This is a genomic window from Streptomyces sp. TOM-9, assembly GCF_056858595.1.
This window is the reverse complement of sequence record NZ_JBXEQB010000001.1, coordinates 7,346,108-7,807,480: the sequence shown is the minus strand read 5'-3', so window position 1 is coordinate 7,807,480 and position 461,373 is coordinate 7,346,108. Positions and strand designations below refer to the sequence as shown.

General features: G+C 71.5%; 367 protein-coding genes, 6 tRNA genes and 12 pseudogenes (2 of these 385 only partly in view). 181 read left to right on the top strand and 204 right to left on the bottom strand.

Annotated elements, in window-relative coordinates:
* Both AC1VWI_RS35975 and AC1VWI_RS35970 read right to left on the bottom strand, forming a co-directional pair.
* Positions 1–358 carry the 5' portion of a phosphocholine cytidylyltransferase family protein gene (locus tag AC1VWI_RS35975; protein ID WP_499515193.1) on the bottom strand. Its footprint begins 392 nt before the window's first position, so the window shows 358 of its 750 coding nt (coding positions 1–358); its start codon is at positions 356–358; its stop codon lies beyond the left edge, outside the window.
* Positions 355–2,136 carry a DUF5941 domain-containing protein gene (locus AC1VWI_RS35970; protein ID WP_499516997.1) on the bottom strand — a complete coding sequence of 594 codons (1,782 nt, stop codon included), beginning with the start codon at positions 2,134–2,136 and terminating at the stop codon, positions 355–357. Before AC1VWI_RS35970 ends, AC1VWI_RS35975 begins: the two co-directional genes overlap by 4 nt.
* A 731-nt stretch (positions 2,137–2,867) precedes the next feature.
* Here AC1VWI_RS35970 and galE point away from each other — a divergent pair.
* The 3 genes from galE to idi all read left to right on the top strand — a co-directional run bounded on the left by galE (position 2,868) and on the right by idi (position 5,724).
* Positions 2,868–3,854 (top strand): UDP-glucose 4-epimerase GalE, encoded by a 987-nt coding sequence (galE, locus tag AC1VWI_RS35965; RefSeq protein ID WP_499515192.1) that lies wholly within the window; start codon positions 2,868–2,870, stop codon positions 3,852–3,854.
* Between the two features lie 186 nt (positions 3,855–4,040).
* The gene (locus tag AC1VWI_RS35960; RefSeq protein WP_499515191.1) at positions 4,041–5,003 is read left to right on the top strand and encodes a cation diffusion facilitator family transporter; all 963 of its coding nucleotides are present in this window, start codon (positions 4,041–4,043) and stop codon (positions 5,001–5,003) included.
* A 112-nt stretch (positions 5,004–5,115) separates the two neighbouring features.
* Positions 5,116–5,724, top strand: a complete 609-nt coding sequence (gene idi, locus AC1VWI_RS35955) for an isopentenyl-diphosphate Delta-isomerase (protein WP_499515190.1) — start codon at positions 5,116–5,118, stop codon at positions 5,722–5,724.
* 35 nt (positions 5,725–5,759) lie between these two features.
* On the opposite strand, the gene AC1VWI_RS35950 is transcribed toward idi, so the two are convergent.
* Together AC1VWI_RS35950 and AC1VWI_RS35945 are read right to left on the bottom strand one after the other, a co-directional pair.
* Positions 5,760–6,206, bottom strand: a complete 447-nt coding sequence (locus AC1VWI_RS35950) for an ATP-binding protein (protein WP_499515189.1) — start codon at positions 6,204–6,206, stop codon at positions 5,760–5,762.
* 254 nt (positions 6,207–6,460) lie between these two features.
* Entirely contained in the window at positions 6,461–7,069 is a 609-nt protein-coding gene (locus tag AC1VWI_RS35945; protein ID WP_499515188.1) for an HdeD family acid-resistance protein, read from the bottom strand.
* 151 nt (positions 7,070–7,220) lie between these two features.
* On the opposite strand from AC1VWI_RS35945, the gene AC1VWI_RS35940 reads away from it, so the two are divergent.
* Positions 7,221–7,997: an enoyl-CoA hydratase/isomerase family protein gene (locus tag AC1VWI_RS35940; RefSeq protein ID WP_499515187.1), complete on the top strand. Its 777-nt coding sequence runs from the start codon at positions 7,221–7,223 to the stop codon at positions 7,995–7,997.
* Here AC1VWI_RS35940 and AC1VWI_RS35935 read toward each other — a convergent pair.
* On the bottom strand, positions 7,975–8,640 hold the full coding sequence (locus AC1VWI_RS35935; protein ID WP_499515186.1) for a pyridoxamine 5'-phosphate oxidase family protein: 666 nt from the start codon (positions 8,638–8,640) through the stop codon (positions 7,975–7,977). The genes AC1VWI_RS35940 and AC1VWI_RS35935 overlap by 23 nt on opposite strands.
* A gap of 196 nt (positions 8,641–8,836) precedes the next feature.
* On the opposite strand from AC1VWI_RS35935, the gene AC1VWI_RS35930 reads away from it, so the two are divergent.
* Positions 8,837–9,718: an SCO6745 family protein gene (locus AC1VWI_RS35930; RefSeq protein ID WP_499515185.1), complete on the top strand. Its 882-nt coding sequence runs from the start codon at positions 8,837–8,839 to the stop codon at positions 9,716–9,718.
* Positions 9,719–9,802: 84 nt separating this feature from the next.
* Here the strand turns inward: AC1VWI_RS35930 and AC1VWI_RS35925 are convergent, their stop codons facing one another.
* A complete protein-coding gene (locus AC1VWI_RS35925) occupies positions 9,803–10,747 on the bottom strand; it encodes an EamA family transporter (RefSeq protein ID WP_499515184.1) in 945 nt (314 codons plus the stop codon).
* On the opposite strand from AC1VWI_RS35925, the pseudogene AC1VWI_RS35920 reads away from it, so the two are divergent.
* Positions 10,713–11,636: pseudogene (locus tag AC1VWI_RS35920) on the top strand (LysR family transcriptional regulator); the annotation flags it as partial. The gene AC1VWI_RS35925 and the pseudogene AC1VWI_RS35920 overlap by 35 nt on opposite strands.
* 105 nt (positions 11,637–11,741) lie before the next feature.
* Here AC1VWI_RS35920 and AC1VWI_RS35915 read toward each other — a convergent pair.
* The 5 genes from AC1VWI_RS35915 to AC1VWI_RS35895 form a co-directional block, all read right to left on the bottom strand.
* Positions 11,742–12,659: a DMT family transporter gene (locus tag AC1VWI_RS35915; protein WP_499515183.1), complete on the bottom strand. Its 918-nt coding sequence runs from the start codon at positions 12,657–12,659 to the stop codon at positions 11,742–11,744.
* 44 nt (positions 12,660–12,703) lie between these two features.
* Positions 12,704–14,797 carry an FUSC family protein gene (locus AC1VWI_RS35910; protein ID WP_499516996.1) on the bottom strand — a complete coding sequence of 698 codons (2,094 nt, stop codon included), beginning with the start codon at positions 14,795–14,797 and terminating at the stop codon, positions 12,704–12,706.
* Positions 14,798–15,148: 351 nt separating this feature from the next.
* Positions 15,149–15,829, bottom strand: a complete 681-nt coding sequence (locus tag AC1VWI_RS35905; RefSeq protein WP_499516995.1) for a L,D-transpeptidase family protein — start codon at positions 15,827–15,829, stop codon at positions 15,149–15,151.
* Between the two features lie 29 nt (positions 15,830–15,858).
* Positions 15,859–16,347: a glutathione peroxidase gene (locus AC1VWI_RS35900; protein ID WP_499515182.1), complete on the bottom strand. Its 489-nt coding sequence runs from the start codon at positions 16,345–16,347 to the stop codon at positions 15,859–15,861.
* A 112-nt stretch (positions 16,348–16,459) separates the two neighbouring features.
* Positions 16,460–18,100: an ABC-F family ATP-binding cassette domain-containing protein gene (locus AC1VWI_RS35895; protein WP_499515181.1), complete on the bottom strand. Its 1,641-nt coding sequence runs from the start codon at positions 18,098–18,100 to the stop codon at positions 16,460–16,462.
* Between the two features lie 99 nt (positions 18,101–18,199).
* On the opposite strand from AC1VWI_RS35895, the gene ddaH reads away from it, so the two are divergent.
* Both ddaH and AC1VWI_RS35885 read left to right on the top strand, forming a co-directional pair.
* Positions 18,200–18,976, top strand: a complete 777-nt coding sequence (gene ddaH, locus AC1VWI_RS35890) for a dimethylargininase (protein WP_499515180.1) — start codon at positions 18,200–18,202, stop codon at positions 18,974–18,976.
* Between the two features lie 89 nt (positions 18,977–19,065).
* The gene (locus AC1VWI_RS35885; protein WP_499515179.1) at positions 19,066–20,031 is read left to right on the top strand and encodes an acyl-ACP desaturase; all 966 of its coding nucleotides are present in this window, start codon (positions 19,066–19,068) and stop codon (positions 20,029–20,031) included.
* Between the two features lie 54 nt (positions 20,032–20,085).
* Here AC1VWI_RS35885 and AC1VWI_RS35880 read toward each other — a convergent pair whose 3' ends face one another.
* Positions 20,086–20,547, bottom strand: a complete 462-nt coding sequence (locus AC1VWI_RS35880) for a GNAT family N-acetyltransferase (RefSeq protein ID WP_499515178.1) — start codon at positions 20,545–20,547, stop codon at positions 20,086–20,088.
* A gap of 140 nt (positions 20,548–20,687) precedes the next feature.
* Here AC1VWI_RS35880 and AC1VWI_RS35875 point away from each other — a divergent pair, with 140 nt between their 5' ends.
* Positions 20,688–21,323, top strand: coding sequence for an HAD family hydrolase (locus AC1VWI_RS35875; protein ID WP_499516994.1), 636 nt, complete (start codon positions 20,688–20,690; stop codon positions 21,321–21,323).
* A 9-nt stretch (positions 21,324–21,332) separates the two neighbouring features.
* Here AC1VWI_RS35875 and AC1VWI_RS35870 read toward each other — a convergent pair whose 3' ends face one another.
* Complete coding sequence (locus tag AC1VWI_RS35870) at positions 21,333–22,292, bottom strand: AEC family transporter (RefSeq protein WP_499515177.1); 960 nt, start codon at positions 22,290–22,292, stop codon at positions 21,333–21,335.
* Between the two features lie 200 nt (positions 22,293–22,492).
* Here AC1VWI_RS35870 and AC1VWI_RS35865 point away from each other — a divergent pair, with 200 nt between their 5' ends.
* From AC1VWI_RS35865 to AC1VWI_RS35820, 10 genes are read left to right on the top strand one after another with little or no spacing between them, the layout of a single operon-like run.
* Entirely contained in the window at positions 22,493–23,290 is a 798-nt protein-coding gene (locus AC1VWI_RS35865) for a TIGR03084 family metal-binding protein (RefSeq protein WP_354795259.1), read from the top strand.
* A gap of 20 nt (positions 23,291–23,310) precedes the next feature.
* Positions 23,311–24,849 (top strand): acyl-CoA carboxylase subunit beta, encoded by a 1,539-nt coding sequence (locus AC1VWI_RS35860; RefSeq protein ID WP_499516993.1) that lies wholly within the window; start codon positions 23,311–23,313, stop codon positions 24,847–24,849.
* A gap of 13 nt (positions 24,850–24,862) precedes the next feature.
* A complete protein-coding gene (locus AC1VWI_RS35855; RefSeq protein WP_499515176.1) occupies positions 24,863–26,752 on the top strand; it encodes an acetyl/propionyl/methylcrotonyl-CoA carboxylase subunit alpha in 1,890 nt (629 codons plus the stop codon).
* Positions 26,749–27,951 carry an acyl-CoA dehydrogenase family protein gene (locus AC1VWI_RS35850; RefSeq protein WP_499515175.1) on the top strand — a complete coding sequence of 401 codons (1,203 nt, stop codon included), beginning with the start codon at positions 26,749–26,751 and terminating at the stop codon, positions 27,949–27,951. The genes AC1VWI_RS35855 and AC1VWI_RS35850 overlap by 4 nt, the downstream gene beginning before the upstream one ends.
* A 30-nt stretch (positions 27,952–27,981) precedes the next feature.
* Positions 27,982–29,571 carry a 4-coumarate--CoA ligase family protein gene (locus AC1VWI_RS35845; RefSeq protein WP_499515174.1) on the top strand — a complete coding sequence of 530 codons (1,590 nt, stop codon included), beginning with the start codon at positions 27,982–27,984 and terminating at the stop codon, positions 29,569–29,571.
* Positions 29,571–30,320 carry an enoyl-CoA hydratase family protein gene (locus tag AC1VWI_RS35840; RefSeq protein ID WP_499515173.1) on the top strand — a complete coding sequence of 250 codons (750 nt, stop codon included), beginning with the start codon at positions 29,571–29,573 and terminating at the stop codon, positions 30,318–30,320. Before AC1VWI_RS35845 ends, AC1VWI_RS35840 begins: the two co-directional genes overlap by 1 nt.
* Complete coding sequence (locus tag AC1VWI_RS35835; RefSeq protein WP_499515172.1) at positions 30,308–30,928, top strand: TetR/AcrR family transcriptional regulator; 621 nt, start codon at positions 30,308–30,310, stop codon at positions 30,926–30,928. Before AC1VWI_RS35840 ends, AC1VWI_RS35835 begins: the two co-directional genes overlap by 13 nt.
* 37 nt (positions 30,929–30,965) lie before the next feature.
* Complete coding sequence (locus AC1VWI_RS35830; protein ID WP_499515171.1) at positions 30,966–32,021, top strand: hypothetical protein; 1,056 nt, start codon at positions 30,966–30,968, stop codon at positions 32,019–32,021.
* A complete protein-coding gene (locus AC1VWI_RS35825; RefSeq protein WP_499515170.1) occupies positions 31,910–33,310 on the top strand; it encodes a vWA domain-containing protein in 1,401 nt (466 codons plus the stop codon). Before AC1VWI_RS35830 ends, AC1VWI_RS35825 begins: the two co-directional genes overlap by 112 nt.
* Positions 33,307–35,163, top strand: coding sequence for an ATP-binding protein (locus AC1VWI_RS35820; RefSeq protein WP_499515169.1), 1,857 nt, complete (start codon positions 33,307–33,309; stop codon positions 35,161–35,163). Before AC1VWI_RS35825 ends, AC1VWI_RS35820 begins: the two co-directional genes overlap by 4 nt.
* Here the strand turns inward: AC1VWI_RS35820 and AC1VWI_RS35815 are convergent, their stop codons facing one another.
* The 6 genes from AC1VWI_RS35815 to AC1VWI_RS35790 all read right to left on the bottom strand — a co-directional run bounded on the left by AC1VWI_RS35815 (position 35,164) and on the right by AC1VWI_RS35790 (position 38,076).
* Positions 35,164–36,342: a leucine-rich repeat domain-containing protein gene (locus AC1VWI_RS35815; RefSeq protein ID WP_499515168.1), complete on the bottom strand. Its 1,179-nt coding sequence runs from the start codon at positions 36,340–36,342 to the stop codon at positions 35,164–35,166.
* A gap of 1 nt (position 36,343) precedes the next feature.
* Positions 36,344–37,705 carry an SDR family NAD(P)-dependent oxidoreductase gene (locus tag AC1VWI_RS35810; RefSeq protein ID WP_499515167.1) on the bottom strand — a complete coding sequence of 454 codons (1,362 nt, stop codon included), beginning with the start codon at positions 37,703–37,705 and terminating at the stop codon, positions 36,344–36,346.
* Between the two features lie 27 nt (positions 37,706–37,732).
* Positions 37,733–37,809: transfer RNA gene (locus tag AC1VWI_RS35805), tRNA-Ala, on the bottom strand.
* A gap of 14 nt (positions 37,810–37,823) precedes the next feature.
* Positions 37,824–37,895 (bottom strand) — tRNA-Trp (locus AC1VWI_RS35800).
* Positions 37,896–37,915: 20 nt separating this feature from the next.
* Positions 37,916–37,987 (bottom strand) — tRNA-Glu (locus AC1VWI_RS35795).
* A gap of 16 nt (positions 37,988–38,003) precedes the next feature.
* Positions 38,004–38,076, bottom strand: a tRNA-Gly gene (locus tag AC1VWI_RS35790).
* A gap of 178 nt (positions 38,077–38,254) precedes the next feature.
* Here AC1VWI_RS35790 and AC1VWI_RS35785 point away from each other — a divergent pair.
* Together AC1VWI_RS35785 and AC1VWI_RS35780 are read left to right on the top strand one after the other, a co-directional pair.
* Positions 38,255–39,610, top strand: coding sequence for a M14 family metallopeptidase (locus AC1VWI_RS35785; RefSeq protein ID WP_499515166.1), 1,356 nt, complete (start codon positions 38,255–38,257; stop codon positions 39,608–39,610).
* Between the two features lie 165 nt (positions 39,611–39,775).
* On the top strand, positions 39,776–40,153 hold the full coding sequence (locus AC1VWI_RS35780) for an MmcQ/YjbR family DNA-binding protein (protein ID WP_499515165.1): 378 nt from the start codon (positions 39,776–39,778) through the stop codon (positions 40,151–40,153).
* Here AC1VWI_RS35780 and AC1VWI_RS35775 read toward each other — a convergent pair.
* A complete protein-coding gene (locus tag AC1VWI_RS35775) occupies positions 40,128–40,763 on the bottom strand; it encodes a DUF4291 domain-containing protein (protein WP_499515164.1) in 636 nt (211 codons plus the stop codon). The genes AC1VWI_RS35780 and AC1VWI_RS35775 overlap by 26 nt on opposite strands.
* Before the next feature lie 175 nt (positions 40,764–40,938).
* Between AC1VWI_RS35775 and AC1VWI_RS35770 the strand changes: the two genes are divergently transcribed.
* Positions 40,939–42,084 (top strand): inorganic phosphate transporter, encoded by a 1,146-nt coding sequence (locus AC1VWI_RS35770; protein WP_499515163.1) that lies wholly within the window; start codon positions 40,939–40,941, stop codon positions 42,082–42,084.
* A 19-nt stretch (positions 42,085–42,103) separates the two neighbouring features.
* On the top strand, positions 42,104–42,343 hold the full coding sequence (locus tag AC1VWI_RS35765; RefSeq protein ID WP_499515162.1) for a hypothetical protein: 240 nt from the start codon (positions 42,104–42,106) through the stop codon (positions 42,341–42,343).
* A 49-nt stretch (positions 42,344–42,392) separates the two neighbouring features.
* On the opposite strand, the gene AC1VWI_RS35760 is transcribed toward AC1VWI_RS35765, so the two are convergent.
* The 8 genes from AC1VWI_RS35760 to AC1VWI_RS35725 form a co-directional block, all read right to left on the bottom strand.
* A complete protein-coding gene (locus AC1VWI_RS35760) occupies positions 42,393–42,938 on the bottom strand; it encodes a hypothetical protein (RefSeq protein WP_499515161.1) in 546 nt (181 codons plus the stop codon).
* Between the two features lie 5 nt (positions 42,939–42,943).
* A complete protein-coding gene (locus AC1VWI_RS35755; protein WP_499515160.1) occupies positions 42,944–43,315 on the bottom strand; it encodes an ArsR/SmtB family transcription factor in 372 nt (123 codons plus the stop codon).
* Positions 43,312–43,788: an SRPBCC family protein gene (locus AC1VWI_RS35750; protein ID WP_499515159.1), complete on the bottom strand. Its 477-nt coding sequence runs from the start codon at positions 43,786–43,788 to the stop codon at positions 43,312–43,314. Before AC1VWI_RS35750 ends, AC1VWI_RS35755 begins: the two co-directional genes overlap by 4 nt.
* Before the next feature lie 92 nt (positions 43,789–43,880).
* Positions 43,881–44,612, bottom strand: a complete 732-nt coding sequence (locus AC1VWI_RS35745) for a tyrosine-protein phosphatase (RefSeq protein WP_499515158.1) — start codon at positions 44,610–44,612, stop codon at positions 43,881–43,883.
* A 29-nt stretch (positions 44,613–44,641) separates the two neighbouring features.
* Complete coding sequence (locus AC1VWI_RS35740) at positions 44,642–46,114, bottom strand: FAD-binding protein (protein WP_499515157.1); 1,473 nt, start codon at positions 46,112–46,114, stop codon at positions 44,642–44,644.
* Between the two features lie 157 nt (positions 46,115–46,271).
* Positions 46,272–47,507, bottom strand: coding sequence for a hypothetical protein (locus AC1VWI_RS35735; protein WP_499515156.1), 1,236 nt, complete (start codon positions 47,505–47,507; stop codon positions 46,272–46,274).
* Between the two features lie 63 nt (positions 47,508–47,570).
* Positions 47,571–48,095 (bottom strand): SigE family RNA polymerase sigma factor, encoded by a 525-nt coding sequence (locus AC1VWI_RS35730; protein WP_499515155.1) that lies wholly within the window; start codon positions 48,093–48,095, stop codon positions 47,571–47,573.
* 36 nt (positions 48,096–48,131) lie between these two features.
* Complete coding sequence (locus tag AC1VWI_RS35725) at positions 48,132–49,247, bottom strand: MFS transporter (RefSeq protein WP_499516992.1); 1,116 nt, start codon at positions 49,245–49,247, stop codon at positions 48,132–48,134.
* 123 nt (positions 49,248–49,370) lie between these two features.
* On the opposite strand from AC1VWI_RS35725, the gene AC1VWI_RS35720 reads away from it, so the two are divergent.
* Positions 49,371–49,640 (top strand): DUF6343 family protein, encoded by a 270-nt coding sequence (locus tag AC1VWI_RS35720; protein WP_499515154.1) that lies wholly within the window; start codon positions 49,371–49,373, stop codon positions 49,638–49,640.
* A gap of 73 nt (positions 49,641–49,713) precedes the next feature.
* Here AC1VWI_RS35720 and AC1VWI_RS35715 read toward each other — a convergent pair.
* Both AC1VWI_RS35715 and AC1VWI_RS35710 read right to left on the bottom strand, forming a co-directional pair.
* Positions 49,714–49,787: transfer RNA gene (locus AC1VWI_RS35715), tRNA-Met, on the bottom strand.
* A gap of 15 nt (positions 49,788–49,802) precedes the next feature.
* Entirely contained in the window at positions 49,803–50,192 is a 390-nt protein-coding gene (locus AC1VWI_RS35710) for a hypothetical protein (protein ID WP_499515153.1), read from the bottom strand.
* 270 nt (positions 50,193–50,462) lie between these two features.
* Here AC1VWI_RS35710 and AC1VWI_RS35705 point away from each other — a divergent pair, with 270 nt between their 5' ends.
* Positions 50,463–52,076 carry an ABC-F family ATP-binding cassette domain-containing protein gene (locus AC1VWI_RS35705; RefSeq protein WP_499515152.1) on the top strand — a complete coding sequence of 538 codons (1,614 nt, stop codon included), beginning with the start codon at positions 50,463–50,465 and terminating at the stop codon, positions 52,074–52,076.
* 75 nt (positions 52,077–52,151) lie between these two features.
* Here AC1VWI_RS35705 and AC1VWI_RS35700 read toward each other — a convergent pair whose 3' ends face one another.
* A complete protein-coding gene (locus AC1VWI_RS35700) occupies positions 52,152–52,778 on the bottom strand; it encodes a hypothetical protein (RefSeq protein ID WP_499515151.1) in 627 nt (208 codons plus the stop codon).
* 208 nt (positions 52,779–52,986) lie between these two features.
* Between AC1VWI_RS35700 and AC1VWI_RS35695 the strand changes: the two genes are divergently transcribed.
* The gene (locus AC1VWI_RS35695; protein WP_499515150.1) at positions 52,987–54,363 is read left to right on the top strand and encodes a helix-turn-helix domain-containing protein; all 1,377 of its coding nucleotides are present in this window, start codon (positions 52,987–52,989) and stop codon (positions 54,361–54,363) included.
* A gap of 134 nt (positions 54,364–54,497) precedes the next feature.
* Here AC1VWI_RS35695 and AC1VWI_RS35690 read toward each other — a convergent pair whose 3' ends face one another.
* Together AC1VWI_RS35690 and AC1VWI_RS35685 are read right to left on the bottom strand one after the other, a co-directional pair.
* Entirely contained in the window at positions 54,498–54,794 is a 297-nt protein-coding gene (locus AC1VWI_RS35690; protein ID WP_499515149.1) for a DUF4190 domain-containing protein, read from the bottom strand.
* A gap of 29 nt (positions 54,795–54,823) precedes the next feature.
* Positions 54,824–54,979 (bottom strand): hypothetical protein, encoded by a 156-nt coding sequence (locus tag AC1VWI_RS35685; RefSeq protein WP_499515148.1) that lies wholly within the window; start codon positions 54,977–54,979, stop codon positions 54,824–54,826.
* Positions 54,980–55,121: 142 nt separating this feature from the next.
* On the opposite strand from AC1VWI_RS35685, the gene AC1VWI_RS35680 reads away from it, so the two are divergent.
* Positions 55,122–55,751, top strand: a complete 630-nt coding sequence (locus tag AC1VWI_RS35680) for a TetR family transcriptional regulator (protein WP_499515147.1) — start codon at positions 55,122–55,124, stop codon at positions 55,749–55,751.
* A 44-nt stretch (positions 55,752–55,795) separates the two neighbouring features.
* The gene (locus tag AC1VWI_RS35675) at positions 55,796–56,707 is read left to right on the top strand and encodes a YceI family protein (RefSeq protein ID WP_499515146.1); all 912 of its coding nucleotides are present in this window, start codon (positions 55,796–55,798) and stop codon (positions 56,705–56,707) included.
* Positions 56,708–56,722: 15 nt separating this feature from the next.
* Here AC1VWI_RS35675 and AC1VWI_RS35670 read toward each other — a convergent pair whose 3' ends face one another.
* The 4 genes from AC1VWI_RS35670 to AC1VWI_RS35655 all read right to left on the bottom strand — a co-directional run bounded on the left by AC1VWI_RS35670 (position 56,723) and on the right by AC1VWI_RS35655 (position 60,169).
* Positions 56,723–57,517 carry a VOC family protein gene (locus AC1VWI_RS35670; RefSeq protein ID WP_499515145.1) on the bottom strand — a complete coding sequence of 265 codons (795 nt, stop codon included), beginning with the start codon at positions 57,515–57,517 and terminating at the stop codon, positions 56,723–56,725.
* 84 nt (positions 57,518–57,601) lie between these two features.
* Positions 57,602–58,393 carry a VOC family protein gene (locus tag AC1VWI_RS35665; protein ID WP_499515144.1) on the bottom strand — a complete coding sequence of 264 codons (792 nt, stop codon included), beginning with the start codon at positions 58,391–58,393 and terminating at the stop codon, positions 57,602–57,604.
* Positions 58,394–58,488: 95 nt separating this feature from the next.
* The gene (locus AC1VWI_RS35660) at positions 58,489–59,259 is read right to left on the bottom strand and encodes an ABC transporter ATP-binding protein (protein WP_499515143.1); all 771 of its coding nucleotides are present in this window, start codon (positions 59,257–59,259) and stop codon (positions 58,489–58,491) included.
* Complete coding sequence (locus AC1VWI_RS35655; RefSeq protein ID WP_499515142.1) at positions 59,252–60,169, bottom strand: ABC transporter permease; 918 nt, start codon at positions 60,167–60,169, stop codon at positions 59,252–59,254. Before AC1VWI_RS35655 ends, AC1VWI_RS35660 begins: the two co-directional genes overlap by 8 nt.
* A 149-nt stretch (positions 60,170–60,318) precedes the next feature.
* Between AC1VWI_RS35655 and AC1VWI_RS35650 the strand changes: the two genes are divergently transcribed.
* Positions 60,319–60,930: a TetR/AcrR family transcriptional regulator gene (locus AC1VWI_RS35650; protein WP_499515141.1), complete on the top strand. Its 612-nt coding sequence runs from the start codon at positions 60,319–60,321 to the stop codon at positions 60,928–60,930.
* Here the strand turns inward: AC1VWI_RS35650 and AC1VWI_RS35645 are convergent.
* Both AC1VWI_RS35645 and AC1VWI_RS35640 read right to left on the bottom strand, forming a co-directional pair.
* Complete coding sequence (locus tag AC1VWI_RS35645; protein ID WP_499515140.1) at positions 60,876–61,220, bottom strand: hypothetical protein; 345 nt, start codon at positions 61,218–61,220, stop codon at positions 60,876–60,878. The two genes, AC1VWI_RS35650 and AC1VWI_RS35645, sit on opposite strands and share 55 nt — an antisense overlap.
* A 117-nt stretch (positions 61,221–61,337) precedes the next feature.
* Positions 61,338–62,384 carry an NAD(P)-dependent alcohol dehydrogenase gene (locus AC1VWI_RS35640; protein WP_499515139.1) on the bottom strand — a complete coding sequence of 349 codons (1,047 nt, stop codon included), beginning with the start codon at positions 62,382–62,384 and terminating at the stop codon, positions 61,338–61,340.
* 288 nt (positions 62,385–62,672) lie between these two features.
* Between AC1VWI_RS35640 and AC1VWI_RS35635 the strand changes: the two genes are divergently transcribed.
* Positions 62,673–63,602: a helix-turn-helix transcriptional regulator gene (locus AC1VWI_RS35635; protein WP_499515138.1), complete on the top strand. Its 930-nt coding sequence runs from the start codon at positions 62,673–62,675 to the stop codon at positions 63,600–63,602.
* A gap of 36 nt (positions 63,603–63,638) precedes the next feature.
* Here the strand turns inward: AC1VWI_RS35635 and AC1VWI_RS35630 are convergent, their stop codons facing one another.
* Together AC1VWI_RS35630 and AC1VWI_RS35625 are read right to left on the bottom strand one after the other, a co-directional pair.
* The gene (locus tag AC1VWI_RS35630) at positions 63,639–64,169 is read right to left on the bottom strand and encodes a SixA phosphatase family protein (protein WP_499515137.1); all 531 of its coding nucleotides are present in this window, start codon (positions 64,167–64,169) and stop codon (positions 63,639–63,641) included.
* Positions 64,166–64,888 carry a hypothetical protein gene (locus AC1VWI_RS35625; RefSeq protein ID WP_499515136.1) on the bottom strand — a complete coding sequence of 241 codons (723 nt, stop codon included), beginning with the start codon at positions 64,886–64,888 and terminating at the stop codon, positions 64,166–64,168. Before AC1VWI_RS35625 ends, AC1VWI_RS35630 begins: the two co-directional genes overlap by 4 nt.
* 337 nt (positions 64,889–65,225) lie before the next feature.
* Here AC1VWI_RS35625 and AC1VWI_RS35620 point away from each other — a divergent pair, with 337 nt between their 5' ends.
* Positions 65,226–68,990, top strand: a complete 3,765-nt coding sequence (locus AC1VWI_RS35620; protein WP_499515135.1) for a S8 family serine peptidase — start codon at positions 65,226–65,228, stop codon at positions 68,988–68,990.
* Positions 68,991–69,074: 84 nt separating this feature from the next.
* Positions 69,075–70,049 carry a helix-turn-helix domain-containing protein gene (locus AC1VWI_RS35615; RefSeq protein ID WP_499515134.1) on the top strand — a complete coding sequence of 325 codons (975 nt, stop codon included), beginning with the start codon at positions 69,075–69,077 and terminating at the stop codon, positions 70,047–70,049.
* Positions 70,050–70,084: 35 nt separating this feature from the next.
* On the opposite strand, the gene abmR is transcribed toward AC1VWI_RS35615, so the two are convergent.
* Positions 70,085–70,633, bottom strand: coding sequence for an ATP-binding transcription factor AbmR (abmR, locus tag AC1VWI_RS35610; protein ID WP_499515133.1), 549 nt, complete (start codon positions 70,631–70,633; stop codon positions 70,085–70,087).
* Between the two features lie 147 nt (positions 70,634–70,780).
* Between abmR and AC1VWI_RS35605 the strand changes: the two genes are divergently transcribed.
* Genes AC1VWI_RS35605 through AC1VWI_RS35575 form a run of 7 tightly spaced genes read left to right on the top strand, consistent with a single transcriptional unit; the run spans position 70,781 to position 78,568 of the window.
* Positions 70,781–71,323: a (2Fe-2S)-binding protein gene (locus AC1VWI_RS35605; protein WP_326571469.1), complete on the top strand. Its 543-nt coding sequence runs from the start codon at positions 70,781–70,783 to the stop codon at positions 71,321–71,323.
* Positions 71,320–73,713, top strand: coding sequence for a xanthine dehydrogenase family protein molybdopterin-binding subunit (locus AC1VWI_RS35600; RefSeq protein WP_499515132.1), 2,394 nt, complete (start codon positions 71,320–71,322; stop codon positions 73,711–73,713). Before AC1VWI_RS35605 ends, AC1VWI_RS35600 begins: the two co-directional genes overlap by 4 nt.
* Positions 73,710–74,567, top strand: coding sequence for an FAD binding domain-containing protein (locus AC1VWI_RS35595; protein ID WP_499515131.1), 858 nt, complete (start codon positions 73,710–73,712; stop codon positions 74,565–74,567). The genes AC1VWI_RS35600 and AC1VWI_RS35595 overlap by 4 nt, the downstream gene beginning before the upstream one ends.
* Before the next feature lie 16 nt (positions 74,568–74,583).
* A complete protein-coding gene (locus tag AC1VWI_RS35590) occupies positions 74,584–75,678 on the top strand; it encodes an AAA family ATPase (RefSeq protein ID WP_499515130.1) in 1,095 nt (364 codons plus the stop codon).
* 5 nt (positions 75,679–75,683) lie between these two features.
* On the top strand, positions 75,684–76,820 hold the full coding sequence (locus AC1VWI_RS35585) for a vWA domain-containing protein (protein WP_499515129.1): 1,137 nt from the start codon (positions 75,684–75,686) through the stop codon (positions 76,818–76,820).
* Entirely contained in the window at positions 76,813–77,925 is a 1,113-nt protein-coding gene (locus AC1VWI_RS35580; protein WP_499515128.1) for an XdhC family protein, read from the top strand. The genes AC1VWI_RS35585 and AC1VWI_RS35580 overlap by 8 nt, the downstream gene beginning before the upstream one ends.
* Before the next feature lie 13 nt (positions 77,926–77,938).
* Complete coding sequence (locus AC1VWI_RS35575) at positions 77,939–78,568, top strand: SRPBCC family protein (RefSeq protein ID WP_499515127.1); 630 nt, start codon at positions 77,939–77,941, stop codon at positions 78,566–78,568.
* A 102-nt stretch (positions 78,569–78,670) separates the two neighbouring features.
* On the opposite strand, the gene lpdA (AC1VWI_RS35570) is transcribed toward AC1VWI_RS35575, so the two are convergent.
* Together lpdA (AC1VWI_RS35570) and AC1VWI_RS35565 are read right to left on the bottom strand one after the other, a co-directional pair.
* On the bottom strand, positions 78,671–80,071 hold the full coding sequence (gene lpdA, locus AC1VWI_RS35570; protein WP_499515126.1) for a dihydrolipoyl dehydrogenase: 1,401 nt from the start codon (positions 80,069–80,071) through the stop codon (positions 78,671–78,673).
* Between the two features lie 153 nt (positions 80,072–80,224).
* The gene (locus AC1VWI_RS35565; RefSeq protein WP_499515125.1) at positions 80,225–80,929 is read right to left on the bottom strand and encodes a glycoside hydrolase family 75 protein; all 705 of its coding nucleotides are present in this window, start codon (positions 80,927–80,929) and stop codon (positions 80,225–80,227) included.
* A 199-nt stretch (positions 80,930–81,128) separates the two neighbouring features.
* Here AC1VWI_RS35565 and AC1VWI_RS35560 point away from each other — a divergent pair, with 199 nt between their 5' ends.
* The 15 genes from AC1VWI_RS35560 (at position 81,129) to AC1VWI_RS35490 (ending at position 103,727) form a co-directional block, all read left to right on the top strand.
* Positions 81,129–82,148, top strand: coding sequence for a polysaccharide deacetylase family protein (locus AC1VWI_RS35560; protein ID WP_499515124.1), 1,020 nt, complete (start codon positions 81,129–81,131; stop codon positions 82,146–82,148).
* A 157-nt stretch (positions 82,149–82,305) separates the two neighbouring features.
* Positions 82,306–84,804, top strand: coding sequence for a SpoIIE family protein phosphatase (locus tag AC1VWI_RS35555; protein WP_499515123.1), 2,499 nt, complete (start codon positions 82,306–82,308; stop codon positions 84,802–84,804).
* 900 nt (positions 84,805–85,704) lie between these two features.
* Positions 85,705–86,079 carry a DUF485 domain-containing protein gene (locus tag AC1VWI_RS35550; RefSeq protein WP_499515122.1) on the top strand — a complete coding sequence of 125 codons (375 nt, stop codon included), beginning with the start codon at positions 85,705–85,707 and terminating at the stop codon, positions 86,077–86,079.
* Entirely contained in the window at positions 86,076–87,701 is a 1,626-nt protein-coding gene (locus AC1VWI_RS35545; protein ID WP_499515121.1) for a sodium/solute symporter, read from the top strand. The genes AC1VWI_RS35550 and AC1VWI_RS35545 overlap by 4 nt, the downstream gene beginning before the upstream one ends.
* A 235-nt stretch (positions 87,702–87,936) precedes the next feature.
* Positions 87,937–88,773, top strand: a complete 837-nt coding sequence (locus AC1VWI_RS35540) for an ABC transporter ATP-binding protein (RefSeq protein ID WP_499515120.1) — start codon at positions 87,937–87,939, stop codon at positions 88,771–88,773.
* Positions 88,766–89,482, top strand: coding sequence for an ABC transporter ATP-binding protein (locus AC1VWI_RS35535; protein WP_499515119.1), 717 nt, complete (start codon positions 88,766–88,768; stop codon positions 89,480–89,482). The genes AC1VWI_RS35540 and AC1VWI_RS35535 overlap by 8 nt, the downstream gene beginning before the upstream one ends.
* Before the next feature lie 30 nt (positions 89,483–89,512).
* Positions 89,513–90,358: a branched-chain amino acid ABC transporter permease gene (locus AC1VWI_RS35530; protein WP_499515118.1), complete on the top strand. Its 846-nt coding sequence runs from the start codon at positions 89,513–89,515 to the stop codon at positions 90,356–90,358.
* 7 nt (positions 90,359–90,365) lie between these two features.
* Entirely contained in the window at positions 90,366–91,457 is a 1,092-nt protein-coding gene (locus AC1VWI_RS35525) for a branched-chain amino acid ABC transporter permease (RefSeq protein ID WP_499515117.1), read from the top strand.
* Between the two features lie 88 nt (positions 91,458–91,545).
* Positions 91,546–92,862 (top strand): ABC transporter substrate-binding protein, encoded by a 1,317-nt coding sequence (locus AC1VWI_RS35520; protein WP_499515116.1) that lies wholly within the window; start codon positions 91,546–91,548, stop codon positions 92,860–92,862.
* A 79-nt stretch (positions 92,863–92,941) separates the two neighbouring features.
* Positions 92,942–93,640: a TetR/AcrR family transcriptional regulator gene (locus AC1VWI_RS35515; RefSeq protein WP_499515115.1), complete on the top strand. Its 699-nt coding sequence runs from the start codon at positions 92,942–92,944 to the stop codon at positions 93,638–93,640.
* A gap of 415 nt (positions 93,641–94,055) precedes the next feature.
* Complete coding sequence (locus AC1VWI_RS35510; protein WP_499515114.1) at positions 94,056–94,283, top strand: type A2 lantipeptide; 228 nt, start codon at positions 94,056–94,058, stop codon at positions 94,281–94,283.
* Positions 94,284–94,387: 104 nt separating this feature from the next.
* A complete protein-coding gene (locus tag AC1VWI_RS35505; protein ID WP_499515113.1) occupies positions 94,388–95,194 on the top strand; it encodes a hypothetical protein in 807 nt (268 codons plus the stop codon).
* Positions 95,191–97,446 carry an NHLP family bacteriocin export ABC transporter peptidase/permease/ATPase subunit gene (locus AC1VWI_RS35500; RefSeq protein ID WP_499515112.1) on the top strand — a complete coding sequence of 752 codons (2,256 nt, stop codon included), beginning with the start codon at positions 95,191–95,193 and terminating at the stop codon, positions 97,444–97,446. The genes AC1VWI_RS35505 and AC1VWI_RS35500 overlap by 4 nt, the downstream gene beginning before the upstream one ends.
* A 1-nt stretch (position 97,447) precedes the next feature.
* Positions 97,448–100,312, top strand: a complete 2,865-nt coding sequence (locus tag AC1VWI_RS35495) for an NHLP bacteriocin export ABC transporter permease/ATPase subunit (protein ID WP_499515111.1) — start codon at positions 97,448–97,450, stop codon at positions 100,310–100,312.
* Between the two features lie 508 nt (positions 100,313–100,820).
* The gene (locus AC1VWI_RS35490; protein WP_499515110.1) at positions 100,821–103,727 is read left to right on the top strand and encodes a S8 family serine peptidase; all 2,907 of its coding nucleotides are present in this window, start codon (positions 100,821–100,823) and stop codon (positions 103,725–103,727) included.
* Positions 103,728–103,835: 108 nt separating this feature from the next.
* On the opposite strand, the gene AC1VWI_RS35485 is transcribed toward AC1VWI_RS35490, so the two are convergent.
* Positions 103,836–104,360, bottom strand: a complete 525-nt coding sequence (locus tag AC1VWI_RS35485) for a universal stress protein (protein WP_499515109.1) — start codon at positions 104,358–104,360, stop codon at positions 103,836–103,838.
* Between the two features lie 305 nt (positions 104,361–104,665).
* On the opposite strand from AC1VWI_RS35485, the gene AC1VWI_RS35480 reads away from it, so the two are divergent.
* Positions 104,666–105,850, top strand: coding sequence for a low temperature requirement protein A (locus tag AC1VWI_RS35480; protein ID WP_499515108.1), 1,185 nt, complete (start codon positions 104,666–104,668; stop codon positions 105,848–105,850).
* Positions 105,851–105,899: 49 nt separating this feature from the next.
* Positions 105,900–106,292: a hypothetical protein gene (locus tag AC1VWI_RS35475; protein WP_499515107.1), complete on the top strand. Its 393-nt coding sequence runs from the start codon at positions 105,900–105,902 to the stop codon at positions 106,290–106,292.
* Positions 106,293–106,298: 6 nt separating this feature from the next.
* On the opposite strand, the gene AC1VWI_RS35470 is transcribed toward AC1VWI_RS35475, so the two are convergent.
* Entirely contained in the window at positions 106,299–106,634 is a 336-nt protein-coding gene (locus AC1VWI_RS35470) for a hypothetical protein (RefSeq protein WP_499515106.1), read from the bottom strand.
* 1,944 nt (positions 106,635–108,578) lie between these two features.
* Here AC1VWI_RS35470 and AC1VWI_RS35465 point away from each other — a divergent pair.
* Positions 108,579–109,136 carry a glycine-rich domain-containing protein gene (locus tag AC1VWI_RS35465; RefSeq protein WP_499515105.1) on the top strand — a complete coding sequence of 186 codons (558 nt, stop codon included), beginning with the start codon at positions 108,579–108,581 and terminating at the stop codon, positions 109,134–109,136.
* 285 nt (positions 109,137–109,421) lie between these two features.
* Positions 109,422–110,528 carry an ADP-ribosylglycohydrolase family protein gene (locus AC1VWI_RS35460; protein WP_499515104.1) on the top strand — a complete coding sequence of 369 codons (1,107 nt, stop codon included), beginning with the start codon at positions 109,422–109,424 and terminating at the stop codon, positions 110,526–110,528.
* On the opposite strand, the gene AC1VWI_RS35455 is transcribed toward AC1VWI_RS35460, so the two are convergent.
* On the bottom strand, positions 110,513–111,379 hold the full coding sequence (locus AC1VWI_RS35455) for a hypothetical protein (protein WP_499515103.1): 867 nt from the start codon (positions 111,377–111,379) through the stop codon (positions 110,513–110,515). The genes AC1VWI_RS35460 and AC1VWI_RS35455 overlap by 16 nt on opposite strands.
* Before the next feature lie 70 nt (positions 111,380–111,449).
* Positions 111,450–112,544 carry a mechanosensitive ion channel family protein gene (locus AC1VWI_RS35450; RefSeq protein ID WP_499515102.1) on the bottom strand — a complete coding sequence of 365 codons (1,095 nt, stop codon included), beginning with the start codon at positions 112,542–112,544 and terminating at the stop codon, positions 111,450–111,452.
* 313 nt (positions 112,545–112,857) lie between these two features.
* On the opposite strand from AC1VWI_RS35450, the gene AC1VWI_RS35445 reads away from it, so the two are divergent.
* Positions 112,858–113,274, top strand: coding sequence for a hypothetical protein (locus AC1VWI_RS35445; RefSeq protein ID WP_499515101.1), 417 nt, complete (start codon positions 112,858–112,860; stop codon positions 113,272–113,274).
* A gap of 63 nt (positions 113,275–113,337) precedes the next feature.
* On the opposite strand, the gene fusA is transcribed toward AC1VWI_RS35445, so the two are convergent.
* The 6 genes and pseudogenes from fusA to AC1VWI_RS35415 all read right to left on the bottom strand — a co-directional run bounded on the left by fusA (position 113,338) and on the right by AC1VWI_RS35415 (position 123,329).
* Entirely contained in the window at positions 113,338–115,353 is a 2,016-nt protein-coding gene (fusA, locus tag AC1VWI_RS35440) for an elongation factor G (protein ID WP_499515100.1), read from the bottom strand.
* A 1,194-nt stretch (positions 115,354–116,547) separates the two neighbouring features.
* Positions 116,548–118,491: a WD40 repeat domain-containing protein gene (locus tag AC1VWI_RS35435; protein WP_499516991.1), complete on the bottom strand. Its 1,944-nt coding sequence runs from the start codon at positions 118,489–118,491 to the stop codon at positions 116,548–116,550.
* A 342-nt stretch (positions 118,492–118,833) separates the two neighbouring features.
* Positions 118,834–120,024, bottom strand: a pseudogene (locus tag AC1VWI_RS35430) (nSTAND1 domain-containing NTPase); the annotation flags it as partial.
* An 87-nt stretch (positions 120,025–120,111) separates the two neighbouring features.
* Positions 120,112–120,318, bottom strand: a pseudogene (locus AC1VWI_RS35425) (helix-turn-helix domain-containing protein); the annotation flags it as partial.
* A gap of 216 nt (positions 120,319–120,534) precedes the next feature.
* Entirely contained in the window at positions 120,535–122,046 is a 1,512-nt protein-coding gene (locus AC1VWI_RS35420) for an NlpC/P60 family protein (protein WP_499515099.1), read from the bottom strand.
* 173 nt (positions 122,047–122,219) lie between these two features.
* Complete coding sequence (locus AC1VWI_RS35415) at positions 122,220–123,329, bottom strand: FAD-dependent oxidoreductase (protein WP_499515098.1); 1,110 nt, start codon at positions 123,327–123,329, stop codon at positions 122,220–122,222.
* 72 nt (positions 123,330–123,401) lie between these two features.
* Here AC1VWI_RS35415 and AC1VWI_RS35410 point away from each other — a divergent pair, with 72 nt between their 5' ends.
* On the top strand, positions 123,402–124,082 hold the full coding sequence (locus tag AC1VWI_RS35410) for a TetR/AcrR family transcriptional regulator (RefSeq protein WP_499515097.1): 681 nt from the start codon (positions 123,402–123,404) through the stop codon (positions 124,080–124,082).
* A gap of 211 nt (positions 124,083–124,293) precedes the next feature.
* Entirely contained in the window at positions 124,294–124,833 is a 540-nt protein-coding gene (locus AC1VWI_RS35405) for a GNAT family N-acetyltransferase (RefSeq protein ID WP_499515096.1), read from the top strand.
* Between the two features lie 28 nt (positions 124,834–124,861).
* Here the strand turns inward: AC1VWI_RS35405 and AC1VWI_RS35400 are convergent, their stop codons facing one another.
* Positions 124,862–125,440: a TetR/AcrR family transcriptional regulator gene (locus tag AC1VWI_RS35400; protein ID WP_499515095.1), complete on the bottom strand. Its 579-nt coding sequence runs from the start codon at positions 125,438–125,440 to the stop codon at positions 124,862–124,864.
* 309 nt (positions 125,441–125,749) lie between these two features.
* Between AC1VWI_RS35400 and AC1VWI_RS35395 the strand changes: the two genes are divergently transcribed.
* Entirely contained in the window at positions 125,750–127,195 is a 1,446-nt protein-coding gene (locus AC1VWI_RS35395) for an MFS transporter (RefSeq protein WP_499515094.1), read from the top strand.
* Positions 127,196–127,530: 335 nt separating this feature from the next.
* Here AC1VWI_RS35395 and AC1VWI_RS35390 read toward each other — a convergent pair whose 3' ends face one another.
* Positions 127,531–128,808 (bottom strand): nucleotidyl transferase AbiEii/AbiGii toxin family protein, encoded by a 1,278-nt coding sequence (locus AC1VWI_RS35390; RefSeq protein ID WP_499515093.1) that lies wholly within the window; start codon positions 128,806–128,808, stop codon positions 127,531–127,533.
* A 170-nt stretch (positions 128,809–128,978) separates the two neighbouring features.
* Here AC1VWI_RS35390 and AC1VWI_RS35385 point away from each other — a divergent pair, with 170 nt between their 5' ends.
* The 10 genes from AC1VWI_RS35385 to AC1VWI_RS35340 all read left to right on the top strand — a co-directional run bounded on the left by AC1VWI_RS35385 (position 128,979) and on the right by AC1VWI_RS35340 (position 142,474).
* Positions 128,979–129,881: a metallophosphoesterase family protein gene (locus AC1VWI_RS35385; RefSeq protein WP_499515092.1), complete on the top strand. Its 903-nt coding sequence runs from the start codon at positions 128,979–128,981 to the stop codon at positions 129,879–129,881.
* A gap of 380 nt (positions 129,882–130,261) precedes the next feature.
* Positions 130,262–131,179, top strand: a complete 918-nt coding sequence (locus AC1VWI_RS35380; protein ID WP_499515091.1) for an AfsA-related hotdog domain-containing protein — start codon at positions 130,262–130,264, stop codon at positions 131,177–131,179.
* Entirely contained in the window at positions 131,176–131,880 is a 705-nt protein-coding gene (locus AC1VWI_RS35375; RefSeq protein WP_499515090.1) for a methyltransferase family protein, read from the top strand. The genes AC1VWI_RS35380 and AC1VWI_RS35375 overlap by 4 nt, the downstream gene beginning before the upstream one ends.
* Positions 131,881–131,888: 8 nt before the next feature.
* Positions 131,889–134,648, top strand: a complete 2,760-nt coding sequence (locus AC1VWI_RS35370) for a PEP/pyruvate-binding domain-containing protein (protein WP_499515089.1) — start codon at positions 131,889–131,891, stop codon at positions 134,646–134,648.
* Complete coding sequence (locus AC1VWI_RS35365; protein WP_499515088.1) at positions 134,645–135,544, top strand: UbiA prenyltransferase family protein; 900 nt, start codon at positions 134,645–134,647, stop codon at positions 135,542–135,544. Before AC1VWI_RS35370 ends, AC1VWI_RS35365 begins: the two co-directional genes overlap by 4 nt.
* Positions 135,545–136,076: 532 nt before the next feature.
* Positions 136,077–137,081, top strand: coding sequence for an NAD-dependent epimerase/dehydratase family protein (locus tag AC1VWI_RS35360; RefSeq protein WP_499515087.1), 1,005 nt, complete (start codon positions 136,077–136,079; stop codon positions 137,079–137,081).
* The gene (locus tag AC1VWI_RS35355; protein ID WP_499515086.1) at positions 137,078–138,484 is read left to right on the top strand and encodes a cytochrome P450; all 1,407 of its coding nucleotides are present in this window, start codon (positions 137,078–137,080) and stop codon (positions 138,482–138,484) included. The genes AC1VWI_RS35360 and AC1VWI_RS35355 overlap by 4 nt, the downstream gene beginning before the upstream one ends.
* Before the next feature lie 149 nt (positions 138,485–138,633).
* Positions 138,634–140,544 carry an alkaline phosphatase family protein gene (locus tag AC1VWI_RS35350; protein ID WP_499515085.1) on the top strand — a complete coding sequence of 637 codons (1,911 nt, stop codon included), beginning with the start codon at positions 138,634–138,636 and terminating at the stop codon, positions 140,542–140,544.
* 249 nt (positions 140,545–140,793) lie between these two features.
* On the top strand, positions 140,794–141,558 hold the full coding sequence (locus tag AC1VWI_RS35345; RefSeq protein WP_499515084.1) for an alpha/beta hydrolase family protein: 765 nt from the start codon (positions 140,794–140,796) through the stop codon (positions 141,556–141,558).
* 55 nt (positions 141,559–141,613) lie between these two features.
* On the top strand, positions 141,614–142,474 hold the full coding sequence (locus tag AC1VWI_RS35340) for an alpha/beta fold hydrolase (RefSeq protein ID WP_499515083.1): 861 nt from the start codon (positions 141,614–141,616) through the stop codon (positions 142,472–142,474).
* On the opposite strand, the gene AC1VWI_RS35335 is transcribed toward AC1VWI_RS35340, so the two are convergent.
* Both AC1VWI_RS35335 and AC1VWI_RS35330 read right to left on the bottom strand, forming a co-directional pair.
* Positions 142,469–143,365, bottom strand: a complete 897-nt coding sequence (locus AC1VWI_RS35335) for a class I SAM-dependent methyltransferase (protein ID WP_499515082.1) — start codon at positions 143,363–143,365, stop codon at positions 142,469–142,471. The two genes, AC1VWI_RS35340 and AC1VWI_RS35335, sit on opposite strands and share 6 nt — an antisense overlap.
* A 118-nt stretch (positions 143,366–143,483) precedes the next feature.
* Positions 143,484–144,026 (bottom strand): glycine-rich domain-containing protein, encoded by a 543-nt coding sequence (locus AC1VWI_RS35330; protein WP_499515081.1) that lies wholly within the window; start codon positions 144,024–144,026, stop codon positions 143,484–143,486.
* 597 nt (positions 144,027–144,623) lie between these two features.
* On the opposite strand from AC1VWI_RS35330, the gene AC1VWI_RS35325 reads away from it, so the two are divergent.
* The 8 genes and pseudogenes from AC1VWI_RS35325 to AC1VWI_RS35290 all read left to right on the top strand — a co-directional run bounded on the left by AC1VWI_RS35325 (position 144,624) and on the right by AC1VWI_RS35290 (position 151,018).
* Entirely contained in the window at positions 144,624–145,010 is a 387-nt protein-coding gene (locus AC1VWI_RS35325) for a hypothetical protein (protein WP_499515080.1), read from the top strand.
* Between the two features lie 281 nt (positions 145,011–145,291).
* Complete coding sequence (locus AC1VWI_RS35320) at positions 145,292–147,178, top strand: ABC transporter ATP-binding protein (RefSeq protein WP_499515079.1); 1,887 nt, start codon at positions 145,292–145,294, stop codon at positions 147,176–147,178.
* Between the two features lie 72 nt (positions 147,179–147,250).
* Positions 147,251–147,913, top strand: a complete 663-nt coding sequence (locus AC1VWI_RS35315) for a Type 1 glutamine amidotransferase-like domain-containing protein (protein ID WP_499515078.1) — start codon at positions 147,251–147,253, stop codon at positions 147,911–147,913.
* A 198-nt stretch (positions 147,914–148,111) separates the two neighbouring features.
* Positions 148,112–148,786, top strand: a complete 675-nt coding sequence (locus tag AC1VWI_RS35310; RefSeq protein ID WP_499515077.1) for a GAP family protein — start codon at positions 148,112–148,114, stop codon at positions 148,784–148,786.
* A gap of 87 nt (positions 148,787–148,873) precedes the next feature.
* Positions 148,874–149,325: pseudogene (locus AC1VWI_RS35305) on the top strand (tannase/feruloyl esterase family alpha/beta hydrolase); the annotation flags it as partial.
* Positions 149,314–149,523 (top strand): annotated as a pseudogene (locus tag AC1VWI_RS35300) (ABC transporter ATP-binding protein); the annotation flags it as partial. The pseudogenes AC1VWI_RS35305 and AC1VWI_RS35300, both read left to right, overlap by 12 nt.
* Positions 149,524–149,692: 169 nt before the next feature.
* Positions 149,693–149,857, top strand: a complete 165-nt coding sequence (locus AC1VWI_RS35295) for a hypothetical protein (RefSeq protein WP_499515076.1) — start codon at positions 149,693–149,695, stop codon at positions 149,855–149,857.
* Positions 149,858–150,454: 597 nt separating this feature from the next.
* A complete protein-coding gene (locus AC1VWI_RS35290; protein ID WP_499515075.1) occupies positions 150,455–151,018 on the top strand; it encodes a glycine-rich domain-containing protein in 564 nt (187 codons plus the stop codon).
* A 47-nt stretch (positions 151,019–151,065) separates the two neighbouring features.
* On the opposite strand, the gene AC1VWI_RS35285 is transcribed toward AC1VWI_RS35290, so the two are convergent.
* Entirely contained in the window at positions 151,066–151,731 is a 666-nt protein-coding gene (locus tag AC1VWI_RS35285) for a hypothetical protein (protein ID WP_499515074.1), read from the bottom strand.
* Between the two features lie 1,185 nt (positions 151,732–152,916).
* Between AC1VWI_RS35285 and AC1VWI_RS35280 the strand changes: the two genes are divergently transcribed.
* Together AC1VWI_RS35280 and AC1VWI_RS35275 are read left to right on the top strand one after the other, a co-directional pair.
* Complete coding sequence (locus AC1VWI_RS35280) at positions 152,917–153,459, top strand: glycine-rich domain-containing protein (RefSeq protein ID WP_499515073.1); 543 nt, start codon at positions 152,917–152,919, stop codon at positions 153,457–153,459.
* 597 nt (positions 153,460–154,056) lie between these two features.
* Positions 154,057–154,608, top strand: coding sequence for a glycine-rich domain-containing protein (locus tag AC1VWI_RS35275; protein ID WP_499515072.1), 552 nt, complete (start codon positions 154,057–154,059; stop codon positions 154,606–154,608).
* Between the two features lie 348 nt (positions 154,609–154,956).
* On the opposite strand, the gene AC1VWI_RS35270 is transcribed toward AC1VWI_RS35275, so the two are convergent.
* Entirely contained in the window at positions 154,957–155,235 is a 279-nt protein-coding gene (locus AC1VWI_RS35270) for a hypothetical protein (RefSeq protein WP_499515071.1), read from the bottom strand.
* A gap of 307 nt (positions 155,236–155,542) precedes the next feature.
* Between AC1VWI_RS35270 and AC1VWI_RS35265 the strand changes: the two genes are divergently transcribed.
* Both AC1VWI_RS35265 and AC1VWI_RS35260 read left to right on the top strand, forming a co-directional pair.
* On the top strand, positions 155,543–155,989 hold the full coding sequence (locus AC1VWI_RS35265) for an LppU/SCO3897 family protein (RefSeq protein ID WP_499515070.1): 447 nt from the start codon (positions 155,543–155,545) through the stop codon (positions 155,987–155,989).
* Positions 155,990–156,162: 173 nt separating this feature from the next.
* Positions 156,163–156,957: a metallophosphoesterase family protein gene (locus tag AC1VWI_RS35260; protein ID WP_499515069.1), complete on the top strand. Its 795-nt coding sequence runs from the start codon at positions 156,163–156,165 to the stop codon at positions 156,955–156,957.
* On the opposite strand, the gene AC1VWI_RS35255 is transcribed toward AC1VWI_RS35260, so the two are convergent.
* Positions 156,958–157,809: an endonuclease/exonuclease/phosphatase family protein gene (locus tag AC1VWI_RS35255; RefSeq protein WP_499515068.1), complete on the bottom strand. Its 852-nt coding sequence runs from the start codon at positions 157,807–157,809 to the stop codon at positions 156,958–156,960.
* Positions 157,810–158,042: 233 nt separating this feature from the next.
* On the opposite strand from AC1VWI_RS35255, the gene AC1VWI_RS35250 reads away from it, so the two are divergent.
* Positions 158,043–159,131: a DNA polymerase III subunit beta family protein gene (locus AC1VWI_RS35250; protein ID WP_499515067.1), complete on the top strand. Its 1,089-nt coding sequence runs from the start codon at positions 158,043–158,045 to the stop codon at positions 159,129–159,131.
* An 18-nt stretch (positions 159,132–159,149) separates the two neighbouring features.
* On the opposite strand, the gene AC1VWI_RS35245 is transcribed toward AC1VWI_RS35250, so the two are convergent.
* The gene (locus tag AC1VWI_RS35245) at positions 159,150–160,289 is read right to left on the bottom strand and encodes a HupE/UreJ family protein (protein ID WP_499515066.1); all 1,140 of its coding nucleotides are present in this window, start codon (positions 160,287–160,289) and stop codon (positions 159,150–159,152) included.
* Between the two features lie 74 nt (positions 160,290–160,363).
* On the bottom strand, positions 160,364–164,344 hold the full coding sequence (locus tag AC1VWI_RS35240; protein ID WP_499515065.1) for a metallophosphoesterase: 3,981 nt from the start codon (positions 164,342–164,344) through the stop codon (positions 160,364–160,366).
* 351 nt (positions 164,345–164,695) lie between these two features.
* Between AC1VWI_RS35240 and AC1VWI_RS35235 the strand changes: the two genes are divergently transcribed.
* The 3 genes from AC1VWI_RS35235 to zwf all read left to right on the top strand — a co-directional run bounded on the left by AC1VWI_RS35235 (position 164,696) and on the right by zwf (position 168,154).
* Complete coding sequence (locus AC1VWI_RS35235) at positions 164,696–165,307, top strand: hypothetical protein (RefSeq protein WP_499515064.1); 612 nt, start codon at positions 164,696–164,698, stop codon at positions 165,305–165,307.
* Between the two features lie 350 nt (positions 165,308–165,657).
* Positions 165,658–166,689 carry a phosphogluconate dehydrogenase (NAD(+)-dependent, decarboxylating) gene (gnd, locus tag AC1VWI_RS35230; protein ID WP_499515063.1) on the top strand — a complete coding sequence of 344 codons (1,032 nt, stop codon included), beginning with the start codon at positions 165,658–165,660 and terminating at the stop codon, positions 166,687–166,689.
* A 7-nt stretch (positions 166,690–166,696) separates the two neighbouring features.
* Positions 166,697–168,154, top strand: coding sequence for a glucose-6-phosphate dehydrogenase (gene zwf / locus AC1VWI_RS35225; RefSeq protein WP_499515062.1), 1,458 nt, complete (start codon positions 166,697–166,699; stop codon positions 168,152–168,154).
* A 36-nt stretch (positions 168,155–168,190) separates the two neighbouring features.
* Here the strand turns inward: zwf and AC1VWI_RS35220 are convergent, their stop codons facing one another.
* Positions 168,191–168,316, bottom strand: a complete 126-nt coding sequence (locus tag AC1VWI_RS35220; RefSeq protein ID WP_499515061.1) for a hypothetical protein — start codon at positions 168,314–168,316, stop codon at positions 168,191–168,193.
* Positions 168,317–168,455: 139 nt separating this feature from the next.
* Between AC1VWI_RS35220 and AC1VWI_RS35215 the strand changes: the two genes are divergently transcribed.
* From AC1VWI_RS35215 to AC1VWI_RS35205, 3 genes are all read left to right on the top strand, one after another.
* Complete coding sequence (locus tag AC1VWI_RS35215; protein ID WP_499515060.1) at positions 168,456–169,076, top strand: L-threonylcarbamoyladenylate synthase; 621 nt, start codon at positions 168,456–168,458, stop codon at positions 169,074–169,076.
* Positions 169,077–169,711: 635 nt separating this feature from the next.
* Positions 169,712–170,569 (top strand): AAA family ATPase, encoded by an 858-nt coding sequence (locus AC1VWI_RS35210; protein ID WP_499516990.1) that lies wholly within the window; start codon positions 169,712–169,714, stop codon positions 170,567–170,569.
* The gene (locus tag AC1VWI_RS35205; RefSeq protein ID WP_499515059.1) at positions 170,566–171,927 is read left to right on the top strand and encodes a vWA domain-containing protein; all 1,362 of its coding nucleotides are present in this window, start codon (positions 170,566–170,568) and stop codon (positions 171,925–171,927) included. The genes AC1VWI_RS35210 and AC1VWI_RS35205 overlap by 4 nt, the downstream gene beginning before the upstream one ends.
* Before the next feature lie 150 nt (positions 171,928–172,077).
* Here the strand turns inward: AC1VWI_RS35205 and AC1VWI_RS35200 are convergent, their stop codons facing one another.
* The 8 genes from AC1VWI_RS35200 to AC1VWI_RS35165 all read right to left on the bottom strand — a co-directional run bounded on the left by AC1VWI_RS35200 (position 172,078) and on the right by AC1VWI_RS35165 (position 179,618).
* Positions 172,078–173,778, bottom strand: coding sequence for a hypothetical protein (locus AC1VWI_RS35200; RefSeq protein ID WP_499515058.1), 1,701 nt, complete (start codon positions 173,776–173,778; stop codon positions 172,078–172,080).
* Positions 173,775–174,500, bottom strand: coding sequence for an ABC transporter ATP-binding protein (locus AC1VWI_RS35195; protein ID WP_499515057.1), 726 nt, complete (start codon positions 174,498–174,500; stop codon positions 173,775–173,777). Before AC1VWI_RS35195 ends, AC1VWI_RS35200 begins: the two co-directional genes overlap by 4 nt.
* A 285-nt stretch (positions 174,501–174,785) precedes the next feature.
* Positions 174,786–175,007 (bottom strand): helix-turn-helix domain-containing protein, encoded by a 222-nt coding sequence (locus AC1VWI_RS35190; RefSeq protein ID WP_499515056.1) that lies wholly within the window; start codon positions 175,005–175,007, stop codon positions 174,786–174,788.
* Positions 175,007–175,498: a DUF2975 domain-containing protein gene (locus tag AC1VWI_RS35185; protein WP_499515055.1), complete on the bottom strand. Its 492-nt coding sequence runs from the start codon at positions 175,496–175,498 to the stop codon at positions 175,007–175,009. The genes AC1VWI_RS35190 and AC1VWI_RS35185 overlap by 1 nt, the downstream gene beginning before the upstream one ends.
* A gap of 165 nt (positions 175,499–175,663) precedes the next feature.
* Positions 175,664–177,193, bottom strand: coding sequence for an ISKra4 family transposase (locus tag AC1VWI_RS35180; RefSeq protein ID WP_499515054.1), 1,530 nt, complete (start codon positions 177,191–177,193; stop codon positions 175,664–175,666).
* A gap of 70 nt (positions 177,194–177,263) precedes the next feature.
* On the bottom strand, positions 177,264–177,806 hold the full coding sequence (locus AC1VWI_RS35175) for a hypothetical protein (protein ID WP_499515053.1): 543 nt from the start codon (positions 177,804–177,806) through the stop codon (positions 177,264–177,266).
* Between the two features lie 75 nt (positions 177,807–177,881).
* A complete protein-coding gene (locus AC1VWI_RS35170) occupies positions 177,882–178,397 on the bottom strand; it encodes a hypothetical protein (protein WP_499515052.1) in 516 nt (171 codons plus the stop codon).
* A 312-nt stretch (positions 178,398–178,709) separates the two neighbouring features.
* Positions 178,710–179,618, bottom strand: coding sequence for a LysR family transcriptional regulator (locus AC1VWI_RS35165; RefSeq protein ID WP_499515051.1), 909 nt, complete (start codon positions 179,616–179,618; stop codon positions 178,710–178,712).
* 241 nt (positions 179,619–179,859) lie between these two features.
* On the opposite strand from AC1VWI_RS35165, the gene AC1VWI_RS35160 reads away from it, so the two are divergent.
* Entirely contained in the window at positions 179,860–180,633 is a 774-nt protein-coding gene (locus AC1VWI_RS35160; RefSeq protein ID WP_499515050.1) for a sulfite exporter TauE/SafE family protein, read from the top strand.
* Positions 180,634–180,771: 138 nt separating this feature from the next.
* On the opposite strand, the gene AC1VWI_RS35155 is transcribed toward AC1VWI_RS35160, so the two are convergent.
* Positions 180,772–180,960, bottom strand: coding sequence for a DUF2399 domain-containing protein (locus AC1VWI_RS35155; protein ID WP_499515049.1), 189 nt, complete (start codon positions 180,958–180,960; stop codon positions 180,772–180,774).
* Between the two features lie 59 nt (positions 180,961–181,019).
* On the opposite strand from AC1VWI_RS35155, the gene AC1VWI_RS35150 reads away from it, so the two are divergent.
* Positions 181,020–181,832 (top strand): class I SAM-dependent methyltransferase, encoded by an 813-nt coding sequence (locus tag AC1VWI_RS35150; protein WP_499515048.1) that lies wholly within the window; start codon positions 181,020–181,022, stop codon positions 181,830–181,832.
* Between the two features lie 63 nt (positions 181,833–181,895).
* On the opposite strand, the gene AC1VWI_RS35145 is transcribed toward AC1VWI_RS35150, so the two are convergent.
* Positions 181,896–185,027, bottom strand: a complete 3,132-nt coding sequence (locus tag AC1VWI_RS35145; protein WP_499515047.1) for a carbohydrate-binding protein — start codon at positions 185,025–185,027, stop codon at positions 181,896–181,898.
* Positions 185,028–185,355: 328 nt separating this feature from the next.
* Here AC1VWI_RS35145 and AC1VWI_RS35140 point away from each other — a divergent pair, with 328 nt between their 5' ends.
* A complete protein-coding gene (locus tag AC1VWI_RS35140; protein WP_499515046.1) occupies positions 185,356–187,581 on the top strand; it encodes a carbohydrate-binding protein in 2,226 nt (741 codons plus the stop codon).
* 347 nt (positions 187,582–187,928) lie between these two features.
* The gene (locus AC1VWI_RS35135; protein WP_499515045.1) at positions 187,929–188,495 is read left to right on the top strand and encodes a hypothetical protein; all 567 of its coding nucleotides are present in this window, start codon (positions 187,929–187,931) and stop codon (positions 188,493–188,495) included.
* 371 nt (positions 188,496–188,866) lie between these two features.
* Here AC1VWI_RS35135 and AC1VWI_RS35130 read toward each other — a convergent pair whose 3' ends face one another.
* Entirely contained in the window at positions 188,867–189,193 is a 327-nt protein-coding gene (locus tag AC1VWI_RS35130) for a hypothetical protein (protein WP_499515044.1), read from the bottom strand.
* A 698-nt stretch (positions 189,194–189,891) separates the two neighbouring features.
* On the opposite strand from AC1VWI_RS35130, the gene AC1VWI_RS35125 reads away from it, so the two are divergent.
* Positions 189,892–190,185: a hypothetical protein gene (locus AC1VWI_RS35125; RefSeq protein ID WP_499515043.1), complete on the top strand. Its 294-nt coding sequence runs from the start codon at positions 189,892–189,894 to the stop codon at positions 190,183–190,185.
* On the opposite strand, the pseudogene AC1VWI_RS35120 reads toward AC1VWI_RS35125, so the two are convergent.
* Both AC1VWI_RS35120 and AC1VWI_RS35115 read right to left on the bottom strand, forming a co-directional pair.
* A pseudogene (locus AC1VWI_RS35120) lies at positions 190,071–190,752 on the bottom strand (transposase); the annotation flags it as partial. The gene AC1VWI_RS35125 and the pseudogene AC1VWI_RS35120 overlap by 115 nt on opposite strands.
* 721 nt (positions 190,753–191,473) lie before the next feature.
* On the bottom strand, positions 191,474–192,067 hold the full coding sequence (locus AC1VWI_RS35115; RefSeq protein ID WP_499515042.1) for a galactose oxidase early set domain-containing protein: 594 nt from the start codon (positions 192,065–192,067) through the stop codon (positions 191,474–191,476).
* A 469-nt stretch (positions 192,068–192,536) separates the two neighbouring features.
* On the opposite strand from AC1VWI_RS35115, the gene AC1VWI_RS35110 reads away from it, so the two are divergent.
* From AC1VWI_RS35110 to AC1VWI_RS35050, 13 genes are all read left to right on the top strand, one after another.
* Entirely contained in the window at positions 192,537–193,559 is a 1,023-nt protein-coding gene (locus AC1VWI_RS35110) for a lytic transglycosylase domain-containing protein (protein WP_499515041.1), read from the top strand.
* A gap of 119 nt (positions 193,560–193,678) precedes the next feature.
* Entirely contained in the window at positions 193,679–194,752 is a 1,074-nt protein-coding gene (locus AC1VWI_RS35105) for an RNA polymerase sigma factor (RefSeq protein ID WP_499515040.1), read from the top strand.
* Positions 194,753–194,862: 110 nt separating this feature from the next.
* Positions 194,863–195,792 carry an ABC transporter ATP-binding protein gene (locus AC1VWI_RS35100; RefSeq protein ID WP_499515039.1) on the top strand — a complete coding sequence of 310 codons (930 nt, stop codon included), beginning with the start codon at positions 194,863–194,865 and terminating at the stop codon, positions 195,790–195,792.
* Entirely contained in the window at positions 195,789–196,559 is a 771-nt protein-coding gene (locus AC1VWI_RS35095) for an MlaE family ABC transporter permease (RefSeq protein ID WP_499515038.1), read from the top strand. Before AC1VWI_RS35100 ends, AC1VWI_RS35095 begins: the two co-directional genes overlap by 4 nt.
* A gap of 3 nt (positions 196,560–196,562) precedes the next feature.
* On the top strand, positions 196,563–197,387 hold the full coding sequence (locus AC1VWI_RS35090) for an MlaE family ABC transporter permease (RefSeq protein WP_386993463.1): 825 nt from the start codon (positions 196,563–196,565) through the stop codon (positions 197,385–197,387).
* A gap of 11 nt (positions 197,388–197,398) precedes the next feature.
* On the top strand, positions 197,399–198,655 hold the full coding sequence (locus AC1VWI_RS35085; RefSeq protein WP_499516989.1) for an MCE family protein: 1,257 nt from the start codon (positions 197,399–197,401) through the stop codon (positions 198,653–198,655).
* Positions 198,652–199,692: an MCE family protein gene (locus AC1VWI_RS35080; protein WP_499515037.1), complete on the top strand. Its 1,041-nt coding sequence runs from the start codon at positions 198,652–198,654 to the stop codon at positions 199,690–199,692. The genes AC1VWI_RS35085 and AC1VWI_RS35080 overlap by 4 nt, the downstream gene beginning before the upstream one ends.
* The gene (locus AC1VWI_RS35075) at positions 199,689–200,855 is read left to right on the top strand and encodes an MCE family protein (protein ID WP_499515036.1); all 1,167 of its coding nucleotides are present in this window, start codon (positions 199,689–199,691) and stop codon (positions 200,853–200,855) included. The genes AC1VWI_RS35080 and AC1VWI_RS35075 overlap by 4 nt, the downstream gene beginning before the upstream one ends.
* A complete protein-coding gene (locus AC1VWI_RS35070; RefSeq protein ID WP_499515035.1) occupies positions 200,852–201,964 on the top strand; it encodes an MCE family protein in 1,113 nt (370 codons plus the stop codon). Before AC1VWI_RS35075 ends, AC1VWI_RS35070 begins: the two co-directional genes overlap by 4 nt.
* Positions 201,961–203,253 carry an MCE family protein gene (locus AC1VWI_RS35065; protein ID WP_499515034.1) on the top strand — a complete coding sequence of 431 codons (1,293 nt, stop codon included), beginning with the start codon at positions 201,961–201,963 and terminating at the stop codon, positions 203,251–203,253. Before AC1VWI_RS35070 ends, AC1VWI_RS35065 begins: the two co-directional genes overlap by 4 nt.
* Positions 203,250–204,521 carry an MCE family protein gene (locus AC1VWI_RS35060; RefSeq protein WP_499515033.1) on the top strand — a complete coding sequence of 424 codons (1,272 nt, stop codon included), beginning with the start codon at positions 203,250–203,252 and terminating at the stop codon, positions 204,519–204,521. The genes AC1VWI_RS35065 and AC1VWI_RS35060 overlap by 4 nt, the downstream gene beginning before the upstream one ends.
* A 17-nt stretch (positions 204,522–204,538) precedes the next feature.
* On the top strand, positions 204,539–205,003 hold the full coding sequence (locus AC1VWI_RS35055; RefSeq protein ID WP_499516988.1) for an Rv1363c family protein: 465 nt from the start codon (positions 204,539–204,541) through the stop codon (positions 205,001–205,003).
* Between the two features lie 34 nt (positions 205,004–205,037).
* Positions 205,038–205,799, top strand: a complete 762-nt coding sequence (locus tag AC1VWI_RS35050) for an Rv1363c family protein (protein WP_499515032.1) — start codon at positions 205,038–205,040, stop codon at positions 205,797–205,799.
* A gap of 767 nt (positions 205,800–206,566) precedes the next feature.
* Here AC1VWI_RS35050 and dpdD (AC1VWI_RS35045) read toward each other — a convergent pair.
* The 10 genes from dpdD (AC1VWI_RS35045) to AC1VWI_RS35000 all read right to left on the bottom strand — a co-directional run bounded on the left by dpdD (AC1VWI_RS35045) (position 206,567) and on the right by AC1VWI_RS35000 (position 222,141).
* On the bottom strand, positions 206,567–208,714 hold the full coding sequence (gene dpdD / locus AC1VWI_RS35045; protein WP_499515031.1) for a protein DpdD: 2,148 nt from the start codon (positions 208,712–208,714) through the stop codon (positions 206,567–206,569).
* Positions 208,711–209,241, bottom strand: coding sequence for a phospholipase D-like domain-containing protein DpdK (gene dpdK / locus AC1VWI_RS35040; protein WP_499515030.1), 531 nt, complete (start codon positions 209,239–209,241; stop codon positions 208,711–208,713). Before dpdK (AC1VWI_RS35040) ends, dpdD (AC1VWI_RS35045) begins: the two co-directional genes overlap by 4 nt.
* Positions 209,238–213,644, bottom strand: a complete 4,407-nt coding sequence (dpdJ, locus tag AC1VWI_RS35035; RefSeq protein WP_499515029.1) for a protein DpdJ — start codon at positions 213,642–213,644, stop codon at positions 209,238–209,240. Before dpdJ (AC1VWI_RS35035) ends, dpdK (AC1VWI_RS35040) begins: the two co-directional genes overlap by 4 nt.
* Positions 213,637–214,332, bottom strand: a complete 696-nt coding sequence (locus AC1VWI_RS35030; protein WP_499515028.1) for a hypothetical protein — start codon at positions 214,330–214,332, stop codon at positions 213,637–213,639. The genes dpdJ (AC1VWI_RS35035) and AC1VWI_RS35030 overlap by 8 nt, the downstream gene beginning before the upstream one ends.
* The gene (locus tag AC1VWI_RS35025) at positions 214,325–217,408 is read right to left on the bottom strand and encodes an AAA family ATPase (protein WP_499515027.1); all 3,084 of its coding nucleotides are present in this window, start codon (positions 217,406–217,408) and stop codon (positions 214,325–214,327) included. The genes AC1VWI_RS35030 and AC1VWI_RS35025 overlap by 8 nt, the downstream gene beginning before the upstream one ends.
* Entirely contained in the window at positions 217,405–218,316 is a 912-nt protein-coding gene (gene dpdG / locus AC1VWI_RS35020) for a protein DpdG (RefSeq protein ID WP_499515026.1), read from the bottom strand. Before dpdG (AC1VWI_RS35020) ends, AC1VWI_RS35025 begins: the two co-directional genes overlap by 4 nt.
* A gap of 2 nt (positions 218,317–218,318) precedes the next feature.
* Positions 218,319–219,833, bottom strand: a complete 1,515-nt coding sequence (locus AC1VWI_RS35015; protein ID WP_499515025.1) for a helicase-related protein — start codon at positions 219,831–219,833, stop codon at positions 218,319–218,321.
* An 86-nt stretch (positions 219,834–219,919) separates the two neighbouring features.
* Entirely contained in the window at positions 219,920–220,807 is an 888-nt protein-coding gene (locus tag AC1VWI_RS35010; protein WP_499508794.1) for an IS3 family transposase, read from the bottom strand.
* Complete coding sequence (locus AC1VWI_RS35005) at positions 220,804–221,103, bottom strand: transposase (RefSeq protein WP_499508795.1); 300 nt, start codon at positions 221,101–221,103, stop codon at positions 220,804–220,806. Before AC1VWI_RS35005 ends, AC1VWI_RS35010 begins: the two co-directional genes overlap by 4 nt.
* A 6-nt stretch (positions 221,104–221,109) precedes the next feature.
* A complete protein-coding gene (locus tag AC1VWI_RS35000) occupies positions 221,110–222,141 on the bottom strand; it encodes a DEAD/DEAH box helicase (RefSeq protein ID WP_499515024.1) in 1,032 nt (343 codons plus the stop codon).
* Between the two features lie 241 nt (positions 222,142–222,382).
* On the opposite strand from AC1VWI_RS35000, the gene AC1VWI_RS34995 reads away from it, so the two are divergent.
* Together AC1VWI_RS34995 and AC1VWI_RS34990 are read left to right on the top strand one after the other, a co-directional pair.
* On the top strand, positions 222,383–222,682 hold the full coding sequence (locus tag AC1VWI_RS34995) for a transposase (protein WP_499508795.1): 300 nt from the start codon (positions 222,383–222,385) through the stop codon (positions 222,680–222,682).
* Positions 222,679–223,566 (top strand): IS3 family transposase, encoded by an 888-nt coding sequence (locus AC1VWI_RS34990; RefSeq protein WP_499508794.1) that lies wholly within the window; start codon positions 222,679–222,681, stop codon positions 223,564–223,566. Before AC1VWI_RS34995 ends, AC1VWI_RS34990 begins: the two co-directional genes overlap by 4 nt.
* Here AC1VWI_RS34990 and dpdE (AC1VWI_RS34985) read toward each other — a convergent pair.
* The 10 genes from dpdE (AC1VWI_RS34985) to dpdE (AC1VWI_RS34940) form a co-directional block, all read right to left on the bottom strand.
* Positions 223,517–226,555, bottom strand: coding sequence for a protein DpdE (gene dpdE, locus AC1VWI_RS34985; RefSeq protein ID WP_499515023.1), 3,039 nt, complete (start codon positions 226,553–226,555; stop codon positions 223,517–223,519). The genes AC1VWI_RS34990 and dpdE (AC1VWI_RS34985) overlap by 50 nt on opposite strands.
* Positions 226,556–227,964: 1,409 nt before the next feature.
* Positions 227,965–229,042 (bottom strand): IS630 family transposase gene (locus AC1VWI_RS34980; RefSeq protein ID WP_499515022.1). Its coding sequence is split into 2 segments (ribosomal slippage): positions 227,965–228,603 and positions 228,605–229,042, totalling 1,077 coding nucleotides; the frame shifts between segments, so codons are not numbered across the junction.
* A 350-nt stretch (positions 229,043–229,392) separates the two neighbouring features.
* Positions 229,393–231,468, bottom strand: a complete 2,076-nt coding sequence (dpdD, locus tag AC1VWI_RS34975) for a protein DpdD (protein ID WP_499515021.1) — start codon at positions 231,466–231,468, stop codon at positions 229,393–229,395.
* Positions 231,465–231,986 (bottom strand): phospholipase D-like domain-containing protein DpdK, encoded by a 522-nt coding sequence (dpdK, locus tag AC1VWI_RS34970; protein ID WP_499515020.1) that lies wholly within the window; start codon positions 231,984–231,986, stop codon positions 231,465–231,467. The genes dpdD (AC1VWI_RS34975) and dpdK (AC1VWI_RS34970) overlap by 4 nt, the downstream gene beginning before the upstream one ends.
* Positions 231,983–236,500: a protein DpdJ gene (dpdJ, locus tag AC1VWI_RS34965; protein ID WP_499515019.1), complete on the bottom strand. Its 4,518-nt coding sequence runs from the start codon at positions 236,498–236,500 to the stop codon at positions 231,983–231,985. Before dpdJ (AC1VWI_RS34965) ends, dpdK (AC1VWI_RS34970) begins: the two co-directional genes overlap by 4 nt.
* Positions 236,497–237,186 carry a hypothetical protein gene (locus AC1VWI_RS34960; protein WP_499515018.1) on the bottom strand — a complete coding sequence of 230 codons (690 nt, stop codon included), beginning with the start codon at positions 237,184–237,186 and terminating at the stop codon, positions 236,497–236,499. Before AC1VWI_RS34960 ends, dpdJ (AC1VWI_RS34965) begins: the two co-directional genes overlap by 4 nt.
* Positions 237,186–240,260: a protein DpdH gene (gene dpdH / locus AC1VWI_RS34955; RefSeq protein WP_499515017.1), complete on the bottom strand. Its 3,075-nt coding sequence runs from the start codon at positions 240,258–240,260 to the stop codon at positions 237,186–237,188. Before dpdH ends, AC1VWI_RS34960 begins: the two co-directional genes overlap by 1 nt.
* Positions 240,253–241,143 (bottom strand): protein DpdG, encoded by an 891-nt coding sequence (dpdG, locus tag AC1VWI_RS34950; RefSeq protein ID WP_499515016.1) that lies wholly within the window; start codon positions 241,141–241,143, stop codon positions 240,253–240,255. Before dpdG (AC1VWI_RS34950) ends, dpdH begins: the two co-directional genes overlap by 8 nt.
* Positions 241,143–243,737, bottom strand: coding sequence for a protein DpdF (dpdF, locus tag AC1VWI_RS34945; protein WP_499515015.1), 2,595 nt, complete (start codon positions 243,735–243,737; stop codon positions 241,143–241,145). Before dpdF ends, dpdG (AC1VWI_RS34950) begins: the two co-directional genes overlap by 1 nt.
* A complete protein-coding gene (gene dpdE, locus AC1VWI_RS34940) occupies positions 243,730–247,038 on the bottom strand; it encodes a protein DpdE (protein ID WP_499515014.1) in 3,309 nt (1,102 codons plus the stop codon). Before dpdE (AC1VWI_RS34940) ends, dpdF begins: the two co-directional genes overlap by 8 nt.
* Positions 247,039–247,457: 419 nt before the next feature.
* Between dpdE (AC1VWI_RS34940) and AC1VWI_RS34935 the strand changes: the two are divergent.
* Both AC1VWI_RS34935 and AC1VWI_RS34930 read left to right on the top strand, forming a co-directional pair.
* Positions 247,458–248,307: pseudogene (locus AC1VWI_RS34935) on the top strand (IS5 family transposase).
* Positions 248,304–248,756 carry a PspA/IM30 family protein gene (locus AC1VWI_RS34930; RefSeq protein WP_499515013.1) on the top strand — a complete coding sequence of 151 codons (453 nt, stop codon included), beginning with the start codon at positions 248,304–248,306 and terminating at the stop codon, positions 248,754–248,756. Before AC1VWI_RS34935 ends, AC1VWI_RS34930 begins: the two are co-directional and overlap by 4 nt.
* Positions 248,757–249,123: 367 nt before the next feature.
* On the opposite strand, the gene dbpB (AC1VWI_RS34925) is transcribed toward AC1VWI_RS34930, so the two are convergent.
* The 4 genes from dbpB (AC1VWI_RS34925) to AC1VWI_RS34910 are packed head-to-tail and all read right to left on the bottom strand — an operon-like array spanning position 249,124 to position 253,514.
* On the bottom strand, positions 249,124–250,227 hold the full coding sequence (gene dbpB / locus AC1VWI_RS34925; protein ID WP_499515012.1) for a DGQHR domain-containing protein DpdB: 1,104 nt from the start codon (positions 250,225–250,227) through the stop codon (positions 249,124–249,126).
* Positions 250,228–250,273: 46 nt separating this feature from the next.
* Positions 250,274–251,494 (bottom strand): tRNA-guanine transglycosylase DpdA, encoded by a 1,221-nt coding sequence (gene dpdA / locus AC1VWI_RS34920; protein ID WP_499515011.1) that lies wholly within the window; start codon positions 251,492–251,494, stop codon positions 250,274–250,276.
* Positions 251,491–252,624, bottom strand: coding sequence for a DGQHR domain-containing protein DpdB (dbpB, locus tag AC1VWI_RS34915; RefSeq protein WP_499515010.1), 1,134 nt, complete (start codon positions 252,622–252,624; stop codon positions 251,491–251,493). The genes dpdA and dbpB (AC1VWI_RS34915) overlap by 4 nt, the downstream gene beginning before the upstream one ends.
* Positions 252,621–253,514, bottom strand: coding sequence for a hypothetical protein (locus AC1VWI_RS34910; RefSeq protein ID WP_499515009.1), 894 nt, complete (start codon positions 253,512–253,514; stop codon positions 252,621–252,623). The genes dbpB (AC1VWI_RS34915) and AC1VWI_RS34910 overlap by 4 nt, the downstream gene beginning before the upstream one ends.
* A gap of 123 nt (positions 253,515–253,637) precedes the next feature.
* On the opposite strand from AC1VWI_RS34910, the gene queC reads away from it, so the two are divergent.
* From queC to AC1VWI_RS34890, 4 genes are read left to right on the top strand one after another with little or no spacing between them, the layout of a single operon-like run.
* Complete coding sequence (gene queC, locus AC1VWI_RS34905) at positions 253,638–254,333, top strand: 7-cyano-7-deazaguanine synthase QueC (protein ID WP_499515008.1); 696 nt, start codon at positions 253,638–253,640, stop codon at positions 254,331–254,333.
* Between the two features lie 2 nt (positions 254,334–254,335).
* Entirely contained in the window at positions 254,336–254,971 is a 636-nt protein-coding gene (gene queE, locus AC1VWI_RS34900; protein WP_499515007.1) for a 7-carboxy-7-deazaguanine synthase, read from the top strand.
* On the top strand, positions 254,971–255,327 hold the full coding sequence (queD, locus tag AC1VWI_RS34895) for a 6-carboxytetrahydropterin synthase QueD (RefSeq protein ID WP_499515006.1): 357 nt from the start codon (positions 254,971–254,973) through the stop codon (positions 255,325–255,327). The genes queE and queD overlap by 1 nt, the downstream gene beginning before the upstream one ends.
* Before the next feature lie 4 nt (positions 255,328–255,331).
* The gene (locus AC1VWI_RS34890) at positions 255,332–256,105 is read left to right on the top strand and encodes a GTP cyclohydrolase I FolE2 (RefSeq protein ID WP_499515005.1); all 774 of its coding nucleotides are present in this window, start codon (positions 255,332–255,334) and stop codon (positions 256,103–256,105) included.
* A gap of 382 nt (positions 256,106–256,487) precedes the next feature.
* Here the strand turns inward: AC1VWI_RS34890 and AC1VWI_RS34885 are convergent, their stop codons facing one another.
* Positions 256,488–256,658 carry a hypothetical protein gene (locus tag AC1VWI_RS34885; RefSeq protein ID WP_499515004.1) on the bottom strand — a complete coding sequence of 57 codons (171 nt, stop codon included), beginning with the start codon at positions 256,656–256,658 and terminating at the stop codon, positions 256,488–256,490.
* A 287-nt stretch (positions 256,659–256,945) separates the two neighbouring features.
* On the opposite strand from AC1VWI_RS34885, the gene AC1VWI_RS34880 reads away from it, so the two are divergent.
* Complete coding sequence (locus tag AC1VWI_RS34880) at positions 256,946–257,233, top strand: hypothetical protein (protein ID WP_499515003.1); 288 nt, start codon at positions 256,946–256,948, stop codon at positions 257,231–257,233.
* Positions 257,234–257,455: 222 nt separating this feature from the next.
* Here AC1VWI_RS34880 and AC1VWI_RS34875 read toward each other — a convergent pair whose 3' ends face one another.
* From AC1VWI_RS34875 to AC1VWI_RS34860, 4 genes and pseudogenes are all read right to left on the bottom strand, one after another.
* The gene (locus AC1VWI_RS34875) at positions 257,456–258,919 is read right to left on the bottom strand and encodes a UvrD-helicase domain-containing protein (protein ID WP_499515002.1); all 1,464 of its coding nucleotides are present in this window, start codon (positions 258,917–258,919) and stop codon (positions 257,456–257,458) included.
* A 50-nt stretch (positions 258,920–258,969) separates the two neighbouring features.
* On the bottom strand, positions 258,970–259,437 hold the full coding sequence (locus tag AC1VWI_RS34870) for a DnaB-like helicase N-terminal domain-containing protein (protein WP_499515001.1): 468 nt from the start codon (positions 259,435–259,437) through the stop codon (positions 258,970–258,972).
* 136 nt (positions 259,438–259,573) lie between these two features.
* Positions 259,574–260,446, bottom strand: coding sequence for a DUF6083 domain-containing protein (locus AC1VWI_RS34865; protein ID WP_499515000.1), 873 nt, complete (start codon positions 260,444–260,446; stop codon positions 259,574–259,576).
* 501 nt (positions 260,447–260,947) lie between these two features.
* Positions 260,948–261,301, bottom strand: a pseudogene (locus AC1VWI_RS34860) (UTRA domain-containing protein); the annotation flags it as partial.
* Between the two features lie 199 nt (positions 261,302–261,500).
* Here AC1VWI_RS34860 and AC1VWI_RS34855 point away from each other — a divergent pair.
* The 5 genes and pseudogenes from AC1VWI_RS34855 to istA form a co-directional block, all read left to right on the top strand.
* On the top strand, positions 261,501–261,923 hold the full coding sequence (locus AC1VWI_RS34855; protein ID WP_499514999.1) for a transposase family protein: 423 nt from the start codon (positions 261,501–261,503) through the stop codon (positions 261,921–261,923).
* Positions 261,924–261,940: 17 nt separating this feature from the next.
* On the top strand, positions 261,941–262,714 hold the full coding sequence (locus AC1VWI_RS34850; protein ID WP_499514998.1) for an ISL3 family transposase: 774 nt from the start codon (positions 261,941–261,943) through the stop codon (positions 262,712–262,714).
* A gap of 38 nt (positions 262,715–262,752) precedes the next feature.
* The gene (locus AC1VWI_RS34845; protein WP_499514997.1) at positions 262,753–263,094 is read left to right on the top strand and encodes a transposase; all 342 of its coding nucleotides are present in this window, start codon (positions 262,753–262,755) and stop codon (positions 263,092–263,094) included.
* 248 nt (positions 263,095–263,342) lie between these two features.
* Positions 263,343–263,630 carry a hypothetical protein gene (locus tag AC1VWI_RS34840; protein WP_499514996.1) on the top strand — a complete coding sequence of 96 codons (288 nt, stop codon included), beginning with the start codon at positions 263,343–263,345 and terminating at the stop codon, positions 263,628–263,630.
* Between the two features lie 156 nt (positions 263,631–263,786).
* Positions 263,787–265,388, top strand: a pseudogene (gene istA / locus AC1VWI_RS34835) (IS21 family transposase); the annotation flags it as partial.
* A 119-nt stretch (positions 265,389–265,507) separates the two neighbouring features.
* Here istA and AC1VWI_RS34830 read toward each other — a convergent pair.
* Positions 265,508–265,984, bottom strand: coding sequence for a hypothetical protein (locus AC1VWI_RS34830; RefSeq protein ID WP_499514995.1), 477 nt, complete (start codon positions 265,982–265,984; stop codon positions 265,508–265,510).
* 13 nt (positions 265,985–265,997) lie between these two features.
* Positions 265,998–267,242: a helix-turn-helix domain-containing protein gene (locus AC1VWI_RS34825; protein ID WP_499514994.1), complete on the bottom strand. Its 1,245-nt coding sequence runs from the start codon at positions 267,240–267,242 to the stop codon at positions 265,998–266,000.
* A 215-nt stretch (positions 267,243–267,457) separates the two neighbouring features.
* Here AC1VWI_RS34825 and AC1VWI_RS34820 point away from each other — a divergent pair, with 215 nt between their 5' ends.
* Positions 267,458–267,868: an ATP-binding protein gene (locus AC1VWI_RS34820; protein ID WP_499514993.1), complete on the top strand. Its 411-nt coding sequence runs from the start codon at positions 267,458–267,460 to the stop codon at positions 267,866–267,868.
* Positions 267,869–269,206: 1,338 nt separating this feature from the next.
* On the top strand, positions 269,207–269,764 hold the full coding sequence (locus tag AC1VWI_RS34815) for a hypothetical protein (RefSeq protein WP_499514992.1): 558 nt from the start codon (positions 269,207–269,209) through the stop codon (positions 269,762–269,764).
* 7 nt (positions 269,765–269,771) lie between these two features.
* Here AC1VWI_RS34815 and AC1VWI_RS34810 read toward each other — a convergent pair whose 3' ends face one another.
* The 5 genes from AC1VWI_RS34810 to AC1VWI_RS34790 all read right to left on the bottom strand — a co-directional run bounded on the left by AC1VWI_RS34810 (position 269,772) and on the right by AC1VWI_RS34790 (position 276,694).
* On the bottom strand, positions 269,772–270,110 hold the full coding sequence (locus AC1VWI_RS34810) for a hypothetical protein (protein WP_499514991.1): 339 nt from the start codon (positions 270,108–270,110) through the stop codon (positions 269,772–269,774).
* A gap of 359 nt (positions 270,111–270,469) precedes the next feature.
* Entirely contained in the window at positions 270,470–273,973 is a 3,504-nt protein-coding gene (locus AC1VWI_RS34805; protein WP_499514990.1) for a CHAT domain-containing protein, read from the bottom strand.
* Between the two features lie 18 nt (positions 273,974–273,991).
* Positions 273,992–274,156: a hypothetical protein gene (locus AC1VWI_RS34800; protein WP_499514989.1), complete on the bottom strand. Its 165-nt coding sequence runs from the start codon at positions 274,154–274,156 to the stop codon at positions 273,992–273,994.
* On the bottom strand, positions 274,156–274,785 hold the full coding sequence (locus AC1VWI_RS34795; protein WP_499516987.1) for a DUF6338 family protein: 630 nt from the start codon (positions 274,783–274,785) through the stop codon (positions 274,156–274,158). Before AC1VWI_RS34795 ends, AC1VWI_RS34800 begins: the two co-directional genes overlap by 1 nt.
* 931 nt (positions 274,786–275,716) lie before the next feature.
* On the bottom strand, positions 275,717–276,694 hold the full coding sequence (locus AC1VWI_RS34790) for a helix-turn-helix domain-containing protein (protein WP_499514988.1): 978 nt from the start codon (positions 276,692–276,694) through the stop codon (positions 275,717–275,719).
* Positions 276,695–276,923: 229 nt separating this feature from the next.
* Here AC1VWI_RS34790 and AC1VWI_RS34785 point away from each other — a divergent pair, with 229 nt between their 5' ends.
* Both AC1VWI_RS34785 and AC1VWI_RS34780 read left to right on the top strand, forming a co-directional pair.
* Positions 276,924–280,958, top strand: a complete 4,035-nt coding sequence (locus AC1VWI_RS34785) for a S8 family serine peptidase (RefSeq protein ID WP_499514987.1) — start codon at positions 276,924–276,926, stop codon at positions 280,956–280,958.
* A 351-nt stretch (positions 280,959–281,309) separates the two neighbouring features.
* A complete protein-coding gene (locus tag AC1VWI_RS34780) occupies positions 281,310–282,401 on the top strand; it encodes a hypothetical protein (RefSeq protein WP_499514986.1) in 1,092 nt (363 codons plus the stop codon).
* Positions 282,402–282,621: 220 nt separating this feature from the next.
* Here AC1VWI_RS34780 and AC1VWI_RS34775 read toward each other — a convergent pair whose 3' ends face one another.
* From AC1VWI_RS34775 to AC1VWI_RS34740, 8 genes are all read right to left on the bottom strand, one after another.
* Entirely contained in the window at positions 282,622–285,420 is a 2,799-nt protein-coding gene (locus tag AC1VWI_RS34775) for a DUF5682 family protein (protein ID WP_499514985.1), read from the bottom strand.
* On the bottom strand, positions 285,417–286,535 hold the full coding sequence (locus AC1VWI_RS34770; protein WP_499514984.1) for an ATP-binding protein: 1,119 nt from the start codon (positions 286,533–286,535) through the stop codon (positions 285,417–285,419). Before AC1VWI_RS34770 ends, AC1VWI_RS34775 begins: the two co-directional genes overlap by 4 nt.
* An 80-nt stretch (positions 286,536–286,615) precedes the next feature.
* On the bottom strand, positions 286,616–288,076 hold the full coding sequence (locus tag AC1VWI_RS34765; RefSeq protein ID WP_499514983.1) for a VWA domain-containing protein: 1,461 nt from the start codon (positions 288,074–288,076) through the stop codon (positions 286,616–286,618).
* On the bottom strand, positions 288,073–289,491 hold the full coding sequence (locus AC1VWI_RS34760) for a hypothetical protein (RefSeq protein WP_499514982.1): 1,419 nt from the start codon (positions 289,489–289,491) through the stop codon (positions 288,073–288,075). Before AC1VWI_RS34760 ends, AC1VWI_RS34765 begins: the two co-directional genes overlap by 4 nt.
* Positions 289,461–290,006: a hypothetical protein gene (locus tag AC1VWI_RS34755; RefSeq protein WP_499516986.1), complete on the bottom strand. Its 546-nt coding sequence runs from the start codon at positions 290,004–290,006 to the stop codon at positions 289,461–289,463. The genes AC1VWI_RS34760 and AC1VWI_RS34755 overlap by 31 nt, the downstream gene beginning before the upstream one ends.
* 98 nt (positions 290,007–290,104) lie before the next feature.
* Complete coding sequence (locus AC1VWI_RS34750; protein WP_499514981.1) at positions 290,105–291,208, bottom strand: AAA family ATPase; 1,104 nt, start codon at positions 291,206–291,208, stop codon at positions 290,105–290,107.
* Positions 291,205–291,861 carry a nicotinamide riboside transporter PnuC gene (gene pnuC, locus AC1VWI_RS34745; protein ID WP_499514980.1) on the bottom strand — a complete coding sequence of 219 codons (657 nt, stop codon included), beginning with the start codon at positions 291,859–291,861 and terminating at the stop codon, positions 291,205–291,207. Before pnuC ends, AC1VWI_RS34750 begins: the two co-directional genes overlap by 4 nt.
* Before the next feature lie 224 nt (positions 291,862–292,085).
* On the bottom strand, positions 292,086–293,009 hold the full coding sequence (locus tag AC1VWI_RS34740) for a cupin domain-containing protein (protein ID WP_499514979.1): 924 nt from the start codon (positions 293,007–293,009) through the stop codon (positions 292,086–292,088).
* Positions 293,010–293,082: 73 nt separating this feature from the next.
* Between AC1VWI_RS34740 and AC1VWI_RS34735 the strand changes: the two genes are divergently transcribed.
* The gene (locus tag AC1VWI_RS34735; RefSeq protein ID WP_499514978.1) at positions 293,083–294,468 is read left to right on the top strand and encodes an FAD-dependent oxidoreductase; all 1,386 of its coding nucleotides are present in this window, start codon (positions 293,083–293,085) and stop codon (positions 294,466–294,468) included.
* A 283-nt stretch (positions 294,469–294,751) separates the two neighbouring features.
* Positions 294,752–295,639, top strand: coding sequence for an MBL fold metallo-hydrolase (locus AC1VWI_RS34730; protein ID WP_499514977.1), 888 nt, complete (start codon positions 294,752–294,754; stop codon positions 295,637–295,639).
* Positions 295,640–296,360: 721 nt separating this feature from the next.
* Here the strand turns inward: AC1VWI_RS34730 and AC1VWI_RS34725 are convergent.
* On the bottom strand, positions 296,361–297,575 hold the full coding sequence (locus AC1VWI_RS34725) for an RNA-guided endonuclease InsQ/TnpB family protein (RefSeq protein ID WP_499514976.1): 1,215 nt from the start codon (positions 297,573–297,575) through the stop codon (positions 296,361–296,363).
* Positions 297,576–297,623: 48 nt separating this feature from the next.
* On the opposite strand from AC1VWI_RS34725, the gene tnpA reads away from it, so the two are divergent.
* Positions 297,624–298,052, top strand: coding sequence for an IS200/IS605 family transposase (gene tnpA / locus AC1VWI_RS34720; RefSeq protein WP_499514975.1), 429 nt, complete (start codon positions 297,624–297,626; stop codon positions 298,050–298,052).
* Between the two features lie 460 nt (positions 298,053–298,512).
* Positions 298,513–298,947: a ribosomal maturation YjgA family protein gene (locus AC1VWI_RS34715; RefSeq protein WP_499514974.1), complete on the top strand. Its 435-nt coding sequence runs from the start codon at positions 298,513–298,515 to the stop codon at positions 298,945–298,947.
* A gap of 21 nt (positions 298,948–298,968) precedes the next feature.
* On the opposite strand, the gene AC1VWI_RS34710 is transcribed toward AC1VWI_RS34715, so the two are convergent.
* Positions 298,969–301,401 (bottom strand): helicase-associated domain-containing protein, encoded by a 2,433-nt coding sequence (locus AC1VWI_RS34710; protein WP_499514973.1) that lies wholly within the window; start codon positions 301,399–301,401, stop codon positions 298,969–298,971.
* A gap of 149 nt (positions 301,402–301,550) precedes the next feature.
* Positions 301,551–303,794: a M4 family metallopeptidase gene (locus AC1VWI_RS34705; RefSeq protein WP_499514972.1), complete on the bottom strand. Its 2,244-nt coding sequence runs from the start codon at positions 303,792–303,794 to the stop codon at positions 301,551–301,553.
* A 765-nt stretch (positions 303,795–304,559) separates the two neighbouring features.
* Between AC1VWI_RS34705 and AC1VWI_RS34700 the strand changes: the two genes are divergently transcribed.
* Together AC1VWI_RS34700 and AC1VWI_RS34695 are read left to right on the top strand one after the other, a co-directional pair.
* On the top strand, positions 304,560–305,165 hold the full coding sequence (locus AC1VWI_RS34700) for a DUF3293 domain-containing protein (protein ID WP_499514971.1): 606 nt from the start codon (positions 304,560–304,562) through the stop codon (positions 305,163–305,165).
* Positions 305,141–305,587, top strand: a complete 447-nt coding sequence (locus AC1VWI_RS34695) for a PAS domain S-box protein (RefSeq protein WP_499514970.1) — start codon at positions 305,141–305,143, stop codon at positions 305,585–305,587. Before AC1VWI_RS34700 ends, AC1VWI_RS34695 begins: the two co-directional genes overlap by 25 nt.
* 112 nt (positions 305,588–305,699) lie before the next feature.
* Here AC1VWI_RS34695 and AC1VWI_RS34690 read toward each other — a convergent pair.
* From AC1VWI_RS34690 to AC1VWI_RS34680, 3 genes and pseudogenes are all read right to left on the bottom strand, one after another.
* Positions 305,700–306,125, bottom strand: a pseudogene (locus tag AC1VWI_RS34690) (GntR family transcriptional regulator).
* A gap of 494 nt (positions 306,126–306,619) precedes the next feature.
* A complete protein-coding gene (locus tag AC1VWI_RS34685; RefSeq protein WP_499514969.1) occupies positions 306,620–307,120 on the bottom strand; it encodes a PM0498 family protein in 501 nt (166 codons plus the stop codon).
* Between the two features lie 5 nt (positions 307,121–307,125).
* On the bottom strand, positions 307,126–315,060 hold the full coding sequence (locus AC1VWI_RS34680) for a polymorphic toxin-type HINT domain-containing protein (RefSeq protein ID WP_499516985.1): 7,935 nt from the start codon (positions 315,058–315,060) through the stop codon (positions 307,126–307,128).
* A gap of 568 nt (positions 315,061–315,628) precedes the next feature.
* Between AC1VWI_RS34680 and AC1VWI_RS34675 the strand changes: the two genes are divergently transcribed.
* The gene (locus tag AC1VWI_RS34675; RefSeq protein WP_499514968.1) at positions 315,629–318,817 is read left to right on the top strand and encodes a DNRLRE domain-containing protein; all 3,189 of its coding nucleotides are present in this window, start codon (positions 315,629–315,631) and stop codon (positions 318,815–318,817) included.
* 293 nt (positions 318,818–319,110) lie between these two features.
* On the opposite strand, the gene frc (AC1VWI_RS34670) is transcribed toward AC1VWI_RS34675, so the two are convergent.
* The gene (frc, locus tag AC1VWI_RS34670) at positions 319,111–320,367 is read right to left on the bottom strand and encodes a formyl-CoA transferase (protein ID WP_499514967.1); all 1,257 of its coding nucleotides are present in this window, start codon (positions 320,365–320,367) and stop codon (positions 319,111–319,113) included.
* 89 nt (positions 320,368–320,456) lie between these two features.
* A complete protein-coding gene (oxc, locus tag AC1VWI_RS34665) occupies positions 320,457–322,208 on the bottom strand; it encodes an oxalyl-CoA decarboxylase (RefSeq protein WP_499514966.1) in 1,752 nt (583 codons plus the stop codon).
* Positions 322,209–322,466: 258 nt separating this feature from the next.
* Here oxc and AC1VWI_RS34660 point away from each other — a divergent pair, with 258 nt between their 5' ends.
* Positions 322,467–324,101: a FadD7 family fatty acid--CoA ligase gene (locus tag AC1VWI_RS34660; protein ID WP_499514965.1), complete on the top strand. Its 1,635-nt coding sequence runs from the start codon at positions 322,467–322,469 to the stop codon at positions 324,099–324,101.
* On the opposite strand, the gene AC1VWI_RS34655 is transcribed toward AC1VWI_RS34660, so the two are convergent.
* Positions 324,094–325,026 carry a LysR family transcriptional regulator gene (locus tag AC1VWI_RS34655; RefSeq protein WP_499514964.1) on the bottom strand — a complete coding sequence of 311 codons (933 nt, stop codon included), beginning with the start codon at positions 325,024–325,026 and terminating at the stop codon, positions 324,094–324,096. The genes AC1VWI_RS34660 and AC1VWI_RS34655 overlap by 8 nt on opposite strands.
* Before the next feature lie 328 nt (positions 325,027–325,354).
* Entirely contained in the window at positions 325,355–326,368 is a 1,014-nt protein-coding gene (locus tag AC1VWI_RS34650; protein WP_499514963.1) for a 2-dehydropantoate 2-reductase, read from the bottom strand.
* 328 nt (positions 326,369–326,696) lie between these two features.
* Here AC1VWI_RS34650 and AC1VWI_RS34645 point away from each other — a divergent pair, with 328 nt between their 5' ends.
* The 3 genes from AC1VWI_RS34645 to AC1VWI_RS34635 all read left to right on the top strand — a co-directional run bounded on the left by AC1VWI_RS34645 (position 326,697) and on the right by AC1VWI_RS34635 (position 330,619).
* Positions 326,697–328,247 (top strand): Re/Si-specific NAD(P)(+) transhydrogenase subunit alpha, encoded by a 1,551-nt coding sequence (locus AC1VWI_RS34645; RefSeq protein ID WP_499514962.1) that lies wholly within the window; start codon positions 326,697–326,699, stop codon positions 328,245–328,247.
* A 6-nt stretch (positions 328,248–328,253) separates the two neighbouring features.
* Complete coding sequence (gene pntB / locus AC1VWI_RS34640; RefSeq protein ID WP_499514961.1) at positions 328,254–329,726, top strand: Re/Si-specific NAD(P)(+) transhydrogenase subunit beta; 1,473 nt, start codon at positions 328,254–328,256, stop codon at positions 329,724–329,726.
* 197 nt (positions 329,727–329,923) lie between these two features.
* Positions 329,924–330,619: a GntR family transcriptional regulator gene (locus AC1VWI_RS34635; protein ID WP_499514960.1), complete on the top strand. Its 696-nt coding sequence runs from the start codon at positions 329,924–329,926 to the stop codon at positions 330,617–330,619.
* Positions 330,620–330,880: 261 nt separating this feature from the next.
* Here the strand turns inward: AC1VWI_RS34635 and AC1VWI_RS34630 are convergent, their stop codons facing one another.
* From AC1VWI_RS34630 to AC1VWI_RS34585, 10 genes are all read right to left on the bottom strand, one after another.
* Positions 330,881–332,299: an OFA family MFS transporter gene (locus AC1VWI_RS34630; protein ID WP_499514959.1), complete on the bottom strand. Its 1,419-nt coding sequence runs from the start codon at positions 332,297–332,299 to the stop codon at positions 330,881–330,883.
* A 599-nt stretch (positions 332,300–332,898) separates the two neighbouring features.
* Entirely contained in the window at positions 332,899–333,627 is a 729-nt protein-coding gene (locus AC1VWI_RS34625) for an ABC transporter permease (protein ID WP_499516984.1), read from the bottom strand.
* A 71-nt stretch (positions 333,628–333,698) separates the two neighbouring features.
* On the bottom strand, positions 333,699–334,655 hold the full coding sequence (locus AC1VWI_RS34620; protein ID WP_499514958.1) for an ATP-binding cassette domain-containing protein: 957 nt from the start codon (positions 334,653–334,655) through the stop codon (positions 333,699–333,701).
* A gap of 83 nt (positions 334,656–334,738) precedes the next feature.
* Positions 334,739–335,380, bottom strand: coding sequence for a PadR family transcriptional regulator (locus AC1VWI_RS34615; protein ID WP_499514957.1), 642 nt, complete (start codon positions 335,378–335,380; stop codon positions 334,739–334,741).
* Positions 335,381–335,489: 109 nt separating this feature from the next.
* Positions 335,490–337,121 (bottom strand): DEAD/DEAH box helicase, encoded by a 1,632-nt coding sequence (locus AC1VWI_RS34610; protein ID WP_499514956.1) that lies wholly within the window; start codon positions 337,119–337,121, stop codon positions 335,490–335,492.
* Positions 337,122–337,207: 86 nt separating this feature from the next.
* Positions 337,208–337,411 (bottom strand): cold-shock protein, encoded by a 204-nt coding sequence (locus AC1VWI_RS34605; protein WP_319137404.1) that lies wholly within the window; start codon positions 337,409–337,411, stop codon positions 337,208–337,210.
* A gap of 353 nt (positions 337,412–337,764) precedes the next feature.
* A complete protein-coding gene (locus AC1VWI_RS34600; protein ID WP_499514955.1) occupies positions 337,765–337,947 on the bottom strand; it encodes a formate dehydrogenase subunit delta in 183 nt (60 codons plus the stop codon).
* Positions 337,948–337,978: 31 nt separating this feature from the next.
* A complete protein-coding gene (gene fdhF / locus AC1VWI_RS34595; protein ID WP_499514954.1) occupies positions 337,979–340,819 on the bottom strand; it encodes a formate dehydrogenase subunit alpha in 2,841 nt (946 codons plus the stop codon).
* Complete coding sequence (locus AC1VWI_RS34590) at positions 340,816–342,429, bottom strand: formate dehydrogenase beta subunit (protein ID WP_499516983.1); 1,614 nt, start codon at positions 342,427–342,429, stop codon at positions 340,816–340,818. The genes fdhF and AC1VWI_RS34590 overlap by 4 nt, the downstream gene beginning before the upstream one ends.
* Positions 342,429–343,052: an NAD(P)H-dependent oxidoreductase subunit E gene (locus tag AC1VWI_RS34585; RefSeq protein ID WP_499514953.1), complete on the bottom strand. Its 624-nt coding sequence runs from the start codon at positions 343,050–343,052 to the stop codon at positions 342,429–342,431. The genes AC1VWI_RS34590 and AC1VWI_RS34585 overlap by 1 nt, the downstream gene beginning before the upstream one ends.
* Before the next feature lie 150 nt (positions 343,053–343,202).
* On the opposite strand from AC1VWI_RS34585, the gene AC1VWI_RS34580 reads away from it, so the two are divergent.
* Positions 343,203–343,892 (top strand): GntR family transcriptional regulator, encoded by a 690-nt coding sequence (locus AC1VWI_RS34580; RefSeq protein ID WP_499514952.1) that lies wholly within the window; start codon positions 343,203–343,205, stop codon positions 343,890–343,892.
* Here AC1VWI_RS34580 and AC1VWI_RS34575 read toward each other — a convergent pair.
* From AC1VWI_RS34575 to frc (AC1VWI_RS34565), 3 genes are all read right to left on the bottom strand, one after another.
* Complete coding sequence (locus tag AC1VWI_RS34575) at positions 343,850–344,659, bottom strand: acyl-CoA dehydrogenase family protein (RefSeq protein WP_499514951.1); 810 nt, start codon at positions 344,657–344,659, stop codon at positions 343,850–343,852. The two genes, AC1VWI_RS34580 and AC1VWI_RS34575, sit on opposite strands and share 43 nt — an antisense overlap.
* A 221-nt stretch (positions 344,660–344,880) precedes the next feature.
* The gene (locus tag AC1VWI_RS34570) at positions 344,881–345,432 is read right to left on the bottom strand and encodes a beta-class carbonic anhydrase (RefSeq protein WP_499514950.1); all 552 of its coding nucleotides are present in this window, start codon (positions 345,430–345,432) and stop codon (positions 344,881–344,883) included.
* A 290-nt stretch (positions 345,433–345,722) separates the two neighbouring features.
* Positions 345,723–346,952 carry a formyl-CoA transferase gene (gene frc / locus AC1VWI_RS34565; RefSeq protein WP_499514949.1) on the bottom strand — a complete coding sequence of 410 codons (1,230 nt, stop codon included), beginning with the start codon at positions 346,950–346,952 and terminating at the stop codon, positions 345,723–345,725.
* A 215-nt stretch (positions 346,953–347,167) separates the two neighbouring features.
* Here frc (AC1VWI_RS34565) and AC1VWI_RS34560 point away from each other — a divergent pair, with 215 nt between their 5' ends.
* Complete coding sequence (locus AC1VWI_RS34560; protein WP_499514948.1) at positions 347,168–347,770, top strand: TetR/AcrR family transcriptional regulator; 603 nt, start codon at positions 347,168–347,170, stop codon at positions 347,768–347,770.
* A gap of 30 nt (positions 347,771–347,800) precedes the next feature.
* Here AC1VWI_RS34560 and AC1VWI_RS34555 read toward each other — a convergent pair whose 3' ends face one another.
* From AC1VWI_RS34555 to AC1VWI_RS34540, 4 genes are read right to left on the bottom strand one after another with little or no spacing between them, the layout of a single operon-like run.
* Entirely contained in the window at positions 347,801–348,346 is a 546-nt protein-coding gene (locus tag AC1VWI_RS34555) for a hypothetical protein (RefSeq protein ID WP_499514947.1), read from the bottom strand.
* Complete coding sequence (gene lpdA / locus AC1VWI_RS34550) at positions 348,343–349,722, bottom strand: dihydrolipoyl dehydrogenase (RefSeq protein ID WP_499514946.1); 1,380 nt, start codon at positions 349,720–349,722, stop codon at positions 348,343–348,345. Before lpdA (AC1VWI_RS34550) ends, AC1VWI_RS34555 begins: the two co-directional genes overlap by 4 nt.
* Positions 349,723–349,756: 34 nt before the next feature.
* Positions 349,757–351,013: a dihydrolipoamide acetyltransferase family protein gene (locus tag AC1VWI_RS34545; protein WP_499514945.1), complete on the bottom strand. Its 1,257-nt coding sequence runs from the start codon at positions 351,011–351,013 to the stop codon at positions 349,757–349,759.
* On the bottom strand, positions 351,006–353,195 hold the full coding sequence (locus tag AC1VWI_RS34540) for a dehydrogenase E1 component subunit alpha/beta (RefSeq protein ID WP_499514944.1): 2,190 nt from the start codon (positions 353,193–353,195) through the stop codon (positions 351,006–351,008). The genes AC1VWI_RS34545 and AC1VWI_RS34540 overlap by 8 nt, the downstream gene beginning before the upstream one ends.
* Positions 353,196–353,328: 133 nt before the next feature.
* On the opposite strand from AC1VWI_RS34540, the gene AC1VWI_RS34535 reads away from it, so the two are divergent.
* The 3 genes from AC1VWI_RS34535 (at position 353,329) to AC1VWI_RS34525 (ending at position 356,134) form a co-directional block, all read left to right on the top strand.
* Positions 353,329–353,841, top strand: a complete 513-nt coding sequence (locus AC1VWI_RS34535) for a VOC family protein (RefSeq protein WP_499514943.1) — start codon at positions 353,329–353,331, stop codon at positions 353,839–353,841.
* The gene (locus tag AC1VWI_RS34530) at positions 353,838–354,521 is read left to right on the top strand and encodes a GntR family transcriptional regulator (RefSeq protein WP_499514942.1); all 684 of its coding nucleotides are present in this window, start codon (positions 353,838–353,840) and stop codon (positions 354,519–354,521) included. The genes AC1VWI_RS34535 and AC1VWI_RS34530 overlap by 4 nt, the downstream gene beginning before the upstream one ends.
* A gap of 236 nt (positions 354,522–354,757) precedes the next feature.
* On the top strand, positions 354,758–356,134 hold the full coding sequence (locus tag AC1VWI_RS34525; protein WP_499514941.1) for an NADP-dependent succinic semialdehyde dehydrogenase: 1,377 nt from the start codon (positions 354,758–354,760) through the stop codon (positions 356,132–356,134).
* A 63-nt stretch (positions 356,135–356,197) separates the two neighbouring features.
* On the opposite strand, the gene AC1VWI_RS34520 is transcribed toward AC1VWI_RS34525, so the two are convergent.
* The 4 genes from AC1VWI_RS34520 to AC1VWI_RS34505 form a co-directional block, all read right to left on the bottom strand.
* Positions 356,198–357,262, bottom strand: a complete 1,065-nt coding sequence (locus AC1VWI_RS34520) for a hypothetical protein (protein ID WP_499514940.1) — start codon at positions 357,260–357,262, stop codon at positions 356,198–356,200.
* A 33-nt stretch (positions 357,263–357,295) separates the two neighbouring features.
* The gene (gene pntB, locus AC1VWI_RS34515; RefSeq protein ID WP_499516982.1) at positions 357,296–358,723 is read right to left on the bottom strand and encodes a Re/Si-specific NAD(P)(+) transhydrogenase subunit beta; all 1,428 of its coding nucleotides are present in this window, start codon (positions 358,721–358,723) and stop codon (positions 357,296–357,298) included.
* Positions 358,724–358,747: 24 nt separating this feature from the next.
* A complete protein-coding gene (locus AC1VWI_RS34510) occupies positions 358,748–360,307 on the bottom strand; it encodes a Re/Si-specific NAD(P)(+) transhydrogenase subunit alpha (RefSeq protein ID WP_499514939.1) in 1,560 nt (519 codons plus the stop codon).
* A gap of 118 nt (positions 360,308–360,425) precedes the next feature.
* A complete protein-coding gene (locus AC1VWI_RS34505) occupies positions 360,426–361,235 on the bottom strand; it encodes an SDR family NAD(P)-dependent oxidoreductase (protein WP_499514938.1) in 810 nt (269 codons plus the stop codon).
* Positions 361,236–361,512: 277 nt separating this feature from the next.
* Between AC1VWI_RS34505 and AC1VWI_RS34500 the strand changes: the two genes are divergently transcribed.
* On the top strand, positions 361,513–362,913 hold the full coding sequence (locus AC1VWI_RS34500) for a M24 family metallopeptidase (protein ID WP_499514937.1): 1,401 nt from the start codon (positions 361,513–361,515) through the stop codon (positions 362,911–362,913).
* A gap of 83 nt (positions 362,914–362,996) precedes the next feature.
* On the opposite strand, the gene AC1VWI_RS34495 is transcribed toward AC1VWI_RS34500, so the two are convergent.
* Positions 362,997–364,415 carry an FAD-binding oxidoreductase gene (locus AC1VWI_RS34495; protein WP_499514936.1) on the bottom strand — a complete coding sequence of 473 codons (1,419 nt, stop codon included), beginning with the start codon at positions 364,413–364,415 and terminating at the stop codon, positions 362,997–362,999.
* Positions 364,416–364,498: 83 nt separating this feature from the next.
* Between AC1VWI_RS34495 and AC1VWI_RS34490 the strand changes: the two genes are divergently transcribed.
* The 3 genes from AC1VWI_RS34490 (at position 364,499) to AC1VWI_RS34480 (ending at position 366,489) form a co-directional block, all read left to right on the top strand.
* Positions 364,499–365,161 (top strand): TetR/AcrR family transcriptional regulator, encoded by a 663-nt coding sequence (locus tag AC1VWI_RS34490; RefSeq protein WP_499514935.1) that lies wholly within the window; start codon positions 364,499–364,501, stop codon positions 365,159–365,161.
* Positions 365,162–365,611: 450 nt separating this feature from the next.
* A complete protein-coding gene (locus AC1VWI_RS34485) occupies positions 365,612–365,899 on the top strand; it encodes a hypothetical protein (RefSeq protein WP_499514934.1) in 288 nt (95 codons plus the stop codon).
* A 5-nt stretch (positions 365,900–365,904) separates the two neighbouring features.
* Positions 365,905–366,489: a carboxymuconolactone decarboxylase family protein gene (locus AC1VWI_RS34480; protein ID WP_499514933.1), complete on the top strand. Its 585-nt coding sequence runs from the start codon at positions 365,905–365,907 to the stop codon at positions 366,487–366,489.
* A gap of 63 nt (positions 366,490–366,552) precedes the next feature.
* Here the strand turns inward: AC1VWI_RS34480 and AC1VWI_RS34475 are convergent, their stop codons facing one another.
* The 9 genes from AC1VWI_RS34475 to sucC form a co-directional block, all read right to left on the bottom strand.
* Entirely contained in the window at positions 366,553–367,440 is an 888-nt protein-coding gene (locus AC1VWI_RS34475; RefSeq protein WP_499514932.1) for an NAD(P)-dependent oxidoreductase, read from the bottom strand.
* Positions 367,441–367,550: 110 nt separating this feature from the next.
* Complete coding sequence (locus tag AC1VWI_RS34470) at positions 367,551–368,090, bottom strand: flavin reductase family protein (protein ID WP_499514931.1); 540 nt, start codon at positions 368,088–368,090, stop codon at positions 367,551–367,553.
* A gap of 129 nt (positions 368,091–368,219) precedes the next feature.
* Positions 368,220–371,276, bottom strand: coding sequence for an AfsR/SARP family transcriptional regulator (locus AC1VWI_RS34465; RefSeq protein ID WP_499514930.1), 3,057 nt, complete (start codon positions 371,274–371,276; stop codon positions 368,220–368,222).
* Positions 371,277–371,449: 173 nt separating this feature from the next.
* Positions 371,450–372,979, bottom strand: coding sequence for a 4-hydroxyphenylacetate 3-hydroxylase N-terminal domain-containing protein (locus tag AC1VWI_RS34460; protein WP_499514929.1), 1,530 nt, complete (start codon positions 372,977–372,979; stop codon positions 371,450–371,452).
* A 582-nt stretch (positions 372,980–373,561) separates the two neighbouring features.
* Positions 373,562–373,649, bottom strand: a tRNA-Leu gene (locus AC1VWI_RS34455).
* Positions 373,650–373,778: 129 nt separating this feature from the next.
* Positions 373,779–375,323 carry an aldehyde dehydrogenase family protein gene (locus AC1VWI_RS34450; protein ID WP_499514928.1) on the bottom strand — a complete coding sequence of 515 codons (1,545 nt, stop codon included), beginning with the start codon at positions 375,321–375,323 and terminating at the stop codon, positions 373,779–373,781.
* On the bottom strand, positions 375,320–375,772 hold the full coding sequence (locus AC1VWI_RS34445; RefSeq protein WP_499514927.1) for a carbonic anhydrase: 453 nt from the start codon (positions 375,770–375,772) through the stop codon (positions 375,320–375,322). Before AC1VWI_RS34445 ends, AC1VWI_RS34450 begins: the two co-directional genes overlap by 4 nt.
* Positions 375,769–376,644 (bottom strand): succinate--CoA ligase subunit alpha, encoded by an 876-nt coding sequence (gene sucD, locus AC1VWI_RS34440; RefSeq protein ID WP_499514926.1) that lies wholly within the window; start codon positions 376,642–376,644, stop codon positions 375,769–375,771. The genes AC1VWI_RS34445 and sucD overlap by 4 nt, the downstream gene beginning before the upstream one ends.
* Positions 376,645–376,649: 5 nt before the next feature.
* Positions 376,650–377,789 carry an ADP-forming succinate--CoA ligase subunit beta gene (sucC, locus tag AC1VWI_RS34435; protein ID WP_499514925.1) on the bottom strand — a complete coding sequence of 380 codons (1,140 nt, stop codon included), beginning with the start codon at positions 377,787–377,789 and terminating at the stop codon, positions 376,650–376,652.
* Positions 377,790–377,976: 187 nt separating this feature from the next.
* Between sucC and frc (AC1VWI_RS34430) the strand changes: the two genes are divergently transcribed.
* Positions 377,977–379,206, top strand: coding sequence for a formyl-CoA transferase (gene frc, locus AC1VWI_RS34430; protein ID WP_499514924.1), 1,230 nt, complete (start codon positions 377,977–377,979; stop codon positions 379,204–379,206).
* Positions 379,207–379,495: 289 nt separating this feature from the next.
* Positions 379,496–380,890, top strand: coding sequence for an OFA family MFS transporter (locus AC1VWI_RS34425; RefSeq protein ID WP_499514923.1), 1,395 nt, complete (start codon positions 379,496–379,498; stop codon positions 380,888–380,890).
* 371 nt (positions 380,891–381,261) lie between these two features.
* Here AC1VWI_RS34425 and AC1VWI_RS34420 read toward each other — a convergent pair whose 3' ends face one another.
* Both AC1VWI_RS34420 and AC1VWI_RS34415 read right to left on the bottom strand, forming a co-directional pair.
* Entirely contained in the window at positions 381,262–381,579 is a 318-nt protein-coding gene (locus AC1VWI_RS34420; RefSeq protein WP_499514922.1) for a chorismate mutase, read from the bottom strand.
* A 28-nt stretch (positions 381,580–381,607) separates the two neighbouring features.
* Positions 381,608–382,246: a LysE family translocator gene (locus tag AC1VWI_RS34415; protein WP_499514921.1), complete on the bottom strand. Its 639-nt coding sequence runs from the start codon at positions 382,244–382,246 to the stop codon at positions 381,608–381,610.
* Between the two features lie 72 nt (positions 382,247–382,318).
* Between AC1VWI_RS34415 and AC1VWI_RS34410 the strand changes: the two genes are divergently transcribed.
* On the top strand, positions 382,319–382,834 hold the full coding sequence (locus AC1VWI_RS34410) for a VOC family protein (RefSeq protein WP_499514920.1): 516 nt from the start codon (positions 382,319–382,321) through the stop codon (positions 382,832–382,834).
* A gap of 30 nt (positions 382,835–382,864) precedes the next feature.
* On the opposite strand, the gene AC1VWI_RS34405 is transcribed toward AC1VWI_RS34410, so the two are convergent.
* The 3 genes from AC1VWI_RS34405 to AC1VWI_RS34395 form a co-directional block, all read right to left on the bottom strand.
* Positions 382,865–383,545: a GntR family transcriptional regulator gene (locus tag AC1VWI_RS34405; RefSeq protein WP_499514919.1), complete on the bottom strand. Its 681-nt coding sequence runs from the start codon at positions 383,543–383,545 to the stop codon at positions 382,865–382,867.
* 118 nt (positions 383,546–383,663) lie between these two features.
* A complete protein-coding gene (locus AC1VWI_RS34400) occupies positions 383,664–384,605 on the bottom strand; it encodes a rhomboid family intramembrane serine protease (RefSeq protein WP_499514918.1) in 942 nt (313 codons plus the stop codon).
* A 73-nt stretch (positions 384,606–384,678) separates the two neighbouring features.
* A complete protein-coding gene (locus AC1VWI_RS34395) occupies positions 384,679–385,323 on the bottom strand; it encodes a hypothetical protein (protein WP_499514917.1) in 645 nt (214 codons plus the stop codon).
* A gap of 89 nt (positions 385,324–385,412) precedes the next feature.
* On the opposite strand from AC1VWI_RS34395, the gene AC1VWI_RS34390 reads away from it, so the two are divergent.
* Positions 385,413–386,294 carry a hypothetical protein gene (locus AC1VWI_RS34390; protein WP_499514916.1) on the top strand — a complete coding sequence of 294 codons (882 nt, stop codon included), beginning with the start codon at positions 385,413–385,415 and terminating at the stop codon, positions 386,292–386,294.
* Between the two features lie 13 nt (positions 386,295–386,307).
* Here the strand turns inward: AC1VWI_RS34390 and AC1VWI_RS34385 are convergent, their stop codons facing one another.
* Complete coding sequence (locus tag AC1VWI_RS34385; RefSeq protein ID WP_499514915.1) at positions 386,308–387,552, bottom strand: RNA-guided endonuclease InsQ/TnpB family protein; 1,245 nt, start codon at positions 387,550–387,552, stop codon at positions 386,308–386,310.
* A gap of 278 nt (positions 387,553–387,830) precedes the next feature.
* On the opposite strand from AC1VWI_RS34385, the pseudogene AC1VWI_RS34380 reads away from it, so the two are divergent.
* The 4 genes and pseudogenes from AC1VWI_RS34380 to AC1VWI_RS34365 all read left to right on the top strand — a co-directional run.
* Positions 387,831–387,928, top strand: a pseudogene (locus AC1VWI_RS34380) (2Fe-2S iron-sulfur cluster-binding protein); the annotation flags it as partial.
* A gap of 5 nt (positions 387,929–387,933) precedes the next feature.
* Positions 387,934–388,785 (top strand): formate dehydrogenase accessory sulfurtransferase FdhD, encoded by an 852-nt coding sequence (gene fdhD, locus AC1VWI_RS34375; RefSeq protein WP_499514914.1) that lies wholly within the window; start codon positions 387,934–387,936, stop codon positions 388,783–388,785.
* A gap of 126 nt (positions 388,786–388,911) precedes the next feature.
* Positions 388,912–389,502: a TetR/AcrR family transcriptional regulator gene (locus AC1VWI_RS34370; RefSeq protein WP_499514913.1), complete on the top strand. Its 591-nt coding sequence runs from the start codon at positions 388,912–388,914 to the stop codon at positions 389,500–389,502.
* A gap of 2 nt (positions 389,503–389,504) precedes the next feature.
* Positions 389,505–390,353 carry a thioesterase family protein gene (locus AC1VWI_RS34365; protein ID WP_499514912.1) on the top strand — a complete coding sequence of 283 codons (849 nt, stop codon included), beginning with the start codon at positions 389,505–389,507 and terminating at the stop codon, positions 390,351–390,353.
* A 61-nt stretch (positions 390,354–390,414) separates the two neighbouring features.
* On the opposite strand, the gene AC1VWI_RS34360 is transcribed toward AC1VWI_RS34365, so the two are convergent.
* The 5 genes from AC1VWI_RS34360 to AC1VWI_RS34340 form a co-directional block, all read right to left on the bottom strand.
* On the bottom strand, positions 390,415–390,777 hold the full coding sequence (locus AC1VWI_RS34360) for a UBP-type zinc finger domain-containing protein (RefSeq protein WP_499514911.1): 363 nt from the start codon (positions 390,775–390,777) through the stop codon (positions 390,415–390,417).
* 53 nt (positions 390,778–390,830) lie between these two features.
* A complete protein-coding gene (locus AC1VWI_RS34355) occupies positions 390,831–391,619 on the bottom strand; it encodes a hypothetical protein (protein ID WP_499514910.1) in 789 nt (262 codons plus the stop codon).
* A gap of 116 nt (positions 391,620–391,735) precedes the next feature.
* A complete protein-coding gene (locus AC1VWI_RS34350) occupies positions 391,736–392,734 on the bottom strand; it encodes a nucleotidyl transferase AbiEii/AbiGii toxin family protein (protein WP_499514909.1) in 999 nt (332 codons plus the stop codon).
* Positions 392,731–393,369 carry a hypothetical protein gene (locus tag AC1VWI_RS34345; RefSeq protein WP_499514908.1) on the bottom strand — a complete coding sequence of 213 codons (639 nt, stop codon included), beginning with the start codon at positions 393,367–393,369 and terminating at the stop codon, positions 392,731–392,733. Before AC1VWI_RS34345 ends, AC1VWI_RS34350 begins: the two co-directional genes overlap by 4 nt.
* Before the next feature lie 14 nt (positions 393,370–393,383).
* Positions 393,384–393,836, bottom strand: a complete 453-nt coding sequence (locus AC1VWI_RS34340) for a MarR family winged helix-turn-helix transcriptional regulator (protein WP_499514907.1) — start codon at positions 393,834–393,836, stop codon at positions 393,384–393,386.
* A gap of 90 nt (positions 393,837–393,926) precedes the next feature.
* Here AC1VWI_RS34340 and AC1VWI_RS34335 point away from each other — a divergent pair, with 90 nt between their 5' ends.
* Positions 393,927–394,301: a cupin domain-containing protein gene (locus AC1VWI_RS34335; protein ID WP_499514906.1), complete on the top strand. Its 375-nt coding sequence runs from the start codon at positions 393,927–393,929 to the stop codon at positions 394,299–394,301.
* 29 nt (positions 394,302–394,330) lie between these two features.
* Here the strand turns inward: AC1VWI_RS34335 and AC1VWI_RS34330 are convergent, their stop codons facing one another.
* Both AC1VWI_RS34330 and AC1VWI_RS34325 read right to left on the bottom strand, forming a co-directional pair.
* Entirely contained in the window at positions 394,331–394,924 is a 594-nt protein-coding gene (locus tag AC1VWI_RS34330; RefSeq protein ID WP_499514905.1) for a histidine phosphatase family protein, read from the bottom strand.
* Positions 394,924–395,058, bottom strand: a complete 135-nt coding sequence (locus AC1VWI_RS34325) for a hypothetical protein (RefSeq protein ID WP_499514904.1) — start codon at positions 395,056–395,058, stop codon at positions 394,924–394,926. Before AC1VWI_RS34325 ends, AC1VWI_RS34330 begins: the two co-directional genes overlap by 1 nt.
* 116 nt (positions 395,059–395,174) lie before the next feature.
* Here AC1VWI_RS34325 and AC1VWI_RS34320 point away from each other — a divergent pair, with 116 nt between their 5' ends.
* Both AC1VWI_RS34320 and AC1VWI_RS34315 read left to right on the top strand, forming a co-directional pair.
* The gene (locus AC1VWI_RS34320) at positions 395,175–396,029 is read left to right on the top strand and encodes an MBL fold metallo-hydrolase (RefSeq protein WP_499514903.1); all 855 of its coding nucleotides are present in this window, start codon (positions 395,175–395,177) and stop codon (positions 396,027–396,029) included.
* A 30-nt stretch (positions 396,030–396,059) separates the two neighbouring features.
* Entirely contained in the window at positions 396,060–396,431 is a 372-nt protein-coding gene (locus AC1VWI_RS34315; protein WP_499514902.1) for a DoxX family protein, read from the top strand.
* Between the two features lie 38 nt (positions 396,432–396,469).
* Here the strand turns inward: AC1VWI_RS34315 and AC1VWI_RS34310 are convergent, their stop codons facing one another.
* On the bottom strand, positions 396,470–397,507 hold the full coding sequence (locus AC1VWI_RS34310; protein ID WP_499514901.1) for a bile acid:sodium symporter family protein: 1,038 nt from the start codon (positions 397,505–397,507) through the stop codon (positions 396,470–396,472).
* Between the two features lie 123 nt (positions 397,508–397,630).
* Here AC1VWI_RS34310 and AC1VWI_RS34305 point away from each other — a divergent pair, with 123 nt between their 5' ends.
* Complete coding sequence (locus tag AC1VWI_RS34305) at positions 397,631–398,485, top strand: LysR substrate-binding domain-containing protein (protein WP_499514900.1); 855 nt, start codon at positions 397,631–397,633, stop codon at positions 398,483–398,485.
* Here the strand turns inward: AC1VWI_RS34305 and AC1VWI_RS34300 are convergent.
* Positions 398,463–399,437 (bottom strand): Lrp/AsnC family transcriptional regulator, encoded by a 975-nt coding sequence (locus AC1VWI_RS34300; RefSeq protein ID WP_499514899.1) that lies wholly within the window; start codon positions 399,435–399,437, stop codon positions 398,463–398,465. The two genes, AC1VWI_RS34305 and AC1VWI_RS34300, sit on opposite strands and share 23 nt — an antisense overlap.
* Before the next feature lie 122 nt (positions 399,438–399,559).
* Here AC1VWI_RS34300 and AC1VWI_RS34295 point away from each other — a divergent pair, with 122 nt between their 5' ends.
* The 3 genes from AC1VWI_RS34295 (at position 399,560) to AC1VWI_RS34285 (ending at position 404,080) form a co-directional block, all read left to right on the top strand.
* Complete coding sequence (locus AC1VWI_RS34295; protein ID WP_499514898.1) at positions 399,560–401,086, top strand: MFS transporter; 1,527 nt, start codon at positions 399,560–399,562, stop codon at positions 401,084–401,086.
* 214 nt (positions 401,087–401,300) lie between these two features.
* Positions 401,301–403,133, top strand: coding sequence for an AMP-dependent synthetase/ligase (locus AC1VWI_RS34290; RefSeq protein WP_499514897.1), 1,833 nt, complete (start codon positions 401,301–401,303; stop codon positions 403,131–403,133).
* 119 nt (positions 403,134–403,252) lie between these two features.
* Positions 403,253–404,080 (top strand): aldo/keto reductase, encoded by an 828-nt coding sequence (locus AC1VWI_RS34285; protein WP_499514896.1) that lies wholly within the window; start codon positions 403,253–403,255, stop codon positions 404,078–404,080.
* Between the two features lie 61 nt (positions 404,081–404,141).
* On the opposite strand, the gene sph is transcribed toward AC1VWI_RS34285, so the two are convergent.
* Entirely contained in the window at positions 404,142–405,131 is a 990-nt protein-coding gene (sph, locus tag AC1VWI_RS34280) for a sphingomyelin phosphodiesterase (protein ID WP_499514895.1), read from the bottom strand.
* Between the two features lie 100 nt (positions 405,132–405,231).
* Between sph and AC1VWI_RS34275 the strand changes: the two genes are divergently transcribed.
* Both AC1VWI_RS34275 and AC1VWI_RS34270 read left to right on the top strand, forming a co-directional pair.
* Positions 405,232–405,984, top strand: coding sequence for a class I SAM-dependent methyltransferase (locus AC1VWI_RS34275; RefSeq protein ID WP_499514894.1), 753 nt, complete (start codon positions 405,232–405,234; stop codon positions 405,982–405,984).
* A 59-nt stretch (positions 405,985–406,043) separates the two neighbouring features.
* On the top strand, positions 406,044–406,871 hold the full coding sequence (locus AC1VWI_RS34270; RefSeq protein WP_499514893.1) for a helix-turn-helix domain-containing protein: 828 nt from the start codon (positions 406,044–406,046) through the stop codon (positions 406,869–406,871).
* On the opposite strand, the gene AC1VWI_RS34265 is transcribed toward AC1VWI_RS34270, so the two are convergent.
* Positions 406,837–407,220 (bottom strand): nuclear transport factor 2 family protein, encoded by a 384-nt coding sequence (locus AC1VWI_RS34265; protein ID WP_499514892.1) that lies wholly within the window; start codon positions 407,218–407,220, stop codon positions 406,837–406,839. The genes AC1VWI_RS34270 and AC1VWI_RS34265 overlap by 35 nt on opposite strands.
* Positions 407,221–407,627: 407 nt before the next feature.
* Between AC1VWI_RS34265 and AC1VWI_RS34260 the strand changes: the two genes are divergently transcribed.
* Positions 407,628–408,392, top strand: a complete 765-nt coding sequence (locus tag AC1VWI_RS34260) for an alpha/beta hydrolase family protein (RefSeq protein ID WP_499514891.1) — start codon at positions 407,628–407,630, stop codon at positions 408,390–408,392.
* 190 nt (positions 408,393–408,582) lie between these two features.
* Here AC1VWI_RS34260 and AC1VWI_RS34255 read toward each other — a convergent pair whose 3' ends face one another.
* Together AC1VWI_RS34255 and AC1VWI_RS34250 are read right to left on the bottom strand one after the other, a co-directional pair.
* The gene (locus tag AC1VWI_RS34255; protein ID WP_499514890.1) at positions 408,583–409,275 is read right to left on the bottom strand and encodes a hypothetical protein; all 693 of its coding nucleotides are present in this window, start codon (positions 409,273–409,275) and stop codon (positions 408,583–408,585) included.
* 445 nt (positions 409,276–409,720) lie between these two features.
* Positions 409,721–411,022 (bottom strand): hypothetical protein, encoded by a 1,302-nt coding sequence (locus AC1VWI_RS34250; RefSeq protein ID WP_499514889.1) that lies wholly within the window; start codon positions 411,020–411,022, stop codon positions 409,721–409,723.
* Between the two features lie 444 nt (positions 411,023–411,466).
* On the opposite strand from AC1VWI_RS34250, the gene AC1VWI_RS34245 reads away from it, so the two are divergent.
* Together AC1VWI_RS34245 and AC1VWI_RS34240 are read left to right on the top strand one after the other, a co-directional pair.
* On the top strand, positions 411,467–411,811 hold the full coding sequence (locus AC1VWI_RS34245) for a ParB N-terminal domain-containing protein (protein ID WP_499514888.1): 345 nt from the start codon (positions 411,467–411,469) through the stop codon (positions 411,809–411,811).
* 123 nt (positions 411,812–411,934) lie between these two features.
* Positions 411,935–413,326, top strand: a complete 1,392-nt coding sequence (locus tag AC1VWI_RS34240) for an FAD-binding protein (protein ID WP_499514887.1) — start codon at positions 411,935–411,937, stop codon at positions 413,324–413,326.
* 4 nt (positions 413,327–413,330) lie between these two features.
* Here the strand turns inward: AC1VWI_RS34240 and AC1VWI_RS34235 are convergent, their stop codons facing one another.
* Positions 413,331–413,885 carry an HPP family protein gene (locus tag AC1VWI_RS34235; RefSeq protein WP_499514886.1) on the bottom strand — a complete coding sequence of 185 codons (555 nt, stop codon included), beginning with the start codon at positions 413,883–413,885 and terminating at the stop codon, positions 413,331–413,333.
* Positions 413,886–414,147: 262 nt separating this feature from the next.
* Here AC1VWI_RS34235 and AC1VWI_RS34230 point away from each other — a divergent pair, with 262 nt between their 5' ends.
* Complete coding sequence (locus AC1VWI_RS34230; protein ID WP_499514885.1) at positions 414,148–414,564, top strand: contact-dependent growth inhibition system immunity protein; 417 nt, start codon at positions 414,148–414,150, stop codon at positions 414,562–414,564.
* Here the strand turns inward: AC1VWI_RS34230 and AC1VWI_RS34225 are convergent.
* The gene (locus AC1VWI_RS34225) at positions 414,561–415,826 is read right to left on the bottom strand and encodes an MFS transporter (protein ID WP_499514884.1); all 1,266 of its coding nucleotides are present in this window, start codon (positions 415,824–415,826) and stop codon (positions 414,561–414,563) included. The genes AC1VWI_RS34230 and AC1VWI_RS34225 overlap by 4 nt on opposite strands.
* A 94-nt stretch (positions 415,827–415,920) precedes the next feature.
* Positions 415,921–417,297, bottom strand: a complete 1,377-nt coding sequence (locus AC1VWI_RS34220; protein ID WP_499514883.1) for a GH1 family beta-glucosidase — start codon at positions 417,295–417,297, stop codon at positions 415,921–415,923.
* Positions 417,298–417,387: 90 nt separating this feature from the next.
* Between AC1VWI_RS34220 and AC1VWI_RS34215 the strand changes: the two genes are divergently transcribed.
* On the top strand, positions 417,388–418,020 hold the full coding sequence (locus AC1VWI_RS34215; protein ID WP_499514882.1) for a TetR/AcrR family transcriptional regulator: 633 nt from the start codon (positions 417,388–417,390) through the stop codon (positions 418,018–418,020).
* An 81-nt stretch (positions 418,021–418,101) separates the two neighbouring features.
* On the opposite strand, the gene AC1VWI_RS34210 is transcribed toward AC1VWI_RS34215, so the two are convergent.
* From AC1VWI_RS34210 to AC1VWI_RS34200, 3 genes are read right to left on the bottom strand one after another with little or no spacing between them, the layout of a single operon-like run.
* A complete protein-coding gene (locus tag AC1VWI_RS34210) occupies positions 418,102–419,064 on the bottom strand; it encodes an electron transfer flavoprotein subunit alpha/FixB family protein (protein ID WP_499510719.1) in 963 nt (320 codons plus the stop codon).
* 37 nt (positions 419,065–419,101) lie between these two features.
* On the bottom strand, positions 419,102–419,887 hold the full coding sequence (locus AC1VWI_RS34205) for an electron transfer flavoprotein subunit beta/FixA family protein (RefSeq protein WP_499510720.1): 786 nt from the start codon (positions 419,885–419,887) through the stop codon (positions 419,102–419,104).
* 31 nt (positions 419,888–419,918) lie between these two features.
* Positions 419,919–421,106 carry an acyl-CoA dehydrogenase family protein gene (locus AC1VWI_RS34200; RefSeq protein WP_499514881.1) on the bottom strand — a complete coding sequence of 396 codons (1,188 nt, stop codon included), beginning with the start codon at positions 421,104–421,106 and terminating at the stop codon, positions 419,919–419,921.
* Positions 421,107–421,173: 67 nt separating this feature from the next.
* Here AC1VWI_RS34200 and AC1VWI_RS34195 point away from each other — a divergent pair, with 67 nt between their 5' ends.
* Positions 421,174–421,878, top strand: a complete 705-nt coding sequence (locus tag AC1VWI_RS34195; protein WP_499514880.1) for a TetR family transcriptional regulator — start codon at positions 421,174–421,176, stop codon at positions 421,876–421,878.
* Positions 421,879–421,927: 49 nt separating this feature from the next.
* Positions 421,928–422,281, top strand: coding sequence for a Zn-ribbon domain-containing OB-fold protein (locus AC1VWI_RS34190; RefSeq protein WP_499514879.1), 354 nt, complete (start codon positions 421,928–421,930; stop codon positions 422,279–422,281).
* A gap of 57 nt (positions 422,282–422,338) precedes the next feature.
* On the opposite strand, the gene AC1VWI_RS34185 is transcribed toward AC1VWI_RS34190, so the two are convergent.
* Together AC1VWI_RS34185 and AC1VWI_RS34180 are read right to left on the bottom strand one after the other, a co-directional pair.
* Positions 422,339–424,333: an ABC transporter ATP-binding protein gene (locus AC1VWI_RS34185; protein WP_499514878.1), complete on the bottom strand. Its 1,995-nt coding sequence runs from the start codon at positions 424,331–424,333 to the stop codon at positions 422,339–422,341.
* 91 nt (positions 424,334–424,424) lie between these two features.
* Positions 424,425–426,203, bottom strand: a complete 1,779-nt coding sequence (locus tag AC1VWI_RS34180) for a SulP family inorganic anion transporter (RefSeq protein WP_499514877.1) — start codon at positions 426,201–426,203, stop codon at positions 424,425–424,427.
* A 112-nt stretch (positions 426,204–426,315) separates the two neighbouring features.
* On the opposite strand from AC1VWI_RS34180, the gene AC1VWI_RS34175 reads away from it, so the two are divergent.
* The 3 genes from AC1VWI_RS34175 to AC1VWI_RS34165 all read left to right on the top strand — a co-directional run bounded on the left by AC1VWI_RS34175 (position 426,316) and on the right by AC1VWI_RS34165 (position 431,032).
* Positions 426,316–426,780 carry a cyclic nucleotide-binding domain-containing protein gene (locus AC1VWI_RS34175; protein WP_499514876.1) on the top strand — a complete coding sequence of 155 codons (465 nt, stop codon included), beginning with the start codon at positions 426,316–426,318 and terminating at the stop codon, positions 426,778–426,780.
* 207 nt (positions 426,781–426,987) lie between these two features.
* Positions 426,988–427,689 (top strand): response regulator, encoded by a 702-nt coding sequence (locus AC1VWI_RS34170; RefSeq protein ID WP_499514875.1) that lies wholly within the window; start codon positions 426,988–426,990, stop codon positions 427,687–427,689.
* 2,449 nt (positions 427,690–430,138) lie between these two features.
* Positions 430,139–431,032, top strand: coding sequence for a hypothetical protein (locus AC1VWI_RS34165; protein ID WP_499514874.1), 894 nt, complete (start codon positions 430,139–430,141; stop codon positions 431,030–431,032).
* On the opposite strand, the gene AC1VWI_RS34160 is transcribed toward AC1VWI_RS34165, so the two are convergent.
* The 6 genes from AC1VWI_RS34160 to AC1VWI_RS34135 form a co-directional block, all read right to left on the bottom strand.
* Positions 431,033–432,760, bottom strand: coding sequence for a sensor histidine kinase (locus AC1VWI_RS34160; RefSeq protein ID WP_499514873.1), 1,728 nt, complete (start codon positions 432,758–432,760; stop codon positions 431,033–431,035). It lies immediately after the preceding gene.
* An 88-nt stretch (positions 432,761–432,848) separates the two neighbouring features.
* Positions 432,849–433,850, bottom strand: a complete 1,002-nt coding sequence (locus AC1VWI_RS34155) for an MASE1 domain-containing protein (protein ID WP_499514872.1) — start codon at positions 433,848–433,850, stop codon at positions 432,849–432,851.
* Positions 433,847–434,686 carry a PP2C family protein-serine/threonine phosphatase gene (locus AC1VWI_RS34150; protein WP_499514871.1) on the bottom strand — a complete coding sequence of 280 codons (840 nt, stop codon included), beginning with the start codon at positions 434,684–434,686 and terminating at the stop codon, positions 433,847–433,849. Before AC1VWI_RS34150 ends, AC1VWI_RS34155 begins: the two co-directional genes overlap by 4 nt.
* 74 nt (positions 434,687–434,760) lie before the next feature.
* Positions 434,761–435,762: a helix-turn-helix domain-containing protein gene (locus AC1VWI_RS34145; RefSeq protein ID WP_499514870.1), complete on the bottom strand. Its 1,002-nt coding sequence runs from the start codon at positions 435,760–435,762 to the stop codon at positions 434,761–434,763.
* Positions 435,763–435,939: 177 nt separating this feature from the next.
* Positions 435,940–439,806 carry a S8 family peptidase gene (locus tag AC1VWI_RS34140; RefSeq protein ID WP_499514869.1) on the bottom strand — a complete coding sequence of 1,289 codons (3,867 nt, stop codon included), beginning with the start codon at positions 439,804–439,806 and terminating at the stop codon, positions 435,940–435,942.
* Between the two features lie 791 nt (positions 439,807–440,597).
* Entirely contained in the window at positions 440,598–441,086 is a 489-nt protein-coding gene (locus tag AC1VWI_RS34135) for a TIGR00725 family protein (RefSeq protein WP_499514868.1), read from the bottom strand.
* A 63-nt stretch (positions 441,087–441,149) separates the two neighbouring features.
* Here AC1VWI_RS34135 and AC1VWI_RS34130 point away from each other — a divergent pair, with 63 nt between their 5' ends.
* Positions 441,150–442,352 carry a glycoside hydrolase family 3 N-terminal domain-containing protein gene (locus AC1VWI_RS34130; RefSeq protein WP_499514867.1) on the top strand — a complete coding sequence of 401 codons (1,203 nt, stop codon included), beginning with the start codon at positions 441,150–441,152 and terminating at the stop codon, positions 442,350–442,352.
* A 72-nt stretch (positions 442,353–442,424) separates the two neighbouring features.
* Here the strand turns inward: AC1VWI_RS34130 and AC1VWI_RS34125 are convergent, their stop codons facing one another.
* The gene (locus AC1VWI_RS34125; RefSeq protein ID WP_499514866.1) at positions 442,425–442,730 is read right to left on the bottom strand and encodes a hypothetical protein; all 306 of its coding nucleotides are present in this window, start codon (positions 442,728–442,730) and stop codon (positions 442,425–442,427) included.
* A gap of 151 nt (positions 442,731–442,881) precedes the next feature.
* Here AC1VWI_RS34125 and AC1VWI_RS34120 point away from each other — a divergent pair, with 151 nt between their 5' ends.
* Complete coding sequence (locus AC1VWI_RS34120) at positions 442,882–444,231, top strand: diacylglycerol/lipid kinase family protein (protein ID WP_499514865.1); 1,350 nt, start codon at positions 442,882–442,884, stop codon at positions 444,229–444,231.
* Between the two features lie 692 nt (positions 444,232–444,923).
* Here AC1VWI_RS34120 and AC1VWI_RS34115 read toward each other — a convergent pair.
* The 5 genes from AC1VWI_RS34115 to AC1VWI_RS34095 form a co-directional block, all read right to left on the bottom strand.
* Positions 444,924–445,952 carry a LacI family DNA-binding transcriptional regulator gene (locus AC1VWI_RS34115; RefSeq protein ID WP_499514864.1) on the bottom strand — a complete coding sequence of 343 codons (1,029 nt, stop codon included), beginning with the start codon at positions 445,950–445,952 and terminating at the stop codon, positions 444,924–444,926.
* A 10-nt stretch (positions 445,953–445,962) separates the two neighbouring features.
* Positions 445,963–447,048: a rhamnose ABC transporter substrate-binding protein gene (rhaS, locus tag AC1VWI_RS34110; protein ID WP_499514863.1), complete on the bottom strand. Its 1,086-nt coding sequence runs from the start codon at positions 447,046–447,048 to the stop codon at positions 445,963–445,965.
* A gap of 107 nt (positions 447,049–447,155) precedes the next feature.
* A complete protein-coding gene (locus tag AC1VWI_RS34105) occupies positions 447,156–448,187 on the bottom strand; it encodes an ABC transporter permease (RefSeq protein ID WP_499514862.1) in 1,032 nt (343 codons plus the stop codon).
* Entirely contained in the window at positions 448,180–449,235 is a 1,056-nt protein-coding gene (locus tag AC1VWI_RS34100) for an ABC transporter permease (RefSeq protein WP_499514861.1), read from the bottom strand. Before AC1VWI_RS34100 ends, AC1VWI_RS34105 begins: the two co-directional genes overlap by 8 nt.
* Complete coding sequence (locus tag AC1VWI_RS34095; protein ID WP_499514860.1) at positions 449,232–450,752, bottom strand: sugar ABC transporter ATP-binding protein; 1,521 nt, start codon at positions 450,750–450,752, stop codon at positions 449,232–449,234. Before AC1VWI_RS34095 ends, AC1VWI_RS34100 begins: the two co-directional genes overlap by 4 nt.
* 311 nt (positions 450,753–451,063) lie before the next feature.
* On the opposite strand from AC1VWI_RS34095, the gene rhaI reads away from it, so the two are divergent.
* The 3 genes from rhaI (at position 451,064) to AC1VWI_RS34080 (ending at position 455,967) form a co-directional block, all read left to right on the top strand.
* Positions 451,064–452,230 (top strand): L-rhamnose isomerase, encoded by a 1,167-nt coding sequence (gene rhaI / locus AC1VWI_RS34090; protein ID WP_499514859.1) that lies wholly within the window; start codon positions 451,064–451,066, stop codon positions 452,228–452,230.
* A gap of 66 nt (positions 452,231–452,296) precedes the next feature.
* Positions 452,297–454,342 carry a bifunctional aldolase/short-chain dehydrogenase gene (locus AC1VWI_RS34085; RefSeq protein WP_499514858.1) on the top strand — a complete coding sequence of 682 codons (2,046 nt, stop codon included), beginning with the start codon at positions 452,297–452,299 and terminating at the stop codon, positions 454,340–454,342.
* Between the two features lie 137 nt (positions 454,343–454,479).
* Positions 454,480–455,967: a rhamnulokinase gene (locus AC1VWI_RS34080; RefSeq protein ID WP_499514857.1), complete on the top strand. Its 1,488-nt coding sequence runs from the start codon at positions 454,480–454,482 to the stop codon at positions 455,965–455,967.
* A gap of 92 nt (positions 455,968–456,059) precedes the next feature.
* Here AC1VWI_RS34080 and AC1VWI_RS34075 read toward each other — a convergent pair whose 3' ends face one another.
* Both AC1VWI_RS34075 and AC1VWI_RS34070 read right to left on the bottom strand, forming a co-directional pair.
* Complete coding sequence (locus AC1VWI_RS34075) at positions 456,060–456,914, bottom strand: SCO4651 family lipoprotein (RefSeq protein ID WP_499514856.1); 855 nt, start codon at positions 456,912–456,914, stop codon at positions 456,060–456,062.
* A gap of 74 nt (positions 456,915–456,988) precedes the next feature.
* Positions 456,989–457,492 carry a DinB family protein gene (locus AC1VWI_RS34070; RefSeq protein ID WP_499514855.1) on the bottom strand — a complete coding sequence of 168 codons (504 nt, stop codon included), beginning with the start codon at positions 457,490–457,492 and terminating at the stop codon, positions 456,989–456,991.
* Positions 457,493–457,499: 7 nt separating this feature from the next.
* Here AC1VWI_RS34070 and AC1VWI_RS34065 point away from each other — a divergent pair.
* Positions 457,500–458,609, top strand: a pseudogene (locus AC1VWI_RS34065) (MFS transporter); the annotation flags it as partial.
* Between the two features lie 109 nt (positions 458,610–458,718).
* Here AC1VWI_RS34065 and AC1VWI_RS34060 read toward each other — a convergent pair.
* Positions 458,719–459,729 (bottom strand): helix-turn-helix transcriptional regulator, encoded by a 1,011-nt coding sequence (locus AC1VWI_RS34060; RefSeq protein ID WP_499514854.1) that lies wholly within the window; start codon positions 459,727–459,729, stop codon positions 458,719–458,721.
* A 145-nt stretch (positions 459,730–459,874) separates the two neighbouring features.
* Between AC1VWI_RS34060 and AC1VWI_RS34055 the strand changes: the two genes are divergently transcribed.
* Positions 459,875–461,373 carry the 5' portion of a SpoIIE family protein phosphatase gene (locus tag AC1VWI_RS34055; protein WP_499514853.1) on the top strand. 886 nt of this gene lie beyond the right edge of the window, so 1,499 of the gene's 2,385 nt are visible here — the first part of the coding sequence; the start codon lies at positions 459,875–459,877; the stop codon falls past the right edge of the window.

The window sequence follows — 461,373 nt, the reverse complement described above, 5'->3', positions numbered from 1 at the left end:
AGACCGGGTGCACGGTGTCGCCGTTGGCGAGGATGACGCCTTCCTTGATGACGTCACGGGCGCACCACAGGGAGTAGGCGTTGTTCCACTCCTCGGCCTTGTCGTTCTCCACGAGGTGGAGCTTCAGGCCGTACTTGGCCTCCAGCTCGGCCTGCCGCTCGTAGACGGCCTCCTTGCGGTATCCCACGACGATGGCGGCCTCGGTCAGGCCGACCTCGGCGAAGTTGCCCAGCGTGAGGTCCAGCACGGTCGTGGTCCCCTCACCCGCCGGGTCCACGGGCACCAGGGCCTTCGGCAGGGTGTCGGTGTAGGGGCGCAGTCGCCGTCCGGCGCCGGCCGCCAGCACGAGGCCGATCATGCAGGTCCTCCAGTTTCGTCGTGTACAGCGGGTGCATGTGATGACACCCAGAAGCCGATGCTCTCGGTGAGCACCACCACCGCCAGCGCGACGGCGAGAGCCGTCAGCGCGACCGTGAAACCCGTGTTGTGCGCCAGGGCCGCGGACGCCGCCGTGACCAGCAGTGCCCGGCCTTCGTGACCGCCCGTCGCGCGGACCAGGCCCCGAGGGGGCGCACCGGTCCCGCCGCGGATGCGGTAGACCGTGTCGTAGTGATGGTAGGCGACCGCGGCCACCAGCCCGAAAGCCGCGGGCAATGCTCCGTTCACATCGGAGACCGCCGCGAGCACCAGGATGGTTCCGTATTCGGCCGCGCGGAAGACCGGCGGCACGATCCAGTCGAGGGCTCCCTTGAGCGGCCGCGCGACGGCGAGGGCCGACGTGACGGCGTAGCAGCCGGCGGCGACCAGCGGCCACGGGCTGCCGACCGGGGCGAGCAGCGACGTGGCGATCATCACTGCCGCGCCCAGCAGGGCCGCCGCCGGGATGCCGCGGCCCCGGAAGAGACGCGTGAGGCCCTCACCGAGCGGGCCGGTGTCCGCGAGGTCGGCCAGTGCCCGGGCCGCGGCGTCGCCGCAATGCGTCGCCCCGCGCACCGAGCGCAGCACGCGGCCCGCCGTCGTGTAGCAGGCGGCCAGTCCGGAGGCGACGAGGAGCACGGTGAAGGTGATGCGCGGCGTGGTTGCCGCGGTGAGCACCGCGATCAGCGCCCAGCGTTCGCCGATGGGCAGCACGATCATGCGGCGCAGCCACACCGTCCAGCCGACGCGGTCGAGCTTCCGGGACAGCGCCGCCGCGCCGGCGCCGGTCGCGGCGTCCTGGGCGGACTCGGAGAAGGAGAAGTCCACGAGGTGGCGGCAGGTCTGCAGCATTATGGCGCCGAGCGCCAGCGCCCAGACGTCGTCACCGCCACGGGCCGCGCCGACCGCGAGGCCCGCGTAGTACGCGTACTCCTTGGCGCGGTCGAAGGTCGCGTCCAGCCAGGCGCCGAGCGTGGAGTACTGCAGCGAGTAGCGGGCCAGCTGGCCGTCGGCGCAGTCCAGGACGAAGGACGTCAGCAGCAGCACGCCCGCGGCGACGAAGCCCGGCCGGGTGCCGGTGGCCGCGCAGCCGGCCGCGACCAGGGCCACCAGCAGCGAGGCGGTGGTCACCTGGTTCGGGGTGAGCCCACGGCGGGCGCACCAGCGCGCGATGTGGCGGGAGTAAGGGCTGATGAAGAACGTGGTGAAGAAGCCGTCCCGGGACTTGACGGCACTGCGCAGCCGCACCGCCTCGTCGTCCACGGCGGCGACGGCCGCCTCGGCGCTCGCGCGCCCCGCGGCGTCGGCCGGTACGGTCGCGATCAGGACGCCGAGCTCAGGACGGTGCACGTGGACGCCGTCCTTCTCCATGCGCCCGGCGAGCCGGTCGGCGAGGGTCTCCCCCTCGTCCGCGCCCTCGTCCCCGGTCTCCGCGAGGGCTCGCAGCAGGGCGGGGCGGGCGGCGGGCCGCACCGAGACGGCGCCCGGCACGGCGGAGGCGTCGAAACGCGGATCGACCAGCCCCAGGCGCAGCGCGTGCAGGTGCCCGACGAAGCACGGGTCGACCACGGCGACGCGGTCGGCCGCCGGGGCGGCGCGGAGGCTCGCCACGAGCGAGGCGGCGTCCTCCGCGGTGACGACCTCGAACCCGAGGGTCCGCAGGTCGCCCTCGATCGGCGACATCGCGACCGGCGTACCGGTGAGGATGGCGGTCGACAGAAGGACTCATCTCCCTGGACGTGCGTGAGTACTCGGCGCCTGCCGGGGACGCCGCCGCCAGAGGGTGCGACGCGCCGCGGGGCCGTGTCGGCAGAGGCTATCGGATTCCCGGAAGGCTCCGTTCACCGGCCGTTTCCCCTGCGGTGGGCCGCTGGGCGTGATCATCATGGTCGATCGCACGGGCGTCGACAACCGCCCGGTACGCCCCGTGGCTCGGGGGTCACTGTGGGTGCCGGGGAGTGGCCGCTCCGGGAGGGGTGCCGGGTGGTCGTCGAACGGCCCGAGGGCTCGTGGTGGGACCGGGGCGGCGTCGAGTGGAACGCCGGTGTGCTGCCTCTGGCCGCCGACCACGACCTCACCCACGGCCACCGCCTGGAACGGTCTTCGGTGACCCGGTGCTGGTCCAATGCCCGTCCGCGTTCCCGGACCCGGTGTTCCGCGAGCCGACAGCGGCGGAAGCCCGGGCCGTCGCCGGGGATACCGGGGGACCGCGGAGGTGCTGGTCGCCTTCGAGGCCGACGCGGCGTGTCCGGGCCGCCCTCGGGACTGATCGCGACCGGGCGGCTCGACATCGTCCTGGGGACGGTCTTCCGCCACTGGCGTGCGGAACCCGCCCCGGTGAGCGCCGTGCCCACTGGGTCGAGCCCCCGCCCCGGTGACCCGGCCGCGGTGACCCCGAGGCGGCAGGTCCACGCCCAACCGCTCCCGTGCCGAACCACTAGGGTGGCGCCATGACTTGGTTGATCACCGGCGGGGCCGGCTTCATCGGATCTCACGTGGTGCGGGCGATGAGCGGTGCGGGCGAACGCGTGGTCGTGCTCGACGACGGCTCGGCCGGTGTGCCGGCCCGGGTGCCCGCGGACGTCCCCGTGGTGACCGGCTCCGTCCTGGACCGCGCCGTGCTGGACCGCGCGATCGCCGAGCACGGCGTCACGGGCGTCGTGCACCTGGCCGCCAGGAAGCAGGTCGGCGAGTCGGTCGAACAGCCGCTGCGCTACTACCGGGAGAACCTCGGCGGCCTCGGGACGCTGCTGGAGGCGGTGGCGGACGCGGGGATCGGCCGTTTCGTCTTCTCCTCCTCCGCCGCCGTGTACGGCCTGCCCGACGTGCCGCTGGTGACCGAGTCCACGCCGTGCCTGCCGCTGAGCCCCTACGGCGAGACCAAGCTGGCCGGCGAGTGGCTGGTCCGCGCGGCCGGGCGGGCGCACGGGATCTCCACCGCCTGCCTGCGCTACTTCAACGTCGCGGGGGCGGCCGAGCCCCGGCTGGCCGACACCGGGGTGTTCAACATCGTCCCGATGGTCTTCGACAAGCTGACCCGCGGCGAGGCCCCGCAGATCTTCGGCGACGACTACCCCACCCCCGACGGCACGTGCGTGCGCGACTACATCCACGTCGAGGACCTCGCCGACGCCCATCTCGCGGCCGCCCGCCGGGTCGGCGGGCGCGACGGCGGCACGGACCTGACGGTGAACATCGGACGCGGCGAGGGCGTCTCCGTCCGGGAGCTGATCGACGTCGTCCTCGAGGTCACCGGCCGCAAGGACGTCGCGCCGGTGATCATGCCGCGGCGCGCGGGCGACCCGGCGAGCGTGGTCGCCTCGTCCGCGCTGATCCGCCGGGAACTGGGCTGGACGGCGAGCCGCGGCGTCCGCGAGATGGTGGAGTCCGCGTGGGAGGGCTGGTGCCTGAACCACCCGGAGGCGCGCGGCGCCTGACCACAGGCGCTCGCCCCACGGCCGTCACGCCCCCCCCATCGCCGCAGGTCACCGCGGCTGATCAGCACCTGACAGCGGCCACCGTCGGCGAGTTGCCCACGGAAGGTGACCGTTGTTCACTGGGCTCGCCGGTCTCCGCGCGCGGGCACGCCGTCGCGTGGAGGCGGCGGACGGGAGCGTCGGGCGATGGGCGCAGGGCACGCGCACGGCCACGGCCACGGCCACGGCCACTCGCACGGGCCGGGTTCCGTACCGACGGGCACGGCGGCCGCCGCGTACCGCGGGCGGCTGCGCATGGCGCTCGGCATCACGCTGCTGATCCTGGTGGCCGAGGTCACGGGCAGCGCGCTCACCGGGTCGCTCGCCCTGCTGGCCGACGCCGGGCACATGGCGACCGACGCGGCGGGCCTCGCGATGGCGCTGGTGGCCATCCACTTCGCCAACCGCCCGCCGAGCGAGCGCCGCACCTTCGGGCTGGCGCGCGCCGAGATCCTGTCGGCGGTGGCCAACGCGGTGCTGCTGTTCGGCGTGGGCGCCTTCATCTTCTACGAGGCGGTCCGCCGGCTCATCACGCCCACCGAGGTGGAGGGCGGGCTCACCGTCGTCTTCGGTGCGATCGGCCTGGTGGCGAACTCGGTGTCCCTGCTGCTGCTGATGCGTGGGCAGCGCGAGAGCCTGAACGTCCGGGGTGCCTTCCTGGAGGTCATGGCGGACGCGCTGGGCTCGCTGGCCGTCGTCGTGGCGGCGCTGGTGATCCTGGCCACCGGCTGGCAGCAGGCGGACCCGGTCGCCTCGATCCTGATCGGGCTGATGATCGTCCCGCGGACGTGGAAGCTGCTGCGCGAGGCGATCGACGTCCTGCTGGAGGCCGCGCCCAAGGACGTGGACATGGCCGACGTGCGGGCGCACATCCTGGCGCTGCCCGGAGTGGCCGGGCTGCACGACCTGCACGTGTGGACGATCACCTCGGGGATGCCGGTGCTCTCCGCGCACGTCGTGGTGAGCCGGGACGTCCTGGACGCGGTCGGCCACGAGAAGATGCTGCACGACCTGCAGGGCTGCCTCGGCACCCACTTCGACGTGGAGCACTGCACCTTCCAGCTGGAGCCGGTCGGCCACGCGGAGCACGAGGCACGGTTGTGCCACTGACGGCACGCCGCGCCGTGCGACGCAGTGTCACGAAGCCTGAGCGCGCTGCAACCACGTGACGTGTCCCCGCGTGAGGCAAACTGAGGTCTTGTCGTCGAAGCAAAGGATGGCCATGCCCACGAGCCCCGCCGCCGACCGGCCCCGCACACCCGCCGCGGACCCCTCCTCCAACGGTGCCCCGGCGCCGATCCTCCTCGAGCTGGTCGACGAGACCGGGGTGACGATCGGGACCGCGGAGAAGCTGTCGGCCCACCTGCCGCCGGGGCGGCTCCACCGTGCGTTCTCGGTCTTCCTCTTCGACGGCGAGGGAAGGCTGCTGCTGCAGCGCCGGGCGGCGGGGAAGTACCACTCCCCCGGCGTGTGGTCGAACACCTGCTGCGGCCACCCCTACCCGGGCGAACCGCCCTTCGTCGCCGCCGCGCGCCGCACCGGCGAGGAGCTCGGTGTGGCGCCCGCCCTGATGCGGGAGGCGGGCACGGTCCGCTACAACCACCCGGACCCGGCGTCGGGGCTGGTCGAGCAGGAGTACAACCACCTCTTCGTCGGCGTGGTGACCGCGCCCCTGGACCCGGATCCGGAGGAGATCGACGAGACCGCGTTCGTGTCGCCCGCCGAGCTCGCCGCGCTCCGCGCCGCCGGGCCGTTCTCGGCCTGGTTCCCGACCGTGCTCGATGCTGCGCTGCCGGCGGTGCGCGAGCTGACGGGCGACGCGGGCTGGTAGCCCCGGCCGGCCGAGGTCGACACCCGTCAGTACGGTCAGTGCACCAGGCCGGGCGGCAGCGGGAGCGCGGCCCAGATGACCTTGCCGCCGGTCGTCGTCTGCTGGACGTCGCACATCCCGCCCGCCTCGGCGGTGACCGTCTTGACCAGCAGCAGGCCGCGCCCGCCGGTGTCGGCGTCGTCGACCTGCAGGGCCTTGGGCCGGTACGGGTGGTTGTCCTCGACGGCCACCCGTACCCAGTCCACGCCGACGGCGAACTCCACGGCGATCTCGGGCGACAGCAGCGCGGCGTGCCGCACCGCGTTGGTGACCAGCTCGGAGACGATCAGCAGCAGGCCGTGCAGCAGTTCCTCGCTCACCGGCACGCCCTGGCGGACGACCAGGTCCCGTACCGCGTGCCGGGCCTGCGGCACCGAGGAGTCCAGCGCGGGGGCGGTGAAGCGCCACACGCCCTCGTACGGGCGCGGGACATCCGGCGCCATCGGGGGCACCGGATCGGGGGGCGGAACGCTCCCGCGTACGTCCATGGCGGTCTTCACCCTTGCATTCGCGATGCACCCCGCGGCCCCCGCGGGCCGCCCACGGCGGCGGCGAGGTCCGCCTCACGGATCGAGTGTCGGCAGCCGACGGGTCCACCCCGAGCCGCTGACCGTAAATCCACACCTTTCGACCACCTCCGACTCAAGGCGATCGGACGTGTCGGGCCGGTGAGCCCTACTGATCCGGTGGTTCCGGTTCACTGACGCGTCAGCGGGGCGTCCCGGGCATCGGCGACCATTCCGACGATCCGGCGGCCCCCGAGGCCCGCGCCGAGCAGCCCCAGTCCGTCGAAGAGCAGCGCCAGGGAGAAGAAGGCGCCGATGACGTAGAGGCTGCTCTCCGGCCAGTTGGCCAGGACCAGGATCGCCAGCAGGATGCCGATCGCGCCCTGGATGAGCGTCCACACCATGTGCGGCCCGCGCACCACCATGCCGCCGAAGAGGCGGAAGATCCCGCCGGTCAGGAAGAGCAGGGCCGCGAACATGGTGAGGGCGGCCGCCGTCTGCTCGGGGTTGCGGATCACGACGACCCCGGCGGCGATGTAGAGGGCCGCGACGACCAGGGCGAGCCAGAAGAAGTTGGTGTTGCGGTTCTGCACCGCCTGGACCAGGCCGACGACGCCGCCGACCAGCAGCAGCCAGCCGAAGAGCAGCATCGAGGTGATGGTGGCGAAGCCCACGTAGAACAGCCCGACCAGACCGCCCACGACGAGGACCGCCCCGAGGGCGGCGACCCAGCCGAAGCTGCGCTTGATCCCGGCCTCCGGGGGCTCCGGATGCTTCTTGCGTCCCTTGAACGGGGCCATGGCCGTCGCCTCCTCGCACGCGTCGGGAGCCAGTCGGGAGCTACTGCTCATATACCCGATTTGCCGTGGCACGGACCGGGATAGGATCCCCGTCCGGCGGCCGTCGCGATCTCCGGGCAGCCGGGACGACGACGAGATGAGGGATGCGGGCATGTCCGAGCCGTCCGGGCCCGGCCTGAGGGTGGACACGGCGGGCACCACCGCCACCGTGACGATCAGCAATCCGGCCAAGCGCAACGCGATGACCGTGGCGATGTGGCGGGAGCTGCCCGGCCTGCTCGACGGCCTCGCCACGGACCCGGCCGTGCGCGTCCTGGTGCTCACCGGGGCCGGCGGCACCTTCTGCGCCGGAGCGGACATCTCCGACCTGCGCGATCCGGCGAGCGGTTCCGGCACGGCGCAGACCGCGGCCGTGGAGGCGGAGGAGGCGCTCGCGGCGTTCCCCAAGCCGACCCTGGCCGTGATCCGCGGCTTCTGCGTGGGCGGCGGCTGCCAGCTCGCGGCCGCCTGCGACCTGCGGTTCGCCGCGGAGGGCGCGCGCTTCGGTGTCACCCCGGCGCGGCTGGGCATCGTCTACCCCGCGTCCTCCACACGGCGGCTGACGGGGCTGGTCGGGCCGTCCACGGCGAAGCACTTGCTGTTCTCCGCGGAGCTGATCGGCCACGAGCGGGCGCTGCGGACCGGGCTGGTGGACGAGGTGCTGGCGGAGGACGAGCTGGACAAGCGGGTCGAGGAGTTCGCCTGGGTGCTGGCCTCGCGGTCGCTGCTGACGCAGGCGGCGGCCAAGGAGTTCACCGCGCCCGGACCCGACCCCGCGCGGGTCGGGCACTGGGCCCGTCAGGCCGAGGGCAGCGACGACACGGCGGAGGGCGTGGCCGCGTTCCTGGAGGGCCGCGAGCCCCGCTTCACGTGGACGGTGGGACGGTAGTCAGCCCCGTCAGGGCCGCCAGGTGCGGCGGCAGCGGGACGCCGTCGCGCAGTGCCGGGTCGGGGACGGGCGTGCCCCACACGGTGGTGAGCGGCAGGACGCCCGCCCATACGGGCAGCGCGGCGTCCGGCCCGTCGCCGTCCTCGGGCGGGCCGGTGCGGAGCTTCACCGAGGCCTCGTCGGCGGCCAGCGCCAGCAGCGTCGTCGCGGCGAGCTCCCGGCGGTCCGGCCGGCGGGCGTGGTCCCACTGCCCCGGGGCGCACTGCTCGGTGAGCACCCGCAGGCCGTGCAGCTTCTCCTCGGGGTCGGTGACGGTACGGGGCGTACCGAGGACCATCGCGCTGCGGTAGTTGACGCCGTGCTCGAAGACGGACCGGGCCAGGACCAGGCCGTCCACGTGCGTCACCGTGACGCACACCGGTGCGCCCGGGGCCGGGCGCAGGCTGCGGCTCGCCACGGAGCCGTGCAGGTAGAGGGTGCCGGTGGCGGCGTCGTACCCGTAGGCGGTGGGCACCGCCAGCGGCGTGCCGTCGACGACGACGGCGAGGTGGCACACGAACCCCGCGCCCAGCACGGCGTCCAGGTCGTCGCGGGAGACACTGCCCTGCTCCCGGAGGCGGCGGTGACGGGTGCGCCCGGTCACAGGAAGCGTACGGTCGGCGGCTGGCACGGGCGGCCTCCGAAGGGTTCGCGGCTACAGGGCGCCGAGACTAGTCATATGAGCAACTCCGCGCCACACCTACCACGGAATCGGTGGCGATAGCCGTTCGGGCGACGGAATCCGCGTTTCGGCGGTCCTGGTCTCGGCGGCATGCCGACCGGTCGGTAACCTGCTGCCCATGACCGCCACCGTCCCCGCCCCCGCGCTGGAACCGCGCGCGGGCCGGCGCTGCCACAACGCCCTCAACCCCCTGCACTCGGTCGTGTACTTCTCGTCCGAGTACGACGACGAACTCTCGGCGCTCGGCCTGGAGCGAGGCGCCATGGCCTACTTCGCCGGTCGGGCCGCCCCGCTGGGCGCCGTCGCGGCGGGGACGGTCACCGCCACGTTCTACAACTTCAACCACGCGATCGTCGCCCCGGTCATCCCGCGCGCCTGGGACATCGCGACCCCCGACGCGATCGTCGAGGCCCGGCTGCGGGTGGCCGACGCCGTACTCACGCGGCTCCTGGGACCGGAGGTCATCGCCTCCGCCGACCTCGCCGACGCCGCGGACCTGGCGCTGCGCGCCGCCGAGGCCTGTACACGCGGGGCCAGACCCCTCTACGCCGCCAACGCGGACCTGCCGGTACCGGACCAGCCCCACCTCGCGCTCTGGCACGCCGCCACCCTGCTGCGCGAGCACCGCGGCGACGGTCACCTCGCGGCCCTCGCCGCCGCGGGCCTCGACGGGCTGGAGGCCCTCGTGACCCACACCGCCACCGGCAAGAGCTTCACCCCGCGCTTCGTGCAGCGCAGCCGCGGCTGGTCCGCGCAGGACTGGGCCGCCGCCCAGGACCGGCTCCGGGAGCGCGGCCTCCTCGACGCGGCGGGCGACCTCACGGACCGCGGCGTCGAACTGCGCCGGGAGATCGAGGGCGTGACCGACCGCCTCGACCGCGCCCCCTACGAACACCTCGGCGCAGCCGCCGTCGACCGCCTCACCTCCCTCGCCGGCGCCCTGACCCACCGCGTCCTGAGCAACGGCGGCTTCCCGCTGCAGCACTTCGGCAAGGACTGAGGCAAGGACTGAGGGGGACGTCCGCCGCGCCCCGCTTGCGGTGCGGTTCCCACGACCCGCACCTCGTCCGGCCGTCCGTCGCCGTCAGGGGGTGGGGGCCGGGGCGGCCGGGGCGGGGGTGGGGGGTTCGCTGCGGGTGACCTCTCGGCCGGAGCGGCCGGCCGCTCGCTTCTCGCCGCGGGCGGCGCCGATGCCGGCGACCACGACCAGGGCCGTACCCGCCGCCTGGAGGGCGGTCGGGACCTGGGAGACCAGCAGCATCGCGGCGAGGAGGCTGACCGCAGGCTCCATGCCCGCGAGGGTGCCGTAGGCGGTCTTGCCGATCCGCTGCAGGGCCCTCATCTCGAGCAGGAAGGGCACCAGCGGCATCAGGACGGCGATGCCCGCCACCGCCGCGAGCACCGACCACGTGGCGCCCGCCACCACGCCCGGGGCCCCGAACGGCGCGGTGAACACCGTGGCGACGCCGAGGGAGACGGCGAGGCCGTGCTGCGCGGAGAAGCGGCTGCCGACGTGCTGGGTGCCGATCACGTACAGCGCCCAGCACGCGCCGGAGGCGACCCCGAACAGGACGCCCGCCAGGTCGGCGCCGCTCTGCCACGGGGAGGTGAGGCACAGGACGCCCGCCGCCGCGAGCAGCAGCCAGGCGAGTTCACGGCGCTGCCTCAGGGAGGCGACGGCGACGGCGAGCGGTCCGAGGAACTCCAGCGCGGTCGCGGTGCCCAGGGGGATGCGGTCGGCGGCCTCCGAGAAGAGCAGCATCATGCCGCCGCTGACCGCGCCGAGCAGGACGACGGCCACCAGGTCCCGGCGCGGGGCGGCACGGAGCGCGGGCCACAGCGACCGGCCGGTGAAGGCGAGCAGCAGCAGCGCGGCGAAGCCGACGCGCAGCCACGTCGTGCCGGCCGGGCCGATCTCGTCGAAGAGTTCCGTCGTCAGGGCGCTTCCGGTGTGCAGCACCGTCATCGCGGCCAGGATCAGCACGGCGCCAGGTATGCGGCGGGTCGTAAAGGTATGCGGCTCGGACACGGCCCCCATTGGACACGCCGCCCGTTGTTTCTGTCCACGCGTCATTGGCGGACGCATTGTTTACGATCGGTGGATGATCGATGCGTCCGACCAGCTCCCCGACCTCGGCCGGCTGCGCCTGCTGGTCGAGCTGAGCCGCCTGGGCACGATGGCCGCCGTCGCCGAGCGCACCGGCTACGGCACCTCCGCGGTCTCCAAGCACCTCGCCGTCCTGGAGCAGGAGGTCGGCACCAGGCTGCTCACCCCGGTCGGCCGCCGGGTACGTCTCACCCCGGCGGGCGAGCGCCTGGTCGGGCACGCCGTGGGGATCCTCGCGGCGGTCGAGGAGGCCCGGGCCGAGCTGCGCGGGGCGTCCCGCCCGGCCGGCCGGGTGCGGCTGGCGAGCTTCGTCAGCGCGGTGGAGCCCACGGTCGTGCCCGCGCTCGGCCGGCTCCGCGCGGAGCACCCGCGCGTCGAGGTGCAGCTGTACGAGCACGAGCCGGAGCAGACCCTCGCGCTGCTGCTGTCGGGGGACGTCGACCTCGGCATCGTCTACGACTACAGCCTGGTGCCGCGCCCGGTGCCGGACGGCCTCAGCGCCCGGCAGTTCGCCACCCAGCCGATGGTGCTCCTGCTGCCGTCCGGGCACACAGGCGACCCGGGGCCGGGCGGGCCGGTGCCGCTGTCCGGGCTGAGCCGGCTGTCCGGGGCCGGGTGGATCACCAACTCCCGCGGCAGCGACGACGACGAGCTGGTGCAGCGGGTGTGCGCGATGGCCGGCTTCACCCCGCGGATCGTCCACCGGGTCGACAGCCTGCACCTGGTGAACCTGCTGACCGGGGCGGGGCTCGGTGTGGCGCTGCTCGCCGAGTCGGGGGTGGAGCGGCAGCGCGACGACGTGGTGACCCGTCCGCTGGACCCGCTGGTCGGCACGCGCCGGCACTTCCTGGTGGCACGCGCCGGTCAGTGGTCGTGGCCGCCGACCGCGGTGGCCACGGGGTCAGTGGTCACGGGGTCAGTGGACGATCCTGACGGGTTCCTCGCCGGATCCGCCGACGCCGGCCGCGTCCTTCCGGGACGTGCCGTGCGCGCAGGGCATCGCCGGATGCCGGCCCAGCAGCACGACGCCCACGGCGATCGCCGCGAGCCCCGCCGCCTCCCAGGCCAGCGCGCCCGGCGTGACGCGCACGCGGTCGCCCAGGAAGCCGACGCCGCAGGCGATCCCCGCGAGCGGCTGGGCGGCGGTCAGCGCGGGCAGCGACATGCGCAGCGGGGCCGTCTCGAAGGCGCTCTGCACGAGCATCAGCCCCGTCAGGCCCATCGCGACGACGGCGTACGGCTGCCAGTGCATGAGGAGCGCACCGACGCCCTCGTCCTCGGCCACCTGGCCGGAGATCCGGGTCAGGGCGTCCTGGAGGCCGTAGAGCAGGCCCGCGGCGAGCGCCAGCACCGTGGCCTCGGGCGACGGGCGCAGCCGCCGCGCGCAGCCCACCAGGAGCAGCGCCAGGCCGACGACGACGCCGACCACGAGCCAGTGCCGCAGCGCCCCTGCGGGCGGTCCGCCGCCCGAGGGCCGGCCGGCCACGATGAACGCCGTCACGCCGAGCGCCAGCAGCGCCACGCCCGACCAGCCGTGCCACCCGAGTCTCTGGCCGGTGAGGCGGCGGGAGAGCGCCATCGCGAAGAGCAGGTTGGTCGCGGTCAGCGGTTCGACGAGCGAGACCTCGCCCTTGGTGAGCGCGAGGGCGCTGAGCAGCATGCCGCAGATCATCAGGAAGACGCCGAGCAGCCACTGCGGCATGCGCATGAGGTCCAGCAGCAGCCTGAAGGAGAGGAAGTCGGACAGCGGGGCACGCTGAGCGGCCAGCTGCTGGAGTACGAAGCCCAGCCCCAGACAGCAAGCGGCCCCCACCCCGAGCAGGAATACGGCCACCTCGTCAACCTCCCGGTGTCGCCGACTGGCCCGACCTTAGCCCCTCACCCGTCTTGATCGCGACGATTGTCCGCCTGTGACTCCCGGCCCGCGGCCTCGGCGGTCGAGGCGGTCACGGCGGTCGCGGCAGCCTCAAAGGGGTGCCGTGCGGTACGCCTGCCCCGCGCGGGCACGGGCAGGCCCGCCACGATGGCGCGGATGAAGTGCAGCTCGGCGACGACGTCGGCGAGCGTCTCGCACTCGGGGGCCGCGGGGAGCTCCGGAGGGCCCGCGGCGGGGGCCTTGCCGTCCAGGGTGTCGGCGACCGCCGTGAGCGCGGCGGCCACCTGCGCCCCCTCGCGGGGCGATGGACGCGGGGCCCCTTGCTCCATTCGGACGACGCAGGCGGTGGCCGCGTCCACGATCCGCTCGGAGGCGGCGACCACCCGGAACCAGTCGCCGTTCCCGCCGTGCCGCGAGGGCAGCTCGGCGGCGAGGGTCTCGGCGGCGACGCGGGCCTCGCCCAGGGCGCTGTAGGCCCCCCGGCGCAGCACCCTGCGTTCCTCGGGCCGCTCGCCGGCGGGCACGGTCAGGACGTGGTCGAGGTAGTCCCCGGTGCGCCGCTGTGCGACGGCCAGCAGGTGGCCGACCCGCGCGGTGGGGTCGGCGAGCCGCGGGAGGTGGCCCACGACGACGACGATCGCGCAGGCGATCGCGGTGTCCAGCAGGCGGGACAGGGCGGCCTGGGTGTCGCCGCCGGCCCAGACGAACGCCAGCACCATGATCGTGACGGCGGAGGTCTGCAGCGCGAAGTGGCGGGCTGCGAACGGCAGCAGCGCGCCCGCCACGGAGGCGCAGACCGCGGTCCACCAGATCCCGTCCCCGGCGACCGCGGCCACCGCGGCGAAGACCAGCACGCCGAGCGCCGTACCGAAGCAGCGGTTGACGACCCGGGAGAACAGCGGGCCGATGTCCGGCTTCACCAGGAACGCCGCCGTGAGCGGCAGCCAGTACCAGTGGTCCGCCCGCAGGGCCAGGGCCACGGCCGCGCTGGCGGTGACGCACACCGCGACCTTCAGCCCGTACTCACGGCCCACGGGGCCGAGGACGCGGCGGCGCAGCAGCGGCGCCGGGCGGCGGGCGGGGAGCGGCGCGGCCTCCTCGGGCCGGTCCGTGTCCGGGACCGTGCGGGCGAAGACGACGGCGGCGTGCAGCAGCATCGCGTCGAAGGCGGCGCGGGCGGGGGTGGCCGGCCCGGGCGCCGGGAGGGGGCCGGGCGGCGTTCCGGTCCGCAGGGCCCTCGCGAGCCGCCGCGGGCCGTCGCCGGTCCCGGGCGGCAGGGGACGGGCCTCCCAGAGCAGGGCCGCGGCGGCGTCGGTCAGCTCGGTGGCCACGCCGAAGCGCTCGGCGAGCAGCAGCTCGTCGCGGCGTACGCGGATACGCAGCAGACGCCGGCTGAGCCGGCGCAGCCGGACCGCCTCGTCACCGCGGTCCAGGGCGGCGCTGAGCCTGCGCCGCGCCGCCTCCGCCCCGGGTCCGCCGACGGCGTCGAGGGCGTCGGCAAGGGCGTCGAAGATCCGGGCCAGCGAGGCGCGCTCGCCCTCCAGCGCCCCGCCGGACGGGCGCGGCGGCCGCAGCACGAGCCGCAGCAGGAGCAGGCAGCCCGCCCCGGCGAGGAACCACAGCGCCCTGTACCAGGGCCCGCCGGGCAGCGGCAGGCCCATCCCGATCACCAGGGCGGCCAGCCCCTGCATCCCGGCCCGCGAGCAGACCGGGCCGATCACGCTGACCGCGCCCGACACCGCGCCCACCGCGAAGAGCACCGGCAGCCCCCACCACCCGCTCAGGGCGTCCTGCGTCGCGGCACCCACCAGCACGCCGAACGCGGCGACGAGCGCGGGCAGCCCGATGTGGACGACGCCCGTCCTGCGGGTGCCGGGAAGGTCGTTGAAGCCCGCGAACAGGGCCCCGAGTCCGGCCAGCACTCCGATCTCGACGCGTCCCACCGCGATCCCCAGCGCGAGCAGGGGCCCGGCCGCCAGCGCCCCGCGCAGCACGGCAGGCCAGGGCACCGGCCCTCGCTGCCAGCGCAGCGGATGGGCCAGCCAGGTCGGCAGGGCGACGGGCCGGCGGCCGGGGCCACGGGGCAGCACGGGCATCCTCACGGGACAGGAACGATCTCGGCGTCAGGAAAAGACGCAGGCCAACAGGGTTCCGGGCCCTCGCCTCCCCCACCTCAGCCTATCGGCCGCGGGAGACCCGGCACCGGCCTGGGCCCCGTCGTCAAAGGAGCTCCCCCCAGCTTCGCTGGGAGGTGCCCCTTGGTGCGGTGCATCGCAAGGCGGAGGATCGTCCTCGTAGTGGGCTACTCGGACGATTCGACAACTCCCCCGGGCCGAAGGCTGGGGGAGCGCCGTGCCTGGGGGTACCTCCCAGCGCCAGCTGGGGGAGCGCCGCGGGGTGGGGGCACCCCCGGCCGAAGGTTGGGGGAGGGACTTTGACGACGGGGCCTAGTACCGCGTGACCGCGGTCCCGCCGCGGCCCGGTTCCGTGCCGATCGCGATGTGGGGGTCACGGCCGGGGTCGGCCCAGGCCAGGATGCGGCGCATGGCGCCGGCCGGGACCGAGACGCAACCCGCCGTGGCGGCGCGGCCGTTCACGTGGAGGAAGATCCCGGCGCCGCGTTCGCGGACCGGGTGGCGGTAGTTGAAGCCGATGACGAGGGCGTGCGCGTACTGCCGCCCGAAGTCGGCGAGGTGCTCGGACTCCCCGGGGGCGCAGTCCTCGGGCAGCGGTTCGACCCAGCGGTTGTAGGAGTCCGAGGCGTTGTCCTGGCACCACCAGGAGTCCTCGGTGACCGGCAGGTACCGCGTCGCCGTGCCGGGGGGCGGGGCCTTGGTGCCGAACGCGAACGGGAGGTCGTACAGCCCGGTCGGGGTGGTCGAGGTGTCCTGCACCCGGGTCCCGCCCTCGACGAGGCCGCCGCCGCCGAAGCGGGCGGCCGCGGAGCCCGCGGCGACCCAGCGGCCGTCTCGGCGGTCCCACCAGGTGAGCGTCCCGGTGGTGGCCTCCGGGGAGGCGGCGACCGCGGTGATCAGCTGGGTGCCGCCGCCGGTGTCCGCCATGCGGTCCGGCAGTGCGGGCGGCGACCAGGGGACCGCGGCCGCCGTGCCGGCCACGACGGCCGGCACGGCGAGGCGCGTCAGTGCCGCGCGCAGGCTCAAGCGGGGAGCTGCGCCTCGATGGCGGCGACGATCTCGTCGGCCTCGGGCTCGGTGCGGGGGCGGAACCGGCCGACGACCTGGCCGTCGCCGCCGACGAGGAACTTCTCGAAGTTCCACTGGACGTCGCCCGCCTGGCCCTCGGCGTCGGCGGTCTCGGTCAGCGCGGCGTACAGCGGGTGCCGCTGCTCACCGTTGACGTCGGCCTTCTCGTAGAGCGGGAAGCTCACGCCGTAGGTCGCGGAGCAGAAGGTCGCGATCTCCTCGGCCGTGCCCGGCTCCTGGCCCGCGAACTGGTTGCTGGGGAAGCCCAGCACGGTGAACCCACGGTCGGCATACCGCTTCTGCAGCCGCTCCAGGCCCTCGTACTGCGGGGTCAGACCGCACTTGGAGGCCACGTTGACGATCAGCAGGGCCTTGCCCCGGTGGTCGGCGAGGGAGGCGGGCTCACCGGTGAGGGTGCGCAGCGGGATGTCGTAGATGCTCACGTTCGGATCTCCTCGTTTGGGGCGCGGACGGACCACAGGTCGTCCATTCAACCCCGGTCACGGTGCCGATCTTCCCATGGGAGGGGGTCCGCGGCACGACCGCGGCGTGCCGTCAGTGCTCGGTGACCCGCCCGGAGTCGACCCGGATGCGGCGGGTGGTGTGGACGGCCTCCAGCATGCGGCGGTCATGGGTGACCAGCAGCAGGGTGCCGTCGTAGGAGGCGAGGGCGGACTCGAGCTGCTCGATGGCCGGCAGGTCGAGGTGGTTGGTGGGCTCGTCGAGGACGAGGAGGTTGACGCCGCGGCCCTGCAGGAGGGCGAGGGCGGCCCGGGTGCGCTCGCCCGGGGAGAGGGTCGCGGCGGGGCGCAGCACGTGGGCGGCCTTGAGGCCGAACTTGGCCAGCAGGGTGCGGACGTCGGCGGGGGCCGTGTCGGGGACCTCCGCGCAGAAGGCGTCGAGCAGCGACTCGCCGCCGAGGAAGAGCCTGCGTGCCTGGTCGACCTCGCCGACGACGACTCCGGGCCCGAGGTGGGCGGCGCCGGCGTCCAGCGGGACGCGGCCGAGGAGGGCGGCCAGGAGGGTGGACTTGCCGGAACCGTTGGCGCCGGTGATGGCGACCCGGTCGGCCCAGTCGACCTGCAGGTCGACGGGCCCCAGGGTGAACCCGGAGCCGCGGTGGACCTCGGCGCCGCGCAGCGTGGCGACGACCGCGCCCGCGCGGGGAGCGGCGGCGATCTCCATGCGCAGCTCCCACTCCTTGCGGGGCTCGTCGACGACGTCGAGGCGTTCGATCATGCGCTGGGTCTGCCGGGCCTTGGCGGCCTGCTTCTCGGTGGACTCGGAGCGCAGCTTGCGGCCGATCTTGTCGTTGTCGCTCGCCTTGCGGCGGGCGTTGCGGACGCCGTGCTCCATCCAGTTGCGCTGCATCCGGGCGCGGGACTCCAGGGCGGCCTTGGTGTCGGCGTACTCCTCGAACTCCTCGCGGGCGTGACGGCGGGCGGTCTCCCGCTCCTCCAGGTAGGCGGCGTAGCCGCCGCCGTAGGTGTTGACCTGCTGCTGGGCGAGGTCGAGTTCGACGACCTTGGTCACGGTGCGGGTGAGGAACTCGCGGTCATGGCTGACGAGGACGGTGCCCGCCTTCAAGCCCCTGACGAAGGCCTCCAGCCGCTCCAGGCCGTCGAGGTCGAGGTCGTTGGTGGGCTCGTCGAGCAGGAAGACGTCGTAGCGGCTCAGCAGCAGGGACGCCAGGCCGGCGCGGGCGGCCTGGCCGCCGGACAGCGCGGTCATCGGGAGGTCGAGGCCGACGGTCAGGCCGAGCGAGTCGGTGACCTCCTCGGCGCGCTCCTCGAGGTCCGCGCCGCCGAGGGCGAGCCAGCGCTCCAGGCCGTCGTTGTAGGCGTCGTCGGCGCCGGGCGCCCCGTCGACCAGGGCCTGCGTGGCGGCGTCGAGCTCGGCCTGGGCGGCCGCGACCCCGGTGCGGCGGGCCAGGAAGGCCCGTACGGTCTCGTCCGGGCGGCGTTCTGGCTCCTGCGGGAGGTGGCCGACGGTCGCGGTGGGCGGGCTGAGCCGCAGCTGCCCCTGCTCGGGTGTGCTGAGGCCCGCGAGCAGGCGCAGCAGCGTCGACTTCCCGGCACCGTTGGCACCGACCAGGCCGATGACGTCGCCGGGGGCGACGACGAGGTCGAGGCCGGAGAAGAGGACGCGGTCCCCGTGGCCGGCGGCGAGATCCTTGACGACAAGAGTGGCACTCATCAGGCTGCCGATGCTATCGCCCCGCCGGCCCGCGCCCCGCGGCCCGTGTGCGGCCCCCGGGACGGCCGCCGGCCGTCCCCGATCCAGGGAGGACCAACCGTGCCGAGCAACAAGGCCCTCGTCCGCCGTCCGGGTCCGCGCCTCGCCGAGGGGCTGGTGACGCACGTCGAGCGCTCCCCCGTCGACACCGGCCTCGCCGCGCGCCAGTGGGAGGGGTACGTGGCGGCGATGCGCGCCGCCGGCTGGGAGACGGTGGAGGTGCCGGCCGCCGACGACTGCCCGGACGCGGTCTTCGTGGAGGACCCGGTGGTCGTCTTCCGCGACGTCGCGCTGCTCGCCCGGTCCGGTGCCGTGTCCCGGCGCCCGGAGACGGCCGGGGTCGGGGAGGCGGTGGCGGCGCTGGGGCTTTCGGTCGACCGGGTGCGCGAGCCGGGCACCCTGGACGGCGGGGACGTGCTGAAGACGGGGGACACCGTGTACGTGGGCCGGGGCGGGCGGACCAACGCCGAGGGCGTCCGGCAGCTGCGGTCCGCGTTCGAGCCGCTGGGGGCGCGGGTGGTCGCCGTTCCCGTCACCAAGGTGCTGCATCTGAAGTCGGCGGTGACGGCGCTGCCCGACGGCACGGTCATCGGGTATCCGCCGCTGGTTGACGACCCGTCGGTCTTCCCCCGCTTCCTGCCAGTGCCGGAGGAGGCGGGGGCCCACGTGGTGCTGCTCGGCGGCGGGCGGCTGCTGATGGCGGCGAGCGCGCCGAGGAGCGCGGAGCTGCTGGGTGATAGGGGATATGAGCCCGTATCAGTGGATATCAGTGAGTTCGAGAAGCTCGAGGGATGCGTGACCTGCCTGTCCGTTCGCCTGCGGAACCTGTACGCCTGACGGCGGGTTGCCTTTTCAGTGGCACCTAACCTACGGTTTCGTAACTTACGATTCCGTAAGCACTCTCAGCGAACCGCCAGGAGCCCAGCGTGACCATTGCCCCGTCCCAGAGTGCCGGTTCGGAAGCATGGAGTGACACCAGGCTGCTGTACGCCTTGGAAGAGGTCGTCGAGACCGAGATCAACCGTCACCTGAAGGCGGCCAAGGAGTGGATGCCCCACGAGTACGTCCCGTGGAGCCAGGGCCGCGACTACGACGGTGTGATGGGCGGCGAAGCCTGGGCGCCCGAGCAGTCCAAGGTCACCGAGATCGGCCGGATATCGCTGGTGGTCAACCTGCTCACGGAGGACAACCTCCCCAGCTACCACCACGAGATCGCCACCCTCTTCGGCCGGGACGGCGCCTGGGGCACCTGGGTCCACCGCTGGACCGCGGAGGAGGGCCGGCACGCCATAGTGATGCGGGACTACCTGCTCACCACCCGCGCCGTGGACCCGGTGGAGCTGGAGCGGCTGCGCATGCACCACATGTCGGAGGGCTTCGAGTCCGACAACGCGCACAGCATGCTGCACTCGGTGGCGTACGTGGCGTTCCAGGAACTGGCCACCCGCATCTCGCACCGCAACACGGGCCGCGAGTCGGGCGACCCGCTGTGCGAGCGCATGCTGGCGCGCATCGCGACCGACGAGAACCTGCACATGGTCTTCTACCGCAACCTGCTGGCGGCGGCGCTGCAACTGGCGCCGGACCAGGCGATGCAGGCGATCCGTGACGTGGTCGTCGGCTTCCGGATGCCGGGGCACGGGATGCCCGGCTTCGAACGCTCCGCGGCGCGGATCGCCATCGGCGGCATCTACAACCTCCGCATCCACCACGACGACGTGCTCCAGCCCGTACTGCGGCACCTGAAGGTGCTGGAGACCTCGGGGCTCGGCCCCGAGGGCCTGAAGGCACAGGAGGAACTGGGCTTCTTCATGGGCGAGCTGGACAGCCAGGCCCGCAAGTTCGAGGAGCGCCGGGACGCCCTGATGGCCCGGCGGGCCGCGCGCGCCTGACCGAGCGGTGCGCGGTGGGGCGCCTCCCCGGCGGCGCCCCACCGTGGCGGGCCGTCAGCGCGCCAGCGTGGCGACCTCGCCCGTCATCCAGATCAGGCGTTCGCCGTTGTGCTCGAACGCGCGCCGGCTCACCATGCCCATCCGCAGGTAGAAGCCCTCGGCCCGCGGCTCCGCGCCGACCCCGAGCAGGCGCGCGTCCAGCGCGACCGCCCGCCGCACCAGATGGCCCCACAGCAGGCCCCCGACCCCGGTGCCGATGGACGTCCGGTCGACGAACAGCAGACCGATCCCCAGGTAGGCCTCGTGCTCGTTGAGCGTGTAGAAGCCGACGGGCACGCCGTCCTGCTCGGCGACGGTGGCGTGCCGAAAGGCGATGTCCGCCGCCGTGAGCTTCGGCGTCACGTCGGGGACGTCCTCCACGCGACCGCCCACCCAGTGCGACTTCGACCTCAGGACCAACGCGTCCAGGAACGGCAGCTCCTCCGAACGGGCCGGACGGATCACGACACCTTCCATGCCACGAGCGTGGCAGCGCGCGGGCCGCGGCGTCATCGGTTTTCCGGCCCCGGCCCGGACCGGGGGCCCCGACCCACCGGGGGAGGCATGGGCTCCGATGACATCCTTGAGCGGTGTTCCCCTCCGGTTGCTCGGGCGCGGTGTTCTTCGACGTCGACGGCACCCTCGTGCCCGGCACGAGCTCGTCGGCCTTCCTGGCCGGCTTCCTCGGCCATCGGGACGAGTTGACCGCGGCCGAGGACGCCTACACCAGGGGCGCCATGGACAACCGGCAGGTCTCCGAGCTGGACGCCGCCGGCTGGGCGGGCGTGCCCGAGGGGTGGGTCGCCGGGTGGCTCGACGGGCTCCCCCTGGTCCCGGGCATCACGGAGACGGTGGCCTGGTGCCGGAGGAACGGACTGGCGCCCGTGCTGGCGACCCTCGCCTGGTCGCCGGTCGGCGCCCACCTGAGCGAGCGCTTCGGCTTCGACGCGTTCAGCGGCCCCCGGTTGGAGACCTCCGGCGGCCGGTTCACGGGCCGGGTCGCCCGGCACTTCGACGAATACGGCAAGAGGGACTTCGCCCTCGCCCACGCGCGAGGGCTGGCCCTGGCCCCCGGCGCCTGCGGGGCCGTCGGCGACAGCCGCTCCGACCTGCCGCTGTTCGCGTCCGTCGGGCTGAGCGTGGCGTTCAACGCCTCGGCGGACGCCCGGGCCGCGGCCACCGTCCCGGTGGACGGCGAGGACCTGCGGGAGGTGCTTCCCGCCCTGAGCCGCCTGGTCGCGGCGGTTCGTTGACGACGGGACTCAGCCGTGGGCGGGGCCCAGGGCCCAGGCCGCGGCGGAGAGCGTCGCCATCGACAGCAGCGTGGAGAGCATGACCGCGTCCCGGGCGAGGGCCGTGCTCAGGTCGTACTGGCGTGCGTAGATGAAGACGTTCTGGGCGCTCGGCAGCGCGGAGAGGATCACCACCGCGAAGAGCTGCTGCGCCGGCAGGTGCAGGACGAGGCTGCCGACGGCCCATGCGGCCAGGGGCTGGACGAGGGTCTTGATGAGGACGGTGACCCCGATCTCCGCCCGGATCGCCGGGCCCGTGGCGGCCGGGCGGCCGTGCAGCGACATGCCGAGGGTGATCAGCGCGGTCGGCACGCCCGCGTCGCCCAGCAGCTCGACGGAGTGGCCGAGCGCGGCGGGGAGCCGCCAGCCGGCCGCGGAGAACGCGCAGCCGAGTGCGGCACCGAGGATGACCGGGGTGCGCAGCGGCATCAGCAGCATGCGCGCGGCACCGCCACCCGCCCGCCCGCGCCCGGCGGCGCCGGTACCCGCGTCGAGGACGGTCAGGATCACCGGGGTGACCAGCAGCACCTGGAAGAGCAGTACCGGGGCGACGAACGAGGCGTCGCCGAGGATCTGCGCCGCGACCGGGATGCCCAGGTTGGCGGAGTTGACGTACCCGGCCGCCATGCCGCCGATCGCCTGGTCGGGCAGGCGCCGCCCGAAGAGCCACCGGCTGACGGCGAACCCGAGCAGGCACGCCAGGGCCGTTCCGGCCGCGAAGGCGATCACGGACGTGTTCGCGAAGGCGTCCAACGGTGTTCCGGCGACCGTGGCGAAGAGGGCGGCCGGCATGGCGACGTGGAAGACGAACCGCCCGAGGACGGACTCCGCCTGCTGCCCCAGCAGCCCGGTCCGGCCGACCACGTAGCCCGCCGCACTGAGGGCCCATATGGGGACGAAGCCCGACAGGAGGGGCGGCAGGGCGTGCATGGAACCTCGGGTCGTCCGGTGAGCCGTAGGGCGCGGTCCCGGGATCGCCGGGCGGCCCGGTGCAGTCAATCAGGCGGCCTCCGGGCCGCCGCACCGGGGCCCGGGCGGAAAATCATGCAAGCACGCTTGATTGTTTCCTGCCGCGGTGCCAGCCTGTGACGCGCACGGCTTCGCTGACGCTGCGTCATTCAGGGGGACCTTTGTCCGACCCCACACCCGTACTGGACGATCTGCGGGACGAGAGCGAGGGCCTGGACGCCCTGGTCGCCCCGCTCGGGGAGGGCGCCTGGGCGGCGCCGACGCCCGCTCCGGGGTGGACGATCGCGCACCAGATCGCCCATCTGGCCTGGACCGACCGGCAGTCCGTGCTGGCGGTCACCGACCCGGAGGGCTTCGGCTCCGTGGTGGAGAAGGCCGCCGCCGCGGTCGACACCTTCGTCGACGCCGGCGCCGAGGAGGGCGCGGCGCTGCCGCCCGCCGAGTTGCTGGCGCGCTGGCGCTCGGGGCGGGCGGAGCTGCAGGCCGCGCTGCGGGCGCAGCCGCCCGGGACGCGCTTCCCGTGGTTCGGACCGCCGATGAGCGCCGCGTCCATGGCCTCGGCCCGGCTCATGGAGAGCTGGGCGCACGGCGAGGACGTCGCGGACGCCCTCGGCGTCCGCCGACCGCCGACCGCGCGGCTGCGGCACGTGGCGCGGATCGCCGTACGGGCCCGCGACTACGCGTACTTCGTCAACGGGCTGACCCCGCCCGCCGGGGAGTTCCGGGTCGAGCTGTCGGCCCCCGACGGCACGCTGTGGGCGTACGGCCCGAAGGACGCAGCGCAGCGCGTCACGGGCCCGGCGCTGGACCTGTGCCTGCTGGCGACCCGCCGCCGGCACCGCGCCGACCTGGCCGTACGTGCCGAGGGCGAGGACGCCGACCGCTGGCTGGACATCGCCCAGGCCTTCGCGGGACCGCCCGGGCGGGGTCGCGAGCCGCGTGAGGGAGGAACGGCGTGAACGCCGAGAACCGTACGACCATGCTGGAACGCCTCGCCGAACTGGAGGCCGAGCACGAGAAGGCGCTCGCGGGCGGCGGACCCAAGTACGTGGACCGGCACCGGTCGCGGGGGAAGCTGACCGCCAGGGAGCGGGTGGAGCTGCTGCTGGACCAGGACAGCCCGTTCCTGGAGCTGTCGCCGCTCGCGGCCTGGGGCAGCGACTACCCGGTCGGCGCGTCGCTGGTGACCGGGATCGGCGTGATCGAGGGCACCGAGTGCGTGATCACCGCCAACGACCCCACGGTGCGCGGCGGGGCGAGCAACCCGTGGACGCTGAAGAAGGCCCTGCGGGCCAACGAGATCGCGCTCTCCAACCGGCTGCCGCTGGTCAACCTCGTGGAGTCGGGCGGCGCCGACCTGCCCAGCCAGAAGGAGATCTTCATCCCGGGCGGCGCGCTGTTCCGGGACCTGACCCGGCTGTCGGCGGCCGGCATCCCCACCGTCGCCGTCGTGTTCGGCAACTCCACGGCCGGCGGCGCGTACGTCCCCGGGATGTCCGACCACGTGATCATGGTCAAGGAGCGCTCCAAGGTGTTCCTCGGCGGCCCGCCGCTGGTGAAGATGGCCACCGGCGAGGAGAGCGACGACGAGTCGCTGGGCGGGGCGGACATGCACGCCCGTACCTCCGGCCTCGCGGACTACTTCGCGCTCGACGAGCCCGACGCCCTGCGCACCGCCCGCAGGGTGGTGGCCCGGCTCAACTGGCGCAAGCAGGGCCCCGCCCCGGCCGCCGCCTACGACCCGCCGCTGTACGACGAGGACGGGCTGCTGGACATCGTCCCAGCCGACCTGAAGACCCCCTTCGACCCGCGCGAGGTCATCGCGCGGGTCGTGGACGGCTCGGAGTTCGACGAGTTCAAGCCGCTGTACGGGCCGAGCCTGGCGACCGGCTGGGCGCGGGTGCACGGCTATCCCGTCGGGATCCTCGCCAACGCGCAGGGCGTGCTGTTCAGCGCCGAGTCGCAGAAGGCCGCGCAGTTCATCCAGCTCGCCAACCAGTGCGACATCCCGCTGCTGTTCCTGCACAACACCACCGGCTACATGGTGGGTCGCGAGTACGAGCAGGGCGGCATCATCAAACACGGCGCCATGATGATCAACGCGGTGTCCAACTCGAAGGTCCCGCACATCTCCGTCCTGATGGGCGCGAGTTACGGAGCCGGGCACTACGGCATGTGCGGCCGGGCGTACGACCCGCGCTTCCTGTTCGCCTGGCCCAGCGCCAAGTCGGCCGTGATGGGGCCGGCGCAGCTCGCGGGGGTGCTGTCCATCGTGGCGCGGCAGTCCGCGGCCGCCCGGGGCCTGCCCTTCGACGAGGAGGCCGACGCCGGGCTGCGGGCGATGGTGGAGCAGCAGATCGAGTCCGAGTCCCTGCCGATGTTCCTGTCGGGGCGGCTGTACGACGACGGGGTGATCGACCCGCGCGACACCCGCACGGTGCTCGGCGTGTGCCTGTCGGCGATCCACAGCGCACCGGTCGAGGGCGCCCGTGGCGGCTTCGGCGTCTTCCGGATGTGAGGAGCACCTGACCGTGATCGCATCAGTGCTGGTGGCCAACCGCGGCGAGATCGCCCGCCGTGTCTTCCGTACCTGCCGCGACCTGGGCATCGCCACGGTCGCCGTCCACTCGGACGCGGACGCGACCGCCCCGCACGTACGGGAGGCGGACGCCGCCGTGCGGTTGCCGGGCGACGCGCCCGCCGACACCTATCTGCGCGGCGACCTCATCGTGAAGGCCGCCCTCTCCGCGGGCGCGGACGCCGTCCACCCGGGCTACGGGTTCCTGTCGGAGAACGCCGAGTTCGCCCGGTCCGTCATCGCGGCGGGCCTGACCTGGATCGGGCCCGCACCGGAGGCCATCGAGGCGATGGGCTCCAAGACCCGGGCCAAGCGGCTGATGGCCGAGGCCGGCGTCCCGGTGCTGGAGGCCGGTCCAGGCGACCTGCCCGTGCTGGTCAAGGCGGCGGCGGGCGGCGGCGGACGCGGCATGCGCGTCGTCCGCGAGGCGGCCGACCTGGAGCAGGAGCTGTCCGCCGCCCGCGCGGAGGCGCTCTCCGCCTTCGGGGACGGCGAGGTGTTCCTGGAGCCGTACGTCGAGGACGGCCGGCACATCGAGGTGCAGGTGCTGGCGGACACGCACGGCACCGTGTGGACGCTGGGCGAGCGCGACTGCTCGGTGCAGCGCCGCCACCAGAAGGTGGTCGAGGAGACCCCGGCGCCCGGCATCACCGACGGGCTGCGCCGGACACTGCACGAGGCCGCCGGGGCGGCGGCGCGGGCCATCCGCTACGTCGGCGCGGGGACGGTGGAGTTCCTGGTGTCGGCGGACGGCCGGCCGTACTTCCTGGAGATGAACACCCGTCTCCAGGTGGAGCACCCGGTGACCGAGTGCGTCTTCGGCGTGGACCTCGTCGCGCTCCAGCTGGACGTCGCCGAGGGCGGGCGGCTCCCGGCCGCTCCCCCGGCGCCCTCCGGGCACGCGGTCGAGGCCCGGCTGTACGCGGAGGACCCGGCCCGCGACTGGCAGCCGCAGACCGGCGTCCTGCACCGCTTCCGGGTGCCGCGGGCGCCGGGGCTGCGGGTGGACGCGGGCTTCGGCGACGGCGACCGGATCGGCGTGCACTACGACGCGATGCTCGCCAAGGTCGTCGCCCACGCCCCCACCCGCTCGCAGGCGCTGCGGCTGCTCGCGCGCGCCCTGGAGCGGGCCCGCGTGCACGGCCTGGTGACCAACCGCGACCTGCTCGTACGGGTGCTGCGCGACCCGGACTTCACCGCGGGGCGGCTGTCGACGGCCTTCCTCGACCGGCTCGGCCCGGCGCCGGCGCAGGACGGGGCCGCGCTGCGGCTGTCGGCCCTGGCCGCCGCGCTCGCCGACGCCTCGGGACGCCACCCGCTGGGCGGCTGGCGCAACGTACGGTCGGCGCCGCAGTCCAAGACCTACCGCGCCGAGCCGGCTGGCGCGGAGTACGAGGTCCGCTACCGGCTCGGCCGCGACGGCCTCGCCGCCGAGGGCCACCCGGACGTACGCCTGCTGGAGCACGGGCCGGGACACGTGGTGCTGGAGGTCGCCGGGGTGCGCCGGGCCTTCGACGTCGCGGTCTACGGGGACGAGGTGTGCGTCGACGGCCCGTCGGGCTCCCACCGCTTCACCGCGCTCCCCCGCTTCCCCGACCCGCAGACCCAGCTCGCGCCCGGCTCGCTGCTGGCCCCGATGCCGGGGACGGTCGTCCGTGTCGCGGACGTCGCCGTCGGCGACAAGGTGGCCGCGGGGCAGCCCCTGCTGTGGCTGGAGGCCATGAAGATGGAGCACCGCGTCGCCGCCCCGGCGGACGGTGTGCTCACCGCACTGCACGCCGAGGCCGGCCGCCAGGTCGACGTCGGAGCCGTACTCGCCGTCGTTCAGGAGGATTCCCCATGAGCGGTACGCCCGCTGTGAACGGACCGACAGGCACCTTCGACAACGTCCTGCTGGAGAGCGAGGAGCGGCGTGCACTGCGCAAGGCCGTCTCCGACCTGGGGCGCCGCTATGGGCGTTCGTACTTCCTCGACGCCGTCCGCGAGGGGCGGCACACCGACAAGCTGTGGCAGGAGGCCGGCGCGCTCGGCTACCTCGGCGTCAACCTGCCGGAGGAGCACGGCGGCGGGGGCGGCGGCCTGGCCGAACTCGCCATCGTGCTGGAGGAACTGGGCGCCGCGGGCTGCCCGTTGCTGCTGCTCATCGTCTCCCCCGCGATCTGCGGCACGGTCATCGCGCGCTTCGGCACCGAGGAGCAGAAGCGCCGGTGGCTGCCCGGGCTCGCGGACGGCTCGACGCGGATGGCGTTCGGCATCACCGAGCCGGATGCCGGTTCCAACTCGCACCGCCTGACGACCACGGCCCGCCGGGACGGCTCGGACTGGCTCCTCACGGGCCGCAAGGTCTTCGTCTCCGGGGTCGACATCGCCGACGCGACGCTCATCGTGGGCCGCACCGAGGACGCCCGTACGGGAAAGCTGAAGCCGTGCCTGTTCGTCGTGGAGCGCGAGACGCCGGGCTTCGAGTTCCGGCCGATCGACATGGAACTGTCGGCGCCCGAGAAGCAGTTCCACATCTACCTGGACGACGTGCGGCTGCCCGCCGACGCCCTGGTGGGCGACGAGGACGCGGGGCTGCTGCAGCTGTTCGCGGGCCTCAACCCCGAACGCGTCATGACGGCCGCCTTCTCGATCGGCATGGGCCGCTTCGCGCTGGACGCCGCCGTGGACTACGCCCGCACCCGGCAGGTGTGGAAGGCACCCATCGGCTCGCACCAGGCCATCGCCCACCCGCTGGCGCAGGCCCACATCGAGCTGGAACTGGCCCGGCTGATGATGCAGAAGGCCGCGTTCCTGTACGACGCCGGGGACGACATGGCGGCCGGTGAGGCCGCCAACATGGCGAAGTACGCGGCGGCCGAGGCGGGCGCGAAGGCCGTCGACCAGGCCGTGCACACCCTGGGCGGCAACGGGCTGACGGCCGAGTACGGGCTGGCCTCCCTCCTCACGGCGTCGCGCGTGGGTCGCATCGCGCCGGTCAGCCGGGAGATGATTCTCAACTACGTCTCGCACCACACGCTGGGTCTGCCCAAGTCCTACTGAGCACGTCCTACCGAGGAGGGGGGAACGGCCATGGCACAGCCGGCCGTGTTCCACAGCGAGTACCCCGCGGTTCCCGCCATCGACCTGCCGATCCACGAGGCCGTGCTGGGCCACGCCGCCGGGTTCGGCGACCGGCCCGCGCTCGTCGACGGGGTCGAGGGCACGACGCTCACCTACGCGCAGCTCGACTCCTTCACCCGCCGCATCGCCGCGGCGCTCGCGGAGTCGGGCCTGCGCAAGGGCGACGTCCTCGCCCTGCACAGCCCCAACACCATCGCCTACCCGCCGGTCTTCTACGGCGCCACGCGCGCCGGGGCGGCCGTCACGACCGTCCATCCGCTCGCCACGGCCGAGGAGTTCGCGCGGCAGCTGCGGGACAGCGGCGCCTCGTGGATCGTCACCGTCTCGCCGCTGCTGGAGACCGCCCGCAAGGCGGCGGAGCAGGCGGGCGGCGTGCGGGAGATCCTCGTCTGCGACAGCGCCGAGGGCCACCGCTCGGTCCTGGACCTGCTGGGCTCCACCGCCCCCGAGCCGGAGATCGCCTTCGAACCGGGCGAGGACCTGGCCGCGCTGCCGTACTCCTCGGGCACCACCGGCGTACCCAAGGGCGTGATGCTGACCCACCGCAACATCGCCACCAACCTGGCCCAGCTGGACCCGACGCTGTCGATGGGGCCCGGGCACCGCATCCTGGCCGTGCTCCCGTTCTTCCACATCTACGGGCTGACCGCGCTCATGAACGCACCGCTGCGCAAGGGCGCCACCGTCGTGGTGCTGCCGCGCTTCGACCTGGAGCAGTTCCTGAAGGCGGTGGCGACCCACCGCGTACAGGGCCTGTTCGTGGCCCCGCCGATCGTGCTCGCGCTCGCCAAGCACCCGGCGGTCGCCGCGCACGACCTGAGCTCGCTGGAGTACGTGCTGTGCTCGGCGGCCCCGCTCGACGCAGAGCTGGCCCAGGCCTGCTCCAAGCGGCTGGGACTGCCGCCGATCCTGCAGGCGTACGGGATGACGGAACTCTCCCCGGGCACGCACGTGGTGCCGCTGGACTCGCGGGACGCGCCACCCGGCGCGGTCGGCAAACTGCTGCCCAGCACCGAGATGCGCATCGTGCCGCTCGGCGAGGAGGACGAGGACGCCGCCGCCGAGGGCACCGGGGAGATCCACATCCGCGGTCCGCAGGTCATGAAGGGCTACCTGGGACGGCCCGAGGAGACCGCCGCCATGATCGACGAGGAGGGCTGGCTGCACACCGGCGACGTCGGCCGGGTGGACGCCGACGGGTGGCTGCACGTCGTCGACCGGGTCAAGGAGCTGATCAAGTACAAGGGCTACCAGGTGCCGCCCGCCGAACTGGAGGCGGTGCTGCTCACCGACCCGCGGGTGGCCGACGCCGCGGTCATCGGCGTGGTGGACGAGGACGGCAACGAGATCCCCAAGGCGTACGTGGTGCCGCAGCAGGGCTCCGGCCTCACGCCGGACGACGTGATCGCGCATGTGGCCGCGCAGGTCGCCCCGTACAAGAAGGTGCGCCGGGTGGAGTTCACCGACGCGATACCGAGGGCCGCCAGCGGCAAGATCCTCCGGCGTGAACTGCGCGCCCGGGAAAGGGGAACCACCTGATGACCGACGACGCCGCGGCACCCTGCGTGCGCAGCGCGCACGACCGGGGGATCACCACGCTCACGCTGGACTCCCCGCACAACCGCAACGCGCTGTCCGCACGCATGGTCGACGAGCTGTCCGACGCGCTGGCCCGGGCCGGCAAGGACCCCGCCACGCGGGCGGTGCTGCTCACGCACACCGGCGGCACCTTCTGCGCGGGCGCGGACCTGAAGGAGGCGGCGTCGCCGGAGGGGCCGCGGCGGCTGGTGGCGCTGCTGCGCGCGATCGTGGAACTGCCCAAGCCGGTCGTGGCGCACGTGACCGGTCACGTGCGCGCGGGCGGCCTCGGGCTGCTGGCGGCCTGTGACGTCCCGGTGGCGGGGGCGGGGGCGAGCTTCGCCTTCACCGAGGCGCGGCTCGGCCTCGCCCCGGCCGTCATCTCACTGACGGTGCTGCCGCGCATGGACGCCCGGGCCGCCGCGCGGCACTACCTGACGGGCGAGGTCTTCGACACCGCGGAGGCCGTCCGCACCGGCCTGGTCGCCGCGCCGGAGGAGGCGCTGGACGGCATCCTCGCCGGGCTGCGCGCGGCCTCGCCGCAGGGGCTCGCGGAGTCCAAGGCGCTGACGACGGCCGCCGTGCTGCGCGTCTTCGACCGGGACGCGGCGCAGCTGACCGAGCGGTCGGCCCGGCTGTTCGGCTCGCCCGAGGCAGCGGAGGGGATGCGGGCGTTCCTCGAACGGCGGGCCGCACCATGGGCGCTGTGAGCGCCGGCACCCGTACGCCCAAGCAGGACCGCAGCCGCGCCACCCGGCAGCGGCTGCTGGGGGCCGCCGTCGCCTGCCTGGCCGAACGCGGCTGGGCGGGCAGCACGGTGACCGTGGTCGCCGAGCGCGCGGGGGTGTCGCGGGGCGCGGCCCAGCACCATTTCCCCACCCGCGAGGACCTGTTCACCGGGGCGATCGAGTTCGTCGCCGAACAGTGGCTGGTCGCCCTGCGCGAGCACGCGCACGCCCTCCCCCGCGACGGCGTGCCCCGCACGCACGCCGTGGTCGGCATGGTCGTCGACCTCTACACGGGGCCGATCTTCCGGGCCGCCCTGCACCTGTGGGTCGCCGCGGCGAACGAGGAGCAACTGCGGCCCCGGGTCACCTCGCTGGAGGCGCGCATCGGGCGGGAGGCGCACCGGCTCGCCGTGGAGATGCTCGGCGCGGACGAGGCGGTGGCCGGGGTCAGGGAGACCGTCCAGGCCACCCTCGACATGGCCCGGGGCCTGGGGCTGGCGAACCTCCTCAGCGACGACAGCGCCCGCCGGGCGGGCATCGTCCGCGAGTGGTCGGCGGTCCTGGACGGGGTGCTGCGCCGCGGAATCTGAGTCGCCCCCTGTCGGTGCCGGGTGAGACGATCACGGCATGCTGAACGAGGGGGTGTCCGCCGGCGGACTGGGCTTCCTGCTGGGTCTCGTCGACCCGGCGCTCGCCGCGCGTGCGCGGAGCCGGACGGGTGTGCCGGAGGAGGATCCGGCGGCCGTCGCGAAGCCCCCGGAGCACCTGATGTGGGGCCCGTCGTGGCACAACCTGCCGGCGTCGGTGCTCTGGTGGATCCTGCAGGAGGACGATCCCCGGACCAACGCGCTGGTGTACCACCACTGGCGGACCGACGACCGCGTCCGGTACGACATCCTCAACGGCCTTCCGTACGGACCGGATCGCTCCCGACGAGTGCAGGTGCACGCGGACCTCGCGCACTTTCCGGCGCCGGAACTCGCCCTGCCGGCCGGGCCGGAGGCGCTGGTCGCCGCGCTGCGTGCCGTGACGGGCATGTCCCAGGGCCGAGCCGCCGCGTTGACGGTGGGGCGGGACGACTGGGCCGCGGTGGCCGAGGCCGACCGTGAGCAGCCGCTGCCGGGCTACGCCCGCTGGGCACTGGCGATCCGCCCCGACTGCCCGCCGGAGCTGCGCACGCAGTTCGGCACGCACCGCAAGTTCACCAACCGGCTCCGCGACGCGGGCGTGGTGGACGGCCCGGCGGCATACGCGACCGGCACGCGTCCGGCACGCGACGCCCTGCACGTCCTGGCCATGGGCCGCTGGGCGTTCCCGCTGCGGCTGCCGGAGGCCGCCGACGCGCTGCGGCCGCTGGTGCGCGCGGAGCTGGGCGGCAACACCGAGGCGTGGGCGGTGCTGACGCAGCTCCTGCCGACGTTCACGGGCACGCTGCCGGAGCTGATCTCGACGGCGGGGGCGATCGCAGGGGGCGCCGGGGAGGGAGCCGACGGCCCGTTGTCAGTGGCCTCTGGTAACACTGAGTCACCAAGGGACCAGGAGGGTCCGGGGCACGAACGTGGGGGGCCGACATGGGATTCGACGAGCGCGGGCGACGACCCGTGGTCGACCTCGCCGACCGGCGGGCGCTGGAGCAGTGGCATCCGGCGGATCCGGTCGTCGTGGCGGAGGCCGAGCGGCTGAAGGAGGCCGCGCTGCTGGACTTCGGGCTGACCGAGTCGGCGGTCGCGTCCTGGCTGTACGCCAAGTGCCCGCACCAGATCCCGACCACGGCCGTGGACACCGCGGCGGTGGTGGCCTCGGGGGACGGCTCGGTCCTCCTGCTGTACAACCCCGCGTTCTTCGTCGACCTGGGGCTGGACGGGGTCAAGTTCGTCCTCTTCCACGAGGCCCGGCACGTGGTGCACCGGCATCTGTTCGCCGAGCCCGCACTGCGGGAGGACCCGGTCTTCTCCACCGCGGCGGAGGTGGCGATCAACCACGTGGCGCTGGTCCGCCTGCGGCGGCAGGCCCTGCCGCTGCGGGACGGCCGGCCGACGGGCGTCGATCCGCACGAGGTCCACGCCGCGTACGAGCGGGATCTGACGGAGCAGGGGCTGACACCCCTGTCCTATGCGGAGTTCGTCGAGACCGACATGGGCGTCTACACCGAGCTCAAGCGGATGAAGCACCCGCCGGTGCCCCTGACGTCGTCGTGCGTGCACCTCGAGGGTGAGGGCGTACCGGGCGACCAGGGCACCATCGACGCACTGGTCTCCTCCTCCCTGCTGAACTCGCTGCTGGCCGCGCGCCGCGGGCACACCGGAGCCGAGCGCGAGCTGCTGGACCTCATGGGCCGCACCGAGGACGCCTCGGAGCGCACGGCCCGGCTGTGGGGACAGCTGGGCGCCGGGACGCTGCGCGGCGAGACCGTCAGGACCCGGCGGGTGGACTGGTGGCAGCGGTGGCTGGTCGACGTGGTCGCCTCGAAGCTGCGCGAGGGCGAGCGGCTGGTCTACCCGAAGAAGCGGGGCGCGCTGCTGGCGGCGCTCGGCCACGACCCGATGCTGTCGCGGCGCGGCCCCGTGCGCGACAAGGTGCTGGTCATCGCCTACGACACCTCGGGGTCCATGCCGGGTTCCGTCATCACCTGGCTGACCGAACTCGTCGGGCGGATCGACGGCGTGGAGGCCCACTGGCTCTCCTTCGACGGCGTCGTGATGCCCTTCGCCCCCGGCGAGCGGGTGTACGGCGGCGGGGGCACGAGCTTCCAGGCCGTGGCCGACTACGTGGAGGGCCGTACCGAGGTGAACGGGCGGCGCTTCGAGGAGCGTCCGGACGCGGTGGTCGTACTGACCGACGGCTACGCCCCGCACATCACGCCGCAGGAGCCCGACAAGTGGATATGGCTGATCACCGAGGGCGGCGACGACTGGCCCGACGCCCACACCCCGCCCATGGCCTGCCACCGCGTGACGACAGGAGCGAAATGACCACCACCGCGGCGACCGCCACGGCCGGCCCCCGGCCCTGGCGGGCCAACGCCACCTATCCACGGCCGCCCGAGGGCCGGCCGGAGGCCTCCCGGCTGGAGTCGTTCATCGACGCGATGATCGACATGGGGCAGACGGGCCAGGTCTTCGGTGAGCACGGCATCGGCAAGACCTCGACGTTCTTCTCGCACGTCGCCGAGGCCCATCCGCACGCCGAACTGGTCTACGTGCCCGCCGCCAACCTCACCCCGGACGACCTCCTGGTGAACGCGCCGGTCCGTGACCCGCACTCGGACGAACTGGTGCTGCGCCAGCTGGTGATGAGCCAGCTGCGGCCGGGGCGCCCGTTCGTGCTGCTCATCGACGACTCGCTGCAGGCCGGCGAGACGATCCAGTCGCAGCTGATGCAGATCGCCTGCAACTGGACGCTCGGCGAGTACGACCTGCGGGCGCTGGGCTGCGTCGGGGTGTTCCTCAGCGACAACGAGTCGCTGTCCGAGACGGCCGCGCGCCGCGGCGACCTGGCCGTCCTCGACCGCATGGTCACGGTGCGGGTGACCGCCAACGACACGGCGTGGCGGCGCAAGCTCGCCGAGGAGTACCGGGACTGGGACCTGAACGGGGTCTTCGCCCTGTGGGCGTCGCTCGGCCCGGCGGTCCGCGAGCTGCTCTCCCCGCGCACCCTCGACCACGTCCTCGCCAACGCGCGGGAGGGGTTCCCGCTGCGCTGGGGGCTGCCGCTGGTGGGCGGCGAGCGGCTGCGCCTGGCGGAGCCCCGGCCGGACGGCAGGCCGGGGCAGGACCGGACGTCGGAGATCCTGGACCGGATCGCCGCGGAGCTCGGCGTGCCCAACCCTGCGACCGTGCCGGACCCGGTGCGCTCGGTGGTGCGGGCGGCGCTGCGCAACCGGTGGACGGTGCTGCTCCAGGGGCCGCCCGGCTGCGGCAAGACCGAGGTGGTGCGCGAGACGCTGCGCGAGGACCTGGGCCGTGACCCGCTGTACTTCTCGCTGCCGGTCACCAACGTCGAGGACCTGTGCGCGCCCGTCCCGGACCGGGACGGCTCGCTGGACACCCTGCTGGCGCAGAAGTTCACCGGGAGCGAGGCGAAGGCGATCGTCTGGGACGAGTACAACCGGCCCAAGGACAAGGCCGCGTTCGCCAAGCTGATGGAGATCACGCAGGAGTGGTCGCTGGCGGGGCGCCCGATCGAGAACCTGCGTGCCCAGATAGCGGTGCAGAACCCGCCGTACCATCTGGGCCGCCGGCTGATGGTGTCCCGCAACAACATCGCCCAGGCGACGCGCTTCACGGCCTCGCTCACCGTCGAGCCGGGCGACATCCCGGCCAACGAGTGGCTGATCGCGCGGTACGGCAGCCTCGCCGAGACCGTGCTGGAGTGGTGGAAGCACGACATCGACGACGACGGCCGCGCCTGGATCACCAAGCGCACCATCGAGCGGCTGATCAAGCTCCACCAGCGCGGTCTGCCCCTGCAGATGGCGACCGTCTACCTCGGCGACGGCGAGTACGCCCCGGTGCCGCTGACCGCACTGGTCGACCGGCTCGCCAACCGCTCGGTGACCGGGCTGCGGGAACTGGCGCGGGACGTGGACGCCTGGGAGGCACGGCTGCGGCGGGCCCGGGAGGAGTCCGGGGAGGGCAACGACGAGAGCGACGTCGTCCACCAGGTGATCGCCAACGCGGAGCTGTCCCAGCTCAAGCGGCACCGCAAGGCCGTCGCCCGGCTGGTGGCGTTGCTGCCGCCCAAGCTGCGCTCGACCTACCTGGTGGGCGCCTCGGAGCAGACGCAGCGCTTCTGGATCGAGACCTTCGCCCGCATGCCCCGCTGATCAGCGCGGGGTGCGGTGGACGCTGCGCACGGCGGCGACGTCCTCGGGCACGGCCGGCGAAGGCAGGTGCGCGCTGAGCGCGTCCAGCCGCCGCCGGACGCTGGTCGCGATGCCCTTGCCGAGGACGTAGCGGGTCGCGGTCGCCGCCGCCGGGGCGGCGTCGAGCAGACGGTGCGCCTCCCGGCTGCGCATTCCGGTGTGGGTCAGCACGAGATGGGTCAGCCGGTGCGGCGCCGAGGTGAGTGCCGCGGCCATCGCCGTGGCCGCCTCGACGTCGACCTGGTTGTCCGCGGCGCCGAGGACGCGGGCGGCCTTGACCCGTCCCAGGTCCAGGAGTTCCACACCCGCGGCGGTCGCGGCGGTGACCAGGCGGGCGCAGGGCACCGGTCCGATGCCGTTGCTGGCCACGGAGAGCCGGGTGAGCCGGCCGTGCGGCGCCCGGGCGAGGGCCTCGGCGAGCACGAGGGCGCCCTCGTCGCCGAGGCCGGCGGCCGATACGTACAACTCGGCGACCGCTCCTGCCGTGATGACGGTCCCGAGGCAAGCGGCTCCGGCCGTGCCGAGCGCGTTGCCACCGACGAACAGCCGCTCCACGGCTCGTCCCAACCGGGCGGCGACGACCAGGGCGTCGGCCAGTACGGCGAGGCCCGCGGGGTCGAGTCCGGTCTGTACGAGGTCCAGGGTGCGCAACGACCGTGCCGACTCGACGAGTCCGGCACCCGCCTCGCCCGCGCCGCCGCCGAGCGGGTTGCGCTTCAGCCAGACCCCGGTGACGGCCTGCGGTGAGGCCCGCAGGTTGTCCGCGATGCGGCAGGCGCCACCCGCGGTGATGCCGTTGCAGCCCAGGTAGAGCGTCTCGACTCCGGTGCCCCCGGCGCGTTCGGTGACGGCGGCGGCGCCCGTGTCCCCCAGTCCGTCGGTGCCGAGCAGCAGGTGGCGTACGGCACCGGTGGCGGGTGCCTGACGCAGGGCCTCGGCGACGGCGGCCGCCCCCTCCGGGCCCAGCGCCTGCTTGCACAGGTCGAGGCGCCCGTCGGGCAGGGCGGTGCCGGCCGGGAAGTCCCGGCGTTCGGCCACGCCCTCGCCGCCGCGCAGCCAGCCCAGCAGCGGTTCGAGGTCGGCGTGCGGGCGCGGCACGATCTCGGGGACGCCCGCGTACGGGGGCCGGTCGTCCGTCATCTCACCACTCGGCTTCCTGGTAGTCCTTGAGGAAGACGCCGGAGAGCGGGTGCCCGGCCTCTCCGCGCACGATCGGGTCGTAGACCCGGGCCGCGCCGTCCACGACGTCCAACGGGGTGCGGAAGCCCCGGTCTGCCAGCCGGCTCTTCTTCGGCAGCGGGTTCTCGTCGGTGATCCAGCCGGTGTCGACGCTGCACATGTGGACGCCCTGCGTGGCGAGTGCGGGTCCGCTGGTGCGGGTCAGCATGTTGAGGGCGGCCTTGGCCATGTTGGTGTGCGGATGGCCGGCGGTCTTGTTGCGCACCGTGAAGCGCCCCTCGACCGCGGTGACGTTGACGATGTAGCGGCGCGGCCGCGGGGAGGCCAGCAGCAGCGGCAGCAGGCGGTCGCAGAGCAGCGCCGGGGCGAGGGAGTTGACGAGCTGGGTCTCCAGCACCTCGGCCGGGTCGAGGCCGCCGAGCTCCGCCGACCAGGAGTTCTCCGGGGCGGTGTCGGGCAGGAGCCCGGCCTCGTCGGTCCCGGCCAGCAGGAGTTCGGCGGTGGGACCGGCGGCCGCCGGCAGCGCCCGGGCGGTGCCGAAACCCGGAGCGGTGAGCATGGCCCCCGGCCGCGGCCCGGCGGGCAGCGGCGCGCGCTCGCCCGCGGTGAGGGCCGCGTACGACTCGGGCGGCCGCCGGACGGTCTGGGCCGCGTTGTTGACCAGGATGTCCAGCGGCTCCCCTGTCTCGCGGAGCCGTTCGCACAGGCCGACGACCTGACGGGGGTCGCGCAGGTCCACGGCGACGACCGTGAGCCGGTGGAGCCACTGCTCGCTGCCGGGCGCCTCGGTGAAGCGGCGCAGCGTGTCCCGGGGGAAGCGGCTGGTGACCAGGAGTTCGGCCCCGTCGCGCAGCATCATCAGAGCCAGCTGGAAGCCGATCTTGACGCGGCCGCCGGTCAGCAGCACGCGTCTGCCGCCGAGGTCGGTACGCAGGCGCCGGCGTGCGGTGTTGTCCGCGGCGCAGGCGGGGCAGAGCAGGTGGTAGAAGGCATCCACCTGCCGGTACAAGGACTTGCAGACGTAGCAGCGGCGGGGTCTGGCGAACTCCCCCGCGTTGCCGCCCTCTCCGGCGGCGTCGAGGGGCGCGTCCTCGCGGCGTTCCCGCGCACCGGTCGCGGTGGCCGCCACGACCTCGGCGTCCGCCACGGCCCGGTCGTCCCGCCGGGTCTTCCTGCGCCGCAGCCGTCCGTCCCGGGCGAAGGACGCGGCCACCTGTTCGGCCCTCAGCCGTACCGGATCATCGACGGGCAGCGCGCGCAGCTTGCCGACCACCGCGTCGAAGACGGCGAGTTCGGCCTCGGTGATGTCGCCCGTGTCCCCCACTGCCCCTGCCCGACGTCCGGCACTGCCTGGTGGGTCCGGCCGGATTCGAACCGGCGTGATCCGCCTTGCGAAGGTGGTGGCGCCTGCCTCTGCGCTACGGACCCGTGTGCTCCGACTGCCCGGACGGCCGGATTCGAACCGGCGTGATCCCGTTGTGGAGACGGAGCGCCTGCCTCTGCGCTACATCCGGGCATTGCGATGATCCTATCGGGGGCCCGGCCGGATTCGAACCGGCGTATCCGCCTTGAGAGGGCGGCGGGTCTGCCTCTGCCCTACGGGCCCCATGCGTCACGGACTGCCCGGACGGCCGGATTCGAACCGGCGTGATCCGTCTTGGCAAGACAGTGCGCCTGCCTCTGCGCTACGTCCGGGCATTGCGCCGATCGTACCGGCGTCACGCAGGACCTCTCAGGGCGGCCCACCGGCCAATCCACCGGAGGGTTCCGGGCGTTCACAGCCGAAGGCACCGTACGCATCTTGACGCGCTCATGCCACCACCGCACGATCGGGTCGAACTCCTGCGCTACCCCCACACCCAGGAGGACGTCCATGCACATCCCCCGAACGGGCCGACGGGCGACGGTCACCGCCGCACTGCTCGCCTGCGCCCTGGCGACCTCGCTCGCCGTCCAGGCCGACGCCTCGCCGTCCACCGCCGGCGGCCGTCCCGTCGCGGCCGCCGCCGACGAGGTCGTCCGACAGTACGAGGTGGCCGGCACCGGCACCGTCGCCGCCCGCACCACGCTCGCCGCCCACGGCGTGTCGATCGACGCCGCCCGCACCCACTCCACCGTCGTCACCGCGAACGCCGCCCAGGCGGCCGCACTCCGCTCCGAGGGCTACCGCCTCACCGCGCTCCCCGGTCCGCCCGCCGGGAGCGACGGCGACCGCGGCGCCGACGGGGGCGCCTCGGTGCTGGACTTCCCCGGCTCCGACTCCGGTTACCACAACCACGCGGAGATGACCGCGGAGATCAACGCCCTGGTCGCCGCGCATCCCGCCATCATGAGGCAGCAGGTCATCGGCACCTCCTACGGCGGCCGGAACATCGTCGCCGTCAAGGTCAGCGACAACGTCGGCACCGACGAGGCCGAGCCCGAGGTGCTCTTCACCCACCACCAGCACGCCCGTGAGCACCTCACCGTCGAGATGGCGCTCTACCTGCTGCACCAGTTCGGCGACACCTACGCCACCGACAGCCGCATCAAGGGCATCGTCGACTCCCGCGAGATCTGGATCATCCCGGACCTCAACCCGGACGGCGGCGAGTACGACATCGCGACCGGTTCCTACCGCAGCTGGCGCAAGAACCGCCAGCCCAACTCCGGCTCCTCCGCCGTCGGCACCGACCTCAACCGCAACTGGAACTACCGGTGGGGCTGCTGCGGCGGCTCCTCCGGCACCAAGTCGAGCGAGACCTACCGCGGCGCATCCCCCGAGTCCGCACCCGAGGTCAGGCTCGTCGCGGACTTCGTACGCGACCGGGTCGTCGGCGGCAGGCAGCAGATCACGGCGGGCATCGACTTCCACACCTACAGCCAGCTCGTGCTGTGGCCCTTCGGCTACACCACCGCGAACACCACCACCGGGATGACGGCCGACCAGTACAACACCTTCGCCACCTTCGGCCGCACCATGGCCGCCACCAACGGCTACACCCCCGAGCAGTCCAGCGACCTCTACATCACCGACGGGTCGATCGACGACTGGCTCTGGGGCAACCAGGGGATCTGGGCTTACACCTTCGAGATGTACCCGGGCCCGAACGGCTCCTCGGGCTTCTACCCGCCCGACGAGGTGATCCCCGCCCAGACCAGCCGCAACCGCGAGGCGGTTCTGCTGCTCCTGGAGAACGCGGACTGCATGTACCGCGCCATCGGCAAGGAGGCGCAGTACTGCTCCTGAGCGGGCCGGTACGGCCCCCGCGGCCCGGCCCCGCGACGCCTCGCGCGTCGCGGGGCCTCGCGCGTCGCGGGGCCCGCCTGCCCGGGATCCGGGACGCCCCCGTCCTACGATCGGGGCGTACGCGTGCCCGTCGCCCGCCGTCCGCGCCCGCCCCGGGGAGGCCCCGTGACCACCGTCCACGACCCGCTCGCCGTGCGCGAGAAGGTGCGCGCCTTCGCGCTCACGCTGCCCGGCGCGGCCGAGGAGTTCCCCTGGGGCGAGAGCGTCGTCAAGGTCAACAAGAAGGTCTTCGTCTTCCTCGGCACCGGCGACGGCAGTCATCCTCCCGGCATCAACGTCAAGCTCAAGGACCCCCAGGTCCACGAGCACGCCCTGTCGGTCCCCGGCGCCGAGCCCTCCGGCTACGGCCTCGGCAGGGCCGGCTGGGTCACGGTCCCCCTCACCGGGGAGGCGCCGGCCGCCGAGCTGCTGTGCGACTGGGTGGAGGAGAGCTACCGCGTGGTCGCTCCGAAGCGGCTCATCGCGGAGCTGGACGGCCGCTGAGCCCGGTCGTCGCCCCGATCACGGCGGCGGTCTCCGCGTCGACCGGATAGGGCCGCTCCTGCGGCAGCAGCGCCGCGGCGGCCTCGCGGTCGCCGGAGCGCACGAGCTCCTGGACGCGGTGGGCGAGCGCGGTGACGTCCCGGATCCCGACGATCCAGTGGTCGGCGTAGTCGCGCGTCGCCCGGCCGGTGAGGCCGAGCTGCAGCGAGCGGTACGGCAGCGGACGCAGGGAGAGGTCCCGCTCCGGGTCCCACTGGACGCGGACCTGCGTGGTGCGCACGCGCCCGGCCCAGGTCTCGCGGTCGGGGTACACCGAGCGGTCGAAGTGCGACAGGCAGGCCTGCCGGAGCGCCGAGTCGAAGCCGTCGCGGCTGATGTCGAGGGCGAGCACCCTCTCCTGCCCGTCCTTGCGGCCCCAGCCACTGCGGTACATCATCCACAGGAACGACGGCTTGATCCACGTCATCCGGGAGCGGCTCCAGCTCGCGGGGAAGCGGCCGTGCTGCGCGGCGTGGTCACCGATCTCGGGACGGTACGCCTGATAGACCGTCACGGCGTCCTCGGTGTGCGCAGCCCTGATCAGACGGTACGGCATCTCGGTGTTCTCCATGATGCGGGCATCGTGCCCGCCGCGGGCCACCCGCTGCCAGGCATTTTCCGGCGGTGTGCCCGTCCGGCGGTCCGTGCCATGCGGACCACCGGCACCTCGCCTAGCCTGGAATCCCGAGCCGCCATCGGTACGGAGGGCCCGGTGAACCGCACCGCACCCGGGTGGGAGGTATGCGGTGGGCACTGTCTCCTTTCTCATCGTCATCGTCATCGTCACGGCGCTCGCCTTCGACTTCACCAACGGGTTCCACGACACGGCCAACTCCATGGCGACGTCGATCGCCACGGGCGCGCTCACGCCCCGGGTGGCGGTGGCGGTGGCCGGTGTGCTGAACCTGCTGGGGGCGTTCCTGTCCACGGAGGTCGCCAAGACCATCTCCAACGGCATCGTCGACGACGCCAAGGTGTCCGCCGTGATGATCTTCGCCGGGCTGGTGGGCGCCATCCTGTGGAACCTCGTCACCTGGCTGCTCGGCCTGCCCTCCAGTTCCTCGCACGCGCTGTTCGGCGGGCTGATCGGTGCGGTCTGGGTGGGCGCGGGCGCGTCCGCGGTCAACGCCGGCGAGGTCCTGGAGAAGATCGTGGTCCCCGCCGTCGCCTCACCCGTCGTGGCCTGCGTGGTGGCGATGCTGGCGACGTACCTGGCCTACGTGATCACCAGACGGACCCGTGGCAACGAGGTGAAGCGCGGCTTCCGGGCCGGCCAGATCGGCTCCGCCTCGCTCGTGGCGCTCGCCCACGGCACCAACGACGCGCAGAAGACGATGGGGGTCATCACGCTGACGCTCATCTCGGGGGGACTGCTGGCGCCCGGTTCCGGTCCGCCGTGGTGGGTGGTGCTGAGCGCCGGGCTGGCGATCGCGCTCGGCACGTACGTGGGGGGCTGGCGGATCATCCGCACGATGGGCAAGGGGCTGACCGACATCGAGTCCCCGCAGGGCTTCGCCGCCGAGACGAGCGCGACCTCCGTGATCCTCGCGTCCTCGCACCTGGGCTTCGCGCTGTCCACCACCCAGGTCTGCACCGGCAGCATCCTGGGCGCCGGGCTGGGCCGCAAACTGGCCCAGGTGCGCTGGGGGGTCGCCGGGCGGATCGCCGTGTCCTGGGTGCTGACGCTCCCCGCGGCGGCAGCGGTGGGCGGGGTCGCGGCCTGGGTCGCCGGCCACGGCGACCTGGGCGTGGCGCTCGTGGCGGGTGTGGCCGTCACCGCCGCCGCGGGCTTCTACCTCCTGTCGCGCCGTCGCCCGGTGAACGCGGAGAACGTCAACGACACGCGGCCCGGTGCGCCGGCGCCGAGCCCCGCCGGCCACTCGGCCGGGTAGCGGTGAGGAGCGGATCCGCATGGACATCCAGTGGGGCAACCTCGGCAGCGTGTTCGGGGCCAGCCTCGGCATCACGATCGCCGTCGTGGTGATGTTCTCGCTGGGCATCGCCGCATGGGGCCGCGCCGGCGGCGGCAGCCCGCGCGACGGGCAGTCGCGCGACGCCCAGGAGAAGACGGCCCTGGCCGTGGCGGCCCTGTGCTTCGCGGCGTGCCTGGCGGTGGCGGCCTACGGCATCGACCTGATCGTCCCCGGCTGACGCGCCCACGCCGAGGTGCGGCGGGGACCGGCTGTGGCGTCCGGGCCGGTCAGGCCGGGTTGGCGTCCGCGGCCGCGGCGGGCGCGGGCAGCGGCGTGACGGTGCCGCGCTCGTCCCCGACGGGGTCCGCAGGCGGGGCGGCGGTGGGGGCCTGCCCGCCGGCGTGCTTCTTCTCGACGACCTTCTCCGCGGTCTTGCCGCCGAAGTAGAAGCCCACCATCACGATCATGAAGGTGTTGAAGCTGCCGTACACGTCGTCGAGGAAGCCGGAGGTGTCCGCCATCGCCCGTGCGACCTCGTCGTTGAACGAGGCCGCGACGAAACCGAAGTAGAGGACCGTGAAGGCGGACATCACGGCGGTGCGCACGTCGCGGGAGTCGGTGAAGAGCACCAGGAAGGTGCACAGGCTCATGGCGGGCAGCGCCACGGACAGACCCGCGATGCCGATGTCCTGCCCGAAGAACCAGAAGGTGGAGGCCACGCCCAGCGCGAGCAGCACCACGTTCACGACGACGAGCAGCAGGCCCACCTGCCAGTTGATCTGACCGTCGCCTATGCGGCCGGAGAACTTGTCCGGCGGCCTCTCCCCGTTCACGGCGTTCAGGTTACACCGGGGTCCCGCGAAGTGGGTTCCTCCGCAAGGCGTTTGATGGCCGACAGCCGGGCGTCCCAGCGGGCGGCGACGCGGTCCATCCACCGCGCCGCCGCCACGAGCCGCTCGGGCCGTACGGCGTAGCGCATCTCGCGGCCCGTGCGCCTCCCGGCGACCAGTCCCGCGTGGTCCAGCACGGTGAGGTGCTTGACGATCGCCTGACGGGACACGGGGAGTTCGGCCGCGAGCACGGTGGCAGTGGTGTCACCGTGCTCGGCGATGGCGTCCAGGATGCGACGCCGCATCGGGTCGGCCAGCGCGGCGAAGACGTCCTCCTCGCCCTCGGTACCCTCCTCGCCCTCGGTACGGGTCTGCGTCATGCGGGCAGCTTCTCCACGTACGCGGCGAGTCCGGCCGTGACGTCCACCCAGCCCTGCGCATGGCTCTCGTACCCGGCGTACGGGATGCGGTCCTCGGGGATGTCGAGGGCCGCGAAGCCGCTCTCGACGACCCGCAGACGGGTGCCGTCCCCGTCGGCGGTGAGGGTGAACTCGACGAGGGTGGAGTTGTCCTCCGTGGCCTGCGTGCCGGGGAAGGCGGTGGCCCAGCGGTAGGAGAAGTAGCGCGGCGGTTCCACGCTCACGATGCGGCTGGGGTAGACGCCGAAGCCGTGGTCGATCTCGAAGGTGCCGCCCGGCCGCAGGTCCACGTCCGCGGGCGCGCCGCCACCGCCCAGGTCCTCGCCGAACCAGCGGCCGATGTGCTCGGGCCTGGTCAGGACGTCCCACACGCGCTCGACCGGCGCCGCGATGCTGATCTCCCGCTCGATCCGGTCCTGGGTCTGGGTGCTCATGATGGTTCCTCCGTCACTGGACAGCCTTACGTGCAACTCCAGGGTTGCACGTAAGGCCGTATCGCGCAACCGATGAGTTGCACGTTGGGGGGTCAGTCGGTGAGCAGCACCTCCCGCAGGGCGCTGAGCAGGGCGTCGTCCGTGCCGAGCCGCGCGCGGGCGTAGCCCTCGACGGATCCGTGCTCGGCGGTCAGCCCGGCGAGGAAGATCCGCATCGCGTCGGCGGGCGCCCTCCCCCAGCCGGGCCAGCGCAGGCTCCGCTCCGGGTTGGCCGCCGTCCAGTCCGCGAGCAGGCGGGCGGTGGCCAGGTCGCTCAGCGCGTAGTCGGCGACGATGTCCTCCTCGGACACCCCCAGCAGCCCGAGCACCAGCGCCGCGAGCAACCCGGTGCGGTCCTTGCCCGCCGCGCAGTGGAACACCAGCGGCCCGCTGGTGTCGGCGGCGATCACCTCGAGCGCCCGCGCCAGCTCCTTGACGCCGTCGGCCGCGACCTCCGCGTGCAGCCGGGCGTAGAAGGCGGTCGTCTCGACCTCCGGCCCGAACGCGGTCTGGTCGACGGGCCGGTGCTCGATGCTGAGGTTGTGGTACGCGACCCCGGTGGCCTCCGGAACGCGCCCCTTGGCCTCGATCTCGAACGGGTAGCGCAGGTCGATGACCGTGCGCACCCCGAGGGCGGCGAAGCGCTCCAGATCCGTGCCCCCGAGCTTCGAGAGCGCGTCGGAACGGTAGAGCCGCCCCCAGCGGACCGTGCGGCCGCCGGCCGTGCGGTAGCCGCCCAGGTCGCGGAAGTTGTGCAGTCGGTCGAACGCGATGTGTCTCCCCATGGGGGGACCTTACGGGGCGGGCCGCCCGCTCAGAAGATGCCCTGACCGGGGACGAGGATCCCCCGGGGGTCGTACCGTCGCCTGGCCGCCGCCAGGGCGGGCCACGCGGAGCCGAAGTGGGCGCGCCAGTCGGCGCGGCCGAAGGGGATGGAGCCGACCGGGTACTGGGTGCCGCCGGCCGCCCGGGTGGCCTCGTACGCGGCCCGGTTGGCGGCCAGGAGGCGGTCGACCGTCGCGGTGTCCTGCGGCGGGGTGGTGCGCAGCACGGCGAGCAGGTACGGGACGGGGTCCTGGCCGGCCCGCAGCAGGGGGCGGTGCAGGCGCTCGCGCAGCAGCGGGTAGAGCAGCACGACACCGGGGCCCAGGTCGGCCGGCGTGAGCGCGTCGAGGATGCCGCCGGCCACGGCGGCGGCCTTCTCCCCGGGGATGAGCAGGTTGAGCCAGGGGTGGGCGAAGTCCCACAGGCCGGCGGCCTTGAGCGCCGCCACCGAGGCCGCGAGCCGGTCGAGGAAGGCGAAGTAGCCGAGGTCCTCGGTCTGCACGCCCGCGGTGTCGTGGTGCAGCCCCGCCAGCAGCGCGGCGTCGTCGGGCGAGGCGTCGTACGAGACCGCCTCCAGGACGTAGCCGCGGAACGCGCCGTTCGCGTCCGGGACGACCTGGCCCTCGACGTAGCCGAACCGGCCGTCGGTGACCAGCAGTCGCTGGTCGGCGAGGAAGGTGCCGAGGTCGTGGTACGGCAGCAGGTAGTGCCGGACCGTCGTAGGGGCCTTCACCAGGCGCAGCGTGGCCGACACGATGACGGCGCACTGCCCCAGGCCCGCCAGCACCGCCTCGAACAGGTCCCGGTGCCGCGACGGGGAGCAGCGCAGCGACTCGCCCGCCCCGGTGACGACGTGCAGTTCGCTGACGTTGTCGACCTGGGCGCCGTGGTGGTGGCTCTGCCCGCCGAGTCCGCCCACGGACAGCGTGCCGCCGACGGAGAGTTCGAGGTAGTCGGTGAAGACGGGCGGCGTGAGCCCGTGCGCCAGGGTGGCCCTGGTGACCTCGCTCCACGTGGCCCCGGCGCCGACCGTGACGGTACGGCTGTGCGGTCCGACCGGGCCGATCCCCGCCAGGGGCGTGGTCTCGATGACCAGCCCGCCGTCGACCTGCGCCTGACCGAAGGTGCCGTGGCCCTGGCCGCGCGGCGCCACCTTCAGCCCGTGCCGGTTGCAGAAGCGCACCATGGCGACGACGTCGTCGACGGACCCCGGACGCAGCACCGCGACCGGCCTGCGGTGCACGATGTGCCCGAAGTCGTCCGCGGCGGCGCCGAGCGAGGCGTCGTCGGTGAACAGCGTCCCGTCCAGGTGGGGCAGCGCCACCAGCGTGCCGTCCGCCCGGTCCGCGGCCGTCGCGGCCACGGCCCAACTGCGGCCCACGGGGTCGAATCCGACGACCACGGCGCCCGCGGCCGTCGCCGCCGTCCGCAACATCGCACGTCTGGACGGGAGGTGGGACATGCGCGCTCCCCCTGAACGGGTCGGTGGACACTGCAACAGTCCCGGATTCTAGGCCTGCTGTCCCCCCGTCAGCAGCGACTCGTGGAATCCCGTGGGGCCACCGGCGACGCTAACCGACCCCACGGCGGGCGGCCCGCCGGGCGGGCCGCCCGGGTGATCATCCGAGCGACTTCCACCGGGGGTCGGTCGCCGCCTTCACCAGAGCGTCCATGCCGAGGGCGGGCGTGGTGCGCGTGGGAGGCCGGTGGTAGCCACCGGAGTTGAGTTCCGAGATGACGACCCGCAGCCCGTCGGGCCGCAGGGTGTCGGCGGTCCACTGCTGGATCCCGGCCCCGCCCTTGTCCCCCGCCCCTTGAGTGGTCTGCACCTTGGTGCCGTCGGGCAGGGTCTGGGGGTCGGAGAACTGCAGGTCCCCGAAGTCCTCCTCGGCCCAGTGCTGGACGTTGACCTCGACGAGCGTGGGCCCGTGGCCGTCGTCCACGGTGATGTGGGCGTAGCCGTCCTCCCCCACCGGCGCGGTGATCTTCAGGCCCGCCGGCATGACGGCCTTGAGGCGCTTCAGGATCTCCGTGCCCCTCGGCTCGACGGAACCGCTCGCGCCCGAGGGCGCCCCCGACGACGCAGGGAATGCGTCGAAGACGCTGTTCCACCGGGGTGCCCGCACAAGTGCGGTGAGCTGCGCGACGTCCAGCGGCGGGTCGTCCCTGCTGGTCTCCTTCGCCTTCTCCTCCGGGGCGTTCCACTCGTTGGCCCAGATGCGCCGCCCGTCGGGAGTGGTCAGGATGGCCTGCCAGTTCTCGGGGCCCTCGCGCTCGTCCTGGTACTCCCAGGTCTTGATGACCACCAGCACCGAACGGTCGGGCAGTTCGGAGCGCCGGCACGTCGTGCCCTGCTTCATCAACGCCAGGTCGGGACACTCGGTCAGGTCCTGCCCCGACTGGTCGGCGAGGTCCAGGCCGACGGAGATCGTCGAAGCGCCGTGACCGTCGTCCCACACCACCTCGGCGAACGAGGAGGGCCGGGCCCTCGGATCATCCTGCGGCCCCACGGCGCGGCCGCTGAGAAACCCGCCCTTGGGCAGCAGGCCTCCGAAGAGCCGGAGCAGCTTCTTCTCCTCGGGTGTCGCGCCGAAGTCCTCGGCGCTCCCGTGCGTCGCCTGGGGGCCGCTCGGCGCCGAGGGGCCCGTGTCCCCCGCGGAACCGCCGGGCGCGACCAGCGCCGCCGTCACACCCACTGCCGCCACGGCGGCGACGGTGCCCGCGACGGCGGCCGTGCGGCGGCGGCGGGCGCTGCGGCCCTGCGCGAGGCCGGCCGCGACGAGGGCGCGGTTGTCGGTACTGAAACTGTCGCCGGTGCTCCGCAGAGCGGCGCCGAGGTCGTCTTCGAAGGGCATGGTGAACCACCGTCCGGAGGAGAGGAGAGGTCGTGAGGGAAGGGGAAGCCGGTGGGGGGTGAGTCAGTGGGAGGAGACGAGTTCCGCGAGGCTGTCGCCGAGCAGTTCGCGGAGCCTGGCGAGGGCACGGACCGACCGGCTGCGCACGGCGCTCGAGCTGACCCGCATCGCGTCGGCGGTCTCCTCGATGCTCCGGTCCTCCCAGTAGCGCAGGACGACGACCGCGCGGTCCTTCGGCGCCAGCCGGGCGAGCGCGTCCAGGAGGGTCAGCCGCAGCAGGGCCGTGTCGCTGTCGGAGCCGCCGGCGCCCGCGGGCACGTCGGGGAGCTCGCCCGTGGGGGACTCGCTGCTGCTGCGCCGTCGCCGGTGGCTGAGGAAGGTGCGGACGAGCACGGTCTGGGCGTACCCGGCGGGGTTGCCCACCCGGGACACCCGCCACCAGGTGACGTACAGCCTGCCGAGGGTCTCCTGCACGAGGTCCTCGGCGAGATGGGTGTCACCGCCGGTGAGCAGGCAGGCCGACCGGAAGAGATGTGCGGCGCGGGTCCTCGCGAAGTCCAGGAAGTCCTTCGTACGGTCCTCGTGCATGCCCCCACCCCATCGTCCTTCGGCATCGCCTTCACCTCACTGACGTCGTGAGGGTGGGAAAATGTTGCACCGCCACAGCAGGAGCACAGGAAGCAGCAGCGGCAGCGCCGCCAGGGCGAACAGCGGACCCGGCCCGGACCAGCGGGAACCCAGGGCCCAGCAGCCGAAGAGCAGGAGCGATCCGGCCTCGGAGCCCAGGCCCGCCAGGGAGGTGACCGTCGCACGGGTGCGGTCGGTGATGCGGTCCTGGAGGCGGGCGTCGGCGGCCGTCGTCGCCCAGTCGAGGAGGCCGAAGGCCGCGGCCACCAGTGCCAGGCCGGCCGGATGCGTGCCGGCCGCGCCCGCGGTCAGGCACACCACGGCCACGGCCGGTGCGAGCGGGGCCCAGCGAGTGCCGCGGCCGGCGAGCCAGCCGCCGGCCGTGGCCCCCGCGGTCACCAGGAGCACGAGCAGCGGGACGAAGGACGGCCGCACGCCCGTCGCCTGCGCGAGCAGCGGGACGTACTCGTCCAGCGCGGTCGCGCCGGCCACCAGGGAGACGACGGCCACCATGCGCCCGGCGCCGGGGGTGTGCCGGGCGTGGTCGAGGGCCTCGCGCAGCAGCCCGGCGTACGAGGCCGCGCCGCCGCCCTCGTCGGCACCCGCGCCGCGTGCCCGGGGTTCGGGCAGCGCGAGGGCGGCCAGCGCGGTCAGCACGGTCACCGCGACGCTGACCAGCCCGACCGCGCGGTCGCCGCCGGCCGCGAGGAGCGGCCCCGCCAGCGCGGTCGCGGCCAGGGCCGCCGTGGTGCCGAGGGCCTGCGCCCGGCCGGTGAGGCGGGCGTACGCGTGGGCCGCGCCGACGCGGGTCAGCTCCTCGTGCACCAGGGCCTGCAGCGCCCCGGACCGCAGCGCGGACCCGGCGCCCCACAGGACGAACCCGGCGGCGAAGGACGCGTAGCACGGCCACAGGGTCCACAGCGTGAAGCCCGCCCCGGCCAGCAGCGGCGCGAGGGTGAGCAGGGCACGCCGGGAGAAGCGGTCGGCCCATACGCCCGAGGGCACCTCGAGCAGGAACGCCGTGAGGGACCACACGGCGAACAGCGAGGAGATCCCCGCCTCGGACAGCCCGGCGCCCGCGAAGAGCACCGCGTAGACCGGGTAGAGCGGGATCAGGTCCTCGAGGAAGGCGTAGGCGTAGAGCCTGCGCGCCAGTGGTGACTCCGGTGAGGATCAATGTCGCCATGTCATGGGACGAGCGTAGCCGGGTACGAACCGGATGAGGAGGCGTTTTCCATGCGCATGGGACGGAGCGGGAACGAGCCCCTGCGGGCTCGCAGCGCACTGCGGATGCGGCTCGCACTCGCGGCCTTCGGGCTGGTCTGGGCGATCGCGGGAACGGTGCTCTTCGCCGACCTGGGGCGTACCGGGTGGGCCGTCTTCTTCGGTCTGCTGGCGCTCGCCGCCGGCACCGACCTGGTGGTGATCGTCCGGCACATCCGCCAGGGCGCGCACTGGCAGCCGGGTCGCGACGTCCCGCCCTACGAGCCGCTCCGCAAACGCTGAGCGCACGGCCGGACACGCACGGGCAGGCAAAGACCGAGGGCCCGGTGCTGATGCACCGGGCCCTCGGCTTCAGTAGCGGGGACAGGATTTGAACCTGCGACCTCTGGGTTATGAGCCCAGCGAGCTACCGAGCTGCTCCACCCCGCGTCGTTGAACGCAACCTTACGGGGTGTCGGCGCCAGGACCAAATCCATTCCCGGTCAGCCACCGCCAGCGGGGGATCTCGGCCACGACGGTGGCGGCCGCGAGGACCCCGACCAGCACCGCGACCGGGGCGGGCCAGGCCGCCCAGGAGGAGACGACGGCCGCGCCGAGCTGCAGCAGCACCAGCGCGACGGTCACCGCGCCGGGGACGGGGACGATCACCTGCGCCTTGTCGCCGGGGGTGGCGAACACCGTCGGCAGGCCGACGAGCACGACCACCGAGAGCGCGGCGAGCGGCCAGGAGTGCCCGGCCAGGGCCCACGGGGTCGCGACCCAGGCCACGAGCTCGGTGGTGAAGCGGAGGACGGAGGCGACGCGGCCGTCGGGCGCGGTGGTCCGGGAGGTCACGGCGTCACACTCCCACGGACCGGGCGCCCGGTAAATGCGTTGCCGGGGCCCCGGCACCGGCGTAGCTTCTGCTCCGGCCTGCCACCGTCCGATTGGAGAAGGCCGTTGCTCTTCTGAGGTCAGGGACACCGTGTCCGCGGCTCGCCGAACCGGCGTCCGCGCGGGCCCGTGTGCGACCTCGGCCGTGAGCAGCCGCCTGCGTGCAGCGCCCGCCTTCCGGTGTCCCCGTGTGCCGACCCGTCGTCATTCACGAGCACCCCGGAGGAACACATGGGACATCCCACGATCTCCATCACCTGCACCGACCTCTCCTTCGCCTGGCCGGACGGCACTCCCGTCCTGGACGGTTTCCAGCTCGCCGTCGGCCCGGGCCGCACCGGCCTCATCGGGCTCAACGGCTCGGGGAAGTCCACCCTGTTGCGGCTCTTCGCGGGCGAACTGACGCCCGTCGAAGGGACGGTTCGCGTCGCCGGCGAGGTCGGCTACCTGCCGCAGGACGTCGTCCTGGACACCGCGCTGCGGGTGGACGAGGCCCTGGGCATCGCGGACGCGCGGGCCGCGCTGCACGCCGTCGAGGCCGGCGACGTGCGCGAGGAGAACTTCGCGGCGGTCGGCGACGACTGGGACGTGGAGGAGCGGGCCCGCGCCGGACTGGACGGCCTCGGGCTGGGTCACGTCGGCCTCGACCGGGTCGTCGGCGAACTGTCGGGCGGCGAGTGCGTCCTGCTGCGGCTGGCGGCCCTGCTGCTGCGCCGTCCGGACGTGCTGCTGCTCGACGAGCCGACCAACAACCTCGACCTGGCGGCCAGGCAGCGGCTCCACGAGGCGGTCGCGGCCTGGAACGGCGTGCTGGTGGTCGTCTCCCACGACCGCGAACTGCTCCGGCACGTGGACCGGATCGCCGAGCTGCGCGACGGCGGGGTCCGCTGGTACGGGGGCGACATCGCCGTCTACGAGGAGGCCCTGGCCGTCGAGCAGGAGGCCGCCGAGCGCATGCTGCGCGTCGCGGAGTCCGATGTGCGGCGACAGAAGCGGGAGTTGGCCGACGCCAACGTCAAACTGGCCCGCCGGGTGCGGTACGGGCAGAAGATGTACGACTCCAAGCGGGAGCCGCGCGCCGTCATGAAACTGCGCAAGCGCAGCGCCCAGGTGTCGGCGGGCAAGCACCGGGTGCTGCACACCGAGCGGCTGGCGGAGGCGAAGGAGCGGCTGGACGAGGCCGTGGAGGCGGTGCGTGACGACGACGAGATCCGCGTCGACCTGCCGCACACCGCGGTGCCCGCCGGCCGGAACGTGCTGACGCTGCGTTCCCTGCGGACGGCGTACGGGGCGCCGGCCGGGGACCTGGAGCTGCGTGGCCCGGAACGGATCGCGCTGGTCGGCCGGAACGGCGCGGGGAAGACGACGCTGCTGCGCACGATCAGCGGCGAACTCCCCCCGGCGGCGGGCGAGGCGCAGGTGCACGTGCCGCTGCGCTTCCTGCCGCAGCGGCTGGACGTCCTGGACGACGAGCTGTCGGTCGTGGCCAACGTGGCGCGGTTCGCCCCGGAGGCGACGGGCAACCGCATCCGCGCGTCGCTGGCCCGCTTCCTGTTCCGTGGGGGACGGGCCGACCAGGCGGCCGGTTCGCTGTCGGGCGGGGAGCGGTTCCGGGCCTCGCTCGCGGCGCTGATGCTCGCCCAGCCCTCGCCGCAGCTGCTGCTGCTCGACGAGCCGACGAACAGCCTGGACATGGCGAGCGTACGGCAGTTGACGACGGCGCTGGCCTCCTACGAGGGGGCACTGGTCGTGGCGAGCCACGACCTGCCGTTCCTGCGGGGCATCGGCGTCACGAGCTGGCTGCGGCTCGACGCCGGCGGGCTCACCCGCGTCGAGCCGCTGTGACGGATGTGGTGCCGCTTCGGCGGCGGGGCTCCCCCCGGGGCCCCGCCGCCGGTGTCCGCGGGCCGCGTGGCGGCGTCAGCGGTACAGCTTGTTCACGGCGGTCCGCGTGGTCTTCTTGAAGGCCTTCAGCGGGATCCGGTCGAGGGTCCCCATCTGGCCCCACTCGACGACGGTGACGGTTCGGCCGTCGCGGCCGATCCCGTAGAGCCGGACGTTGTGCTCGGACTCGGGGGGTGCGACGTGCACGCCGTAGACGTGTGCGCCCTCCTCCACGTCGAGGGCGCCGAAGTCCTTCCAGTCGGCCTCCGAGCCCGGGTTCTGCTCCAGGAAGCGGCCGGCGCAGCCCCGCACGGACGCGCGGAGCTTGGCGGCCAGGTCACGCGCCGCCTTGGTGTTCTTGGTCGTGAAGGTGACCTGCTGGGCGTTGGTGTCCAGTTCGGTCCAGAACGAGCGGTGCGAGACGCCCTTGCGGGGCAGGCCGCGCAGGGCGCAGGCGGTGCCGCCCTCGGGCAGGCCGGCGGTGACCCGGTCGGCGTACCAGGGCGAGAGGGGGTACGGCGGCAGTTCCTTCGGTGCGAGGAACCTGGGCGCTGCGGTGGGCGCGGCGGCCCCGGCCTCGGCGGAGCCGGCGGCGAGGAGAGAGGTGGCGGCGACCGCGGCCAGCGCGGTCACGGCGGCGCGGCGGGTGGGTGTGCGGTTCAAGGTGCTTCCCCCGTGGTCAGGTCGTGGACGAGGACCGTCGCCGAGCGGCGGCGGCACTGCACCTCAGCCTGCGGGGCGCCGTCACGACCCGGCAACAGCAGCGGCGGGTTCCGGGACGCCGGAACGGTTGCGCGTACCCTGGCCTGGGGAGACGTGAGCGCCCTGGAACGGGCGGCCGGGACACGGGAAGACGTCGGGGGCGCGGGACATGGGTGGTACGGCGGCGGGCAGCGAGCACTTCGCCCGGTCTTTACGTGACCTGAAGGACCGTTCGGGGCTGAGCTACGGGCAGCTGGCGACCCGGCTCCACGTCAGCACGTCGACCCTGCACCGCTATTGCAACGGCGACGCCGTACCGGCCGACTACGCGGTCGTGGAACGCCTGGCGCGGTTGTGCGGCGCGGGGCCGGAGGAACTGGTCGAGCTGCACCGCCGATGGGTGCTCGCGGACGCGGTCCGGCGGGTCGGCAACCGCGGCGGCGGTGCGGTGGCCGAGCGCGACGAGAGCGGGGACGGGGAAGCCGAGGCGAGCGGGGACGACGTCGCCGCCGCCGGGAACGCCCCTGTCGGAAACGCGCCTGCGCCCGGCCCCGAGGCGGCCCCGCAGGCGCCCGCCGAACTCGACCCGATCGGCACCGTCCCGGCGCCGCGCCGGCCGCGCTCCTGGCGCCGGCGTCTGTCCCGGCCCGCCGTCGCCGGATCGGTGGCGGCGCTCGTGCTCACCGGCGCCGCGCTGGCGATGACCGACGGCACAGGCGGCGAGGGTCCGCCGGCCCACGCCGCCTCCTCGCCCTCCGCGCGCCCCGGCGGGGCGGGAGGCACACCGCCCTCGGCGGGTGGGACGGGCACGGTCCCGGCCTCGCCCGGCGCTTCCCCCTCCGGACAGGCCTCGTCCACGAAGCCGTCGGCGAAGGGCACCGACACCGGTCCTCGCTCCCCCGGCGGCAACACGGATTCCCACGCCCCGGTGCCCGCGCGGCCCCTGGTCTGGAGCGTGCGCTCGCACGTCTGGGAGAACGGCTGCGGTCACGACTACCTCATCGACCGGCCCCCCGCGGACGTCCCTCCCCCGCCGGTCTCCCAGGACGCGCGCGCCTGGGCCGGCGCCCTCGGCGCCGTGCACGGCGGTACGACCATCGTCGAGGCCACGGTCCGGGGGCGCGGGTCGACGCCGGTGGTGGTGCAGGCCCTGCACATCCGCGTCGTCGAACGCCGCGACCCGCTGCGCTGGTCGTCGTACTCGATGGACAACGGCTGCGGTGGAGCGCTGACCCCCGCGGAGTACGCGGTGGACCTCGACGCCGCGCGTCCGCAGCCGCGGCCGCGGGACGGCTCCGACAGCGAGCACGTCCTTCCCGCGGTCCGCCTCCCCTACCAGGTCTCCGCACAGGATCCGCTGGTGCTCAGGGTGCACGCCCGCACGGTGCGCTGCGACTGCGACTGGTTCCTCGAACTGGAGTGGAGCGCCGGCGGCCTGACGGACACGGTCCGCATCGACGACGGCGGCCGCCCCTTCCGCACCAGCGGCGTCAAGGGCCGCCCCGAGTACGGTTACTGGTCCTCCGGGGGCTGGACCCGCAACTAGGCTCCGCGCCCTGCCCCGGCGCCCCGTGCCCGTCCCTCGTCCCCCGCTCCGGGACGTGACGAAGGGCCCCCACCCCCCCCCCGTGAAGGGTGGGGACCCGGTCCCCCGTTTCCCGTCGGCCGCGTCCCTGGCGGTCAGAGGCCGAACGGCCAGATGAGGCCCTTGTTCATGGTGATGAGCACGACCAGCACCATCAGGTCGGCCGCGCCGAGGACCAGGCCGAGGATCGCCCGGACCGGACGCCGGGTGCCCCGGACGAGCGCGACGCCACCGAGAATCAGGGCGAAGGGGCCGAGCACGATGTTGAAGGCCAGCAGGCCGACCAGGCCCAGCACGAACGAGGCGACGGCCATGCCGTCGGAACCGTCCGAGCCCGACCGGGCTTCCATGGCGCGCAGTTCGCGCTCACGGGCGGGTACGTAGGAGTCCATGGGTGGGTTCCCCCCTGGGAGACGTGGGGTCAACGGTGGCGGTGGTGCCCGACGCGCTCGCGAACGTAGAACGTGAGCAGCCAGACACCGACCACGCCCGCGGCGACGAAGAAGACGGAGGACGAGGTGTACGAGACGGTGCCCAGGAGGATCCCCATGGCGACCAGGACGACGAGGAGGGTCACGGCGTGTGCCTTTCTCGGTTGCCGGATGGCACTGCGGGCTGCGGACGACGTCACAGCTCAGTGAACAACTGGAATAACAGTTGTTCACTGAGTCGGTACTCTACTCTCGCGCAACTCGGCGAACGGCTGTTTACTGGATGACATGAGTCACACCCTCGGGGTCCGTGAGGCCCAGAAGCAGCAGACCCGGCGGGCCCTCCTCGACGCGGGCCTGCGCCTGCTGGAGAACCAGAGTCTGAGCAGCCTGGGGCTGCGCGAGGTCACCCGTGAAGTGGGGGTCGCGCCCGCCGGGTTCTACCGGCACTTCCGCGACATGGGCGATCTCGGAGTGGCCCTGGTCGCCGAGTCGCTGGGCAGTCTGCACGCGATGATCCGGGCGATCCTGGCCGAGCAGGACGACGCCGAGGAGGTCATCGCCCGCTCCGTCCGCGTCATCACCCTGCACGTGCGCGACCACCGGTCGCACATCCGCTTCATCGCCCGCGAGCGGCACGGCGGGGTGCAGGCCGTCCGCGAGGCCATCGCCGCCGAACTCTCGCTCTTCGCCGACGAAGTGGCCGCGGGGCTCGGCGCGCAGCCCGTCTCGCAGGGCTGGACGGCCGAGGACGTGCGCATGCTCGCCGAGTTGTACGTGGACCGCATGCTGATGACGGCGATCGCCTTCATGGAGGCGCCAACCGGCGACGCCGCGGCCGAGGAACGCATCGCGGAGCGGGCCCGCAAGGAGCTCTACCTGATCCACCTGGGACGTCGGCACTGGCTGGACGCCTGAGGGTGAATTGGCACTTGCATGGGCCCGGCATCTAGGGTGGTCGCATGGCTTTCGCACTCTTTCGGCGCAATCGGACGGCCAACGGCACCACGGATCCGGCTCTGTTGCCACCGATCGCCAGGGGCGCGGGACTGATCAGCTGTCAGGTGCTCGACCCCGCGGGCCGGCCGATGGGCGGGGCCGAGGTCACCGTGTCCGACGCCCGCACCCACCGCACGCAGGTGAGGGCGATCAGCGACCCGTACGGGACGTTCCTCGCCACCCTGCCGCCCGGGCACCACTCCGTGATGATCAGCGCGGACGGCATGCGGCCCTACCGGGGCACGGTGGAGATCGCGGAGGGACTCCAGTCCCCCATCGGCGCGGTGCGGTTGGCCCCCGCGCCGGGGCTCGAACTGCCGCCGCCGGGCACCTGGTTCTTCGACCCGCCGCACACGGCCGTCCGGTTCATCGCCAAGCACGTCGGCATGGCCCATGTGCACGGCCGTTTCGACCGCTTCGAGGGCGGCATACGCGTCGCGGAACGCATGGAGGACTCCCACGTCGAGATCACCATCGACGCCGCGAGCATCAACACCGGCAACCGGACCCGGGACGACCACCTGCGCTCCGGTGACTTCCTGGACGTGGCCGCCCATCCCTGGATCCGGTTCGCGAGCGACCGTTTCGTGCACCAGGGCGGCTCCCGGTGGGCCGTCCACGGCCACCTCAGCATGCACGGCACCAGCCGCTCGGTGACCCTGGACACCGACTACCTGGGCATGGCGACCGGCGGCTACGGCGAGGAGCTGCGCTGCGCCGCCTTCGCCACCGCCGAACTGCACCGCGACGACTACACCCTCAACTGGCGGAGCATGCTGGCGCGGGGCATCGCGGTGGTGGGCCCGACCATCAAGCTGGAACTCGACGTCCAGGCCATGTTCTCCAGCCACGACACCCCGACGCCACCGGAGTAGCCGCCGCGCGCGCCCTCAGCCCGCGGAGGGCACCGGTGTGATGACGGCGAAGGCCGCGCCCTGCGGGTCGACGACCTGGCCGAAGCGCCCGACCTGCGGCATGTCCATCGCGGGGACGCGGATCGTGCAGCCGGCCTGGACGGCCTTGGCGAGCGTGGCGTCGCAGTCGGCCACCGCGAAGTACGGCAGCCAGTGCCCGCCGGCGCCCGCGGCCAGCATCTCCTCGTCGAGCTGCATGACGCCGCCGTGGGCGTCGCTCTCGCCGCCGCCCGCCGGGGAGACCATGGTGTAGACGTTGCCGGGCATCTGGGAGTCCTCGGTCTTCCACTCGAAGACCGAGCGGTAGAAGGCCAGCGCCGCGGGAGCGTCGGTGGTGTAGAGCTCGGTCCAGTACAGGGAGCCGGGCTCGTTGACGACGTCCAGGCCCTTGTTGGCGCCCGGCTGCCACACGCAGAACCGGGCCCCGGTCGGGTCGGCGTACGCCGCCATCCGCCCGAGGTCGAAGACGTCCATGGGGGAGAACCGCACCCCGCCGCCCGCCTGTTCGACGGACTTGGTGGTGGCGTCGGCGTCGGCCGTCTGGAAGAACGGCTCCCAGGCCGCGGTGGTGACGCCGGGTTCGTTGTTCGGGCCGATGCCCGCGACGGTCCGGTCACCGGTGCGGAACATGCCGTAGCCGCCGGCCTCCGGTCCGGCCGAGAGGAAGTCCCAGCCGAAGACCTCGCGGTAGTAGGCCACCGAGGCCTCGACGTCGGGGGTCCCCAGGTCGAGCCAGTTGGGGGCGCCGGGAACGTAGTTGGTGCTGAGCATGGGGTGCTCCTTCGACGGGGGGTGCTGTGCCCTGGTCGCTCCCAGTCTTGCAGCGGGCACTGACAGTGGCCCCGTGCCGCTCCGTCAGCCCTGCCGTGGCTGGCTGGCGATGACCGCGAACAGCGCGCCGAAGGGGTCCGCGAGGTGCGCGAAGCGCCCGACGCCCTCGGCGTGCTGCGGCGCCATGACGACCGTCCCGCCCAGCTGCCCGGCCTTGGCGACGACCGCGTCGGCGTCCTCGACCTCGAAGTAGGGCAGCCACCGCGGGGTGACGCCGGCGGCCCTCATCTCCTCGGTGATCTCCACGATGCCGCCCAGGGACGCCTCCCGGCCGCCGCCCGAGGTCGACAGCACGGCGTAGCGGGTGGTGCCCAGCGGCACGTCCTGCGCCTGCCACTCGAAGACCGCGCCGTAGAAGGCGCCGGCCGCGGCGGCGTCCGGCGCGTACAGCTCCGCCCACCCGAGGCTGCCCGGCTCGGTGACCACGTCGAGGCCCTTGGTGTCGCGGGGCTGCCACACGGCGAACTCCGCTCCCCCGGGGTCGGTGAAGCCGGCCATCCGGCCGTTGCTGAAGACGTCGAAGGGCGCGAAGCGGACCGTGCCGCCGGCCTGCTCGACCGCCTTGGCGGTGGCGTCGGCGTCGGCCGTCTGGAAGTACAGCGTCCAGGAGGACCGCATGCCCTCCTCGCTGAGCGGCCCGAACGCGGCCACGGTCTTCCCGCCGAGACGGAAGAAGCCGTAGCCGCCGGCCTCGGGCCCGAGCGACTGCGCGTCCCAGGCGAAGAGCCCGGTGTAGAAGGAGACCGCCGCCCCGAGGTCCGGGCTGCCCAGGTCGATCCAGTTCGGGGCGCCGTTGACGTACTGGGTGGTGAGCATGGCGGTCTCCTTGGCCTGCGTGCGTGCCCGGTGCTGCCGTGGTCCCGGTGTCCGTCCTCAGTCTGGCACCGGTGCCCGGCTCGCGCCGGGCGGCGTCACTTCCCCTGGGTGAACGCGTCGTAGGCCTTGAGCACGTCGTCCGTGGGGCCGTCCATCCGCAGCGTGCCGTGCTCCAGCCAGATGGCGCGGTCGCAGGTGTCGCGGATCGACTTGTTGTTGTGGCTGACCAGGAAGACGGTGCCGGCCTCCTTGCGCAGTTCGCGGATCCGCGCCTCGGAGCGCTTGCGGAACCGGTTGTCGCCGGTGGCCAGCGCCTCGTCGATCATCAGGACGTCGTGGCTCCTGGCCGCGGCGATCGAGAAGCGCAGCCGGGCCGCCATGCCGGAGGAGTAGGTCCGCATCGGGAGGGAGATGAAGTCGCCCTTCTCGTTGATGCCGGAGAACTCCACGATCGAGTCGTAGCGCTCCCGCACCTCGTCCTGCGACATCCCCATCGCCAGGCCACCGAGCATGATGTTGCGCTCGCCGGTCAGGTCGTTCATCAGGGCGGCGTTCACGCCGAGCAGCGAGGGCTGCCCCTGGGTGTACACCTTGCCGCTCTCCGCGGGCAGCAGCCCCGCGACCGCCTTGAGGAGGGTCGACTTGCCCGAGCCGTTGGAGCCGATCAGCCCGATCGACTCGCCCCGGTAGGCGGTGAAGCTGACGCCGCGCACGGCGTGCACCTTGCGGACGTTGGGGTTGCCTCCCTTGCGGCGGACCAGCCGCGACAGGGCGTTGACCGCGGTGCCGCGGCCGGACCCCGCGCCGTGCACCCGGTACACGATGTGCAGGTCGTCCACGATCACGGTGGGGATGCGCTCAGCCACGGCCGTACCTCTCCTCAGCCTTCCAGAACCACACGAAGCCCCCGATGCCCATGACCAGGGCCCAGCCCAGGGCGACCGCCCACACGTGCGGCGGCAGCTGCTCGGAGGTGAAGCTGTCGATCAGCGCGAAGCGCATCAGGTCGATGTAGACCGCCGCCGGGTTCAGACCGAGCAGGATCTTCACGGCCTGCGGCGCGTGCGCCGCCACGTGGCTGATGCTGTACATGACACCGGAGGTGTACATCCAGGTCCGCAGGATGAACGGCATCAGCTGCGCGAGGTCGGTCATCTTGCTGCCGAGCCGCGCCATCACCAGCGCCAGGCCCGCGTTGAACACCGACTGCAGGATCAGCGCCGGGATCGCGAGCAGCCAGGACGGCCTCGGCACCTCGCCGGTCATCAGCACGATGGCGAAGAGCACCAGCATCGACATCAGCAACTGCTGCAGCTGCATGATCGTCTGCGCGATCGGCAGGCTGGCGCGGGGGAAGTGCAGGGCCCGCACCAGGCCGAGGTTGCCCGAGATCGCACGCACGCCCGCCATCACCGAGGACTGGGTGAAGGTGTAGACGAAGATGCCGGTGACCAGGAACGCGATGTAGTTGTCCACGCCGCGGTCGGTCCCCAGCAGCAGGCCGAAGATCAGGTAGTAGACCGCCGCGTTGAGCAACGGGGTCAGCACCTGCCACAGTTGACCCAGGCGCGCCCGCGTGTACTGCGCCGCCACGCGGGCGGTGGCGTACGAGGTGATGAAGTGCCGGCGTCCCCACAGCTGCCGCACGTAGGCGCCCAGACCGGGACGGGCCCCGCTCACCGTGAGGCCGTACTTGGCCGCCAGCTGTGCGGGGGACGGCGCCGGAGCGCCGGGCGGCGCGGGCGCCGCTGAGGAGGACTCGATGTCAAGGCTCACGAGGGGGGCGCTTCCGTTCGGGGGGTGAGGCGCAAGGGGGGGTGGTTGTGCGCCGACGGAACGAGACCGTATCGTCGTTACCAGGACGTTAGACCACACGAGCGTTGGAACGCAACCGTTCCGTCCCGTCGTCGCGTAGGCTGCCGGACATGGCACCGGACACCGCACCCCCACGACGCGCCCCCGCCGGGGCGGCTGTGCTCCGAGACGATGTCACGGAGGCGATCCGGGCGGCCGTCTTCGAGGAGCTCGCCGCGGTCGGGTACGGCCGGATGTCCATCGAGGGCATCGCACGGCGTGCGGGCGTGGGCAAGGCCGCGGTCTACCGGCGCTGGCGTTCCAAGCTGCCGCTGGTCCTCGACGTGGTCTCCGCCGTCGCGGCGCTCGGCGTGCCGGCGCCCGCCACCGGCAGCCTGCCGGGCGACATCCGGATGCTGCTGGAGGTGACGGCGCGGGCACTGCGGCACCCCGTCGCCTCGCAGATCATCCCCGACCTGCTGGCGGAGGCCTCGCGCAACCCGGAGATCGCCGAGACCCTGCAGACGGCGCTGCGCGACACCCAGCGCGGCATCGCCACCGCCATCGTCGAGGCCGCGGTCGAACGCGGCGAGCTCCCCGCCGGCACGGACTGCGACCTCGCGCTCGACCTCATGGCCGGCCCCCTCTACTGGCGCCTCGCGGTCCTCCGCTCCCCCCTCACCCCCCGCTACCTCGACCGTCTCGCCGCCGCCACGGCCGCGGCCCTGGCGGCGTCGGCCTGACGCCTGCGCGGGCCGGGCTCCAGGTAGACCTGGCCCAGGGGACTGTGGCGCAGCCGCCTGACCTCGAGGTCCGTGATCGACGCGGGCGGGTCCAGGTCGGCCTGGTCGCGGGCCGCGGCTCGCCCCATCGCGGCGGCCACGGCGGCGTCGGCTCCTTCCTTGGTGTCGTCGACGACGTAGTAGTGCCAGGTCTCGCCACTGCGGGCCGCGTGGCGGCGCAGGCCCACGAGCCACTGGTCCGTGCAGGTCGCGGGGCCGGCCGGATACTGACGGTCGATGGTGGTGTGCATGCCTTCTGCTCCCCTGGATCAGTCGGCCACCGGCGGTGGTGGCCGGCCGGGGCCGCCCGCCGGCTCAGTCGGCGGGCGGCCTCGTGGCGGTCGCGTCCCCTGCGGGCCGCGGCCCGGTCAGATCGTGGACGCGTCGATCACGAAGCGGTAGCGCACGTCGCTGGCGAGGATGCGCCGGAAGGCCTCGTTGATCCGGTCGGCGGGGATCAGCTCGATCTCCGCGCCGAAGCCGTGCCCCGCGCAGAAGTCCAGCATTTCCTGCGTCTCCGCGATGCCGCCGATCAGGGAACCGGCGATGGTCCTGCGGCCGGTGATCACGGAGAAGAGGTCCAGGGAGATCGGCTCCTCGGGCAGGCCGACGTTCACCAGGGCGCCGTCGGTCTTGAGCAGCTTGAGGTAGGCGCCGAAGTCGAGCGGAGCCGAGACGGTGGACAGGATGATGTCGAAGGTGCCCTCGAGCTCCTCGAACGTCCTCGGGTCGCCGGTGGCGCGGTAGTGGTCGGCGCCCAGCCGCAGTCCGTCATCCTTCTTGCGCAGGGACTGCGAGAGCACCGTCACCTCGGCGCCGAGCGCATGGGCGATCTTGACGGCCAGGTGACCGAGGCCGCCCATGCCCAGGACCGCCACCTTCCTGCCCGGTCCGGCGCCGAAGTGCCGGAGCGGGGAGTAGGTGGTGATGCCGGCGCAGAGCAGGGGTGCGGCCACGTCCAGGGAGAGGCCGTCGGGGATGCGCAGGACGTAGTTCTCGTCGACGACGATGGCGCGGGAGTAGCCGCCGTAGGTGGGCTCGCCGTCCCTGCCGACCGCGTTGTACGTGAAGATCATGCCGCCGCCCGTGCAGTACTGCTCCAGGCCCGCCTTGCAGTTGTCGCAGGTGCGGCACGAGTCGACCATGCAGCCGACGCCCACCCGGTCACCGACCTGGAACTTCGTGACGCCGGGGCCGACTTCGGAGACGACGCCGGCGATCTCGTGGCCGGGGACCATCGGGAAGATCGCCTCACCCCAGCCCTCGTCGACCTGGTGGATGTCGGAGTGACAGATGCCGGCGTACTTGACGTCGATCAGGACGTCGAACTCGCCGACCTCGCGACGCTCGATGGTCATGCGCTCCAGCGGGGACTTGGGAGCGTGGGCGGCGTACGCGTGGGTGGTGGTGGTCATGTCCGTGGTCTCCTCAGGGATCGGTGCCATCACGTTCGGTGATCGCGGCAGGTGGCGGCAGCCTCGATGCGCTCGGGGATGCCGTCTGCGGGAGGGGAGGGGGACCGGGAACGGGGGCTCGGCTGGATCCGTGCCTGCCCGGTGGGCCTCCGCAATCCAGGACACCACGCGGGAACCGGGCCGCAGGGGCCGCTTTCCGGCCCTGACCTGCCGGGGAACCGGTTGCGTAGGACTCGGCGACCCCCTTTCCCGGGTCGCCCGCGCGACCTGGCGAGCGAGAATGGACGCATGGCCCGCAACGTCGAGCTCAGCGAGTTCCTGCGTCGATCACGCGCCCGTATCTGCCCCGAATCGGCCGGGCTGCCCGAACGGGGCGCCTACCGGCGGGTGCCGGGGCTGCGCCGGGAGGAGGTCGCCCAACTGGCCGGAGTGAGCACCGACTACTACACGCGGCTGGAGCAGGGGCGGCAGATCAGCCCCTCGGCCGGTGTGCTGGAGGCGGTGGCCGCCGCGCTGCGGCTCGACGACGCCGAACGTGCCCACCTGTTCGACCTCGCCGGACCCAAGCCCGGCACCGCCCGCCGCCGCTCGGCGCCGACCGTCCAGCGCGTCAGGCCCGGGATGCGGCGGTTCATGGACTCCTTCGTCGACCAGGCCGCCTTCGTCCTCGGGCGCCGCACCGACGTGCTGGCCACCAACCACCTGGCCCGCGCGCTGATGGCCGATTTCGACGCCATGCCGGTACGCGAGCGCAACCTCACCCGCTGGATCCTGCTGGACGAGGCCGCCCACGCCCTGTACCCGGACTGGGAGCAGGTCGCCGCCGAGATGACCGCCACCTTGCGCCTCGACGCCGGCCGTCACCCCGAGGACACCCGCACCGCCGAGCTGGTGGGCGAACTGGCCATGAAGAGCGAGCACTTCCGCCGCTGGTGGGCCGACCACAAGGTCTTCGACCGCACCCACGGGACCAAGCGTCACCACCACCCCGTCATCGGCGACCTGACCGTCGACTACCAGGCGTTCACGATGCCGGGCGAGCCCGACCAGACCCTGTTCATGTACCTGCCGGCGCAGGAACAGGCCTCGCAGGACGCCTGGAAGCTGCTCGCCAGCTGGAGCGCCCGGGAACCGGCGGCACGACGGGACGCCGGCGGCCGCGGTGTTGCTCCCGCGCGCGCCGACAACACCCGGGGGTTCGACCGGCGTTCGGCCTGAGGCGGGCGGCGCCGGTGCCGCTGCCGGTGCCGCGCTTCAGCCGCGGGGGACGGCGAAGTCGTCGAGGCGGGCGCGTTCGGGGGTCAGGGCGGACCAGGGGCCGGGCCAGGTGAGGACGGCGAGGGCGGAGGTCGGGAACTTGTCGGCGGCCCGGAGCAGGGCGTCGGCACGGGCCTCGCCCGTCAAGCGCAGGACGAGGTCCTGGACCCCCGGGTTGTGGCCGACCAGCAGGAGCGACGCGGCGTCGTCGGGGGCCTCGCGCAGGACGTCGAGGAGGGCGCGGGCGGTGGCCGCGTAGACCCGCTCGTCGAGGCGCACCGGCGGGGGCGGCGTGGCGCCCAGGGCCTCGGCGGCGAGTTCCCAGGTCTCCTGGGTGCGCCGGGAGGTCGAGCAGATCACCAGGTCGGGGGTGTGCTTGCCCTCGCGCAGCCAGCGGCCGACGGCCGGGGCGTCACGTCGGCCGCGGGGGCCGAGCGGGCGGTCGTGGTCGGGGACGTCCGGCGGCCAGGCGGACTTGGCGTGCCGCAGCACGACGAGCCGTCGCGGTCCTTCCGTGCGGCGCCTCACGACCTCACCCCGCCGACCTCGCCGGTCAGCTCGAGGGCGAGCACGCGGTCCGCCTGGGCGAAGGTCTCGAAGCGGGAGCCGTCCGGCAGGGCGGTCTCCGTCTCCAGCCGGTCGAGGGCGGCCAGGTAGGCGGCGGTGTCCAGATCCGCGCTCAGGGCCGCCTGGAGACGCTCCACGTACTCGGCGCACATCGGTCTGGACGGCGATTCGGCCCAGCGGGCCACGGCACCGCGCCAGTGCCGGAGCCCCGCGTCCGCCGCCTCAAGGGTCCGCGGGGTCAGTTCAGCCGGGGCCCGGCGGTCCAGACGGAGCAGCGCCAGCCGTACGCCGGGCCCCGCGGTTACCTCGTCCGGGTGAACCGGTCCGATGTCCAGGCGGGGGCCGCCGGTCCCGGTGCCCGCCGGTGCGACGTGCACGCGGGCGGGGCCGGCGAGCGCCTCCTCGGCCTCGCGTACGTCGTCGCCGCGTGCCGCGCCGGGCTTGATGCCCAGTGCCGCCGCGGCCGCGTCCAGGGCGGGGTCGGCCGGGCCCACCGAGGCCACCAGCACCTGCCCGCCGTGGGTCTCCGCCGTACGCGCCAGGACGTCCGCCAGCAGCAGCACCCTCAGCGCGGTCGTCCCGCCCACGGCGCCGGTGTGGGCCAGCACCCGCAGCGGAAAGCGCCGCCCCGGGTCCAGTTCCACGGGCTCGCCGCTCCTGCCGTCCACGATGCGCAACACGCCTCCGAATCTAACCCGTACGGCTCACCGGCGCAGGTGCCCGCACCGGGTGACGGGGTCTCGCACGGCGCTCGCGCGCAAAGGGGACGACGCAGCCGCCCGGCGGGCCCGGCAGGACCGCCGGCACGCGGACGACCACGAAGTGCCGTGCGGGCCGGAGGACTTGCGGCCGGCCGGCGCGGTGCGCCCCGGTGCGACGACGGCGTGCCGTCCGCCGCACGGGCCCGGACGGTGTCGCCGGTTGCGGGGCCGGCCCGCTGGCACATGTGAGACGTGGCGCTTTGACGCCAGTCGCCGGTCGTTCCCCCGGTCCGGGCGGGGCCGGTAGGACCGGGCCATGACCTCCCTCATACCCCGTCGCCCACGAGGCGGACGGGCCCTCGCGGCCGCCGTCGGCGTCGTCGCCGTCCTCACGACCCTGACCGGCCCGGCCGGGCCCGCGGCGGCGGACGGCACACCGCCGGCACCAGCCGCGGCCCGTCCCTCCGTCGCCACCCGCACGGTCACGCTGATCACCGGCCATGTCGTCCGGGTGACGGACGTCGGCGGCGGCAAGAAGTCCGTCGACGTGCGGCGCCCGCACGGCTCCACCGGAGGCGTACGGACCGAGACCGTCGGCGGCGACCTGTACGTCTACCCGGACGAGGCCCTGCCCTACCTCGCCGCGAACCGCCTGGACCGAAGGCTGTTCGACGTCACCTCGCTGATCGAGCAGGGCTACGACGACCAGCACAGCACCGGCATCCCGCTGATCCTCGGCTACCGCGGCGAGGTCGCGGCCACGGCGCCCGCCGGCACCACCAAGGTGCGGTCGCTCAGGAGCGTCAACGGGGCCTCCGTCAGGGCGGCCAAGAAGCAGGTCAGGAAACTGTGGACCTCGGTGGCCACGGACGCCCCCGCGGACCGGCCCACCCTGCGCGGCGGCCTGTCCAGGATCTGGCTGGACGGCCGGGTCCGCGCAACGCTCCACGACAGCACCGCGCAGATCGGCGCGCCCGCGGCCTGGGGCTCCGGGCTCGACGGCAAGGGCGTCAAGGTCGCCGTGCTGGACACCGGGGCCGACACCCACCACCCCGACCTGGCAGGCCGGGTGAGCGGCGCGGTCAGCTTCGTGCCCGGCGAATCCGCCGAGGACGGCAACGGGCACGGCACGCACACCGCCTCCACCGTGGGCGGCAGCGGCGCCGCTTCCGAAGGCGCCGAGAAGGGCGTGGCCCCCGGCGCGGACCTGCTGATCGGCAAGGTGCTCGCCGACGAGGGGTACGGCGAGGACTCCTGGGTCATCGCGGGCATGGAGTGGGCGGTCGGTCAGGGCGCCAAGGTGGTCAGCATGAGCCTCGGCGGGTCCGAGCCCACCGACGGCACGGACCCGATGAGTCAGGCCCTGGACCGGCTCAGCGAGAGCAGCGGCGCGCTGTTCGTCGTGGCCGCCGGCAACACCGGCTACGAGGCGTCGATGAGCGCCCCGGGAACCGCCGGCTCCGCGCTGACCGTGGCCGCGGTGGACTCCGAGGACGAGCTCGCGTACTTCTCGACCACGGGCCCGCGGTACGGCGACTACGCGCTCAAGCCGGACATCGCCGCCCCCGGCGTGGACATCCTGGCCGCGAAGGCCGGGGGCAGCGCCGACGGCGGCTGGTACCAGACGATGAGCGGTACCTCGATGGCCACTCCGCACGTCGCGGGCGCCGCGGCGATCCTGGCGCAGGAGCACCCGGACTGGAGTGCCCCGCAGCTCAAAGACGCACTGATGAGCACGGCCAAGCCGCTCCCCGGACTGACGGCCTATCAAGTCGGGGCGGGGCGGGCCGACCTGGCCGCCTCCACCGCGGCCACGGTCACCGCCACCGGCTCGGCGTACTTCGGCTTCGACGCCTGGCCGCACGGCGGCCCGGCCGCGGTCGGACGCACGGTCACCTACCGCAACAGCGGCGGCTCCCCCGTCACCCTTGCCCTCGGCATGACCGCATCCGTGGCCGGCGGCCCGTACGACGTCGATCCGGGCGCCGACGCCGGGACCCCCGCACCCGAGGGGATGTTCACCCTCTCCGCGGACTCGGTGACCGTCCCGGCGCACGGGACGGCCTCCGTCACCGCCACCGCCCGGCCGGGGCTCGGCGCCGACGGCCGCCGCTACCTCGGGCAGATCTCCGCGAGCGACGCGTCCGGCGCCGTGCGGGCACGTACCCAGGTCGGGCTGTACCGGGAGGAGGAGCGTCACCCCCTCGACGTCACGCTGAAGGACCGGTCGGGCAAGCCCGCCCCGGGCTTCGTCCAGTTGCAGCGCTTCGGCACCGACGCGGACCCGCAGATCGTCCCCGTGGACGGGACCGGCCGCGCGACCGTGCGACTGCGGGCCGGCACCTACAGCGCGCTGAGCTACCTCGCCGTGGCCGGCAGCCACGGCCCCGACTCCCTCGGCATGGCCCTGATGGGCGACCCGGAACTCGTCATGGACCGGGGCCGCGCGCTCGTCCTGGACGCGAGCAGGACCCTCGAGGTCACCGCCGAGGTGCCGCGCAGGACCGAGGACCGGATGCTCTACATGAACTGGTACCGCTCGGACGGCGGTACCAGCACCGTGGACTCGCAGTACCTCCTGCCGTCGACGTACGACAGCATGTTCGTCCTGCCCACCCGGCAGGTGACCCGCGGCACCTTCGAGTACGAGACCCGTTGGCGCAAGGCCTACCCGCTGCTGTCCCTGTCCCGTGACGGCAGGCCCGTCACCGTCCTGGGCCAGGCCGGGACCGGCTTCTACGAGGGCCGGGAACGCATGGGCGTGGTGTACGCCGGTTCCGGCGCACCCGCCGACTACGCCGGGCTGCGCGTCAAGGGCAAGGCCGTGCTGGTGGACCGCTCGGACGCGCTCACCGGCTCGCAGCGGGCCGAGGCGGCGGCCGACGCCGGCGCCGCCCTGCTGATCGTCGTCAACGACGGACCGGGCAAGCTCCTGGAGTACGTCGGCACCGACGAGGGCGGCTACAGCAGCGTCCCGGTGGCCTCGGTGACCGCCCGCGAGGGCAGGCCGCTGATCGAGCGGGCCCGGCACGGGACGCTGCGCCTGGACGTCGAGGGCGTGCCCGACTCGCCGTACGTCTACGACCTGGTCGCCCCGCACCCGGGACGGATCCCGGCGACGGGCCTGACCTACCGGCCGCGCGCCTCGGAACTGGCCGTCGTGGACATGCGCTTCCACGGCACCACCGGGTACCCCAGTGGCGAGTACCGCTGGGACTACCGGCCCTACCGCACCTACGCGGTCGGGTTCCCGCTGAGGATGGACATGCCCGGGACGCGGACCGACTACCTCTCCGCGCAGCCCGGTACCTCGTGGGCCGAGGACGCGATCACGGGGCCCGGTCTGGCTCTCGAGTCGAACGGCGCCCTCACCACGTACCGGGCGGGCACCCGGGTGGCGAGCGACTGGTTCGCCCCCGTCGCGCATCCGCGCAACGGCGGCGGCTACTGGTGGTCCGAGCGTCAGCAGGGCTTCCTGTCCTTCAACGTCCAGCCCTGGACGGACAGCGGGAGCGGCCATGGCGGCACCATGCAGGACGGCACCGCCGGCCTGGACCTCAAGGTGTACCAGGACGGTGAGCTGGTGAAGACCTCGGCGTACGCGTCGGCGACGCTCTGGCCGGTCCCGACCGTGCCCTCGACGTACACCCTGGACCTGCGCGCGGAGCGCGACGCGGCCGCCTACCGCCTCTCCCCCCGGACGCACAGCGTGTGGCGGGTCAGGTCCGAGCCGGTCACCGATCCGCTGGGGATCGACCGGATGGCCCTCATGCAACTGGACTACGGGATCGCCACCGACCTCTCGGGGAACGCGCGCGGCGGCCGGCAGACCCTGCGCCTGACCGGCAGCCACCTGCCGCACGCGGCGGGGGCGGGCCGGGTCGCGGGCGCGACGCTGTCCGTCAGTTACGACGACGGGCGCCACTGGCGTCCGGTCCGCCTGGACCGTACGGCGGCGGGTCACTGGACGGCCCGTTTCGACGCCCCGCACCGCGGGTTCGTGTCGCTGAAGGCCCGGACCTGGGACGACGCGGGCAACAGCCTCACGCAGGAGGTGACGCGGGCCTACGGACTGAAGTAACTTTCCGCATCCGCGTCAAGGGCGGGCCCCGGGCATCCACAGGCCGGGGCCCGCCCGGCGTCCCCACCCGCTCCGAGGAGTCCCATGCTCGCCGCGCTCGGTCTCGGCCCGGCCGAAGAGGAGATCTACCGTCTCCTGGTGGCCCGCGGCCGTGCCGCCGTCCACGAACTCGCGGCCGAAAGCGGCCGGGCCACCGGGGAGGTACGGGAACTGCTGACGGCCCTGACCGGGCGCGGCCTCGCCGTGCACGAGGCCGTGACGGGCACGGCGGCCAGGTTCACGGCGGCACCCCCCACGGTCGCCCTCGGCGGCGAACTGCGGCGACGGCGCGACGAGCTCGGCGCGGCGGAGCACGCGGTGCTGGCACTGGCCGAGCAGCACCGAACCTCCGCCGGGAGCGGCGTCGTCGAGGTGATCAGCGAGGTCGGCGCCGTACGGCACCGGTTCCGGCAGCTCCAGGAGTCCGCCCGGCACGAGGTGCGGTCGATGATGGTGCCCGAGCTCGCCGTGGTGCGGCCGGACGACAACGCGGCCGAGAGCGCCGGGGTCCGCCGCGGGGTCCTCTACCGCACGATCGTGCAACGTGACGCCCTCAACGAGCCCGGCATGGTCACGCGGGCGCTCGCGGACCTCGCGGCGGGCCAGCGGATCGGCGTCACCGACGTCGTCCCGGTGAAATTCATGATCGCCGACCGGGACCTGGCGATGCTGCCGCTGCTCAGCGGCCGGAACACCGCCGCGGCTTCGGTGCTGGTGCACGCGGGCGGGCTGCTCGACGCGCTGGTCGCGTACTTCGAACTGGCCTGGGAACAGGCCTATCCGCTGTCGCCGCGGGCGGCGGGGGACGGCGTCGCCGAGGAGCGCCCGGACGGCATCGAGGAGTTCGACGCCCGCTTGCTCGCGCTGGTGCTCGCCGGGCTCACCGACGAGGCGGCCGCGAGCCGCCTCGGGGTCTCCCGGCGCACCGTCCAGCGCCGCATCGCCGAACTCATGGCCAAGGCCGGTGTCGACAGCCGCATCCAGCTCGGCTGGCACGCCGCCCGCCGCGGCTGGGCCTGAGCGCAGGGTCGCCCGGGCCGGGCGGGCGGGGACGGTCAGTCGTCCTCGGCGGACGCCGGGGTGTCGCGGTCGGGGCCCTGCGCGCGGACGCGCTGGACGTGCTCCAGGGATGCGCGCAGGTCGCCGAGCCAGGTGTCGGTGTTGCCGCGGACGAGGCGGACGCACCAGGCGAGGGCCTCGCTGCGGCTGCGGGCGACGCCGCCCGCGACGAGGGTGTCGAGGACCTGGCGCTCGGGCTGGCGGAGCCGGGTCATGACGGGGACGGAGACGGTGGTGTACAGGGCCCGGCGCCCGCCGCACTCCACGCCCCAGGAGACCTTGCGGCCGAAGCGGTGTTCCGCCTCGCGGGCGACGGCGACGCGGTCCTCGCGGGTGCGCTCCCGGAACTCGGCGATCCGTCCGTCGAGCGCGGCCTCGCGTTCCACCGGTGACGCGCCGGCGCCGACCGCGGGCTCGGGGATGCGGCCGACGACGGTGATCTCCTCGCGGTCGACGGCCACGTCCACGAGCGCCTCGAACAGTCCGTCGGGGAGCCGCCCGGCGAGCCAGCCGCGCAGCGCTTCCTTCTGTTCGCTGGTAATCATGTAATCAACATTACGCCTCGGATTTCCGAGCGCAAGAGCCCCCTGAAACTCGCGTCCGAGGCGTCGCGTTGTCCCCGGGCGCGACTTACAGTTGCGCGTATCGGAGCAGAACGGGGGATTCGCCACGCGACGCCTCTGGGAGGGCATATGACCCGCATCTCGGTGAAGGTGGACGGCACGGCCTACGAGGACGAGGTGGAGCCCCGCCTCCTGCTCGTCCATTACCTGCGGGACCGGCTCGGTCTGACCGGTACCCCCGTCGGGTGCGACACCACGAACTGCGGTGCCTGCACGGTGGACCTCGACGGGAAGAGCGTGAAGAGCTGCTCGGTGCTCGCCGTCCAGGCCGACGGCGGCGAGGTGACGACGATCCAGGGGCTGGCCTCCGCCGACGGCGAGTGGCACCCGCTGCAGAGGGCCTTCCACGAGCAGCACGCCCTGCAGTGCGGGTTCTGCACCCCGGGCATGATCATGGCCGCCCGCGACCTGCTGCGGGAGAACCCCGACCCCACGCCCGAGGAGGTCCGCGAGGGCCTGGAGGGCAACCTCTGCCGGTGCACGGGCTACATGAACATCGTGCGCGCCGTGCTGGCCGCCGCCGCCGAGGAACGCCGGCACCAGGCTCCCGAGCCCGGCGCCGTGGCCGAGCACGCCGAGCCCAGCACGGCCGGAAGCGGGGCACCGGTATGACCGACCAGCTCACCGGACGCGAGCCCGAGGTCGGCCGCGCCCGGGTCCGCAAGGAGGACGCCCGGCTGGTGACCGGCCGGACCAACTGGACCGACAACATCACCGTCCCGGGCCTGCTGCACATGGCGATCCTGCGCAGCCCCATGGCGCACGCCCGCATCGAGCGGATCGACGTCACGCCCGCCCTGGAGCGGCCGGGGGTCGTCGCCGCGTACAGCGGCCGCGACCTGGCCGAGGGGCTCGGGTCGCTACCGTGCGCCTGGCCCGTCACCGAGGACATCGTGCTGCCCGAGCACCCGCCCGTCGCCGTCGACGAGGTCCGCCACACCGGCGACCCGGTCGCCGTCGTCGTCGCCCGGGACCGCTACGCGGCCGCCGACGCGCTGGAGGCGATCGACATCGACTACGAGCCGCTGCCTCCGGTCCTGGACATGGAGGCGGCGCTCGCCGAGGGCGCCCCGCTGGTCCACGCCGACAAGGGCACCAACCGCTGCTACACATGGCCGCTGGCCACCGGCGAGGACTACGCGACCGTGCGCGAGCGGGCCGACGTCGTGCTGCGCCGGCGCTTCGTCCAGCAGCGGCTCATCCCCAACGCCATGGAACCGCGGGCCGTCGTGGCGGTGCCGCCGGACACCTCCGACCAGTACACCCTGTACTCCGCGACGCAGATCCCGCACATCGTGCGCGTGATGATGGCCGTCGTCACCGGCATCCCCGAGCACCGGCTCCGGGTGGTCGCACCGGACGTCGGCGGCGGCTTCGGCTCCAAGCTCCAGGTGTACGGCGAGGAGGCGCTCGGCCTGGCCGTCGCCCGCAAACTGGGCCGCCCCGTGAAGTGGACGGAGTCCCGCTCGGAGGGCTACCTGGCCACCCACCACGGCCGCGACCAGATCCAGGACCTCGAACTCGCCGCGACGCGCGAGGGGAAGCTGCTCGGGCTGAAGGTCGACCTGCTCGCCGACATGGGCGCGTACCTGATGATCGTGACGCCGGGCGTCCCGCTGCTCGGGGCGTTCATGTTCCCCGGCATCTACAAGATGGACGCCTACGACTTCACCTGCACGGGCGTCTTCACCACCAAGACCCCCACCGACGCGTACCGCGGCGCGGGCCGCCCCGAGGCCACCTTCGCCATCGAGCGCATGATGGACGAGCTCGCCGCCGAACTCGGCATGGACCCGGTCGAGGTGCGCCGCCGCAACTGGATCGGCCACGACGAGTTCCCGTACACCACCATCGGCGGACTGACCTACGACAGCGGGAACTACGAGTCGGCGACGGACAAGGCGCTCGCCCTCTTCGGCTACGACGACCTGCGTTCCGAGCAGCGCAAGCGGCAGGAGAGCGGCGACCGGACGCGGCTCGGCATCGGGGTGTCGACGTACACGGAGATGTGCGGGCTCGCGCCCAGCCGGATCCTGCGCGACCTGCGTTACGGCGCGGGCGGCTGGGAGGCGGCCTCCATCCGCATGCTGCCCACCGGCAAGGTGGAGGTGCTGACCGGCACCAGCCCGCACGGGCAGGGCCATGTGACGAGCTGGAGCCAGATCGCGGCGGACGTGCTGGGCGTGCCCTTCGAGGACGTCGAGGTGCTGCACGGCGACACGCGCACGGTGCCGCAGGGCATGGACACCTACGGCTCGCGCTCGCTGGTCGTCGGCGGGGTGGCCGTGCACCGCGCCGCGCGGAAGGTGGTGGACAAAGCCCGCAAGGTCGCCGCGCACCTGCTGGAGGCGAGCGAGGACGACCTGGACTTCACCGACGGCGTCTTCTCGGTCAAGGGCTCGCCCGAGGCGCGCAGGACCATCCAGGAGGTGGCGTTCGCGACGTTCACCTCGCACGACCTGCCCGACGGGCTGGAACCGACGATCAACGCCGAGCACGTGGAGGACCCGGAGGCCTTCTCCTACCCGCACGGCACGCACCTGTGCGCGGTGGAGGTCGACACCGAGACCGGCCGGGTCCGGATCCGCAGTTACGTGTGCGTGGACGACGTCGGGAAGGTCGTCAACCCGATGATCGTCGAGGGCCAGGTGCACGGCGGTCTCGCCCAGGGCATCGCCCAGGCCCTGTTCGAGGAGGCCGTGTACGACGCGGAGGGCAACCTGGTCTCGGGCACCATGGCCGACTACCTGGTGCCCTGTGCGGCCGACCTGCCCGACTTCCTCACCGACCGCACCGAGACGCCGGCGACCACCAACCCGCTGGGCGTCAAGGGCGTCGGCGAGGCCGGGACGATCGCCTCGACCCCGGCGGTGGTCAACGCCGTCGTCGACGCCCTGCGGCCGCTGGGCGTCAAGGACGTGAAGATGCCGTGCACACCGGAACGGGTCTGGCGGGCCCTGCGGGACGCGCGGTCCGCCCGGCCGGAGGAGGACGGCTCATGATTCCCGCGTCGTTCGACTACGCCAGGCCCCGCTCCGTGGAGGAGGCGGTGGGGCAGCTCGCGCTCGCCGGGGAGGACGCGAAGGTGCTGGCGGGCGGTCAGAGCCTGCTGCCCATCCTGCGGATGCGGCTCGCCTTCCCCGAACTCCTGGTGGACGTCGGCCGGATCCCCGGCCTGCGCGGGGTGCGGGCCGACGGGGACACCCTCGTCATCGGCGCCCTGACCTCGCACCACGACGTCGTGCACGACCCGCTGGTGCGGCGGCACGCCGGGCTGCTGGCCGCCGCCACGGCCACGGTGGCCGATCCGGCGGTGCGTCACCGCGGCACGATCGGCGGCGCCCTCGCCCATGCCGACCCCGCGGGGGACGTGCCCGCGGCCGTCCTCGCCCTGGACGCCGAGCTGGTCGTCCAGGGGCCGGACGGGCGGCGGACCGTCCCGGCGCGGGAGTTCTTCACCGACTACCTGCAGACGGTGCTGCGGCCCGACGAACTGCTGGTGGAGGTACGGGTGCCCAAGACGGACGCCTGGGGCTTCCACTACGAGAAGTTCCAGCTCAGCGCGCAGGCCTGGGCGGTGGTAGGGGTGGCCGCGCTGGTGCGGAGGGACGACGGCCGCATCGTCGAGTCCCGGGTCGGGCTGTCGAACATGGGGCCCACCCCGGTGCGCGCCACCGCCTGCGAGGCGGCCCTCGCCGGTGCCGACGCCGTACCGGAGGCGGTGGCCTCGGCCGCCGGCAGCGCGGCGGAGGGCACCCGTCCGGCGTCCGACCTGTCGGCGTCCGCGGACTACCGGGAGCACCTGGTGAGGGTGCTGACCCGCAGGGCCGTCCTCGCCGCGGCGGACCTGACATGAGGAGCGGACGCAGCGCATGACCTGGCCGGCGCACGGGATTCCGCCGGGGTGGACCGCCCCGGCGGGGTCCTCCTGCGGGCCGCTTCCCGTGACGACGGCACGCGCCGGGGCGGTGGGGCCCCACGGCCCCGGCACCCCGGCACCCGCCGCCGCGCCCCGCGATGCCGCCCCTCCCCTCGCCTCCACCGCCGGGCTCCCGGCGCACACGACCGGCCCGCTTCCGGGGATCGCCGGCCCCGACCAGATGCGGGCCCGGCTGGAGGAGACCGGCTACCTGGTCGACGACGGCCTCGCCGTCGCCTGCTACCTGGCGCTGACGCTGCACCGCCCGATCTTCTGCGAGGGCGACGCGGGCGTCGGCAAGACCGCACTGGCGCACGCGCTCGCCGGGGCGCTCGGCGCACCGCTGATCCGGCTGCAGTGCTACGAGGGCATCGACGCGTCGCAGGCGCTGTACGACTGGGACTTCCCCCGGCAGTTGCTGCACCTGCGGGCGGCCGAGGCGGCGGGCGTCAGCGACCCGGAGACCCTGGAGGGCGAGCTCTACAGCCGGCGGTTCCTGCTGGCGCGGCCGCTGCTGCGGGCCCTGGAGACCAGCCCCTCGGTGCTGCTGGTCGACGAGATCGACCGCGCGGACGACGAATTCGAGGCCTTCCTGCTGGAACTGCTGTCGGAGTACTCCGTCACCGTCCCCGAACTGGGCACCCTGCGGGCGCAGTCGCCGCCCGTGGTGGTGCTCACGTCCAACCGGACGCGCGAGGTGCACGACGCCCTGAAGCGGCGCTGCCTCTACCACTGGTTCGACCACCCCGGCTTTGAGCGGGAGCTGGCGATCGTACGGCGCAGGCAGCCGCACGTGGCGGCGCGGCTCGCGGCGCAGGTGACGGCCGTGGTGCAGTGCCTGCGGGAGCAGGACCTGGTGCGGCCGCCCGGGGTGGCGGAGACCATCGACTGGGCGGAGGCGCTGGCCGCGCTGGGGGCGACGGAACTCGACGCGGACCTGGCGATGACCACCCTCGGCTCGGTGCTGAAGTACCGCGAGGACGCGGAGCGGGCGCGCTCGCTCGACCTGTCGCAGATCCTCGCCGCGCGGGCGGGCGGGTCGCGGTGAGCACCATGCGCACGGTCACGGCGGACGGCACGGCGGGGGTGGTGGGCTTCGCCCGCGCCTTGCGGGCCGCCGGGGTGCCGGCCGGCCCGGACCGGGTGGCGGCGTTCCTGGCCGCGCTCGGCAGGCTCGACCCGTCGCGGCGCCGCGACGTGTACTGGGCGGGACGGCTGACGCTCTGCGGCGGCCCGGACGACCTGGAGCGCTACGACCGGGTCTTCGCGGCCTTCTTCGACGGCGGGCGGCCGCCGCACCGCCGGGTGCGGCCGGCGGTCCGCCCGGTGCGCCCGCCGGCGGTGCCGCGTGCCGTGCCCGGGGAGCGCACCGCCGGTGAGGAGGCGGGTGACGGCCCCGCCGCGACCGCGCTCGCCAGCGCGACGGAGGTGCTGCGGCACCGTGACGTCGCCGCCATGACCGCGCCGGAGCGTGCCCAACTGCACCGGCTGCTGGCGGTGTTCGCCCTGGACGGCGAACCGCGCCGTACCCCCCGGCGCCGTCCGGCGCGCCGCGGGGACGTGGATCCGCGGCGTACCGTACGGGAGTTGCTGCGCCGGGGCGGCGAGCCTGCCGCGCTCCCGCGGCGGGCCCCGGCCCGCAAGCCGCGCCGGGTGGTGCTGCTGCTGGACGTCAGCGGGTCGATGGCCCCGTACGCGGACGCACTGCTGCGGTTCGCGCACGCCGCCGCGCACGGTTCGCGCGGCCGCACGCCCACCGAGGTCTTCACCCTCGGCACCCGGCTCACCCGGGTCACCCGCGAGATGGCGCGCCGGGACCCGGACGCCGCGATGGCCGCGGTCGGGGCGGCGGTGCCCGACTGGAGCGGCGGGACCCGGCTCGGGGAGACGCTGCGGGCGTTCCTGGACCGCTGGGGGGCACGGGGCACGGCGCGCGGCGCGGTCGTCGTGCTGATGTCGGACGGCTGGGAGCGCGGCGACCCCGCCCTGCTGGCCGCGCAGATGCGGCGGCTGGCACGCCTGGCGCACCGCGTGGTGTGGGCCAACCCGCGCAAGGCCAGGCCCGGGTACGCGCCGCTGGCGGCGGGGATGGCGGCGGCGCTGCCGAGCGTCGACGCCTTCGTGGAGGGGCACAGTCTGGGCGCGCTGGAACGTCTGGCCGCCGTGGTGAGAGGAGCCGACGGTGCGTGAGATCCTTCCGGCGCTGAACGACTGGTACGCCTCGGGAACCCCCTTCGGGCTGGCCACGGTGGTGGCGGTGAGCCGCAGCGCACCGCGCGGACCGGGCGCGGCCATGGCGGTGGGACCGGACGACGAGGTCGTCGGCAGCGTCTCCGGGGGCTGCGTGGAAGGCGCGGTCTTCGAACTGGCCAAGGAGGTCGTCGAGTCGGGCGAGGCCCGGATGCACACCTTCGGCTACAGCGATGCCGACGCCTTCGAGGTCGGCCTGACCTGCGGCGGTGAGATCACCCTGCTGGTCCGTCCGGTGTCCCCGGCCACGGACCCGGGCTTCGGCGAGGTGGCGGCCTCCGTCGCCGCGCACCGCCCCGTGGTCACCGCGACGGTGCTGGACGGTCCCGCGCCGCGCGGCGCCACGCTCACGGTGTGGCCTGACCGGGTCGCGGGCACCCTCGGCTCGGAGGGCCTGGACGCGGCGGTCACCGACGACGCCCGCGGTGAGCTGGCCCAGGGCGCGACCGGACAGCGCCACTACGGACGGCACGGCGAACGGCGCGAGGACGACGTGACGGTGTTCCTGCAGTCCTTCGCCCCACCGCCGCGGATGCTGGTGTTCGGCGCGATCGACTTCGCGGCGGCGGTGGCGCGGATCGGGCTGTTCCTGGGCTACCGGGTGACCGTCTGCGACGCCCGTCCGGTGTTCGCGACCCCCAAGCGCTTCCCCGAGGGCGTGGAGGTCGTCGTGGACTGGCCGCACCGCTACCTGGGCGGCACGGAGACCGACGACCGCACGGTGGTGTGCGTCCTCACCCACGACCCCAAGTTCGACGTGCCGCTGCTGGAGGTCGCGCTGCGCCGCCCCGCCGCGTACATCGGCGTCATGGGCAGCCGGCGGACGCACGACGACCGGCTCAAGCGGCTGCACGACACGACGCTGGCTCCGGCCGAACTGACCCGGCTGCGCTCGCCGATCGGGCTGGACCTGGGCGCGCGCACCCCCGAGGAGGTCGCCGTGTCGATCGCCGCCGAGATCATCGCGCTGCGCTGGGGCGGCAGCGGCACCCCGCTGTCGGGCACGGCCGGCGCGATCCACCCTCCGGTGCTCAGGCCGGTGTGACGAGGAGGAGATCATGGAACTGCACCACGAGTTCGAGGTCCCCGTCCCGGTGGCGGACGCCTGGCGGGCACTGCTGGACATCGAGCGCGTCGCGCCGTGCATGCCGGGCGCGACGGTGGAGGAGTACGACGGCGAGACCGTGCGGGGCTCGGTGAAGGTCAAGGTGGGCCCGGTGACGGTGACCTACCGCGGCACGGCGGTCTTCGAGGAGCGGGACGGGACCGCGCACCGCGTCGTGCTGGCCGCCCGTGGCAAGGAGGTCCGCGGCCAGGGCACGGCGCGGGCGACGGTGACCGGCACCCTGGCGGAGAAGGACGGCGCGACGGTCGTCTCGGTGACGACCGACCTCGCCGTGACCGGCCGGCCCGCGCAGTTCGGGCGCGGCGTGATGGCGGAGGTCGGCGACCGCATCATCGGCCAGTTCGCCGACTGCCTCGCCGGCCGGCTGGCCGCCCCGCAGCCCCCTGCCGGGGGCGAGGACGCCACCGAGGACGCGCCCGCCGCACCGGCGGACCACGGGGACGAACCCATCGACCTCCTCCGCATCGCCGGCGCCCCGGTCGCCAAACGCGCCGCGGCCGCCGGCCTGCTGGCCGCGGGCGTCGGTGCGCTCGTCGTCTTCCTGCTGCGCCGCCGCCGCTGACGCGGATGCGGACGCGGACACGGACGCGGGCGCGGGCGATGCGCGGCCGACGCCGAGCCGGTGCCGGGGGGCAGCAGGGCGTTGGCCGTGGTGCGGGCGGGCTCAGAAGTTGATCATGTGGCCGGCGAGGCCGTGGACCGCTTCCTGGACGGCCTCGCTGAGGGTGGGGTGGCCGTGGACGTTGCGGGCCAGTTCGGCCGCAGTGAGGTCCCACTTCTGGGCGAGCGTCAGCTCGGGCAGCAGCTCGGTGACCTCGGGGCCGATCAAGTGGCCGCCGAGGAGTTCGCCGTACTTGGCGTCGCTGATGAGCTTCACGAAGCCGCTCGCGTCGCCGAGGCCGTGCGCCTTGCCGTTGGCGGTGAAGGGGAACTTGGCCACGCGCACGTCGAGGCCGCGCTCACGGACCTGCGCCTCCGTCCACCCGAAGCTGGCGATCTGCGGCTGGCAGAAGGTGACGCGCGGGATCATCACGTAGTCCAGCGACATGGTCTCGGCCTCCGCGATGGTCTCGGCGGCGACCACGCCCATGGCCTCGGCGGCGTGCGCGAGCATCAGCTTCGCCGTGACGTCGCCGATGGCGTAGATGTGCGGGACGCTGGTGCGGCAGAACTCGTCGATGTCGATGGCGCCGCGCTCGGTGAGCCGGACCCCGGTCTGCTCCAGGCCGTAGCCGGAGATGCGCGGCTGGAAGCCGATCGCCTGGAGCACCTTGTCCGCCTCGAGCGTCTGCCGCTGGCCGCCGGTGGTCACCATGACCTTCACCGGGCCGCCCGCGTCGTTGATCGCCTCCACCCGGGTCGAGGTGAGCACGTCGATGCCCAGCTTGCGGTACTGGCGGGCGAGTTCGGCCGACACCTCCTCGTCCTCCAGCGGCACGATCCGGTCGAGGAACTCCACGAGGGTCACCTTCACCCCGTAGTTGTGCAGGACGTACGCGAACTCCACGCCGATCGCGCCGGCGCCCGCGATGAGGATGCTCCGCGGGAGCGTGTCCGTCATGATCTGCTCCTCGTAGGTCACGACCCGCTCGCTGAGCGAGGTGCCGGGGAGCAGTCTGGTGGTCGCGCCGGTGGCGATGATGCAGTGGTCGAAGGTGACGGTCTCGCTGCCGCCGGAGCCCAGCGCGACGTGCAGGGTGTGGTCGTCGGTGAAGGTGCCGTGGCCCTCGAACTTCGTGATGTCGTTCTTCTTCATCAGGAAGTGGACGCCCTTGACCCGGCCGTCCGCGACCTTGCGGCTGCGCGCGAAGGCCTCGCGGTAGTCGAAGCTGACCTCGCCGTTCACCCGGATGCCGAAGGTCCTGGCCTCCTTGGTGAAGATGTGCGCCAGTTCGGCGTTGCGCAGCAGGGCCTTGGAGGGGATGCACCCCACGTTGAGGCACACCCCGCCCCAGTAGCGCTCCTCGACGATCGCCGTGCGCAGGCCCAGCTGGGCGGCCCGGATGGCGGCGACGTACCCCCCGGGACCCGCGCCCAGGACGACGACGTCAACGTGTGTGCTCATGCGGCGACCCCTGTGTGGACCACGGTGCGGAAGCTCGAGCGGGCCGGACGGTCCCGTCGCCCACGATCACGCGCCGGGGGCGGCCGCGCAACACGGGGGTGGCGTCCGCCGCGTCACGTCGGCCGCCCGGCGTACGTCCGGGTCCTGGGCGGATCAGTTGTCCGCGACGAACTGGCGGGCGAGCGCGTCGCCCACGGAGACCGCCTTGGCGTGGCTCTCGATCGGCGCGACGGAGGAGTTCTTGAAGAGGATGTACGTCACGCCGGACTCCGCCCCGCCGGTCTCCGGGTCGGGGTCGATCCCGAGGGCCTGCGCGGTGGCGTACGAGGCCTCGCCGATGATCGCGGTGGGGCCGGTGTCGCCGACGACTGCGTACTCGACCCGGCCTCCGTACACGACGGCCACCACGCCGCCGCCCTTGATGCCGGCGCCGCGGTAGTCCCAGGTGCCGCTGGGGCTGGGGACGACGACGTAGGGGAGCGTCTCGGCGTTGAGCGGGCGGCCGTCCGACTGGTGGAAGGCCGTGTCGTCCTGGAACCAGGGGTCGGTGTCCCAGTTGCAGCGGGCGGTGACCTGGCCGTCGCAGTCGATGTCCATGTCGGCCTTCCAGAACACGGCGCCGTTGGCACCGCAGACCGGGACGGTGGCGGAGGTCTCCTCGTCGGTGCGGTACCTGCCGCTGGAGATCTGCGTACAGCCGTTGACCTTGGCCAGTAACTGGGCGGCCGTGACCGAGCCCTCCTGGGGACTGCGGGGGGACGACCCGGCGGTACCGGCGGCGCCGGCGGCGGGGGTGAGGAGGGCGGCCAGCAGGGTGGCTCCGGCCCCGGCGGTGGCCAGTGCGAGGCGCTTGCGCACGAGGGACTCCTTCCGTTAGGAAACTTTCCTAACTCACAGCTTGGCATCTTGTCGGGGCCATGCCAAGAGGACGAAGGTCCCGCCGGCGAAGGACCCGAAGATGACCGAAAGACCGAGGGCACGCCGCCGCGCGCCGCCTACGGTGGGGGGCTGATCCGCATGCCCGGCATGCACGCAGCCGGCCCCAGGAGGTACCCCCGTGGCACTGACGACCCGCGCGACCCGAGCCCTCGGAGCAGTCGCGGCGGTGACGCTCGCCGGAGCCACGCTCGCCGCCTGCGGCACGGAGCACATGATGCAGACCGCCGGCAGCGCCGCCTCGGCGCCCTCCGTCCGTGCCGCCTCGCCCTCCGCGCCGCCCGCGCCCTCGTCGGCCCCCGCTGCGACGCCGTCCACGGCACCCGGCGCCCCGTCCGGCACGCCGGGCGCGGCCCGCACCCCGGCGGGCACCGCGCACCACGACGCCCCGCACCACGAGACCGCGCACCACGAGACCGCCGCCCCGGGGACCGCCCGGCCGCAGGCCCCCGCGCAGGGCGCGGACCCGCAGCGCGGCGGCGCGGGGGCCCACGGCACCGCGGTCCAGGCCCCCGCCCGTGGCACGTCCGTGACCGCGCGCTCGATCCAGCACGGCGTGGAGGCCCCGGGCAGGTCGGTGGCACTCACCTTCGACGACGGCCCGGACCCGGTGTGGACCCCCAAGGTCCTGGACGTGCTCGCCCGGCACCACGCCAAGGCCACCTTCTGCGAGATAGGCCCCAACGCCGGCGCCCACCCCGACCTGGTGCGGCGGATCGCCGCCGCGGGCCACCGGCTGTGCGACCACTCCGTCCACCACGACGAGGCGCAGAGCCGCAAGTCGCAGGAGTACAACCGCCACGAGATACTCGACGCCCAGAGCGAGATATCCCGCGCCGCCGGCTCCGGCGACACCGCGCTGTGGTACTACCGGGCCCCCGGCGGCGACTTCTCCCCCGCGATCCGCGCCATCGCCGCCGACCACGGACTGCGCCCGCTCGGCTGGACCGTCGACTCCGACGACTGGCGCCGCCCCGGCGCGGACGCCATCCTCGCGACCGTGAACTCCGAACTGAAGCCGGGCGCCATCGTGCTCATGCACGACGGCGGCGGCGACCGCAGCCAGACCGTGCAGGCGCTGGAGACCCTGCTCGACCGGCTCGACGCGGCCGGCTACACCTACACCTTCCCCCAGCGCTAGGTCCGCGGCCCGGGCCCGGCCCCGCCGGGGCGCGCCCGCGTGCGGAGCTGGTCGAGGATGGGGGAAACGGAGGACACGACCCGCGTTCTTCTCACACCCCGTGACGATTCCCTGCACACGGGCTGCGCCGGGGCCCCGGAGGCGGTGTAATGACCACGTGGTCAGCGACGGCGCGAAAGGACGCAGAGTTCGGGCGCTGTCCGCCGAGCTCGCGCTCAAAACGCTCCGATCCGACCTTGGCCAGTCCGCCCGCCTGCGATCCGTCATCGAACAGGCGCTGGTCTTCACCGGTGCGACCCACGTCGCCGTGTACGCGCCCTCGGAGACCGGCGGGGAGTTGTGCCTGGTCGCCTCGGCCGGGGTGCCGCGCGCCCTGCACGGGCTGCGCCAGAGCTACGCGACGGACGGCGGTTCCCCCATGGCCGTCTCCGTGCGCCAGGACCGCGTGGTGTCCGCGGGGCCCGCGGAGGTCGCCCGGCTGACGGGGAACGGGTCGCCGGAGCCGCTGGAGGTCTCGCTGACCGCGCTGCCGCTGCGGGCGGACCATGTGTGCGTCGGCTGCCTGGTGGCGGTCACGGACCAGCCCGGGGGCTTCGACACGGAGGACCGGCAGCGCCTGGAACTGTTCGCCACCGCGATCGGCCACCCCGGCCCCACGCCCGGCGACGCGTGCGGCGACGCCGACCCGATGGCCGGGGCGGAGTCACGGGGCACCGGGTTCACCCTCGACATGGACACCGGCTGGATCAACGTGGGCGACGACGTGCTCACCCTGTTCGGCCTGGAGCCCTCGGCGTTCGACGGCCGGGTGGAGACCCTGCTCGCGCTGACCCTCCCCGAGGACCTGCCCGCGCTGATGTCGGTGGTGGAGGCCGGGCACATGGCCACCGGCGACCGCGAGCTGGAGTTCCGCATCCGCCGGCCCTCCGGGGAACTGCGCTGGCTACGGCTGCGCGGGCGGGTGCTGTTCGCCCCGGACGGCCGCCCCGTACGGCTGCTGGGCACGGTAGGGGACGCCTCACGGATGCGCGCCGGGGTCAACGACGTGGGCCGGGTGCAGCAGCTCGCCGCCGACCTGGCCAACGCCGCGACCGTACGGGACGTCAGCGCGGTGGTGGTGACGGCGCTGCGCCGCCCGCTGAACGCCGACCGGGTCGCGCTCGCCGAACTGGAGAACGACCGGCTGGTGGTCACCGTCCTCGACCCTGCGGACCCCTCCGCGTGGCCCGAGGTGTGGCGCACCGAATGGCGTTCGGAATGGCCGGACGCACCGACCCGGGCCATGCCCACGCTGGCGACCGCGCTGCGCGAGGGCCGGGTCGCCTTCTGGCCGGCCGGGGCACCGCTGGAGTCCACGCTGGCCGGGGTGGGCCCCGGCGGACTCGCGGTGCTGCCGCTCCCCGCGGCCGGACGGGTCGTCGGCTGCTGCCTCATCGGCTGGGACGAGCCCCACGAGTTCGGCGCGGACGAACGCGCCGTGCTGACCGCCGCGGCCGGGCTGGTCGGCCAGGCGCTGGTCCGGGTACGGGCCTTCGACGCCGAGCACGAGCTGGTCGGCACCCTCCAGCGCACCCTGCTGCCGCGCCGGCTCCCGGTGCTGCCGGGCGGCGTCGCGGTCGCCCGGTACCTGCCGACGACCGGCGGGCTGGAGGTCGGCGGCGACTGGTACGACGTCATACCCCTGCACGACCACCACGTCGCCCTCGTCATCGGCGACGTCCAGGGGCACAACGCCGGGGCCGCCACGCTCATGGGCCAGATGCGCACCGCGATCCGCGCCTATGCCGTCGAAGGCCACTCCCCCGACGTCGTCGTGTCGCACGCCAACCGCCTGCTCATGGGTATGGAGACCGACCTCTTCGCGACCTGCTGCTACGTCAGCATCGACATGGAGGAGGGCAGTGCCTGGTGCGTGCGCGCCGGTCACCTGCCCCCGGTGCTGCGGTTCCCGGACGGCACCACCCGGACCGTGGAGGGCGACGGCGGGCCTCCGCTGGGCGTCGTCGACGACGCGGACTTCCCGCTGATCCCGCTGCGGCTGCAGAACGGCACCGTCCTCGCGCTGACCACGGACGGCCTGGTCGAGTCCGCCGAGCTCCCGATGGACGAGGGCATCGCGCGGATGTCGCGCGAGCTGTCCGAGGCCGACCCCTCCCACCTGGGCCGCATGGCCGACGCCCTGCTGAGCGACGCCACCCGCAGCGACGACATCGCGCTGCTGCTGATGCGTTACGACGGCATGGCCGTCAAGCCCGTGCGCGAGAGCTGGACGGTGTGGCGGCTCCCCGACGCCGCCTCGCACGCCCGCCGGTTCACCGCCCGCACGCTGCGTGCGTGGGGGCTCGGCGAGGCGGCCGACACGGTGCTGCTGGTCGTCTCCGAGCTGGTCACCAACGCCCTGGTGCACACCGAGGGCCAGGTCCGTCTGGACATCACGCTCACCGGCGACCGGCTGCGGATCGCCGTGGGCGACGGCTCGCCGCGGACGCCGGTCAAGCCGGCGATCATCAACTGGCACGACACCGGCGGCCGCGGCATCCTCCTCGTCGAGGCGCTGTCGGCGGCCTGGGGCACGATGCCGCTCAGCGGCGGCAAGCAGGTGTGGTGCGAGATCCCCGTCCACCCCCCGCACGTCGAGCCGGGCAGCGGCAGCTGACGCGAGCTGCCGGGGGTGCGCGCGAGGGACCGGTTGCACGGGCGGCAGTTGCGCCCGGCGCCTGACGCGGCCTGGGGCGACGGCACGCGTCCCCGCCACGAGGTGCCGCCGGCCGGATCCCGTGGGTCCTCGCGCACCGGACGCCTCAGGCCGTCCGCGTCGGCCCACGCGCCGAGACGGCCATGGGAAGCCTCCCGAGGGCAGGAGTCCCCCGCCCGCCGGGGGCAGTCGCGTCGGCGTGAGCGTGGGACGCAGCCCTGACCGGGCGGCGTGCGTCCGCGCCGCGGGGTGTTCCTGCGCCCGGCCGGGGTTCCGACGACGAGGCACTGCCCGCCCCGGCCGGCACGGTGAACCCGACCCGGCCAAGGGCCGGTTCCGGCGGCCCGCGTGTCGCCAGCGCGACGCCCGGAACCCGGCGTGGCGGTTGCGCCGGCGCCTCCGGCCGTCCACGCGGGAGCAGCGCCAGGCCGGGTGGGGGTCGCCTCGGACGACACAGCCCCGGACGGACGCCGCGCCCCGAATCCTGCCCCGGCACGTGTGAGTTACCCCTGTCGGGGGCCACTGGGCACGGCGGCCCGGCCGCGGCAGCCCCGAGCACGGGGCCCGCATCCGCACCACGCGAAGCACCCGCACCGTCACGCGCGGACCGCACGGCCGCTCCGAACCCGCCCCGCACGCAGGCACGTTGCGGCCGGGTCGGACGCCGGCAGCGGGTCCGCGAGGGGCCGGTCGGCTTGGTGCTCCAACCGTGACCTGCAGCACCTCTTCCCGACATGCCGACCAGTCGGTATCGTGCGGCCACCCCGGGGCACCGACGCCCCGGGGCGTACCGGTCGAACCTGCCCGTCCCCCCACCGCGCCCGCACACCCTCGCCACGCAAGCCGCTTGGAGACCGCGCGATGACGTACTACGGCGACACCTGGCACCACCGGCAACCACCGCAGCCCGCACCGGCGCCGGCACCACCACCGCGACCACCCGTGCGGCCCGTCGAGCTCAGGCGGCTGCGTTCGGCCTACCGGCTGCTGCGGCGGGTCTCGGCGCTCACCGCGCTCGGCTACTTCCTGGCCTTCCTCCTGCTCTCCGTGCTCGCGCGGGACACCATGGGCACGAGGGTCGCCGGACAGCTGACGCTGGGCACGCTGATGGGGCTGTCGCAGCTCGCCGTCACGTTCGCGGCGATCCGCTGGTACGAGCGCAGCGCGCGGCGGTCGGTGGACCCGCTGGCGCTGCGCGTACGGCAGCGGGAGACGGCCGACGGGGCCGCCCGGTGAACCGGTTCGCGGCCGCATACGACTCGGGGACGCAGACCGTCGTCCTGCTCTTCTTCACGTTCCTGGTGACCTGCACGCTGCTGCTCAGCGTCTTCGCCGGGCCGGAACGGGACGACCTCGCGGAGTTCTACACGGGCTACCGCACCCTCACCCCGTTCAAGAACGGCCTGGCCATCGCGGGCGACTACATCTCCGCCGCGACCGTCCTCAGCACCACCGGCATCATCGCGCTCTTCGGCTACGACGGCTTCGTGCTGGCGACCAGCACCGGCATGTCGCTGGTGGTGCTGATGTTCCTGCTCGCCGAACCCCTGCGCAACGCGGGGCGGTTCACCATGGGCGACGTCCTCGCCCGTACGATGCGCGGCCGGTCCGTGCGGATCGCCGCCAGCGTGGTCACCCTGGCCGCGTGCCTGCCGTTCCTCATCGTGCAACTGTCGGGGGCGGGTTCGCTGCTCACCGCCATCCTGGACATCCACCTCGACGGTGCGCGCACGGTCTCCATTGCCATGATCGGCACCTTGATGGTCGTCTACGCGGCGATGGGCGGGATGCGGGGCACGGCGCTCATCCAGATCATCAAGATCGTGATGCTGCTGGGCAGTAGCGCCGTGGTCGCCGCGCTCGTCATGAGCCGCTTCGGCTGGAGCGCGGACGCCCTGCTGCGTGCCGCGCAGGCGGGCAGCGGGGCCGGCGAGGCGTACCTGCGGCAGGGCCTGGAGCTGGGGCGGACCACCGAGGGGAAGCTGGACTTCATCGGGCTGCAGCTCACGGTCGTCCTCGGGGTGGCCTGCCTGCCGCACGTGACGATGCGTCTGTACTCGGCGCCCGACGCCCCCGCCGTGCGCCGCTCGATGTCCTGGGCGGTCGGCGCGGTCACCACGTTCTGCCTGCTGGGCACGGTCATGGGGGCGGGCGCGGCCGCCATGGTCGGCGCCCGGCTGATCACGGGTGCCGACCCCGAGGGCCGTACGTCGGTGCTGATGCTGGCCCGGGCGTTCGGGGAGGCCGCGCCGTCGATCGGCGAGACGCTGCTGTACGCCGCCGTCTGCGGGACGGTGTTCGTGACGCTGCTGTCGTCGGTGTCGGGACTGACCCTCGCCGCGGCCTCGTCACTGGCGCACGACCTGTTCGGGCACGCGATGCGCGACGGGCGGGCCGCCCCGCGCACCGAACTGGCGGTGGCCCGCTGGGCGGCCGTGGGTGTCGGCGCGGCGGCGGTGGCCCTGGCCGCGCTGGTCCAGGACTGGAACGTCGCCGTCATGACGACGACCGCGCTGGCGATCGGCGCCTCGGCGGTGGCGCCGGCCCTCACGTACTCGTTGTTCTGGCGGGGCTTCGGCCGCACCGGCCTGCTGGCCGCGCTGTACGGCGGCACGGGGTGCGTCCTGCTGCTGACGGTGTTCTCCACGGCGGTGTCCGGCGGTCCCACGGCGCTCTTCCCGGACCGTGACTTCCACTGGTTCCCGCTGCAGACCGCCGGGTTGGTGTCCATCCCCTTCGGCTTCCTCGCCGGCTGGCTCGGCAGCCGCTACGACCGGCGGCGCCGCGATGGGACGGCCGCCGAGAGCCGGCGGCGCTACGAGGCGGGCGAGGCACGGCTGCTGGCGGGCGCCGGCTAGCTCAACTCCCCGTCGCCGGGGGCTTGTCAGCGCTTCGGACAGGGCTCACCCTCAGTCGGAACCGAATCCGATTCTGATTCGGTCGGGCTGGGAGGAGACCTCCCGGACGGCAGGCCGGCCCGCCGCCGGAGCGCCGGGCCGCCCGCGCGATCCGGTCCCCGTTCCCGATCCCCGTCCCCGACCCCTGCCCCCTCGTCCCGTACCACCCCGCCGAACTCCCAAGGAAGGGTGCCTGGTGGAAAGCCTCCTGCGCATCGACGGACTCGAGGTCTCCTTCGGAGGCCTGTCCGCGCTCGATGCGGTGTCCCTGTCGGTCCGGCCGGGCGAAGTGCTCGGCGTCATCGGGCCCAACGGGGCCGGAAAGACGACCCTGTTCAACGCGGTGTGCGGCTTCGTACGCCCGGCCGCCGGGACGCTGCACTGGCAGGACCGGGCACTGCCTTGGCCTCGGCCGCACCAGCTGGCCCGGCTCGGCATCGCCAGGACCCTGCAGGGTCTCGGGCTGTTCCCCCGGCTGACCGTGCTGGAGAACGTCATGGTCGGGGCGACCCGGCACGCGCGGGCGGGCTTCACCTCCGCCCTGCTGGGCCTGCCCCGCTCGGACCGCGACGAGCGCTTGCTGCGTCACCGTTCGCTGGCCGTCCTGCGCGAGCTCGGCGCGGAGGACGCCGCCGGCCGGCTCCCCGGCGAACTCCCCTACGGAGTGCAGAAGCAGGTGGCGCTCGCCCGGGCGCTGGCAGGTGAGCCGCGGCTGCTGCTGCTCGACGAACCGGCCTCGGGGCTGTCCGAGGACGGCATGCGCGACCTGGGCGAGGTCATCTCGGGGCTGCGCGAACGGATGTCGGTCATCCTCGTCGAGCACCACATGGACCTGGTCATGCGGGTCTGCGACCGGGTCCTGGTCCTCGACTTCGGCAAGGTCATCGCCTACGGCACCCCGGACGAGGTGCGCGACGACCCGCTGGTGACCGAGGCGTACCTCGGCGACGAGGTCACCGAGGGGACACCGGCGCCAGCCGACACCGCGGCACCGGCGGCGCCCGGTGCACGAGAGGAGTCCTCCCGTGCTTGAGGTCCGCGAACTCGCCGTCTCCTACGGCATGGTGCGGGCCCTGGACGAGGTGTCCCTCACCGTGGACCAGGGCAGCATCACCGCCGTACTCGGGGCCAACGGCGCCGGCAAGACCACGCTGCTGCGCACCGTCAACGGGCTCGTCCGGCCCCGCTCCGGCAGCGTCCTGCTCGACGGCACCGACATCACCCGGCTGCCCGTCGAGGAGGTCGTACGGCTGGGCCTGGCCCATGTGCCGGAGGGCCGCGGGGTCATCACCGAGCTGACCGTCCACGACAACCTCCGGCTGGGCGTCCTGTGGCGGAACCGGCGCGAGCGCAGGGCGCTGCAGTCCACCGGTCTGGAGGAGGTCTACGCCCTCTTCCCCGCGCTGGCCGAGCGGCGCGCACGGCTCGCGGAGACGCTCTCCGGCGGCGAACGGCAGATGCTCGCCATCGGCAGGGCGCTGATGACCCGGCCGCGGCTGCTGCTGCTCGACGAGCCGTCGCTGGGGCTCGCTCCCCGGGTCACCGCGCAGATCCTCGCGGTCCTGCGGGAGTTGCGGGAGCGGCAGGGGCTCACCGTGCTCCTGGTGGAGCAGAACGCGCGCAGCGCCCTGTCCGTCGCGGACCACGGCGTCGTGCTGAACCTGGGGCGGGTGGTCGCGTCCGACGCGGCCGCGAGCCTCGCCACCGCGGACGACCTCCGCCACGCCTATCTGGGGTTCTGAATGTACTTCATCAATCTGACACTGGGCGGGGTGAGCAGCGGCATCGTCTATGCCGCGGTCGCGCTCGCCCTGGTGCTCATCTGGCGGGCGACCCGGATCGTCAACTTCGCCCAGGGCGGCATGCTGATGATCACGACCTTCGTCGCCCTCGGCGTGATCAACGCGACCGGTTCGTACTGGCTCGGGCTGCTGGCCGCCCTCGTCTCGGGGTTCGTTCTGGGGGCGGTCGTGGAGCGGGTGCTGGTCCGCCCGGTCGAGAACGGGCCGCCGATGAACGCGGTGATCGTCACCCTCGGACTGCTGCTGTTCCTGCAGGCGGTGGCCGGGATGGTGTGGGGCGGCTCGCCGCGCTCCTTCCCGCCGCTGCTCGGCATCAAGGGCTTCACGGTGGGCGGCGCGAGGCTGCTGCTGTCGCCCTCGGACCTGTTCGTCATCGGGGCCGTGCTCGTGGTGATGGCGCTGCTCGTGCTGCTCTTCAGGGTCACCCCGGTGGGGCTGCGGATGCGGGCGGCGGCGTTCTCCCCCGAGGTGGCCCGGATGTTCGGGGTGCGGGTCGGGCGGGTGCTCACGCTGGGCTGGGCGCTGGCGGGGGCGGTCGGGGCGCTCGCCGGGGTCCTCGTGGCGCCGGCGACCTTCGTCGGGCCCAACCAGTTCGACGCGGTCCTGGTGTTCGGCTTCGCCGCCGCCGTCGTCGGGGGGCTGGACAGCCCGCCGGGTGCGGTGGTCGGCGGGCTCGTGGTCGGGCTCACCCTCTCCTACGTCTCGGGGTACCTGGGGTCCGAGGTCGCGCTGCTGGGCGCGCTGGCGGTGTTGATGACGGTGCTGATGATCAGGCCCAACGGCCTGTTCTCGCGGACCTCCGTGCGACGGGTGTGAGGGGCTCATGACCGAGACGACCGACACGAAGGACCTGCGGTCCCCGCTGGGGGGCCCGGCCGCGACCGGCCTGAGCGCCCGGCTGAGGGGGCCGATGGACCGCACCGCGGTACGGCACCTGGTGCCCGCGCTGCTCGGGCTGCTGGTGGTCTGCGCCGTCAGCGCCCTGCTGTCGCCGTACCAGAACCTGGAGGTCGCCGGCGTCGCCACCTACGTGTGCGCGGTCGCCGGGCTGACCGTCCTGACCGGGACCAACGGCCAGATCTCGCTGGGCCACGGCGCGCTGATGGCGGTCGGCGCCTACGGGACCGGTCTGTTCCTCACCGAACTGGGCTGGTCGCTGGCCGTCTCGCTGCTGGCGGGCACGGCGGTGACGGCCGCCCTGGGCGCGCTGGTGGGCGCCGCGGCGGCGCGGCTGCAGGGCCCGTACCTCGCGGGCGCGACCCTCACCCTGGCCGTCGGGCTGCCGGCGCTCGCGAACTACCGGCACCTGACCGATCTGCTCGGCGGCGAGAACGGGCTCGTGGTGGCCTCGCCGCCGCCGCCCGAGGCGCTGGGCCCGTACTTCCCGCTGGAGCGCTGGCAGGCCTGGGTCTGCGTGCTGTGCGCGGTGGTCGTGCTGGTGTTCCTCGCCGACCTCGGGCGCAGCCGCGTCGGCCGGTCGTGGCGGGCGATCCGGGACGACGAGGTCTCCGCGGCGCTGGCCGGCATCCACGTGGCGCGCCTGCGGGTGCTCGCCTTCGTGGTCAGCGCGGCCTGCGCGGGGCTGGGCGGCGGGCTCCTCGCGGTGGTCAGTTCGCTGGCCGCGCCCGGGGCGTTCCCGCTGGCGCTCTCCCTGTCCCTGCTGACGGCGGCGGTGCTCGGCGGGCTCGGCAGCCTGGCGGGCGCCGTGTACGGCTCGGTGCTCCTGGTCCTGCTGCCCAACTGGACGGGCGACGTGGCGGACGCCCTGCACCTGTCCCGGGGCTTCTACGCGAACCTGCCGCTCGCCCTCTACGGCCTCGCCCTCGTCCTGTCGATGCTCCTGTTCCCGCAGGGGATCCACGGGGCCCTCATCCGTCTGGTCCGGCGGCTCCGCACGCGGGGCTCCGGTACCTGACCGCCGGTATCCCGTTCCCCCGGCCACCGGCACGTCACCTGAAATCCGTCCAACACCCACCGAATCCGATTCGGTTCCAGGAGGGGTCATGAGAAGAAGTCACCGACACGGCCTGCGCCTTCGCGGCGGCGCCGCGCTGGCCGTGCTGGCCTTGGTGCTCACCGCCTGTTCCGACGGCTCCGGCAGCGGTTCCGCCGCGCCGGGCGTCACCAAGGACAGCATCGTCATCGGCAGCCACCAGCCGCTCACCGGCCCGGCGGCGCCGGGGTACAGCAACGTCTCGGCGGGCGCGAAGGCGTACTTCGACCACGTCAACGCCAAGGGCGGGGTCAACGGCCGGAAGATCGAGTTCAAGTACAAGGACGACGCGTACAACCCGACCCAGACGGTGAAGGTCACCAAGGAACTCGTCCTGGAGGACAAGATCTTCGCGATGGTGGGCGGTCTCGGCACGCCGACCCACACCAAGGTGGTCGACTACCTCAACAGCCGCCGCGTGCCCGACCTGTTCGTCTCCTCCGGCTGCCGCTGCTGGGACGAGCCCGAAAAGCACCCGCAGACCTTCGGCTGGCAGCCGGACTACCTCGTCGAGGGCAAGATCCTCGGCCAGTACATCAAGGAGAACTTCGCCGGCAAGAAGGTCGCCTACTTCTACCAGGGCGACGACTTCGGCAAGGACGGCGTCGAGGGCCTGGACCAGTACATCCCCAAGGAGTCGGTGGTCAGCCGGCAGAGCTACCAGCCCGGCGGCACCGACATCGCCCCGCAGGTCACGGCGATCGCCCAGTCCAAGGCGGACGTGGTGGTGCTGTTCACCATCCCGACGTACACCGCGCTGTTCAAGCTCACCTCGCTCAAGCTCCAGTACGACCCGCAGATGGTGGTGACCAACGTCGGCTCCGACCCGACCACCCTGGCGGGCCTGCTGCAGTCCTTCGCCAAGCAGGCGGGCGGCACGGCCGACCCGGCGGCGCTCATGGACGGCATCATCACCGACACCTACATGCCGCCGACGACCGACACGTCCAACAGCTGGATCAAGCTGTTCCGCGAGGTCCACGACAAGTACATCCCCAAGCTGCCCTTCGACGGCAACGTCGAGTTCGGGATGTCCATGGCCTACACCTTCGTCCAGGCACTGCAGGGCGCCGGGGAGAACCCGACGCGGGAGTCGCTGGTGAAGGCCGTGGAGAAGGGCGGCTTCACCGGGCCCGGACTGGTGCCGTTCCGGTTCAGCGCGGACTCGCACGCGGGCTACACCGGGGTCCAGATCGGCATCCTGAAGGGCAGCACCGAGGTCGCCCTGCAGGGCACGCCGCTGGTGACGGACGACGAGCAGGGCGCCATCACGCCGTACACCACGGCACAGCCGCAGGCCCCGGCCGACGGCATCCCGGCGTCCTGAGGGGCGAGGGGTAGTGTGCTGCCCCGCCAGGCAGTGGGTCCACGGCGCGACGCGACCGTGACGGACGGAAGGTCCCGGGATGGGCGACAGACGCGGTGACGAGCTGCTCATCGGCGATCCCGCGGACCTCCCCACCACCGGTGGGGCGTCCGGGCCGGCCCCGGCCCGGACGCCCGGCCGGGCGGCGACCACCCGGCAGGCGCTGCTCAAGGCGGCCCGCGAGGTCTTCGGGGAGTCGGGGTACGCGGCGGCCGGCATCGCCGAGGTGGTCCGCCGCGCGGACGCCAGCGTCGGCGGGCTCTACCACCACTTCGACGGCAAGGTGGACCTCTTCCTGGCCCTGTGGGAGGAGTTCCGCACCGCCCAGGTCCACACCACGGCCCGCGCGGTGGCCCGGCTCCGCGAGAGCGGGGAGGACCGGCCCCGCGCGCTCTTCCTCACCGGCACCCGCGCGTACCTGGAGCACACCTGGGCGCGGCGGGAGATGGCCAGGCTCTTCTACACCGGGGACACCCCGCCGGGCTTCGACCTGCTGGGCCGGCAGAACCTCCGGACCTGGATCAGCCACAACGCGACCCTGCTCGGCATCACGCAGGAGCGGCCGGGCGACCGCGCCCTGCTGATCGCGCTCACGACGACGATCGCCGAGATCGGACGGGAACTCGTCGCCTGCGACGACCCGCGCGAGGCCGCCGACCTCACGGACACCGCCCTGGAACTCATCGGCAGGCTCTGCGACTTCGGGCTGTCGGCCACCGCCGCCGACGCCACCGGCTGAGCCCTTCCGGCCACCGGCCCCGGCGCCCCGCGCGCCGTGGATCCGCCCTGGTCACGGGCGGGCGGAACAGCTCAAGCGCAGGGCTGAACATTACCTTCGGTAAATCTGCACACCGCACACGCGGGCGACATACGCCCGCACGTACGCACGGGACATCCCCCGCCGGTGCGCGCGGTTTGATCCGGAGTGCCCGGTTCCGCAGCCCCGGCGGGAAGCCCGTCTGTGAAGGAATTGCCACCGGGGCGTGGGAAATACGGCACACCGGTGAAGCCGCGGATCCGAACCCAATTCGAACGCGGCAATCTCCAATTGGCCGTCCCACCTGCTCCCATGCTTGTATCCCGTGCCGTGGCGAAGAGGTTGCCCCCCTGATGATTCGCCACATGAAATGTGTTCACACGAAGGGAAACCCCCCATGGACTTCACCCCCCAGGTTGAGACCCGCGAGATCTCCGACGCGGACCTGGACAACGTCTCCGGCGGTCTCGTGGGCGGCCTCGTGGCCAACGCCACCGGCACCGTCGAGTCGATCGCCCCGGTCGCCGGCACCGTGTCCGGTGTCGTCGGCACCGTCGAGGGCCTCTCCGGTGTCAACACCGGCGCCGTGACCGGCCTGGCCACCGGCCTGATCGCGGGTCTCTGAGACTGATGGATCCGCGGGTCCCGGAGGCCTCCCTTCCGGGACCCGCGGACGCCATTGCGGCCTTGTGTCCCAATGGCGAGGGATGCGGCTGAGGGAAGAGTTCCGTGCAGTTTCGCCAAAAGGCCCTTGCCAAGCTCCAGTCACCGGAAGAACTCGATCTACCGGTGCGATTCGCGCGCCCGCAGGGCCGTCTCGTGCTCTCCGTCGTCATTCTCGTGATGGCCGCCGCGAGTTCCTGGGCGGTAAACGGTTCCGTGTCCTCGAAATTGAGCGCACCCGGAATCATCGGCTACGGACAGGGCAGTTACGTCCTGCAGAGTCCGGTCGCCGGACAGGTCACCCGGGTCCTCGCCGAGGAAGGGGAGCGCCTGCCCGCCGACGCCCCGCTGCTCAGCGTGCGCACACCGCGCGGCGACACCGTCGTCCGGACCGTGGCCGCGGGCCGGGTCAGCGCCCTGGTGGCCTCGATCGGCACCGTCGTCACCGTCGGCTCGGACGTGGCGACCGTCGAACGCGCAGCCCGCACCGGCGACCCGCTCGTCGCGACCCTCTACGTCCCGGCGACCGGCGCCTCCTCGGTGCCGGTGGGCGCCGCGGTGGACCTCGCCGTCGAGTCCGCGCCCCAGGCCCGGTACGGGGTGCTGCGCGGCCATGTGCGGGCCGTCGGCCGCACCTCGCGCACCGCCCGGCAGATCGCCGCCGACCTCGGCGACCCGCAACTCGCCGCGCAACTCACCCGAGCGGGACGCCCGGTGGCCGTCGTCGTGACGCTCGACGCCTCCTCCCGCACCCCGACCGGCTACCGCTGGTCCAAGGGCGACGGCCCCTCGTACGAGCTGGACTCCATGACCCTGGCCACCGGCGCCGTCCACCTGGCCGCACAGCGCCCGATCGATTGGCTGCTCCCTTGACCGCGCCCGCCCGGCCCCAGCAGCGGCCGCTGCCGCCCGCCGGCCGCCGCAGACACCGCCCCGAGCCCGCACGCACCCGCCGGCAGCGGCCGGGCCGCAGGCCCCGCAGCGTCCGCACCCCCACCGTGCTGCAGATGGAGGCCGTGGAGTGCGGCGCGGCCTCCCTGGCGATGGTGCTGGGCCACTACGGCCGGCACGTACCGCTGGAGGAACTGCGCATCGCCTGCGGCGTCTCCCGCGACGGCTCCCGCGCCAGCAACCTGCTGAAGGCGGCCCGCGGCTACGGCCTGCAGGCCAAGGGCATGCAGATGGAGACCGCGGCCCTGACCGAGGTGCGCGCCCCGGCCGTCCTCTTCTGGGAGTTCAACCACTACGTCGTCTACGACGGCATGGGCCGCCGCCTCGGCAGGCGCGGCGTCCACGTCAACGACCCCGACAAGGGGCGGCGGTTCGTGCCCCTGGAGGACTTCGACACCAGCTTCACCGGAGTCGTGCTGACCTTCGAGCCGGGCCCGGACTTCCACCGCGGCGGCCGCAGGCCCGGCGTCCTCGGCGCCCTCCCGGCCCGGCTGCGCGGCACCAGCGGCACCATGCTCGCCGCGCTGGTGGCCAGCCTCCTGCTGGTCGCGGTCGGGGCCGCGCTGCCCGCGCTCAGCCGCACGTACATCGACCTGTTCCTGATCGGCGACCAGACCTCGCTCCTGGGCACGCTGTTCGCGTCGATGGCCGCGCTGGTGGCGCTCACCGCCGCGCTCACCGCGGTCCAGCAGTCCAACCTGCTGCGCGGCCGCATCATCTCCTCCACCCTCGGCAGCGCCCGCTTCCTGCGCCACCTGCTGCGGCTGCCGGTCACCTTCTTCACCCAGCGCAACCCGGCCGACCTCGTACAGCGCCTGCAGTCCAACGACGCCGTCGCCGAGACCCTCGCCCGCGACCTGGCCGCCGCGGCCGTCGACGGCGTCGTCGTCGTGCTCTACGCGCTGCTGATGTGGACGTACGACCCGCAACTCACCGTCCTCGGGGTGGGGATCGCCCTGCTCAACGCCGTCGCCATGCGCGTGGTGACACGGCTGCGGGCCACCCGGACGCAGAAGCTGCGCGCCGACAGCGCCCGGCTCACCAACACCTCGTACACCGGCCTGCAGTTGATCGAGACGATGAAGGCCACCGGCGGCGAGAACGGCTACTTCCGCCGCTGGGCCGGACAGCACGCCGCCACCCTGGAGGAGCAGCAGCGGCTCGGCGTGCCCAGCGCCTGGCTGTCGGTCGTCGCCCCGACCCTCGCGACGCTCAACAGCGCGCTCATCTTGTGGATCGGCGGGCTGCGGGCGGTGGAGGGGCACATCTCGATCGGCCTGCTCGTCGCCTTCCAGTCCCTGGTCGTCCGGTTCACCGCGCCCATCACCCGCCTCAACGGCGTCGCGGGCCGCATCCAGGACTTCGCCGCCGACGTGGTGCGGCTCAAGGACGTCGAGAACTTCCCCGTCGACTCGCTGTACGCGCGCCCCGAGTCCGGGGCGAGCACCCGCCGGCTGAAGGGCCACGTCACGCTGGAGGACGTCACCTTCGGCTACAGCCCCCTCGACAAGCCGCTGCTGTCCGGCTTCTCACTGTCCGTCGCGCCCGGCCGCCAGGTCGCGCTCGTCGGCGGCTCCGGCAGCGGCAAGTCCACCGTCTCCCGGCTGATCGCGGGGCTCTACAGCCCGTGGGAGGGCACGATCCGCATCGACGGGCAGCGCCTGGAGGACATCCCGCGCGGGTCCCTGGCCGCCTCCGTCTCCTTCGTCGACCAGGACGTCTTCCTCTTCGAGGGCACGGTGCGCGACAACGTCGCGCTGTGGGACCCCTCCATCCCCGACGGGGACGTCGAGGCCGCGCTGCGCGACGCCTGCCTGTACGAGGTCGTCGCCCGCCGCCCCGGCGGCGTCCACAGTCACGTCGAGCAGGACGGCCGCAACTTCTCCGGCGGGCAGCGGCAGCGGCTGGAGATCGCCCGGGCCCTGGTCCGGCGGCCCAGCGTGCTGGTGCTCGACGAGGTGACCAGCGCCCTCGACGCGGAGACCGAGCAGGTCATCATCGACAACCTGCGCCGCCGCGGCTGCGCCTGCGTGGTGATCGCGCACCGGCTCAGCACGGTCCGCGACAGCGACGAGATCGTCGTCCTCGACCACGGCACGGTCGTCGAGCGCGGACGCCACGAGGAGCTGATCGCGGCGGGCGGCGCGTACGCCGCCCTGGTCAAGGAGCACTGACGTGATCCCCGTACAGCCCGGCACCGCCACCGGCGATCCGGTCCTGACCGCCCTCGGCGGGCTCGGGGGCCCCGTCGACTGCACCGGCCTGCGCAGCCTGCCCCTGGAGGGCCCGCACGTGCTGTGGCTCGTGGTGGCCGGCGCCCTCGACCTGTTCGCGGTCGACGCCGCCCAGCAGGGCCACTGGCACTACCTGGGCCGCCTGGAACCCGGCGCCCTCCTCCTCGGCCCGGTCGAGGGGCCCCGGCACACCCTCGTCGGACGCCCGCTGCAGGGCTGCTTCCTGCGCCGCGTCCCGCTGCGCGAGCTGTACCGGCCACCCCACCCGCACCAGGCGGCGCACGGCGACGGCTGGGCGCAGCAGGGCCCGTACGGCGCCGGCCACGACACCCAGGAACTCGCCCTCAGCCTGCTCGAGCACGCCTTCGCGCTCGGTGTCGGGCGCAGCCAGCGGGTGCTCTACGAGGCCCCGCTGACCGGCCGCACCACGGACGGCGAGCACGTCGCCGACGACGACATCCTGTGGCTGCCGGTCCTGCCGGGCAGCGTGCAGTACGGCGCCGCGTACTCCGCGGACGCGGCGGGCGACCTGCTCCTCGACGGCGCGATGTGGCAGAGCATGGTCAACCAGCAGTACCGGCTGCTGTCGACGCTGGACGGCTGGATCGAAGGCCTGGAGCGCGCCCACGAGGACCGCACGGCCGCGGGCATCAGGGCTGGGGAGGCCGTCCGCGAGCAGGCCGACCGCGATCTGCTGGCCTCCATCGCCACCTCCCGCAAGGCCCCCGCGCGTACCGCCGAGGCCTCCGACGACACGACGTACGCCGTCTGCCGGCAGGTCGCCGAGGCCGCCGGGATCACCCTCACCCCGCCGTCGCGCAGCGGGGCGGTCAGCGACCGCATGGACCCGGTCGAGCGGGTCGCCGTCACCTCCGGCATCCGCACCCGCCCGGTACGGCTCGACGGCGCCTGGTGGCGGGAGAACACCGGCCCCCTGGTCGGCCGGCGCGCCGCGTCCGGCGCGCCGGTGGCCCTGCTGTGGCGGCGCGGCGGCTACGAGGCGGTCGGGCCCGGCGGCAGCAGCCGCGTGCGGGTCGCCGACCACAACGCGGAGGACTTCGAGGAGCGTGCGGTCATGCTCTACCGGCCGCTCCCCGAACGGGGCACCGGGCTGATGCGGCTGCTGCGCTTCAGCCTCCGGGGCTCGGCGGGCGATCTGCGCAACCTCGTCCTGAGCAGCCTCGTCACCGTGGGCCTCGGTGCTTTCGTGCCCATCGCGACCGGACAGGTGCTGGGCACCTACGTACCCGACGCGGAGACCGGGCTGATCGTCCAGGCCGCCCTGGCCGTCGTCGTCACCGGCCTGGTGTGCGCCGTCTTCATGCTGATGCAGAACCTCACCGTGCTGCGCATTGAGGGCCGCATCGAGGCCACCTTGCAGCCCGCCGTGTGGGACCGTCTGCTGCGCCTGCCGACCGGGTTCTTCGCCGGCCGCTCGACCGGCGAGCTCGCCAGTGCCGCGATGGGCATCAGCGCCATCCGCCGGGTGCTCGCCGGGGTGGGCCCGGTCGCCGTCCAGGCGACGACGGTCGGCGCGATGAACCTCGTCCTGCTGCTCCTGTACAGCGTCCCGCTCGCGCTCGCCGCCCTCGGCATGCTCGTCGTCATCGGGGCCCTGCTCCTCGGCCTCGGGCTGTGGGAACTGCGCTGGCAGCGACGGCTGGTGGTGCTCGGCAACAAGCTGAACAACGAGGCCTTCCAGACCCTGCGCGGCCTGCCCAAGCTCCGCGTCGCCGCCGCCGAGAGCTTCGCCTACGCCGCCTGGGCCCGCCGCTTCGCCCGCAGCCGCGAACTCCAGCAGCGGGCGGGCCGCATCAAGAACATCACCACCGTGCTCAACGCGGTCTACCTGCCGCTGTGCTCCCTCATCATGTTCATGCTGCTGGCCGGCCCGGCCCGGGGCTCGCTGTCCGCGTCCGGCTTCCTCACCTTCAGCACCGCCATGACGATGCTGCTGACCTCGGTCACCCAGCTCACCGGGGCGCTGCTGTCGGCCGCGGCGGTGCTGCCGATGTACGAGCAGGTCAAGCCGATCCTCGACGAGACCCCAGAGGTGCGCGGCGGCAGCACCCAGCCGGGCGTCCTGTCCGGCGCGATCGAGGCCCGCAACCTCTCCTTCCGCTACTCCGGCGACGGCCCGCTCGTCCTCGACGACGTCTCCCTGCGGGTCGGGCCCGGCGAGTTCGTGGCGATCGTCGGCCCCAGCGGCTGCGGCAAGTCCACCCTGCTGCGCCTGCTCATCGGCTTCGACAGGCCGGCCTCCGGCAGCGTCCTGTACGACGGCCAGGACCTGGCCGCGCTCGACCAGGGCGCGGTCCGCCGGCAGTGCGGCGTGGTGCTGCAGAACGCCCAGCCGTTCACCGGCTCGATCCTCGACTGCATCTGCGGCGCCGAGGTCCACACCCAGGAGGAGGCGATGGAGGCCGCCGCCATGGCCGGCCTCGCCGAGGACATCAAGCGCATGCCCATGGGCCTGCACACCATGATCGCGGGCGGGAGCACCATCTCCGGCGGCCAGCGCCAGCGCCTGATGATCGCCCAGGCCCTGATCCGGCGGCCCCGCATCCTCTTCCTCGACGAGGCCACCAGCGCCCTCGACAACGAGACCCAGCGCACCGTCATCGACAGCACCCGGCGGCTGCGCGCCAGCCGCGTCGTGATCGCCCACCGGCTCTCCACCGTCATGGACGCCGACCGCGTCGTCGTCATGGAGGACGGCCGCGTCGTCGAGGAGGGCCGCCCCGCCGACCTGCTGGCGAACCCCGGCGGCCGGCTGCACGAGCTGGTCCGGCGTCAGATGAGCTAGATCAGGCGCTCTGCTGGTGCACTCGGTCACCCGTGAACGTGCTCACGGTGTCGGCATCCCGACACCTGTCTGCAAAACGACAGGCAGTCGGGTGCGGACGTCGCCCAGGGCCTCGGCAACGTGCCGCCCCCCGGGAACCCCGCGATCAGCACCCAGGTGCGCGGAACGAACCGCCGCCGCCCGTATCCGAGTTCGCGCTGTTCAGGGCCCTGAGAGGCTCGACTCCCCGCACCTCGGCGATCGACCGGGCGCCCTTCCCGTCGCGGGGAACTCACCGCGACGCGGCGGCGAATGACCCCCCAACAGACGGCCGAGGCAACGCCGGGCGGGACGGATCGTCATTCGAATGTGATCTTCGCGTGATCGGTTGGAGGTTGGGTGTGACGGACATTCACACCGTTAACTTCATGGGAGGAGACTCGTGGTCACGAGCGCGAGCCTTCGACGACGACGACGCCGCATCGTCGCGGCGTCGGCAATCACTGTTTTCGCCACCATATTCAGCGGCTTGGGGAACATCGGGCCGGCCGCGGCACAGACCGGCGCTCCGCTGCCGGACCTGAGGCTGGGCCAGTACGACCACTCCCGAGCCGCCCTCACGGGCGGTGGCGCCCTGCACACCGCCGCGCAGCCCGGAACCATCAAGGGCCAGTACGTCGTGCGGCTGCGAGAGGCGCCGGTCACGTCGTACACGGGCGGAGTCAAGGGACTCGCGGCCACGAGGCCGGTGGCCGGGCAGGAACTCCAGCCTCATTCGGCCGCGGCCGAGAAGTACCGCAAGCACCTGGGCGAGGCGCAGAGCGACGTGCTCGGCGACTTCGGCGTACGGGCGCAGCGGACCTACACCACCGCCTTCAACGGCTTCGCCGCCAAGCTGACCGGCGCGCAGGCCGGCGAACTCTCCAAGGACCCGCGCGTCGCGGCGGTCACCCCGGCCCGTCTCGTGAAGGCCGACGCGGCGACGACCGGGACAACGCAGGCGGCGCAGCCCCCGACACAGGCGCCGACGGGTAGGGCTCCGCAGACCGCGACGCAGACCAAGCCGGCTCACGGCTCCGATGTGGTCATCGGCGTGATCGACACCGGCATCTGGCCGGAGAGCGCCTCCTTCGCCGCCACCATGCCGCGGCCGGCGGGCTGGCACGGCACTTGCCAGACCGGTGAGGGCTTCCCCGCCGGCGCCTGCAACGGCAAGATCGTCGGCGCCCGATACTTCGCCGACGGGTGGCTCAGCGCCTACGGCTCGCTCCCCGACGGGGAGACCCTCTCGGCGCGAGACATGAACGGACACGGCACCCACACCGCCTCCACCGCGGCGGGTCTTCCCGTCAAGCACGCGATGGTCCTCGGGCACGACTACGGCGCGATCTCCGGAGTGGCGCCCGACGCGCGGATCGCCGTGTACAAGGCCCTTTGGGGCGGCTCGGGCACGGACGCCGACATCATCGCGGCGATCGACGCGGCGGTGGCCGACGGTGTCCAGGTCATCAACTACTCGATCGGCAACTCGATGGGCGACTACCAGCCCAACAGCCCGATCGGGGACGCCTTCCTCAACGCGTACCTCGCCGGCGTCTTCGTCGCCGCGGCGGCCGGCAACGACGGCATGTCCGGAATGGTCAGCAACGCCGAACCATGGGTGACCACGGTGGGCGCGACGGTGGAGCGTTCCCACGAGGCGACCGTGCGGCTCGGCGACGGCACCCGCATCGTCGGCACGTCGATGGACCAGCTGCCGTCCCGTCGCGGCACCCCCATCGTCTTCGCCGACCAGGCCGGATCGCTCGACGACGGCGCACAGTACTGCTGGTCGGGAAGTCTCGACCCCGCCAAGGTCAAGGGCAAGATCGTGGCCTGCGACTTCATCGACCCCGTCGACGCGGTGGCGACGGTCAAGGCCGCCGGCGGTGTCGGCGTGGTGCTGTTCCAGTCGACCGGCAACACCCGGCTCAACGTGATCTACGACTTCCCGACCGTCTACCTGTGGAGCGCCGAACAGGCGGGCAAGCTCTTCAACTACCTGTGGGCGCACCGTACCGACGGGACCGCGTCGCTGGTCGAGGGCGGCGACGGCAGCAGCCTCGTGGGACTGCCGAGCGTGGCCGGCCTCTCGTCGTACGGCCCCGACCAGGTCCACACCGGACTGCAGAAGCCCGACCTCGTCGCGGACGGCATCGACGTGGTGGCGGCGGTGTCGCCGATGGACGGCGGGCGTCTCTTCGACGCGTACTCGGGTACCTCCATGGCGGCCCCGCACGTGGCCGGCATGGCCGCGCTGCTGCGCGCCCGGCACCCGAAGTGGTCGCCCGGCGCGACCGCCTCGGCCCTGCGCACCACCGCCACCGACACCAAGGGCACGGCCGGCCCGCTGCAGCAGGGCTCCGGCATGCCCCGTACCCCGTCCGCCGACGACCCGGGCCTGGTGATCGAGCCTTCCGCAGCCGAACTGACCGCCTTCGCTTCCGCGGCGACTCCGGACGGCAAGGAGATCAACCTGCCCTCGATCGCGCTGCGCGAGTACGACGGGACGAAGCCGGTGCGCCTCACGCGTCGGCTGACCAACGTCGGCACGCGAACCGAGACGTACACGGCGCACGTCGACGGGCTGGCCGGTATGAAGGTGACGGTCAGCCCCCGGACGATCTCGGTGAAGCCCGGTGCCACCGCCACGGTGACCATCACGCTGGAGCGCGGCACCGCGACCTGGGACCGCTACACCACCGGTTCACTGGTGTTCACGAGCGCCAAGCACCGGGTGCGGCTGACCGTCGCCGGCCGTCCGTGGGGCTTCACGCCGCGGCCGTACGACGACACGGGAATCGAGTTCGGCCGCACCGGCGGCCAGGGCCAAGGCTTCCTGGAGCCCGGCTTCACCGGCCCGCTGACCGGCCGCACCACCGGGTACACCCCCGTGACCTGGACGGACAAGAAGCTCACGACCTCCGTCAGCGGCGGCGTCTTCTCCCCCGGCGGGGTGGGCACCCAAGGCACGAAGATCACCGTGCCGCGCGGCGCGGCCGGACTCGTCGTGCAGACGGCCTCGGACGACCCCAACACCAATCTCGACCTGTACCTCTACAAGGACGGCAAGCTGGTCGACCGAAGCTGGGCGTCATGGCACAGCAACGAGCGCAGCGTCCGGTTCTTCCCCGAACCCGGCGTCTACACCGCCTACGTGCACGCCCAGACGGCCACGTCACCCGACATTCCCTACCGGCTCGGGGTGACCGTCATCCCTGAGAAGGCCGACCGGCGCAACGCCACCTTGACCACACCGTCCGCGGTGCAGCGGGGCGGGAACGCGCAGGTGACACTGAACCCGGTGGGCCCGCAGCCCGACGTCGAGCAGTGGGCGTACACCGAGTTCCGCACCGGCCGAACCGTCGTACCCGGCCTGCTGATCAGTTCCCGCTGACCGCAGTCCGATGTGCCGACCGCTCCATGCCGAGCCGGGGGCCGGCCTTCCCGAAGGAAGGCCGGCCCCCGGCCGGGCGGTCCGCGCAAAGGGTTCCGGGGGCCGCCGTCAGGGGACGACGATGACCGGCCGCTGGGCACTGCGCGCCAGCCGGTCGGAGATCGGGCGGAAGAGCCGGATGCCGGCCCCGCGCCTGCGGCCGACGATGATGGCGTTCGCCCGGTACTTGCGGCCGGCCTTCTCCAGCTCCTGCGCGACGGCGCCCCTGCGGTGGATGAGCGTCCACGGCAGCCCCGACAGATGGTCCTCGCAGGCGAGCTGCCCCAGCAGCGTGTGCGTGCCGCCGGCGTGCGGCCCGCAGCCGCCGCCCGCGTTCTCGTAGCCGAGCAGCGACGCGACGGGGTTCTCCTTCGCGACGTGGACGATGAGGAGCGCCGCGCCGGTGCGCCGCGCCATTCCGGCCGCGTACGACAGCGCCCGCCTGCTGGGGGCGGAGCCGCTGTACCCGACGAGCACCCCGTACTTGTCGACGCTCGTACGACTGGCGCCCGTCGCGGGAGCCGGTTCCCCGGCGGTGGACGACCGCGCCAGGGGATCGTCGCCGACAGGTTCGGGAACGCCATGGCCTGCCATGAGAAACCTTTCGGGGGTGAACGGGAGACGGCCTCGGGAACCGGAGGCGGTCACACGAGGACGACCGGGCATCCACCGCTACCGACCGGCGCCGCCCGCGAAGTGTGACAACCCCGGCACCGCGGGACGGGGCGGCGCGCCCGGCGACGCCCCGTTCCCCGGGGTGTGTCACACGCGCGCAGGACGTCCGGTCTCAGTGGAGGAAGCAGAGCCTTGTCCCCGGGAAATGTGAGGAAGCGTGCCGTGAGCGAGGAAGCGGTTCCCGGACGGCGCGGCGCGGCGTGCGCCGCGGGGACGGGAGCGACGTGAGCGCGCCGCAGACCGCCGCCACGGCATGGCGGCGGCGGATGGTCGCCCGTGTCGCCGACGAGAAGCACCGCACCGCCACCGCGCTGGAGCTCTTCTTCGACCTCTGCTTCGTGGTGGCCGTCGCGCAGACGTCCGCCGCGTTCGAGGAGGAACTGGCCGCAGGACACGTCGGGCGCGGTGTCCTCGGCTACGCGCTGGTGTTCTTCGCGATCTGGTGGGCGTGGATGAACTTCACCTGGTTCGCCTCCGCCTACGACACCGACGACATCCCGTACCGCCTGCTCACCGTCGTGCAGATCAGCGGCGCCCTCGTCATGTCCGCGGGCACGGCGGCCGCCCTGCAGGACGGCGACTACACCGTCATCACCTGGGGCTACGTCGTCATGCGGCTCGCCATGGTCAGCCAGTGGCTGCGGGCCGCCGGCGCCGACCCCGAGCGGCGCCGGTGCTGTCTGCGGTACGCCGCGGGGATCCTGGTGGTGCAGACCGGCTGGCTGGCGCACCTCGTGGTGCCGGGCGACCTCCGCCTCCCGGCGCACGCCGTCCTCGCCCTGGCCGAACTCGCCGTCCCCGTGTGGGCCGAGCGGGTGGCCCACACCACCTGGCACCCGCGCCACATCGCCGAGCGCTTCGGCCTGTTCACCCTCATCGTGCTGGGCGAGTCCATCACGGCCGCCGCCGGGGCGGTGCGTACCGCCCTCGACACCGACGCCACGTTCGGCGACATCGCCACGCTCGTGCTGGGCGGCACCCTCACCGTCTGCGCCCTGTGGTGGCTGTACTTCGCCCAGAACGCCTCCCGCCGCCTCAACAGCTTCACCACGGCCACGTTGTGGGGCTACGGCCACTACGCGGTGTTCGCCTGCGCCGCGGCGGTGGGTGCCGGACTCGCCGTCAACGTCGCCCGGGCGACCGGGCACGGCCATCTGAGCGCCCACGGCGCGGCGGCCGCCTACACGGTGCCCGTCGCCGGGTTCGTCCTGTCCGTGTGGCTCCTGCACCGCCGGACCGCCGGGCACCCCACCGCGCCCGACGTGGTGCACGTGCTCGCCGCGGCAGCGATCCTCGCCGCCACGTTCGCCCCGGCCCCGGTCCTCGTGACGGGCGTCGCGGCCGCGCTCCTGGTCGCCGCGACCTGCGTCCCGGCCGGGCGCCGTAGCCTGCGGGCAGCAACGTCCTGAACGGGCGCCGCCGACGGAACCCGTCCGGCGGCGACCGCGTCCAACCGCCATGACCACCAGGCACTTCGCACGCACCGCCGCCCTCGCGGCCGCTGCCGCCGCCATTGCCGCCGCCCTCGCGGGCTGCGCCGACCGGGACGCCCCCCGCGTGGCGCTCCCCACCGCCCCGGCCCCGTCCGTCCGGTTCCCGACCTCCGTCCCCTACGAGCTGTACACCCACTGCGGGATCGACGAGGCCCGGATCGGCTCGACGTACTTCGAGGCGGAGACCCCGCTCTCCGGCGGCGCCTTCAACCCTCCGCCGGACTGGGACAACCCCACGCAGCGGGGCACGATGACGCTGTTGTCACCGACGTCGGCGGTCTTCACCGACTCCGCGGGCCACGAGGTGCGCTTCCGCGCACGGGTGGGGGCGGACGACTTCAAGCGCGTGTGCCAGTAGCGGCCGTCACCGCACGGCCCAGGTCGCGAAGATGTGGAGCGCCGCCTCGATCCGGGCCCTCTCCCCTTCGCCGGGCTCTCCCGCGAACCGCACGAACACCACGGAGGAACCGGGGTCGCCCGCGACGAGCAGCGTCAGCGGCACACGGCCCGACAGCGGGTACGCGTACCAGCCGTCGTGCCGTTCGACGTCCGTCGCCGGGAGGGCCGCGTCGATCGCCTGCCAGTCCCGGTCGTCGAACCCGTACCCCGTGAAGTGCGCCACCGACTCGCACAGGGGCCGCAGGTTGGTCTCGAAGACCCAGCTCCCGGTGAGGACCCGGTCGTCGTCCCCTGTGGTCAACTCTCGTCCCCCCGCGCCCAGGTCCTGAGGGGGCCATTATGGACCGCGCACAGCAGGAGGAGTTCCGGCCGGAGCGGTAGCCGTCGCGGTAGCCGCGGCGGTATTCGGAGTTCCAGCTCTGGGGGCGGTAGGAGTCCCACTGGTTCCGGCAGCGCGGGCGTGAGCGGGCGTCGTACCGTCCGTCGTCCCGGCCGTCGCGGTAACCGCGCCAGTACCGGTCGCCCGCCAGCGGGACGAGGGTGCCCGCGGTCTGCGCCTGGACCGTGCCCGCTGTGCCATGGCCGGCGGTCGCGGCCCGCATGACCCTCACCGAGGACCAGCCGCTCGCTGCCGTGAGGACCGGGCATCACCCATTCGGCTACCGAGGGCGCCCGGGTCGGCACGCTGGGCGATTCTTGCGTTGGGTTCGCTGCTGCCCATGACAGCGCAGCTCCCCGGAAACGGGGTCGGCCGCGGTCGCGAACCCCTCCCTGGAGGTGACGTGTTGTCCCGAATAGCCGAGCCTCAGGCGTCTACACGGCGACGCCAAGGCCGTATGCGGGCGTGGACGGTGGCCGCGAGCGTGGCCCTGGCGTCCTGCGCAGTGACGGGTGCGGCGTATGCGGACGGTGGCCACGCTGACGTCGCGAAACCCGGCGCTCAGAACAGTTCTGCCGACCCGTGCTTCTTCATCGCGGGGCTTCCCGGGTACTGCTCCGGCCACCACGGCCGCCCTGGTCGCCCCGGTCCGCCTGGACCTCCCGGCCCGCAGGGCCCCGCCGGGCCGCAGGGCCCCGCCGGGCCTCAAGGGCCGAAGGGCGATCCCGGCCAGCAAGGGCCGGTGGGTCCCGCCGGGCCGCAAGGCCCGAAGGGCGACACCGGACCGGCGGGGCCGCCGGGATCGGAACCGGTCTTCGGTCAGTTCCTCCCGACCCAGATCGTGCACGGCGCGACGCTTACTTGTGCGAGCACCACCACTACCGCAGCCAGTTCGTTGTGCAACGGGCCAATGATCAACGGTCTGAACGTCGGATTCCGGTCTGAGACTTGGCAGGCCATCTGCGCGGCCGTCACCGGTGGGGCCGTCACTGACGCCAGCGGGGATGACCCCGTCCCGACGCCCTGGGTCATCTGGACTGGCACGACATGGGCGCTCAGCTCGGACAGCGCCCTGACTCTGACCGAAGTCGCGTGCGCTCGCAGCTAGCGGCTCTGAGAGTGCCGATGCACCATCTGCCCCGCTCAGCACGCTCGTAGAGGAGGCCGGCCTCTTCGCTGGCCTCCTCGCCGGCCTCCTCCCGGCCGCCGAGGTCGCGGCCGCCCGTCGGCTCCACGGCGCAGCACAGCCGCCCGGGGCCCCTGCAGGAGCCGGGCCGATGCGGGGACGAAATCACCCGGTCGGCTACTGAATGTGCACGACGCAACAGGCAGGGCGATTCTTGCTGTGGGCTCGCCGCTGTCTCCGACAGCTCTCCTCTCCTGGTGATCCGGCCTCTGCCGCGCGTTGCGGGCCCCCTTGCTGGAGGTGGCGTGTTGTCTCGAATAGCCATGCCCCATGGAGCCCGAGGGCGACGCCGAGGTGGTCAGCGGATGTGGACGGTGGCCGCGAGCGTGGCCTTGGCGTCCAGTGCTCTGTCGGGTGCCGCGTACGCCGACGGTCGCGAGGCCGCCGCCGTGAAGCCCGACGCTCAAGCCGGGCTCGCCGGCCCGTGCTTCCTCTTCCCCTACTTCCCCGGGTACTGCCCCAGCCGCCCTGGCCACGGTCACCCGGGCCGCCCCGGGATACCCGGCCCACCAGGGCCTCCCGGCCCGCCTGGGCCTCCCGGATCGCAGGGACCCGCCGGACCCGCCGGACCTCAGGGGCCTCCGGGCGAGACCGGCCAGCAGGGACCTGCCGGGCCCGCCGGACCTGTCGGGCCGCCGGGCCCGCAGGGCCCGCCCGGTGTCGCCCCGGCCCACGGCCTGGTGGACTTCCAGAACGACGGTCAATTCGTGCCGCCCGCCAACGTCACCACGGTGTTCGTCCAGGCGTGGGGCGGCGGCGGGGGCGGTGGTGGAGGCGACGTTAACAACAGTGGATCCGGTGGCGGCGCCGGAGGCTTCGCTTGGTGCGTCCTTCCCGTCCAGCCGGGCACACCAGTCGCGGTGGACGTCGGCACGGGAGGCTCGGGCGCACCCCCGTCCTTCCCCGGCGATCTGGGCACACCCAGCACGGTGGACAACGGCCTCGGCGACGTCGTGACTGCCAACGGCGGCGTATTCGGGTCGCACCTCAACGGTGGCGCTGGCGGCACGGCCTTCTGTCCTGGCCAGGGCACAGTCCGACAAGGCGCCAACGGCGGAGACGGCTCGGGCGTCGCCCCGGGTGGGCCCGGTGCCCAGGGAGGCCGTCCGGCAGTGGACGGCATCATCCAGCCGGCGCCGCCGGGTGCAGGCATCGGCGGCTCAGGCGGCGCACGCGGCGTCGGCCCGGACGCCGGCGGCGAGAACGGCGGCCCCGGATACGTCGTCATCTGGTGGTAGCCGCTGCACTTCGGCCGACACGCGCCACGGCGCAGCACAGCGGCCCGGAACCCCACCAAGGGGAGCCGGGCCGCTGTGCTGCATCACCGCTTGACGCGCGCGCCCGCGGACCGCGAGGACACCGAGGGCCAGGAGCGTCGGCTCGCATAGCCGCGAGGCCATCTCGATTTCCGCGCCCTCGGCGCCGCCACCTACTCGGCCACGCTCAACTACTCCGTCGCCTTTGGCGCTCCCGATAGGGTCTGGCCCCTGCCACCTGCCGGAATCCGAGGAAGGGACGCCGTCTTGAGCCCAGCGAACGAGGACCGGGACAAAGCCGATCGCGGACGCACCACCTCGCGCGTGCGCGGCATGCTCATCGGGCTGGCCCTCGGCGAGACCACGGGGGCGGCACGCGGCACGCTGCCCGGCACGGGGCCGCTGCGCGCCGGCGTCTGCACCCAGTTGGCCTGCTTCACCGTCGAGGGCTCCATCCGCGCCCTGGTCCGCGGAAGCCACAAGGGCATCTGCCATCCCCCGTCCGTGCTCTGGCACGCGTACTGCCGCTGGGCGGCGATCCAGGGCATCGACCGCGACCGGCTGACCGAGCACTGGGGCACGTGGACGGGCGCGGGCTGGCCCTCCGGCTGGCTGGCCGGGATCCCCGTGCTGGCGGAGCGGCGCGGTGCGGCGCCGGCGACCGTCAAGGCGCTGTCCCGGCCGGAGCAGGGCACCGTGGACAAGCCCACGACGACCAGCCGCGGCTGGCACGCGCTCGGCCGCACCCTGCCCATCGCCGCCCTCGGCGAGCCGGCGGCGGTCAAGAGCTGGGACGCGCACGCCCGCGACGTCGCCGCGCTCACCCATGGGGACCCCGGCGCGCAGGCCGCCACGTCCCATGCGACGGTCCTGGCCCGGCACCTCCTGGCCGGGGAGGACATACGAGGCGCCCTCGAAGGCGGCCTGACGGCGCTGCGGGCCTCCGAGCGGGCCGCGGTCATCACCGATGACGAACACGCCCGTCTGCGGGCCGTGTTGGACGGGGTCGTCGCACACCCCGCCGACCCGGCCCGCCTCGCCCGGCTCGCCCCCGACGCCACCGCGCCCTCGGCGCTCCTGGGCGGCCTCTACGCCGCCGCGTCCTTCCCGGACCGCGCGGACCTCGTCGCGGCGCTGCGCTTCGCGGCCGCCGCACCGGACGGCGAGTCCGTCGCCACCGTGACCGGCGCCTTCCTCGGCGCGGCGCACGGCTTCGAGGCCTTCCCGGTGGACGTGGTGAGCCGCCACGAACTGGTGTGGGTCGTCGACACCCTGGCCCGCGACCTCGTCGCCGAGAACCTCGACGGCCCGAGCGGCAGCGAGTACGTACCGGGCTGGGACCCCCACTGGCGGGACCGCTACCCCGGCTGGTGACGGGGCCGCAGGCTTTCGTCCCAGGGCAGCGGCTCCGGCCGCCGGTACCACCACCAGTTCCGCCCGCCCGTGTCGCCGCCGGCCGCGATCTCCCGGGCGAGGAGGTGTTCCGGGTCCTCGACGGTGTGCGCCACGAACAGCCGGTCCAGCTCGGCCGGCGCGTTCCGGAGCGGTTCCGCGGCCTCCGACGGCAGCGCGGCTGCGGCGCCCGCGAGTTCGTCGCGGGCCTCAAGGCGCCAGCCGTAGAGGTCGGCCGGGCACCATCCCGCGGGCCGCCACCCGTCGGCCATCATCCGGACGAGCATCTCCCACGCCGCCAGGCGGTCGCCCGCCCGCCACTCCCACTCCCCCGCCGGCCGCTCCCGGAAGGCGTCGGCGATGGGAGTGGCCACCTCCAGGTCCCAGACGGCTTCCGGGATGCGCATGACCCGAACGTGCGGCAGTGGGGCCACCGGCGCCTCCACCGCGGCCACGATGAATTCGCCCGGCTCGTCGGTGTCGCCCGCCCTGGCCCGCGCCACGGCTCCGTTCGGGGTCGCGACCCAGCAGGCACTGGGCCGGACGCCCTCCGCCGAGAAGAACACGGCCGTGCCCAGCAGCGCCGCGAGCTCGGCGGCCAGGGTGTGCTCGGCGGGCCGGTCCGCAGCGGCGGCCATGACGTAGATGTCCAGCGCGAGCGCCACGTCACCGAACCGCTCCCCGGTGGTGCACGACACCAGCGCCTCCCAGTTGCGCTCGATCACGCCGTCGGCGGCGATGTCGACCTCGCTCGTCGGCACGCCGAAGACCCGCGCCAGGGCAGCGGCCACCGCTTCGTCGCAGGGCCGGTCGACGAGGTGGAGGATGTACATCGGCCCGTCCTGTCTCAGGGGGAGGAAGTCCGCCGGGCACGCACCGAAGTGCGTGCCCGGCGGGCGGCCGTCAGCCGCCGGGGGTGGGGTCCGGCGCCGGGACCGTGCGCTGGTGCGGCAGCGTTATCGCGTCGGGCTGCTCCTGACGCAGCACCACGTTCCGCGTCGGGAAGGAGATCTCGATGCCCTCCTCCTGGTAGCGGCGGTGAAGGCGCTTGATGAACTCGTGCTTGATCCGGTACTGCTCCCCGTACTCCGACGTCCGCAGGATCACCGAGAAGTCGATCCGCGACTCGCCGAAGGTGTGGAAGCGGACGACCGTCTCGTGCTCGGGGATGCCGCCCTCGACGTGGGCCATGACCTCGCCCGCGACCTCGATGGTCACCCGCTCCACGTGCTCGAGGTCGTTGCCGTAGCCCACGCCCGCCTGGACGATGAGCGACATCTGCTGCTCGGGCTGGTGGAAGTTGGTGGCGATCGCGCTCGCGAGCTTGGCGTTGGGGATGATCACCAGGTTGTCCGACAGCTGGCGCACCACGGTGTTGCGCCAGTTGATGTCGACGACGTAGCCCTCCTCGCCGCTGCTGAGACGTATGTAGTCCCCGGGCTGCACGGTCTTGGACGCGAGGATGTGGACGCCCGCGAAGAGGTTGGCGAGGGTGTCCTGCAGGGCCAGGGCGACGGCGAGACCGCCGACGCCGAGGGCGGTGATCAGGGGCGTGACGGAGATGCCCAGGGTCTGCAGCAGGACCAGGAAGCCCATCCCCAGCACGACGACACGGGTGATGTTGACGAAGATCGTCGCGGAGGCCGCGACCCCGGACCGGGCCAGCGCCAGCGACCGGACCGTCTCGGCGACCATGCGGCCCGCGGCGACCGTGGCCGCCAGGATCAGCACCGCCACGAGCACCTGGTTGACGGTCCGGTCGACGACGCGGGTCAGTGGCAGCGCCGCGGCGGCCACCCAGGCGCCCGACGCCAGCGCGGCCCACGGCACGACGGTGCGCAGGGCGGCGACGACGATGTCGTCACCGCCCCACCTCGTCGACCTGGCCCGCTCGCCCAGCCACTTCAGGGCCAGCCGCAGGAGCAGCCCCGCCAGGGCACCGGCGGCGATCGCGGCACCGGCGACGATCAGGTCGTGCAGCGTGAGGGCGCGGTTCACCGGTCGCCTCCCCACGTGCGTACGGATTCACGCACGGGGCGCGGGGGGTGGTGTGTCGTCACTGGTCGCCTCATCGTTCGGGGACGTTCGGGGGATGCTCGAGAGAGTCGCGCCGAACAGGCATTGTCCAGGCGCGAGGTGACACATCCTGCCGCAGCGGCGACGCCGTCCGCATACGGCCCCCACCCCGGCGGCCCGATCCCGCCAAGGTCGCCGCGGCCGGACGCGCCGCAGGCGGGTGCGCCGGTATCCTTCCTGGTCACGATGCCCATCGCCCTCCGGCGGTCGCGGCGTTCCCGGTGAGGACTCCCCCTTGGCACCACGCTTCGACACCGCCCGCTTCCACGTGGCCACCGGCCCCGCGGCGCTCTTCGCACGGGTGCGGCACGTGCTGCGCGAGCCCGTACGGCTCACCGCGCGCGGTCCGCACGTGACCGAGCGCCTGGAGCGCCGCGGAGCACCCGTCGAGGCGCTCCTCGCCTTCGACCCCGCGACCTGGGAGCTGGTCTCCGCGGAGGTGCGGACCGACACCGGGAGGTGGGTCAAGGCGACGTGGCGTGTCCGGGCGGCCGGACAGGACTGGTGGGCGGTGATCGGGTTCGGCGACACCCTGGTCACCGTCATCGACGTGGCGCCGCACCGCCGGGGGCTCGGGGACGACATCGTGCGCGAGGGCCCGCTCCACGCGCGCGTGGCGGCCGTCAACGAGGCCCTCATGGCGGAGGGGTGAGCAGACCGGACGCGGTCCGGCCCCACCCCCACACGGACGTGGGGGCGGGGCCGGGCGCGCCCGCTACCGGGTCACCGTGCCCGCGGTGGCCGGGGCGTACCCGGCGGGGCGGGCGGTGAAGGTGCCGCGGCCCTGGGTACGGCTGCGCAGGCGGGTCGCGTAGCCGAACAGTTCGGCCAGCGGCACCGTCGCCGTGACGACCGCCGTGCCGGAGCGCGTCGTCGAGCCCGTGACGCGGCCACGGCGGGCGGCGAGGTCGCCGAGGACGGTGCCCACGGCGGCGTCGGGGACGGTGACCGTGAGCTCGACGACCGGTTCGAGCAGGGCCATGACGCCGCTGCGCAGCGCCTCCCGGAGCCCGAGGCGGCCCGCGGTGCGGAAGGCCGTCTCGGAGGAGTCGCGGGAGTGCGTGGCGCCGTCGGTCAGGGTGACCCGCACGCCCGTGACGGGGTGGCCGCCGAGGGGGCCCTCGGCGAGGGCGTCCCGGCAGCCGGCCTCGACCGCGAGGACGAACTCCTTCGGCACCCGCCCGCCGACGACCGTCGAGACGAACGCGAACGCGGCCTCCCCGTACGGCTCGACGTCCAGGACGACGTGCGCGAACTGCCCCGCACCGCCCTCCTGTTTGACGTGCCGGAAGACCAGCCCCGACACGCCGCGCACGAGCGTCTCCCGGTAGGCGACCTGCGGCCGTCCGACGCGGACGTCCAGCCCCCGCTCTCGGCGGATCTTCTCCACCGCTACCTCCAGGTGCAGTTCGCCCATGCCGGACAGGACGGTCTGCCCCGTCTCGGGGTCGGTCCGCACGGCCAGCGAGGGGTCCTCCTCGGCCAGCCGGGCCAGGGCCACGGCCAGGCGGTCGGTGTCGGTGTTGCGGGCGGCCTCGACCGCGACGAAGACGACGGGCTCGGCCACGGACGGCGGTTCGAGGACCAGGGGTGCCCCCGGGGCGCACAGGGTCGCGCCCGCGGCGGCGGACTTGACCCCGACCACCGCGACGATGTCCCCGGCGACCGCGGCGTCGACGTCGACGTGCCGGTCGGCCTGCACCCGCAGGATCCGGCCGATCCGCTCGGTGCGTCCGGCGCGCGTGTCCAGCACGGCGTCCCCCTTCCTGATCGTCCCCTCGTACACCCGCAGGTAGGTCAGCCGCCCGGTGGCGGTGACGTTCACCTTGAACACCAGCGCCGCGAACGGCGCCGCAGGGTCGACCGCCTGGCGCACCGCCGGGACGTCCAGCGGCGACGGCAGGTAGTCGACGACGGCCTCCAGGAGCGGTTCGATCCCGCGGTTGCGGTACGCCGAGCCGCACAGCACCACGACGCCGTCGCCCGACAGCGTCAGGTCGCGCAGCGCGGAGCGCAGCGTCGCCTCCGACAGCACCGACCGTTCGCAGAACTCCTCGAACGCGGCCGCGTGCAGCTCCGCCACCGTCTCCTCCAGCACACGGCGGCGCCGCAGCGCCTCCTCGCGCAAGTCCTCCGGCACCGGGCCCTCGGCGTACGTGCCGTGGCCGTCGGCCCACACCAGGGCGCGCATGCGCAGCAGGTCCACGACGCCCGTGAAGCCGTCCTCACGCCCGATCGGCAGCTGGACGACGAGCGGCACGGTGTGCAGCCGCTCGCGCAGCGAACCGACGGCGGCATCGAGGTCGGCGCCGGCGCGGTCCAGCTTGTTGACGAACGCGATCCGCGGCACGCCGTGCCGGTCGGCCCGCCGCCACACCGACTCGCTCTGCGGCTCCACGCCCGCGACGGCGTCGAAGACGGCGACCGCACCGTCCAGGACGCGCAGGGAGCGCTCCACCTCGTCGGAGAAGTCGACGTGGCCCGGGGTGTCGATCAGGTTGAGCCGGTGGCCGTCCCAGTCGCAGCTCACGGCGGCGGCGAAGATGGTGATGCCGCGGTCGCGCTCCTGCGGGTCGAAGTCGGTGACGGTCGTGCCGTCGTGGACCTCGCCGCGCTTGTGGGTGGCGCCGGTGAGGTAGAGGATCCGTTCGGTGACGGTGGTCTTGCCCGCGTCGACGTGGGCGAGGATGCCCAGGTTGCGGACGGCGGTCAGCGGATTGACGGTGCGCATGGCCCGGTGGCCTTTCGGGTGATCCGAACAGTGGGCGGCGCGATTCCCGCGATGCCCCCGTGTGCGGCAGGGCGTACCCGGCCGTCGGCCCCGGCTGCGCCGGTGCAGGGGTCAGATGGTCGTCGCGGACTTCCGGTGCCGGCCGCGCAGCGGGCACCGGGCCTGCGAAGACACCAGGATCACCTCGTGGCGTGACGGGGGCACGACGGCTGCGGTGCGGCAACGCACGGCCGGGCTCCCTTCGTTCGTCACGGAGCGCGCCATGTCGGGCGGCGCGCGATCAACGCGAGTGTAGTGAGCGGGACGCGACGGGGGCACCGGGTTTTTCCGGGGAGGCCTGAACCGTCCCCGCTGCCGCCGCATCGTCGCGCCCCCGACGGTTACCGGTGCCACGACATCGGCGCGTGCGGACCGTGAGCAGCGGTACGAGAGGGCGTGCGCGACCCGTGCACTCGGTCGAGGACCGGTACCGCCCGGCGACGGGTGCGGATCGAGCGGGCTTCACGCGCCCTGCGGAGTTGTGCCGCCACGGGCCGCGCTCTACCTGACGGAAGGCCATCAGGGCCCGCTGCGCGGGCCCCTCGGATGCAGGCTCCGCCACCGCGCCACCGCCGTTGCGGCGGGCCCAGGACGGTCAGGCCCCCACCGCCACCGGCACCCGCACGCGTGCTCCGTCGGCGTCCCGGCCCGGCGGAACCCTTCCCCCGGCTTCACCGCCACGGACGCGGGGAGCAGCGTGCCGGTACGACCACTCCGCACGGACACGGTCCGCAGCCTGGAAGGCGTTTGCCGACCGGGAGCCACGCGGCCCCGCGCCGCCGCCGTGACGGGCCAGGACGACCCGGGGAGGCCCACCTGCCAGTTGGGCCGCTTCATGCCGGGAGGCCGGCCCTCGAAAGCCCCCCGGCGCTCAGCCGCCGGCCGAACCGCAGGCGCCCGGCCAGGCGTAGCCGGGCAGCAGGTGCCGCCAGCGGGCCGGAGCGGAGGGGCCGGCGAGGCGGCAGAGCACGGTGGTGCGGTGGCGGACGTCCGGGTCCCAGAGCGGACACGGTCCGTAGCCTGGAAGGCGTTTGCCGACCGGGAGCCACGCGGCCCCGCGCCGCCGCCGTGACGGGCCAGGACGAACCGGGGAGGCCCACCTGCCAGTTGGGCCGCTTCATGCCGGGAGGCCGGCCCTCGGGAGCCCCCCGGCGCTCAGCCGCCGGCCGAACCGCAGGCGCCCGGCCAGGCGTAGCCGGGCAGCAGGTGCCGCCAGCGGGCCGGGGCGGAGGGGCCGGCGAGGCGGCAGAGCACGGTGGTGCGGTGGCGGACGTCCGGGTCCCAGAGGCGGATCGTGCCGTCGTTGCCGGCGCTGGCCACGGTCGCGCCGTCGGGGCTGAAGGCGACGCTCCACGCGGCGCGGGTGTGCCCGGTGAGGGTGGCGGTCAGGCTCCGTGCCGCCGGGTCCCACAGCCGTACGGTGCGGTCGTTGCCGCTGCTGGCGAGGGTGCGGCCGTCGGGTGAGAAGGCGACGCCCCGGACGGACCCGGTGTGGCTGGTGAGGACCCCTGCGGCGCGGGCCCGCGGGACGTCCCACAGGCGGACGGTGCCGTCGTTGCCGCTGCTGGCGAGGGTCCGGCCGTCCGGGGCGAAGACGACGCCGCGCACGGAGCCGGTGTGACCGGTCAGGACGGAGCCGCGGCGCCCCGTCGCGGGGTGCCACAGGCGGAGCGTCAGGTCGTCGCTGCCGCTGGCCAGCAGTCGGCCGTCGCGGCTGAAGGCGAGGCAGTTCACGAAGTCGGTGTGCCCGGTGAGGGTGGCCGTGCGGCGCCCGCTCGCGGTGTCCCACAGGCGCACCGTGCGGTCGGCGCCGCCGGTGGCGAGGGTGTGCCCGTCGGGGCTGAAGGCGAGCGCGAAGACGGCGCCGTCGTGGCCGCGCAGCACGGCGCGGCTCCGCCGGGTCCGGGTGTCCCACAGCCGTACGGTGCGGTCGGCGCCCGCGGAGGCGAGCAGCCGGCCGTCGGGGCTGAAGCCGACGTCGTACACGGGGCCGCTGTGCCCGGTGAGGGTGTACGCGGGGGCGTGGCGCGCCATGTCCCAGACCCGTACGGTGCCGTCGCCGCCGGCCGAGGCCAGGGTGCGCCCGTCGGGGGCGTAGGCGGCCTTCCACACCTCGGTGACGGGTGAGGCGCCCAGCGTGCTGCGGCTGAGGTCCCACAGGACGACGGTGCGGTCGAAGCCCGCGGTGGCGAGGAGGTCGCCGTGGGCGGCCACGGCGACGGAGAGCACGTAGTCGGTGTGGCCGGTGAGGGTCTCGACGGGCAGGTGGGTGTGGACGTCCCAGCGGATGACGGTGCCGTCGCCGCCCGCGGAGACGACCGTGTGGCCGCCGGGCCCGAAGGCGAGCCCGTTCACGTCGTCGTCGTGCCCGGCGAGGGTGGTGGTGCGGCGCGGCGCGGTGACGTCCCGCAGGCGCACGGTGCGGTCCGCGCCGCCGCTGGCGAGGGTGCGACCGTCCGGGCTGAAGGCGAGGGCGAGCACGTCGCCGTTGTGGTCGCGCAGCACGGCCGTGCTCCGGCGGGTCCGGGTGTCCCACAGGCGCACCGTGCGGTCGGCGCCCGCGGAGGCGAGCGTCCGGCCGCCGGGGCGGTAGGCCAGCGCGAGGACCTCGTCGGTGTGCCCGGTGAGGACGGCCTTCCGGCGTCCGGTCGAGGCGTCCCACAGTCGTACGGTGCCGTCGGCCCCGCCCGAGGCCAGCGTGCGGCCGTCGGGTGCGAATGCCACGGCACGCACCGGCCCTTGATGTTCCGTCAGCACGGCGATCGTCCGGCGCTCCGGCACGGACCACAGCCGCAGGGTGCCGTCGGAACTCGCCGAAGCCAGCGTGCGGCCGTCCGGGGAGAAGGCGACCGACCGGACGGGGCCGCGGTGGCCGGTGAGGACGCCCGCCGCGGTCCGCCCGGCGACGTCCCACAGCCGTACCGTCCGGTCGGAGCCCGCCGACGCCAGCAGCCGGCCGTCCGGGGAGAACACCACCGCGTTCACGGCGGCCGTGTGGCCGGTCAGCCGCCCGGCGAAGGCGTTGGCCTGGGTGCTGAGCAGGGCGCTGCGGGCCTCGGTGGTGGGGGCGGTGCGGTAGGCGGCCTCGGCCAGCAGCATCGCGGCCTCCGGCCGCCCGGCGGCCAGTTCGGCGGAGCGGGCGGCCATCGCCTGGGAGAGCGCCGTGGCGCGCTGCCGGTCGGCGCCGAGCCGCTGCTCGACGGCGACACCGCCCGCCAGTACCGCCAGCACCAGCAGGACGGCGAGCACGACGAGCCCGGTCCGCTGCTGCCGGGCCCGGCGCCGTACGAGGGTGCGCCGCAGGTCCTCCTCGTGGGCGGCCGCGGCGAGGAAGTCCGTCTCCACGGGGGCGAGTTCGCCGTCGCGGCGGCCGGGGCCCGCGGCCCACTCGCGGGCGGCGGCCAGTCGTGTGCCGCGGTGGAGCAGGGCGGGGTCGCGGCCTTCGCGTTCCCATTCGCGCGCGGCCGCGGCGAGTTGCTGGTGCAGCAGGAGATCCGCGCGGGCGGCGTGGATCCAGGTGCGCAGGCGCGGCCAGGCCCGCAGCAGCGCCTCGTGGACGATCTCGACGTGGTCGGTGCCGACGGTCAGCAGGCGTGCGGCGACGAAGGAGTCGAGCGCGGTACGGGCGGCGGTGGCGTCCGGCAGCCCGTCCAGCAGATCGGCGGTGTCGCGGGGGCGCCGCGACTGCTCGTTGTCCTCGCCGACCCGGACCAGCCGCAGCAGCAGTCTGCGGGCGGCCAGTTGCTCGGCCGGGGACAGGGCGGTGAACAGCGCCTCGGCGGCGGTGGCGACGGAGCCGTGGATGCCGCCCGCCGCGAGGTAGCCCTCGACGGTCATGGTGCGGCCCGCGCGCTGCCGCCAGGTGGCCATCAGGGCGTGCGCGAGCAGCGGCAGCGCCCCGGGGTCGCCGCCGGGCCGGACGGCACCCGCCGGGTGCCCCGGGGACTCCGGGGACTCCGCGGCGCCCAGGTCCCGCAACAGGACCTCCACCAGGCCCGGTTCGAGCTCGGTGCCCTCCTCGCGCGCCGGGCGCACGATGCATTCGCGCAGCTCGTCCGGGCTCATCGCGCCCAGCGCGAACAGCCCGTCGCTGATGACGGGGACGAGCGCGGGGTACTCCAGGCAGCGTCCGGTGACGTCGGCCCGGATCCCGAGGACGACGAGGGCGTCACCGGACGCGGCGAGCCCGGTGAGGGCGGCGATGAAGGAGCGCCGCTCGGCCTCGTCGTCGCAGAGCGTGAACGTCTCCTCGAACTGGTCCACCACGACGACGCATCCTCCGCGCGGCGCGGCGACGAGGGCGGCGGCGCGTGCGGAGGCCGGCGCCTGTTCGCCCGTGTCCTGCGGCGTTCCGCCCGCGGCGGGCCCCAGGGCCTGCTCCATCGCGTGCCCGAGGCAGTCCAGGGGCCGCGCGGTGGGGGTGCAGAAGGCGACCGGCCACCGGCCGTACGGGCCGTCGGCCAGGGCGGGGAGCAGCCCGGCCCGCAGCAGCGAGGACTTCCCGGCCCCGGAGGGGGCGACCACGGCCAGCGGGCCCTGGCCGGCCCGTCGCCCGAGGCGTTCCACCAGGTCCGCGACGGCGCGTTCACGGCCGAAGAAGCGCCCCGCGTCCTCGGCGCCGTAGGCGGACAGCCCGGGATAGGGGCACGGTGATACCTCGTCACCTACCCCTGAAAGGCGGGCACTTCGCGCCCCGGACTCGGGCGGCAGCAGGGCGAGCAGTGTCCCGCCAGCCTCCAGTGCCTCGTCGCAGCGCCGGGCGACGTCGGCGTTGACCGGCTTGCCACCCGTCTCGATCTTGCTCAGGTACCCCTTGCTGTAGTGGGTGCGCCGGGCCAGCGCCGACAGCGACAGGCCCCGCTCCAGGCGCAGTTCGCGCAGTGCCCGGCCGAAGGGCTCGATCGGCCTGTGTGGTGTCCGGTCCATCCCGTCCCCGCCGCGTACGGCGCGGAGGGCGCCGTCCCCTGTCCCCGGCCGCCCCGCCGGCGTGCCCGTCGGAAGGTGAGGAGTGCGCGGGGCGGGGCGTGGTTCCCAGGGTCGCGGGCGAAGGGGTGCGCACGGTCGAGAAATGGCCACGGGCCGGCGGGCCCCACCGCCCCCGTGAGCGGTGGGACCACGCCGGCCGTGGCGGACCGGGGTCGCTCAGATGGCGCCGCCCGGGGCGCCGCAGCTCGGCACGCCGGACAGCCAGGCGTCGCCGCGCATGTAGATGTTGGTGATCCAGCCCTGGTACTGCGGGAGGTACGACCAGACGTCGTTGGTGTAGCCCTCGGCCGTCACCTGCTCCGCGTGCTTCTGGCAGGACACGGCCACGTCGGTCGGACCCGCCAGCCGGGCCACCACGGCGGACCCGGCGGAGGGGTAGCTGTGGATCGCCACGCCGGTGCCCCAGGTGCCGTACGGGCTCGCCCCGGCCGGCGTGGAGGTGCCCTTGCCGTCGCAGGCGGGGACCCCGGCCAGCCAGGCGTCGCCGCGCATGTAGATGTTGGTGACCCAGCCGCCGTACTGCGGCAGGTAGGACCAGGCGTCGTTGGTGTACCCCTCGGACGTCACGGTCTGCGCGTGCGTCTGGCAGCTCACGGCGACGCTCGTCGGGCCGGCCAGCCGGGCCACCGTGGTGCCGTTGGTCGTGGACGGTTCCGAGCGGACCGCCACTCCGGTGCCCCAGGTGCTGAAGGCGCCGCCCTGCGAGACGTCGCCGCCGCCCCCGGAACCGGTCTGCGGGTCGTAGGCGGAGCCGGTGCAGGCGGGCACCTCCGGCAGCCAGGCCGGCCCCCTCAGGTAGATGTTGCTGATCCAGCCGCCGCGGTTGGAAAGGTACGTCCAGGCGTCGTTGGTGTAGCCCTCGGCGGTGACGGTCTCCCCGTGCTGCTGGCACGTGGCGTACACCAGGTCCGGCCCGGACAGCCGGGTCACCAGCGCCGCCGTCGTGTTGGGGTGCTGCCGTACGGCCACGTCGGTGCCCCAGGTCACCTGAAGGGTGCCGTCGTAGCCGGGCGGCTCGGTGAAGGGGCCGCCCTGCGGCATGCGCGCCACCCCGACCAGGCGGTTGTTGTCGATGCGCGCGTTGATGTCGATCACCCGGACGGGGTGCTGCGACTGGTACGCCTCCACGACGTAGCCGCCGCCGAGGTAGAGCATCACGTGGCTGATGCTGTCGACCGTGCCGCCGACCCCGGTGAAGACGATGTCCCCCGGCTCCAGGTCGGAGACGGCCGGCTTGCCGCCCCCGCTGCCGTGCACCGCCTGGTAGGTGCGCCCGGCGCTCCGGTACATCGCCTCGGCGGTGCCGCCGCCGAGGATGTCCCACCCGACGGCCTTGTACCAGGCCCAGCGGACGAACCCCGAGCAGTCGAAGCCGCGCGTGTACGGGTCGTTCCAGGTCTCTTCCAGGTCGTGGATGTCAATGGTGCCGTAACTGATGCCGGGCGCGGGACCGTGCCCGCCGCCCCACGTGTACAGCGTGCGGTTGCGCCACTCCTGGCAGGCCGCGTCCACCGCCCGGTGCGCCTCGTCGGAGGCGATGCCCTGCAGGCTGCACCAGTTCTGCTCCCCGGTCCCGGCCGCGTGCGCGGCGGCGGCCGGGACGAGCGCGAGGAGCAGGGCGGTCACCACGGCGGCGACCAGCCCGCCTCCCCAGCGTCGTGCTCTCATGCGGTCTTCCCCCAAAGACGGGGCGGCGCCCGGCGCCGCCCTCGGTCGCGTGTCGGCCCTCACGGTGACCCCGGACGGACCGCCGGCACCAGGGGTTTCCCGTTTCCTCTTCGCCTCAAGGCCGGAAAACCCCTGGTGGGCGGGGTCGGCCGCGTGACCGTATGCGGTCGCGTTCAGCCGGGTTGGAAGAACGCGAGCATCTTCTTGCCGGCGTCCGGCGACATCAGCAGTTCCTGGATGTCCGCGGACATCCGGGCGGCAGCGCTGGTGCGTTCGAACATCTCGCGCTCGTATTCCTCGACGGCGGCGGGGAAGTCGTCCGGGTGCGCGGCCAGCGCGAGACCGAGCAGGGCGCCGTCGAGCAGCGCCATGTTGGCGCCCTCCCCCACCGGCGGCATCAGGTGCGCGGCATCGCCGACCAGCGTGACGTCCGGCGTCGACGGCCAGGTCAGGCCGACCGGGAGAGTGGTGATCGACCGCGGGACGACCGTGTCGTCGCAGGCCGCGATCAACGCGGTGAACCGCGGGTCCCAGCCGGGGAGCAGGTCGATCAGCCGCGCCCGGGCGGCGGCCGGGTCGTCGAACGGGATGCCGCTGGTGGCGAACCAGTCCTCGGGGGTGTTGTAGAAACTGAGGCCGATGCGAACGCGGCCGTCGCCGTTGCGCTGTGCCGCCAGGGACAGTCCGTTGCCGAGCACCCAGTAGTTGCCGCGCCCGACCATCGCCGCGAGGTCGGGGTGCGTGCGGTCGATGTCGGGGATGCCGACCTCGACGACGTTCTGGCCCATGTGCACCGGGCGGGCGTCGGTGAGCAGCGGGCGGACCCGGGACTGCGCGCCGTCCGCGCCGACCAGCAGGTCGTACGCCGCGCTGCTGCCGTCGGCGAAGTGCAGCAGGCCGTTGCCGGCGGATTGGAACGCGTGCCCCCAGCGCACCACGTCGTCGGGGAGGGAATCCAGCAGCAGGTCGCGCAGATCGGCGCGGTCGACCTCGGGTCGCGCGAGCGGGGCGTCGTCGGGCGTGTCCTCCTGGAGCAGCAGGGTGCCGTCCGGCTCGAGAAGACGCATGTCCTGGCCTTCACCACGGGCGATCGCGTGGAACCGGTCGATCAGACCGGCCTCGCGCAGCGCCCGCTGGCCGGAGTGGATGTCGAGCATGCCGCCCTGACCGCGCGCACCGCGGGACGACTCACGTTCGTACACGACGGAATCCATGCCGTTCACGTGCAGCACACGGGCGAGAGCCAGGCCGCCGAGGCCGGCTCCGACGATGGCGATGGTCATGGCCGCTTCTCCTTCGATACGCCGTACGGATCGATACACTGTATCGGTCCGAGGCGATGTATGGTGAGCGGCATGTTGGTGTGGGAGAGGCCGGAGCCACCGAATCGACCTGTGCCGGCCCCGTTGAGCCGGGAGCGGATCGTGCGGGCGGCGATCCAACTGGCCGATGCGGAGGGCCTGGACGGGGTGTCGCTGCGCAAGGTCGCCACCGCGCTGGACGTCCGTCCGATGCGGCTGTACGGCTACATCGCGAGCAAGGAGGAGTTGCTCGACCTCATGGTCGACGCCGTCCACGCCGAGATCCGGCCGGTCGGGGACGGCTGGCGGGAGGTGCTCCGGTCCCTTGCCGAAGCCACCCGGCACGCCGCCCACGAGCACGAATGGCTCGCCGATCTGCTGGGCGGCCGACCCCAGCTCGGGCCGAACGCGCTGGCCAGTGGGGAGACCGTGGTGGCCGCACTGGGCGGGGTCGACGTGGACGCCGTCATGCCGGTGGTCGCCGCGGTCAACGCGTACGCGATCGGCGCGGTGCGCCGTGAGGTCGCCGAGCGGCGCGCCGAGCGGGCCACCGGGATGGACGAGACGCGCTGGCAGGCCTCACTCGGGCCCTACCTGGAGCGGACGTTCGCCACCGGCCGATTCCCCGCGCTGGCCACGGTGGTGCGCGACGCCGCCCACCTGGACGCCGACCACACCTTCCGGATCGGCCTCGACTTCCTGCTCGACGGCATCGAGGCCCGCATCTCGAGGTGACGCACGGCCGGAGCGGGTCCGCGCAGGGCGTGGGTTCGTGCGCGGGTCGTGTGCACGAAGTCCTCACGGAATGGGGTGGATTGCCCGCGCCGGGGAGCCGCCGCCCGCGTCACGGCGGGCACTTGTCTTGATCTCGCCGTACGGGTGCCGCTCCCGGGCGGCCGGGCCGCCGCCGCGCGGCCGCCCGCGCGACCTGTGGTTGCATTCCCGGGTGGACGAGGCGAGGGCAGGTGCGGCGATCCGGGTCCGGCGGCGGGAGGAGGGCGACCTCGACGCGTGCGTGCGGGTGCTCGCCGCGGTCCACGACCGGGACGACTACCCGGTCGACTGGCCCGCCGCACCGGCCGCGTGGCTCTCCGGGGCGGCGCCGCTCGCCGCGTGGGTCGCCGAGTCGGACGGTGTCGTCGTGGGCCACGTCGGCCTCGGGGCGGGCAGCGGGAGCGACGCCGCGCCGGGACTGTGGAGCGCCCGCGAGGGCGCGGCCGCCGGAGCGACCGCGGTCGTGGGCCGGCTGTTCGTCGCGCCGGGGGCCCGGGGCCATGGCATCGGGGCGCTGCTGATGGCCGCGGCCGTCGAGGAGGCGCGGCTGCGCGGCCTGCACCCCGTGCTCGACGTCGTCGCGTCGGACACGGCCGCGGCCGCCCTGTACGAGCGGCTGGGATGGACGCTGCTGGCCACCGTCGAGCAGCGGTGGGGCCCGGACCGGCGGGTGGCCGTCCGCGCCTACGCCGCGCCGCGACCGGGCGGCTGACCGGCGCCTGCGGCGCGTCCGCCGCGGTTCAGCGGCGGACGCGGACGCCGTCGAGGGCGACGGAGAGGATGCGGTCGCGCTGGGCGTCGTCCGCGAAGTGCGTCGCGGAGATGCCGGAGACCATGCGGAGCAGGTCGTCGAAGGAGATGTCGGCGCGTGCCTCGCCGGCCTGCTGGGCGCGGTCGAAGAGCGGGCCGCCGGCCTGGAACATGGAGTCGCGGCAGGCCAGGAAGACGTCGGACTCGTTGTTGAGGGCCTCGCGGATGGCGCGCTTGGTGACGGTGTAGTCGACGAAGCGGCCCAGCCAGGAGGTGAGCGCCTCCCACGGCTCGCGGTCGGCGACCTCCTGGGCGACCCGGCACAGGTCGTTGACCTCGTCCGCGTAGACGGACTCGAAGAGGTGCCGCCGGGTGGGGAAGTTCCGGTAGAGGGTGGCGATGCCCACGCCCGCGCGACGGGCGATGTCCTCCAGCGAGGCCTCGGCGCCGTTCTCGGCGAAGGCCTCGCGGGCGGCCGCGAGCAGGGCGTCGTAGTTGCGCGCCGCGTCCCTGCGGTGCGGGCGCTGGGACGCGACGATCGCGCTGACGGGGAACGTGTCGGCCGTCACTGCTGCCTCCTGACCGGAACGTTTGAAGTGGAGGGTGGCCTCCGCTACAGTGGAGGCATACCTCCACTTTACCAGTCGGGGTGTCGTTCCCGTCGCCGCGTGCCCGGCACGCGGCGGTCAGGCGTACGCACCCCGGTGTGACCCCTTCCACGGGCCCTGCGCCGACGCATCGCCCGTCCCCCGGCTTTCCCAGGCTTTCCCCGGCGGCCGCCGCGCGCGGTCACCGTCTCCCAGGCTGCCCACGCGGCCCGTACGACCACGGCCGGACGGTCCCGGCCACGCCCCCGTTCGGAATCGGAGAGGCTTTCCATGCCACGCAAGTCCACCCGCCTCACCTTCGCGGTCCTCGCGACCGGTGCGGGCGTGTTCTCCATGCTCCAGTCGCTGATCGCGCCGGCCCTGCCGACCGTCCAGCACGCCCTGCACACCTCGCAGTCCACCGCGACCTGGGTGATGACGGCCTACCTGCTGTCCGCCTCGGTCTTCACCCCCATCCTCGGCCGGGTCGGCGACCTGGTCGGCAAGAAGCGCACGCTCGTCGCCGTCCTGGTGGTCCTGACGCTCGGCTGCCTGCTCGCCGCGCTCGCGCCGTCCATCGGCGTACTGATCATCGCCCGCGTCATCCAGGGCATCGGCGGCGCGCTGTTCCCGCTGTCCTTCGGGATCATCCGGGACGAGTTCACCGCGAGCGAGGTGGGCCCGAGCATCAGCAACCTGTCCGCCGTCATCGCCGCGGGCGGCGGCGTCGGCATCGTGGCGGCCGGCCCGATCGTCTCTGCGCTCGACTACCGCTGGCTGTTCTGGCTGCCCGTCGGCGTCGTCGCGATCACCGCGCTGATCGCCTTCCGCTACGTGCCCGAGTCCCCGAGCCGGGCCGAGGGACGCGTCAACTGGCTCGGCGCCGTCCTCCTGTCGGGCTGGCTCGTGGCGCTGCTGCTGCCGCTCAGCCAGGCCACCCAGTGGGGCTGGACCTCCGGCCGCGCCCTCGTCCTGTTCGCCACCGCGGTCGTCCTGTTCGCCCTGTGGCTGACGGCCGAGGCCCGTTCCCGCCACCCCCTGATCGACCTGCGCATCATGCGGCTGCGCGCCGTGTGGACCACCAACGCCGCCGGTCTCCTCTTCGGCGCGGGCATGTACTCGATCTGGTCCTTCCTCCCCGGCTTCGCCCAGACCCCGAGCGCCGCGGGCTACGGCTTCGGCGCCAGCGTGACGGGGGCCGGACTGCTGATGCTGCCGATGCTGGTGGCGATGTTCCTCTCCGGCGTCCTCAGCGGCCGCCTGGAGCCCGTGGTCGGCGCGAAGCGCCTGCTCACGGCGGGTGCCGCGCTGGGCGCCGTGGCCTGCGGCTTCCTCGCCGCCTGGCACGACCAGCAGTGGCAGGTGGCCTTCGCGGCCGGCATCTTCGGCCTCGGCATCGGCCTCGCCTTCGCCTCGATGGCCAACCTGATCGTGCGCAGCGTCCCGGCCGAGCAGACCGGCGCCGCGAGCGGCATGAACGCCAACATCCGCACGATCGGCGGTTCCATCGGCGCCGCGGTCACCAGCGTGCTCGTCACCAGCCGGCTCCAGCCCTCCGGCCTGCCCTACGCCTCCGGCTACACCCACGCGTTCAGCCTGCTGGCGGTGCTCTGCCTCGCGGCCGCCCTGGCCGCGCTCCTCGTCCCGGTCCACCGCGCCACCGCCCGCCACGCCGCGACCGCGACCGCGCCGGCCCCGGCGGAAGCCGAACCCGTGGCGTCCGGCGCCCGCGGCTGACGGACACCCCCGGGCGGGCGGGTGCGGCGCCTCACGCAGGCCGTCGCACCCGCCCGTGCCCGCGATCACCAACCGGCCCCGGGCCCAGCCCGCCGCAGGCAGGAGCGCGCGCCCATACCCGCCATCGCTCGCCGCCTGCTCGGCCAAGTACCGCGCCGCCAAGACCCCTTCGGCCCTTCGGCGGTGCTCCGCGTTCCGCGCCACCGCCCGGCGCACCATGTGCCGGGCCCCGGCGAAACCGGACCCGTGGCATCGGGCGCACGCAGCCGACCCCACACTCGGGCGCGCAACGCGCCCGTACCGCGGCCACCGGCCCCCCGGCGGGGAGCCGGCCGTCACTCCCCCGGTTCGGACAGGTGCTCCCGCCGCCACTTCGGGTGCTGTTCGTAGAGCTCGACCCACTGGGACCAGGCCGGGTCGGCCAGCATGATGGCGAGGGCGTCCTCGGGGCTGCACCGCCCGGGGCCGAGCACGTGGCGGGTGATGACGACGGCGGCCGGCGGACCCACCTCGGCGGCCAGCCGCTTCTGCATGCCCGCCATGCCCTCGCGCTCGTGGACGCCGCGGTACTCGGCGAGCCAGGGCGCCATCCACCAGGCCCGCAGGGCGGCGCCCTGCGGGGCGGCGTCGAACGTCGGGGCCAGGGCCGCGGTCAGGCGGCGGCCGTACGCGGCCGCGTCGCCGCCGAGCCGGGGGTACTCCGCCGCGAAGTGCCGCCACTCCACCTCCGGGACCAGGTCCCCGAGCGCGTCCGCGGTGACGGGGTGCAGCGCGTACCAGCCTTCGGCGTCGAGGAAGACGTCACGCAGCACCTCCGGCCGCAGCCGGCAGGACTCGGCGAGCAGCACCGCGTCGTACAGGTCCTTGCCCTGCGGATGCCTGTCGCTGACCAGCCACATCAGCTTCCACGCCAGCGACAGTTCCGGGGAGACCCCGAGCACCGCTGCCTGCGGGCCGCCCGCCGACAGGGCGGGGAGCGGGAAGCGCTCCGGCGGTGTGGGCAGCCGCTCGTTGAAGACGACGTCGAGCTGGACGATCCCGCCGGGCAGCCCGTCCGCCGTCCACGGCAGGACGAGCCGGCGCCCGGGCACGCGGTCGTATGTCCAGATGTCCTCGGCGACCGCGTCCGCGGCGGCGATCCGTACCGGCCCGGACGCGGAGACGTGCCCGGCCGCGCGGGCGATGCCCTCGAACAGCCCGGTCGTGCGCGGCTCCTCGATGCGCCACTCCCGCGGCACGACGACGAAGTCCAGGTCGCCGGGCTCCCGTGCGGCGTCCCCGAACCAGGCGCGCAGCAGCCTGCTGCCGCGCAGCACCAGATGCTCCGCCCACGGCGAGTCCGCGACGGCCGCGAGCACGAGGTCCGTCGCCCGGCGCCGGGCCTCCAGCCAGCCCGCCTCCACCCCGGGGTCCGGGAAGCGCGGGTCGGCCGCCCGGTACGCGTTGGGGTACTGCTGCAACGCCGGGTCGAACACCGGCCGCTGCACGGCCCGCGCGTCCTGGACGGCCCGCAGTGTCAACGGCACGCCCGCCCGAAGGCGTTGCCGGTGGTCGAGCGGCGCCTGCGGCACCTCGGTGGCCGTCCAGTCGAAGCGCTTCCACGACCGGTCCATGACGCGGCCCCCCTCTTCTCCGGATTCCCGTCGCCGGGTCCAAGCCTCACGAACCGCCGCGTCCCCCCGCAACTCCGTTCCGCTCCGCGGCGCCGCCGTCCGGGCCGCCGTCCGGTTGCGCGGCGCAATGATCGGTGACGTCGCGCCGCGAGCCGAGTACCGTACGCGCAATGCGGATCCTGCATCTCTCCGACACCCATCTCGATCGCTTCGGTGCGCCGAGGGCGGGTGGTGTCAACGCGAGGGAGTCGCTGCGCGGTCTGCTGAACGACCTGGAGCCGGTCGCGGACATCGACGTCATCGTCATCAGCGGCGACATCGCCGACGACGGGTCGCTGGACGCGTACATCTCCGTGCGCGACATCGTCCGGGACTTCGCCCTGCGGCGGCGGGCACCGGTGTTCTACAGCACCGGCAACCACGACGAGCGCCGTGCCTTCGCGCGGGCGCTGGGCAGCGGGCACCTGCGTCCCGAGGGCGGCAACCACGCCCGGGCGATGCTCACCTCGCCCGCCGGGGAGCGGGCGGCCGTGAGCCTGGTCGACGGCTTCCGCTTCATCACCCTGGACTCGCTCGTGCCGGGCATGGGGTACGGCCTGCTCGGCGGGGCCCAGCTCGACTGGCTCCGCGAGGTCCTGGCCACCCCGGCCCCCATGGGCAGTGTGCTGGTGCTGCACCATCCGCCGATCGCCCTCGACGTCGAGGTGCAGCACGCGCTGGGACTGCGGAACGCCGCCGAGCTGGCCGACGCGATCCGCGGCACCGACGTGCGGCTGATCCTGTGCGGCCACTTCCACCTCCAGCTGTCCGGGCACCTGGAGTCGGTGCCGGTGTGGGTGACCCCGGGGGTCGTCGGGCGGGTCGACCTCACCGCGCCGCCCGGCACCGAGCGTGCCGTCCGGGGGGCCTCGGCCACCCTGGTCCAGATCGGCGCCCACGGGGGGCCCTTGTTCCACACCCTCCACGCGCGCGACCCGAGGGCGGGCGAGACGATCTACGAGCTCGACCGGGAGCAGCTCCGTACGATCATCGACCGGCTCGGGCCGAACGCCTGGACCGCACCCGGGAACTGACTCCCGGAGGACTCGGCCTCACCGCACGTCACGGCGCGAACACCCGCCGCGGCGAACGAAAGGGAAATCCCCGGGGAATTCGGTCCTGTTCGAGGACCCGGATCACGCCAACTTTGTTCGCAACAGCAAACGCTGACCCTCGCACGCCCCAGGGCCCCGCGGCACCCCGTACCGCCGTCCGCCCGGTGACAGCGGCGGCGGACCCCCGGTAACACCGGAGCCGGGCCGTGGCCGGAATCCACCCGCCCCGACCGGCCCGCCGATAGTTATTACCCACGGGTAGTAGCGTCGACTCCGGCGCGCAACACACAACTGGTCCGATCGACCGAACCTGCCCATGCACGGTGAAACGCCGGGAAGACCAACGGAGTTGTTGTCCGATGCCAGTCTTACAAGCACCCACGGACGAGCGCGCCACCCACCGCTTCGGCGACGCCGCGGTGACCTGGACCGCCCGCCTGCGGACGGTCGAACAAGACCCCTTCTTCTTCGACCACCCCCTCGACCACCTGCCCGCGGCCCTGCTGATCGACGGGGCCACCGAACTCGTCGAGCGCGTCGCCGGGGCGGACGCGGACTCCCGTCCCGCCTGGCGGGTCCACGCACTGGAGCTGGAGTTCGACCGCTTCACCGAGAAGCACCTCCCCGTGGAGATCACCGCACGTGCCCTGCCCGGGACGCCCGGCGGGTGGCGCGTCCACTGCCTGCAGCAGGACCGCGCGGTCTGCGACGGACGGATCCACGCGGTGGCCGTCCCGGCCCCGGGGAGCCCGGGGGCCGTGGGACTGCCCGGACCGCGGGCCGGCGAGGACCGGGGGCCGCGCCGGGACACCATGGTCGCCCCCGAACTGGTCCACCGCCACCGGCCCGAGAACGTCCTGCTCGCCGGCTACCGCAACCACGGCCCCGGCGGCTACAGCGCCGAGTTGCTCTCCCCGCCCCGCGGTCACCATCTGCGCGCCCGCTCCGACGGAACCGGCGTGGAGCTGCGATCGCTGACCGAACTCACCGAGGCGGCGCGGCAGTTCGTGACGCTGTTGGGCCACCAGTCGCGCCGGGTGGACTTCGACCGCCGCTACGTCGTCGCCTCGCTGCGCGCCGCCACCGCCCGTCCCGTACGCCGCGCGGAGCGGGTCCGGCTGTGGACGGACGCCCTGCCCCCGGTCTGCGGCGGTGACGTCCGCGTCCGGTTCAGCGCGAGCGGCGGTCCGGTCGGCGAGGCCCGCTTCAGCGGGTACGCGATGTCCCCCGCCGCGTACCGCAGGCTGCGCGGCGCCTCCGCGGGAGGCACCCGATGACCCCGGACGCCGGGACGGACACCCGCCCCGCACCCCCGCCGCGGCCCGAGCGCCGCCCCCGCCTGGAGAGCCTCTTCCCGCCCGCCCTGTTCGCCGCCGGAGCGATGGCCCTGGGCTGGGCCCTGGTCCGCGAGGGCGGCCACTGGTCCGATCCCCGGCACCGCGCCCAGGCCGTGGTGATCGGCCTCTACCTGCTGTGGACCCTCCTCGAACTGCGCGTCACCTTCCGTGCCGCCCCGCAGGCCGGCGGCGGCGACGACCGCGGCACCATGCAGTGGTACGGGGCGGCCCGCGGCGCGGTGGTGGCCGCCGCCCTCTTCGTGGCGCCCTGGTGGCAGGACTGGGGGCCCGGCCAGTGGTTCGGGGCGGCCGTGTTCGTCTGCGGTGCCGCGCTGCGCCTGGCCGCGATCCGCCGGCTCGGGCGCTTCTACTCGCACAGGGTCCGCACCCTCGGCGACCACGAGGTCGTGACCGACGGCCCGTACCGGGTGGTGCGCCACCCCGCCTACAGCGGCATGGTGCTGGCGCACGCGGGCTTCGTCGGGGTCCTGGCCAACCCGCTGAGCGTGACCGCGTTCCTCGCGCTGCTGCTGCCCGCCGTCGTGCTGCGCATCCGCGCCGAGGAGCGGGCCTTGGCCGGCCTGCGCGGGTACGCCGCGTACGCCCGGCACCGCAAGCGGCTGATCCCGGCGGTGTGGTGACCGTGACCGTGACCGACGACAGGGGCCGGCGCGCCCGCCGGCGTCCCACCACCCTCGTCCCGCTGCTGGACGGGAAACGGATGACCCCCGACGACTGCGGGCACAAGTTCGCGCGGCTCGCCCGGATGCGCGGGGCCGGACTGACCGTGCCCGCCTTCTTCGTCCTGCCCGCGGACTGGCACCGTGCCCTCACCCGGCCGCTGCGCCCGCGCATCGACGCCCTGCTGCGGTCGGCGGACTTCGCCGACCCCGCCTCCGTCCGGGCCGCGGCCGCCGGGATCCGCGAGCTGTACGCCGGCGCGCCCCTGCCGCCGGAGGCCGAACGGCGGCTGCTCGCCGCCTTCGACGAGGTGATCGGCCCCGGCGAGCCGGCCGCCGTACGGGCCTGCACCGTGGGCGTCCACGGGGAGGACTCCGCCGAGGACCCCTTCGCGGGGCTCAGCGACAGCTTCCTGCAGGTGCGCCGCGCCGCGCTCGTCGACCGGGTCCGGGCGTGCTGGGCCTCCGGGCACAACGCGGAGGCCCTGCTCTACCGGCACGCCCGCGGCCTGCCGGTGGACCCCGGCGGCCCGGAAGGCGTCGCGGTCGCCGTCGGCGTCCAGCGGATGGTGCCGGCGGAACGCTCCTTCGTGATGTTCACCTGCGATCCGGGGACGGGCGCCGCCGACACCCTGATCGCCGCGGGCCTCGGCCTGGGCGAAGGCGTGGTGCAGGAGAAGGTCGGCGTCGACCACTACTTCCTGCGCGGCCCGGAACAGCGGCTGGAGCGCGTCGTCGCCACCAAGCCCGAACGCCTCGTCCCCGACCCGCGGCGCCCCGACGCCGGGCCCGTGCCGCAGCCCGTGCCGCCGGAACTGCGTGACGTCCCCGTCCTCGACGACCCGCTCGTACGGGAACTGGCGGCGCTCGGCCGCACCGTGCAGGAGCTCTTCGGCGGGCGGCCGCAGGACGTCGAGGGCGCCGTCACCGCCGACGGACGGGTGCACCTCGTCCAGTCCCGCCCGGTCGCGGTCGACCTGCGGCTTCGCCGGCTGTGGAGCAGCGCCAACGTCACCGAGAGCTTCCCCGGACCCACCACCGCGCTGACCTACTCCTTCGCGCAGCGGTTCTACCGCACGATCTTCCACGACCTGTACCGCAGGCTGGGCGTGCCGGCCCGGACCCTCCACGACGACGAGCCGTACCTCGAACGCATGATCGGCCTGCACCGCAACCGGATCCACTACGACCTGGAGTCCTGGTACCGGCTGCACGGCCGGCTCGCCGTCTTCCCGTGGTTCCGCGCCTCGTGGGAGTCGATGATGGGCCTGGCCGAGGGCAGCGGCCCCGCCGCGGCGCCCGCCCCCTCCCCCGTGCGGCTGGTCCGTCAGGGGGCCCGGGTCGTCCGGCTGGTCGCCGGTCACCACCGGTCCATGACGGCCTTCGAGAAGTGGTGGGAGGCGCTGATCGCCGACCGCCGGGGCGCCGACTGGTCGGCCGTCGATCCGCTGGCCCGCATCCAGGACCACCGCGAGGTGTGGCGGCAGGCCGGCAACCACTGGGGCGTCACCCTCCTCAACGACTCCGTGCTCGGCACCACCGCCGGCATCACCGGCCGGCTGCTCGCGCGCTGGGCGCCGCACGAGGGCCCCGGCCTCCTCAGCGACCTGCTCTGCGGCGACGAGTCCAACCGCAGCAGCGAGGCGGTGATGTCGCTGCTGCGGCTGGCCGGAGCCGTACGCCGGGAACCGCGGCTGTCCGCCGCCCTGCGCTCCGGCGCGGAGGGCCCGGAGCCGGGCCCGGAGCTCTGGCGGGCCGTACGGGACGGCGCGTACGGGCAGGAAACGCGGGCGGCCGCGCTGGAGCACCTCGACCGCTACGGCGACCGCGGCCTGCACGAACTGAAGATGGAACGGCCCAACCTCCGCAGCACCCCCTGGACGCTGCTGCGGATGGCCGGGGAGCACGCCGCCGGCGGCCTCGACGGGCCCGCCCTGCGCGCGGCCGAACTGCGGGTGCGCGCCGCGGCCGAGGAACGGCTGGCCGCCGCGCTCGACGCCCGCTCGCCCCGGCTCCGGCTGGTGCGCGCGCTGCTGGCGGCCCTGCGCCGGGCCATCACCCACCGGGAGAACTCCCGTTACTTCCGCAGCGAGCTCTTCGGCTACAGCAAGGCGGTCTTCGCCTCGCTGGGCGAGGACCTGCACGCGCGCGGGGTGCTGCGCGACCCCGGCGACGTCGTCCACCTCACCCAGGACGAACTGTTCGGCTGGTACGACGGCAGCGGGGTCAGCGGCAACCTCCAGGCGCTCGCCGACGTCCGCCGCGCCGAGTACGAGGCGCCCGGGCCGGACCTGCCTCCGGGTTTCACCACCCTGGGCCCGGTCCGCGACCGGCTCCCCGGCGGCCCGGCGGCGACGACCGCCGCCACCGGGCACGGCGAGGGGGAACTGTCCGGGCTGGGCTCCAGCGGCGGGGTCGTCCGCGGCACCGCCCGCGTCGTCCTCGACCCGTTGCTGCCCGTCGAACCGTGCCCGGACATGATCCTGGTGGCCCGGGAGACCGACCCCGGCTGGCTCTTCCTCATGCTGGGCGCGCGCGGGCTGGTCGTGGAACGCGGCACCCTGCTCTCGCACACCGCCATCACCGGCCGCAAGTTCGCCATCCCCACGGTCGTCGCCGTCTCCGGCGCAACCACCGCAATCCCCGACGGCGCGCTCATCGAGATGGACGGCTCCACCGGGCGCGTCAAGATCCTGGCGCCCCCGCCGGACCGGGAGGCGGACCGATGAGGACGGCGACCGCACTCTTCCGTTTCACCGTCCAGGTCTTCACCCCGTACGTGTACGTCCCCTACGCCACGCTGTGGGTGCTGTCGCTTGAGGCCGCCGCCGCGGCGGCGACCCGTACGCCCTGGCACCCCGGCGCCGGCACGGCGGTGCGCTGCGCCTCGGCCGTCCTGGTGCTCTTCTGGCTGCGGGTGGTCGACGAGCAGAAGGACCTCGACTACGACCGTGCGCACAACCCGGACCGCCCCCTGGTGCGGGGCACGGTCACCGTCGCCCAACTGCGGTGCGCGATGGGCGTCGTGGCGGTGCTCCTCGTCACGCTGAACGCGGCGCTGTCCCCGGTGTCGCTGCTCCCGCTCGCCGCCTGCCTCGCGTACTCCTGGCTGCTGGTGGTGCTGGAGCGGCGGTCCCCCCGGCTCCGGGACGGCGTCCTGCTCAACCTCGCCGTCACGCACCCGGTGCAACTGCTGCTCAGCGTGTACGTCTACGTCTCCCTGACCGGCTCCACGCCCGTGCCGGCCCGTTGGCACGCGCTGCCGCTGCTGCTCGTCCCCGCCTGCGTCTTCCTGCACTTCGAGTTCGCCCGCAAGACCCGCTGGCGGTCCGAGCCCGGCTCCAGGACGTACTCGGGCGTCATCGGCCCGGTGCCCAGCGCCCTGACGGCGCTGGGCTGGGCGGTGCTCGCCACCGTGCTGGCCGCGGCCCTGCTGCGCGACCCCCGGGCACTGCTCCCCTGCGCCCTGCTCGCCCTGCCGGTCATGGCGGCGCTGCGCTTCCTGCGCCGCCGCGCCGCGGCCTGGCCGGTGCCCGCGGCGATGGCCTTCGTCGTCGGCTTCCTGTCCGCCCTGCTCACCTCGGCGCTGCTCATCCAGTCCGCCACGCCCGGAGGCCCCCGATGACGGCCCGTGACGACCGGCAACTCCACAACCACCGGGCGGAGTTGCCCTGCGTCCCGCCGGCACCTCCGGGGCTCGGCAGCGCCCGGCTTCCTTCACCACCGCACCGCCGCCCGGCCGGCGTGCTTCCCCTCCGCCCCCGGAGGCCCGCGATGACGACCACCGCCAACCGCCAACCCCGCGTGTCCGACCGGACTTACGACCGCCGGAACACCACCGCCCATCCACCACCCTGCCCAGCGCCCCGCCGGCCCTCCCGACCTCGGCTGCAACGGACTTCCCGCACCGCCGCACCGCCGCCCGGCCGGCGTGCTTCCCCGCCGCCCCCGGAGGCCCGCGATGACGACCACCGCCAACCCTGCGTGCCCCGACCGGAGTTACCACTACCGGAACACCACCGCCCATCCACGGCCCCGCCCTGCGCGCTGCCGGTCATGACGGCGCCGGGCTTCCCCCGCCATCACACCGCCGCCCGGCCGATGCCCGTGGTGATGGCCTTCGCCGTCGTCTTCCCGTCCGCCCCCGGAGGTGCCCGATGAGGACCGTCCTGCTCACCGGCGCCGCCGGCTTCACCGGCCGTGCCGTCCACCGCCTACTCCGCCGCCAGCCGGTGGAGTTGCGGCTGCTGACGCACCGTCGCCCGCCCGTCGCCGACCCCGCGGCCCGCCTCGTCCACGCCGACCTCGCACGCCGCGGCACCCTGCACGGCGTCTGCGACGGCGTGGACACCCTGCTCCACCTGGCCTGCACCGTGGACGAGGACGATCCCCGGGCCTGCGGCCTCGTCAACGACCGGGGCACCGCCGCCCTGGTCGCCGAGGCGCGGCGTGCGGGGGTGCGGCGGATCGTCCACCTCAGCACCGCCGCCGTCTACGGCGACGGACCGCACCGCGGCGCCGCCGAGGGCGACCTCGTCCCCGCGCCGGTCTCCGCCGTCAGCCGCTCGCGGCTCGCGGGCGAGCGCGCGGTCCGGGCCGCAGGAGGCGTCGTACTGCGGCCGATGTTCGTGTACGGGCCGGGCGACCGATGGCTGGTCCCCCGGCTCGTGCGCACCCTCACCGCCCTCCCGGTCTCCGTCGACGGGGGCCGGGCCCTGCTCTCCCTGGTCGCCGTCGAGGACCTGGCGGCGGCGATCGCCGCGCTGGCCGTGGCCGACTGGGGTCCGGTGCCCGGCGGGGAGGTCCACCACGTCGGCCATCCGGAGCCGGTCGCCGTGCGCGACCTGACCGCGGCGCTCACCGGGCACCTGGGCGTGCCCGCCCCCGCGGCCGACCTGACGTACGACGAGGCCCGCGAACTCCTCGCCGGGCGGCCCCGCGACCTGCGCCACCTGGCGCTGTTCGGCCAGGACCACCACTACGACAGCGGCCGCGTCTGGCGGCGCACCGGACACACCCCGGGAGCCTTCGCCACCCGCTTCGCCGCCGCCGCGCCCTGGTACCGCGCGCACCTCGCCCCGCTCACCCATCTCACCCCTCTCGCCCCTCTGGCCCCGCCGGCGGCAGCGGCCGCCGGCCCGACGGAAGACGGGACGCCGTGACCCCCCTCCCCACCACCGCGACCGCCGGCGCGCCCTCCGCCCTCCGGCGCGCTCCCGAGGCCCCCGGTGCGCTGCCCCTACTCGGCCACGGCCCTGCACTGCTGCGCCGGCCCCTGGAGTTCCTCGGCTCGCTCCCCGCCGTCGGCCCGGTGGTCCGCATCCGCCTGGGCGGCCTGCCCGCGTACGTCGTCAACGACGCCGAACTGGTCCGCGCCGTGCTGGTCGGCGAAGCGGGCCGGTTCGACCAGGGCGTGCTCATCGAGAAGGTGCGCCCTCTGCTCGGCTCCGGCGTCGGCACTGCCGACGGCGCCGAGCACCGCAGGCTGCGCCGGCTGATGCAGCCCGCCTTCCACCGGGCCCGCATCGCCCGTTACGCGGCCACCATGACCGCCGTCGCCGCCGAGCGCACCGCCGCCTGGCGGCCCGGCGGGATCCTGCGCGTGGACGAGGAGATGAACGCGCTCGCCCTCACCACCGTGGCCAGGGCGCTGTTCTCCTCGGACCTCGGCGCGGACGCCGTCGCCGAGGTGCAGCGCTCGCTGCCCGTCGTCCTGAACGAGATCCCCCGCCGCTCCATGCTCCCCGACGCCCTGCTGCGGCTGCCCACCCCCGCCAACCGGCGCTTCGACCGGGCCGTACGGCGACTGCGCTCCGCGACCCGTCATGTGGTGGAGGCCGCCCGCGCCGACGGCACCGACCACGGCGACCTGCTCTCCGTCCTGCTGCTCGCCGCGGACGAGGGGACCGGGGAGCGGCTGACCGACGACCAGGTCCACGACCAGCTGGTCAACATGCTCGTCGCGGGCACCGAGACCACCGGCGCCACCCTGGCCTGGGTGTTCCACGAACTCGCCCGCGAGCCCGCGGTGGAGCGCCGGCTCCACGAGGAGACGGACCGGGTCCTCGGCGGGCGCCCGGCCGTCTTCGAGGACCTGCCCCACCTCCCCCACACCCGGCGCGTCGTCCAGGAGGCCCTGCGCCGGTACGCGCCGTGGATCATCCTGCGGCTCTCCCCGGAGGAGGTGCTCCTCGGCGACGTCGGCGTCCCGGCGGGCGCGACGGTGCTGTTCAGCCCGTACGTCCTGCACCACCTGCCGCAACTCCACCCCGACCCCCTCGCCTTCGACCCCGACCGCTGGCTGCCCGAACGCGCCGCGCGCCTGCCCAGGGCCGCGTCCATCCCCTTCGGCGCGGGCGGCCGCCAGTGCCCGGGGAACGTCTTCGCCCTCACGCAGGCCGTCATCCAGGTCGCCACCGTCGCCGCCCGGTGGCGCCTGCGCCCGGCGGACGCCGGCCCGCACGTGCGCGAACTCGCCCGCGGCGCGGTCGTCCACCCCACCGCGATGCCGATGCGGTGCGTGCCCCGCGAGGACGCCCAGGTGGAGACCCTCCCGCTTGCGTAAAGACATCCCCATGCAATGGTCCGTTTTCCCGGCGTACGGGAGATGGGTGAACCAAGGCGTGGGGCGAGCCGTACAGGCTTGTCGGTGGCCCAAGCTCCTCCAGCGGGGGTCGCCCCCATCACTGTGGCTCGCTTGGAAGGAACTTCGGGTTGTCGCTCTCCAGCGCTCATCAGCGACCGGTAACGGACCAGGCGGACACGACGGAGCAACCACCCCCGGGCGACGCTCCGGAGGAGGAGGCGGCGGCCAAGGCGGAGGCGGAGGCGGAGGCGGCGGAGACCGAGCCCGAAGCGAAGCCCGAGCCCGAGCCCGAGCCCGAAACGGAGGCGGCTCCCGCCCCCGGCCCCGGGGCGGACGACGAGCAGGCCCACGAGGAGGACCCCGGCGAACCGGCTCCCGCCGCGGGCAGCGCCCTGGCCCGATGGCGGGAGCGGCACCCGGACGTCACCCGCGCCGTGTCGTGGAGCCTCACGATCCTCGCCGCCGCCCTGGTGCTCTTCGCCTTCCTGATGCCCGACCGGCTCCCCTACCTGACCGCCTCCCGCTTCGTCCGCGTCCCGGCGGAGCCGATCCTGCTGGCCGCCCTGCTGCTCGTGCTGCCGCCCAGGCCCCGGCGCGTGGTGGCGGTCCTCAGCGGGGTCCTGCTCGGCCTGCTGGTCGTCCTCAACTGCGTGGACATGGGCTTCTACCAGACGCTGCAACGGCCGTTCTACCTGCTGTTCGACTGGTCCCTGTTCGCCGACGGACTGTCGTTCCTGAAGGACACGGACGGGGCGACGACCGCGTACGGCGCCCTGGCCGGGGCCCTGATCGCCGTCCTCGCGCTCCTCGTGCTCATGCCGCTGGCGATCGTGCGGCTGTGCAAGGTGATGGTGCGGCACCCCTCGGTGGCACGCCGCGGCACCCTGGTGGCCGGCGTGGTCTGGATGACGTGCGCGACGCTCGGCGTCCAGGTCTCCGGGCTGAACTTCGCCGCCAAGGACGCCAGCCTGCGGGTCCGGGGCCAGGTGGACATGGTGCAGCAGGGCCTGGCCGACCAGAAGGTGTTCGCCAAGAAGGTGGCCAACGACCCGTTCGCGAAGATCCCGTCCGACCGGCTGCTGTCAGGACTCCGCGGCAAGGACGTCATCTTCACGTTCATCGAGAGCTACGGCCGCGACGCGGTCGAGAACCCGGCGATGGCGCCGGACGTCGACGCGGTGCTGCGGGGCGGCACGCAGCAACTCGCCGACGCGGGCTTCTCCGCCCGCAGCGGCTGGCTGACCTCCCCCGTCACCGGCGCGGGCAGCTGGCTCGCCCACACCACCTTCCTGTCCGGGCTGTGGGTCCCGGACCAGCAGCGCTACCGCTACGTCAGCTCCAGTGACCGGATGACCCTCACCAGTGCCTTCAAGCGCACCGGCGACTTCCGGACGGTCGGCATGATGCCCGGCGTCACCCGGGCCTGGCCGGAGGGCAAGTTCTTCGGCCTGGACCACATCCACGACTCCCGCACCATGGGGTACCAGGGGCCCAAGTTCAGCTGGTCGCCGGTGCCCGACCAGTACACCCTGTCGGCGTTCGAGCGCCTGGAGCACGGGAAGGCGTCGAACCAGCCGATGATGTCGGAGATCATCCTGGCCTCCAGCCACAACCCCTGGGCGCCGATCCCCCACATGATCGACTGGGACCAGGTCGGCGACGGCTCGGTCTACGACGCCATCAAGAAGGAGGGCAAGGACCCCAAGGAGGTCTGGAAGGACCCCAAGCAGGTGCGCCAGGAGTACAGCAAGGCCATCCAGTACTCGCTGACCAGCCTCATCGACTTCGTGACGAAGTACGGCAACAAGAACACCGTGCTGGTCTTCCTCGGCGACCACCAGCCCGTGTCGACGGTCGTCGGCGTCAACGCCAGCCGGGACGTGCCGGTCGCGATCGTCGCCCACGACCCCAAGGTGCTGGACCAGGTCTCCGACTGGGGCTGGAGCGACGGGCTGCAGCCCGAACACGACGCGCCGGTCTGGCGGATGGACGCCTTCCGTGACCGCTTCCTGACCGCGTTCACCTCCCGACAGCCTTAGCGCTTCTCCCCGTCGCCCCCCGTACCGCCGGGGGGCGACGGAACCGCCGGGAAGGGGCCGGGAAGGGGCCGGGAAAACCGGCTGCCCCACGATCACGGGCCTGATACCGTCACCGTGCAGTGACGACCGAGGAGGTGAGACCCATCAACGCTGTAACAGGCCGGGTACTCCCCTCCCGCACGGCTGCGCGGACCCTCTGACGCAGGCGTCCCCGGGAGTGCCCGAAGGCATCCCGAAAGGCATCGAGCCATGCGCTTCCTCTCGGAGACGACCGCGAACGGCGTCTCGGAACACCTCTTCGTCCTCGGCGACATCACCGGCGTGCTCTGGTCCCCCGCCGACGCGGCCGGCGACCGCCCGCTGATCCTGCTGGCCCACGGCGGCGGCCGGGACAAGAAGGCCCCGGGCCTCCTGGCCCGCGCCCACCACCATGTGACGACCGGCGGCTTCGCGGTCGCCGCCATCGACGCACCCGGGCACGGCGACCGCCCGCGGACCGCCGCCGACGAGACCGCCGCGGTACGCATCAGGGAGGCGGTGGCCTCGGGCGGGCCCGTCGCCCCGCTCATCGCGGCCCACAACGCGGCGCTGTCCACCCGCGCCGTCCCGGAGTGGCGGGCCACCCTGGACGCCCTGCAGGCCCACGGGCGCGTCGGCCCGGACGTCCCCGTCGGGTTCTGGGGCGTGTCGCTGGGCACCGCCGTCGGCGTGCCGCTCGTGGCCGCCGAACCCCGGATCACCGCGGCCGTGTTCGGGCTGCTCGGTCACGAGTCCCTGGCCGGGACGGCGGCCCGGATCACCGTCCCGGTCCGCTTCCTCCTGCAGTGGGACGACGAGTTGGTGCCGCGGTCGTCGTCCCTCGCCCTCTTCGACGCCTTCGCCTCCCGCGACAAGACGCTCCGCGCCAACCCGGGCCGGCACATGGAGCTGCCCACGTCCGAGGTGGAGAGCGAACAGCGCTTCTTCGCCCGCCGTCTGGTCCGGGACCCCGGCGCGCGACCGGCACACCACTGACCCTCCGGGCCCCGGTACCTCAGCTTCCCTCAGCACCGCCGAAAGGAACTCCGCCATGCCCGTTTTCCCCTCGTACGACGGCACCGAGCTCGCCTACCACGTCCTCGGCTCGGGCCGCCCGCTGGTCTGCCTGCCCGGCGGGCCGCAGGACTCCGTGTACCTCGGTGACCTCGGCGGCCTGTCCGCGCACCGGCGGCTGATCAGGCTGGACCTCCGGGGCACCGGCCTGTCCGGGATACCGCGGGACATCGCCTCCTGCCGCTGCGACCGGCTCGTCGACGACGTCGAGGCCCTGCGCGAGCACCTCGGCCTCGACCGGATGGACGTGCTCGCGCACAGCGCGGGGGCCAACCTCGCCGCGCAGTACGCGGGCCGCCATCCGGACCGGGTCGGCAGCCTCGTCCTCGTCACGCCGAGCGTCCGGGCCGTCGGCCTGCCCATCACGGGCGGCCTCCGGCGCGAGACGGCCCTGCTGCGCCGGGACGAGCCGTGGTTCCCGGAGGCGTTCGCGGCCCTGGAGGCGATCGTGGCGGGCGAGGCCACCGCCGAGCGGTGGCAGGCCGTCGCGCCGTTCTCCTACGGCCGCTGGGACGAGGTGGCGCGGGCCCACCAGGCCGCGGAACGGGAGCAGATGAGCGACGAGGTCGTGTCCGCGTTCGGCGCCGAGGGCGCCTTCGACCCGGACGGCACGCGTGCCGCGCTCGCCGGGCTGGCGTCACCGGTCCTCCTGCTGGCCGGGCAGGTCGACCTCGGGGCGCCCCCGGCCACGGTCGCCGAGTTCGCCGCGCTGTTCCCGGACGCCGGGCTCGTCGTCCAGCCCGGGGCCGGGCACTTCCCCTGGCTCGACGACGCCGGCCGCTTCGTGACGTCCGTCGCGGGGTTCCTGGGGGGTGAGGACGGGCTCAGGGCCTCATGACGTCCGGCGCCTGCGGGACACCGACCGCACGGCGCGGGCCAGGATCGGCGGGACGAGGTCCTTCGCGAGGCGGCGGACGGCGGAGGCCCGTTCCCCGGACAGGGACGGGTACCCGTTGAGCGGCTCGTGGCGGGAGACCGGCGGATCCGGGGACTTCGCCTTCGTGCCCCTGATGCGGATCAGGGGCACGCCCGCCACCTGGTCCACGGCGTGCCACAGGTCCTGGCGCGTCCTCAGCCACCGCAGCAGTTCCTCGCGGACCTGGTCCGGATCCCCCCAGGTGCCGTAGAGCTTGGTGCTCGTGACCACGACGGGCTTGAGTCCGACCGTCGCCACCGCCGCCCACACGGCGGCGGCGACACCCGGGCAGTGCTCGCTCCGGAAGTCGTCGAAGGCCGCGATGCCCTCCGGGACCAGCAGCTCGCGCGCGGCCGCGATGTCGCCGGAGACGTGCTCGTACAGATGGGACGCGTCGACGTGCACGAACCGGCAGCTGCGGGCGCCGACGTGCGAGGTGATCACCGAGGTCGGGCCCTGCACCATGGTGGGGAGCCGGTCGTGGAACGACAGGTAATTGGCCTCGAACGCACGCCGTGTGAGAGTCGCATACGCCTTGTTCATCTCGGCGCTGTTGGGGTCGTCCACAGCCGGGGAATCCCACAGGTCGCACACCGTGAACCGCTCCCCCTCGCGGAGGTAGCGGCCCATGAAGATGGCGCTCTTCCCCATGTAGGCGCCGAGTTCCAGCAGGTCACCCGGGCTTTCCCGGTCGTTCTGCCGCCGCAGGAACCAGTCGAAGAGCAATTGGTCCACCGGCCAGAACCAGCCTTCGACGTCCGCGAACCGCTCCGGCCGGGGAATCGCGTCCGCGGTCTCTCCCGAATGTGGCATGAGCTTCTCCCTGGAGAAGGTGGTCCGCCGAACTGGACGCGAGGATATCGATCTCCGGCCGGAATCCCGGGGAGGCCGTGAGGCGAGGGCGGGCGCACTCGGACCGGAGGGCGGTGCGTCACCACCAGATGACGACGTATCCGTCGCCGCCCGCCGAACCCGGAGCGTCGGTGTCGCTGCCACCGTCGCCGCCCTCGCCCGCACCGGGCGGAGCGGGCTGGACCACGCCGTCCACCGCGGGGCGGCCGCCCTGGCCCGGGGCGCCCGGTAGCGGGTTGCCCTCCTGGCCGTCCGCGCCCGTGCGGACGGTGCCCTGCCCAGGACAGACGCCCGTGCCACCGCTTCCCCCGATGAGCAGCGACGCGCCCCCGCCGCCGCTGGCCGACACGACGCCGCCCAGGTTGTTGTCCACAACGGTCGGCGTGCCCGGAGAACCGTTGGCCGGGCCGGCGCCACCGGCGCCGCCGGCGCCGACGTCCACCGCGACCGGTGTGCCCGGCTGGACGGTGAGGACGCACCAGGCGAAGCCGCCGGCGCCGCCTCCGGCGCCGGTGATCGCGCCGCCGCCTACGGCTCCGCCCCCGCCGGCGCCCCATGCCTGGACGAAGACCGTGGTCACCGCGGCGGGCGGCACGAACTCGCCGTCGTCGTCGAAGTCCACCAGGCCGTGGGCGGCTGCGGTTCCGGGCGGCCCCTGAGGCCCGGCGGGCCCCTGGGGGCCGTCCGGTCCGGCGGGCCCGGCGGGTCCTTGCGGACCGGTCCCGCCCTGCGGCCCCTGAGGGCCGGCGGGTCCTGCGGGTCCCTGCGGGCCGGGAGGTCCCGGCGGACCAGGGGGCCCCGGTGGACCGGGGCGGCCCGGCCGGCCCGGCCGGCCCGGGCAGTGCCAGGGCAGGTACGGGAAGAATGAGCACGGCTGGGCCGCACGCTTCCCGGCTTGGGGTCCGCCGGCCTCGGGCGCGGGGCCACCGTTCGCGCCGACCGCGTAGGCCGCACCCGCCATCGAACCGGCCGCCAGGACCACGCTCGTGACCACCGCCCGCACCACGCGGGGCATGACTGTTCGAGACACCACGTCACCTCCAGGAACGGCCCACGACGGGCGGCAGGTACCGCCATTGGGGAGAGTGAGCGGTCGTGGACAGCGGCGGGCCCGCATCAAGCCTCGCCTCGGGCACCTCGTCATGCACATCCAGTAGCCGGACCGGGTGATCCCCGGGCCCCGGAACCTCTACATGAGGCGTTTTGTCATCTTGTCGACTTGGCGGAGTGGCCCGCATTCTCGTTGTCTGTCGACGGATCGGGGGATGCGGTGGCGGTGTTGCAGTGCAAGCGATGCGGGTCGACTCAGGTGCAGAGCCTGGAGCTGTACGTGGCGACGATGGATCCGGGCTCGGCGCTGAAGAAGGATTTCGCGCAACCGGCGGAGGAGAAGGCAGCGCTGATCGGGCCGCTGCTGGTGGCCGGGTTCGGGGTGGCGCTGCTGGTGTCGGGGGTGATCCTGCTGGGGCTGCTCGTGACGGTCGGCGGGGCGGTGTGGGGTACGCGGGAGCGAGGCAAGGAGCAGACCTCTCAGCGCAAGCGTGCGGAGTGGCTGAAGCAGATGATCTGCATGCACTGCAAGAAGGCGTTCCTGCCCGTGACGTAGCCCGGGCACAACGATGCGGCCCGCCCACGGTGCCGGGCGGGCCACGTCGGCGCCCATGGGAGGGCGGCGGCGTGGCGAAGCCGGGGGCCACGGCTGGGAGGAGCCCGCGGAGCCGGCGCCGGAACCGGCCCTCGAGCCCGTAGCCGCCCCTCGAGGCGAGCATCGCCTCGGGCACGTCGTCATGCACATCCAGTAACCGGACCGGGTGCGGGCAGCTCGGATCCGGCGCCTTCGCGGGGGTCCCTTGACCTCAAGGCCGGTCGAGGTTCTACGGTCACTGCATGAGCATGGAGACCACGGCCTGGACCCAACTGCACAGCGTCATGAACGCCACGCACGACCGACGCCCCCTGGCCCGCGACACCCTGCGCCGCGTCGGCGCCTTCGCCCGGCCCCACCGGCGCCGCATCACGCAGTTCGTCCTGCTGAGCACCGTGACCGCGCTGCTCGCCGTCGCGACCCCGGTCCTCGCCGGCCGGGTCGTCGACGCCATCGTCTCCGGCGGCGACCCCGGGCGGGTCACCACGCTGGCCGTGCTGATCGCCGTGATCGCCCTGGCCGAGGCGGGCCTCGGGCTGCTGAACCGCTGGCTGTCCGCGAACCTCGGCGAGGGCCTCATCCTCGACCTGCGCACCGCCGTGTTCGACCACGTCCAGCGCATGCCGGTCGCCTTCTTCACCCGGACCCGCACCGGGGCCCTGGTCAGCCGCCTCAACAACGACGTGATCGGCGCGCAGCGCGCGTTCAGCAACACGCTCTCCGGGGTCGTCGGCAACCTCGTCACCCTCCTGCTGACCCTCGGCGTCATGCTCACCCTGTCCTGGCAGATCACCCTGCTCGCCCTCGCCCTCCTCCCGGTCTTCGTCGTCCCGGCGCGCCGCATGGGCACCCGCATGGCCCGCCTCCAGCGCGAGGCCGCGGCCCACAACGCCGCCATGGGCACCCAGATGACCGAGCGCTTCTCCGCGCCCGGCGCCACCCTGGTGAAGCTCTTCGGCCGGCCCGCCGACGAGTCGGCCCGGTTCGAGGAACGCGCCCGCCGGGTCCGGGACATCGGCGTGCGGACCGCCATGGCGCAGTCGGCGTTCATCACGGCCCTCACCCTCGTCTCCGCCCTCGCGCTGGCGCTCGTCTACGGACTGGGCGGCCACTTCGCGCTCACCGGCGCCCTCGACGCCGGCTCCGTGGTCACCCTCGCCCTCCTCCTGACCCGCCTCTACGCGCCCCTGACCGCACTCGCGGGCGCGCGCGTCGACATCATGAGCGCCCTGGTCAGCTTCGAGCGGGTCTTCGAGGTCCTCGACCTGGAGCCCCTCATCGCCGACCGCCCCGGCGCCCGCCCGGTGCCGGACGGGCCCGTCGCCGTCGAGTTCGAGGACGTCCGCTTCGGCTACCCGTCCGCCGACAAGGTGTCGCTGGCCTCACTGGAGGAGGTCGCGGTCCTGGACACCCGCGCCGGCGGCGAGGTCCTCCACGGGATCTCCTTCCGCGCCGAACCCGGCCACACCGTCGCGCTCGTCGGCTCGTCCGGCGCGGGGAAGTCGACCATCGCGCAGTTGCTGCCCCGCCTCTACGACGCAGACGGGGGCGCCGTCCGCGTCGGCGGCACCGACGTCCGCGACCTGACGGCCGCCTCGCTGCGGGCCACGGTCGGCATGGTCACCCAGGACGGCCACCTCTTCCACGACACCATCCGCGCCAATCTCCTGCTCGCCCGGCCCGACGCCACCGACGACGACCTGCGCGACGTCCTGCGCCGCGCGCGCCTCGACCGGCTGGTCGCCGAACTCCCCGACGGCCTCGACACCGTCGTCGGCGAACGCGGCTACCGCCTCTCCGGCGGTGAACGCCAGCGCATGACCATCGCCCGGCTGCTGCTGGCCGGCCAGCGCGTGGTCATCCTCGACGAGGCCACGGCCCACCTCGACAGCACCTCCGAGGCCGCCGTCCAGGAAGCCCTCGCCGAGGCCCTCGCCGAACGCACCGCCGTCGTCATCGCCCACCGCCTCTCCACGGTGCGCGCCGCCGACCTCATCCTCGTCGTCGAGGACGGCCGCATCGTGGAGCGCGGCACGCACCCGGAACTCCTGGCGGCGGACGGCCGGTACGCGGAGCTGTACCGCACGCAGTTCAGCGAGGAGGGCCTCCTCCCGGGCACGCTGCGCTGACGCCTGAGCTGTTCCAGCACGGTCCCGGGTGTTCCGGCACATGCACCTTCCGCGCACGATTCTGGAGGCACCTTGAAGCTCTTGCTCACGTCAGGCGGCGTCACGAACCCGAGCATCCACTCGGCGCTCGTGCGGCTTCTCGGCAAGCCGATCGCCGAGTGCCACGCCCTCTGCATCCCGACAGCACAATGGGGTCACCCGATGTGCGGTCCGGCATCGGTGCGGGGCTTCGCAGCCGCCGAGCCCCGGTGGCAGCACCTGACCGGCCTGGGCTGGGCGTCGCTCGGCGTCCTCGAGCTCACCGCACTGCCCACCATCGGCGCGGAGCGATGGGTCCCCTGGGTCCGGGAGGCCGACGTGCTCCTGGTCGACGGCGGCGACGCGACGTACCTGTGCCACTGGATGCGGGAGTCCGGGCTGGCCGATCTGCTGCCTTCGCTGCCCGACACGGTCTGGGTGGGAGTGAGTGCCGGAAGCATGGTGATGACGCCCCGGATCGGAGCGTACTTCGTCGAGTGGCCGTCCGCGCCGGACGACCGCACTCTGGGAGTCGTCGACTTCTCGATCTTCCCGCACCTGGACGCCTTCCCGACGAACACCCTGGCCGACGCGGAGCGGTGGGCCGCCGACATCGGCGTCCCGGCCTACGCCCTCGACGAACAGACGGCCATCCAGGTCGTCGACGGCTCCGTCGAGGTGGTCTCCGAAGGGCAATGGACGAAGTTCGGGTCATAGCCGGGACGGCGTCCGTGACGTCGCGTCGCCGGAAGGGCCGAGCCCGGGACACCACGTCCGTCGGTCACCCGTACGGCACGGATACCGCGCCTCGACGCGGCCCCCGTCTCACGATCGGTAGCGGAGCCGGTCCGGCGCGCACGATCACCGATCCGGACGGCCGGCGCACGTGATCTCTCCACCGTCGAGGAGGCCGCCTTGGGACACGCCGTCGGCGATGTGCTCGGCCTGGCCGCCGCTGTCGCGGTCAGTCCGCTCCCCATCGTGGCGATCATCCTCGTCCTGGCCACCCCGCGGGGGCGGACGAACGGCACGCTGTTCGCCCTCGGCTGGTTCCTGGGACTGGCCGTCCTCGGCGCGATCACGCTGGCGGTGGGCGGCCCCGGCGGGGCGTCCGCGCACGGTCACCCGGCCACGTGGGTGGGGGCCCTCAAGCTGGCGCTGGGCGTCCTGCTCCTCCTGTTCGCGGCCCGGCAGTGGCGGGGACGTCCACGCGACCCCTCACAGGCGCAGCTGCCGAAGTGGATGGCGGCGATCGACCACTTCACCCCGCCGAAGGTGCTCGGCCTCGGCCTGCTGCTCTCGGCCGCGAACGCCAAGAACGCCCCGCTGACCATCGCCGCCGGCGCCTCCATCAGCTCGGCAGGGATCCCCGTGCCTCAGCAGATCGGGGCGCTCGCCGTCTTCGTGGTCATCGCGTCGCTCGGAGTCCTCGCCCCGCTCGCCGTGTACCTGTGCATGGGTGAACGAGCCGAGGGCATCCTCGCCAACTGGCGGGACCGGGCCGCCCGGCACAACGCCGCCATCATGGCCGCCCTGTTCTTCGTCCTCGGCCTGAAGCTACTGGGGGACGGCATCAGCGGCCTGGCCTGAGGCCCCCGCAGCCCCGAATCGGGCTTCGCGTCCAACTACGCATAGAGCCGGGCGTCGGTCGCGTCGGCCAGGCCGGACACCAAGGCGTCGGTCGGCACGGAGACCCGCGCTCCCGCTTCGGCCGCGCCGTTCGACTGCGCCTCCATGCCGGTGCGGGCCGCTGCCGGCACCGAGGTGGAGGCCGTGACGGCGGTCCGCGACGCGGGCGGCACCACGCCACGGTGACCACCTGGCTGCCCGAGAAAGGCTGGAACCGCCGCTTCCAGGCACTCGGCAGCGCCTACCTCGCCGGGGACAACGGTGTCGGGATGGGCACCGCCGTCAAGACCGGCTACGCGGCGACCACCACGGACGCCGGCGTCGGTGATGCCCTCGACGTCAGCTGGGCGCTGAACAGCGACGGTGAGGTCAACACCACTCCGCTGAACAACTTCGCCTCCCGTTCCTCCTACTTCACCGGATGCTCCACCGGCGGACGCCAGGGCTACATGGAGGCCCAGCGCTACCCCGACGACTACGACAGCATCCTCGCCGAGGCGCTTACCGACCGCACCGCCGTCGTGATCGCCCACCGCCTCTCCACGGTGCGCGCCGCCGACCTCATCCTCGTCGTCGAGGACGGCCGCGTCGTCGAGCGCGGCACCCACACGGAACTCCTGGCGCCGGAGGGCCGGTACGCGGAGTCGTACCGCACGCAGTTCAGCACGGAGAGCGTCCTGCCGGGCACCCTCCTCTGACCTGGGCCGGAGCAACCCGCTTCGGGACGGACGGATTGGGCTACAGCGGTGCCCGCCGATTCGAACGTCATAAACCTGCGGCGGGCTGTCCCGACCGTCGTCGCCGCATTCCTGGCAGGACGCCGAAACGGGGTCAGACCGGGAGTGGGTACGGATCCTCACCTGGGCCGTGCCCACTGCGGGTGGTGTGGGCGGCCTTTCCTTCGCGGGCCTGTCCGATGGGGCCGAGCCGATCGACGTGACGCTCATCGCGGTCTTCGTGACGGCCGTGGTCTTCCGGCGCGACATCCGGCGCGTCTTCGGCCTCGCCGGCCTCGTCACGGGCGGGCCCTGACCACCGGGGCCCGGCGCACCGCGTGGCGCGCCAGGTCGGGGCAGTTCCGCATCACCCGGTCGGCTACTGAATGTGCACGTCACATTACGTAGGGCGATTCTTGCTGTGGGCTCGCCGCTGTCTTCGACAGTTCTTCTCTCCTGGTGAGCGGCGTCCGCCGCGCGTTGTGGGCCCCTTGCTGGAGGTGACGTGTTGTCCCGGATAGCCATACCTCGGGCGTGGTGGGCAGTGGCCGCGAGCGTGGCCCTGACGTCCAGTGCGTTCACTGGTGCCGCGTATGCCGAGGGCGCCGGCGGCGGTCAGGCTCGCGCTGCGAAGCCCGGCGCTGAGACCAGTCTCGCGGACCCGTGCTTGTTGTTCCCATACTTCCCCGGGTACTGCCCCAGCCGCCCCGGGCATCACGGGCACCCGGGGCGCCCCGGGATTCCCGGCCCGCCAGGACCTCCCGGGCCTGCTGGTCCCGCTGGTCCGGCCGGTCCCGCTGGTCCCGCTGGTCCCGCTGGTCCGGCCGGACCTCCGGGCGGGACCGGCCCGCAGGGGCCGCAGGGCGAGACCGGCCCGCAGGGCCCCCCTGGTGTCGCCCCGGCTCACGGCCTGATGGACTACGACGATCCCGGTACCTTCGAGTTCGTCCCGCCCGCGAATGTCACCACAGTCTTCGTCCAGGCGTGGGGCGGTGGCGGAGGTGGTGCGAGTGGTGCCGCCGCCCTCAGTGGATCCGGTGGTGGGGCCGGGGGCTTCGCCTGGTGCGTCCTGCCTGTCCAGCCCAGTACACCGGTCACGGTGTTCGTAGCCGCAGGAGGCGTGGGCCAGTCCGGACAATCGGACGGCCTTGTCGGCGGAAATAGCGGGGCGATCAACAGCCTCGGCAATTTCGTGGCCGGCCGCGGCGGCCTCGGTGGCAGGTTCCTGCCCCCAGTTGGTGGTGCGGGCGGCATGGGCGAGTGCAACGGCATCCAGGGCACGGTCCGTCAAGGCGCCACCGGCGGCACTGGATCGTTCTCGAATGCTGCGCCCGGCGGCCTGGGAGGCCGTCCGGCAGTGGACGGCATCATCCAGCCGGCGCCAGCAGGTGCCGGCACCGGCGGCACCGGCGGCACCGGCGGCGCCGACAACACCGGCGACAACGGCGGCTCCGGATACGTCGTCATCTGGTGGTAGACCGCGACCGGGCCCGGCACGCCGTCCGGGGCGCCTGGCCCGTCCGGTCAGGAGCCGCCGGCCTGGGCGGCAGTCTTGGCTCCGGCCGGCGCCTTCTTGCGGACCTCGCTGTCCGGGTAACGCGTGGCGACGGTCTCGGCCGTGGCCTTGTTGCCGGAGGTGAAGACGACCTTGCCGCTCGTAGCGACGACCTCGAACTGCTCTCGCTTGGACTGGCACGAGCACGGCATTACTGGGCTCCTTCGCTGGCAGTGGTGCGGGCGGGGCCGGCCACGAGGGAGGCCAGGGCGTCGACTTCGGCGCGGCGCCCCTCGTCGCGGCGCGCCATGGCGGCGGTGAGGGCGTCGGCCAGGCCGCCGTCCGACGAGGGCGGCGGCCAGGGCGGCGATGTCGGTCACGGGTTGGTCGGTGGGCGCGGGTGCGGTGCCGGTGTCGTGTCCGGGCGCTACGTCCGGGTGCCCGGGCGCGGCCTCGGGCTGGGCGAGGGCGGCGGAGGCGGCGAGGGCGAGGTTCGCGCGCTCGGCGACCGCTGTAGCGACCAGCGGCGAGGAGTGCCCTGGGACGGGGACGGACAGGACGGCGCGGAGCTGCCAACGCCCGTTGCCGCCCTTCTTCATGTGGTAGCTGGGCTGGCAGCCCTGGAACACGCGCCGGTCCCATTCCGACAGCCACGGCCCGGCGGCGCCGCAGAACCACATGCCGCGGGCGTTCATGCCGACAGTGACGATCCCGGCGACGGTGTGGGTGTCGTCGAACTGGCACGCGTCTGTCTCGCACGCAGTTCCGCGAGGAGGGCCTCCTGCCCGACACGGTGCGCTGACGTGTGGCGGACGAACCCGCTTCGACCTCGGCGAACCGGGACATCATCGAAGCCGCTGCTGTAGCCGATCTCTCCGCCTGGGTTCCACTTCGGGCGCGGCGCTACCGGGTCCGAGACACCTGGGATTCAAACAAACCGGACGTTGCTGCAAGGCCCCGGATGACGACGCAGGGCGTCAGATCGCCTGCGCTGCCAGCTTGTTGTCACACACCGGCGGGCTGTCCGGTCTCCGTAAGTGCAGGCTGTATGACAGTACGGTCTGCGCCGGCACGGGTTGATCACCCGTGCCGGCGGTGGCCATCGGCCCGGCGTGAAACGGGCCCGGCGCACCCGAAGCGCCCGTCTCAGCGGTGGAGGCGGGCGCTTTGCGCAGGTCCCGATGCCGCTCACTCACCCCCTCCTGCAGGCTCGCTGTCGCGGTCCGGGCACATCCGCCGCGGGCGCCGGTTGGTCAGGCGAGCCCGGCCGCGCCGGGACACCAGGCCGGGCGATCACCCGGTCGGCTACCTAATGTGCGCGACATGCTGCGCAGAGTGATTCTTTCTGTGGGCTCGCCGCTGTCTCCGACAGTTCCTCTCTCCTGGTGAGCGGCGTCAGCCGCGCCTTGCGGGCCCCCCTTGCCGGAGGTGACGTGTTGTCCCGAACAGCCCTGCTTCAGGCGCCCACACGGCGGCGCCCAGGTGGTCCGCGGTTGTGGACGTTGGCCGCGAGCGTGGCCTTGGCGTCCTGCGCTCTGACAGGTGCCGCATACGGGGGCAACGCCGACAGCAGCCGAGCTGACGCCGCAAAGCCTGGTGCCGAAACAGGCTTCGCCGACCCGTGCTTCCTCTTCCCCTACTTCCCCGGGTACTGCCCGAGCCGCCCCGGCCACCACGGCCACCCGGGCCGCCCCGGCATTCCCGGACCTCCCGGCCCGCCTGGACCTCCCGGCCCGCAGGGGCCTGCTGGACCTGCTGGACCCGCCGGGCCGCAGGGACTTCCGGGCGAGACCGGCCAGCAGGGACCTGCCGGACCCGCCGGACCCGCCGGACCTGCCGGACCCCAGGGCCTGCCCGGTGTCGCCCCCGCCCACGGCCTGGTGGACTTCGACGACGACGGCGAGTTCGTGCCGCCCGCCGCGGTGACCACGGTCTTCGTCCAGGCATGGGGCGCCGGCGGGGGCGGAGCCGTAGGCGGCGGCGCGATCACCGGCGCCGGAGGCGGCGCCGGCGGCTTCGCCTGGTGCGTCCTCACCGTCCAGCCGGGCACACCGGTCGCGGTGGACGTCGGCGCCGGCGGCGCCGGTGGCGCCGGCCCGGCCAACGGTTCTCCGGGCACGCCGACCGTTGTGGACAACAACCTGGGCGGCGTCGTGTCGGCCAGCGGCGGCGGGGGCGCGTCGCTGCTCATCGGGGGAAGCGGTGGCACGGGCGTCTGTCCCGGGCAGGGCACCGTCCGCACGGGCGCGGACGGCCAGGAGGGCAACCCCCTACCGGGCGCCCCGGGCCAGGGCGGCCGCCCCGCGGTGGACGGCGTGGTCCAGCCAGCACCGACCGGTGCGGGCGAGGGCGGCGACGGCGGCAGCGACACCGACGCTCCAGGTGCGGCGGGCGGCGACGGATACGTCGTCATCTGGTGGTAGACCGCAGGCGGCCCGGCGCACCACCTGGCGCGCCGGGCGCCGCGTCTTCAGGGGGCTGTCCCGGGGGTCACTCGGTCGGCTACTGAAAGTGCACGTCGAATTATGCAGGGCAATTCTTGCGGGTGGCTCGCTGCCGTCAATGACAGATAGCGGCGGCTGCCGCCCGCTGCGGGGCCCCTTCCTGGAGGTGACATGTTGTCTCGAATAGCCATACCTCGGGCGCTGTTGACGGCGGCCGCGAGCGTGGCCCTGGCGTCCAGTGCTCTGACGGGCGCCGCGTACGCCGATGGTGGCGAGGCTGCCGCCGTGAAGCCTGACGCTCAAGCCGGCCTCGCTGATCCGTGCTTTCTCTTCCCGTACTTCCCCGGTTACTGCCCCAGCCGCCCGGGCTATGGTCACCCGGGCCGCCCCGGCATTCCCGGACCTCCCGGCCCGCCTGGACCTCCCGGCCCGCAGGGGCCTGCTGGACCTGCTGGACCCGCCGGGCCGCAGGGACTTCCGGGCGAGACCGGCCAGCAGGGACCTGCCGGACCCGCCGGACCCGCCGGACCTGCCGGACCCCAGGGCCTGCCCGGTGTCGCCCCCGCTCACGGCCTGATGGACTTCCAGAGCGACGGTCAATTCATGCCGCCCGCCGACGTCACCACGGTCTTCGTGCAGGCATGGGGCGCCGGCGGGGGCGGTGAGGGAGGCGATTTCGCCCGCACCGGAGCCGGTGCCGGCGCCGGGGGATTCGCCTGGTGCGTCCTTCCCGTCCAGTCTGGTACACCGGTCGTGGTAGACGTCGGCACAGGAGGCGCGGGCGGGCCTGCGAGCGGCTTCCCCGGCACACCAAGCACGGTGGACAACGGGCTAGGCGACATCGTGACTGCCGAAGGCGGCGCGCGGGGGCTCATTCCCGGTGGCGCCGGCGGCACAGCCTCCTGCCCCGGCCAGGGCACAGTCCGCCAAGGCAACAACGGCGCAAACGGCACCCTCACTGGTCCGATCGGTGAGCCGGGTGGCCAGGGAGGCCGTCCTGCGGTGGACGGCATCATCCAGCCAGCACCCCAGGGCGCAGGCATCGGCGGATCAGGCGGCGCACGCACCATCGGCCTCCCCGCCCTCGGCGAGAACGGCGGCCCCGGATACGTCGTCATCTGGTGGTAAACCGCCGGCGGCCCGGCGCACCATCCGGTGCGCCGGGCGCGGGCAGCCAGGCGTCAGATGCCTTCCTGGCTGTCGGCCGCCATCTCCCGAGCGCCGACCCGAGTTGAGACGCCTTCTTCCGCGACGGCCAGCCGTCCGGCATGAGCCAGTCGCTTGGATGGCCGGATATCCGCATCTCCTTCTCCGCCGGGTCGCGCAGGCCCGCATGCCGTGAGGGCATCGGGCGGCCGGAGGGGTCGGCCCGTACGCAAGGCGGGCCACGTCGAGGCCGCCTCAGCGGAGGACGGGTGCCGGCCCGGCGGTCTCCACCGCCGGGCCGGCACCCGCGTGTCTTCGGGCAGCCGTGGATCAGTAGTAAACCCAGTACCCGTCGTAGTAGTCGTAGGAATCCGTGTAGTCCCAGTACTCCGTGTACTCCCAGTATTCGTAGTCGGACTCCCAGCAATCGCTGTCGCCGCCGTAGCCGGTGGTCTTCGTCTGCTGCTGGGGTGCCTGGGTGGACACGGCGCTTGTCTGCGCCGACGCGGGGGCGGCGAACGCCGTGGTGGGGATCAGAGCGCCCCCTGCCGCCAGGGCCGCGGAGGCCGTGAAGATCGCCAGACGCCGGGAACGAGGTGTGCGGGCCATGAGAATTCTCCTTGCTGAAGGATGACGGGAAAACCGGATGGTTCCGGGAGGGCCACCCGTTCTGCGTGAACCGATGCCTCCATTGAGCCCGGCCCGGTGCCTCGCGTCACGCCCCTGGAATTCGGGGCTTGACAAAAGCGACGTCCACCGGGGTCGGGACCCCGGAGCGCCTCCCGTGCGCGGCCGACGTGGCCGAGGGTCACGTCAAGGCCACAGATTTCCGGTGATCCGGTCCCCAGCGCGGGTCCCGGTGGTAACTTCCACCGGCTACTTGACCTTGTCTTTACGAGATCCAGGGGGAATCGCGATGAGCACTCCGCCGCCGCCCGGCACCAACCCGTACAACCAGCAGCCGCCCGCGCCGTACGGCCCGCCGGCCGGCAACCCGTACAGCGTGCCCGGCCCTCCGGCGCCCGCGCCCGCACGCCGCATCGGCGTGAAGGGCATCGTCAGGGGAGTGATCAGCCTCGTCGTGATCGGCTTCGTGGTCTACGGCGGCTACACCACCTGGTTCGGGGGTGCCTCGACCGCCGACGCGGGCGACTGCCTGCACGCCGGGAACGCGGCGGCCACGGGCGTGATCTCCGTCGGGGACCCGGAGTTCGAGATCGTGGACTGCGGCGACCCCGGGGCCCAGTTCAAGGTCGCCAGCAGGCAGTCCGGGACGGACGGGAGCTGCGACGAGCCGTACAGCCGGTACACGCAGGGCGGCTCCGGCCGGGACTTCACGCTCTGCCTCGAACGGCTGAAGTGAGCGCCCGCCCCCACTGCTGAGGTCCGCTCCCGGCCCCGGTCAGCCCCGGTGACGCCACGTCACGTGGTGGGTACCGTGGTCGGGATGCGGATCCTTCACCTGTCCGACATCCACATCGGCCCCGTCGACGGGCCCAACTCCCGCGGATCGACGCGCGGGAGTCCCTGCGCCGGATGCTCGCCGCCCTCGACTCCGTCCCGGACGTCGGCGCCGTCGTCATCAGCGGCGACGTCGCCGACGACGGCTCCCCGGAGGCGTACGCCGCGGCCCGCGACATGGTGCGGGAGTTCGCCGCGCGCAGGCGGGCGCCCGTGGTGTTCTGCACCGGCAACCACGACGAGCGCGGCGCCTTCGCCAAGGTGCTGGGCAGCGGCCACCTGGGAGCCGACGGCGACGACCTGGCGACCGCGGTCGTCGACTCCCCGGAGGGCGAGCGGGCCGCCGTGAGCGTGATCGGCGGCCACCGCTTCATCACGCTCGACTCGCTCGTCCCCGGCAAGGTGTACGGCCGGGTCGGCCCGCGCCAGCACGGCTGGCTCCGCGAGGTGCTGGCCGAGCCCGCGCCGCACGGATCCGTGGTGGTCCTCCACCACCCGCCCGTCACCCTCGACGTCGCGACCCAGAAGGCCCTCGGGCTGCAGGACGGGGCCGAACTGGCGGACGCCGTACGCGGCACGGACGTACGGCTCGTCCTGTGCGGCCACTTCCACCTGCAGCTCTTCGGCCACCTCGGGCCGGTCCCGGTGTGGGTGACCCCGGGCGTCCTCAGCCGCATCGACCTCTCCGGCCCGCAGGGCACCGAGCGGGCGGTACGCGGGGCCTCGGCGACCCTCGTCGACCTCGGCGGTCCGTACGCCCCGCTGTTCCACGTGCTCCACGCACGCGACCCACGGGCGGGCGAGACGGTGTACGAGCTCGACCGCGACCAGCTCCGCTCGGTCGTCGAGCGGCTGGGCCCCGGCTCCTGATCAGGGCGTGACCAGGACCTTGCTGATCAGCGGCAGGTGGTCGGAGGCCGTCGGGTCGGCCTGCACCACGCGCGTGACAAGCGGCTTGACCTCGTCGGTGGTGTAGATGGCGTCGATGCGCTCGGTCGGGGCCTCGGCGGGGTAGGTCGCGCCGTCGCCACGGCCGTGCAGCGAACGGGCCCACGCGTCGGTGTAGCGGGACTGCAGCGGCTGCGACTCGGGGGCGTCCGGCAGGGCGTTGAAGTCGCCGACGAGGACGGCGGGCTCCCTGTCGCCGATCAGGTCCACGATCTGCGGGGTCTGCTGGAGGCGGTCGGTCTGCGAACTGGCGGCCAGGTGGGTGCAGTAGAAGTGGACGGCCTTGCCGCGCACGTTCAAGGTGGCGTGCAGCAGTCCGCGCTGCTCCTGGCCGGGCGACTTGTACAGCCAGGTGTTCTCCGACGCGGTGATCGGGTAGCGGGACAGGATCGCGGTGCCGTACTGGATCCGGTGGTCGCTGCCGGCCGGGGGCGCGTTGTCGATGTTGGCGCCGAAGACGACGTGGTAGCCCAGCAGCTTCGCCAGGTCGGCGGCCTGGTCGGCCCAGTCGCTGCGCGCGGAGTAGTGGTTGTCGACCTCCTGCAGCCCGACCACGTCGGCGCCGCTCCTGCGGACGACGTCCGCGATCCGCGGGACGTCGAGCACGTCGTCGGTGCCCTGGGCGTGGTGGATGTTGAAGGTCATCACGTCCAGCACACGCGCGCCGCGGCCGTCGGTGGCCGGGGCCTTGCCCGTGGTGGCGGCGGCGGCGCCGGTGGTGGTGGCGGTGAGCGCGAAGACGACGGCGAGTGCGGACACGGTCCGGCGCAGCATGACGGGGGTCCTCCTGGGGGACGGCGAGCGGGAACGATCACGATCGTGTCCGGGCCTCCTGGCGGACGCGTGACGGGGAGGTGAAGTCCACCTCCCCTCCCCGGTGCCGGACGTCACGCCCCGTTCAACCCGCCGACCCGCGGGTCTGGTTGGAGCCTGGGGCGGCCCCTCCGGGCAGGCGGGTTGACCCTCGACCTGGTGGAGGGGGCAGAGTCCCGGGTGTGGAGAACGACATGCGCAGTATCGGTGAGCTGGCCCGGGACAGCGGCCTGGGCGTGAGCGCGCTGCGGTTCTACGACGGCGCCGGGGTCCTGGTCCCGGCCCGCGTGGAACCGTCGAGCGGCTACCGCTGGTACGGCCCCGAGCAGCTCGAAGAGGCCCGGTTGCTGGCACGGCTGCGCCGGACCGGCATGCCCTTGGCGGACATCCGCCTGGTGCTGGCCGGCTGGTCCAGTGCCGACACCGACCTGGTCAGGAAACTGCTGCAGGCGCAACTGCGCCGCCTCGAACGGGGTCTGTCCGACGCCCGCGTGGAGTTCTCCGCGATCCGCGCACTACTCGACCGCAAGGAGAACCCCATGTCCTCGCCCCTCACTACCGGCACCGTCCGCCTGGCCGTCCCCACGCCGGACCTGGCCGCCGCACTCGACGCGGTCCGCTTCGCCGCCGGGACCGATCCCGAACTGCCGGTGCTCGGCGGGGTCCTGTTCGACATCGACGGCGGGACGCTCCATGTCGTGGCCACCGACCGGTACCGGATGGCCGTCGCGCAGACCGGTGCCACCGGGCACGACGGGCCCCGCCGCCAGATCGTCGTGCCGTCCCCGCTCGCCGACGCCATGCGGGCGCTCCTGGCCGGCGGCGAGACGTCCGTCGAGCTCACGGTGGACGGTGACCGTGTCGCCCTGGCGGCAGGCGACCGTCAGGCGGCCGGTCGCTGTCTCGACCACGACTTCCCCGACTACCGCCGCATCGTGCGCCTGCCGGAGGGCCGGCGCGTCCTCGTCGAGGTCGCGGCGCTGCGCACCGCGTTGGAGACCGGACCGGTCCGCCCCGGCGAGACGCGGGAGCAGGACGGGAAGTCCCCCGACATCAGCGTCCTCACGGTGGCGGGCGACGGCACGGTGAGCGTGTGCGAGGACGGCGACGAAGGCCCGGACGACGTCGCCGTCAACCGCGAGTACCTCCTCCAGGCGCTGGCCGCCGGAGACCGCGACCAGCTGGTGCTGGAGTTCGGCGCACCCACGGCGCCCGTGACGATCCGCCGGGCGGAGGACGACGGCGCCTTCTCGGTCCTGATGCCCGTCCGCCTGGAGGCCTGACCGCCCGGCCGCACCCCGTCACGCCGGCACGGCCACCCGCTCGCAGAACCAGTAGACGCTCACGACCACGATCGGAGCCGTCATCGCGGGCAGCGCCCAGCGGTGGGCGGGGGTGCGGCGCAGCAGGGCCAGCAGGGGGAACGTGACCGCGATGATGCCGAGCTGCACGGCCTCGATGCCGACGTTGAAGCTGAGCAGTGACAGCAGCAGCTCCCAGGACCAGCTCTCGTCGATGCCGAGCGCGCCCGCGAAGCCCAGGCCGTGGACGAGGCCGAAGAGGAAGACGACCGGGAGCCGCCAGCGGCCGGTGGCCTCGCGGTTGCGCAGGAGGAACCCCGCGAGGGCCACGGCGGCGATGGAGGCGGCGATGACCGGCTCGACGACCGATCCGGGGACGTGGACGAGGCCCATGGCCGCCAGGAGGAAGGTGACGCTGTGCGCGGCGGTGAAGGCGGTCGCCGCGAGGACGACGTCGCGCAGGCCGCGGGCGCCGATGAGCAGGGAGAGCAGGAAGAGGATGTGGTCGAGGCCGAACAGCAGGTGTTCCATGCCGAGCAGGAAGAAGTCCGTGATCTGCCGGGATTCGTGGTGCCCGGTGGTCTCCAGGGTGGGCTCGGCGGCGGTCAGCACCTGGGAGCCCCGCCGGCCGTCGATGTCGTAGTGGACGATCGTCTGCGTGCTGTGCACGAAGCTCTCGGCGTCGGGGAAGAGGGCGCTGGAGACGGTGTACGTGCCGCCGGCTCCGCCCGGGCAGTCGTAGACCAGCGTGAGGACGGCGTACGGGCGGGTGCCGCGGGTGTGGACGTCCGCGTCGCGGGCGGGGCGGGGTGAGCAGGCGGCGTCCTCGTGGCCGACGGCGAAGCGCCCGGTGACGTACTCGTGCACCGCGTCGGTGTTGGTCTGGAGCTGGTGCAGCTGCTTGGTCCGGCCCTGCGCCCCGTACGCCTCCTCGTACAGCCAGGCCGACTTCATGAGCAGGTCGTACTCGAGGTCGAGGGTCGCCTCCACGTGGCTTCCGGCGCCCTTGACCTCGACGTACGCCTTCGAGGTCGCGTCGTGCGCGGCGGCCGGTGCGGCGGAGGCGAGGGCCGCGGCGAGCACGGCGACGAGGGCCGCGAGGAGCACGGCGAAGAGCCGGGGCGCGGTGGTGCAACGCATGGGGTCGGTCCTCTGGGTGGGGGGGTGAACGGCGGGCGTGGGCGGGCCTGCGGTCCTACCGGCGTGTCAGCCGGTCACCGCCGGCCGGTGGACGGCGCGAACCACGGGTACGCGGGCGCGTCCGGTCCCCACGTGCCGGGGCGGCCGTGGGCGTCCTTGGTCACGAAGACGCTCGGTTCGGAGGCGGTGACACCGCCGCCGGTGGAGCGCACCGTGACGAACCAGGCGTGGGTCGTGCCCGGCTTGAGCCCCCGCCAGGTCACCGAGGCGACCTCGCCGGAGCGGGCCTTGGCCTTGCCGATGACGCTCACGGGGTCGTAGAGCGCCAGCGAGTCGGTCGTGAAGGCCGTCTTGCGGCTGGTGAGGTCGACCGGCAGCACCATGTTGTCCTCGGTGCCGTCGTAGCGGTGGTCGGTGTCGTACTCGGTGGCGCCGAACTCGTCGAGCAGCGGCGAGTAGGTGTCCACCGTCACCTCCGAGCGCTTGACGTCGAACTGCAGCATCCGGAAGAAGCTCGCGCCGAACTGGAGCTGGTCGTCCGGCTGGTAGCCGCCGATCTCGGTGAGCCCGAGCCGGTCCGCGGAGACCGTGTAGAACTGGTAGTCCGCGAGCAGCTCGACGACGTCGTGCTCGACCTCGCCGACCTTGGGCTTCACGTTGGTGCCGACGCCGTGCTCGTGACCGGCGAGGATCAGGAAGACGTTCGGGTTGTCCTGGACCACGGTCTTGTAGAGCATCGAGCCGTCGGGCGCGGAGAACGGGGCGCCGCGTCCGTTCGCGTTGCCGCTCGGCGCGAGGTAGTCGTGCGAGAGCAGGATGCCGTTGCGGCCGGGGAAGCGCTTGAAGACGGAGTCGGCCCATTCGGCCTCCTCGCGGGTCACCCCGTAGGACAGGCCGACCACGACGAAGTCGAGGCCGCCGGCGGAGAACAGGTCGTAGTGGTTCTGGTTGTCGCCGGGCCGCCAGGGGCCGCCGTACTCGGCGTGCTTCCAGCCCTTGGACAGGGCCTGGTAGCGGTCGGGGCCGTAGTACTTGTTGTAGATCGCGCCGGGGCCGTTCTCGGTGCCCGACTGGTTGTCGTGGTTGCCCGCAATCACGCCGTTGGGGATCCCGGCGTCGTCGAGGATCTTCTGCTGCTTGGAGGAGAGCTCCAGCTCGCCGGTGATCTGGCGCTGCGTGGCCTCGTCGGCGGGCTTGCGGATGTTGTTCTCGATGATGTCGCCGGTGTGGGCGACGTAGGCGATCTTGCGCTGGTCCTTGTTGGCGGCGATCCAGCGGGAGACGTCGCCGTACGCCTTCTCCCACACCGCGCGCTCCTCGGGCGTCTCCTGCTCCACCGCGCCCTCGGAGAGGTACTGGGTGTCGGTGTAGTGGACGATCGAGAAGTCGTACGAGGCGGGGTCGGCGAAGCGGTCCGGGTCACCGGCGTCGATGTCGTCGGCGAACGGGTCCTCGCCGGTCACCATGACGTGGATCTGCTGCCGGTCGACGTACTTCCGGTCGACGACGGCGGTCAGCACGGTGTTGCCCTCGACGGCGCCGCGGGCGCTGGTCAGGACGTCCCAGGCGTCGGTCCAGGTGTTCCACACGCGCAGCGCGGCGAGCCGTTCGGGGTCGATGACGCCCTCCCAGCGCAGAACCGGCGCGTCCACGTGGCCCTTCACCTTCACGTCGTACCGCTGGAAGGTGACGTCCGGGCCGGCCGGCGCGGGCAGCGTCCTGCCGTCGGCGGGCGCGAGGCCGGCGGCCTTGACCTTCTTCTCGCCCTTGACCTCGAGCGTGGTGGGGACGGACGTGGCCGTGCCCTGGTAGACGTGGTCCGGGGTGATGATCTCGGTCTCGGAGAACGTGGCGGTCACGTCACCGCCGTCGGGCTCGGCCACCGTGGCCGACAGCTTCACGCTGCCGCCCGCGTCGGTCGTGCCGGACTTCGGGGTGAGGTCGGCGGGGGCGTCGGGGATGCCGGCGGAGGTGAACGTCACCTCGCGGGTGCCGGTGTTGCCGACGCCGTCGGTGCCGGAGACCTTCAGCGTGTGCTCGCCTGCGGACAGGCCGGGGCCCACCGCGGCGCCGGGCTCGACCGGCTTGCCGTCGAGCGTGACGTCCGGGCCCTTCACGACGCCGGACAGGTCCTGGAGCCGCACGTCGAGGACGACCGAGGCGGTGATCCGCTGCCCGGCGGCGGGGACGCTGGACGCCACCGTGGGGGCGGAGTTGTCGGTGACCAGGAAGCGGGTCGCGGTCTTGCCGCTCTTCGACGTCGCGGCCAGGGTGTGCTTGCCGTCGGCGGTCTTGGCGGTGTCGAGGTCGGCGTACAGGCCCTGGGCAGGGCCGTCGACGAAGAACTCCAGGTCGATCTCGGTCAGCGGGTTGACGTTGTCGCCGCAGTTGCCGTCGCCGAGGCCGTACGAGCCCTTGAGCATCCGGCCGGCGGCGGTGCCGTTCGCCAGGGTCAGGGTGATGTCGGAGACGGCGAAGTCGTCGCGGTTGTCGCCGCAGGAGGTCGGGAAGGTGCCCGTGACGAAGTCGATGGTGTTCCAGCCGGGGACGAGCCACTCGTTGGGGAACGTCAGGCCGACGTGCCGGCTGACGAAGTCGGCGTCGAGCACCTGCTTCTGGCCGTTGACCAGGATGTGGTTCTGGTAGCGGGCCTCGATCGAGTTGGTGCCCACGGTGAAGCCGAGGGTCGCGTTGCCCGAGCCCAGGGTCGGTGAGACGTGCACGGCCGGGGCGTCGATCGTCCAGTGCAGGTCGGCCTCGCGCAGGCGGGTGTCGCTGTTGCCGCAGCTGCCGTCGCCCATGGCGTACGAGTCGGCGATGCCGTGGCCGGTGACGGTGCCGCCGTCGAGGGCGAGCGCGAGCCCCGAGATGTCGAAGTCGTCGCGGTTGTTGCCGCAGCTCTCCTTGTAGGCGCTGGTCACGACCGTGATCGTGTTGTCACCGGGGACCAGGAAGCGCGCGGGGACGGCGATGTCGACGCGCTGGCTGACCCAGGTGCCGCCCAGGTCGATGCGCTTGCCGTTGACGAGGAGGTGGTTGTCGTACCTGTCGTCGATCGAGTTCGACCCGACGTCGAAGGAGAAGGTGGCCGCGCCGTTGCCGAGACTGGCGGCGGTGGCGGGTTCCTTGCCGTCGACGGTGAGCGTCGTCGGCTCGCCCTCGGTGCCCGCGGGGAAGTTCGCGAAGACCGGCTGGCGGCCCTTCACCAGCGTGCCGTCCTTGGGCAGCAGCCGGGGGGCGCCCGCGGGGGCGTTGTTCACCGTCACGGTGTTCTTGACGGTCTTGCCCGAGGTCGTCGTCGCCGTGAGGGCGTGCGCGCCGTTGGCGAGCCCGGTGGTGTCCAGGTCGGCGCGCAGGCCGGTGGTGCGCTGCGGGTCGCCCAGGACGAAGAAGGTCAGCGTGGCCTTGGTGAGCAGCGTGGTGTTGGTGCCGCAGCTGCCGTCGCCGAAGGAGTACGTGTACTCGTTCTCCTCGCCGTCCGCGACCTCGCCGAGCAGGTCCAGGCTGATGTCGGAGAGCACGAAGTCGTCGAAGTTGGTGCCGCAGGAGCTGTCGACGGTGCCGGCGAGGATCTCGACCTTGTTCTCGCCCTTGACCAGCTCGTCGTTGGGGATCTCGATCGTGCCGCGCTGGTTGACGAGGTCGCCGATGTCGGCCCGGTAGTCGCCGTTGACCAGGACGTGGTTGTGGTAGCGGGCCTCCGTCGAGTTGGACCCGACGTCGAAGCTGAGCCGGGAGGTCCCGACCGTCCGCTCGGCGTCCACGGCCTTGCCGTCGACCGCGAGCCGTGTGACGGAGTCACCGGCCAGCGTGGGCGTGGCCGCGACCTTCTCCGTGCCCTCCAGGTACGCGCCGTCCCCGGGGGTGAGCGCCGGCAGGCTCGTGGCGTCCGCCGTCTGGTCGTGCCCCGGCGGATGCTTCTCCGCCCCGGTCTCGGCGTACGCCCCGGTGAGGTTCCCGCTCAGCAGGAGCAGCGCGGCGAGCGCCGCCCCCGCGAGCCGTTGCCCCGCCGATCCGCCACCGGGCCGCCTGAGCCGCTGTGTTGGCCGTATCACCAGCTGTCCTTCCGATCGCCACAAGGTGAGGGGCACGCCGGTGCCGAGAGGTGGCATGCCCCTGGCGGATCTTGGCCAGCGGAGGTGAACGCAGGTAAAGCAAACGTAAACAACCAGCGGAAGGTGTCCCCTTGGCCCCGCGGGGGCCGGTCACCTGATCCGGACATATGGCTGCACGGCGGACGCGTATACGGAATTGCAATCGTTGATCCGGCCGCCTGTGCAACCCGGCCACGGTCCGGCGGAGTAGTGAGGGGTGAGCGGATCACCGGCTGTGGGGCACGGCGGGGTGCGCATGAGGTTCGTCAACCGAGGAGGAGCGTCACGTTGTCCGGTTTCAGAGGTGTCTCAATGGCGGCTGCACTGCTGGGCGGGATCCTGTTGCTGACGGGGTGCAGCGACTCCTCCGGGTCCGACACCGCCGCCGGTCCGGCCACTTCCCCCTCGCCGGACGCGTCGGTCACGGCGGACGCGTCGGCGTCCGGCTCTCCCTCGGCCCAGCCGTCCGATTCCGTCACGTCCCCCTCGGCCACCACGCCGTCGCCCCGCTCCAGCACCCCCGCGACCTCCCCCAGCACCCGGCAGGCGCCCGCCTCCGTCCCCGGCTGCCGCAACCTGACCGTCAGCGGTGAGGTCAAGGCCGCGGTGACACGGGCGTACCAGCGCGGCTTCCCGCGCTTCGTGCACATCGAGCCGGAGCCGCAGCGGTTCTTCTTCGGTCAGTGCGGCACCGTCCGCTACGCGGCCACCCAGTTCCAGCCCACCCAGGGCGCGACCGAGGGCGAGCTGGTGAACCTGCAGGACGAGGGCAGCGCCATGAAGTACTTCCGCGCCACCTCGGGAACCAACTGGACCTACGTCGCCACCGACGGCTTCCCCGCGAGCGAGAGCGGCTGCCGCGCGATCCCGCAGATCCCGCGGGCCCTGGCCACGGCATGGCGGAACTGCGCCGTCGCGCGCTGACGCACGCCGCGGGGCAGGGCGGCGGCGAGCCGCCACCGCTCTGTCCGCGGCGACCCGGCCGCCCGGTGGGCGACGGCCGGATCCGAGGACGTGGCGGTACCGCCTCGGGAACCCCCTCCCATCACCGGGACGGCGCAGCGCGGCGTCCGCGCCCAGCACCTGGCGGAACTCCCGGTTCGCACGGAGACCGCAGGTCACGACCTACCTCGCCCGTCGCACCCCGGCCGGCGGACGGCGTTCCTCTCGTCGCACCAAATGTCGCGCATGGGTAGATTTCCAGGGAGCCGCCCTGAGACGTGGGCCCACACGACCTTCGGCCCGTAGAGGCCGCCGAGGAACGGGGAAACCGGATGGCCACTGACTCACCCGTGCAACTCGGCATGATCGGGCTCGGCCGCATGGGCGCCAATCTCGTGCGCCGGCTGATGCGCGACGGCCATCCGTGCGTCGTCCACGACCTCAACCGCGACGCCATGCTGGAACTGGAGAAGGAGGGGGCGACGGCCGCCGCCTCGCTCCAGGAGTTCGTGGAGAAGCTGGCGCCGCCCCGGAACGTGTGGCTGATGCTCCCGGCGGGGGTCGTGCAGTCGACGCTCGACGAGCTCACCGCGCTGCTGGAACCCGACGACACCGTCATCGACGGCGGCAACTCCTACTACCGCGACGACATGGCCCGCGCCCGGCAGCTCGCCCCGCATCGGATCCACTACGTCGACTGCGGCACGTCCGGCGGCGTCTGGGGCCTCGAACGCGGATACTGCCTCATGATCGGCGGCGAGGACGAGCCGGTGGCGCGGCTGGACCCGATCTTCCGCACCATCGCGCCCGGCCGCGGGAACGCCGAGCCCACGCCCGGCAGGACCAGGTCCGACGGCACCGCGCCGGAGGGCTACCTCCACTGCGGGCCGAGCGGCGCCGGCCACTTCGTGAAGATGGTCCACAACGGCGTGGAGTACGGGATGATGGCCGCCATCGCCGAAGGCCTCAGCATCATCCGGCACGCGGACGCGGGGCTGGGCCGCAGGGCCGTCGACGCCGAGACGGCGCCGCTGCGCGAGCCCGAGGCGTACCAGTACGAGATCGACGTGGCCGAGGTCGCCGAGGTCTGGCGGCGCGGCTCGGTGATCGGCTCCTGGCTGGTCGACCTCGTCGCCGACGCGCTCGCCCGCTCACCGCAGCTGGACCAGTTCACCGGCCGGGTCTCGGACTCCGGAGAGGGCCGCTGGACGGTCCAGGCGGCGATCGACGAGAGCGTGCCCGCCCCCGTCATCAGCGCCTCGCTGGCCGAGCGGTACGCGTCGCGCGGACTCGGCGAGTTCGGCGACAAGGTGCTGTCCGCGATGCGCGGCGAGTTCGGCGGCCACGCCGAGAAGACCGGGTGAAGGCGCCATGTCCCATCGTTCCTCCTCACCCAGTCACGGTCCGGTCCCCGAGGACCACGTGGTGGTGCTGTTCGGCGCGACCGGCGACCTCGCCCGCCGCAAACTGCTGCCCGGTCTCTTCCACCTCGCCAAGGCGGGGCTGCTGCCGGCCCGCTACCGGATCGTCGGCTCGGCGCCCGCCAAGAGCACGCTGAGCGACGAGGACTTCCGCAAGCACGCGCGGGACGCGGTCTCCGAGTTCGGCCGGTCGAAGCCCCAGGGCCGCGCGTGGGAGGAGTTCGAGGCCGCCCTGTCCTTCGGCGCGTGCGATCCCGGCGCCGCCGGGCCACTGCTCGCGGCCGTACGGGACGCCGAGCAGGCCATCGGGGGCAGCCCGCGGCGCCTGTTCCACCTCGCGGTGCCGCCGAGCGCCTTCACCTCCGTGATCGAGACGCTCGGGGCGAGCGGACTCTCCGACAACGCCCGGGTGATCGTGGAGAAGCCCTTCGGCACGGACCTCGCCTCGGCCCGCGCGCTCAACGCCTCGATCCACGCCGTCTTCGACGAGTCCCGGGTCTTCCGCATCGACCACTTCCTCGGCAAGGAGTCGGTCGACAACATCCTCGCCCTGCGCTTCGCCAACGGCCTCTTCGAGCCGATCTGGAACCGCGACCACATCAGCCACGTGCAGATCGACGTGCCGGAGAGCATCAGCATCGAGGGCCGCGCGCAGTTCTTCGAGGGCACCGGCACGTTCCGGGACATGATCGTCACCCACCTCTTCCAGCTCCTGGGATTCGTGGCCATGGAGCCGCCCACGGCACTGCAGGCACAGTCCCTGCGGGACGAGAAGGAGAAGGTCTTCGAGTCGCTGCAGCCCATCGACCCGGCCCATGTCGTGCGCGGGCAGTACGAGGGGTACCGGGCCGAGCCGGGCGTGGACCCGAAGTCGGACACCGAGACCTTCGTCGCCCTGCGCGCGACGATCGACAACTGGCGCTGGGCCGGGGTGCCCTTCTACCTGCGGTCGGGCAAATCCCTCGGCGAGGCACGGCATGTCGTGACGCTCGGCTTCCGCGAACCGGCCCTGCGCATGTTCCCGCTGGCCGCGCGGGGCGGCGCCGAGGCCCGGAGCAACGCGCTGGTGATCGACTTCGACGACCCGGGCCGGATCACCACCTCCTTCCTGGTGAAGGAACCCGGCCCCGCCATGCGCCTGAGCACCGCGGAAATGGTCTTCGGCTACGCCGACTCCTTCAACACCATGCACGCGCTCGAGGGCTACGAACGCCTCCTCCTGGACGCGATGCTGGGCGACCAGTCCCTGTTCACCCGCTCCGACGGCATCGAGCGCCTGTGGGAGGCGTCCACCCCGCTGCTGGAGAACCCGCCCCCGGTCGAGCTCTACGCCCCGGGCTCCTGGGGCCCGGACAGCGTCCGGCGGCTCATCGCGCCGCACCACTGGAGCCTTCCCCACCGCAGGTGAGCGGCACGGCGTGCCGCCCCTGAGGCGCATCCACGCTCACCTTGCCGACGCGAGGCCGTCCAGCAGGACGTCCAGCACCGCCTCCTCCTCGACGGGGCTGTCCTGTCTCAGCGAAGATGCACCGGTCTCACCGAAGATTGACGACTGAGCTGTTCGTCTCATCGAAGTTTCACCTGACACAGCTGCTGGCTGCGGCTTCCAGGAGCGTGGGTGGCAGGTCTTGTCCGTGTCCGAAGCGGTAGTTGCGACGACGGGGCGCGGCCCCGCGAGTGCGGACCCGGGTACGGCATAAGCTCGGCAGATGGCGAAGTACTTCGACGTGCACCCCGAGACCCCCCAGCCGCGCAGCATCGCCCAGGTCGCCGACGCGGTGCGGTCGGGAGCACTCATCGCATACCCCACCGACTCCTGTTACGCGCTGGGCTGCCGGCTGGGCAGCAGGGACGGCATGGACCGGATCCGTTCGATCCGCCACCTCGACGACCGGCACCACTTCACGCTGATGTGCCGGGACTTCGCGCAGCTGGGCCAGTTCGTGCAGGTGGACAACGACGTGTTCCGGGCCGTGAAGGCGTCCACGCCCGGCAGCTACACCTTCATCCTCCCGGCCACCCGTGAGGTGCCGCGCAAGCTGCTGCACCCGAAGAAGAAGACCGTGGGTGTGCGCATCCCGGACCATGTGGTCACCCAGGCGCTGCTGGCCGAAATGGGCGAGCCGCTGCTGTCCAGCACACTGCTGCTGCCGGACGAGGAGGAGCCGATGACCCAGGGCTGGGAGATCAAGGACCGGCTCGATCACGTGGTGGACGCCGTGGTCGACTCCGGGGACTGCGGCACCGAGCCGACGACGGTAGTCGACTTCTCCGGCGGCGCGGCAGAGATCGTACGGCGGGGCGCGGGAGACACCTCGCGGTTCGAGTGAGGCCACGAGGCCGGTCACGAAGGTATGGATCTTGCCTGCAGCATGAGACATGCATGCCGCGCCGATGGCACCAGCCTCCCGCCGCTGATTCCTTAAGAGGCTTCTCAGCATGACCGCCGTACAGGGAACAGCCGTCGCCATCACGACCGAGGACGGCACCCCCGACGCGTAGCAGTCACTGCAGGTCAGGGCCCAGCTAGGGTACGCGGGGCCTCATCACCGATTGCCCGCGCAGGTGTAGCCACCGTCGCCCCGCCCCTCGCGGCCTCAACAGCCGCGAACGCAGGGCACCGGTCAAACTTCAGTGAGAACGGTCAAACTTCACTGAGACGGGACAGTGGACCCGGAGTTGGGCCATGGCCGCGGCGAGCGGCGGATCCCAGGGGGACGAGGCGGCGGGCCCCACGTCGAGCGGCAGCGCCGCGTGCACGTCCTCGGGGCGCAGGTGCACGGCGTACCGTTGCGGAGAGTCGAGGACATCGGGAGCGCTTCTTTCTCGCCCACCGGTCCGGAGCAGTGGCGACGGACCACCGGGCGGGCGGACCCGAGGGGGCAGGCGGGCACGTGACACACCGCTGAACAAGCGCTTAGATAGTGCGTCCGAACGTGTGCTCACCGAGCTGGAGACCCCGATGCTGTTCACATCCGTCGACGACGTCTCCGCACGCCTCGCCGAGACCGGATACCTGGCGTCGCCCGCGGTCGCCACGACCGTCTTCCTCGCGGACCGCCTCGGCAAGCCGCTCCTCGTGGAGGGCCCCGCCGGGGTCGGCAAGACGGAACTCGCGAAGGCCGTCGCCCAGGTCGCCGGAGCACGGCTCGTCCGGATGCAGTGCTACGAAGGCGTCGACGAGGCACGGGCCCTGTACGAGTGGAACCACGCCAAGCAGCTCCTGCGCATCAGTGCGGGCCGCGACGAAACCTGGGACGAGACGCGCACGGACATCTTCAGCGAGGAGTTCCTGCTGGCCCGTCCGTTGCTGACCGCCATCCGCGGCAACGACCCGAAGGTGCTCCTCATCGACGAGACCGACAAGGCCGACGTCGAAGTGGAGGGACTGCTGCTGGAAGTGCTCAGCGACTTCCAGATCACCATCCCGGAACTGGGCACGATCAGCGCCGAACGCCGCCCGTTCGTCGTCCTCACCTCGAACGCCAGCCGCGAGCTGTCCGAGGCGCTGCGCCGCCGTTGCCTCTTCCTGCACATCGGCTTTCCGGACCAGGAGCTGGAGCGGCGCATCGTACGGCTGAAGGTTCCGGGGCTGGGGCAGTCGCTGACGGAATCCGTGGTGCGGGTGGTCGGTGCCCTTCGCGCGATGGACCTGCGGAAGGTGCCGTCGGTCGCCGAGACCATCGACTGGGCGCGCACGCTCCTCGCGCTCGGTGCGGACACACTCGACGAGACCGTCGTGCGCGACAGTCTCGGCGTGATCCTCAAGCATCAGGAGGACATCGCGAAGGCGGCCGCCAAGCTCGACCTGGACACTCTGTGAGTGCGCCGACGGGTGTCGAGGGGCGCTTGACGGGGCTTGTCGCGGCACTGCGCGCGCACGGCATCCGCGTCGGCACCGGGGAGACCGTGGACGCGGCACAGGCGGTGGCGGCGCTCGGCCTGGCCGATCGCGAGCGGCTGCGTGAGGGGCTGGCCGCGACGCTGCTGCACGGCACGGGGCAGCGGGCGGTGTTCGACGGGGTCTTCGACCTGTACTTTCCTCACGGCGTCGGGGCGCCGAGTACGGACACGCCCGCGGACCTGGGTGATCTGCGCGACCGTATCGCGGCCGCCCTCGCCGCGGGCGACGAGGCGATGCTCGGCCGATTGGCCGCCGAGGCGGTCGACGGATTCGGCGGGTACGGCTCCTCCCCTGCGTCGGGGGGATGGTCGTCGTATCAGACGCTCGAGCGGGTCCGGCCCCAGACACTCCTGGCCCGCGCGCGCGACAGCATCCGGGCACGGACCGGCCCGGCGGGGTTCGCCGACCGGTTGCTGGAGGACGAGATCCGCCGGCGCATCGAGGCGTTCCGCGGACAGGTCGCCACGGAGGCACGGCGCCGGGTCGCCGAGCGGCGGGCCGTCGACGAGATCGCCCGGCGGGCGCTGGCGCCGACCGCGGACCAGGTCGACTTCCTCGTCGCCGGGCAGGCCCAGCTGGCGGAGCTCCGCAGGGCGGTTCAGCCGCTCGCCCGCAAACTGGCCACCCGGTTTGCCTCCCGCCGCCGCAGCGCCGCGCGCGGGTCCGTCGACCTGCGGCGGACCTCGCGGGCTTCACTGTCGACGGGCGGCGTGCCGATGCGGCTCGTGCTGCGCAAGCGGCGTCCCGTTCGCCCCGAACTGGTGCTGCTGTGCGATGTGTCGGGCTCGGTGTCGGGCTTCTCGAACTTCACGCTGCTGCTGGTGCAGGCGCTGCACGAGCAGTTCAGCAAGGTAAGGGCATTCGCCTTCGTCAACCGGATCGACGAGGTGACCCGCCTGCTGGAGTACGGCGCGGCCGCCCCCGAGGCCCTGAGCGCGCGCATCAGGTCCGAGGCGGCACTCACAGGCTGGCACGGGAGCAGTGACTACGGCACGGCGCTGGGCGAGTTCGACGAGCGGTACGGCGAGGCGGTCGGCCCGCGCACCACGGTCTTCGTCCTCGGTGACGCCAGGACGAACATGAGCGACCCGAACCTTCCAGCCGTGCGGGACATCGTCAGGCGGGCCCGCCGTGTCCACTGGCTGAACCCCGAGCACCGCGCCCAGTGGGGCACGGGCGATTCGGCCGCACTCGCCTACTCCGAGCTGGTCGAGATGCACGAGTGCCGCAACGCCCACCAGCTCAGCACCCTGATCGCCCGCCTGCTGCCGGTCTGATCAAGCCGCCGCTCCACTGAGGGCATCCGCACGGCGGTGCTGCACGGGACCTTCGACGGTGTACGCGGTGGCCTGGACCAGCTGCCCGCCGGGCGCCGGGAAACCACCTGACGTGAGGGGTGCGGGCGGCGCAGGCCGCCCGCACCCCTGTCAGTCCGCCAAGGGAGCCGTCAGGTTCCCGATCCGCGTGACCGCCCAGCGCACCATGATCACCGTCGCCAGGCCGCCTGCCACGACAGCGGTGACGATCGAGGCGCCCGAGCCGGAATGCAGCGCGGTCAGGAACGGGACGACCAGCATGACCACCGCCGCCAGCGCCCCGGCGCCGTACCAGCCCAGGAACAGCATCGGGCCCATGCTGCCCGTGGGGGACTGGGCCGACGACATCAGCAGATGGTGCTTGGTCGCCCCCCGGCAGGCGTTCACCAGCGAAGCGCCCACCAGCGGCGGCACCAGGGCCGGTGCCAGCAACGCGCGGGCCCCCGCACCCTCCGCAGCCAGCACCCCCGCCGCCACCAGCGCGCCCACCAGCCCCAGCACGACGGGAAGCGCCGTGTGCCGCAGCATCAGGCCCCGGTAGGGATAGGGCGCCCACGACCCGCGCCGCGTGTCGTCGGTCTCCACCCGGGCCGGCTCCATCAGCTGGGTCAGCGACCAGTAGCCGAAGGCCAGTGAGGCCAGCGCCGCCGTCACGCCCGACCCGCCGTGCGCCGAGGCCGCCAGCACCGCACCCAGCACGGCAAGCACTCCCAGCACCACGGCCCGGCCCAGACGGCCCGGAGTCCGCAGCAACGCGAGCGTGTCCCGCCACGGCACCGCCAGTTCCGGCCGGCGTGGCGCCGGCAGCCTCCAGCGCGTCGACCGGCCCCCGCCGGTGACTCCGGCCACCGCCTGCCGCGCGGTGCGGAACTCCACCGTGCGCAGCGCGGCCATCACCCCGGTCGCGGTCCGCGAACGCCGCCGTACCGCGGACAACAGCAGCGACCCGGTGAAGCGGTGTGCAGCGACCAGCGCGCCGGCCACCACCACCGCCAGCAGGACGCCCGCGGCCCAGCCGCCCGGCAGCGCGGCCGGCGTGGGGGCCAGCGCGGCCAGCCCGGCCCAGCCCCAGGGCCCGGACCACAGCTCCACCCGTTCCAGTCCCGGCAGCCGGTCACCGCCCACCGCCAGCACGGTCTGCGCCACCAGCGCCAGCACCGCCATGGCGACGTACGGAGTGGCCAGCCGGGCCCAGCGGGCCACCCGCTCGCTGCCCTCCACCGCGGTGGCCAGCGCGGTCGCCAGCAGCGGCAGACCGCTGCCGCCCAGCAGGCACCAGCCGAACGCGGCCGGCAGCCCCACACCGACCGTCAGGCCCAGCGCGATCATGCCGATCGCCGCGACCAGCAGCCCGGCTCCGCCGGCGATCGCGGCCGACCCCCAGAACCACGGCCGCAGCACCCGGGCGACGTCCACCGGCTGGGCCAGCAGCCAGTCCACGGTCTCGCGCGGCGGCACCACCGGCCCGCGCCACTGGGCGTCCCAGGCGGCGACCAGCAGCCATCCCAGCCCCAGCGCGCAGGACCCGGCCGGCAACGCGGCCAGGATCGCCGGTCCGTGACCGGAGTAGTCGGCGCCCATCGACTTCTCGAGGAACAGCCCCAAGCTCGGCAGCCCTCCCCACACCGCGAGGAGCAGCGCCACGCAGTACACGGTGTAGGCGATCTGGCTGGTCCTCTTGCGGCGGTGCGGGGTGCGCAGGTCGCGGACCAGCCGCAGCGTCTCCCGCGTCCAGTCGTCCTCGTCGGACCAGGCCGCGGAGTGCTCCCCGGCCTCCCCGGTGTCCCCGGTCTCCTCGGCGAGGGTGGTCACCGGGCACCGTCCGGGGTCTCCGCGAGCCAGGTCAGTCCGTCGGTCCCGGTGGCGAGCACCTTGTCCGGGTGGCCGTCGGCCACCACCTTGCCGTCGCTGAGGACCAGCACCTGGTCGGCGACCGCCCGGGCCAGTTCTCCGTGGTGTGTCACCAGCAGCACCGCGACGCCGTCCGCGGTCTCCTTCTTGATCAGGTCGGCCAGCTGCCGCCGCGCGCCGGGGTCCAGTCGCTGTTCCGGCTCGTCCAGCAGGAGCAGGTCGCGCGGCCGGACCATCGCGGAGGCCAGCAGCAGCGACTGGAGCTGCCCGGAGGACAGTGCGCCGGGCAGCGCGTCGGCGTGGTCGGTCAGCTTCCGCTCGGCCAGTACGTGGCCGATCCAGTCGCCGGCGTCCTCCACCCCGTGGGCCACCGCCACCAGCTGCAGATGCTCGCGCACGGTCAGGTCGGGGTAACAGGCCGCGGTGTCGCCGACGACCGCCACCCGGGCCCGGACCGCCGGGTCGTTCTCGTTCATCGGCCTGCCGTCGAACGTCACCGTGCCGGTGCTCGGCTTGTCCCGGCCGGCCGCTATGCGCAGCAGCGTCGATTTGCCGGAGCCGTTGTGGCCGAGCAGCGCCACGCACTTCCCGGACCGCAGTCGCAGGCTCATGGTGGCCAGCGCCGTGCGCTTGCCGTAGACCCGGCTGACGCCTTTGAGCTCGAGCAATGGTGGTGCACCCATGTCGCCGGGCCTCTCGTCGAACACGATCGCTGTCCCCGCTCCGGCCTCGGGACGACGGCCCGGAGCGGCCCGGCCATTGTGCATGCTCTGCCCGGGCCGGGGGTGATCGGCCCTGGGTGTCCTTGGTCCACTCCGCGTGCGGGCACCGGCGATTCCGGCCCTGCGCATGTTGCCACCGGCCGCGGGTGGTGGCGCCGTGGGTGACCGGCGATGCACGTCCATGCGGTCCACGTGCCGTGTCTCGGGCCGTGGTGCCGGGCGTTCTCACGTCCGCCCCGAGGCACGTCAGCCGACCACGGCGTCCTCGGTCTCCCAGCGCAGCAGGTCGCCCGGCTGGCATTCCAGCACCTCGCAGAGCGCGGCGAGGGTCGCGAAGCGCACCGCCTTGGCGCGACCGTTCTTGAGCACCGCCAGGTTGGCGGGCGTGATCCCGACGCGGTCCGCGAGTTCGCCCACGGACATCTTCCGCTTGGCCAGCATCACGTCGATGTCGACGGCGATCGGCATCAGATCACCTCGTCCAGCTCGGCCTGCATCTGCGCCGCTTCGACGTCGCGCGCGACGGCCTGCGCGAGCAGCAACCGCAGCACGTGCACGATGAGCGCGACGCCCAGGATGGCCACGCCGATCCCGCCCATGATGACGGTGACGCCCGGGTCCTCCCGCTGGCCCGGCGCGTTGATGATCGTGACCGCGAACCAGAGGAGGGCAGCCGCCACGATCGCGCCGATCACGGTGTCCACGTACCGGAAGGCGGCATGGGAGAACACGGTTCCGCGGCGCACCATCGTCACCAGCCGCCATACGGCGACCAGGGCGACCTGGACCGTCACCATGCCGAGGATCGTGATCACGCGAAACGAGGTCAGCGGCAACGACCCGTCCTCCGGGTCGTTGCCCGACACCAACACCCACGCCATCCCTGCCTGTACGAACACGGTGCCGGCGAGCACCACCACGAGCACGGCGTGCAGGGCACGAACTGTCAGCTTTCCCACGACTCACCTTCCATCGAGCTACGATGGAAATCTATCGAGTTTCGATAGGTTCAGCAAGGGGCTGCGGCGCTGGACAGGCAAGCGGCCTCGCACCCTGGCGGGACACCCTCGCCCCCCTCCGGCGGAATGACGATGGGTGCGGTTCGTTTCGAGGGACGATGTTGATCAGGCAGTGAGGGCCAATTTCTGCGGGCTAGGTTCGAGGTAGATGCGTTGGTGCTCTTGGCGGGTGTGGAAGCGCCAGTAGAGGTCGAGGTCGCCGTTGGCGACCACGGCACGCAGCCGGAGGACGGCTTCGGCTCCGGGTAGACCCCAGCGGGCGCCGGTGATGTCGAGGCGGTCGGCGATCAGGTGGCGGCAGGCGCCCTCGACGCCGGTAGCAATCGGCCAGCCGTTGGCGAGGGCTGTGTCGTAGTGGAGCTGGTTGAGGTGGCCGTTCAGGTAGCGGTGGCAGGCCTCGACGGCTTCGCGCCGGGCGGCAGGCAGTCGTTCGTGGTCGGCCTGGGCAGTCATCTCGGCTGCGGTGCGGGCCGCGTGGCCTGCGAGGATCGAGGTCAGCCGGTTGGCGGCCCAGGCTTCGGCCTCGGTGGTGCCGGGTTTGTGGAAGGCGTGGGCGGCGGCCCAGACGTACTCGGCGACGTGGACGAAGTCCAGCAGGACGTGAGGCGTGATGCCGCGTCGTCGGGTCTCGGCTTCGATCAGGTCGAGCTGGTGACGCGCGCCGTCCACCAGGACGATCCAGGGCCGCAGGCACTTCGGGTCGCGTGCTTCGGCCTGGTCGAAAGCGTCCGCGATGACCTGCTCGGGCGAGCGGATCAGGGAGGCGGTGCACCATTTGTTCTCGGCCTTCGGCCCGGGGCGGGGTGGACGTTCGCCACTGCGGCCGCCTGGCGGGTGGATCACGTCGTGCGGGCGTCTGGGGGCCGGGCGGGTGTCGAAGACGCAGGCCACGGTGGCTATCCGCTTTCGGTTCGGCTTCTCGCCCGGCGCGAGCCGGCCGCGGTGGCCGCTGGCGGTTTTCTCAGCGGCTCGGCGGGTGGCCTCCCGCAGGGCTTCGGGGCGCATGACCACGCCCTTGCCATCGACTTGGACCACCAGAGGCATGTCCCGGCTGCACGGGACGGGGATCCGAGCTCGGTAGAAGGCGTCGATGTCCACTTCTGCGGCGACCACGAGCTCTTCCAGCCTGCGCTTGCCGAGCACGTTCCCGCAGCGGCGCTCGATGGCGTCGTGGGCCTGGTCGAACGAGCTGCGGACGGCTTCGGTCACGGCGAGCCGCCGTAAGCCGGTAGAGTGCCGGCCCGCGGGCAGCGACAACGCGTTGTCGGCAGGGTGGACGTTGCAGGCACTGGGGCCGCGGTGAGCGACCCGGGTGACGCGGACCAGCCCGAACACGGTGGCCAGCCACCGCTGGTGGCCGGGTTCCCGCCAGGGCCGCACCTGGCCGTCGGGCCCGACCACGACTGGGTCGGCACCGGACCGGACCTGCTTCTCCTCCCGCCGAGCGCGAAGGTCCAGGTGATCCTGCAGCACCAGGCGGATCAGGTCCCGCCCGGACTTCTCCAGGTGTTCCTCCAGCTCAGCGTGGGTCCACCCAGTCGCATCGCCGCCTGACAGGGTGCCTATCAGCATGTCGAAGGCACTGATGGAGCGGACAAAGGGGCCAGTGGTGGCATGAGTGTCGTACGGTGTCATCTCCAGGGCTCTTCCTGTCCTGCATCCGATATGGGTCGCACCTTCGAATGTAGACGGAAGAGCCCTGCTGTCAGCCCGAGTTGGAGGATGCATCGGTTCGCCTGCGGGCCGGTGTGAACAACCCGGGAGCCTCCTCGTCGAGCCAGCCCCGCTCCACCAGCCGCTTGAGCTTCGACCGGGTGCCCTCGATCTTCCCTGTCTCGACTGGCAGCCCGATCCTCGGCACTATCTGCTTGGCGCGGATCGGCCCTGGCGCATCGGCCACCACTTCTACGATGTCGCGGTAAACCGATGGCAGCACCTCCGAGGTCATACCGGGCCGCCAGTTCGGCACGGTCAGCACCCCGATGACCTGCCGCTCGGCCCCCGCATAAGCGGATGCCACCGACCCGCCTTCCGGTGATGTCCCGGCCTCGACCGCCGTCGCCGCTGTCTCCGGCGTGATCTCCGCGAGTACTTCGGCGACCGTCTCCCGCGTGATCCGCAGACGCTCAAGCCCGTCCCTGGCCACCGCCAGCTTCCCGGACAGCTCGGCGATCGCGGCCTCCAGTTCTTCCATCCGGACTCGGGCGGCCGCCTCGCGGGCTTCCAGTTCCTCGAACAGTGAGCCCATCCACCGCTCCTCTCCCGCTACCACGGTAGAGACCAACAGCGCAGAGCGGGAGTGAGTGTGTCATTTGGGCGACACTTACGGGCGGATGACGATGGTGCTGAGCGTGCCGTCACCCCAGACCGTGGTCTGCAGCATCATCCGGCTGTCCAGGGAAGCCATCGTGAACTCCGGAACGAAACGTTGAGTGAAGAGGGTCGCGAAGCCGCTCCGCAGCAGGTCCACCTCGCTCCCCGCCAAGTCCCAGTCATCGAGCAGTTGGACCCGGAGCCATACCTCGTAGGGCTCATCGTCTGGATCTTCCCCGAGGCGTGCCCGGCCGACTGCGAGGAGAAACTCACGATTGCCGTCGAGGAGCCCGTACTCCGTGGCCATGCGGTGCCAGCCCGCGTTGACCCTGTCGACGAAGTCCGAGGCATCCAGGTCGGCGACCTCGTCCGGGTGTGAGTCGAAGCGCCCGTGCTCGGGCCCGGCGCTCGCAGGCGACACGTACTCCGGCAGCGGGGGCAGCAAGACGTCCTGCCGAACCCGTTCGACGAGTCGGAGCCCAGCCGGTGCGAGTACGTCACCTATCTCAGCGTCAGTCAGAGTCACAGCAGCACAGTATCCGCAGGTCACGCCATTCACGCCGGATTATCGGGTGACTCATGAGAATCGGCGCCCGCCACCCCTTGATCACGATCTTCACTCGAGACGAGCCGCACCCAATGACGATTGCGCGAACCGTCCCCATCTTGTCGAAGCCGGGCCCACTTGGGCACAAATCGGACGCCACCCGACTACGCCGAAGCACTGCGCAGCCGCCCACGTCCATACCCCGGCACGGCCGAATACCGCACCCGCCGAGAAGTACACTCGCCGTCGCCCTCCCCTGGCGAACCGCAGTCAATGATGATGTGCGAGCCTTCAACGCAGGCGATCCAGAATGTATTGCCGCAGGGAAGCGGTTGCCCTGCTCTCGGTGCGCGTGATCGACCACGCCAGAAGAATGGGACGGGACGCCGGCGGACTACTGATCGGGATTTCGATCGAGTCGCTCGCGTCCGGCGCGGTGGCCAGGATGCAGACGCCGAATCCGGCCGCGGTCAGGCCGCGTAGCGTGGCGGTGTCGGTGCTCTCGAACACAATGTGCGGGGTGAACCCGGCCAGAGCGCAGAGCTGTTCCGTGGTGGCCCGCAAACCGTATCCGCGGGGCAGGGCAAGGAAGTTTTCCGAAGCGACGTCGGCAAGCGCCACCCGGCTGCGCGTGGCCAGCGGGTGCGCCGGGGGAACGACGAGCACGAGCTGCTCAGTGAGCAGCTCCGCGGCGGCGAACTCCGGGGAATCCGGTGCCGGCGAGGTCAGGCACAGATCGATATCACCTTCGCGCAGTGCGTCGTGAAGAAACTCGGATCCTCCTTGATGCAGGGTGATCTTCACTTCAGGGTGACTGCCGCGGTAGGCACGCAGGATTTCAGGTATCAGACGAGACCCCAGACTGTTGAGGAATCCGAGAGCTACCGCACCTCCGTTGCCGTCCAGGTTCTCGGAAAGATCCGCACTGGCCCGATCGAGACCCTCCGAGCATCGCAGCAGCGCTTGCTGGAGGGCTCGGCCGTGGCGGGTCAATCGGACATGTCGCCCGACGCGGGTGATCAGGGGCAACCCGAGCCCGCGTTCCCATCGGACCAGCGCACGGCTGAGGCTGGACTGGGCAACTCCCAGCTCCGCTGCGGCATGTGTGAGGTTCTCGTGACGGGCGATCGCGAGGAATTGGACCAGCGGTGAGGCGAAGACGTCCGCCACGTCGGGCTTCGCGGGACGGGGGTCGGTCACGAAGCCATTATGCGCGGACGCATCATTGACCGGCAAAACCGCATTGGACGCATCAATGCGACGCTGTCAGGCTCGCAGTCGTGTTCACCCATGCGCGATGCGATCCCGAGTGTCCGGTGCGGACGGACAAACGCGACCCGCGAACCCTGCCCGGCGGACGGCATCCTGCTGCCGCACATGTGCGGGTCACCTCTGGTCCGGTCGGCGCCGATGCGGTGGCCCCCATGCCGGCTTCACGGCGATGACATGGTGGCATGCGGTGATCATCTTGATCGCCGGAATCTGGGCCGGCGCCATCAATTCGGTGGTCGGTTCGGGCACCCTCGTGACATTCCCGGTTCTGGTGGCGCTCGGCTACCCGCCGCTGACCGCGACCACCTCGAACGCGATCGGGGTGGCGCCGGGTTCCGTCAGCGGCGCGATCGGATATCGCCACGAGCTGAAGGGGTTCGGGCCGCAGTTGGCCCGGCTCTCGGTCGCCTCGTTCTTCGGCGCGATATGCGGCACGGTCCTGCTGCTGTCACTGCCGCCGAACGCGTTCGAGTCGTTCCTGCCGCTGCTCGTCGGGCTCGCCGTAGTACTGGTGGCCGTCCAGCCCAAGGTCTCCCGGTGGATCGCGAGACGCCGGGCGGCCGACGGCGTCGAGGACGCGGACCATCCCGGCATCACCCCGCTGCTGCTGTTTCTCACCTTTCTGATCGGTGTCTACGGAGGGTATTTCACCGCCGCACAAGGCGTGTTGATGATGGGGGTGATGGGCATGATGCTGTCCGAACCTCTGCAGCGGCTCAACGGCGTGAGAAACGTCCTGTCCGCCTTGGTGAACGTCGTCGCCGGAACGATTTACGCCTTCGCGGCGCCGGTCAACTGGTCCGTTGTCGTCCTCCTCGCGGTCGGCTCGACCCTCGGTGGGCAGCTCGGCGCCAAGATCGGACTCAAGCTGAAGCCCGCCGTGCTCCGCGGCGTGATTGTCGCGGTCGGTGTCGGCGCGATGGTCCATCTGGTGACGAAGTAGGGAAGCTTTCCGCCGCGTTCAGGACATGCCGTTTCGGTACGCCGCACACGCCGGCCCGGGGACATGCCGGAGGCGGGAGGGGACGTCTCCTTCGTCCGGTCCCCTCTGCCCAGCGGCCGCCGCGGTCCTCCACCGGGCTCAGCCCGCGCGGGGCCGTCCGGACGACTCGGGCGCGAGGTCGGCGAGCAGGGTGTCCAGCACGGCCTCCTCCACGCGGACGCCGTGCTCGGCCAGGGCTTCGGCGAGTGACGGATCCCACGGGGAGGCCGCGCGAATGCCGGCCAGGGGCACCGCGCTGTCGCGCGGGCTGCAGCTCCTGGTGCCCACGAATGGCAGACCTGTCCGACAACGTGGCACGCCTGTCGCCTCCGTGTATCGTCCGGGCCATGGAGGACCAGGCAGGACGCTGGCGGGAGTTGAACAAGGCGTACTGGGACGAGCGCGTGCCGGTTCATCTGGGCGCGGCCTTCTACGACATGGAGGGCTTCCGCGCCCGGCCCGATTCGCTGAAGGACTTCGAGACAGCGGAAGTGGGGGACGTCAGGGGCAAGCGCCTGATCCATCTGCAGTGCCACTTCGGCCGCGACACGCTGTCGTGGGCGGCACGAGGAGCGCGGGTAACCGGGGTGGACTTCTCCCCGCCCGCGATCGAGGCGGCGTCGCGCCTCGCGGACGAACTCGGCATCGACGCGCGCTTCCTGACCGCGGACGTCTATGACGCGGTCCCGGCGGTCGAGGGGGCGGCCTTCGACATCGTCTACGCCAGCTTCGGGGCGCTGAACTGGCTTCCCGACATCGGCCGCTGGGCTTCGGTGGCGGCGGAACTGCTCGCGCCCGGCGGGTTCCTGTACCTCGCGGAGTTCCATCCGTTCAGCTACGTCCTGGACGACGAGACCGGCAGCACGGTCACGCACGACTACTTCGACGAGGGTCCGGAGGCCTCGGGAGGCCCGGGTACCTACGCCGACGAGTCGGCGGCGACCGAGAACGACGAGACGGTCGAGTGGCGGCACAGTCTGTCGACCGTTGTCTCGGCGATCGCCGGAGCGGGGTTGCGGATCCGGTTCCTCCACGAGCACGACCACACCTTCTACCTCCAACGGCAGTCGCTCGAGCGCCACGACGGCGACATCTACCGGCACCCTGCGGGCGCTCCACGTATCCCGCTCACCTATTCGATCCGCGCGGACAAGGCGTGACCTGCCGCCCGACGCACAGGTGCGTCGGGCGGCAGAAGCGTCCGGCGGGGAGTCCCTGGGCGGTCAGGTGGCCCAGATCTGGAACTCCGAGATCTGTCCGGCCGGCCAGCCGGTGTTGGCGCCGATGTTCAGGCGGAAGTAGCGCTGGGTGGTGGCGGGGAAGGTGATCGTGACGGTGTTGTGGGTCGCCGGGTCGAAGGTGTAGGCCGCCGAGGCCTTGACGGCGGCGAGGTTCGTGCCGTCGGTGCCGCCCAGCACGGACAGGGTCTGGGTCCGTGCTCCCCAGCCCGCGGGCAGTTGCAGCACGATCCTGGACGCGCTGCGCGCCGACCCGAGGTCGACCTGCACCCACTGCGGAAGGGCGTTGTTGACGCTCTCCCAGTAGGTGGACTGGGAGCCGTCGGTCACGTTCGACGAGGGGTAGACATCGGTGTGGCCCGACTCGGTCGTCGGCCGTCCCGCGGCCAGGTTGACGCCTTCGCCGCCGGTTCCGGTGCCCGACAGCGCGATGGTGTTCGGGCTGTTGACCGCGTTGCTGTAGACGGTGACCGTACCCGTGCGGGTGCCGGAGGCCGTCGGGGTGAAGGTGACGCTGATCGTGCAGGAGGCTCCGGCGGCGATGGACGAGCCGCAGGTGTTGGTCTGTGCGAAGTCACCGCCGACGGTGATCGAGGAGATCGAGGCGGCGACGGCACCGGAGTTGGTGACGGTGACGGACTGCGCGGCGCTGGTGGTGTTCAGCGCCTGGCCGCCGAAGGTGAGCGAGGCGGGGGACGCCGAGAGGCTGGCCGGCGGTGGGCTGCCCCCCGCCGTGAAGGTGAGGGAGTTGAGGTTCCAGCCGCCGGTGTCCTGGTTGAGGGTGAGGATCTGGCGGCCCGCGGGCAGGATGACCCGGGCGGTGACGGTGGCCCAGGTCTGCCAGCCGCCGGTGGCGGGTACGTCGACGGCGCCGGTGAGGTTGGCGCCGGAGGCGTTGGACAGGTGCAGCGCGCCGGTCACCGCCGCGGGGGCCGCGACACGCAGTCCCACCGTGTACGTTCCGGCCGTGGCGACGTCGACGGTGTAGCGGAACCACTGTCCGCCGCTGGTCCAGCCGAGGTTGTGGCCGCCGCCGGTGTCCGAGGTGGCCTCGAGGTCGACGCCGTCGGCACGGTAGCCGTTGGCGTTGCCGTTGACGCTGGTGACGTTGTAGGCGACGCCCTGGCCGCCGGTGTCGTAGTTCTCCGCCTGGACGGTGCCGGGGACCGACGCGGGGGTGCCGCCGTAGGGTCCTTCGGGCGCCGGGGGCTCCCAGGTGTTGCCGTTCAGCGTGGCGGTGAAGCCGCCGGAGTTGTTGACGAAGGCCGTGGCTCCGGAGCGCAGGCCGGTGACGGTGTTGCCGGTGATGGCGGCGGAGCCGGTGGGCGCGGGGTAGAACGGGGGCGAGATCGCGATGCCGTTGCGGCCGGGGGTGGTGACGGTGTTGTTCTGCAGCAGGGTGTCGGTCGAGGTGGAGAAGCCGATCCCGTCGTAGAGCGAGTCCACGACGGTGTTGCCAGTGGCGGTGACGTTGTCGACGATGCCGGTGTTCTGTCCGTCGCCGCCGTTGCCGATGTGCAGGGCGGGCTGACCCTGGCTGTAGGCGTTCCCGCCGGAGCGGACGACGGTGTTGTCGGAGACCGTCGCGGACAGCAGGTCGCTGCCGTTGACACCGAACCGGCCGGCGCCCAGGCCGATGTAGCGGGCGGTGTCGCTGATGTAGTTGCCGCTCACGTGGTGGCCGCTGCCGCCGTAGATCCCGATGCCCTTGCCGCCCCACGGCGCGATCGAGGTGTTGCCGCTCACGGTGACGTTCGTCATCGGCTGGTAGAACGTCTGGGAGCCGTCGCCGTTGGTGTTGTAGTGCACGGAGTTGATGGCGATGGCGTCGTCCCCGGTGCCGCGGACGAAGTTGTTCGTGACGGTGAGGTTGTTGCCGGTGTCGGCGCCGAGTGACACGTTGTTGACGTTGATGCCGTCCGCCCAGATCGCCGTCAGCCTGCTGTCGCGGACGGTGCCGCCGGTGCCCGAGGCCCAAAAGCCGGACATGGTGTGCTGGGTCCAGATGCCGTCGGCGACCCAGTTGGTGCCGGTGGTGTCCATCGCGCCGCCGTCGCCGCCGATGGTGCTGCGGCTGACGGCGTTGGCGTCGACGTGGAAGTTCTCCACCGTGCACGAGGTCAGGTTGAACAGCGCCGCGAGCGGGGTGCTGTTGGGGACCGGCACGTCGCGGTAGACCGTGCTGTACCACATGCCGGCGCCCGCGATGCGGATCCCCTGCGCGGTCAGGCCGGTGGTGCCCTTCACGTAGAAGGTGCCCTGCGGGATCCAGAGGGTCTTGCCCTGCGACTGGGCCTGGTTGATGCAGTTCTGGATCGCGGCCCGGCTGTCGACGGCTTGGGGGGCGGCCGCGCCGTTGGTCGGGGTGTCGTCCGGAACGGCACCGCAACTGGTGATGGAGATCGAGTTCGCCGGCTGGGTCAGCGGCGCAGGCGGGTTCTCCACGTCGACGGAGTCCACATCGTAGAAAGCCGCGCTGTTGGCGGCGTCCTTCTTGAGTGAGAACGTGGCGCCTGCCGGTATCGGGGCGCCGGTGACGAAGGCGTGCGACTCGTCCCAGAAGACCCTCGGACTGCCGTCGGCCGGGTTCTGGTTGTCACTGGTGTTGTAGTTGTTGTTGCCCTCGTAGACCCAGGTCTGCCGGGAGTTGAGGTTGAGGGCCTGCCGGAAGACCCCGTTGACGTACAGGTTCAGCGTAGCGGTCGTGCCGCCGCCGGAGGCGGAGTCGGGGATGCTGGCGCGGACGTTGAGGAAGCTGATGGGCGCCCCGGTGGTGTTCGTCCACTGGACGGAGTGCCCGGTGCCGCTCAGGTGTACGTAGGCGTGGCCGGACGCTTCGAGGGCGGCGCTGGAGTACTGCGTCGCGGGCGGCGCCGTCAGGGACACGGTGGTGGCGCCCCCGCCCGTCGTGCCGGCCTCGGCCTCGTGGATCCGGAACGGCGTCGTGGCGCCGGCCGCGGCGGCGGCGTCCGAGGCCTCGGCTGCCGGGGCGCGGTGGACCGCGGCGCCCGCCGGCACGGCCGACGCGCATAACGTGCCGACCGCCGCGAGCGCGATCGTCGCCAACCTGCGCGCCGCGTGGCGGCCGCCACGGGAAGGTCTGGGGATCGCCCGCATCTGAGGCTCCTTCAGCAACGTGGAGAACCGGCGCCCCGAACGTACAGATCACCACCAGACCCCGCAAGGTTCTGAACACGCCAAGCAAATTCTCGGCACATCCATGGAAAATTGACACCACGACAGACATCCCGGCAGCTCGCGCCCCTTGGGGCTCTCGCCGGGGAAGCACGCGGGCACTTTCTTCACGCCTTTTTTCACGCCTTGACAGAACACCGACAGGCTGTTTCGATCTGCTCGCGCATCCGGAGCGAACCCCTGTCAAAACCCGGGCCGCGCGGGATCGGGAACCCGCACGACCCGGTACCCCCTCAGGAAGGAAGGCACCGTGAGACGTTCCCTCATCGGGGCAGCCGCAGCTCTCACCTTGGTCGTTCTCGCCGGCACGGAGTCGGCGGCCCCGGCCGCCGTACCGCATCACAACTCCTCCGTAACGGGCACCTACTCCACGGGGGCCGCCCACGCCTGGCAGTCGTTACCGGGCACGGGCTCCGGCAGTACGAGCACCCCCACGGATGCGACCGTCGTCGTCGATCCCAGCAGCACCCGCCAGAAGTACTCGGGCATCGGGTTCTCCCTGGACGAGACCAGCGTCTCCAACCTGTGGAAGCTCACCCCCGCCAAGCGTGAGGAAGCCGTCCGGCTGCTCGTCGACCCGAAGACCGGGGCCGGCCTGAACCGCTTCCGCCTCACGATCGGCAGCCCCGACCTCATCGAGCACCTGCCCTTCTGGTCGGAGGACGACCTCCCCGCCGGGGTCACGGACGACTTCCAGCTGAAGTACTTCTCCATCCAGCGCGACATCGACCTGCACATCGTCGACACCATCAAGCTGATCCAGCGCTACAACCCCAAGGCCACGTTCTTCGCGTCCGCGTGGAGCGCCCCGGCGTGGATGAAGACCAACAACCGGTTCACGGGCGAGGTCGCGCTCAAGCCCGGAAGCACGACGGACTACTACCAGGTCGGCAAGCTGCGGGACGACTGCATCGACGTCTTCGCCCGCTACTACGTCAAGTTCGTCCAGGCGTACGCCCGGCACGGCATCAGCGTCGACGCCCTGACCCTGCTGAACGAGCCCGGCATGGACGTGGTCTATCCGGCCATGGACATCAGCGTCGCCCAGCAGCAGAAGCTCGCCATCGCGATCAAGAAGGCCCTGCACAAGGCCGGACTGAACACCGGACTGTACGTCCACGACTTCAACTTCTGGGACTGGCGCGACCCCAACAGCACGGCGACCAAGAACTACTACCGCATCTTCAACGACGCCCCGGACGGCTCCGTGACCGGCCGCCAGGTCCTGAACGCCACCGACGCCGTCGCCTTCCACCCCTACTGGGGCGACCCGAAGGTCATGCGCGACGCGTTCGAGCAGACCGGCAAGCCGGTCCACATGACCGAGACCAGCGATCTGTCCGCGGCCACGATCCTGAACTACTTCCGGCTCGACGCGAGCTCCTACGTCATGTGGGCGCAGACCACCGATCAGGACGGTGGCACGCTGCACTGGACGCCCGCACGGGACAACAACATCGACTGGGAGGAAGTCGCCGCAACGACCAAGTGGCCCGACCGCCTGGTCAAGGTGAACACCACGAGCAGGGACTTCACCGTCCGCGACGAGCTCTACACCATGGGACAGTTCGCCAAATACCTCACACCCGGGGACGTACGCCTGGAGTCGAGCACCACGGAGGGCGGCGTGAGCAACGTCGTCTACCGGCACGGCGCCGACAAGTTCGTCGCGGTCCTCGGCAACGCCAACAGCACCGACACCACGGTGCGGGTCGTTCTCGCCAACAAGTCGTTCTTGGTGAAGGTCCCGGCGAACTCGTACGCCACCTACCGGTGGCAGCAGCGCATACCCCGACCCCCGCACAACAGGGCGCCCGTGCTGGCCCCCGTGCCCGACGTGGTGGCCGACCAGTACAGCACGGTGCAGGTCCCGCTCAAGGCGACCGACCGCGACGGCGACCGGCTCGCCTTCTACGCCACCGACCTCCCGGACGGCGTCACCGTCAGCCCCACCACGGGAACGGTGACCCTCAACCCGACCGTGGCCGGCGAGAACGACGTGACGGTGGTCGTCACCGACGGCACGGCGCACGCCCAGGTCACCCTGCACGTGACGGTGCGCCCGCACAGCGCGCCGGTCGGGGTGCGGGTCGAAGCGGAGTCCTACGCCGCCCAGCACGGCTGGACGGCCGGCGGGGCCAACTTCATCGAGACCAACCCCGCCGCCAGCGGCGGCGCGAACGTCGGCTGGACCGCCCCCGGCAACTGGCTCGACTACGCCGTCGACGTCCCGAACGCCGGCACGTACGACCTGGAACTCCGCGTAGCCACCGGCACCGGCGTTCCCGTCCCGGACGCGCTGACCTTCCGCGACGCCAGCGGCACGACGCTGGCCACGGTGACCGTCCCGGACACGGGCGGCTGGGCCTCCTACCAGTCCGTGCACGTCCCGGTCACCCTCGCGGCGGGCGACCAGGTGGTCAGGCTCTTCTGCGAGACGGGCGGCTTCAACATCGACTACCTCCGGCTGTCGTAGCGCCCCCGGCGGCCTGCCGTCACTCCCCCGCGACCGGCGGAGATGACGGCGGGCCGCCACCGGACATCGCGGCGCTGGCGGGGGCGTGGGTACACCTGACGACTGAATGCCCCCACCCCTCAGCCTCCTGCCTGTGGCTACTCACGGGCTGGAGGCTCACGGGCGTGCTCGACCCAGCCGTCGAAGTACCGGGAGTCCGCTTTGGCGGCGGCGTAGCGATCCAGCCTGTCTGGGTCGACCGGGTGGAGAAGAACCTCGACCGGCCGTCGATCCCGCCGGTCACTCGCCCGAGTGGCTAGGGTGCGATCGGGTACCCGGGCGGCAGTCGCCCGCCGGGCCTGCCCGGAATGGAGCGCATCGTGACATCCTCATCCCTGGTCCGAAACGGGATCCGGATCGCACCCCTCCTGCTGGCGGCTCTGGGTACCGGTGTCGCCGTCGCCGCATGCTCCCACTCCGGCAATATTGCGGATGCGGGCACCACGACACGGGCCGAGGCGGCCGCACCCGGCAGCCCGTTGCTCGCCCAGGTCGCCGAGCAGATCTCTCTGCCGGCGCGGACCTGGACGGCGTCGGGTACCCACACGGCCAAGGGATATACGACCGCGGCGGCCGAGACCACCAGCGTCAAGGGTATGAAGGCCGACTGCGACAACATCAATCTCAACAAGAAGCTGGCCGCCAACTTCCGCGACGACGTGTTCGGTCATGGCATGAAGGGGTTCTTCTACAGATGCCAGGGGGTTGGCCCGGACACCAACAAGTACTGGTTCACCATCAGTTCTGCGGACCAGGCCCAGATCGGCAAGCTCTGCGATCCGACCACCAAGTACCCGATCGTCTACGACAAGCAGCACGATACTTACTGGATCGACGAGCCGTTCACGTGCACCAGCCAGGTCGGCCCTTCGTAGGACTTCGATCGCGGCTCGCCGCAGCAAGGGCCGCTACAAGATCACGGACCGGCGGCGCCGTCGAGGAGTACCACCGTGCAGCCGTCGAGCCGCTCCCAGCCCCGCGCGATCTCCGACTGCGGCACCTCCCCGTCCTCACGCTCGCAACGATTCTCATCACGCGCTCCAGAAGGCAAGGCCCAGGTCGGGAGATGGGTTCCCGACCTGGGTCTTGTGCCGTCCAGAGCAATACAGCCGTCCGTATCCGTCCGCGGCGTCCTCGTCGTTCCTCGCTGTCAGCCGGTTACGACGCTTGAGGCTGCTCGGCCTTCCCGTTCACCGCGTCTGGCGGCGCGGTGAACGGACCAACCTGCCCTGGCGAGCACTGGCCATCAGGCCACGCAACGGGCGAAGACCTGCACAGTGCCGGAGGTCTTCGCCTCGTTCTGGAACGTGATCTGCCACTGGGTGGCGCTCATCGGACGGTTGTCCGTCACGTCGATGCTGGCGGAGGACACCTTCCAGCCACCGCTGACGGCATTGGTGCCCGCAGGGCAGGTGACAGTGACGATCTTGCTTTGGTTGGCTCCAATCGACCCGACCGGACTGTTCACGGTGTCGGGGGACGCGGCGGTCACTTCCACAGCCAGCGCAGGGGACGCCAGGCTAAGAGCCAGCGCGGGGGCGGCGACCAGGGCGAGGAGCTTGGTGCGGGTCATGGTTCGACCTCCTTGAGTGGCTCATGCATTCGCGACGAATCGAACGCACGACCACCAGACTGAGCGGGGCGGAAGGGAACCGCCATTCGATGCCCCCATTGGAGTGATGCAATGCGCACCATTGTTTATTGAGCGTGGTCGAGTGGGATTAGCGACCGCCGAAGGCTCCACACATCGGTGCAGGCCGCGAAGCCCGCGGCTTCGACAACGACCCCAGGATGGGGATCGAAGTGGCCGTCCATGAGAACGCGCAGTTCGACCAACTGGCGACCCTCGCGCCGTACGGCATCCGTACAGAGGGATGGAGCCGAGGCGCCGCGGTGTACAGCGCCGGGCCTATGAGGCGAAGTACCCCAAGGTCGCCAGGGTGGCCGTTGGCTGTGTTCGCTGCGGTTCGCCCAGCTCGAAGGAGGAGCATTGGCGGGCGCTAGATCACGCGCGAGACGACGTGTACGCAGGGATGCGCTGCCGGCCGGAATGCGGCTGGGAAGAGGGTGGCGAGATCCCGTGGGTAGTCGGGTCTCACTGTCAGTCGCCCGGGGGGTCACGTCCGGCGCCGAGCCGCTCCCTGATGACGAGGAATTCGCCGTCGTCCAGCCCAGAACGTCGGGGCAGTTGTTGTAGCCGGTCGACCCGCGCTCGGCGGGCGTCGATCCGATACGGCACAGGGGACTCCTTGCAGTGACAGGATCGGTGCTATGGGCACCGAGACGGATTGGGTGTACCGGGTCTTCGAGCCGCACGGCTCGGAGGGATGGCGCCCTTATGGCAGGGATTCCGATCGGTGGCGGGGCGCGATCACCGCCGATGATTCGAGCGAGGGCCCCCGGTACGCCATCGCCCTCGTCGTCGCCGACCTGATGACCGAGTGGGAGGTGCGCGGCCTTTCCAGCGCGAGGCACGTGCGCGTCCTCCTCTGGCGTGACGAGGAGGGCGACCAGGCGGACGCGGACATCATCGTGGAGGTCCGGCCGGACATCCACGGTGAGTGACCGGCGAGTGTCCGATTCACCCGCAGCCGAGTATGCGCCCGGTTCAGCGACCTCTGCCGGGTGGTGAGCTCCTTGCGGGGCGGGCGTCTGGTCGGTACGGCAAAGGTGCCGCCCGCGCCCAGGTAGGCCAGATCTGCCGAGGCGGGGATGCCGAGGCGGACGCAGGTGGTCACGATGCGATGGGTGCGGGCCGCGGTCAGACCGTGGGTGCGTCCGGGCAGAGCGCGAGAGATCCACGCGATCTTCCCTTACGGGTCGGTGATGACCTGGAGATTCACGCCGTGGCGGCGGTGCTTGCCGGAGTAGTCAGCGCGGCTGTCACCGGCCCGGTCGCACTCGGCGAGGGTTCCGTCCGTCCACCAGCACATACTCCGCATCGGCTGCGCGCGGGGCATGGGCCAAGCCGGGAGCACGGCGGGCAAGGAGACTGGTGACGGATCGGACATAGGCGTGGGCGGTGCCGACGCTGATCCGGAAGCCGGCAGCGATCTGCGCGAGGGTTTCGTGCTTGCGCAGGTACACCAGCACGACCAGGGCCCGCTGTGAGGGCCGGAGCTTGCAGCGGCGCCGCAGGGCGAGCCGGGTGTCGCAGTCGAAGGTGATCGCGTGGAGCTTCCTGCAGAATTTACCGAAAACCTATTGACTCGCTACATATGTTGTGCATCGTGGTTTATAGGCCATAACACCGAAAGAGCTGCAAAGTCGATGAGGACGTCTAGTCGGCGGAGTGACTTGGACAGGATGTGGTTCAGGCCCCCGGCAAGCCGGCGCGATACCGAGGCGACAGTGACGACTGAAGCTTCAGGACACGCGCAGATCTACCGGGGACTGTTTTACCCTCGGAGCCTTCGCACGGGCCGAGCGCCAGTGCGAAGGCTCTGGCACGTCCACTCTCCCAGCGGAATCGAAGAGCAGCAGACGTAGCCCTTTCCTGCAGGCGAAACCTGTTCATTGGACGTCTGCCTACTCGATCAAGGCGCTCCCGCCACGCACAGCGGCGGCGCGCGGCCCGACACCTCGGGCCGCCGCTCCTCATGGGGACGTAAGCGGCGGGCATGGCCGGCCCACGGTGAGCCGTATCCGCTCCTGAGGCACCGACCTTTTAAGACAGAGACGGGCCCGTGCGCCGGTCGTCCCCGGCATTCGCCGGGGACGCGTGGCCTGGCGGGGCCCGGGCCACGCTCCTGATGGGTGGGCTTGATTCGCTTCGACGGACATCCGAGATCAGGGTCGAGCCCCCGGAAGGATGTCCATCCCTCCAAATGCCACTGCGGCCTGACGAACCTGCTCACGGCGGTCGCGTGGCCTGCCGGAAGCAGGCCAAATTCGCTCCACGCTCCGGCAACGTCCGCTGGCGGTCTCTTGCGTCGTTGACCTTGAGGAGGAGCCGGTAGCCCTGCGCGTCCAGCCAGCCGCAGCGGGCGGCCGAGGTCCGGGCGACCGCCTTCGGGAACGCGACCGGGACGCAGACGTCCGGGGTGCCGTAGCGGGGGTCGCAGCCGGAGACGCTGGCCTTCACCGGTGCTGAGGTCCGTTTCCTGCCCGGTTTCAGGGGTTCGTTCGCGAGGTCCCGGGCGAAGTCGTGGATGTGCGGGGACGGGGTGTCCGCGTCGGCCTGGGTGGTGGAGCGCAGCGCCGACCCGGTCCCGGAGGAGTCCAGGTGGACCCATTTCGCGACCGAGGGCACGCCGTTGGCGTCGGCGGTGAAGAGCATGTACCAGCCGGGCGGGGCGAGGTTGGGGTTGGTGGTGACGTTGAGGTCGATGGTGTCGGCGTTGACGGTCAGTGGCAGGTCGACGAGGCGCGGGTTGGGGTCGGAGGAGTGGGTGACGGCTGCGGGGCGGATCAGTTGCCCCGGAGCAATCGCGCTTCCTCGTGGCACGGCTCTGCGACATGCTGTCGAACGCGCTGCGGGTCGCTGAGTCGCGCGGCATGCGTCTGACAACCGGAGACGCCGATGAGTGAGCGCGAAGCGCCGCTGATGACCCTGCGCGTATCGCGCGACGGCGGGCAGGCACGGGGCCCCCCGCTTCCACAGCAGGGACAATCCGAAGCCCTTTCAGTCTTCCGTGTGGCCACCGTGCGAGTGCCGACGATGCATGCCAGGGCTGCGCCGCTCATAGCGATTTACCCGGACGCAGTGGGGGCCCGTAGCGGCCTGCGGATTCCTCAATACAGCTAGCGGCTCGGACAGGGCTGCGGGGCCGGTCCGCCTCACATCGTCCACACGTCTGGCCCGCCGCCACGCCCTCTGAAGAGGCGCCCGCCCGATCCCCAAATCTTTGCGCGACGGACCTGCCCTCCGGCCGCGTAGAGCAGACAACGGATTCATGCACGGAGGGGACTGCACGATGACAGTGCGTGCGCTCATTGGAACACTGAGGGGTGCCAGGGGTACGGCGATCGCGGCGGCGGCGATTGCCGTGCTGACCGCGTCACAAGCGCCAAGGGCGGTCACGGCCGAAGCCGCAGAGCCCGCACGGAAGGCGGCACCCGCCGAGCACGGCCTCAGCGTTTCCGGCGACACCCCGTACCGCACCGAACTTCCACCGCTGCGGACGCGGAAGAAGGGCATGGCACAGGGAGTGACTGGCGGCAATGTGCCTGCGAGTGTGTTCGCCGCGTACTGGCGTGCCGAGGAGGATCTGGCGCGTACCGCGCCGCGCTGCCACCTGCGTTGGCAGTTGTTGGCCGCGATTGGCCAGGTGGAGTCAGGGCAGGCACGGGGCGGCTGGGTGACTCGGGACGGTACCACCGTGACGCCCATCCTCGGCCCGCGGCTGACCGGCGGCGCCTTCGCTGTCGTGGCGGATACCGACGGCGGCGCGTATGACGGGGACGCGGTGTACGACCGCGCGGTCGGTCCGATGCAGTTCATCCCGTCCACCTGGGCCCGCTGGGGAGCGGACGGTAACGGCGACGGACGGACGGATCCGAACAATGTTTACGACGCGGCGCTCGCAGCCGGCCGCTACCTGTGCGCGGGCGGCCGGGACCTGTCGAACCCGGCCGACCTGGACCGGGCGATACTGGGCTACAACCACTCGGACGCCTATCTGCGCGCCGTCAAGGCGTGGTACGTGTACTACCTGACCGGTCACCGCGTGGTGCCGGACGCATCCGCCGGATCCCGGCCGGTCCGGCCGAAGCCGTCCGGCCCGAAGGGGCAGAAGCTTGCGCCGCCGAAGCCGTCGGACGACCGGAAGCCGAGCACTGGTCCTTCGCGCATGCCGTCGACGTCGCCCGCCTCACCCTCCCCCAGGCCGTCCCTCGCGACCGGGGTCCCGAAGGCGTCCGCGACGCCGCTGGTTCCCGTCCCCGAACTGACCCTCTCGCTGCCCGGGGGCGGCGTGCTGCCTGAGGTTGGCCGCTGACCACTGGCCAGGGCCGGAACGCCATGGGTGTCCGCCTCTCCACAACTGCCACTACTCGGCGGTAATCTCGCCACGTCGGAAGCATGTACCGGCGGGTGAGTGCGAAGGGGCGGGCCCTGATGGCGACGGATATGCCTGCGGACACAGCGGCCGCCGACGAGCGCTGGCAGCGCCTGTGGAGCCATCGTGAGCAGTTGCTCAAGGTGGCCCGGCGGCGATCGGTGAGCCGGGAGGACGCCGAGGACGCCGTTCATGAGGCAATGTTGCGAGCCGCGGAGCGCCCGGACCTCGACGACGAGCGGCTCGGCGCCTGGTTGACGACGGTAACGATGCGGCTGTGCGTTGACCGGCACCGGCAGGTCAACCGCGAGGCCGAGGTGGGCAGCCGCCCCGCACTCATGACACCGGGCCCGGTACCCGTCGAGGAGGCGGTGTGCGACCGGGCCGAGGCGAAGTGGCTGGCGGTGCGCAGCGGTGAATTGCCCGCCCGGCAGGCGGAGGCGCTTCGGCTGAGGTCCGAGGACCTGGACGTGAGCCAGGTAGCGGTGCGGATGGGGCTCAGCTACCGGACCGTCGAGTCGCTGTTGGCCCGGGCCCGGCGGACTTTGCGTGCCTCGTTGGCCGGAACGCTCGGGCTGGTGCTGTTCCTGGTCGGGCGCGGACGGTTGCGCGGGGGCGGCAATGCGCAGGCGGTCGCGTTCACTACGACGGCGGCAACCCTGGTGGTGGCGGGGTTCGTGCTGCCGTACGCGCTCGACGCGGGCGGAAACGGCACTGGTCCGGCGCCGCGGCCGGCCGTTTCCAGCGACCCGCGGCTCCTGCACGGCGAGGTCACGGGCCGGGGGCACGCCCCCGCAACACCCACCCCGTTGTCGCCGGCGCACGGGCCTTGGGGCCGGGCGCCCTCACCCACCGGCGGAACGATTCTGCCGGTGCCGGTGCCGTCCCTGGCGGACGTGTCCGCGTTTCCGCCCTCGGCGCCGCAGGTCCCTCAGGTGCCCGGGGTTCCGAAGGTGCCGGGGCTGCCGACGGCCGTGACGGGCCTGCCGACCGTCGTGCCGGGTCTGCCGACGGGCTCGGTCGCCTCGTCACTCCCGTCGCTCCCGTCGCTCCCCCCGACCTCGGTCGTACCTCCGCTGTCTGTCTCCAGCCCGGGGACGCCCTCGCTCACGTCGTCGCCGAAGCTGCCGTAGCGCCCCGCACACACGTCCGCGAAAAAATTCTTGGTTCGCCGCGACGGACGCACCTCTCTTCCCCGTAGAGCAGTTGTCGGGACTGCTCCACGGCCGAAGGATGGAACCGGATGGGTGTCGAGATCTGTGTGGAAGGGCTGACCAAGTCCTTCGGCCACCAGGTCATCTGGCAGGACGTCTCGCTGACGCTGCCTGCCGGGGAGGTCTCGGTGATGCTCGGCCCCTCGGGGACGGGCAAGTCGGTGTTCCTCAAGACGCTCGTGGGACTGCTGAAGCCGGAGCGGGGATCGGTGAAGGTCGCGGGCCGGGACATCACCCGCCTGCGCGAGCGCGACCTGTACGAGGTGCGGAAGCTGTTCGGCGTGCTGTTCCAGGACGGCGCGCTGTTCGGCTCGATGAACCTCTACGACAACATCGCCTTTCCCCTGCGCGAACACACCCGCACGTCCGAGAGCGAGATCAAGCGGATCGTTCTCGAGAAGATGGACATGGTCGGGTTGATCGGTGCTGAGGGGAAGCTGCCCGGCGAGATCTCCGGCGGTATGCGCAAGCGGGCCGGGCTCGCCCGTGCCCTGGTCCTCAACCCGGAGATCATCCTGTTCGACGAACCGGACTCGGGCCTGGACCCGGTCCGCGTGGCCTACCTCAATCAGCTCATCGTCGACCTCAACGCACAGATCGACGCGACCTTCCTGATCGTCACCCACGACATCGCCTCGGCCCGTCAGGTCCCGGACAACATCGGGCTGCTGTTCCGGCGCGAGCTGGTGATGTTCGGGCCCCGCGAGGAGCTGCTGGCCAGTGACGAGCCCGTCGTACGGCAGTTCCTGAACGGCCGGATGCAGGGGCCGATCGGCATGGCGGAGGAGAAGGACGCGGCCCAGGTCGAGCAGGAGCTGGCCCAGATCGACGAGGGTGTTCGGGCCGATGTGCTGACCCCGCGCCTGCTGCCCAGCCCCGGCATCACGCGCCCGCCCCGCTGGGATGCGATCGCGAGGCGCGAGGCCAAGCTGCACGGAACGGTGGTGAGGGGCACATGAGGCTCACCCCGACGGGTGCGCTGCGGCACTCGGGAAGCCTCTTCGCGATGGCGCTGGACGTCGTCCGGTCCCTGCCCCGACGGCCCTTCCAGGCGAGGGAGTTCATTCAGCAGGCTTGGTTCGTCGCGAGCGTCACGATCCTGCCGACGGCTTTGGTTTCGATTCCGTTCGGGGCGGTCATCGCGCTGCAGATCGGGAGTCTGACCCGGCAGTTGGGCGCGCAGTCCTTCGCTGGAGCTGCGTCCGTGCTCGCCGTGCTGCGGGAGGCATCGCCGATCGTCACCGCGCTGCTGATCGCGGGCGCGGGCGGCACGGCGATCTGCGCGGACCTCGGGGCGCGCAAGATCCGGGACGAGATCGACGCGATGCAGGTGCTCGGCATCGACCCGATCCACCGGCTCGTCGTACCGCGGGTGCTGGCGTCGATGGTGGTAGCCGTACTGCTCAACGGCCTCGTCTCGGTGGTTGGTGTTGCGGGCGGCTACTTCTTCAACGTCGTTCTCCAACACGGCACGCCCGGCGCATACCTGGCGTCCTTCACCACCCTCGCTCAGCTACCTGACCTGTGGGCGGCGGAGATCAAGGCGCTGGTGTTCGGGGCCATCGCTGCGATCGTCGCCTCGTACAAGGGGCTGACGGCGCAGGGCGGGCCGAAGGGCGTGGGCGATGCCGTCAACCAGTCCGTGGTGATCACTTTCATGTTGCTGTTCGTGACCAACTTCGTGATGACGGCCGTGTACTTCCAAGTCGTCCCGCAGAGGGGTTAGCCGATGAGACCGCAAAACCTCCTCGATCGCCCCTTGCGCTCACTCGAAGAACTGGGTGCCCAGCTGTCCTTTTACGGGCGCTCCTTGGCTTGGACGGGCCGCACCCTGCGACGCTACAAGAAGGAGGTCCTGCGGCTCCTTGCCGAGGTGAGCTTCGGGCGCGGCGCGCTCGCCGTCGTCGGCGGCACGGTCGGTGTGATCGCGTTCCTTTCCTTCTTCACTGGCACCGAGGTCGGCCTTCAGGGCTATGCGGCCCTCAACCAGCTCGGCACTTCGAACTTCGTGGCGTTCTTGTCGGCGTACTTCAACACTCGGGAGATCGCCCCGCTGGTGGCCGGACTCGCCCTGTCCGCGACGGTCGGGGCGGGGTTCACCGCGCAGCTGGGTGCGATGCGGATCAGCGAGGAGACCGACGCGCTGGAGGTGATGGGCGTGCCGTCGCTGCCGTTCCTTGTGACGACGCGGATGATCGCCGGCTTCGTCGCGGTGATCCCGCTGTACGTGATCGGGCTGCTGTCCTCGTACCTGGCCGCCCGCACCATCACCACTGGCTACTACGGGCAGTCGACCGGCACGTATGACCACTACTTCCACCAGTACCTGCCGCCCGTCGATGTGTTCTGGTCCTTCGGCAAGGTGATCGTCTTTGCTCTGCTGATCATCCTGGTGCACTGCTACTACGGCTACCACGCGAGTGGCGGACCGGCCGGTGTCGGCGTCGCGGTGGGCCGGGCGGTGCGGACCTCGATCGTCGCCATCAACGTCCTGGACTTCTTCCTGAGCCTGGCGATCTGGGGCGCCAACACGACGGTACGGGTGGCGGGGTGAGAGCGGTGCGCATGCAGAGAATGCGGTTCAGGCTCTACGGCATTGCCTTCCTCGCCGTGCTCGCACTGCTGCTGTCGCTCGCGGTGGCCGTCTACCAGCAGGCGTTCACCTCGGTGGTGCCCATCACCCTGGAGGCCGACACCCTCGGCAACCAGCTCGATGCACGCGCCGACGTCAAGCTGCGCGGGCTGCTGGTCGGCGAGGTGCGCGAGGTGCATGCCGACGGCACCAAGGCGACCCTGGACATCGCGCTGAAGCCGCAGTACGTGTCGTACATCCCCTCGAACGTGCACGCGCGGCTGCTGCCCAAGACGCTGTTCGGCGAGAAGTACGTCGACCTGGTCGCTCCTGCCGGCGCTGCGCGCGCGTCGGCTCGGCCTATCCGTGCGGGTGACGTCATCACCCAGGACCGAACGAAGGTCGGCATCGAGGTGCAGCAGTTGATGAACGACCTGCTGCCGCTGCTGCGCACGGTCCGGCCGGGTGAGCTCAACGCCACGCTGTCGGCGTTCGCCACTGCGCTGGAGGGCCGCGGCGACCGGATCGGAGGCAATCTCACCCAGGTCGAGGGCTATCTGCGCCGCCTCAACCCGCACATGCCCTCCCTGAAGGAGGACATCACACGGTTCGCGGACGTCGCCGAGGTGTACGGCGACGCCGCGCCCGACCTGATGCGGATCCTGCGCAACACCGTCACCACCAGCCGGACGATCGTCGAGAAGAGGGAGCAGCTGGTGTCGGCTCTGCGCGCGACCGCCTCCGTGGCGGGCACAGCGAACGACTTCCTGTCCAAGAACGGCGACCGGCTGATCACCTTGGGCCGGGTCTCCCGCCCCACGCTGGAGCTGTTCGCCCGGTACTCCCCCGAGTACCCGTGCGTGTTCCAGGGCCTGGTCCGGCAGGAGAAGGCCTCCGAGGAGGCGTTCCGGGGCGGCGAGATGCGGATCACCCTTGAGGTCGTCCGGCCGCAGGAGGCGTACCGGCCCGGCGAGGAGCCGGCGTACGGCGCCCGGTCCGGCCCGAACTGCCGCGGTCTGCCGCATCCGCAGGTGCCCGGGCCGAAGCCCCATCTCGACGACGGTACGTCGGCCGGAGGTTCCGGCGGCGCACTCCCCGGAGGTGCCGACGTGTCCGCCACCCGTGCCGAGCAGCGGGCCGTGGGCTCGCTCGTGGCCCCCGTCATGGGCGTCCCCGCGGACGAGGTGCCGCCCGTGGCGACCCTACTGTTCGGGCCGCTGGCGCGCGGAACGGCGGTGACTGTCGCATGAGCGGGTCCGGAGCGCGGCAGACCGCCGCCCCGCTGATCAAGTTCAGCCTCTTCGCGCTGGTCACGATCGCGGCGACGGCGCTCCTCGCCGCCACCATCGTCAACGTCTCCTTCACCCCCAAGGACACCTATCACGCCGTGTTCACCGACGTCACCGGGCTGGAGAACGGCGACGACATCCGGGTGGCCGGAGTACGGGTGGGAGAGGTCGAGGGCATCCGGATCAAGGACCGGACGCTGGCGGAGGTCACGTTCACCGTCAGCGCGGACCGGCCGCTGCTCGCCGGGACCCACGCGGTCGTCCGCTACCGCAACCTGGTCGGGCAGCGGTACGTCGCACTCACCGAGGGCACCGGCGACGGCACCGCCCGGCTGCGGCCGGGCGGCACCATCCCGCTGTCCCGGACCGAGCCGGCGCTGGACCTCAACGCCCTGCTGAACGGCTTCAAGCCGCTGTTCGCGGCGCTCAGCCCGAACGACGTCAACCAGCTCGCCACCGAGATCGTCCAGACCCTCCAGGGCGAGGGCGGCACGGTGAACAGTCTGCTCACGCACACGGCCTCGCTCACCAGCACCCTCGCCGACCGCGACAAGCTGATCGGATCGGTGATCGACAACCTCAACACCGTCCTGGCGACCCTCGACGAGCGCGGCTCCCGCTTCTCCGGGCTGCTGACGCAGCTGCGCCGAGTGGTTGCAGGGCTGTCCGCCGACCGCAAGCCCATCGGGGAGTCGCTGGTGAGCATCGGAGACCTCACGGACGTCACGTCGGAGCTGCTCAAGGACGCGCGTCCACCGCTGAAGGACGACATCGCCCGGCTCGGCGATCTGACCGGAACGCTGAACAAGAACGAGCACACCGTCGAGGGCGTCCTGAAACGGCTGCCGAACAAGCTCGAGAAGCTGACGGCGACGGCCTCGTACGGCTCGTGGTTCAACTTCTACCTCTGCGACTTCGACGGCCGGATCGTGCTGCCGAAGACCAAGCAGGTGATCACCCCGGAGCTGCACGTGGCACGGGCGAGGTGTGGCGGATGAGCCTCCGCATCAGGCGGCGCGATGGCCGCCGCCCCGAGCCGCTGGTGAGGTTCCCGGTCCTGCCACCGAAGCTGCCGAAGCTGCCCAGGCTGCTGCCGCGGCGTAAACCACGCCCAGAACCCCTCGTGAAGGTGCGCGTCCTGCCGCCGAAGCTGCCCCGGATCCGGCTCACGCGCCCACGCCTGAAACCCTTCCGCGAGCACAACCCGGTCGTCGTCGGCGCCGTAGGCCTCACCGTCCTCGCGCTGCTCACCGTCGCCGCCTTCAACGCCGACAGCCTGCCGCTGATCGGCGGCGGCGACACCTACAGCGCGGCCTTCTCCGAGGCCGGCGGGCTCAAGCCGGACGACGAGGTACGGATCGCCGGGGTCAAGGTCGGCAAGGTCGAGGACGTCGACCTGGACGGCGACCACGTCAAGGTGACCTTCAAAGTGAAGGGCCGCCCGGCGTTCGGCACCGACACGGGGGCGTCGATCCGTGTCAAGACGATCCTCGGCGCGAAGTACCTGGCCCTCTACCCGAAGGGGCCCGGCCAGTTGAAGCCGGGCAGCCAGATCCCGCTTCGGCGGACCGTGTCGGCGTACGACGTCGTCCAGGCCTTCAGCGACCTGACGACCACCGCCGAGGAGGTCGACACGGGCCGGCTCGCGATGGCACTGGACACGATCGCCGACACCTTCCAGGACTCCCCCGAGGAAGTGCGGGCGTCGATCAAGGGACTGTCGCGGATATCCCGGACCGTCGCCGCCCGTGACAAGGCGATGCGCCAGCTGCTCGACCACGCGAACGGAGTCACCGAGGTGCTGGCCGATCACACGAAGGACGTCTCCGCACTGGTGAAGAACGGCGACGCCCTGTTCAAGGAGATCGACAAGCGGCGCTGGGCGATCCACAAGCTGCTCAAGAGCTCCGCGCTGCTGGGCATCGAGCTGTCCGGCCTGGTCGACGACAACAGCAAGGAGATCGGACCCGCTCTGAAGAACCTCAACACCTTCCTGAGGATGCTCGAACGCAACCAGGCGAGCCTCGACCGCAGCGTCCGGCTGCTCGCCCCCTACGTCCGGCTCTTCACCAACACCCTCGGCAACGGCCGCTGGTTCGACTCCTATATCCAGAACATGGTCGCCGCCCCGGTCACGCCACGTACGGGAGGCACCCGATGACCCGCAGACTCCTGGCCCTGTTCACCGCGCTCGCGATCGTCGTCGGCCTCGCCGTCGTCCTCTGGCCGGGCCCCGGCCCCGTCCGCGTCACGGCGTACTTCCCTCGGACCGTCGGCATCTACCCCGGCTCCGACGTCCGCGTCCTCGGTGTCCGCATCGGCGAGGTCAGGAAGATCACGCCGGAGGGCGGCCGGGTACGGGTCGAGCTGGAATACGACAGGGGCCGCAAGGTCCCCGCCAACGCACAGGCCGCCATCGTCAACTCCTCCGTGGTCAGCGACCGTTACGTGCAGCTGCTGCCGGTGTACCGCAAGGGCGCCGCGGTGCTGCGGGACGGAGCCGTCATCCCCGAGTCCCGTACGGCTGTTCCCGTCGAGCTGGACCGGATCTTCGACAGCCTGCACACCACCGCCGAGGCGCTCGGCCCGAACGGTGCCAACAACAAGGGTTCGCTGTCCCGGCTGCTCGGGGTGAGCGCGGACAACCTCCAGGGGCAGGGCGCAAGCCTCAACCAGACGGTGCAGGACCTGTCCCAGGCGGTCACCACGCTGTCCGACGGGCGCGGCGACCTGTTCGGGACCGTGCGGAACCTTCAGGTGTTCACGGCCGCGCTGGCGGCGGACGACACCAGCGTGCGGTCGTTCAACACCGACCTCGCCGACGTGGCCGGGCAGCTCGCCGGGGAGCGTAAGGATCTCGCGGCAGCGCTGAAGTACCTGGCTGCCGCACTCGGCGACGTGTCCGGCTTCGTGAAGGGAAACAAGAAGGCGCTGACCTCGGACGTGCAGGGCCTGGCCGAGGTCACCAAGGTCCTCGTCACCCAACGAGACGCTTTGGAGGAGCTTTTGACCGTCGCGCCCACGGGCCTGTCGAACCTGGAGAACGCCTACAACCCCTCCGCCGGCACTCTCGACACCCGCAACAACGCGCAAACCTCCCAGGACCCGTCGTCCCTTCTCTGCTCGATCTTGAAGACGACCGGCGACGACCATGACAACTGCGAGGGGCTGAAGAAGCTCTTCGCCTCCTTGCCCGAGGTTCCGCAGGTCCCGGCGTCGACGGGCTCGGTCGACAAGACCCTCGGCGGCATTCTGGGGGCACCTGCATGAGCGTGCGGGGCAAGGGGCGGGTGGCCGCCTGGACGGCGGTCTGCTCACTGCTGCTGACCGGCTGCGAGTTCAACGGCTGGTATGACGTCCCGCTGCCCGGCGGCGCGGCCTCGGACGGTCACGCCTACCACGTCACCGTCGAGTTCCGGGACGTCCTGGACCTTGTGCCGCAGTCGTCGGTCAAGGTCAACAACGTCACCGTCGGCACGGTCGAGAAGGTGGAACTGGACGGCTGGCACGCCCGCGTACGGCTCAGGATCGCCGACTCGGTGAAGCTGCCTGGCAACGCGGTCGCCGATCTGAGGCAGACCAGCATGCTCGGCGAGAAGTACGTCGCCCTGTCCGCACCGGCCGACACACGCCCCGTCGGCCGTCTCCGCGACGGCGACCGCATCCCGCTGTCCCGCAGCGGCCGCAACCCGGAGGTCGAGGAAGTGCTGTCGGCGCTGTCCGCGCTGCTCAACGGCGGCGGGGTGGCGCAGCTCAAGACGATCACCATCGAGTTGAACCAAGCCCTCAGCGGCCGCGAGGACCGGGTCCGGTCCCTGCTGAAGCAGCTCGACATCTTCCTCGGCGGCCTCGACGGCCAGCGGGCGGACATCGTGCGCGCGCTGCAGGGCGTCGACCGGCTCGCGCAGCGCCTGAGGAGGGAGAAGAAAACGATCGCCTTGGCCGTCGACACCATGCCGCCCGCCCTGAAGGCCCTCGCCGACCAGCGCAAGGACCTGACGAAGATGCTCACCGCCTTGTCCAGGCTCGGCAAGACCGGCACCAAGGTGGTGAACGCCTCCCACGACGACACCGTCACCAACCTGAAGAAGCTCCAGCCCATCCTGCAGGAGCTGAACAAAGCAGGCGACGACCTGCCCAACTCCCTCGAGCTCCTCACCACGTACCCGTTCCCGCGCAACGCGACGGACGCCGTCAAGGGCGATTACGTCAACCTGAAGATCACCGCCGACCTCGACCTGGCGGACCTCTACGGCAACGTCACCGGCAAGCCCGGCAAGGGCGGGAAGTCCCCGGCCCCCGGGACACCGCATCTTCCCGGCCACCCCACTCCCATCCCTCTCCCGTCCGTCCCTTCCCTGCCGGGCATCCCGTCCGTGCCCCCGGTGCCCCCTGTGCCCTCCGCGCCCGCCGTGCCCTCGACGCCCTCCCACGGCAGCACCCTGCCGTGCCCGCCGGTGTGCACCGCCGCCTACGGCACCGGGGACGGCGCGCGTCGCTTCCCGCCCGGGGTCGATCCCGCGCTCGCCGAGCTGATGCTGAAGGGGATACTGCCGTGATCACACGTACGGTCAAGGCCCAGTTGCTGGCCTTCGCGACCATCACCGCCCTGGGGGTGGCGTACGTCGGCGCCCGGTACACGGGCCTGGTGGACGACGTCTTGCACCGCGGGTACACCGTTCGCGCCGACTTCGCCGAGTCAGGGGGCGTCTTCCCAGGTGCCGAGGTCACCTACCGGGGAGTGCCGGTGGGCCGCGTGGGCGATCTGCAGCTGACCGGATCCGGGGTCTCGGTGGCGCTGAGGATCGAGGACGGCGCCCCGAGGATCCCGGCCGACACGCTCGCAGTGGTCGCCGCCCGATCGGCGGTGGGTGAGCAGTACGTCGACCTCCAGCCGCGGCGGTCGGGCGGCCCGTACCTCAGGGACGGCAGCCCGATCCCGCGCAGCCGCACCCGGACCCCACTGCCGGTCACCGACCTGGTCCTCAGCCTCGACCGGCTGGTCAACTCGGTCGGCAAGGACGATCTGCGGGTCACCGTCGACGAGCTGGGCAAGGCGTTCTCCGGCACCGGACCGAACCTGAGCCGGCTGGTGGACTCCGGTGACGCGCTGGTTGAGGCGGCATCCGAGTCGCTCCCCCAGACGGTCTCGCTGATCGAGGACTCGCGGAAGGTACTCAGGACACAGGCCGACCAGGGCTCGGCCATCAAGTCGTTCTCCCGCGATCTCGCCACGCTCACCGGACAGTTGAAGTCGAGCGACGGCGACCTGCGCCGGCTGATCGGCAGCACCGTGCCCGCCGCACGGCAGGTCGATTCGCTGCTCAAGTCCACGCGGCCGCACGTGCCGATCCTGCTGGCCAACCTCATCAGCGGCGGCCAGATCACCGTGGCCCGGTTGCCCGGCGTCGAACAGGCCCTGGTCACGCTCCCACTCACTGTCGCGGGCAGCTACACGGTCATCCCCGGCGACGGCACCACCCACTTCGGGCTGACCGTGAACGCCGACGACCCTCCCGCTTGCACCCGGGGCTACAACACCCAGCGGCGCGACCCAGCCGACACCGGCACGCGCCATGCGAACACCGACGCGCGCTGCGCGCTACCGCGCGGCAGCAAGTCCTCGGTGCGCGGAGCGCAGAACGCGCCCGGCGCCACCGGCCCGCACAGCGGTGACCAGGCCGCGTTCGTGGCCCCGTACGACCCGGAGACCGGCACCGTGACCGGCCCGGACGGAACGCTCCTCGAGATCGGCTCGACGGGCGGGGAACAGGCCGTGTTCGGAAAGGAGTCGTGGCAATGGCTGCTCGTGGGACCGATGGTGTGAGAGGCGGCGTGAGGCTGCTGTCTGCGGGGCTCGTCGCTGCGACCGTGTTGACGACCGTGCTGTGTGTCTGGCTGGGCTGGAAGCTGTCCGACCAGCGCGCGGCGGAACAGCGCCGTCAGGACATCTTGGCTGCGGCCCGCCAGTCGGCGCTGAGCTTCACCTCGCTCGACTACCGGCACTACGACCGGGACAGCGCCAATGTGCTGGCGAACGCCACCGGCGAGTTCAAGAAGGAGTTCGCCTCGCAGACCGAACAACTGACGAGGCTGGTTGCACAGAACAAGTCGGTGTCCGACGGACAGGTCCTGGAAGCGGGCATCGTGCGGTACGACGGGCGCTCGGCCCGGGTCCTGGTCGTGGCCGACAGCGAGGTGACCAACACCGCCGCGCCCGAGGGCCAGGCGCGCACCTACCGGCTCCAGCTCGACCTCGCGTATGTAGCAGGTCGCTGGTTGACCTCCGACGTCGTGTTCGTGGGCTGACCCGGCCGTGAGACCAACAATGAGGAGAGACACCGTGGCGAACCCGGCCTTCCGCAGCACCCGCGGCACCGGCTCACCGGCCCGCCGCACCATGACCGCGGCCACCCGCGCGGCGGCCAAGCGGGCCGGACGGCCTGCGCCTCGCGAATGCGGTGCCCACCAGGAAGATCAGACCCGCTCCGGGCGCACCCTGCTCGTCGATGCGCCGCCGAACGGCTGGGAGGACCCGCCGGAGCCCGAGGCACCCGAGTCGTTCGAGGGGAAGACGGAGGGCGGTGCGTCCCCGCGCAACGCCGGGCGGGGCGTGCTCACCGCGGCGCTGGGCATCGTCCTCGTGGCGGCCCTGGTCGCGGCCGCCGTACTCGGGCGGGAGTACCAGCAGGGGCGGCAGGCGGAGCAGGCCCGCGACGAGGCCCTCGCAGCCGCGCGGAATGCGGCGCCGGTCGTGCTGTCGTACGACTACCGGCACCTGGACCGGGACTTCTCCCGTGCCCGCATCCTGCTGACCGGGCGCTTCCGCGAGCAGTACGGCAAGACCACGAAGGCGGTGGTCGCGCCGACCGCGACGAAGTACCACGGTGTGGTGAAGGCGACCGTGGCCACACCACCCGACGGTGACGCCCCGGCGGTGTCCGTCGTATCGGCCACACGGGACCGGGCCGTCGTCCTGCTCTTCGTCAACCAGATCACCCGGAGCACTCAGGTCCCGCAGCCGCGGCTGGACCTGAACAGGGTGCGCATGACGCTCACCAACACCAACGACGGCTGGAAGGTGAGCGGCGTCGACGCCCTCTGACCAGGCCTCCGTAAGTACCCTCGCGCGGTCGCGCGGGGGCACTTTTTCGAGGGGAACGGGCGCGGCAGGGCTGGGCCGGCGGGCTTCACTGCGGTCGGGCCGTGGTGGGCCGGGCGACGTTCTTGCCCCCGAGCGATCTGCCGCACCGACTCCGGCCACCCCCCTCAGCACCCGTCCGGCCCGCTTCGAAAAGAGATCGGTTGCTCGCGACGGACACCGCCTGCCTCCCCGTAGAGCAGATGAAGGCTTCACCCGTACCGCCACCCTTCATCCGACTCGCGAATCCACGAGGTACCTGTGGCTCTCCTCTTCGCACGTCGTCTTCACCTCCACCTGCGGTCGCGGGGGCGTCGCGCCGTCGGGTTGCTGGTGCTCGTCGCCGGAACCCTGCCGGGTGCGCCGGCCGGCGCCGCGACCCCGTCCTCCGGATCGGTCAGCGACACCGCGTTCACGACCACGTGGAGCGCCGGGCCCTTCGCCGTCCCGAATGTCTCCGGCACTGCCGGGACGGTGAGCTGCGGGCATGGGCAACCATCGCGGCCCGACGGGCTTCCGCTCCACCCCGGTGGAGTCTGCCCTGAAACCGGACTTGCTCCCGCTGAGCCCGCTGATTTGCGGTCAGACCGCCCCCATCGGGATACCGCATGACACCGGGATACACCCACCAGCGAGATCACCATCACCCCGAGGCGAAAACCTCAGTAGTCCGTCATTTTGAAACTATTCTGCGGCCGCTGGGGCTTCGGGCAGCCATGCCTGCGTGAGGGTCACCCCGACAAGAGAGATTGCTCCAACGCTTGTAGGAAGCCGGTGATACCGCGCCCTTTTGGCAATATCTGTTGGTCCCTGGGGCGCACGGCGTCGATGGCGCTCGTTGCCGCGTGGGCTGCATGCCACGTGTCGACGATCAGATAGTCAGCACGGGTGGTGAGGGCCCGCAGTGCGGGAGTAGCCACCGTGTCGGCATTACCTTCAATGGCTCCGGGCGAGCACAGCCGCGACAGGCGCTTACTCAGTGACTCTGCGGCCCGAGGAAGGAGGGAATACACCCCGACTATTGTGCCGTTGAGGCGGTGCCATACGAGGTCTACGCCCTCTGCTGGCTTCGGCAACTGTCGTACTGGCAGACCGATCTCTTCGGCTAGGGCTTCCAACTCCGAATTTTGGCGGGAGTTGAGTCGCTGTTGAAAGTCACGCACCTTATTGAGAACCTCAGTAACGACCGCAACCCGCGCGTCTGCGGCAGGAACAGGCGCATTGAGTAGGATGTCGACCAGACCTAGTCCCCAGTCAACGGCAACTGGAGCGGAAATCCGCCTCCAGAGAGAAATGGCATGTTGCAGCGTATCCCGGTAACGCGCCTCTGTCGGCCCGCTTTCCAGGAGTTGATCAAGGAGTACCAGATATGCCTCGCGCACAGGTGCGCTGAGGTTCTGCTGCTCCGCCAGGACCAGCAGGATGGAGTCGCAAAATTCCGCTGCCGGGGTTGCCAGCGCCGCTTCTGCGGCTGCTCGGCAGAGCACGTCGAGTCCTGCGACTATTTGATCTTGGTTGATGCCCGTCCATGCGCTGAGAACGCCGTCCGCAGCCTGACGTACCTTTGCTGGCGTGAGGAGTTGCATGCTGTCCCACTGTTGGTGCTGTGTGCGCAGGACTTGAGTTGCATCAGGCCACCGCTCGTTCTGCCCGATCCTTGTGCACCACTCGACCCAACTGGTGCATGAGCCGTCGACGAGTTGTGTCAGGTCTTCCAGGTCGCGCAGAAGGCGGCGATCCGGATGGACAAGGTTGTCAGTGATAAAAGCCTGAATTGTCGTCAGTACATCTGGCGCGTGGACGCTGTCCTCGCTGTCAAGAGTGGCTTGTACGACGAGGTCGGCCACAGAAGGGTCGGGAGATTCAAGGAATGCGAGGACCGCCGCACCGTATTGCCCTTTGTCGAACAGTCCTTGGACGTCGTTTTGGACAGTCGTCGGGTCAGGTGTCGCTGACGCCTCCAACGTGGACAACCGCTGCAGTCGTTCACGCTCAAGGTCGCTATCTGCGGCGAGCAGCAACCGTTGCAGCCGCTCAATGTCGTTGAGGGCCCGCGCGGCTACAACGCTGACGGCCCGTCCCGCCTCGGTCACGGGGACATCGACGGCACTGAGGACAGTGCCGTAGCGGGCGCCTAGGTCGGCTTCTGCGTAGACGGCCTGAGCGGGTTGCCCGGTGGCGCAGAGTTCAGCAACTTCTGTCCGCCAGAGCATCTCAAGGAGGACCTCATTGATGGCCCTGGGACGACGTGAGCGCAGGAGGTCTGTCAGGTAGGGCAGGTTGCGCAACTCTCGCCAGCGCTCCAGGCGACCAAGCAGCTCGATCGTCAGAAACCTGAGGTTCTCCGCGCTGAGTTGCCCAGTGAGCCGGAGATCCGTTAGTGCCTGTTCAGCCAGACGGCTGTCTCGTTGCAGCAGAGCAAGTCGGAAGTCGCGCAACAGATCGACGTGCGACCGTCTGACGGGGCGCAGACGTGCGTCCTTGCCCTTCACCGTTGCAACAGCGTCCTCGAGTCGTTCGAGGAAGTCCTCCTGCGTCGTGGCTGTGCGTCGCACGTAGGACAGGTGTATGAGTCCTGCGGCATCAAGGAGTCGATCCACGTCGCCTCCGTTGGCGGCGAGCGGCATTGTTTGGATGTCCGCTGAGGAGGGGCCCAGGAAGGCTTGGAGTACCTCTCTGCCTCGGCGCTGTCCTTCTCGGTCTTCTGAGAGTAGGTAGAAGCCCGAAGGGTGACGATCAAGCGGTGCCACCAGCCAACTGCTCATGCCTTCTGCCCATGTCAGCGCCTGCGACTCGATGAGGACCTCGATACGCTCGCTCAGACTTCCGAAGCGCTCGGGATCCCCCAGACTGCGTTGTAGTGCTTCGAGGACGGTCACAGTGTGCCTCCGAAGCGATCAAAGGCGTCCATACGGGCTTGGGCCACGAAGTCTGACTCGGTCCTCAATTCAACGTATTCTTCGCGTAGGTGGATGCCGCTGTAGGTGATGTTCATGCTGCCAGCCAGGGCATAGTCGTTTCCGGTGAGCGCTTTGGTATGGAGACGGCCAGTGGGATCGATCACCACGTCTACGCGCTCTTGAACACGGGCGTCGCCGGACAGCAGTGTGAGGCGACGTCGAAAGTTGTCGTTGTGCTTGTCGGACGTGGTGGCGATGACGACGTGTGTGCCTTGCGTGGCTAGGATCACGAGAAGCTCAGCAAGGCGGATGCGTCGGCGTCCGAAGCGGGTGAGCGCTGCGAACGTTCCTGTGCTGTTGTCGAGGATGTCGACGTCAGATATCCAAGGGGAGACGAGCCACAGGCAGGAACTCGGCGTGATCAATTCTGCAGAAAAGAGGGCCCCGAGCAAGTCAAGCACCTCGCTTGCACTTTGAGCCTTGGACTTGCGAATGATCCTGTTCACGGGGCCTCCCGCAGGAGCACTCGGGTCTGCACAAACCGGGGCGACGTTCGAACGCCTACGACGACGGGGTGGCACAGGAGCGATCCGACCTCGATCGGACGGGTCTCCAGGTCCAGGACCACCGCTCGCAAGGTGGCAGCGTCTGCTTGCTCTGCCCGCAGTATTACCTCACCTCGTTCGACCAAAGTGGTGTGGAGCGCCTGGCGGCAGTCATCATTCCAGGGAACGACGTCTAGTGTGATCGGACCCAGATCTACGTGGGCCCGCACGGTTGGCAGCGATGCCTGAAGGGTGGGCGCGTAGGGGTTGTAGGACAGGTCCGCCTGGGCCGACTGGCCCCAGGGCCACAGCACGTTCGACACCGCTCGGGCTCGCCGTTGCCGTGTCGCTGTGGAGTCGAGGTGCAGGATCTCATCGAGAGCTTCGTCTCCGGCCAGAAGAGCCCCGAGCGTCCTGGGTCCTACCTCGAGTTGTGAGCGCTCTGTTGCTTGATCCCGCAAGTCCAGCCAGGACGCCACCTCGCTTAGCAGGTCGGGGTGTGCGCCGGGGCCGGCCAGGCGAGTACTGAGCGCAGAGCGGGCCAAACTACTCAGGGCAAGGTCGTGGGCGCTGGTGACGTCGTCCACGTGTTGTGCAGCCTGGGCAACAGCGGTATGACCTTCCTGCCATCCTTCCTGCAGCACAGCAAGGGCTGATTGGACCTCTGGTGCTTGCGAGCGCAGCAACAGGGTCAACTCCTCATCCAGAGTCTCGACCGCTGAGGGGTTGAGCGCGTCGTCGAGGGCTCGCGTGAAGGCCTCAGTGTCCTGGGTGAGGGCGCTGAGGAAGGCTTCGACCTGGCCGGTTCCGCCGGGTGAAGGCTCCGTCAGCCAAAAGCGTCGGTCGTCTCTCGGATCTAGATCGATCATCAGTTCGTCCACGTCGACACCGGGGCACATCATCGACAGGCCCGCGAGCGTGATGTGGGCGACCGAGAGTGTGTAGCGCTTGCGCCACCAGGCCATCCAACTGGGCGAGCGTTCGTCACTCGACACTTCCTCCACGGCCCTCCAGACTGCGGCCACGACCTGAGGGTCGTGGCACCAAAGCGCCCATGTTTGCTCGTGGTCTACATGCGCATGGTCGCCGTCGATGAGCCCGATCGTGGTAGCGGCCGCTTCGAGTGCTCCCGACACCTCGTGCTCCTGAAGCGGGGTTTCCCTGTCCAGACGCGCAGTGATGGTGGCTAGCAGGGCGATTTCGCCCAGCATCTCCCGTTCGAATGTGGACATCTCGCTGGGAAGTTCAACCTCCACCTGCAACAGGTGCCGCAGTCGGTAGGTGCGTTCTTGAGGTGTAGGGCTGACGGGTCGCTCGGGAATGTGCACGACGCCCTCAAGGGCATCGCAGTGGATATCGACGCCTAGGGCTGCAGGAGTCCACGAGGCGGAGTTACTGAGTCCGAAGCGCAGGCGCACGGGTCGTGATTGTGGATCCCAGACCGTTCCTTGTGCTGTCTTGGCGTACCGCAAGGTACGTACCCCGCCGCCTTGAATATGCAGGTGGGCAGTGAGTCCTTCGAATAGTTGATCGACTCCACGTCCGAGGCGTACCGGACACCCTCTACCGAGGGCGGTTACGTGGAACTGCCAGTCGGGGCGTACTGCGGAGGCATCTTTGACAGGGGGCGGCACTGAGTCAAGCCGGGCCGCAACTGGTGCGTACACCGCTACGCGCTCGTCTCCTACACCGATCGCATCCACCAGTACGGCCTGGTAGGTGCTGGTGACGTCGACCAGCACCTCCTGCTCACCAGATGTCTCCTCAGGCAGGGGGATCCAATGACGTTTGTTGGCTGCCCATACTCCGAAGTGCCGGGTCACGTTACCGGGGCAGAACTCTCGGAGGGTACGCAAGGCAGGAAGGTGTTCGACCTGCCACTGGCCGCGTTGCCCCGGCACCTGCAGTTCGACGTCGGGGACGAGAAGGTCATCGAACAGGTTGCCGGGGACGAACTGCCGAAGTGGCGTCCGAGTCCGCAGGCCAGAGTCCCCCTCCTGCGGTTCCTCTCCCCGCCATTGCTCCTTCAACTGGCGGCGTATGGTCGGTACAACAGCCAGCAGCAGCGGTCTAGGCGCGTCCCACAGCAGGCTGTCGACGACCGATTCGGCCCACTCTCCGGTGCCCAGTGCCAGTGCTCCTCGCAGATGGCGCCGCAGGCGTTCTCGCTCCGGTCCCGGACGAAGAAGTCGTTCCAGGAGTTCTGCCAGTGCTGTCTGACGGTCCCGAGTCAACGCCTGGCGCTCTGCGCTGTGGGGGTGCAAGAGGGATGCCGGCCCTGCGATATCTGCCCAGGTGGAGTTACGACCGGAGTAGCGCAGTTCCGCCGCGAGCCAGTCAAGGAGGGCGTATACCGCTTGGATCCGGAGTACATAGAGGTTGTCGACGGGAAGGTGACGCGGCGGCAGGTCCGGGTCGAAGAGCGCGTCGTAGGCCTCCCAGGCTTGTCGGTCTCTGCCCCAGTCGCTGAGCACGACTACAGTCCAGGGGCGGGTCGTTAGGTTGCGTCCCGCACGTCCCTTTCGCTGCAGGAACTGCGCTGCGTCATGCGGTGCTTTGTGTTGGAGTACAGCGCCGACTCGGTCGTCATCGAACCCGACTTCGAGCGTGGCCGTCGCGACGATCACCTGTGCGTCGGTGGCTACGCCTCGGTCTTGGGAGCTGGTGCGTCCTATTCGGAGTTGGCGGTCGGCGTTGATACCGTGGCCCAGTTGCTCGGGCAGCCACCACCACTGTCCGTCGGGATCGCGATCGCTGGCTGGCTGTCGCAGGTCTGGTGCCAGGCGTGCTTGGTCCGCGGCCCGCAGGTGGGCGAGGGTGAGGGGGCGACGGGCGAGAGGGCGTCCGGGCCACTGCCATCCCTCGGCATGCAACAGGTCCCAGTACAGCCGGTTGGTGCTGTCGAGTTTGTCGGTGAAGGCGAAGAGCTTGCTGCCGAAGATGCCTGCGGAGGATGGGGGAGGCTCGAAGGGGTCGTCCGCTGTGGAATCCAGAGCGCGGGAAAGCGCCATGCAGGCCTGGATAGTGGTGGACAGCGTGCCCGCCTGAGCATGTGGATCGTGGCGAAGCGCCAAAAGGTACTCGGCGCCGGAGTCCTCCAACTCTTCTACATCAGGTCGGACCACGCTGACGGCACCGGCCGGCAGGTCGACCAACCGCGCGAAGAAGTCTCCTGCGTTGCGCAGCGTGGCCGACAGGCCGACCCAGATGGGAGCACGACGCAGACTGTGCTTCAGGCGGCGCAGCAAGACAGCGTTCTGCGCTCCCGTCGTCCCTTCGTATGTGTGCACCTCATCGAGCAGAACCGCTGCGAGGCTGGCTGGGCGCACCCCGAACGCCCGGAGGTTGCCAGGTGCAGAGAGTTGACGGTTGAGTGATTCAGTGGTGCTGAGCATGAGATGGGCAGGATGCCGATTGGCACTCTCACGTGTGAGTCGCAAAACGCTTCCATCCACCTCCCCCCTGCAGGCGGACGCGCCGCAGACCAGTCGCTCGCGGCCTACCGCAAGGTCTGCCTCCAGCCACAGCAGATCCGCGTTGCACTCAAGGCAGCGAAGGTAGGGGCAGACATATCCGCCGCCTTGTCTCTCCCAGCCGTCGGCCTTACCGTCGCGCACGGAGCGGGCGGAGGGCGGCGTCAGCCCGAACCACGTCGCCACGCTCAACGGGGGTACCTGCGCCTCTGGTGTGCTCAGACGCGTCAGGTACTCCATAAGGCTGCGGAGTTGGTCTTTAAGCAGTTCGTTTCGCGGATACAACGCCAGGCCGAGCGTTCCCGATCGCCGACTGCTGCCAGCTTGATCGGCCAGCCAGGTCAGCAGCGGTAGATAGAAGGCCAAGGTCTTTCCGCTGCCTGTGCCGGCCGTGACCATGACGCCTGTCGGCTGCCGACCTGCCAGCGCCTGCAGCACGGCGCGCGTGCTGCGCTGTTGAAAGCCGGACAGTTCCTCAGGCAGTAGAAGTTGGGCCGCCACCACACCCGAGGGTCCGAGCCACGCCTGTATGTCGGCGAGTACCTCTTGCGCAGGAACATCTCGTTTCGGGCGCCGCCGGGGTCGGTGGAGGAAGCGATAGTCCAGGACAAGGGGCCTGCCATCGGTGACTCGCTGCCCGGGGAAGGCCTGGCGTAGCGTGGCAAGCAGCCTTACCGTCTCAGCGCTACGCGACCTGTAGCCGCCGCTTGGGGTCGATACGACCAGCGAAGCTTCCAGCAGTTGGTCCAGCAACTCCTTCGCGTTCCCGTGATCAGAGAGTACGGCCAAAATCTCGGACTCAGTCCACTCTGCGCCGACGGCCCCCCATGAGAGAAGCGAGGCCTCCAACAATTCGAGTCTGGTCAGTGCCTCGAGCAGGCGTTCAGCCACGGCGAACCTCCTGCGGCCGGCCCGGAACCACGCGGAAGTTGTGGAGGGCGCCATTGTCGAGCAGCCAGTCGCGTACTTCCGCGTTGAACAGTTCGAGCGATGCCCCGCGGCCGGACGCCGCCGCCGAGACGAAGACCTTCACTGCATCTGGCAACCGTCTCTTCAAGTCATCAAGGAGTTCGACGGCTTCCCTGAGTGTCTGCAGGGCGTGAGCGCCCGGCAGTTCCTTTTGCAACCGGGCCAGCCGTCCGAGGGTATCGTCCAGGCTTTGTGCGACGTCCGTGAAACTTGCAGCGTCAGCCAATGTCTGCACCAAGGCACGCAACTCTGCAGCGTCGCCCGCCTCCGTCGTGACGTAGTCCTTCCATGCGGCCAACACGGCATCGTGAGCCCGCGCCTTGAAGGAGCCGAGGTGCCGCTCAACAGAAGCCAACTGGCGGCGGCCCAGTTCTGACTGAGAGGCGCCCAGGTCTTTCCACAGGTCGGCCGGCGCATCGAAGCCTGTCCACCACACGCCTTTGCCCGACAAGGCGGCCTGAGCAAGTTGGGCCAGGTCCTGAAGAGTCCTGTTGAGGTTTTCATCGGCCTCAGCAAGGATGTCTATTTCTGACTGTGTCTTGACTACATTGCTGGCCTGGCCTATCAGTTCGCGAGTTGCGCTGATCCAGGTCGTGTTGCCTTCAGCCATGCCCCGCCTCCGTCGTGCTCAAAATCCGGAGAAATTCCTCGATCCGGCCCAGCTTGTTTTGGACATCCCGTCGGAGCTGGTTCAAGTCTCCGCCCACAGCGCCGCTTCTCAGGCACCCCCGACTCGTTGCTTCCAGACTCTGGCGTACTACCTCAAGTGCTCCTGCACCTGCGACTGCATCGCGCGCCCAAGGCTGTATCGCGAGAGCTTCTTCCTCGTCCTCCTTGCGGTTCTTTCCGCACCAGTCGAGTGGAAGTTCCGGGAGACTCTCGAGGGTCTGCACTGCTTCAGAGAATTTGCGCCAGCCGTTCTCCGGCCGAAAGAATTGGTTGGTCAGGGCCTGATGCCCGACTTCCTGCGCGCTGCGGGCCACCGACCGCGGGTGTTCGCCTTCGAGGCTCTCCGCGAGTGTCTCGATGGCGGTCGCTACCTCACGTACGTGCGCAGGGCTGGCCTGCTGTATGGCGGACAGCAATCCTCGCGCAGCAATGGCCAGGTCAGGGGCGACATCGTTGAACTCCTCGAGCACCTGCCGGAGGCAAGCAATCGGGGACTTCAAGACCTGCTCAAGTCCCGTCTCCAGGTCCGCAACATCAACGAGTTGCGGAGCGCCTGTATCGCCCTGCCGCACTGAGGCAAACTCTCCCACCCACTCTGCTGCCGGCACATCACGCAGCAGTTCCTGTGCCGCGCGATCGACAGAGACCCACAGGGGCGCACTCGCAGCGCTCAACGGTGGTTTTCCGCTAAGCACGTTGTCGACCGTTCTCAACCGGTCAGGTGTCACCCCCGTAGCAAGCAGAGCGACTGTCCGGACAGCGATCGCGGCCCGTGCCAGGCCTCGACCTCGCACTCGGTCGCGGAATGATCGACGGACTATCTCGGCCCATTGATCCAGTCGGGACTCAAGGCTCAGCATCAACTCCGCAGGGTCGTAGTCCTCGGGCCAGGCCCAGTCCCCCTCTTGAGGCCTCCAATGACCATGATCCGCGAACCATCGAGCGCCCATCAACACCTGAAGATCTTCGGCCTGGCGGCGCACCTCAAAGCGCACGCTCCCCGTACCAGGGGCGCGGCCTCGCGCATCCTCCAGGTCGAAAGAATACCGAGTGAAGAGCCCGCTCAAGATTTGAGCTCCACGGCCATTCGCAACATGGAAGAGGTCTTGATCGAGTTCGAGCCGGGAGGAAACGAGACGATAGAGAGTCGCCCGATAGGAGTCAGCATGGTGGTCCGGAAGACGTTCTCCGTTCTGCCACTGAAAAAGCGGTAGCAGAGGATTCTCTTGAGGCTTCTCGGGAGTATCCCTTTGTTTCGTTCGCTGCGTTTCGACGTCAGGCGGAGGCGTCGCCCGCTTTCGCACTGTTGCCCCGCCGAGAGAAAAAGCGTCCATGACGGCCGGCGCAAGGTCGTCTTCATCGCCCCAGATGACGAGGGCGCGATAGAGGCGTTCCGCTTGCTCGCCTGTCGCGCCTTGCAGCAGCGCATCTTTGGGGCGCTGCACCCTGAAGTCGAAGCGATCGCGCACGCGGGGGTGCGGGTAGGTTCCTCGTTCAATGTGTGGGTCGGCCTCCCTGAGGGTTTCCGCCACGCACGTGTCGAGAACTTCACGCGGCGTGGGATCTGCCCCTTGGCCGTCTAGGGCACGCCGGAGGGAAATTTCGTTGTAGGGGTACAGGCCGACGCTGCCCAGTCCTTGAACTTGGACGGCACCGAATCCCTTATGGCATTCGTCTCGGAACCGACACGCGAGTCCATTTTCTCTGGTGTCGCAAGCGTTTTGCACCCATTCTTCCCCAGCCGTATCCTTCCGGGCTTGCGTCCAGGCTTGCTCGACGTTGTCCCGACCGACTCGCGCAAGATTCAAGTAGCGGGCAACGAATGCCTTGCGGTCCGTCAGCGCAGTCGCACTGACAACAAATTGGTGTGTAATACGGGTCCGCACGGTCTGGGGAAGTTTAGAAAACGGGGCATCCGTCACTGCGAAAAGAACGCGAAGCGGAGCAAGGTCAGATCCCGGCTGGGTGACGAACTGGTCGTACAATTCCCCGTCGATGAGTCCGAACTGTGCCAGGTCCTCGAAGACCAAAACCAATTCCTTGCCCTCCTCGCGGAGGGCTTGGCGAGATTGCCGGAACAGCAGGTCCAGCGTCTCACCACTGCTTCCCTTGAGGCCAAGTGTCCTGGGCACGGCCTGGCGCAGGGCCTCGTCAAGGATGCCCAAGGCAGGCTTGGGATCCAGGCGGACGAGGTCCCATAGCTCACGCAGATCACCATTGCCAGTCAGTTCCCTGCGCACGCCGGCTTCGCGTAGTGGGATATCCGATGCCGTGAAGCCTTCCGGCTCGTCGTCCCGACGTGAAGTCTCCCTGTAAACCGAGTCGATGAACTGATGCAGTCGACCTCCCTCGCGAAGCAGGGTGCGGTTCACTCGGTCAAGCGACAGGAGATCAGCCAGGCCGTTTCGTCTCTTGCCCCGATCATCGGGGGTGCCCAGCAGAGCATTGCGTTCTTCGCGCGCCGTTCGCTGAGCGTCGCTAGCGTCGTCCCCGGGCAGTTGGAATTCGAGCGTCCAGGTCAGAGCGAGACGCATCTCTTCCAACAGGCGGTCCTGAAGTTCCGCGGGGGTGCTGTTGCCCACCGCTTCGTCGATACGGTCCATAAACTCCTGGCCGCCTTCGCCAGGCAGCCCTGCCACGATGCGGCGGAGGAGTTCACGGATCGTTTGCACTGCTCTTGGGACGTACAGGACGTGGTAGCGCTCGTCGGATGGATCGAGATGGGCATGCACCCAGCGCACGACGTGGCTTTTCCCCGCTCCTGATTCGCCAGTCACGGCGATGAGCGTGTTTCGGTCCATGTCACCGACAGTCGCCAGCAGAGCATCGAGCACTTGACGCTCGTCCGAGCCGGCGTCAGGGAGTTCCTCTCCCTTGGGATGTGACAACTCCATCGGCGTGTGAGCGGCCAGAAAGAGAGCTTCGGCGTGGGTGGGCAGCGCGCCGATGTCCGAGTAGACCGTCCGGCTCACCGAGCCCGCGCTCCAACAGCGGAAACCCTTCATCGCAGTCGTCACGCAGCCCCCTCCACAGTGTGCACCTCACTGATGCGTCGTTCCCCTCGCCCGAGGCGCAGGACCAAGGGCATGCTGGCATCACTCGAGGCCACGAGTCGCAACCGCCCCGCCCGCTCCAGTTTCTGCAGCGCCAGCGCAATCGACGCGGGCACGTTTCGAGTTTGGTCGCCCGCTGACGGTAGTGCGGCGATCAGTCTCGGCTCTCCAAGGACGGGGAGTATCGAGTACAGACGCCGAAACCACTGATCTGCGGGCGCCTTGGAAGGCATTGCGTGCAGCACGTCATTGAGGGCATGCGTGGGATCAATCAGTAGGTAGTCCTTCTGTTTGCCCATATCGGCCTGACGAGCTAGTCCGAGCGCGCATGCCCATCGTTTGAACGCCCGCCACTGCTCGGGGCTGTTGACCAATGTGTCCGCTTTGGCATGGACAAATGCACCTTCGGGCCCATCACCCCAGATCGCCGGAAAGGGTGCCAGGGGATCCTGGCGAAGAAGCCAGGCGAGCGCCAGTGTCACATCCGAGGGCAGGTCGCCACCGTCGAGATCCCTCATAGCCTTCTCCCCCAGGCAGCGCAGTAGGAGGGAACGGAAGGCTCGAGAGTCTGCGGCTGCCGCGTTCACCTGTGCGCGCATGTTCTCGCGCAATGACCACACCCGTCGGTCGCGTGTGGCTCCTTGCGCTTCGAGGAGACCGAGATCTGTACCGACGGCCAGCGAGGCTGTGAGTGATGCTGCGGCACCACCTCTGCTCTCAAGAGGTGTGTTCTGTTCTTGTTTCAGGGCAATGGGTTGCAAGGCTTTTTGCAAGTCACTCGCGCTTTGGCCCTCGGCACGCGACGCAAGGTAGCGGGCGATCACCCGGAGGGCCGGGGTGCTGGCAGCGTTGTGCTGCTTAAGGTAGTCCACGGTCAGTCATCCAGTATCTGCAGGGCGGTAATTGCGTCCAGAGCCAGCAGGTCACGTCCCAGTTGACGGCCTCCCACTGTCGCGTCACGCGAGGCGAGCAGTACATCGAATGCAGGAGGCGCTTGTTGCCTCGGGACCATTCGTACCCGAGGGCTCAGCCATGCTGCCGGAATGTGATTGGCCGCTGGATAGACGACGAACGAGGAGCACGGCGTCAGCCCGGTGGGAGCCACCGGCAAGGTGTCGACGAACAGCCAACTCGAGTGGTCGCGGATGGCCCCTACTGGTCCGGCGAAGTGGCGTACACCGCGGCGGGCTAAGGCAGGTGCAAGCAGGGGCGCTACCTCGTGTGGGTGGTCGGCCACGAGAAGGACAAGACGGTCCCGTGCAGCGGCGGCATCAGCGAGATCCTCCAGACTGGTGGTGAGGTCGTCAGCCAGTGGCCATACCTGGGCGGGTCGAGGAGGCGGATCATCCGGTGCTTTGAACTCGTGCCGACGGCAGCCTGGACATCGGCCGCAAGGCACGAGCGGTTCCACTCCGTCGATTGCCGGGCCGAAGAGGTCGTACGTTGCCTCGTCCGGCCGATACGACTGCGCTATCGCGCGGCACGCGAGGCCGGTTCCGTCCGAGAGGGCTATCACTGCGTCCAGTGCTCGTCGCGAGCGAGACACTTCCTGCTGCTGCCACGGCGACCAGTGGGAGCGCCAGAAGGCCTCGCTGCGAAGGTCACCGTGCTGCAACTCAATGGATGTCCAGTCGTGCCCGGGCCCGGCCTCGTCGGCCAGTTCTCTTAGGTCCTCAACATCCACCTGGTGGCGGCGCAGTGCGTCCAGTTCTACCAGACCCTGGATCAGTTGGGCGTTCCAGCGGCGGTTGTATGAGCCCTGGGCGACCGAACCGCGGCTCGCCTCCAGGTCCACGAACTCTTTGTTCCGGTACGTCTTACGGTGATACCACAGATCCGTCCATCGCTTCCTGGCGGTGTCGTCGGTCAGTACGGTCGTACTGAGACTCTCCGCCTCCCGTCGATCCGTGGGGGCCGTCAGCAGAAAGGCGGCTGAGGTGTCGCCGTCACGCCCGCCTCTGCCCAACTCCTGATACCAGCGGTCGACGGTCTCGGGCAGGCAGGCGTGCACCACTGAGCGCACATGGGCGTAATCAATGCCCAGTCCGAAGGCAGATGTTGCCACGACGAGGTCTACGGCGGCCGGTGATTCGGCTGTGCACCGCAACGCTTGCAGGGTCCGCGAGCGCTCATCTGCGGTTGTTCTGCCGGTCACCAGGGCGAGCCGCCGGTAGCCGGCCTGCTGCAATCGCGGCACCCATGCTTCGGCTTCTTCGGGTGATGTGACGTAGAGGATGGCTGGTCGTGGGAGGTGCGCGAGCGTCTCCGCCACCCACTGGCGACGCTGCAGTTCGTTGTCCGCCGCGGCAATCCAAAGGTCCGGTTCTGGCCGCAGGGCATTAGCTGCGATGAGCGTGCAGGGGCCAGGGTTTCCGAACAAACGGTACAAGTCTTGTAGTTCATGAGAGCCGAGTGTGGCGCTGAGCAGCAGAGTCTTCGGACTGAAGTTTCCCCGTGATCTCGGACACGTGATCGTTATGCCGCGAGCGTGTGCTGCTGACGTTGCCTGGTCTCGGCCGGGGTGAGGTAGCCGAACGTGCGGTGCTTGCGTAGGCGGCGGCGGTTGTAGAAGGTCTCGATGAAGGAGAAGACCTCGGCGCGGGCGGTGGCCCGGTCGGGCCAGGTGCGGGTGCCGATCTCTTCCTTGAGCAGGGCCCAGAAGCTCTCCGCGGCGGCGTTGTCGAAGCATGATCCGGTGCGTCCGCAGCTCTGCCGCAGCCCCAACCTCCCTATGCGCTCACGGAATTGGGTCGAGGTGTATTCGCTGCCGCGATCGCTGTGGACCACGCAGCCGGGCTCGAGTCCGCCTCGGCCGTGCGCCATGTCGAGAGCGTCGACCACCAGCTCGGCGCGGTGGTGGTCGGCCATGGCGTAGCCGACGACTTCGCGGGTGGCCAGGTCCAGCCAGCAGGCGAGGTAGAGCCAGCCCTCGGCGGTGGGCAGGTAAGTGATGTCGCCGACCAGCTTGGTCCCGGGGCGTTCGGCATGAAAGTCGCGGCCGATCAGGTCCGGGGCCGGCTTCGCTTTCGCGTCCGGCCGGGTCAGCGAACGCCGTCTGCGCCGGGTGACGCCGCGGATGTCGCGTTCACGCATCACGCGGGCGACGCGCTTGCGGTTCACCCGTCGGCCCAGGCGGCGCAGTTCGGCGTGGATGCGCGGGACGCCGTAGGTGTGCCGGGAAGCGATGTGCACCACGGTGATCTCGTGTGCGAGTGCGTCGTCGGCGGCCCGCTTGGCACGGCGGGCGGCCTCGCCCTCGCACCAGGCGTAGTAGGAGGACCGGGCGACCTTCAGCACCCGGCACAGCAGAATGATCGGATAGTTCGCCTTCTCCGTGTGGATAAACCGGTACAGCTCGCTCACCGGTCGTTCTCCTTCGCGAAGAAGGCCGTCGCTTTTTTCAGGATCTCGATCGTCTGCTGCTGTTCGCGGACCTCCTTGCGCAGCCGCTTGAGCTCCTCGCGCTCGGCGCTGGTCAGCTCACCGGACTTGCCCTCGCCCTGGTCTGCCTTCGCCCGGCGGTACCAGCCGCGCAGGGACTCGGAGCTGATGCCGAGTTCCCGAGCGACGGCAGTGACCGTCTTGCCCGAGGAATCAACGAGCGCGATCGCATCCCGCTTGAACTCCTCGGTGTAACGCTTCGTGTACTTACTTCCCACCTGGTGCTACTTCCTCTGGAACCTCAAGATCCCAGTCTCCAGGTGTCCACGATCGAGGGGAAGCTTCAGACTGAGGTGTCCGATCTCTTGGGAACGGCGCAGGAGGTCGGTACGCAGATCAGCAAGCGTGCGAAACTCCGGGCGGAAGTCACGACCCCACTGCGTCACCAGATGCGCTTCGTCGACAACCAGACCGCCGAGCCGGCCGGTGTCGGCCACTTCCATCAGCAATGCCCGAAGGGCGCGCGTCATCGACTCAGGTGACGTAACCAGGAGCGGTTGCCTGCCCTCTTTCACCCGAGTCCGCAGCCGCTCCCGTACGTCCTCGCTCGTGTTTGCCGTCCACGCAAAATGAAGCGAGGCCTTGTCTGCACTAGGAATGCGGCGCGCGTAGTGGTCCTGGAATCGGCGCTCGAAGTCGTAGGCCAACGCGACCGTCGGGACGACGATAAGGGTGACGGCGTTCTTCATCTGATCAGCCAGGCAGAGCGCCACCTCGGTCTTTCCCGAGCCTGTCGGGAGCATCGCCACAACAGTGCTGCCAGCAGGCGTTGAGACCACGGCTCGGCAGGCCGCACGCTGGCCCGGTGTCCGATATTGATCAAAGCCAGTGCAGCGTTCGAAGAAGGGGTCGGCAGCCAGATTGTCACTATGGAAGCGCCTGCCTTGCGCAGTGCCAGCACCAGCAGCAGCGTCCGGTTCCCCTGGTGAGCCAAGCCAGTGGGGCCTCCAGGGGGCAGCTGACCATGTATCTGGAGGCGACTCGCGCAGGGCGGTGACCTTTGCCGCACGCCGCAGTCGTTCCGACACGGACGGCTCTACTTCGACCCTGGTGCTGCGCTTGTCACGCAGGGACCACCTTCGCAGGAGGTGCCGCATGAGGACGGCAAGATCGAGGTCGCTGCCGTCGCCACTGCTACACAGATGAGCCACTCGCGCGTAGAGGTCGTCGTGAAACGTGGGCACACTGCTGCGCGCTGGTTCCTGCAGCACCTGGCGCAGCAATTCCTCTTGGTCCAGGTTAAGTGCATCGGTCATGACGCGGGCCACAGGACAACGGCGCCGCAGGCAATGATCGAAACAGAGGGGTGTTCGATCCCGTGGACAAGTGCCTGGCCGAGCGTCTCCTCTCGTTGCAGTTCCTGTGTCGCGCTAACGCGTTCCCCTTCGGAAGGCAATCGCTGGGACCTGGCCTGCAGCACAGCGAGTCGTGAAGCTTCCCCTCGATCGTGGACACCTGGAGACTGGGATCTTGAGGTTCCAGAGGAAGTAGCACCAGGTGGGAAGTAAGTACACGAAGCGTTACACCGAGGAGTTCAAGCGGGATGCGATCGCGCTCGTTGATTCCTCGGGCAAGACGGTCACTGCCGTCGCTCGGGAACTCGGCATCAGCTCCGAGTCCCTGCGCGGCTGGTACCGCCGGGCGAAGGCAGACCAGGGCGAGGGCAAGTCCGGTGAGCTGACCAGCGCCGAGCGCGAGGAGCTCAAGCGGCTGCGCAAGGAGGTCCGCGAACAGCAGCAGACGATCGAGATCCTGAAAAAAGCGACGGCCTTCTTCGCGAAGGAGAACGACCGGTGAGCGAGCTGTACCGGTTTATCCACACGGAGAAGGCGAACTATCCGATCATTCTGCTGTGCCGGGTGCTGAAGGTCGCCCGGTCCTCCTACTACGCCTGGTGCGAGGGCGAGGCCGCCCGCCGTGCCAAGCGGGCCGCCGACGACGCACTCGCACACGAGATCACCGTGGTGCACATCGCTTCCCGGCACACCTACGGCGTCCCGCGCATCCACGCCGAACTGCGCCGCCTGGGCCGACGGGTGAACCGCAAGCGCGTCGCCCGCGTGATGCGTGAACGCGACATCCGCGGCGTCACCCGGCGCAGACGGCGTTCGCTGACCCGGCCGGACGCGAAAGCGAAGCCGGCCCCGGACCTGATCGGCCGCGACTTTCATGCCGAACGCCCCGGGACCAAGCTGGTCGGCGACATCACTTACCTGCCCACCGCCGAGGGCTGGCTCTACCTCGCCTGCTGGCTGGACCTGGCCACCCGCGAAGTCGTCGGCTACGCCATGGCCGACCACCACCGCGCCGAGCTGGTGGTCGACGCTCTCGACATGGCGCACGGCCGAGGCGGACTCGAGCCCGGCTGCGTGGTCCACAGCGATCGCGGCAGCGAATACACCTCGACCCAATTCCGTGAGCGCATAGGGAGGTTGGGGCTGCGGCAGAGCTGCGGACGCACCGGATCATGCTTCGACAACGCCGCCGCGGAGAGCTTCTGGGCCCTGCTCAAGGAAGAGATCGGCACCCGCACCTGGCCCGACCGGGCCACCGCCCGCGCCGAGGTCTTCTCCTTCATCGAGACCTTCTACAACCGCCGCCGCCTACGCAAGCACCGCACGTTCGGCTACCTCACCCCGGCCGAGACCAGGCAACGTCAGCAGCACACGCTCGCGGCATAACGATCACGTGTCCGAGATCACGGGGAAACTTCAGTCGCGCTGCTACTTCCGCGCGGCCACGGGCTGACGCGGTGGCGGGCTCACTGGTGAGAACTGCCATCGCTTCTACGTGTCGCAGGGCAGCCTCCGCGCTGAGGTGACACAACTCCTGCCAGTCCGGCAAGGCCTCCAATACGTCCTTCCACAGGGGACCTCGCAACACCTGGTCTGAGGCCTTGTCGAAAGGCGGTTCCAGCACGCCTTCTTGTAGCGCTACAGGAGCCGGACCAGTCGGGTCGGTCCATGTGCGCACTACGGTCGGCGGCAGGAGAGCATCACCACGGCGTCGCAGCCGTCGACGGGTCCCCTCGGTCTCGGAATTCAACTGCGCTGCATCGAACTCCACCAAGAAGTCGCACGACAGCCACAGGGCTGGTTCTCGCCCGCCCGCGTACGGGCGCACGATCGCGCGGGAGCGACCTCGTTCGTCTGCACGCAGATAGCGCTCGAGCCACTCGACCAACGGATCCCCCAGGCGAAGAGGTGCGACGCCTGTGTGTTGAGTGGCAACGTTCCTTGCAAAGGCGCGAGGGCGCTTGAGCAGGGGCAGTACTTGACGGGAGGCGTCATCCGGCAATCCGCGAATGCGCTGGCCGGGGTCCGTACGAAAGCGCAGAAGATGCTCAACGGGATCCTCGTGGTGGCGCAGGCCAAGCCCTCCGCTCGCTGACGCGAAGCGTGAGAAGGCCGCCCGCAGTGGTTCAGCCTTCTCTTCAGCGGCGCGAAGATCGGAAACGCTGGCATCGTCAAAATCCGACGCCATCGTGACGGACTCAAGTTCCTCCAGTAGATCGATGTCATTGCGCTCCTCGTCCAGGCTTGTTCGAAGAGCTGCAAGGTCTACCGCAAACGCACGGCTTCCCTCCCCTTGGAGTCGTGCAACGAGGTCTTGGAGTAGATCAGCAAGCTTGCGCTGCAGCGTCGCGACGGAGTTGTGGAAAATACCAACACCTTCGCTGAGAAAGCGAATATGTGCCGTGACCCACTCACTGTTGGGCTCTGTGAAGATCACAACCTCAGCCGGCTGTGTTCGGCGAGCAAAGCGGTCCAGGCGGCCGATTCTCTGCTCCAACCGGTTCGGGTCGAGCGGCAGGTCGAGGTTGACGAGGACGTGCGCTTCCTGCAAGTTCCTTCCCTCTTCGAGGGAATGGTCACCTACGAGGACTCGCCCGCCCGCGGCTTCCAGGAAGGTGAGCACGTCATCCTCGCGCTTTTGCTGCTCGGTGCAGTTGAGGTGTTCGCCGACCGATGTGCCCCAGCGGGCCCTTGCGGCTTCGAAGAACTCCTGCGCGGTGTCGCGCGAGATAGCGACGACCACGATCTTGAGATCACGGTCCAACCTGTCCTGCACGACGTCAAGGGCGCGCTGTAGGCGGGTGCTTGTGTCGGCCAACTGAAGCCGTGCAAGTGTGGCTTCAAAAAGAGCGCGGTCGTGTGCTGGCACGGCGTGCGAAGTGGCCGCCGTCGCTTCCAGGCGTTGCTTGAGGTATCGCAGCAACGAGCGGGGGCCGCCCAGGCCACACGTCACGGCGCGGGCGTAGGCGGTGCTGGCGCACTGCCCCGTGAGTTGGTCGCGATACTGCTCGAGAAAATCATCGACCACAGCACGTGCCGGGTCAGCAAGAGGCACGAAGGCAGCGTGTCGGCCCGCAACCGGGTATTCCTCCGTCATCGCGCTATTGCGACGGTTGCGGATCATGCGCCGGCTGATGCGGTAGGTCTCCCTCACGTAGGTGACAAGCGTCGACCACGCGGGGGAGGCGATGTCCCCAGCAGCCCGGCACCGTGCAACCAGATCGGCGAGTACCGGGTCTGCGCTATGCAAAAGCAGCAACTCCTGGAGCACATTCTCGCGTTGCCGTAGGCTCGCCCGACGGGAAGAGAGGACCTGCAGATTGGTAGCTTCCCCCTCGCGCTGCTGTACCCGCTCGCGAAAAGAGTCGAGATCTGTACGTGGGAAGGCCACCGGGTCCACCAGGTGAAGCAACTCGAGCAGAGTGGAGAGGTTTCCACTCATCGGGGTGGCTGAGAGAAGGAGCAGGCCCCTGGTGCTTAGAAGATCACGCCGAAGCCCCGGTCGCCGCTCAAGGTGAGGAAGCAGGCCGTGGGCTTCATCCACGACCACCAGTGCGTGCTCGTGCAGCCCCACCTCATCAACTAGGTCGTCATGAGTCACGAGGCGCAGACGTCGGTCGTTGATCGCGTCGTCGAGCAGCAGTCGCCCGCGAAGCTCCTCATCCCACTGATGGCGTAGCGCTACAGGGACAGCGACCAACGCCGTTGCAGTCCCGTCGTCGAGGAGGAGTTGTCGAAGGACCAACCCGGCCTCAACGGTCTTTCCCAGCCCTACCTCATCCGCCAGCACAAAGCGAAGTACGGGGTCCGACAGCACCCTGGCCACCGTGTCGAGTTGGTGCTGATACAACTCGACGGGTGCCGACAGCACAGCTGTGAAACCCCGCGAAACACGGCGCTGATTGAGTAGTTGGCCGAGAAAGGCTCTGCGTGCCTCGTAGTACTCCGGGGTGTCGCAAAAACCCTCAGCCACTGCACCGACGGGGTCGGTCAGCGGCTTGTCCCACCGAATGACGAACCTGTCACCACGGAGCTTGACTTCGGGATACATGCCTGCCACACGGACCCGGTACTCATCGAATCCTGCCCAGCCCACGACTTCGGCTGCGTGCCAGCCGTAGGGCTGCCCCTTCACCCAGACCCGTGTGCCGGAGGAGACGCGTGGAAGTTGCAGGTCCTCCACAGCAACTACGTTCACCGTCTGAGGTAGACCGGGTATGTCCGTGTAGGACACGACGGCACCCTCTGGATGCTTGCCCCGGCAAAACCCGAACCCTAAATCGTTTGAGCGGACCTGTACCCAACGGCCAACGTACTTGCTCGACGGGGAAAACCTATTCAGCAATTCCGCACGCTCACGTCTCTCATGAAACACCCCCAGCGGCGCTCAGCGCAGTCGCACGATTGTAAGCAGGAAGCATGGAGACCCGCAGGCCTCGTCCACAATCACGGATCGAGGCCGCTCACCCGGCCGATGGACCATGACGCGTCCGGGCACAGCAGACTTCGGGCTTTGCCGCGGCACCGGCCTACGCTCTGCCGCGCTGGCAGTTGGGGCTTCATGGGCCAGTAAAAAGTTAGCGGGCCACATGCCGGTACGACCGCCAAGGAATGCCGTGCCACGGGCGGGCGAGGTTCGCAGAGGCGTCCTAGACCACGGCCACCACGGAGCACTTGGCCCTCTTTGCCAGGCGACGGGACTGGTAGAGGTGCTGCACGGTCACGGCGAGGGCAGCATGCGATCTGCGTCGAAAGCACGCCCCGGCCGGGCATCTGCGCGTCGTGTGGGCTGGTGCCGCGCCCCGTGCACCTGGCCAATGAACCCTCCACTTGGGCCTGGACGCCACCCACGCCCCGAGTTTCGGCCGCCGGGCGCACCGGTCTACCCGACGACGCTGCTGCGCGTGGCGACTGCGCGGCTGATGACGCCGTCGACTCACACAAGCCGACCTCGAGACTTCCCCCTCCAACTGTCGCGACTCGATCCGTCACCGAAAAAGCGACAAAATACGCATATCTCCCCACCCCGGGCCCTGGCATCGCACTTCCTTCACAAGCTGCTCACAACCTGGTGGTTGAAGCGTAGACGACACCACCGACAATCGCCCCGCTTGGGTACAGGATCCGCGGTGATCACGAGGCATGAAACCCAAACTCTTCTGGAGATTCGTGCGCTCCAGGCCGCCGGTCGTGGCGCATGACGGGCGTGCGCCGGGGGCCGGGCGTGGTTCGAGCCGGTCGAGAAGGTCGCCGATCGCCAGCAATTCGTCAACCGACACCAGTGGGAATGCCCGGGTATGAGTCGAAGTCGGCCGCCACACGAGGCCGGCAGTGCGGGGCGATCAGGGCGATTTCGGCCCGCGCCAACTCCACGGCATGGGGCGAGGCGGGGTCGATGGCCATCATGACGCGGTCCGTCAGGCGTCCCAGGGAGCGGATGCCCACGCCGTGCATCAGCCGGGACCGGGTCGCCGGCAGGCCCCATGTCCTCGACCAGGACGGAGGGGAGTTTGCGGGCGGAGAGCTTGGTCGCCAGGAGGGTGCCGACTTCCGGACAACCCCGCCACCCTGCACCGCCGCGTCACCCGGCTCGGCCCGCGAGACCGCCACAGGCGCCCGATCGGGTCTGTCGTCGCCGACCTGTCGCTGTCTGCCGACCAGTCGCGGCTCGCTCCCTGGCCGGCAGCTGGCCCGACCGGTACCACCACGCCCGCCGTCACTGCCGGCTTCCGGGCGGACCTTCGTCAAGCGGCATGGACCCGGTCTACACGCCGCTACTGAGGATTACTGCGTGATGTCGCCGGGGCTTGTGGCGAGGCAGGTGCCGATGAGGCAGCCGGTGATGATGGTGGGTCGGTACTGGATCTGGCGTAGGCCCCGGCGGACTGCGGTGACCAGGTGCGTGTAGTCGGTGAAGGCGATGTTGGCCAGGCTGGTGCGTCGCAGGCTGGACCAGATCCCTTCCACGGGGTTGAGGTCGGGTGCATAGGCCGGCAACTGGAACACGGTGAGCCAGTCCCGGGCCGTGATCCATGCCCGCATCGCGCGACTGAGGTGCAGGCCGACGTTGTCCCAGACCAGCACGATCGGTCCGCCGAGCTTGGTGTGGGCGGCGGTGAGCAGGTCTCGTAAGTCTTTCCAGGAGAAGCCTTTGCGGCCGTCGACCCGCCGGTCATCGGTGTGCCGGAAGACCAACCGCGGCCGCTCGCCGGGCTTGTAGCAGCACAGCGCGGCCACCGACAGGTGGCGCCTGCTGCCGCCGTTGACCCGGACCACCGGGGTGACGCCTGTGCGGGACCAGGTGCGGGCGGTGTGCGGCGTCATCGAGAACCCGGCCTCGTCGGCGAAGACGGTCCAGGCCCCGAGTGCCGCCGCGGTGGTTCCACGGCCGGCCAGGTCTCCTTCACCCACGTCGCGACCGCCTCATCGTCGCGCGCTGCACCGCCCTGCGAGCCGGCACCTGGGGCGACCAGCCATGCCGGTGCAGCAACAGGCACACCCCGGGCAGGGTGTAGCTCTTGTGGAACATCCGCCCGATCAGCGTCCTGATCCGCGCGAGCGTCCAGCGCTCATCCGACCAGCCGTGCGCCACCGCCCCCAACTCCAGCGCCGCCTCCAGCTTCACGAACAACTCGTCACTGAGCTTGGGCAATGACGCCGGCCCCTTCGAGACCAGGCCTGCTTCACCCCGCTCGGCCCACTCGCGCCGCCACCGCTGCACCGAGCGCACATGCACCCGCAGCACCCTCGCCACCTCGGCGTTGTCGCTACCAGCCGCGAACATCTCGCCCGCGTCCAGACGGATCTGCTCACGAAACGCCCTCCGCTCGGCAGTCAGCCCGCCACCCTGCGCGTACCTCATGACCGTGGTGTACCGCGACGATCACGGCCTGTCAGCACCCCACGACATCACGCATTACAAGTCAGTATTCACGCCGCTGCACCTGCCAGTCGTGGGCTGCTGCCTCGGTATCGCGCCCGTGGAGAGACTGACCCGGCGGATCGGACATGCGAGACTGACGGACAGTTGCAGCAACCGCGGGGGATCTGGCTTGTGGTCGTCGCACCGCCGCCACCGTTCCCGGCACCCTCCACAGGACCGGGAGGGCGGCAAGGCGACGACGGCAACGGCGCAGCGTAAAGGAGGCGGTGAAGTCAAATTCCTCCAGGGTGACGTGCCGCCACTTGCCGCTGCGCCGCCAGAGCTTCGTCTCAGCCTTCCTGCACGCTACGGACTAGGCAATGTACCGCAGCACGCAAAAGAGAGGCTGAGCCGCTGCCATCTGCGTAGTCAATGACGGCTGTTTTCGCATGTTGGGTAATGAAGCCCGTCGCGGCGTGTTTGGCGCAGCGAGTGGCCAATACCACCACGTCCGCCTGTCGAGCTTTTTGTCGTAGTTGCGGGCTGCCCACGCTGTCGTGAGCGAGGGAAACCTTGATGCCAGGTTCGAGTTGCTGCAGCGCCTCGCCAACCCGATCCAGCACGCGCTCGTCCAGGGAGTACAGCAACACGTTGCGTCCAGCAGCGTCACGCAGGCCTGCTTCGGTGTCCTGCGCGTGTCCCTCACGGGGTTGGGTATGCCAGTCCAACGTAATGCCGAGCTCCGAGGACAGGCGTCGTGCCATGGCCCAGTCGGCGGGATCCAAGCGGTCCTGGTGGACATTGAGCGGCAGCAGCAGCGCCCAGGCGAAGGCCTCGCGTGCGTCAGGGGCGGGGTGTGCCTCCATGACAAGGCGGTCGGCGAAGTCGAGTGCGATGGCGGCTCGCTCGGGAGCTACCCAGCGGTCACAGGTGTCGGCGATTTCGTCGAGCAACTGCCGGTAAGTGGTGGCGGAGGGACTAGAGCGCAGCACTATCTCGGTCAGTGCCTGCAGGGCCAGCAAGTCACCTGGGCCAAGCCAGTCGTATGCCAGCGCGCAGGTGATCAGGGCACGGGCGCTGAGCGGCGCGGGCTGGTCATAACCAACGCTTTCGATGAAGGCACCCACGCAGCGCCAGATTCTTGCCTGACCCGTGTCGTGCAGTCCCTCCAGCAGGTCGGCAATATCCCGGTCGTCCAGGGATGGCGAGGGCCAGGCTGTCCAGACTTCCTGAACCAGGATGTTGGTCAGGCCGGTATAGCCATCGGCGACCGCGCGAATCAACTCGGGCCAGGAAGTGGGCGCCGTCTCGGTCGGTTCAGCGGCTTGCACCGGGGGCACGGCGGCTGACGGTTCTTGGTTGTGGGTCGGGATGTCAGCGGGGGTGTGAATTGGCTGCTGCGGAGCAATGTGCACGTCGGCAAAGGCCGCGGTGGCCTCCCGGAGCACCGTGGGGAGATCCTTGCGGGATGCCGTGTCATCGATCGCGGTAAGCACGTGCTGTGTGCTCACCGTGTCTTCTCGGGTCACCGCGGCGAGCAGGAGGACCGTGAGGGCTTCCACGGAGTAGAACGTGGCGGCGGCCTCGAAGGGGGCTAGGGCGAGGAAGCCGCGATCACGCAGAGCGCGTTGCGCGCCGGTCAGGTCGCCACGCTCAAGGGGTTCCTGCAGGTCGCAGGAGAAGGATGCGTTGAGCACCGCTTCTTTCACCGGTGTGGGGGGATCTTGCCGCAGGACGTCGCCGAGGCCGGGGAACTCGATCAGTTCTTGATTAAGGCCGAGCCGAGAGAGTCGCTTGATGTGCAAATGGGCGAGGTTGGCGGCGGTGATGCCACCTTGTGCGACCAACTGGTCGAGGACGCCTTGGGAGGCGGCTTGGCCACCGGCCGCCAGGGCAGCATCAAACTCGGCGAGCAGGCGCCCGGTGGGCTTCGTCGTTCTCCACAGGCGTGGCGGACGGCCGGCCAGGGTGTGCTGCATCAACAGGGCAACGTCAGTCAGCTTCTGGCGGAAGCGGCGGTTCGGGTGTGTTTCCAGTCGGAAGGTCGTCCCCGTTCCGGCGAAGTCCTGCACTGCTGCTTCGATGGGGTCGTTGCCGTCCAGCGTGCAGGGACGTACGTCGGCGCCGAGGAGATAGGTGGGTCCGGCGAAGGCGGTGATGAGGTTGCCGACGCGCGTTGCATGGGCCTCGTCGCGGGTGATCACGTAGATCGCGAAGCGGTCCTCAGCTTGCCGGTAGCGCGGCAGTACGACGGGGATGTCGCTGCCGCTGTACAGCAAATCGACGAAAGGTCGGACCCGATCGCCTTTACGGGGGTCGGGGTCCATTCCCGGCCATGCGTCGTTGCCTGGTCCGAAGAAGCGCTCAAGGAAGGTGCGGAGGTCCTTGGTGGTCCGGACGTGGGCACCCTGGCGCGTGGCGGTCACTTGTGCTCCTTCCATCGCTGGGCGAGTTCCAGGCGTGCTTGGGCCGCGTCGCTGCCTCCCACCTTGTAGCTCACCGCCTCATCGTTCTCCAACAGGCCGCGGACCGTGAAGTTCATGGATCCTGTGAGCAGCCAATCACGGCCGCAGATGGTCTTTTCGTGCACGGCGGGGCTTTGCACGATGCGTACCGATCGCTGTGGGGTCAAGCGGTGTAGACGCCCGAGGAATTGTGCATTGTGCGGATCCGGGCGGGTGACAACCGTCAGGGAGGTGCCGGCCGCCACGATCCGAGCAAGCAGGTCGGACAGAGAGCTGACACCGGGCGGGTTGTCGCCGAACAAGTCGTCGTATGTTCCCTGGCTGTTGTCCAAGACTCTGACGTCGCTGATCCAAGGTGAGACCAGCCACATCACGGGGCCAGGGGAAACGAGTTCTCCGATCAGGGCCGTCGCCAAGATCCCGTCGGCGCGCACGCCGGTGTGTCCGCCGGTGCGTACGGGACGTTCAAGTTGGCTCACTGCGTTGCCTCCCGGATGTCCACACGTACGCGCCACTGCTGGCCGTCGCGGCTGATTCCTTGCATCTCGCCGTACAGGCGTAGGACGTCCCAGTCCACGGTCAGAGCGGGCACGCGGACGATGGCGTCGGCGAGAGCCGTCGTGGCGTGTGTGTCGGCGGTCAACTCCACGGCAGCATGCTGGGCGATCACCGTCTGATAGCGCTGTTCCCAGCCCTCTTCGGTGACGTCGATGCGTGGCAGTTGCTCATCGTGGGCGGCGGCGGCCAGGAGACGGTCCAGGACGGGCGGACGGTCGAGGTAGGGCTGGTAGTGCTGGAGGTGGTGGTTGCGAGCGTCGCGTCCTCGCGGCCAGAGCAGGCTGAAAGCTTGGTCGGCCGACAGTCGCGGGCCATGGCCGGTGGCTAGGCGTCTGGAGCCGACGGCATAGGCAATAACACGGGCGTCGACTTCCACGCCCAGGCGGCGCTCCAGGGCCTGCCATCCGTCGATCAACGCCAGTGCGCTGGTGTCGGTCGTGGGACCGCTGCCAGGACGGAGCAGGCGGGTAGACAACGCTGCTACTGCGCTGTGCCGTGGCGGACCGTCGAGTTGGCTCCAAGCGTTGCGAAGGTCATCCAGTGCTTGCTTGGAGTCGGTGGCCGAGGTGTGTGCCCGCAGGACCGACATTGCGCGTGCCGCAACTCCGGTTGGTTCGGCCGTCACGTGGCGCAGGAGTCGGGTGACGGTGTTGTCGACGTACTCGTAGTCGTTGGGGGTGAGTGCCGTCTCCACCAGACGCCAAAAGCGCCGGGGGTCTTCGCCGTAGTAGCGGGAGAGTTGTTCAATGACGCCCAGGCCGCCGATGGAGGTTTCGCTGAGCCACACCACTGCTGGGTCGGTATCGTTGGCGGCGGGGACGACGTCCACGATCAGGTCGCCGTCTTGAGCGTCGGGGCAGGCGCGCAGGGCTGCGGCGAGGATGGATGCGGCCACGGTGTCGGTGTAGGCGCGCTGTGCCAGGTCGGCGCTGCGCAAGGCGATATCCGAAGCCACGAGAAGTTGTCCGGCCCGGTCGAGGGCGTCGATGACAGTCGGCACCTGGCTGAGGTCGGTGAGGGTGGCGATGAGACGTTCGTTGCTCTGGGGGGACGGTCCGGTGTGGTCGTCGCGGTAGAGCACACTGAGGATTTCCGCGAGGTCATCTCGCCAACTGCCGTCCGCCAGGGTGGAGCGGATCGACGCCGGTTCGGGAGCGCTGTCGTTGAGACCGTGCAGGGAGAACGACGTGAGGTACACCAGCGCCAGCCAGCCGCGCTGGAACTGATTGGTCACGTCCGCCAGTGCGGAGTCTTCGGCCACGGTCTGGAAGAACGCCAGGGTGCGCCATTGGGGTGAGGTGAGGTAGTGCACGACCTCGGGCCGGGTGGTGTCCAGTGGGGCGAGGGTGAAGGCGGCTGCATCCACGTTCAGCCGGAACCCGAGCGCGGCCGGTTCCCCGCTATGGGTGTAGTGCACGGTGCGGGCGTCTATGGTGCCCTTGTCGTAGCTCACTTCAAAGCGCGATCCCGCAGTCATGCGGCGCACCTCGATCGGGTTGCCTGCGGCGTGCGTGGCGAAGCCGACGGTGGTGATGCGGTGTTCCCATGTCGAGGGGCGGGGGACGTCAGCGGGCAGGGGTGGGGTGCTGGCATCGACGACGATCTGTGAGCCCCAGAGGGGAAAGCCCTGTGACCTGTCGGCAACCTCCTTGGGAGGCTCGCTGAGTTGCAGCCGGTGCGGGCGCAGGACGACCAGTTCTGTCGGGTCCTGGGTCAGGGGGATCCAGCGGCCTTCGGTCGTGGAGTCGGGCACGAGGCTGTCGTCGAGTTCCAGGGTGTCCTGGCCGGGTGGAGGGATGGGGAGCCAGGTGCGGTGGTCGTCACGCTGATGGCCGTAGCGACGGCTGACTCTGCCGGGTACGGCTTCTTTGAGGGCCCTGGCGACCGGCAGCATCTCGTCGGTGCTGTCCTCCTGCTCGGCGGCGCTGGCGGTCGTGCGCGCAGCGAACGGCAGGATCAAGCCAACCTCGGGCACGTTGAGGGGGGCGAACAGCGTCCGTGTGACGAATTCCGGCAGCATGGCGCCGGGCTCGGCACCGGGATCCTTGTCCTGGAGGGTCTGCCAGTTGCTTTTCAGCCGGCGCACCGCGGTGGGGACCACACTGAGCAGCAGTGAGCGTGGCTCTTCCCACAGCAGGGCTTGCACTTCGTCGGCGTTCAACTGCAGCGATGCTTTGAGATGGCGCGCCAGGTCGTCCTGGAGAGCAGGAGTGGTCAAAAGACTCTCCAACACCTGCCCCAAAGCCTTGCGAGCTGCTTCGTCCTTGTCGTTGCTCAGCTTTTTGGGTGCGGTCAGCAGGCTCCTCGGGTCGGCCCACCGGTGGCCGGAGGAGCGCAGTTTGCGTCCCGCCCAGTCCAGCAACGCCTGGGCCCCTTGGATCTTGATAACGAAGCGGTTGTGCACCGGGAGGTGGCGTGCGGGAACTTCCGGCTGGAACAGCGTCTCGTAGGCTTGGTAGGCCAGTCGGTCCCGGCCGTAGTCGGACAGGGTGATGACCGTGAGGGGGCGCATGGCACGCTGCCGGCCGGCCCGTCCGCGTCGCTGGATGAAGGCTGCCGCGTCGTGGGGTGCCTTGTGCTGGAGTACCAATCCGACGCGCGGGTCGTTGAAGCCGACTTCGAGGGAGGCGGTCGCCACCGTCAGGTTGGCCTGCAGATCGACTCCGACGTCTTGCGATGACGTGCGGCCTATCCGCAGGGCGTGGTGGCCAAAGCCCGGTGCGAGCACGTGGCCGATCTTTTCCATCAGATCCCAGGATTGGCCGTCCCGGTAGCGGGCGCGGTGGTGAGCGCGAGTTGGGGCGCGCAGCGCTGCCAGGGCGGGTTTGCGGCCGGGTTGGCCGTAGCGGTTCTGCCCTCCTTCAGCATCCCGCAGGTCGTCGTAGAACCGGTTGGTGACGTCCAAGTCGTCGGTGAACAAGAACCCGGTGGACCCGTACAGTGCGGCGTCTTCTTCCGGATCCAGCATCCGTCCGAACAGCATTGCGGTTTGGATGGAGGTCGACAGCAAACTGCTGCCGGCGATCGGATCGCCGCGCAGTGCGAGTGCGTACTCCCGTCCTTCGTGGTCCATGTTGTCGTCGGCGGGTTGGATGTACTCGACGTGGCTGTCGCGTAGTCCCACCAGGCGAGCGAAGAACGCTCCGGCCTCCCGCAGGGTGGCGCTCAGGCCGACAAACGTGACCGGCTTGCGGACGGCCTGCTGCCACCTGCGCAGCAGCAGGGCGGTCTGCGCTCCGTGGATCCCGGAGTAGCTGTGGACTTCGTCCAGCAGCACCAGAGACGGGACCGCGCCTCCCTGCCAGCCCAGCAGACGGCCGATGTCGCCTCCGGAACTGTTCAGGTTGAGCATTTCGGTCGTCGTAAACAGCAGGTCAGGGGGTGTCGCCTGCTGTGATTGACGGGTCAGGGCGATGCGGCCGTCCGGGATGGTGGCGCGGCAGGCAACGCAGACCAGTCGCTCCAGATTGTTGCGGCGGTCAAGGTCACGCCACAGCAGTTCACCCCGCTCGCACGTGGGGCAGGTCAGGAAAGGGCAGATGGCGCCCTCTCGAGTCCGTTTCCATGCGGTGCGGCCGTTTGCGTCAGCCTTAAGACGCTTGTCATCAGGGGTGTAGGGGGTGTCCCCGTACAGGGCTCCCAGTCGAAACGGTCGGCGTCCGGAGCTTTGCAGGGCGGGCTCCAGCGAGCGTGCGGTGCTCAGTGCTTCCCGCAACTGGTCGCGCAGCAGTTCCTTGCGCGGGTACAGCGCCAATGTGTGCAGACGCGAACTGTTTGATCGGGCTTGCTCGGCCATGGCGACAAAAGCCGGCAGGTAGAAGGACAGCGTCTTACCGCTACCGGTGCCGGCGCCCACGATCACGCCGCTGGAGTGCGAGCGTTGCAGGGCGTTGGTGACCGCCATGGTGGCGTCGACCTGGAAGCGGGCAAGGTCACGCGACCCGATGTGGGTTTGCGCAATGAGGTTGTGAAAGGGGCCCCAGCCGGCCAGATTAGCGAATTCCTTCAATGCCGTTGCCGCTGGGATGTTGCGCTGGGGGTAGCGGCGCGGCGCGGTGTGCAGGCGATAGTCGGCCACCAGTCGCTTGCTGCTTTGCCACCACTGCACGCACTCGTCGCGGACCTGCCAGGTGAACAGTTGCCGCAACTGCGCCGCTAGCCGGACGGTCTCTGCCAACCGTGTGCGGTACTGCGGGGGCGAACTGTCGGGCACTTTGAACAGCCAGGCGCGATCACGGAACTCGTACAGAAGGTCCTGGCTTGACATGTCTGCTGCTTCCGCAGGGGCGTTCGGCAGACAGCGGTCAAGGACGTCGAAGATTTCACTTTCGGTCAGGGCTCCGTCGGTGACACCCCAGGACAAAAGCGGCAACTCGTGATCTTCAAGGGCATTGAGGACGTTATTGTAGAACCGGGCAAGGGGCGGTGTGATCACGCTCGCCTCCTACGGACTTCCAGGTCGGCGTCGAGGAGAACCTCGCGCAGCAGTGCGATCTCCGCATCGGTGATGTCAGACAGCAGCACCGTGGTACCGGATTCCAGCCGGCCCAACAGGGTCTGCAGTCCTTCCGGAGGCGCTGACGCAGTACTGAGCAGTTCAGTCAACTCAGCATGCGCGTTGGCGAACAAAGTGACCGCCGCCGCATCAAAGTCCGCGGTGCGACTTGCTCGGACGAGTTGTTGGTTCAGCGACTTGGCCCGTGCTTGATCCTCCGGGGAGAGCATGACTTGCCGCACAATCTCCAAGTCCGCCAGTCGCGCTTGCGTCCACTGCCGCCACGCTTCCCGGCTGTCCTGGGCAATGCGTTCGGTGACCTTCTGCACGGCCGTCGAGGCTTTAATAAAGGCTCCGTTCGGGGGCAATCCGCCTTCGCATTGACGGGCGAACGCCGCCAAACCCGTATCCAACCCGGACAGGTTGATGTCGGGGCCTGTCGGTTGTGCCATCAAGGAGCGCACAATGCGGATACGCCCCTGCAAGGTGGCCAAGTCGGCCCGCAGGACACTGATCCGTTCACTGATACGCCGGGCCTCCTCCTCGCCCTTCTCTCCCTCGGTGAGTCGGCGCGCCTCCGCCTGCAGACGCTCCGCCTTCTCCAGGACGGACAACTGCCCGCTCATCACTTCTCTCCCTCTGCGCTCAGCGCCTGCCACTCGGTCAAAAGCTCCCGAACACCCCGAGCGGCCTCGTCGCCATGGGAGTTCGTGCGGGATGCTGCGTGATCCAATGCTGTGGTCAGCCATGCGTCGCTTTCCACCAGCAGCGTGCGCACCGTGGGCAAGGTGGCGCCTCGGTCACGCGCGGCCGCCGTGATGCATGCCGCACGCCGCGCAGCGTCGGATGCCTCGGGATCTTCGGTCCTGCGCAGATCGTCCTCGAGTTGGTTGAGGATTTTCCAGTCGACGTCCTGCGCCTGCGCCAGGAGGTCCCTGAGCTGGTTCCGGGTGACGAGAGAAATCGGGATACTCGCATCCTCGGCAGCGGTGAGCGCATCGCGTACCGCTGCCAGGACCTGTGCCCTCGTCGTGCCGCGTGGATGGTGCTGGCGTATGTCATCCATGTGTTCGCCCAAGAGCGCGTTCTGCGCGTTCACCATGTCCACCCAGTTGGCGAAGTTCTTCACGGCCGGCTTCACCCACTGCGGCACCTCAAGTCCTGCCACCTGCCAATCCCACTGCGCAGTCGCCTGGCGCAGGAGCGGCAAGGCACGTGCAGCATCGACCATGCGTGGTTGCCCCGCGCCCTGAGCAACGCCCAGGGCGTTACGAAGCCGCTCGATCAGGCGTTGTCTGTTCTCAAGGTGGGTCTTCAGGGCGTTGCTCCAGGCCACGGTGCGACTGGCGGAGTCCTGACGTACCCAGGCTCGCCCGTCGGCGAAGGCTGCCGACAGCAATTCAGCCTCGTCCATGCCAGGCCAGACCTGCCCGGCCAGGGCAGCCCCGATGAGAGAGGCTCTCAAGCCGAGCACCAAATCGGCGTCGGAGATCTCCAGGGTCTTTTGCAGTGCCGCGGTAAGGGACGCAGCGTAGCGTTCGGCATCGGTGCTCAACCGACGTACGTGCTCAGCCCGGGCAGGGTGACCGTTCTTCAGCAGCAGCACGCTCTGCAGATAGCGACTGTTCCGTGCTGTTCGCTTGATCCGGATGGGTGCCGCGTCCGCACCCTGCAGGTTTTCACCTGCTCCTTCGATGGAGACCACACGGGCGTTGTTCTTCCAAGCGGTGCGAACGGTATCTTGCGTCTGCGCCAGCATCAGGGGATCGACCCAGCGGTACCGCTGCATCACCGCGGCGGAAAGGACGGTACGCAGGTCACTCGCGACGGCCTGCAAGAGAACCTTCTCTCGCGTGAGCCAGTCCTCTACAGCGTTCACCTTGCCCTGCAGGGATGCCAACAGTCCCTTTTCCGCAGGGACCGGCAAGGTGTCCGTGCGATGCTGTGCAGGCTTATCAGACACCCCCTTGTCTTGTTTTCCGCTCTGCTTCTGGGGCGACATGCTCTCACCAGAAAAAGTGCGGGGCTCCAGGCCAAAGGCTTCCATGACAGCGTCAGGCAGCAAACCAGCATGGTCTGGGGCGTCGCCCCAGAATTCGAGGACGATCTTTCGCCGGTCAGCGTCGGTTTGGTCCTCTGCTTCTACAACTTCCCGCACCTCGGCAGACAGTGGCTTATCAATGCCTGCCGTGGGGAACTGCGTCCGGAATCGAGCGTCGGGGAATGTCCCTTCCCTCAGTGTGCTGGCATGCTCGACCAGGACAGGGCGGATCACACTGCCGAGCACGGTGCGGGGAACGAACGCATAAGGATCACTACGCGGAGCCGTCGCGTGGATAGCGCGGACGAGCGCCGACTGATTGAACGGATACAGTCCGATCCCGTTGGAGGTCGCCCCAAACTGTTCATGACACTGGGAGATCAACTGGCAACTGTCGCAGCGGTTGGGAACCTGCCCGCCCTGTGTACCCGCTTCGAGGACGTCACGTCCCAGACGTGCAGCGTTGAGGTATCGCCCGACGAACGCGGTGATCTCAGACTCACCTTGGTGATCCTCGGTGAAGGGCACGTTGAGGTCGTAGATGTAGCCGGCCGTGGCGCGAACTCGGGTGAGTGCGGTTTCCGGCAATTCCTTGAAGTAACCCGTGGTGACCGCCATGAGGGTACGAATCGGGGCCAGGCCTGTACGGCCGTATCGGTTGGCAGCCTCGATCACGGCATCGAGGAGATCTCTTTGCACACCCTGGATCAGCGCAAAATCCTCGATGAGGAGAATGATCTCTTTGTCTTTGCGGGCGTACTCACGCCGCACCTGGAGCATCGCATCCTGCAGTCGGCCGGCTCCCAGGCTCGCCACCCGCTTGACGGCGGTCTCCAGATGCTTGTTCAGCAGGTCGACTGCAGCCTGCTGCAACTGCGTATTTCCGGAGATTCTACTAACCAGTTTGATCGTGACCTGGGCAGCCTGATGAAGATCCAACAGATCGGTAGGCAGGTCCTCAACCGTGAAGGCCATGGGGCGATCCGATTCACCGGCTTCACGATCCCGGAGCAGTTGGCCCGCCAACTGGGGGACGAACTTCCCTGGCGCAAGCATGTAGGCGCTCACGTGAGGATCTTGCAGGATCACCGCCAGGCCATGAGGGCCGTGAAGCCCTCGGGCATCCTGCGGCACGTCCCGTGGGGTCGTGGCGGCCAGGGACTCGCTCAGGGCGTTGACAAGTCGCCTGCTGAGCGTGGCAGCGTCCACGCCGTCGGTGAACTTGTGGATATCGGCGCGCAACTGAGCTAGGGCGTCGTCATCCGTATCAGCAAGCAAAGCGTCGATAACGGCACGCAGGCTCGTCTTGGCCTTTTCCAGGTAGATTACTTTGTACTTGTCCGGGTCCGAATTTGATTCCAGCAGATTCTCGTACACCCAGCGCACGAGATGAGATTTTCCAGTGCCGGAGTCACCGACGATCGGCAGCAAGAGGGCGCCGGTGTCGGATTTCAGTGCGAGAAAGTCGTCACGGACGGTTTTCTCATCGATGAGCGCACCATCGGAGAGAATGGCGCGTCCGTCCAGGCGGGCCCGGCGAATACGCAGTGGTGCATGTGTGGCCAGGAAAACCTCACGCGAGGGGCTGACCGCCTCGGTGTTGATGGTCGCAGCCGCGGTTTCGGGCGTCCAGCAAAGGAAGCCGCGGAAGTCAGCCATGCTGGTCCTCCGAGATGACGATGTGGGACACATAGTGGGACGGTTGGTCAGGGTCGTGAAGGGTCAAGATGCGCTGAGCGTCGGCGTCTTGATGCGTGATGAGCCATCCCTCGTCTTCACCGCGTAGCAGGGCAAAGGACAAGACGGGTCCAGCGGATTGCGCTCCCGGGTCTGGGATGCCCAAGGCGTTGGCGTACTCCCCGCCCGGGAGTACCGGCAGGGCGGTGCGTAGCGCGCGGACGGCGTCGACTGCGTTAATTCGCTCCCCGGCGGCCCACAGACTCTGCACGGTCTGCTTGATGGCTGTCGTGCAGTCGGGAGACAGGGGCCCCTTTCCGCTGCTGGGTAGCAAGGGATCCGCTCCCAGGCCAAGCGCTGGCGCCCAGTGTACGAAGCGGTTCCAGCGCGTGTCGTTGCGTGAAGCGGTGCCCGCTTCGGGATTGAGGTCGATGGACTGCTCAAGTTGGGCGATGTCCCAGGTGGCCGGCTCCTCAAGGGGGTCCCTTGACAGGAACCACACGAGGGTGCGGGTCAAATCTCTCGGTCCGGTCTGCCTGGGATCTTCCGCCAACTCGGCGTTCAGGTCGCTGTCCAATACGGCCTTGCGCAGGGCGGCGCTGAAGGCGGCGAAGTCGGTGCCGTCCAGGTCGCGCGCATGTCCGGCGAGCGACAGTCGACTCTCTTCTTCCACGATCAGCCGCAACTCACGCAGGCTGCGCATGGCTTGGTCGAAGGCCTTATTCTCCTTTCCCTCGGTAAGCGAGGGTGGGGACAAAAAGGCCCGTGCGCGGTCTGTGGGCAGCGGCTTTCCTTCTGCGGCAAGGAGGCGCACAACGGCCCACATGAAGGGTGGTATTGATGCGTCCACGTTGAGGAGGGCCATTAGAACGACTCCAAGGCAGTACGCACCCACAAGTGGGCACGGTGAATTTCGACAAGCGGGGTATCGGGGCGGTCTGGGTGCGTAAGGGACCGTGGATGCAGCAAGTACGTTACATCTTGGGAATCGAAGCGCATCGCCAGGTCTGGTCCCATGTGTGAGTCGGACGGGTCAAGGAGCCAGACCATCGGGTTGGTGTAACTGCCGATGAGGTCCTTGTCGATATCCAGGATGAGTGGATGGGGACGCACTTCGCGTTGCAGGCGTCGTGGGGTGAGGCGGTTCAATCCCGGACCGCCCACCACCGGCATCCCTCGCACCGCCAGTCGTTCGATCAGTTCCGGTATCAGGTCGGTGAACTCTCGCTCTGTTTCCCAGTAGATGGAAAGGCACGGCAGATCGGCCCGGAAGCGCCGCAGGGGGTCTTCCGGTCGCCTCGTCCAGGACGGCACCGGAGGCCAGGGCTCGACAGCCAGCCGGTAGTAGCCCTCCGGCGTGGCCAGTGGAGGACCGTCCTTGCGGCAGTGCGGACAGCCGCGACAGGTCACTCCCGTGGTGAGCCTGCCTCCGCGGTAGGGCACGCGGTAGTACTCAGCCAGCGCCTCTCCCCAGCAGCGGTCGCTGCGCAGCACGGTTTGAAGCCGGCCGGCAGCAGCACGCTGGTCCTTGATGATCTGCTGGCGCACGGCTTCAAAGCGCTGACAAAAGTGTGCCTCGTCCGTGGTTTGGCTGTCGGAGAGGATCACGTCGAATTGCTTTCCCAAGGCGGCGTAGAAAGCATCGGAGCGCTCTTGCCACGCTTCTTCGGTTTCCTCGTCGCTACGCAGCGGAGGCTCGGGGATGGTCACCTTGATGAGGCCAGCCCTGACCATGAAGTTGAGGATGCGCTCGTTCCAGGTGCGGTGCTGGTTGAACCCTTCAGACATGTCGGCGGGAAGGGCATCAAGGCTGAGACGATAGGCCCCGCTCATGGTGGAAGTGCGGCCCACCCACATGGCACGCCACCGGGCCCAGGCACGCTTGGCCGTCAGTTGCGGGCTGCGGTTCAGACTCTCGGCTAGCTGCTCGTCCCCCGGAGCGGTAGCCATGTAGGCAATGCAGGGGTTCCCGTCACGTCCTCCCCGGCCTACCTCTTGGTAGTACCGGTCGGTGGTCTCCGGCAGGCAGGCATGGACCACGGTGCGCACGTCGGCAAGGTCGACTCCCAGACCAAATGCCGAAGTACCCACGACCACGTCGAACCGGGTGGGGCTTGGCCCGGCAGGTGTTGAACCTGACCACCCTTCCAGGGCTGCACGCCGCTCGTCGTCCTTGGAGTTCCCGGTGACGTGAGTGAGGCGCTGAAAACCAGCTTGGCGTAGCCGCTTGGCCCAGTCTTCAGCGTCTTGCACGCGCGTGGTGTACAGCGCGATCGGCCGCGGCAGCATGGCGACAGCCTCGATGATGGCTTCTTCTCGGCTCTGGGTGTCTGGGCAGGCCTCGACGTAGTAGCTCGGCTCGTGCCGTAGTTGGGAGGCCCAGACCACCTGTGCTTGCCCTTCTTCGGCGAACAACTGCTCCAGGAGGGTCACCTGCTGCTCGGTGAAGGTGGCGCTCATGGCCACCGTCACCGGCGCCTGGTCCTCGGGGGCCTTGCGTAGCCAGGTGCGCCGGTGGCTGGCCATGGTCTGGAATTCGGGCCGAAATCCGGTGCCCCACTGCTCGACCAGGTGTGCCTCGTCGATAACGAAGTACTGCAGCAGGCCGGCTTCAGCGGCGTCCTCCAAAGGCTTCTTCAGGGCCGTCACCACGGCTTCGGGGGAGGCAAACAGCAGGCGTTGGCGACCGGAGCGGACGTCGTCGCAGATCTGCCGCTTGAGCTCCTCAGGCATGCCGCCGGTGTAGGCGTATCGGCCGGTAGGGCTGTGTCTGCCCTGCCGCGCAAGGGTGGCCTGTGTTCGGGCCTCCATGTCCAAAGCAAGAATGACGGTGGGGACGACCACGAGGGAGACGCCTCCGCGGGTGCCGGCCAACAACGCCGAGGCTTGGGCAACCGCGGTCTTGCCGTGTCCGGTGGGCAGACACACGATCGTGGTGGTGCCAGCGGGAGCGAGTGCGACGGCTCGCGCTGCTTGCTGCTGGCCGACGGAGACATACTCCTGGTAGCCGAGGGCCTCGGCCCAATAGGGGTCGGCCGGGCGGGAGTCGAGGTGTCGCCGGTGCGGGGAGTCTGCCCCGAGGTACACCTGCTTCAGGTCCTCCTTGGCACTTTCTTGTGCTTCGGGCGCCACCGTCGGCGGGTGCCACATGAGGGCAAAGACCCGCAATCCACGTTCGGTCGGCAGCGTCCGGCACGCCATCTGTTCCCATTGATCGCGGCTGGGCAAGGCCAGATCGAGCGGCACCTCAAGTCCGGTGTTGTTGCCCCGAACGGCCGCCTCCAGCAGTACCTGCCGGGTCAGGGCAGCAATGTCACGCCAACCCACCGAGTCCACACCGAAAGCGGCCCGGTCGGCCAGGGCGTCTTCCAAACGACGCAGGGTTCCGGTGGCCGTGGTCCGCGGCACCTGAGGCCACGCCGCATACAGTTCCTGGGCCTGTGCCCACAGATCACCCATCGTGCTTCACCATCCGGTATCCCCCACGCACAATGCACGTAGCGGCGACCACGCGCACTGAGGGGCGGCTCAGTCCCTCTATGAGATCCCGCGCCACGGCCACGTCCAGCAGGTAGCTTTCCGTGTCACCCAGGAGGTGGCCAGCCGCACGCCGCGCCTGCGCCTGAGCGGTTGCCACCGCAAGCTGCTGCCGCGCCTGCTCCTGCGCCTGAGCACACTGGCTCATGAGGTCGGTCGCCTGGACAAGGTGAGCCTGAGCCACCCCCTCGGCCGTCTCGGCCGCCTGCCGGTAGTCCTGCCAGCCACCGAAAACAGCGACCAGTTCGCCATGATTTTTGACGTTGTAGTTCTGGTCGCCTCGCTTGCCGTACGGAGCGTCCAGCCAGGCACATACCTTCGGATCGGTGAGAGCGGTGCGATGCCCGGCCGACACCCATACCTTCCGGGTAAACGGGGGAAGCAGGCGGTCAGCCTGGCGTCGCAGGGCTCCCGTGGCCTGCGGCACCGCCTGGACGTGCCGCAGTGCGGCACTGATGTCGGCTTCTACGAGGTACTCCAGCCCGAAGTAGGCCTCATCGGCTCCTTGGCAGGCCCCGTCGAAGCGACGGAACGCCGTCGCCTGACCGCGTTCGTCAGCGAAGACGATGTCAGCGAGCATGTCCACAAAGGGGTTGCCCAAACGGAAAAGCCGGGTGCCCGGAACACGCAGGGCGGTGGAGCGGTTAAACACACCCTGCGTCATGTGGGGATGAAGGCGTGCAGCAGCCGCCGTGTAGCGCCGAGGGTCGATCAGCGGACGCGAGGAGGCGACGTCGAACTGGTCACGCTGGTGGCCTGTCACGGTGCGCATCGCATGCCGAAAGCGCAGCCCACCACTGCTGTCGTCGGCATAGCGCACCAGGTTCTCACGCAAGGGACGCCAGTCCTGCTCCAACTGATCGAGCGCGGTCGTGATCTCACGTGCCTGTTCAGAGATCTCGCGGGTGGACTCCAGCATGTCCATGGTGTCGATATCGCGCTTGGCCTGGCGCAGTTCCTCGCGCAGGTCAGGCGCGGTGTTCGTCAGCCCCACGGGACCATCGGCGAGGGCTTGCCGCCACACGCGGGGCAGCCCTTCGGCGATGGTGTCCTGCAGGGTCGACACCGACGCAGTGAACAGGTCGTACCCCTCGTGAAGCAGACCGGGCCAAGCCCCGCAAAACGCCTCGCCCCCTTCACGGTCACCAATACGGAACTGCTGCGCCGGCCGGTCCTGCCGTAGCGATTCCACTCCGCGGTAGCGATCCACCCGGCCGATCCGCTGCTCCAGGCGGTTAGGAGACCACGGCAGCCGCACGTGCACCACCACGTCCGCGACTTGCAGGTTCAATCCATCCTCGGCCGTTTCATCGACAACGAGCACCTGGCACCGTGTGGCGTCCGCCGGAGCGCGCCAGGTCTGCACAGCCTGCTCGCAGGCATCCACACCGACCGCACTGGTGTGCTGGCCGACCACGGCAGCGGGGACGCCAATGCGCAGCGCCGCCGCTACGCGAGCAGCCAAAGTCCCCGGGCCGCAGAAAATCACTGCCCTGGTGCCGGGACGAACCACCGGCCGCAACGCCTCGACCAAGGCCGTGGACGCGGCAGTGGCGGGGAGTTCAGCGCGTTGCTTGGTGAAGGTCTCCCACAGTTCACGTTCGCGGGAAAGGGTTGCCGGTGCTGCCAGAAGGAGCCGTTCCTGTTCCGTCAGTCCAGCCTGGTCGGCGGCTTGTCGATCCTGGTGCGTGCGCCACTGCAGCGCGCACAACAGATCGTCCGCCAGGCCTCCGGCCCGAGAGGCAAGCACCGCCAGTGCCATTGCGTAGGCCGTGTGCTTGGCGTTATCGGCTGCGGTGTCCACCAAGTGGTCGGCAATGAGCGTGCGCCACTCCAGGAGCAGCCTTTGGCCCAGGTGGTGCTCTCCAAAGTCGACGGCGAGCAGGCGTGGACGAGTGCGTCCCCTCACCTCGTAGGGCATCAGGTCCGCTTCTTCGTCGTCGCGCAGCACGGAGGCGCGGCGATGGCGGATGACCCGTCGGTGCAGGCGGTAGGTCTCACCGAGGTGAGCCCTCAGTGCCTCCACACGGACGGCCAGTTCGGGGGCTTGGTCCTCGTCTGCCAGTTCGTCGTCGTCGGTGAGGAGTTCCAGCACGGCGGCGGCCAGCCCATCGAAGCGGTCGTCGGGTGGCAAGATGCCCCGCAGGTCTTCGATGGTCATCGGCAAAAATGCGGGGAAATAGGCGTCCAGTTGGAACACGCCGTCGGCGAGTTCCTTACGCCGCCGGTAGCGCTCTTCGAACGAGGCCCGGTCGTCCCAGCGATACAGGTTCTGGTCCAGCAGGTGCAGCAGGCCGAGGTGGGTGACGTAGTGGGAGGTCACCGGGGTGGCCGACAGTAGCAGAAGGCGCGTGGCCGAGTGGGCGATGCCGCACAGTTCACGGTAAGGCGATTGCGTCGGCTCCGTGATGTCGTGCACGAGGAGGTGCGCCTCATCCACGACGAGCAGGTCGGCGTCGCGGTAGGTCGCCCACTTGTGGGGGGTGTCGTGGGCGGTAAAGGTGATGCGGGCGTCGGGAAAGTCGTCGATGAAGAACTTCTCGAGCATTTCGGTACGCCACTGTCGCACCAGCGGCGCCGGGGCGATGACGACCACCCGGGCACGAGGGTTGTCGATCAAGGTTTCGCGAATGACGTAGCCGGCCTGGATCGTCTTCCCGAGTCCGACCTCGTCAGCCAGCAGGTAGCGCTGGACCGGGTCAGACAGGACCGTCAAGGCGGCCTGCACCTGGTGGGGGTAGATCTCCACCGCAGAAGAGAGCAGGACCGGAATGCTTCCGCTGGCACCGCGCTGAGCGATGAGGCTGTGCAGCATCGGCAGGCGGGCGTCATGGAAGTAGCCTGACTCGTTCCCGCCGGCTCCCAGGGTCGCGACCGGATTTTGTACCGGTTGGTCCCATCGCACATGCAATTCCGCTGCCCGTACTGGCAGATGCACATCCGGGTGGTTGGGGAACTGCACGTAGTACACACCCGGGTCGCTCCCCTGCACGCGCCCCACAATCCACACTCCCGTGCTGGGATCGCGCCTGTAGACCCGAGTTTCTTGCGGCAGAGATACCGGCGTACACAACCGCGCAGCGATGCGATGGGTCTGCGCAACGGGTTGCGCTATCGACTCAAAGAAGTCAACTTGGACATTCTCCCCCTCAACCGCCACGACTCGGCCCACCCCTGGGGAGCCAGCAAAGCGCACAAAATCCCCCACCCTGACCCCTGGCATTGCACTTCCTTCACGAGGCACTCACATCTGGCCGGTTGAAGCGTAAACGGCGCCACCGACAATGTCCCCCCTCGGATGCATGTTTTGAGCGATCAACGAGTGGGCGAACCCCTGGTCACGTGCCGGAAGCCCGCGCCCACCGGCGCATCGTGGCTCCTCTCAGAGGAGCTTGTGCCACCCCTGCGCCGGTCGGCCTCCCCTGATTGGGCGCCAAGTGTGAGCGCGAGGATGGTGGACATAGGCACACAGCCGGTCGGGGCAATGGGGTACACGCAAGTTCGCGGGCTGGCGCCAGGGGGGGACACCGAGCATGTGTGAGGTCGTTAAATCCCATTACAGATGATCTGGTGTCGCCCGTTCGGGGGTGATGGGACGGTTCCATCCTCGTGTCATGTCGTGTACATGATGTAGTGGCTGACATGGAACGGATGCCGTACGCAACCGACTTGACCGACGAGCAGTGGGCGTTGATCGAACCGCTGGTCATAGGCTGGAAGCAGGAGCGGGTGGCACGGTCCGCGACCGGGCACCCGGGCTCCTGCGATCTACGGGAAGTCGTGAACGCGCTGCTCTACCAGAACCGGACCCGGCTGTCAGCGGCGGCTCCTGCCCCACGATCTCCCGGCCTGGTCGGCGGTGTTCTACTACTTTACCCTGTGGCGTGAGGATGGCCTTGACCAGCGGATCCAGGAGATTCTGCGCTGCCAGGTGCGGGAGCGGTCCAGACGATTAGAGGACCCGTCGCTGGTGATCATCGACACGCAGTCCGTCCGCGTGGCGGCCGGGGTGCCGAAGGTGACGACGGAACTGGATGTGAACAAGAAGACGCCTGGCCGCAAGCGTGGGCTCGCCGTGGACGTCATGGCCTGATCATCGGCGTGGTGGTCCTGGCCGCGAGCGCACACGACAACGAGGCCGGCATCGCCCTGCTGGACCAGGCGGCCGAACGATGCGGGATGCACCTGGAGAAAGCCCTGGTCGACCAGGGCTTCAAGGACGCGGCGATCATCCACGGAGCGGTGAAGGACATCACTGTCGAAGTGGTCCGGCGCAACCCCGACCACGGCAGGGGCTTCGTCCCGCAACCGAAACGGTGGGTGGTCGAGCAGGTCAACGGCACCCTCATGCTCCATCGCCGCCTCCCCGCGACTACGACCACCGGCCCGACAACGCGGCCTCCCGCATCTACTGGGCCTCCACCGCCGGCATGCTCCGCCGTCTCACCACCCCCACCCCGCCTGGCGTAACGACGTGGAGTTGGCCGCGTGAACGGCTCCGAACTCCTGCGGCTGCTGCAGACCGAACACGACGAGACCACCGCACGTGTCGACAACTTGCATCAGGAGATCGAGCGGCTTGCCACCGCCCTCGCCGAGGCCAAGGCCCGCCTGGCCGAACTCGCCGCCACCCGCAAGGTCATCGAGGGCCTCACCCCGCCCGACTACGCACCGACCTCCGCGGAGACCGCTACCGTCTACCAGCGCATCGTGACTGTCTTCAACGAGCGCCCCGAGAAGGTGTTCCGAGTCCGCGACCTGCACGAACATCTCGGCCTGCCCACTGACGAGCCCTCGATCAACGTCACCCGTTCCCGCCTGGACGACTCGTTCGCCAGGGATTCCTCGAGCAACCCGGACGCGGCCGCTATCAGAAACGGACTTAACGCCCTCTCAAAGCCGGTGCGGGACGCTGGGACGTGCCGAAGCGGGACGAAGTGACAGCCGTCGGGCACCGGCGCTGGTAGGACATGGTCAACGCTGGTTGGAGATGAACCCTCGCTTCGACGGTGCTTGCCTCGGCGCGGATACTCCCCGGCGGTACGATAGGCGGTTTTTCCGTCCGGTTGGTGGGAGTAACCGGACGTGCGCCTGAGCAGCTCACCGCCCTTGACGCCATCTGCGCTGGCAGAACCAGAACCCCGACCTGGGACCGGGTTCACTCCCGACTGCGGGCCCACGCCGCTCGGCCACTACAGCACAATCCACACGACGTTGATTGGGCTGACGGTCGACCTCCTACCCGACGACGGCGAATTCGCACTCCGTTCACCGTGTCCTCCTGGACACGGTGAACGCGGCCAATCGGTTAGCCCCGCACAGTACGGACCAACAGGTCGGTGAGCAGGCGGATGTCGTTGGGGGTGTTTTGCAGCCCGTTCCAGCGGCGCTGCTCGCCATCGCCGAAGCGCCACATGCCCGACGTCCAGGCAGTCACCGGCATGAGGCCGAGGACCGCGTTGCGAACCTCGTCGCAGTCGACGTCGTCGGCGGGCATGCCGTCGGTGAGGGTGTCCATGACGAAGCCCATGGCTTGGATGCCGACGCCGTGGGTGAGGCGGGACTGGCGGGGCGGGAGTTTCCAGGCGTCGCTGAAGGTCTGCTGCACGATGGTCCAGAAGGATCGCAGGTGCTGCAGCATGCGTTCAACGTCGCCGGAGCCGTCTTCGGGGTTGCGGTACTGGTAGAGGGCGCCTTCGAAGAGACTGTGCTCCAGCATGCGCAGCAGACTGGTGTCCTTGATGTTGCCGTGCGGTGAGGTGGGACTGGCCACCCGGCCGAAGAAGGGGCCCTTGCCGTCGGTGTTGAGGCGGGTCATCAACTGGGCCGGCAGACGCTTACGGGCGTAGGCGGGCGGGAGGTGGCCGCTGGTTTCCGGCAGCAACTCGTGGATGAGTCCCTTGGGCAACGGCTTGGTGGAGTTGACCAGGATGAACTGAGAGCGCTGGTCCTCTTGATTGTCGGCGATGAACCCGACCGCAGCAACAGGGAATTCGGCCAGGTCCGCATCACGGATGGCGGCGCTGCGCTGCTGTCCGTCCACGATCAGGGCGGGCTTCTCCTGGTCGGTGAGGGATTCATCGACCGGGATCACCAGGACACCGGGAACGGAGTAGTCCACGCCGGCGTTGGGGCGGATGCCGGTTTCAAACCGGACGGTGTCATCGAAGGCCAGGACGAGGGCGTTGGGGAGCATGGCTTGCTCGGACTCGAGGTACCGACGGATGCCGCGGATGTGGCTGAGGACCTCGGGGCGCTGGTAGCCCTGCAGTTCGCTGGTGTCGTTGCGGCGTACGCGGGAGACGGCGGCGAAGCTGTGGAGTTTCTTCCCGTCTACGGCAAAGCAGTAGATTTTTCGGTTGCCTTGACGTACTTCGAGGGCGGGAAGCCTTAGCTCGTATCGGTCGGCCATCACATCTCCTGGGCGGGGTTCTAAAGAAAAGCTGGACGGGGCGAGTTTATGTGAAGGTGAGTTGTCTCATCTTTGCTTCGAGTACGGTGAGATTGTGAAATCCACGGCGCTTGTTGCGTTCACTGCCGCGGAATATTGCGATTTCGATTCCGTGCTTCTTGCACAGGGCACAGGGGCAGGTGCGCCAGGGTGCGTCGCTCAGGGTGCGCTCGTAGTACTCGAGGTAGCTTTTCTTTTTCGGGTCCAGTACGAGGGCTTCGTAGGTTGCTAGGGCACTCATGACTTCTTCGAGTGCCGTTTCTTCCTGGTCGAATTCGCGCAGGGCGCGCAGGCAGGCGCGCTCGGCGACGATGGCTTCGGCCTGGGAGACGTGGCCGGACAGGATGAGGCGCTTCAGGGCGGGGTTGCCGTCGACCTGGGGGACGCGGATGGCGGTATAGGGGTCGGTGGCTGTGTGGTAGTTGTTGCGGTCGTCCATGAAGGCCTGGCGGAAGGCGGAGGTGCTGTCGAAGCTGGTCACGCCGTGGCGGGCAAACTGCTCCATGCTCTCGACGCGGTTGATGCCCAGTAGGTGTAGTCCGGTTTCGGGTGCGCGGACTTCGTCGATGGCGCGCAGGCAGGCGAGGATCTCGTGGGATTTCAGGGGGACCATACCGCCGAGGGCGATGCGCTGGTATCCCATTTTCTGCAGTTGTGCGACGCTGTGGGCGTAGCTGTGGGGGCCCCATCCCTGAGCGGCGCCGACGGGTTCGAATCGGGTGCCTTGTGTCTTGGTGGCGGTGAGGAAGTCTTCGGCGAGTTGGAGGGAGATCTGCTGGCGCTCCACCCACGCCGGCTCCGGTTTCGCGTCGGATTCTTCCGGGATGTATCCGAAGATGATGTGGTCGATGCTGATGCCTGCGTCGAATCTGCATCGGCCGTAGAAGTCGAGGACTTCGTCCACCTCATAGGGTGGGCGTTCTTCGTCGATGTAGTTGAAGGCGCCGCAGTCGCCGATCGTGGAGCATGCCTCCGGGAGGCGGAAGAAGTTCCTCACGCCCAGGCGGTAGAGGCGTTCGCGCTGTGGGGCAGAGTACTTTCCTGCGCCCTTCATTGATCCGTCGACAACCGCTTTGCTGACGAGGATCCCGTCGTAGGGGATCGGCGTCACGGCCTGGTGGGCGTAGACGTCATCACGCTGGCGCACTCGGTAGGGTGAGTACTCGTCGTTGATGAAGTCGTAGGTGGGACTGACCAGGTCTTGGCTGTCAGGGAAATAGAATTTCACGCGGCTTTTGCCTTTTCCTGCACATAGACACGGAGGAGGTAGTTCGACAGGGTGCTGATGTGGCGCGGGTTGTTCTGCAGTTCGTTCCAGGGGGTGTTCAGGTCGGGCCAGCGTCCCTGGGTCCAGCGGCAGTGGGGGGCGATCAGGGCGAGTTCGGCCCGTGCCTGGTCGATGGCGTGGGGGGAGGCGGGATGGATGGTCATCATCACGCGGTCCATCAGGCGTCCCATGGAGCGGATGCCCACGCCGTGCATCAACCGGGATCGGGTCGGCGGGAGTCCCCACGCCTCGGGGAAGGTGTCCCGCACGGCACTCCAGTAGACGACGAGGATCTGTCGAATGGTGGCCGTGTCGACCGTGCCGTTGGACAGGTTCTTGTAGGGAAAGAAGACGCCTGAAGGGGAGTTGAGGGATTCCTGGATGGCCGTGGTGAGGCTGTTATCCGTGACGACGGCCTCGGCCTTTTGCTCTGCCGTGGTGGAGGGGCGGCGCACCAGTCCGCGAAACGGTGAGTCCTTGTCGTGGTTGAGGGCCTCGACCAGGACAGAGGGGAGTTTGCGAGCGGAGAGCTTGGTGGGCAGCGAGGTACCGACTTCCGGAAGGAGTTCGGTGACCAGGTTGGTGGGCAGTGGGGAGACCGTGTTCACGCGCAGGAACTGGTCGCGTTGGGTTTCCAGGTCTTCGGCGACAAACCCGGCAATGGTCACGGCCAGGCGGGTGTTGCGGGTGCGCGCCAAGGCAAGGCTTCGCTGCTGACCGTCGACGATCCAGGCCGGCCGCGGGGCGTCGACGGCGTCGGGCAGGGGAATCTCCAACGTGCCCGAGGTGCACAGGCCGTCGCTGCTGCCCGGGCCTGGGCTGGACTTGAAGCGCACGCTCGAGGGCAGCGCCAGGATCAGGCCGTTGGGGAACAGGACCTCGTCGCCGTCGAGGTACTCCAGGATCTGCCGTACGTGCTGCTTCTTCTCCGGACGTTGGTAGCCGATCAGTTTGCCGGCCTCGTCCCTGGAGATCCGCGCCACGTCGGCGACCTGATGTACCTCCTCTGCTGCCAAGGTGAACACATACAGAGGGATCGTGGGGTGCTGCTCGATCCGCAGGGCCCGGCGCTTAAGCACAGTGGAGGTCATCGAGGGCCAATCGTCGATGTATAGAGGTCGGCGAAGCGCTTTTGTTCACAGGCCATCCCCTCGTCTCTCAGCAAGCGCAGCAGGCGGGTCCGGGAGTAGTCGGGGTAACTGCTCTTCATGTCTTTGATGAAGTCGATCACGGCTTCGTCCGACATCGGCCGGCGGTCATAACGTTCAGGGCGCGCCGCCTGGTCCGCCCAGGCCACCCAACGCGCCTGCGCAGCAGGGGTGATGAGACGGCCCGGTATGCAGTGCTCGAGCCAGGAAGCCGCCATGCGGACATTCAAGCTGGTGAGCGTACCGCCCAGGGCCCCTCGCAGGGCGGCATTGGCCGGCAGGCGCACGATCCCGTCCAGATCGCAGGCGCCTCCGATCAGCACCACGTCGGCTCCCGTCACCGCCAGCGCGGCAAGGTCGTGGTGCATGGCCTGGGCGTAAGTCTCGGACAGCACCACCAGCGCCTGCCCCGCGGCGGCGAGCTGCGGTAGGTGACTGCTGCCGTCCATGCGCTGCAGATGATCCCACCAGTTGGCCGTCTGCGCACTGGACGAAACCACGGAGTCTGCGTGTCGTGGCGTGAAAGTCGCCGCATAGGACGGGGCAAGACTGGAAACTGGCCGCAGGCCCAGCCCGGCCGAGGCCACGTAGAGGCGGGGAACAAACCCTGCCCGAGATGCGGCTTTTGTGAGGAGTTGGGCGCGTCGCCACTGATCGCCCTGATACAGATCGCTCAGCGCGACCCGCGGTCCCGGCACGGCGCGCAAGCGGCGCGCCCATTCCGCGGCCCGTGGCGGAATGTCCGTGGCGGTCAGGTCTCTGGCCTGCAGGCGCGGCTCAGGTGGTGAGGTCTTCCGGTCCGTGCACGTGACCACGATGGGCAACTCGTTCACTGCGGATCGACCTCTGGCTTCCGTAACTCGTTTGTTGTTGTGGTTACTGTAGCCGGTAGTTAGGAGGGTAAGCTGCCACTGCCTCACCTGAGGCAACTGGACTTCAGACAAGGGAGTGACAGCATGGACCGTCCCGCGATCGTGTTGCTGAGCGGCGGCCTGGACTCGACCACGGTGCTGGCCATCGCCAAGGACCAAGGATTCACTCCCTATGCGCTCAGCTTCCGCTACGGCCAGCGGCACTCGATCGAGTTGGAGGCGGCCCAGCGCGTAGCCGAGGCCCAGGGCGTGGCCCGGCACGTCATCGCCGACATCGATCTGCGGGTCTTCGGCGGCTCTGCCCTCACCGCTGACATCGAGGTGCCCAAGCACGAGTCTCTGGCAGACGTGCAGGACAGGGGGGTACCGATCACCTACGTGCCGGCCCGCAACACGATCTTCCTGTCGTTCGCGCTGGCGTTTGCCGAGACCGTCGGCGCCAGCGACATCTTCACCGGGGTGACTGCCGTGGACTACAGCGGCTACCCCGACTGCCGCCCCGAGTACATGGAGGCCTTTGCCACCATGGCCAACCTGGCCACCAAGGCGGGCGTCGAAGGAACCTCCAAGATCACGCTCCACTCCCCGCTGATCGCACTGTCCAAGGCGGACATCGTCCGCGAGGGCCTGCGTCTGGGTGTGGACTACTCCCTCACCTCCTCCTGCTACGACCCCGACGAGCAGGGCCGAGCCTGCGGCAAGTGCGACACCTGCCTGCTGCGCCTGAAGGGCTTCGCCGAAGCTGGCGTGACGGACCCCGTCCGGTATCAGAGCGCCTGAGCATGACCTACCTGATCAAGGAAATCTTCTACACGCTACAGGGAGAGGGCAGCCATGCCGGCCGCCCGGCGGTCTTTTGTCGCTTCTCCCGATGCAATCTGTGGACCGGCCGGGAACGGGACCGCTCCCGTGCCATCTGCCAGTTCTGCGACACCGATTTCGTCGGCACCGACGGCGAAGGGGGCGGCCGTTTCCGGACAGCCCAGGAGTTGGCCGACGCCGTGGAAGCCGCCTGGCCCACTGCCGATCGCGCCCACCGGTTCGTGGTGTGCACTGGAGGAGAACCGCTGCTGCAGTTGGACGAGGACGCCATCGACGCCCTGCACGAGCGCGGCTTCGAAATCGCGGTGGAAACCAACGGCACCCGCCCGGCTCCCCGCGGCATCGACTGGCTGTGCGTGAGTCCGAAGATCGGCTCCACCTTGGTCCTCACCCACGGCGACGAACTCAAACTGGTCTACCCGCAGACAGGTGGCGACCCGGCCCAGTTTGAAGAGCTGGACTTCAGCCACTTCCGGCTGCAACCACTGGATGACGCCGACCGTGAGACGCACACCCGTGCCGCCGTCGAGTACTGCATGAAGAACCCGCGCTGGACGCTTTCTCTCCAGACGCACAAATATCTGGGAATTCAGTAATGGAAATCTTTCGCGAGTTCACCTTCGAAGCGGCCCACCGCCTGCCGCGCGTGCCCGAGGGCCACAAGTGCGCCCGTCTGCACGGCCACTCCTACAAGGTCTCCGTGCATGTCGAGGCGCCCGTCGATGCGGAAGCGGGCTGGGTGATGGACTTCGGGGACATCAAGCAGGCCTTTAAGCCCATTGATGCACAACTCGACCATTACTACCTGAATGACATCGAAGGGCTCGAAAATCCCACGAGTGAGAACCTGGCTCGCTGGATTTGGGACCGTATGGTTGCTGAGCTTCCCGGCCTGTCTGTCATCACCGTGCGCGAGACGTGCACCTCCGGTTGCACCTACCGAGGCGAGTAGCGGCATGCACGACATCCAAAACGAGCCCGACACCCGCGGCATCCCCATTGACGAGGTAGGCATCAGCGGCCTGCGATACCCCGTGACCTTCGACGACGGTCACACGCGCCAGCAAGGCATCGCCGACATCAGCGTCACCGTGGAACTGCAGGCAGAGCGACGCGGCACCCACATGAGCCGCATGATCGCACTTGTGCACGAGGAAGTAGCCACCCTCACCCCGCAGGAGTTGCCCATCGCCCTCAAACGCGGGCTCACCCTGCTGGACGCGCCCTCCCTCACCCTCGCGCTGACCCTGCCGGTCGCCACCGTTGTAACCGCACCAGCCAGCCAGCAGGAGTCCTGGCAGACCCACGATGTCACCATCACCGGTTGCATCGACGCGGCCGGATGCACCGTCGCCACGTCGGTGACCACTCACGTCACCAGTCTGTGCCCATGCTCCAAGGCCATCTCCGACTACGGAGCCCACAACCAACGCAGCGAAATCACCCTGAAGATCACCGGCACCACGGATACCCCCTACCCCCTGCCCGTCCACGCCATGGTGGATCTGCTGCGCAGTGCCGGCTCCGCACCGGTAATTCCCCTCATTAAACGACCCGACGAGCGCGTCGTCACCATGCAGGCCTACGATCACCCGGTCTTCGTTGAGGACATCATCCGCGACATAAGCCTCACATGTCGCGAAAAAGGTCTTAGCCACACAATTAAGGCAAAAAACCTGGAAAGCATTCATAGTCACGACGCCATCGCCACCCTCCACCACACCTGCTGATTCCTCCGCCATGGCGCCGCGCCGACATTGCTCTGGCGCATCACCGCATCGGGTTGGGCGAACAGTGCCGAGTTCGCTCGGGATTGCTTCGCTGCCCTGCAGGCGGACCGGGGCGCCGGCGAGTACCAGTCAGCAGTGGCTTCATCGCCAAGCGAAGTCCCGAAGCGGAAGTGCGTGCCGCGTGCCCTGACGGCCTGGGCCGACCGTGACCGGCTGGGGCGTGGCCGCACCGGGCGAGGAGAACCTTCGGTAGGTGGTCTTGCTCCACTCAGTGGCCAGGCAGCGATGCCAAATGGGTACGACGCGGTGCACGAACTGACCACCGCGGCCCGGCACCGCAACATCACTGCTCTGGCATACGAAGAGGTCTCTCCTGAGCGCGTCACTCAGGATCGATCCACGCGTAGTCGCGGTCCACGCGGTCGATCCACCTTCGCGGTTCCTGCGGATCAGCGCTGGGGAGCGCCTGGTTGATGGACGCAGCAGTAACGTACGTAGCAAGCCTGAGATACACACGACTGTCATCGGTGTCGGCGTGATCGTCGAGTGCCATGGTGAACGACCGCAGCTCAGCCGCGCCGCGTACATGCGTGAATCCGTTCCGGGACGGGCAGGTGGTCGAGCAGGTCCACCTCGACGAGGTCGCTCTCGAGGAGCCAGTGAGAGCGGCCTCGAGGGACGGGGGCCAGTTGGGAACGAACTTGCTGAATGCACACATGCAGTCGACGAGCCAGTTCTAGGCTGGAGCTCTCACCTTTCAACGTGGGGTTGCAGAGACGCCCCGACCACCCCGGTGGTCGGGGCGTCCCCTACTCTCCGGCCAACCTGGAGGCGCTGGTCATGGATGTAAACCGAGTTCTCGAAGCGCTCGAGGCAGGCGAGTTCGACAGCGTCAGCCACACATATCAGCCCTATGACGGCTACGGGAACCAGACCCATCAGGTTGCGATGAGCGTCTCCGGTGGCACCATCGAGGTCTCCAAGACCACCAGCGGGAAGTTCTTCGACGGGAAGGAGAACACCCGCTACTCCGAGACCAGCACGGACTATCTGACCGGCATGGATGCGGTGGACTTCATCGCCCAGCGGCCGTACTACTTCTCGCAGGTTCGCCCTGACCTCTTCTGAGAGCTGACCGTCACCACCCGACGCCCACACGAAAACCTCAGTAACAGCGCCCGGTGAACGACAGTCCCCGGCTCGTCAGTTGTGGACAACCCAACGGGCACCGGGGATGGTGTCGGGGGCTGCCGGCGCAGCACGGCGCAATGCAAGCCGCAAGGCTGAAGGCACCCTTTTCGCGTTTGCCATCCCTGTGGCGGACGGCTCTTCACCACCCGCCTTACTGCACTACGGGTTTCCGTCGGGGTGGTCGTTGATCCAGGTCAGCCCGCCGAGGTCGAGGCGGATGCGTGCGCGGGTGACAGCGACGTAGGCGAGGCGGGCGTCGGCTTCGTCGATCGGTCCGGGCAGGGGGTTTCCGTGCTCGTCGGTCTCGTCGCTGTCTTTGGGTGGGTGGAAGTCGTCGGCGATCTCGACCTGGGGCCATTCGCGGCCCTTGGCCTTGTGCGCGGTGGACCCGGTCACCTGCGCGTCCTGCTCGTGGACCAGTTGGTTGACCGCGGCGAGGATGGCGTCGGTGCCGTGGTGGTCGACGAGGTCGACCAGGGGCTCCAGGTCGCTGCCGGCGGGGTCGTGTCCGGCGTAGTCCTGCAGCTGGCCCCAGGAGGTGAACAGCACCAGCTCGGGGTGGGAGGTCCGGCATCCGTCCTGCAAGTCCCGGGCGGCCAGCGCCAGAGCGCGCAGGGCCTGACCTCCCCCGACCAGCGCAACCCTGCGGCCGAGAGCGAGGAAGCGGAAAATCTGGGCCATGGCGCCGATGTTGCTGCGGCACAGCACCGCGTCCGGCTGGGTCACCTTTCCGACCTCGGTGGGGATCGTCTGGCTGCCTTCCAGGCGGATCGGGGCGTCGGCGATCGCCAGCCACCGGTTGGCCTCCAGTGCCAGCAGGGGGCCGAACCGAAAGGACCGGGTCAGGGACAGGGCGGTGCCGTCGAAGCCGGTCATCACGTCCTTGGCACCACGCCAGCCATAGATGGCCTGCGCCGAGTCCCCGACCATGACCAGCTGGGCGTGGCCGCGCTGGGCGAGCAGGACCTGTTCCAGGACGGGGTTGGTGTCCTGGGCCTCGTCCAGGAGCACGAAGTCTGTGCGCAGTTTCGGGTCGGACAGAGCCCACAGTTTCAGGTAGTGGTCGTGTTCGAAGCGGACGGCGCCGGTGTCGGGGTGTTGCAGGTCGGTCCAGGCGGCGCGGGCGTAGGGCAGGATGCGGCGGGCGAGTTCGGCGTGCAGGTCCTCGGTGTCCAGGCCGCGTAGCGGGGGCACGTGGTGGCGGTCGATGACGGGGTCGGCGGAGTGGCAGAAGCGGGTCACGGTGCGCTGGGCCGTGGAGGTCAGCGTGGCCGGATACACGGTTCGGTCGCCGATGCGCATGGGCTTGGTGATGCCAAGCGCGTCGGCGGTGTGGCGGCCGGGAAGGCGGGGTCCGTTCAGGCGGGCTTGGTAGCGGTGGCCGATGGCGGCGTAGGCCAGGGAGTGGGCGGTCTTGCACAGCACCGTGCCGGGGAAGCGGCCGGCGGCGTCCTGGGCGATGGCCCGGTTGAACGCGACATACAGGCCGCGGCGGGAGGTGCCGACGGCGAGCTGGGTGAGGGTCGTTGTCTTTCCGGTGCCGGCTCCGGCCTGGATCACCAGGTGATCCCCGGTGGCGAAAGCATCGGCGGCCAGGACTTGTTCGTCGGTGGGCTGCAGCATCGTTGAGCATCGTCGATCTGTGAGAGCGCGGTTGGGGCGCGCAGGAGTGGTCAGGTGGTGTCGTCGTCAATGAGGAAGCCGCGCATCGGCACCGGCGGCAAACCCTCGGGATGAGCAGTCGTATGGCGGCGCAGCGCGGCCAGGTCCCGGACGATCGCCGCGTAGTGCGCTACTACCGGCTCCGCCGGCACCGCAGAACGGACCAGATCGGTAACCAGGTCCTTGGCCTGCTCGAGGAGGGCGGCCGTGCTCGTTCGCTGCCGCCGGGCGAGTTCGGCCGTGACGGCCGCCGCAGTGCAGGGCTCCTTGTGGTGATGGATGGCGGCCGCAGCGAGGAAGACCTCCCGGCAGGCCAGGCTGCTGAAGTGCGCCGGGTGCAGGACCGCCATCAAGTACGGGGCGAGCTGCGGGTGACGGAGCAACGTGGCCAGGATCACGCGTTCGGCATGTTCGCCACGCAGGGCTGGCCCGGGCGGGGGCTGGTCAGGGTCCGGAGTACCGATCAAGGTCTTGGACACCAGGGGCCTCCGAAACGGCCAGGACAGGGGCAGCGAAACTGCCGCAGCGAGAGCTGCGGGCGGGGCGTGGTCCCAGCGGCCGCCGGGCCCACGCGGGCGGGCAGCCGAGCGGAACGGTCACTCGAGGGCAGCAGGCTCACCCCAGACCACGGCCCGAGGCAGGCGACGGGCCGGGAAGCCGGTCGCGGATGTACAGGCGGTGCCGGACCGGGTCAAAGGGCTCCCAGGCAATCAGAGCGCTGTCCGCAGCACCGCGAACAGTGACGTGAGCGGTACAGCGCTGGGCGCGCCAGCGCAGCTGTTCGGCGTACGGCAAGCCCGTGAGGTCGTACAGGGCCATCACTTCCGGGTCGGCCGGCAGGTGCCCGTCGCCAGGGCGAAGCAGCGGATCGACGAGCTCAAGCCGCCACGTACCGGGCACGGCCTCGGGGTCCAGGACAGGAAGGCAGCAGCGACGCCGGGCGCGGGTCCGAGCCACACACTGGACGTCCTCGAGAGGACCGGGGGCCAGATAGCGCGCGCCGATGATGCGCACGACCGGCCGGACAGGCACATCCGGCGCGGCCTGGGCTGGCTGCTCAAGCCGGGGTGTGAACAGGCCAGCATCTTGCAGGCGGCGGGAGTTCAGCGCGAGGGCCCGGCACACCTCCTCCAACGGGCTGCGGTTGCCGACTGGGGATGCGGGGCACAGCGCGTGGTGCCGCACCCGGCACCACGCGCTCCCGTCATGGGAAGCATGAGCGACACCGGAAGAGACATGCCATCGCTCCCCCGGCGGCACCGACCCCGCGGGCAGCTCTACCGGATGCAGCGGAACAGCAGTACCTCCCGGGCGTTGGTACCACTCAATGGGGTTCCCGCAGAGATCACACCGGGCGCTCTGCGCAGTGCGCAGCAGTCGGCTCGGACTGTCTTCGGTAATGCGCAGGGACCGGCGTGGCCGGTAATTCTTTCGGCTGCCGTCCCAGGCGAAACCGTCGTCAGCGAAGGAGTTGTTCGTCGAGCGCATGACCGCAGACGGTGACGGCAGACACGCCACAACATGGACGACCAAGCCGAGGAAGTCACCCTCTCGACCCCTTCAAGTCGCACAAGGGTTCGCTCAATAGCTCATGTGTTCCATCGGGCCCCTCGAACCGGTCGAGCCACACAAGGGTGCCGTGCACCCCGCCCCCTTCGACCGCAAGACGCGGCTGACCGCCCATCCAGCCGGCGCACTCAACACCCGTCGCTCATGCGGTCGGCTGCGACAGGGGCCGCAGAAACGCCGCCTCGCCCTATGCCTGCTCCAAGACGATCTCCGCCGCACGGGCTCATCGCCGGACCTGACGCCCTGCAGCATCGATTGAGGCGGCCCCTGCCAACAGAACGACCGTAACCAGCGCCGCAACGGCGCGTTCGTCAGCACGAGCGTGTGGACAACGCGGCCGTACCTGCAACTCACCTGGCTCGAGGGAGGCTTAGCGTCCCTACCGGCACGACTGGCAGCCCGTTGTGCAGACCTCAGCCGTCACTCGCCGCGGTCTATGTCGATCTCGTACGCGATCTCCCAGCGGACGTCTGGCACCACAAGGTCGGCCGTCTCTACAGGCCGACCATCGCCGTCGTAGTACGTGCACTCGATCCGCATCAGCAGGTCTCCGACGCTGATCCCCAGCAGGTTGGCCTCTTCTTGAGTGGCGCGCCCCGGCCGCGGCACCTCGACGGCGGTCTCGACGGTGACGCCGATGGTCCACATCCGCTTCACGATGCCCGCGCCGGCAAGGGGACCCATCTCCGGCTGCACAATGGGCGTGCCGTCCGTGATGGCCGTCGGCTCCCACGACGTCGACAGTTGCACCGGCCGGCCGTCAGCCATGAACTCGTCTGGCTTTGTTCACGGGTAGCGGGTTCTGGCACAGATCTTGGGGAGCCGTCGCAGAGTGTTACAGCGATGTTCGATTGCGTGGGAACTGTTCGCGTGAGACCGCGTACGCCTTGTCGTCCCATGACGAGAATTGACGCTCCCTCAGGTCTCTGTCGACCGCCGCTGCGGTTGGCTTTGGACGGTGAGGGTGCTGGTCATGCAGACCGATGCACCGTTCTGGGACTCGTTGGTGTTCGCCGGGATCGACGATGTGGATGTCGAGGCGGTGACGGCCGCGTTCGGCACGGTCGAAGTCATGGCGAGAGGCCGCGGGGTCGGCTCTGCGTGTCCGGATTGTGGCTGCTTCTCGGACCGGGTCCACGACCGATATCAGCGCAAGCTGAGGGATGTTCCGCTCGCTGAGCAGGGCTTCGTGATCCGGTTGACCGTTCGGCGCTTCATCTGCGGTTCGGCGAGCTGTCGGCGCAGGACGTTTGCCGAGCCGTTCTCCCGGTTGGCCGCCCCACATGCGCGGTTCACCACGCGGCTCAACCACGTCTGGAGCGAGTTGGGCTCGCTCTGGCCGGGCGGGGCGGAGCTCGGCTGGCTGCCCAGCTGGGATTCGGCGCGGGCAGGATGACCTTGCTACGTAGGGTCATGGCATTGCCCGATCCAGCGTTCAGCACGCCGCGGGTGCTGGGCGTGGACGACTTTGCGATCCGCCGTGGCCAGACCTATGCCACCGTCTTGACCAGCGTCGAAGACCATCGCGTGGTCGATGTACTCCCGACCCGTGAAGCCGGGCCACTGGCCGCCTGGCTGATCAGCCACCCCGGCGTGGAGATCATCTGCCGGGACCGAGCGGGCGCCTACGCCGACGGTGCCCGGCGCGGTGCCCCCGACGCCCTGCAGGTCGCCGACCGGTTCCATCTGTGGCGGGGCCTCGGCCGAGCCGTGGAGACCTGCGTCGCCGCCCATCGCGACTGCCTGCGTAATCCTTCGCCCAGCGGCGCAATGCTGCCCGGCGCCACCCGGCTGACTTCCGGTCGGCCGCAAGACGACTCGGAGCCCGTCGGCCGACGGGCTGAGCGGAAGAAGGCAGCACACGCACTGGTACACGACCTCCTTAACCAAGATCACTCACGCCGGGCGATCGCCCGACACCTGGGCTGGGGCCTCAATACCGTGCTCCGATATGCAAACGCTGCACGCTGGCAGGACACCTTCCGCGAGAATCGACCCAGGTCCAGCAGACTGGACCCATACAAGCCCTACCTGGAGCGACGCTTAACCGAGGGATGCACCAGCGTCACCCAGCTGCACGCCGAGCTGGTTTCCGAGCACGCCCCGGTCACCTACGGCATGGTCGCGCCTACATCGCCACCTTGCGCGGGGCTCCGGCCGAGGCGCCGCCCCGGCCGCCGACGGTGAGGCAGGTGACAGGCTGGCTCACCCGTCACCCCGCTACCTTGACCGAGGAAGAGCGGGCCGGTCTGAAGGAGGTCCTGGCCCGCTGCCCCGAACTGGACAAGGCGGCGGAACACGTCCGCGACTTCGGCGAGATGCTCGCCGACCGGCTCGGCTCCACACTCCCCACCTGGATCGACGCAGCGGACGCCAGCCAGCTCCCCGGCCTCACAGCCTTTGCAGTTCACCTGCTTCGAGACCTCGACGCCGTGACGGCCGGGCTCACTCTCGGCTGGAGCTCCGGCAGCATCGAGGGCGCGGTCAACCGCATCAAGAAGATCAAGCGGCAGCTCTACGGGCGAGCCGGATTCGGACTACTCCGCAAGATGGTCCTGCTCCAGTAACACTTTGAGACGCTCCCGAGACCTGCGCGAGAATCGAGGAGTAGGAACATTGGCTGCTACAGGAGTCCATACGGGTGCCCAGCCGTGGCAGTATGACCTCATGTTGATCCGAAAGGGCGATGCCGCGTAGGCGTCCCAAGGCCGTCCGTGCAGAGCGGTGGCGGCCACGATGGCAGTATCCGGTCCTGAGAGTCCGCGGCGTCTCCGCGCAGACTCGTGCAGCGATCCGCCGGGTCGAAGACCAGCACATGTGGCCCAACGCGGTCGCCAATGCGCTCTCCCGCTTTGAGTGGGCCTTCAAGCAGCCTGGGCGCTATCTGAACGCCTCCGAGGCCGTTTCGCCCGGGATAGAGGTGGAAGATGCCCGGGACGACCTGGAGTGGGCGATGCGAGTCCTTCCTCCCGGAGCCAAAAGGGACTTGGGGCGACTGATCACGCGCATCGATGAGGAATTCGAGCGCCGCACCTTGCCGGAGCCCAACAACATCGAGTGGGCAATGGAGGGCTGGTGGTGGACCAGGATGCGTGAACGCTGACGAACCGCGGACCCGTGCGCCCTTCAGTCGAACGACACCGTCACCCTCCGCGACCGCTCCCCAAGATCTGTGCCAGAACCGAGTTTTGACAGCACTGCGGTTCTTGCCAGGGCAGCATCGGGATGCTCCTGGTGAAAGGTGCTGGTCATGCCGCAGATGTCGAAGGTCGAGCTGTATGCGGCGATCCGGCGTGACCACCGTGCTGGTACGTCGATGCGAGCCCTGGAGCGCAAATACGGGGTGACGTACCGGACGGTGCGGAAGGCGGTGAACTCCGCCTGGCCGGAACCCCGGAAGCAGATCCCGCCGCGTGCGACCGCGCTCGATCCGTACAAGTCCGTGATCGACCAGATACTGCGAGCGGACCTGGACGCGCCTCGCAAGCAGCGGCACACGGTCACTCGGATCTTCCACCGGCTCGTCGAGGAGAACGGTGCTGAGGACATCTCCTACCAGATGGTCCGACGCTACGTTGCTGACCGGAAGCCCGAGATCCTAGCGGCGTCCGGGAAGGCGCCGGTGGAGGCGTTCGTCCCTCAGTCCCACCAGCCCGGGATGGAAGCGGAAGTCGACTTCGGCGACGTCAAAGTGTGGCTGGCCGGTGAACTGGTCACCTGCTACCTGTTCTCCTTCCGCCTGTCCTACTCGGGTAAGGCCGTCCACCGCGTCTTCGCCTCCTGCGGGCAGGAAGCGTTCTTCGAAGGCCATGTGCACGCGCTCCAAACGCTGGGCGGCGTCCCGCGGACCAAGGTCCGCTACGACAACCTGAAATCCGCGGTCGCCCAGGTCCTGGGCCTCAGCCGAGCCCGGGTGGAGACCGACCGCTGGATCGCGTTCCGCTCCCACTTCGGCATCGAGAGCTTCTACTGCCGCCCCGGCATCGAGGGCGCCCACGAAAAGGGCGGGGTCGAGGGGCAGATCGGCTACTTCCGCCGCAACCACTTCACGCCCGTCCCCGAAGTCGCCTCGCTCGTCGAGCTGAACGAACTGGTCGATCAGTGGGACCTCCACGACGGACGCCGGCGCATCGGGGCAAGGCCCCGGACGATCGACGAGTACTTCGCCGTCGAACAGCCGCTGCTGGCACCCCTCCCGGACGAACCGTTCGAGACTGGCCGTTTGTTCACGCCGCGCGTGGACCGCTACAGCCAGATCACCGTCCGCACAAACCGCTACTCGGTCCCCGTCCGCCTGATCGGCAAGAAGGTTCGGGTCATGCTGCACGCCTGTCACCTGGTGGTTTACGAGCAGAACGTGGAAGTGGCCCGGCATGAACGCCTGATTGCCAAGTGCGGAATCCGCCTGGAGCTGGATCACTACCTGGAGGCCCTGGTCCGCAAACCGGGTGCTTTCCCCGGCGCCACCGCACTGGAACAGGCCCGCTCGGCGGGGAGGTTCACCCCGGTTCATGATGCCTGGTGGGCTGCCGCCCGCAAGGTCCACGGCGAGAGGGACGGCACCCGAGCACTGATCGAAGTGCTGCTGCTGGGCCGGCATATCGCGCACGAGCACCTGGTCGCCGGCCTGGCCACGGCCCTTCGGGCTGGAGCCCTGACCGCGGACGCCGTTGCCCTGGAGGCCCGCAAAGCTGCCCAGACCGAGGAAGAACTCACGACCGTCCCTGCCCCCCGCGCTCCGCACCCGACAGGCCAGCCCTCAGCGACCATCACGTCCTTGCACGAGTGGCGGCTCGCACACCTGCCGCCGGACACCAGGCCGATGCCCTCGGTGACCCGCTATGACCAGTTGCTCCGCCGCCACCGCACCAGTGGGCAGGACGCGAAGGGACTGAAGGTTGTCCTGTTCCCCCGTTCTCCGCGGCCGACGGCCGTCGGCCGCGGAGAAACGGCTCGGTCCGTGGGTAAGTCCTCCTCGGATCAGTCCCGGCTGGCCCCTTCGGGCCACACGATCTGTACGGGGACGCCGACACGGCGCGCGTAGACGACGACGTCAGCGGTGCCGCCGTATCCACGGGCTGGCTGCCCGTCCCACACGGCGATCAGCTGGTCGGCGAGCCCCACGACGATCTCGCTGCCCGCCTGGTGAGCCTGCGAGGTGGACTCGCGCATCCCGGTGTGGTGGACGTCGGCGGCGCGGGCCATCAGCTCGTCGTACACCGGGTAGTGCCAGTCGGGCAGGCTCTCGCGGTACTCGGCGGCAGGGATGACCACTTCGAGGCGGCCGCCGTGCTGGAGAACGGCCTGCGCGAACCAGGCGTCGGGCCCGTCTGCGATGCAGCTGATCCCCACCAGGTCCTCCGCCGCGGTGGCGTCGACCAGCTTGACGAGTTCGGCACGGACTTGGGCCTCGACCGCCGGCGACAGCCCCCGATGGCCCGTGATGCCCAGGCGCATGCTGGCTTCCCCCTTACAGGTAGGTGTCGTGCAGCAGGGTGTCGAAGTCGCGCACGATACCGGGCGGTGTCTGCGAGGTATAGGAGCGGCGGAAGGCACGGGCGCGCTCGACGACGCGCCCGGACTTGAGCCGCACTCCGTCGTGGACGGCCCGGGTCGCCAGCGCGAACGCGGAGTCGACGCGGCCGGTGGACAGGTGGCCGGTGGCGACGTCGAGGGTCAGAAGTGCGCGCTGCTTCTCGTGGCCGGACGACAGGGCGGTGGTGATCTCCTGCGAGGACAGAACCCAGCGGGACCGGCCGAGGCGCGCCCCGCACACGACGCGGCAGGAAGCCACCTTCCGCTCGTCGAAGGAGAACACCCACGGCCACGGCGGCGGGTCCTCGCGCGGCACGCGCGCGGTGTGCTGCTCACAGGAGCGCAGGGCGCGCTCGGTGGCGCGATCCTCGCCGGCGGTGGCGTGGGCGACGGCCTCAATGGAGGCGAGCCAGGCGGCAGCGATGGCCGGAAGGTCGGGGCCGAGCTGGCGGCGCGCTCGGGCGATCAGGCGCAAGCCCTCGGCGGTGTTGCCCGCTTCCACCTCGAATTGGGCGAGGCTGCCGGTCTGGTAGGCGCCGAGCAGGGAGTCCCCGGCGGTGCGGGCGGCCTTGATGGCCGAGCCGTACCAGGTGCGGGCGGAGCCGTGGTCGGCCATGTCCCAGGCGAGCCAGCCGACCAGGGAGGCGGCTTCGGAGCCGACGGCGGCCATGCGGGCCTTGTGGGAGGCGTCCGGGGCCTGGGAGGCGACGCGCTGGATGAGGCGCAGGTGGGCTTGTGCGGCATCGGCGAGGTCGCGTGAGCCGACTGTGGCGTCCAGGCGGCGGAAGGCGGTTGTGGCGACACGTAGGGCGGCTGCCTGGCCGCTGTCCCATTCGGGGCGGGCAGGGATGTGGGCTGTGGCTGGCGTCGCTGCAACTGCGGCGACCCCGGCGAGGAATTCTCGGCGTTCCACCGTGCTGTTCCCGTTCCGGTCGTAGTCGGCGAGACCGACCAGGTTCGGAGGGATGCCGAGGTGGCTGGCCGCGCTCGCCAGGAGGCTCATGTTGTAGGTGCCGACGCCGCGGTCTTCGAGGCGTGACATGGCCGACTGAGACAGGCCGCAGGCCTCCCCGAGCTGGCGCTGGGTCAGGCCTAAAGCCTTGCGAGTCAGCTTGATGACGCGGCCGTAGTCGCCGCCTCGTGCGGCGTCCCGGACTTGCTTGTTGCCGGCCCCGTCCATGCGTTCCCCTCCCACGCTACGTACCGTCGCTCAGCATCTACCCGCCTTGTATGCGATGGGTGCATATCCGCATGCGCTGCCTGCATCGGAGATGGCGGCGGCCGTGACGGGCGGCTTTCCTACAGTCAGTGTCCGACACGACGTCAGGTCGGCGCTGACCTCTTGGAAAACCCGACCGGGGCGATGGTGCCCTTTGAAGGGGGAGCGGAGCCGTGATGACGACGCACGGGACCTCGCAGCGGTGGCAGATGTGGTTCACGCCGTTTCCCAAGACGGTGTACATCGCCCGCAGACAGGTGGGGCGGGTTCTCGCCGGCTGGGATGTCCCCGAGGGTGCGATGGACACCGCGGTGCTGATCGCCAGCGAGCTGGTCACCAACGCGATCCGGCACTGCGACACCCGGCACCTGGTGCACGTCCACGTATCGGACGATGGCGCCCAGTTGCTGCTGGAGGTGTCCGACCCTAGCCGCCGGCATCCCCGCCCTGTGATCGCGTCGAGCGATGCCGAGAGCGGGCGGGGGCTGATGCTCGTACGGGCGGCCGCAGCCGACTTTGGGGTCCGTGACCGCGATCCGGTCGGCAAGACCGTGTGGGCGACTATCGCCCGGCAGCCCGCCCTGTGAAGCCCCGGCCCGGCGGAGTCCCCCGTCGCACTGCCGGGCCGGTTCCCCTCCCGTTCCTCGCGTCGATGTCGAAGGTGGTTCTCTGCAGTGACCGTTGAGGCTGGCGAGCAGCTCCCGTTCCATGTGGCGTTCGAGCCGGAGCGCGGCCAGCTCGTCGTGATGGTGACGGTCGGCGTCCCGCCGAGGCAGCAGCTGGGACCGTCTCGGCGATGAGGCGTCCCGCGTGCCCCTTCAGCTGCGGGTGCGGGAGGCCGGCGGGTGGTGCGCGAACGTCGGCGGTGCCACGACAGGCACGACATCGCGACCGGCACACGGTGCAGCATCCGAGCGGTAAATCGGAGTGCCGCAGCGACCACGCCACGGCGCCGACCCCATGGTTCCTCCCCGTTCGTCGGGGAGGACGCCCCCGCCCCGACGGGGGCGCACGGCTCGTACCAGGCGGGGCCGTGATCCCGCCGCGCGCGCTGGCGAGCCTGCCCGGATCATCACCCGGCGCGCGTGGCGGGCCCATCTAATCCACGACCTTGGAAGACACCGTGTTCCTTGATGTTCTTCGGCTTTCGGCCGGAGCCCTGCCGCCGTCCGTCCGGCCTGACCTGCGCGCCGCCGGTGGGTGTGCCACGGAGGAATCCGGACTCGGTCGCCGATTCGGCGGCATCCGTGTGCTGCGGCGACGGCCCGGGCCGCTGTCACCTCAGCGGCGGCGCGCACGCTGGGGTGCGGGAGCGGGGTCCGGGAGGGGCGTGAGATTGCCTGCCGCCGGCCTCCGCGCCTGGAAGCCCACTGGAGGCCCGCGACCCGGCATCTGGGGAGGGGCGGGAGCTTATGCGGCGTGACACGAGCCTGGGTCCGCTGCGGCGAGCGTGGACGGTGGAGGTCCGGCCCATGAGTGCGGGGGCGGTCATGACGTGCGAGGAATGCGGCCGACTCGGTGACCTGCCGGGGGCGGAGCCGGTGCGTGGCGCTGTCGTGGCGCATCTGGTGGCGCATGTCCGTGCCGCGCCGCTCGCGTCGCACCTGCGGACGTGCCAGTGCGGCCAATACGGCTGCCGCTGGCATCCGCGGCACCGTGGCTGTGACGGCCTGGTCCAGCTGGTGCTGGTGCGCTGCGCGGGAGGCCGCCGGTGGCGTCTGTCCGACACCTGCCACGCCTGCGCCACGACGGGACCCGCCCCACCCACCACCACCCCGACCGCCACAGTGCTAGAGGTGCGAACGACACCAACCCGCACCAGCCGGGGATCACCCCGCCACCCCAACCGCCGGCATCCATCACCACACAAGCCACCCCGACGTTGCCGCCAAAGAACGAGGCTGACCAGGACAGATGGCTGTGGCATGCTCACCCGCGTGACTCATGACCCAGATGGCGGATGGTCCTTTGCGACCGCGCGGGAGGCAGCCAGCTTCGGGGCCGGCCAGCTCACGGGCGAGCCCGGCGTCGAACACGCCATGGGCGAGAGCGGGACACTCTGCGGCATTCCGGAGAACCACATCACCCGCTACCTGCATCTCTTCGAATCAGCAGAGCCCGAGGCATGTCCGGACTGCCGCCACCGGGCCGAAGCGGCTCCCACGAAGCCGTGCGCCCAAGAGCGACTTCACGACACACTCCAGGGCGCCGACCCGGGACAGGCCCGCAACGACCTCCTCGCCGCCCTGCGAAAAGGGGCCAAAGTGCGCCTTTGGATCCACGGTCCCGCCGCAGACCTGGCCCGGCATTACGCCCGCCTCGACTCACTGACCGAGGGCGCCGAGCACGCCATCGAGGCTTTCAACACCGCCAGAACCATCGGCCTGGCCCGAGTCGAAGACGGCGACTGGCTCTTCATCGCGGTCCTGCCAGAGGACGACAGCCGGCCGCTCGTGGCACGCGGGCCCCGCATGCTCAGCTGACGTCACCTCACCCTGTGGCCGCGAGCGGCGTCCCCCTGGGGACACGTGACCGCCAGGGTGGGGAATTACCTGACGCGAAAGCCGTCACCGCTGGGGAAATCGCTGACCGTCGACACTCGGCGAACACCAATGTTGGGCCGTCCACGAACACCTTGACTATTGCCCCACCGGGGTGGACTGCCACGACACGGTCGAGGAGATCGACCTCCATGCCGTCCGGACCCTCGATCGCCTCCACGGCATCGAAGCCTTGATCGAACAGGGCAAGAGCCCCCGTCCGGTGCAGGGGATCCATCTCCGGCTTTCCCGCACGAACGGAGGTATCTACGGTCACCACGTACACCACGCCGCTAGCGTGCCAGGCAGACGCGTACTGCGCGGCAGATCCCCGAGAACTGCACTTACGCAGGCGCGCGTTATGTATGAAGGGCGTCACTGATGAAACCGCACTTCGGCGGTGGCGTACGACTCCGTCAGGTGCAGAACACCGGTCTCGTACGTGGCGGCTGCAGCGCCGAGCACGACCTCGAAGGCCCGTGTGGCGGCGGTCCGCACCTCGTTCAGCGGCTCATCGGGCCCGAGATCAAAACTGAGCCCACGGCTTGACACAAAGGGGAGCCATGAGCGGATACCGATGACAGACAGCTACCGACGCAGTTGGCCGAGTCGACTGTGGGCCAACCTCCGATACGACAGAGTGCGTCATCAGGCGCCGGCATGGACGTGTGCGGCCCACACCGAGGGCAGGTTCGGATACTTCGTCCTGAGCTGCCTGACCGTGCGATGGACCGCCGCCGACGCGCACAACGCACCGGATCGATCCGCGATCAACTCGCCGTAGATCTGCTGACTGAAGGCTGGTGCCACGGCGTCGTCGACGCGCCAGAGTGTGCCGACCACCTGGGAAAACCCGGCTATCTGAAAAGCCGCCAACGGGTGGATCGCCTCGTCGGACAGGCGCGCGGTGGTGCGGGCCGTATCGCAGGCCGACAGGAAAGCGAACTCGGCGTTCCGCAGGCGCAGCCCGGAAATGTCCAACACCCGAAACGGCGTGCGATTGTGGTCGTGCAGCGCGAGGTGGCTGTCCGAAGGGTTGTCCGGGTCGCTGTACCCGTGGCAGGCGAAGTGCGCCCAGCCACTGGCCGGCAATGCGTCGAGAACGGCGTCACGAGTCGCGTCCGCGCCGACCAGGACCGTGGCGCCGGGTATGAGAGCGGCCAGGTGGTCGGCTTCGGCCTGTGCGCCGGGCAGGTCCGGGGCGTCCGGAGTGTGCGGCATCGCGACCACCAGCAGCCGCGGCTCGTTCCGGTCGTCGCGGCGGCCCGCGCGGGCGTGCCCCAGGGCACGGATCGTCGGCGTCGTCGAGGAGATGACGCGGTCGAGGAGGACAGGTCCGCCGTCGCGGTGGTGGCCCGCGGCGTGCAGCGGGAGCAGGCTGAGCGATCCGACCGGGGCCCACCAGATCCTTGGCCACGGACCATCCGCCGCCGGTTCCGCCGTCAGCCCCAGTTCGCCCAGCACAGGGCCCACGACGGTGTCCCACAGCCACTCGAGCGTGTCATGGATCGCCTGCTCGGCGATCAGCCGCCCCTCCGTGAACGCGGTGTGCAGAGCGCGTACGCGGTGACTCACGGTCTCTTCGCTCAGACCGTCCAGCGCGCGTGACCGGACCCCGTCCGCAGTGATGATCAGCGCGTCACACCGGTGCCGGCTGACGTTGATGTACACGATCGGGCCCTCGTGCGCCTGCGCGGTGAGGTCGGTGAGCAGCGGCGGCCGTAGGAACCGCTCCATCCCGGGTAGCGCACGGATCCGGTCGGTCACCGCGTCGAGCTCGTCGGCGAGGGCCACGCGGTCGCTCGTGGTGTCGGTTTCGAACTCCGCGGTGAGCGTCTGGAAGCGCTCGGCCAGCTCGGGTGCCTGCTCGCGCAGACCGGAAAGATCGCTGCGGCTGTCGAGTGCCTGGGCAGCGAGCACGCAGCGCCCGGATTCCAGCAGGGTCACCGCGCTCACGTCGTCGCCGACGGCCAGCGCGCACGCAGCCGCGTCGGCGGCAACCCCGGCGAACCGGCCGAGCCAGTACTGGGCGTCCTCGCGGCCCAGGCGGCGCCCGGCGAGCCGGGGCAGCAGCCGGACCGCGGTGGCGTACCCCTCGGCGGCCACGTCGAACTGCCCCGCCTCGGCTGCAAGACCGCCCCACCGGTCCGCCGCTTCCGCCCGACTCGCCGTCGGCGATCCGGCAGACGCCGCGGCCTCCCGATAGCAGCCGAGTGCCTCGGCCAGCGCGTCGCCGTCGCCGAGGTGCCGGAAGCCGAGCGCTAGGACGTCGGCGACGCGGGTCAGTGAACTCGCCCGCCAATAGGCGTCCTGCTCGGGCCTCCGCGCCGCACTCCGGGCCAGGCCGACCGCCTCGGCGAGGACCTGGGGATCCGGCGGCTCCCGTCGCGCGACGGCGGGTGCGACGGGGTTCGTGCACCAGTCGCCGAGCGCAGCGGCCAAGCTCGAGGTGTACCGGGGCCAGTGCGGGCTGTCCTCCGCAGTCGCGGCCACGGACGCGCGCCGCGCGGCGATGGCGTCCCGCAACGCGTTCCGGTCGCCGAACTTCTCGTACGCCATCTCCAGCACACCGCCGAGATTGGCCAGCCGCACTGCCCGGTCCGGGTCGCCGTCCGCCGTCACATCCGTGGCCGCGCGGTGCGCGTCGATCGCCTCGTCGAGCACGCTCGCCTCGCCCGTCCTGACGAAACAGTCCGACAGCATGGCGCCAAGGTTGGAGAGCCGCCGGGCCTGCCCGGGGACGAGGCTCGCGCCGAGGCGGACGGACTCCCGCGCGCGGTCGACCGCCTCTGACAGAACCTGCAGTTCGCCGGTCACCCGGAACCGGGTGTGCAGCACGGCGGCGAGGATCTCGAGTACATACGGGTGGCGGTCCTGCCCTGCCGTGACCTCGGCGGCACGGCGAGCAACGTCGATCGCGTCTACGACGTGAGCCAGTTCTCCGGTTGCGTGGAACAACGCGTGCAGGTTGACGGCGAGGTTGCCCATGAACTGGACCCGCCGCGGATTCCCCGCGGATGTGCACGCGACCGCCTCCCGCTCGATCACGACGGCCTCCGCGAGCGCGACGCGGTCCCCGAACGCTTCACCGCGGGTGGCCAGCGCCGCAGCGAAGTGGTCCAGCCGCACGCCGCGGCGTGGGTGCCCGGCGGGGGTTGCCGCCGCCACCGAGCGTCCCAGTTCGATCGCCCGCTCGAGCAGGGCCGAGTCCCGGGTCAGCTCGAACTCGGCGGCGTAGCGGCCGCACGCTTCGGCTTCGGTGTCGGCGCGTTCCCAGTCGGGGGTCCCTTTCGGGCGCTCGCCGGTGAGCGCGGCCCAGTCTCGTTCCGCGGTCGTCAACTCGACGAGGTTCTGCGAGTGCTGCGGATCGGTGACCGGGGTGTGGGCCACCAGCGTCTGCCGGACCCGAAGCAGTTCGGACAGATCATCCCGCGCTCCGCGAGCCTGGTAGCGGTCGTCGAGAAGGTACGCGAGGTTCTTCAGCCGGTCGAGCACGTCGGACGACCCGGCCGGCGTGAGCTCCACCGCTCGCCGCGCGGCGTCGACAGCCTCCTCCACGACACCGGTCTCCCCGGTCTCATGGGACCAGTCGCGCAGGACCACGGCGAGGAAGTGCAGACTCCTCGCGGTATGCACGTCATCGGGGGAGCACTCGACGGCGGCCCGCGCGTGCTCCACGGCTTCCGCCAGGCAGGCGAGGTCCTTCGTCACAGTGAACGCCGTCCGCAGCGCGACAATGAGGTTACCCAGGTAGAACGCCTTCTCCGTGGACGGTTCCTCGTCAACGGCCGTCCGGCTCCACTCCAGCGCGTCGGCCAGGGTTCCGCGGTCCTGGTTCTGCCGGAACGCGGTATGCAGCAGCATGCCGATGTTGTTGGCGTAGCTGGCCGAGTCCTCCGGGCTTTCGTATGCCAGTAAGTAAGCCTCCGTGACAACGCGGACGGCTTCCTGCAGGAACTCGAAGTCGCCGGTCTGGTGGTAGCGGGTCTGCAGCAGGCCCCCGAGATTGGACAGGACCAAGCGGCGCTCGGCCACGTCCTCCGCCGCCAGCACGGCACGGCCGAGGTCGATCGCCTTCTCGACCGACGCGGGGTCCGCGCTGTGCCGGGCCACGTGGAACGCCTCCCAGAACCGCTCGGCCAGGCCGTTCACGGGCCCGCCTCCCACCCGTCAGTCCTCGTTGCCGTTCGAGGTGCCAGCCGGGCCGCCAGGCGCCTCGTCCGGCTCGGCGACCGTGCGTTTCGGGGTGTAGCCGCGTTCCGCGACCTCCTGCAGCAGTGCCAACTCTTCAGGCGAAAGATCGGGTTCGGGCGGGGGCACGGGTTCGTGCGCCATTATCGCTCCTCCTCCGGCACGGTCACCGGCTCTCCGGGTTCGAGGAACTCCAGCACGTCGAAGTCTTCCGCCCGCAGCCGCAGGCCCGCCGTCCCACGCACGCGCGCGCCGAACGCCCCGTCGGCACCCATCACGCGCGCCGATTCGAGGTACAGCTCGGCCGGGTGGGGGTACGAGGAGGCGTACGACCGGTTCCCGTACCAGCCGCCCGCCCAGTTGCCGTCCTTGAGCCGCACGCGCACGAAGCATGGTTCGCGGTCGCGGAATGCGTGGTCCCAGGCGCTGGGCGTGCGCAGGAACCGAGCCTTGCGCCGCTGCCGATCCACCAGGGAAACGGTGACCGCCGCCATGGCCGGCACGACGAGGAACAGCACCACGGCAACGAAGCCGACCACTCGCGGCCGGTCCACGAAGCCGTCCCAGCCGCCGCCGGCGCCTCGAGCCAGGCGAACCAGCGCCGGCCCCGCCACCACTGCGTACAGGGCGTCCAGCGCGATCGACGCGACGATCGCCCGCAACACCCGCTCACCCAGATCACGCTCACCGGGCACCGGACCACGGCGGCGTTCCCGGACGAACTGATAGGTGACCCCGGGGAGCACCAGAAGGACGAGCAGAGCGAGCTGCACGACGGTCGCAGGCGCCTGCACTCACCACCCCCATGTCTCACGAACTCCGCTCGATCAGGCTACTGGCTTGCGTCTCCGCGGTCGGCGGAACACCCCCTTCCCCGGCTACTGCGAGGCAGCGGGCCGACCTCGGCGACGGCGGTCCGCATGAGCCTGTTGATCTGCGGGACGGGGCTCTGTCCTACGGCCGCGCGGACGTAGCCGACGACGGCTGGGGCCGATGGGGCTCGCCGTAGGGAGGACGCGGTCGTCATCGGCTGTCCACCTGCCAATCGTCGGGACGGCCCGGAGGGCGCCATGAGTAGAACGGCAGGCTGCGGTCGCAGGGCCCTTGCTCGACCCAGCAGATCAGTGGGGCGCGTTTGCCGACGGCTTCGACGCCGTCATCGGGGACGGCCGACACCGGGAAAGTCGGGTACGTGGCAGCGCCGGGGATCACCGCCTGCCGTCACGTCGGAGGGCTACCTGAAGGCGTGGAACGCGACGATCCCCTGCCACCACACCCGCCGATGCCCCTGCGGCCATTCCGCGCCGCTTTCCAGTACACACTGGCCCGCATACCCGCCGTCGCGAACCGTGGCTGCGGGCGACCTACGACCGCGGGTACTGACCTGCCCGGACGCCTACGCGTGCCAGACCGGGCGGGGCTCGCGGGCGTGATGTGCGGGGGCATCATCCCGTCACGCGCAGCGTTCACGGCGAGATCACGCACACCCCGGCGCCGGTACCCGCCGACCCTGGCGCAGACCGGGACACCACACGGCCACGTCGCCCCAACCATCGGACGCACCTCTGGCACTATCCACCCACCCACAGCCCCCGGCAAACGACGCGGCCCCAGCATGGGCACAACACCCGAACCGGCTTCTCCTTTCCGCCGTGCCACCGGGCCGCGACCCTCGGCAAGGGAATTACGCCCGCGGTCGAAGGCTCAGAGCCACCCCCGCCGCGCAGCCGCCAGCCCCGTCTGGAAACGGGTGGACGCCCCGAGTTCGGTCATCAGGCGGTGGATGCGCCGCTGCGTGGTCCGGGCGCTCCAGCCCTGCGTGCGGGCTATGACCGCGTCCGTGAGCCCCGCGGCCAACAGGCTCACCAGGGCCAGGGTCTCAGCATCCGGCTGCCCCGTTTCCGCCGAAATCGGACCGGCCGCCTCCCCCAGCGGGATCGCCCGCTCCCACTGCGCCTCGAACAGCGACTGCAGAGCCACCAGCATCGGCGACGGATGGATCAGGTACGCCGCGGACTGGCCGCCCGGCGCCAGACTGAAGGGAATGATCGCGGCACGGCTGTCGCTGATCACCAGCTTGAGCGGCAACTCCGGGCGCATTCGAGCCTGTTCCCCGGCCCGGACGCTCGGCACGATGTCGCCCTGGAGCCGGCCCGGCCAGGCCACCGCCTCGCGGTCGTAGATCACCCGGTGGGTCACGCCCGTCCGCTGGCGCTCCAGCTGGCCGTCGAGGTTGCTGCCAGGCCGGTCGACGTACGGAGGGCGGTCGAAGGCGCACACCTCGCGGCGCGCCCCGGTCGTCAGCCGGTGCACCGCCTTGCTGATGTCCTCGCGGTCCGTGAGCAGCTCAGCGGCCATGTCCGGGTGGCTGATCCTGGCCGCCTCCCGGTGCGTCTCGACCAGCCGCTGCACCTGCGCCCGCGCCTCGCCGAGCTGCTGCTCCCGTTCGTGGATCAGCGCGCCGACCGCGACATCGGGAGCCGTGGCCGAGAATCTCGGCGGCCGCCCCGCGCTGCGCACCGCCAGGCCGTCCCTGACCAGGCCGGACAGCAGCTTCCCCGCCGCGGGCGCGGCCAGGCCGCACGCGTCGGCGACCTCCGCCGCCGTACACCGCGGCATTCCCACCAGCGCCGTATATACGCGCTCCGCGTCCGCCGTGAACCCCAGAACGTTAAAATCCATGCCCTCTCCCACACCTCCGTGGCACCAACCGGCCACCTGGCGGAGGTAGGCCACCTTTCCCACCTTGCGTCTCGTCCGCCGCACTTGACATCTTCCAGCAACGAGCGCGCTGCCCTGCGTTGAGGTGGGCGTCAGCGCGCCACGGTGTGTCCCCCCGCACACCCTCGCCCCGCTGAAAAGGTGTCCCATGTCGCGTGCCCATCCGCACGGAAGACGGCGGCTCGGTGCCGTGTCCGTCACGTCCGTCGTGTTCCTGGCCCTCACCGCCGCGCTCCCGGCCTCCGCCGCTCCCGCTCCTACCAGCCGTACGCCTCTCGGCGACGCGTCGCCGCAGAAGTCGCTGCCCGCCCAGCACGCCGGCGTCGTCCCGGGCCAGGTGCTGGTGACCCTCTCCCCGCAGACCGCCGTGACCGGCCGCAAGCTGCCGGGCAACAGGGCACAGGCCCATTCCCCCGGGACCAGCAGCGCCGCTGTGAACGAGAAGCTGAACGCGGTCGGGGCCACCTCGCTCCAGCCGCTCCTCCCTTCCCTGTCGGCCGTGGCCACCGAGTCGATGACCACATCGGCTCGCACGCGCCTGGGCGATGACGCCGCCGACCTGTCGCACACCTACGTCGTACGGACCGGGAAGCGCGACTCTGCCGCCGTCGCCCGCACCCTCCAGGGCACGCCGGGGATCACCCACGCCGAGCCGAACCGCTACGTGAACACGATGAACACCGGCGGGCAGCGACTGCCCGCCACCGTGAACGCGTCCGCGGAGCACGCACCACCGGCAGCGCCGAGTGCCTCCCCCATCCCCACCAACTTCGCCCTCACCAACTCCGCCCAGGCCTTCCTCAACGCCGGCGGCGTCAACGCGGTGGGCGCCTTCGGCATCCTCCAAGGCCGCTACGGGCAGCAGCCCGGCGCAGGCCGCACCATCACCAACGTCTCCATCGGCGACCTGACCGACCAGGCCATGGCCGACGCCGGTGACCCCTACGTGCAGGGCCACGGCCCGACCACCGTCCTCAAGGACGGTCAGCGCTACCTCGACCTCCCCTCGATGCCGCTGATCCCCACCTACGTCGCGGCTCCCGACGGAAGCCTCAGCGGTTCGGCATACACCAAGGACCAGGACCCCGGCCTCGGCGAAGTCCTCCTCGACTTCAGCGTCATGGCGCCCCTGGCCCACGACCGGCAGCGCCCCGACCAGACCGGAAGCGACTACACCGACCTGCTCGGTGTCGCCCCCGGCGCCGACTACCGCCTCGTCGTCCCGCAGCAGCCGACGATGGACCAGATCGCAACCGCGCTCCTGGCCGCCGCCCACCAGTCCCCCAAGCCGGACGTCATCACCGCCAGCCTCGGCTTCGGCACCGACGCCCAGGGCTTCCCGGGACGCTACCTCGAGGACGACCCGTACATCCGGTCCGTCGTCGCCTCGATCGTCCAGAAGAACCACGTCGTGGTGGTGATCTCCTCCAACGACGGAACCCGCTTGTACACCCCGGCCGCCGTCGGCCCCGACGGCGGCAGCACGCCCACCGACACCGCGAAGAACGACAAGAACGGCAAGGAAGCCACCGACATCAACGACGTGGCCTACTCCACCACCCCGTCGCAGGTCCCCGACAGCGGCGCGATAGCCGCCGGCGGCACCACCCTGGACGACACCCTCGCCTCCCGGACCGGGCCCGCCACCACCGCCGAGACCCGGATCAGCGGCTTCGGCACCTTCTCCTCCGGCTTCGGCGCCCGTATCGACCTCTCGGCGCCCAGCGACAACATCGTCGCCTTCACCCACACCGAGCGCGGCGACGCGCAGTCCGTCACCCCCGTCCTCAACGGCGGTACGTCCGCGTCCGCACCCGAGATCGCGGCGGCCGCCGCCGTGGTGCTCCAGGCCGCCGGTCTGGCCGGACACCACCTGACGCCCGCGCAGGTACGGGACGTGCTGAAGCGGACCGGCCGTGAGGTCGCCACCCCGGCGCAGATCGACCGCGAGCTCAACGTCGGCCGGCAGATCGACGTCACCGCCGCCGTCGAGGACGTCCTCGGGCACCGCGGTGGCCAGGTCGCAGCCGTACGGCTGTCGGTCGCCCACCGGGTCACCAACGGCGGGCTGGGCGGTCAGTTCCTGGAGACGACCGACCCCAACCGCATCGACCTCGGGGACATGGCCTCCGGCGGCAACGGTATGGGCCTGGTGGGCCCGGTCACCTTCGCCGGTGACGTCACCGGCCTCCCCAAGGGCGCCAGCCCCACGTACACGCTCACCGTGGGCGCGCGGACCTGGCGGTCCGCCACCCCGGCGATCCGGGTGACGCCGACGGAACTGCTGAATGCCGCCGGACTCCCCGTGGTCTCCGACTCCGACCGCACGATCACCGCCACCTACCGCGTACAGATCGGCGGCCGGACCCAGGCCACCGTGCGCCGCACCCTCACCGTCGGTCCCAGCGACGGCCGCTACGCGGAGAGCACCGCGCCCAAAACGTCCGCGGTGGTAAAGGCCGGCCACTCGGTCACCGTCACATACGACATGACCGGCGTCGCCAAGCTCAACGACCCGCAGCTCGTCGTCTCCACCGTCGGCCACTGGAACCCCGCCCTCGCGCCCCTGTTCAGCGCCGCCTGGCACCAGTCCCTGACCGCCACTTCCGGGACGGTCACCATCCCCGCCGACGCGTTCAGCGCCGGGGGTGGCCTCTACGGCATCGGCATCGCCCAGTCCGGCTTCGGGGGCAACCCCAGCCTGACCACCTACGGGGAGTTCGCGCCGGTCCGCGTCGATGGCGGAACCGCCGAGCAGCGCCCGCAGGCACCGCTGGTCGCCGGGCAGGACGGCATCCCCGCGCACAGCACCCAGGTCACCCGTGCCAAGGCCGGCTTTGCCGTCCGGTACGACGTGCGCGACGTGCCGGGGGCGAAATACGCACAGGTGGAGTTCGCGGCGCCCGCCCCGACGCTCCACAACTCGCTGAACACCTTCACCAACGCCAACGGCACGGCCCTCGACGACAACGGCGTCGACGCGCCCTCCACAGCCCACCGTGTCCTGCCCGACACCAAGGGCAGCATCGACCTCGACGCCCTGCGGCTGGGCCTGTCCTCCTCCACTGTCTACGGCGTCCGCGTCATGGCCCTCGACAGCAAGCACCGGGTCATCGGCCAGGCGTCTCCCGTCTCGACCCTCGAGGTCGACGACGGCGTCGCCCCGGCCGGAAGCACGGTGCTGTCCTTCGCCGCCGCAGGCGACGACTCGGTCGCCGCACTGCGGACCGTCTCCGGTGCCACCGAGATCCGCCACTACTCCACCAGGACCGGCGTCTACGGCCCGGTCATCGCCTCGGACAGCGGCGACGGATCGGAGTACGAGGTCCTCGGCGTGGCCCCCGCCACGCACCGCGCCCTTGCGGTGCACCAGGCGGAGCCCGGCGGCGATGTGCAGGTGGAGACCTGGAACACCGCCACCGGCACCCTCGTCGGACGCACCACGCTCGCGGCAGCCGACTACCGCTTCGTCGTCGGACGCGTCGACGCTGCCCGCTCCCGCGGCGCGCTGCTGCTGCGGGCGGTCGCCGACAACACCGACCTGGTGCTGCCCGTCGACCTGAAGGACGGCACCACCGAGGATCCCATCCCCGCCGATCTGCCGGGCGTCGCCAAGGGCTCGTACAGCCTCCTGGACATGGACTCCTCCACCGGGGACGTCTACCTGGCGAAGGGCGCTCCTATCGCCCTCTGCCTGGGCGGCGTCCAGATCCCGCGCGTGGACACACAGACCCGCAGCGTCAGCCTCGTGGGGACCATGTCCGGTTGCAGCAACGGCTTCGGCTCCGACGGCGCGGGCACGCTCTACAACCTGTCGGCCACCGCGATCAGCACCAAGATCGTCCCGACCAGCGTCCTCGGCTCGCTCGACGTGGCGACCGGCGAGACGGACGACCCGGTGGCGGTACGGCGCGGCCCCGCCACGGGGATGGCGGTGGACGGCGCCAACGGGCTCGCGGTGGCGGCGTTCACAGCACCGGAGGGCACGAGCTACGCCGGCTCCGGCACCGCCGTCGTCACGGACAACAACGCCACCGGTCAGCTGCTCGTCTTCGACGTCACGACGGGCGAGGTGGTGAAAACGCTGACCGGATTCCAGATCACGGGCCACGGCGGTCCCCTGGTCCACGGCGGTGTGATGAACTCCGTCCAGCTGGACCCGGCGACCCGCACGGGCTGGACGTACGGGGCGTACGACGGTCAGATCCGCCAGTTCTCCTACTGAGCTCGGGGCGATCTGTGCCACGGGGGGCGAGAAGCGGTCACCGCTTCTCGCCCACCTACCGGCCAGGCGAACCTATCCGGTCGCGGCATCGGGCCCACGAGTGGGTGCCGCGGGTGGCTCGCACGGACGAATCCATGTCACGGACACCGGACTTGCTTCCCGCTGCGCCGCTGATGAACGCGGCGGCTTCGGCCCTTTACTTCGCAGTGGATCACCGACGACACTGGTGCACCGCACGGCCGTCGGCTCTCTTCGCCCCCACGCACCTCGCCCGAAAGCCCGTCGGCGTGCGCCCACCCGGCCTCGCGAGACGGTGCCCCACCCCGGCTCGACCTCCGGCGAAGGACGCAAATGCGACACTCCACCTTGCTGACCCGCGGCTTCGGCGGCGGCGCCCTGGCGTGCGCCGCGGTCGCCCTGGCACTGGTCTTCGTGCGCTACGACGCGCCCGCCCCGCGGTGGGACATCCTGACGGCGCTCGGTGCGGCCGCAGCGGCCGCCGGGGCCTGGGCGCTCGCCTGCCGCCTGGCACCGCCGCTGCGCCCGGCGCCCTCCACCGCGCAGCCGTCCTCACCGCCACCCGTGCCGCGCCGGCTGCCGATGCCCGCTCGTGACGGCGGGCGCGCGACAGGGGCCGTGCTCCTCATCGTGACGCCGTTCTTCCTCACCCGGCTGGCCGCCGGGACCGGCGGGGTGCTCGCCGGCGTGCTGATCATCCTCGTCTTCGTCCTGACGGCGAAGACGCTCCAGTTCGCCCGCCGCCAGACCAGGCAGGCCGACATCCGCGCCAAGATGCGCGTGCTGTCCGAGGACGCGGGCCGGGGCGGACTCCACACGGTGCGTGTCCGGGCCGGTGAGCCGGTGCGGATGCGCTACCTCAAGCGTGGTGACAAACCGGGGCAGTTGGACGTCACGCAGTTCCACTGGATCGTCCTCGAGGAGGGCGGACGCGAGATCAGGCTCGCCGGTCCCGACGGGGAGGTGGGCAGGGCGGCCCTGCGCCTCGGCGGCCAGGAGGGATGGCTCTGCTGGCCGGAACGCTGGAAGCTGATCGAGGACGAACTGCCCGCGGCGTTCGTCGCCGACAACGGTGAGACGGTCATGGGGCTCACGGACCCGGACGAGGCACGCCCCTACCTCAAGGGCGCTGCCAGTCCGGGCACCGCCGACAGCACCGTCCGACGCGTGCCGCGCACGGCCAAGTTCTCCGCGCCCGTGCACGGACTCATCCTCGGCGGCGCCCTCCTCGCGGCCGTGATCGCCTCCCCCGTCCTCTGGTTCGGACCCGACAAACTGCCCTGGTTCCTCACCTGGCTTCTGTGCGCCCTCGCCTCGGCGGTGATCGTCCAACTGCCGCTGCGGGGAGTCGGCGCGGCGAGCCGGGCCCTCCCGGACGGCCCGACCTGGACGGTGCGCGAGGAGTCGGACCCGGCCATCTCGTGACCCGGGCTGGCACTCCCGCCACCGCCGCCGTGCGCGGTTCGCGGAAGGCCGTCACACACTGCGCCGGGAAGCCGGACCACGGAAGCCGAGGAACCGATGGCGTTCCCATCCCGTGCCCACGACCCGGCGTCCGGGCCTCCGGCCACAGGGCGCCGGCCGACGCGGTCACCACGCACAGCACCGAGATCCGCTGCGTCCAGTGCAGCCGCGCGGGCCCGGCTCATGCCCTGGCCAACAACGCCTCCAGTACCTCAGCCGTCTCCGGGTAACGGTCGAGCAGTGCCGCGCCGGCCAGCTCGGGTTCTGGCGTCGCCCAAGGGTCGTTGCAGCCCAGGAGGTGGGCCAGTGCGTCGGTCGTTGCCGGGTGAGCGGTGAGGAGGGTGGCGCCGCGGGGGGTCTGTCGTGCCGGGTGCAGGGCCGGTGGCGCCGGCGGGGCGGTGCGCCACGGGGGGATCCAGGCGTCGAGGGCCGGGAGGCGGCCGGGGAAAATGCGGCCCGCCTCGCGGATGAGGAGGGGGGCCAGCTCCGTGCCCCCGGAGCGGAGGCTCATGATCAGGGTGGGGAGCCACGGGAGGAGGACCTGGTCAGGCAGGCGGGCGAAGGCGTTGGAGACGGCCTCCACGACGACGTCGGCGAGGCCCGGGACCGGCTCCAGGGCGTGCAGGAGGCCGCTGAGGTAGCGGGGGTAGGCGGGGACCACCAGGGGGTTGGCGAGCAGTTCCTCGCACTTGGACCGCAGTTCCGCGCGGGTGAGGGTTCCGAGGTGGACCTGGGACGCCCACAGCAGGGCCGTCTTCGACGGGTCCTGGGGGTGGGACTGCGCGACGGCCAGTTCCAGCTGGGTGCGGTCGCAACCCAGTGACAGGGCCAGGGTCTCCATACTGAACAGGAAGCCCAGCATCGCCGCCACCTGGCGGACCGTGGCGTCCTCGTCGGTGAACGCCGTCGGCAGCAGGGTGCAGTAATGCGCGTAGCCGGCCTTGGTGAAGGACTCGATCCACGACGGCAGCGTCGGTTCGCTGGTGCGGTAGTAGGAGAGCAGCCGGCGTACGCGGTGCAGCACCTCCGGGGCGCCGTCGACGGTGCGTTCGGCGGACAGTACCTCCAGGGCGCGGGTGCCGAGTTCGTCGGCGAGGCGGCGGCTGTTCAGGTACAGGGTGGCGTCCTCGACGGCTTCCAGGACGGTTGCCGCGGTGGCCTTCGGGTCGTACGCGCGGCGGCGCAGGCGCTGTTCCAGGACCTGCTCGATGCTGACGCCCTCGTAGCCGAGCTCGATGAGGGCGCGCTGGTGCGTGCCGAGGGCCAGGTCCCAGGACTCCTGGATCGGGCGCTCGCCGAGCTTCCGCTCGCCCATGATCGGTCGGGCGGTGCCCTCGGGCATCAGGCGGCGGAGCATCCACAGCACGTCGGAGCACGGGCCGAGTTCCGGCTGGCCGGCGATGTCGAGCAGGGCGCGCTGCACTCCGCGCTGCTGGAGCTTGAGGTTCAGGGGTGCGAGCCGGTCGTGGACGTCGCGGGCGAGGGGCGGCAGGGCGTCGTAGCCGACCTGGCCGATGCGGTCGCCGCCCATCATGATCTCGACGAGCCGGCGCACGTCGCGCCGGCCGGGCACCGCGTCCTTCTCGATGCAGGTGACGGCCGCGTCCTGGAAGTCGTACGGCGTGGGCTTGGCCCGGTCGCGCATCCCGGCCAGCAGGATCGACGTCTCGAACACGGCGATGGCGTCGGCGGTGGAGGCGAGGTAGCCGTTGCGGCGGGCGGCGCGCACGATCTCCACCGACCAGCCGAGCAGTTCGGCCTCGTCCAGCTGGTCCAGGGCGGGCGGGCGCTGCAGGAACCCGGTCAGCTGGTCGGCGGGTACGGCCCGAGGGGCGGGTGCCGGGGCCTTGGCGGGCGTCGTCTTCTTCGCGCCTGCCTGTCCCGTCAGGCGGTACGGCTTGACCCGGGTCCGCTTGAGGTTCTTCGTCCACTGCGTCGCGGCGATCGACACCGAGCCCGCGGCCAGGCCGAACTGCGCCTCGATCGCCGCGTGGCTGGACGGGATCAGGCCGTGCAGCCACTTGGTGGCGCTGCGCGGGGTGATCTCGAAGGTGTCGGCCCCGTCCACGCCGAACTCGGCGACGCGGCTGGCGGCGTGGAAGGCGCCGCAGACGTAGAGGCAGTCCGCCGGGTCGGTGGCGGTGGCGGCCAGGTGCTCGCGCATCCGGGTCCACATGTGGCGCTCGCGGTCCTCGTCCACGCGCACCCGGTGCGGGTCGCCGGGGGCGAGGCGCCGGAAGAGGCTGCCGATGAGGAACATGACCTGGCGGTACGTGTCGTGGTCGGCGTCGCCGAGCGGCAGCTCGACGTACTGGTGCCACCACTCCGACCAGTGCCGCACGCGGCCGTGGCGCAGCAGGTGCTCCTCCAGTTCGGCGAAGCGCGGCCGCAGGTCGCCGATCTCGACGCCGACCGCGTCGCCGTGCAGGGCGGCCTCCTCCTCGGCGGGCGACGCGTCCGGGTCGTCCGGCGTGTCGGGCTGCTCGGCGCGGGCGTCCCACTGGAAGACGTGGTCGGAGGAGCGGTCGACCAGGACGAGTTCCACGCCCGGGGTGTCCAGCGCGTAGGCGATGGCCTGGTACTCCGCCGAGGCCTCGGTGATGGGGGCGACCACCGACAGCGGGGCCCAGTCGGCAGGGAAGCCGTCGGCCTCGCTCGCGTACGCCTGGACCGCGACCGGCAGCCGGCAGTTGCGCAGCTCGGTGAGCAGCGGCGTCATGTCCTCGCACAGCTCCAGGTACACGACCTTGGGCTGCTTCTCGCGCAGGCGGCGTGCCATGGCGACCGCCGAGGCGGGCGAGTGGTGGCAGACGGGGAAGACCTCCAGCGGCTCGCGCACCGCGCGGTCGACGTCGTCGACCATGCCGAGGAGGATGCCCTCCAGGGCGTCGGGCCCGTCGGCGAACGTCGTGGCCGCCTCGCGGAGCTGGCTGCGCAGCGCCTCGAAAGTGCCCTCGTCGGGGCTCTGGTTGGCGCTCATGAGAGCGTGGCGATCGCGTCGCGGCCGCCCTCCAGGAACTCGGGCCAGGCGCCGCCCTCGTCCTTGCTGCGCGGCTCGACGACACCGTGCAGGTACTTGTTGAGGATCGCCAGGTCCTCGGGCTCGCGCCGGGCCAGCGACCCGACGAGCGAGGACGCGAGGGCGCGGGCGGTCAGGGCGCGCTCACCGAAGAAGTTGCTGTGCAGGATGGAGTCCTCCAGCACGCCGATCTGCTCGGCGGTGGACAGCGCCGACTCCAGCTTCTCGTCGTCGCTGCCGGCCGCGGCGGCCGAGGCGCGCAGGTCGGCGAAGCTCTGCAGCAGCACGTCGAGCAGGGTCGGCGGCACGTCCAGCTCTATCTGGTGGCGACGCAGCAGCTCCTCGGTGCGGAAGCGGACGATCTCCGCCTCGCTCTTCTTGTTCGTCACGACGGGGATGCGGACGAAGTTGAAGCGGCGCTTGAGCGCGGAAGACAGGTCGTTGACCCCGCGGTCGCGGCTGTTGGCGGTGGCGATGATCGAGAAGCCGGGCTTGGCGAAGACGATGTTGTCGCTGTCGCCGTCCAGTTCGGGGACGGAGATGTACTTCTCGGAGAGGATGGAGATCAGCGCGTCCTGGACGTCGCTGGTGGAGCGCGTGAGTTCCTCGAAGCGGCCGATGGCGCCGGTCTCCATCGCGGTCATGATCGGCGAGGGGATCATCGACTCCCGCGACTGGCCCTTGGCGATGACCATGGACACGTTCCAGGAGTACTTGATGTGGTCCTCGGTGGTGCCGGCCGTGCCCTGGACGACGAGGGTGGAGTTGCGGGAGATCGCGGCGGAGAGCAACTCGGCGAGCCAGCTCTTGCCGGTGCCGGGGTCGCCGATGAGCAGCAGGCCGCGGTCGGAGGCGAGGGTGACGATGGAGCGCTCGACGAAGCTGCGGTCGCCGAACCACTTCTGCGCGATCTCGCGGTCCAGGCCGTCGGAGGGCTCGGAGCCCAGGATGAACAGGCGGACCATCTTGGGCGACAGGCGCCAGGAGAAGGGCTTGGGGTTGTCGTCCACCGACTCCAGCCAGTCCAGTTCCTCGGCGTACTTGGTCTCGGCGGGGGCGCGCAACAGGTCGGACATGAGGGGCCTTTCGGGCAGGGTGGGGTGCTGCTCGGGTTGTCTTGGGTTGCTTCGTGGTGCCTTGGGCCGCCTGGGGGCGCTCAGGCGAGGAAGGTCTTCAGCTCGTGGACGAGCTTGCGTATGTGACCGGAGATCACCGGGGTGCCGAGGTCCTTGAAGCGCTCCCGGAACCACGGGTTGACGCTGCCGCGGCCGGAGCTGGTCACCGAGCCGACGGGGATGAACTTGACCCCCGAGCGGTGGAGGGCGGCCATGCTCTCGAACAGCGGCTCCGTCCGCCATTCGTAGAAGTCGGAGATCCACACGACGACGGTGTTGCGGGGCTCGGCGACCTTCGGCTGCGCGAGCGCCATGGCGACCGTGCCGTCGGTGCCGCCGCCGAGCTGGGTGCGCAGCAGGGTCTCGAAGGGGTCGTGGACCCAGGGTGTGAGGTCGAGGGCCTGCGTGTCGTACGCGATGAGGTGGACGTCCACCTTCGGCAGCCCGGCGAAGATCGAGGCCAGGATGGTGCAGTTCACCATGGAGTCGACCATCGAGCCCGACTGGTCCACGACGACGATGAGCCGCTGGGGTGTCGTCTTGCGGGCGGTGTGCCGGTAATAGAGGCGGTCGACGTAGAGCCGCTGCTCCTCCGGGCTCCAGTTGGTGAGGTTCTTCCAGATCGTGCGGTCGAGGTCGAGGTTGCGGAACACCCGCTTGGGCGGGATCGAGCGGTCGAGCGCGCCGACCGACGCCTTCTCGACCTGCGTGCGCAACACTTCGGCGACCTCGTCGACGAAGCGGCGGATCAGGGACTTGGCGTTGGCCAGGGCGACGCCCGAGAGGTTGTTCTTGTCCCGCAGGAGCTGCTCGATCAGGGACATGCTCGGGGTCAGCTGTGCGGCGAGCTTGGGGTCGGCCAGGACTTCGCGCAGATGCATCCGCTTGACGAGGTCGGCCTCGATGGAGCCGAGTTCGGGACCGATGGCCGGGATCAGCCGGCTGAGGTCGGGGGTGGTGCCCCCGCCGCCGGTGCCGGTCGGGCTGACGCCCAGTCCTGCCGCCCGTCCCCCGGCGCGGCCACCCCCACGACCGCCCCGCAGCTCGCCCGGGCGGCAGCCGAGCGCGCGCTCCAGCCAGCCCGCGTCGGACTGCCAGCGCGCCAGCTGCCCGGCGGTGACCGTGCCGGAGCCGGAGGCGAAAACGTTGAGCAGCACCTTCGACACCAGTGCGGCGCGGCGGACTTCGGCGGCCCGGTCGCGTGCGCCGTCCTCAGGGTCGGGTTCGGGGGTCATCAGGCCGTCGAGCTCGGCGGCCAGCTCCGGGTGGCGCTGCACGATGGAGTCGACGGAGGTCTGCGGGTCCAGAAGGGCGGGCGGAAGGCCGATGTCCTCGACGACGGCGAGGCTCGCCGATTCCAGGCCGGCCTGCTCCTCGGGGTCGAAGAGCCGGGCCAGCAGTCGCCAGTACAGGACCTGGCGGCGGTTGTCGTGCGGGTCGGCGACGGGAGGCCCGTCGGGGCCGTCGGTGTGCCCGGTCTGCCCGGTGGTCTGTTCGGTCATTTGCGCAGCAGCCTTCCGGCGCGTTCCCGCAGGACGTCCACGGCGTCGGTGGCGGCCTTCTCGGCCTTGACGCCGTTCTTGTCGCTCGTCCCGCCCGCCCAGGCCCCGGCGTGGATGGCGACGGCCTTCTTCCGCACCGTCGTCTCGACGGCCAGCGGCTGGACCCGGTACGTCCCCTCGTCCCAGCGGAGCAGCCCGATGCAGGCGCCCGATGCCGCGACCGCCTCGGGGGTGAGCGGCCCGGCGGCCGGAACGCGGTCGGTGTCGACGGCGAGGGACTGCCCGGCGACGGTGAACGTCACCACGCCGTCCCCGGTCCCGGCGGCGTAGCCCTCCAGGAACACCGGTACGGCGATGCGGGCCGGGTGGCGGTCCAGGGGTGCGACGGCCGGGTCGGCGGCGGTGGAGAGCACGACGCGGGCGGCGGCGAAGGCGTCGGCGGGCTCGCCTGCTTGGGCGTGCGCGTCGTTCCAGAGCAGGTCGCCCTCGGCGGTGACGGGCATGCCGGTGAGGTCCATGGAGCGGCCCTCGCTGACGGCGCCCAGCAGCGACATGTGCGGGCGGAGCAGCTGCCAGAGTCCGGCGCCGACGACGGAGTCGGGCTTGGGCGCGGACACGCTCGCGCGCACCAGGAGGGGCATCGTGCCATCGGCGGGCTCGAACACGGCGTGGACCTGGGCCTGCACGGCGGTCGCGTGCTCCTGGAGGTCGACGCCGAGGGGCAGCAGGCGGCCGGTCGCCGTGCCGGTGACGGGCGCACCGGCCGCGCCGGGCAGCGTCAGCAGCATCCCGCGCGACCACAGGTCGGCCCAGCGGCGTACCGGGAAGCGCTCCATGGTGGCCCCGGGGCAGGAGGCGGCGAGTTCGGCGGCGAAGCCGTCGAGGAGCGTGGCCAGGCGGCGCAGTGACGGGTCGGGCAGCATCGCGGAGACGATCTGCGCGGCGCCCGACACGAGGTCGTGGTCGAGGCCCTGCCAGCCGGAGCGGGCCAGGTCGGACAGCCAGGACCGGGCGGCGGCCAGCAGATTCGGCGCCTGGTCGCCCTGGGGCTCCGGGGCGCCCTGCCCGGCGCGGGACCGGCCGGTCGCCTCCTGGATCCGGGCCGTCAGCGCGTCGTGGACGGAGCCGAGCAGCGCGGTGCGGGCGGCGGCGAGGACGACCAGATGCTCCTCGCTCGCGGCTCCGGCCGCCGCCTTCTCGGCCTCCTCGGCGACCCGCGCGGCCAGCGGCGTTCCCGCGACGGCGTGGACGAGTTCCGTCAGGCCGGCGGTCTGGGCGGGCTGGGGACGCAGAAGTCCTGCGACGAGCGTCGCGTCGAAGGCATCGACGGCCGCCAGGGCCTCGTCGAGCCCGGGGAGGGCTTCCGCGAGCAGGTCGTAACGCATCACGCCACCGCCCTGGTCGGCGGGAACCACTGCATCTCCGGCAGCGGGGCCGTGGTGGGGGCGAGTTCCAGGTAGGCGAGGTGGCGCAGGAACCGGCTGAAGACCGGCGCCGCGGCCTGCTTGTCCCCCTGCGAGGGGCGGGCGCTCGTCATGGCGGCGGTGATGCTCTGCGCGTCCGGCTCGCCGCCCGCGGTCTCCACCTTGACGTAGCGGGCGACGCGCTCGGCGCCGTACTGCAGCACCGCCTCGACGATCAGGGCCCGTATGTGGTTGCAGAAGCCGCCGCGTGCGCCGCCGCAGGGCCGGTTGTTGTTGGTGCTGCAGGTGAACGCGTAGCTGCCCGCGGCGACCGACGAGACGTAGACCCGCTCGATGTCCGAGCCGCTGGACACCACGCCCTGCAGGCGTCCGTCGGCCAGTTCGACGAACGGTACCTTGGCGAGCTTGCGCGGCCGGGCGGGTGCCGTCACCCGTGCCGTGCTCGACCTCTCCCAATCTGACAACGCGCCATCTCCTGTGCAGCATGGGGGTATTCCGCGCCACATCGGCGGGACGTCAATGAACATATCCGCGATCACTGACAACGCCGTCTGACTGTGCACAGCCCCAGGTCAGGGGCCCTGTGGAGGGCGCGGACGCCGCCTCACCGCGGTGACGCGAGCCCGCCGCGTTCCGGAAGCGGGGCGGCGAAGCGCCAGTCGCGGGCGAGCAGCGCGTCGACGGCGGTCACGGCCGTCTTCAGCCGTTGCTCGTGCGGGCCGGTGAGCATGATGTGAGGCAGGCCGCGGCGGGCGAGTTCGGTGCGGAAGCGGCCGGTCATCCAGGACCGCAGATGCTCCCCGTCGCGCAGTCCGTCGTCCTCGAAGGGCACGCCTGCGTCGTCGGTGAGCAGCCACAGGTGCTGCCGGCCCCGCGCGGCGACGGCCTCCACGCGGGGGTTGCGTCCGCCCATGTAGCGCTCGTGCCAGATGGTCGTGGCCATGGCGTCGGTGTCGCAGAACAGGACGGGCGACCCGGTCCGTGCGGCGGCGTCCTCCTCGGCGTGCTGGCGTTCGGCGATCACCTCGAATTCGCCGGAGTCCCAGGTGACGTCGTCGAATGCGGCGTCCGGGCGGACGGCCAGCAGGCGCGCGTACTTCTCCTCGCTGTAGGTGCGCCCGTACTCGGGCACCCAACGCGTCGCCTCCCACATCCCTCCGCGCGCCCGGTAGTGCTCCGCCAGGGCGCGGGCCATGGTGGTGGTGCCGGTGGACTCCGCGCCGACGACCACCACCCGGCGGGCCAGGCCCGCCCGTACCGGCGCGACCAGGTGGTGCCAGCAGGCGACGGGGTCCTCGCGGACGGCGGTCCCGGAGACCGGGTGGGCGCTGCGGCCGACGTCCACCGTGACCGCCACCGCGCCGAAGCGGCGGCCGAGTTCCTCCCCGTACGGCTCGGAGGTGAAGACGGCGTCGACGGGATCGGGGACGGCGGCCCGGAAGACCGCCATGTGGGCGTCCCAGGCGGCGGGGTCGGTGTAGTCGACGGGTTCGTCGTCCACGGTCCCAACGACGTCGATGCCCGCCTCCGGGTGCACTTCGCGCATCCAGGCGACGCGGTCCGCGAGCGGGAGGGATTCCACGGCGGAGGCGCAGACCAGCACCGTGAGCCTGCGGCACCGCGCGGCGGCGCTGCGGACGAGGTGGTGGTGGCCGGCGTGCGGCGGGTAGAACTTGCCGAGTACGAGGCCGTGGTCGAACTCGCTCATGCCAGGGCCTCCGCCCGGGTCGCCGTACCTGTGCGGGCGGTGAACTCGCCGAGCCAGCCGCGCAGGCCGACCAGGCAGAGCAGCAGGAAGCCGGCGTAGAGGAACGACGTGAGGTAGAGCCCCTTGTAGGCGTACAGGGGGATGTAGACGAGGTCGGCGGCGATCCAGAGGTACCAGGACTCGATCTTCTTGCGGCACTGGCCGTAGGTGGCGGCGAGCGACAAGGCCGTGGTGAGCGCGTCCCAGAAGGGCACGGTGGAGTCGGTGGCCCGGTCGAGCAGCACGGTCAGGAGCGCGGTGGCGATCACCGTCGCGGGCGCCAGGACGGCCCAGGTGCGGCGGCCCGTGCGGGTGACGGGGAGCCGCTGCGCGGCGGATCCGGCGGCGGCCCAGGACCACCATCCGTACGCCGCCAATGCGACGTAGACGACCTGCAGGGCGGCGTCCGCGTAGAGGCCGGCACCGGCGAAGAGCAGGATGAAGAAGAGGTTGTTGGCGATGCCGACGGGCCAGTTGGCGATGTGCCGGCGGGCCACGAGCCACACGCACAGCGCACCGCTGCCGAAGCCCAGCACCTCCACCCAACTGACGGGGGTGTCCAGCAGGGTGAACAGCGGCTGCTGGAGCGGGGCGAACACATCCGCGAGTGCCACGCGGCGACCTCCTAAACGTCAGGATGACGATAATGGGCGGGCATGGCTGGGGCAAGGGAATTACCTCGAGGCGGATGGATGCAGGACGGGCCGCGGAACCCGTACCCGGCGCTTGCGGTCGAGGTGTGGACCCCGCGGCTCGATTCCGTGCGCCGTGCCGGTGGGCACGGGGTGATCGTCCGCACGAGCGGGACGCGACCGCAGACGCGATCGCGTCCGACCCGTCACACCTCGCGCGGCGAGTTCTCGCGCCGGAAGCGGGCGGGTGTCGTGCCGAGATGGGCCCGGAAGGCCCGTGAGAACGCAGACTCGGAGTAGTAGCCGACCTGGCCAGCGACGGCCGCGACGGTGGCGTCGGTGGTGGTGAGCAGTTCCGCTGCCGCCATCAGCCGTGCCCGGGTGAGGAAGGCGCCCACGGTCGTCCCGGTGTCCCGGGTGAAGTGGCGCAGGAAGGTCGCGCGGGACATGGCGGCCGTGCGACTGAGGCGTTCGATCGTCCAGTCGGCTCCGGGGTCGTCGAGCATGCCTTCGACGGCCGACGCGATGCGGCCGTCGGCCGCCGCGGTCCCCAGGGTGGTCCGCGTGGCGTCGCCCCGCGCGGTGCGCAGCACCATCGCCAGCAGCACGGTGCACAGGGCGGAGAGGATGGCCGCGGTGCCCTCGCCCTCACGTCGCGCCTCACCGCGCATCAGGGCGCTGAGCATGCGCAGCACCTCGTCGCTCTCGGCCGACTGACCGAAGGAGACGTGCACAGGGTCGGGCAGGCTCGCGAACAGCAGTGAGCCCGTACCGGCGTCGAAGGTGTAGTGCCCGCAGAACAGGTCGATGACGGGCTCCGCGCCGTGCTCGCTGCGCGTGGTCACGAACACGTCGCCGGCCGCCTCCGCCGTCCCCACCTGGCCGCTTCCGCCGTCGGTGATCACCCGGTGCGGGGCGCCGCTCGGGATCATCACCACGTCCCCGGGGCGCAGGTCGAGCAGGACCGCGCCCACCTGCAGTCGGCACGTACCTTCCAGCAGCACGTGGAAGGGCGCTTCCAGCTCGCCGTGAGCCGACACCTCCATCCTGGTGCCGGCCCCGAGCAGGCAGCGCTTGTCGAGGTCGGCCCTGAGCCGGGCCAGGCGCAGCAGTCGGCTGACGGAGTCCACGGTGAGACTTTCGGGCAGGACAGTGAGACGCTCGAGTCTATTTGCCCCCGTGGCCGCGTCGCAGACTCGACGCATGGAGATCACCACAGCACTCACCGCGGACGTCCTGGTCATCGGCTTCGGCAAGGGCGGCAAGACCGCCGCTCACGTGCTCGCCGAGGCCGGCCGCCGCGTGGTCCTGATCGAGCGGTCCGAGAACATGTACGGCGGGACCTGCCCCAACGTCGGCTGTGTGCCGACCAAGATGCTCGTCCACTACGCCGGCACCAAACGCCTCATGGACGACGCGCAGGAGTTCTTCGCCCGCTCGGTCGCCGGCGTCCGCGCGCTGACCAGCGCCTTCCGCGCCGGCAACTTCGAGGCGCTGAACGGCAGGGACACCGCGACGGTCATCACCGGCACGGCCCGGTTCGTCGATCCGCACACTGTCGCCGTCGGGGAGGGACCGGACGTCATCACCGTCACCGCCCCCACGATCCTGGTCAACACCGGGTCGGAGCCGGTGATCCCCCCGATTCCCGGCCTCGCGAGCAGCTCCCACCTGGTCTCCAGCACGGAGCTCACCCGCACGCGGAACCTGCCCGAGCGTCTCGTGGTCCTGGGAGGCGGATACCTCGGCCTGGAGTTCGCGGGGATCTACCGGCGCTTCGGCAGCGAGGTGACGGTCCTCGAAGCAGCCGACCGGCTCCTGCCGCGGGAGGACGAGGACATCGCCGGGTCCGTCGGGGAGATCCTCACCGGCGACGGCATCCGCGTCGTCACCGGCGCGAACGTCACCGAGGTGCGTGACAGCGGCGCCGTCTCGACCGTCGTCTACGAGAAGGACGGGCGGACCCACACCGTCGAGGCCTCCGCGCTGCTGCCCGCCACCGGGCGCCGGCCCGTCACGGACGGCCTCCGGCTCGACGCCGCCGGCGTCCGGACCGCGCCGAGCGGTGCGATCGTGGTGGACGAGTACCTGCGCAGCAGCCAGCCGCACATCTACGCACTCGGCGACGTCAACGGCGGCGAGCAGTTCACCTACATCTCCCTGGACGACGCGCGCATCGTCCTGGACCAGCTCCTGGGTGAGGGCAAGCGCACCACGAGCGACCGCAGGGCGGTGCCCCACACCCTGTTCATCACACCCCCGCTCGCCACCGTGGGACTGACCGAGAGCCAGGCGCGCGCACAGGGGCTGGACATCAAGGTCTCGCGGGAGAAGGTCGCGGACATCGTGGCCATGCCCCGCGCCTACACGGTCGAGGAGACCCGCGGCGTCATGAAGTTCATCGTGGACCCGGACACCGATCTGATCCTCGGGGCCGCCCTGCTCAGCATCGACGCGCAGGAGATCGTCAACACCGTCGCGCTGGCGATGCGGCACCACATCACGGCCACGCAGCTCCGCGACTCGATCTACACCCACCCGAGCTCGACCGAAGCCCTCAACGAGGTCTTCGACAAGGTCCTGCCCTGACCGGCCCGACCCGCCCGCGGCGGGCACCCGCCCGCGGCGGGCACCCGCCCGGGCACGGTGTGCCGTCAGGCCCACGTCGCATGCCGCGGCGCCCGTCACGTGGCGCCAACGGGTTCCCACGTCGGAACAGGATGCAACGGTCGTCCAGCCATGAGACAAATAGGACAGGCCCGCAGCGCGACGGGTCCCCTGTGCACATGTCGGGAAGAGGGCCGGGTACCTCACGCCGCGGGCGCCGGACGAGAACGACGAGCCCACCCGCCTTCCGGAAGAGAAAAGAACCATGCAGCAGAAGAACAGGCCCTTCGAACTCGGCGATGTCCGGATGCATACGCGCGAACTCGCCGACGGCGTGTACGCGGTCATGGCGGCGGATGTCGACGACACCGACCACACCGCCACCAACGCCGGGTTCGCCGTCGGCGATTCGGGAGTGCTGGTGGTCGAGTCGCTGAGCAACGGCCGTTTGGCGTCCCAGGTCATCGGCGCGGTGCGTACGGTGACCCCGCTGCCCATTCGGTTCCTGGTCAACACCAGTTTCCACGGTGACCATTGCTTCGGGAACTTCGCCTTCCCGTCGCAGACGGTGATCATCCACCATGAGGCGACCAAGCGTGTGATCGACGAGCGCTTCGAGCAGGACCGCGCCTTCATGATCGACTTGCTCGGCCCGAACGCCGGCATCGAGGAGGTGGTGGCCCGCTCCGCGGACGTCGCGGTGTCCGGGCCGTGCTCCCTGGACCTGGGAGGCAAGTACGTGGACATCGACCACATCGGCTTCGCCCAGACCGACGGCGACCTGGTCGTCCGCATGCGCGAGGACAACATCGTCTTCGTCGGGAACATGCTGCAGGCGCCGCCCCCGGCATTCCCGTGGCTGCTGGAGGGGCGGGCGGACGAGGCGCTCGTCACCTACCGGCGTATTCACGACGTCCTCGACGACGGCACCCTGATCGTGCCGGGCCACGGCCGCACCATGCGCCGCGCGGACATCCTGCACTCGATCGCCTACCTCGAGGAGCTGACCGGCCTGGCACGGGACGCCCAGGACAAGGGGCTGTCGGCCGACCAGGCACGCGAAGCACTCGAGATGAAAGAGTACAGCGACTACAGCATGTACGAATCCATCCACCGACAGGTCAACGTCCCTGCAGTGCTGAACGCCCGATGAGCAGCGTGCGCGGGAAGCTCGGCACCTGACGGGCACTCGCCCGGCCGTAACCCGCAGCGGCGACCACGAACCGGTCGACCGCCGACTGGCCGCCAAGGCGCCGGGAATTGAGCAGCAGACTCGGGGGTGGGCGCGTCCTGTCCGGCAGGGTGAACAGCGGCTGCTGGATGGGGGCGAGCACCTCCGCGAGAGCCGCGACGGGCAAGGGGTGGCGAGCGGCGGCCGAGCGGGGTACGTGACGCCACCGACGCGCGCGCACGCTGCTCGACGCGTGCGCGGCCTCGGCACGATCCGGGCCGACTGCGCTGCAACAGAACAGGGCCCTGTCCCCTGTTGCGAGTGGCAACGGCCGGGGTCAGCCAAACAGACCACCTATACCCCAGGGACACCCGGCCTGGGTGCCTCACGGGATAAGATCCGGCGAACCGGATTTCGTCGTGGTCTCAAGGACAATGGCAGCAGGTCGGCAAAGCAAAGGAAATACCTTTGCGGTGCGATACCGCTCCAAGAATGGCCGCAATATGCTCATCCCGTAGTTGGTCGGAGTCCTGACCTGGCAGTACGGCCCAGCTGGCCGGAAAGCCGCGTGGCATGGCTGTCCGGATTTCGCCCACGCTGCCGTCAGGCGCGAAATCAATTCAGGATACCGGGTGGACCGATCCCCGGCGTGGGATCCACTCTGCCCGTGACTCCTCCACCCCGTAAACGGGGTGGCTTCTCGCTATGCCGGTTGGGCTTCGCGACGGACCAGCCCGGCCCGTAGAACGTTGATCGCGCCCACCGTGTCAGCGTGCGCGGTGTGGCCGCACGAGACACAGTGAAACTTCTCCTGTGTGGGCCGGTTCTCCGCGCTGGTATGTCCGCATTGCGGGCACTGGCGCGAGGTGTTACGGGGGTCCACGGCGATCACTTCCCGTCCGGCGCTTTCAGCCTTAGCGTGCAGGATCGTCAGGAACACCCCCCATCCGGCATCCGAGATCGAGCGGTTGAGTGCGGTCTTCGCCACCGCGCCGCCTGGCAGGAACGCGCCCGGCTTGTCGGGGTCGGGCTTGGGCCTGGCGGCGCGGACCATGTTGCGGATCTTAAGATCTTCGTGCGCGATGAAGTCGTGCTCACGGACCAGCGTGAGGGCGGTCTTGTGTGCGTGGTCCAGCCGCTGGCGGCGGACCTTGCCATGCAGCTTGGCGACCTTCTCCACCGCGCGGCGGTGGTTGGCCGTGCGCTTGTCCCGGCGTACACGCGGGAACTTCGCCAGGGCCTGCTGCGCGACTTGGAGCTTCGCCGCGTTGGCACGGCCGTGGCGCGGGTTGGGGACGAATCCGCCGCCCGAGTCGGCGAGGAAGTTGGCTACGCCCAGGTCGATGCCGACCGCACTGCCCGTCGCGGGCAGCGGCTCGGGCTGGTCCTGTTCCGCAGTCAGCACGACGAACCACTTACGGCCCTCGCGCTTGACGCTGACCGTCTTGACTTTCCCGACCACCGGCCGGTGCTGATGCACCTTGACGTGCCCGACACCTTGGAAGCGGACGCGGGTGACCGGGTCGTGCGGCGTACTGCCCCAGCGGCAGCCGTCCCCATCCTTGGGGAAGTCGACCGTATCGAACCAGTTCACCCCTCGAAAGCGGGGATATCCGGGCGCCTGGCCGGCCTTGATGCGGCGGAAGAACGCGGCGAACGCCTTGTCCAGTCGGCGTAGGGTGGCCTGCTGCGAGGAGAACGACCAGCGGCCCTGACACTCCGCGTCGAATGCCCGGATGTCCTTGAGCTGCGCGGACTGCATTCCGTACGTGACGCTCGTCTTCGACACGTGCCGGTAGGCGTCGCGGCGTTCTTGTAACGCGCCGTTGTAGAGCGAGCAGTGATCCTGCAACATCTCGGAGAGGGCCTGGTCCTGACGGACGGTGGGCCTCATGAGGAACTTGTACGCACGGATCATCAGCCCACCCCCTTCGGTGCGAGTCGACCTCGACTCTAACATTGGTTCATGTCACCACGCTGGGAACCAAACCCCGATGTACGGCGCGGCCGCCACGTCGTCTACCACCTGCACGCACACTTGGTGTTTGTCACCAAATACCGGCGGTCCGTCTTCAACGACGCCATGCTGACGCGCTGCGAAGAAATCATGCGGAAGGTGTGCGAGGACTTCGAGGCCGACCTGATCGAGTTCAACGGCGGAGAGGATCACGTGCACCTGTTGGTGCACTACCCGCCGAAGGTCGCACTTTCCAACCTGGTCAACTCCCTCAAAGGCGTCTCCTCGCGCCGCCTGCGGCAGGAGTACACCGGCCATGCCAACCAGGCGATCATGCACGGCCGCTTCTGGTCCGGCTCCTACTTCGCCGGCTCATGCGGTGGAGCGCCCCTCCAGGAGGTCAAGGACTACATCGACAACCAGAAGCGGCCCGACTGAGCGCGGGCCACTGGCGGAGCGTTCCGGAGCGATGCTGCGGCGCTCCGCGCCGCAGGGCTCAGGATCGGATTCCCTCGCCGCCTGAAGGCGGGGATTCCCTCCGAAGAAGAGGGATGGGAGGTCCCTCAGCGTGCCACACGACACGCACACGCAACATTCATCCACCGAAGAACCCCAACAAGGAAGTCGCGGTATCCGTATACCCACTGCGGTCGTTGTCGTCCTGGTCGCATCGGTCCTGGGAATCGCGTTCGCCTCGCGCATCCGGATCGACATCCACATCGCGGCACCGACACTGCCGGCCCTGATAGCGGCGGAGCTGATCCGCAGGGTCGTCCGTTCCTTCATCTCGTCCAAGGACCGGTAGGCGCAAGAAAGCACGAGTCGGCGCAGCGGCCACGCCCGCTGCGCCCGACAGGCGTCCGTCGGAGGTCCCACGGTCGTCCGACAGAATGACCCCGTGACCCCCGAATCCGGACCCCACCGCCGTGCCGCAGACCCGTTCCGGACCCGGCTGACGGCAGCCACGGCCGCGGTGATCACCGTCGGTGCGGGGCTGGGGCTCCGGGCCGTGGCGGAGGGGAGCGTGGCCAAGTACGGCGGAGACGCGCTCTACACCGTCCTGCTCGTCACCCTCGTCGTTCTGGCGGCGCCCCGGGTGACGCCCCTGATGGCGGCCGGCAGCGCCCTGGCCGCCAGTTGGGTGATCGAGTTCCTGCAGCTCAGCGACGTGCCCGCGGAGCTCGCCCAACGCAGCCTCGTCGCCCGTCTCGTGCTCGGCTCCACCTTCAATCCGCCGGACCTGCTCTGGTACGCCTTCGGCGCGGCGGCGGGCTGGCTCGTCCACACCGCGGTGTGCTCCTTTCTGGCACGCCGGCGAACGGTGCACCGCTGACCCTGTCCCCGCCAACCCGGTTCAGCGCGCGGCGAGCCGTAGCGCCATCTCCCGGGCGGAGGAGGGCAGTCCGCGGACGGGCTCCCCGTACTGCGGGTGTGCCTGGTCGAGCGTGGGGATCAGGGAGCGGGACCGTTCCTCGGGTACGCGTTCCAGGACCGTCGTGCCCGTCTCCGCCTCCAGGGCCGGGGCGTAGCCTGCCGTGCGCAGGGCGGCGAGGGTCTCGTCCGGGGGCGCCGTGGAGATCAGCACTGTCGGCGCGATCCGTCGCAGGCCCAGCTTGGCAAGGCCGCGCGTCTGCGCGACCTCCGCGATCAGCGTCGTGTCGTCGGAACGGATGCAGCACGCCGAACGCACGACCCGCAACCGCCCGTGGCTGCGGGCGACGTCCTTGACCGTGTACGTCAGCGGTTGCGGCAGTTCCGTTCCCGGTCGGCAGACGGCGGTGAGGCGTTCGAGGATCCCGTCGGCGTCCCATCCCGCGTCGAAGGCCCGGCGCAGGGAGGCGGGCGTGATGCGCCAGACCACGGCGTGCCCCTCGGACTCGATGTCGCCGACCGCCGACAGCAGCGCCGCCAGATCGGGGGCGGGCGCGCCGGTGACCGTGGACGTGGAGTCGGCCTGGAACCGGGCCGTGGTGCTCGGCGCCGGCAGCATCGAGCGCAGGGCCTCGCGCAGCGCGGCCACCGCCGTGGCCAGGGCAGGGCGCTCGGCCAGGCCCTCCCCGAGCCGGTCGGCGCCCTCGGCCGCCGGGTCGGCGTCCGCGCCGGGCACGGCCGGGTAGTGGCGGGCGGCCCCGGCGCCGAGCACTCCGGCGACCGCGCGGCCGGCTTCGGTGAGCGCGCCGTGGGCCACCAGGCCGAGCAGCTCCGCCTCCGCCAAGGTGGCCTCGAGCCGCCCTTCCAGGTCCTCGTCCTCGTAGGGCGCGATCAGCACCGGCCGGAACCAGACGGCGCGCTCCAGCAGTTCGTCGCGTCCTTCTCCCCCGGCGGTCAGCCCGTACCCGTCCGGCAACGTGGCCAGCGCCTGCAGCACGCCGTGCCGGAGCGGCGCCGCGTACGGGTCCTGGGGGCTGATGAGCGCGACCGGGGTCTCGCCCTCGTCCGGCCAGTACGTGAACACCTCCGGTACCACGGCCCAGGCGGCCGTCAGCGGCAGCAGCTTCCCGGCGGGTGTGGCCGCGGCCCAGGCGTCGTAGCGCTCGCTTGGCAGCAGCCGCGCCGGTTGCGGCGGAGCGGCGGGGCGTCGGCGCCCCCGGCCGCGAGCGGCGGGTTCCGCCTTCTCACTCTGGGGGGCGGCAAGGCCCGCGTTCACCGCCAGGTCGAGCCACAGCCGGGTGTGTGCCTCGCTCGTCCCGGCCGCCTTGGCCAGTCTCCTGGTGTCGCGCACCGCGATCCCGCCGGCCTTCCGTACCGCCACCGGTCGCGCGGCCAGTTCCCGCAGCACCAGTTCCGCCCGCCACGCGGCGGCTCCCGCCGCCACCGCGCCCTGGGCCGCCCAGTCCGGGGGCAGCCGGGTGACGCACGTCAGCGGTTCCGGGTCCAGGCTCGGCGTGGGCGCGGGCTGATCCGCGCGCAGTGCGTGACCGACCTCGTACGGCAGTTCCACCAGATCAGGCCCTACCGGGACCACCATGCCGTGTTGGGCGAGCCAGTCGGTGCCCTCGTCCCCGCTGCCGCCCTCCCGGAACGTGTACTTGCGGTCCGGTCCCGCGTAGTCGCCGAACCGGGACACGAAGCAGTGCGTGCGCAGCAGCGGGGGTCCCTGCAGCATGTGGTCGAGCAGTTCGTGAGCCGCCGCCGGGGCGGTGGCCACCAGCTCCCGCACCCGGCCGGGGTCCGCCAGCAGTGCGCCGACCGCCGCCTGTGCGTCCGCGCGGGTGCGCTGCTCGATGCCGAGGGCGGCGGCGATCCGTTTGATCTCGGGCGCGTTGTACGCCTGGGTGAGCAGCAGGTCGGCCGGCCTGCCGTAGCCGTCCATCCGGGCCGCCGACGTGTGCAGCAACGACGGCAGCGCCAGCCGGCCGCGCGGCGCGGGGAGCACCAGCGCCCGCTCCCGCAGCCGTTGCAGTGCTTCCGCGGTCCTCTCACGTGGTGTGCCGCCCTGCTCCAGCCAGTCCAGCACGTCCGCCTCGGGCACCAGCCGGGTGTAGGGGTCCACCGGCGGCGGCGCCGGGCGCCAGGCGGACGCGTGCTGCTCCGCCTCGGGCACCGGACCGTACGTCTCCAGGGCCCGGGCCGCCAAGCACGCCAGCAACTGCGCCTCCCCGCTCGTCCCCGCGGCGACGGCGCGCTCCACGGAGTCGTCGGTGAGGAGGTGCTCCGCCAGTTGCCGGAAGGTGGTGACCGGCGCATAGCCCGCGGCACGCGGCAGTTCGCGCTCTTCCAGCAGGGCGGTCAGGGGCTCGGCGGAGAGCCCGGCGAGCCACTGTTCCAGGGCAGTACGTGCATGCACCCGCCTGAGCCTAGAACAGTCCGAGTCCCCTGATGAAACCCTCTCGCGATGTGCTTCGGCTGGGGAGGCGCCGTCCCGTCGGGAACGAGGGCGGCCTCATGACACGGCATGCCGCCGTGTCATGGGGCCGCGGCCCGCTAGGAGGCGGGTCAGAAGCCCAGGCTCCAGGTGTCGAGGTAGCCGGGGAGGACGATGAAGTTGCCCGGGGTGTTGTCCCTGACCCGGAGCTTCCAGGTGCCGTTGGCCGGGACGGCGGAGGCGTCGACGGTGAACGTCTGGTGCAGTTCGGGGATCGCGACGGGGCCCTGCGACCAGCCCTTGACCGGGATCACCCGGCCGTCCTCACTGACCAGGTCGATGACGTAGAAGCCGACGTGGACGGCGTAGAGGTCGACGGTCACCTTGAGGTCGGCCGGGGCGTTGCCCTTGCGGCCGCTGACGGCGACCGGGCTCTCGATCACCGCCCAGTTGGGGATGTCGTACCGGTTCGGGTTGACGAAGACGTCGCCGCCGGAGGCCAGCACGGTCCACTGGTAGTGGACGGTACGGCAGTTGCCCGCCGCGTCCTTGACGGTGATGGCGGGCCGGTACTCGCCGCCCTTCACCGGGGTCCCGGAGACCAGGCCGGTCCTCGCGTTGATGGACATGCCGCGCGGGAGGCCCTTGGCGGAGTAGGTGAGAGGGCCTGGGCGGGAGCTCTGTGCCTGGATCTGCCACGTGACCTGCTGGCCGGTCGCCGTCCGCCGCGGGTTGGTGCTGTCGATCGCGAGGTGGTCGACGAAGCGGTACCCGACCTTGACCGCGGCCCAGGCGTTGCCGACGGCCTCGTACTTCTTGCTGCCCATGCCGTAGAGGTCGGCGGCTGCCTGGAGCGTGGCGGTGCGCGCACCGGCGAAGTCCGTGGTGCTGGTCATATAGACGGTCAGCGCGCGGTACCAGATGTCGGTGGCCGACTCGCGGCCGATGCCGGATACCGCCTTGCCGTCGAACGTCGGGCTGTCGTAGCGGACGCCGTTGATCGCCTTCTTGCCGCTGCCCTCGGAGAGCAGGTAGAAGAAGTGGTTCGCCGGGCCCGAACTCTGGTGCGGGTCGAGGTACTTGGTGCCGTTGGTCCAGTAGTCCTGCGACCCCCCGTAGCCCACGTCGTCCTTGGACGGCTGGTCCATGTAGCGCAGCGGTACGCCGGTGCCGTAGACGTCGACCTTCTCGGCGATGAGGTAGTCCGGCACGTCCTTGGGGCTGTTGGTGAAGAACTCCACCGCGGTGCCCATGATGTCGCTGGTGGCCTCGTTCAGTCCGCCGGACTCGCCGCTGTAGATCAGGCCCGCGGTGGCCGAGGTGATGCCGTGCGTCATCTCGTGGCCCGCGATGTCCAGGGCCGTCAGCGGCCGCTGGTTGTCCTCGCCGTCCCCGTAGTTCATGCAGAAGCACTCGTCGTCCCAGTACGCGTTGACGTACCCGTCGCCGACGTGGACGTACGAGCGTGCTCCGACGCCGTTGTCCGCGATGCCGTCGCGGCCGTAGCGGGAGTGGAAGAAGTCCCAGGTCTGCTGGGCGCCGTAGGCGGCGTCCACGGCGGCCGTCTGGAGGTCGGCCGGTGTGCCGTCGCCCCAGACGTCGTCGTCGTCCGTCATGACCTGCCGGGTGTCGTAGTCGTAGGTCTCGTGGTTGCCGCGTGCGGCGTCCACCAGCTCGAAGACGTCGCCGTTGCGGACGGAGCCGATCTGCACGGTGCCGTTGTGCTGGCCGTTGCCGGTGCCGGAGTGGATCTGCTCGACGTTCGCGAGCTGTTTGCCGGTCTTCGCGTCGGTCACGACCTGGAGGCGGCTGGGGGTGCCGTCCTTCTGGACGCCGGTGACGACGGACTCCCAGGCCAGGGTCGGCGCGCCGGTCGCCGCCCAGACCACCAGGCGCGGCGCGCGGTCCACCGCGAGCTTGCGGGTCTCCTCCCGGCCGGCGATGTCCAGGGCCGCCTTCCGTGCCTTCGCCGCCGCGAGCGCCGGCTGGGTCGTCGGCACCGTGAGCTTCGGGCCGTAAGCCTTGGTGACCGTCCGGGCACCGGCCCGCTCGTGCACCACCAGGTCGCCGCCGAGGACGGGGAGACCGGCGAAGGTCCGCTCGTACCGCGTATGGACGGTACCGTCGGCGTCCTTGACGACGTCCCTCGGTATCAGCTTCTCCTCGTCGCCGAGCCTCAGCGATTCGGCCGTACCCGCGCTCGTACCGGCGGCGGCCTTGAGCATCTGCCCGCGCTGCGCGGCGGTGAGCGGGACCGTTCGCGCCCCGGGCACGGAGGACGCCATGGTCCCCTGCGGGCTCTCCTGCGCGCCCGCCGAGGCGAGGGGCAGGACGGACGCGATCAGCGTCGCCATGGTGACGGTCGCGGTCGCCACGGCACGTCTGCGCCCTGACGACCGGGCTGTGGATGGCGTGGACCGGGTGGCGCGGAAGGTGCTCGTCACTCCTGAGGCTCCTTGTGAGTGGGGGCGATGCGCGGACGGTGGGGACGTGGCTGCGTCGGAGCCGCCCTCGCCCCCTGAAGTGGCCCGAACACAGCCCCAGATGCTTGCAGCGGCCGGTCCCGGTGTCACGAGTGCGGAGATCATTGTCCGGATTCCGGAGAAGCGCTCGCCGTGGTGTCACAAAGCGGGGCCCTACCTGGTCTGTTAGACCTCGCAGGGATCCGGGCGTGGTGGTCGGCGACGCCCGGCCGCCCGCTCCGGACATCGGCTGCCGCGTACTCCGGGCTCGCACCACGAAGGCACCGTCGGTGCGCTGACCTACCGTCATCGCAGGTCAGCCGGACGCTGCCCGCTGCCCACAAGCGCCCCTCCGGACCGGTGGCGGTACCCGGCGGTCAAGGGAAGCCTCGTCGCCGGCCGCCCCGCCGCGCCGCGACGCCGCCGTGGGCCCGCATGGGGGGCGAGTCGCCTCGCGCCACGAGAGGGCAGGACGGTTTCCAGCCAATGTGGCCGCCGGACGACGTTGCCGCACGCGACGCGACACCCCGGCCGCGGCCTCTGGACATCGCGCCGGGTACTGTGCGAGCATCACCGCCGGTCAGGTGCACGGCACTTGGCCCGCCTGAGCTCGCCGCTTCCGCGGCCCGCAGATCTCCCTGCCGGCAGGTAAGGGGGTCCCTTTCAGAGGAGACCCTTTTGCCTGATGCCCCTCGTCCCGCCCGCCCGACGCAGTGGCCGTTCTACCTGCGCGCGGTCGTGGACATCGCCTTCCCCGCCCACACGCTCCGCGTCATGCCCACCGCCGGACGGCCGGGCCGACCGGGCCCGGCGTACCCGTTCCCCGGCGGGACGATCCACATCGTCACCGCCTTCAATCCCGGGGGACGCGACGCCACCGCGCAGGCCAACCTCCGTGCGCACCACGCACTGCTGCACCGCATCGGCGTCGCTGGGCTGCCCTGGCGGCCCGCCATCGGCGGCGACCCTTCAGGCGCCCACGCCGAACCCGGCGCGGCCGTGGTCGGCATGGACGACGCGCAGGCCCGCGCGATGGGCCGCCGCTTCGGCCAGGACGCCGTCTTCGCCTGGTCGCCCTCGTCGTGGCGGCTGCTCTCCTGCGCCGACCCGGAGCAGGACATGGCCGCCGCCGACTGGCACGCCGCCCTCCTCGGGCCGCACGCCCACCCGACGGCGCCGCTGCCCGCAGGCTCCGGGCCCTCCCACCTCCGGCCTGACGACTGTATTCTGCATACCAACACGGAGAGCTCGGAGGCGACATGGCAGACCTGGACCCCGAAGTAGTGCTGGGTATGACGGCCCAGGCACCCGACGGCGTAGTGATCATCGACAGCGAAGGACTCATCCGCTACTGGAATCACGGAGCGGAGCGCATTTTCGGGTTCTCCGCCGCCGAGGTTGACGGCCGCAGCCTGGACGTGATCATCCCGGAACGGCACCGGCAGCGGCACTGGGACGGTTTCGACAAGTCCATGGCCAGCGGCACCACCAAGTACGGGGACGACGACCTCCTGACCGTCCCCGCGGTGGGCGCGGGCGGCCGGAAGCTGTCGATCGAGTTCAGCGTGGTGCTGCTAAACAACGCCGAGGGGCGCCCCGGTTACGTCGGCGCGGTGATCCGTGACGTCTCCGAGCGGCGCGCCAAAGAGAAGGAGCTGTACCGCCAGGTGGCAGCCGCCAAGGCGGACCAGACGACGGGGACCTGACCTCCGCCGTCCGCGAACGCGGCGCCCCCGTCGGCATCGAACGGGGTCACCGGGATCGCCACGACGTCGGCGTGTGCCACCGACTGCTCCCCGAATGACATTCGGTTGTCCTTCAGCTCGGTCGAGCTGGGGTTCCGGGGGTATGGGAGTTTCCAGGGTGTTGGGGGTGCGTGCGCGCCCGGGCGACGAAGCTCGCGATGTGCTCGTGCAGCAGGGCGGCCACGCCCTCCGGCTCGCCGTCCGCCGCCCGGGCGAGGATGGCTCGGTGCTCGCGGGCCTCCTGCTCCCCAGGGCTGCCTGATCACGGACGTCGTCGAGCATCTGGGCCAGCAGCGGGTTCCCGCACCGTGCACACGGTCACGCCCTTGCACTGGTTCACCACGCCGAGCCCGGTACCCGCGTGGGTCTTCAGCGCCTCCCGCACGGGCGTCTTGGACACCCCGAACCGCGTGGCCATCTCGGCCTCCACGAGCGCCTGTCCGGGCTTCAGCTGTCCGCAGATCATGGAACGCCTCCAACTCGGACGCGCCCGTCGCATGCCCGCCCCCCCCGCCGTCGGCCACCTCGTCACCACCCGCCTCGGTGGACAGAACACAGCGGCATGACCACCGAAGAAATCACAGCCACGACCAACACCGACGGCGCCATCTACCAGTAGAAGGAAGGCCGCCGGGAAGCCGCAGGATATGTCCTCGCCCCGGGCAACACCCACAAGGACGCCCTGGGCCAAGCTCACCGAGACGAAGCACTTGGCCTGGACCCACGGACTTGGCCACCACGCGAGGCGCGCGGCTGGGAAACTCCAGCCGATCACACGCTGAGCTCTTGCCCACGATCAGTTGATCACTCGTGTAGCAACGACGACCCCTGGAAGCCAGCCCAGCGCCGGGCGGAGGCTGGGGCTGCAAGCCCGTTACCATCGGGGCCGCTGGTCAGACCCGCGGGAATCACTCGCCCATGCCGGTCGCGCCGCCATGAGGCCCCCGGCCGAATAGCATCGGCGGGGGCCTCATGCGCAATCCGGGCGCTTCCCTACAGAGGGATATCCTCCATCGAGAAGATCAAAATATGTTCATTCTGGCCAGCCTCCACATCACCAACCAAGGCGGGCTCGTCGGAGCGGTCAAGAACGAATGTAACTCGCGCAGTCAGCTTCGCATCGTCCATCAATGATTCGGATGCCGATACGACTGCCTCCAGCGCGCCCGAACCTTTGATATCGCGTGCCGCGTGAAGCGCAAAGCAGGCATAGGAAACGGCTCGCCGAAGCAGGCGCTCCTCTGCACCAGCCACCGGCGCAATATCCCAGTCGGGAACACCCAAGCCGTTAACCGAGGCCTCATACCCAGTCAGATCTGTAAAACTCGATCTCGACCCGTTGTATCCGCCGAGTAGAGCCTTCAGCAGATAGGCACCCGTTTCATCAACGGTCCAGCCTCGCTGGATCAACTCGTGCAGCGACTCAGGAACATCATCCCAGTTCGCCAGCTGTAGCGGCGACGAGGAAAGCCGGCTCCTCATGCGCTCGTTCATGCGAATCATGACTCTCCCAACCAGTTCAAACCCTTCTTAATGCCCGCCTGGAAACCCCTATTCGAGGCCAGCTGGCGCGCCAGTCGCGGAGGAAGGCCCGTGAAGCCTCCATTTTCAAAGTCCCACTGGTACTTTACCGTCGGGTTACTTACGTCCTGGAAGTGCATCTGACCAGGGCGCACGCCGGGGTTCGGATTCTCCACGTCGATCCGATGCGGCCCTACATTCCAAGCGGTCTGGCTCGTAATCTGGGTGCCATTCTCGCCGATCATACCCGTACCCTGGGCAGGTTCGGGGCGAATAGCGTCCGGGTACAGCGAGTCATTGCCCGCGATACGCGCGTTCACCGACTCCGGGCTGTACGGGTCAGCCGGATTGAACGGCGAGGAGGTATAACCTTCACGCTGACCGTCCCCGCAGTTGTGCACCAAAATCGGTGCGGCACCCGCGAGCACATAGTACGTGTGGAGGTCGGAGACCGTCAGGTTGTTGACGGCGGCCTGCTGGACCGTCCAGCGCTCGATCGACGTGATCTGGACGTACGTGCCGGCGCTGGTCCGCAGCCACTGGCCCGACTTCAGGTCGGTGGCCTTGATCCATTCACCGAGCTCGGCGACCCAGAAGGGATGGCCGTCGGTCGCGGTGACCTGGGCCGTCTTGGTGCCGTGCTTGCCGTCGATGTCGATGCTGACCTTGACCAGGTGCTTGAGGCCCTGGCCCTTGATCTCGGCGGTGACCGTCTCGATCCGGGTCTCCCCGGACTCGGGATCGGTCGAGACGACCTTGTCGCCCACCTTGATCTTCTCGATCGCCTTGGTGGAGCCGTCGGCCATCAGCACCTTCGTGCCCGGCACGAAGCTGTTGCAGGTTCCGCCCTCCCCGGCCTTGCCGGAGCCGCCGCTGCCGCTCGTACCACCGTTGCTACGGGAGGAGCCGCCGGACTTGCCGCCGCCACCGCCGCCGCCGGACTTGCCGCCGCCGCCCTTGCCTCCGCTGGAGTGCGAGGAGGACTTGGGTGCGGCCTTGGCCTGGGACTGCTTCTGAGCGGGGTTGCCCGTCTTCCGCTTCGCGGCGGCCGCTGCGTCGGCTCTTCTCTTTGCGGCCTCGGCGGCCTTCTTCTTGGCCCTTTGCGCGGCCTCCTTCTTCGCCTTCTCGATGGCCAGCTTCTTGGCCCGTAGCGCGGCCGACTCGGCGGCCTTGGCCGCCTTGAGCACCGCCTCGGCGGCCCGCTTCGCGACCTTGAACGCCTTGATGGCGTCGATGGTGCGGTTGACCGCCTTGATCACGGCCGGGATCTTCCCGAGCTTGGCCCAGGGGATGGCGTCGATCGCGATGCTGACGCAGGACCACATGTCGCCGCCGAAGCAGGCTATGGCGTCGTTGATACCGATGAAGTCCTTCAGCGTCTCCCACGCGACCGCCAGGATGACGGAGGTGAGGGACCTGCCCTGCATCGACTGCGCCTGCGCGACCTGCGCCGCGGACAGACCCGCGCCGGCGAGGGCCGCGGCCTTCTCCGAAGCGGTCAGGACGATCGACTCACCGCTCGGGTCGGAGTACGTGACCGGGTTGTTCTGCGCGTACGCGTACCCGTTGGACTGCAGTGGGTCATTCAGGTCGAGCACCGGGTCGAGTGACAGGAAGCGTCCGACCACCGGGTCGTACAGACGGACGCCGAGCGGCTGGTAGCCAGAAGCGTCGTCCGTGGTCTGGCCCAGGAACCCCTTGTGGTTCTGCAGGCCGGCACCGGCGCTTCCGCGCTCGTTGCCGAACGGGTCCTGCTTGCGGATGCGCACCTTCATGGTGCCGCTGAGGACGACCTCCGTGTAGGCGCTGCCCTGGTGGTCCGTGGTCTGGGCGACCAGGACGTCCGCGCCGGTGCCGTAGGCGTAGCGCATGACCGCGCCGCCGGGCGCCGAGTAGGTGCGCTGGGAGCTGACCAGGACACCGCCCTTCTGGACGGTGACCTCGGCCTCGCCCAGGTGCAGCGTGGCCTGCTTGCCCTGGATGGTGAGCAGGCGGGACCCGTCGGGGCCGTAGATGTGACGGGTGTCGTTCTGCGGCTCCCACAGCTGCGCCGCGGAGGAACCGTCACACGTCGCCAGCACGACCGGGGTCGAGTTGGCGTTGACGGCGCCCTGGACCGCGAGGCACAGGCTTGGAGTGCCGGCCAGCATGAGCTGCCCGACGGCGTTGCGTTGCAGCTCCTGCAGGGCGGAACCGTCGCACTTGCGGATCTGGACCGCGGACCCCACCGACGCCGCAGCGGGCTGGAGGCACCAGGTGTCCTGCGTCGAGAGCGTGCCCCGGTTGGAGTTGGTCTGCCCCGGCGTGGCGGTGAACTTGAACTTCTGCGCCCCCGAGGAGTTGCAGGAGTAGAGCTGGATCACCTGGTTGGCCGACGGAAGACCGCCCTTGAGGTCGAGGCACTTCTGCCCGAGACCCACGTACGAGGTCTTGCCGCCCGAGCCCTGGCCGGTGATCCGGTCGACCTGGCCGTCGTAGGTCCAGGTCAAGTCCTGCTTGTCACCGTTCTGGACCGAGGTGACCGACTTCGTCTCGCCGGTCAGCTCGTACAGACGCGTGGCCTCGGCCGTGACCTGCGCACCCGCGGGGGTCTTGTAGGTCTTCGACACCTTGGTCAGCGTGTGCGGCTGGTCCTTGGCGGCGTTCTTGCCGTACGCGTACGTGCTGACGGCGTTCTTGGTGGTGTCACCGGCGAGGTCGTTCTCGGTCAGCTTGGTGCGGTTGCCGAGCAGGTCGTACTCGTACTCCTGCCAGTAGCCGGAGCCGTCCGCGCCCGCGGCGACCCGGAGCGTGCCGTCCGCGTTCTTGTTGAGCGAGCCGTCCGGGTTCCTCGGGTTGACGCAGGTCGTCTGGTCCTTGGCGGTCCAGGCCGACTTCAGCTGGCCCAGCGGGTCGTAGACGAAGCACTGGCGCTCCGCGATCCCGTCGGACTTCTCCTGGATCGACGTGACGTTACCGGCCGGGTCGTAGGTGTACGCCCGGTTGGACACCAGGTTTCCGCCGACGACGGCCTTGTCGTCCGTCTTCTCACGGTAGACCGACTGCTCCGTGAGCTCGCCGCTGCCCTCGTCGAACGAGCTTTGCGTCCACACGCGGTACGGCTGGGCACCGAGCGTGGAGCGGAGCACCTGGCCGTAGGCGTCGTAGGCCGTCTCGGAGCCGTACCAGTCCTTGCCGGAGATCGAGAGCGGCTTGCCGTCCTTGTTGTAGCGGACGACCAGCTTCTCCGCCTCGAAGTTGCCCACCGCCGGAACGGTGGACTCGTCCAGCATGCCGTTGCTGTTGTACGTGTAGTCGTACCTGTATTCCTTCTTCAGACCCCAGGTGTCGACGATGGACTGCGGCAGGGACAGTGTGGTCGAGGTCGGCTGGTAGTCCTTCGTGTAGCCGTTGACCGTCTGCGTGTACGCGAGGCCGTCGGTGTAGCGGGTGGCGGTGGCGGGCATGCCCTTGCCGCCCGTGGCGGAGTCGTACGTGAACTCTGAGAGCAGAGTTCCGGCGGCGTCGTTGAGGCGCTGCTGCTTCGGCCGCGATAGCTCGTCGTAGCTGTTCCAGACCTTGACGCCTCGGTCGTTCGTGGCTGTCTGAAGCCGGCCGAAAGCGTCGTACGTCGTACGGGCCGTGCCCGAATCAGGGTCGGTCGCCGTCTCCATCTGACCGTTGTGGTTGTACGTCCACGACCACGGGTGCGTCTCGTCCGCCGAAGCGGTCGCCTTCTTGACCTGGCCGTGCACGTCGTACTGGTAGCGCGTCGACGTGAACCCGCCCGGGGCCGCCGGGTTGAAGGTGTCCGTCCGGACGGTACGGCCGGTCGCGTCGGTCCAGACGCGGTAGGACGAGTCGCCCTCCGGCTGGATGACCTTCGACCAGTCCTCGCCGTACTCGTAGCGGACGGCCCGATCCTCGTACGCCTTGGAGAAGGACTCCTTGGTGTCCGGGTCGATCCACTTGAGGTACGGCGTCTCCTTCAGCACGCGGCCGAGACCGTCGTAGGTGTAGCGCGTGATGTTGGGGACGGCCGTGTCGGCGAGCGGGCTGAAGAGCTCGCCCGGCTTCGCCTCCTGGGTCAGGTAGGCGTTGTTGGTCTGGTAGACCTCGCCGGAGTTGTTGTACAGGGTGTCGGTGATCAGCCAGCCGGCGTCGTTGTCGGCCTCCTCCTGCGTCTGCCGCTCTCGGCCGAGGCCGTCGTAGAGGGTGACGGAGGTCTCGATCCGGTCCTCGTAGCCACGCGCGTACGTGGTGACGTACGGAGGCTTGCGGATCTTTATGTTGGCGTCGGTGGGGTCGGTCTCCTCCGCCGGGATCGTGTAGACCGCGCGGAAGTCCGCCACGCCGTTGCCGGGCGTACGTCCCGGGGCCCAGGCCTCGGCGAGCCGGCCCAGCGGGTCGTACACGGCCTCGCTGACTTGGTTGTTGGCGTCGGTCGTCTTGACGGTGACCGAACGGCCCGGCTCCAGTTCCTGGATCTGGCTGTGCCCGAGGACGTTGGTCGTGGTGACCTTGAAGACCTGGCCCGTGGCCGGTCCTATGGAGTCGTAGGCGATCGTGGCGGACTTCGGGGTCTGCTGGGTCAGCTGATCCGCCGGAGTCTGCTTGATCACGCGTCCGACAGAGTCGAACTCCGTCTTGCCGGTGGTCTGGAAGCCGGTGCCGGCGCCGTTGAGCGTCCACGCCTCAGTGGCCAGGCCACGGGTCGAGGAGCCGAGCGCGGTGCCGTAGGCCGTGCCGTCGTAGGCCGTGCGGGTGGCGTTGCTCAGCGAGCCCAGGTCGGCCCAGTCGGCGTTCGCGCAGGTCGTCGGCGAGACCAGGACCTGCTTGGACAGACCGATGAGGTTCTTGTCGGTCCGGTGCAGGTACTCCAGCTTGGTGCAGGACTCGTCACCGGTCTTGGTGGAGTCGGCGTCGCCCAGGGACTCCACCAGGATCGGCAGACCGTAGGTCGCGTCGTACGTCGTGTTCGTCTTGACCGTGCGCAGCGTGCGCGGGTCGTCGGTGTTGGTGCCTGACGACCTGGTGTACGCGATCTCCTCGGGCTCCGTGACCCGCCAGGCCCGCAGCGGGCTCAGGCCGTCGTCGCGGTCGCGCTTGGCGAGCTCGGTGGCCTCGGGCTTGGTGATCGAGCGGGACAGCCAGTCGGAGTCGGCCTTGGTGGAGTCGGTGTACGTGATCTCCTCGGCGATCCGGCCGGCGAACGGCTCCCGGTCCTTGGCGATCTCGGCGCCGGTGATGTCCTTGACGGACACGGTGTCGCCGAGACCCCGGAAGAAGCGGGTGACGGACTTGGAGCGCTGGTTGACGGTGTCCGGGGTGTCCTCGACGACCGGACCCGTCAGGACCGTGGTCTGCTCGACGCCCGCGAACTGCGAGTAGGTGCGCTGGGACTTCTTGGTGAACTCGGCCTCGGCGAGCTTCCAGGCCGGGTTCTTGTACCGGTACTCCGTCCTGGTGGTGAAGTTGCCGTCGATGTTCGGCAGTTCCTCGACGGTGTCCACCACGTACTTGTGGAACCAGTCGACGTCCTCGACCTCGGGGTCGGGGTTCCAGAACGACGGGTAGCAGAGCCGGTCGTTCACCTTGAGCTGGGCCTGCAGCCTGGCCATGGCCGTGGCCCTGTCCTCGCCGGGCTGCTGGTCGAGCACGGGCAGGTTGCCGGAGAGGCAGTCGCCCTCGATCGGCTTGTACGTGACGATGGTCTCGCCGCCGTACTCGTTGACGACGCGGCCGATGCGCAGCCGGGAGAAGCCGGGGCGCGACGGGTGGACCGTCTTGACGCGGTTCGGCATGTCCTCGGCGTTGGGCTCGAACCGCACCGTGTTGAGCTTCACGCTCGCGTCGGTGGAACCCTTGCGGGCGTAGCCGGTGCGCTGGACCGACTCCAGCCACAGGGCCGTGTTCGGGCCGGTCACCAGCCTGGCGAAGCTCTGCTTGAGCTGGTACTCGTCAACGACCTGGCGGGCCGTGGTGGTGGTGAGCCGCTGGGCCGAGGTCGTGATCTTGTCGAGGCGCTTGCGGGTCCAGAAGGACGGACCGGCGTTCCAGCACTTCTTGCCGGCCTCGCAGCGCAGGTCGGCCGGGGTGTCGAACCAGGGCCGGTAGTTGCGCGGGTCCTTCGAGGTGAAGTTGGCTTCGGAGCAGGTGACGTCGTCGACGGTGTAGCAGCGCTCCGCCACCGTGAAGCCGACCCGGGCCGGGGCCTCGGCCGTGAAGATGTTGTTGTTGCGCTGGCCGTAGTAGATGTGGTCGAGCCAGCCGTCACGGTCGTAGGGGACCGGGGCCTTGAAGTTGAAGTTGCGGGCGTAGTAGTTCGGGGCGTCCTTCTTCCACCACAGCGACATGGCGTTGCCGTGGACGTCCTCGATGTAGTCGAGGCCCCAGCGCCAGCCCTGCGTGCACCAGGAGTTCGTCCAGTCGGTGGTCGTGGGGCCCTTGTAGCAGTCCTCGCCCGAGTGGTTGCCGTAGACCGGGACCGTCAGCACCGAGTCGGTGGTCGGGTCGTCGGCGGCGGTGCCGTGGTCCGACCAGCCCGGGAGCTTGTTCTTGCCGAAGTGGTACTTCGTGCCGTCCTTGGTGGTGACGACCCAGTACTCACCGTCCTTGGCGCCGTTGCCGGTGGCCTCGCCCTTGATCACCTGGACGGTGGAGCCGTCGCCGTTGGCCGTGAACCACTTGCCCTCGGTCTTGTCCCAGACCAGCTCGGTGGTCATGCCGCCGAGGGAGAGGGTGGCGTTCTCCGAGCCCCAGCACAGGTCCGCGGTGCGGTGGGTGGCGTTGTTGGAGCCGGCCTTCTTTGAGTCCTGGCGGCAGTTGGCGTACGTGCGGGTGATGGAACCCGCGTTGTAGTCCCAGCCGTCGCCGATCCAGGAGGCCTGGTTGTTCGTCGAGGACGTGCGGCCGTCGACGGACTGCGAGGAGTACGCCAGGTTGACCTTCGGCATCAGGCCGCCGGCGGTCTCCGGGACCTGGATGTCGTACGAGTAGGTGAAGGCGCCCGAGGAGGAGCCGGACGACCAGGAGCCGGAGGACAGCAGCGGCGAGGCCGTGAAGTCACCGGTCGCCGACGAGCCGGTGTCGAGGCCACCGACGGCGGCGCCGCCGTTGGCGGAGACCGCGGGCTGGACGCCCTCCCGGTAGGAGGCCTTGGTCGCCCCGGTGGGGACGAAGCCCTCGTCGACGAGGCTGGAGACCGGGATGGTGCCGCTGAGGATCTTGTGGGTGGGGGCGTTCTTCGCCGTCTTGGCGTTGGTCGGCGCGTCCTTGGCGGGCACGGTCGTCACCGTGCTGCGCAGGCGCTGGAAGTTCTTCTTGCCGTTCTTGACGTTCTTGTCCCCGTCGGAGAGGGACATCGTGCTCGTACCGCCGTCCTCGGCGCAGTCGCCCTCGGTCGGCGAGGAGTACACGCACTCGGGCAGCAGCATCAGACCGAAGCGCTCGACGGCCTGCGGTCCGTAGAGGTCGGCGAAGCCCGCGGTGTCGATGCTGATCGCCACTTCGGCGGCCGGGTCGACGGTGGCCGGCGGGGTGAGCTTCATGATGATGCCCGAGACGCCCGCGTCCTGCGAGGTGGTCTGCGGGGCCACGCCCACGGTCCAGTCGCCGGCGAGGGCGGCGGCGTCACCGCCCTCGGGGACGCCGATGGCGACGGGAAGGTCGTTGCTGACCGGCTCGGTGGTGCCGGGCTCGCTGGTCGCGTCGAGCGTGGCCTGACCGGTGCCGGAGGCCCACGCCGCGGTGGCGGTGGGCGTGTACGAGGTGACCGGGTTCTCCGGTGCGAGGGTCAGGGTCTTGTCGGCCAGCTCGTCGCCCTCGACCTCGGTGGCCTCCGGCAGATCCGGGAGGTCGACCTCGGCGATCGACTTCTCGCGGTTCATGCCGGGCCCGGGAACGGCGAGCGCCTCACTGCCCAGGCTGGTCATGGTCAGTGTCGAGGACAACAGAAGGACGACCCCCGTGCGGCTTCGCCGCCGGCGCCATCGTTGTGACTCCGTCATGGCTGGGCGTCCCCGCCCCAGCCATGACAGCCGACCTGAAGCACGCATACGCGTCGACTCCCACCCTGGCAATTCAGACAACGGACGAGGTGCGCAAACACCAAAAGGCACACCCCTGGCTCAGGCGCATGCGTGTGCACCTTCTGTCATGTCCGCCGCAGATGCAAGATCGGCGAGGGGCGGCAAAAGCCCGCGAAAAGTGATCTGCGACACGGGGCGTAACCGAGCAGACCGCTCCAGTAACGGCCAATCAGAAGGATGGTGGAATTGCTGTAATCACCACCAATGCGGCCACAGAAAAGCCGTGAACCGGACTCAGTTAACAGCCGGTCAAGCCCGTTCCACGCCCATGTAACGGGTTCATAAAGTCTTCACCCGTGGACGCAAAGACTTCACATGTGTGATGGTGTGCCCGCCTTCTGCCCCGCGGCGTGCCGACCGGGGCTGTCTGTGCTGTCCTCAATCCGCTTGGTTCCCACGGGAGTAGACCGCCGTGACCGCGCCGCCTCGCTTCCTCAGCCCATTCGTGCGCACGCGCACGCGGCTGTCACTGACCCTCGGCCTCGTGCTGGCCGCCCTGACCGCCGCCCTGCTGCCGTGGTGGCAGCCCGGCGGCCCTCCTTCCCCGACCACCTCCGGCGGCGGCATCACCAACGCCACCCCTGCCTCCACCGGCCCGCGCGACGAGGCCACCGCGATGGCCCAGGCTTTGCGCACCCACAAGCAGGTACTCGTCGACACGGCGACCAGCGCCACCACGCTGACCTGGGCGCTGCCCAACGGCCGCTTCAAGTCCCGGATCACGGCCGCACCGACCCGGGCCAAGAACGCCAAGGGCGAGTGGGCCCCGGTCGACAACACCCTGAAGCGAACGGCCAAGGCCCCCAAAGGCCTTGGCATCGCACCCGCGAACCCGGCCGTTCCCGTCCGCTTCGCGAGCGGCGATGCCGGGAAGAAGCGCGCCGACCGCTCGTACGCCCGCACGCAGACGCCGGGTGAGACGGTGCTCGCCGAGGTCGAACTCGACGGCCACACCGTCGCGTACACCTGGCCGGGCGTGCTGCCCGAGCCTGTCCTCGACGGGCCGCGCGCCCTGTACTCCGAGGTCCTCCCGGGCGTCGACCTGCTGCTCGTCGCCCGCGAGGAGGGCGGAATGGCACAGGTCCTGATCGTCAAGACCGCCGAGGCCGCGCGGCAGGAAGCGCTCAAGACGGTCTCGTACGGCCTGCGCTCCGCCACGGCCGTGTTCCGGCAGGACCGCAAGGCCAGCCGGGTCCAGGTCCTGGACAAGGCCGGCAAGGAGGTCGGCACGATCCCGACGCCGTTCGCGTGGGACTCCAGCGGCCGTGACCCCGAGCTGCCCGAGGGCACCGCGCACCACACGTCCGTCGCCACCCCGGCCGACGTGCTGAAGCTGTCGGGCCTGACCGGCATCGAGCCCGGCGCGCAGTCCGCGCCGCTGCCGATCACTCTGGACGGCGAGAACACCCACACCGCCCGGCTCGGCCTCGGCTTCGCCGCCTCCGGTCTCGCGGCGCGCGAGGGCGTCACGTACCCGCTGTTCGTCGACCCGCCGCTGAACCCCGGCTGGGACGCGTGGACGGTGGCCTACAAGCCGTACCCGAGCACCAGCTTCTTCAACGGCACCAACTTCTCCTCCGGCACCTCCGACGCCCGCGTGGGCCACGAGTCCGACACCGGCGGCACCGCCCGCTCCTTCTGGCGCATGGACTGGAACAAGTCCATCAAGGGCGCGGAGATCACCAGCGCGACCTTCAAGGTGCTCAACAACCACTCCTGGTCCTGCACGGACCGCGAGTTCCAGCTGTGGCGCACCGGCGCGATCTCGTCCGGCACGACGTGGAACGCGCAGCCGAGCTGGTCCGACGAGATCCAGCGCAAGTCCTTCGCGCACGGCTGGTCGTCGTCCTCCTGCCCGGACGAGTACGAGGCCTTCAACGTCAAGGACGCCGCCCAGTACGCCACCGACAGGGGCGATTCGACCGTCACCCTGGGCATGCGGGCCACGAGCGAGTCCGACACCCAGACCTGGCGCAAGTTCAAGGCGACCTCCGCGACCATCGAGGCCGTCTACAACCGCAACCCGTCCGAGCCCACCGCCGGTACCTCGAAGCCCGGCGGCCCCTGCACACCCGGCCCCGGCGCGGGCGTGACGGTCGGCAAGACCAACATCACCCTGTCGGTGACCGCCAAGGACCCCGACAACAACATGAGCAAGGTCCGCTTCCGGTTCTGGAAGACCGGCGGAACCGTCCCGGCCGGTGTCGAGATCACGATCGGCGCCTCCGGCGGCACCGCCACCTACACCATCCCGTCCAGCGATCCGCTGCTGAAGGACATCACCACCAACACGACCTTCTCGTGGGACGCCATGGGCAAGGACTCGGCGGGTGCGACGTCCACCGTCTACCCGCCGGGCACCGAGCCCTGCCGCATCACGGTGGACCCGAGCGGACCGTCCCAGCCGGTCGTCACCAGCGACGTGTTCCCCAGAATCACTCCGGACGGCACCACATGGGCGACGGTGAAGTTCGGCCTGACCGGACCGATCACCTTCGAATCGCCGGGGGCCGCGAGGTTCACCTACGCGTGGGGCGGGGTCGGCGCGGTCTCGGTCAACGCCGACGCCAACGGCCTCGCCACCGTCCCCGACCTGCGGCCGCTGAACGCCGGCCCCAACACGCTCCAGGTCTACGCCTACGACAGCCTCGGCAACGCGAGCGCGCGGACGGACTACACGACCTACGTCCCGCCGAGGGACAACGCCGACGCCCCGGGTGACACCGGCGGCGACGGGACCGCCGACCTGCTCGTCATCGACAACACCGGGGTTCTGCGGACGTATCCGGGCCAGCCGGGCGGCGAGCTGTACGGCCAGCTGACCTCGTCGTACACCATGGGCGCAGGCGGCAAGCCCGCGCTGAACCCGGCCGGTCACTGGTACAACGCGACGACCGGCAAGGCCGCCCTCATCGCGCACTACCAGGACGCCTATCCGGGCGACGGCACCACGGACCTCTTCGCCGTCAACCCCGACGGCACGTTCTGGCTCTACCCGGGCGACGGTTACGGCTCGTTCGACGTCGGCCAGCGGCTGAAGATCCGCCTCCCGTCGAACTCGCCCGCGCCGTCCACCTGGACCCAGCTCAAGGCCATCGGCGACATCACCGGCGACAAGCTGCCCGACCTCGTCCTGCGGACCGACATCGGGTTCTGGGTGCTCTCCGGCTACAGCGGCGCCACCTTCCGGACCGCGACCCTGATGAACGCCGACGCCTGGGCCCGCCGCGACATCGTCAACCTGGCCGACATGAACAAGGACGGCACGCCCGACCTGCTCTGGCGCAACCTGGACAACGGCAACATGTACGTCCGGCACGGCAAGCCCGGCTCCGTCACCGGCAGTGTCGACCTCAACTCCCTGATGCTGGCGGGCAACTCGCTCAACGGTGACGTTGCGTTCGGCACCAGCTGGACCGAGGCCAACGTCAACGCGGCGATCGGCATACCGGACATCAACAACGACGGCGTCCCGGACATCTGGGCCCGGTTCGTGTCGGACGGCCACATGGCCATCTACTACCCGTCCACCACCAACACGAATGCCCCGGTGAAGACCGTCATCGGGTCCGGCTGGAACGACAAGCTGGTCTTCGGGTGATCCGGCCCGTCTGACCCGGCCCGTACCTCACGGGTTCCCGGCCCCGTCGAGCTTCCGCTCGGCGGGGCCGGGTGCTGCGCGGTGACGGATGCGGGGTGTCGGTCCGCTCGGCCGCGTGGGCATCCGCACCCCACCCCGCGCGACGTCGTCGGCCTTCACGACCCCGACCGGGTCGTGAAGGCCGACAACACGCGAAAAGGCCCCCCGCCATGTCGGCACGGGGGCTTCGCCGTACGCAGACACGGGTGCCCCGCGCGCACGGATCGCGCGGGGCACCCGTGGGTCTGTCCGGGTCAGACGATGATCTTGCCCTCCCGCAGCCTGGCGATGTCGTTCCCGTCGTACCCCAGGTCCGCGAGGACCTCGCTGCCGTGCTCGCCGAGCAGCGGGGCACCCTTGATCTCGGGCTTGAAGTTGGAGAACTTGATGGGGCTGCCGACCGTCAGGTAGGTGCCGCGGCCCTTCTGCTCGACCTCGACGATCGTGCCGCTCTTGCGCATGTCCGGGTCCTCGGCGAGCTCCTTCATGCTGAGGACGGGCGCGCAGGGCACCTCCCACTTGCGCAGGATGTCGACCGCCTCGTACTTGGTCTTGTCGGCCAGCCACTTCTCGATCTCCGCGAAGATCTCGAAGATGTGCGGCTGCCGCGCCCTGGCGGTCGTGTACTCCGGGTCGTCGACCCACTCGGGCCGGCCGATGGCCTCGGCGGTGCGCTTCCAGTTCTGCTCCTGGACCGTGAAGTAGATGTAGGCGTTGGGGTCGGTCTCCCAGCCCTTGCACTTCAGGATCCAGCCCGGCTGGCCGCCGCCGCCGGCGTTGCCGCCGCGGGGCACCGCGTCGCCGAACTCGCCGTTCGGGTACTGCGGGTACTCCTCCAGGTAGCCGATCTTCTCCAGGCGCTGCTGGTCGCGGAGCTTGACGCGGGTCAGGTTGAGGACGGCGTCCTGCATGGACACCGACACCTTCTGGCCCACACCGGTCGCGTTGCGGTGGATGATCGCCGTCAGGAGGCCGATCAGCAGGTGCATGCCGGTGTTGCTGTCGCCGAGGGCCGAGCCGCTGATGGTCGGCGGGCCGTCCCAGAAGCCCGTGGTGGACGCGGCGCCGCCGGCGGCCTGGGCGACGTTCTCGTAGACCTTGAGGTCGTTCCAGGACGAGTCGTCGTTGAAGCCCTTGACCGAGCCGAAGATCAGGCGCGGGTTGAGCTCGTGGATGTGGTCCCAGCCCAGGCCCATGCGGTCCATGGCGCCCGGCGCGAAGTTCTCGACCAGGATGTCCGCCTCGCGGATCAGCTTCTCCATGACCTCCTTGCCCTCGGGGGTCTTGGTGTTGATGGCCAGCGAGCGCTTGTTGCTGTTGAGCATCGTGAAGTACAGCGCGTCGAGGTCGGGGTCGTCCCGCAGCTGGTTGCGGGTCACGTCGCCGCCCTGGGGACGCTCGACCTTGATCACGTCGGCGCCGAACCAGGCGAGCATCTGGGTGCACGCTGGGCCGGCCTGGACCCCGGTGAAGTCGATCACCTTGATCCCGGCGAGCGGCTTTTCACTCATGGTGGCTTCCTTCTTGTCTGTTCGCGGTGCGCGGGTGGGCGGTGCTGGGGAACGGTGCTTCGGGGTGCGGTGCGTCGCCTACGGGGCGGTCACTTCTTGGCCGGCGCGATGTTGCCGACGGTGATGCCCTTGGGGTTGAGGTGGGCGATGTGGCCGCTCTCCGTACCCGCCGAGGGGTCGATCACGCAGTCGATGAGGGCCGGCCCGCCCGAGGCGAGCGCCTCGGTGAGGGCGGCGGTGACCTCGGCGGGGGTGGTCGCGCGGTAGCCCTTGCCGCCGAAGGCCTCGAACATCACGTCGTGGCGGGCCGCGGACATCAGCGTCGTCGGCGACGGGGCCTCGTCGTAGGGGTTGACGTCGTCACCGCGGTAGACACCGCCGTTGTTCATGATGACCGTGACGACGGGCAGCTTGTAGCGGCAGATCGTCTCGATCTCCATGCCGCTGAAGCCGAAGGCGCTGTCGCCCTCCACGGCCACGACCGGCTCCCCGCTCTCGACCGCGGCGGCGATCGCGTAGCCCATGCCGATGCCCATGACGCCCCAGGTGCCGCTGTCGAGGCGGTGCCGCGGCACGTGCATGTCGATGACGTTGCGCGCGATGTCGAGGGCGTTGGCGCCCTCGTTGACGAGGTACGTCTCGGGGCGCTCGCGGATCACGTCGCGTACGGCCTTCAGGGCACCCATGAACTGCATCGGGTGCGGGTCGGCCTTGAGGCGCTCGGCCATCTTGGCGACGTTCTGCGCCGAGCGCGCCCCCAGTTCCTCCCGCCAGGCGGCGGGGGCAGCGATCTGACCCGGCTTGCTGCGCTCGATGAGGGCCTCGACGACCGACTCGATGTCACCGACGAGCGGCGCGGCGATGGGCTGGTTGCTGTCCATCTCCTTCGCCTCGATGTCCACCTGGACGAACTTCGCGTCGGGGTTCCACTGCGGTGCCTCGCCGTGGTTGAGCAGCCAGTTCAGGCGGGCGCCGACCAGCATCACCACGTCGGCCTTCTTCAGCGCCAGCGAGCGGGCGGTGGCCGCGGACTGCGGGTGGTCGTCGGGCAGCAGGCCCTTCGCCATCGACATCGGCACGTAGGGGATGCCGGTGGACTCGACGAACTCGCGGATCTGCGTGTCCGCCTGCGCGTAGGCCGCGCCCTTGCCGAGGACGATCAGCGGCCGCTGCGCGCCGGCCAGCAGCTCGATCGCGCGGTCCACCGCCTCGGGGGCGGGCAGCTGGCGCGGTGCCGGGTCGACGAGGCGGCTGAGCGTCTTCGCGCCCTCCCCGGCGTCCATGATGGAGCCGAGCACCGCGGCGGGGATGTCGAGGTAGACGCCGCCGGGGCGCCCGGAGACGGCGGTGCGCAGGGCGCGGGCGATGCCGCGGCCGATGTCCTCGACCCGGCTGATGCGGTACGCGGCCTTGCAGAACGGCTGCGCGGCGGCGAGCTGGTCCATCTCCTCGTAGTCGCCCTGCTTGAGGTCGACGAGGTGGCGCTCGCTGGAGCCGGAGATCTGCACCATCGGGAAGCAGTTGGTGGTGGCGTTGGCGAGTGCCACCAGTCCGTTGAGGAAGCCCGGCGCCGACACCGTCAGGCAGATGCCCGGCTTCTTGGTGAGGTAGCCGGCCGCCGCCGCCGCGTGTCCCGCGTTGCTCTCGTGGCGGAAGCCGATGTAACGGATGCCCTGCGCCTGGGCGAGCCGGGCCAGATCCGTGATCGGGATGCCGACCACCCCGTAGATGGTGTCGACGTCGTTCATCTTGAGCGCATCGACGACCAGGTGGTACCCGTCGGTGAGCTCGGCCGGTGCGTCGGCGTTCGCCGCTGTCTCCAGTGGTGAGGGGGCGGTCATGGTCCGAGGTCCTCCTTGGGCGGGTCATGCGTGCGGCTTCTCCCTTCACCATCCGCAGCGCGCTCCCCCGCGTCCAAGACCTATCGGCGACCAGCCGATAGACGGCGTTTATCGACGCACGCCACAGGGGCGTTGAGGTGGGTTGATAGACCTCCGCTATCGACCGTTCGCCAGTGCGTATTGGACGGGTGCTCCGCGCCCCGCGCAGTCTCGCTGGGGACGGTTCATCAGACATTCCAGGCGCGAGGAGGTGCGGCCATGGCCGTTCCGGCCGCTGCATCCGTGCGCGACCCCGACCGTTACCGGCCGCCCGCGGTCACGGGCCTGACCGATCTCCTCGACCGGCACGCCCGGGGGCGTCCGCAGGCACCGGCGCTGATCGCCGGCGCGGACCGCGCGGAGGTCTCCTACCGCGCCCTGGACGAGCTGGCCGACGCGGTCGCCGCGCGCCTGACCTCGGCGGGGCTGCGCCCCGGGGACCCGGTCGGCCTCGTCGGCGCCAACACCGTGGAGTTCGTCGTGGCGATGCTGGGCGGGGCGCGGGCCGGGCTGGTGGTGGCCCCCGTGGACCCCGCGCTGCCCGAGCCGCAGATGACGGCCCGGCTGGAGGCGCTGGGGGTGCGGGCCGTCCTGCTGGGCCCGACCGCGGGGGGCGCCCCGCCGGCGGCCGTGGGGCCCGGTATCCCGGCCTGGGCGCTGCGGGTGGACCTCTCCCCCGCCGGGACGGCGGCGGCCGTGCTCGCAACGGGCGAGGGCGCGCCGGCCGCCGCGCGGGGCGCGTCCGGCGAACTGACCGCGCACGACGCCCTGGTGCTGTTCACCGCGGGGACCACCGACCGGGCGAAGATGGTCCCGCTGACGCACGGCAACGTGGCCGCCTCGGTCCGCGGCGTGTGCGCCACCTACGAACTGGTGCCGGGAGACGCGACGGTCGCGGCGATGCCGTTCTTCCACGGGCACGGGCTGTTCGCCACGCTGCTTGCCACGCTGGCGAGCGGGGGCTGCGTGCTGCTGCCCGCGCGCGGGCGGTTCTCGGCGCACACCTTCTGGGACGACATGCGGGCGGCGGGCGCCACGTGGTTCACCGCGGTCCCCACCGTCCACGAGCTGCTCCTGGAGCGGGCGGCGACGGACCTCACGGGCCCGCAGGTGCCGGGCTTGCGGTTCCTGCGCAGTTCCAGCGCGCCCCTCAACACGGCCACCCAGCGGGCGCTCGAGCGCACCCTGGGCGCGCCGCTGCTGTCGGCGTACGGCATGACCGAGTCCGCGCACCAGGCGACGAGCGAGCCGCTGCCGCAGTACGGGGCGCTCAAGCACGGTTCGGTCGGCCGGCCGGCCGGGATCGAGCTGCGGGTCCTGGACCCGGACGGGAAGCCGTGCCCGCCCGGCGGCGAGGGCGAGGTGTGGGTGCACGGTCCCACGGTGGCCCGCGGTTACCTGGGCAACCCCGCCGAGACCGCACACGGCTTCGCCGACGGCTGGTTCCGCACCGGCGACCTGGGCGCGCTCGACGAGGACGGCCACCTGTTCCTGACCGGCCGCCTGAAGAACCTCATCATCCGCGGGGGCGAGAAGGTCGTGCCCGAGCACGTCGAGGACGTCCTCGCCGGGTGTCCGGGGGTGGCCGAGGCCGCCGTGTTCGCCGTGCCCGACGCGACGTACGGGCAGCGGGTCGGCGCGGCAGTGGTCCTGGGCGGGGCGGAGGCGCCGGGGGCGGAGGTGCCCGGGGCCGAGGAGATCCGCCGGTACTGCCGCGCCCGGCTGGCCCCGTTCGAGATCCCCGACCGGATCCGGGTCGTCGCCTCGCTCCCGCACACGGCGAAGGGCGGTCTTGACCGGGCGGCGGTGGACGTCCTGTACGCGGAGGGCGCCGTATGGCCCGGGCTCACCTGACGCGGTGCTCCGCGGGCAGCGGCTCGTCGAAGAACTCGTCCAGCGACAGCCCGGCCGCTGCGGTCATGAACGCCCGCGCCGCGACCGACCCCGGGGTCGCCGCGTGGATCGCGACGGAGACCTGCGCCCTGGCGTCCGGTTCGACGAGGCGCACGGCCCGCATCCGGCCGAGCGGCGGCATCGCGCGCAGCCAGGTGTGCGGGACGATGCTCGCGCACGCGCCGGCGCCCACGCTGGCGTAGAGGGCGGCCACCGAGTCCGTCTCGACCTGCGGGGTCACCACGACCCCGCTCTCGGCGAACGCGTCGTCGATGACCTGGCGGATCCTCATGTCGGGGGTCAGCAGGGCGAGCGGCATCGTGGCCGCGTCCGCCCACTTCATGGTGTCGGTCTGCGGCAGCAGCTGGTCGCTGGAGGCGAGGAGCATGTACCGCTCCTCGTACAGCGGCATCACCTGCAGGTTCTCCCGGTCGTGCGGGGCGAAGTGCGCGATCGCGGCGTCCAGCTCGAACGCGAGCAGCTGGCGGTGGAGTTCGGTGGTCGACAGCCGGGAGCGGACCTGGACCTTGGCCAGCGGGTGGGCCGCGCAGAACGCGGCGACGGGCAGCACCAGGGTGGTGGACGCGGTGGGCTCGGTGCCCAGCCGCAGGGTGCCGGTGATGCCCGACTGGACGGCGGCCACCTCGGCCTTGAAGGCCTCCTGCTCGGCGAGGATGCGTTTGGCCCAGACCACCAGCCGTTCGCCCTCCGGGGTCAGGCCTTGGTAGTTGTGCCCGCGGTTGATCAGCGTGACGTTCAGCTCCCGCTCCAGCTTGGCTATCGCCGCCGAGAGCGCGGGCTGCGAGACGTAGCAGGACTCCGCCGCCCGGGCGAAGTGCCGCTCCCTGGCGACCGCCACGAAGTACTCCAGCTGACGGAACAGCATGAACGACTCCTCTCTGCCTGGGCCGCGGCCGCGCCGGCACTTCCTGCTGGAGTCGCAACGCCGTCGGTGCCGGTGGACCGGCGCTCCCGGGATCGGGAACGGCCCCGGGCGGCCGACGGCGGACGAGCTGGTTGCGGTGTGACCGGGCACAGCCTACCGAGCCGGATCACGGCCCTCGTTCGTGCCCGCCAAGCCGGTGCGGGCCCCTGTCCGGGGCCCGGTCCCGTCGCCGCCGCGACGGGACCGGGCTCCGGAGGTACTGCGGCGGTCGTCCGGCGGTGGACCGGCGATCCGCGGGTGTCTCGGGTTCGGATACGCGGGGGACGGGTCAGGCGGGGACGGGTTTGCGCGCGACGGCCCCGCTGTCCCGGTCCGCGGTGACGCCGCGCGCCAGCAGGTCGGTCGCGGCGTGGACCGCGCGCAGGTTGGGGGCGTCCGCGCCGGAGATGTCGGCCATCTCCACGACGGCCGTGACGATGGCGTCGAGTTCCAGCTGCTTGCCGGCCTCGAGGTCCTGGAGCATCGAGGTCTTGTGGTGTCCCACCCCCTCGGCGCCCCGAAGCCGCTTCTCGATGGAGATGTCGGGGGTGCTGCCGACCCTGGCCGCGATGTCGAGGGTCTCCTCCATGAGCTGGGCGACCAGCCGCCGGGTGTGCGGGTGCTTGCAGATGTCGACCATGGTCGCCCTGGTGAGGGCGCTGATCGGGTTGAAGGCGACGTTGCCCATCAGCTTGATCCAGATGTCGTCGCGCAGGTTGGGCTCCACCGGGCACTTGAGGCCGCCGGCGATCATGGCCTCGCTCAGCTGCGTGCACCGGTCGGAGACGCCGCCGCCCGGTTCGCCGATGGAGAACCGGGTGCCCTCCAGATGCCGGATGACCCCGGGGGCCTCGATGACCGTCGCGGGGTAGACGACGCAGCCGATGGCGCGTTCCGGCGCCAGCACCGCGCTGGTGGCGCCGCCGGGGTCGACCGCCTCGATCCGCCGCCCCTCGTAGGGGCCGGCCAGCTCGTGGAAGTACCACCAGGGAATGCCGTTCTGACCGGCCACCACCGCGGTCCTGTCGTCGAGCAACGGGGAGATCAGCGGTCCCGAGGTCGCGTAGGAGTGTGCCTTCAGGCCCAGGAAGACGTAGTCGACGGGGCCGATCTCCTTGGGGTCGTCCGTGGCGTGGGGCTTGGCCACGAAGTCACCGCGCGGGCTGTTCACCCGGACTCCGTGGGCGCGTATCGCCTGAAGATGCTCACCCCGGGCGATCAGGTGGACGTCCGCGCCACCACGGTGCAGTGCCGCGCCCACGTAAGCGCCGATCGCACCGGCTCCGAGGACTGCGATTTTCACGGCGACTCCTCTCCATTCGAAGGGGGAGTGAATACTGTATGCAGTACTCTCTTGGGATGTACAGTCCCCTCACGCAAAGTCGCGCGCCCGGAACCGAACAGGGTCCCGCCCGGCGCCGCGGCGGAGGTCCCCGGCGTCGCCCGGGACCATGAACCGGGTCACACACGCTCCGGACAGGTTGATCGAGCACGCAGCGGGGGAACGCTTCGCCGCACACGCGGTCCCGGGCACGCACGGCCGCACCACGAGGCCGGGGAGCACGCAGTGCGGACGACGGCCCGGCTGACGACGCAGTGACGTCAGTCGGTAGCGACGGAAAAGGAGAGCGATGTCTGATTCACCCCCACAGCAGATCGGTGTCGTCACCGAGTCCACCGCCGGGGAGACGCGGGTGGCGGCCACACCGGACAGCGTCCGCCGGCTCCTCGGCCTCGGCTACGAGGTCGTCGTGGAGTCCGAGGCCGGAGCGGCCTCCGGCTTCCCCGACGAGGCCTACGCCGAGGCGGGCGCGCGGATCGGCGACGCCTGGCAGGCGGACGTGGTCCTGAAGGTCAACGCCCCCTCGCACGAGGAGATCGGGAAGCTGCGCGAAGGCGCGACCCTGATCGGGCTGATCGCCCCGGCCCACAGCCCCGACCTGGTCGGGCAACTGGCGGCACGGCCGATCACCGTCCTGGCGCTGGACGCCGTCCCGCGCATCTCCCGGGCCCAGTCGATGGACGTGCTCAGCTCGATGGCGAACATCGCCGGGTACCGGGCGGTGATCGAGGCGGCCCACGTCTTCGGGCGCTTCTTCACCGGTCAGGTCACCGCGGCGGGCAAGGTGCCGCCGGCGAAGGTCCTGGTGGCCGGCGCGGGCGTGGCGGGTCTGGCCGCGATCGGGGCGGCCGGCAGCCTCGGCGCGGTGGTGCGGGCCACCGACCCGCGGGCCGAGGTCGCCGACCAGGTCCGTTCCCTGGGCGGCGAGTTCCTCGCCGTCGAGGTGGAGCAGGAGGCGAGCGGCGACGGCTACGCCAAGGCGACCTCGCAGGCGTACGACCGGCGTGCCGCGGAGATCTACAGCGAGCAGGCCGCGGACGTCGACATCATCATCACCACCGCGCTGATCCCCGGCCGCCCGGCCCCCCGGCTGATCACGGCGGCCGACGTGGCGTCGATGAAGCCCGGCAGCGTCATCGTCGACATGGCCGCCGCGCAGGGCGGCAACGTCGAGGGCACGGTCAGCGGGAAGGCGATCGTCACCGACAACGACGTGACGATCATCGGCTACACCGATCTTGCGGGCCGGCTGCCCGCCCAGGCCTCGCAGTTGTACGGGACCAACCTCGTCAACCTGCTCAAGTTGCTGACGCCGGGCAAGGACGGGCGGCTGACGCTCGACTTCGACGACGTCGTGCAGCGGGCCGTCACGGTGGTGCGGGAGGGCGAGAAGACCTGGCCGCCACCGCCCGTCCAGGTGTCGGCGGCGCCCGCCGGGCAGGCACCGGCGCCGGTGGCGACCGCGCCGGCGCCCGCGCCGAAGGAGCCCCGGCTCTCACCGGCCGCGCGCTACGGCCTGATCGCCTCCGGCATGCTCGCGATGTTCTTGTTGGTCGCCTTCTCCCCTGCCCAGCTCGTGGGCAACTTCACGGTGTTCGCGCTGGCCGTCGTCATCGGTTACTACGTGATCGGAAAGGTCCACCACGCCCTGCACACCCCGCTGATGTCGGTCACCAACGCCATCTCGGGGATCGTGGTGGTCGGAGCACTGCTGCAGATAGGCCACGCCGGACCGGCCGTCACCGTGATGTCGGTCGTGGCGATCATGTTGACCACCGTGAACATCTTCGGAGGATTCGCCGTCACCCGCCGTATGCTCGGCATGTTCTCGAAGGGCTGAGGATCGATGAACGCAACCACGGCCGCCCAGGCCGCCGACATCGTCGCCGCGCTGCTGTTCATCTTCAGCCTGGCCGGACTCTCGCAACACCGCACCTCCCGCGCCGGGGTGGCGTACGGCATCGGCGGCATGGCGCTGGCGCTGGTCGCCACCGTCGTCGCCGCGGCGCAGGACATCCCCGGCACCTCCGTCGTGCTGATCGTCGCCGCCACGGTCGTCGGCGGTGCCATCGGCCTGTGGCGGGCGCGCCGGGTCGAGATGACCCAGATGCCCGAGCTCATCGCCGTCCTGCACAGCCTCGTCGGCCTGGCCGCGGTGCTGGTCGGCTGGAACAGCTACTACGAGGTGGAGGCGCACGGCGCCGCGCAGACCCGGATCGCCGGCGACCTGCTCGGCATCCACCACGCGGAGGTGTTCATCGGCATCTTCATCGGCGCGGTCACCTTCACCGGATCCATCGTCGCCTACCTGAAGCTGTCGGCGCGGATCAACTCCCGTCCGCTGACACTGCCCGGCAAGAACGCCCTCAACCTCGGGGCGCTGGCCGCCTTCGTAGCCCTGACGGTGTGGTTCACGGTGAGCCCGGACCTCGGCCTGATGATCGCCGTCACCGCCCTGGCGCTCGCGCTCGGCTGGCACCTGGTCGTCTCGATCGGCGGCGGTGACATGCCGGTCGTCGTCTCGATGCTCAACAGCTACTCGGGCTGGGCCGCGGCCGCGGCGGGCTTCCTGCTCAACAACAACCTGCTCATCGTCACCGGCGCGCTCGTCGGCTCCTCCGGTGCCTACCTGTCGTACGTCATGTGCAAGGCGATGAACCGGTCCTTCCTCTCGGTGATCGCCGGAGGCTTCGGCGCCCCGGCACCGACGGGCGGCGACGCCGAACAGGGCGAGCACCGCGAGACCTCCGCGCAGGAGACGGCCGAACTCCTGGAGAACGCCACGTCGGTGATCATCACCCCCGGCTACGGCATGGCGGTGGCCCAGGCGCAGCACCCGGTGGCGGAGCTGACCCAGGCGCTGCGGCGGCGCGGTGTCGAGGTCCGCTTCGGCGTCCACCCGGTGGCCGGCCGGCTGCCCGGGCACATGAACGTGCTGCTCGCCGAGGCCCGGGTGCCGTACGACGTCGTGCTGGAGATGGACGAGATCAACGACGACTTCGGCGCCACCACGGTGGTGCTGGTGATCGGCGCCAACGACACCGTCAACCCGGCGGCGGAGGAGGACCCGTCCAGCCCCATCGCCGGCATGCCGGTGCTGCGGGTGTGGGAGGCGGAGAACGTGGTCGTCTTCAAGCGGTCCATGTCCTCGGGATACGCGGGGGTGCAGAACCCGCTGTTCTTCCGCGAGAACAGCCGCATGCTCTTCGGCGACGCCAAGGAGAGCGTGGACGCCATCCTGCGCTCACTGAGTACGCCCGACCCCGCGTCCGCGGCGGCGCAGGGCCTGCGCACCGACCAGCAGCCCGCCCCTGCCTGACCGGTGTTCCACCCACGGCGGTGGGGCGGGGGAAGCGCGGCTTCCCCCGCCCCGTCGGCCGTGCCGCCGGTGCTCCACCGCGGGCCGCACGCCGACGGCCGATGTCCGGCCGAGCCTTGTTCCTTCCTGCGGCTGAATTGCATACCGAAATCTGTATTCTTGGCATTGTGCAAAGAACTCAGCCGACAGGGGGGCTCATGCGCGAGACAAGCACCGCGGCCGCCGTCGTCCGGGTCACCCGGCCGGCACCGTTGCGCCAGGCCGTCTACGAGGCCCTGATCGACCTGATCGTCAACGGCACCCTGAGACCGGGCCAGCACCTGGTCGAGGCCGAACTCGCCGACCACCTCGGCGTCAGCCGCCAGCCGGTGCGCGAGGCGCTGCAACGGCTGCAGACCGACGGCTGGGTCGACCTGCGCCCCGCCCAGGGCGCCTTCGTCCACTCCCCCACGCAGGAGGAGGCCACCCAGCTCCTCAGCGTCCGCGCCGTGCTGGAGACCCACTCCGCGCACGGCGCCGCGCTGCACGCCACGGACGCGGACGTGGCACACCTGTGGGAACTGCAGGACGCCGGCATCGCCGCCCTGGCGGCGGACGACGCCCGCGGGATCGTCGAGGCCAACGCCGCACTGCACGGCTTCATCACCGAGCTGTCCCGCAACCAGGTGCTCGGCGAGCTGATCCTCCAGGTCGACCGGCGGGTGCGCTGGTACTACATGCCCATCGCCCGGCCCCGCGGCCGGGACGCCTGGAACGAGCACGCCACCATCATCGAGGCCATCGCCCTGGGCGACGCGGAGCGTTCCGAGGAACTGATGCGCCGCCACACCCGCAACACCACCGACTTCTACTGCCGGCAGATCGCCGCCGCCGTCGACGCCGGAAGGGCCTGAGGCCCGGCGCCGGGAACGCCCGACGGTCCGGGTGCATGGGCACCCGGACCGCCGTCGAGGGGGGGGAACAGGGAGTGCGGGATGTGCGGGGAGTACGGGAGGGACGGGCGGGGCCGGACGGAGCAGGGGGCGCGCCCCACCGGCCGGCCCCGCCTCCGTGACACGGGCACCCGGTCCGGGACTGCCGCCGCCCCGGGCCGGACGACATCGCCCGCGCACGATCTGTGGGGAGCTCCTCGCGGAGCCCCGGTACCGCGACCGTCAGGTGGTCGCCTCGGCGGGAGTAGGGGTACGGCCGTCCACCTCGGCCACCGGGCTCCCGTCGCCGCTCCGGCGCGGGGCGCCGGGCTGCCGCAGGAACACCGTGATCAGCGCGGAGAGGAAGGCGATACCTCCGGCCAGGTAGTACGCCCCGGCGTAGCCCCAGGCGGCGACCACCCCGGCCGCCACACCGCCGCCGCCGACACCGCCGACCAGCTTGGCGCTGTAGACCAGTCCGTAGTTCTGTGCGTTGTTGTTCTCACCGAAGTAGTCCGGCGTGAGCGCGGCGAACAGCGGGTAGAACGCCCCGCCGCCGAAACCGTTGAGGAACGCGAAGAACAGGAACAGGGGTTCGTTGTGCGCCTGGCCCGACCACAGCACGCCGAACTGCGCCAGCCCCGCCACCACCAGGACCAGGCCCAGTGTCTGACGCCGGCCCAGGTAGTCCGAGAGCCAGCCCACGATGGCCCGGCCGACACCGTTGACCACGGCGAGCACACCCGCCGAGGAGGCCGCGACCAGCGGGCCGAAGCCCAGGCTCTTGGCGAACGGGACCTGGAAGTTGATGCCGAACAGCGACACGCCGCCGATGCAGACCAGGGCGAACCACATCAGCGGCAGCTGCCCGGTCCTGATCGCCTCCATCGGGGTGAACTGGCCCTTGGCGGGCGGGTTCTTGGCCAGTCGCTTGGCCACCCGCCGCGCGTCCTCGCTCACGCCCCGGTTCAACGGGTCGACGTCGTGCGGCCACCAGCTCTTCGGCGGGTCGCGGAAGAACATGCCGCAGAAGGCGACGACCAGCACCATGCCCAGGGCGATCAGGTCGAGGACCATCTTGTAGTTGGACGGGTGGAACCAGTAGTTGAAGACGAAGATGAGCGGCAGGGTTCCGTAGGCGAAGCCACCGTTCACGAACCCGGTGCGGGCGCCCTTGTTGTCGGGGTACCACTTGCCGACCATGTTGATGCAGGTCGCGTACACCAGGCCGGCGCCCGTGCCGCCCAGCACCGAGTAACCGGCGATCACCACGTAAGGGTTGCTCAGGTGCGAGAGCGCCAGGAAGCCCAGTCCGGAGAAGACCGCTCCGGCGAGCATCGCCGTCCTGGCCGGCAGGACCCCGGTCTCCCGCAGCCGTCCCGCGGGGAACGCGACGCCCGCCTGGAAGACCGCCCAGATGCTGGCGATCCAGAACGTCTCGGTCAGGGTCCATCCGTGAGCGTGCTCGAGCACCGCCTCCGCGGAGCTGTAGCCGTACTCGTAGACGCTGACGCCCATCATCGCAATCCAGGGGAGCCAGACCATCCAGGCTCGGGGCCTCCCCAGGAGGGAGCGGTCGGTCTCCCCGACCCGGTAGACGCGGCCGTTCGCGTCGCTGACCTCCCGGTACTGCCCGGGAACCACGTGCGGTGTTACTGACATCGGTGCCTTCCCTTGCGTGAAAAGAACCTGGCGTGCGCCCCCTGGGCCCTTCTCTTCATGCGGAGGGGTGGAGCGGACCATCCCTGCGGCTCGGCCCGGCATGGCCGGGCCCGGTGGTACGCCGTCCGGGCAGCTGAGGTCGATCCGGGGCGGCAAACCCGGATCTTGACAGCGCGCAGTCGGGTGACACGGTGGTACGACGTGGTACGACCCCGGGCACGCCAAAACGGCCGTGCTCAGGGGGTGTCGGAACGAACATTCAGCTGGTCAGCGCGATTCTCCATACTGGAGATTGCATACGGTATGGACCGTCGAATCGGGGTGTCCAGGGGATGACGGGAAGATTGACCAGTGCATTACCAACCGGTGGAGCCCGCTCCGCACCCGCTCGGACGGCCGACTCCGGCCGCTCCGGGGCGCGTTGCCCCTGGTCACAGAGGTAAGTCCGGCCGCCCGCCGAATGGTTGCCTGCGGCACCTGATGCCTCCGCACCGCCGGACGCGCGAGGTGCGGGTAAAGGGCCGGCAAGGAAGGCCACGAGCGCGTAAAAACCGCGCCGGGGCGTCCCGGGGCGGCCTGCCGCCCCGGGACCGCCACCGCTACGCGCTCAGGCGCCCGAACCTCCGTACCGCCAGCGGCAGGAACACCGCCAGCAGGGCCAACGGCCAAGCCACGGCCGCCCAGACGTGGCCGGGTTCGCCACCGGGACCGCCGAACAGGTCGCGTACCGCCGTCGCCGTCCGGGACATCGGGTTCCACTGGACCGCCGTGCCCAGCCAGCCGGGCATGGAGTCGGGCGTGGCGAAGGCGTTGGACAGGAAGCCCACCGGCCAGACCAGGATCTGCACGGTCTGCACCAGCTCCGGCTTCCCCGCGACCAGCGCCAGGTGGATGCCGATCCACAGCATCGCGAAGCGGAAGAGCAGCAGGAGGCCGACCGCGCCGAGGAAGGCGGCGGCCCCGCCGTGCGTGCGCCAGCCGAGCGCGTGGCCGACCCCGGTCAGGACGGCCAGGCCGACGGCCGACTGGAGCATGTCGGCGGCGGAACGGCCCACCAGGACCGCGCCGCCCGCCATCGGCATCGACCGGAAACGGTCGATCACGCCCTTGTTGAGGTCCTGGGTGACCGCGAGCATCGTGCCCTCCAGGCCGAAGGCCATGGTGAGCGCGAGCATGCCGGGGACGAGGTAGCCGAGGTAGTCGCCCGTGATGCCGCGGCCGCCGCCGACGAGGTAGCCGAACATCAGCAGCAGCATCACCGGGAAGAGGAGGCCGACCAGCACCTGGACCGGTTGCCGGGCCCAGTGGGCGAGTTCGCGGCGGGTCATGGTCCAGCAGTCGGTGAGGACGTGGGATCCCCGCGCGGGCCGGACCGGGCCCCGGGTGGTGTACGTGGCGCTCACGCGGCCTCCTTCGTGGGGTGGTTCCCTCCGGTGAGGTGCAGGAACACCTCGTCGAGCGTCGGACGGCGCAGGGCGATGTCCTCCGCCTCGATGCCGGCCGACTCCAGGGCGCGGACGACCCCGGCGAGCGCCGCCATGCGGTCGGTGACCGGGGCGCTGAGCAGCCGCCGGTCGACGTCCACCGACACCTCGCCCCCGGTCGCGGGCAGCAGTGCCCTGGCCGCGTCCAGTTGGCCGGCGTCGCGCAGGACCACGTCGATGCGGTCGCCACCCGTACGGGCCTTGAGTTCGTCCGCGGTGCCGTCGGCGATCACCCGGCCGTGGTCGACGACCGAGATGCGGTCGGCGAGCTGGTCGGCCTCCTCCAGGTACTGGGTGGTGAGCAGGACCGTCGTACCGCCGTCGGCCAGGGAACGGACCGAGGCCCACACCTCGGCGCGGCCACGGGGGTCGAGTCCGGTCGTCGGCTCGTCGAGGAACAGCACCTCGGGATCGGTCACGAGGGACGCGGCGAGGTCGAGGCGGCGCCGCATGCCGCCGCTGTACTGCCGGACCGCCTTGCGTCCGGTGTCCGCGAGGCCGAAGCGCCCGAGCAGTTCGCCGGCGCGCTCGCGCGCCCGGCGGGCGCCGAGATGGTGCAGGCGCGCGAACATCTCCAGGTTCTGGCGGCCGCCGAGTTGCTCGTCCAGGGCCGCGTGCTGCCCGAGCAGGCCGATGCGGAACCGCACCTCCCGGGCCTCGGTCACCACGTCGTGCCCGGCCACCTCGACGCGGCCGCGGTCCGGCCGGAGCAGGGTGGACAGGATCCGGACCAGGGTCGTCTTGCCCGCGCCGTTGGGGCCGAGCACCCCGTGCACGGTGCCGCGCGCGACCAGCAGGTCGAGCCCGTCCAGCGCCGGTTTGTCGCCGTACTTCTTGTACGCCCCCTCGACGGTGATGGCTGCGTCGGTCATGGGCCGCTCCCCCCACTGATCAGCTAGTCAAACTTGACTACTGACGCAAAGTAGCGGGCGCGGAATCCATTCGTCAAATGTGACTAGTGCTCGTCCCCGGGATGGGGTTCGCCCGTCGCGTACGGGTTCTCCTCGCCCTGTGCGAGCACGCCCACGAAGGGCTCGCCCTCCCCGGCGAAGGTGTACGCGCCGCCCTCGATCCGCTCGACGAGCCCACGGGTCCACGCGGCGTCGGAGTCGGCCGTGTGCACCCAGAGGTTCATGATCTCGCCGATGTGGCCGAGCTGACCGGGGCCGTCCTCGGGGACGTAGTGCTCGGTGACGGCGGCCCGCCACTCCTCGATCCTGCGGATCCGCTCCCTCAGCAGGTCCAGCGCCTCGTCCCGGCGCAGGTCGACGATGAAGCCGATGGCCGCGGACTGGAGGTCCATCTTCTGGTCGTAGGCGACCAGCGCCTCGTGCAGGAGGCGCAGGAACTCCTCGGTCCCGGTGTCCGTGATCTCGTACTCGGTGCGGGGCGGGCCGCCCGCCGTCGACGGGGCGACCTCGTGGGCGTGCAGCAGCCCCTGCTTCGCCATCTGCTTCAGGGCGTGGTAGATCGAGCCGGGCTTGGCGTTGGACCACTCGTGCGCGCCCCAGTACTCCAGGTCGTTGCGCACCTGGTAGCCGTGGGCCCGCCCGTGCTGGCGGACCGCGCCCAGGACGAGGAGACGGATCGCTGACATGCCGTCCAGGTTAGGCCGGACGGCCCCGGGCCCCGCACGCGCCCCGGCACCGCCGTGCCGCAGCGGGTGCCGGTCCGGTGCCGGGCCCGGGTGTACGCCCCTCGTCCGGTCAGCCCGCGGGGTTGCGGCGGCCGCTCCGGCCGCCCCGGCCCTCGGTGCCGGCCACCGGCCGCCGCCCGGAGCCGCGGGTCCCCGTACCGGAACCGGTACCGGAAGCCGCGCCCGCCGCTCCCCGGCGGTCGGCTCCCCGGCCGCCCGAACTCCCTGCGGCACCCGTCGTCCCGCGCGCGTCCGCCCGGCGGGCGCCACCGCGAGCACCGGTCCCGGTGGCGGCACCTGCCGCCGCCCCGGCTCCGCCGCCGCTGCGGCGCCGGCGAGCGGGCCGCCCGCCGTTCTCGGTGCCGTTCTTCTGGCGGGACGCCTTCGGCGCGGCCGGCGGCTGGGGCACCTCGATGGTGACGGCCACGCCGGACGGCTCCCGGGCGCCGGTGATGGTCGCCAGTTGCGCGTCGCTCGAGGTGATGCGGGCCGTCCGGGGGCGGATGCCCGCGTCCGACATGAGCCGGGTCACGTCCCGCTTCTGGTCGGGCAGGACCAGGGTGACCACGCTGCCGGAGCCGCCGGCGCGGGCCGTGCGGCCGCCCCGGTGGACGTAGTCCTTGTGGTCCATGGGGGGATCGACGTTCACGACGAGGTCGAGGTCGTCGATGTGTATGCCGCGGGCCGCGACGTTCGTGGCGACCAGCGCGGTGACCTGGCCGTTCTTGAACTGCTCCAGGGTGCGGTTGCGCTGCGGCTGGGAGCGGCCCCCGTGCAGCGCCGCCGCGCGGACACCGACGGCCAGCAGCCGCTTGGCGAGCCGGTCGGCGGACCGCTTGGTGTCGAGGAAGAGGATGACCCGGCCGTCGCGTGCCGCGATGCGCGTGGTGACGGCCTTCTTGTCGGTCTCGTCCAGGACGTGGAGCACGTGGTGCTCCATGGTGGTCACCGCCCCCGCGGACGGGTCCACGGAGTGCACCACGGGGTCGGTCAGGAACCGCTGCACCAAGCGGTCGATGTTGCCGTCCAGGGTGGCCGAGAAGAGCATCCGCTGCCCGTCGGGCCGCACGCGCTCGATCAGCCTGGTGATCTGCGGCAGGAAGCCCATGTCCGTCATCTGGTCGGCCTCGTCCAGCACCGTGATGCCCACGCTGCCGAGCACGCAGTCGCCGTGCTCCACCAGGTCGTTCAGCCTGCCGGGGGTGGCCACGAGCACCTCGACGCCGCGCCGGAGCGTGGCGGCCTGCTTGGTCATGGACAGCCCGCCGACCACGGTGGCCATGCGGAGGTTCACCGCCGTCGCGTACGGGGTCAGCGCGTCCGTCACCTGCTGGGCGAGTTCACGGGTGGGCACCAGCACCAGGGCGAGGGGTGCCTTGGGCTCCGCGCGCAGTCCGGCCGTACGGGCCAGCAGCGCCAGTCCGAAGGCGAGGGTCTTGCCCGAGCCGGTGCGGCCCCGTCCCAGCAGGTCACGGCCGGCCAGCGAGTTGGGCAGCGTCGCGGCCTGGATGGGGAAGGGGGTGGTCACCCCCTGGGCGGTGAGGGTCTTCAGCAGCCCCGCGGGCATGTCGAGAGCGGCGAAGTCCTCGACGGCGGGAAGTGCGGGTGTCGTGCTTTCCGGCAGCCGGAATTCTCTCGGCGACGATGCGGACGGTGCGGACGACGGCGCGCGCCGATTCGATTTCTGGGGCCTGCGGGACATGCGGATATTTGCCTTCCTGGAGCAGCGCAAACCGGGGTCCGCACCATGACGGTGCGGACCCCGGTGAGCAGGTACGCGTCCGGCGATCAGGCGGGGACGATGTTCTCCGCCTGCGGGCCCTTCTGGCCCTGCGTGACGTCGAAGGTGACCCGCTGGCCCTCCAGGAGCTCACGGAAGCCCTGGGTGGCGATGTTCGAGTAGTGGGCGAAGACGTCGGGGCCGCCGCCGTCCTGCTCGATGAAGCCGAAACCCTTTTCGGCGTTGAACCACTTCACGGTTCCCTGTGCCATGACATTCTCCTTCAGTAGGCAGAGGGCCCATCCGGGGAATGCCGGAGAACAAATAATGCGCCTGCGGGAGATGAATTCCGTCAGGCGCACATAGGTTTCATGGGTACCACAACTGCAACCAGGACACCTTAGCACAGACCGTGCCCCGGACGACGGAGCGCAGGGCGGCGGCAGGGACGGGACGGCGTGCGGGCACCGTCGGTCACGACGCGTCCACGCGGCAGCGTGAAGCGCCCACCCGTCCCTCTCCCGGAGGCTCGGCACGCCCCCGCCCGGGGGCGCGGGGACACGTCCCCGCCCTCCCCCGGTGTCCCGGATCCCGGCCGGCCGGGACCGGCCGGGATTCCGCGTCGTCAGCGCAGCAGCTTCACCGCCTCGACCACCAAGGGGTCCAGCCCCTCCGCCCCGGCGTCGACGAAGTCGAGGAGACGGGTGCGCATGCGCGGGTCCCAGAACCTGCCGATGTGCCCCGCGACGGCCTCGGCCGCCCGGTCGCCCGGCAGATGGACGAGGTTGGCCGCGATGTCGTTGGCCATCCGGCGCTCCGCCGGCACTGCGCCGGCCACCTCAGTCCACCACCGTCAGCAGCTGGTCCCTGTCACGCTCCTGGCCCCGGTCCCGGTCGTGTTCCGCGCCGTCGGCCCGCCGCGGGCGGGCGAGCCCCACCTGCACGGCGGTCACCTTGTACTCGGGGCAGTTGGTCGCCCAGTCGGAGTTCTCCGTGGTCACCACGTTCGCCCCGGTCACCGGGTGGTGGAAGGTGGTGTACACGACCCCGGGCGGCATCCGGTCGGAGATCTCGGCCTTCAGCGTCGTCTCCCCCACCCGGCTCGCCAGGGTCACCGTGTCGCCGTCCACGATGCCGCGGACCTCGGCGTCGTGGGGGTGCAGCTCCAGCACGTCCTCCGGGTGCCAGGCGACGTTGCCGGTACGGCGGGTCTGCGCGCCCACGTTGTACTGGCTGAGGATCCGTCCCGTGGTCAGGATCAGCGGGAAGCGCCGGGTGCTGCGCTCGGCGGTCGGCACGAAGGTGGTGACCACGAACCGGCCCTTGCCCCGCACGAACTCGTCCACGTGCATGATGGGCGTGCCCTCGGGGGCCTCCTCGTTGCACGGCCACTGGACGCTGCCCAGCTTGTCCAGCAGCTGGAAGGACACACCGGTGAAGGTCGGCGTGACCTGCGCGATCTCGTCCATGATCTGACCGGGGTGGTCGTACGCCATGGGATGGCCCATGGCGGTGGCGATCTCGGAGACGATCTGCCACTCGTGCTTGCCCGTCTTCGGCTTCATCACCGCGCGCACCCGGTTGATGCGGCGCTCGGCGTTGGTGAAGGTGCCGTCCTTCTCCAGGAAGGACGCGCCGGGCAGGAAGACGTGCGCGAACTTCGCCGTCTCGTTGAGGAACAGGTCCTGGACGACGACCAGTTCCATTGCCTCCAGCGCGGCGGTGACGTGCTTGAGGTTGGGGTCGGACTGGGCGATGTCCTCGCCGTGCACGAACAGGCCGCGGAACGTCCCGTCGATGGCCGCGTCGAACATGTTCGGGATGCGCAGCCCGGGCTCGGCGAGGATCGTGCCGCCCCAGAGGTTCTCGAACACGGTGCGCACGGCGTCGTCGGAGACGTGCCGGTAGCCGGGCAGCTCGTGCGGGAACGAACCCATGTCGCAGGAGCCCTGGACGTTGTTCTGGCCGCGCAGCGGGTTCACCCCGACGCCGTCGCGGCCGAGGTTGCCGCAGGCCATGGCCAGGTTGGCCATGCCCATCACCATGGTGGAACCCTGGCTGTGCTCGGTGACGCCCAGACCGTAGTAGATGGCGCCGTTCGGGGCCTGCGCGTACAGCCGTGCCGCCGCGCGCAGTTCCCCGGCCGGCACGCCGGTGAGCTCCTCCACGGCCTCCGGGCTGTTCTCCGGGCGGGCGATGAACTCCTCCCACTCGTCGAAGTCCTCGCACCGCGCGTCCACGAAGGCCCGGTCGACCAGGCCCTCGGTGACCACCACGTGCGCCATGGCGTTCACGACGGCCACGTTGGTGCTGGGCCGCAGCTGCAGGTGGTGTTCGGCCTGGACGTGCGGGGAGCGCACCAGGTCGATGCGGCGCGGGTCGACGACGATGAGCTTGGCGCCCTCGCGCAGCCGGCGCTTCATCCGCGAGGCGAACACCGGATGCCCGTCCGTGGGGTTGGCGCCGATCACCATGATGACGTCGGCCTCGGCGACGGACCGGAAGTCCTGGGTACCGGCCGACTCGCCGAAGGTCTGCTTGAGCCCGTACCCCGTCGGGGAGTGGCAGACCCGGGCGCAGGTGTCGACGTTGTTGTTGCCGAAGGCGGCGCGCACCATCTTCTGGACGACGTACACCTCTTCGTTCGTGCACCGCGAGGAGGTGATGGCGCCGATCGCGCCCGACCCGTAACTCTGCTGGAGCGCGCGCATCCGGCGGGCGACCGTGCCGATCGCCTCGTCCCACTCGACCTCGCGCCACGGGTCGGTGATCTTCTCGCGGACCATGGGCTTCAGCACCCGGTCGGGGTGGCTGGCGTAGCCGAAGGCGAAGCGGCCCTTCACGCAGGAGTGGCCCTCGTTGGCGCCGCCGTCCTTGTACGGCACCATCCGCACCAGCTCGTCGCCGCGCAGCTCGGCCTTGAAGGAGCAGCCGACGCCGCAGTACGCGCAGGTGGTGACCACCGAGCGGGTGGGCATGCCGAGTTCGACCACCGACTTCTCCTGGAGCGTGGAGGTCGGGCAGGCCTGCACGCAGGCCCCGCAGGAGACGCACTCGGAGTCCATGAAGCTCTCGCCGGCGCCGGCGGAGACCTTGGAGTCGAAGCCGCGCCCCTCGATGGTCAGCGCGAAGGTGCCCTGCACCTCGCCGCAGGCGCGGACGCAGCGCGAGCAGGCGATGCACTTGGACGCGTCGAAGTCGAAGTAGGGGTTGGAGGTGTCCTTCTCGGCGTCGAGGTGGTTCGCGCCCTCGTAGCCGTAGCGGACCTGCCGCAGCCCGACCACGCCGGCCATGTCCTGCAGCTCGCAGTCGCCGTTGGCCGGGCAGGTCAGGCAGTCCAGCGGGTGGTCGGAGATGTACAGCTCCATGACGCCCTGGCGGAGCTTCTCCACCTTGGGGGTCTGGGTCCGCACGCTCATCCCGTCCGCCACCGGCGTGGTGCAGGACGCCGGGGTGCCCCGCCGGCCGTCGATCTCCACCACGCACAGCCGGCAGGAGCCGAAGGGCTCCAGGCTGTCGGTGGCGCAGAGCTTGGGGATGTCGATGCCGGCGAGCGCGGCGGCGCGCATCACCGACGTGCCCTCCGGCACGGTCACCGGCATCCCGTCCACTTCCACCGCGACCGTCGCCGCGCCGGGGCGCTCCGGTGTGCCGAAGTCGGGTTCCTTCAGGAGTGTCATGCCGTGCCCTCCGTCCTTCCTCCATGGGCGTGCGTGCGTGGGATCGCCCGGCCGGGGTCGCGGGCGAGGAAGTCGTCGGGGAAGTGCGCGATGGCGCTGCGCACGGGCATCGGCGTGAGCCCGCCCATCGCGCACAGGGAGCCGTCGGTCATCAGCTCGCACAGGTCCTCGAGCAGGGCCAGGTTCTCGTCCCGCTGCTGACCGGCCACGATCTTGTCGATCACCTCGACGCCGCGGACCGATCCCACCCGGCAGGGCGTGCACTTGCCGCAGGACTCCTCGGCGCAGAACTCCATCGCGAACCGCGCCTGGGCGGCCATGTCGACGCTCTCGTCGAAGACGACGACGCCGCCGTGGCCCAGCATGGCGCCCGCCTCGGCGAACGCCTCGTAGTCCATCGGCAGGTCGAACATCGACGTCGGCAGGTAGGCGCCGAGCGGCCCGCCGACCTGCACCGTGCGGACCGGCCGCCCGGAGAAGGTGCCGCCGCCGTACTCCTCGACCAGCTCGCGCAGCGTGACGCCGAAGGCGGTCTCCACGATCCCGCCGCGGGCGATGTTGCCGCCGAGCTGGAACACCTGGGTGCCGCGCGAGCGCTCCACGCCGAGTTCCCGGTACGCCTTGGCGCCCTCGGCGAGGATGACCGGCACCGTGGCGAGGGTGAGGACGTTGTTCACAACCGTCGGCTTGCCGAACAGCCCCTCGATGGCGGGGATCGGCGGCTTGGCCCGGACGGTGCCGCGCTTGCCCTCCAGGCTCTCCAGCATGGAGGTCTCCTCGCCGCAGATGTACGCGCCGGCGCCGACGCGTACGTGCAGGTCGAAGTCGAGCGGGGACCCGAGGATGCCCTCGCCGAGCCATCCCTGCTCGCGCGCGATGCCGATCGCCGCGCGCATCGTGGCCACCGCGTCGGGGTACTCGGAGCGGATGTAGAAGTAGCCCTCGCGGGCGCCGACGGCGTGCGCGGCGATCGTCATGCCCTCGATGAGCATGAAGGGGTCGCCCTCCATGACCATGCGGTCGGCGAAGGTGCCGCTGTCGCCCTCGTCGGCGTTGCAGCAGACGAACTTGAGTTCGTCGGCACAGTCCATGACGGTCTTCCACTTGATGCCGGCCGGGAAGCCGGCGCCGCCGCGGCCGCGCAGTCCGGAGTCGGTGACCTCCGTGACGACGTCGGCGGGGGCCATGCCGAGGGCGGTGCGCAGTCCGGCCAGGCCGCCGTGGCGCAGGTAGTCCTCCGGCGAGAGGGGGTCGGTCACCCCGACCCGGGAGAAGGTGACCCGCGTCTGGCGGGCCAGCCAGGGCAGTTCGTCGACGACGCCGAGGCGCAGCGGGTGGTCGGCGCCTTCGAGCATGCCCGCCGCCAGCAGTCCCTCGACGTCCGCGGGGGCCACCGGACCGTAGCCGACGCGGCCGACCGGGGTGACCACCTCGACCAGCGGCTCCAGCCACAGCATGCCGCGGGAGCCGTTGCGCACCACCTCGACGGGCGCCTCCCGCTCCGCCGCGACGCGCCGCAGCGCGTCCGCCACCTCGTCCGCGCCGACCGATCTGGCCGCCGAGTCACGCGGGACGTAGACCGTCACCGTGGAGTCGGAAGAATCCTTCATCATGCCACCGTCCCCTTGAGGATGGAGCCCAACCGGGCCGTGCCCACTCGTCCGTACAACCGGCCGTTCACCTCGACCGCCGGCCCCAGGGCGCAGTTGCCGAGGCAGAAGACCTGCTCGACGGTGACCGAACCGTCCGGGGTCGTCTCCCCCAGGGCCAGTCCCGCTTCCCGCGCGTAGCCCACCAGCGCGTCGGACCCGAGGGCCTGGCACGCCTCGGCGCGGCAGATGCGCACCGTGGTCCGTCCGGCCGGCTCACGGCGGAAGTCGTGGTAGAAGGTCACCACTCCATGGACGTCCGCCCTGGAGAGGTTGAACTCGTCGGCGAGCACCGGTATCGCCTCTTTCGGCACGCAGCCCAACTCGGCCTGCAGGGCGTGCAGTACCGGGATCAGCGCACCGCGCTGATCCCGATGATCAGCCACAACCGTCCGGACCACGTCTTCGACCGTCATGTCACTCCCGCCGATCGTCATTGACCACTCCGCCTTCGCCAGGTCGAGGAGTTCGGGCGCGGGATCGTCACAGAGCCGCTTCGCCTTCCCGACGGTGCCGGCAGTACACGGCGACGATACCGCATACAAACTTCTGCATACAGAATCCTGCAGCCAGGACTTTCCCAAGTCCCGGCACCCGGGCGCGCCTTGTCGCGACCGAAAGGCATGTTGCATACCAAAACCTGTATACTGACCGTTCCCGCCGCCGGCGACCCTCACGGCGGCCACCAGTGCACAGCCGTCGGCCCACAGGCTCGGTGGCAGAACGGGGGAACCATGCGTGAGGCCCTGACGGCCGCGGCGACCCGCCGGGTCGCCCGCCCCGCACCACTGCGCCAGGCCGTGTACGACGCCCTGATCGAACTGATCATCAACGGCTCCCTCACACCGGGCCAGCACCTGGTCGAGGCCGAACTCGCCGACCACCTCGGGGTCTCCCGCCAGCCGGTGCGCGAGGCACTGCAGCGCCTGCAGACCGACGGCTGGGTCGACCTGCGCCCCGCCCAGGGCGCCTTCGTGCACTCCCCCACCGAGGAGGAGGCCGCCCAGCTGCTCGGCGTCCGCTCGGTGCTGGAGACGTACTCGGCCCGGCTCGCCGCCGAGAACGCCAAGCCCGAGGACGTCGAACGCCTCTGGGAGCTGCAGAAGGAGGGCGTCGAGGCGCTCGCCGGAGGCGACGTGGAGCGCCTGGTCACGGCCAACACGGCGCTGCACTCCTTCATCACGTCCATCGCCGCCAACGCCGTGCTGGCCGAGCTGATCTCGCAGGTGAGCCGGAAGGTGCGGTGGTACTACACCCCCATCGCCAAGCCCCGCGGCAAGGACGCCTGGAACGAGCACGCCCAGCTCATCAAGGCCATCGCCAAGGGCGACGGCGACCGCGCCGGCGAGATCATGCGCAAGCACACCGAGCGCACCGGCGACTACCGCAAGGCGGTCGCGGCGGGGGCGACGGCGCTGAGCTGAGCCGCCCGGCCCGCCGCCGACGCGGCCACGTCCGCGGCCTCGACCGAGGGGTGGACGGCCGAGGAGCCCAGGGCGTCGCGTAGTTCGCGCAGCCACGGCAGCACGGTGCGCAGCACGACCTCGCGGCCCGCACCGTCCTCCCCGAGCATCGCGTCGGCGGGGACGAGGACCGGGTCGGCCAGGACCGTGGAGGTGGCACTGCCGTGCGGTCCGCCTCCGTCCGGCCGGGCCGGGACGAACAGGTCGGGCGCGTGCGCGGGCACCAGCCACAGGGTCAGCCCGTCCCCGGCGGCCAGCGGCAGCGACGACCAGACGTAGCTGTCGGCCTCCCCCGCCGCGACCACCTCGCGCTTGCGGCCGCGCAGGGCGACGACCTCTCCCGAGCGGGTGGCGGTCGCGCCCGCGGCGCCGTACGCGCCGTCCGTACCGTCCGCCAGGGCGAGGCTGCTGAGGTGGCGTCCGGCGGCCGTCTCGCCGCGCACCCAGCGGCTCCCGCACGCCTCGATCACGGCGACCGCCGCGTAGTGGGACTGCAGAACGGCCGCGGTCACCGGGCAGGTCCCGGCGATCCGCGCGACGACCTCGGCGGCCTCGGCCGGACCCCGGCCACCGCCGCCCAGGTCGGCGGAGACGGTCAGCCCGAGCAGCCCCGCCTCGCCCAGGGCGCTCACCGCGCCGCGCGGGAAGCTCCCCTCCCGGCCGGTCCGCTCGGCACGGGGCGCGATGACGTCGCTCAGGACACGGGAGAAGGCGTTGCGGTACGACACGAGGTGACCCCCTCGGGAACGGTTGCTGATCTGCCGTCAGGCAGCGGATGTGGGCACGCCGACGGACGGGGCGGCCGGGCACGCGGGTGCGTGCGGGCCGGCCGCCCCGCCGGCGTGCGCGCGGACCAGCCGCCGGGAGCAGCCGTCCCGCGTCTCCCGGCAGGTTGCCGTCCGCCGGTCCGCGCGCAGGTCCTGGTGGGGGCTTGGGTGCCCCGGGTGGTTCAGGGGCGCGGGTCGATCTCCCGCAGCAGCCCCGTCGTGACGTCGAAGACGAACCCCCGGACGTCGTCGGTGTGGGGCAGGAACGGGGACGTGCGCACCCGCTGCATCGACTGCCGGACGTCCTGGTCGACGTCCTGGAACGCCTCCACCGCCCAGGCGGGGCGCTGGCCGACCTCCAGCTCCAGCTCGTGGCGGAAGTCCTCGGTGAGGGTCTGCAGACCGCAGCCGGTGTGGTGGATCAGTATCACGCTGCGGGTCTTCAGGGCGCGCTGGCTGATGGTCAGCGAACGGATGGTGTCGTCGGTGACCACACCGCCGGCGTTGCGGATGGTGTGGCAGTCGCCCAGTTCCAGGCCGAGGGCGGCGTGCAGGTCGATCCGGGCGTCCATGCAGGCCACCACGGCCACCTGGAGCACGGGCCGGGCGCCCATGCCCGGGTCGGTGAACCCGGCGGCGTACTTGCGGTTGGACTCCACGAGGCGGTCGATGACCGTCTCCCCGCCCGGGGCGCTGCCGCCGGGCTGTGCGGAACCGTACGTTGACGTCGTCATGACTTCCGGTGCGCTCCTTTTCTGGTGCGGCCGTCCACGTGCTCCGATCATCCACGCGGGCTGCCGGTCCGGGGCGGACCACGGCGGCTCCTGCCGCTCCCGTGTCCGCCCGGCGGTCGATAGACGGGGTGTATCAACGCAGGCCGGACCGCACCGCGCACCGGCCCCGGTACGGCGGCGGGGTCCGCGGCGCCGGCGAGCCGCACACCGGGCGCCGTCCGTACGGCGGCGGGGCGCACCGCCGGGTCGTGTCACTGCCGGTGGAACGGCGCGCGTGGTCCGCGGTCATGTCAGATCACTCCCAGTGCTTTGAGCCCCGGCAACTCGTCCTCGTGGATGCCGAGTTCGGTGGTGTAGATGTCGTGGTTGTGTTCGCCGAGGAGGGGTGAGCGGTGGATGGTGGTGGGTGAGTCGGAGAGTTTGAGGGGGTTGCCGACGGTGGTGTAGGTGCCGCGTTCGGGGTGGTCGACTTCGACGACGATGTCGTTGGCCTTGAGGCTGGCGTCGTCGATGATCTCCTTGGTGGACAGGATGGGCCCGCACGGGATGTTGTGGGTGTTGAGTTCTTCCAGGACCTGCCATTTGGGCAGGGTGGTGGTCCATTCCTCGATGAGCTGGAACATCTTGGCGAGTTTGGGCAGCCGGGCTTCGGGGGTGGCCCATTCGGGGTCGGTGGCGAGTTCGGGGTGGCCGATGAGTTCGGCCAGGGGTTGCCAGCCGACGGGCTGCACGATGACGTAGACGTAGTCGTTGGGGCCGCCGGGGGCGCATTTGACCGCCCAGCCGGGCTGTCCGCCGCCGGAGGCGTTGCCGGAGCGGGGGACTTCGTCGGTGAAGTCCTCGTTGGGGTACTCCGCCAGTGGTCCGTGGGCCAGGCGCTGCTGGTCGCGGAGTTTGACCCGGCACAGGTTGAGCACCGCGTGCTGCATGGCGACCTGTACGCGTTGTCCGCGGCCGGTGTGGGTGCGCTGGTACAGGGCGGCCAGGATCCCGGCGACGGCGTGGACCCCGGTGCCGGAGTCGCCGATCTGGGCGCCGGTGGCCATGGGCGGACCGCCTTCGAAGCCGGTGGTGGCCATCGACCCGCCCATCGCCTGCGCGACGACCTCATACGCCTTGAACGCGGTGTAGGGGCCGTCCCCGAAGCCCTTGATGGAGGCGTACACGATCCGCGGGTTGATCTCCTGGATCCGCTCCCAGGTGAACCCCATCCGGTCCACCGCGCCCGGCCCGAAGTTCTCCACCATCACATCACTGCGCGCGATCAGCTCGGTCAGGATCTCCCGCCCGCGCGGGGTCTTGGTGTTCAGCGTGATGCTCCGCTTGTTCGCGTTCAGCATCGTGAAGTACAAGCTGTCCACCCCCGGCACGTCCCGCAACTGACGCCGCGTGATGTCACCCCCCGGGGCCTCCAGCTTCACCACGTCCGCACCCAGCCACGCCAGCAACTGCGTCGCCGACGGACCCGACTGCACATGCGTCATATCCAGGACGCGCACACCTTCGAGTGCCTTGGTCACAACGGCCACCTCACAAGTCCAACGACGGGTCGGGAGTGGTGCGTCGGGATCCCATACTGCAGATTGCATACCGTATGGAGTAACCATGGTTGCGGCCCGCACGGTGGATGTCCAGAGAAGGAGGGCAAAGATTTCCCCCGCGCTCCCTATGGATGACCCACGGTCACCGTGTTAAATTAACATGAAGATTCGTTTTTTAATCGAAGGATGAATCCATGCCGAAGGTCACGCAGGAGTACATGGAGGCCCGCCGCAGGCAGATCCTGGACGCGGCGCGCCGCTGCTTCCTGCGGGACGGGTTCCACTCCACGTCCATGCAGGACCTCTTCGCGGAGTCGGGCCTCTCGGCGGGCGCGGTGTACCGGCACTTCGCCAGCAAGAACGAGATGATCACGGCCATCGTCGAGGAGAGCATGCGTGACGTCCTGACGATGGTCCACGGTGTCGCCGAGCAGCGGCCCACCAGCTCCGTCGGGGACCTGATGGCCGGTGTCTTCGACATCGTGAAGGCCAAGACGGCCGAGCAGAACATCGCCGGGCTGTCCGTGCTGGCCTGGTCCGAATCCCTGCGGAACCCCTCACTGGCCGAGCAGTTCAACGACCTGCTGGCCCAGATGCGCTCCGCCCTCACCGAGGTCGTCCGGGAACACCAGCAGAGCGGCACCCTGACGCGTGAGGCCTCCCCCGAGGCGATCGGCGCCACGCTCCTGTGCACGCTGCCCGGCTACATCCTCCACCTGGCCATGGGTGACTCCGAGGCCGTCGAGGGGGTTCCCGACGCGCTCCGCGCGCTCTGGCCCGATGCGGCAGCGTCCTGACACCGCGCCGCGCACGGCGGGCCGGGGCGCTCAACGCGGCATCGGCCGGCCGGGCATCTCACGGACCTGGGCCTCCAGGTGCAACCGGCACCAAGTGTGCTCCGGGGCGGCCAGGTCCCACAGTCCCGCCAGGAACCGCACGTCCACACCGACCGTCACGGCACGGCCCGGGCCCCTCCCCGCGATGTCCAGCCGGACCAGGGCGGCGGCGTCGGTGATGCCGTTGAGCGTGAGCATCACGATGAGGGCCCGGCGGGTGCCGGTGTCGTCATGGGGACGGACCAGCCGCAGCTCCCCACCGGAACCCGCGAGCTGGCGCCCCAGGTCCGTCCGGCCCCACGACAGGCGCCGCGAGCCGCCCCCTTCGTCCGCGCCGGGTATCCGAAAGCGCACCAGCCCCCCGGCCGGTCCGCCGGCGCCATGGCCGACGAGGTACGCCTCCACGAGGTGCAACGGCAGGGACGGGAAGAGCCGGTCGCGGCGCCCGCTGCGCAGCCGGTTGCCGGCGCCGCGGTTGCCGTCGCCGCCGTCCGGAGACGGCGGTGAGGCATGGGGCAGCCGGCGTCCGCGCCTCATCCGTGCCTGTGCAACGGCTTGCCCGCGAGAGCGAGGAACGCCTCCCCCAGGGCCTCGTTCTGGGTCGGGTGAGCGTGGACGAGGGGGGCGACGTCGCCCGGATGGGCTTCCCAGGCGACCGCGAGCTGCGCCTCCGCGATGAGCTCGCCCACCCTCGCACCGACCATGTGGACCCCCACCACCGGGCCGTCCTTCTCACGGACCAGCTTCACGAAGCCGGACGTACCGATGATCTGGCTCTTGCCATTGCCCGCCAGGTCGTACTCGACGCTCTCCACCCGGTCGGCACCGAACTTCTCCTCGGCCTGCGCCTGCGTCAGGCCGACCGACGCGACCTCCGGGTCGCAGTAGGTGACGCGGGGGATGTGGGCTTCGGCGATCGGTGCCGGGGCCAGACCGGCGATCTCCTCCGCGACGAAGATCCCCTGCTGGAAGCCGCGATGCGCGAGCTGGAGACCTTCGACGACGTCCCCGACGGCGTAGACGCCGGGGACCCGGGTACGGAGGCCGGCGTCGACCTCGACGAATCCGCGGTCCAGCGTCACGCCGACGTCCTCGAAGCCCATGCCGGCCGTGCGGGGTCCCCGCCCGACGGCGACCAGCAGGACGTCGGCCTCCAGGGGCTCGCCCGCCTCGATGCCGACGAGGACCCCGCTCGCGCTCTGCTCGACGGCTGCGACCCGGACGCCGGTGCGCACGGTGACCCCGCGGCGCCGGAAGGCACGTTCCAGGGCCTTGCCGCAGGACCGGTCCTCGTTCGGGACCAGGCTCGGGAGCGCCTCGACGATGGTGACGTCGACGCCGAACGAGCGCCACAGGCTCGCGAACTCGACACCGATGACACCGCCACCCAGGATGACGGCGCTGCGCGGAAGCTCCGGCAGGCAGAGCGCCTGCGTCGACGACAGGATCCGGCCGCCGAACTCCAGCCCCGGCAGGCTGCGGGCGACGGATCCGGTGGCCAGGACCACGGCCTGCGCCGCGCAGTAGTCGTCCTCGCCGACCCGCACGGCCGTCGGCGACACCAGGTGCCCGCGTCCCCGGACCAAGGTCACGTCATGGGCCGCGACGAGTCCTTGCAGCCCCTTGTACAGGCGGTCCACGACGCCGTCGCGATAGGCGTACACGCCGGGGACGTCGATGCCCTCGAAGGAGGCACGGACGCCGATCGACGCGGCGTGCCGCGACAGTTCGGCGACCTCGGCGGCGTGCAGCAGGGCCTTGGTCGGGATGCAGCCGCTGTGCAGGCACGTTCCGCCGAGCTTGTCCTCCTCGACGAGGGCGACGCTGAATCCCAGTTCCGCGCCACGGAGCGCGGCGGCGTAACCGCCCGATCCACCGCCGAGGACGACGAGGTCGAAAGTGCTCCCGGTCATGCTGCGTTCTCCTTCTCCTCGCGTTCGCCGGTGTTCACAGCAGGATCCGCAGCGGGTGTTCGAGCACGTCCACGAACTCCTTCAGCCACTCGGCCGCGGTGGCGCCGTCCACCGCCCTGTGGTCGACGGCGAGGGTCAGCCGCAGGACGGACGCGACGTCGACCGCACCGTCCTCGACGACGGCTTCCTGCCGCACCGCGCCGACAGCCAGGATCGCGGCCTGCGGCGGGTTGATGATCGCCGCGAAGTCCTCGGTGCCGTACATGCCGAGGTTGGTGATCGAGATCGTGCCGCCCTCCAGTTCGTCCTGCCGGAGCCGGCGCTCCTTCGCACGGGCGATCACGTCCTTCGTCGCCGCGGCGACGCCGCTCATCGACAGGGACTGCACACCGCGGACCACCGGGGTGACCAGACCTCCGTCGGTGGCGACGGCCACGGCGATGTCGACGTCCGAGAAGTGCCGGATCGAGGTGTCGTTCCACTGCACGTTCATCGCGGGAACGCCCGTGTGCGCGGACGCGATCGCCTTGACGAGCAGGTCGTTGATCGACACCCGCACGCCCTGGCCGGCGTTGATCTGCTGCCGCAGTGCGAGCAGCGCGTCGACGCGTGCGCTGCCGCGCAGATAGAAGTGCGGCGTGTCCCGCTTGCTCTCCGTCAGCCGGCGGGCGATGGCCGCCCGCATCCGCGTGTTGGGGACGTCCACGAAGCGCGGGGCCGCCGCCGGGGCCGGACGTGCCGCGTTCTCCGCCCCGGTGTCCGCCGGCGCCGCCGCCTCCTGCCGGGACGGCCGGGCGGCGGCCGCCTCGACGTCGGTGCGCCGGATGCGTCCGCGCGGGCCGCTCCCCGCCACGGCGTTCAGATCGACGCCGAGCTCGCGTGCGAGACGTCGCGCCAGCGGACTGGCGAAGAGGCGCTCGCCCCCGTCGCCTGCCGCCCCGGTGGGCGCCGGAGCGACCGCGCCCGGCGGCGCCGAGGCCGCGGAGGCAGTCACCGGAGCCTGTCCGCCGCCCAGCGAGGCCACCAGTTCGTCGACCGCGGACGCCGGCTCGTGCGGCGACCCCCAGACCGCGATGGGCGTACCCACCGGCACCGTGGTGCCCGCGTCCACCAGGAGGCGCAGGAGGACGCCGTCGCTCTCGGCCTCCACGTCGACCACGGCCTTCTCGGTCTCCACCGTGACGATCGAGTCGCCTGCCGCATAAGGGGTGTTCACCCCGACGTTCCAGGACTCCAGGATCGCCTCCGCGGTGTTGGCGGCGATCTCGGGCATCCGCAGCAGCTCAGCCATTGTTCTGCCCCCGCGTGATCTCGCGGAGCTTGGCGACGACTTCCTCGGTGGAGGCGAACGCGGCACGCTCCAGGACCTTGCTGATGCTCGGCGACGCCTCGCCGCCCGTCACCCGCTCGACCGGGGCGTCGAGCCAGTCGAACAGCCGCCGGTGGATCTCGTCCGCGAGCCAGCCGCCGTAGGAGGTGCCGAGGGCGCCCTGCTCGGCGATGAGCACGTTGTTGGTCTTCTGCACCGACCGCGTGATCGTGTCCCAGTCCAGGCTGGCCCGGTCCAGCCAGCGCAGGTCCACGACCTCGGCGTCCACTCCCGTCCGCTCCACGGCCTCCAGCACGGCCGGCGTCATCGCGAGATAGGTGAGGATGGTCAGGGCCGCGCCCTCACGGCGTACGGCGGCCTTGCCGACCGGCAGGTGGTGGTCGTGGTTGTCCGGCAGCCCCGGACCGGTCGAGTTGTACAGATCGACGTGTTCGAGGACCACCACCGGGTCGTCGCAGGCCAGGGCGGTGTTCATCAGGCCGACGTAGTCGAACGGCGTCGACGGCGCGACGATGCGCCAGCCCGGCGCCGTCGCGAAGATGCCGGCCGGGTCCATCGAGTGCTGCGACCCGTAGCCGGTGCCGGTGGCGACCTTGCTGCGCAGGACGAACGGCACCTTGCCCTCGCCTCCGAACATGTGGCGGGCCTTCCCGATCTGGTTGAACAGCTGGTCCGCCGCCACCCACATGAAGTCGGCGTACATGAACTCCACGATCGGGCGGAACCGGCCGTCCAGGGCCAGTCCTCCCCCGAGGCCGGCGAACGCGTTCTCCGATATCGGCGTCCCGACCACGCGGTCGGGGAACGCCTCGCTCAGGCCGCGGGTGGCGCCGTTGGTGCCGCCGTTGAGGCGGTGCACGTCCTCCCCCATCACCACGACGCGGGGATCGGTCTCCAGCCGGCGCCCCATCACCCCGGCGACGGCGCCGATGAACTTGACGTCGGTCAGGTCGTCGGCGAAGTCCCCGGCGTCGGTGAACTCGATCCCGGCCAGCTCCGACAGGTCGCCCCGGACGCCCTCGTCGACGAAGGCCGGGTCCGGCCACTCCGAGGGCACGATCCGCCGCTCACCCGGCTTTCCGCCCGGCCGCGGTTCGAGGATGACGTCGCCGAGCTCGATCATGAGGCCCTTGGCGCGCTCGATCGTCTCGGCGACCGCCTTCTTGGTGAGGATCCTGCGGCGCACCAGGTGTCGCACGATGGTGTCGAGGGGGTCGCGGGCACGCCACTGCGCCTCCTCCTCCCTGGTCCGGTAGCGGAACGCCGAACCGGCGAAGGGGCCGTTCTGGTGGAAGTAGCGGTAGACATCGGCCTCGATCATCGTCGGACCGTCGCCGCTGCGCATGTGCGTGAGGGCCCGTTGTGTCACGAGGTGCACGGCCAGCGGATCCATGCCGTCGACCTTCCAGCTGCGGATGCCGAAGCCCGGGCCGCGGCCGGACAGCCTTGGCTCCGCGGTGACTTCGGATACGTGGGTGGACACGGCGTACAGGTTGTTCTCGACGAAGAAGCACAGGGGCAGCGACCACGCCGCCGCGAGGTTGAGGGTCTCCAGCGTGGATCCGATGTTGATCGCGCCGTCGCCGAAGAACGTGAAGGCCACCGCGTCGGTCCCGGCCTCCTTGTGCGCCCAGGCGGAACCGGCCGCGAGCGGTACCCCACCGCCGACGATCGCGTTCGTCCCGATCGCGCCGGCCTCGTGCCACTGCAGGTGCATGCTGCCGCCCCGGCCGTGGCTGAAGCCGCGGTCCAGTCCGCAGATCTCGCGCAGGCTGCGCAGGAGCAGGGCCCGCACGTCCTCGGGGAACGGCTTCGTCGGCTCGATGCCCTTCGGATGCAGATGGGCGAGCGCCTTGGCGAGGAACTGGTGATGGCCGCGGTGCGAGCCGTTCACGGTGTCCTGCGACGTCAGGGCGAAGCACGCGCCGACCGCCCCGCCCTCCTGGCCGATGCTGGAGTGCGCGGGACCGTGGATGAGTCCGTCCGCGGCGAGCTCCAGGACGTACTCCTCGAAGGTCCGGATCAGCACCAGCTGGCTGAACATGCCCGTCAGGAGGTCCGGAGCCGCGGCGTCCCAGTCGTCCTGGGTGACGACGAACTCCGACCAGGCGGCGTTGGCTTCGAGTGTGTTTTCCGCAGGCATCGGGTGCCCCCTTCGATCAACCGGAGTGCATCGACCCTGCCACAGGGTTGGATCCAATGACAAGGTTCCGCTCGACAGATTGGCGGATGGACGGGACCATTGCGGCGATGTTCGGATCCAAAGGAGGAAGATCATGACTCTGCCCGGCCTCATGCGCCTGGACCACATCGGCTTCACGGTGCCGGACCTGGACCAGGCGCACGCATGGCTCGTGGACGTCCTCGGCTGCGAGTACCTGTACTCGATCGGCCCGTTCAGCGCGACGGACGGCTGGATGGCGGAGCACCTGAACGTGGACGCGGGCACGGTCATGCGCCGGCTGAGCTTCTACCGGTGCGGCGAGCAGGCGGTGTTCGAGGTCTTCGCGTACCAGGCGGACGCACAGCGGAAGGACGTCCCGCGCAACAGCGACGTCGGCGGCCACCATGTCGCGCTGTACGTCGAAGACCTCGACGACGCCGTGTCGTTCCTGAGAGCGAGGGGCGTTCCCGTGCTCGGCGACCCGACCGCCAGCGCCGGGCCGTCGGAGGGACAGCGGTGGGTCTACTTCCTCTCGCCGTGGGGGATGCAGTTCGAGCTGGTGTCGTATCCTGAGGGCAAGGCCTTCGACCGCGACCCGTCACAGTTCAGAGGTGACCGCTCTTGACCCCCGCGCAAGCTCGCGATCCGCGCGGGTCGGACAGCGTCAGGAGCCGGCACATCGCGGGCATCCTGCGCGAGGAGATCCTCGCCGGCCATCTGACGCCCGGAACCTGGCTGCGCCAGGACGAGATCGCCGCGCGCCTCGGCACGAGCCGGATCCCGGTCCGCGAAGCGCTGCGGATCCTGGAGTCCGACGGCCTCACCGAGTCGTTCCCCAACCGGGGCTCCCGCGTGCCGATGCTCAGCCTCCAAGAGGTGAACACCTACTACCGGATGCGCGAGCGCCTCGAGCCGCTGACCCTGATCGAGTCCCTCCCCCATCTCGCCGACCACCACGTCGAGCACCTGGAAAGCCTCCAGGACGAGATCGAGAACCAGGGCGACGTCAACCGGTTCCTCCTGCTGGACCGCGAGTTCCACATGACCACCTACGCGGGGTGCCCCAGCGACCACCTGCGGGCCATCACCGAGCGGCTCTGGAACTCCACCCAGCACTACCGCCGTGCGTTCATGGTGCTCGCCGACCCGGACCGGGCCACCATCGTCAACGCCGAGCACCGGCTGATCCTCGACGCCGTGCGGCGCCGCGATCCCGAGGACGGTGAGCGGTACCTGACCGGTCACATCCGCCGCACGAGGGTCCAACTCACCGCGCACCCGGAACTCTTCGCCGAGAAGCACTGACGCGAGCGGGACACCGGAGCTCCCGAGGAGCCGACCGGCGTCCCGCCCTGCGCGCAGCGCGCTCGGCCGCGCCTTGCGAACCCCGGGTCCGGGGCACCGATATCCACGCTCTAAATGTATCCAACTTGAGACGATGGAGGGCGCGCACGCCACAACACCCCTGGCGCACCACCACGGCGGAGCCTACAGTGGATCCAATCAAGGTTCATGGATGCCCATGCCACGAGGAGAGCGCCGTGCCTATCGCCACCGTCAACCCCGCTACCGGTAAGCTCGTCGAAGAGTTCGCTCCACTCACCGAGGAACAGGTCGGCCAGCGGCTGACGCGGGCGGAAGCCGCGGCCGCGACGCTCCGGGCGACCGGCTTCGACACCCGCGCCCGGTGGATGCGGGCGGCCGCGGACCTGGTCGAGGCCGAGGCGGACCGGACGGCGCCCATGCTCACCGTCGAGATGGGCAAGCCGATCGCGCAGGCCCGCGCGGAGGTCCTCAAGTGCGCCCACGCGATGCGGTTCTACGCGGACAACGCCGAGACCCTGCTGGCCGACCAGCCGCTCGCCGACCCGCGGACGGTCAAGGCCTCGGCCGCCTACACCTCCTACGAGCCTCTCGGCGTCGTCCTCGCCGTCATGCCGTGGAACTACCCGCTGTGGCAGGTGATCCGCTTCGCCGCGCCCGCGCTGATGGCCGGCAACGTGGGCCTGCTCAAGCACGCCTCCAACGTCCCGCAGTCCGCGTTGTACCTCGACACGCTCTTCGAACGGGCGGGCTTCCCGGTCGGGTCGTTCCAGGCGCTCCTGATCGGGGCAGCCGGCGTCGAAGCCGTCGTCCGCGACCGGCGCGTCGCCGCCGTGACGCTCACCGGGTCCGAGCCGGCCGGGCGGTCGATCGCGGCGGTCGCGGGCTCGGAGGTGAAGAAGGCCGTGCTGGAGCTGGGCGGGTCCGACCCGTTCATCGTGCTGCCCTCCGCCGACGTCCGCGCGGCGGCCCGGACAGCCGTGACCGCGCGCACGATGAACAACGGCCAGTCGTGCATCGCGGCCAAGCGCTTCATCGTCCACACCGAGGTGTACGACGAGTTCGTCGAGGCCTTCGTCGCGGGCACGAAGGCGCTGACCGTCGGCGACCCGCTCGACGAGGACACCGACATCGGGCCGATCGCCACGGAGTCCGGTCGGCGCGAGCTCGCCGAACTGGTCGACGACGCCGTCTCGCAGGGTGCCGTCCTGCGGTGCGGCGGGTCCGCGGTCGGTACCGAGGGGTGGTTCTTCGAGCCGACGGTGCTGGAGGAGGTCACCCCCGCGATGCGGGTGTACCGGGAGGAGGCCTTCGGTCCGCTGGCCGTGGTCCACCGGGTCGACGACATCGCACAGGCCGCGGCGCTCGCCAACGACACGGCCTTCGGCCTGAGCTCGTCGGTGTGGACCACCGACCCCGACGAGGAGCGGTTCCTGATCCCCCGGCTCGAGGCGGGCGCCGTCTTCGTCAACGGCATGAGCGTCTCCTACCCCGAACTGCCGTTCGGCGGCGTGAAGGACTCGGGCATCGGCCGCGAGCTCGCCGCGGAAGGCATCCGGGAGTTCTGCAACCTCAAGACGGTCTGGAAGGGCTGACGGGAGCCGCTCCCGCAGAGCACGACCAGGACGCCCGCCGAGCGGCGGGCGTCCTGGTCGTGCTCAAAGTGGCTTTTCCGCCCAGCGGTTCAGCGTCCCGCTTTTGTCGTCATAGGTGAGCCAGGTCCCGTCGCCGAGCGGACGCACATAGCTGTCGACAGGGCCCGTGGGATAGTCGACCGTCCCGCGTACCTCCAGGCTGTGGGCGTCGAGCAGCCAGTGGCGGGCCTGTTCGGGGTCCTCGGCGGAGTCGATCGTCGAGGCGATGACCGTGTCGGCGTCCACGAAGCCGCAGCCGTAGTCCCAGCAGGGCGGGTCCTCGTCGTCGGCCGGATCGGGCGAGACCTCGGCGAGCACGGTGCCGTCCGGGGCGTGCAGTTGCAGGTCGCACCCGCTGTGCTCGACGGTCAGGAAGCCCGGATGCCCCGCATGGACGTCCATCAGGATGCGGTCCATGCCCTCGTTCAGGTCCCAGCCGGTCAGCTCGCCGCCGTCCCGGCGCGCCCAGTGCAGCAGGATGCCGTCCTGGCCCATGCCGATGCACAGGCCCATGTGGACACCGTCCGGGTGGGACAGATGATGCGAACCGGACGCCGCGCTGCCCAGCGGCAGCCGGGCCAGCTCCCGGCCGTCCCGGGCGTCCAGGACGACCCAGCGCTCCTCCCACTCGCCTTCCGCCGGCTCGGCCACGACATGCGCCCAGACGAGCCGGCCGTCGTCCGAGACCCGGCAGGATCCGTGCTCGTGACCGGGGCACACCTCCTGCTCGTCCCCCGTGTGCGGGTGGTCGATCTCGGGGCCCCAGCAGGCGTGCCGGTACTCCCACAGGGTCCCGCCGCCCCTGCCGACCGCCCGTACGGCGCGCTGGCCCGAGAACACCGCGAACGTGCCGTCGGGACTGACCGAGTGGACGCCGCGGTCCCACCCGGGCCAGGGAAGGGGGAAGACGGCGGCCGGCCCGCGCTCACCCGCGAAGACCTCGCCCAGGTCGTGGACCTCCAGCTCACGCCCGTTGCCCAGCAGGGCGCGGCACGCACCGCCCCCGCGGCTCTCGAACGCGAAGCCGTTGACGAGTGCGCCCCCACCCGGGAGCTGCACCGAGTCGCGCAGTTGTGCGGTGATCGACATGGCCCGAACGTAGCGGACCCCACCGACAGCGGGTCACAGGACCCGGAGGATGTCCTCGACGCGGTCCTTGGCGTCGCCGAAGAGCATGGCGGAGTTGTCGCGGTAGAAGAGGGGGTTCCGGACCCCGGCGTAACCGGAGGCCATGGAGCGTTTGAAGACGATGACGTTCTCGGCGTTCCAGACCTGCAGGACGGGCATGCCCGCGATGGGCGAGCCCGGGTCCTCGGCGGCCGCGGGGTTGACGGTGTCGTTGGCGCCGATGACGAGGACGACGGCGGTGTCGTCGAAGTCGTCGTTGATCTCGTCCATCTCCAGCACGATGTCGTAGGGGACCTTGGCCTCGGCGAGCAGCACGTTCATGTGGCCCGGCAGCCGGCCCGCGACCGGGTGGATGCCGAAGCGCACGTCGACGTCGCGCTCCCTGAGCTTGCGGGTCAGCTCGGCGATGCCGTACTGGGCCTGGGCGACGGCCATGCCGTAGCCAGGGGTGATGATCACCGAGTCGGCGGAACCGAGGAGCTCGGCGACGCCCTCGGCGGTGATCTCGCGGTGCTCCCCGTAGTCCTTGTCGTCGGCGGGGCCCGCCTCGATGCCGAACCCGCCGGCGATCACGGAGAGGAAGGACCGGTTCATCGCCTTGCACATGACGGAGGACAGGTAGGCGCCCGAGGAGCCGACCAGGGCGCCGGTGATGATCAGCAGGTCGTTCTCCAGCAGGAATCCCGACGCCGCGGCCGCCCAGCCGGAGTAGGAGTTCAGCATCGACACGACGACCGGCATGTCCCCGCCGCCGATCGAGGCGACCAGGTGCCAGCCCAGGGCCAGCGCGACGACCGTGACCGCGACCAGCAGCCACAGCGCCGGGTCGATCACGAACCACGTGGTGAGGACGGCGAAGGCGGCCAGGGCGCCCAGGTTGAGGAGGTTCTTGCCGGGCAGCATCAGCGGGGCCGACTTGATCCGCGCCGAGAGCTTGAGGAACGCCACGACCGAGCCGGTGAAGGTGACCGCGCCGATGAAGACGCCGATGAACACCTCGGCGGAGTGGATCCCGAGCAGGTCCTGGGCCCGCAGCGCGCCGGCCTCGGCACTGCCCGGGCCGTCGAGTGCGGCCTCCACGTGCAGGTAGCCGTTCCAGCCCACCAGCACCGCCGCCAGCCCCACGAAGGAGTGCAGCAGGGCGATCAGTTCGGGCATCCCGGTCATCTCCACGACCCGTGCCCGCCACAGTCCGACGGCGGCGCCGACCGCCACGGCACCGGTCATCAGGGCCAGACCGGCTCCGGAGATGTCGTGGTCGATCGCCAGCACGGTCGTCGCGGCCAGGGCCACCGCCATGCCGCCGATGCCGAAGGTCTTGCCGGCCTTGGCGGACTCGTGGTGGGACAACCCGGCCAGTGCCAGGATGAAGAGCAGGGCCGCGACGATGTAGGCCGCCGCCGCGCCGGTCTCGACGGTCATCAGATCAGACATGGCAGAGCCCCTTCAGCTTCTCGAGAACATGGAGAGCATCCGGCGGGTCACTGCGAAGCCACCGAAGATGTTGACGGAGGCCAGCAGGATCGCGATCGTCGAGAGCGCGGTGACGACCCCGCCGTTCGGGGGCCCGTCGTGCCCGATCTGCATCAGGGCGCCGACCACGATGATCCCGGAGATCGCGTTGGTCACGCTCATCAACGGCGTGTGCAGGGCGTGGTGCACCTGCCCGATCACGTAGTAGCCGATCACGATCGCCAGCGCGAACACCGTCAGGTGCCCGAGCAGCACCGGCGGCGACAGGGCGGCGAGCAGGAACAGCACCGTGGCACCGACGCCGACCACGGCGAACCGCCGCCGGGCCGACACCGGCGACCTGCCCTGGGAGCCGGCCGGTTTCGCCGCCGGAGACGCGGCGGCGGGGGTGGCCGCCGGGGCGGCGGACACCTGGACCGGCGGCGGCGGCCAGGTCGGCTCGCCGTCGCGCACCACGGTCATCGACCGCTGCACGACGTCGTCGAGGTCCAGCACCAGCCGGCCGTCCTTGGCCGGGGTCATCAGCTTCATCAGGTTGACCAGGTTGGTGCCGTACAGCTGGGACGCCTGCGCGGGCAGCCGGCCGGGCAGGTCGGTGTAGCCGATGATCGTCACACCGTTGTCCGTGACCACCGCCCGGTCCCTGACCGTGCCCTCGACGTTGCCGCCGTTGGCGGCCGCCAGGTCCACGATCACGCTGCCCGGCCTCATCGAGGCCACCATCTCCGCGGTGATCAGCGTCGGCGCCGGACGCCCCGGGATCAGTGCCGTCGTGATCACGATGTCCATCTCCGTGATCCGGTCCGTGTACAGCTGCGCCGCACGGGTGTTGTAGTCCTGCGACATCTCCTTCGCGTAACCCGTCGCCGACACCTCCACCTCGCCGGCGTCCTCGGCCTCGACCGAGAGGTACGCGCCGCCCAGCGACCTGACCTGGTCGGCGACCTCGGGCCGCGGGTCGGTGGCGTACACGACGGCACCCAGGCTTCCGGCGGCACCGATCGCGGCCAGACCCGCCACCCCCGCACCGCAGACCAGCACCTTCGCCGGCGGCACCTTGCCGGCGGCCGTCACCTGGCCGGTGAAGAAGCGGCCGAAGACGTGCGCGGCCTCCACCACCGCCCGGTAGCCGGCGATGTTCGCCATCGAGGACAGCACGTCCAGCGACTGCGCCCGCGAGATACGGGGCACCGCGTCCATGGCCAGCGCCGTGATCGGCCGCCGCGCCAGGTCCTCCACCAGCGCGGGATCGAACGCCGGGCTCATGATGCCCACGACCGTCGCGCCCGGCTTCAACCCGTCCAACTGCTCGGGCGAGAGGGCGTTCACACCGAGCACGACGTCCGCCGCGAGCGGGTCACCCAGACTCGCGCCGGCCCCCGCATAGGCCTCGTCCGGGAAGCTCGACAGCGCCCCCGCGCCCGGCTCCACCACGACGTCGTACCCCAGCTTGACCAGCTGGACCACCGTGGCGGGAGTCGCGGCAACGCGCGTCTCGCCACGGCGGGCTTCGCTCACGATTCCGATCAGCATTCCCAGAACTCCAGGTGTCGAAGGTGCAGGGCATTGGGGGGGACGGCCGTCACGCCGACCAGGAACGCCATCCAAGACCGGTGGCGGTCTTGGATGGCGTCGGCCCGGGGACCCGCGATCAGGCGACGGGCTTCGACAACCCGCCGTCGACGCGCAGCACCTGACCGGTCATGTAGGAGGCGTCGTCGGACGCCAGGAACGCCGCCGCGGCGCCGATCTCGGCGGGCTCGGCCCAGCGGTCGAGGCGGATGCCGAGCCCCTTGGCCATGCCGGCCCGGACCTCTTCGGCGCTCTTGCCCTGCTGCTTGGCCATGGCCTCGGTCTTGGTGAGCCAGCCCTCGGTCTTCGTCATCCCCGGGGAGATGGCGTTGACCCGGACGTTGCCGGCCGCCGCCTCGGTCGCCAGGTAGCTCGTGAGCGCGACCACGCCCGCGTTCACGATGGCCGTGGGGCCGGTGTTCGGGATCACCGCGTGCGCGGTCGCGCCGACGACGTTGATGATGCTGCCGCTGCCGGTCCGGCTCAGGAGGGGGAGGGCGGCCTGCGCGACACGGAGGAACCCGATCAGCTTCGTGTCGAAGGCGGACGCGACGACGTTCTCGTCGGCCTGCTCCAGGGGGGAGGGTGCGAGCTGCGGACCCGCGTTGTTCACGACGATGTCAAGGCTGCCCTGCCACGCGTGCACCTCCGCCAGCGCGTTGTCGACGGACTCCGCGTCGGTGACGTCCACGACGACGGAGAGCACGTCCTCCGCGCGCCCATCGGCGGTGAGACGACCGGCCGCGGCCTTGACGGCCGCTTCGTCCCTGGCCGCGATCGCGACCTTGGCACCGCGCTCGAGCAGCGCCTGCGCGATGGCGTAGCCCAAGCCCCGGCTACCACCGGTCACGAAAGCCGTCCGGCCCTCCAAGTTCCAACCTGCGGCCATGTTCGGTTCCTCCAGTCAGCGGCTGATCCTTCTGCCGAGAGTGGATCCGACGCTCGAAGGCCGCAGCAAGCAGCGCTAACGCCCGGTTCACAGGTGGACCGACAGGCCGGCTCACCCCTACCGGCCGGGTAACGGAGCGCGGCGCACACTGAGCCGTGCGCAGCCTGCTCCGAGGCGAGGGACCGCCAGGTCCCCCACGGGTGCGCGCACCAGACCGTCACCGGTGGTGCGCATGTGTCTCCCCTACCCGCGACTTCCGCATGGCAAAGGACCTCTGATGGCGATTCCGACGTTTGGACCGAACGCGGTCGACTGGGAAACCCGTATCGACATGAACAGGCTCCGCGACGAGCGACTGGCGCGTCTGCGCGCCTCGTTGGAGCAGTCCGACCTCGGAGCCGTCCTGGCCTTCGACTTCGCCAACATCCGGTACATGACCTCGACCCACATCGGCACCTGGGGCATCGACAAGATGATCCGGTTCTCCCTGCTGGTCAGGGGAGGGGAGCCGATCGTCTGGGACTTCGGTTCGGCCGCCAGGCACCACCAGCTGTACAACCCGTGGCTGGACTACTCGAACGCCCAGGCCGACGGCGATCCGCACGGAGCCCACCACGGAGCCGACGCCCGCAACCCCAGCGGTGCCCGCGCCGGCATCTCGACGCTGCGCGGCGCCATCAACCCGCTGGTCGGGATGGCCGACTCCGTCGCCCGGAAGATCAAGCACGAGCTCGAGCTCTACGGGCTCCTGGACGAGCCGCTCGGCGTCGACGTCATCGAACTCCCGGTCCTGGCGGCCCTGCAGAACGCGGGCGTGACGGTGGTGGACGGCCAGCAGGTGTTCATGGAGGCCCGGCGCATCAAGACCCGCGACGAGATCCACCTGCTCACCCACGCCTGCTCGATGGTCGACGCCGCCTACGAGAACCTCTACGAGTTCCTCCGGCCGGGTGTGCGTGAGAACGAGTGCGTGGGCGTGGTGGCGAAGACCCTCTACGACCTCGGCTCGGAGTTCGTCGAAGGCGTCAACGCGATCTCCGGGGAGCGGTGCGCGCCGCACCCCCACGTCTTCTCGGACCGCATCGTGCGGCCCGGGGACCCGGCGTTCTTCGACATCCTGCACAGCTACAACGGCTACCGCACCTGCTACTACCGCACGTTCGCCGTCGGCAGCGCCTCGTCCGCCCAGCGCGACGCCTACACGCGGTGCCGCGAGTACATGGACGAGGCGATCAGCCTCGTCCGGCCCGGGGCCACGACGGCGGACATCGTGTCGGTGTGGCCGACGGCGCAGGAGTTCGGGTTCGCCGACGAGGAGGCGGCCTTCGCGCTGCAGTACGGCCACGGTGTCGGGCTGTCGATCTGGGAGAAGCCGGTGTTCTCCCGGCTGGTGTCCCTGGAGCACCCCGAGGTGCTGCAGGAGGGCATGGTGTTCGCGCTCGAGACCTACTGGCCGTCGAAGGACGGGTGGGGCGCGGCCCGGATCGAGGAGGAGCTCGTGGTGACCGCGGACGGCTGCGAGGTCATCACCAAGTTCCCTGCGGAGGAGCTTCTCGTCGCCGGGCGGCGCTACTTCACCGTCTCGGGACCCCTGCCGGCCGAGCGCGACTCCCAGTCGCACCTGAACACGTTCGCGGGGACCGGGACCAAGCGCCGGGAAGACGCCGCGGGTCTGTGACCGCGAGGACCGTCCGGAACCTCACACAGCGGCCGGCGCCTTCCCCTCGCCCTGGGCGGTGGAAGGCGCCGGCCGCTGTGCGGTCAGCGGGTGGTCTCAGGGGCGATGTTCTTGTTGAACCGCAGCAGGTTGTGCGGGTCCCAGGCGGCCTTGACCGCACGCAGCCGCCGGTGCTTGGCCTCGCTGCCGTGCACCCCGCGCCGCCACTGTTCGCCCAGGTCGTCGCTGAGGTTGGCGTAGCCGTTCGTCAGCGCGTGCGGCCGCATCGCCTCGGTGAGGGCCGTGGCCCAGTCGTCGTACTCCGCGTCGCGCTCGGGTGCGTCCCACTTGCAGATGGCCTCCCACAGCCAGGCGGCGCCCTCGCGGGAGAAGGCCATGGCGTCCTCGTCGCGGTCCTCGGATATCGCGCCGCCCATGAACGAGAGGTTGAACGAGTAGATGTCGCCGGGCTTCGACGGCACGGTGGCGACGTGCTCCAGCAGCACGTCGACGGCGTCGGCGGACAGCGCCGGCAGATACCCACCCCGCAGGTTCATGCGCATGCCGTAGGGGGCGACCGCGTCGAGCATGCTGTTGGCCCGGACCCACGTCGTCCTCCCGACGAGGTCGGCCAGCGGACGGCCGAGCGCCGCGAGCGGCTCGACGACCCCGGGGGCCGCGGCGGGCTCCCCGGTGTGGACCACGACGAGGATCAGCGCCGGCTTCCCGTGCACCTCCTCGGGCAGCATCGGCAGCGGGGGAGCCGGGGCGATCGCGACCAGCAGTCCCAGCTCCCGCGGGGCCGTGACCAGATGGGCCGGGAGCTTGCCGAGGACGTCGGCGGCCTGGTCGAACGGGAAGATCAGCTGTCCCGCGACGACCTCGGGTCCGATCGGGTGCGCGCGGTACTCCAGCGAGGTGACGACCCCGAAGTTGCCGCCCCCGCCGCGCAGCGCCCAGAACAGCTCGGGGTTCTCGGTCCCGTCGGCGCGGACCTTGCGGCCGTCCACGGTGATCATGTCGCAGCCCAGCAGATTGTCGACGGTGGCACCGTGGCGGCGCATCAGGTAACCGATGCCGCCGCCCAGGGTCAGCCCGCCGACGCCGGTGCTGCTGACCGTCCCCGCCGGCACGGCCAGACCGTGACGCTGTGCGGCGGCGTCCATCTCGCCGAGTGTGACGCCCGGCTGGGCCCGTACCACCCGGGTCTGGGGGTCGACGGTGACCGCCCGCATCGCCGAGAGGTCGACGACCAACGCACCGCCGGGCATCGCGTAGCCGTCGGAACCGTGCCCGCCGCTGCGCACGGCCACGGGAATGGCGCGTGCGGAGGCGTAGCGCAGGACGGTCGCGACGTCCTCCTCGTCGGCGCACTGCGCGATGAGCGCCGGGCCGTCGTCGGCGGCACGGCCCTGGTAGAGCGCACGCGCCGTGTCGTAACCGTCGTCGGCGGGGCGCAGCACCGTGCCGCGGAATTCGGTGGGGAAGTCGGAGTGGGAGCGGGGTTGCGTCGACACGCTCATGAGGCCTCCTGTGTGGGGAACGCACGAGGTAACCGGAAATTCAATTTCCGCTTGCGTCCTCAGGACACTAACATCGGTGGCAAATGGACCCGTTGACACCCCCCGGCGACCGCCCGCTGCGCGCCGACGCCCGCGAGAACGTCCGACTGATCCTGCAAGCCGCCCGGGAGGTCTTCGCCGACCGCGGCTACGAGGTGTCCATCGAGGCGGTCGCCCGCCGCTCGGGATTGGGGATGGGCACCGTCTACCGTCACTTCCCGAGCAAGAACGCCCTGGTCGAGCGCGTGGCGATCGACGTCATGACGGATACGTCCCTTGAGATCCGGGACGTCTCGGCAGCCGAACCCGATCCCTGGGTGGTCTTCACGCGGGTGGTGCGGTACATCGCCCAGGTCCGCAGCAGCCAGCTCTTCCCCGTCAGCCGGAGGCGGACGATGGAGCCGGGGCCCGAGCTCGTCGCGGCCCGCGAGGCCCTGCTGGCCGACTTCGCCGAGGTGGTGGCACGGGCCCAGGAGGCCGGGAGCCTGCGCGAGGACGTGACCGTCTTCGACCTCGTCCTGATGCTGAACTCGATCCCGGCCCAGATCCCGCAGGACGGCAGCAGCGATCCCTCGGTGGATCTGGCGGGCCGCCAACTCGGGGTGTTCCTCGACGGCCTGCGCTCCCCCGGCGGGGAGTCGCTGCCGTCACCGGGTGCCGGCCGGCGCGACCTGGATCGGTTCTTCCGAACGCGCTTCGGACTCTGACCCGGCTCCGGCCAACGCCACCCGAGGTCATTTCGGATCCATTCAGCCTCACAGGGGTCAAGATTGCCCACCAGGCGGTTGAGTTTGGATCCATCTCCTGCCATGGTGGAGAGTGACGGAACCCGGGGAGCGCCGCCGTGACCGGGCGTCACGGATGTGACGTACCGGGCGCCTTGGGCCGTACCGCGCCCCGGCGAGCGTGACCGGTGGAGCGCCGGCCGACGGCGGGAGCCGGACACCACGTTCCTCCCGCCGGGGCGCCCGGAAGCCTCCTCCTCCTGCGGGCGGCCGGTGGGATCCGCGCCCTCGGGAGCCCGCCGCGGACCGCGACGTGACGTGACGTCCAGAGCGCCGAAGGACACCATGAGCTCACCCGAGCAAGACCCTCAAGCCAGGACTCCCCCTGTCGCATGGAGCGTGGCGCTACGGGGTGCCGTACGAGGCAGGGCCATGGCGCAGACGACCGCAGCCGCCCTGGTCGTCGGCTCGACCCTGTTCATGGTCAACCTGTACTCGCAGGTCAGGGACGGCCCGTTCACCTGGGCACTCGCGGCCCGCACGGCACTGACCTTCCTCGTGCCGTGGCTCAACGCGACGATGGGGATCACGATCGGCCTGCGTCGCCCCGGCACTTCACCCCGCCGCCCGGCCACGCCCCAGGCCGCGGCCACTCCCCCGGAGTCCGCCCCACCCTCACCCCAAGCCGGCTGCCTCCAGCCGGGATTCCTTGAAAGGTAATGCCCATGTCACTGGTGCCGCTGCTCACTTCCGACGAGTTCTCGTCGGTCGACCAACCCGCTCTCACCCAGGGGATGAGTGCGTACGGCGAGGTGCTGAACACCTGGGCGGGCATCGGGAACAGCCCCGGCCTGCTCGCCGCCTACCTTCCCTTCCTCAGGCAGGTCAACGGACCGGGCTCGCTGGACGGGCGCGTGAAGGAGCTGGTCGCCGTACGCGTCGCCGTGCTCAACCACTGCCGCTACACCACGAGTCACCGCTGCGCGTCGGCGCTCGCCAAGGGGGTGTCGGCCGACGAGCTCGCGGCCGTCGCGGGCGGCGAGCTCGGGGGCTTCACCGAGCAGGAGCGGCTGGCGCTCCGGCTGGCCGAGGAGATGACGGTCGCCCTTCCGGGCACCCCCGTCGCGAGCGGCCTCACCGGCGTCTCGACGGATGTGCGCGACGAGGCGCAGCGGGTGTTCGACGCGGCGCAACTCGTGGAGCTCGTGATGTGCATCAGCATGTGGAACGCCCTGTCGCGCTTCCACCGTGTCATGGCCTTCGATCTGGACATGCCCGAGCCGCCCGCACCCGTGGCGGCGCGGCTCTGAGACCGCGCGGGATCCGAGGCCGGCCGGACGGGAGTCCGGCCGGCCTCACGCGCATCCGGACGGTCAGCCGGGGATCTGTCCGGCTTCACGCTGCAGCCGGATGAGGAGGGACATGAAGTCCTGCTCACCCAAGCCGGTCGAGATGCACGCCTGGAGCAGTTGCTGCACGACGCCGGTGACCGGCAGCGGGACCCCGCCGGCCGCCGCCGCTTCGAGGGCCAGGTCCAGGTCCTTGCGCATGAGCCGGGAGCTGAACGTCGACGTGTAGTCATCCGCCAGAAGGGGCCCGATCTTGTACTTCACCAGCGGTGACGCGACCGCCGAGGCGGCGACGACCTCCAGCAGCCGGTCCCGCTGCACGCCGTGGGCCTCGGCCAGGGCGACGCACTCCGCGAGGAGCTCGGCCGTCCCGGCGACCATGAGGTTGAGGGCCAGCTTGATGATGCGGGCGGCATCCCCCTCACCGCTGTGGAACACATGGGGGCCGATGTCGCGCAGCAGGCCCTCCACGGACGCGAAGACGGCGTCGTCACCCGACGCGATGATCGTGAGGTTCCCGGCACGCACGACACCCGGGTTCCCGCTCACAGGAGCGCGCAGGTAGCCGATACCGGCGGCCTCGGCTCCGGCGGCCACGTCACGGGACACCTCCACGGAGACGGTGCTCATGTCGACCAGGACCCGTCCCTTGCCGGACGCGGCGTGGACGAGCCCGCCGTCCGGCGCGAGCGCGACATCGGCCAGGGCGCGGGAGTCCGCGACCATCGTGATGCACACCTCCGACCGGTCCCACGCCTCACCGGGGGCGCCGAGCTCGATGGCGCCCTGTGCCACCAGGCCGTCCGCCCTGCCCTTCGACCGGTTCCAGACACTCACCTGGTGGCCTGCGCCGATGAGTCGTTCGGCTATGGCGGATCCCATCTGACCGAGACCCAGCACGGATACGTTCACGTTCATCTCCTGAGACGGTGCGCGACATGCGCAGGGGGTTGTCGATCCCACCCGGGCCCGACCGGTCGCGGTGGTGCGCGGCGCCGGCCCGGGCACCGGGTGAGGGATCGCTACATCGAGGCGGACAGCTGCCAGTCGAAGGCGAGCTGCACGTGGGAACGGGGATCGCAGAGGCTGCCGAATCCCCCGGCGAAGTACACGAGGGGGTCGGAGTCGGCCTCGTAGCCGCAGCTGACCACCTTCCCGATGAAGACCGTGTGGTCTCCCCCGGCGACCTCCTTGTGGACGTCGCAGGCGAAGTAGGCGACCGCGCCGTCGACGACGGGGAGTTCGTGGCCGGCCCGCAGGCCCATGCCGGCGAACTTGTCGTCGCACCGGCTCGCGAACCGCAGCGCGTGGTGCTCCTGTCCCCGTGACAGGACACTGACCGCGAAGACCCCGGAGCCGGAGATCGCGTCGCGCGTCGCAAGGGTGTTCCCGACGCACACCAGGAGCATGAGCGGATCCAGCGATACGGACGCGACGGCGCTGGCCGTCATCCCTGCCGGGCCGTTCGGCGTCCTGGTCGTCACGATCGTGACGCCGGTCGTGAACCGTGACATTGCTCCGCGGTAGACGACGGACATGTCGTGCGCGGTCGACGTATCCATGGTGCCCTCCGTTGCGTGTGACGAGATGGCCCCGGCACCGCCTGTGCCCAGGCGGCCCGGGTGTGGCTGACGGCGTGTTCGCCGGCTTCACCGGCTTCACCGGCCTCTGCGGCGCGGACGGGCGCGGGCCTAGCGGCGCAGCTGCGCGACCAGTCGGCGGACCTCGTCGGACGGCGGTACGCCGAGCTCCCGCATGCGCACCGCGTACCGTTGGTAGAGGGCCAGCACGGCGTCGTCGCTGCCGCTGGCGTGCGCCAGCTGGATGGCCAGCCGCCAGGCCTGCTCGCGGTACGGGTCCTCGCGGAGCACGTAGTCGACCAGTCCCTTCGCCTGGCGGTACCGGTTCATCCGGTAGGCGAGCTTGGCCGCGTCGACCCGCGCCGACAGGAAGGTCTCGGCGAGGAGCACGCGGCGCTCGGCGACCCACGCACCGGAGACCGTCGCGAGGTAGGGCCCCCTTTCGGCGCTGCTGAGGGCGTGGGCCAGCGTCTGGAGGCGGATCTCCCCGTCCTGTCTGCCGGCCTGGGCGATGAGGTCGGCCGCGCGTTGCGCCGAGCCCATGGCCACCGCGGGACCGGGCATGCGGAAGACGTCGCCGTCCTGCCTCGGGCCCAGGTCGTCGGGCAGGACCTCACGGAGCCGGTAGAGGGCCTGCCTCAGGTAGTTGCGGCCGGCGGCGTCGTTACGACCGCCGAAGAGCGCCCCGAGGAGCTCCTCGCGTGTGGCCCTGCGGTCGGGTCTCCCGAGCAGGTAGCTGAGGAGCTCGACGCTCTTGGTGAGCCGGGGCTGAGCCGTGTTCCCGTCGACGGTGAGGACCGGCTCGCCGAACTCCTCGAGCACCAGACGCGGCGTACTCACGTTCACGCGTACGGGATGCGGGCCCGACAGTGCCGCAAGGACCTCGTACCAGGGGGACATGCGGCTGGACTTGGTGTCCGCGGCTCTGGCCGCGACCGAGGGCATGTCGGTGAGGGCCGTCAGCAGCAGGTGTTGTGATCCGTGCGTCGAGGCCGAGGTCATCGCGAGGTCGGCCGTGGCGTCGGACTGGTCCTCGAGGCCGAGACGCCACTGCGCCTCGGCCAGGTAGACGGCGGCCGTCGGGAGATCCAGGTGGCGGTCGCCCTTCTGCATGCTCAGGACGCATTCCGCGAGGAGCTCGTAGGCCTCGGCGTCCTTGTCCTGCAGGAGCATCGACAGGCCCGACCAGACCTGCCACGCCTCCCGGGTGAGGACGTACTCCGAGGCACCGTTGGCCGCCGCTTCCGCCAGCACGCGGTCGGCACGCCGCGTGTCGCCCTCGAGGCGCAGCCGCAGCTTGGCCTCGACGAGCAGGCTCATGTTGCGGTACACCTTCGATCCGGTCGACGCGATGAGGTCCCGCCCGCGCTTGATGGACGCGCAGGCCTCCTCTCCCCGGCCGAGGTCCAGCATGAGGTCGACGGCGTCGACGGCGTGCAACCAGACCGGCTGCGACGAACCGCTGCGCGGCTCGAACATCGACATCGCGGCGTCGAGCCGTCCGGTGGCCCGCAGCGCGGCGACGACCCAGGGGCCGCCCAGGATCGTCCGCCACGGGTCGAACGAACCCACGTCGTCGAGTCCTTCGAGGCGACCGCGCATGAAGGCCAGCCGCATCAGCAGACCGTCGACCGGCCCGGACGGCGTGGGCGAGTACTCGGGGAAGGGCGGTGGCTCCTCGCCGGTGGCGAGCGCGATCAAGGTGTGCGCGATGAGCCAGTTCCGGCCCGGTGAGAGCTGGTCGGCGACGGACCGCGCCTCCTCGATCCGGCCGGAGTGCCACAGGCACCAGCAGGCCAGGACGTGGGCCTCCTCGAAGTCGGGGGCCCCCGGCTCCGGAAGCCACGCGTATCCGTGGCGATCGACGAGCTCCACGCCGCGGTCGCACTGCTCGAGTGCGAAGGCGACGCGCAGGATGACCGAGCCGATCTCCGGGGTCGGAGTACGGGCCGACCCTCCCAGCGCGTCGAGCCAGCGTGCCGCCGGCTCGAAGTCCATCCGCGCCACGAGGCTGGGAAGCGCCGCGGCGGCCAGCCGCCCGGCCGCCTCGAGGTCCCCGAGCCGCAGCAACTCGTCGACGGCTTCCTCGCGTTCGCCGCGGGCGATCAGGAGCTCGGCGTGCCGGCGACGGACCGCGGTGAGTGTCCCGGCGTCCTGCCGCCCCAGGACGACGCGCAGGAAGTCGCGGAACACCGGGTGCGGCGTCATGCGGGAACCGTCCGGCGACCACGTCACCGGAAGATGCCGGACGCGCAGGTCGGCCATGACCTGGGCCGCGTTCTCCTGACCCAGGGCGCGAGCGCCCTCGACCGATATCTCCGCCAGCAGACTGGTGTGGAGGAGGAAGGTCCTCTCCACCGGGGAGAGCGAGTTGAAGACGTTCGCCGCGACGTAGGACCGCAGCGAGTCGGGATCCAGCTCGCGGGAGCGCGCATGACGCCATCCCTCGAACAGGACCCCGGTCACCCAGCCCCCCGTCGCCGCCACGGCCCGGGCCGGATGCACGTCGACGTGGCCGACGGTCCGCAGTGCGGCGTCGGCTTCCTGGGCGTCGAAGGCGAGGTCGCTCTCGATCAGCTCGCCCACCCGGTCGCGTTCGCTCGTCGGGCCCGGGTCCAGGTGGACGTCGACACGCGAGATCAGTACGAGGTTCACACCGGACGGCAGGTAGCGGGCGAAGGACGACAGCACGGCGACGCAGCTCTCGTCGGCGGCGATCCGTTCCACGTTGTCGCACACGAGGATGAGGCGGCTTCCCTGGAGGCTCTCGGCCAGCAGCCCGGCCGCCTCACCGATGTGGAGGCTGCTGCCCAGGGCGTCGGAGGCCACGTCGGCGGCGCCGGCGACAACGCCCTCGAGAGCCGCTTCGAGGTAGACGAGCAGGCGCCCTGCCGCCCGCTCCGTGCCGTCGAGCGACAGCCAGGCGACGGGCCGGTCGAGGCCGCTCACGGCCAGGGCCACCGCCGTGGTCTTGCCGGCCCCCGCCGTCGCGAAGACGTTCACCACGGTGTGGCGGTCCAGCATGTCCCGCAGACGTCGGTTGAGCCTCTCGCGGACGACGACGTCCTTCGCCGGCTCCGGCGCCGCCAGTTTCCGCCGGATGATCGCGCGATGGTGCCGGCCGGACGCGTTCGGGCCGCTCGGCCGGTCGGAATCAGAGTCACCCATCGGATGTCGCGCCTCCGTGATCCTCAGTGCTCCCGCGGAAGTTCCGGCTCGTCCCGTTCGCCGGCCGAACCATGTGTGTCGTCGGTGCCCACCCGCACCGGGTCACCCGTCGGTACCGGGTGCGGCGGTTCGCGACCGGCGGCGGCCGCGAACCTGCCCGCACCGTCGCCGGTTCAGCGGACCCGTGAGCCCTCGAGCCGCGCGCCGTCCAGACGCCGGGCGTACTCGGCCTGCTCGGTGTAGGCCGTCACCTCGGGGACTTCGGGCTCCGGAAGACCGCAGACCTTCCGGGCCAGCTGGGTGAGCGGCCCGGAGGGCGACAGTTCCGAGCGCTTCATCGTGAGCATCCGGGTGCCGAGCATCGGCGTCCCGTTGAACTGCTCGAAGGTGCTGATCCGGTCGCCGAAGTCCGTGAGGAAGAGGTCACGGATGACACGCGAGATGCGGATGCGGTCGTAGGGCTCGCCGACCGCGCCCGCCTGCAGGGGCGCGAGCCAGTCGTGCAACTCGGGGTTCTGCCACTGCTCCTCGGTCGGGAACAGGAGCGAGGCACGGCCGGCGAGGTCGATCACCTCGTTCCGCATCTCCGCGTACCTCTCCAGGTAGTACGACCGGCCGAAGTCGAAGAGGAGGACGTTGGGCTTGTAGAGCCCCGCCGGGGAGATGAACCCCTCCGTCTCGGAGGCGATCACGTGGGCCCGGATCGTCTGGTAGAACTCGACGAGCCGCGCCAGCCGCGCCTGGACCGGCGGGAGCTGATACGTACCGAGGTGCTCGGTCATCAGCATCGCGAGCCCGGCCATGAGCTCGGCGCGGACCATCGTCCGGATGAGCGCCTCGTAGTGCACCCAGTCGAAGATGCGCTGCGGGTAGAGCGACGCGTGCTCGGGGCTGCCGATGTGGAAAACGCGATCCCACGGGATGAACACGTTGTCGAAGATGACGGTGCATTCCAGCTCGTCGCCGGCGGAGGACAGCGGGTGGTTCTCGGGATCGTCACGTACCGTCGCCTCGCGGGAGACCATCGCGACGCCCGGCGCATTGGCCGGACAAGCGGCGTAGATGACCTGTTCGCTCTCGATTCCCGGCCGGAAGAAGACACCGATGTGAATGTAATCGGCAAACGGCGTACCGGTGCTCACGGCCTTGACGCCGTTGACCACGATGCCGTCGTCCCGGGTCTCCACGACGCGCAGCGCGGTCTGGGCCGCGTTCTGCTTGGACCGGTCGACCTGGGGGTCGATGAAGGCGAAGGCGCAGTTGAGGTCGCCCTCCTTCACCAGCTCCAGGAAGTCCCTGATCCCCACGGTCAGATCACGCCCGCCGGTGCCCACCGACTGGTCGCTCCACGGCTGCGGGTCCTCCTCGTAGGTGACCAGGCCGTAGTTGTTCGCGCACGGGGTCCGCCCCGTCGATCCCCCGTCGAGTTCCCGGACCACGGTCTCCAGGTACACGCGCTTGCGGCGCAGCCCCGCGGCGTCCGTGTGCGTGAACCACATCATCGAACGACGCACCCCGCCGTCGTCGACGAAGGTCATGACGTCCTGCATCTCGGGCTCGTGGTGCAGGTCGTAGAACTGCGCTATCCGCCCGGCCTGCGCCCTGGTCTTCGGGTGCGTCGTGACGTCGTCGACCAGCTCACCTCCGACCCAGACGACGCGCCCGTCCCTGAGGGACTCCAAGTACTGGTCGCCAGTTCGCATCAAATGCCACCTTCTGCCCTCGCCCAAGCACCGGCGTGCATGGACTGCTGTTTCTCGGGCCGTCATTCGAGTTCACTCGACAGGACATCGCCGGGAAATTGCCGCGAATCCGTTGGTGAATCCGCTCTCAGCGCGCGGGAAACCGTCGGATCAGCGTCGTGATCGACCGTCCATTCGAACCGCCCGATTCGAATGGAGGAAAGCCCGCCCTGCCGTGAAGTTGAAATTGCCTCGGCCGTTGATTCCCCGAGCCTAGCCAGGAGTTGTTAGCCGGGCGTTAATCGCGAGGCGACCTCGGCGATATCCCCGGGAACTCCCGCGACGGGGCGTCGCGCCCCCGGGCGGGCATGTCGCCGGCCCCCCTCGCCACCCCCGGGACACGCTCCACGACCATGCCCACCCCCTTCGCGAACGACCGTTCCTTTTTGTCGGCCCCCATCCTGCGGCGCCACCGGACGGCACGTCAAGATGAATGTTCATTTTTCTGGATCGACACACGGCTTGCGCACATGGTTGGTTGCGCACATACAGGACGAGGCCCCGACCGTACGGTCGGGGCCTCGTCCTGTATGTCGTTCGTCGTGGTGTCCGAGGGGGGACTTGAACCCCCACGCCCGATAAAGGGCACTAGCACCTCAAGCTAGCGCGTCTGCCATTCCGCCACCCGGACAGGTGATCCGCAGGGCTGGCCCCGCGGCGACAGGCACAACGATACCAAGGATTCGGGGTGGGTTTCACCTGCGTATCCGCAGGGTGCACAGGGTGCCGGGGCCGTGTGGGCCCCGGCACCGGAGTGCTCCTACACGGCCTCGGGCGGCATCAGGTGGTAACCGGGGAAGTTGCCCGGGGGGCGTTCGCCCGCGGGGCCGCGCGTGACGGCTCGGACCAGCAGGTCGCCGCCGACGAAGGCGCCGCGCCAGGAAGTGCCGAGGCCACCGAAGGGCTCGGCGCGGTCGCCGCGGGACCGGGGCCTGTTGTGGCCGACCTTGAAGGCGCGGATGTCCGGGGCGAGGCGGACGTAGGTGTCCTCGTCGTCGGTGGAGAGGGTGGCGACGAGGGTGCCGCCGCCGGCGTTCATGGCGGCCAGCAGCTCCGCCTCGGTGTCGACCAGGACGATCGTGTCGACCGGGCCGAAGGGCTCCGCATGGTGCAGCGGGGAGGTGACGGGCGGGTCGAGGAGGGTGACCGGCGCCAGGTAGGCGGAGGTGTCCTGGCCCGGCAGCAGGCGGGCGTCGGCGAGGCTGCCGCGGTGGAGCGGGGTCGCGCCGCGGTCGACGGCCTCGGAGACGAGGTCGTCCAGTTCCTTGGCCTTGGCCGCGTTGATCAGCGGCCCGAAGTCGAGCTCGGGGAGGTCGTCCCCGGGGTCGTCCACGGCGAGCGGGTGGCCGAGGCGCACGGAGCGCACGACGGGCAGGTAGGCGGACAGGAAGTCGGCCAGGAGTTCGCGCCGCACGACGAAGCGGGGGTAGGCGGTGCGGCGCTGCTTGGCGTAGTCGAAGGTCCCGCGGAGGTGAGCGGTCAGGGACTCCCAGTCGCTGTAGTCCCACACGCCCCAGGTGTTCAGGCCCTCCTGCTCGATGACATGGCGTCCGCTGGGGTCGGTGAGGGCGGAGGCGACCCGGCCGCCCGCGTCCCGGCCGCCGACGGAGCAGACGCAGCCGGTCTCCGGGGCCCGTACCAGCGCCTCGCAGAGCTCGTCGCCGCCGCCGACCAGGGTCACCGGTACGTCCTCGCGGGCGATGAGCGCGCAGGCCAGGGTCAGGCAGGCCAGGCCCCCGTCGGTGGGGGTCCTGGCGATGGCGGCGTTGCCGGCCAGCGCCTGCACGAGCATCGCGTGGACCAGGATGCTCATGGGGTAGTTCCAGCCGGCGACGTTGGCGACCGGGCCGGGCAGCGGGCGGCGCCACTCGACCATGTCGTCGATCTCGCCGACGTACCAGCGGACTCCGTCGACGGCCCGGTCGACGTCGGCCAGGGCGAGCCGCCAGGGCTTGCCGATCTCCCAGACCAGGAGGAGCGCGAGCAGCACGCGGTGCTCGGCCAGGGCGTCCAGGGCGGCGGAGACCCGCGCCCTGCGCTCGGGAAGCGGGAGCACCCGCCAGGCGCGGTGCTGGTCGAGGGCGGCGCGGACGGCCTGCCGGGCGGTGTCCGCGTCGAGCCGGGGCACCCCGGCGACGGGGGTGCCGTCGACGGGGCTGGTGGCCGGCAGGATCCGGCCGTCGGCCCGCCAGGCCCCGGCCCACAGGTTGAGCACGCGGTCCTCGTGGAACGCCTCGGGGGCGGCCCGCAGGCACCGCCGCCAGGCGTCCGCCCAGGCCGTTCCGGGTTTGAGGGTGAGGGTCATGGCTGCTCCGCCCGATCACGGCGGATCTCCCGCAGCGCACCACCACGGGTGTAGAGGAATCCCCGCACCACCTCGGTGTGGGGCAGCTCCGTGGCGGCGCGGAGGCGGGCCACGCACGCACGCAGGTCCTGCTCGGGGTCGCCGAGCACCGCGCAGTCCTCGTGGTGCACGAGCACGATCTCGCGGGTGCCGCCCTGCAGTTGGCTCAGCCGGAGCGAGCGGACGGTGTCGGGGGTGACGCACCCGCCCGCGTTGCGGATGACGTCGGCGTCGCCAGGCCGCAGCCCGAACATCGCCTCGACGCCGAGCCGGGCGTCCATGCACGCGACGACGGCGACTCCGGTGCGGGCCCGCGTCCTTGCGAGGTCGAGCGGTACGAGTGCCGCGCCCACGTCGTACCTGCGGGTGAGCAGCTGTTCCACGCCCGCGGCCCCGGTGGGGGCGGTCACCGCAGCAGCCCGCGCACGAGCCGCGCGGTCTCCGAGGGGGTGCTGCCGACCTTGACGCCGGCGGCCTCCAGCGCCTCCTTCTTGGCCTGCGCGGTGCCGGAGGAGCCGGAGACGATGGCGCCGGCGTGGCCCATGGTCTTGCCCTCGGGCGCGGTGAAGCCCGCGACGTAGCCGACGACCGGCTTGGTGACCAGGCGGGAGACGTAGGAGGCGGCGCGTTCCTCGGCGTCGCCGCCGATCTCGCCGATCATGACGATCAGGTCGGTGTCGGGGTCGTCCTGGAAGGCGCGCAGGCAGTCGATGTGGGTGGTGCCGATGACGGGGTCGCCGCCGATGCCGACGGCGGTGGAGAAGCCGAGGTCGCGCAGCTCGTACATCAGTTGGTAGGTGAGCGTGCCGGACTTCGACACCAGGCCGATGCGGCCGGAGGTGGTGATGTCGGCCGGGATGATGCCCGCGTTGGACTGTCCGGGGCTGATGAGCCCCGGACAGTTGGGCCCGATGACGCGGGTGCCGGAGGCGACCGCGCGGGCCCGGAAGGCGACCGTGTCGTGCACGGGGACGCCCTCGGTGATGACGACGACGAGCCCGAGGCCGCCGTCGACGGCCTCGTCGACGGCGGTGCGCACGAAGGGCGGCGGCACGAAGACGACGCTGACGTCGGCGCCGGTCGTGCCGACCGCCTCCTTGACCGAGCCGAAGACCGGGACGGTGCGCCCGTCGAACTCGACCCTCGTGCCGGCCTTGCGCGGGTTGACGCCGCCGACGACGTCCGTCCCCGAGGCGAGCATGCGGCGGGTGTGCTTCATGCCCTCCGAGCCGGTCATGCCCTGGACGATCACCTTGCTGTTGCGGTCGAGGAAGATGGCCATCGCGATCAGCTCCTTGCGGGCTCGGCGGCCCGCGCGGCCGCGCCGTCCATGGTGTCCAGCTGCTGTACGAGGGGGCCCAGCGTCGCCGCGGCCTCGTCGAGGACGGCCCGGCCGCGCTCGGCGTTGTTGCCGTCGAGGCGGACGACGAGGGGCTTGGTGAGCTCGACCAGGTCGAGGGCCTGGACGATGCCGTCCGCGACGGCGTCACAGGCGGTGATGCCGCCGAAGACGTTGACGAGGACGGAGGTGACGTCGGGGTCGGAGAGGATGACGCCGAGCCCGTCGGCCATCACCTGGGCGGAGGCGCCGCCGCCGATGTCGAGGAAGTTGGCGGGGGCCCCGCCGTGGTGGGCGACCACGTCGAGGGTGCTCATCACCAGGCCCGCGCCGTTGCCGATGACGCCGACGGTGCCGTCGAGCTTGACGTAGTTGAGACCCTTGGCGCGGGCGGCGGCCTCCAGGGGGTCGCCTTCGCCGGGGGTCTCGTACGCCTCGTGGACGGGGTGGCGGAAGCGGGCGTTGGCGTCGAGGGACACCTTGCCGTCCAGCGCGAGGAGACGGCCGTCCGTGGTGCGGACCAGCGGGTTGACCTCGACCAGCAGGGCGTCCTCCGCGGTGAAGACCTCCCACAGCGCGATCAGCACGGGCACGGTCTCCTCGGGGAGCCCGGCCGCTTCGGCGATCTGCCGGGCCTTCTCCTCGGTGACGCCCTCGGCGACGTCGACGGGGACGCGGGCCAGGGCCTCCGGCCGGGTGGCGGCGACCTCCTCGATGTCCATGCCGCCCTGGGCCGAGGCCATGGCGAGGAACGTCCGTTCGGCGCGGTCGAGGAGGAAGGAGACGTAGTACTCGTCCTGGATGTCGGCGGTCGGCGTCAGCATGACCTTGCCGACCGTGTGGCCCTTGATGTCCAGGCCGAGGATGGCGCGGGCCTTCTCCTGCGCGTCCGCGGGGTCGGAGGCGAGCTTCACGCCGCCGGCCTTGCCCCGGCCGCCGGTCTTCACCTGGGCCTTCACCACGACCTGCCCGCCGAGGCGTTCGGCCGCGGCCCGGGCCTCGGCGGGGTCGTCCACCACGTGGGCGGCGAGCACGGGGACGCCGTGCCGCGCGAAGAGCTCCCGTGCTTGGTACTCGAACAGATCCATCGTCAAACGCACCTGCCCTGACTCGGGGTCGAACGATAATCCGGTGCAGACCTCTGGACACCGGGTCGTCCATGCGGGATAAACGTCTGCATACAGTATTCGTCGCCTGTATGCAATGTACAGACCGCGGGGTGGAATCCCGCGTTCGGCCCGCTCACCGGCCCCCCGACCGGAAGGAACCTTGGTTGTGACGAAGGCTTTGGAGGGTGTGCGCGTCCTGGATATGACGCATGTGCAGTCGGGTCCGTCGGCGACGCAGTTGCTGGCGTGGCTGGGTGCGGACGTGGTGAAGCTGGAGGCCCCGGGGGGTGACATCACGCGGCGTCAGTTGCGGGACGTGCCGGGGGTGGACAGCTTGTACTTCACGATGCTGAACGCGAACAAGCGGAGCATCACGCTGAACACCAAGACCCCGCGCGGGCGGGAGATCCTGACCGAGTTGATCGCGCGCAGTGATGTGATGGTGGAGAACTTCGGGCCGGGCGCGGTGGACCGGATGGGGTTCACCTGGGAGCGGATCCAGGAGATCAACCCGAGGATCGTGTACGCCTCCATCAAGGGCTTCGGGGACGGCCCCTACACCGCGTTCAAGGCGTACGAGGTCGTCGCGCAGGCGATGGGCGGGTCGATGGCCACCACCGGCTTCGAAGGCGGTCCCCCCATGGCCACCGGCGCCCAGATCGGCGACTCCGGCACCGGGGTCCACGCCGTCGCCGGGATCCTGGCCGCCCTGTACCAGCGCACCCACACCGGCCGCGGACAACGCGTACAGGTCGCCATGCAGCACGCGGTGCTCAACCTGTGCCGGGTCAAACTCCGCGACCAGCAGCGCCTGGCCCACGGACCACTGGCGGAGTACCCCAACGAGGACTTCACCGACGAAGTCCCCCGCTCCGGCAACGCCTCCGGCGGCGGACAGCCCGGCTGGGCGGTCAAATGCGCCCCCGGCGGCCCCAACGACTACGTCTACGTCATCGTGCAGCCCGTCGGCTGGCAACCCCTGGCCGAACTCATCGGCCACCCCGAACTCGCCACCGACCCCGAATGGGCCACCCCCGAAGCCCGGCTGCCCAAACTCGCCAAGATGTTCCAGCTCATCGAGGAATGGACCACCACCCTGCCCAAATGGCAGGTCCTGGAAGAACTCAACACCCACAACATCCCGTGCGGGCCCATCCTGTCCACCAAGGAGATCATCGACGACGCCAGCCTCAAGGCCAACGACATCGTCGTCGACGTCGACCACCCCGAACGCGGCACCTACACCACCGTCGGCAACCCCCTCAAACTCTCCGACTCACCCACCACCATCCACCGCTCACCCCTCCTCGGCGAACACAACCACGACATCTACACCACCGAACTGGGTCTCTCCGCCGAGGAGCTGGGCGTGTTGCGGACCGGCGGGGTGATCTGACCGATGGCGGACGCCGGGCGGCGCGAGGACGTACGGTCGCACACCACAGAGCAGCCGGTGGCGGTGCTGGGCACCGCCCACCGGTGGGCCGGGGCAGCGGGGCTGCCCTGACCCGACGCACCACCCGTGACGGGGCCGGGCGCGCGTGAACCGCGCGGACCGGGCCCGCCGCGCAGCACGAAAAGAGCACGGGGGCCGGCACGGGTCGGTCTCCACGGAGACCGACCCGTGCCGGCCCCAGGTCCAGGGGGCGCTGGCCAGACTCTTTCGAGGCAGGGGAATCATGACAATGGCGTCAACGACATCGACGTCCCAACCACCCGTCACCTACCGAGAGGTGACCGACCACAACGGCCGGGTGTTCCGCGTCGGCGAGTCCGACCTGGACATCATGGGCCGGAAGCGCAAGTGGATGGTCATCCTGCCGTGGGTAGGCATGATGGGCATCAGCTCGGCGGAGTACGCGTTCGCGTCCGCCGAGGACACGCTCCACACCGCGCACTCGTGGAGCAGCCTGCACATCTTCTGGATGCTCGGGGTCTGGGTGTTCTTCCAGGCCGCGGTGGCCTTCCCGGCGGGCAAGCTCCGCGAGTCCGGGAAGCTGCCGGCGCGCTACGCGATGATGTGCGGCGCCCTGGGCACCTTCCTGGGCTACCTGTCGCTGGCGTACGCACCGCACGTCGTCGTCGCGTACATCGGCTTCGGCATGTTCAGCGGCATGGGCGCCGGCATGGTCTACGCGACCTGCGTCAACATGGTCGGCAAGTGGTACCCGGAACGGAAGGGAGGCAAGACCGGCTTCGTCAACGGCGGCTTCGCCTACGGCTCGGTGCCGTTCGTCTTCCTCTTCACCGGCTACATGAACCTGACCAACTTCCGCTGGGTGCTGGTCTCGGTCGGTGTCTTCCTCGCGGCGACCGTCGCGGTGGCGGGGTACTTCTTCAAGGACCCGCCGAAGAACTGGTGGCCGGCCGACGTCGACCCGCTGAAGGTGCCCGACGACCCGCGGGCCCGGCGCGCCATGGAGAAGAACCCGCCCGCCGTCCGGCAGTACACCCCCGCCGAGGCGTGGCGGACCGGCCGGGTCGCGCTGATGTGGTTCTGCCTGCTGTGCACCTCGGGCGTGAACATCTTCGGCATCGCCTTCCAGGTCGACATCGGTGAGGAGGCGGGCTTCGCCGGCGGGATCGTGGCCACGGCCATGTCCCTGAAGGCGATCGTCAACGGCACGGGCCGCGGCGTCATCGGCTGGCTGTCCGACCGCTACGGGCGCAAGCAGTGCCTGATCTTCGTCTGCCTCGTCCTCGGCCTCGCGCAGTACGGCATCCTGTGGTCGGCGGACATCAAGAACCTGCCGCTGTTCCTGATCTTCTCGTCCATCTCCGGCTTCGGCGGCGGCGCGATCTTCCCGATGTTCGCGGCGATGACGGCCGACTACTTCGGTGAGAACAACAACGCGTCCAACTACGGGCTGGTCTACAGCTCCAAGCTGGTGTCGGGTCTGCTCGGCTCCGGAATGGGTGCCTTCGTCGTCAGCCACTGGGGCCACAGCGGGGCGTTCACCCTCGCGGGTTCGATCTCGCTGTTCGCCGGCTTCGTCGCGCTCTTCCTCACCCCGCCGGGACGTCCGAAGAAGAAGGACATCGAGCCCAACCCGCAGCCCATCAGCAGGGAGGCGATCTGACGTGACCGCCGGAGAGCACCCGGGGCTCCGGCACGGCACCTCGTGCCCGACGACCGGGTGTCCCTCCCGTCCGCCGCGGCGTCCCCGGACCACCCCCGTGGCGTAGGCCCTGTCGTCAAAGTAGCTCCCCCAGCTCCGCTGGGAGGTGCCCCCACCGCCCGAAGGGCGGGCCCCGCGGGGTCTGGTGCGGTGCATCGCAAGGCGGAGAGTCGTCCTCGTAGTGGGCTACTCGGACGATTCGACAACGCAGCGAGGTGCCGTGCCAGGCGCCGCGGGGCACGCGGGACTTTGACGACAGGGCCTGGTGCCGTGCCGGAATGACGTGGGCCTCAGCCGTGGGACGCCACGGCTGGGGCCCACGCGGCTGTCCGTCAGCCCGAGCGGTCGGCGGCGATCGCCTTGTGGTGCCGGATGACCTCTTCCACGATGAACTTCAGGAACTTCTCCGCGAAGGCCGGGTCGAGGTGCGCCTCCTCGGCCATCCGGCGCAGCCGGGCGATCTGCTCCGCCTCGCGCCCGGGATCGGCGGGCGGCATGTTGTGCGCCGCCTTGAGCTCACCCACCTGTTGGGTGGCCTTGAAGCGTTCCGCGAGGAGGTGCACCAGGGCCGCGTCCAGGTTGTCGATGCTGCCGCGCAGGTGGCGCAGCCGCTCCAGGGCGGCCGTGTCGTCCGCGTGTCCGTCGTCCATCCGCCCAGCCTAACCAGCGGGACGCCGATCAGTCGGTACGTCCCGTCGCGGCGACGGTGACGCCGAGGCCGATCATCGCGAGGCCGCCCGCACCGCCGACCAGCGACAGGCGGCGCGGGGAACGGGCGAACCACGAACGGGCCGCGGCGGCGACGAGGCCCATGGTGCTGTCCGAGACGAGGGCGATCGCGTTGAAGACCAGGCCGAGCAGCAGCATCTGCACGGTGACGTGACCGGCCGTACGGTCGACGAACTGCGGCAGCACCGCCGCGTAGAAGACCATCGTCTTGGGGTTCGAGACCCCGACCACGAAGCCCTCGCCGAGCGTGCGCAGCGCGCCGCGCGCCGCCCCCGCGTCCCCGGACACCATGGCCAGGGCCCCGCGGTGCCGCAGCGCCTTGACCCCCAGGTACACCAGGTAGGCGGCGCCGGCGAGCTTGAGGGCCGCGAACAGCAGCGCCGAGCGCTCCACCACGGGGCCGACCCCGAGGGCGACCGCGACCACCAGGACGTACGAGCCGAGCGTGTTGCCGGCGACGGAGGTCAGCGCGACACGACGCCCGTGGGCGAGCGCGCGGCCGATGACGAAGAGGACGCTGGGGCCGGGGATCACCACGAGCACCAGGGATACCAGGGCGAATGCCGCGAGTCGGTCGATGGACACCATGCCCGGAGGCTAATCGGGTATATCTTCCGGCGCACCGCATTAAGCGCGGGGTCAGAGGAGGCGGGATCGATCATGGGTGAGCCGCAGGGCGAGCAGCTGGAGGCCGTACGGGCACGGCGCGAGGAATTGCGCGGGAGGTACCTGCGGGAACCGGCGGAACGACCGGCGACGCGGGCGGCGGGGGTGCACCACGTCGCGTTCATCTGCCGCGACGTCGAGGAGACCGTCCGCTTCTACCAGGAGTTCCTGGGCTTCCCCCTGGTGGAGCTGGTGGAGAACCGGGACTACGCGGGCTCCAGCCACTTCTTCTTCGACATCGGCCACGACAACCTGCTGGGGTTCTTCGACTTCCCCGGCCACGAGCACCCCGAGCAGCACGAGACGATCGGCGGACTGCAGCACCTGGCGCTGTCGGTGACCGGCGAGCAGTTCACCGAGGCGAAGCGCCGGCTGGACGAGGCCGGGGTGGAGTACCTCGGGCCGGACCGCGGCGTGGAGGACAGCCTCTACATCCGCGATCCCAACGGGGTCAACGTGGAGCTGTACCGCGAGGACCTCGGCCACTTCGACGGCAAGCCGCTGCTCTGAGCCCGCGGGGCCCGGCGGGGCGGGGCGGGGTCAGTCCTCGTGGGAGCGCTGGTGGTACGAGGTCCTGGTGTGCTCGGTGTGGGCGCGCATGACCTGCTGGGCGCGCTCCCCGTCGCGGTCGGCGATCGCCGCGATCAGCTCGCGGTGCTCGACCCACGACTGCATGCCGCGCTGCCGGGCCACCGGGGTGTAGTACCAGCGCACGCGCCGCTCGACCTGCCGGGCGAGTTCGGCGAGCACCGCGTTCCCGGCCAGTTCCATGACGCAGGCGTGGAGGGCGGCGTTCGCCGCGACGACCGCGTCGACGTCGTCGGCGGCGACGGCCGCCTCGCCCGTCTCGCACAGCCCGTCCAGCCGCTCCAGGCCCTTGGTGGTGGCGTTGGCCGCGGCGAGGCGGGCCGCCTCCGTCTCCAGCAGGGCGCGGACGACCAGGAGTTGGTCGGCCTCCTCGTCGGTGGGCTCGTGGACGAAGGCCCCCTGGGCCGGGCGCAGGTCCACCCACCCCTCGGTGTTGAGCCGTTGCAGTGCCTCGCGCACCGGTTGGCGGGAGACGCCGAGGTGGCCGGCGAGTTCGGTCTCCACCAGGTGCTGGCCGGGGGTGAGCGAGCGGGTGATGATCAGCTCGAGCAGCGCTTCGTACACCTGCTCACGCAGGGGCCCCGGACGCTGGAGCTTGGGCACGGATCCCTGCGACAGCCCGCTGGACAGCATCGAGGCCCCAACCTTTCCCGGGGATGATTGGCTTTCGTCTACAGTCTACGCGCGCAGGACCCCGGCGCGGACACCGCACCCAAGCGTGACGCGCTTCACACCGGCGGCGCGGCGCCCGCTATGCGGCGCCGTTGAGCTGGGAGGTCTTCAGGACGACCAGGGTCACCAGCACCAGCAGCACCGCCGCCATCCCGGCCGCCTGCCACAAGGCGCGGTGCCTGCGGGGCGCGTGGGCCAGGACGAGGCCGACCGCACCTCCGGTGAGCAGGCCGCCGAGGTGGCCCTGCCAGGAGGTCACGGCGGCGGAGACCGCCATCCAGACCAGCAGGCCGATGAGGAGCTGCCGCCCGCCGACCGGGTCGTGGTGGAGGCGCTTGCCGAGGACGAAGTAGGCCGCGCCCAGGCCGAAGATCGCGCCGGAGGCACCGACGGCGCCGGTGTACGGGGCGATCAGGTACACCAGCACGGAGCCGCCGAGGGCGGAGAGCAGGTAGAGCCCGACGAAACGGATCCGGCCCAACTGGGCCTCGACGGCCGGGCCGAGGGTCCACAGCGAGTACATGTTGAGGAGGATGTGCAGGATCCCGAAGGTGCCCTGCCCCGGCGGCTGGTGGAGGAAGGCCGAGGTGATCAGCCGGTACCACTCGCCGTGGGCTATGCCGACGGCCTCGAAGCCGGGGTACGCCGAGCCGTCGTACACGTACGCCGCGCCGTCGGGGCCCAACAGCCCCTGCCCCAGGGCGCCGAAGCGCGCGACGAGGTCGGAGCGCACCAGTTCGCCGAGGTAGGCCACGACGTTCAGGGCGATCAGGATCTGCGTCACCACCGGCGCGCCCGAGGTCGCCACGCGGCCGCCGAAGACGGTGCGCGCCTGGCGGACGCTCCTGCCGCCCTCCTTCACGCACTCCGGGCAGTGGTGGCCGACGGCCGCCTCGCGCATGCAGTCGGGGCAGATGGAGCGGTCGCAGCGGGTGCAGCGCACGTACGTCTCGCGCTTGGGATGCCGGTAGCAGGTGGTGACCGGCGGCTCGGTGCCCTGATCGGTGTCCGTGGTGCTCACGAGCGCGAGGCCCCCCCATGCGGCGTACGGGACGTTGGAGTCGCACGTTTGTACCCAGCCCGGGCACAGCGCGTCAAACCACTCCGCTCTGCGCCTCCATGCGCAGACCGGAGGCCCGGTCGGCGAGGACGACGGTGACCACGGTGAGGTCGGCGGCGTCGTTGCCGCCGGGACGCCTGGAGATGAGGTCGGCCATGGTGACTCCCGGGCAGATCGCACCGTCCGGCAGTTCGACGACGAGCCGGAGGACGTCGTCCTCCGTCACGCGGACGGCGCCGGTCGCGGGAGGGGCCTGGCCGGCCTCGTACATCTCCTCGTCGATCCGGGCGGTGAGGCCGCGGGCGCCGGCGAGGAGGCCGCCGCCGCGCCCGGCGTGCACCTGCACCGTGACCGCGCCGACAAGCGGGGTCCGCAGCGTCAGCGGGCGCCGGTCCGGTCCCGGCGAGACGGTGAGGCGCACCTTGAAGGTCGGCCTGCCCTTCATCCGGGGGAGGTTGTCCGCGCCGTAGCTCCCGATGACCATGTCGCGTGACACGCCGGGCTCGCCGACCTGCCGCGCGGCGCCCTTGCCGCACTCCCCCGGCCGGGAGACCGCCACCGCCTCCCGTCGCGGGCCGTTCCCCCAGGCCAGTTGGGCGACCAGCAGGGCCGCGGCGGCCAGTGGGACGCCGATGCGCCACCACGTCCCCCGGCTCACCGAGAACGGGTCCCCGGCCACCGCACACCTCCTCGCCCGGCCGCGTCCGGCCGCGTCCGTCGTGCGCCGATGCTATTCCGCGGCTCCGGCCGGTCCCCTACCGTGATGCCGTGACGAGCGACGCATCCGCCGCGGGGATACCGGAGTTGGTGCTGCGAGGGGGCGGCGCGACCGTCCGTCTGCGGGCCGGCGAGGTGCTGCTGGACGAGGGGACGGAGCGGCGGCGCATCCCGCCGGCCGCGATCGAGGAGGTCCGCGCCGCCGGGCGGCACGGCCGTACGGTGGAGATCGTCCTCACGGCGGCGCGAGGGCCCGCGAGGGTCCACGCGCTGACGCACCACAGCGCCGAGGCGGTCGCGGCCTTCACCGCCGCCGTCAGCTCCCTGCTCCCGCCCCGCGACGCCGACGAGCCGCGGGAGGACGGCGGCACGCTGGTCGAGGTCCTGTCCGTGCCGCCCCCCGCGAAGGACGGGGCGAAACCGGACGACGGGGCGCCGGACGGCTTCTGGACCTACGCCCCGGGGGTCGGCGGCGCCCTGGCCTACCTAGCCGTGCTGGTCCGGCTGGCCGTCACCGGGGACGGCGCGGCCGTCGCGAAGTGGGCACTGGGCGCCGCTCCCCCGCTGGCCGCCGGGGGCTTGCTCCACGGGGCATGGGGGTCCGCGCGGGACGCACGGACCCTGCGCCGGCGCGGCATCACGGTGGTCGCCACCTTCGACCGCAGGCAGCGGCACGGCGGCCGCGAACCGGTCTACCGTTTCACCGACCTCGACGGCGTGCCCCGGGAGCACCTCGGCGAGGGCAACGACGTGGACGGCGACCCGCTGCGGGCGGAGATCACCTACGACCCGCACAACCCCGAGCTGACGACGCGCACGTGGTCCGAGCCCGCGGGGCTGGCGGTCTTCATGTGCGTCTTCGGGCTCTCGCTGCTCGCCATGGGGCTCCACCTCGCCGTCGGCGCTTTCGTGGACCTGCCTTTCTCCCTTTGACATCCTCCCCGTCCTAAAGGACGGGGATTCCTGGCTCACGTGGGCTGGGGACCAGCGGTCCACCAGCGCTTACACGATCGGCACCAGCCGGGTCGAGACCTGCCCGGACCAGCATCACGCGAGCGGAGTTCTTGTCCCTGGGCAAGACGACTCCGCACACGGTGCAGGTGTAGGTACGTTCCGAAAGAGGAAGTGCGTGCTTGGTTCTCGCTCCGCACGACGCGCAGTCCATGCTGGTGTGCGCGGGATGCACCAGGCGGACGTCCCGCCCGTGCTTGCGGCCCAGCTCGATCAGGGCCGTCTTCGTGGCGCCGATCGCGGCGTCCGCCGCCTTGCGCGCCATGGTGGTCTTCGCGAGGAACTTCGGCCGGAAGTCCTCGACCGCGATGACGTCGTGGTCGCGCACAACGCGCTTGGCCCACTTGCGGGCAGTGTCCTGCCGCTGCCGCGCCACCTTCTTGTGCAGCTTGGCCGTCTGGTGCCTGGCCTTGCGGTAGCCCCTGGACCCAGTCTGCCCACGAGCAGGCTTACGGCGAGCCATCATCCGCTGATACCGCGCGAGACGATGTGCGGCGGTCTTCCCGTGCTGGGCGTGCGGCAGGTCGTAGGCGTCGCTGGTCGTGGTCGCGGTCTTAACGACGCCCCAGTCCACGCCGATCACGGCGCCGGTGGCGGGCAGCGGCTGCACCTCGACGGCGACCACGAACGAGGCGTACCAGTGACCGAGGCTGTCCCGGTACACACGTACCGACGTGGGCTGGCTGGGCAGGTCGCGGGACCACACCACCGTCACAACGATGCCACCGGCCAGGTGCAGGCGTCCGTCCTTGAGCCTAAAACCCCGCCTGGTGTAGTTCAGCGACGGGGCGGCCTCGCGCTTGCGCTTGATCCGGGGCATCCCGGCCCGCTGCCGCATCGGCAGCCGCGCCGTGATGTCCTTCAACGCCTTGGCACGGGACTTGGCGAAGTCCCGGACGACCTGTTGCTGCGGCACCGAGCTGCCGTCCCGCAGCCACGCCATCGACCGCCTCGCCTCGGTCAGCATCCTGTCCAGCTGCGCAGGACCGCACGCGACCTTCTGCTCGACGGTCCTGTTCAGGCCATGGACCTTGCGGGACACCGCCACACACTCATTCCACACCCACCGGCAACGCGCCCACTCCGCCTCCAGACCGGCACCCGCCGACGACGGCACACGCAACCGAAAGGCGAACCGGGCATGCCCCGACCCCTGCCCGGCCACCACTGTCGACGTCACGCCCCGGAACCTAACAGCCCCCACTGACAACGAAGGAGAGTGCAGGTCAGAACGGATACGCCGAGAGCTCCGCCGCTTCGCGGCTCCGGCCCAAGGACCCATTCCTCCCCGGCCTGAAGGCCAAGGCATCCTGGGAGAAATCAGGTGAACTCCCCTCGGCGGAACGGAACTCCCCTCCGCCGGAACGCGGCCGGGACCGCCTTTACGACCCCTTGACCTCGTGGAGACGAATACTGTACACAGTATTCGTCCGGGGCTGAGAACCCAGGGCCGGCGGACTCGTCGAGGTGATCTCGCCGCACGACGGCGCGGTCACCGTGGCAACCTCTGTATCAAGGGCCGATACGGCTTCCAGCACGTACAGAACCGGGACTGATCGACATGGGACGGGTCACCGAACGGCGTCGGGTACTGAGGATCAGGGACGGAGCGGTCGACCACCGGGCGGACACCCTGGTCGCGGAGGAGCCGCTGGAGATCCGGCTCAACGGCAAGCCACTGGCGATCACCATGCGCACCCCCGGGGACGACTTCGCCCTCGCGGCCGGCTTCCTGGTCAGCGAGGGGGTGCTCGGGAGCGCGGACGAACTGGCGAACATCGTGTACTGCGCGGGCGCGACCGTCGACGGGTCCAACACCTACAACGTCGTCGACGTACGCCTCGCCCCCGGCGTCCCCGTCCCCGACATCACGCTGGAGCGCAACGTCTACACGACGTCCTCCTGCGGCCTGTGCGGGAAGGCCAGCCTCGACGCCGTACGGACCACGGCCCGCTGGGCCATCGCCGACGCCTCGCCGCTGCGGCTCGAACCCGCCCTGCTGTCCGCGCTCCCCGACCGGCTGCGCGCCGCGCAGCGGGTCTTCGACCGGACCGGCGGACTCCACGCGGCCGCGCTCTTCACGTCCGAGGGCGAACTGCTCGACGTCCGCGAGGACGTGGGCCGCCACAACGCCGTGGACAAGCTCGTGGGCCGCGCCCTCCAGCAGGACCTGCTGCCGCTGGCCGGGAAGATCCTGATGGTCTCGGGGCGGGCCTCGTTCGAACTCGCCCAGAAGGCCGTGATGGCCGGCATCCCGGTGCTCGCCGCCGTCTCGGCCCCGTCCTCCCTCGCCGTCGACCTCGCCGCCGAGTCCGGCCTCACGCTCGTCGGCTTCCTGCGGGGCACCTCCATGAACGTGTACGCGGGCGAAGAGCGGATCGCCCTGCCCGCGCCGACGGCCGGGCGGGTCTGACCCGTCCCAGCACGCGTACACGCGTGCGGGACCGGCCGGCGAGGTGCGCCCCCTGCGCCGGCCGGTCCCGCCGTATCGGAGGACCCGAGGTAGACACTGTCCACCTCGAGGTGGACACTGTCCACCATGACCACCGCTCCCCGCGCGCGCCTGCTCGACGCCGCCCTCGCCGTCCTGGACGACGACGGCGTCGAGGGGCTGACCCTGCGGGCCATCGCACGGCGCGCCAACGTGTCGCACGGGGCGCCGCTGAAGCACTTCCCGCACCGGGCGGCGCTGCTGTCGGCCGTGGCCACCGTGGGGTTCAGGGAACTCAACGTGCGCGCCGAAGCGGCCGTACGGGCGTGCCCCGAGGGGGCGCCGGCGGCCGCACGGCTGCGGGCCGGGGCCCGCGGCTACGTGGCGTACGCGCTGGGACGGCCGGCGATGTTCACCCTGATGTTCCGGCACGACCTGCTGGACCCCCGGGACAAGGAACTGGGCCGGGCCGGCATGTCGGCCTTCGACGACCACCTCCTCGTGCTCGTGCGCGCCGCGCAGGCGGAGGGCTGGCGGCCCGGCGCGGACACCCGGGCGCTCACCGGCGCCGTGTGGTCCGGGCTGCACGGTGTGGCGCAGCTGTGGCTGTGGGGCTCGCTGGCCCTGGGCACCGGCGCCGCGTCCATCGACGAAGCGCTCGACGCGCTGTTCACCTCGTTCGACCTCAAGGAACACTGACGATGCATGAGAAGCACGGATTCGACCGCGAGACGGCCGTCACGGCACGTCCGGGCGAGCCCTCGGTCTACGACGCCGAACTCCACGAGGGGTGGCGGATCGGCATGGGCGTCAACGGCGGGCTGCTGCTCGCCCTCGCCGGCCGGGCGCTCGCCGAGGAGCTGGGCGGCGACGGGCAGGGACACCGGGATCCGTTCTCGATCAGTGCCTACTACCTGTCGACGTCGCGCCCGGGCCCGGTGACCGCCCGCACGCAGACCCTGCGCCGCGGCCGCACCGTCTCGACCGGCATGGTGTCCCTGGAGCAGGAGGGCGAGGAGCGGCTGCGTGCGGTCGCGACCTACGGCGACCTGAGCGGCCACGACCACGCGGGCGACGTGCGCACCTCCGCCACTCCTCCGCGGATGCCGCCGCCGGAGAAGTGCGTGGGGACCGACGTGGCGCCGCCGGAGTTCCTGAAGATATCCCCGATGCTGGAGCGCATCGAGCTGCGGCTGGACCCGGACACGGCAGGCTGGGCGGTCGGCGCCCCGTCGGGCCGCGGCATGGTGCAGGGCTGGCTGCGGATGCCCGACGGCCGTGAGCCCGACCCGCTGATGCTGCTGCTCGCCGTGGACAGCCTGCCGCCGGTCAGCTTCGACCTGGGCATCCCGGGCTGGGCCCCCACGCTGGAGCTGACCGCCCACGTCCGGGCCAGGCCCGAGCCGGGGTGGCTGCGGCTGAAGCACTCCACCCGGAACTTCGCTGACGGCTACATGGAGGAGGACGCCGAGGTCTGGGACTCGGCGGGCCGGCTCGTGGCCCAGTCCCGGCAGCTGGCGCGGGTACGGCTGCCCGAGGGCGCCGCGTAGCGGCCGCGCGCCGCGGGCCGTGCGTTCCGGGGGCGGCCGTGCCGCCCCCGGGGGCGCGCCGTCAGTGCAACTGCGCCTGCCAGTCCTCGGGGACCTTGCCCGCGGGCCCCGGGGAGGGCTGCCCCTCCGGGCGCGAGTTCGGCGGGGTCAGTGCGGGACCGTCGTAGTACTGCTCGGTCTCGACGTTCCAGTACCAGTCCTCACCGGGCTCGTAGCTGGTGATGAACGGGTGGCCCTCCTCCTGCGCGTGCCGCGTGGCGTGCTGGGAGGGCGAGGAGTCGCAGCAGCCGATGTGCCCGCACTGCGCGCAGCGGCGCAGGTGGAGCCACCAGCCCGGTCCCTGACCGGCACCGCAGTCGGCGCAGCCGGCGCCGCTCGGCTCGGACGTGGGGTCGATGCCGGGGATCGTGACGTCGTCCGCCATGGTGGACCCGCCTCCTTAACCGCGATCACGTTCTCCTGGCATGCTAACCGCCCTCACGCGCCGCCACCGGGCGAAGCGGGACGGCCCCCAGGCCGCTTCGTGGCGCGCCCCGGCACGATGCGGGGATACCGGACGAAGGCCCGCAGGCGCCTCGCGTAGCCGGATCGGCGCAGCCACCACGGCAGCCGGCGCAGCGGCACGTACGCGAGGATGTCGTCGTGCGCCTCGGTCCCGGGCGGCAGGCCGCGCAGCAGTTCCAGGCACCGGTCGTCGACGGTGCCGTGCAGACGGGCGACGTGGGCAAGGGCCACGACGCCCTGCCGGCGCAGTTCCCCGTACGGCGCCTCCAGCGCCCGGGCGACGCGCGGCAGGATCGCGGCGGCGTCAGGGTGGTTGAGCGCCAGCCCGATGACCGCCACGCCCACCAGCGGCTCCCCGCGCTCGAAGGCCGCGTCCACCTCCTCGGGCCGGTCGGTCCCGAGCAGCGGAGCGGAGTCCGCCCAGTTCATGCCCCGCCCGGCCGCCGCCCGCCCGACGAGGAACTCCCTCCGCCCGGCGGCGTCCGGTTCCCCGCGCCGTGCCCCCTCCAGGTACGCCCAGACCCGCCCGGCCTCCGGGCCCGCGTCGGCGGCGACCCTCCGCCACACCTGCGGCTCCGCCTCCATCAGGGCGGCGAACCTCCCGCCGAGCTCCCCCAGGTCGCACCGGCGCAGGAACGCCAGCCGTCGCGCGTCGGCGTCCGTGACGCGGCCGGTGGCGTAGCCGACGGCCAGTTCGCCGGGTTCCAGCGCGACCGCGAAGCGGACGAACTCGGCCGGTATGGGGGCGGGGTCAGCGGTCACGAGCGCCGAGGCTAGTCCGTGGGGCGCAGTGCCGGCATGCCGTTTTCGTCTGCCCCCGGCGACCGCCCGGCGCGACGGGCGCGGAGTGGGGCCGCGCCAGGTGCGTCCCGGCAGCGTCAGTGACCGTCCGTCAGAACGCTGTCCAGGGCATGCGCCAGGCGGTCGAGCCACTCCGCGGCCGTGCCGGTGACGTGGGGGTGGGCGGCGCGGAAGGCGTCCCAGTCGACGGAGTGCGGGGCGACCTCGGTGAGGCGAGGTGCGGAGGCCGGGTGGCCGGGCTCGCGGCTCATCACCCGGCGCAGCAGGCGTGGGGAGAGGGCGGTGCCGGGCGCCTCTGCGAGGAGGACCGCGTCGTAGAGGTCCTTGCCCTGGGCGCGGCCCTCGGCGGCGGCGTCGGCCTGCAGCCACAGCAGCTTCCAGGCGAGGGAGAGTTCACGGCTCGCGGTGAGTACCGCGGCCGGGGGCCCGCCGTCGCCGCGCGGCACGGCGGTCAGGACGGGCGGCTCGGGGAGTCGTTCGTCGCGGGCGAAGTCCAGGCGCACCTCGCCCGGGGGCAGTCCGTCCGCGTGCCAGGGGACGACCAGGCGCACGCCGGGCGTGTCGTACTCCGCGTAGGTCCAACTGCCGTCGTCGCGGGCGCCCTCCGGGTCGAGGCGTACGCCGGGGGCGGCGTCGGGGTGGGCGCGGACCAGTTCCAGCAGTTCGCCGGGCGGGCCGTCGGGGCCGTCGGAGCCGTCCGGTTCCGGGCCGACGATCCAGTGCAGGCCCTCGGGCGGGACGTGGGCCCGCTGCCCGCCGGTGCCGAACTCCTCGTCCGTCCAGATCTCGGGACGGACGGCGCCGTCGGCGGCCTCCGGCCACTGCTGCACGGTGGCCCGCTCGTCGACGTACGGGTGGGGGTGGAGCGGGTCGATCGGCACCGCCAGGGAGGGCGGGACGATCCAGTCGAGGTCGGCCGGCTCGCGGGCGGCGGCCCCGACCCAGGCGGGCAGCACCATGCTGCCGCGCAGCACGAGGTACTCGCCCAGCGGGGACCGCGCGACCAGGGCCAGCAGGTGGTCCAGGACGGCCCGCCGGGCGGCGGCCGCCGGGTCCCGCTCCGCGGGGGCGGTCACCGGGCCTGCGCCTCGTCGATCCAGCCGTCGTCGAGGGCGGGACGGTCGTCGTGCACGACGAACTCCTCCTCGACCTCCACCGCCGTGAGGCCGGCCTGCGTGAGGTCCGCGAGGAGGCGGTCGAGCCGCTGCCGCGCCTCGGGGCGCCCGACGTCGCGGCAGCGCTGGGTGACGAAGCGTTCGTGGCCGCGGTCGCCGAGGTCACGGCGGGCGTTGCGGGAGACGTGGGCGGCGTGCCGCCCGGCGATCGCCCGGACCTCGTCCAGGCGGGCGGGGTCGGTGATGACGAGCTTGACGTGGTGCTCGAAGTAGCAGCCGGGCGGCAGGGCACGGGCCTGCCCGCCGGTGTGCGGGACGCCGGCGTTCCAGGGCGCGGCCTCGATCTTCACGCGGGCGACGCCGATCCCCTCGGCGCGCAGCCGTCCGGTCCACCGGGCGGCGGCGGCGCGCTGCGCGGGCAGGGCGCCGCGGCCGCGCAGCGTCAGCATGGGCTGGTCGGGGGTGGCGCCCCGGTCGAGCACGATGCGGGTGTACTTGAGGCCGTTGCGCTCCGCCCAGTGGCGTATCCGCTCCTCGTCCCCGGGCCGCGGTGCCGGCACCGTGAAGTGGGTCTCGAAGTCTCCGGTGAAGTCCATCGCCGGGGTCCCGGCTACCACGTCGGCCGGACCGGGCCGCCGGGGGCGAGCCGCCCCAGGTCCGCGCACAGGGCGCGCAGCCGGTCCTCGCCGAGCACGTCGGCCCAGGGGCGTACGGCGTCGGCGGCGGCCTGGTCGGCGGCGCGGGTGCAGGCCCGGCCGCGGTCGGTGAGCACGACGAGCCGGGCCCGGGCGTCGTCCGGGTGGGGGCGGCGTTCGGCGTAGCCCTTGGCCTCGAGTTCGTCCACGAGTTGCCCGGCCGCCTGACGGGTCACCCCGAGGTGCGCGGCGAGTTCGGTGACGGTCGCGCCGCCGGCCGCCATCCGGGCGAAGGCGAAGCCGTGGGCGGGGCGCAGGTCGTCGAAGCCGCGGGCGACGACGCCGTCGTGGATGGCTGCGGTGAGGGCGCCGGCGGCGGCGAGCAGGTTGACGCCCAGGGCCATGGCCAGGGCCTCTTCGTCCTTCATGCGGCCACCTTGACACAGTACGCAAGCAGCTTGAGCATATGGGCAAGCAACTTGCTCAAATTGCTTGCCCATCGGGGAACAGGAGCCCGTATGCCCGTCGTCCGTTCCGCCGACGCCGTCGTCCACGACCTGCACGGCGTCCGCTTCGTCTCGTACGCCCGCACCGCCACCGGCAGCACCGAACTGTGCGCGTGGCGCGGCGAGGTACCGGCCGGGACCGCCGGTCCCGGGCACACCATCAGCCGCGAGGAGGTCTTCCTCGTCCTGTCCGGCAGCCCGCGCCTGACCATCGACGGCGAGGCGTACGACCTGTCCCCCGGCGACGTCGCCACGGCGCCCGCCGGCTCCCGCCTGGCCCTGGAGAACCCGGGCCAGGGCCCCGCCTCCGTCTGGGTGACCACCGGCGTCGGTCTGGAGGCGGTGCTCGCCGACGGGTCGCGGATCAGCCCGCCCTGGGCCCGCTGAACCCGCCGGGCGCCCCGCGGGTCAGCGCGTCACTGCAGGTGGGCGGTGTCGTTCCAGAGGGTGATCGCGGGGTCGCCGTACTCCCAGCCGAGGACCGACAGCGAGGCCGGGGCCAGGCTCAGCACCATGCCGCGCATCGGGTCGAGCCGCAGCCAGCGGGCCGCCAGGGTGCGCAGGAAGTGGCCGTGGGCGAAGACGACCGCGTCGCTGTCCTCCTCCTTGGCCCAGGCCACCACCTCGTCCGCGCGGTTGGCGACCTGCCACGAGGTCTCGCCGCCGACGACGCCGTCGCGCCAGATCACCCAGCCGGGGCGTTCCTCCCGGATCTCCGGCGACGTACGGCCCTCGTACTCGCCGTAGTCCCACTCCCGCAGCGCGTCCCAGGTCCGCGCCCGGTCGCCGAACCCGGCGAGTTCGCAGGTGTCGCGGGCCCTCTGGAGGGGGCTGGTGCGGACCCGGGCGCCGGGGAAGTCGTGCCAGGGGGCGCGGGCCAGGCGCTTGCCCAGCAGGCGCGCGGCCTCCCGGCCCTCCTCGGTGAGCGGGATGTCGGTCCTGCCGGTGTGCTGGCCGCTCTTGGACCACTCGGTCTGGCCGTGCCGCACGAGCACGAGGCGCGGAGCCATCAGGGGGCCACCTCCTTGTCGACGGCCTCGGTGTCGCCGCCGGCCACGCACCCGGCCACGCACCCGGCCGCGCGGTCCGGGGCGAGGACGCCGATAGGCTGGATGAACATCGCCACTGTTGCCTGTGAGGTCACGTGGACAGTGTCCCTCCCGACCGGTGGGACGCACAAAACGGTGCCCGCGCCGCCCGGCGGGGCCCACCCGCGGGCCGGTCCGGCCGGCGCCACGACTCCCGGCAGGAGAAGAGGTCATGAACGCATCCGCCCCTCCGGCGCCGGAGCCGCTCGACGTGCGCTGGATCCACGGGTCGGCATCGGCCAAGCACAACACCGATCCCGACATCCAGGTGTTCGAGTACGACGAACGCACCTTCGTCCTGCGGCAGAACAAGGCGGTCCACTACGAGGCGCCGTTCCTCTTCCTGCTCTTCGGGGACGACCGCGCGGTGCTCCTGGACACCGGGGCCACGCCGGAGGAGGAGTTCTTCCCGCTGCGGGAGGTCGTGGACGAGCTGTTCGAACTGCGGCCGCCCGCCCTGCAGCGTCCCGGCTACGAGCTGCTCGTGCTGCACACCCACGCCCACGGCGACCACGTCGCCGGCGACGCGCAGTTCGCCGGCCGCCCGGACACGGTCGTGGTGCCGGCGGACCGCGACGGCGCCTGGGACTTCCTCGGCTTCACCCAGGACCCCGACCGCGTGGCGCCCCTGGACCTCGGCGGGCGGGTCCTGGAGTGCCTCGCCACGCCCGGCCACCACGCCTCGGCCGTCACCTACTACGACCCGGCGACCGGTTTCCTGCTCACCGGCGACACGGTCTACCCGGGCCGGCTGTACGTCGAGGACTGGGCCGCCTTCCGGCGCACCCTCGACCGGCTGGTCGCCTTCGCCGGGGAGCGCCCGGTCACCCACGTGCTGGGCTGCCACATCGAGATGACCCGCGAGCCGGGCGTGGACTACCCCGTCCGCACCACCCACCAGCCCGACGAGCCGCCGCTGGAGATGACCGTGGACCAGCTCCGCGAGGTCCGGCGGGCCGTCGAGGAGATCGGTGACCGGCCGGGACGCCATCCCTACCCGGACTTCGTCATCTGCCGCGGGGACTGAGGGTTTTCGAACGTACGGCAGAATGTCCGGGTGTTCGCACTCGCCGTCGTGTCGACCGTCCTGCTGCTGCTGGAAGTCGTCCCCTCCGCGGTCGCCCAGCTGATCCGTGCGCGGCCCGGCCTGGAACGGCTCGACGAGCTGACCCGGCTGGGTGTCCTGGAGGGGCGGCGCCTGTGGGTGGTCACCCTGCTCGGCACGCTGCACACGCTCGGCGCCGTCGCGCTCCTGGTGGGGCTGTGGCACCCTCCCGTCGGCGTCGCCGGAGCCGCGCTGGAGGCGGGGATCTTCGCCTGGGTGCTGCTGTGCCAGCTGCGCTCCGGTGACCGGGGGCGTGCCCTGGCCGCGTACGCGCTGTTCCTGGCGATGGCGGGGGCGGTCCTGGTGGTCGACGCCCTGCGCTGAGCGGGCACGCCGCCGCAGCGCTGCGCGGCGGACCGGGCTCACCTCCGGCCGGCCACGACCTCCCGCGGCCGTGTGGCGGCCGCCGGTGCGGCTGCGGGCGCGGCCGCCTCCACCTGCCGGGCCCACCGCTTGGCGAGGACCGCGCACACCATCAACTGCATCTGGTGGAAGAGCATCAGCGGCAGCACCATCAGCCCGGCCTGGGCCCCGAACAGCACGGAGGCCATGGGCAGTCCGGCCGCCAGGCTCTTCTTCGACCCGGCGAAGACGATGGTCACCCGGTCCGCGCGGGGGAAGCCGAGCCTGCGCGAGCCGTACGAGGTGACGCCGAGCATCGCCGCCAGCAGCAGGGCCTCGGCCAGCAGCAGCCCGAGCAGGCGCAGGGGCGTGACCTGGTGCCAGATGCCGCGCACCACGCCCTCGCTGAACGCGGCGTAGACGACCAGCAGGATCGACCCCCGGTCGACCAGGCCGAGCACCTTCTTGTGGCGGGTGACGAAGTCGGCGATCCAGCGGCGCAGCAGCTGACCCGCCACGAAGGGCACCAGCAGCTGCAGCACGATGCCGAGCACCGCGTCCGCCCTGAAGCCCGCGCCGCTCCCCCCGAGCAGCAGCGCGGCCAGCAGCGGGGTGAGGACGAGCCCGGCGAGGCTGGAGAAGGAGCCGGCGCAGATGGCGGCGGCCACGTTGCCGCGGGCGACGGAGGTGAAGGCGATCGAGGACTGGATGGTCGAGGGCACCAGGCACAGGAAGAGCAGGCCGGTGTGCAGCTTGGGCGTCAGCAGGTACGGCACGAGTCCGCCCGAGGCCAGGCCGAGCAGCGGGAAGACGACGAAGGTGGCGGCCAGGACGGTGCCGTGCAGGCGCCAGTGACGCAGTCCGTCCATCGCCTCACGGGTGGACAGGCGCACGCCGTAGAGGAAGAAGAGCAGCCCCACCGCTCCGGTGGACGCCCCGCCCGCGAGGTGGGCGCCGGCGCCTGAAGCGGGCAGCAGCGCCGCGAGGAGCACCGTGCCGAGGAGCGCCGCGATGTACGGGTCCACGGGGAGCCAGGACGGGTAACGCAGGCGGCGCATGGGCTTCCTCATTGGTGCTGGACGGGGCCCTCTCCAGAGTGCCCGGTGACCGGGAGATCGTAAATGACTTTGACCACACTCACTGTCATCACGTAGCGCGATGAGCGGCGGTAGGCTGGCACCGTGTTCGATCCGGTGCAGCTGCGGACCTTCGTCGCCGTCGTCCAGACGCTGAGCTTCACGCAGGCCGGCCGCAGGCTCGGCCTGCGCCAGTCGACGGTGAGCCAGCACGTGCGCAAGCTGGAGGAGGCCGCCGGCCGGCGGTTCTTCACCCGCGACACGCACAGCGTGGAACTGACCGAGGACGGCGAGGCCATGCTCGGCTTCGCCCGGACGATCCTGGAGGCCAACGAACGCGCCGCGGGCTGGTTCGCGGGCACCCGCCTGCGCGGCCGGCTGCGCCTGGGCGCCTCGGAGGACTTCGTCCTGACCCGGCTGCCCGAGATCCTGGAGCGCTTCCGGCGCGACCACCCCGAGGTGGACCTGGAGCTGACGGTGGAGCTGTCGGCCACCTTGCACCGGCAGCTGGCCGCCGGCCGGCTGGACGTGATGCTGGGCAAGCGCGCGGCCGGGGACAGCCACGGTCAACTGGTGTGGAGCGACCGGCTGGTGTGGATCGCCGGCGAGCGGTACCGCCCCGAGGCCCAGCGGCCCGTCCCGTTGATCCTCTACCCGGCCCCCGCGATCACCCGGGCGCGGGCGCTGGAGGTCATGGAGCGGCACGGCCGTGCGTGGCGCATCGCGTGCACCAGCGGCTCGCTGAGCGGTCTGGTCGCCGCGGCGCGGGCGGGGCTCGGGGTGATGGCGCACGCCGAGGGGCTGATCCCGCCCGGTCTGGTGCGGGTCCCGGCCCGCGCGGGGCTGCCCGAGCTCGGCGGCGTCGACTTCGTGCTGCTGCACGGCCGGCGGCGGCCCGCGGCGCAGGAGGCGGCGGACGCGCTCGCGGCGGCGATCCTCAGCGGATCCCTTCGGTCGTGATCTGCTTGACCAGGCGCAGCGACGGCACGGTCTCCACGTGCAGGACCCCGTCCAGGGCGCCGACGCACTCGCTCAGGTAGCGGTAGAGCTGCGGCGTGCTGCTGCAGATGACCACGGCGACGAGATTGGATGATCCGGTGGTTGCCGCGACGTAGGCGGTCTCGGGATGCGCGGCCAGCGCCCGCCCGACGGCGGACAGGGCGGAGGGGGCGGCCGTGATCCAGAAGATGGCGCGGGTGTCGTGGCCGATCCACGCCGTGTCGAGCTGCACGTCGGTGTAGAGCACGCCCGAGCCGCGCAGCTGCTCCAGCCGTCGCTTGGCCGCCGACTCCGACAGGCCGGTGGCGCGGTGCAGTTCGGGGTAGGAGGCGCGGCCGTCCCTGGCCAGGACGGCCAGCAGCGCCTCGTCGGTGGCGTCGAGGACGACCGTGCCGGACGGTGGCTCGGGCGGGGGCGGCTGCAGCGCGGCGACCTCCGCGTCGGAGAGCGCGCCGCGCTTGGCGAACCAGCCCAGGGCGCCGCCGTAAAAGGTGTGCAGGATGCTGTGGGCGCCGATCTCGACGATGCTCGGGGTGCGCGGCAGACGCCCGAGGAGCAGCGCGTCGTGCTCGTCGTGACTGCGCGGGCGCGTCACGCACATCACCTCCGTGCCGCCCGACATCAGCGAGATCCAGGCGGTGTCGTCGCGCCGCGCCAGGGCCTTGGCCAGGGACTCGGCGGCCTCGGGGGTGCTGCGCAGCCGCAGCGCCCAGCGGGTGCGTCCGAGCAGTTCCTGCTCGGGGAGCCCGAGCACGCGCATCCCGAAGTCGCCGCGGAGCCTGCGGTAGCGGCGGGCCACGGTCTGGTCGGAGACGCCGAGGACGTCGGCGATCCGGCTGAAGGGGGCGCGCCCGTCGAGCTGCAGGGCGTGCAGCAGCCGCATGTCCAGCTCGTCGAGCGTGTGGGAATCCATCGCCCTCTCCTTCATCGTGTCGGATTCCAGCGAGATGCCGCCTGTGGCTGGAGGAAGACCGGGTGTTCTCGCGATGGTACGGAGGACCCACCCCGGAATGGAAGAACGGAACGGAGAAGGACATGCGCAAGTGGGGACCGCTGGTGGCGGTCTGCCTGGGCACCTTCATGCTGCTCATCGACGTGACGATCGTGATCGTCGCGCTGCCCGACATCGCGGACGCCCTGGACGCCTCGCTGTCCGACCTCCAGTGGATGATCGACATCTACGCGCTGGCACTGGCCGCCCTGCTGCTGGGAGCCGGCTCCGCGGCCGACGTGATCGGGCGGCGCCGGATGTACGTCGCGGGGACGGCCCTGTTCGCGGCGGCCTCCCTCGCCTGCGGACTCGCACCCGGAGCGGGGGTCCTGGTGGCGATGCGCGCGGTGCAGGGGGTCGGCGCGACGGCGATGTTCGCCACGACGCTCTCCCTGCTCGGCGCGGCCTACCAGGGCCGCGACCGCTCGGTGGCGCTGGGCGTGTGGGGCGCGGTCAGCGGCGCGGCGGCGGCACTCGGGCCGGTGCTGGGCGGCCTGCTGACCCAGGCGCTGGACTGGCGCTGGATCTTCTACGTCAACCTGCCGGTGAGCGTCGTGGCGATCGCCCTGACGCTGCGGGTGGTGAAGGAGTCCCGGGGGCAGGGCGGGGCCCGCATCGACTGGCCGGGCACGGCGTCCTTCACCGCCTTCGCCGGGCTGCTCACCTTCGCCGTGATCCGGGCGGACGAGGCCGGCTGGGCCTCGGCCCGTACGGCGTGGACGCTCGGCGGCGCGGTGGCGGCGCTGGTGGTGTTCGTGGTGGTCGAGCGGCGCGCCGCGCAGCCGATGCTGGACCTGGCGCTGTTCCGCAACCCCTCCTTCACCGCGATCATGGTCGGTGCGCTGGCGCTCAGCGCGACGGCCTTCGGCTTCCTGCCGTACACCTCGCTGTGGCTGCAGACGCTGCTCGGCCTGAGCCCGGTCCGCGGCGGCCTGGTGCTGATACCCCTGGCGCTGGCGGCGTTCGCGGCCTCGGCGGTGGGCGGCCGGTTCCTGCACGGGGCGCCGTACCGGCTGGTGATCGGCGGCGGGATGGTGCTCATCGGGGCCGGCGCACTGGCCCAGGCGGTGCTGGACGCCGGTTCCGGCTGGGCCGCGCTGACCGCGGGCCTGGTGGTGGCGGGCCTCGGCGTCGGGCTGGTCAATCCGGCGATCGCGGGCGCCGCGCTGGCCTCCGTGCCGCCGCGCCGGGCCGGCATGGCGGGCGGTGCGGTCAACACCTTCCGGCAGCTGGGGTACGCGCTCGGCGTCGCCGTGTTCGGCACCCTGCTCTCCACGCGGATGGAGCACTCGCTGAGCGACGCCGGGGCCCCCGCCCCGCACGCGACGGCCCGCGCGCTCGCGGGCGGCGGAGCGCGGGAGCTGCTGGCCCGGGTCCCCGCCGGCCGGCGCGCGGCGGCCGACCACGCGCTGCACGCCGCCTTCGCCTCGGGCCTGAACGCGGCGGCCCTGGCGGCCGGCGTCGCCGGCCTGCTGGCGGGTGCGGTCGTGCTCGTCCTGGTACGCGAGCGGCCGGGCAAGCCGGCGCCCGCCGCGGCACCCGAGCCTGTGGGGGCTGTAGAGCGGCCGTGATCCCCGCGAGGGGATTTGGTGGAGAGTCCGGGCGGACCTCGGTCCGCCCGGAAACCGTCCTCCGGCGCCATGTTCCTTGCGGTAACAGGGAATCGGCTCGTCGCAAAGGTGTGAGGGAGCCCACGCGGGCCTTCACAGCCGATTGTCACGCCCCTCCCCTCCGCACGTGGTATCGGGTACGTTCTGTGACCGCCGAGGCGGTCGAGGAGCGACGTTGCGCGAGTTCACCATTCCCCCACTGGTGACGGCACCCCAAGTCGGAGGTCTGGCGGACGCCGTGTTCGCCAATGCCGACGAGGAGCCGGACCGGATCGTGCTGAGCCGCCGCGCCGGAGCGGACGGCACGGACTGGGAGCACGTCACGGCCGCCCGCTTCCGCGACGAGGTCCTGGCGGTGGCCAGGGGCCTGCTGGCCCAGGGGATCCGCTTCGGCGACCGGGTCGGCCTGATGTCCCGCACCCGCTACGAGTGGACCGTGCTGGACTTCGCGCTGTGGGCGATCGGCGCCCAGCCCGTCCCGATCTACCCCACCTCGTCCTCGGACCAGGTCCGCTGGATGCTGCACGACTCCGAGGCGGTCGCCTGCGTCGTCGAGCACGAGGACCACGCGATGACGATCGGCGCGGTCATCGACGAACTCCCCCACCTGACCCGGCTGTGGCAGCTGGACTCCGACGCGCTGTCCGAACTGGCCCGGCACGGCCTGTCCGTCGACGACGACCTGGTCCACCAGTACCGCGAGGCGGTCACCCCCGACGCCACCGCGACGATCATCTACACCTCGGGCACCACCGGCCGCCCCAAGGGATGCGTGATCACCCACGGCAACTTCATGGCCGAGAGCGACAACGTCGTCGCCCGGTACGAGCCCGTCTTCCACAGCAAGCGCGGCGACGAGGCGTCCACCCTGCTCTTCCTGCCGCTCGCCCACGTCTTCGGGCGCATGGTGGAGGTCGCGGCCGTCCGCGCGAAGGTCCGGCTGGGGCACCAGCCCAACCTGGCCGCGGCCGAGCTGCTGCCCGCGATGGCCTCGTTCCAGCCGACCTTCGTACTCGCCGTCCCGTACGTCTTCGAGAAGGTCTTCCAGGGCGCCCGCCGCAAGGCCGAGGCGGGGGGCAAGCTCGGGCCCTTCGAGAAGGCGGTGGAAGTGGCGGTGCGGCACGCCGAGGCGACCGAGGCCCGGGCCTTCGGCACCGGCCCCGGCCCCAGCACCTCGCTGCGGATGCAGCACCAGCTGTACGAGAAGCTGGTCTACGGCAAGGTGCGCGCCGCCCTCGGCGGCAAGGTCCGGCACGCCTTCTCCGGCGGCTCGGCGATGGACCGGCAGCTGGGGCTCTTCTTCGACGGCGCGGGCGTGCGGATCTTCGAGGGGTACGGCCTCACCGAGACCACGGCCGCCGCGGTCGCCAACCCGCCCGAGCAGACACGTTTCGGCACCGTGGGCCTGCCCATCCCGGGCACCACGGTGCACATCGCGGACGACGGCGAGATCTGGGTGTACGGCGGCCAGGTCTTCAGCGAGTACCTCAACAACCCCAAGGCCACCGCGGAGGTCCTGCACGACGGCTGGCTCGCCACCGGCGACCTCGGCGCGCTCGACGAGGACGGCTACCTCACGATCACCGGGCGGAAGAAGGAGATCCTGGTGACCAGCGGCGGCAAGTCCGTCTCGCCGGTGGTCCTGGAGGACCGCGTGCGGTCCCACCCGCTGGTCTCGCAGTGCGTCGTGGTCGGCAACGACCGGCCCTTCATCGGGGCGCTGATCACCCTCGACCCCGAGGGCGTCGGGCACTGGCTGACGATGCGGGCCAAGCCGCAGCTGCCGATCGCCAAGCTGATCCACGACGCCGACCTGGAGACGGAGATCCGGCGCGCGGTCGTCGCCGCCAACACGCTCGTCTCCCAGGCCGAGTCGATCCGCACCTTCCGCATCCTGGCCGGGCAGTTCTCCGAGGAGGGCGGCCTGCTCACGCCCTCGCTCAAGCTGAAGAGAAGGGCGATAGAGAAGGCGTACACCCGCGAGATCGAGGCCCTCTACCACGCCTGAGGCCGGCTCCGGGGGTGCCGGGGATGCCGGGGAATGCCGGGGAATGCCGCCGCCGCGGAGATCGTTGGAATGTGGATCAATGTTGAGTCCTCCTCCGACGACGTAAGGACGACCTGCTCGTGAGCAAGGTTCCCGACATCACCCTGAACAACGGCGTCACCATGCCTCAGCTCGGTTTCGGCGTCTGGCAGGTCCCGGACGACGAAGCCGCCACCGCGGTCGCCACGGCCCTGGAGGCCGGCTACCGCAGCATCGACACCGCCGCGCTCTACCGCAACGAACGCGGCACCGGCCGCGCCATCGCCGCCTCGGGCATCCCGCGCGAGGAACTGTTCGTCACCACCAAGCTGTGGAACACCGACCAGGGCCACGACAACGCCCTGCGCGCCTTCGACGCCTCCCTGGACAAGCTCGGCCTGGACCACGTGGACCTCTACCTGATCCACTGGCCCACCCCCGCCCGCGGCCTGTACGGGGAGACCTGGCGCGCCCTGGAGAAGATCCACGCCGACGGCCGCGCGAGGGCGATCGGCGTGTCGAACTTCCCGGTCGCCCAGCTGCAGCACCTGCTCGACGAGGGCGGCGTCGTACCCGCACTCAACCAGATCGAGCTGCACCCCAACCTCCCCCAGAGCGAGCTGCGGGCCTTCCACGCGGGCCACGACATCGCCACCGAGGCCTGGTCGCCGCTCGGCCAGGGCCGCGGCCTCCTCGACGAGCCCGCGCTCGCCGCCCTCGCCGCCAAGCACGGCAGGACCCCGGCCCAGGTCGTCCTGCGCTGGCACCTCCAGCTCGGCAACGTCGTGATCCCCAAGTCCGTGACCCCGTCGCGGATCCGGGAGAACATCGACGTCTTCGGCTTCGAGCTCGACGGCGAGGACCTGGCCGCGATCGACGCCCTCGACAACGGCGGGCGCCTCGGCCCGGACCCGACGTCGTTCAACTGACGCACGCGCACGCGCCGCGGGGCGGCGGCGGGCCGGCCGGGCCTGCCGCCGCCCGGAGCGGTCAGACGTCGCCGGCGACGACCGGGTAGTGGTCCGAGTAGTCGTCGAAGGTGTAGGTGGTGCCCCAGCTGGTGACCGACCACAGCGGCGAGTGCTCGTCGACCACGCGGTTGTTCCAGCGGGCGGGGCGGGCGTGGCCGTTGCGCAGGAGCGCGTGGTCCAGACGCTGCGCGGGGTCGTCGGGGTAGCGGTCGTACGCGACGGAGTTGGTGGCGGGGTCGAAGCTGGCGGCCGGACCGGGGTCGGCGTCGGGCGCCGCGACGTCCAGGTCGGCGAGCATGCCGGCGTACTCGGCACCGCCGGCGTCGGTGTTGAGGTCGCCCGCGATGACGACCGGCTCGGCGGCCGGGATCGCCCGGGCGTCGAGGAAGGCGTCGATCTCCCGGTTCTGGGCGGAGCGGACGCCCGCGGCCTCGCCGCTGCCGCAGGCGGAGTCGTCGGCCTGGGTGTGCGTGCCGACGACGTGGACCCGGGTGCCGTTCACGTCGAGGACGACGTACACGAAGCCCTTGTTGGAGAACCAGTCCGCGCCGCACGCGTCGCCGTACACGTGCTGGACCTTCTCCAGGATCGGCCACTTGCTGAGGATCGTCACACCACCGTCCTCGGGCGTGAGGGAGCTGTAGGCGCCCTCGGTGCGGTCCCAGCCGCTCTTGGACCGGCCCAGCACCGGGGTCTGGTAGGGGTAGCGGCTCCTGAGGTTCGCCTGCAGCCGGTCGGAGGCCCCGTTGTCGAACGCCTCCTGGAAGACCAGGACGTCGGCGCCCTGGACGTAACCGGAGGCGGCGATGAGGTCGGCGCGCTGCAGCTGGCCCCAGTTGGGGTAGAGGGTGCGCGGCAGCATCATCACGTTGCTGGTGACCAGCCGCAGTGGGGGCGCGGCGGCGGTGGCCGTGGGGGCCGCGGCGGCGGTTCCGGTGCCGGCGGCGCCGGCGGACGAGGCGATGAGCAGGACGAAGGCGCAAGCGGCGGCGGCTCTGCCGTGTCTCACGGGCTCTCCTGGAGTCGGGTGGAGCTCGGTCGCGGAAACAGCGTGAGACTAGGGGCAGTTGGTTACCGCTGGGTAGATGGCGGGCGGCTAGCCTACGGACGTGCTGGACTACGAGGAGCAGGCCGCGATCTACGACGCCACCCGCGGCGGCGTCCCCCGGGCCGAGGCCGCGGCCGCCGCCGTGCTCGGGCTGATACCGCGGACGGCCCGGACGGTGCTCGACATCGGCTGCGGCACCGGGCTGGTCACGGCCCGCTACACCGGCCGCCCCGGGCTGCGCGTGCTCGGCGCCGACGCCGCCCTGGCCATGGCCCGGCTCGCCGCCCGCCGGGTGGGGCCGGGGATCGTCCAGGCCGACGTACGCCGGCTGCCGTTCGCGACCGCCTCACTGGACGCGGTGACGGCCGTGTGGCTGCTCCATCTGCTGCCGGACGCGCCCGCGGTGATCGCCGAGTGCGCGCGGGTGCTGCGCCCCGGCGGGGTGCTCGTCACCACCGTCGACAAGGACGCCGGGCACGACGTGGGCAGCGACGTCGACGCCCTCCTCGCGCCGTTCCGCACGCGGGAGGCGTACGACGCGGAGGAACGGGTGGTGCGGCAGGCCGCCGCGCACGGCCTGCGCCCGGCGGGCGGGGCGCGCTTCCCCGGCCACGGCCAGGGCCGCACCCCGCGCGACCTGGCCGCCCGCATCGCGGCGGGCGACTTCGCCTCCGCCCTCACCCTGCGCGAGGGCGACACGCGGGCCCTCGCCGGCCGTCTGGCCGCGCTGCCCGGGCAGGACACCGCCCGCCCCGACCCGGTCTACCAGCTGCTCGCCCTCGTCAAGGACTCCCCCGCGGCGGCGGCTCGTTGAGCGGTCCGGTCAGCCGGCCGGCCGCGGCTGCGGGCCCGCGCCTGGGTTACGGTCGGGGGATGACGACGACCACGGCGGGGGTGGGGACGCTGCTGCGCGGCTGGCGCGAGCGGCGCCGGATCAGCCAGCTGGAACTCGCCCTGCGCGCGGACAGCTCGGCCCGGCACATCAGCTTCGTCGAGACCGGCCGCTCCCGCCCCAGCCAAGCCATGGTCCTGCGGCTCGCCGAGCACCTCGACGTACCCGTCAGGGAACGCAACGCCCTGCTCATCGCCGCCGGTTACGCCCCCGCGTACCCGCAGACCCCCCTGCGCGACCCCGCGATGCACCCGCTGCGCGAGAGCCTCGACCGTCTCCTGGCGGCCTACGACCCCTTCCCGGCGCTGGTCCTGGACGGCCTGTACGACGTCGTCGCCGCCAACCAGGCCGTGGGCGCCCTGCTCGAAGGCGTCGCCCCGCACCTGCTGCGACCGCCGCTCAACGCCATGCGCGTCACCCTCCACCCCGAGGGCATGGCCCCGCGCATCCGCAACCTCCGCCAGTGGCGCGGGCACCTGCTGGAGCGGATCGAGCGTCAGATCGCGATGAGCGGCCACGAGCCGCTGCGCGCCCTGTACGAGGAACTGACGGCCTACCCCGCCCCGCCCGGCGGTGCGGTGGACCCTTCCACCCCCGGCGACACCGAGGTCTTCCCCTTCGCCCTGCCGATGCGGATCGAGCACGGCGGCCGGGTGCTGTCCTTCATCTCCACGGCCACCACCTTCAACACCCCCATGGACGTCACGGTCTCCGAGCTGGCGATCGAGACCTTCCTCCCCGCCGACCCGGAGACCGCCGCCGCCCTTCCGTCCCTCACGCCGCCGGCAGCCGGTCCAGGAACCCGCTGACCGAGCGGATCCGGCCGTCCTCCGCGAGCGTGATCACGTCGGACCCGGCGATCGGCGCCGCCCCGGGCTCCGCCCCCGCGGGCCCCAGCTCCCAGGCGAAGCGCGCCACGTCGTGGTGCCCGTCGACCTCCCCCACGGCCGTGAACACGAACCCGGGAAACCGCTCCCCCACCCCGGCGATCAACGCCCCGATCCCCTCATGCCCCGCCACCTGCGCCAGCGGGTCGGTGTACGTACCGTCCTCCACCCACGCGGCGGCCACCGCCTTCGCCCTCGCCTCCGCGTCCGTGGCGCTGTTCCACGCCTCGAAGTAACGGGCGACGGCGGCCTCGTACCGGTTCTGCGACATCACGGTCCTCCTCATCCTGGCTGTCTGGCCCGGCCGGACGGGGTGGAGTGCGCCACCCCGCCCGCCCGGTACGACCACCCTGCCGGGGCGGCGACGAGGGGTCGATTACGTGCGGGGTAATGGCGGATCCCGCCTCATCCCGGGAAGCAGCGCACATCGGGAACCAGAACCAGAAGGGGGCCCACCGGGGTCGCCCCGCCCCGGGCTTGATCAAGCGTCGGCAAAAATCCCGGGCAGGCCGATGATCGACCTGTTAGCTTCAGTTGCCCGTGACGTCGCCCGAGGAGGTGGGACCCATGAACGCGGTATCTCTGTGGGTGCTCCCCCTTGCCGTCACGGTCTGGCGATTGACATAGGTGTCGCCGGGAGCGCCTCGACAACAAGGCACTCCCGAAAGGCACACACCCATGCACTCTCTGCAGTTCACCGCCGAGTCGTCGATGAACGGCGTGGTCGAGCGCGACTTCACCGTGGACGGGGTCCCCGGTGTTCTCTGGTCACCGGCTGCCGGCGCCGAGCTCGCGCCCTTGGTCCTGATGGGGCACGGCGGCGGCAACCACAAGAAGCACCCTGCGATGTCCGGCCGGGCGCAGCGCCTGGTGACCGGCTGCGGCTTCCACGTCGCCGTCCTTGACGCGCCCGGTCACGGCGACCGGCCGCGCACGGCGCACGACGAAGCGGAGATCGCCGAGCTGTTCCGGGCGAGGGCGGCCGGCGAGCCGGAAGGCCCCATCGTCGTCCGCTACAACGAGTACCTGGCTGCTCTCGCCGTGCCCGAGTACCGGGCGCTCCTGGACGCCCTCCAGGAGCTTCCGGAGATCGGCACCAACGGGCCGGTCGGCTACTGGGGCATCAACATGGGCACCGCGATCGGCGTGCCGTTCGTGGCAGCCGAACCCCGGATCACGGCTGCGGTCTTCGGGCAGCACTGGCCCGACGTCCTGGCCGAGAGGGCGCAGCAGATCACCATTCCGGTCGAGTTCGATCTGCAGTGGGACGACGAGCACATCTCCCGCGAGGAGGGTCTCGCGTTGTTCGACGCCTTCGCCTCGAAGGAGAAGTCATTGCACGTGAACTCGGGCAAGCACAAGGAGCTGCCCCGCTTCGAGGCTGACAGCGCGGTCCGCTTCTTCGCCCGGCACCTCGGCGAAGCGGTCACCGCGTCGGCCTGACGTGCGCGGTCGCGGCCCCCGGCTTGCCGGCCGGGCGCCGCAACCGCGGCCCCGGGTCGAGCGGGTCGCGGGCCGGTCATACGGCTGCCGGCGCAGGCTCTGCGTGGGGCCGGTGTGGGACCTCAAATTTCACCGTCGGCCTCGTCCGCTTCCGTGGGTCGCCGTCAGATGGCGAGCGCATCGGCCGTGGTCATCCGAGCTTCTCCAGCTGAGCGTTGATGATGCTCTCGGGGATAACCGGAGGCTGGCTCAGATCAAGGGACGCAAAGGCGGCGACGGTGGAGCCCTTGCGGACCACGAGAACGGTCATGGGGATCGTGGGGCCCCCGCCCGCCTCGGCGACGACTTGGATCGTGTCGAAGGCGATGGCGTCGTCGCCGTAATCGCCGGCGGACCGGCCGCGGGTACCGGAATATCCCAGCCCGGTGCCGAGTTGGGATGCGGACGGGAGCATCGAAGCGGTCGCGCAGAGGGGGAGCGCGGCGCGCAATTCGGCCATGGCCTTGAGGGCGTCGGAGCGGGTGTAGGACGTCAGACCGACGCTCGCGTGATGCTCGGGCTCGTCGGGATCGGACACGACGTCCCCTTCCACCTTGGCCGAAAAGTCGTGGAGACTGCCCAAATCGGCAGCTGCGTAGACCGGTCGGCAGGCGGAGGGTGTGACGGCGCGGTACGTCGCGAGCATGTCGTGGTCGACCGGGGCCCCCTTCCCCGTGACGGTCTTGGCTGTGTAGCCCGGGACCTCGTGTGTACTCAGTGCCAGGCGGTCGAGGTCTTGCTGGCTGAGCGTCTTCTCAGCTTCGGCTGCTGTCTTCCTGCGACCTGCGGTGTCGCCTTCTCCGCCTCCGCCGCACGCGGCGGTTAGCGTCAGGGCGGCGGTCACACTCGCACCAACGATGGTTCGTATTCCGATACTGCGAACGCCCATGCCCGGTCGTACCCCCATGCCCCGTCTCGGGGCATCCACATTCGATGACATTCCTGATCCCGTAATTCGTGCCGAAGCACCGGCCGACGGCGTCACCGAGTGGCCAGACCACCAGTGCCTGCCGCGCCTCGGCCGCTTTCCCCAGGCGCCGCCAAAAGAGGGGGCAACAAGGAAGACCTCACGTAGGACGGGAGAAACCCACTAAGGCAGTCCCCGTCGACGCTGGAACAGCATTTCTGGGGCCGCTGTGGGACGGCACCGCAGCCTTGGATGAAGCGGCCAGTCCGAACCCGATGGGCCGCGCGATCTGTAAAGCTGACCGTGAAACCGAATCCCGTGCTCACCGCTGTGGGTCAGGCCCGGCGCGCCAGCGCCGGGCCTGACCCAGGGATCGCCGTGGTCAGCTGACGATCTCGACCCTGATGCTGGCGGTTCCTGAGACGTGGTCGGCGTCTCCTCCATAGCTGACGGTGTATGTGCGCGCGCCCGAACGGGTCTGACGATCGGCGAATTTGAACGTGCCGTCGGCCGCCACACGAACGGTGGCGAGCGGCTCGCCATCCCGTGAGACCGTGACCCGGGTGTGGGTCGGGAGCGGCACCAGGGAGCTCAGCGCTCCGTGGACGGTCAGACGTTTCCCGATCGGGCTTGTCGCAGGCGCCTGCAGGGCAATGTCGCTGGAAGCCTTGTGGACATCGGTGACGACGTCGAGGATCACCTCGCCCGAGTACGGGAAGCGCGTGGCGAACAGGCGGTTGCCGTCCGGGGCCCAGGCCACTCCACGCGCCAGCAGGTCCCAGGTCGGCCAGGAGAGCACGATCTTGCGGAACGCGGTGGTCGAGCCAGGCTGGTAAAGGTAGATGTCCCAGGCGCCGCTGACCACGGTGCCCGCAGCGACCATGCCGTTCGAGGCGATGGCCACCGAGTTGGGATAGGGACCGGTGTCGTACCTGCCGATCTCGGTCAAGTCGGAGATTCGCCATTGCTGGTGGAAGTAGTTGCTTCCATTCGGGGTGACGACCGTCTCCCCGTCCGGGGTGATGGCTAGGTCCTCGACCCTGCCGATGGCGTCCGTGTAAGCGACCTCCTGGGCGGAGCCGGAACTCACGTCGTACGTACGCATCCCCGGCTCGCCCGCGCTGTCTGCGGCAACGAGCCGGTCAGGGCGGGCCGGCGAAGAAGCGAGACGCGGCTTGCCCCACCACACGGCGTTGCGGCCCAAGTCGACCACCGGATCGGCGTCGGCAATGCCGATCGAACCGATGCCAGCTTCGAAGTCGTTCGCCTGGTACGAGAACCAGAGCTTCCCGCCTGCAACGGCGAGGCTTTCCGGCTCCGTGTCGGCGCCGGTGGACAACCGGCGGGTCTCGGTCAGGGTCGTGGTGTCAATGGCGGCGATGGCGTCGGCGTCCGGCAGGGCTACGTACAGGGTGGACTCATCGCCTGACAGGGTCATACCGCGGGCGCCGTCGAGCCCTTCGACCGTCTTGAGCACGTGGCCGTCGTGGTCGGTGGCCACCACTGCATCATCGGCCGGTGCGCTGATGTACACGTGGTGGCTGTCGGCGAGGGTCTGCCAGTGCGACCTGACCGGCAGGACGATGCTGTCCGCGGCCTGGGCTGGGCTGGGGCTGGCAAACAGGGTCAGCGATGCGGCGAATGTGGCAAGCGCCGTTGCCCCGGCCAGTCTGCGTACGCGCAAGTGCGTGAATCCCTTCACAAATCGGCCGACCACGCGGCGTGATTGGCTGGCCAAGCCTAAGGGTTGACACTGACCGGGGGCGCGCTGCGGAGTGCGGCCCAGCCGCTTGATGTTGCGGTTGGACCGAAGAGCCGGCCGGGGTATGCGCCGCCCCGCTGCGAACGCGCGGCCTGCTGAGGCTCGCCGTAGTTGACCTTCGCGCGACACACGGATCGCTGTACCTCTCCGTGGCTGCGCACTGATGGAGCGTCGTGACTGGTGGCTCTGGTGGGACTGATCACGGAGACGCTCCTCATCGGGTCCTCCCGGACTCTCTTTTGGATCGGCGGGCCCACTGAACTGCGCCTACACCCACCCAAGGCTGCACTCCAGCCTGAGCTGCCGTCGGTGACCGCTTGCCCCAGGGGTAATGGGCGGCGCCGGCCAGGCGGTCATCATGGGTAGATGCCGCATGCGCCAGTACACCTGCCCACCGCTCTCGTCGCGAGGTACCGGGCGGTCGACCGGGAGGTCGTGGGTTCCGCCCTCGTGGACACGCCGCGCCATCTCGACGCGTTGACGGCGGACATCGGCACGCACGGGATCCTCGTGCCGCTCCGCCTCGGCTTCAACGCGGAGTTCGCGACGCTCGACGGTAACCACAGGATCGCCGTGGCCATCCGGCTGGGCCTGGCAGAGGTCCCGGTGGCGTTGGCGGCGGAACCGCTGCTCCCCCGGCTAGGTCACGCGCGGCCCATGCTTGCCGAGGACCTGGTCGTCCTGCGGGGCGCCTTCACGGGCGTCTCGTGATCCGAGACGATGAGTCCCAGCCCTCGGTCTTGACTCAGCAGTAATTGGCAGTCCATGTGGCTCTTGTTTACCGTTTGCATGCAATCGTTCCAGTTGTGGCGAAAAGCCCTACTGGAGGTCACCATGACCGAACTTCCGTTTGCACGGGACGCCAGGAGGCTGGCGTCCGCCGTGTCGGGCCCCGTGCTGAGGCCCGGGGACGACGGCTACGCCGGCGAGTGCTCGGGGGCCAACCTCGCCGTGGCGCACCGTCCGCAGGTGGTCGTGGGTGCGGTGACCGCGGACGATGTGCAGGCCGCCGTACGGTTCGCCGGGGAACACGCGCTGCCGGTCGGCGTGCAGGCCACCGGGCACGGCCCCTCGCTGCCGATGGACGAGGGCGTGCTGATCACCACGCGGCGGATGGACGGCGTCCGCGTCGACTCCGGCGCCCGGGCGGCGCATGTGGGGGCGGGGGCCCTGTGGGGGCCCGTGGTCGAGGCGGCGGCGCGTGAGGGCCTCGCGCCCCTGGTGGGCTCGTCAGCGGCGGTCGGAGTGGTGGGCTACACCCTGGGCGGCGGCCTGAGCATCGGCATGGCCAGGGCGTACGGCTGGGCCGCCGACCACGTGCTGGCCATGGACGTGGTCACCGCCGACGGTGAGCTGAGGCGCGCCGCACCGCGCGAGGAACCGGAGCTCTACTGGGCGCTGCTGGGCGGCAAAAGCAACTTCGGCGTCGTGACCGCCATGACCTTCAACCTGTTCCCGGTGACCCGGCTCTACGCGGGCAACCTCTTCTACGCCGGCGAGCACGCCGCACAAGTCCTCCGTGCCTACCGCGACTTCGCGGCAGAGGCGCCCGATGAGCTCACGTCCTCCTTCGCCCTGATGCGGATGCCGGACCTCCCGCTCCTCCCGGAGTTCATGCGTGGCGCCCTGACCGTGAACGTCCGCGTCTCCTGCCTCGCGCCGGCCGTCCGCGGGGCGCAACTCGTCGCGCCGATGCGGTACGCGGCACCGCTGCTCGGGGACCTGGTGACGGAGATCCCCTTCGCGCAGTGCCTGGGCATCGTCCCCGAAGGGAGCGGACCCTGGGCCGCGGTCGAGCACTTCGCCCTGCTGGACGAGCTGACCCCGCCAGCCGTCGACGCCGTCCTCGACACCGCCGGCCCGGACGCGGAGACGCTGATCGACATCGTCGACATACGCCACCTCGGCGGCGCCCTGGCCGAGCCGTCGGCGGCTCCCAACGCCGTCGGCAACCGGGACGCGGACTTCGCGATGCTGACGCTGACCTTCGTGGCACCTGGCCAGGCCGCGCGAAGTGCCGCGTCGGGCACGGAACTCACCGACCGTGTGACGTCCCTGGCGGACGACCGCAGGCACCCCAACTTCCTGTCCCACGCGGACGCGGTGGAAGGGCGATCGCGAACGGCGTACGCCCCGGAGACCTACCGCAGGCTGGGCGTGGTGAAGGCGCGGTACGACCCGGACAACCTCTTCCGGTTCAACCACAACATCCCGGCCGCGCGATGAGCCCTCACCACCACGTCGTGGGGTAGACCTGCCGCCTCAGGCGGGAGGAGACCATCTGCACCGCGACGAGGAGCACCGCGCCGGCTGCCAGCAACGGGACGAAGTGGGTGGCGGACGGGGTGGTGAGCATGATCATGACGGCGGTGGCCATGGCCGGCGGGTGGGGCGTCCGTAGCAGCAGCACCAGCCCGCAGGCGATGCCGCAGCCCACGACGGCTGCCCAGGGGCCGTGCCAGCCGAGGGCCAGCACCCCGAAGCACACGAGGCAGGACAGCATGTGGCCGCCGATGACGTGGCGGGGCTGGGCGAGGGGGGATTCGGGGGTCGCGGTGACGATCGCCATCGTGGCCGCGAGCGGCGGCACGAGCACCGTCTGGTGCGTGAGCGTGCCCAGCGCCACCAGCACGGCCAGTCCGACCGAGGTCGTGACGGCCGCCGAGGCGATCGTCCGCGGGGGCAGCCGCGGCAGGTGGTGCTTGCGGCGGCGTTCGGGCGCCGGCTCCGCCTGGCGGGACGCGGCGTCGGCGGTCCTGGTCGCCTCGGGCGCGTCAGTCGCCATGGGGGTGACCTGTCTCGGGGCGGGGCGGGGCACAGGCCCCCGGGGCGCGCGGAATCAGCATGGGGACTCCTCGGAACCATCCCCGTATCCGGCCCACGGCGGCTCTTCCGTGACGACGGGGATCACGCCCTCGATCGTGGCGTCGCCGCGCGGCGCGCGTCCAAGACCGCCTTCCTATCGCTTGATCGAAGGCCTCTATCGATCCGCCCGGGGGGGCGCAGCCGGACGGGGCACAGGTATCCCTGCGCCGAGAATGGTCGCCATGGACCGGCTGCTGCACCTCGACCGCACGCTCGACGAACTGGACCCGCCCCGCTGGGAGGCTCCGTCCGCTGACGCGACCCATCTCGTCCGCGCCGTGCACGCGTTGCGGCGCGTGCCGCTCGGCGACCTCGGCGCGGCGGATCTGCGCGTGCTGCTCACCCAGCAGGTGGGCCTGCCGTACGTCCTGCCCCTCGCGGTGCGGCTCCTCGTGGAGGAGCCGCTGCTGGACGCGTGCTTCTACGAGGGGGACCTGCTGCTCGCGGCTGCCGGAGTCCCTGACGCCGCATGGGCCGCACTGCCCGATCTCGCCGCCCGCCTGAGCGCCGTCATCGCGGGCCTGCCGGAGGCGGCGGTCGCCGGCCTGCCGCGCGGCACGGCCCAGGACCTCGTCCGTTTCGGCTCTCTTCGTCGCTAACGGACCGCGCGCACCTTGGCGATGAGCAGTCCGCCGAGCAGCGTGACGAGTGCGGTCGCGAGGTACAGGCCGGTGTAGCCGCCGAGGTGGGAGATGACGGGGGCGGCGACGGCGGGGGCGAGCACCTGGGGGCCGGAGTTGGCGATGTTGATGACGCCGAGGTCCTTGGCCCGGTTCTCGGCGGCCGGGAGGACCTGGGTCACCAGGGCCTGGTCCACGGCCAGGTAGATCCCGAAACCGGCGCCCAGCACCGCGGCCGCGGCCATGGCGGCGGGCCAGGTGTGGACGCAGGCCAGCAGGACCGCGCCGAGGGCCATGACGACGGCGCAGAGCCGGACGAAGACCTTGCGGCGGCCGGCCCGGTCGGAGAGCACGCCCACCGGCACGGCGGTGAGCGCCGCGCACAGGGTGTAGATCAGGGTGAGCACCAGTACGCCGGTGTCGGGGTCCTCGAGGCCGACCGAGTCGGTGAGGTAGTAGAGCAGGTACAGCGTGCCCATCGCGTTGCCCAGGTTGATCAGGAAGCGGGTCAGCCAGGCCCAGCCGAAGTCCGGGTGGCGGCGCGGGCTCACCCACAGGCCGGCGACCAGGCGCCGCGGGTCGAGCGGCGGACGCAGCGCGCGGGGCAGCGCGGGTTCGCCGAAGCGGAGCACGAAGGGCAGCGCGAGGACGACGGTCAGCAGGGCGATCGTCGCATAGCCCGAGGCGACCCCGGTGACCACGGTGGTCGTGACGACGGCGCCGATGACCAGGCCGAGGGACTGGGTGATGCCGGTCCACCCGGAGACTTCGGCGCGCTGGGCGACCGGCACCCGGTCGGCGATGGGCGTGGTGACCCCGGCGAGCATGGCGTTGAGCCCGGCCTGGGCGAGGCACCAGCCGAGGGCCACGCCGAGGACGGTGTGCTGACCGGACGTGACCAGCAGTCCCGCCGCCCCGGCCAGCGCGCCGCCGACGATCCACGGCCGGCGGCGCCCGAACCGGGAGGCCGTCCGGTCGGACAGGGCGCCGGCCACGGGGTTGGCGACCATCGCGACCAGGGCGCCGGCGCCGGTCACCCAGGACAGCGCCGTGTGCTTCCCGGCCGGGTCGATGTGTTCCAGCTGCAGCGGCAGCAGGATCTGGATCGGGGTCATGAAGGCCATGAACACGGCCAGGGTGGCCAGGCTGAGCAGGGCCGTCCAGCCCGGACGGACCCGGGCGACCGGTTCGGCCGACAGGGCGTCCGGGGTGTGGGCGGCTTCCTCACCGGTGTGGCGCATGCGGTTCCCCCTGCAGCACCCGAGAACATGAGGTCATCTCATGTTCGCGCGAGTGTAGTGCCGGGCCGGCGGGCCGCCAAGGGATACGGACGGATCAGGGCGCGGTGCGGCGTGCCTGCGCGATGCGCTCCCGGTACCAGTGGTAGGAGGCCTTCGGTGTCCGCCGCTGGGTCGCGTAGTCGACGTGGACGAGCCCGAAGCGCTGGTGGTAGCCCTCGGCCCATTCGAAGTTGTCCAGCAGCGACCAGGTGAAGTAGCCGCGTACGTCGACCCCGCGGGCGTGCGCGGTCTCGACGGCCTCGATGTGGCTGCGCAGGTAGTCGATGCGCGCCTCGTCCCGGACCTCGCCGTCGTCCGAGGGGTGGTCGGCCTGGGAGCAGCCGTTCTCGGTGATCCAGACGGGCGGGAGCGCGGCCCCGTACCGCGCGTCGAGACCGGTGAGCAGTTCGGTGAGGCCGTCCGGCACCACCGGCCAGCCGAAGGCCGTGCGCGGGTACGGGGGACCAGGGACGGCCGCGTCCGGTTCCAGGATGTCGAAGGGCAGGCCGGCCTCCGCCGAAGGGGCGGCGATCCATGTGGGGTTGTAGTAGTTGACGCCCAGGCCGTCGAGGGATGCGGCGACCACCGCGAGGTCGCCCTCGTGGACCACGCCGCCCCACGTCGGGTCGGTCAGCCCGTACGCGGACAGGTCGGGGTAGCCGCCGAGCAGCAGCGGGTCGGTGAACAGCCGGTTGTGCAGGGCGTCGTAGGCCGCGGCGGCGGCGTGGTCGGCGTCGGTGGCGCCCTCGCGGGTCCGCACCGGGGTGCAGTTGTTGGCGATCAGCACCTGCGCGGGGACGGCGGCGTGCGCGCGCAGCGCGGCGGTGGCGAGCCCGTGCCCGAGCAGCTGGTGGTGGGCGACGGGCAGCGCCTCCAGCATCAGGGCGCGGCCGGGGGCGTGGGTGCCGAAGGCGTAGCCGAACACCATGTGGACGAAGGGCTCGTTGAGGGTGATCCAGCGCGTGACCCGGTCACCGAGGCGCCCGGCGACGACGGCGGCGTACTCGGCGAAGTGGCGGGCCGTGTCCCGGTTCAGCCAGCCGCCCCCGTCCTCCAGCGCCTGCGGGAGGTCCCAGTGGAAGAGGGTCGGCGTGGGGGTGATGCCGGCCGCGAGGAGTTCGTCCACCAGGCGGTCGTAGAAGCCGAGTCCGCGCGGCTCGACGCGGCCCCGGCCCTCCGGCAGGACGCGCGGCCAGGAGATCGAGAAGCGGTAGGCGTCGAGCCCGAGGCCCTTCATCAGCGCCACGTCCGCGGTGTGGCGGTGGTAGTGGTCGCAGGCGACCTCACCGGTGTGGCCGTCGCGGATCGCGCCGGGCCTGGCGCTGAAGGTGTCCCAGACGGACGCCCCCTTGCCGTCCTCGGCGACGGCGCCCTCGATCTGGTACGCGGCGGTGGACGCACCCCAGCTGAAGGAGGCGGGAAGCGGGGACATCGGGATCCTCTCCTCTGCCGTACGCGAAAAACATGAGTGCTGCTCATGTTGGGCCTCGCCAACGTACACCCGATCCGGCAGAGTGGGACCATGCAGGCACCCACCGATCCGTCCGGCCCCCTCCGCCGCCGCCCCGTGCAGCAGCGCAGCCGGGAACGTTTCGACCGGATCCTGGACGCCTGCGCGCACCTGCTGGACGAGGTCGGCTACACGGCGCTCACCACCAAGGAGGTGGCCCGGCGCGCGGACGTCCCGATCGGGACGCTGTACCAGTTCTTCCCCGGCGTCGACGGGCTGCTGGGCGCGCTGGCCGAACGGAACCTGGGGCGCTTCGCCGACCGGCTCGCCCGCCGGGTGGAGGCCGAACGCCCGCCGCGGATCGGGGCGATGGTGGACCTGGCGATCGAGGAGTACGTCGCGATGCGCCGCGCCGTACCGGGCTTCGGCGTCGTGGACTTCGGGGCGATCGGCCGCGAGGACCCCCGCAGCGTCCACCTCCTCGACGCGGTGCTGGAGAACAACGCGGCCGTCGCCGACCGGCTCTGGTTCCTCGTCGGCGGGCTGCTCGGCGACCGGGACCAGGCCGCCGCGCGCGTGCGGCTGCACGTCGCCCTCGAGTCCGCCGACGCGGTCCTGCGACTCGCCTTCCGCCGGGACCCCGAGGGCGATCCGGTGCTCATCGCCGAGTGCAAGCGGCTGCTGCGGGGCTACCTGGGCGGGTGACGTACACGCCGGAGCCCCGTGGTGCCGTCAGGGGGCGTCACGGGGCTCCGGTGCGTGTGTGCTGCCGGTGGTGTGCCGGGGTCAGCCCTTGCGGGCGGTGACCTCCTCGGTCAGCTGCGGCACCACGGCGAACAGGTCACCCACCACGCCGTAGTCGACCAGCTCGAAGATCGGCGCCTCCGGGTCCTTGTTCACCGCCACGATCGTCTTCGAGGTCTGCATACCCGCCCGGTGCTGGATCGCACCCGAGATCCCCGCCGCGACGTACAACTGCGGCGACACCGACTTACCCGTCTGCCCCACCTGATTGGTGTGCGGATACCAGCCCGCATCCACCGCCGCACGCGACGCACCCACCGCCGCACCCAGCGAATCGGCCAGCGCCTCGATCACCGCGAAGCTCTCCGCACCACCCACACCCCGGCCACCGGACACCACGATCGCAGCCTCCGTCAGATCCGGACGCCCCGTCGCCTCCCGCGGCGTACGCGCCACCACCTTCGTACCCGTGGCCAGCGCACCGAACTCCACGGCCAGCTCCTCCACCGCACCCGCCGCCGAAACAGCCTCCACCGGCGCCGAGTTCGGCTTCACCGTGATCACCGGCACACCCGTCGTCACCCGCGACTTCGTCGTGAACGACGCCGCGAACGCCGACTGCGTCGCCACCGGACCCTGCTCACCGGCCACCACATCCACCGCATCGGTGATGATGCCCGACCCCAGCCGCAACGCCAGCCGCGCCGCGACCTCCTTGCCCTCACCCGAAGACGGCACCAGCACCGCCACCGGACCCACCACACGGGCGGCCGCCTGAAGCGCATCCACCTTCGGCACCACCAGATACTGCGCGAACTCCGCAGCCTCATTGACCAGCACCCGCACCGCACCATGCCCGGCCAGCACACCCGCCGTCGCACCGGCACCCGCACCCAGCGCCACCGCCACCGGCTCACCCAGCCGACGCGCGATCGTCAGCAACTCCAGCGTCGGCTTGCGGACCGCACCATCCACATGATCGACGTAAACGAGGACTTCACCCATGGGACTACCTACTCCTGCGAACTCGATGGAAGACGCTTCAGATGAACTTCTGGCCCGCGAGGAACTCCGCGAGCTGCTTGCCGCCCTCGCCCTCGTCCTTCACGATCACACCGGCCGTCCGCGGCGGACGCGCCACCGCCTCATCCACCACGCTCCACGCACCCGCCAGACCCACCTGCCCCTCCTCGACACCCAGGTCGGACAGATCCAAGGACTCCACCGGCTTCTTCTTCGCCGCCATGATCCCCTTGAACGACGGATACCGCGCCTCACCCGACTGGTCCGTCACCGACACCAACGCCGGCAACGACGCCTCCAACCGCTCACTGGCGGAGTCACCGTCCCGGCGACCGGACACCACCCCGCCCCCGACCTTCACCTCCGACAGCAACGTCACCTGCGGCACACCCAACCGCTCCGCCAGCAACGCCGGCACCACACCCGCCGTCCCATCGGTGGACGCCATCCCCGTCACCACCAGATCGAACCCCACGTGCTCGACCGCCTTCGCCAACACCAGCGACGTCCCCATCACATCACTGCCGTGCAAACCGTCGTCCTCGACATGGACCGCCTTGTCCGCACCCATCGACAACGCCTTGCGCAACGCGTCCTTCGCATCCTCCGGACCCACCGTCACCACCGTCACCTCGGCGTCATCCGCCGCCTCCGCGATCTGCAGCGCCTGCTCCACCGCATACTCGTCCAGCTCCGACAGCAGACCATCCACCGCATCCCGATCCGTGGTCAGATCCCCCGCAAAGTGACGATCACCCGTGGCATCAGGCACGTACTTCACTGCGACAACGATCCTCAAGCTCACTTGATGTCCCTCCACACTCTCGGTTTGCCGATTACGGCAGGTTGCGGGCCATGACGATGCGCTGGACCTGGTTGGTGCCCTCGTAGATCTGGGTGATCTTGGCGTCGCGCATCATCCGCTCCACCGGGTAGTCCCGCGTGTACCCGTAACCACCGAGCAGCTGCACCGCGTCCGTGGTGATCTCCATCGCCGCGTCCGACGCGTAGCACTTGGCCGCCGCACCGAAGAACGTCAGGTCCGCGTCCGAACGCTCCGACTTCGCCGCCGCCGCGTACGTCAGCTGCCGCGCCGCCTCCAGCTTCATCGCCATGTCAGCCAGCATGAACTGGATGCCCTGGAACTCGGCGATCGCCTTGCCGAACTGCTTGCGCTCCTTGACGTAGCCCTTGGCGTAGTCCAGCGCGCCCTGCGCGATGCCGATCGCCTGGGCCGCGATCGTCACGCGCGTGTGGTCCAGGGTGCGCATCGCCGTGGCGAAGCCCGTGCCCTCCGCTCCGATCATCCGGTCCGCGGGGATCCGCACGTTGTCGAAGTACACCTCGCGGGTGGGCGACCCCTTGATGCCCAGCTTCTTCTCCGGGGCGCCGAAGGACACGCCCTCGTCGCCCTTCTCGACCACGAAGGCCGATATGCCCTTGGAGCGCTTCTCCGGGTCGGTCACGGCCATGACGGTGTAGAACTCGCTCACGCCCGCGTTGGTGATCCACCGCTTGACGCCGTTGAGCACCCAGAAGTCCCCGTCGCGCACCGCACGCGTCTTCATCCCCGCCGCGTCCGAGCCGGCCTCCGGCTCCGACAGGCAGTACGAGAACATCCCCTCGCCACGTGCGAGCGCCCCGAGGTACTTCGCCTTCAGCTCCTGCGAGCCCGACAGCTGCACCGGCAGCGAGCCCAGCTTGTTCACCGCCGGGATCAGGGAGGAGGAGGCGCACACCCGCGCCACCTCCTCGATCACGATCACCGTCGACAGGGCGTCCGCACCTGCGCCGCCGAAAGCCTCCGGCACGTGCACCGCGTGGAGGTCGTTCGCCTCCAGCGCGTCCCGCGCCTCCTGGGGGAACCGCCCGAGCTCGTCCACCTCGGCCGCGAACGGCGCGATCTTCGCCTCGGCCAGCGAACGCACCGCGTCCCGGAGCATGTCGTGCTCCTCCGACGTCCGGAAGAGGTCGAAATTGTCACTCACGTCCGTTACTCCAGTCCGCGTCAGCTTCCATGGCATCGAGTACCCTCAATTATGCACACTCAGTGCCATCGATCGACTGACCCCCGGTGTTAGGTTCGCCTCCATGACCACGAAGCCCCCGATGCGGGACGCCCTCGTCGCAGCGGCCTTCCAGCTCTTCCTCGAACGCGGCTACGAGGCGACGACGATCGACGACATCGTCACCCTCGCCGGCGTCGGGCGCCGGTCGTTCTTCCGCTACTTCCCCTCCAAGGAGGACGTGGTCTTCCCCGACCACGAGGGCGCGCTCGCCGACATGACCCGCTTCCTGGAGGCCAGCGCCGACACGGACGACCCGGTGACGCGGGTCTGCGACGCGGCGCGCCTGGTGCTCACCATGTACGCCGAGAACCCGACCTTCTCCGTGCAGCGCTACCGCCTCACCAAGCAGGTGCCCGGGCTGCGGGCGTACGAACTCTCGGTCGTGTGGCGCTACGAGCGCGCGATCGCCGACTACCTCGGGGCCCGCTACGCGGACCGCCCCGACGGCAAGCTCCGCGCCGACGTGATCGCGGCGGCCGTGGTCGCCGCCCACAACAACGGCCTGCGCACATGGCTGCGTTCCGGTGCGGAGGGCGACGCCGGCGCGGCCGTGGACCACGCGATGGAGTTCGTCCGCGCCGCCTGGAACGGGGACGGCGCCGCCCGGCAGGGCAGCCCGGAGGCGGAGGACGACGTGGTGATCGTGATCACCAAGCGGCGGACGCCCATGTGGCGGGTCGTCCGGGAGATCGAGGCGGGCCTGACGGAGGAGGACTCCCCCACTTGAGGCACTGAGTGCCTTTTCAAAGTGCACTCAGTGCCATATCGTGTGCGCCATGAATGACCGGACTCTCGACGCGCACGACGAATCGGTTGACGGCGGGCTGCTGGTCCAGCGCTGCCGTTGGTGCGGCAACACCGCCTTCCAGCGCCTCCTCTGCCCCACCTGCGCCTCCACGGAGCTCGACGAGGTGCGCAGCGACGGCACGGGGGTGATCGTCCGCTCGATGCGGGACGCCTCCCTCGTCGACCTCTCCGAGGGGTTCTCGGTACGGGGCCGGATCGTCGGCGCCCTGCCGATGCACGTGCGCAGCGGCGCGCGCGTGCGGGTGGCCCGGACGGAGCGCGCCGATGCGGGCGAACTCGTCTTCGAGCTCTGCGAGCCGCCGGTGTCCCCGTACACCTGGTAGTCGCCCCGGCCCCGCAACGCGCCACCGGCCGGGCCCCCGACGGGCCGGTCCCGTAGGTCAGTTGTGCTCGGGGTGCTGGTACTGCCGGGACTGCAGCAGGTACATCTCGCGGAAGTCGCCCGTGCCCGCGCCCGGTCGCATCAGGTCGGCGAAGGCGCCGTGCTCGACGACGCGTCCCCCGTCCAGGACGTAGATCACGTCGGCGTGGCGGACGCTGTGCAGGCGGTGCGTGATCAGGACGACGGTCTGCCCATCGGCGGCGAGCTCCCGGATGAGGTCGAAGACCCGCTGCTCGGCCTGGGCGTCCAGGGCGCTGGTCGGCTCGTCGACGATGAGGATCCGGGCGTCGCGGTACTGGGCCCGGCTGAGCTGGAGCCGCTGCCACTGGCCGCCGGATATCTCGTGACCGCCCTTGTACCCGCGGCCCAGCAGTGTGTCCCAGCCGCGGGGCAGGCCCGCGACGACCTCGTCGGCGCCGGAGTAGCGGGCGGCCGCGTCCAGGCGCGCGTCCGTCAGGAGGGCGTCGGGGCGCCCGATCCCGACGTTGACCCGCGCGGTGAACGGCCAGCGGTAGGCGTCCTGCGAGACCAGGGCGATGCGGTCGGTGATCTGCCGCCGGTCGGCGTCGGCCGCGTCGACGCCGTCCCAGCGGATCCGTCCGGAGTCCGGCGTGTACAGCCCGCACAGCAGCTTGGCCAGGGTGGTCTTGCCGCTGCCGTTGCGTCCGACGAGGGCGACGACCTTGCCGATGGGGATGGTGACGTCGACCTCGCACAGGGCCGGCGGCCGCACGAGCGGGGTGCCGGGCGCCGCGGCGGCGGTGACCGGGTAGCTGAAGGTCACCTTCTCGAAGCGGACGGCCTCGACCCGCTCCGGCAGGTCGAGGCCGCCGCGCGGGATCACCCGGCGGTCCGCCTCGGCACACAGCCGCTCCAGGTCGGCGACGAACAGCGCCTCCTCGTGCAGGTAGCCGAGTTGGACGACGAGCCGGTCCAGGGCGGAGGACCCGGTGCGGATGGCGATCACCGCCGTGCCGGCCACGGACAGCCCCATCGCCCCGCTCCACAGCAGCGCGCCCAGTGCGCCGTACGTGGCCGCCGTCGCCACCCCGGTCCACGCCGAGGCGACCAGTCCGGTGCGCGCCGCGAGCCGCGCGAGCCGGGTCTGCTCCCGCTCGCCGTTCTCGGCCATCGCCCTGAAGTGCCCCAGCAGGAACGGCCCGAGGTCGTGGACGCGGACCTCGGGCGCCGCCTGGGTCTCGATCAGCAGGCGTCCCAGCAGCTGCCCGGCGCGGGCGTGCTGCACCCAGTTGTGGAAGGAGATGTAGCGGCGGCGGGCGATGGTGAGCGCGCTCCAGGCGCTGGGCAGGGTCATCACCGCCAGCAGCGGGAGCAGCCCGGGGTGCAGGACGGTGAGCACGCCGGCCGCCGCGACCAGCGAGATCAGCGCGTTGACCACCGACGAGCAGAAGTTGATCATCCGCCGGGCCGACGCGGCGCCCCAGGACGCCGAGTCGAGCAGCTTGTGGAACTCGTCGTCCTCCACGGCCGCGAGCTCCACGCGGGCGACGCGCTCCAGGTACATCTCGGTGGCCGCCCGTTCCACGGTCGGCTCCAGCTTGCCGGTGCCGGCCGTGGAGGCCGAGCGCAGCACCGCCCCGGTGAGTGCGGCCGCGGCCACGAGCACCAGCGCCGGGGCGGCGCCCGTGAGCCGCTCGGCGGTCCCGCCGGGCACGAGCAGCCGGGCGAGCACCCAGTTGACGGCGACCAGGCCCACCGCCTGGGCGACGCCGCGGCCCGCCTCGGCCAGCGCCACGACGCGCAGGGCCCGCGGATCGGCCCGGTGGGCCAGGCGCACGGTGGTCGCGACGAGCTGCGGGAGCCGCCGGAGCATCGCCCGCAGCCCCAGTTCCAGGAAGGAGCCGTCGTGCTTGTTCCAGCCCATGTCGTACCGCAACGGCCCGCCGAACAGCAGCCGTTCGGACTCCGACACCTCTTCCGGCGCGAGGACGTCCGGGTTTCCCGGGGCTTCCTGCCGCTTCCGCCTGGTCATGAGCGTCCCCCTCGGCGGCGGCCGCGGCGCGGTGCCGCGGCGGCCTTCCCACAGGGTGCTCCTCACGGCGGCACCGTGTGGCCCGCTCCCGTCAGTGCGCCCCGTCCCCGCTCCCGGCGGCCCCGTTCCCGCCCCCGTCGGCGCCGCCTTCCGCCCAGGCGCGGTAGGCCTCGACCGCCGTCGGCAGGGTGGGGAAGATGCGCTCCCGGCCCACCGACCCGGTCAGGCCGTACGCGTCCAGGTCGTCCAGCAGGTCCTTCTTGACGCGGGCGAGCGCGAGGACGATGCCGCGGGCGGCGAGTTCGCGGCGCAGGGCGTCCAGGGCGTCCAGGGCGGTGATGTCGACCTCGACGTTGGCCTCGGTGTTGAGGACGAACCACCGCACCGGGTCGTGCTGCCGGTCGACGGAGGCGAGGGCCCGGCGGCGGAAGTCCTCGGCGTTGGCGAAGAAGAGCGGCGAGTCGTAGCGGTAGACGAGCAGACCGGGGATCGTGCGGGCCTGGGGGTAGTCGTCCACGTCGTGCATGCCGGCCAGGCCCGGCACCAGTCCCTCGACGGCGTCGTGCGGGCGGGCCACCCGGACCAGCATCTCCGCCACCGACAGGGCGACGGCGACCATGACGCCGTAGAGGATGTCCAGGGCGAGCACGCCCACCAGGCACGCGAGGGCCAGCAGCAGTTCGCGGCGGCGGAACGACGCCAGGCGGCGGAACCCGGCGAGGTCGATCAGCCGGCAGGCGGCGAAGACCACGATGGCGCCGAGGACGGTGGAGGGCATCGCGGACAGCGCCGGGTTGAGGAAGAGCAGGACGCAGACCACCGCCACCAGCGTCACCAGGGAGTACAGCTGGGTCCGGCTGCCGGCGGAGACGCCGAGCGCGGTGCGGCTGGCGCTGCTGCTGACCGGGAAGCCGTGCAGGACGCCCGACCCGAGGTTGGCGGCGCCCAGGGCGAGCAACTCCTGGTTGCTGTCGAGGCGGTCGGCGTCCTGGCCGGCGAAGGCCCGTGCGGTGAGCACGAAGTCGGTGTAGCCCACGAGCAGCACGCCCACCGCGGGCAGCAGCAGGTGGGCCAGGTCGCCGGGGGTGGGCAGGGCCGGCCGGGGCAGTCCGGAGGGGACCTCGCCGATGACCGCGATGCCGTGCCCCTCCAGCCCGAAGACGCCGACGACGACCGTGCCGGCGACCACGGCGAGCAGCGGACCGGGCGCGCGGGGGACGTACCGCTGGACGAGGAAGAGGAAGAGCAGCGCGGACGCGGCGAAGGCCACCGTCCCCGCGTGCGCCTGCGGCAGGTGCGTCACGAAGGAGACCAGCTGGGGGAAGAACTCCTCTCCCGTGACCGGCACCCCGGTCAGCTTGGGCAGCTGGTCGATGATCATGATGCAGGCCACCCCCGCGAGGTAGCCGACGAGCACCGGGCGCGACAGCAGGTCGGCGACGAAGCCCGCCCGTACCGCCCACGCCACCACGGCCAGCAGGCCGACCACCACGGCGAGCGCGGCCGCGAGCACGGCGTAGCGGCCGGGGTCCCCCGCGGCCAGGGGCGCCACCGCGGTCGCCGTCATCAGCGCAGTGGTGGACTCCGGGCCGACCGACAGCTGCCGGGACGACCCCAGCAGGGCGTACAGCGCGAGCGGGGCGAGGACGGCCCACAGCCCGGCGACCGGCGGCAGCCCGGCCAGTTCGGCGTACGCCATGACCTGCGGCACCAGGTACGCCGCCACCGTGACGCCGGCGAGCAGGTCACCGCGCAGCCATGCCCTGCGGTAGCCGACGAGGGTGGCGAGGCCCGGCAGCAGTCCGCGCCAACCGCGCTTCGTGGCGGACCTCGCGGGCGGCGGGGCGGGCTTGGAGACGGCGGACGGCATGCGCCCATCCTCCCCGACGACCCCGTGTTGGGGCCGGTCGGCCCCTCCTCGCGCTCCCGGGTGGCGGAGGACCCTGGAGGTGACGTCGTACCGGACGAGAGGGAGGACGGCGATGACCACCACCACGACGGGCCTGCTCGACGCACTGCCCCCGGAGACCCGAGGGCGACTGCTGGAACTCGCGCGGGACGTGTCCTTCCCGGCCCGGGCCCGGATCTTCGAGGAGGGGCACCGGGCCGACCGCTTCTGGATCATCCGTACCGGCTCGGTCGCCCTCGACCTGCACGTGCCCGGCCGGCAGCCCGCCGTGGTCGAGACCCTCGGCCCGGGTGACCTGCTCGGCTGGTCGTGGCTCTTCCCGCCCTACTCCTGGCACCTCGGCGCGCGGGCCCAGAGCCCGGTGCGGGCCGACGAGTTCGACGCCACGGTCATACGGGCGCTGTGCGAGGCCGACGCGGTGTTCGGGCGCGCGGTCGCGCGCCGGGTCGCGCAGATCGTCGCGCACCGGCTGCAGGGGTCCCGCACCCGGCTCCTGGACCTGTACGGTCCGCAGGGCAGCGGCAGCACGGTGCACTGACGGGCGCATGGTCCGTTCGGCCCTGTCGCCGCGGGGCCCCCCGCGGGATGATCCGGGAGTGACCGGGGGATCGGGCGGCAGCGGTGGCGGCGGAGCGCGCGGGCGTGTCTTCTTGATCCCTGTGGACGGAGGAACGCCGGCGCGGCGGGTGCGCGGGCCGGGCGGCGCGAGGCCGCGGGATCGGGAAGAGACGCCCTGGGGGCCGGGATGAGTGAGGCACGGGAGTTCACGGAGCAGGCGCCGATCAGGGTGTTCCTGGTCGACGACCACGAGGTGGTACGGCGCGGCTTGCACGATCTGCTCGACGCCGAGCCGGACATCGAGGTCGCCGGGGAGGCCGGCACGGTCGACCACGCCCTGGCGCGCGCCCCGGCACTGCGGCCGGACGTGGCGATCCTCGACGTGCGCCTCCCGGACGGCGACGGCATCGGCGTCTGCCGGGAGCTGCGCTCGCGCATGCCGGGGCTGGCCTGCCTGATGCTGACGTCCTTCGACGACGACGACGCCCTGCTGGACGCGATCATGGCCGGTGCCGCCGGCTACGTGCTGAAGCAGATCAAGGGCTCCGACCTGGTCTCCGCCGTCCGCACGGTGGCGTCGGGCCAGTCGATGCTCGACCCGGCGACCACCGCCCGCCTGATGAACAGCCTGCGCGAGCAGGAGCAGCCGCCGGAGCCGCAGGACGAGGCTCTGGCCGGGCTGACCCCGCGCGAGCGGGAGATCCTGGAGCTGATCGGCGAGGGACTGACGAACCGGCAGATCGGCCGGCGGCTGTTCCTGTCCGAGAAGACGGTCAAGAACCACATCTCCCGGATGCTGGGCAAGCTCGGCGTCGAGCGCCGCATCCAGGCCGCCGTGCTCGCCACCCAGCACCAGCCGTCCGGCGGCCCACCGGGTTCCGCCCGCTGAGACGCCGGAACCCCGCCCGCCGGTGAGCGGCGACCGCTCGGCGTGGGCACCACCGTTTCCCCGCGCCGAGTGGGCGCCGTCGGCAAGCACCCGTCCTGCCGGGCAGCGCCCGTGGCCGCCGCCTCGCGGCGTCGGCGCGTACCGAGGCGGAGCGGACCTGACCGCCGCAGGCCGTGCTCGCCACCCAGCACCGCCGTCCGGCGGCCCACCGGGTTCCGCCCGCTGAGACGCCGGAACCCCGCGCGCCGGTGAGCGGCGACCGCTCGGCGTGGGCACCACCGTTTCCCCGCGCCGAGTGGGCGCCGTCGGCAAGCACCCGTCCTGCTGGGCAGCGCCCGTGGCCGCCGCCTCGCGGCGTCGGCGCGTACCGAGGCGGAGCGGACCTGACCGCCGCAGGCCGTGCTCGCCACCCAGGCCCGGCCGTCCGGCGGCCCACCGGGTTCCGCCCGCTGAGACGCCGGAACCCCGCCCGCCGGTGAGCGGCGACCGCTCGGCGTGGGCACCACCGTTTCCCCGCGCCGAGTGGGCGCCGTCGGCAAGCACCCGTCCTGCTGGGCAGCGCCCGTGGCCGCCGCCTCGCGGCGTCGGCGCGTACCGAGGCGGAGCGGACCTGACCGCCGCAGGCCGTGCTCGCCACCCAGCACCGCCGTCCGGCGGCCCACCGGGTTCCGCCCGCTGAGACGCCGGAACCCCGCCCGCCGGTGAGCGGCGACCGCTCGGCGTGGGCACCACCGTTTCCCCGCGCCGAGTGGGCGCCGTCGGCAAGCACCCGTCCTGCTGGGCAGCGCCCGTGGCCGCCGCCTCGCGGCGTCGGCGCGTACCGAGGCGGAGCGGACCTGACCGCCGCAGGCCGTGCTCGCCACCCAGCACCGCCGTCCGGCGGCCCACCGGGTTCCGCCCGCTGAGACGCCGGAACCCCGCCCGCCGGTGAGCGGCGACCGCTCGGCGTGGGCACCACCGTTTCCCCGCGCCGAGTGGGCGCCGTCGGCAAGCACCCGTCCTGCTGGGCAGCGCCCGTGGCCGCCGCCTCGCGGCGTCGGCGCGTACCGAGGCGGAGCGGACCTGACCGCCGCAGGCCGTGCTCGCCACCCAGGCCCGGCCGTCCGGCGGCCCACCGGGTTCCGCCCGCTGAGACGCCGGAACCCCGCCCGCCGGTGAGCGGCGACCGCTCGGCGTGGGCACCACCGTTTCCCCGCGCCGAGTGGGCGCCGTCGGCAAGCACCCGTCCTGCTGGGCAGCGCCCGTGGCCGCCGCCTCGCGGCGTCGGCGCGTACCGAGGCGGAGCGGACCTGACCGCCGCAGGCCGTGCTCGCCACCCAGCACCGCCGTCCGGCGGCCCACCGGGTTCCGCCCGCTGAGACGCCGGAACCCCGCCCGCCGGTGAGCGGCGACCGCTCGGCGTGGGCACCACCGTTTCCCCGCGCCGAGTGGGCGCCGTCGGCAAGCACCCGTCCTGCCGGGCAGCGCCCGTGGCCGCCGCCTCGCGGCGTCGGCGCGTACCGAGGCGGAGCGGACCTGACCGCCGCAGGCCGTGCTCGCCACCCAGCACCGCCGTCCGGCGGCCCACCGGGTTCCGCCCGCTGAGACGCCGGAACCCCGCCCGCCGGTGAGCGGCGACCGCTCGGCGTGGGCACCACCGTTTCCCCGCGCCGAGTGGGCGCCGTCGGCAAGCACCCGTCCTGCTGGGCAGCGCCCGTGGCCGCCGCCTCGCGGCGTCGGCGCGTACCGAGGCGGAGCGGACCTGACCGCCGCAGGCCGTGCTCGCCACCCAGCACCGCCGTCCGGCGGCCCACCGGGTTCCGCCCGCTGAGACGCCGGAACCCCGCCCGCCGGTGAGCGGCGACCGCTCGGCGTGGGCACCACCGTTTCCCCGCGCCGAGTGGGCGCCGTCGGCAAGCACCCGTCCTGCCGGGCAGCGCCCGTGGCCGCCGCCTCGCGGCGTCGGCGCGTACCGAGGCGGAGCGGACCTGACCGCCGCAGGCCGTGCTCGCCACCCAGCACCGCCGTCCGGCGGCCCACCGGGTTCCGCCCGCTGAGACGCCGGAACCCCGCGCGCCGGTGAGCGGCGACCGCTCGGCGTGGGCACCACCGTTTCCCCGCGCCGAGTGGGCGCCGTCGGCAAGCACCCGTCCTGCTGGGCAGCGCCCGTGGCCGCCGCCTCGCGGCGTCGGCGCGTACCGAGGCGGAGCGGACCTGACCGCCGCAGGCCGTGCTCGCCACCCAGCACCAGCCGTCGCGCGGCCCGTAGGGGTCCGGCCCCCACCGGGCGGGCGCCGCCGTTCGCCTCGCGGCGGTGGCGCTCCCGTGTGCGGTCGGCTGTGCGGTCGGCCCGGGACGCGGGGCCCCGCGAGGATGCCCCGGCGGGCCCAGGCGGTAGGGCCGGTCGGCCCTCCCCGTGGGGGGTCGCGACGTGCAGGGTGGGAGACGCGTCGTCCGGAGGGAGCGCGCCATGAATCCCACCACACTCAACGGGGCGACCCTGGAGAAGCTGATCTCCGCCGCTGTGGCGGCCCCTTCGTTCCGCGGGAGCCGGCCCTGGCGGTACCGCCTCGATCCGGAGACCGGCACGTTCCAGGTCCGCGCGGTCCCCGAGCCGGGGGTGCCGGAGTCCGAGGCGGCGGCGCGCGCCCTGCACGTGTCCGTCGGCGCCGCGGTGTTCAACCTGCGCGTCGCGCTGGCCCACTTCGGCTGGGAGCCTGCCGTGCAGCTGCTCCCCGTACCCGGCGACGTTGACCTGCTCGCCGCCGTGCGCCCGATCGGCCCGCTCCGCGTCGGCGACCGCCCATACCGGGACCTGTACGACGCGATCTGGCGCCGGCACAGCTGCCGTACGCCGTACTTCGCGCACTGCCCGACCGGGGCGGTGGTGCTGGAGCTGATCGACGCCGCGCACGCGGAGGGCGCGTCGCTGACCCTGCCGCGCACCGAGGAGGCCCTGCGGCTGCTGCGGCTGACCGCGGAGGCGGAGCAGCGCGGCACGACGGGAACGGGCCGCGCCGTGGGATCCGGGGGCCGGGTCCACGAGGACGCGGGGGCCGGAGCGGCCGCCTCCGTCGATCCCGAACGGCGGCCCCTGGTCGCGGCGCTGTGCACGCCCCACGACTCGTGCGCGGACTGGCTGCGGGCGGGGCAGGCGATGGAGCACGTGGTGCTCCTGGCGACGGCGCACACCGTCCACGCGACGCTGCTGCACGAGGCGATGGAGTGGCCTGACCTGCGGGCGGCGATGCGGACCACGGACTGCGGTCCGGGCCTGCTGCAGATGCTCATCCGGTTCGGCGCCACGGCGTCCGGGGCCGGTGCGTCGCGGGTGCCGGCCCATGAGGCCGCGGAGCGGGGCTGATCAGCGCGTACGGCCACCGTCCGACGGCACCCGCCACACCAGGCGGGTGCCTCCGCGGTCAGGCGTCTCGAGCGTCATCGTGCCGCCCAGCTCCTTCGCGCGCCGTTCGAGGTTGGCCAGTCCGCTGCGGCGCCCGTCCTCGGGGACGCCGACGCCGTCGTCGCTGACCGTCAGGGTCAGCGTGCCCGAGCCGACGACCAGGGAGACGTCCGCGGCACCGGCCCGGGCGTGGCGGGTCACGTTCGACAGGGCCTCGGCGAGCACCGCCACCACGTGCTCGGCGACCGCGGCGGGCACATCGGTGTCGATCAGCCCCTCCATGCGCAGCGACGGGGTGAAGCCCAGGCCGGGCACCGCCGCCTCCACCGCCTTCGCCGTCCGCACCCGCAGCCCCTGGCGGCCGGGGCCGGTGTCGTGGCTGCGCAGTCCGAAGATCGTGGAGCGGATGATCTTGATCGTCTCGTCCAGGTCGTCCACCGCCCGCAGCAGCCGCTCGCTCGCCTGCGGGTGGTCCACGAACCGCATCGCGCTCTGCAGCGTCATCCCGGTCGCGAACAGCCGCTGGATCGCCAGGTCGTGCAGGTCGCGGGCGATCCGGTCGTGGTCCTCCAGGAGGACCAGCTGCTCGGCCGCCCGGCGGCGCTCGGCCAGCTCCATCGCCAGGGCCGCCGAGCCGGCGAAGCCCAGCAGCGGCGCGGTCTCCGCCTCCGTGAAGGGCGCCTCCCCCTCGGCGCGGGCCAGCAGCAGCGCACCGCGCACCCCCTGCGGGGTCGCCATCGGCACGGCCACCGCGGGGCCCAGTCCGCCGAACCGCGGCGGGCCCGCCACCACCCGCGGATCGTGCTGGATGTCGACGCTGGTCAGCGGCTCGTTCGCGGCCATGGCCGCCCCGGTGAACGATCCCTCGCGGGGCAGCGTCAGCCCCTGGTGGGTGTCGGCGTCGATGCCGGTGGCGATCGCCATCGTGATCCCGTCGCCGGTCCCGGCCGGCAGCGCCAGCACGCCCAGGTCCGCGCCGAGGATGCTCCGGGCGTGCTCCACGATGAGCTCCAGCACCGCGTCCTCGTCGATGCCCGACAGCAGACCGCCGGTGATCTCCGCGTTCGCCTCCAGCCACCGCTGCCGCGACCTGGCCTCCTCGTACAGCCGGGCGTTGTCGATCGCCACCCCGGCCGCCACCGCCAGGGTGGACAGCACCGTCTCGTCCTCGCCGTCGAACTCCTTGCCGCCCCGCTTCTCCGTCAGGTACAGGTTGCCGAACACCTCGTCGCGGATCCGGATCGGCACCCCCAGGAAGGAGTGCATCGGCGGGTGGTTCGCCGGGAAGCCGTGGGAGGCCGGGTGCTGCGCGATCTCCTCCAGGCGCAGCGGCACCGGGTGGCGGATCAGCTCGCCCAGGATGCCGTGGCCCGAGGGCAGCGGCCCGATCGCCTTGGTCTGCTCGTCGCTGACGCCCACCGTCAGGAACTGGGCCAGCCGCGCGTCGTCGCCGATCACGCCCAGTGCGCCGTACTCGGCGTCCACCAGCAGCACCGCGGCCTCCACGATGCGCCGCAGCACCTGCGGCAGGTCCAGCTCCCGGCCGACCGAGAGCACCGCCTCCAGCAGGCTGTGCACCCGGTCCCGCGTCCCCCGCACCGCGTCGATGCGCGATTGCAGCTCGTCCAGCAACTCGTCCAGCTGCAGCCGTGGCAGGCCCTCGGCGTCCTTGCCGCCGTCAGTCCCCACCGGCACCTCCGTCCGCTGTGGCGGCCCTCGTGGGGGCCCCCTCTCAAAGTAGCGCCACCCCGGCGGGAGGACGCGCGGAACGGCGCCGCTACTCGTGGCCGCGCTCGCCGGGCGGCACGGCCGCCCAGTGCTCGATCTTCTCGTCGGGCGCGAGCCGGGACAGGGCCTCGCCGAGCCTGCGGCAGACCTGCTCGATCTCGCGGCGGGTGTGCTCCCGTTCGGTGACGGTCGCCGACAGCAGCAGGGCGGTCAGCGCGGCGGATCCGTTGAAGGCCTGGAGGGTCACCATCTTGGCGAACAGGTCGAGTCCGGCGAACGGGCCGGACCCGTCCGCCGCGGCCTCGATCGCGATGAGCGAGGTGATCAGGGCGCAAGGCGCGGCGCCGGCCAGCTGGAAGCGGAACGCGGCCCAGATCAGCAGCGGGGAGACGAGGAAGAGCAGTCCCGGCGTGCTGTGCGTGGCGACGAACGTGACGAGCGCGGTGCCCGCCACGAGCGCCGCCGCCTCCGCCCAGCGGTACGGCGGGACCCCGCGCGGCGCCCGGACGGTGCGCAGGACGAGCAGCAGCGGCGCGATCACCAGCACGCCCATCGCGTCGCCGGTCCACCAGACCGACCAGGTGGACCAGAAGGCGCCCACCGGCACGGCACCGGAGGCCACCAGCACGCCGCTGCCGATCGTCGCGCTGATCAGCATCCCGCCGAGCGCACCGAGGAACACCAGGGCGAGCGCGTCCTGCAGCCGGTCGAGTTCGACGCGGAACCCGACCCTGCGCAGCAGCAGGCAGGCGCACACCGGAGCGAGGGTGTTGCCCGCCACGATCCCCAGCACGGGCAGGAACGACGGCCCGATCGCGATGTTCACGGCGAACGCGCCGATCGCGATGCCCGGCCACAGCCGGATGCCGCCGAGCAGCAGGCCGACCAGGGCGATCCCGGTCGGTGGCCACATCGGGGTGACCTGACCGCGCACCAGTTGCTGCTCCAGGCCGATGCGGGCCCCGCCGTAGTAGGCGGCGGCCATCACCAGGATCCACAGGGCCGTGGCCCGGTACCGCCGGAGCCCCTCGCCGTGGCCGTCGGCGCTCATCGCGCTGCCCTCCCGCAGGGGCCGCCGTGTCCGAGGACGAGTACGGCGGCGTCGTCGCTGTGCCCGGTGAGGTCGGCCACGGCGATCACCCGGGCGGCCAGTTCGTCGGGGTCGGCGGTGCAGCCGGCGGCGGCCAGGTCCGCCACGCGGGCCAGCCCCTCGTCGAGGGGATGGCCGGGTCCCTCCACCACGCCGTCGGTGACCAGCACGAAGGCACCGGTGCCGGCCAGGACCCGGCGGGTCGACGGGTACTTCTCGCCGTCGAGGATGCCCAGCGGCAGGCCGCCCTCGTCGAGCACGACCTCGCAGTGGCCGTCGTCGGTGGCCCACACCGCCGGGACGTGCCCGGCGCGGGCGTCGACCAGCTCGCAGGTCGCGGGGTCGAAGCGGAGGAAGGTGCACGTCACGAAGAGCCCGGAGCCCATGGAGATCAGCAGGTCGTTGGTGCGGGCGAGCACCTCCGCCGGCTCCGTGGTCGCCACGGCGACGGCGCGCAGGCAGGTGCGCACCTGGCCCATGTAGGCGGCGGCCTCGACGTCGTGGCCCTGCACGTCGCCGATCGCGCAGCCGACGCTGCCGTCCGGCATGGGGAACACGTCGTACCAGTCGCCGCCGATGTCGAGCCCGTCACGCGCGGGGGCGTACCGGCCCGCCACGCGCAGCCCCGGGACGGCCGGGAGCGCGGCGCGGAGGGTGTGCCGCTGGAGAGCGGCCGCCAGCTCCACCCGAGCCTGCTGCATCTTGATCCGCTCCAGGATGCGGCCGGTGAGCTGTCCGAGTGTGTTCAACAGCTCCTCGGCGCTGCTGCTGGAGGGAGCGGTGTGACGTCGGGACATGGCACCAACGCTCCGGGGCCTTGGGCACTCGCGCCACTTCTCACCCTACGCCCGCGGCCCCTCCGCACCCCTGGTCAGAGCCAGCCGCGGCGGGCCGCCTGCCATGCGAGCTGCATGCGGGTCGCGGCGCCTGCCAGCGTCATCATGTGCTGGATGTGGCGCTGGACGGTGCGCCGGCTCAGGCCCATCTGGCTGGCGATGGCCTTGTCCGCCACGCCCGCGACGAGCAGCGACAGCAGCCGGCGGTCGGTCTCGCTCAGCGGGTCGGAGCCGTCCGCGTCGTCGGCGCCGCTCATCGCGCCGGACGCGCTGACGTGCAGCGGCACCGCGTCCTCCCAGTAGCGTTCGAACAGCGCGGTCAGCGCCTCCAGGAGGCTGCTGTCGCGCAGCAGCGCCGCGGTCGGCTCGTTCGGGCTGCCGTGCGGGCCGCCGGGGACCAGGGGGCAGATGGCGATGGTGCGGTCGGCGACCGCGAGCCGCAGCGGCAGATGGGGCACGGAGCGGGCTATCTCCCCGGCCTGGACGCCCTCAACAACGTTGTCAATGGCCCCGTCGTCGTCGAAGAACGCCCGCTCGTACAGGACGCGGTACCGCACGCCGCGGGCGAGGGCGTCGTACTCGGCGCGGTTGCTCCCCGAGGGCATGGCGACGTACTGCGCCTTGCAGAACCAGAGCATCTCGTGGCGCGCGTTCTCCTGCATCTGCCGCAGGTGCTGGCGCAGCGCCTGGCTGCCGGTGATGACCTCGATGAGCTGGCCGGCGTCCTGGCGGCGCGCCGTACTGCGGTAGCTGTCCAGCAGGTCGGTGACCGCGGTGCGGGCCTTGTCGAGGGCGTCGGCCTGGCGTTGCAGACGCGGCAGCAGGGCCACGTCGGGCGGGGTGGCGGCGTAGTGCCGGGGGCGGTTGTCGGTGGGGCTGGCGAGCCCCTTGGTAGCGAGGGAGGCGAGGACGCCCTCCGTCTGCCCGGGCGGGAGGCCCGTCTGTACCGCGACGTCGTCCGCCGAGGCGGTCGCGGTGGTGACCAGAAGCCGGTAGACGGTCTCCTCGACCGCGGTGAGGCCAGCCGCCTCGAGCATGCCGCGTTCCTCCGGGTCCGAACGGGTCCGCACGGCATGCGCACAGGGCGGGCACAAGCCGTACATTTCGTTAAAGGCCGGACTATACCCGGGAAATGTTTCGTGCCAATGGCGCGGCGGGTGCAGGGGCCCACACTCCCCTGCACCCGCCGCTGTGTCAACGGTGACGCCCCACCGTCACCGTCCTCCGGAGGCCCGTGCGCCGCTGTGCAGGTACGCGCGGTCCACCGTCTGCCGGACGCTGTTGCCGGCCGCGTCGGTCGCGGTCACGCGCAGCGTCACGTAGGCGTCGCCGCGCACCCGCGACGGACGCTCCACGGTGGCGGTGAAGCCGCCACCCTTGCGGGCCGTGGACGCCCGGGTCCAGGTCCGCCCGTCGTCGTAGGACGTCTCGACCCGCAGGGTCACCCCGCGCGGCGCGGCCATGCCGTCCTGCATCCGCACGTTCAGGCCCAGCTGGTACCGGCGGGCGGGGCCCACCGCGTTGCGGGCGTCGACCGGCACCGCGTAGTCGACCTGCAGCAGGGGCAGCAGCGTCGTGTCGGCGGCGGAACCGGAGCGGAAGGACCACGAGGTGCGGGTGCCGGCGCCGAAGCGCCAGTCGTCCGATACCCGGGTGGTCGCCAGGTCCAGCCGGTACTTCGCGTCGCCAGCCGGCACCTCGAAGTCGCCCCACGCGCCCTGGTCGGACGCGGCGATCTGCTTCCCGTCGCGGTAGAGCACCGCGGTGGCGGTGTCGTCCACCGGCGCTCCGTCGCCGGCGCGGGCCGCGCCGGTTCCGATGCCGCCACCGAGGCCGTTGAGCTCGTAGAACGAATAGTGGCCGGTGCCGGAGTCGTTGAACTCCGGAACGAAGACGGACAGGGTGTTGCCGTTGCGCACCGACGGCCAGGCCGCGCCGCGCGGAATCGACGGACGGACCACGGCCCCGAACCAGCGCTCCGTGGCCTTCTGACCGGGCCGGTAGGTGCGCGGCACGTCCCGCATGCCTGCCCCGAGCGGGGTGTCCATGCCGAAGACGACGTTGTGGTGCACGGTGTGGCGCCACAGGGTGTCCCCGCCGGTCACGTACTCCACGCGCTCCCGGCCCGTCGGCACCTCACGGCTGTACTGGTTCCAGGCGGTGTCCTGGTACGGACGCCACCCGAAGCGCTGCTCGCTCGCCCACTGCGAGGCGCCGGTACGGGTGTAGGTGCTGCGGACCACGGCGCTCTCGCGCTCGGAGACGGTGTGCACCAGGTTCTTCGGAACGAAGCCCTTGGACACCTGCATCACGTCGTACAGGTACGGGCTGCGCACCGTGCCGGAGAACTCCACCGTGGTGGTGCGCTTCTTGATGCGCTTGAGGAGCGCGGTGCCCTCCGCCGTGCCGGCGCGCATGGTCGGCAGGGCCATGCGGTCACCGGTCGGGCTCCACCGGGTCCAGGGGTAGAAGCCCTCCTCCACGACCAGCATCAGCGCCTTGGCCCCGGCCTCCTTGGCCGCCTTGGCGAGCTGCCGGTCGTCGGAGAAGTCCCAGCGGACCACGGCCAGCTTGCCGCGCACGCCGGCCTTCTTCAGCTCGGCCGCGGTGCCGGTGCCGGCGTCGACGGCGGTCAGCTTGGCACCCTTGTCGTCGAAGGCCGGGGACGCGGGCACGTAGTACGGGGTGAAGGCCGGCGACGTGCCGGAGACCTTCGCCCGCAGTTGCGGGGCGACCAGCTGCCAGCGCGAGGCGAACTCGAAGTCGCCGTCGGTGACGCGCGCGGTGGGGCTGACGTAGATCCGCTTGGCGATGTCGAAGAACATCACGCCCTGGATCAGGCCGTTGCCGTCGATCTTCCGGTACGTCTGGTAGCTGAGGATGCCGCGCTGCTCGGCGGGCCGGGGCGTGCGGATCTTCACCTCGGTGACCTTGGAGGCGTCGAGCGTCACCGTGGTGTCCTTGGTGACCTTCACCTCCGGGTTGACCACCTCGCGGAGCTCCTGGCCGTCGGCGGCCCTGTCCAGCGTCCCGAAGCTGAGCTGGTAGGTGCCCTCCTCGACCTCGGCGACGGCGGGCTCGACGCCGCTGTACTGCACGAACCCGTCGGCGCCCCAGATCGTCGGCGCCGCGCCCTCGATGACCTTGCCGTCGCGGTCGCGGGCGACCACGGTCAACTTGTGCTTGGGGGCGTGCACGTTGAGGCTGACGGTGGTGTGGGCGACAACCGTGCCGTCGGCCGCCGCGGCGGTGACGTAGCCGTAGTACTTCCCGCGCGCGGCGTGGGCCGCGTCGGTGCTCAGCGGGACGTCGGCGGTGGCACCGGGCGCGAGGCTCACGGTGCCGGAGCCGAGGGTGACGACCCCGTCGGGCAGCGCGCGCCCGGTTCCGGTGGACAGCTTGACGGCCAGCTTCAGATCGACCGTCTTGTCACCGGTGTTGGTGTAGCGCACGGTGGCCGCCTGCTGCCGTCCCGCCGTCCCGCCGTTCTGGACCGGGGGCAGCGCGACCGTGCCGGTCGCGGTGATCGGGCCGATGGCGGTGGCCAGGTCGATCCGGCCGCCGCCCTGCTCGGTCACCTTGGTGCCGGGCACCGTGCGCGAAGTGCTGATCAGCGCGTCCTTGATCTGCTGCGCGCCCCAGCCCGGGTGCTGCTGCGCCAGCAGCGCCGCGGCGCCCGCGACGTGCGGAGTCGCCATCGACGTGCCCGAGGCGGCGACGTAGTTCGCGTCGACCGGGTCGCCCATGGTGGTGCCCGCGGCACGGGCGGCCACGATGCCCACGCCCGGGGCGGTCACGTCGGGCTTGACGGCGCCGTCGCCGAAGCGCGGGCCGCGGCTGGAGAAGGAGGCGAGGGAGTCGTCCCGGTCGACGGCGCCCACGGTCAGCGCGGCGTCGGCAGCGCCCGGCGAGCCGACGGTGGACGGCCCCGGGCCGGCGTTGCCCGCGGCGATGACGAACAGCGTGTCCGTCGACGCGGTCAGGGTGTTGACGGCCTGGCTCATCGGGTCGGTGCCATCGGTCTGGATGTCCGCACCGAGGCTCATGTTGACGACCTTGGCGTGCTCGCCCGCCGCCCACTCCATACCGTCGATGACCTGCGACTCCGAGCCCGAGCCGTCGTCGCCGAGCACCTTGCCGACCAGCAGGTCGGCCTTGGGCGCCACGCCCCGCCGGGTCCCCGCCGACGCCGCACCGGTGCCGCCGACGGTCGAGGCGACGTGCGTGCCGTGCCCGAAGTGGTCATCGGTGTTCGCGCTGTCGGAGAAGTTCCTGGCCTCCGCGATCCGCCCCGCGAGATCGGGGTGGTTCGCGTCGACACCGGTGTCCAGCACCGCGACCTTCACACCCTGGCCCTCGTACCCGGCCTTCCACGCGGCGGGCGCGTTGATCTGCGCGGTGCTCCGGTCCAGGACCGCCTTGACCTTGCCGTCCAGCGAGACCCGCGGGGTCACCGCGGCCCGGGCGGCGTCCGAGGTCCCGCCGCCGGGGTTCAGCGTCTTCCAGAAGGCGCCGAGTTCGTCGCCGGCGACCCGGAAGGAGCGGGCGTCGATGCTCTCCAGGGTGCGCGCGGACGTCTTCTCCGCGCGGAGCGCCACCAGCCGGTCGGCGGTCGCCCCGGCGGTCTTCGCCGCCTGCGACGCCACGCGGGCCCCGTCCCGTGACGGCTCGGGCCGCGAGGAGACGATCAGCGGCAGCGTGGAGGTGTGCGCCTCGTCGTATCCGGCGGCGATCAGTGCCGTCACGTTGAACAGCCGGCGGTCAAGGGTGCCCGCGGACACCAGTGCCTCGGCGTCGAACGGCATGACGGTCAGCGATTTGTCGTCGGCTTCCAGCGTGCGGAAGGGGATGTGTTCGCGGCCAGGTCCGGGCTGGACCGAGGCGGTCCTCCGCCCACCGGGCAGCGACGTCACCGTCACCCGGTCACCGCTCACCAGCCGGACGGTGGTGGAGGACGTCCCGTCACGGTCGGCGGATCGCGCCGGGCCGTCCGGGGTGGTCCCTGCGGAGGCGGTCGTCGTGCCTCCGAGCGTCACCACCAGCACTGTCGATATCGCCGCCGTGAGGCGGAACCATGCCATCAGCCAAACACCTTTCGTACAGCTCCGGGTCACGCGCTGTCCGACAGAATCTGCCGATGCCCGGGAGGTGTCACCGGGTATCAGCTGTCACAGCTGGGACATGTCCCAACGGCGACACGGCGCGGTTCGGGCAACCTGCGACGACCCCCGCCAGGACACGGCGAACCACCCGGTGACGGCACGAACCACCCCCAAAGGGCGGGCCCTGCTGGTCCAGCGGCGCGTGATGGCGAAGCCGCGCGCGGGCGCGGACCGGACGGCCCTGGGCGATCCCGCGACCCGAGGTCCCTCGCGCGGCTGCCGACGCCAGGCGCCCGGCAGGGCGCGGCTCGCCGCCCGGGCCCGTCTGCCCGGGAGAGGTGGCCCAGGCCGCGGCGCCGCGGGCCAGGAGCGCGGCCCCGACCCCGGCAACACGCGCCCCTCGCGGCCCGCCGAGGCCCTCGCGAACGGATGCGGACGGCCTTCGGCACTCATCCGGCCGCGCCCGGCTCGCGACGGGCGGCCCCGGGACCTCCGGGGCCCCGGAGGGCGGACCTTCGGTCCGGTGCCGGTCGTCATCCCCTTCGACGACGAGGACGAGGCCGTCCGCATCGCCAACGACTCCCCCGTACCGGCTGGGCGGCGAGGTGCGGACGGCGAACCGGGAGCACGGCCTTGAGGTCGCGCGGCAGTTCCGCACGGGCACCTTCCACGTCGACGGTGCCGCGGCCGTGAGCTCGGCGCGGCAGGGCCGGCCCACTGCACCGACCTGAAGACCATCGCGGTCCGACCCGCGGTGCCTCCCCCGTCGCTCAGCCCCCGGAGGAGGTCTCCGCCAGCGCGGCCTCCACCGCCTCGACGGCCTCCTCCGCGCAGGCCGCCCGCAGGAACGTCTCCCCGGCCGGGGGCCCCTGCACGTCCCAGCCGTCGACCACGACGACGGGCTTGCCGGTCCGCAGGGCGAGCGCCACCTCGCTCAGGGTGCCCCAGCTGCCGCCGACCGCCACCACGGCGTCGGCTGCGGCGACGACCAGGCCGTTGCGGAGCTCGCCGAGGCCGGTGGCGATCGCCACCGAGAGGGACGGGTCACCCGCCCGGCGGTCCCGGCCCGGGAGGAGTCCGACAGTGGTCCCGCCGTACGCGCGGGCTCCCTCGGACGCGGCGCCCATCACCCCGCCGAGGCCGCCGCAGACGACGACGGCGCCGCGCCGGGCAAGGAGTTCGCCGACCCTGCGGGCGACCTCGCGCTCCGGCTCCCCGGCCTCGGCGGGCCCCACCACGGCGACGTAACGGCTCGTCATGACCCCTCCCACGGCGTCCCGCTCCGATTGACACGACGGACAATCAGGATATTCGCTGCATGTGTGACCTCGTACGCCCTCACGCCCCGACGCGTGTCCCTCGCCCTGCTGACCACCACGCTGGCCCTGGCCGCCTGCGAGGGGGCCCCGTCCGCCCCGGAGTCCATGGTCGCCACGGGGCGCGCGGCCGCCACCGCCACCCCGAAGGCGTCCTGCGTCGACCGGGTCCTGGCCGCGATGAACGACACCCAGCGCGTCGGCCAGCTCTTCATGGGCGCGGCCCAACTGCCCTCGCCGCCGAAGGCGGACCAGGACGCGATGCGGTCGTACGCCGTCGGGTCGGTGTTCCTCGCGGGCCGCAGCACGGCCGGCGTGACGAAGACCGGGACCCTGGTGGACGGGCTGCAGAAGTCGCTCGGGCAGACGGTGGCCGGGCAGCGGGTCGGCCTGCTGGTCTCCACGGACCAGGAGGGCGGCCAGGTGCAGGTCCTCAAGGGCTCCGGCTTCTCCACCATCCCCAGCGGGAAGACGCAGGGCACCTGGTCCACCGCCACGCTGCGCTCACGCGCGGAGGGCTGGGCGAAGGAACTGAAGAAGGCGGGCGTCAACGTCAACCTGGCCCCCGTCGCCGACATCGTCCCGACCTCCATCGGCACCGCGAACGCCCCCATCGGCCGCTACGGCCGCCAGTTCGGCGCGACCTCCGGCGTGGTGTCCCCGCACGTCACGGCGTACGTCCAGGGCTCGAAGACGGCCGGGGTGCTGACCACCCCCAAGCACTTCCCGGGCCTCGGCAGCGTCAAGGGCAACACGGACACGACGGCCTCGGTGACGGACACGACGCTGACCCGCACCGGCAGCAACATCGCGCCCTTCCGCGCGGGCATCTCCGCCGGCGCGGGGCTGGTGATGGTGTCGCTGGCGACGTACAAGCGCATCGACCCCAAGCACAAGGCCGTCTTCTCCTCGCTGATCGTCGATCAGACCCTCCGCCGCGACCTGGGCTTCAAGGGCGTCATCATCTCCGACGACCTCGGCAAGGCCGCCTCCGCCCAGTCCGTCGCCCTCGGCCAGCGCGCCCTGTCCTTCCTCCGCGCCGGCGGCGACCTCACCCTCACCGTCTCCCCCAAGGGCATCCCCACGATGGCCGAGGGCATCCGCTACGCCATGCGCCACGAACCGAAGGTGCGGACGCTGGTCGCGAACAGCGTGCGGCGCGTGCTCACCGCCAAGCAGGCGGCGGGGGTGCTGCGCTGCACGACCTGACGCCGCGGCGCCGGCCCCGGGCCGCAGGTCAGCCGGCCTCGATCCGCGCCGCCGGCGCGGACAGCATCGAGGTCAGCTCCCGGGCGGTACCACGGTGTCCTCGAACTGGCCGTACTTGTCGCAGAGCTCGAACGCGCCGTCGTCGCGTCTGCGCACGAACGCCGTCGTGGTGTTCACCGACGAGCCGGGAGAGTCCCCGGACACCACCCGCTCCACCGCCTCCAGGAACAGCCGGACGCTGTGGGCCCGCTTGCCGAACGAGATCGCCAGCGTCTCCACCGCCCACAGCAGGTTCTCGTCCGCCGGCGGTGTACGCGTGGGCTTCCAGAAGCCGTCGCTACGGGTGAAGTCCCAAGCGGCGGCGTCACCTTCGGTCACGGTCCCGGACTCCTTCGGGAAGGGAACGGTGACGGTACGTAAGGTCCGCCGCCATGTCCGGGGACCGTAGCACCCGGGGACGGGGCGGGTTCGACACCCGGAAAAACGGCCGGAATGGCGGGGCGGGGCCGTGCGGTGGCAGTGTCGGAGCATGGAGCACCTCTCGCGCAGGCACGTCGCGCAGCGCTGGCTCGCCCGTTTGGCCCTGGCCACGGCGGGGGCGGCCGTGGCGCTGCCCCTGGTGGTCGCGGGGCTGCGCAGCATCGCGCTGGTGGCCGCCGCGCTGGGCGGCACCGCGGTGACGGCGGCGGGGGCGTGGTGGGTGCTGACCCGCCGCGGTGTGGTGCGGGCGCTGGCCGTGCTGCTGACCGTGGTGACCCCGCTGGCCGTCCTCGCCTTCTACGACCGGGCCAATCTGCTCTGGGTCGTGGTCACCTCGCTGGCGCTGTGGGCGCTGGCCGTCGTCGCGGGGCGCAACGCGGTGCGCGCCACCCGGGCCCATGAGGCACGCCTGCGGGAGCGGATCGCGGCCCGGCCGCGGCGGGCGTTCCTGATCATGAACCCGCGCTCCGGCGGCGGCAAGGTCGGCGCCTTCGGGCTGAAGGAGAAGGCGGAGGCGCTCGGCGCCCGGGTCGTGCTGCTCGACTCCGACCACCCGCAGGACGTCGCGGAGCTGGCCCGGCGGGCGGCCGACGAGGGCGCCGACCTGCTCGGGGTGGCCGGCGGGGACGGCACGCAGGCGCTGGTGGCCGGGGTGGCCGCCGAACGGGGACTGCCGTTCCTGGTGATCTGCGCGGGCACCCGCAACCACTTCGCCATGGACCTGGGACTGGACCGCGCCGACCCCGCGGCCTGCCTGGACGCGCTCAGGGACGGCGTGGAGCTGCGGGTCGACCTCGGCTACGTGGGCGACCGGCCCTTCGTCAACAACGTGTCGTTCGGCGCCTACGCGGCCGTCGTGCAGAGTCCCGCGTACCGGGACGACAAGGTCGGCACCATCCTGGAGCTGCTGCCCGACCTGCTCACCCACCGCGCCGGGCCCCGGCTGACGGCCACGGCCGGGGACACCGTCGTCGACGAGCCGCAGGCCGTGCTGGTGAGCAACAACCCGTACCGGACCGACGACCCGGCCGGGCTCGGCCGCCGGGACCGTCTCGACACCGGTCTGCTGGGGGTGCTCGGCGTCAAGGTCGACAACGCGGCCCAGGCCGCGGGGCTGCTGATGGGCCCGCGGGTCGCCTCCGGGCTCACCGTGGCGACGGCACGGGAGGTGGTGACCACGGCCGACGCCGACGAGATCGACGCGGGCGTGGACGGCGAGGCGCTCGTGCTGCCCACGCCCGTGCGCTGCCGCATCCGCCCCGGCGCACTGCGGGTCCGGGTGCCCCGCAACCGCCCGGGGGTGCCGGCCGCGGGCGTGCGCACGGACTGGCGCCGCCTGCGCAAGCTCGCGCTGACCATGGGCCGCACCGCGGCCGGCCGCCCGGACCGGCCGGGTTGACCCGGCACCTGATCGGGCCGGTGCCCCCGGCGACGCGGAGACCGGCGCCGGCGCCGGTGCTCCCGAGCCCGGGACCGATCCCGTCCCCGTACGCACGTGCGCGCGGATCAGCGGCCGGGCAGCCGAAACCAGCACCTCACCGGCCGCACCGCGACCGGAGCCCCGGACCGGCCGGGTTGACCCGGCACCTGATCGGGCCGGTGCCCCCGGCGACGCGGAGACCCGCACCGCCACCGGCCCCCGGACGGACTCAGCACCTGATCAGGCTGAAGTCCCGGACCACCAACCCGGGCTGGTTCACGACCCGTCGACGCCGGTGCTCCCGAGCCCGGGGCCGGTCCCGTCCCCGCGCATCTGCGCGCGGATCAGGGGCCGGGCGGCCGAACCAGCACCTCACCGGCCGCACCGCGACCGGAGCCCCGGACCGGCCGGGTTGACCCGGCACCTGATCGGGCCGGTGCCCCCGGCGACGCGGAGACCCGCACCGCCACCGGCCCCCGGACGGACTCAGCACCTGATCAGGCTGAAGTCCCGGACCACCAACCCGGGCTGGTTCACGACCCGTCGACGCCGGTGCTCCCGAGCCCGGGCCCGGTCCCGTCCCCGCGCATCTGCGCGCGGATCAGGGGCCGGGCAGCCGAAACCAGCACCTCACCGCAACCCGGCCCGGACCGGCCCCCGGCCGGGCCCGCTCAGCGCCTGATCAGGCTGGAGTCCCGGACCACCAGCTCCGGCTGGAGCACGACCCGGCGATGCTGGTGCTCCCGGGCCTGCGCCCCGGTCTCCTCCAGCAGCATCCCGGCGGCCATCGCGCCCATGTTCGTGGCGGGCTGCCGCACGGACGTGAGCGGCACGGCCGCCGCGGCCGCGAACTCGATGTCGTCGTAGCCGACGATGGCCATCTCGCCGGGGACGTCCACCCCCGCCGCGTACAGCGCCTGCAGCACCCCGAGGGCGAGCAGGTCGTTGGCGCAGAACACGGCCGTCGGCCGCTCCGGGAGGCCGAGCAGCCGGTGGCCGGCGTCCCGTCCGGCCGCGACGTCCAGCCGCTCGGTGGGCAGTTCGCGCAGGGTCTCCGGCGGCAGTCCGGCCTCCCCCAGGGCGGCGAGCGCCCCCGCGCGCCGGTCCCGGACCTGCTGCAGGTGCCCGGGGCCGGAGACGTACGCGATCCTCCGGTGCCCGGCGGCCGCCAGGTGGCCGACGGCCATCCGGCCGCCGGCCACGTCGTCCACCGACACCGAGCACTCGGCGGTGCCCGCCGCGACCCGGTCGACGAGGACGAAGGGGATGCGGTGCCGCCGGAACGCGGCGAGGTTGCCGCCGTCGGCGTCGGCCGGCGTCACCAGCACCCCGCGCACCCGCTGCTCCGCGAAGAGCGACAGGTACGCGGCCTCCTCCTGCGGGTTCTCCGCGCTGTTGCAGACCATCACGCCGAGCCCCGCCGCCCGGGCCGCCCGTTCCGCGCCGCGTGCCACGTCGACGAAGAACGGGTTGCCCATGTCGAGCACGAGCAGGGCCATGATCCTGCTGCGGCCCGCCCGCAACTGCCGGGCGGACTCGCTGCGTACGTACCCCAGCCGGGCGATGGCGCGCTGCACACGGACCCGGGTGGCCTCGGGGACCGTGTCCGGCCGGTTGATCACGTTGGAGACCGTGCCCACGGACACCCCCGCCTCACGGGCGACGTCCTTGATCCCCACCGTGCGGCCCTTCTCCGCCACGCCCCGGCTCTCAGAACTTGAACTGGTCGATGTTGTCCTTGGTGAACACGGTCGGCTTGCCGAGCACCACCACGCCGTCCTTGCCGATGGTGTAGCTGCCCAGGTCCCCGGCCTTGAAGGTCTGGCCCTCCGCACCGGAGATCTGGCCGGAGGACAGGGCGACCGCGGCGTACGAGGCGAGCGAGCCGAGCTTGGCCGGGTCCCACAGCTCGAAGGCCTCGACTGTGCCGTTCTTGACGTAGGCGCGCATGTCGTTGGGCGTGCCGAGGCCGGTCAGCTTGACCTTGCCCTTGTACTTGGAGCCCGCCAGGTACTGGGCGGCCGCCTTGATGCCCACCGTGGTCGGGGAGATGATGCCCTTCAGGTTGGGGTACTGCTGGAGCAGGCCCTGGGTCTGCTGGAAGGACTGCTGGGCGTCGTCGTTGCCGTAGGCGACCTTGACCAGCTTGACGTCCTTGTACTTGGGGTCCTTGAGCTCGTCCTTCATGAAGTCGATCCAGGTGTTCTGGTTCGTGGCGGTCTGCGCCGCCGAGAGGATCGCGATCTCGCCCTTGTAGCCGATCTGCTCGGCCAGCAGCTGCACCTCGGTGCGGCCCAGGTCCTCGGAGCTGGCCTGCGACACGAACAGGTCGCGGCACTCCGGCTTGGTGTCCGAGTCGTAGGTGACGACCTTGATGCCGTTCTTGCGGGCCTGGTTCAGCGAGGTGCACAGCGCGCCCGGGTCCTGCGCGGAGACGGCGATCGCGTCGACCTGCTGCTGCGTCAGGGTGTTGACGTAGCTCACCTGGCCGGCGGTGTCGGTGCCGTTGCTGGTGCCGACCTCCTTGTAGGTCGAGCCCAGCGCGTCCAGGGCCTGCTTGCCGCCGCCGTCGGCGATGGTGAAGTACGGGTTGTTGACCTGCTTGGGCAGGAAGGCGACGGTCAGGCCCTTCTTGGTCGCCGCGTTGGGGTCGGCCGACGCGGTCGCCTTGGCTCCGCCGCCGCTGTCCTTGGAGGAGTTCTTGGTGGTGCCGCCGCAGGCCGTGGCGCCGAGCGCGACGGCCGCGGTCACGGCGACGACGACGGTGGCACGACGGGTGAGGGTTCTGCTGGACATGGTGATCCTTTCGCCTCCGGAGCGGGTGCCGGAGTGAGGACGGGACGGGGTGCGGGTGGTGCGGGTGGTGGTGGTGCCGTGTGACGTGTGCGGGGGGAGGTGGGGGTTCATGAGGCGGCGAGCGCGGCCGGGGCCTCGTCGCCCGACCTCCTGCGCGCCCTGGCCTGCGAGACCTGACGGCCGATCCTCGGGGCGAGGACGGAGATCACCAGGAGCACGCCGGTGACGACGATCTGGGACTGGGCCGAGACGTTGAGCAGGCTCATGACGTTCTGGCCCGCGCCGAGCAGGAACACCCCGGCGATCGCGCCGCCCAGGGTGCCCTTCCCGCCGTCGAAGTCGATGCCGCCGAGCAGGACTCCGGCGATGACGGACAGCTCCAGACCGGTGGCGTTGTCGTAGCGCGCGCTGGCGTAGTGCAGGGCCCAGAAGATCCCGGTGAGGGAGGAGACCAGACCGGTCGTCACGAACATCGCCAGCTTCAGCCGCCGCACGCGCACACCGGCGAACCGGGCCGCCTCCTCCGAGGCGCCGACGGCGAACAGGGAACGTCCGAAGGGGGTCGCGTGGAGCACGAGGACGGCGATGAGCAGCAGTACGGCGAAGGGGATCGCCGCGTACGGGATGAAGGTGCCGTCGATCCGGCCGGCGCCGAAGTCGAGGTACTGCTGCGGGAAGTCGGTGACGGAGTCGGCGCCGAGCACGATCTGCGCGATGCCGCGGTAGGCGGCCAGCGTGCCGATGGTGACGGCGAGCGAGGGCAGGCCGAGCCGGGTCACGAGCAGGCCGTTGACCAGGCCGCACAGGGCGCCGAGGAGCAGGCAGAGCGGGATGATCGTCTCGATCGCCATGCCGCCGTTCCACAGCGCGCCCATCACGGCCCCGGACAGGCCGGCGGTGGAGCCGACGGACAGGTCGATCTCGCCGGAGACGACGAGCATGGTCATCGGCAGCGCGATGAGCGCGATCGGCAGGGTGTTGCCGATCAGGAAGGACACGTTCAGGGCGTTGCCGAAGTTGTCCACGAAGGAGAAGGAGCAGATCAGCAGGACGACGAGCAGGGCGCCGACCGCGGTGTCCCAGCGCACCGCGCCGCCGAGGCGGGCGAGCGGGGCGGGGGCCTTGGTGGTCTCAGGCATGGTGGGCACTCCTCATCTGTGCGGCCCGCTTGCGGAGGACGCCGGCCACCCGCAGCGCCACGATCCGGTCGACGGCGATGGCGAGCAGGAGCAGGACGCCGTCGATGGCCAGCACCCACACCGAGCTGACGCCGATGGAGGGCAGGACGCTGTTGATCGAGGTCAGCAGCAGGGCGCCGAGCGCGGCGCCGTACACGGTGCCGGAGCCGCCGGTGAAGGCGACGCCGCCGACCACCACGGCGCTGACGACGGTCAGTTCGTAGCCGTTGCCGGTGCCGGAGTCGACGTTGCCGAACCGGGCGAGGTAGAGCGCGCCGGCGAGTCCGGCGAGCGCCCCGCACACCACGTACGCGGTAAGGATCCGCTTGCGGACCGGCACGCCGGCCAGCCGGGCGGCCTCCGGGCTGGAGCCGAGCGCGTACAGGTCGCGGCCGCCGCGGTAGCTGCGCAGGTAGTAGCCGACCGCGACCAGCACCGCGAGCGTCAGGAGCGCGAGGTAGGGGATCACCGACAGGCCGTCGTGACCGAAGTCCACGAAGCTCGCCGGCAGGTCGCCCGCGGTGATCTGACGGGATCCGACCCAGATGGAGTCGATGCCTCGGATGATGTAGAGCGTGCCCAGCGTCACCACGAGGGCGGGGACCTGACCCAGGCTCACCAGCAGGCCGTTGAGCAGGCCGAAGAGCACGCCGAGCGCGACCGCGATGAGCACGGCGACCAGCGGGTTGCCGCCGCCGTGCAGGTAGGTGCCGGCTGCGAAGGCCGAGATGCCGAGCACCGAGCCGACCGACAGGTCGACGTTGCGGGTGATGACGACCATGGCCTGGCCGATGGCGACCAGCACGAGGATGGTGGCGTTCAGCAGGAGGTCCTTGACGCCCTGCTGGGACAGGAACTCGCTGTTGTAGACCTGGGTCGCGGCCAGCATGACCACGAGCACGGCGAGCACGGCGAGCGCCCGCAGTTTCAGCACCCGGTCCAGGAAGCGGCGGGACGCGGTCGGTTCGTCCGCGGCGATCTGCTGCGGGGTGTCGGCGGTCACGGTCACGCCGCCCTCCTCACGCGGCCGGTGGCCGCCGCCATCACGGATTCCTCGGTCGCCTCCGACCGGGGGATCTCGGCCGTCAGTCGTCCCTCGTGCATCACCAGGACGCGGTCCGCCATACCGAGGATCTCCGGCAGGTCGGAGGAGATCATCAGTACGGCCACGCCCTCGGACGCGAGCCGCGACAGCAGCCGGTGCACCTCGGCCTTGGTGCCGACGTCGATGCCGCGCGTGGGCTCGTCGACGATCAGCACCCCGGGCGCGGTGGCGAGCCACTTGGCGAGGACGACCTTCTGCTGGTTGCCGCCCGAGAGCGTGCCGACGACGTCGGCCAGCCGGGCGTACTTGACCTGGAGCCGGACGGCCCAGTCCAGCGCGCGGCTGCGCTCGGCGCCACGGCTCATCAGACCGCCCTTGGTGGTGGCGGCGAAGCCGGTGAGGCCGATGTTGCGCTCGATGGACATGTCCATCACCAGGCCCTGGGCCCGGCGGTCCTCGGGGACCAGCGCGATCCCCGCGGCCATGGCCAGGCTCGGCGCGCCGCCGCGCAGCGGCTTGCCGTCGACGACGACCTCCCCGGCGTCCCTGCGGTCCACGCCGAAGATCGCCCGGGCGACCTCGCTGCGCCCGGCGCCGACGAGGCCGGCCAGGCCCACGATCTCGCCGCGGCGCACCTCGAAGGAGACGTCGGTGAAGACGCCTTCGCGGGTGAGCCGGCGCACGCTGAGGGCGACCTCGCCGATCTCGGCGTCCTGCTTGGGGTAGAGCTCGTCCAGGTCGCGGCCGACCATGCGGCGCACCAGGTCGTCCTCGGTGAGCCCGTCGAGGGGCTCGCTGGCGATCCACGCGCCGTCCCGCAGGGTGGTGACCCGCTGGCAGAGGGCGAAGATCTCCTCGAGGCGGTGGGAGATGAAGAGCACCGCGGCGCCCTGCTCTCGCAGGGACTTGACGACGCCGAAGAGGCGGGCGACCTCACTGCCGGTGAGCGCGGCGGTCGGCTCGTCCATGATCAGGACGCGGGCGTCGAAGGAGAGCGCCTTGGCGATCTCCACCAACTGCTGGTCGGCGATGGACAGTCCGCGCGCCGGCTGTTCCGGGTCGAGGTCCACGCCGAGGCGGCGGAAGAGATCGGCCGCGGCGTCGCGCACGGCCTTGTGGTCGACCCTGCCCAGCGAACGGCGGGGCTGGCGGCCGACGAAGATGTTCTCGGCCACCGACAGGTCGGGGAAGAGCGTCGGCTCCTGGTAGATGACGGCGACCCCCGCGTCACGGGCGTCCCCCGGGCCGTGGAACTCCACGGGCCGGCCGTCGAGCAGCACCGTGCCGGTGTCCGGGCGGTGCACACCCGCGAGGGTCTTGATCAGTGTCGACTTGCCGGCGCCGTTCTCGCCCGCCAGGGCATGGGCCTCGCCGGCGTGCAGCCGGAGCGATACACCGCGCAGAGCGCGAACGGCACCGAAGGACTTGCTCACCCCCTCGAGCGCGAGCACCGGAGTGGTCTCCGGTTCGGGGTGCGTCATTGCGCCCTCCTGCTATGAAATGTTTCAACGGAGTTGCCGGGAAGCTAGCCCCGCCCTGCGAAAGCGTCAAGAGCCGCCGCCTCCCCCGCCTGACCTGCACCCTCGCGAAACCCGCAGGTAACAGGCCCGACAATGCCGCACGAACAGCAACAACGCGCTTTTGCGGCAGGGATGACACGATTCAATAACGGGGATCGAGACCGGTAGACCTCTTGACGGCCACCGGTGGACGTGGATAGCTTCACAGGCGAATGAATCGATTCACTGAAGCCGGTTCACTGAGCCGATTCACCGAGCCATCCGAGGTGGACATGCCTGACATCGCAGCCGTCAAGGCCGCACTCACAGCCCAGCGGATCGAGACGCCGTCCTGGGGTTACGGCAATTCCGGCACCCGTTTCAAGGTCTTCGCCCAGGCCGGGGTGCCCCGTGACCCGTACGAGAAGCTCGACGACGCTGCGAAGGTGCACGAGTTCACCGGCGTCGCCCCCAAGGTGGCCCTGCACATCCCCTGGGACCGGGTGGACGACTACACCGCGCTCGGCGCCCACGCCAAGGAGCGCGGCCTGGAGTTGGGCGCGATCAACTCCAACGTCTTCCAGGACGACGACTACAAGCTCGGCAGCGTGTGCCACCCCGACCCCCGGGTCCGCCGCAAGGCCACGGACCACCTGCTGGAGTGCGTCGACATCATGGACGCCACCGGCTCCGCCGACCTCAAGCTCTGGTTCTCCGACGGCACCAACTACCCCGGCCAGGACGACATCGTGGGCCGCCAGGAGCGTCTCGCCGAGGCCCTCACCGAGGTCTACGAGCGGCTCGGCGACGACCAGCGGATGCTGCTGGAGTACAAGCTCTTCGAGCCGGCGTTCTACACCACCGACGTCCCGGACTGGGGCACCGCCTACGCGCACTGCCTCAAGCTCGGCCCCAAGGCGCAGGTCGTCGTCGACACCGGCCACCACGCGCCGGGCACCAACATCGAGTTCATCGTCGCCTTCCTGCTCAGCCAGGGGAAGCTCGGCGGATTCGACTTCAACTCCCGCTTCTACGCCGACGACGACCTGATGGTCGGTGCCGCCGACCCCTTCCAGCTCTTCCGGATCCTGCACGAGGTCGCGAAGAACGGCGGCCTCGACGCGGCGACCGGCGTGGCCTTCATGCTCGACCAGTGCCACAACATCGAGGCCAAGATCCCCGCGGTCATCCGCTCGGTGATGAACGTCCAGGAGGCCACCGCCAAGGCCCTCCTGGTGGACCTCGACGCCCTGGGCGAGGCACAGCGCTCCGGTGACGTCCTCGCCGCCAACGCCGCGCTCATGGACGCGTACAACACCGACGTGCGCCCGCTGCTGCGCGAGGTGCGCGAGGAGCGCGGCCTGGCCCCCGACCCCGTCGCCGCGTACCACGCCTCCGGCTGGCAGGAGCACATCGTGGCCGACCGCGTCGGCGGCACCCAGGCCGGCTGGGGCGCGTAGGCCCTGCCGGCCTGACGCCCGTCCTCCCCGCCCCTCCTCGTTCCTCCCCTCCCGAAGGACACCCCCATGGCACCCGCCACCCATCCGGAAGTCGCCGCGCTGCTGGAGCGCGCCCACCGCCTGGGCGCCGACCCGCGCAACACCAACTACGCCGGCGGCAACGCCTCCGCCAAGGCCACCGCCACCGACCCCGTCACCGGCGGGGCCGTGGACCTGATGTGGGTCAAGGGCTCGGGCGGCGACCTGGGCACGCTCACCGAGGCCGGCCTCGCCGTCCTGCGCCTGGACCGGCTGCGCGCCCTGACCGCCGTCTACCCCGGCCCCGAGCGCGAGGACGAGATGGTCGCGGCGTTCGACTACTGCCTGCACGGCAAGGGCGGCGCCGCTCCCTCCATCGACACGGCCATGCACGGCCTCGTCGACGCCGCCCACGTCGACCACCTGCACCCCGACTCGGGCATCGCGCTGGCCTGCGCCGCCGACGGCGAGAAGCTCACCCAGGAGTGCTTCGGCGACAAGGTCGCCTGGGTGCCGTGGCGCCGCCCCGGCTTCCAGCTGGGCCTCGACATCGCCGCCATCAAGGAGGCCAACCCGCAGGCCGTCGGCGTGGTCCTCGGCGGTCACGGCATCACCGCCTGGGGCGAGACCTCCGAGGAGTGCGAGCGCAACGCCCTGTGGATCATCCGCACCGCCGAGGAGTTCCTGGAACGCCACGGCAAGCAGGACCCGTTCGGCGCCCCGCTGCCGGGCTGGGAGCCGCTGCCGGAGGCCGGGCGCCGGGCCCGGGCCGCCGCCCTCGCCCCGGTCCTGCGGGCGATCGCCTCCCAGGACCGCCCGCAGGTCGGCCACTTCACCGACTCCGCGCCCGTCCTGGACTTCCTCGCGCACGCGGAGCACCCCCGGCTGGCCGCGCTCGGCACCTCCTGCCCCGACCACTTCCTGCGCACCAAGGTCCGCCCGCTCGTCCTCGACCTGCCCCCCACCGCGCCGCTCGAGGACGCCGTGGCCCGCCTGGAGGAGCTGCACGCCGCCTACCGCGCCGACTACCAGGCGTACTACGACCGGCACGCCACCGCGGACTCCCCCGCCATCCGCGGCGCCGACCCGGCGATCGTCCTCGTCCCGGGCGTCGGCATGTTCAGCTACGGCAAGGACAAGCAGACCGCCCGCGTGGCGGGCGAGTTCTACGTCAACGCGATCAACGTGATGCGCGGCGCCGAGGCGGTCTCCGCGTACGCCCCCATCGACGAGGCGGAGAAGTTCCGCATCGAGTACTGGGCGCTGGAGGAGGCCAAGCTCCAGCGGATGCCGAAGCCCAAGCCGCTGGCCACCCGCATCGCCCTGGTCACCGGGGCCGGTTCGGGCATCGGCAAGGCCATCGCGCACCGCCTCGTGGCGGAAGGCGCCTGCGTGGTCGTCGCCGACCTCAACGCGGAGAACGCCCGGGCCGTCGCCGAGCAGCTGGGCGGCCCGGACCGCGCGGTCGCGGTCACCGTGGACGTCACCAGCGAGGAGGCCATCCGGGCCGCCTTCGACGAGGCCCTGCTGGCCTTCGGCGGCGTGGACCTGGTGGTCAACAACGCGGGCATCTCCATCTCCAAGCCGCTGCTGGAGACCACCGCCCGCGACTGGGACCTCCAGCACGACATCATGGCCCGCGGCTCCTTCCTCGTCTCCCGCGAGGCGGCCCGGGTGCTCATCGCGCAGAAGCTCGGCGGCGACATCGTCTACATCGCCTCCAAGAACGCGGTCTTCGCCGGGCCCAACAACATCGCCTACTCCGCCACCAAGGCGGACCAGGCGCACCAGGTCCGGCTGCTGGCGGCCGAGCTCGGCGAGCACGGCATCCGCGTCAACGGCGTCAACCCCGACGGGGTCGTCCGCGGCTCGGGCATCTTCTCCTCCGGCTGGGGCGCCCAGCGCGCCGCGACGTACGGGGTGCCGGAGGAGAAGCTGGGCGAGTTCTACGCCCAGCGCACCATCCTCAAGCGCGAGGTGCTCCCCGAGCACGTCGCCAACGCGGTCTTCGCCCTGACCGGCGGGGAACTGACGCACACCACGGGTCTGCACGTCCCGGTCGACGCCGGCGTGGCCGCGGCGTTCCTGCGCTGACGCCGACCGCACCGCGCGGGGGAGCCGGCCGACCGGCTCCCCCGCACCCGTACGACCCACCGACCCCCGCGGCGCGCCGCACCGCACCGACCGCACCCGTCGCTCCGACCCGAACGACCAGAACACGAGGGGCCCACGTGCCATTCGCCGCCATCGACCTCGGCGCCACCAGCGGCCGCGTCATCCTCGGCCGGGTGGGCCCGGACCACCTCGTCCTCGACGAGGTGCACCGCTTCGCCAACACCCCCGTACGGCTGCCCACCGGGCTCCACTGGGACGTCCTCGCCCTGTTCCGGGAGAGCCTGGACGGCCTGCGCCTGGCGGCGCGGGCCGGGGACGGCGTCACGTCGGTCGGCATCGACAGCTGGGCGGTGGACTACGGACTGCTCGACGCGGACGGCGCCCTGCTGGGGATCCCCCACCACTACCGCGACAGCCGCACGGAGCACGTCGCCGAGCGGGTCAGGGACGACGTCGGCGCGCAGGAGCTGTACGCGGTCACCGGGCTGCAGCACCTGCCCTTCAACACGGTCTTCCAGCTGGCGGCGGCCCGCGACGGCGCGCAGTTCGCGGCCGCGAGGACGCTGCTGATGATCCCGGACCTGCTCACCCACTGGCTCACCGGCGGCATCGGCGCCGAGGAGACCAACGCCTCCACCACCGGCCTCTTCGACGCGCGCACCGCGACCTGGGCGGAGGAACTCCCCGGCCGGCTCGGCATCGAGCCGCGCCTGCTGCCGCCGCTGCGCCGCCCGGGCACCCACGCGGGCACGCTCCTGCCCCACGTGGCCGCGTACACGGGGCTGCCGGCCGACACCGCCGTCGTCACCGTGGCCTCGCACGACACCGCCTCTGCGGTGGCCGCGGTCCCGGCCACCGGGCCGCACTTCGCGTACATCTCGTGCGGCACCTGGTCACTGGCGGGACTGGAGCTGGACGCCCCGGTGCTCACGGAGGCCTCGCGGCTGGCCAACTTCACCAACGAGCGCGGCGTCGACGGCACCATCCGCTACCTGCGCAACATCATGGGCATGTGGCTGCTGGAGGAGTGCCGCCGCACCTGGGAGCAGCAGCAGGAGGGCCTGCCCCTGCAGGAACTGCTCGCCGCGGCGGCCGCCGCGGAGCCCTTCGCCGCCCTCATCGACCCGGACGACCCGCTCTTCCTGGCGCCCGGTGACATGCCCGCCCGGATCCGCGCCTTCTGCGCCGGGACCGGCCAGAAGCAGCCGGCGTCGCACGGCGCGGTCGTTCGCTGCATCCTGGAGAGCCTCGCCCTCGCCCACCGCCGCACCCTCCGCGAGGCGGCCGAGCTCGCCGGCCGGGAGATCCACCGCGTCCACCTGGTCGGCGGCGGCTCCCGCAACGAACTGCTGTGCCGCTTCACCGCCGACGCCACCGGGCTCCCGGTCGTCGCCGGCCCCACCGAGGCCACGGCCCTGGGCAACATCCTCGTCCAGGCCCGCGCCGCCGGCGCGTTCGGCGACTGCCCCGACGGCCTGGCGGCGATGCGGGCGCTGGTCGCGGCCACCCAGCCGCTGCGGACGTACGAGCCGGCCGCGGACGGCCGGGCCTGGGACGCGGCGGCCGCGCGACTGGCCGCGCTCGCGGCGGAGCGGCGACCCTGAGGGGCGCTGCGCCGCTCGGCCCGCCCCGGATCCATCTGCCTGATGGCGCGACCCGGGGCGGTGGGAGGGGACTTCGGCGGCCGTCGGGTTCCTCAGCCCTGCTGCTGCGAGGGGAACTGCGAGCTGAAGTCGGCCGTGTCGGAAGCCGGGGGCGCGGTGACGGCCTTGGTTCCGCCGAACTTGAGGAAGTCGATGGTCACCTTCGCCTTGCCCATGACCTGGACCATGCGGACCGGCAGGTCCTTGCCGTCCACCCAGACGTCGATGGTGATCTCGTCCACCGGCCCGGTGGCGGAGTTGAAGATGCTCTTCTCCTCGGAGGGCGAGAGGGACTTCCCCAGCTTGCCCAGTCGGCTCTTGTCGAGGGTCGCCCGGTAGTGACGGGCCTCGCGGCCGCGGATCGTCTGCTCCCCGAGGTCCTCGACGTCCTCGGTCAGCTCGATGTAGCGCAGCCCCGCTGTCGGGTCCCCGCCCTTCGCGACCGCGGCGGCGCCCTCCTTGCCGAGGACGGCGGAGACGTCGACGCGCAGCCAGTGCTTGCCCTTCAGCAGGCCGGCGGGCTGCGGGTCGACGTTGTAGTAGTAGGCGCCGTCCACCATCAGCGCCCGCAGCTGCGGGTCGTCCTGCAGCGGCTGCATCTGCGCCGCCGAGGTGTCCATCATGACGTCGTAGGCGACGCCCTTGCCCCAGGAGTAGGTCCCCTTCATCGTGATGGGGCTGCCCTGACCCAGGTAGGTCGACATGTCGACCTCGGCCGAACCGGTCTTCTCCGTGTGGCTGCTGACGCGGGCGAGGATCCGGGCGATCGAGTCCGTCGTGCCCACCGCGTCCGCCGTGTCACGCGCGGCGCTGCAGCCCGCCGTCGCGGTCAGCGCGACGGCGGCGGCCCCCACCGTGGCGGCGACGCGTATCCGCCGCTTCTCCCTCGTGTCCTTCGTCTCGTTCATGCTGCCCACCCCTGGGTCGTTCGTGGTCGATCTTGTGTGTTCGCTGTGGAACGTATCGCGGAGGACTGACACCGCTAGACGCCGGTCGTGCCGTCGACCAGTTCCCGCAGGAGGTCGAGGTGGCCGTTGTGGCGGGAGGTCTCCTCGACGAGGTGCAGCAGGATCCAGCGCAGGTTGGGGTGGCGGCCGTCGCGGATGGGGCGCTTGGCGACGGCGTCCAGGTCGAGCCCGGCGACGAGCTCACGGTAGCGGGCGGTGTGCGCCTCGTAGTCCGCCAGCAGGTCGGCGAGGGGGAGGTCCACGGCGATCCGCATCTCGCGGTCGGGGTCCTCCTCCGTCCAGGGGCCCTCGTCCTCGCCCCCGAGGAACACCACCTCGAACCAGTAGTACTCGACCCAGCGGAGGTGGTTGACCAGTCCGCTGAGCGTCATCAGCGGCGAACCCGGGAGCGGGGCGCTGCGGGCGTGCTCGGGCGTGACGCCCTCGCACTTGGCGCGGGCGGTGTCGCGGGCGTAGTCGAGGAGGGTCGTCAGCGCGGAGCGCTCGTCCCATGCGGTGGGTGTGTCTGTTCGTGTCATCGGCGGAATGCTGTCGGGAACGACGGCGGCCCGTCCACCGATTAACCCGGGCCGCCCCGCCACACCCCCTGACAGCAGACGTCAGCGGAGAGCCGGACCATCGTTCCCCGTGACCACCACCGGACGAACGCAACGTCTCCTCCTGCCCGCCGTGTTCATCACGTCCCTGGGCAACAACATCCAGCTCATCGCCGCGGCCCTGCTGATGGTGCGCGCCCAGGGCTCGCTGCTCGACGTGGGCTGGCTCTTCATCGCCGTCGCCGTCCCCCAGGCCGTGCTGTCGCCGTTGTTCGGCCGGGTCGCCGACCGCTTCGACCGGCGGGCGCTGTGGGCGGGCTGCGACCTGCTCAGCGCCGCCGTGGCCCTGGTGCCTGCGCTGGGTACGGTCCTGGGCTGGCCGCGGGGGGCGGTCGTCTACGGCAGCAACTTCGCGCTGGCCGTGACGGCCGCGCTCTTCGTGCCGGTGAGCGCGGCGTTGATCAAGGAGCGGGTGCCCGCGGGGCGGCTGCGGCGGTTCAACGCCCACTACGAGATGGCGTTGCAGAGCGGAATGCTGCTGTCGGCGGCGGTGGGCGGTCTCGCGCTGCAGTTCGCCGGCCCTGCCCCGCTGTTCGTGTTCAACGCGGCGACCTTCGTGGCCTCCGCGGTCCTCGTCCTGGCGACCGGCCGCGGGGCGGGCAAGCCCGTCGCTTCGGGCACCGCCGCCTCGGCCGCGGTGCGGCCGGTGCCGTCGCGGGCGCCGCTCGGCCCGCTGGTCCTGCTGTACGCCCAGGGCAGCGTGGTGGTGACCGTCTTCAACGCCCTGATGCCGGTGCTGGTCATCGCCGGGCTGCACCGGGGCGCCGCCGTCGTCGGTGCGGTGGACGCGCTCGGCGGTGCGGGCTTCCTGCTCGCGGCGGCCGCGTACCGGCGGACGGGGGCCCGGCTGGGGGACCTTCGGCTCGCGCTCACCGGTTTCGCGCTCTGCGCCGTGCTGTTCGCGCTGCAGCCCCGGTTCGGGGTGACGGGGCTGCTGCTGCTCGTGCCGGCCGGGGCCTTCGTCTTCGGGCAGGCGCGCATCGCCTCGCGGACGCTGTTGATGGCCGCGGTCGACGAGGGCCGCGTGGGGCGGGCCTTCGGGACGGCGAACGCGTACGGGCTCGCCGCGACCGTGGCCGTGATGCTCGGGACCTCGGCGGTCACCGCCCGCGCCGGGCTGCTGACCGGCTTCGCGGCCGTCGCCGGTCTCAGCGCGGTGGCGGCCGCAGGGGCGGCGGTGTGGATCGCGGCGGCCCGTAGAGGGCGGCCAGCGCCCGCGCCGACTCCGCCAGCATCTCCCGCAGCGGAGCCGGCGCAAGGACTTCGAGGTCCGCGCCGAGCCTGAGGAACTCACCGTGCGCGTGCGCGACCGACTCGATGGGCACGCGGGCGCGGAGCCAGCCGTCCGGCTCCCGCTCGCCGTCCTCGGCCACCGCCCGGGCCACGGGGCGCGACAGCAGCGCGGGCAGCCGCTCGGCACCGCGCGGTGACACCCGGATCAGGGCCTCGTCCCGGTGGAGCCGCGCGTGGAACCCGGCGAGGTACTCCCGCCAGTACGCGGCGAGGTCGAAGCCGGGCGGGGTCGCGAACGTCTCGTCGAGGGCGCGCACCTCGAGCATCTGGTCGACCCGGTAGGTGCGCGGGTCGCTCCCGTCGTGGGCGACCACGTACCAGCGGCCCGCCTTGAGCACCAGGCCGTACGGTTCGAGTCTGCGGTCGGTCTCGGCGGGCTCGCGCCAGCGGCGGTACCGCACCCGTACGGCCTGCCGGTTCCACACGGCGTCGGCCACCACGGGCAGGTGCGGCACCTGCTCCTCGGAGCTGTACCAGCCGGGCGCGTCCAGCAGGAACCGCCCCCGCACCCGCTCCGCCCGTTCCCGCAGCGCCGGCGGCAGCGCGGCGCTGAACTTCAGCCGGGCCGCAGCCGCGGCCTCCCCGAGCCCCAGCTGCGCGGCCGGATCGGGCAGGGCGGCCAGGAACCACGCCTGCGTCTCGTCGGCGGTCAGGCCCGTCAGCCGGGTGCGGTAGCCGTCGAGCAGCCGGTAGCCGCCCTCGTGCCCGGCGTCGCCGTACAGCGGGATGCCCGCCTCGTGCAGCGACTGCACGTCGCGGTAGATCGTCCGTACGGACACCTCCAGCTCCGCCGCCAGCTCCGCGGCGGTCATCCGCCCCCGCGACTGGAGGAGCAGGAGGAGGGAGACCAGCCGGCTCGCGCGCATGGCGGCAGTATCGCCGCCGCCACCGACAGTGGCCGCAGGCCACCGTCACCTCGGCCGCGGGGGCGGCCCCGGCCGATTTGATGGTGCCCGGCGGAGCGCGCACCCTGGGGAGGTAGGGACTGCGACGGGTGTGTGATCGCCGACGATGAACACGAGTGACCCCGGGGACCCGGCCGCCACGGCCGTGGTCACCGTCAGCGCGCGGGGGGTGGTCACGGGATGGAGCGCGGGGGCACGACGGCTGCTCGGACACGCGGCGGCGGAAGCCGTGGGACGGCCCCTCGCCGAGGTGTTCGGTGCGCAGGCGCAGGCGATCGCGCTCGACCGGGAGTGGCGCGGCCGGGTGCGGGCGCACCGGCGGGACGGGCGGGAACTCGACCTCGACGTACGGGTCTCCCCCGCGCTGGACGCCGACGAACGGCCCGGCGGCTGTGTCGTGACGGCCTCCCGCACCGACCCGGACACCGCGCTCCTGCTGTGGGCCTTCCAGCAGTCGTCCGTCGCCATGGCCACGTACGACACCGGGCTGCGCTACCACCGGGTCAACGACGCCGCGGCGGACATGATCGGTGTCCCGGCGGCGGACCTGACCGGCCGGCCGTTCTCCGGGGCGCTCCTGGACGACGAGGGTCGCCGCGGGTTCAACGCCCACCTGCGGCAGGTCGCGGAGACCGGGCGGCCGGCGCACTACGAGAGCCCCGCCGCCGCCGGGGCCACGGTCGGCGACCGGGCGTGGAGCACCGAGATGTGGCCGGTGCGGGACACGCAGGGCCGGATCCGGGGCGTGGCGAGCGCGGCGTTCGACAGCACCGAGCAGTTCCGGGGGCGCCGGCGGCTGGCCCTGCTGAACGAGGCCGGCGCGCGGCTCGGCACGACACTGGACGTGGTGCACACCGCCGACGAGCTCGCGGAGCTGGCCGTGCCGCGCTTCGCCGACTTCGCCAGCGTGGACCTGCTGGACTCGGTGCTGCACGGCGAGGAGCCCCCGCCGGGACCGCCCGGCCTCGGCGTGGAGCTGCGCCGGGTCGCCCACCGCACCGCGTCGGGCCGTGCCCCGGACGCGGCCGTCGACCTCGGCGAGCTCGACGTCTACCCGGAGTTCTCCCCGCCGTCCCGGGCCCTGGCGACCGGCCGGCCCGTGCTCAGCCGGCTGGGACACCCGGACTTCACGCTGTGGCTGGCGCAGAACAGCCTGCGGGACGCCAAGGTCCAGGAGTACGGCATCCATTCGGTGCTGGCGGTGCCGTTGCGGGCGCGCGGCATCACCCTCGGGGTGGCGGTGTTCATCCGCTGGGCGCGGCCGGAGTTGTTCACCGAGGACGACCTGACGCTGACCGAGGAGCTCGCCGGGCGGGCCGCGGTGTGCGTCGACAACGCCCGCCGCTTCACGCGGGAGCACTCCACGGCACTGACCCTCCAGCGCAGTCTGCTGCCGCTGCGGCTGCGCGAGCAGGCCGCGGTGGAGGTCGCCTCGCGCTACCTGCCGGCCGGGGCCCGGGCGGGGGTCGGCGGCGACTGGTTCGACGTCATCCCGCTGTCCGGCACGCGGGTGGGCCTGGTCGTGGGCGACGTCGTGGGCCACGGCATCCACGCCTCGGCGACGATGGGCCGGCTACGGACGGCGGTGCGCACCCTCGCGGACGT

What these genes read in the sequence shown, in the direction of transcription:
- galE (WP_499515192.1), top strand. Translation starts at nt 2,868, where the DNA reads ATGACTTGGTTGATCACCGGCGGGGCCGGCTTCATCGGATCTCACGTG.
- AC1VWI_RS35960 (WP_499515191.1), top strand. Translation starts at nt 4,041, where the DNA reads ATGGGCGCAGGGCACGCGCACGGCCACGGCCACGGCCACGGCCACTCG.
- idi (WP_499515190.1), top strand. Translation starts at nt 5,116, where the DNA reads ATGCCCACGAGCCCCGCCGCCGACCGGCCCCGCACACCCGCCGCGGAC.
- AC1VWI_RS35950 (WP_499515189.1), bottom strand. Translation starts at nt 6,206, where the DNA reads ATGGCGCCGGATGTCCCGCGCCCGTACGAGGGCGTGTGGCGCTTCACC.
- AC1VWI_RS35945 (WP_499515188.1), bottom strand. Translation starts at nt 7,069, where the DNA reads ATGGCCCCGTTCAAGGGACGCAAGAAGCATCCGGAGCCCCCGGAGGCC.
- AC1VWI_RS35940 (WP_499515187.1), top strand. Translation starts at nt 7,221, where the DNA reads ATGTCCGAGCCGTCCGGGCCCGGCCTGAGGGTGGACACGGCGGGCACC.
- AC1VWI_RS35930 (WP_499515185.1), top strand. Translation starts at nt 8,837, where the DNA reads ATGACCGCCACCGTCCCCGCCCCCGCGCTGGAACCGCGCGCGGGCCGG.
- AC1VWI_RS35910 (WP_499516996.1), bottom strand. Translation starts at nt 14,797, where the DNA reads ATGCCCGTGCTGCCCCGTGGCCCCGGCCGCCGGCCCGTCGCCCTGCCG.
- AC1VWI_RS35895 (WP_499515181.1), bottom strand. Translation starts at nt 18,100, where the DNA reads ATGAGTGCCACTCTTGTCGTCAAGGATCTCGCCGCCGGCCACGGGGAC.
- AC1VWI_RS35880 (WP_499515178.1), bottom strand. Translation starts at nt 20,547, where the DNA reads ATGGAAGGTGTCGTGATCCGTCCGGCCCGTTCGGAGGAGCTGCCGTTC.
- AC1VWI_RS35870 (WP_499515177.1), bottom strand. Translation starts at nt 22,292, where the DNA reads ATGCACGCCCTGCCGCCCCTCCTGTCGGGCTTCGTCCCCATATGGGCC.
- AC1VWI_RS35860 (WP_499516993.1), top strand. Translation starts at nt 23,311, where the DNA reads ATGCTGGAACGCCTCGCCGAACTGGAGGCCGAGCACGAGAAGGCGCTC.
- AC1VWI_RS35850 (WP_499515175.1), top strand. Translation starts at nt 26,749, where the DNA reads ATGAGCGGTACGCCCGCTGTGAACGGACCGACAGGCACCTTCGACAAC.
- AC1VWI_RS35845 (WP_499515174.1), top strand. Translation starts at nt 27,982, where the DNA reads ATGGCACAGCCGGCCGTGTTCCACAGCGAGTACCCCGCGGTTCCCGCC.
- AC1VWI_RS35840 (WP_499515173.1), top strand. Translation starts at nt 29,571, where the DNA reads ATGACCGACGACGCCGCGGCACCCTGCGTGCGCAGCGCGCACGACCGG.
- AC1VWI_RS35835 (WP_499515172.1), top strand. Translation starts at nt 30,308, where the DNA reads ATGGGCGCTGTGAGCGCCGGCACCCGTACGCCCAAGCAGGACCGCAGC.
- AC1VWI_RS35830 (WP_499515171.1), top strand. Translation starts at nt 30,966, where the DNA reads ATGCTGAACGAGGGGGTGTCCGCCGGCGGACTGGGCTTCCTGCTGGGT.
- AC1VWI_RS35825 (WP_499515170.1), top strand. Translation starts at nt 31,910, where the DNA reads ATGGGATTCGACGAGCGCGGGCGACGACCCGTGGTCGACCTCGCCGAC.
- AC1VWI_RS35820 (WP_499515169.1), top strand. Translation starts at nt 33,307, where the DNA reads ATGACCACCACCGCGGCGACCGCCACGGCCGGCCCCCGGCCCTGGCGG.
- AC1VWI_RS35815 (WP_499515168.1), bottom strand. Translation starts at nt 36,342, where the DNA reads ATGACGGACGACCGGCCCCCGTACGCGGGCGTCCCCGAGATCGTGCCG.
- AC1VWI_RS35785 (WP_499515166.1), top strand. Translation starts at nt 38,255, where the DNA reads ATGCACATCCCCCGAACGGGCCGACGGGCGACGGTCACCGCCGCACTG.
- AC1VWI_RS35775 (WP_499515164.1), bottom strand. Translation starts at nt 40,763, where the DNA reads ATGGAGAACACCGAGATGCCGTACCGTCTGATCAGGGCTGCGCACACC.
- AC1VWI_RS35765 (WP_499515162.1), top strand. Translation starts at nt 42,104, where the DNA reads ATGGACATCCAGTGGGGCAACCTCGGCAGCGTGTTCGGGGCCAGCCTC.
- AC1VWI_RS35755 (WP_499515160.1), bottom strand. Translation starts at nt 43,315, where the DNA reads ATGACGCAGACCCGTACCGAGGGCGAGGAGGGTACCGAGGGCGAGGAG.
- AC1VWI_RS35750 (WP_499515159.1), bottom strand. Translation starts at nt 43,788, where the DNA reads ATGAGCACCCAGACCCAGGACCGGATCGAGCGGGAGATCAGCATCGCG.
- AC1VWI_RS35745 (WP_499515158.1), bottom strand. Translation starts at nt 44,612, where the DNA reads ATGGGGAGACACATCGCGTTCGACCGACTGCACAACTTCCGCGACCTG.
- AC1VWI_RS35740 (WP_499515157.1), bottom strand. Translation starts at nt 46,114, where the DNA reads ATGTCCCACCTCCCGTCCAGACGTGCGATGTTGCGGACGGCGGCGACG.
- AC1VWI_RS35735 (WP_499515156.1), bottom strand. Translation starts at nt 47,507, where the DNA reads ATGCCCTTCGAAGACGACCTCGGCGCCGCTCTGCGGAGCACCGGCGAC.
- AC1VWI_RS35730 (WP_499515155.1), bottom strand. Translation starts at nt 48,095, where the DNA reads ATGCACGAGGACCGTACGAAGGACTTCCTGGACTTCGCGAGGACCCGC.
- AC1VWI_RS35720 (WP_499515154.1), top strand. Translation starts at nt 49,371, where the DNA reads ATGCGCATGGGACGGAGCGGGAACGAGCCCCTGCGGGCTCGCAGCGCA.
- AC1VWI_RS35705 (WP_499515152.1), top strand. Translation starts at nt 50,463, where the DNA reads ATGGGACATCCCACGATCTCCATCACCTGCACCGACCTCTCCTTCGCC.
- AC1VWI_RS35695 (WP_499515150.1), top strand. Translation starts at nt 52,987, where the DNA reads ATGGGTGGTACGGCGGCGGGCAGCGAGCACTTCGCCCGGTCTTTACGT.
- AC1VWI_RS35690 (WP_499515149.1), bottom strand. Translation starts at nt 54,794, where the DNA reads ATGGACTCCTACGTACCCGCCCGTGAGCGCGAACTGCGCGCCATGGAA.
- AC1VWI_RS35680 (WP_499515147.1), top strand. Translation starts at nt 55,122, where the DNA reads ATGAGTCACACCCTCGGGGTCCGTGAGGCCCAGAAGCAGCAGACCCGG.
- AC1VWI_RS35675 (WP_499515146.1), top strand. Translation starts at nt 55,796, where the DNA reads ATGGCTTTCGCACTCTTTCGGCGCAATCGGACGGCCAACGGCACCACG.
- AC1VWI_RS35670 (WP_499515145.1), bottom strand. Translation starts at nt 57,517, where the DNA reads ATGCTCAGCACCAACTACGTTCCCGGCGCCCCCAACTGGCTCGACCTG.
- AC1VWI_RS35665 (WP_499515144.1), bottom strand. Translation starts at nt 58,393, where the DNA reads ATGCTCACCACCCAGTACGTCAACGGCGCCCCGAACTGGATCGACCTG.
- AC1VWI_RS35650 (WP_499515141.1), top strand. Translation starts at nt 60,319, where the DNA reads ATGGCACCGGACACCGCACCCCCACGACGCGCCCCCGCCGGGGCGGCT.
- AC1VWI_RS35645 (WP_499515140.1), bottom strand. Translation starts at nt 61,220, where the DNA reads ATGCACACCACCATCGACCGTCAGTATCCGGCCGGCCCCGCGACCTGC.
- AC1VWI_RS35640 (WP_499515139.1), bottom strand. Translation starts at nt 62,384, where the DNA reads ATGACCACCACCACCCACGCGTACGCCGCCCACGCTCCCAAGTCCCCG.
- AC1VWI_RS35635 (WP_499515138.1), top strand. Translation starts at nt 62,673, where the DNA reads ATGGCCCGCAACGTCGAGCTCAGCGAGTTCCTGCGTCGATCACGCGCC.
- AC1VWI_RS35620 (WP_499515135.1), top strand. Translation starts at nt 65,226, where the DNA reads ATGACCTCCCTCATACCCCGTCGCCCACGAGGCGGACGGGCCCTCGCG.
- AC1VWI_RS35615 (WP_499515134.1), top strand. Translation starts at nt 69,075, where the DNA reads ATGCTCGCCGCGCTCGGTCTCGGCCCGGCCGAAGAGGAGATCTACCGT.
- abmR (WP_499515133.1), bottom strand. Translation starts at nt 70,633, where the DNA reads ATGATTACCAGCGAACAGAAGGAAGCGCTGCGCGGCTGGCTCGCCGGG.
- AC1VWI_RS35605 (WP_326571469.1), top strand. Translation starts at nt 70,781, where the DNA reads ATGACCCGCATCTCGGTGAAGGTGGACGGCACGGCCTACGAGGACGAG.
- AC1VWI_RS35600 (WP_499515132.1), top strand. Translation starts at nt 71,320, where the DNA reads ATGACCGACCAGCTCACCGGACGCGAGCCCGAGGTCGGCCGCGCCCGG.
- AC1VWI_RS35595 (WP_499515131.1), top strand. Translation starts at nt 73,710, where the DNA reads ATGATTCCCGCGTCGTTCGACTACGCCAGGCCCCGCTCCGTGGAGGAG.
- AC1VWI_RS35590 (WP_499515130.1), top strand. Translation starts at nt 74,584, where the DNA reads ATGACCTGGCCGGCGCACGGGATTCCGCCGGGGTGGACCGCCCCGGCG.
- AC1VWI_RS35585 (WP_499515129.1), top strand. Translation starts at nt 75,684, where the DNA reads ATGCGCACGGTCACGGCGGACGGCACGGCGGGGGTGGTGGGCTTCGCC.
- AC1VWI_RS35575 (WP_499515127.1), top strand. Translation starts at nt 77,939, where the DNA reads ATGGAACTGCACCACGAGTTCGAGGTCCCCGTCCCGGTGGCGGACGCC.
- lpdA (WP_499515126.1), bottom strand. Translation starts at nt 80,071, where the DNA reads ATGAGCACACACGTTGACGTCGTCGTCCTGGGCGCGGGTCCCGGGGGG.
- AC1VWI_RS35550 (WP_499515122.1), top strand. Translation starts at nt 85,705, where the DNA reads ATGACGTACTACGGCGACACCTGGCACCACCGGCAACCACCGCAGCCC.
- AC1VWI_RS35525 (WP_499515117.1), top strand. Translation starts at nt 90,366, where the DNA reads ATGACCGAGACGACCGACACGAAGGACCTGCGGTCCCCGCTGGGGGGC.
- AC1VWI_RS35520 (WP_499515116.1), top strand. Translation starts at nt 91,546, where the DNA reads ATGAGAAGAAGTCACCGACACGGCCTGCGCCTTCGCGGCGGCGCCGCG.
- AC1VWI_RS35515 (WP_499515115.1), top strand. Translation starts at nt 92,942, where the DNA reads ATGGGCGACAGACGCGGTGACGAGCTGCTCATCGGCGATCCCGCGGAC.
- AC1VWI_RS35510 (WP_499515114.1), top strand. Translation starts at nt 94,056, where the DNA reads ATGGACTTCACCCCCCAGGTTGAGACCCGCGAGATCTCCGACGCGGAC.
- AC1VWI_RS35485 (WP_499515109.1), bottom strand. Translation starts at nt 104,360, where the DNA reads ATGGCAGGCCATGGCGTTCCCGAACCTGTCGGCGACGATCCCCTGGCG.
- AC1VWI_RS35475 (WP_499515107.1), top strand. Translation starts at nt 105,900, where the DNA reads ATGACCACCAGGCACTTCGCACGCACCGCCGCCCTCGCGGCCGCTGCC.
- AC1VWI_RS35455 (WP_499515103.1), bottom strand. Translation starts at nt 111,379, where the DNA reads ATGTACATCCTCCACCTCGTCGACCGGCCCTGCGACGAAGCGGTGGCC.
- fusA (WP_499515100.1), bottom strand. Translation starts at nt 115,353, where the DNA reads ATGCGCACCGTCAATCCGCTGACCGCCGTCCGCAACCTGGGCATCCTC.
- AC1VWI_RS35435 (WP_499516991.1), bottom strand. Translation starts at nt 118,491, where the DNA reads ATGCTGCTGGCCGAGGCCGCCTACCGCACCGCCCCCACCACCGAGGCC.
- AC1VWI_RS35420 (WP_499515099.1), bottom strand. Translation starts at nt 122,046, where the DNA reads ATGAGAGCACGACGCTGGGGAGGCGGGCTGGTCGCCGCCGTGGTGACC.
- AC1VWI_RS35415 (WP_499515098.1), bottom strand. Translation starts at nt 123,329, where the DNA reads ATGACCATCGCCATCGTCGGAGCCGGCCTCGGCGGCCTGGCTCTCGCC.
- AC1VWI_RS35410 (WP_499515097.1), top strand. Translation starts at nt 123,402, where the DNA reads ATGTTGGTGTGGGAGAGGCCGGAGCCACCGAATCGACCTGTGCCGGCC.
- AC1VWI_RS35395 (WP_499515094.1), top strand. Translation starts at nt 125,750, where the DNA reads ATGCCACGCAAGTCCACCCGCCTCACCTTCGCGGTCCTCGCGACCGGT.
- AC1VWI_RS35390 (WP_499515093.1), bottom strand. Translation starts at nt 128,808, where the DNA reads ATGGACCGGTCGTGGAAGCGCTTCGACTGGACGGCCACCGAGGTGCCG.
- AC1VWI_RS35385 (WP_499515092.1), top strand. Translation starts at nt 128,979, where the DNA reads ATGCGGATCCTGCATCTCTCCGACACCCATCTCGATCGCTTCGGTGCG.
- AC1VWI_RS35380 (WP_499515091.1), top strand. Translation starts at nt 130,262, where the DNA reads ATGCCAGTCTTACAAGCACCCACGGACGAGCGCGCCACCCACCGCTTC.
- AC1VWI_RS35375 (WP_499515090.1), top strand. Translation starts at nt 131,176, where the DNA reads ATGACCCCGGACGCCGGGACGGACACCCGCCCCGCACCCCCGCCGCGG.
- AC1VWI_RS35365 (WP_499515088.1), top strand. Translation starts at nt 134,645, where the DNA reads ATGAGGACGGCGACCGCACTCTTCCGTTTCACCGTCCAGGTCTTCACC.
- AC1VWI_RS35360 (WP_499515087.1), top strand. Translation starts at nt 136,077, where the DNA reads ATGAGGACCGTCCTGCTCACCGGCGCCGCCGGCTTCACCGGCCGTGCC.
- AC1VWI_RS35345 (WP_499515084.1), top strand. Translation starts at nt 140,794, where the DNA reads ATGCGCTTCCTCTCGGAGACGACCGCGAACGGCGTCTCGGAACACCTC.
- AC1VWI_RS35340 (WP_499515083.1), top strand. Translation starts at nt 141,614, where the DNA reads ATGCCCGTTTTCCCCTCGTACGACGGCACCGAGCTCGCCTACCACGTC.
- AC1VWI_RS35335 (WP_499515082.1), bottom strand. Translation starts at nt 143,365, where the DNA reads ATGCCACATTCGGGAGAGACCGCGGACGCGATTCCCCGGCCGGAGCGG.
- AC1VWI_RS35320 (WP_499515079.1), top strand. Translation starts at nt 145,292, where the DNA reads ATGAGCATGGAGACCACGGCCTGGACCCAACTGCACAGCGTCATGAAC.
- AC1VWI_RS35290 (WP_499515075.1), top strand. Translation starts at nt 150,455, where the DNA reads ATGGACTACGACGATCCCGGTACCTTCGAGTTCGTCCCGCCCGCGAAT.
- AC1VWI_RS35285 (WP_499515074.1), bottom strand. Translation starts at nt 151,731, where the DNA reads ATGAACGCCCGCGGCATGTGGTTCTGCGGCGCCGCCGGGCCGTGGCTG.
- AC1VWI_RS35275 (WP_499515072.1), top strand. Translation starts at nt 154,057, where the DNA reads ATGGACTTCCAGAGCGACGGTCAATTCATGCCGCCCGCCGACGTCACC.
- AC1VWI_RS35270 (WP_499515071.1), bottom strand. Translation starts at nt 155,235, where the DNA reads ATGGCCCGCACACCTCGTTCCCGGCGTCTGGCGATCTTCACGGCCTCC.
- AC1VWI_RS35265 (WP_499515070.1), top strand. Translation starts at nt 155,543, where the DNA reads ATGAGCACTCCGCCGCCGCCCGGCACCAACCCGTACAACCAGCAGCCG.
- AC1VWI_RS35260 (WP_499515069.1), top strand. Translation starts at nt 156,163, where the DNA reads ATGCTCGCCGCCCTCGACTCCGTCCCGGACGTCGGCGCCGTCGTCATC.
- AC1VWI_RS35255 (WP_499515068.1), bottom strand. Translation starts at nt 157,809, where the DNA reads ATGCTGCGCCGGACCGTGTCCGCACTCGCCGTCGTCTTCGCGCTCACC.
- AC1VWI_RS35250 (WP_499515067.1), top strand. Translation starts at nt 158,043, where the DNA reads ATGCGCAGTATCGGTGAGCTGGCCCGGGACAGCGGCCTGGGCGTGAGC.
- AC1VWI_RS35245 (WP_499515066.1), bottom strand. Translation starts at nt 160,289, where the DNA reads ATGCGTTGCACCACCGCGCCCCGGCTCTTCGCCGTGCTCCTCGCGGCC.
- AC1VWI_RS35235 (WP_499515064.1), top strand. Translation starts at nt 164,696, where the DNA reads ATGGCGGCTGCACTGCTGGGCGGGATCCTGTTGCTGACGGGGTGCAGC.
- gnd (WP_499515063.1), top strand. Translation starts at nt 165,658, where the DNA reads ATGGCCACTGACTCACCCGTGCAACTCGGCATGATCGGGCTCGGCCGC.
- zwf (WP_499515062.1), top strand. Translation starts at nt 166,697, where the DNA reads ATGTCCCATCGTTCCTCCTCACCCAGTCACGGTCCGGTCCCCGAGGAC.
- AC1VWI_RS35220 (WP_499515061.1), bottom strand. Translation starts at nt 168,316, where the DNA reads ATGAGACGAACAGCTCAGTCGTCAATCTTCGGTGAGACCGGTGCATCT.
- AC1VWI_RS35215 (WP_499515060.1), top strand. Translation starts at nt 168,456, where the DNA reads ATGGCGAAGTACTTCGACGTGCACCCCGAGACCCCCCAGCCGCGCAGC.
- AC1VWI_RS35195 (WP_499515057.1), bottom strand. Translation starts at nt 174,500, where the DNA reads ATGGGTGCACCACCATTGCTCGAGCTCAAAGGCGTCAGCCGGGTCTAC.
- AC1VWI_RS35190 (WP_499515056.1), bottom strand. Translation starts at nt 175,007, where the DNA reads ATGCCGATCGCCGTCGACATCGACGTGATGCTGGCCAAGCGGAAGATG.
- AC1VWI_RS35180 (WP_499515054.1), bottom strand. Translation starts at nt 177,193, where the DNA reads ATGACACCGTACGACACTCATGCCACCACTGGCCCCTTTGTCCGCTCC.
- AC1VWI_RS35175 (WP_499515053.1), bottom strand. Translation starts at nt 177,806, where the DNA reads ATGGGCTCACTGTTCGAGGAACTGGAAGCCCGCGAGGCGGCCGCCCGA.
- AC1VWI_RS35160 (WP_499515050.1), top strand. Translation starts at nt 179,860, where the DNA reads ATGACATGGTGGCATGCGGTGATCATCTTGATCGCCGGAATCTGGGCC.
- AC1VWI_RS35150 (WP_499515048.1), top strand. Translation starts at nt 181,020, where the DNA reads ATGGAGGACCAGGCAGGACGCTGGCGGGAGTTGAACAAGGCGTACTGG.
- AC1VWI_RS35145 (WP_499515047.1), bottom strand. Translation starts at nt 185,027, where the DNA reads ATGCGGGCGATCCCCAGACCTTCCCGTGGCGGCCGCCACGCGGCGCGC.
- AC1VWI_RS35135 (WP_499515045.1), top strand. Translation starts at nt 187,929, where the DNA reads ATGGAGCGCATCGTGACATCCTCATCCCTGGTCCGAAACGGGATCCGG.
- AC1VWI_RS35130 (WP_499515044.1), bottom strand. Translation starts at nt 189,193, where the DNA reads ATGACCCGCACCAAGCTCCTCGCCCTGGTCGCCGCCCCCGCGCTGGCT.
- AC1VWI_RS35125 (WP_499515043.1), top strand. Translation starts at nt 189,892, where the DNA reads ATGGGCACCGAGACGGATTGGGTGTACCGGGTCTTCGAGCCGCACGGC.
- AC1VWI_RS35110 (WP_499515041.1), top strand. Translation starts at nt 192,537, where the DNA reads ATGACAGTGCGTGCGCTCATTGGAACACTGAGGGGTGCCAGGGGTACG.
- AC1VWI_RS35105 (WP_499515040.1), top strand. Translation starts at nt 193,679, where the DNA reads ATGGCGACGGATATGCCTGCGGACACAGCGGCCGCCGACGAGCGCTGG.
- AC1VWI_RS35100 (WP_499515039.1), top strand. Translation starts at nt 194,863, where the DNA reads ATGGGTGTCGAGATCTGTGTGGAAGGGCTGACCAAGTCCTTCGGCCAC.
- AC1VWI_RS35095 (WP_499515038.1), top strand. Translation starts at nt 195,789, where the DNA reads ATGAGGCTCACCCCGACGGGTGCGCTGCGGCACTCGGGAAGCCTCTTC.
- AC1VWI_RS35090 (WP_386993463.1), top strand. Translation starts at nt 196,563, where the DNA reads ATGAGACCGCAAAACCTCCTCGATCGCCCCTTGCGCTCACTCGAAGAA.
- AC1VWI_RS35085 (WP_499516989.1), top strand. Translation starts at nt 197,399, where the DNA reads ATGCAGAGAATGCGGTTCAGGCTCTACGGCATTGCCTTCCTCGCCGTG.
- AC1VWI_RS35080 (WP_499515037.1), top strand. Translation starts at nt 198,652, where the DNA reads ATGAGCGGGTCCGGAGCGCGGCAGACCGCCGCCCCGCTGATCAAGTTC.
- AC1VWI_RS35075 (WP_499515036.1), top strand. Translation starts at nt 199,689, where the DNA reads ATGAGCCTCCGCATCAGGCGGCGCGATGGCCGCCGCCCCGAGCCGCTG.
- AC1VWI_RS35070 (WP_499515035.1), top strand. Translation starts at nt 200,852, where the DNA reads ATGACCCGCAGACTCCTGGCCCTGTTCACCGCGCTCGCGATCGTCGTC.
- AC1VWI_RS35065 (WP_499515034.1), top strand. Translation starts at nt 201,961, where the DNA reads ATGAGCGTGCGGGGCAAGGGGCGGGTGGCCGCCTGGACGGCGGTCTGC.
- AC1VWI_RS35030 (WP_499515028.1), bottom strand. Translation starts at nt 214,332, where the DNA reads ATGGCTGAAGGCAACACGACCTGGATCAGCGCAACTCGCGAACTGATA.
- AC1VWI_RS35000 (WP_499515024.1), bottom strand. Translation starts at nt 222,141, where the DNA reads ATGACCGATGCACTTAACCTGGACCAAGAGGAATTGCTGCGCCAGGTG.
- AC1VWI_RS34960 (WP_499515018.1), bottom strand. Translation starts at nt 237,186, where the DNA reads ATGAGCGGGCAGTTGTCCGTCCTGGAGAAGGCGGAGCGTCTGCAGGCG.
- dpdH (WP_499515017.1), bottom strand. Translation starts at nt 240,260, where the DNA reads ATGGCTGACTTCCGCGGCTTCCTTTGCTGGACGCCCGAAACCGCGGCT.
- dpdG (WP_499515016.1), bottom strand. Translation starts at nt 241,143, where the DNA reads ATGGCCCTCCTCAACGTGGACGCATCAATACCACCCTTCATGTGGGCC.
- dpdF (WP_499515015.1), bottom strand. Translation starts at nt 243,737, where the DNA reads ATGGGTGATCTGTGGGCACAGGCCCAGGAACTGTATGCGGCGTGGCCT.
- dpdE (WP_499515014.1), bottom strand. Translation starts at nt 247,038, where the DNA reads ATGCCAGGGGTCAGGGTGGGGGATTTTGTGCGCTTTGCTGGCTCCCCA.
- dbpB (WP_499515012.1), bottom strand. Translation starts at nt 250,227, where the DNA reads ATGGCCGACCGATACGAGCTAAGGCTTCCCGCCCTCGAAGTACGTCAA.
- dbpB (WP_499515010.1), bottom strand. Translation starts at nt 252,624, where the DNA reads ATGACCTCCACTGTGCTTAAGCGCCGGGCCCTGCGGATCGAGCAGCAC.
- queC (WP_499515008.1), top strand. Translation starts at nt 253,638, where the DNA reads ATGGACCGTCCCGCGATCGTGTTGCTGAGCGGCGGCCTGGACTCGACC.
- queE (WP_499515007.1), top strand. Translation starts at nt 254,336, where the DNA reads ATGACCTACCTGATCAAGGAAATCTTCTACACGCTACAGGGAGAGGGC.
- queD (WP_499515006.1), top strand. Translation starts at nt 254,971, where the DNA reads ATGGAAATCTTTCGCGAGTTCACCTTCGAAGCGGCCCACCGCCTGCCG.
- AC1VWI_RS34890 (WP_499515005.1), top strand. Translation starts at nt 255,332, where the DNA reads ATGCACGACATCCAAAACGAGCCCGACACCCGCGGCATCCCCATTGAC.
- AC1VWI_RS34885 (WP_499515004.1), bottom strand. Translation starts at nt 256,658, where the DNA reads ATGGCACTCGACGATCACGCCGACACCGATGACAGTCGTGTGTATCTC.
- AC1VWI_RS34880 (WP_499515003.1), top strand. Translation starts at nt 256,946, where the DNA reads ATGGATGTAAACCGAGTTCTCGAAGCGCTCGAGGCAGGCGAGTTCGAC.
- AC1VWI_RS34875 (WP_499515002.1), bottom strand. Translation starts at nt 258,919, where the DNA reads ATGCTGCAGCCCACCGACGAACAAGTCCTGGCCGCCGATGCTTTCGCC.
- AC1VWI_RS34865 (WP_499515000.1), bottom strand. Translation starts at nt 260,446, where the DNA reads ATGCGCTCGACGAACAACTCCTTCGCTGACGACGGTTTCGCCTGGGAC.
- AC1VWI_RS34855 (WP_499514999.1), top strand. Translation starts at nt 261,501, where the DNA reads ATGCAGACCGATGCACCGTTCTGGGACTCGTTGGTGTTCGCCGGGATC.
- AC1VWI_RS34850 (WP_499514998.1), top strand. Translation starts at nt 261,941, where the DNA reads ATGGCATTGCCCGATCCAGCGTTCAGCACGCCGCGGGTGCTGGGCGTG.
- AC1VWI_RS34840 (WP_499514996.1), top strand. Translation starts at nt 263,343, where the DNA reads ATGTGGCCCAACGCGGTCGCCAATGCGCTCTCCCGCTTTGAGTGGGCC.
- AC1VWI_RS34830 (WP_499514995.1), bottom strand. Translation starts at nt 265,984, where the DNA reads ATGCGCCTGGGCATCACGGGCCATCGGGGGCTGTCGCCGGCGGTCGAG.
- AC1VWI_RS34825 (WP_499514994.1), bottom strand. Translation starts at nt 267,242, where the DNA reads ATGGACGGGGCCGGCAACAAGCAAGTCCGGGACGCCGCACGAGGCGGC.
- AC1VWI_RS34820 (WP_499514993.1), top strand. Translation starts at nt 267,458, where the DNA reads ATGACGACGCACGGGACCTCGCAGCGGTGGCAGATGTGGTTCACGCCG.
- AC1VWI_RS34815 (WP_499514992.1), top strand. Translation starts at nt 269,207, where the DNA reads ATGCTCACCCGCGTGACTCATGACCCAGATGGCGGATGGTCCTTTGCG.
- AC1VWI_RS34800 (WP_499514989.1), bottom strand. Translation starts at nt 274,156, where the DNA reads ATGGCGCACGAACCCGTGCCCCCGCCCGAACCCGATCTTTCGCCTGAA.
- AC1VWI_RS34790 (WP_499514988.1), bottom strand. Translation starts at nt 276,694, where the DNA reads ATGGATTTTAACGTTCTGGGGTTCACGGCGGACGCGGAGCGCGTATAT.
- AC1VWI_RS34780 (WP_499514986.1), top strand. Translation starts at nt 281,310, where the DNA reads ATGCGACACTCCACCTTGCTGACCCGCGGCTTCGGCGGCGGCGCCCTG.
- AC1VWI_RS34775 (WP_499514985.1), bottom strand. Translation starts at nt 285,420, where the DNA reads ATGAGCGCCAACCAGAGCCCCGACGAGGGCACTTTCGAGGCGCTGCGC.
- AC1VWI_RS34770 (WP_499514984.1), bottom strand. Translation starts at nt 286,535, where the DNA reads ATGTCCGACCTGTTGCGCGCCCCCGCCGAGACCAAGTACGCCGAGGAA.
- AC1VWI_RS34765 (WP_499514983.1), bottom strand. Translation starts at nt 288,076, where the DNA reads ATGACCGAACAGACCACCGGGCAGACCGGGCACACCGACGGCCCCGAC.
- AC1VWI_RS34755 (WP_499516986.1), bottom strand. Translation starts at nt 290,006, where the DNA reads ATGTGGCGCGGAATACCCCCATGCTGCACAGGAGATGGCGCGTTGTCA.
- AC1VWI_RS34750 (WP_499514981.1), bottom strand. Translation starts at nt 291,208, where the DNA reads ATGAGCGAGTTCGACCACGGCCTCGTACTCGGCAAGTTCTACCCGCCG.
- AC1VWI_RS34735 (WP_499514978.1), top strand. Translation starts at nt 293,083, where the DNA reads ATGGAGATCACCACAGCACTCACCGCGGACGTCCTGGTCATCGGCTTC.
- AC1VWI_RS34730 (WP_499514977.1), top strand. Translation starts at nt 294,752, where the DNA reads ATGCAGCAGAAGAACAGGCCCTTCGAACTCGGCGATGTCCGGATGCAT.
- AC1VWI_RS34725 (WP_499514976.1), bottom strand. Translation starts at nt 297,575, where the DNA reads ATGATCCGTGCGTACAAGTTCCTCATGAGGCCCACCGTCCGTCAGGAC.
- tnpA (WP_499514975.1), top strand. Translation starts at nt 297,624, where the DNA reads ATGTCACCACGCTGGGAACCAAACCCCGATGTACGGCGCGGCCGCCAC.
- AC1VWI_RS34695 (WP_499514970.1), top strand. Translation starts at nt 305,141, where the DNA reads ATGGCAGACCTGGACCCCGAAGTAGTGCTGGGTATGACGGCCCAGGCA.
- AC1VWI_RS34685 (WP_499514969.1), bottom strand. Translation starts at nt 307,120, where the DNA reads ATGAACGAGCGCATGAGGAGCCGGCTTTCCTCGTCGCCGCTACAGCTG.
- AC1VWI_RS34680 (WP_499516985.1), bottom strand. Translation starts at nt 315,060, where the DNA reads ATGACCAGCCTGGGCAGTGAGGCGCTCGCCGTTCCCGGGCCCGGCATG.
- frc (WP_499514967.1), bottom strand. Translation starts at nt 320,367, where the DNA reads ATGAGTGAAAAGCCGCTCGCCGGGATCAAGGTGATCGACTTCACCGGG.
- oxc (WP_499514966.1), bottom strand. Translation starts at nt 322,208, where the DNA reads ATGACCGCCCCCTCACCACTGGAGACAGCGGCGAACGCCGACGCACCG.
- AC1VWI_RS34660 (WP_499514965.1), top strand. Translation starts at nt 322,467, where the DNA reads ATGGCCGTTCCGGCCGCTGCATCCGTGCGCGACCCCGACCGTTACCGG.
- AC1VWI_RS34655 (WP_499514964.1), bottom strand. Translation starts at nt 325,026, where the DNA reads ATGCTGTTCCGTCAGCTGGAGTACTTCGTGGCGGTCGCCAGGGAGCGG.
- AC1VWI_RS34645 (WP_499514962.1), top strand. Translation starts at nt 326,697, where the DNA reads ATGTCTGATTCACCCCCACAGCAGATCGGTGTCGTCACCGAGTCCACC.
- pntB (WP_499514961.1), top strand. Translation starts at nt 328,254, where the DNA reads ATGAACGCAACCACGGCCGCCCAGGCCGCCGACATCGTCGCCGCGCTG.
- AC1VWI_RS34635 (WP_499514960.1), top strand. Translation starts at nt 329,924, where the DNA reads ATGCGCGAGACAAGCACCGCGGCCGCCGTCGTCCGGGTCACCCGGCCG.
- AC1VWI_RS34630 (WP_499514959.1), bottom strand. Translation starts at nt 332,299, where the DNA reads ATGTCAGTAACACCGCACGTGGTTCCCGGGCAGTACCGGGAGGTCAGC.
- AC1VWI_RS34625 (WP_499516984.1), bottom strand. Translation starts at nt 333,627, where the DNA reads ATGACCCGCCGCGAACTCGCCCACTGGGCCCGGCAACCGGTCCAGGTG.
- AC1VWI_RS34620 (WP_499514958.1), bottom strand. Translation starts at nt 334,655, where the DNA reads ATGACCGACGCAGCCATCACCGTCGAGGGGGCGTACAAGAAGTACGGC.
- AC1VWI_RS34615 (WP_499514957.1), bottom strand. Translation starts at nt 335,380, where the DNA reads ATGTCAGCGATCCGTCTCCTCGTCCTGGGCGCGGTCCGCCAGCACGGG.
- AC1VWI_RS34610 (WP_499514956.1), bottom strand. Translation starts at nt 337,121, where the DNA reads ATGTCCCGCAGGCCCCAGAAATCGAATCGGCGCGCGCCGTCGTCCGCA.
- AC1VWI_RS34605 (WP_319137404.1), bottom strand. Translation starts at nt 337,411, where the DNA reads ATGGCACAGGGAACCGTGAAGTGGTTCAACGCCGAAAAGGGTTTCGGC.
- AC1VWI_RS34600 (WP_499514955.1), bottom strand. Translation starts at nt 337,947, where the DNA reads ATGGCCAACGACATCGCGGCCAACCTCGTCCATCTGCCGGGCGACCGG.
- fdhF (WP_499514954.1), bottom strand. Translation starts at nt 340,819, where the DNA reads ATGACACTCCTGAAGGAACCCGACTTCGGCACACCGGAGCGCCCCGGC.
- AC1VWI_RS34590 (WP_499516983.1), bottom strand. Translation starts at nt 342,429, where the DNA reads ATGAAGGATTCTTCCGACTCCACGGTGACGGTCTACGTCCCGCGTGAC.
- AC1VWI_RS34580 (WP_499514952.1), top strand. Translation starts at nt 343,203, where the DNA reads ATGCGTGAGGCCCTGACGGCCGCGGCGACCCGCCGGGTCGCCCGCCCC.
- AC1VWI_RS34570 (WP_499514950.1), bottom strand. Translation starts at nt 345,432, where the DNA reads ATGACGACGTCAACGTACGGTTCCGCACAGCCCGGCGGCAGCGCCCCG.
- AC1VWI_RS34560 (WP_499514948.1), top strand. Translation starts at nt 347,168, where the DNA reads ATGCCGAAGGTCACGCAGGAGTACATGGAGGCCCGCCGCAGGCAGATC.
- AC1VWI_RS34555 (WP_499514947.1), bottom strand. Translation starts at nt 348,346, where the DNA reads ATGAGGCGCGGACGCCGGCTGCCCCATGCCTCACCGCCGTCTCCGGAC.
- lpdA (WP_499514946.1), bottom strand. Translation starts at nt 349,722, where the DNA reads ATGACCGGGAGCACTTTCGACCTCGTCGTCCTCGGCGGTGGATCGGGC.
- AC1VWI_RS34545 (WP_499514945.1), bottom strand. Translation starts at nt 351,013, where the DNA reads ATGGCTGAGCTGCTGCGGATGCCCGAGATCGCCGCCAACACCGCGGAG.
- AC1VWI_RS34540 (WP_499514944.1), bottom strand. Translation starts at nt 353,195, where the DNA reads ATGCCTGCGGAAAACACACTCGAAGCCAACGCCGCCTGGTCGGAGTTC.
- AC1VWI_RS34535 (WP_499514943.1), top strand. Translation starts at nt 353,329, where the DNA reads ATGACTCTGCCCGGCCTCATGCGCCTGGACCACATCGGCTTCACGGTG.
- AC1VWI_RS34520 (WP_499514940.1), bottom strand. Translation starts at nt 357,262, where the DNA reads ATGTCGATCACCGCACAACTGCGCGACTCGGTGCAGCTCCCGGGTGGG.
- pntB (WP_499516982.1), bottom strand. Translation starts at nt 358,723, where the DNA reads ATGACCGTCGAGACCGGCGCGGCGGCGGCCTACATCGTCGCGGCCCTG.
- AC1VWI_RS34510 (WP_499514939.1), bottom strand. Translation starts at nt 360,307, where the DNA reads ATGCTGATCGGAATCGTGAGCGAAGCCCGCCGTGGCGAGACGCGCGTT.
- AC1VWI_RS34505 (WP_499514938.1), bottom strand. Translation starts at nt 361,235, where the DNA reads ATGGCCGCAGGTTGGAACTTGGAGGGCCGGACGGCTTTCGTGACCGGT.
- AC1VWI_RS34500 (WP_499514937.1), top strand. Translation starts at nt 361,513, where the DNA reads ATGGCGATTCCGACGTTTGGACCGAACGCGGTCGACTGGGAAACCCGT.
- AC1VWI_RS34495 (WP_499514936.1), bottom strand. Translation starts at nt 364,415, where the DNA reads ATGAGCGTGTCGACGCAACCCCGCTCCCACTCCGACTTCCCCACCGAA.
- AC1VWI_RS34490 (WP_499514935.1), top strand. Translation starts at nt 364,499, where the DNA reads ATGGACCCGTTGACACCCCCCGGCGACCGCCCGCTGCGCGCCGACGCC.
- AC1VWI_RS34485 (WP_499514934.1), top strand. Translation starts at nt 365,612, where the DNA reads ATGGCGCAGACGACCGCAGCCGCCCTGGTCGTCGGCTCGACCCTGTTC.
- AC1VWI_RS34480 (WP_499514933.1), top strand. Translation starts at nt 365,905, where the DNA reads ATGTCACTGGTGCCGCTGCTCACTTCCGACGAGTTCTCGTCGGTCGAC.
- AC1VWI_RS34470 (WP_499514931.1), bottom strand. Translation starts at nt 368,090, where the DNA reads ATGGATACGTCGACCGCGCACGACATGTCCGTCGTCTACCGCGGAGCA.
- AC1VWI_RS34465 (WP_499514930.1), bottom strand. Translation starts at nt 371,276, where the DNA reads ATGGGTGACTCTGATTCCGACCGGCCGAGCGGCCCGAACGCGTCCGGC.
- AC1VWI_RS34460 (WP_499514929.1), bottom strand. Translation starts at nt 372,979, where the DNA reads ATGCGAACTGGCGACCAGTACTTGGAGTCCCTCAGGGACGGGCGCGTC.
- AC1VWI_RS34450 (WP_499514928.1), bottom strand. Translation starts at nt 375,323, where the DNA reads ATGACCCTCACCCTCAAACCCGGAACGGCCTGGGCGGACGCCTGGCGG.
- sucD (WP_499514926.1), bottom strand. Translation starts at nt 376,644, where the DNA reads ATGGCCATCTTCCTCGACCGCAACAGCAAGGTGATCGTCCAGGGCATG.
- sucC (WP_499514925.1), bottom strand. Translation starts at nt 377,789, where the DNA reads ATGGATCTGTTCGAGTACCAAGCACGGGAGCTCTTCGCGCGGCACGGC.
- AC1VWI_RS34425 (WP_499514923.1), top strand. Translation starts at nt 379,496, where the DNA reads ATGGCGTCAACGACATCGACGTCCCAACCACCCGTCACCTACCGAGAG.
- AC1VWI_RS34420 (WP_499514922.1), bottom strand. Translation starts at nt 381,579, where the DNA reads ATGGACGACGGACACGCGGACGACACGGCCGCCCTGGAGCGGCTGCGC.
- AC1VWI_RS34415 (WP_499514921.1), bottom strand. Translation starts at nt 382,246, where the DNA reads ATGGTGTCCATCGACCGACTCGCGGCATTCGCCCTGGTATCCCTGGTG.
- AC1VWI_RS34410 (WP_499514920.1), top strand. Translation starts at nt 382,319, where the DNA reads ATGGGTGAGCCGCAGGGCGAGCAGCTGGAGGCCGTACGGGCACGGCGC.
- AC1VWI_RS34405 (WP_499514919.1), bottom strand. Translation starts at nt 383,545, where the DNA reads ATGCTGTCCAGCGGGCTGTCGCAGGGATCCGTGCCCAAGCTCCAGCGT.
- fdhD (WP_499514914.1), top strand. Translation starts at nt 387,934, where the DNA reads ATGGGACGGGTCACCGAACGGCGTCGGGTACTGAGGATCAGGGACGGA.
- AC1VWI_RS34370 (WP_499514913.1), top strand. Translation starts at nt 388,912, where the DNA reads ATGACCACCGCTCCCCGCGCGCGCCTGCTCGACGCCGCCCTCGCCGTC.
- AC1VWI_RS34365 (WP_499514912.1), top strand. Translation starts at nt 389,505, where the DNA reads ATGCATGAGAAGCACGGATTCGACCGCGAGACGGCCGTCACGGCACGT.
- AC1VWI_RS34360 (WP_499514911.1), bottom strand. Translation starts at nt 390,777, where the DNA reads ATGGCGGACGACGTCACGATCCCCGGCATCGACCCCACGTCCGAGCCG.
- AC1VWI_RS34345 (WP_499514908.1), bottom strand. Translation starts at nt 393,369, where the DNA reads ATGGACTTCACCGGAGACTTCGAGACCCACTTCACGGTGCCGGCACCG.
- AC1VWI_RS34340 (WP_499514907.1), bottom strand. Translation starts at nt 393,836, where the DNA reads ATGAAGGACGAAGAGGCCCTGGCCATGGCCCTGGGCGTCAACCTGCTC.
- AC1VWI_RS34335 (WP_499514906.1), top strand. Translation starts at nt 393,927, where the DNA reads ATGCCCGTCGTCCGTTCCGCCGACGCCGTCGTCCACGACCTGCACGGC.
- AC1VWI_RS34330 (WP_499514905.1), bottom strand. Translation starts at nt 394,924, where the DNA reads ATGGCTCCGCGCCTCGTGCTCGTGCGGCACGGCCAGACCGAGTGGTCC.
- AC1VWI_RS34320 (WP_499514903.1), top strand. Translation starts at nt 395,175, where the DNA reads ATGAACGCATCCGCCCCTCCGGCGCCGGAGCCGCTCGACGTGCGCTGG.
- AC1VWI_RS34310 (WP_499514901.1), bottom strand. Translation starts at nt 397,507, where the DNA reads ATGCGCCGCCTGCGTTACCCGTCCTGGCTCCCCGTGGACCCGTACATC.
- AC1VWI_RS34300 (WP_499514899.1), bottom strand. Translation starts at nt 399,437, where the DNA reads ATGGATTCCCACACGCTCGACGAGCTGGACATGCGGCTGCTGCACGCC.
- AC1VWI_RS34295 (WP_499514898.1), top strand. Translation starts at nt 399,560, where the DNA reads ATGCGCAAGTGGGGACCGCTGGTGGCGGTCTGCCTGGGCACCTTCATG.
- AC1VWI_RS34270 (WP_499514893.1), top strand. Translation starts at nt 406,044, where the DNA reads ATGACGACGACCACGGCGGGGGTGGGGACGCTGCTGCGCGGCTGGCGC.
- AC1VWI_RS34265 (WP_499514892.1), bottom strand. Translation starts at nt 407,220, where the DNA reads ATGTCGCAGAACCGGTACGAGGCCGCCGTCGCCCGTTACTTCGAGGCG.
- AC1VWI_RS34260 (WP_499514891.1), top strand. Translation starts at nt 407,628, where the DNA reads ATGCACTCTCTGCAGTTCACCGCCGAGTCGTCGATGAACGGCGTGGTC.
- AC1VWI_RS34245 (WP_499514888.1), top strand. Translation starts at nt 411,467, where the DNA reads ATGCCGCATGCGCCAGTACACCTGCCCACCGCTCTCGTCGCGAGGTAC.
- AC1VWI_RS34240 (WP_499514887.1), top strand. Translation starts at nt 411,935, where the DNA reads ATGACCGAACTTCCGTTTGCACGGGACGCCAGGAGGCTGGCGTCCGCC.
- AC1VWI_RS34235 (WP_499514886.1), bottom strand. Translation starts at nt 413,885, where the DNA reads ATGGCGACTGACGCGCCCGAGGCGACCAGGACCGCCGACGCCGCGTCC.
- AC1VWI_RS34230 (WP_499514885.1), top strand. Translation starts at nt 414,148, where the DNA reads ATGGACCGGCTGCTGCACCTCGACCGCACGCTCGACGAACTGGACCCG.
- AC1VWI_RS34225 (WP_499514884.1), bottom strand. Translation starts at nt 415,826, where the DNA reads ATGCGCCACACCGGTGAGGAAGCCGCCCACACCCCGGACGCCCTGTCG.
- AC1VWI_RS34220 (WP_499514883.1), bottom strand. Translation starts at nt 417,297, where the DNA reads ATGTCCCCGCTTCCCGCCTCCTTCAGCTGGGGTGCGTCCACCGCCGCG.
- AC1VWI_RS34215 (WP_499514882.1), top strand. Translation starts at nt 417,388, where the DNA reads ATGCAGGCACCCACCGATCCGTCCGGCCCCCTCCGCCGCCGCCCCGTG.
- AC1VWI_RS34210 (WP_499510719.1), bottom strand. Translation starts at nt 419,064, where the DNA reads ATGGGTGAAGTCCTCGTTTACGTCGATCATGTGGATGGTGCGGTCCGC.
- AC1VWI_RS34200 (WP_499514881.1), bottom strand. Translation starts at nt 421,106, where the DNA reads ATGCCATGGAAGCTGACGCGGACTGGAGTAACGGACGTGAGTGACAAT.
- AC1VWI_RS34195 (WP_499514880.1), top strand. Translation starts at nt 421,174, where the DNA reads ATGACCACGAAGCCCCCGATGCGGGACGCCCTCGTCGCAGCGGCCTTC.
- AC1VWI_RS34190 (WP_499514879.1), top strand. Translation starts at nt 421,928, where the DNA reads ATGAATGACCGGACTCTCGACGCGCACGACGAATCGGTTGACGGCGGG.
- AC1VWI_RS34185 (WP_499514878.1), bottom strand. Translation starts at nt 424,333, where the DNA reads ATGACCAGGCGGAAGCGGCAGGAAGCCCCGGGAAACCCGGACGTCCTC.
- AC1VWI_RS34180 (WP_499514877.1), bottom strand. Translation starts at nt 426,203, where the DNA reads ATGCCGTCCGCCGTCTCCAAGCCCGCCCCGCCGCCCGCGAGGTCCGCC.
- AC1VWI_RS34175 (WP_499514876.1), top strand. Translation starts at nt 426,316, where the DNA reads ATGACCACCACCACGACGGGCCTGCTCGACGCACTGCCCCCGGAGACC.
- AC1VWI_RS34170 (WP_499514875.1), top strand. Translation starts at nt 426,988, where the DNA reads ATGAGTGAGGCACGGGAGTTCACGGAGCAGGCGCCGATCAGGGTGTTC.
- AC1VWI_RS34165 (WP_499514874.1), top strand. Translation starts at nt 430,139, where the DNA reads ATGAATCCCACCACACTCAACGGGGCGACCCTGGAGAAGCTGATCTCC.
- AC1VWI_RS34155 (WP_499514872.1), bottom strand. Translation starts at nt 433,850, where the DNA reads ATGAGCGCCGACGGCCACGGCGAGGGGCTCCGGCGGTACCGGGCCACG.
- AC1VWI_RS34150 (WP_499514871.1), bottom strand. Translation starts at nt 434,686, where the DNA reads ATGTCCCGACGTCACACCGCTCCCTCCAGCAGCAGCGCCGAGGAGCTG.
- AC1VWI_RS34145 (WP_499514870.1), bottom strand. Translation starts at nt 435,762, where the DNA reads ATGCTCGAGGCGGCTGGCCTCACCGCGGTCGAGGAGACCGTCTACCGG.
- AC1VWI_RS34140 (WP_499514869.1), bottom strand. Translation starts at nt 439,806, where the DNA reads ATGGCATGGTTCCGCCTCACGGCGGCGATATCGACAGTGCTGGTGGTG.
- AC1VWI_RS34135 (WP_499514868.1), bottom strand. Translation starts at nt 441,086, where the DNA reads ATGACGAGCCGTTACGTCGCCGTGGTGGGGCCCGCCGAGGCCGGGGAG.
- AC1VWI_RS34120 (WP_499514865.1), top strand. Translation starts at nt 442,882, where the DNA reads ATGGAGCACCTCTCGCGCAGGCACGTCGCGCAGCGCTGGCTCGCCCGT.
- rhaS (WP_499514863.1), bottom strand. Translation starts at nt 447,048, where the DNA reads ATGTCCAGCAGAACCCTCACCCGTCGTGCCACCGTCGTCGTCGCCGTG.
- AC1VWI_RS34105 (WP_499514862.1), bottom strand. Translation starts at nt 448,187, where the DNA reads ATGCCTGAGACCACCAAGGCCCCCGCCCCGCTCGCCCGCCTCGGCGGC.
- AC1VWI_RS34095 (WP_499514860.1), bottom strand. Translation starts at nt 450,752, where the DNA reads ATGACGCACCCCGAACCGGAGACCACTCCGGTGCTCGCGCTCGAGGGG.
- rhaI (WP_499514859.1), top strand. Translation starts at nt 451,064, where the DNA reads ATGCCTGACATCGCAGCCGTCAAGGCCGCACTCACAGCCCAGCGGATC.
- AC1VWI_RS34085 (WP_499514858.1), top strand. Translation starts at nt 452,297, where the DNA reads ATGGCACCCGCCACCCATCCGGAAGTCGCCGCGCTGCTGGAGCGCGCC.
- AC1VWI_RS34075 (WP_499514856.1), bottom strand. Translation starts at nt 456,914, where the DNA reads ATGAACGAGACGAAGGACACGAGGGAGAAGCGGCGGATACGCGTCGCC.
- AC1VWI_RS34070 (WP_499514855.1), bottom strand. Translation starts at nt 457,492, where the DNA reads ATGACACGAACAGACACACCCACCGCATGGGACGAGCGCTCCGCGCTG.
- AC1VWI_RS34060 (WP_499514854.1), bottom strand. Translation starts at nt 459,729, where the DNA reads ATGCGCGCGAGCCGGCTGGTCTCCCTCCTCCTGCTCCTCCAGTCGCGG.